Annotated in this window: 415 protein-coding genes, 4 tRNA genes, 2 rRNA genes, 1 other RNA gene and 27 pseudogenes (2 of these 449 cut by a window edge); 248 read left to right on the top strand and 201 right to left on the bottom strand. The window is 34.9% G+C overall.

Going from position 1 to position 461,373, the window contains the following annotated elements; translation table 11 throughout:
• On the top strand, positions 1-397 hold the 3' portion of the coding sequence (locus ABWU72_RS03845) for a threonine aldolase family protein (RefSeq protein ID WP_006280070.1). 656 nt of this gene lie to the left of the window's left edge; 397 of the gene's 1,053 nt are visible here — the last part of the coding sequence; its start codon lies off the left edge, out of view; the stop codon is at positions 395-397.
• 127 nt (positions 398-524) lie between these two features.
• On the top strand, positions 525-1,670 hold the full coding sequence (locus tag ABWU72_RS03850; RefSeq protein WP_006280071.1) for an MFS transporter: 1,146 nt from the start codon (positions 525-527) through the stop codon (positions 1,668-1,670).
• Between the two features lie 17 nt (positions 1,671-1,687).
• Here the strand turns inward: ABWU72_RS03850 and ABWU72_RS03855 are convergent, their stop codons facing one another.
• The 7 genes from ABWU72_RS03855 to ABWU72_RS03885 all read right to left on the bottom strand — a co-directional run bounded on the left by ABWU72_RS03855 (position 1,688) and on the right by ABWU72_RS03885 (position 9,350).
• Positions 1,688-2,995, bottom strand: coding sequence for a UDP-glucose dehydrogenase family protein (locus ABWU72_RS03855; protein ID WP_353283894.1), 1,308 nt, complete (start codon positions 2,993-2,995; stop codon positions 1,688-1,690).
• Between the two features lie 64 nt (positions 2,996-3,059).
• Positions 3,060-3,974, bottom strand: a complete 915-nt coding sequence (locus tag ABWU72_RS03860; RefSeq protein WP_006280073.1) for a DMT family transporter — start codon at positions 3,972-3,974, stop codon at positions 3,060-3,062.
• A gap of 483 nt (positions 3,975-4,457) precedes the next feature.
• On the bottom strand, positions 4,458-5,369 hold the full coding sequence (locus ABWU72_RS03865; RefSeq protein ID WP_010962716.1) for a helix-turn-helix domain-containing protein: 912 nt from the start codon (positions 5,367-5,369) through the stop codon (positions 4,458-4,460).
• Positions 5,370-5,394: 25 nt separating this feature from the next.
• Complete coding sequence (locus tag ABWU72_RS03870; protein ID WP_006280075.1) at positions 5,395-6,303, bottom strand: helix-turn-helix domain-containing protein; 909 nt, start codon at positions 6,301-6,303, stop codon at positions 5,395-5,397.
• Between the two features lie 75 nt (positions 6,304-6,378).
• Positions 6,379-7,512, bottom strand: a complete 1,134-nt coding sequence (locus ABWU72_RS03875; protein WP_007549714.1) for a hypothetical protein — start codon at positions 7,510-7,512, stop codon at positions 6,379-6,381.
• A 100-nt stretch (positions 7,513-7,612) separates the two neighbouring features.
• A complete protein-coding gene (locus tag ABWU72_RS03880) occupies positions 7,613-8,269 on the bottom strand; it encodes a RadC family protein (RefSeq protein WP_265039536.1) in 657 nt (218 codons plus the stop codon).
• A 169-nt stretch (positions 8,270-8,438) separates the two neighbouring features.
• Positions 8,439-9,350, bottom strand: a complete 912-nt coding sequence (locus ABWU72_RS03885; RefSeq protein ID WP_010962718.1) for a helix-turn-helix domain-containing protein — start codon at positions 9,348-9,350, stop codon at positions 8,439-8,441.
• 129 nt (positions 9,351-9,479) lie between these two features.
• Here ABWU72_RS03885 and ABWU72_RS03890 point away from each other — a divergent pair, with 129 nt between their 5' ends.
• Entirely contained in the window at positions 9,480-10,376 is an 897-nt protein-coding gene (locus ABWU72_RS03890; RefSeq protein ID WP_265017944.1) for an Rpn family recombination-promoting nuclease/putative transposase, read from the top strand.
• The gene (locus tag ABWU72_RS03895) at positions 10,377-10,916 is read left to right on the top strand and encodes a pyrimidine dimer DNA glycosylase/endonuclease V (RefSeq protein ID WP_010082266.1); all 540 of its coding nucleotides are present in this window, start codon (positions 10,377-10,379) and stop codon (positions 10,914-10,916) included.
• Between the two features lie 702 nt (positions 10,917-11,618).
• Here the strand turns inward: ABWU72_RS03895 and ABWU72_RS03900 are convergent.
• The gene (locus ABWU72_RS03900; protein ID WP_341819771.1) at positions 11,619-14,000 is read right to left on the bottom strand and encodes a hypothetical protein; all 2,382 of its coding nucleotides are present in this window, start codon (positions 13,998-14,000) and stop codon (positions 11,619-11,621) included.
• Positions 14,001-14,290: 290 nt separating this feature from the next.
• Between ABWU72_RS03900 and cifA (ABWU72_RS03905) the strand changes: the two genes are divergently transcribed.
• The 7 genes and pseudogenes from cifA (ABWU72_RS03905) to ABWU72_RS03935 all read left to right on the top strand — a co-directional run bounded on the left by cifA (ABWU72_RS03905) (position 14,291) and on the right by ABWU72_RS03935 (position 25,659).
• Positions 14,291-15,715, top strand: a complete 1,425-nt coding sequence (gene cifA / locus ABWU72_RS03905; protein ID WP_155968735.1) for a cytoplasmic incompatibility factor CifA — start codon at positions 14,291-14,293, stop codon at positions 15,713-15,715.
• A gap of 75 nt (positions 15,716-15,790) precedes the next feature.
• Positions 15,791-19,290 (top strand): annotated as a pseudogene (cifB, locus tag ABWU72_RS03910) (cytoplasmic incompatibility factor CifB).
• A 958-nt stretch (positions 19,291-20,248) separates the two neighbouring features.
• Entirely contained in the window at positions 20,249-21,175 is a 927-nt protein-coding gene (locus ABWU72_RS03915) for an ABC transporter substrate binding protein (RefSeq protein WP_353283895.1), read from the top strand.
• Between the two features lie 6 nt (positions 21,176-21,181).
• Complete coding sequence (locus tag ABWU72_RS03920) at positions 21,182-22,021, top strand: ABC transporter permease subunit (protein ID WP_353283896.1); 840 nt, start codon at positions 21,182-21,184, stop codon at positions 22,019-22,021.
• Between the two features lie 9 nt (positions 22,022-22,030).
• The gene (locus ABWU72_RS03925; protein WP_353283897.1) at positions 22,031-22,759 is read left to right on the top strand and encodes an ATP-binding cassette domain-containing protein; all 729 of its coding nucleotides are present in this window, start codon (positions 22,031-22,033) and stop codon (positions 22,757-22,759) included.
• Positions 22,760-23,072: 313 nt separating this feature from the next.
• Positions 23,073-25,178 carry an ankyrin repeat domain-containing protein gene (locus tag ABWU72_RS03930; protein WP_353283898.1) on the top strand — a complete coding sequence of 702 codons (2,106 nt, stop codon included), beginning with the start codon at positions 23,073-23,075 and terminating at the stop codon, positions 25,176-25,178.
• 175 nt (positions 25,179-25,353) lie between these two features.
• Positions 25,354-25,659, top strand: a complete 306-nt coding sequence (locus ABWU72_RS03935) for a hypothetical protein (RefSeq protein WP_353283899.1) — start codon at positions 25,354-25,356, stop codon at positions 25,657-25,659.
• Positions 25,660-25,755: 96 nt separating this feature from the next.
• On the opposite strand, the gene ABWU72_RS03940 is transcribed toward ABWU72_RS03935, so the two are convergent.
• Together ABWU72_RS03940 and ABWU72_RS03945 are read right to left on the bottom strand one after the other, a co-directional pair.
• A complete protein-coding gene (locus tag ABWU72_RS03940) occupies positions 25,756-26,247 on the bottom strand; it encodes an IS630 family transposase (RefSeq protein WP_155968340.1) in 492 nt (163 codons plus the stop codon).
• Positions 26,248-26,266: 19 nt separating this feature from the next.
• Positions 26,267-26,614 carry an IS630 transposase-related protein gene (locus ABWU72_RS03945; protein ID WP_155968342.1) on the bottom strand — a complete coding sequence of 116 codons (348 nt, stop codon included), beginning with the start codon at positions 26,612-26,614 and terminating at the stop codon, positions 26,267-26,269.
• A 113-nt stretch (positions 26,615-26,727) separates the two neighbouring features.
• Here ABWU72_RS03945 and ABWU72_RS03950 point away from each other — a divergent pair.
• Together ABWU72_RS03950 and ABWU72_RS03955 are read left to right on the top strand one after the other, a co-directional pair.
• Positions 26,728-27,560, top strand: a pseudogene (locus ABWU72_RS03950) (IS5 family transposase).
• 86 nt (positions 27,561-27,646) lie between these two features.
• Positions 27,647-28,479, top strand: a pseudogene (locus tag ABWU72_RS03955) (IS5 family transposase).
• A 26-nt stretch (positions 28,480-28,505) separates the two neighbouring features.
• Here ABWU72_RS03955 and ABWU72_RS03960 read toward each other — a convergent pair.
• The 7 genes and pseudogenes from ABWU72_RS03960 to ABWU72_RS03990 all read right to left on the bottom strand — a co-directional run.
• Positions 28,506-28,928, bottom strand: a pseudogene (locus tag ABWU72_RS03960) (hypothetical protein); the annotation flags it as partial.
• Positions 28,929-28,967: 39 nt separating this feature from the next.
• Complete coding sequence (locus ABWU72_RS03965) at positions 28,968-29,516, bottom strand: hypothetical protein (RefSeq protein WP_353283900.1); 549 nt, start codon at positions 29,514-29,516, stop codon at positions 28,968-28,970.
• 33 nt (positions 29,517-29,549) lie between these two features.
• On the bottom strand, positions 29,550-30,203 hold the full coding sequence (locus tag ABWU72_RS03970; RefSeq protein ID WP_353283901.1) for a hypothetical protein: 654 nt from the start codon (positions 30,201-30,203) through the stop codon (positions 29,550-29,552).
• Positions 30,200-30,700 carry a hypothetical protein gene (locus ABWU72_RS03975; protein WP_264724146.1) on the bottom strand — a complete coding sequence of 167 codons (501 nt, stop codon included), beginning with the start codon at positions 30,698-30,700 and terminating at the stop codon, positions 30,200-30,202. The genes ABWU72_RS03970 and ABWU72_RS03975 overlap by 4 nt, the downstream gene beginning before the upstream one ends.
• A gap of 25 nt (positions 30,701-30,725) precedes the next feature.
• Positions 30,726-31,529: an AAA family ATPase gene (locus ABWU72_RS03980; RefSeq protein ID WP_264724147.1), complete on the bottom strand. Its 804-nt coding sequence runs from the start codon at positions 31,527-31,529 to the stop codon at positions 30,726-30,728.
• 26 nt (positions 31,530-31,555) lie between these two features.
• On the bottom strand, positions 31,556-32,359 hold the full coding sequence (locus ABWU72_RS03985; RefSeq protein ID WP_353283902.1) for an ATP-binding protein: 804 nt from the start codon (positions 32,357-32,359) through the stop codon (positions 31,556-31,558).
• Between the two features lie 52 nt (positions 32,360-32,411).
• Complete coding sequence (locus tag ABWU72_RS03990) at positions 32,412-32,909, bottom strand: sigma-70 family RNA polymerase sigma factor (protein WP_353283903.1); 498 nt, start codon at positions 32,907-32,909, stop codon at positions 32,412-32,414.
• Between the two features lie 251 nt (positions 32,910-33,160).
• On the opposite strand from ABWU72_RS03990, the gene ABWU72_RS03995 reads away from it, so the two are divergent.
• From ABWU72_RS03995 to ABWU72_RS04075, 17 genes are all read left to right on the top strand, one after another.
• The gene (locus tag ABWU72_RS03995) at positions 33,161-33,844 is read left to right on the top strand and encodes a hypothetical protein (RefSeq protein ID WP_353283904.1); all 684 of its coding nucleotides are present in this window, start codon (positions 33,161-33,163) and stop codon (positions 33,842-33,844) included.
• 15 nt (positions 33,845-33,859) lie between these two features.
• Complete coding sequence (locus tag ABWU72_RS04000) at positions 33,860-35,779, top strand: DUF4815 domain-containing protein (protein WP_353283905.1); 1,920 nt, start codon at positions 33,860-33,862, stop codon at positions 35,777-35,779.
• 12 nt (positions 35,780-35,791) lie between these two features.
• Positions 35,792-36,985 carry a hypothetical protein gene (locus ABWU72_RS04005; RefSeq protein WP_353283906.1) on the top strand — a complete coding sequence of 398 codons (1,194 nt, stop codon included), beginning with the start codon at positions 35,792-35,794 and terminating at the stop codon, positions 36,983-36,985.
• Positions 36,986-36,987: 2 nt separating this feature from the next.
• A complete protein-coding gene (locus ABWU72_RS04010) occupies positions 36,988-37,173 on the top strand; it encodes a hypothetical protein (protein WP_353283907.1) in 186 nt (61 codons plus the stop codon).
• Entirely contained in the window at positions 37,170-38,675 is a 1,506-nt protein-coding gene (locus ABWU72_RS04015; RefSeq protein WP_353283908.1) for a hypothetical protein, read from the top strand. The genes ABWU72_RS04010 and ABWU72_RS04015 overlap by 4 nt, the downstream gene beginning before the upstream one ends.
• Before the next feature lie 9 nt (positions 38,676-38,684).
• A complete protein-coding gene (locus ABWU72_RS04020; protein ID WP_353283909.1) occupies positions 38,685-39,251 on the top strand; it encodes a hypothetical protein in 567 nt (188 codons plus the stop codon).
• A 54-nt stretch (positions 39,252-39,305) separates the two neighbouring features.
• Positions 39,306-40,460 (top strand): phage tail sheath subtilisin-like domain-containing protein, encoded by a 1,155-nt coding sequence (locus tag ABWU72_RS04025; protein WP_353283910.1) that lies wholly within the window; start codon positions 39,306-39,308, stop codon positions 40,458-40,460.
• Between the two features lie 19 nt (positions 40,461-40,479).
• A complete protein-coding gene (locus tag ABWU72_RS04030) occupies positions 40,480-40,986 on the top strand; it encodes a phage major tail tube protein (protein ID WP_353283911.1) in 507 nt (168 codons plus the stop codon).
• A 119-nt stretch (positions 40,987-41,105) separates the two neighbouring features.
• Positions 41,106-41,342 carry a hypothetical protein gene (locus tag ABWU72_RS04035; RefSeq protein ID WP_155969101.1) on the top strand — a complete coding sequence of 79 codons (237 nt, stop codon included), beginning with the start codon at positions 41,106-41,108 and terminating at the stop codon, positions 41,340-41,342.
• Positions 41,318-41,608: a type II toxin-antitoxin system RelE family toxin gene (locus ABWU72_RS04040; protein ID WP_155969103.1), complete on the top strand. Its 291-nt coding sequence runs from the start codon at positions 41,318-41,320 to the stop codon at positions 41,606-41,608. The genes ABWU72_RS04035 and ABWU72_RS04040 overlap by 25 nt, the downstream gene beginning before the upstream one ends.
• A 140-nt stretch (positions 41,609-41,748) precedes the next feature.
• The gene (locus ABWU72_RS04045; RefSeq protein ID WP_155969105.1) at positions 41,749-42,003 is read left to right on the top strand and encodes a phage tail assembly protein; all 255 of its coding nucleotides are present in this window, start codon (positions 41,749-41,751) and stop codon (positions 42,001-42,003) included.
• 115 nt (positions 42,004-42,118) lie between these two features.
• On the top strand, positions 42,119-44,437 hold the full coding sequence (locus ABWU72_RS04050) for a phage tail tape measure protein (protein ID WP_353283912.1): 2,319 nt from the start codon (positions 42,119-42,121) through the stop codon (positions 44,435-44,437).
• Positions 44,437-44,790, top strand: a complete 354-nt coding sequence (locus ABWU72_RS04055) for a phage tail protein (protein WP_353283913.1) — start codon at positions 44,437-44,439, stop codon at positions 44,788-44,790. The genes ABWU72_RS04050 and ABWU72_RS04055 overlap by 1 nt, the downstream gene beginning before the upstream one ends.
• Positions 44,787-44,996 (top strand): tail protein X, encoded by a 210-nt coding sequence (locus ABWU72_RS04060; RefSeq protein WP_353283914.1) that lies wholly within the window; start codon positions 44,787-44,789, stop codon positions 44,994-44,996. Before ABWU72_RS04055 ends, ABWU72_RS04060 begins: the two co-directional genes overlap by 4 nt.
• 1 nt (position 44,997) lies before the next feature.
• Positions 44,998-45,948, top strand: coding sequence for a contractile injection system protein, VgrG/Pvc8 family (locus tag ABWU72_RS04065; RefSeq protein WP_353283915.1), 951 nt, complete (start codon positions 44,998-45,000; stop codon positions 45,946-45,948).
• Positions 45,949-46,002: 54 nt separating this feature from the next.
• Positions 46,003-46,584, top strand: coding sequence for an ankyrin repeat domain-containing protein (locus ABWU72_RS04070; protein ID WP_353283916.1), 582 nt, complete (start codon positions 46,003-46,005; stop codon positions 46,582-46,584).
• 303 nt (positions 46,585-46,887) lie between these two features.
• Complete coding sequence (locus ABWU72_RS04075) at positions 46,888-47,817, top strand: patatin-like phospholipase family protein (RefSeq protein ID WP_264735396.1); 930 nt, start codon at positions 46,888-46,890, stop codon at positions 47,815-47,817.
• 45 nt (positions 47,818-47,862) lie between these two features.
• Here the strand turns inward: ABWU72_RS04075 and ABWU72_RS04080 are convergent, their stop codons facing one another.
• The 3 genes from ABWU72_RS04080 to ABWU72_RS04090 all read right to left on the bottom strand — a co-directional run bounded on the left by ABWU72_RS04080 (position 47,863) and on the right by ABWU72_RS04090 (position 49,431).
• Positions 47,863-48,876, bottom strand: coding sequence for an IS110 family transposase (locus ABWU72_RS04080; protein WP_353283879.1), 1,014 nt, complete (start codon positions 48,874-48,876; stop codon positions 47,863-47,865).
• Between the two features lie 210 nt (positions 48,877-49,086).
• Entirely contained in the window at positions 49,087-49,278 is a 192-nt protein-coding gene (locus ABWU72_RS04085; protein WP_265040875.1) for a hypothetical protein, read from the bottom strand.
• Positions 49,279-49,302: 24 nt separating this feature from the next.
• Positions 49,303-49,431, bottom strand: coding sequence for a hypothetical protein (locus ABWU72_RS04090; RefSeq protein ID WP_256437790.1), 129 nt, complete (start codon positions 49,429-49,431; stop codon positions 49,303-49,305).
• Positions 49,432-49,851: 420 nt separating this feature from the next.
• Between ABWU72_RS04090 and ABWU72_RS04095 the strand changes: the two genes are divergently transcribed.
• The 3 genes from ABWU72_RS04095 (at position 49,852) to ABWU72_RS04105 (ending at position 54,609) form a co-directional block, all read left to right on the top strand.
• A complete protein-coding gene (locus tag ABWU72_RS04095; RefSeq protein ID WP_236514263.1) occupies positions 49,852-51,897 on the top strand; it encodes a recombinase family protein in 2,046 nt (681 codons plus the stop codon).
• Between the two features lie 157 nt (positions 51,898-52,054).
• Positions 52,055-53,203, top strand: coding sequence for a 2-octaprenyl-6-methoxyphenyl hydroxylase (gene ubiH / locus ABWU72_RS04100; RefSeq protein WP_213863120.1), 1,149 nt, complete (start codon positions 52,055-52,057; stop codon positions 53,201-53,203).
• Positions 53,204-53,646: 443 nt separating this feature from the next.
• Entirely contained in the window at positions 53,647-54,609 is a 963-nt protein-coding gene (locus ABWU72_RS04105) for an IS481-like element ISWpi4 family transposase (RefSeq protein WP_012673056.1), read from the top strand.
• Between the two features lie 2 nt (positions 54,610-54,611).
• On the opposite strand, the gene pth is transcribed toward ABWU72_RS04105, so the two are convergent.
• Together pth and ABWU72_RS04115 are read right to left on the bottom strand one after the other, a co-directional pair.
• Positions 54,612-55,160, bottom strand: a complete 549-nt coding sequence (pth, locus tag ABWU72_RS04110) for an aminoacyl-tRNA hydrolase (protein WP_155968827.1) — start codon at positions 55,158-55,160, stop codon at positions 54,612-54,614.
• Positions 55,160-55,771 carry a 50S ribosomal protein L25/general stress protein Ctc gene (locus tag ABWU72_RS04115; protein ID WP_155968825.1) on the bottom strand — a complete coding sequence of 204 codons (612 nt, stop codon included), beginning with the start codon at positions 55,769-55,771 and terminating at the stop codon, positions 55,160-55,162. The genes pth and ABWU72_RS04115 overlap by 1 nt, the downstream gene beginning before the upstream one ends.
• A gap of 145 nt (positions 55,772-55,916) precedes the next feature.
• Between ABWU72_RS04115 and ABWU72_RS04120 the strand changes: the two genes are divergently transcribed.
• A complete protein-coding gene (locus ABWU72_RS04120; RefSeq protein WP_155968823.1) occupies positions 55,917-56,216 on the top strand; it encodes an NADH dehydrogenase ubiquinone Fe-S protein 4 in 300 nt (99 codons plus the stop codon).
• A gap of 301 nt (positions 56,217-56,517) precedes the next feature.
• On the opposite strand, the gene ABWU72_RS04125 is transcribed toward ABWU72_RS04120, so the two are convergent.
• Together ABWU72_RS04125 and rsmH are read right to left on the bottom strand one after the other, a co-directional pair.
• Positions 56,518-56,829, bottom strand: coding sequence for a hypothetical protein (locus tag ABWU72_RS04125; RefSeq protein WP_007548286.1), 312 nt, complete (start codon positions 56,827-56,829; stop codon positions 56,518-56,520).
• Complete coding sequence (gene rsmH / locus ABWU72_RS04130) at positions 56,826-57,707, bottom strand: 16S rRNA (cytosine(1402)-N(4))-methyltransferase RsmH (protein WP_007548285.1); 882 nt, start codon at positions 57,705-57,707, stop codon at positions 56,826-56,828. Before rsmH ends, ABWU72_RS04125 begins: the two co-directional genes overlap by 4 nt.
• Positions 57,708-57,925: 218 nt before the next feature.
• On the opposite strand from rsmH, the gene ABWU72_RS04135 reads away from it, so the two are divergent.
• Positions 57,926-59,173 (top strand): MFS transporter, encoded by a 1,248-nt coding sequence (locus ABWU72_RS04135; protein ID WP_155968822.1) that lies wholly within the window; start codon positions 57,926-57,928, stop codon positions 59,171-59,173.
• 27 nt (positions 59,174-59,200) lie between these two features.
• Here ABWU72_RS04135 and map read toward each other — a convergent pair whose 3' ends face one another.
• Positions 59,201-59,983 (bottom strand): type I methionyl aminopeptidase, encoded by a 783-nt coding sequence (map, locus tag ABWU72_RS04140; RefSeq protein ID WP_155968820.1) that lies wholly within the window; start codon positions 59,981-59,983, stop codon positions 59,201-59,203.
• A 132-nt stretch (positions 59,984-60,115) separates the two neighbouring features.
• Positions 60,116-61,354, bottom strand: a complete 1,239-nt coding sequence (gene ftsA / locus ABWU72_RS04145; RefSeq protein ID WP_155968818.1) for a cell division protein FtsA — start codon at positions 61,352-61,354, stop codon at positions 60,116-60,118.
• Between the two features lie 149 nt (positions 61,355-61,503).
• Between ftsA and def the strand changes: the two genes are divergently transcribed.
• The 10 genes from def to uvrC all read left to right on the top strand — a co-directional run bounded on the left by def (position 61,504) and on the right by uvrC (position 73,755).
• Positions 61,504-62,043 carry a peptide deformylase gene (gene def / locus ABWU72_RS04150; RefSeq protein WP_155968816.1) on the top strand — a complete coding sequence of 180 codons (540 nt, stop codon included), beginning with the start codon at positions 61,504-61,506 and terminating at the stop codon, positions 62,041-62,043.
• Entirely contained in the window at positions 62,033-62,845 is an 813-nt protein-coding gene (locus ABWU72_RS04155) for a uracil-DNA glycosylase family protein (RefSeq protein ID WP_155968814.1), read from the top strand. The genes def and ABWU72_RS04155 overlap by 11 nt, the downstream gene beginning before the upstream one ends.
• Positions 62,846-63,779: 934 nt before the next feature.
• Positions 63,780-63,992 carry a hypothetical protein gene (locus tag ABWU72_RS04160; protein ID WP_006279675.1) on the top strand — a complete coding sequence of 71 codons (213 nt, stop codon included), beginning with the start codon at positions 63,780-63,782 and terminating at the stop codon, positions 63,990-63,992.
• A gap of 5 nt (positions 63,993-63,997) precedes the next feature.
• Positions 63,998-66,046: an NADH-quinone oxidoreductase subunit NuoG gene (gene nuoG / locus ABWU72_RS04165; RefSeq protein ID WP_155969574.1), complete on the top strand. Its 2,049-nt coding sequence runs from the start codon at positions 63,998-64,000 to the stop codon at positions 66,044-66,046.
• A complete protein-coding gene (nuoH, locus tag ABWU72_RS04170) occupies positions 66,030-67,055 on the top strand; it encodes an NADH-quinone oxidoreductase subunit NuoH (protein ID WP_015588803.1) in 1,026 nt (341 codons plus the stop codon). The genes nuoG and nuoH overlap by 17 nt, the downstream gene beginning before the upstream one ends.
• A complete protein-coding gene (gene hemB, locus ABWU72_RS04175) occupies positions 67,048-68,043 on the top strand; it encodes a porphobilinogen synthase (RefSeq protein WP_155968812.1) in 996 nt (331 codons plus the stop codon). The genes nuoH and hemB overlap by 8 nt, the downstream gene beginning before the upstream one ends.
• 146 nt (positions 68,044-68,189) lie before the next feature.
• Positions 68,190-68,948, top strand: a complete 759-nt coding sequence (locus ABWU72_RS04180; RefSeq protein WP_155968810.1) for a phosphatidylglycerophosphatase — start codon at positions 68,190-68,192, stop codon at positions 68,946-68,948.
• 44 nt (positions 68,949-68,992) lie between these two features.
• Positions 68,993-69,832 carry a glycine--tRNA ligase subunit alpha gene (locus tag ABWU72_RS04185; protein WP_155968808.1) on the top strand — a complete coding sequence of 280 codons (840 nt, stop codon included), beginning with the start codon at positions 68,993-68,995 and terminating at the stop codon, positions 69,830-69,832.
• A 3-nt stretch (positions 69,833-69,835) separates the two neighbouring features.
• Positions 69,836-71,944 carry a glycine--tRNA ligase subunit beta gene (glyS, locus tag ABWU72_RS04190; RefSeq protein ID WP_213863469.1) on the top strand — a complete coding sequence of 703 codons (2,109 nt, stop codon included), beginning with the start codon at positions 69,836-69,838 and terminating at the stop codon, positions 71,942-71,944.
• Entirely contained in the window at positions 71,929-73,755 is a 1,827-nt protein-coding gene (gene uvrC, locus ABWU72_RS04195; protein WP_155968803.1) for an excinuclease ABC subunit UvrC, read from the top strand. Before glyS ends, uvrC begins: the two co-directional genes overlap by 16 nt.
• A 101-nt stretch (positions 73,756-73,856) precedes the next feature.
• On the opposite strand, the gene ABWU72_RS04200 is transcribed toward uvrC, so the two are convergent.
• Positions 73,857-73,933, bottom strand: a tRNA-Arg gene (locus ABWU72_RS04200).
• 147 nt (positions 73,934-74,080) lie between these two features.
• On the opposite strand from ABWU72_RS04200, the gene ABWU72_RS04205 reads away from it, so the two are divergent.
• The 6 genes from ABWU72_RS04205 to ABWU72_RS04230 all read left to right on the top strand — a co-directional run bounded on the left by ABWU72_RS04205 (position 74,081) and on the right by ABWU72_RS04230 (position 78,512).
• Complete coding sequence (locus tag ABWU72_RS04205) at positions 74,081-74,854, top strand: ABC transporter ATP-binding protein (RefSeq protein WP_006280146.1); 774 nt, start codon at positions 74,081-74,083, stop codon at positions 74,852-74,854.
• A gap of 128 nt (positions 74,855-74,982) precedes the next feature.
• Positions 74,983-75,150, top strand: a complete 168-nt coding sequence (locus tag ABWU72_RS04210) for a twin-arginine translocase TatA/TatE family subunit (protein WP_006013840.1) — start codon at positions 74,983-74,985, stop codon at positions 75,148-75,150.
• 166 nt (positions 75,151-75,316) lie between these two features.
• A complete protein-coding gene (locus ABWU72_RS04215; protein ID WP_010962397.1) occupies positions 75,317-75,973 on the top strand; it encodes an exopolysaccharide biosynthesis protein in 657 nt (218 codons plus the stop codon).
• A 90-nt stretch (positions 75,974-76,063) separates the two neighbouring features.
• On the top strand, positions 76,064-76,720 hold the full coding sequence (locus tag ABWU72_RS04220; protein WP_353283917.1) for an exopolysaccharide biosynthesis protein: 657 nt from the start codon (positions 76,064-76,066) through the stop codon (positions 76,718-76,720).
• On the top strand, positions 76,713-78,086 hold the full coding sequence (gene cysS / locus ABWU72_RS04225) for a cysteine--tRNA ligase (RefSeq protein WP_174515915.1): 1,374 nt from the start codon (positions 76,713-76,715) through the stop codon (positions 78,084-78,086). The genes ABWU72_RS04220 and cysS overlap by 8 nt, the downstream gene beginning before the upstream one ends.
• A 6-nt stretch (positions 78,087-78,092) precedes the next feature.
• A complete protein-coding gene (locus ABWU72_RS04230; protein ID WP_155968794.1) occupies positions 78,093-78,512 on the top strand; it encodes a DedA family protein in 420 nt (139 codons plus the stop codon).
• A gap of 83 nt (positions 78,513-78,595) precedes the next feature.
• Here the strand turns inward: ABWU72_RS04230 and ABWU72_RS04235 are convergent, their stop codons facing one another.
• Together ABWU72_RS04235 and gatB are read right to left on the bottom strand one after the other, a co-directional pair.
• On the bottom strand, positions 78,596-81,445 hold the full coding sequence (locus ABWU72_RS04235; protein WP_174516105.1) for an ankyrin repeat domain-containing protein: 2,850 nt from the start codon (positions 81,443-81,445) through the stop codon (positions 78,596-78,598).
• A gap of 52 nt (positions 81,446-81,497) precedes the next feature.
• Positions 81,498-82,919, bottom strand: coding sequence for an Asp-tRNA(Asn)/Glu-tRNA(Gln) amidotransferase subunit GatB (gatB, locus tag ABWU72_RS04240; RefSeq protein ID WP_353283918.1), 1,422 nt, complete (start codon positions 82,917-82,919; stop codon positions 81,498-81,500).
• Between the two features lie 730 nt (positions 82,920-83,649).
• On the opposite strand from gatB, the gene ABWU72_RS04245 reads away from it, so the two are divergent.
• On the top strand, positions 83,650-83,799 hold the full coding sequence (locus ABWU72_RS04245; RefSeq protein WP_162000089.1) for a hypothetical protein: 150 nt from the start codon (positions 83,650-83,652) through the stop codon (positions 83,797-83,799).
• A gap of 303 nt (positions 83,800-84,102) precedes the next feature.
• Positions 84,103-84,570 (top strand): Holliday junction resolvase RuvX, encoded by a 468-nt coding sequence (ruvX, locus tag ABWU72_RS04250; protein ID WP_010082183.1) that lies wholly within the window; start codon positions 84,103-84,105, stop codon positions 84,568-84,570.
• A 44-nt stretch (positions 84,571-84,614) separates the two neighbouring features.
• Here ruvX and ruvC read toward each other — a convergent pair whose 3' ends face one another.
• The 9 genes from ruvC to ABWU72_RS04295 form a co-directional block, all read right to left on the bottom strand.
• On the bottom strand, positions 84,615-85,103 hold the full coding sequence (gene ruvC, locus ABWU72_RS04255; RefSeq protein WP_155968785.1) for a crossover junction endodeoxyribonuclease RuvC: 489 nt from the start codon (positions 85,101-85,103) through the stop codon (positions 84,615-84,617).
• On the bottom strand, positions 85,104-85,931 hold the full coding sequence (locus ABWU72_RS04260; protein WP_006279354.1) for a cytochrome c oxidase subunit 3: 828 nt from the start codon (positions 85,929-85,931) through the stop codon (positions 85,104-85,106).
• Between the two features lie 47 nt (positions 85,932-85,978).
• Positions 85,979-86,638: a TenA family protein gene (locus ABWU72_RS04265; RefSeq protein WP_353283919.1), complete on the bottom strand. Its 660-nt coding sequence runs from the start codon at positions 86,636-86,638 to the stop codon at positions 85,979-85,981.
• Between the two features lie 44 nt (positions 86,639-86,682).
• Complete coding sequence (locus ABWU72_RS04270) at positions 86,683-87,366, bottom strand: TenA family protein (protein WP_038249063.1); 684 nt, start codon at positions 87,364-87,366, stop codon at positions 86,683-86,685.
• Between the two features lie 126 nt (positions 87,367-87,492).
• Positions 87,493-88,665, bottom strand: a complete 1,173-nt coding sequence (gene metK, locus ABWU72_RS04275; RefSeq protein WP_151807781.1) for a methionine adenosyltransferase — start codon at positions 88,663-88,665, stop codon at positions 87,493-87,495.
• Between the two features lie 57 nt (positions 88,666-88,722).
• Positions 88,723-88,799 (bottom strand) — tRNA-Ile (locus tag ABWU72_RS04280).
• Between the two features lie 9 nt (positions 88,800-88,808).
• Positions 88,809-89,078 (bottom strand): 50S ribosomal protein L27, encoded by a 270-nt coding sequence (gene rpmA / locus ABWU72_RS04285; RefSeq protein WP_006279564.1) that lies wholly within the window; start codon positions 89,076-89,078, stop codon positions 88,809-88,811.
• Between the two features lie 10 nt (positions 89,079-89,088).
• Positions 89,089-89,391, bottom strand: a complete 303-nt coding sequence (gene rplU, locus ABWU72_RS04290; RefSeq protein ID WP_006279565.1) for a 50S ribosomal protein L21 — start codon at positions 89,389-89,391, stop codon at positions 89,089-89,091.
• 165 nt (positions 89,392-89,556) lie between these two features.
• Complete coding sequence (locus ABWU72_RS04295) at positions 89,557-91,089, bottom strand: recombinase family protein (protein WP_353283920.1); 1,533 nt, start codon at positions 91,087-91,089, stop codon at positions 89,557-89,559.
• A gap of 483 nt (positions 91,090-91,572) precedes the next feature.
• Here ABWU72_RS04295 and ltrA (ABWU72_RS04300) point away from each other — a divergent pair, with 483 nt between their 5' ends.
• Positions 91,573-92,877, top strand: coding sequence for a group II intron reverse transcriptase/maturase (gene ltrA / locus ABWU72_RS04300; RefSeq protein ID WP_017531706.1), 1,305 nt, complete (start codon positions 91,573-91,575; stop codon positions 92,875-92,877).
• 84 nt (positions 92,878-92,961) lie between these two features.
• On the opposite strand, the gene ABWU72_RS04305 is transcribed toward ltrA (ABWU72_RS04300), so the two are convergent.
• The 3 genes from ABWU72_RS04305 to pheS all read right to left on the bottom strand — a co-directional run bounded on the left by ABWU72_RS04305 (position 92,962) and on the right by pheS (position 96,645).
• Positions 92,962-93,225 carry a recombinase family protein gene (locus tag ABWU72_RS04305; protein WP_353283921.1) on the bottom strand — a complete coding sequence of 88 codons (264 nt, stop codon included), beginning with the start codon at positions 93,223-93,225 and terminating at the stop codon, positions 92,962-92,964.
• Positions 93,226-94,308: 1,083 nt separating this feature from the next.
• On the bottom strand, positions 94,309-95,601 hold the full coding sequence (gene glmU / locus ABWU72_RS04310) for a bifunctional UDP-N-acetylglucosamine diphosphorylase/glucosamine-1-phosphate N-acetyltransferase GlmU (RefSeq protein WP_155968274.1): 1,293 nt from the start codon (positions 95,599-95,601) through the stop codon (positions 94,309-94,311).
• Entirely contained in the window at positions 95,602-96,645 is a 1,044-nt protein-coding gene (gene pheS / locus ABWU72_RS04315) for a phenylalanine--tRNA ligase subunit alpha (RefSeq protein WP_353283922.1), read from the bottom strand.
• Between the two features lie 146 nt (positions 96,646-96,791).
• Here pheS and ABWU72_RS04320 point away from each other — a divergent pair, with 146 nt between their 5' ends.
• The 16 genes from ABWU72_RS04320 to ispG all read left to right on the top strand — a co-directional run bounded on the left by ABWU72_RS04320 (position 96,792) and on the right by ispG (position 108,140).
• Entirely contained in the window at positions 96,792-98,507 is a 1,716-nt protein-coding gene (locus ABWU72_RS04320) for a hypothetical protein (protein ID WP_155968270.1), read from the top strand.
• 181 nt (positions 98,508-98,688) lie between these two features.
• Positions 98,689-99,285, top strand: coding sequence for a riboflavin synthase (locus ABWU72_RS04325; protein ID WP_151808045.1), 597 nt, complete (start codon positions 98,689-98,691; stop codon positions 99,283-99,285).
• Between the two features lie 57 nt (positions 99,286-99,342).
• The gene (locus ABWU72_RS04330; protein ID WP_015588828.1) at positions 99,343-99,933 is read left to right on the top strand and encodes a CvpA family protein; all 591 of its coding nucleotides are present in this window, start codon (positions 99,343-99,345) and stop codon (positions 99,931-99,933) included.
• Between the two features lie 124 nt (positions 99,934-100,057).
• Positions 100,058-100,388, top strand: a transfer-messenger RNA (tmRNA) gene (ssrA, locus tag ABWU72_RS04335).
• Between the two features lie 22 nt (positions 100,389-100,410).
• Entirely contained in the window at positions 100,411-100,848 is a 438-nt protein-coding gene (locus ABWU72_RS04340; RefSeq protein WP_006279412.1) for a ClpXP protease specificity-enhancing factor SspB, read from the top strand.
• A 200-nt stretch (positions 100,849-101,048) separates the two neighbouring features.
• The gene (locus ABWU72_RS04345) at positions 101,049-101,267 is read left to right on the top strand and encodes a hypothetical protein (protein WP_006279413.1); all 219 of its coding nucleotides are present in this window, start codon (positions 101,049-101,051) and stop codon (positions 101,265-101,267) included.
• Between the two features lie 13 nt (positions 101,268-101,280).
• Complete coding sequence (locus ABWU72_RS04350) at positions 101,281-101,541, top strand: type II toxin-antitoxin system RelE family toxin (protein ID WP_255324035.1); 261 nt, start codon at positions 101,281-101,283, stop codon at positions 101,539-101,541.
• 134 nt (positions 101,542-101,675) lie between these two features.
• Positions 101,676-101,897, top strand: coding sequence for a hypothetical protein (locus tag ABWU72_RS04355; RefSeq protein ID WP_095742622.1), 222 nt, complete (start codon positions 101,676-101,678; stop codon positions 101,895-101,897).
• The gene (locus tag ABWU72_RS04360) at positions 101,878-102,189 is read left to right on the top strand and encodes a type II toxin-antitoxin system RelE family toxin (protein WP_010962380.1); all 312 of its coding nucleotides are present in this window, start codon (positions 101,878-101,880) and stop codon (positions 102,187-102,189) included. Before ABWU72_RS04355 ends, ABWU72_RS04360 begins: the two co-directional genes overlap by 20 nt.
• 83 nt (positions 102,190-102,272) lie before the next feature.
• Positions 102,273-102,494, top strand: coding sequence for a hypothetical protein (locus ABWU72_RS04365; protein ID WP_006279415.1), 222 nt, complete (start codon positions 102,273-102,275; stop codon positions 102,492-102,494).
• The gene (locus tag ABWU72_RS04370) at positions 102,485-102,760 is read left to right on the top strand and encodes a type II toxin-antitoxin system RelE family toxin (protein ID WP_007550684.1); all 276 of its coding nucleotides are present in this window, start codon (positions 102,485-102,487) and stop codon (positions 102,758-102,760) included. The genes ABWU72_RS04365 and ABWU72_RS04370 overlap by 10 nt, the downstream gene beginning before the upstream one ends.
• 171 nt (positions 102,761-102,931) lie before the next feature.
• On the top strand, positions 102,932-103,210 hold the full coding sequence (locus ABWU72_RS04375) for a YggT family protein (RefSeq protein ID WP_006279515.1): 279 nt from the start codon (positions 102,932-102,934) through the stop codon (positions 103,208-103,210).
• On the top strand, positions 103,211-105,325 hold the full coding sequence (locus ABWU72_RS04380) for an FtsK/SpoIIIE family DNA translocase (RefSeq protein WP_155968268.1): 2,115 nt from the start codon (positions 103,211-103,213) through the stop codon (positions 105,323-105,325).
• 154 nt (positions 105,326-105,479) lie between these two features.
• Complete coding sequence (locus ABWU72_RS04385; RefSeq protein ID WP_155968266.1) at positions 105,480-106,016, top strand: hypothetical protein; 537 nt, start codon at positions 105,480-105,482, stop codon at positions 106,014-106,016.
• 197 nt (positions 106,017-106,213) lie between these two features.
• The gene (locus ABWU72_RS04390; RefSeq protein WP_353283923.1) at positions 106,214-106,834 is read left to right on the top strand and encodes a TRP75-related protein; all 621 of its coding nucleotides are present in this window, start codon (positions 106,214-106,216) and stop codon (positions 106,832-106,834) included.
• Positions 106,835-106,859: 25 nt separating this feature from the next.
• Positions 106,860-108,140, top strand: a complete 1,281-nt coding sequence (gene ispG / locus ABWU72_RS04395; protein WP_155968264.1) for a flavodoxin-dependent (E)-4-hydroxy-3-methylbut-2-enyl-diphosphate synthase — start codon at positions 106,860-106,862, stop codon at positions 108,138-108,140.
• Between the two features lie 237 nt (positions 108,141-108,377).
• On the opposite strand, the gene ABWU72_RS04400 is transcribed toward ispG, so the two are convergent.
• The 12 genes from ABWU72_RS04400 to ABWU72_RS04455 all read right to left on the bottom strand — a co-directional run bounded on the left by ABWU72_RS04400 (position 108,378) and on the right by ABWU72_RS04455 (position 116,252).
• Positions 108,378-108,869 (bottom strand): IS630 family transposase, encoded by a 492-nt coding sequence (locus ABWU72_RS04400; protein ID WP_155968340.1) that lies wholly within the window; start codon positions 108,867-108,869, stop codon positions 108,378-108,380.
• Positions 108,870-108,888: 19 nt separating this feature from the next.
• A complete protein-coding gene (locus ABWU72_RS04405) occupies positions 108,889-109,236 on the bottom strand; it encodes an IS630 transposase-related protein (RefSeq protein WP_155968342.1) in 348 nt (115 codons plus the stop codon).
• 54 nt (positions 109,237-109,290) lie between these two features.
• Positions 109,291-109,455 carry an IS3 family transposase gene (locus ABWU72_RS04410; RefSeq protein WP_080717620.1) on the bottom strand — a complete coding sequence of 55 codons (165 nt, stop codon included), beginning with the start codon at positions 109,453-109,455 and terminating at the stop codon, positions 109,291-109,293.
• Positions 109,445-109,609 (bottom strand): DDE-type integrase/transposase/recombinase, encoded by a 165-nt coding sequence (locus tag ABWU72_RS04415; protein WP_156768648.1) that lies wholly within the window; start codon positions 109,607-109,609, stop codon positions 109,445-109,447. The genes ABWU72_RS04410 and ABWU72_RS04415 overlap by 11 nt, the downstream gene beginning before the upstream one ends.
• Complete coding sequence (locus tag ABWU72_RS04420) at positions 109,609-110,055, bottom strand: IS3 family transposase (protein WP_319803649.1); 447 nt, start codon at positions 110,053-110,055, stop codon at positions 109,609-109,611. Before ABWU72_RS04420 ends, ABWU72_RS04415 begins: the two co-directional genes overlap by 1 nt.
• Positions 110,040-110,342: a transposase gene (locus ABWU72_RS04425; RefSeq protein ID WP_151807816.1), complete on the bottom strand. Its 303-nt coding sequence runs from the start codon at positions 110,340-110,342 to the stop codon at positions 110,040-110,042. Before ABWU72_RS04425 ends, ABWU72_RS04420 begins: the two co-directional genes overlap by 16 nt.
• 346 nt (positions 110,343-110,688) lie before the next feature.
• Positions 110,689-110,946: a hypothetical protein gene (locus ABWU72_RS04430; RefSeq protein ID WP_010962372.1), complete on the bottom strand. Its 258-nt coding sequence runs from the start codon at positions 110,944-110,946 to the stop codon at positions 110,689-110,691.
• 93 nt (positions 110,947-111,039) lie between these two features.
• Positions 111,040-113,427 (bottom strand): DNA topoisomerase (ATP-hydrolyzing) subunit B, encoded by a 2,388-nt coding sequence (gyrB, locus tag ABWU72_RS04435; protein ID WP_155968288.1) that lies wholly within the window; start codon positions 113,425-113,427, stop codon positions 111,040-111,042.
• A gap of 517 nt (positions 113,428-113,944) precedes the next feature.
• Positions 113,945-114,205, bottom strand: a complete 261-nt coding sequence (locus tag ABWU72_RS04440) for a hypothetical protein (protein ID WP_010962369.1) — start codon at positions 114,203-114,205, stop codon at positions 113,945-113,947.
• A 30-nt stretch (positions 114,206-114,235) separates the two neighbouring features.
• Positions 114,236-114,844 (bottom strand): SCO family protein, encoded by a 609-nt coding sequence (locus ABWU72_RS04445; RefSeq protein WP_353283924.1) that lies wholly within the window; start codon positions 114,842-114,844, stop codon positions 114,236-114,238.
• Positions 114,845-114,888: 44 nt separating this feature from the next.
• Positions 114,889-115,584 (bottom strand): DNA polymerase III subunit epsilon, encoded by a 696-nt coding sequence (gene dnaQ, locus ABWU72_RS04450; RefSeq protein WP_064124802.1) that lies wholly within the window; start codon positions 115,582-115,584, stop codon positions 114,889-114,891.
• Between the two features lie 17 nt (positions 115,585-115,601).
• A complete protein-coding gene (locus ABWU72_RS04455) occupies positions 115,602-116,252 on the bottom strand; it encodes a Tim44/TimA family putative adaptor protein (protein ID WP_155968284.1) in 651 nt (216 codons plus the stop codon).
• A gap of 164 nt (positions 116,253-116,416) precedes the next feature.
• Here ABWU72_RS04455 and secB point away from each other — a divergent pair, with 164 nt between their 5' ends.
• The 3 genes from secB (at position 116,417) to putA (ending at position 122,804) form a co-directional block, all read left to right on the top strand.
• Positions 116,417-116,920, top strand: a complete 504-nt coding sequence (secB, locus tag ABWU72_RS04460; RefSeq protein WP_006279761.1) for a protein-export chaperone SecB — start codon at positions 116,417-116,419, stop codon at positions 116,918-116,920.
• Positions 116,921-116,934: 14 nt separating this feature from the next.
• On the top strand, positions 116,935-119,529 hold the full coding sequence (gene acnA, locus ABWU72_RS04465; RefSeq protein WP_341811149.1) for an aconitate hydratase AcnA: 2,595 nt from the start codon (positions 116,935-116,937) through the stop codon (positions 119,527-119,529).
• Positions 119,530-119,663: 134 nt separating this feature from the next.
• Entirely contained in the window at positions 119,664-122,804 is a 3,141-nt protein-coding gene (putA, locus tag ABWU72_RS04470) for a bifunctional proline dehydrogenase/L-glutamate gamma-semialdehyde dehydrogenase PutA (RefSeq protein WP_155968280.1), read from the top strand.
• 141 nt (positions 122,805-122,945) lie between these two features.
• On the opposite strand, the pseudogene ABWU72_RS08205 reads toward putA, so the two are convergent.
• Positions 122,946-123,096: pseudogene (locus tag ABWU72_RS08205) on the bottom strand (IS4 family transposase); the annotation flags it as partial.
• Positions 123,097-123,123: 27 nt separating this feature from the next.
• Here ABWU72_RS08205 and ABWU72_RS04475 point away from each other — a divergent pair.
• Together ABWU72_RS04475 and ABWU72_RS04480 are read left to right on the top strand one after the other, a co-directional pair.
• On the top strand, positions 123,124-123,471 hold the full coding sequence (locus ABWU72_RS04475; protein WP_155968342.1) for an IS630 transposase-related protein: 348 nt from the start codon (positions 123,124-123,126) through the stop codon (positions 123,469-123,471).
• Positions 123,472-123,499: 28 nt separating this feature from the next.
• Complete coding sequence (locus ABWU72_RS04480; protein WP_231115908.1) at positions 123,500-123,982, top strand: IS630 family transposase; 483 nt, start codon at positions 123,500-123,502, stop codon at positions 123,980-123,982.
• 9 nt (positions 123,983-123,991) lie between these two features.
• Here the strand turns inward: ABWU72_RS04480 and ABWU72_RS04485 are convergent.
• The 8 genes and pseudogenes from ABWU72_RS04485 to ABWU72_RS04520 all read right to left on the bottom strand — a co-directional run.
• Positions 123,992-124,994: pseudogene (locus tag ABWU72_RS04485) on the bottom strand (transposase); the annotation flags it as partial.
• 266 nt (positions 124,995-125,260) lie between these two features.
• A complete protein-coding gene (locus ABWU72_RS04490) occupies positions 125,261-125,605 on the bottom strand; it encodes a DMT family transporter (protein ID WP_006279756.1) in 345 nt (114 codons plus the stop codon).
• Positions 125,606-125,621: 16 nt separating this feature from the next.
• On the bottom strand, positions 125,622-125,936 hold the full coding sequence (locus ABWU72_RS04495; protein ID WP_010082606.1) for a DMT family transporter: 315 nt from the start codon (positions 125,934-125,936) through the stop codon (positions 125,622-125,624).
• Positions 125,937-126,035: 99 nt separating this feature from the next.
• A complete protein-coding gene (locus ABWU72_RS04500) occupies positions 126,036-127,142 on the bottom strand; it encodes a D-alanyl-D-alanine carboxypeptidase family protein (protein WP_353283925.1) in 1,107 nt (368 codons plus the stop codon).
• A 967-nt stretch (positions 127,143-128,109) separates the two neighbouring features.
• On the bottom strand, positions 128,110-128,868 hold the full coding sequence (locus tag ABWU72_RS04505; RefSeq protein ID WP_155968992.1) for a cell division protein FtsQ/DivIB: 759 nt from the start codon (positions 128,866-128,868) through the stop codon (positions 128,110-128,112).
• Positions 128,849-129,802, bottom strand: coding sequence for a D-alanine--D-alanine ligase (locus tag ABWU72_RS04510; RefSeq protein ID WP_264707607.1), 954 nt, complete (start codon positions 129,800-129,802; stop codon positions 128,849-128,851). The genes ABWU72_RS04505 and ABWU72_RS04510 overlap by 20 nt, the downstream gene beginning before the upstream one ends.
• 79 nt (positions 129,803-129,881) lie before the next feature.
• Positions 129,882-130,667 (bottom strand): hypothetical protein, encoded by a 786-nt coding sequence (locus tag ABWU72_RS04515; protein WP_155968988.1) that lies wholly within the window; start codon positions 130,665-130,667, stop codon positions 129,882-129,884.
• A gap of 193 nt (positions 130,668-130,860) precedes the next feature.
• On the bottom strand, positions 130,861-131,235 hold the full coding sequence (locus tag ABWU72_RS04520; RefSeq protein WP_077188509.1) for a ferredoxin family protein: 375 nt from the start codon (positions 131,233-131,235) through the stop codon (positions 130,861-130,863).
• 61 nt (positions 131,236-131,296) lie between these two features.
• Here ABWU72_RS04520 and dprA point away from each other — a divergent pair, with 61 nt between their 5' ends.
• Positions 131,297-132,385, top strand: a complete 1,089-nt coding sequence (gene dprA / locus ABWU72_RS04525; protein ID WP_155968986.1) for a DNA-processing protein DprA — start codon at positions 131,297-131,299, stop codon at positions 132,383-132,385.
• A gap of 213 nt (positions 132,386-132,598) precedes the next feature.
• On the opposite strand, the gene ABWU72_RS04530 is transcribed toward dprA, so the two are convergent.
• Both ABWU72_RS04530 and ABWU72_RS04535 read right to left on the bottom strand, forming a co-directional pair.
• Entirely contained in the window at positions 132,599-133,327 is a 729-nt protein-coding gene (locus ABWU72_RS04530) for a triosephosphate isomerase (RefSeq protein ID WP_155968984.1), read from the bottom strand.
• A gap of 24 nt (positions 133,328-133,351) precedes the next feature.
• Positions 133,352-133,424: transfer RNA gene (locus ABWU72_RS04535), tRNA-Thr, on the bottom strand.
• A gap of 80 nt (positions 133,425-133,504) precedes the next feature.
• Here ABWU72_RS04535 and rsmA point away from each other — a divergent pair.
• The 5 genes from rsmA to ABWU72_RS04560 all read left to right on the top strand — a co-directional run bounded on the left by rsmA (position 133,505) and on the right by ABWU72_RS04560 (position 136,462).
• Positions 133,505-134,317, top strand: coding sequence for a 16S rRNA (adenine(1518)-N(6)/adenine(1519)-N(6))-dimethyltransferase RsmA (rsmA, locus tag ABWU72_RS04540; protein WP_155968982.1), 813 nt, complete (start codon positions 133,505-133,507; stop codon positions 134,315-134,317).
• Between the two features lie 116 nt (positions 134,318-134,433).
• Positions 134,434-135,927: an IMP dehydrogenase gene (gene guaB, locus ABWU72_RS04545; RefSeq protein WP_155968980.1), complete on the top strand. Its 1,494-nt coding sequence runs from the start codon at positions 134,434-134,436 to the stop codon at positions 135,925-135,927.
• 63 nt (positions 135,928-135,990) lie between these two features.
• Positions 135,991-136,125, top strand: a complete 135-nt coding sequence (locus ABWU72_RS04550) for an IS3 family transposase (protein WP_007548354.1) — start codon at positions 135,991-135,993, stop codon at positions 136,123-136,125.
• Complete coding sequence (locus ABWU72_RS04555; protein WP_007548509.1) at positions 136,122-136,256, top strand: hypothetical protein; 135 nt, start codon at positions 136,122-136,124, stop codon at positions 136,254-136,256. Before ABWU72_RS04550 ends, ABWU72_RS04555 begins: the two co-directional genes overlap by 4 nt.
• A 59-nt stretch (positions 136,257-136,315) precedes the next feature.
• Entirely contained in the window at positions 136,316-136,462 is a 147-nt protein-coding gene (locus ABWU72_RS04560) for an IS3 family transposase (protein WP_080717648.1), read from the top strand.
• 246 nt (positions 136,463-136,708) lie between these two features.
• Here the strand turns inward: ABWU72_RS04560 and ABWU72_RS04565 are convergent, their stop codons facing one another.
• Positions 136,709-137,200, bottom strand: coding sequence for an IS630 family transposase (locus ABWU72_RS04565; protein WP_155968340.1), 492 nt, complete (start codon positions 137,198-137,200; stop codon positions 136,709-136,711).
• A gap of 19 nt (positions 137,201-137,219) precedes the next feature.
• Positions 137,220-137,567, bottom strand: coding sequence for an IS630 transposase-related protein (locus ABWU72_RS04570; RefSeq protein WP_155968342.1), 348 nt, complete (start codon positions 137,565-137,567; stop codon positions 137,220-137,222).
• A 38-nt stretch (positions 137,568-137,605) separates the two neighbouring features.
• Here ABWU72_RS04570 and ABWU72_RS04575 point away from each other — a divergent pair, with 38 nt between their 5' ends.
• A complete protein-coding gene (locus ABWU72_RS04575) occupies positions 137,606-137,809 on the top strand; it encodes a DDE-type integrase/transposase/recombinase (protein WP_353283926.1) in 204 nt (67 codons plus the stop codon).
• Positions 137,810-137,938: 129 nt separating this feature from the next.
• Here ABWU72_RS04575 and ABWU72_RS04580 read toward each other — a convergent pair whose 3' ends face one another.
• Entirely contained in the window at positions 137,939-138,220 is a 282-nt protein-coding gene (locus ABWU72_RS04580; protein ID WP_039964338.1) for a hypothetical protein, read from the bottom strand.
• On the opposite strand from ABWU72_RS04580, the gene secD reads away from it, so the two are divergent.
• On the top strand, positions 138,207-139,562 hold the full coding sequence (gene secD / locus ABWU72_RS04585) for a protein translocase subunit SecD (protein ID WP_246484396.1): 1,356 nt from the start codon (positions 138,207-138,209) through the stop codon (positions 139,560-139,562). The genes ABWU72_RS04580 and secD overlap by 14 nt on opposite strands.
• A 16-nt stretch (positions 139,563-139,578) precedes the next feature.
• Here secD and ABWU72_RS04590 read toward each other — a convergent pair whose 3' ends face one another.
• The gene (locus tag ABWU72_RS04590) at positions 139,579-140,364 is read right to left on the bottom strand and encodes an enoyl-ACP reductase (RefSeq protein ID WP_155968976.1); all 786 of its coding nucleotides are present in this window, start codon (positions 140,362-140,364) and stop codon (positions 139,579-139,581) included.
• A gap of 233 nt (positions 140,365-140,597) precedes the next feature.
• Here ABWU72_RS04590 and ABWU72_RS04595 point away from each other — a divergent pair, with 233 nt between their 5' ends.
• The 8 genes from ABWU72_RS04595 (at position 140,598) to ABWU72_RS04630 (ending at position 144,775) form a co-directional block, all read left to right on the top strand.
• Complete coding sequence (locus ABWU72_RS04595) at positions 140,598-141,413, top strand: hypothetical protein (RefSeq protein WP_065095129.1); 816 nt, start codon at positions 140,598-140,600, stop codon at positions 141,411-141,413.
• Between the two features lie 62 nt (positions 141,414-141,475).
• Positions 141,476-142,648, top strand: a complete 1,173-nt coding sequence (locus ABWU72_RS04600; protein WP_353283927.1) for a porin — start codon at positions 141,476-141,478, stop codon at positions 142,646-142,648.
• 162 nt (positions 142,649-142,810) lie between these two features.
• Positions 142,811-143,113, top strand: coding sequence for a transposase (locus ABWU72_RS04605; RefSeq protein ID WP_213863658.1), 303 nt, complete (start codon positions 142,811-142,813; stop codon positions 143,111-143,113).
• Between the two features lie 103 nt (positions 143,114-143,216).
• Positions 143,217-143,564, top strand: coding sequence for an IS630 transposase-related protein (locus ABWU72_RS04610; protein ID WP_155968342.1), 348 nt, complete (start codon positions 143,217-143,219; stop codon positions 143,562-143,564).
• A gap of 28 nt (positions 143,565-143,592) precedes the next feature.
• The gene (locus ABWU72_RS04615) at positions 143,593-144,075 is read left to right on the top strand and encodes an IS630 family transposase (protein WP_231115908.1); all 483 of its coding nucleotides are present in this window, start codon (positions 143,593-143,595) and stop codon (positions 144,073-144,075) included.
• Positions 144,076-144,105: 30 nt separating this feature from the next.
• Complete coding sequence (locus ABWU72_RS04620) at positions 144,106-144,453, top strand: IS3 family transposase (RefSeq protein WP_081600760.1); 348 nt, start codon at positions 144,106-144,108, stop codon at positions 144,451-144,453.
• 3 nt (positions 144,454-144,456) lie between these two features.
• Positions 144,457-144,618 (top strand): DDE-type integrase/transposase/recombinase, encoded by a 162-nt coding sequence (locus ABWU72_RS04625; RefSeq protein WP_153296788.1) that lies wholly within the window; start codon positions 144,457-144,459, stop codon positions 144,616-144,618.
• Positions 144,611-144,775 (top strand): IS3 family transposase, encoded by a 165-nt coding sequence (locus ABWU72_RS04630; protein WP_010082072.1) that lies wholly within the window; start codon positions 144,611-144,613, stop codon positions 144,773-144,775. Before ABWU72_RS04625 ends, ABWU72_RS04630 begins: the two co-directional genes overlap by 8 nt.
• A gap of 91 nt (positions 144,776-144,866) precedes the next feature.
• On the opposite strand, the gene ABWU72_RS04635 is transcribed toward ABWU72_RS04630, so the two are convergent.
• The 3 genes from ABWU72_RS04635 to ABWU72_RS04645 form a co-directional block, all read right to left on the bottom strand.
• Positions 144,867-146,270 (bottom strand): NAD(P)H-dependent flavin oxidoreductase, encoded by a 1,404-nt coding sequence (locus ABWU72_RS04635; RefSeq protein WP_213863474.1) that lies wholly within the window; start codon positions 146,268-146,270, stop codon positions 144,867-144,869.
• 252 nt (positions 146,271-146,522) lie between these two features.
• Positions 146,523-147,110: a dephospho-CoA kinase gene (gene coaE, locus ABWU72_RS04640; RefSeq protein ID WP_155968973.1), complete on the bottom strand. Its 588-nt coding sequence runs from the start codon at positions 147,108-147,110 to the stop codon at positions 146,523-146,525.
• Between the two features lie 310 nt (positions 147,111-147,420).
• On the bottom strand, positions 147,421-148,599 hold the full coding sequence (locus ABWU72_RS04645) for a ribonuclease D (protein WP_151808068.1): 1,179 nt from the start codon (positions 148,597-148,599) through the stop codon (positions 147,421-147,423).
• 133 nt (positions 148,600-148,732) lie between these two features.
• Between ABWU72_RS04645 and ABWU72_RS04650 the strand changes: the two genes are divergently transcribed.
• From ABWU72_RS04650 to ABWU72_RS04660, 3 genes are all read left to right on the top strand, one after another.
• The gene (locus ABWU72_RS04650) at positions 148,733-149,131 is read left to right on the top strand and encodes a hypothetical protein (protein ID WP_007548550.1); all 399 of its coding nucleotides are present in this window, start codon (positions 148,733-148,735) and stop codon (positions 149,129-149,131) included.
• Between the two features lie 1,097 nt (positions 149,132-150,228).
• Complete coding sequence (locus ABWU72_RS04655; RefSeq protein ID WP_155968342.1) at positions 150,229-150,576, top strand: IS630 transposase-related protein; 348 nt, start codon at positions 150,229-150,231, stop codon at positions 150,574-150,576.
• Between the two features lie 28 nt (positions 150,577-150,604).
• Complete coding sequence (locus tag ABWU72_RS04660) at positions 150,605-151,087, top strand: IS630 family transposase (RefSeq protein ID WP_231115908.1); 483 nt, start codon at positions 150,605-150,607, stop codon at positions 151,085-151,087.
• 50 nt (positions 151,088-151,137) lie between these two features.
• On the opposite strand, the gene mutS is transcribed toward ABWU72_RS04660, so the two are convergent.
• From mutS to ABWU72_RS04685, 5 genes are all read right to left on the bottom strand, one after another.
• Positions 151,138-153,633, bottom strand: coding sequence for a DNA mismatch repair protein MutS (gene mutS, locus ABWU72_RS04665; protein ID WP_353283928.1), 2,496 nt, complete (start codon positions 153,631-153,633; stop codon positions 151,138-151,140).
• Between the two features lie 438 nt (positions 153,634-154,071).
• On the bottom strand, positions 154,072-154,563 hold the full coding sequence (locus ABWU72_RS04670) for an IS630 family transposase (RefSeq protein ID WP_155968340.1): 492 nt from the start codon (positions 154,561-154,563) through the stop codon (positions 154,072-154,074).
• 19 nt (positions 154,564-154,582) lie between these two features.
• Positions 154,583-154,930: an IS630 transposase-related protein gene (locus ABWU72_RS04675; RefSeq protein ID WP_155968342.1), complete on the bottom strand. Its 348-nt coding sequence runs from the start codon at positions 154,928-154,930 to the stop codon at positions 154,583-154,585.
• Positions 154,931-155,034: 104 nt separating this feature from the next.
• Entirely contained in the window at positions 155,035-155,853 is an 819-nt protein-coding gene (locus tag ABWU72_RS04680; RefSeq protein WP_155968969.1) for an ankyrin repeat domain-containing protein, read from the bottom strand.
• A 185-nt stretch (positions 155,854-156,038) separates the two neighbouring features.
• Positions 156,039-156,221, bottom strand: coding sequence for a hypothetical protein (locus tag ABWU72_RS04685; protein WP_006279522.1), 183 nt, complete (start codon positions 156,219-156,221; stop codon positions 156,039-156,041).
• Between the two features lie 397 nt (positions 156,222-156,618).
• Between ABWU72_RS04685 and ABWU72_RS04690 the strand changes: the two genes are divergently transcribed.
• Complete coding sequence (locus ABWU72_RS04690; protein ID WP_038199715.1) at positions 156,619-157,326, top strand: TerC family protein; 708 nt, start codon at positions 156,619-156,621, stop codon at positions 157,324-157,326.
• A gap of 184 nt (positions 157,327-157,510) precedes the next feature.
• Here the strand turns inward: ABWU72_RS04690 and guaA are convergent, their stop codons facing one another.
• The 3 genes and pseudogenes from guaA to ABWU72_RS04705 all read right to left on the bottom strand — a co-directional run bounded on the left by guaA (position 157,511) and on the right by ABWU72_RS04705 (position 162,873).
• On the bottom strand, positions 157,511-159,073 hold the full coding sequence (guaA, locus tag ABWU72_RS04695; RefSeq protein WP_155968965.1) for a glutamine-hydrolyzing GMP synthase: 1,563 nt from the start codon (positions 159,071-159,073) through the stop codon (positions 157,511-157,513).
• An 882-nt stretch (positions 159,074-159,955) separates the two neighbouring features.
• Complete coding sequence (locus ABWU72_RS04700) at positions 159,956-161,740, bottom strand: ribonucleoside-diphosphate reductase subunit alpha (protein WP_006280151.1); 1,785 nt, start codon at positions 161,738-161,740, stop codon at positions 159,956-159,958.
• 58 nt (positions 161,741-161,798) lie between these two features.
• A pseudogene (locus tag ABWU72_RS04705) lies at positions 161,799-162,873 on the bottom strand (methyltransferase domain-containing protein).
• Between the two features lie 335 nt (positions 162,874-163,208).
• On the opposite strand from ABWU72_RS04705, the gene ABWU72_RS04710 reads away from it, so the two are divergent.
• Positions 163,209-165,974: ribosomal RNA gene (locus tag ABWU72_RS04710) — 23S ribosomal RNA — on the top strand.
• A gap of 66 nt (positions 165,975-166,040) precedes the next feature.
• A 5S ribosomal RNA gene (gene rrf, locus ABWU72_RS04715) occupies positions 166,041-166,147 on the top strand.
• An 85-nt stretch (positions 166,148-166,232) separates the two neighbouring features.
• On the opposite strand, the gene ABWU72_RS04720 is transcribed toward rrf, so the two are convergent.
• The 3 genes and pseudogenes from ABWU72_RS04720 to rpmH all read right to left on the bottom strand — a co-directional run bounded on the left by ABWU72_RS04720 (position 166,233) and on the right by rpmH (position 167,060).
• Positions 166,233-166,496, bottom strand: coding sequence for a hypothetical protein (locus ABWU72_RS04720; protein WP_077188558.1), 264 nt, complete (start codon positions 166,494-166,496; stop codon positions 166,233-166,235).
• Between the two features lie 86 nt (positions 166,497-166,582).
• Positions 166,583-166,858, bottom strand: a pseudogene (gene rnpA / locus ABWU72_RS04725) (ribonuclease P protein component); the annotation flags it as partial.
• Between the two features lie 67 nt (positions 166,859-166,925).
• Entirely contained in the window at positions 166,926-167,060 is a 135-nt protein-coding gene (gene rpmH / locus ABWU72_RS04730) for a 50S ribosomal protein L34 (protein ID WP_006279898.1), read from the bottom strand.
• Between the two features lie 107 nt (positions 167,061-167,167).
• On the opposite strand from rpmH, the gene pstC reads away from it, so the two are divergent.
• The 4 genes from pstC to ABWU72_RS04750 all read left to right on the top strand — a co-directional run bounded on the left by pstC (position 167,168) and on the right by ABWU72_RS04750 (position 170,748).
• Entirely contained in the window at positions 167,168-168,256 is a 1,089-nt protein-coding gene (pstC, locus tag ABWU72_RS04735; protein WP_038199744.1) for a phosphate ABC transporter permease subunit PstC, read from the top strand.
• Between the two features lie 101 nt (positions 168,257-168,357).
• The gene (atpD, locus tag ABWU72_RS04740) at positions 168,358-169,785 is read left to right on the top strand and encodes a F0F1 ATP synthase subunit beta (RefSeq protein ID WP_010962432.1); all 1,428 of its coding nucleotides are present in this window, start codon (positions 168,358-168,360) and stop codon (positions 169,783-169,785) included.
• A gap of 12 nt (positions 169,786-169,797) precedes the next feature.
• Positions 169,798-170,142 carry a F0F1 ATP synthase subunit epsilon gene (locus tag ABWU72_RS04745; protein WP_006279902.1) on the top strand — a complete coding sequence of 115 codons (345 nt, stop codon included), beginning with the start codon at positions 169,798-169,800 and terminating at the stop codon, positions 170,140-170,142.
• Positions 170,143-170,568: 426 nt separating this feature from the next.
• Complete coding sequence (locus ABWU72_RS04750) at positions 170,569-170,748, top strand: ankyrin repeat domain-containing protein (protein ID WP_238514246.1); 180 nt, start codon at positions 170,569-170,571, stop codon at positions 170,746-170,748.
• A 176-nt stretch (positions 170,749-170,924) separates the two neighbouring features.
• On the opposite strand, the gene ABWU72_RS04755 is transcribed toward ABWU72_RS04750, so the two are convergent.
• From ABWU72_RS04755 to ABWU72_RS04775, 5 genes are all read right to left on the bottom strand, one after another.
• A complete protein-coding gene (locus tag ABWU72_RS04755; RefSeq protein ID WP_338062968.1) occupies positions 170,925-171,110 on the bottom strand; it encodes a DDE-type integrase/transposase/recombinase in 186 nt (61 codons plus the stop codon).
• Between the two features lie 240 nt (positions 171,111-171,350).
• The gene (locus ABWU72_RS04760; RefSeq protein ID WP_160142645.1) at positions 171,351-171,491 is read right to left on the bottom strand and encodes an IS3 family transposase; all 141 of its coding nucleotides are present in this window, start codon (positions 171,489-171,491) and stop codon (positions 171,351-171,353) included.
• A 65-nt stretch (positions 171,492-171,556) separates the two neighbouring features.
• Positions 171,557-171,691: a hypothetical protein gene (locus ABWU72_RS04765; protein WP_259349141.1), complete on the bottom strand. Its 135-nt coding sequence runs from the start codon at positions 171,689-171,691 to the stop codon at positions 171,557-171,559.
• A complete protein-coding gene (locus tag ABWU72_RS04770; protein WP_007548354.1) occupies positions 171,688-171,822 on the bottom strand; it encodes an IS3 family transposase in 135 nt (44 codons plus the stop codon). The genes ABWU72_RS04765 and ABWU72_RS04770 overlap by 4 nt, the downstream gene beginning before the upstream one ends.
• A gap of 105 nt (positions 171,823-171,927) precedes the next feature.
• A complete protein-coding gene (locus ABWU72_RS04775; protein WP_155969022.1) occupies positions 171,928-172,638 on the bottom strand; it encodes a class II aldolase/adducin family protein in 711 nt (236 codons plus the stop codon).
• A 280-nt stretch (positions 172,639-172,918) separates the two neighbouring features.
• On the opposite strand from ABWU72_RS04775, the gene ABWU72_RS04780 reads away from it, so the two are divergent.
• Entirely contained in the window at positions 172,919-173,542 is a 624-nt protein-coding gene (locus ABWU72_RS04780) for an AAA family ATPase (RefSeq protein ID WP_155969020.1), read from the top strand.
• Here ABWU72_RS04780 and tsaB read toward each other — a convergent pair.
• The 3 genes from tsaB to ABWU72_RS04795 form a co-directional block, all read right to left on the bottom strand.
• On the bottom strand, positions 173,537-174,121 hold the full coding sequence (gene tsaB, locus ABWU72_RS04785; RefSeq protein ID WP_155969018.1) for a tRNA (adenosine(37)-N6)-threonylcarbamoyltransferase complex dimerization subunit type 1 TsaB: 585 nt from the start codon (positions 174,119-174,121) through the stop codon (positions 173,537-173,539). The genes ABWU72_RS04780 and tsaB overlap by 6 nt on opposite strands.
• On the bottom strand, positions 174,121-175,251 hold the full coding sequence (locus ABWU72_RS04790) for a cation:dicarboxylate symporter family transporter (protein ID WP_155969597.1): 1,131 nt from the start codon (positions 175,249-175,251) through the stop codon (positions 174,121-174,123). Before ABWU72_RS04790 ends, tsaB begins: the two co-directional genes overlap by 1 nt.
• A gap of 138 nt (positions 175,252-175,389) precedes the next feature.
• Positions 175,390-176,379, bottom strand: coding sequence for a ribonucleotide-diphosphate reductase subunit beta (locus tag ABWU72_RS04795; RefSeq protein WP_155969016.1), 990 nt, complete (start codon positions 176,377-176,379; stop codon positions 175,390-175,392).
• 131 nt (positions 176,380-176,510) lie between these two features.
• Between ABWU72_RS04795 and ABWU72_RS04800 the strand changes: the two genes are divergently transcribed.
• Positions 176,511-176,849 (top strand): outer membrane protein assembly factor BamE, encoded by a 339-nt coding sequence (locus tag ABWU72_RS04800; RefSeq protein ID WP_006279908.1) that lies wholly within the window; start codon positions 176,511-176,513, stop codon positions 176,847-176,849.
• A gap of 490 nt (positions 176,850-177,339) precedes the next feature.
• Here ABWU72_RS04800 and ABWU72_RS04805 read toward each other — a convergent pair whose 3' ends face one another.
• Together ABWU72_RS04805 and ABWU72_RS04810 are read right to left on the bottom strand one after the other, a co-directional pair.
• Positions 177,340-177,468 carry a hypothetical protein gene (locus tag ABWU72_RS04805; RefSeq protein ID WP_281410241.1) on the bottom strand — a complete coding sequence of 43 codons (129 nt, stop codon included), beginning with the start codon at positions 177,466-177,468 and terminating at the stop codon, positions 177,340-177,342.
• Between the two features lie 78 nt (positions 177,469-177,546).
• On the bottom strand, positions 177,547-178,167 hold the full coding sequence (locus ABWU72_RS04810; RefSeq protein WP_155969014.1) for a hypothetical protein: 621 nt from the start codon (positions 178,165-178,167) through the stop codon (positions 177,547-177,549).
• A gap of 172 nt (positions 178,168-178,339) precedes the next feature.
• Between ABWU72_RS04810 and ABWU72_RS08210 the strand changes: the two are divergent.
• Positions 178,340-179,347 (top strand): annotated as a pseudogene (locus tag ABWU72_RS08210) (PDDEXK nuclease domain-containing protein).
• Between the two features lie 124 nt (positions 179,348-179,471).
• Here ABWU72_RS08210 and ABWU72_RS04830 read toward each other — a convergent pair.
• Both ABWU72_RS04830 and ABWU72_RS04835 read right to left on the bottom strand, forming a co-directional pair.
• Positions 179,472-179,963, bottom strand: coding sequence for an IS630 family transposase (locus tag ABWU72_RS04830; protein WP_155968340.1), 492 nt, complete (start codon positions 179,961-179,963; stop codon positions 179,472-179,474).
• A 19-nt stretch (positions 179,964-179,982) separates the two neighbouring features.
• Entirely contained in the window at positions 179,983-180,330 is a 348-nt protein-coding gene (locus ABWU72_RS04835; RefSeq protein WP_155968342.1) for an IS630 transposase-related protein, read from the bottom strand.
• Between the two features lie 81 nt (positions 180,331-180,411).
• Between ABWU72_RS04835 and ABWU72_RS04840 the strand changes: the two genes are divergently transcribed.
• The 3 genes and pseudogenes from ABWU72_RS04840 to ABWU72_RS04850 all read left to right on the top strand — a co-directional run bounded on the left by ABWU72_RS04840 (position 180,412) and on the right by ABWU72_RS04850 (position 181,180).
• Positions 180,412-180,567, top strand: a complete 156-nt coding sequence (locus tag ABWU72_RS04840; RefSeq protein ID WP_353283930.1) for a hypothetical protein — start codon at positions 180,412-180,414, stop codon at positions 180,565-180,567.
• Positions 180,568-180,690: 123 nt separating this feature from the next.
• Positions 180,691-180,873, top strand: a pseudogene (locus ABWU72_RS04845) (DNA repair protein RecO); the annotation flags it as partial.
• A gap of 172 nt (positions 180,874-181,045) precedes the next feature.
• Positions 181,046-181,180, top strand: a complete 135-nt coding sequence (locus tag ABWU72_RS04850; RefSeq protein ID WP_264374152.1) for a hypothetical protein — start codon at positions 181,046-181,048, stop codon at positions 181,178-181,180.
• 122 nt (positions 181,181-181,302) lie between these two features.
• Here the strand turns inward: ABWU72_RS04850 and ABWU72_RS04855 are convergent, their stop codons facing one another.
• The 11 genes and pseudogenes from ABWU72_RS04855 to ABWU72_RS04905 form a co-directional block, all read right to left on the bottom strand.
• A complete protein-coding gene (locus tag ABWU72_RS04855; protein ID WP_155969010.1) occupies positions 181,303-182,685 on the bottom strand; it encodes a PleD family two-component system response regulator in 1,383 nt (460 codons plus the stop codon).
• A complete protein-coding gene (locus tag ABWU72_RS04860) occupies positions 182,657-182,953 on the bottom strand; it encodes a hypothetical protein (protein WP_010082258.1) in 297 nt (98 codons plus the stop codon). Before ABWU72_RS04860 ends, ABWU72_RS04855 begins: the two co-directional genes overlap by 29 nt.
• A gap of 4 nt (positions 182,954-182,957) precedes the next feature.
• Positions 182,958-187,700, bottom strand: a complete 4,743-nt coding sequence (locus ABWU72_RS04865) for an NAD-glutamate dehydrogenase (RefSeq protein WP_353284058.1) — start codon at positions 187,698-187,700, stop codon at positions 182,958-182,960.
• A 27-nt stretch (positions 187,701-187,727) separates the two neighbouring features.
• Positions 187,728-190,289: an ATP-dependent chaperone ClpB gene (gene clpB, locus ABWU72_RS04870; RefSeq protein ID WP_155969008.1), complete on the bottom strand. Its 2,562-nt coding sequence runs from the start codon at positions 190,287-190,289 to the stop codon at positions 187,728-187,730.
• Between the two features lie 388 nt (positions 190,290-190,677).
• Positions 190,678-190,821, bottom strand: coding sequence for a hypothetical protein (locus ABWU72_RS04875; protein WP_173862872.1), 144 nt, complete (start codon positions 190,819-190,821; stop codon positions 190,678-190,680).
• Between the two features lie 437 nt (positions 190,822-191,258).
• Positions 191,259-191,504: pseudogene (locus ABWU72_RS04880) on the bottom strand (PD-(D/E)XK nuclease family transposase); the annotation flags it as partial.
• A gap of 62 nt (positions 191,505-191,566) precedes the next feature.
• Positions 191,567-193,396 carry a translational GTPase TypA gene (gene typA / locus ABWU72_RS04885; RefSeq protein WP_015588882.1) on the bottom strand — a complete coding sequence of 610 codons (1,830 nt, stop codon included), beginning with the start codon at positions 193,394-193,396 and terminating at the stop codon, positions 191,567-191,569.
• Between the two features lie 105 nt (positions 193,397-193,501).
• Positions 193,502-194,098: an orotate phosphoribosyltransferase gene (gene pyrE / locus ABWU72_RS04890; RefSeq protein ID WP_353283931.1), complete on the bottom strand. Its 597-nt coding sequence runs from the start codon at positions 194,096-194,098 to the stop codon at positions 193,502-193,504.
• A 3-nt stretch (positions 194,099-194,101) separates the two neighbouring features.
• A complete protein-coding gene (locus ABWU72_RS04895) occupies positions 194,102-195,286 on the bottom strand; it encodes a dicarboxylate/amino acid:cation symporter (RefSeq protein WP_155968759.1) in 1,185 nt (394 codons plus the stop codon).
• 198 nt (positions 195,287-195,484) lie between these two features.
• Positions 195,485-196,810, bottom strand: a complete 1,326-nt coding sequence (locus ABWU72_RS04900; RefSeq protein WP_155968756.1) for a dihydroorotase — start codon at positions 196,808-196,810, stop codon at positions 195,485-195,487.
• Positions 196,811-196,932: 122 nt separating this feature from the next.
• On the bottom strand, positions 196,933-198,174 hold the full coding sequence (locus ABWU72_RS04905; RefSeq protein WP_155968753.1) for a hypothetical protein: 1,242 nt from the start codon (positions 198,172-198,174) through the stop codon (positions 196,933-196,935).
• A 168-nt stretch (positions 198,175-198,342) separates the two neighbouring features.
• Between ABWU72_RS04905 and ABWU72_RS04910 the strand changes: the two genes are divergently transcribed.
• The 5 genes from ABWU72_RS04910 to secF all read left to right on the top strand — a co-directional run bounded on the left by ABWU72_RS04910 (position 198,343) and on the right by secF (position 205,061).
• Complete coding sequence (locus tag ABWU72_RS04910) at positions 198,343-200,469, top strand: heme lyase CcmF/NrfE family subunit (RefSeq protein ID WP_155968750.1); 2,127 nt, start codon at positions 198,343-198,345, stop codon at positions 200,467-200,469.
• Positions 200,470-200,642: 173 nt separating this feature from the next.
• Positions 200,643-201,941, top strand: a complete 1,299-nt coding sequence (locus ABWU72_RS04915; RefSeq protein ID WP_231115891.1) for a hypothetical protein — start codon at positions 200,643-200,645, stop codon at positions 201,939-201,941.
• 210 nt (positions 201,942-202,151) lie between these two features.
• Positions 202,152-203,498 (top strand): IS110 family transposase, encoded by a 1,347-nt coding sequence (locus ABWU72_RS04920; RefSeq protein WP_353283932.1) that lies wholly within the window; start codon positions 202,152-202,154, stop codon positions 203,496-203,498.
• Positions 203,499-203,707: 209 nt separating this feature from the next.
• Positions 203,708-204,004, top strand: coding sequence for a hypothetical protein (locus tag ABWU72_RS04925; RefSeq protein ID WP_353283933.1), 297 nt, complete (start codon positions 203,708-203,710; stop codon positions 204,002-204,004).
• Between the two features lie 181 nt (positions 204,005-204,185).
• Positions 204,186-205,061 (top strand): protein translocase subunit SecF, encoded by an 876-nt coding sequence (gene secF, locus ABWU72_RS04930; protein ID WP_155969185.1) that lies wholly within the window; start codon positions 204,186-204,188, stop codon positions 205,059-205,061.
• A 6-nt stretch (positions 205,062-205,067) separates the two neighbouring features.
• On the opposite strand, the gene ABWU72_RS04935 is transcribed toward secF, so the two are convergent.
• On the bottom strand, positions 205,068-205,583 hold the full coding sequence (locus tag ABWU72_RS04935; protein WP_006279648.1) for a TIGR02281 family clan AA aspartic protease: 516 nt from the start codon (positions 205,581-205,583) through the stop codon (positions 205,068-205,070).
• A 134-nt stretch (positions 205,584-205,717) separates the two neighbouring features.
• Between ABWU72_RS04935 and yidC the strand changes: the two genes are divergently transcribed.
• From yidC to nusB, 3 genes are read left to right on the top strand one after another with little or no spacing between them, the layout of a single operon-like run.
• On the top strand, positions 205,718-207,427 hold the full coding sequence (yidC, locus tag ABWU72_RS04940; RefSeq protein ID WP_155969187.1) for a membrane protein insertase YidC: 1,710 nt from the start codon (positions 205,718-205,720) through the stop codon (positions 207,425-207,427).
• Positions 207,405-207,833 (top strand): 6,7-dimethyl-8-ribityllumazine synthase, encoded by a 429-nt coding sequence (locus ABWU72_RS04945; protein ID WP_006279647.1) that lies wholly within the window; start codon positions 207,405-207,407, stop codon positions 207,831-207,833. Before yidC ends, ABWU72_RS04945 begins: the two co-directional genes overlap by 23 nt.
• Positions 207,833-208,315, top strand: a complete 483-nt coding sequence (nusB, locus tag ABWU72_RS04950; RefSeq protein WP_007549265.1) for a transcription antitermination factor NusB — start codon at positions 207,833-207,835, stop codon at positions 208,313-208,315. The genes ABWU72_RS04945 and nusB overlap by 1 nt, the downstream gene beginning before the upstream one ends.
• Here the strand turns inward: nusB and ABWU72_RS04955 are convergent.
• Complete coding sequence (locus ABWU72_RS04955) at positions 208,293-208,460, bottom strand: hypothetical protein (RefSeq protein ID WP_213863482.1); 168 nt, start codon at positions 208,458-208,460, stop codon at positions 208,293-208,295. The two genes, nusB and ABWU72_RS04955, sit on opposite strands and share 23 nt — an antisense overlap.
• A 74-nt stretch (positions 208,461-208,534) precedes the next feature.
• On the opposite strand from ABWU72_RS04955, the gene ABWU72_RS04960 reads away from it, so the two are divergent.
• Both ABWU72_RS04960 and ABWU72_RS04965 read left to right on the top strand, forming a co-directional pair.
• A complete protein-coding gene (locus tag ABWU72_RS04960) occupies positions 208,535-208,945 on the top strand; it encodes a transposase (protein ID WP_151807722.1) in 411 nt (136 codons plus the stop codon).
• A 49-nt stretch (positions 208,946-208,994) separates the two neighbouring features.
• Positions 208,995-209,483 carry a transposase gene (locus ABWU72_RS04965; RefSeq protein ID WP_151807721.1) on the top strand — a complete coding sequence of 163 codons (489 nt, stop codon included), beginning with the start codon at positions 208,995-208,997 and terminating at the stop codon, positions 209,481-209,483.
• A gap of 229 nt (positions 209,484-209,712) precedes the next feature.
• Here ABWU72_RS04965 and ABWU72_RS04970 read toward each other — a convergent pair whose 3' ends face one another.
• The 5 genes from ABWU72_RS04970 to yihA form a co-directional block, all read right to left on the bottom strand.
• On the bottom strand, positions 209,713-210,330 hold the full coding sequence (locus ABWU72_RS04970) for a hypothetical protein (protein ID WP_231115830.1): 618 nt from the start codon (positions 210,328-210,330) through the stop codon (positions 209,713-209,715).
• A gap of 78 nt (positions 210,331-210,408) precedes the next feature.
• A complete protein-coding gene (gene dut / locus ABWU72_RS04975) occupies positions 210,409-210,870 on the bottom strand; it encodes a dUTP diphosphatase (RefSeq protein ID WP_006279458.1) in 462 nt (153 codons plus the stop codon).
• Between the two features lie 175 nt (positions 210,871-211,045).
• Positions 211,046-211,141, bottom strand: coding sequence for a WPE palindromic element domain-containing protein (locus tag ABWU72_RS04980; protein ID WP_341821742.1), 96 nt, complete (start codon positions 211,139-211,141; stop codon positions 211,046-211,048).
• Between the two features lie 143 nt (positions 211,142-211,284).
• The gene (argB, locus tag ABWU72_RS04985) at positions 211,285-212,196 is read right to left on the bottom strand and encodes an acetylglutamate kinase (RefSeq protein WP_174516058.1); all 912 of its coding nucleotides are present in this window, start codon (positions 212,194-212,196) and stop codon (positions 211,285-211,287) included.
• Between the two features lie 4 nt (positions 212,197-212,200).
• Positions 212,201-212,794 carry a ribosome biogenesis GTP-binding protein YihA/YsxC gene (gene yihA, locus ABWU72_RS04990; RefSeq protein ID WP_010962460.1) on the bottom strand — a complete coding sequence of 198 codons (594 nt, stop codon included), beginning with the start codon at positions 212,792-212,794 and terminating at the stop codon, positions 212,201-212,203.
• A 98-nt stretch (positions 212,795-212,892) separates the two neighbouring features.
• On the opposite strand from yihA, the gene prfA reads away from it, so the two are divergent.
• On the top strand, positions 212,893-213,972 hold the full coding sequence (gene prfA, locus ABWU72_RS04995) for a peptide chain release factor 1 (RefSeq protein WP_007548640.1): 1,080 nt from the start codon (positions 212,893-212,895) through the stop codon (positions 213,970-213,972).
• Positions 213,973-213,999: 27 nt separating this feature from the next.
• On the opposite strand, the gene ABWU72_RS05000 is transcribed toward prfA, so the two are convergent.
• Positions 214,000-215,163, bottom strand: coding sequence for a multidrug effflux MFS transporter (locus tag ABWU72_RS05000; protein WP_353283934.1), 1,164 nt, complete (start codon positions 215,161-215,163; stop codon positions 214,000-214,002).
• Positions 215,164-215,438: 275 nt separating this feature from the next.
• Positions 215,439-216,265, bottom strand: a protein-coding gene (locus ABWU72_RS05005) for an IS5 family transposase (RefSeq protein WP_353283935.1) whose coding sequence is annotated in 2 segments (ribosomal slippage) — positions 215,439-215,878 and positions 215,878-216,265 — 828 coding nt in all. Because the reading frame shifts where the segments join, the coding sequence is not laid out codon by codon here.
• A gap of 259 nt (positions 216,266-216,524) precedes the next feature.
• Here ABWU72_RS05005 and ABWU72_RS05010 point away from each other — a divergent pair.
• From ABWU72_RS05010 to rmuC, 6 genes are all read left to right on the top strand, one after another.
• Positions 216,525-217,454 (top strand): AEC family transporter, encoded by a 930-nt coding sequence (locus ABWU72_RS05010; RefSeq protein WP_006279391.1) that lies wholly within the window; start codon positions 216,525-216,527, stop codon positions 217,452-217,454.
• A 209-nt stretch (positions 217,455-217,663) separates the two neighbouring features.
• A complete protein-coding gene (locus tag ABWU72_RS05015) occupies positions 217,664-217,798 on the top strand; it encodes an IS3 family transposase (RefSeq protein WP_007548354.1) in 135 nt (44 codons plus the stop codon).
• Entirely contained in the window at positions 217,795-217,929 is a 135-nt protein-coding gene (locus tag ABWU72_RS05020; protein ID WP_259349141.1) for a hypothetical protein, read from the top strand. Before ABWU72_RS05015 ends, ABWU72_RS05020 begins: the two co-directional genes overlap by 4 nt.
• Positions 217,930-217,994: 65 nt before the next feature.
• Positions 217,995-218,135, top strand: a complete 141-nt coding sequence (locus tag ABWU72_RS05025) for an IS3 family transposase (RefSeq protein ID WP_160142645.1) — start codon at positions 217,995-217,997, stop codon at positions 218,133-218,135.
• A 240-nt stretch (positions 218,136-218,375) separates the two neighbouring features.
• Positions 218,376-218,561, top strand: a complete 186-nt coding sequence (locus ABWU72_RS05030; RefSeq protein ID WP_338062968.1) for a DDE-type integrase/transposase/recombinase — start codon at positions 218,376-218,378, stop codon at positions 218,559-218,561.
• 256 nt (positions 218,562-218,817) lie between these two features.
• Positions 218,818-220,149: a DNA recombination protein RmuC gene (gene rmuC, locus ABWU72_RS05035; protein ID WP_151807714.1), complete on the top strand. Its 1,332-nt coding sequence runs from the start codon at positions 218,818-218,820 to the stop codon at positions 220,147-220,149.
• A gap of 36 nt (positions 220,150-220,185) precedes the next feature.
• Here rmuC and ABWU72_RS05040 read toward each other — a convergent pair whose 3' ends face one another.
• The 3 genes from ABWU72_RS05040 to ABWU72_RS05050 form a co-directional block, all read right to left on the bottom strand.
• Positions 220,186-221,514, bottom strand: coding sequence for an IS4-like element ISWosp9 family transposase (locus tag ABWU72_RS05040; RefSeq protein ID WP_155969615.1), 1,329 nt, complete (start codon positions 221,512-221,514; stop codon positions 220,186-220,188).
• Positions 221,515-221,639: 125 nt separating this feature from the next.
• Positions 221,640-224,162, bottom strand: a complete 2,523-nt coding sequence (locus ABWU72_RS05045) for an ankyrin repeat domain-containing protein (protein WP_353283936.1) — start codon at positions 224,160-224,162, stop codon at positions 221,640-221,642.
• Complete coding sequence (locus ABWU72_RS05050; RefSeq protein WP_174515965.1) at positions 224,144-226,072, bottom strand: ankyrin repeat domain-containing protein; 1,929 nt, start codon at positions 226,070-226,072, stop codon at positions 224,144-224,146. Before ABWU72_RS05050 ends, ABWU72_RS05045 begins: the two co-directional genes overlap by 19 nt.
• Before the next feature lie 716 nt (positions 226,073-226,788).
• Here ABWU72_RS05050 and ABWU72_RS05055 point away from each other — a divergent pair.
• Together ABWU72_RS05055 and ABWU72_RS05060 are read left to right on the top strand one after the other, a co-directional pair.
• Positions 226,789-228,102: a hypothetical protein gene (locus tag ABWU72_RS05055; protein ID WP_265017974.1), complete on the top strand. Its 1,314-nt coding sequence runs from the start codon at positions 226,789-226,791 to the stop codon at positions 228,100-228,102.
• Positions 228,103-228,132: 30 nt separating this feature from the next.
• The gene (locus ABWU72_RS05060; protein WP_265039528.1) at positions 228,133-238,347 is read left to right on the top strand and encodes an ankyrin repeat domain-containing protein; all 10,215 of its coding nucleotides are present in this window, start codon (positions 228,133-228,135) and stop codon (positions 238,345-238,347) included.
• Positions 238,348-238,684: 337 nt separating this feature from the next.
• Here the strand turns inward: ABWU72_RS05060 and ABWU72_RS05065 are convergent, their stop codons facing one another.
• Positions 238,685-239,590, bottom strand: a complete 906-nt coding sequence (locus tag ABWU72_RS05065) for an Rpn family recombination-promoting nuclease/putative transposase (RefSeq protein ID WP_265039527.1) — start codon at positions 239,588-239,590, stop codon at positions 238,685-238,687.
• A 129-nt stretch (positions 239,591-239,719) separates the two neighbouring features.
• Between ABWU72_RS05065 and ABWU72_RS05070 the strand changes: the two genes are divergently transcribed.
• The 5 genes from ABWU72_RS05070 to ABWU72_RS05090 all read left to right on the top strand — a co-directional run bounded on the left by ABWU72_RS05070 (position 239,720) and on the right by ABWU72_RS05090 (position 244,639).
• Positions 239,720-240,628 carry a helix-turn-helix domain-containing protein gene (locus ABWU72_RS05070; RefSeq protein ID WP_265017968.1) on the top strand — a complete coding sequence of 303 codons (909 nt, stop codon included), beginning with the start codon at positions 239,720-239,722 and terminating at the stop codon, positions 240,626-240,628.
• Between the two features lie 169 nt (positions 240,629-240,797).
• Positions 240,798-241,460, top strand: coding sequence for a RadC family protein (locus tag ABWU72_RS05075; RefSeq protein WP_265017967.1), 663 nt, complete (start codon positions 240,798-240,800; stop codon positions 241,458-241,460).
• A 106-nt stretch (positions 241,461-241,566) separates the two neighbouring features.
• A complete protein-coding gene (locus tag ABWU72_RS05080; RefSeq protein WP_265017966.1) occupies positions 241,567-242,721 on the top strand; it encodes a hypothetical protein in 1,155 nt (384 codons plus the stop codon).
• Between the two features lie 87 nt (positions 242,722-242,808).
• A complete protein-coding gene (locus ABWU72_RS05085) occupies positions 242,809-243,711 on the top strand; it encodes a helix-turn-helix domain-containing protein (protein ID WP_265017965.1) in 903 nt (300 codons plus the stop codon).
• A gap of 25 nt (positions 243,712-243,736) precedes the next feature.
• Positions 243,737-244,639, top strand: a complete 903-nt coding sequence (locus tag ABWU72_RS05090; RefSeq protein WP_265017964.1) for a helix-turn-helix domain-containing protein — start codon at positions 243,737-243,739, stop codon at positions 244,637-244,639.
• A gap of 115 nt (positions 244,640-244,754) precedes the next feature.
• On the opposite strand, the gene ABWU72_RS05095 is transcribed toward ABWU72_RS05090, so the two are convergent.
• From ABWU72_RS05095 to ABWU72_RS05230, 28 genes and pseudogenes are all read right to left on the bottom strand, one after another.
• Entirely contained in the window at positions 244,755-245,660 is a 906-nt protein-coding gene (locus ABWU72_RS05095; RefSeq protein ID WP_265017963.1) for a patatin-like phospholipase family protein, read from the bottom strand.
• 8 nt (positions 245,661-245,668) lie between these two features.
• On the bottom strand, positions 245,669-245,890 hold the full coding sequence (locus ABWU72_RS05100; RefSeq protein ID WP_015589022.1) for a hypothetical protein: 222 nt from the start codon (positions 245,888-245,890) through the stop codon (positions 245,669-245,671).
• Between the two features lie 67 nt (positions 245,891-245,957).
• Positions 245,958-246,491 (bottom strand): ankyrin repeat domain-containing protein, encoded by a 534-nt coding sequence (locus tag ABWU72_RS05105; protein ID WP_265017962.1) that lies wholly within the window; start codon positions 246,489-246,491, stop codon positions 245,958-245,960.
• A 52-nt stretch (positions 246,492-246,543) separates the two neighbouring features.
• Complete coding sequence (locus tag ABWU72_RS05110) at positions 246,544-247,488, bottom strand: contractile injection system protein, VgrG/Pvc8 family (RefSeq protein WP_264337381.1); 945 nt, start codon at positions 247,486-247,488, stop codon at positions 246,544-246,546.
• Positions 247,489-247,698: a tail protein X gene (locus tag ABWU72_RS05115; protein ID WP_265017961.1), complete on the bottom strand. Its 210-nt coding sequence runs from the start codon at positions 247,696-247,698 to the stop codon at positions 247,489-247,491.
• A complete protein-coding gene (locus tag ABWU72_RS05120; protein ID WP_151807927.1) occupies positions 247,695-248,042 on the bottom strand; it encodes a phage tail protein in 348 nt (115 codons plus the stop codon). Before ABWU72_RS05120 ends, ABWU72_RS05115 begins: the two co-directional genes overlap by 4 nt.
• 1 nt (position 248,043) lies before the next feature.
• On the bottom strand, positions 248,044-250,359 hold the full coding sequence (locus ABWU72_RS05125; RefSeq protein ID WP_265017960.1) for a phage tail tape measure protein: 2,316 nt from the start codon (positions 250,357-250,359) through the stop codon (positions 248,044-248,046).
• 106 nt (positions 250,360-250,465) lie between these two features.
• The gene (locus ABWU72_RS05130; protein WP_155968340.1) at positions 250,466-250,957 is read right to left on the bottom strand and encodes an IS630 family transposase; all 492 of its coding nucleotides are present in this window, start codon (positions 250,955-250,957) and stop codon (positions 250,466-250,468) included.
• A 19-nt stretch (positions 250,958-250,976) separates the two neighbouring features.
• On the bottom strand, positions 250,977-251,324 hold the full coding sequence (locus ABWU72_RS05135) for an IS630 transposase-related protein (protein ID WP_155968342.1): 348 nt from the start codon (positions 251,322-251,324) through the stop codon (positions 250,977-250,979).
• 65 nt (positions 251,325-251,389) lie between these two features.
• Positions 251,390-251,659, bottom strand: coding sequence for a phage tail assembly protein (locus ABWU72_RS05140; protein ID WP_353283937.1), 270 nt, complete (start codon positions 251,657-251,659; stop codon positions 251,390-251,392).
• A gap of 106 nt (positions 251,660-251,765) precedes the next feature.
• The gene (gene ltrA / locus ABWU72_RS05145) at positions 251,766-253,070 is read right to left on the bottom strand and encodes a group II intron reverse transcriptase/maturase (protein ID WP_017531706.1); all 1,305 of its coding nucleotides are present in this window, start codon (positions 253,068-253,070) and stop codon (positions 251,766-251,768) included.
• Between the two features lie 575 nt (positions 253,071-253,645).
• Positions 253,646-254,152, bottom strand: coding sequence for a phage major tail tube protein (locus ABWU72_RS05150; protein ID WP_265017574.1), 507 nt, complete (start codon positions 254,150-254,152; stop codon positions 253,646-253,648).
• A gap of 11 nt (positions 254,153-254,163) precedes the next feature.
• On the bottom strand, positions 254,164-255,330 hold the full coding sequence (locus tag ABWU72_RS05155) for a phage tail sheath subtilisin-like domain-containing protein (RefSeq protein ID WP_265017959.1): 1,167 nt from the start codon (positions 255,328-255,330) through the stop codon (positions 254,164-254,166).
• Entirely contained in the window at positions 255,323-255,883 is a 561-nt protein-coding gene (locus ABWU72_RS05160; protein ID WP_265017958.1) for a hypothetical protein, read from the bottom strand. Before ABWU72_RS05160 ends, ABWU72_RS05155 begins: the two co-directional genes overlap by 8 nt.
• Positions 255,884-255,893: 10 nt before the next feature.
• The gene (locus tag ABWU72_RS05165; protein WP_265017957.1) at positions 255,894-257,315 is read right to left on the bottom strand and encodes a hypothetical protein; all 1,422 of its coding nucleotides are present in this window, start codon (positions 257,313-257,315) and stop codon (positions 255,894-255,896) included.
• Positions 257,312-257,506, bottom strand: a complete 195-nt coding sequence (locus ABWU72_RS05170; RefSeq protein ID WP_265017956.1) for a hypothetical protein — start codon at positions 257,504-257,506, stop codon at positions 257,312-257,314. The genes ABWU72_RS05165 and ABWU72_RS05170 overlap by 4 nt, the downstream gene beginning before the upstream one ends.
• A 4-nt stretch (positions 257,507-257,510) precedes the next feature.
• Positions 257,511-258,704, bottom strand: a complete 1,194-nt coding sequence (locus ABWU72_RS05175; protein ID WP_265017955.1) for a hypothetical protein — start codon at positions 258,702-258,704, stop codon at positions 257,511-257,513.
• Between the two features lie 20 nt (positions 258,705-258,724).
• Entirely contained in the window at positions 258,725-260,671 is a 1,947-nt protein-coding gene (locus ABWU72_RS05180) for a DUF4815 domain-containing protein (protein WP_265017954.1), read from the bottom strand.
• Positions 260,672-260,677: 6 nt separating this feature from the next.
• Positions 260,678-260,905: pseudogene (locus ABWU72_RS05185) on the bottom strand (hypothetical protein); the annotation flags it as partial.
• 94 nt (positions 260,906-260,999) lie between these two features.
• A complete protein-coding gene (locus ABWU72_RS05190; protein WP_264706695.1) occupies positions 261,000-261,683 on the bottom strand; it encodes a hypothetical protein in 684 nt (227 codons plus the stop codon).
• Between the two features lie 23 nt (positions 261,684-261,706).
• Positions 261,707-262,733: pseudogene (locus ABWU72_RS05195) on the bottom strand (IS110 family transposase).
• 218 nt (positions 262,734-262,951) lie between these two features.
• Positions 262,952-263,428 (bottom strand): annotated as a pseudogene (locus tag ABWU72_RS05200) (hypothetical protein); the annotation flags it as partial.
• A 90-nt stretch (positions 263,429-263,518) separates the two neighbouring features.
• Positions 263,519-265,567, bottom strand: coding sequence for an AAA family ATPase (locus ABWU72_RS05205; protein WP_265017951.1), 2,049 nt, complete (start codon positions 265,565-265,567; stop codon positions 263,519-263,521).
• A 17-nt stretch (positions 265,568-265,584) separates the two neighbouring features.
• The gene (locus ABWU72_RS05210; RefSeq protein WP_265039525.1) at positions 265,585-266,823 is read right to left on the bottom strand and encodes an AAA family ATPase; all 1,239 of its coding nucleotides are present in this window, start codon (positions 266,821-266,823) and stop codon (positions 265,585-265,587) included.
• Positions 266,820-267,320, bottom strand: a complete 501-nt coding sequence (locus tag ABWU72_RS05215) for a hypothetical protein (RefSeq protein WP_019236461.1) — start codon at positions 267,318-267,320, stop codon at positions 266,820-266,822. The genes ABWU72_RS05210 and ABWU72_RS05215 overlap by 4 nt, the downstream gene beginning before the upstream one ends.
• Positions 267,321-267,357: 37 nt before the next feature.
• Positions 267,358-268,146 carry an AAA family ATPase gene (locus ABWU72_RS05220; protein ID WP_265017949.1) on the bottom strand — a complete coding sequence of 263 codons (789 nt, stop codon included), beginning with the start codon at positions 268,144-268,146 and terminating at the stop codon, positions 267,358-267,360.
• An 11-nt stretch (positions 268,147-268,157) separates the two neighbouring features.
• Positions 268,158-268,979 (bottom strand): ATP-binding protein, encoded by an 822-nt coding sequence (locus ABWU72_RS05225; RefSeq protein WP_265017948.1) that lies wholly within the window; start codon positions 268,977-268,979, stop codon positions 268,158-268,160.
• A 94-nt stretch (positions 268,980-269,073) separates the two neighbouring features.
• Positions 269,074-269,568 carry a sigma-70 family RNA polymerase sigma factor gene (locus ABWU72_RS05230; protein WP_190321275.1) on the bottom strand — a complete coding sequence of 165 codons (495 nt, stop codon included), beginning with the start codon at positions 269,566-269,568 and terminating at the stop codon, positions 269,074-269,076.
• A 591-nt stretch (positions 269,569-270,159) separates the two neighbouring features.
• Here ABWU72_RS05230 and ABWU72_RS05235 point away from each other — a divergent pair.
• From ABWU72_RS05235 to ABWU72_RS05350, 24 genes are all read left to right on the top strand, one after another.
• Positions 270,160-270,618, top strand: coding sequence for a crossover junction endodeoxyribonuclease RuvC (locus ABWU72_RS05235; protein ID WP_265018095.1), 459 nt, complete (start codon positions 270,160-270,162; stop codon positions 270,616-270,618).
• Between the two features lie 109 nt (positions 270,619-270,727).
• On the top strand, positions 270,728-271,939 hold the full coding sequence (locus ABWU72_RS05240) for a DNA modification methylase (RefSeq protein WP_265017947.1): 1,212 nt from the start codon (positions 270,728-270,730) through the stop codon (positions 271,937-271,939).
• 17 nt (positions 271,940-271,956) lie between these two features.
• Positions 271,957-272,436 carry a hypothetical protein gene (locus ABWU72_RS05245; RefSeq protein ID WP_264378236.1) on the top strand — a complete coding sequence of 160 codons (480 nt, stop codon included), beginning with the start codon at positions 271,957-271,959 and terminating at the stop codon, positions 272,434-272,436.
• Between the two features lie 3 nt (positions 272,437-272,439).
• Positions 272,440-273,924, top strand: a complete 1,485-nt coding sequence (locus tag ABWU72_RS05250; RefSeq protein ID WP_264378237.1) for an ankyrin repeat domain-containing protein — start codon at positions 272,440-272,442, stop codon at positions 273,922-273,924.
• Positions 273,921-275,744, top strand: coding sequence for a phage terminase large subunit family protein (locus ABWU72_RS05255; RefSeq protein ID WP_265017946.1), 1,824 nt, complete (start codon positions 273,921-273,923; stop codon positions 275,742-275,744). Before ABWU72_RS05250 ends, ABWU72_RS05255 begins: the two co-directional genes overlap by 4 nt.
• A gap of 3 nt (positions 275,745-275,747) precedes the next feature.
• Complete coding sequence (locus tag ABWU72_RS05260) at positions 275,748-275,981, top strand: gpW family head-tail joining protein (protein ID WP_010962704.1); 234 nt, start codon at positions 275,748-275,750, stop codon at positions 275,979-275,981.
• A gap of 40 nt (positions 275,982-276,021) precedes the next feature.
• Positions 276,022-276,282 carry a hypothetical protein gene (locus ABWU72_RS05265; RefSeq protein ID WP_012673197.1) on the top strand — a complete coding sequence of 87 codons (261 nt, stop codon included), beginning with the start codon at positions 276,022-276,024 and terminating at the stop codon, positions 276,280-276,282.
• Positions 276,273-276,554 (top strand): type II toxin-antitoxin system RelE family toxin, encoded by a 282-nt coding sequence (locus ABWU72_RS05270; RefSeq protein WP_010962706.1) that lies wholly within the window; start codon positions 276,273-276,275, stop codon positions 276,552-276,554. The genes ABWU72_RS05265 and ABWU72_RS05270 overlap by 10 nt, the downstream gene beginning before the upstream one ends.
• A 102-nt stretch (positions 276,555-276,656) precedes the next feature.
• The gene (locus tag ABWU72_RS05275) at positions 276,657-278,075 is read left to right on the top strand and encodes a phage portal protein (protein ID WP_265017945.1); all 1,419 of its coding nucleotides are present in this window, start codon (positions 276,657-276,659) and stop codon (positions 278,073-278,075) included.
• Positions 278,072-279,133, top strand: coding sequence for a S49 family peptidase (locus ABWU72_RS05280; RefSeq protein ID WP_006280203.1), 1,062 nt, complete (start codon positions 278,072-278,074; stop codon positions 279,131-279,133). Before ABWU72_RS05275 ends, ABWU72_RS05280 begins: the two co-directional genes overlap by 4 nt.
• A gap of 74 nt (positions 279,134-279,207) precedes the next feature.
• A complete protein-coding gene (locus ABWU72_RS05285; RefSeq protein WP_010082142.1) occupies positions 279,208-279,579 on the top strand; it encodes a head decoration protein in 372 nt (123 codons plus the stop codon).
• Between the two features lie 37 nt (positions 279,580-279,616).
• Complete coding sequence (locus ABWU72_RS05290) at positions 279,617-280,621, top strand: major capsid protein (RefSeq protein ID WP_006280204.1); 1,005 nt, start codon at positions 279,617-279,619, stop codon at positions 280,619-280,621.
• Positions 280,622-280,718: 97 nt separating this feature from the next.
• Positions 280,719-281,024 carry a hypothetical protein gene (locus ABWU72_RS05295; RefSeq protein WP_007550857.1) on the top strand — a complete coding sequence of 102 codons (306 nt, stop codon included), beginning with the start codon at positions 280,719-280,721 and terminating at the stop codon, positions 281,022-281,024.
• A gap of 1 nt (position 281,025) precedes the next feature.
• Positions 281,026-281,547 carry a phage tail protein gene (locus tag ABWU72_RS05300; RefSeq protein ID WP_006280676.1) on the top strand — a complete coding sequence of 174 codons (522 nt, stop codon included), beginning with the start codon at positions 281,026-281,028 and terminating at the stop codon, positions 281,545-281,547.
• On the top strand, positions 281,544-282,020 hold the full coding sequence (locus ABWU72_RS05305) for a hypothetical protein (protein WP_010962732.1): 477 nt from the start codon (positions 281,544-281,546) through the stop codon (positions 282,018-282,020). Before ABWU72_RS05300 ends, ABWU72_RS05305 begins: the two co-directional genes overlap by 4 nt.
• Positions 282,007-282,471 carry a phage baseplate assembly protein V gene (locus tag ABWU72_RS05310; RefSeq protein ID WP_012673195.1) on the top strand — a complete coding sequence of 155 codons (465 nt, stop codon included), beginning with the start codon at positions 282,007-282,009 and terminating at the stop codon, positions 282,469-282,471. The genes ABWU72_RS05305 and ABWU72_RS05310 overlap by 14 nt, the downstream gene beginning before the upstream one ends.
• Positions 282,472-282,478: 7 nt before the next feature.
• Complete coding sequence (locus ABWU72_RS05315) at positions 282,479-282,733, top strand: PAAR domain-containing protein (RefSeq protein ID WP_010082105.1); 255 nt, start codon at positions 282,479-282,481, stop codon at positions 282,731-282,733.
• A gap of 2 nt (positions 282,734-282,735) precedes the next feature.
• Positions 282,736-283,071 carry a GPW/gp25 family protein gene (locus ABWU72_RS05320; RefSeq protein WP_007552425.1) on the top strand — a complete coding sequence of 112 codons (336 nt, stop codon included), beginning with the start codon at positions 282,736-282,738 and terminating at the stop codon, positions 283,069-283,071.
• Positions 283,072-283,073: 2 nt separating this feature from the next.
• Positions 283,074-283,865: a baseplate J/gp47 family protein gene (locus ABWU72_RS05325; protein WP_012673194.1), complete on the top strand. Its 792-nt coding sequence runs from the start codon at positions 283,074-283,076 to the stop codon at positions 283,863-283,865.
• Entirely contained in the window at positions 283,865-285,025 is a 1,161-nt protein-coding gene (locus ABWU72_RS05330) for a phage tail protein (RefSeq protein WP_044471240.1), read from the top strand. Before ABWU72_RS05325 ends, ABWU72_RS05330 begins: the two co-directional genes overlap by 1 nt.
• Positions 285,026-285,192: 167 nt before the next feature.
• Positions 285,193-285,927, top strand: a complete 735-nt coding sequence (locus tag ABWU72_RS05335) for an ankyrin repeat domain-containing protein (protein ID WP_006280237.1) — start codon at positions 285,193-285,195, stop codon at positions 285,925-285,927.
• A gap of 25 nt (positions 285,928-285,952) precedes the next feature.
• Positions 285,953-286,411: an ankyrin repeat domain-containing protein gene (locus ABWU72_RS05340; protein WP_007549613.1), complete on the top strand. Its 459-nt coding sequence runs from the start codon at positions 285,953-285,955 to the stop codon at positions 286,409-286,411.
• 12 nt (positions 286,412-286,423) lie between these two features.
• The gene (locus tag ABWU72_RS05345; RefSeq protein ID WP_044471239.1) at positions 286,424-286,864 is read left to right on the top strand and encodes a DUF2924 domain-containing protein; all 441 of its coding nucleotides are present in this window, start codon (positions 286,424-286,426) and stop codon (positions 286,862-286,864) included.
• Complete coding sequence (locus ABWU72_RS05350; protein ID WP_010082246.1) at positions 286,858-288,327, top strand: recombinase family protein; 1,470 nt, start codon at positions 286,858-286,860, stop codon at positions 288,325-288,327. The genes ABWU72_RS05345 and ABWU72_RS05350 overlap by 7 nt, the downstream gene beginning before the upstream one ends.
• Before the next feature lie 406 nt (positions 288,328-288,733).
• Here ABWU72_RS05350 and ABWU72_RS05355 read toward each other — a convergent pair whose 3' ends face one another.
• Positions 288,734-291,634, bottom strand: coding sequence for an ankyrin repeat domain-containing protein (locus ABWU72_RS05355; protein WP_182365070.1), 2,901 nt, complete (start codon positions 291,632-291,634; stop codon positions 288,734-288,736).
• A gap of 598 nt (positions 291,635-292,232) precedes the next feature.
• Here ABWU72_RS05355 and ABWU72_RS05360 point away from each other — a divergent pair.
• Positions 292,233-292,580, top strand: coding sequence for an IS630 transposase-related protein (locus ABWU72_RS05360; protein ID WP_155968342.1), 348 nt, complete (start codon positions 292,233-292,235; stop codon positions 292,578-292,580).
• Between the two features lie 28 nt (positions 292,581-292,608).
• On the top strand, positions 292,609-293,091 hold the full coding sequence (locus ABWU72_RS05365; RefSeq protein WP_231115908.1) for an IS630 family transposase: 483 nt from the start codon (positions 292,609-292,611) through the stop codon (positions 293,089-293,091).
• 583 nt (positions 293,092-293,674) lie between these two features.
• On the opposite strand, the pseudogene cifB (ABWU72_RS05370) reads toward ABWU72_RS05365, so the two are convergent.
• Positions 293,675-297,174 (bottom strand): annotated as a pseudogene (gene cifB, locus ABWU72_RS05370) (cytoplasmic incompatibility factor CifB).
• Between the two features lie 75 nt (positions 297,175-297,249).
• Positions 297,250-298,674 carry a cytoplasmic incompatibility factor CifA gene (gene cifA / locus ABWU72_RS05375; RefSeq protein ID WP_155968735.1) on the bottom strand — a complete coding sequence of 475 codons (1,425 nt, stop codon included), beginning with the start codon at positions 298,672-298,674 and terminating at the stop codon, positions 297,250-297,252.
• Positions 298,675-298,964: 290 nt separating this feature from the next.
• Between cifA (ABWU72_RS05375) and ABWU72_RS05380 the strand changes: the two genes are divergently transcribed.
• Positions 298,965-301,346: a hypothetical protein gene (locus ABWU72_RS05380; protein WP_341819771.1), complete on the top strand. Its 2,382-nt coding sequence runs from the start codon at positions 298,965-298,967 to the stop codon at positions 301,344-301,346.
• A gap of 702 nt (positions 301,347-302,048) precedes the next feature.
• On the opposite strand, the gene ABWU72_RS05385 is transcribed toward ABWU72_RS05380, so the two are convergent.
• Positions 302,049-302,588: a pyrimidine dimer DNA glycosylase/endonuclease V gene (locus ABWU72_RS05385; protein WP_010082266.1), complete on the bottom strand. Its 540-nt coding sequence runs from the start codon at positions 302,586-302,588 to the stop codon at positions 302,049-302,051.
• A complete protein-coding gene (locus tag ABWU72_RS05390) occupies positions 302,589-303,485 on the bottom strand; it encodes an Rpn family recombination-promoting nuclease/putative transposase (RefSeq protein ID WP_265017944.1) in 897 nt (298 codons plus the stop codon).
• Between the two features lie 129 nt (positions 303,486-303,614).
• On the opposite strand from ABWU72_RS05390, the gene ABWU72_RS05395 reads away from it, so the two are divergent.
• From ABWU72_RS05395 to ABWU72_RS05425, 7 genes are all read left to right on the top strand, one after another.
• On the top strand, positions 303,615-304,526 hold the full coding sequence (locus ABWU72_RS05395; RefSeq protein WP_010962718.1) for a helix-turn-helix domain-containing protein: 912 nt from the start codon (positions 303,615-303,617) through the stop codon (positions 304,524-304,526).
• A 169-nt stretch (positions 304,527-304,695) separates the two neighbouring features.
• A complete protein-coding gene (locus tag ABWU72_RS05400; RefSeq protein ID WP_265039536.1) occupies positions 304,696-305,352 on the top strand; it encodes a RadC family protein in 657 nt (218 codons plus the stop codon).
• A gap of 100 nt (positions 305,353-305,452) precedes the next feature.
• On the top strand, positions 305,453-306,586 hold the full coding sequence (locus ABWU72_RS05405) for a hypothetical protein (protein ID WP_007549714.1): 1,134 nt from the start codon (positions 305,453-305,455) through the stop codon (positions 306,584-306,586).
• A 75-nt stretch (positions 306,587-306,661) separates the two neighbouring features.
• A complete protein-coding gene (locus tag ABWU72_RS05410) occupies positions 306,662-307,570 on the top strand; it encodes a helix-turn-helix domain-containing protein (protein WP_006280075.1) in 909 nt (302 codons plus the stop codon).
• A gap of 25 nt (positions 307,571-307,595) precedes the next feature.
• Entirely contained in the window at positions 307,596-308,507 is a 912-nt protein-coding gene (locus tag ABWU72_RS05415) for a helix-turn-helix domain-containing protein (protein ID WP_010962716.1), read from the top strand.
• Positions 308,508-308,990: 483 nt separating this feature from the next.
• Positions 308,991-309,905, top strand: a complete 915-nt coding sequence (locus tag ABWU72_RS05420) for a DMT family transporter (RefSeq protein WP_006280073.1) — start codon at positions 308,991-308,993, stop codon at positions 309,903-309,905.
• A gap of 64 nt (positions 309,906-309,969) precedes the next feature.
• Positions 309,970-311,277 (top strand): UDP-glucose dehydrogenase family protein, encoded by a 1,308-nt coding sequence (locus tag ABWU72_RS05425; protein WP_353283894.1) that lies wholly within the window; start codon positions 309,970-309,972, stop codon positions 311,275-311,277.
• 17 nt (positions 311,278-311,294) lie between these two features.
• Here ABWU72_RS05425 and ABWU72_RS05430 read toward each other — a convergent pair whose 3' ends face one another.
• The 11 genes and pseudogenes from ABWU72_RS05430 to ABWU72_RS05480 form a co-directional block, all read right to left on the bottom strand.
• Entirely contained in the window at positions 311,295-312,440 is a 1,146-nt protein-coding gene (locus tag ABWU72_RS05430) for an MFS transporter (protein ID WP_006280071.1), read from the bottom strand.
• Positions 312,441-312,567: 127 nt separating this feature from the next.
• A complete protein-coding gene (locus tag ABWU72_RS05435; protein WP_006280070.1) occupies positions 312,568-313,620 on the bottom strand; it encodes a threonine aldolase family protein in 1,053 nt (350 codons plus the stop codon).
• Positions 313,617-314,666: a threonine aldolase family protein gene (locus ABWU72_RS05440; RefSeq protein WP_006280069.1), complete on the bottom strand. Its 1,050-nt coding sequence runs from the start codon at positions 314,664-314,666 to the stop codon at positions 313,617-313,619. Before ABWU72_RS05440 ends, ABWU72_RS05435 begins: the two co-directional genes overlap by 4 nt.
• Position 314,667: 1 nt before the next feature.
• Positions 314,668-316,443 carry an ABC transporter ATP-binding protein gene (locus ABWU72_RS05445; RefSeq protein WP_006280068.1) on the bottom strand — a complete coding sequence of 592 codons (1,776 nt, stop codon included), beginning with the start codon at positions 316,441-316,443 and terminating at the stop codon, positions 314,668-314,670.
• Positions 316,444-317,433 carry a phytanoyl-CoA dioxygenase family protein gene (locus tag ABWU72_RS05450; protein WP_006280067.1) on the bottom strand — a complete coding sequence of 330 codons (990 nt, stop codon included), beginning with the start codon at positions 317,431-317,433 and terminating at the stop codon, positions 316,444-316,446.
• Between the two features lie 3 nt (positions 317,434-317,436).
• Positions 317,437-319,131 (bottom strand): WG repeat-containing protein, encoded by a 1,695-nt coding sequence (locus tag ABWU72_RS05455; RefSeq protein ID WP_006280066.1) that lies wholly within the window; start codon positions 319,129-319,131, stop codon positions 317,437-317,439.
• Positions 319,092-321,428 (bottom strand): glycosyltransferase, encoded by a 2,337-nt coding sequence (locus ABWU72_RS05460; RefSeq protein WP_353283893.1) that lies wholly within the window; start codon positions 321,426-321,428, stop codon positions 319,092-319,094. Before ABWU72_RS05460 ends, ABWU72_RS05455 begins: the two co-directional genes overlap by 40 nt.
• A complete protein-coding gene (locus ABWU72_RS05465; RefSeq protein WP_353283892.1) occupies positions 321,385-322,338 on the bottom strand; it encodes an NAD-dependent epimerase/dehydratase family protein in 954 nt (317 codons plus the stop codon). Before ABWU72_RS05465 ends, ABWU72_RS05460 begins: the two co-directional genes overlap by 44 nt.
• Positions 322,339-322,463: 125 nt before the next feature.
• Positions 322,464-323,213 (bottom strand): NTP transferase domain-containing protein, encoded by a 750-nt coding sequence (locus ABWU72_RS05470; protein ID WP_338482456.1) that lies wholly within the window; start codon positions 323,211-323,213, stop codon positions 322,464-322,466.
• A 542-nt stretch (positions 323,214-323,755) separates the two neighbouring features.
• The gene (locus ABWU72_RS05475) at positions 323,756-325,870 is read right to left on the bottom strand and encodes an AAA family ATPase (RefSeq protein ID WP_353283938.1); all 2,115 of its coding nucleotides are present in this window, start codon (positions 325,868-325,870) and stop codon (positions 323,756-323,758) included.
• 2,258 nt (positions 325,871-328,128) lie between these two features.
• Positions 328,129-329,122 (bottom strand): annotated as a pseudogene (locus ABWU72_RS05480) (virulence RhuM family protein).
• Between the two features lie 241 nt (positions 329,123-329,363).
• Here ABWU72_RS05480 and ABWU72_RS05485 point away from each other — a divergent pair.
• The 13 genes and pseudogenes from ABWU72_RS05485 to ABWU72_RS05545 all read left to right on the top strand — a co-directional run.
• On the top strand, positions 329,364-329,801 hold the full coding sequence (locus ABWU72_RS05485; RefSeq protein ID WP_264376397.1) for a Holliday junction resolvase: 438 nt from the start codon (positions 329,364-329,366) through the stop codon (positions 329,799-329,801).
• Between the two features lie 114 nt (positions 329,802-329,915).
• Positions 329,916-331,121 (top strand): DNA modification methylase, encoded by a 1,206-nt coding sequence (locus tag ABWU72_RS05490; protein ID WP_353283939.1) that lies wholly within the window; start codon positions 329,916-329,918, stop codon positions 331,119-331,121.
• Between the two features lie 133 nt (positions 331,122-331,254).
• Positions 331,255-333,147, top strand: coding sequence for a hypothetical protein (locus tag ABWU72_RS05495; protein ID WP_155968597.1), 1,893 nt, complete (start codon positions 331,255-331,257; stop codon positions 333,145-333,147).
• A gap of 183 nt (positions 333,148-333,330) precedes the next feature.
• Entirely contained in the window at positions 333,331-333,813 is a 483-nt protein-coding gene (locus ABWU72_RS05500) for a hypothetical protein (protein ID WP_353283940.1), read from the top strand.
• Between the two features lie 19 nt (positions 333,814-333,832).
• On the top strand, positions 333,833-335,311 hold the full coding sequence (locus ABWU72_RS05505; protein WP_353283941.1) for an ankyrin repeat domain-containing protein: 1,479 nt from the start codon (positions 333,833-333,835) through the stop codon (positions 335,309-335,311).
• Positions 335,308-337,134 carry a phage terminase large subunit family protein gene (locus tag ABWU72_RS05510; protein WP_353284059.1) on the top strand — a complete coding sequence of 609 codons (1,827 nt, stop codon included), beginning with the start codon at positions 335,308-335,310 and terminating at the stop codon, positions 337,132-337,134. The genes ABWU72_RS05505 and ABWU72_RS05510 overlap by 4 nt, the downstream gene beginning before the upstream one ends.
• A 1-nt stretch (position 337,135) precedes the next feature.
• On the top strand, positions 337,136-337,360 hold the full coding sequence (locus tag ABWU72_RS05515; RefSeq protein ID WP_353283942.1) for a gpW family head-tail joining protein: 225 nt from the start codon (positions 337,136-337,138) through the stop codon (positions 337,358-337,360).
• Entirely contained in the window at positions 337,361-338,767 is a 1,407-nt protein-coding gene (locus tag ABWU72_RS05520; RefSeq protein WP_353283943.1) for a phage portal protein, read from the top strand.
• Entirely contained in the window at positions 338,767-339,801 is a 1,035-nt protein-coding gene (locus ABWU72_RS05525) for a S49 family peptidase (RefSeq protein WP_353284060.1), read from the top strand. Before ABWU72_RS05520 ends, ABWU72_RS05525 begins: the two co-directional genes overlap by 1 nt.
• 67 nt (positions 339,802-339,868) lie before the next feature.
• Positions 339,869-340,237, top strand: coding sequence for a head decoration protein (locus tag ABWU72_RS05530; protein WP_047759659.1), 369 nt, complete (start codon positions 339,869-339,871; stop codon positions 340,235-340,237).
• Between the two features lie 32 nt (positions 340,238-340,269).
• On the top strand, positions 340,270-341,274 hold the full coding sequence (locus ABWU72_RS05535; protein WP_353283944.1) for a major capsid protein: 1,005 nt from the start codon (positions 340,270-340,272) through the stop codon (positions 341,272-341,274).
• Between the two features lie 97 nt (positions 341,275-341,371).
• Positions 341,372-341,680, top strand: a complete 309-nt coding sequence (locus ABWU72_RS05540; RefSeq protein ID WP_353283945.1) for a hypothetical protein — start codon at positions 341,372-341,374, stop codon at positions 341,678-341,680.
• A pseudogene (locus ABWU72_RS05545) lies at positions 341,670-341,879 on the top strand (phage tail protein); the annotation flags it as partial. The gene ABWU72_RS05540 and the pseudogene ABWU72_RS05545, both read left to right, overlap by 11 nt.
• A gap of 24 nt (positions 341,880-341,903) precedes the next feature.
• Here ABWU72_RS05545 and ABWU72_RS05550 read toward each other — a convergent pair.
• Both ABWU72_RS05550 and ABWU72_RS05555 read right to left on the bottom strand, forming a co-directional pair.
• A protein-coding gene (locus ABWU72_RS05550) for an IS5-like element ISWpi1 family transposase (protein ID WP_094189578.1) occupies positions 341,904-342,736 on the bottom strand; the annotation gives its coding sequence in 2 pieces (ribosomal slippage) (positions 341,904-342,367 and positions 342,367-342,736; 834 coding nt in all).
• Positions 342,737-342,822: 86 nt separating this feature from the next.
• A protein-coding gene (locus tag ABWU72_RS05555; protein ID WP_094189578.1) for an IS5-like element ISWpi1 family transposase occupies positions 342,823-343,655 on the bottom strand; the annotation gives its coding sequence in 2 pieces (ribosomal slippage) (positions 342,823-343,286 and positions 343,286-343,655; 834 coding nt in all).
• Positions 343,656-343,768: 113 nt separating this feature from the next.
• Between ABWU72_RS05555 and ABWU72_RS05560 the strand changes: the two genes are divergently transcribed.
• Both ABWU72_RS05560 and ABWU72_RS05565 read left to right on the top strand, forming a co-directional pair.
• Positions 343,769-344,116 (top strand): IS630 transposase-related protein, encoded by a 348-nt coding sequence (locus ABWU72_RS05560; protein WP_155968342.1) that lies wholly within the window; start codon positions 343,769-343,771, stop codon positions 344,114-344,116.
• 28 nt (positions 344,117-344,144) lie between these two features.
• Positions 344,145-344,627, top strand: coding sequence for an IS630 family transposase (locus tag ABWU72_RS05565; protein WP_231115908.1), 483 nt, complete (start codon positions 344,145-344,147; stop codon positions 344,625-344,627).
• Positions 344,628-344,663: 36 nt separating this feature from the next.
• On the opposite strand, the gene ABWU72_RS05570 is transcribed toward ABWU72_RS05565, so the two are convergent.
• A protein-coding gene (locus tag ABWU72_RS05570; protein ID WP_094189578.1) for an IS5-like element ISWpi1 family transposase occupies positions 344,664-345,496 on the bottom strand; the annotation gives its coding sequence in 2 pieces (ribosomal slippage) (positions 344,664-345,127 and positions 345,127-345,496; 834 coding nt in all).
• Positions 345,497-345,582: 86 nt separating this feature from the next.
• A protein-coding gene (locus tag ABWU72_RS05575; protein WP_094189578.1) for an IS5-like element ISWpi1 family transposase occupies positions 345,583-346,415 on the bottom strand; the annotation gives its coding sequence in 2 pieces (ribosomal slippage) (positions 345,583-346,046 and positions 346,046-346,415; 834 coding nt in all).
• Between the two features lie 58 nt (positions 346,416-346,473).
• Between ABWU72_RS05575 and ABWU72_RS05580 the strand changes: the two are divergent.
• The 12 genes and pseudogenes from ABWU72_RS05580 to ABWU72_RS05635 all read left to right on the top strand — a co-directional run.
• Positions 346,474-346,773, top strand: a pseudogene (locus ABWU72_RS05580) (phage tail protein); the annotation flags it as partial.
• The gene (locus ABWU72_RS05585) at positions 346,770-347,246 is read left to right on the top strand and encodes a hypothetical protein (RefSeq protein WP_264685224.1); all 477 of its coding nucleotides are present in this window, start codon (positions 346,770-346,772) and stop codon (positions 347,244-347,246) included. The pseudogene ABWU72_RS05580 and the gene ABWU72_RS05585, both read left to right, overlap by 4 nt.
• Positions 347,233-347,697 carry a phage baseplate assembly protein V gene (locus ABWU72_RS05590; protein ID WP_264685225.1) on the top strand — a complete coding sequence of 155 codons (465 nt, stop codon included), beginning with the start codon at positions 347,233-347,235 and terminating at the stop codon, positions 347,695-347,697. The genes ABWU72_RS05585 and ABWU72_RS05590 overlap by 14 nt, the downstream gene beginning before the upstream one ends.
• Positions 347,698-347,952 (top strand): PAAR domain-containing protein, encoded by a 255-nt coding sequence (locus ABWU72_RS05595; protein WP_353283946.1) that lies wholly within the window; start codon positions 347,698-347,700, stop codon positions 347,950-347,952.
• 2 nt (positions 347,953-347,954) lie between these two features.
• Positions 347,955-348,281, top strand: a complete 327-nt coding sequence (locus tag ABWU72_RS05600; protein WP_264704365.1) for a GPW/gp25 family protein — start codon at positions 347,955-347,957, stop codon at positions 348,279-348,281.
• 2 nt (positions 348,282-348,283) lie between these two features.
• A complete protein-coding gene (locus tag ABWU72_RS05605; protein WP_353283947.1) occupies positions 348,284-349,084 on the top strand; it encodes a baseplate J/gp47 family protein in 801 nt (266 codons plus the stop codon).
• A complete protein-coding gene (locus ABWU72_RS05610; protein WP_353283948.1) occupies positions 349,084-350,244 on the top strand; it encodes a phage tail protein in 1,161 nt (386 codons plus the stop codon). The genes ABWU72_RS05605 and ABWU72_RS05610 overlap by 1 nt, the downstream gene beginning before the upstream one ends.
• A 168-nt stretch (positions 350,245-350,412) precedes the next feature.
• Positions 350,413-351,141: an ankyrin repeat domain-containing protein gene (locus ABWU72_RS05615; RefSeq protein WP_353283949.1), complete on the top strand. Its 729-nt coding sequence runs from the start codon at positions 350,413-350,415 to the stop codon at positions 351,139-351,141.
• Between the two features lie 38 nt (positions 351,142-351,179).
• On the top strand, positions 351,180-351,653 hold the full coding sequence (locus tag ABWU72_RS05620; RefSeq protein ID WP_353283950.1) for an ankyrin repeat domain-containing protein: 474 nt from the start codon (positions 351,180-351,182) through the stop codon (positions 351,651-351,653).
• Between the two features lie 4 nt (positions 351,654-351,657).
• Positions 351,658-352,095, top strand: a complete 438-nt coding sequence (locus ABWU72_RS05625) for a DUF2924 domain-containing protein (protein WP_353283951.1) — start codon at positions 351,658-351,660, stop codon at positions 352,093-352,095.
• Positions 352,088-353,587, top strand: a complete 1,500-nt coding sequence (locus tag ABWU72_RS05630; RefSeq protein WP_353284061.1) for a recombinase family protein — start codon at positions 352,088-352,090, stop codon at positions 353,585-353,587. The genes ABWU72_RS05625 and ABWU72_RS05630 overlap by 8 nt, the downstream gene beginning before the upstream one ends.
• A gap of 111 nt (positions 353,588-353,698) precedes the next feature.
• A complete protein-coding gene (locus ABWU72_RS05635; protein ID WP_264731795.1) occupies positions 353,699-353,830 on the top strand; it encodes a hypothetical protein in 132 nt (43 codons plus the stop codon).
• An 18-nt stretch (positions 353,831-353,848) separates the two neighbouring features.
• Here ABWU72_RS05635 and ABWU72_RS05640 read toward each other — a convergent pair whose 3' ends face one another.
• Positions 353,849-355,789: an ankyrin repeat domain-containing protein gene (locus ABWU72_RS05640; RefSeq protein ID WP_353283952.1), complete on the bottom strand. Its 1,941-nt coding sequence runs from the start codon at positions 355,787-355,789 to the stop codon at positions 353,849-353,851.
• Between the two features lie 975 nt (positions 355,790-356,764).
• Between ABWU72_RS05640 and ABWU72_RS05645 the strand changes: the two genes are divergently transcribed.
• The 3 genes from ABWU72_RS05645 to ABWU72_RS05655 are packed head-to-tail and all read left to right on the top strand — an operon-like array spanning position 356,765 to position 371,684.
• On the top strand, positions 356,765-358,054 hold the full coding sequence (locus ABWU72_RS05645; RefSeq protein WP_236515006.1) for a hypothetical protein: 1,290 nt from the start codon (positions 356,765-356,767) through the stop codon (positions 358,052-358,054).
• Between the two features lie 28 nt (positions 358,055-358,082).
• Positions 358,083-360,875, top strand: coding sequence for a hypothetical protein (locus tag ABWU72_RS05650; protein WP_353283953.1), 2,793 nt, complete (start codon positions 358,083-358,085; stop codon positions 360,873-360,875).
• A 15-nt stretch (positions 360,876-360,890) separates the two neighbouring features.
• Positions 360,891-371,684, top strand: a complete 10,794-nt coding sequence (locus ABWU72_RS05655; RefSeq protein WP_353283954.1) for an ankyrin repeat domain-containing protein — start codon at positions 360,891-360,893, stop codon at positions 371,682-371,684.
• Positions 371,685-372,021: 337 nt separating this feature from the next.
• Here ABWU72_RS05655 and ABWU72_RS05660 read toward each other — a convergent pair whose 3' ends face one another.
• The 9 genes and pseudogenes from ABWU72_RS05660 to ABWU72_RS05700 form a co-directional block, all read right to left on the bottom strand.
• Positions 372,022-372,852 carry an Rpn family recombination-promoting nuclease/putative transposase gene (locus tag ABWU72_RS05660; RefSeq protein WP_353283955.1) on the bottom strand — a complete coding sequence of 277 codons (831 nt, stop codon included), beginning with the start codon at positions 372,850-372,852 and terminating at the stop codon, positions 372,022-372,024.
• Positions 372,849-374,396 carry a group II intron reverse transcriptase/maturase gene (gene ltrA / locus ABWU72_RS05665; protein ID WP_006280223.1) on the bottom strand — a complete coding sequence of 516 codons (1,548 nt, stop codon included), beginning with the start codon at positions 374,394-374,396 and terminating at the stop codon, positions 372,849-372,851. Before ltrA (ABWU72_RS05665) ends, ABWU72_RS05660 begins: the two co-directional genes overlap by 4 nt.
• Before the next feature lie 37 nt (positions 374,397-374,433).
• Positions 374,434-374,577 carry a hypothetical protein gene (locus ABWU72_RS05670; protein WP_173862902.1) on the bottom strand — a complete coding sequence of 48 codons (144 nt, stop codon included), beginning with the start codon at positions 374,575-374,577 and terminating at the stop codon, positions 374,434-374,436.
• Between the two features lie 454 nt (positions 374,578-375,031).
• Positions 375,032-375,277, bottom strand: a pseudogene (locus tag ABWU72_RS05675) (PD-(D/E)XK nuclease family transposase); the annotation flags it as partial.
• 303 nt (positions 375,278-375,580) lie between these two features.
• Positions 375,581-376,347, bottom strand: a protein-coding gene (locus ABWU72_RS05680) for an IS5 family transposase (RefSeq protein ID WP_410530125.1) whose coding sequence is annotated in 2 segments (ribosomal slippage) — positions 375,581-376,020 and positions 376,020-376,347 — 768 coding nt in all. Because the reading frame shifts where the segments join, the coding sequence is not laid out codon by codon here.
• Between the two features lie 42 nt (positions 376,348-376,389).
• Positions 376,390-376,575 carry a hypothetical protein gene (locus ABWU72_RS05685; RefSeq protein WP_236515012.1) on the bottom strand — a complete coding sequence of 62 codons (186 nt, stop codon included), beginning with the start codon at positions 376,573-376,575 and terminating at the stop codon, positions 376,390-376,392.
• Between the two features lie 2 nt (positions 376,576-376,577).
• Positions 376,578-377,768 carry a hypothetical protein gene (locus ABWU72_RS05690; protein WP_236515013.1) on the bottom strand — a complete coding sequence of 397 codons (1,191 nt, stop codon included), beginning with the start codon at positions 377,766-377,768 and terminating at the stop codon, positions 376,578-376,580.
• Positions 377,769-377,779: 11 nt separating this feature from the next.
• The gene (locus ABWU72_RS05695; RefSeq protein ID WP_236515014.1) at positions 377,780-379,708 is read right to left on the bottom strand and encodes a DUF4815 domain-containing protein; all 1,929 of its coding nucleotides are present in this window, start codon (positions 379,706-379,708) and stop codon (positions 377,780-377,782) included.
• A gap of 6 nt (positions 379,709-379,714) precedes the next feature.
• Positions 379,715-380,398, bottom strand: a complete 684-nt coding sequence (locus ABWU72_RS05700) for a hypothetical protein (protein WP_236515016.1) — start codon at positions 380,396-380,398, stop codon at positions 379,715-379,717.
• Between the two features lie 251 nt (positions 380,399-380,649).
• Here ABWU72_RS05700 and ABWU72_RS05705 point away from each other — a divergent pair, with 251 nt between their 5' ends.
• The 6 genes and pseudogenes from ABWU72_RS05705 to ABWU72_RS05730 all read left to right on the top strand — a co-directional run.
• The gene (locus ABWU72_RS05705) at positions 380,650-381,138 is read left to right on the top strand and encodes a sigma-70 family RNA polymerase sigma factor (protein WP_017532023.1); all 489 of its coding nucleotides are present in this window, start codon (positions 380,650-380,652) and stop codon (positions 381,136-381,138) included.
• Between the two features lie 52 nt (positions 381,139-381,190).
• A complete protein-coding gene (locus tag ABWU72_RS05710) occupies positions 381,191-382,003 on the top strand; it encodes an ATP-binding protein (RefSeq protein WP_236515018.1) in 813 nt (270 codons plus the stop codon).
• A 23-nt stretch (positions 382,004-382,026) separates the two neighbouring features.
• Positions 382,027-382,833 carry an AAA family ATPase gene (locus ABWU72_RS05715; RefSeq protein WP_236515020.1) on the top strand — a complete coding sequence of 269 codons (807 nt, stop codon included), beginning with the start codon at positions 382,027-382,029 and terminating at the stop codon, positions 382,831-382,833.
• Positions 382,834-382,862: 29 nt separating this feature from the next.
• Positions 382,863-383,366 carry a hypothetical protein gene (locus ABWU72_RS05720; protein WP_236515022.1) on the top strand — a complete coding sequence of 168 codons (504 nt, stop codon included), beginning with the start codon at positions 382,863-382,865 and terminating at the stop codon, positions 383,364-383,366.
• A complete protein-coding gene (locus ABWU72_RS05725; protein ID WP_236515024.1) occupies positions 383,363-384,574 on the top strand; it encodes an AAA family ATPase in 1,212 nt (403 codons plus the stop codon). Before ABWU72_RS05720 ends, ABWU72_RS05725 begins: the two co-directional genes overlap by 4 nt.
• A gap of 35 nt (positions 384,575-384,609) precedes the next feature.
• Positions 384,610-385,506 (top strand): annotated as a pseudogene (locus ABWU72_RS05730) (hypothetical protein); the annotation flags it as partial.
• A gap of 62 nt (positions 385,507-385,568) precedes the next feature.
• Here the strand turns inward: ABWU72_RS05730 and ABWU72_RS05735 are convergent.
• A protein-coding gene (locus ABWU72_RS05735) for an IS5 family transposase (RefSeq protein WP_236515026.1) occupies positions 385,569-386,395 on the bottom strand; the annotation gives its coding sequence in 2 pieces (ribosomal slippage) (positions 385,569-386,008 and positions 386,008-386,395; 828 coding nt in all).
• A gap of 56 nt (positions 386,396-386,451) precedes the next feature.
• Here ABWU72_RS05735 and ABWU72_RS05740 point away from each other — a divergent pair.
• The 3 genes and pseudogenes from ABWU72_RS05740 to ABWU72_RS05750 all read left to right on the top strand — a co-directional run bounded on the left by ABWU72_RS05740 (position 386,452) and on the right by ABWU72_RS05750 (position 391,616).
• Entirely contained in the window at positions 386,452-387,624 is a 1,173-nt protein-coding gene (locus ABWU72_RS05740) for an AAA family ATPase (RefSeq protein WP_353284062.1), read from the top strand.
• A 1,304-nt stretch (positions 387,625-388,928) separates the two neighbouring features.
• Positions 388,929-390,347 carry an AAA family ATPase gene (locus tag ABWU72_RS05745; RefSeq protein WP_236515030.1) on the top strand — a complete coding sequence of 473 codons (1,419 nt, stop codon included), beginning with the start codon at positions 388,929-388,931 and terminating at the stop codon, positions 390,345-390,347.
• A gap of 437 nt (positions 390,348-390,784) precedes the next feature.
• Positions 390,785-391,616 (top strand): annotated as a pseudogene (locus ABWU72_RS05750) (IS5 family transposase).
• A 297-nt stretch (positions 391,617-391,913) separates the two neighbouring features.
• Here the strand turns inward: ABWU72_RS05750 and ABWU72_RS05755 are convergent.
• Positions 391,914-392,336 carry a hypothetical protein gene (locus ABWU72_RS05755; protein WP_353283956.1) on the bottom strand — a complete coding sequence of 141 codons (423 nt, stop codon included), beginning with the start codon at positions 392,334-392,336 and terminating at the stop codon, positions 391,914-391,916.
• A 259-nt stretch (positions 392,337-392,595) separates the two neighbouring features.
• Here ABWU72_RS05755 and ABWU72_RS05760 point away from each other — a divergent pair, with 259 nt between their 5' ends.
• Positions 392,596-393,942: an IS110 family transposase gene (locus ABWU72_RS05760; RefSeq protein ID WP_174515809.1), complete on the top strand. Its 1,347-nt coding sequence runs from the start codon at positions 392,596-392,598 to the stop codon at positions 393,940-393,942.
• Here the strand turns inward: ABWU72_RS05760 and ABWU72_RS05765 are convergent.
• Both ABWU72_RS05765 and ABWU72_RS05770 read right to left on the bottom strand, forming a co-directional pair.
• Positions 393,908-394,648 (bottom strand): hypothetical protein, encoded by a 741-nt coding sequence (locus ABWU72_RS05765; protein WP_353283957.1) that lies wholly within the window; start codon positions 394,646-394,648, stop codon positions 393,908-393,910. The two genes, ABWU72_RS05760 and ABWU72_RS05765, sit on opposite strands and share 35 nt — an antisense overlap.
• Entirely contained in the window at positions 394,614-395,846 is a 1,233-nt protein-coding gene (locus ABWU72_RS05770) for a hypothetical protein (RefSeq protein WP_236515034.1), read from the bottom strand. Before ABWU72_RS05770 ends, ABWU72_RS05765 begins: the two co-directional genes overlap by 35 nt.
• A 225-nt stretch (positions 395,847-396,071) precedes the next feature.
• Between ABWU72_RS05770 and ABWU72_RS05775 the strand changes: the two genes are divergently transcribed.
• From ABWU72_RS05775 to ABWU72_RS05790, 4 genes and pseudogenes are all read left to right on the top strand, one after another.
• A complete protein-coding gene (locus tag ABWU72_RS05775; RefSeq protein ID WP_236515036.1) occupies positions 396,072-396,548 on the top strand; it encodes a crossover junction endodeoxyribonuclease RuvC in 477 nt (158 codons plus the stop codon).
• 103 nt (positions 396,549-396,651) lie between these two features.
• Positions 396,652-397,860, top strand: coding sequence for a DNA modification methylase (locus tag ABWU72_RS05780; RefSeq protein ID WP_236515038.1), 1,209 nt, complete (start codon positions 396,652-396,654; stop codon positions 397,858-397,860).
• Between the two features lie 13 nt (positions 397,861-397,873).
• A complete protein-coding gene (locus ABWU72_RS05785; protein WP_236515040.1) occupies positions 397,874-398,359 on the top strand; it encodes a hypothetical protein in 486 nt (161 codons plus the stop codon).
• 19 nt (positions 398,360-398,378) lie between these two features.
• Positions 398,379-398,750, top strand: a pseudogene (locus ABWU72_RS05790) (ankyrin repeat domain-containing protein); the annotation flags it as partial.
• Between the two features lie 14 nt (positions 398,751-398,764).
• Here the strand turns inward: ABWU72_RS05790 and ABWU72_RS05795 are convergent.
• Together ABWU72_RS05795 and ABWU72_RS05800 are read right to left on the bottom strand one after the other, a co-directional pair.
• Positions 398,765-400,810 carry a recombinase family protein gene (locus tag ABWU72_RS05795; protein ID WP_236514263.1) on the bottom strand — a complete coding sequence of 682 codons (2,046 nt, stop codon included), beginning with the start codon at positions 400,808-400,810 and terminating at the stop codon, positions 398,765-398,767.
• Between the two features lie 33 nt (positions 400,811-400,843).
• Positions 400,844-401,206 carry a hypothetical protein gene (locus ABWU72_RS05800; RefSeq protein WP_353283958.1) on the bottom strand — a complete coding sequence of 121 codons (363 nt, stop codon included), beginning with the start codon at positions 401,204-401,206 and terminating at the stop codon, positions 400,844-400,846.
• Between ABWU72_RS05800 and ABWU72_RS05805 the strand changes: the two are divergent.
• The 9 genes and pseudogenes from ABWU72_RS05805 to ABWU72_RS05845 form a co-directional block, all read left to right on the top strand.
• Positions 401,185-401,391 (top strand): annotated as a pseudogene (locus ABWU72_RS05805) (baseplate assembly protein W); the annotation flags it as partial. The gene ABWU72_RS05800 and the pseudogene ABWU72_RS05805 overlap by 22 nt on opposite strands.
• 2 nt (positions 401,392-401,393) lie before the next feature.
• A complete protein-coding gene (locus ABWU72_RS05810; RefSeq protein WP_353283959.1) occupies positions 401,394-402,203 on the top strand; it encodes a baseplate J/gp47 family protein in 810 nt (269 codons plus the stop codon).
• A pseudogene (locus ABWU72_RS05815) lies at positions 402,161-403,321 on the top strand (phage tail protein). Before ABWU72_RS05810 ends, ABWU72_RS05815 begins: the two are co-directional and overlap by 43 nt.
• 167 nt (positions 403,322-403,488) lie before the next feature.
• Positions 403,489-404,217, top strand: coding sequence for an ankyrin repeat domain-containing protein (locus ABWU72_RS05820; protein WP_353283960.1), 729 nt, complete (start codon positions 403,489-403,491; stop codon positions 404,215-404,217).
• A 25-nt stretch (positions 404,218-404,242) separates the two neighbouring features.
• Complete coding sequence (locus ABWU72_RS05825; RefSeq protein ID WP_353283961.1) at positions 404,243-404,728, top strand: ankyrin repeat domain-containing protein; 486 nt, start codon at positions 404,243-404,245, stop codon at positions 404,726-404,728.
• A 34-nt stretch (positions 404,729-404,762) separates the two neighbouring features.
• On the top strand, positions 404,763-405,197 hold the full coding sequence (locus tag ABWU72_RS05830) for a DUF2924 domain-containing protein (RefSeq protein ID WP_353283962.1): 435 nt from the start codon (positions 404,763-404,765) through the stop codon (positions 405,195-405,197).
• Positions 405,191-406,681, top strand: a complete 1,491-nt coding sequence (locus ABWU72_RS05835; protein ID WP_353283963.1) for a recombinase family protein — start codon at positions 405,191-405,193, stop codon at positions 406,679-406,681. The genes ABWU72_RS05830 and ABWU72_RS05835 overlap by 7 nt, the downstream gene beginning before the upstream one ends.
• 231 nt (positions 406,682-406,912) lie before the next feature.
• Complete coding sequence (locus ABWU72_RS05840; RefSeq protein WP_353283964.1) at positions 406,913-407,803, top strand: Rpn family recombination-promoting nuclease/putative transposase; 891 nt, start codon at positions 406,913-406,915, stop codon at positions 407,801-407,803.
• 131 nt (positions 407,804-407,934) lie between these two features.
• Positions 407,935-408,206, top strand: a pseudogene (locus ABWU72_RS05845) (recombinase family protein); the annotation flags it as partial.
• A gap of 279 nt (positions 408,207-408,485) precedes the next feature.
• On the opposite strand, the gene ABWU72_RS05850 reads toward ABWU72_RS05845, so the two are convergent.
• A complete protein-coding gene (locus ABWU72_RS05850; RefSeq protein ID WP_353283965.1) occupies positions 408,486-409,808 on the bottom strand; it encodes a hypothetical protein in 1,323 nt (440 codons plus the stop codon).
• Between the two features lie 262 nt (positions 409,809-410,070).
• Between ABWU72_RS05850 and ABWU72_RS05855 the strand changes: the two are divergent.
• The 8 genes and pseudogenes from ABWU72_RS05855 (at position 410,071) to ABWU72_RS05890 (ending at position 418,384) form a co-directional block, all read left to right on the top strand.
• Positions 410,071-410,903, top strand: a pseudogene (locus ABWU72_RS05855) (IS5 family transposase).
• A 397-nt stretch (positions 410,904-411,300) separates the two neighbouring features.
• Positions 411,301-411,648: an IS630 transposase-related protein gene (locus ABWU72_RS05860; protein ID WP_155968342.1), complete on the top strand. Its 348-nt coding sequence runs from the start codon at positions 411,301-411,303 to the stop codon at positions 411,646-411,648.
• Between the two features lie 28 nt (positions 411,649-411,676).
• Positions 411,677-412,159, top strand: coding sequence for an IS630 family transposase (locus tag ABWU72_RS05865; protein ID WP_231115908.1), 483 nt, complete (start codon positions 411,677-411,679; stop codon positions 412,157-412,159).
• Positions 412,160-412,390: 231 nt separating this feature from the next.
• Complete coding sequence (locus ABWU72_RS05870) at positions 412,391-412,606, top strand: hypothetical protein (protein WP_187297708.1); 216 nt, start codon at positions 412,391-412,393, stop codon at positions 412,604-412,606.
• A 671-nt stretch (positions 412,607-413,277) separates the two neighbouring features.
• The gene (locus tag ABWU72_RS05875; protein ID WP_353283966.1) at positions 413,278-415,881 is read left to right on the top strand and encodes an ankyrin repeat domain-containing protein; all 2,604 of its coding nucleotides are present in this window, start codon (positions 413,278-413,280) and stop codon (positions 415,879-415,881) included.
• A 183-nt stretch (positions 415,882-416,064) separates the two neighbouring features.
• Positions 416,065-416,276 (top strand): annotated as a pseudogene (locus tag ABWU72_RS05880) (IS256 family transposase); the annotation flags it as partial.
• A 405-nt stretch (positions 416,277-416,681) separates the two neighbouring features.
• The gene (locus tag ABWU72_RS05885) at positions 416,682-417,617 is read left to right on the top strand and encodes an ankyrin repeat domain-containing protein (RefSeq protein WP_264722791.1); all 936 of its coding nucleotides are present in this window, start codon (positions 416,682-416,684) and stop codon (positions 417,615-417,617) included.
• A gap of 104 nt (positions 417,618-417,721) precedes the next feature.
• Positions 417,722-418,384, top strand: a complete 663-nt coding sequence (locus ABWU72_RS05890; RefSeq protein WP_220468173.1) for a hypothetical protein — start codon at positions 417,722-417,724, stop codon at positions 418,382-418,384.
• On the opposite strand, the gene ABWU72_RS05895 is transcribed toward ABWU72_RS05890, so the two are convergent.
• Positions 418,373-419,284, bottom strand: a complete 912-nt coding sequence (locus ABWU72_RS05895; protein WP_353283967.1) for an Rpn family recombination-promoting nuclease/putative transposase — start codon at positions 419,282-419,284, stop codon at positions 418,373-418,375. The genes ABWU72_RS05890 and ABWU72_RS05895 overlap by 12 nt on opposite strands.
• 579 nt (positions 419,285-419,863) lie before the next feature.
• Between ABWU72_RS05895 and ABWU72_RS05900 the strand changes: the two genes are divergently transcribed.
• From ABWU72_RS05900 to ABWU72_RS05950, 11 genes are all read left to right on the top strand, one after another.
• Complete coding sequence (locus ABWU72_RS05900) at positions 419,864-420,046, top strand: transposase (protein ID WP_265031869.1); 183 nt, start codon at positions 419,864-419,866, stop codon at positions 420,044-420,046.
• Between the two features lie 240 nt (positions 420,047-420,286).
• Positions 420,287-420,502, top strand: a complete 216-nt coding sequence (locus tag ABWU72_RS05905) for an IS3 family transposase (RefSeq protein WP_245836010.1) — start codon at positions 420,287-420,289, stop codon at positions 420,500-420,502.
• Positions 420,503-420,586: 84 nt separating this feature from the next.
• Entirely contained in the window at positions 420,587-420,751 is a 165-nt protein-coding gene (locus ABWU72_RS05910) for a DDE-type integrase/transposase/recombinase (RefSeq protein WP_156768661.1), read from the top strand.
• Positions 420,741-420,905 carry an IS3 family transposase gene (locus tag ABWU72_RS05915; protein ID WP_081600772.1) on the top strand — a complete coding sequence of 55 codons (165 nt, stop codon included), beginning with the start codon at positions 420,741-420,743 and terminating at the stop codon, positions 420,903-420,905. Before ABWU72_RS05910 ends, ABWU72_RS05915 begins: the two co-directional genes overlap by 11 nt.
• 1,235 nt (positions 420,906-422,140) lie before the next feature.
• Complete coding sequence (gene coxB, locus ABWU72_RS05920) at positions 422,141-422,905, top strand: cytochrome c oxidase subunit II (protein ID WP_012673173.1); 765 nt, start codon at positions 422,141-422,143, stop codon at positions 422,903-422,905.
• A gap of 15 nt (positions 422,906-422,920) precedes the next feature.
• The gene (ctaD, locus tag ABWU72_RS05925; protein ID WP_213863580.1) at positions 422,921-424,471 is read left to right on the top strand and encodes a cytochrome c oxidase subunit I; all 1,551 of its coding nucleotides are present in this window, start codon (positions 422,921-422,923) and stop codon (positions 424,469-424,471) included.
• 1 nt (position 424,472) lies between these two features.
• Positions 424,473-425,360, top strand: coding sequence for a heme o synthase (locus tag ABWU72_RS05930; protein ID WP_155968887.1), 888 nt, complete (start codon positions 424,473-424,475; stop codon positions 425,358-425,360).
• 167 nt (positions 425,361-425,527) lie between these two features.
• Positions 425,528-425,965, top strand: a complete 438-nt coding sequence (gene rnhA / locus ABWU72_RS05935; RefSeq protein ID WP_155968885.1) for a ribonuclease HI — start codon at positions 425,528-425,530, stop codon at positions 425,963-425,965.
• Positions 425,958-429,071 carry an AsmA-like C-terminal domain-containing protein gene (locus ABWU72_RS05940; RefSeq protein ID WP_353283968.1) on the top strand — a complete coding sequence of 1,038 codons (3,114 nt, stop codon included), beginning with the start codon at positions 425,958-425,960 and terminating at the stop codon, positions 429,069-429,071. The genes rnhA and ABWU72_RS05940 overlap by 8 nt, the downstream gene beginning before the upstream one ends.
• Positions 429,072-429,403: 332 nt before the next feature.
• Positions 429,404-429,751, top strand: coding sequence for an IS630 transposase-related protein (locus tag ABWU72_RS05945; protein WP_155968342.1), 348 nt, complete (start codon positions 429,404-429,406; stop codon positions 429,749-429,751).
• A 28-nt stretch (positions 429,752-429,779) separates the two neighbouring features.
• A complete protein-coding gene (locus tag ABWU72_RS05950) occupies positions 429,780-430,262 on the top strand; it encodes an IS630 family transposase (RefSeq protein ID WP_231115908.1) in 483 nt (160 codons plus the stop codon).
• Between the two features lie 291 nt (positions 430,263-430,553).
• On the opposite strand, the gene groL is transcribed toward ABWU72_RS05950, so the two are convergent.
• Together groL and ABWU72_RS05960 are read right to left on the bottom strand one after the other, a co-directional pair.
• Complete coding sequence (gene groL, locus ABWU72_RS05955) at positions 430,554-432,203, bottom strand: chaperonin GroEL (protein ID WP_155968879.1); 1,650 nt, start codon at positions 432,201-432,203, stop codon at positions 430,554-430,556.
• A 100-nt stretch (positions 432,204-432,303) separates the two neighbouring features.
• The gene (locus ABWU72_RS05960) at positions 432,304-432,585 is read right to left on the bottom strand and encodes a co-chaperone GroES (RefSeq protein WP_353284063.1); all 282 of its coding nucleotides are present in this window, start codon (positions 432,583-432,585) and stop codon (positions 432,304-432,306) included.
• A 186-nt stretch (positions 432,586-432,771) separates the two neighbouring features.
• Here ABWU72_RS05960 and ABWU72_RS05965 point away from each other — a divergent pair, with 186 nt between their 5' ends.
• Positions 432,772-433,578, top strand: coding sequence for a YgfZ/GcvT domain-containing protein (locus ABWU72_RS05965; RefSeq protein WP_155968877.1), 807 nt, complete (start codon positions 432,772-432,774; stop codon positions 433,576-433,578).
• An 897-nt stretch (positions 433,579-434,475) separates the two neighbouring features.
• Here the strand turns inward: ABWU72_RS05965 and recJ are convergent.
• From recJ to ABWU72_RS05990, 5 genes are all read right to left on the bottom strand, one after another.
• On the bottom strand, positions 434,476-436,215 hold the full coding sequence (gene recJ / locus ABWU72_RS05970; protein ID WP_353283969.1) for a single-stranded-DNA-specific exonuclease RecJ: 1,740 nt from the start codon (positions 436,213-436,215) through the stop codon (positions 434,476-434,478).
• Positions 436,216-436,275: 60 nt separating this feature from the next.
• On the bottom strand, positions 436,276-436,509 hold the full coding sequence (locus ABWU72_RS05975; protein ID WP_010962507.1) for a hypothetical protein: 234 nt from the start codon (positions 436,507-436,509) through the stop codon (positions 436,276-436,278).
• Positions 436,478-436,687: a hypothetical protein gene (locus ABWU72_RS05980; protein WP_213863577.1), complete on the bottom strand. Its 210-nt coding sequence runs from the start codon at positions 436,685-436,687 to the stop codon at positions 436,478-436,480. Before ABWU72_RS05980 ends, ABWU72_RS05975 begins: the two co-directional genes overlap by 32 nt.
• Before the next feature lie 571 nt (positions 436,688-437,258).
• On the bottom strand, positions 437,259-438,518 hold the full coding sequence (locus ABWU72_RS05985; RefSeq protein ID WP_196770144.1) for a cbb3-type cytochrome c oxidase subunit I: 1,260 nt from the start codon (positions 438,516-438,518) through the stop codon (positions 437,259-437,261).
• A 34-nt stretch (positions 438,519-438,552) separates the two neighbouring features.
• Entirely contained in the window at positions 438,553-439,107 is a 555-nt protein-coding gene (locus ABWU72_RS05990; RefSeq protein WP_353283970.1) for a Na+/H+ antiporter NhaC family protein, read from the bottom strand.
• A 66-nt stretch (positions 439,108-439,173) separates the two neighbouring features.
• On the opposite strand from ABWU72_RS05990, the gene ABWU72_RS05995 reads away from it, so the two are divergent.
• Positions 439,174-440,000 (top strand): IS5 family transposase gene (locus tag ABWU72_RS05995; RefSeq protein WP_236515026.1). Its coding sequence is split into 2 segments (ribosomal slippage): positions 439,174-439,561 and positions 439,561-440,000, totalling 828 coding nucleotides; the frame shifts between segments, so codons are not numbered across the junction.
• Here the strand turns inward: ABWU72_RS05995 and ABWU72_RS06000 are convergent.
• The 6 genes from ABWU72_RS06000 to ABWU72_RS06025 all read right to left on the bottom strand — a co-directional run bounded on the left by ABWU72_RS06000 (position 439,993) and on the right by ABWU72_RS06025 (position 446,987).
• Positions 439,993-440,745: a Na+/H+ antiporter NhaC family protein gene (locus ABWU72_RS06000; protein ID WP_353283971.1), complete on the bottom strand. Its 753-nt coding sequence runs from the start codon at positions 440,743-440,745 to the stop codon at positions 439,993-439,995. The genes ABWU72_RS05995 and ABWU72_RS06000 overlap by 8 nt on opposite strands.
• A gap of 283 nt (positions 440,746-441,028) precedes the next feature.
• Positions 441,029-443,482, bottom strand: a complete 2,454-nt coding sequence (lon, locus tag ABWU72_RS06005) for an endopeptidase La (protein ID WP_155968871.1) — start codon at positions 443,480-443,482, stop codon at positions 441,029-441,031.
• 15 nt (positions 443,483-443,497) lie between these two features.
• A complete protein-coding gene (gene clpX, locus ABWU72_RS06010; RefSeq protein WP_006279985.1) occupies positions 443,498-444,775 on the bottom strand; it encodes an ATP-dependent Clp protease ATP-binding subunit ClpX in 1,278 nt (425 codons plus the stop codon).
• The gene (gene clpP, locus ABWU72_RS06015; RefSeq protein WP_006280254.1) at positions 444,775-445,401 is read right to left on the bottom strand and encodes an ATP-dependent Clp endopeptidase proteolytic subunit ClpP; all 627 of its coding nucleotides are present in this window, start codon (positions 445,399-445,401) and stop codon (positions 444,775-444,777) included. Before clpP ends, clpX begins: the two co-directional genes overlap by 1 nt.
• Before the next feature lie 11 nt (positions 445,402-445,412).
• Positions 445,413-446,747 carry a trigger factor gene (gene tig, locus ABWU72_RS06020; protein ID WP_353283972.1) on the bottom strand — a complete coding sequence of 445 codons (1,335 nt, stop codon included), beginning with the start codon at positions 446,745-446,747 and terminating at the stop codon, positions 445,413-445,415.
• Positions 446,748-446,905: 158 nt separating this feature from the next.
• Positions 446,906-446,987, bottom strand: a tRNA-Leu gene (locus ABWU72_RS06025).
• Between the two features lie 140 nt (positions 446,988-447,127).
• Between ABWU72_RS06025 and ABWU72_RS06030 the strand changes: the two genes are divergently transcribed.
• Both ABWU72_RS06030 and gshB read left to right on the top strand, forming a co-directional pair.
• Complete coding sequence (locus ABWU72_RS06030) at positions 447,128-447,724, top strand: BON domain-containing protein (RefSeq protein ID WP_006279461.1); 597 nt, start codon at positions 447,128-447,130, stop codon at positions 447,722-447,724.
• A gap of 60 nt (positions 447,725-447,784) precedes the next feature.
• The gene (gene gshB / locus ABWU72_RS06035) at positions 447,785-448,714 is read left to right on the top strand and encodes a glutathione synthase (RefSeq protein WP_007549071.1); all 930 of its coding nucleotides are present in this window, start codon (positions 447,785-447,787) and stop codon (positions 448,712-448,714) included.
• Here the strand turns inward: gshB and murG are convergent.
• Positions 448,699-449,730: an undecaprenyldiphospho-muramoylpentapeptide beta-N-acetylglucosaminyltransferase gene (gene murG / locus ABWU72_RS06040; RefSeq protein WP_155968867.1), complete on the bottom strand. Its 1,032-nt coding sequence runs from the start codon at positions 449,728-449,730 to the stop codon at positions 448,699-448,701. The genes gshB and murG overlap by 16 nt on opposite strands.
• Before the next feature lie 69 nt (positions 449,731-449,799).
• On the opposite strand from murG, the gene ABWU72_RS06045 reads away from it, so the two are divergent.
• On the top strand, positions 449,800-450,192 hold the full coding sequence (locus ABWU72_RS06045; RefSeq protein WP_353283973.1) for a hypothetical protein: 393 nt from the start codon (positions 449,800-449,802) through the stop codon (positions 450,190-450,192).
• Positions 450,193-450,197: 5 nt separating this feature from the next.
• Here the strand turns inward: ABWU72_RS06045 and lpdA are convergent, their stop codons facing one another.
• The 3 genes from lpdA to ABWU72_RS06060 all read right to left on the bottom strand — a co-directional run bounded on the left by lpdA (position 450,198) and on the right by ABWU72_RS06060 (position 452,560).
• Entirely contained in the window at positions 450,198-451,571 is a 1,374-nt protein-coding gene (gene lpdA, locus ABWU72_RS06050; protein ID WP_151807945.1) for a dihydrolipoyl dehydrogenase, read from the bottom strand.
• A gap of 75 nt (positions 451,572-451,646) precedes the next feature.
• A complete protein-coding gene (locus ABWU72_RS06055) occupies positions 451,647-452,069 on the bottom strand; it encodes an IS110 family transposase (RefSeq protein ID WP_049973639.1) in 423 nt (140 codons plus the stop codon).
• A 323-nt stretch (positions 452,070-452,392) separates the two neighbouring features.
• Entirely contained in the window at positions 452,393-452,560 is a 168-nt protein-coding gene (locus tag ABWU72_RS06060; protein ID WP_155968863.1) for a hypothetical protein, read from the bottom strand.
• Between the two features lie 700 nt (positions 452,561-453,260).
• Here ABWU72_RS06060 and ABWU72_RS06065 point away from each other — a divergent pair.
• The 6 genes from ABWU72_RS06065 to ABWU72_RS06090 all read left to right on the top strand — a co-directional run.
• Positions 453,261-455,351 carry a hypothetical protein gene (locus ABWU72_RS06065; protein WP_353283974.1) on the top strand — a complete coding sequence of 697 codons (2,091 nt, stop codon included), beginning with the start codon at positions 453,261-453,263 and terminating at the stop codon, positions 455,349-455,351.
• A gap of 284 nt (positions 455,352-455,635) precedes the next feature.
• Complete coding sequence (locus ABWU72_RS06070) at positions 455,636-456,046, top strand: transposase (protein ID WP_151807722.1); 411 nt, start codon at positions 455,636-455,638, stop codon at positions 456,044-456,046.
• Positions 456,047-456,168: 122 nt separating this feature from the next.
• Entirely contained in the window at positions 456,169-456,576 is a 408-nt protein-coding gene (locus tag ABWU72_RS06075; protein ID WP_174516160.1) for a transposase, read from the top strand.
• A gap of 304 nt (positions 456,577-456,880) precedes the next feature.
• On the top strand, positions 456,881-457,384 hold the full coding sequence (locus ABWU72_RS06080) for a protein-disulfide reductase DsbD domain-containing protein (protein ID WP_155968372.1): 504 nt from the start codon (positions 456,881-456,883) through the stop codon (positions 457,382-457,384).
• A 1,173-nt stretch (positions 457,385-458,557) separates the two neighbouring features.
• Positions 458,558-459,892 carry an alanine:cation symporter family protein gene (locus ABWU72_RS06085; RefSeq protein WP_155968368.1) on the top strand — a complete coding sequence of 445 codons (1,335 nt, stop codon included), beginning with the start codon at positions 458,558-458,560 and terminating at the stop codon, positions 459,890-459,892.
• A gap of 118 nt (positions 459,893-460,010) precedes the next feature.
• On the top strand, positions 460,011-461,373 hold the 5' portion of the coding sequence (locus tag ABWU72_RS06090) for a hypothetical protein (RefSeq protein WP_353283975.1). It continues 1,316 nt past the right edge of the window; only the first 1,363 of its 2,679 coding nucleotides appear in the window; it begins with the start codon at positions 460,011-460,013; the stop codon falls past the right edge of the window.

Here is a 461,373-nt window from a genome sequence, read left to right on the forward strand (position 1 = left end):
TTTTATTGAAAAAGCTTGGTACTATAAGTTTCAAATTGGCGGAGGTATGCACCAAGCTGGCATTATTTCAGCTGCATGTTTATATGCTCTACGTAATAATGTAAATTCTTTAGAAGAAGATCATAAAAAAATGCAGCACCTTATAGAAGGCCTAGACTCCATAGATCAAGTTATAATTGATATCGACCTGTATAAAACTAATATAGCGTATTTTTCATTACGTACTAATTGTATATCTACTCAAGAATTAATAAACGTACTAATGACAAATTATGGAATTAGAATGGCTAACATCAAAGGTAAAATCAGAGCTATAACACATAGAGATATAAGCTATGAAGATATTAATACTACTGTATCTGCTATAAGAAAGATACTAAGTAATTTTCTGCACTAATTGTTTGCAAACTTCTTGTCAAACAATATTATACCAATATAGTATTATGCTAGCATCTGCATAGAGCTATTTGGGAATAGGTATGAACTTTGTCTTCTTTCAATATTTACTATTCTTCTGTGGATATATGCTGCTTTATTTATCAAGACAAAGTATACCAATTGCTCTACCACTGTTAATAGATACTGACCATGTAAAATTAAGCTATTTTTTTGCCTGCTTTTCTTTTTTTTATGGAGTATCAAAATTTGTTAATGGAATAATCATGGACTCCAAAAATAATCCATTATTTATGTTTGGGCTATGCAATATTGCAACTGGATTATTAACCATTGGTATAACTTTATCATATAATAATCTAACTTTATTACTGTTAACATTAATATTATTAGCTTGGACACAAGGGTTAGGTTGGCCAGCTATTACCAAGTTTATGGTTACAAACTCTAGCATCTCTTCAATTGCATCATCATGGGGAGTTATGAGCGCATCTCAGCAACTTGGTTCTTGTATTACTTTAATTGTATTACCAAGTATAATTAAAATATATAATGCAAAAAGTGCATTTTTGTACTCTGGTTTCTTATGCTTACTTTTTGGAATTTATATAATATTAAAGGCATATTACAAAGAAAGTGCCAACTTTACTACCTATTATAAGGTGCAGAAATCTCAAATAGGTATCAAGGTAACAAGTTCCATATGGTTTCTATGTTGTGCTACTTTTTGTGCTTATATTATAAAAATGGGAATCTTCTTTTGGTTTCCTATAATTTTAAAGAATAAATTACAAATTTCTCTTGTACAATCCTCACTAATAACAGGCGTATATGATTTAGGTGGAATCCTTGGAACTTTAATAACAGGAAGAATTAGTGATATGTACTTCTTTCAAAATAGAAGCTTGCTGGCATCACTTTATATGTTGGGTATAGCACTCACTTTTATTGCAATGAACTTTGGTCAAAACATAATTCTTATGAACCTTTGTGCAATCTTATCAGGATTCTTTATATTTGGAGTGCAAGTACTGACAGGTGTTATAGCTGTAGAAATTGCTCCACAAAATAATGTATGTGCAATTGTAAGCTTAACAGGATTATTTGGGTATATTGCAAGTTCAATATTTTCATGCGTGCTCTTAGGAGTACTTGTTAAGCACTGTGGTAACAGTATTATGTTTTCATTTTTTTCCATTTGCTCTGTTGTTGCACTCGTTTGCTTTTCCATACTATCAAGCAAAGATCTAAAAAAACTAAGTAAAGCGGTGTAAAAAAAATTTCTCAACAGTTAAACTTTGTAGATAGATTTTTTACCCAAGGAATAAACATGGTAACCATATCTTAGTAATAGCTCGCTATCTAATAAATTACGGAAATCAAAAACATTAGGTGCAGCCATAATACTCTTTAAACTTGCAAAATCTTGATTTTTAAATTCTTTCCACTCCGTTAACAATAACAAGGCTTCCGCGTCCCTTGCAGCCCCTATAGCATTGTCCGCGTATTCTATATCCTTTAGAACTTGCCTAGCATTATCTATCCCCATTGGGTCATATGCAGTAATTTTAGCCTTGTTATTCACTAACAATTGTGCAATATCTATAGCTGGGCTATTTCTTACATCATCAGTACCAGACTTAAAAGTTAGCCCCCATATTGCTATTTTTTTATTTTGGACTCCATTTAATACATATTCTACCTTTTTAGCAATGTTTGTTATATGATTATAGTTAGATTCCTTAACTGAATTTAAAATTTGTAGCTTGACATTGTGATCTTCAGCAAGCCTTATTAAAGCTGACAAATCTTTAGGAAAACATGATCCTCCAAATCCTGGACCAGCTTTGAGAAATTCCTTACCTATTCTATGGTCCATTCCCATACTGTTAGCTAAAAGGTCAATGTCTGCTCCTAATAGCTCACATAAACCTGCCATCTCATTGATAAAAGCAACCTTTGTTGCTAGAAAAGCATTAGAAGCATATTTAATCATTTCAGCAGTAACTGTATCAGTGACTATTAACGGAATATTCTTATCTATAAATGATCTATATATAACTTCTAGTTTTGCTCTAGCTAGCTTAGTTTTTACTCCTATTATTATCCTATCTGGGTATAAAAAATCTGATACTGCAGAGCCTTGCTTGAGAAACTCTGGATTAACCCCCAAATCAAAGTTATAGCCCTTATTAGATAAATAATTATATATATTTTCTGCAGTACCAGGAGGAACAGTTGACTTTATCACTATTAAGCAATCTTGATTAACTCTCTCAGAAACTTCACTTACTGCATTATATACATTCTGTAAATTTGCATTTCCTAGGGAGTCTGATGGAGTATCTACAGTTACAAACACTACTTCTGTGTTGGGATTTATTTGAGAATACGAATCGAAGAATCTTATCCTTTGTAACTTTATATTATTCTCTAAATAGTCTGCTAATCCAGGCTCATATATAGGAATTTTTCCTAATTTCAATAACTCAATCTTCTTAGTATTTATGTCAATGCAATCAACGTTATGACCCTGCTCTGATAACATTGCACAAGATACTAAACCTACATACCCTATTCCTATAATGGTTATATACATCTTGTCATCACCTTAAAAATATCCTAATGTAGCTCAACTGCTTAAACATTTAAAAAGAACATCATTAACAATTAGAGTCATAAATTTTTACTCTAGCGTTGCATACATTATTTTTCTTAATTACTTTACTTTCTGAATAAACTATAAACAAAGTCGATGGTATTAATATTAAAATACCATACAAAGCACTTTTATCAGGCAACTCATTAAACATAACATATGTTACTATTGCAGAAATTATTAGCTCTATGTATCTATATGGTGCAAGTGCAGTAGCATCTGCAAGAGTAAAAGCTTTTAATGTGAAGAACAGAATTAGATTTGAATTAATTCCCAAAATCAGTAGTAATACTAATTCTAACAAGGAAGGCAAATGCCAATAAAACAGCAAAGGCACAGTGGAAAAAATAGTTGTTGTTAGAGCTGAATAAAATAACATACTTATTACGGACTCTTTTATTGCGAGTTTCTTATTAAGTATGTCTAATATAGCAAAGATTAATGTAGATACAATAAAAATAAGAATTTTAGGATTAAAGTCTTCACTATAAGCTTTGGTAGTAATAGCAATACCAACAAAGCCAATAACAGTTACTGACCATCTTTGCCAAATTATATTTTCATTTAGTAAAGGGATTGCAAGAAGTATAACAAATAATGGTATAGAAAAACTTATAATTGTTGCAGTTACTATGGGAAAAATAGCTAACCCATAGGTCCACAAGGTTATTCCAACAAATAACAATACTCCTCTAGTTATCTGAATAGATATTTGACTTGTTTTAAAAGCTTCTCTTCCATAGTAAAGCATAAAAGGTACAAGGGTAATAGTGCTAAATAAAAAGCGGAAAAAGATTACTTCAAAACTTTGGAGATGTAAACTTAGATATTTTGATATAGTATCATTAGCTACACTACTAAGTAAACTGAGTATAAACCAGGTAACTCCAAGCAAATAAGCTCTTAATCTGTGATCCATAAAACTCCCAATTTAATATTTTATGAGATAACTTTACTATAAAAAAGATCAATACTAGACAAGTTTTCCTCTATCTACTGTTTAACCATATTCATAAATATTTAGTAGAAATGATTTGAGAAGTATTATATAAAGTGCAGCTTTATTGTATAATTTTAATAAACAGAAATGCTAACTGATTTTTTTGTAATATATGATAATACTTGCGAATACTATCACATTATCAGGAAAAGTAATCGGGAGTACTGACGGCTGTGGCAATTTTACCAACTAGCTTCTCTGCTAGCATTAGCAATATGTGTTTTCAGTGTTAGCTGTGAAGACGTTAAAGAAAGTTATCAAACAAGCAAATTAGCAGCAAAACTTTACGAAAATGCTTCAGTTGAGTCAGCTAAACAAATTTTCAGAATAGATGTATTAAATACGTAACCATCTTTACTTATATCTTAATATAATGTTTCTCAGTACCGTCTTTAACACAATTCAATTTTCACACTCATCAGCAGTTAGGCCACTTGCTCGCACAATAATATCAATTGCAACACCTGCCTTTGCTAGATTTTTCGCAACCCTGATTTTCTCTGCTTTTTTAACTTTTTCCTTGCCGCTTTTCATATCTTCAGATAGAGATTTGACTAACGCATCTAATGATTCCGGTTCTCTGTACTCGTTTATTAAACTCAATAGCTTTTTACTTTCTCTCGTTTCAGGTAGCAAGACTTTAATATTTACTGATAATGCTCCTGCTATTTCATATAATTTATCAAATAGTATGGTAGTATAACCTCTTTCATATTCATGTATTTCCTTGAGTGTTACGCCAACTTTATCCGCTAAATCTTTTTGAGTATACCTTCTTATTAACCTCCATTCTCTTATTCTTTGCCCTATTCTGTAATATATAGAATCAGTGCAGATTTCTCTCTCTGTATTATCATACTCGTAAATAGATAAGCCGGTTGCCTGGGAAATTATGTCAACTGAAACTCCTTCTTTCACTAGATTTTTTGCTATTTCCAACCTTGCCTCTTCTTGATTAATTTTTTCGCTAATATGAACAAACCTGACTAATGAAGGTACTATTTTGCCTAACTTTTGATTCTCATATATTTTCGTTAGATAGAGTATTTCCTCGTCTTCATAGCTGTCTTCCCTTACTATTACTGGTTCGGGTAATAAATCTATAGCATTAACTGACAATACTCTTGCTATTACATATAGTACTTCAATTGGAATAGGAATATACCCATTTTCATAGCTGTTTACTTCTTGGTATGTTAAACCTATTTCACTTGCCAATTCTACTTGAGTATGCCCTCGCATTAACCTGCTATCTTCTATTTTTTGTCCTATTTTGTAGCTTATAGAACTAATATCGCTTACAGAAACAAACATATATACCTTACTTAGAAATAAATTTTCATGCAATTTGATCAACGGATAAACCGATTATTTGCAAAATAATATCAATAGAAATTCCCCCTTTTACTAAATCCTTTGCAACTTTAATCCTTTCTATCTCTCTCACTTTCTCCTCACAAATCCGTATCCCTTCAAACAAAGACTTTATTAGTGCATGCCGTAGTTCTTGGCTCTCAATTTCTTTGTATTCTTTAATCAAATCAGGTAGCTCATTTTTCACTTTACTCCCTTCCTCTATTAGTAGATCCGTAATATTAATCGATAATGCTTCTGCCATTTCATATAATTTATCAAGTGGAACAGCAGTCCTTCCTTGCTCATAGTTGCTTATTTCGTCACGTGTTGTACTCATTTTTTCTACTAAATCTTTTTGAGTATACTCTCTCACTAGCCTCCATTCTTTTATCTTCTTTCCTATTTGGCAGTAAATAGAACCTCCTTTTTCTTCAACGCATTCATCAGCAGAGAGGCCAATTGTTTTTGCAACAATATCAACAGAAACTCCTGCTTTAACCAAACCTTTTGCAATCTTTATTTTCTCTGCTTTTTTACTACTTTTTTCACTAACTTGGACAAAATTGGTTAGTAAACAAAACATCTTACGTAACTCCTGGTCATTAATCTTTTTATATTCTCTTACTAGATTTAAGATTTCTTCTCCCTCATCTTCAAGACAGCTTTTTGATATAGGAATTAGATCCGTAATACTGATTGATAGTGCCTCAGTTATAGCATATAACCTTTCAATTGAAATTCTACGATTCCCTTTTTCATATTGAAGTATTACCCAGTACTTTACACCAAGTTTCTCTGCTAAATCTTTCTGAGTATACCCTCTCTCTAACCTCCAACTTTTTAATTTTTCTCCCACTTTATAATCTAGACTTTTTTCCACAAAAAGAACCATACATATAATATTTTATACTATAGCTCAAAGGCTCCAGATATAATAGCCAGACTCTGGAACCTTTAAATTGATGAATTAAAGTGCCCTACAAGTTTCTTTACTATTTTCACGTACTTTGTCTGCCCATGAAAACAATTTTTCACTTACTTCCTTCTGCTTTTCACTCCATATGCCGCACCTAGTGAAATTACCTCTTTCTACCACTTTCTTAAGTTTCACTCCCCCAAAAAGGCAATTTTTTCCAATTTCTTCTCCTCTTTTTTGTAATTCAGCCCACATTTCCTTATCCGCTACTTTTACTTGTACCTGACTGCAGTTTTTTACGTCCTGGTACAATACAATATTTAGCTTACCAAGGCTTGTAGGAAATTCTAACACAACGGAGCTACCATCTGATACATCAACGTAATTTCTTGCACCTCCTTCCTCCCTTCTGATCTCAACTGCATTATTACCCATTTTTAAAATGTTACTCCCTAACTCTCTCAGTATTTTGGCTACCTCTACCTTGCTATTCCCAGAAAACTCTATGTACGATGTTGTATTATCTATCTCAACATCTATTAATTCTCCTTCTTGCACAGCACTTTCGCCAGCTTTCTCTAGTTCTTCTAGTCTCTCATCTATCTGTGGCTGAACTTCTGGTTGTAGCTCATTATAGATTTCACCTATCAGTTTATTCTGTAGTAGAGTATCATGAAACTCTGCACCACTTAGCATTAGCTTACGCATTATCTTTTTTCGATCACTTTTTTCTAATCTGTGAAAGTGTGTGCCCAATATCATGTATTCTGCGAAGCTCCACTCCCCATCATTACATGCATTTACTCTTGCTCCAGAGGCTAATACTTGCTCTATAACTTTATGCAATGCATTTACGTTTTTTGTCTCTACTACAGCACTCTTAAACCAGCTCAACTTTTCACTTTCGCTTGCACTTGGTTTTATTTTTTGCAAATTTGAAGCAAATGGATTTAAATCTTCTGCTTGATCATTTAAAGGTTTTGTGCCATAAACATAGTCAAGGCTTTTCCCGTAGTTGATTTTGTTTTCGCGAATGTTTCTGCTAGGGGAGGCCTCCCGGTTTATCTCCTTCTGGTTATTAATTTTACTCACAAATTTAGACTGCTTTATATCAACGCCTTCAAGAGCACCAAATATTTTCTTGTGATTAACATTAGTCTTTTTATTCCGATCTTTACTAGTCATATAAACCTCATATTAAAAATACTTTTTAAGCGTACAATAAACTTTATACATCTTACTACTCATTATAAATTATAATGAGTAGATTTGCAAATACTTTCTACTATAACAATCCATTTTCTCGAAAGCTGAAATAGCCTCCACTTGTGATGATAATATGGTCAAACAATTTTACGCTTACAGTACTACATGCTGCTGCTAAGCTCTTCGTTACTGCTTGATCTTCTTCTGATGGCTCTAAGCTCCCTCCAGGATGGTTATGTGACATTATTATTGATGTTGCATTTTTCATTAATGCCTTTCTTGTAATTTCCTTTATGTATACTGATGCTTTTTCCATTTCACCAATATAGGATTCTTCTCCAATTAGTTGACGCCTTTTATTCAAGTACAGTATTTTTACACATTCCCTTTCTGAGTGGCCTATACTTACGTTTAAGTACTCTACTATCCCTTGTAAGTCCATGATTGGCTCACTCTTAAGCTTTTCTTTCAGTACCCTTTCTAGTGTTTCCTTAACACACATAATCATTGCTACTGCAGAATCAGTTACTCCTTCTATAACTTTCAGGTCATCCATTTCTCTACCTAAAATCCTTCCTACTCCTGTATAAGTATTCACCAAATTTTTAGCAATTTCTTGAGCCTGTGGGCTTTCATGTACTGCACTTAGAAACGTTTCCATTATTTCACGATCAAGTAGTGCTTTGCCTTTGCTTTCTAATATTCTGAATTCGATTTCTTCTTTACTTTTATTCATATAATTTACCTTTCACTAACAACAAACTTTTTTTAGATATTTACTGCTGTTTTTTATCAGCATTGGCATAAAGCCATAGCTTTCGAGTGAAGTCAAATCAATTTCTCAATCTTTTTTACTTATTTTTTCATCTAAGAGTAAAGATATTAATATATACTGATTTTTTATTTTAAATCTGTTGAATTTCGCCTAAAGAGAGGCCTGTTATTTGCAAAATAATATCGGTAGAAATTCCTCCTTTCACTAAATCCTTTGCAATTTTCATCTTTTCTGCTCTTTTCACTTTTTCTTCGCAAATTTGTATGCTTTCAAACAGAGATTTTATTAGCGCATAGCGTAATTCTTGACTCTCAATTTTTTTGTATTCTTTTATTAAATCAGGTAGCTCACTTTCTACTATCTCATCTTCCTCTATGAGCAGATCTGTAATGCTAATTGATAATGTTTCTGCTATTGCATATAATTTTTCCAGTGGAATGGCCACACGTCCTTGCTCATAGTTGCTTATTTCATCACGTGTTGTATCCATTTTCTCAGCCAAATCCTTTTGAGTATACTCTCTCACTAGCCTCCATTCTTTTATCTTTTTTCCTATTTGGTAGTAGATAGAACCTGTTTTTTCTTCAACACACTCATTAGCAGAGAGGCCAATTGCTTGTGAAACAATATCAACAGAAATTCCTGCTTTAACCATACCCTTTGCAATTTTTACCTTCTCTGCTTTTTTACTACTTTTCTCACCAACTCGGGTAAATTTTGTTAGCAAGTAAAACACCTTGCGCAACTCTTGATCATTAATCGTTTTATATTTTCTTACTAGATTTAATATTTCCTCTTCTTCGTTTTTAAGGCAAATTTTTTCACTTGATACAGGAATAAGATCTATGATGCCAACCGATAACACTTCTGCTATAGCATACAATTTCTCAATCGAAATTTTACGTGTTCCTTTTTCATATTGTAGTACTACTTGATACGTTACGCCAATTTTTCCCGCTAAATCTTTTTGAGTATAACCTCGCTTTAACCTCCAGCTCCTTACTTTTTGTGCTATTTTGTACCTTATCGAGATATTTGCCATAAATATTATACAGGTTAATACTACCAAATAAAGATATACAAAAGGGATGCTTCTTTCTATGTTTGAATTTTAGTTGAATATTTCTTCACAATTGTGTATAATTATTAATGCTTTTTAAGTGGATTTCCTATGGCTCTTTCGAAGTTTCTCGATCCCAAGAATGATATATCGTTCAAGCGCATCTTTGGTACTGAAAAAAATAAAGATATCCTTATTCACTTTCTTAATGATATTCTCGGCTTTGCTGGAACAAATGCAATACAGGATATAGAGTTTTTAAGTACTATTCAAGATCCTGATATTGCTTCTAAAAAACAAAGCATTGTTGATGCTCTTTGTAGAGATAAAAATGGGCTGCAAGTGATAGTCGAAATGCAGGTCGCTAAAACTAAGGGCTTTGAAAAACGTGCTCAATACTATGCTGCTAAAGCCTATTCAAGACAGGCTGACAAAGGCGATCAATATCATGACCTTAAGGAAATTATCTTTATTGCTATAGCAGACTGTATTTTATTTCCTGATAAGTCTGAGTATAAGTCAAAGCATACCATTCGCGATGAAGATACTAATGAACATGATCTAAAAGATTTTTACTTTATATTTATTGAGTTGCCTAAATTTCCAAAAACCAAAGAAGATCAGCTTTCAAGTATTGTTGAGAAATGGGTCTACTTCTTTAAATATGCAGATGAGACTAGTGAAGAAGAGCTGGAAAAAATAATAGGTAGTGATCTAATAATTAAAAAGGCCTATGAAGAACTAAATAGGTTCAACTGGTCAGAAAAAGAATTTATTGCCTATGAACAGGAAATAAAACGTATTCTTGATGAACAGGCTGTCCTTGCTCAAAAACTTGATGATGCTACTGCAAAAGGCATCCTCATCGGACATGAAAAAGGCAGAAAAGAGAGGGAAATTGAAGTTGCAAAGAATCTACTTAAAGCAGGAGTTTCTATTGATATCATAGCTCAAACTACTGGTCTTACAGCTAATGAAATTAAAGACTTAAGCTCTTTGGATGTTTAGATGAACATCTTTGTACTAGATGAAAACCCAGAGATTGCGGCAAAAATGTTATGTGATAAGCATATAGTAAAAATGCTATTAGAAACTGCTCAGTTACTGAGTAATGTTTTTTCAATAGCATTAAAAGTGCCAAATCCTTTAGTCAGCATCACAGACCAGAATATAGAAGTTCCATATAAACTTACTCACAAAAACCACCCTTGTTCTCTATGGGCTAGACAATCCAAAGGGAACTTTTTCTGGTTAATAAAATACGGAAGGGAGCTGTGCAAAGAGTATACTTGGCGATATAAAAGAAAACATAGATCAGAAGAAGTTATAGATTGGTGTGATAGTAATAAGAATTTGCTTGTTTTTCAATCAACCGATATAAAGCCTTTTGTACAGGCGTTACCAGATCAATATAAGTCTAGTCATTCAGTAAAAGCTTACAGAGAGTACTACCTAAAAGAAAAGATGAGGTTTGCTAAGTGGGAAAAGGGTAGAGAAGTACCGGATTGGTTGCTAAGCAGAATCGTACGTCTGAAAAGCCGCAAATAAAAAGAACGCCTTAATTAGTAGAGAGGAAGGTGCATAAAAACTAAAACATCTTCTCACTTTAACTCTTAATTAGATTTGAGGTAAATCATTAAAATCTCCACTCTTTTAACTGAGTCTGATAAAATTTAAAAACGGCAGTTTATTGAATACTTTACATGATTAAACCATTAAAACTCTTCAATTTTACTGAATTGATGGTAATTTCAAGGTATTTGCTGCTCAAATTTAGATACATGCTAATTTCTCTATTATAAATACTTAAATTATAAACTATTTACTCTTTAATTTTGGTTATTAGTACTGCGATCCAGAGGTATTCCAACATCACTCACTTCAGAAGAGCAAAGTACTCTGATAATCTGGAATTTCAAAGTAAGGTCTCGATATTACTTCTTTTATAACCTAACGAAAATCTGAGTTCAGAACATAAAACCAGTCCCTTAATATAACTACTTTGCTGTTCCCTTACTATCATTTACAAAGAAGCCCTTATATTTTTCTACTAAATCTGGTCTTTTCTTCATCTATATCTCCTTCTACACCTAGAACTCTATTCGCCAATTTCCTATTCTCTAGAGAAATAAGTAATGCTCTATATCACCGTCAGAAATTAATCTGCCGCACCGAGAACTGATAGACCTTTTTATCTTTCCCATTATCTCTTTTCTTGGGGTGAGTAAAACAATATATTTTTCCACATAGTTATAAGCTGGGAACCATAAAAACAGCTTCATGATCAGCCATTTTAAAAGTTCGATCAAGTTCAATATTCCTAAGCGTTGTACTTGCCTTATATGAACAATAACATCCCAATGTAAGGAAAGTTAATGCAGTCAAAGCAAGTGAAATAGATATTCCTAAATGAGACATTGTTAAACTTGTGCCAACAGCAAATACTCCAGATAATATAAGAGAAGCAGAGGCATAAATTATTTGCTTTCTACTCTGAGCTCTTGCTTCTGAGAATTGAGATTTTACTGCTGAACTTTGTTCAGAGACTCGAGATAGGTTGCTAGTCCTTTTACTATAACCTTGTTTTACATTAACACCCACAGACTCAGTGGCAACTTTTGAATCCATCTCATCCTGGATTGATATATCAATATTTTCCGGCTGTTCATTAGCTAGAATAAGCTCATCATGCAAATTTTTTACAGAGCAAAAATGTGAGGGATCGATACTAAAGCTTTCTTCAATGCCTTCTAATCGTTTATTCTCTTCCTTTAATCGTTCTATATTTCCTCGTAATATACTATTTTCTAATAGCAATTCCTCACATTGTTTCCCTTTTGCATCTATCTCTTGTTCCAGCTTTACTAGTTTAATTTCATAGTCTTTACATAACTCAGCTTTTCCTTCCGGTATATCTGCATCCTCCACTTGTATACACGAATCTTCGGTTTCTCTTTTTGTCTTTTCCGCTCTTAACAAATACTCATAATCATCTTCTAACCCATTTATTTTTTGCATTAATCGTTGATTGTTCTCATTCAGCCCATTTATAACTTCCTGCATCTTTTCTTTTTTATTAAATAGCAATTCCTTTTCTTCTTTCGCTGTAGCAAGTTTTTCCTTAAGTTCATCATTTTCTGCTAGAAAATCTTTATTCTCTTTTTCAAGTTTATCTACTTTTTTCTCTAACTCTTGAACACTGTTATCTAAGGATTCATTCATCTTTTCCAATCCCTTCAATTTTTGTTCAAGATACATGCTTTTAGAATCACTTTGTGGTAATCTTGTACCAATATCTACGAGAATTTCTCCTACAAAATCCATAAACTTTTTGAAATGTCTCTCATGAACTATCACTTCTTCACTTAGTGTAGTATTACCCAGCTTTTCCACAATTTCTTGGATTTTTTTTAAACTATTGGATAATAGCTCCATTCGTTCAACAATTTTAGTTACTTCACTTACGTTCAATTCATCACTCAGATCTGCATTACTAGTATAATTCTCACCAGTGGTAACTAGGTTAGATGGATTGGCAGGTTTAATCGGGGTACTCGTATCAACAGAAGCTCCAAATGGCATAAACAGTGCACTTCGGCTGCTCTTAATCGATCTACCTAGTGAAGGTATATCACTATTATAAAGTGTTCTATCACCACTAGAGGCAACTTGCTCTTGTCTATAATTTGTAGAAGTTCCTGTTGGACTAGTACCATTTTTCTGATCTTCTCTACTGCTTTCATTCGTAAAGCGCTTCACTCCCATTACCCTCCTAACATTCTCTCCAAGTTCTTCTCTTTCGATTATAATACGAGATTCATTTTTTTCATAGTTAATTTTATCATATAATTGTTCACATTCTTTGTAGGACAATATTGGTTGTAGCGTCTTCTTCTTTACTTCTTCATCGTAGAAAGCTCTCAGCTTATCATTTGATAATATTGCTATAGCTTCTTTTACATCAGGATGCAATTGAGAATGCCCATTTTTGCATGAATGAACACGGTTCAGTAGAAAAATCTTAACAGAGTGTTGCTTGTATTCCATAATTTCCTCTAATGTAATCCCCATAACTTTTTCTTGTGATTCTATGTATCCTAGAGCTTCTTCAAAGTCTTGTCTGTTAGAGGTGAGAGGTTGAGCTTTTTTTAACTTTTTGATCTCACTATCTTTTGGATGCACACCATTAACTTCAATAACAGGGATAACACTTGCAGAGTCAATCGCATTTAACACAATACTACAATCATCTTGATTTTTTAGGAAAGCTTTTAGCTGTTTTTTAAAGTTCAATAAATTACTTAATTTATCTTCATTAGTTTTAGATTTTTTGATTTGATCATAAACGTTTCTGGCTGCTTGGTTATTCTCTTTATCAGTCCTTATTTTACTTTCTAACTTACCAAGGAGTTTGCTCAGTGGTTTTTTAAGTTTCTTATAATCGTTAACAAGCAGTTCTCTTATCCGTCTTTCAAAATCTCCTTTTTCTTTGAATCTCAAAACAGTATATAGATCATCTTCAGCCCTCTGCTGATCGGATTTTGTATTTACAACCATAACCTTACCTAACACTAACAGATACTGCTGAACAGAACTTAAGGGCGAAGTTAAAACACACTTAGTTAAAGTCATAAGCACTTCTCCAATTAATCTTACTAATATTCTTCTGGAAAACAACATATCTACTGACCTTATTCTTGGGAATATAAATAGAAAAAGTGCATCACCTATAGTCTCCAGAAAACCTGGTGTTAGCTGTCAAATTAAGATTTCTAGAAAATACTCAATAATTCCAGACAGATTTCTCTAGGCCTGACCAGAACGTTTGGGTATCAAATAGGTCTTTCTGGAGTAATTAGGTGTTGTAACTTAGTTACAAATTTAGTACCATAGCGTTGTTTTCATGATATAGGGAGGTTTAAATGCCAATAGAAACAAAACGTCAGGCTGAAGTGCTTAAAAAGCTACAAGATGTGATAAAACATACAGATCGTGACATTGCGGCTGGAAGAAAGTTAGCTATTAAAAGGTGGGTCGAGACCTATATAGAGTATATCAAACTTTTTAAGGATGATAAGCTGGAATTCTTATATAATGTTTTTCGAGATGAAGGTTGTTGGTTAGGTACAAGGTTAAATAATACTGTTTTAGGTCAGAAATTGACTGAAGAGAAAATAGGAGAAATCGATAACCCACTACCAAGGTATGGTATGGCATCTAGGTACTGTATAACGGGCAAGATAGGTGATTTTTTCAACAAACAGTTTGTACTCTCTAGAGGTCAATTTACTTCAGAAGAGGTAGATAGTCAAGGTAATCCGATCAGTGATCAATATGTAAGAAACATTCTGCTATCATCCATGAAGAGAAATGGTCCTGTGTTTGATTTCTGGATCGATAGAGAATCTGGGGAATTAAAGAAGTATGATGCAGTAGAAGGTTTTGACAGTGCTGTAAAACTTAAGTGGAGCGAAGGGGTAGAGTATTTTTATAATCAGTTAGAGGAAAAAGATAAGGAGAAGAAGCTTACAGAAGCTATTGTTGCTCTTTCTCGTCCTCAATCTGTTGAGAAAGACGCTCCTATTTTAGATTTTTGTGTAAGGAATATAGGCGATAAAGATACTCTTTTACAGAAATTATTGCAGAAAGATAAGGGAGTATATTCCCTTCTTGCTGAATTAATAGAGTCATGTTTTTTTGATACGGTTCATGATTTGGTACAGTGCTGGTGTTATAAAGGCGTTTCAGCAGGAGGAGACTGTTCGGACAAGATATTCTCACAGCAAGACTATGAACTTTTTCTTTATTCACTTTCAAATGTGATGTTGAAAAATCCTGAGTTAAGTGTTCAAGCTAGATCCCTTATTATGGAGATTTGGAAATGTGAACGCTTTGCTGAATACAGAGAGACCTCTGTTAATACTTCTAATTATACAGTTCCTATAAAGAGTGTACTTGGGGGATTAATCATTAATTGGAAACGAGAAGATGTTTGTAAGCCCGATAGGGAAATAGAGAAAGAAGAAATATTAGATATGATTTCATTTGCCAAAGGTTGCTTTCCTGAAAAGTTTGACCTTTTTAAAGAAGTCATGATAGAAAATCTTAGAATATGTGGTAGGGAAGGAAAGAGGAAAGGTGTAGATTACGGCAAGTTTGCAGAAGAGTTATTTCTTCAGTTAGAGAAAGTAACTTTACCTTCTGTAGGTGATGGTCCTTGGAATAATTTGCGGTCTCAATCTAAGGTATCTTTGCCACTTGATGGTTCTGGTGATGGCCCACAGTCTGAGTTTGAAGCTCCTAGTGTGAGTGGTATTTCTGGTTCTCATAAGAAAAGAAGAATCTAGTCTACTCATTAATGTGAGTGGTTTTTCTGGTCTTAGCAAATAGAGAGGTGCTTTGTGTCTTTAATAAGAAGTTTAGTGGATGGAGATCTTGATGGTTTTAGACAAGAGTTTGAATCCTTTTTAGATCAATGTCCATTTTTCTTGTATCATGTAAGTACAGGACGTTTCCTTCCTGTATTCTTTTTCAGTATGTTTGCTACTGCTCATGATGCTAATATCTTAAAAGCAAATGAGAGAGTGTATTTTCGTTTTGATAATCATGGTATTGATACAGGTGGTAGAAATAGAAATACAGGGAACCTAAAAGTCGCTGTTTATCGTGACGGACAGCAAGTTGTCAGATGCTACAGTATTTCTGATCGTCTTAATAGTGATGGGTTAAGGTTCAGTACAAGGGAAAGAAATGCTCTAGTGCGAGAGATTAGAGGGCAAAATCCAAATTTAAGGGAAGAAGACCTAAATTTTGAGCAATACAAAGTATGCATGCATGGAAAGGGCAAGAGTCAGGGAGAGGCGATTGCAACAGTATTCGAGGTGATTCGTGAAAAAGATTCTCAAGGTAGAGATAGATTTGCTAAATATTCAGCGTCTGAGATTAGCCTTCTTAGGCATATAGAACGCAATAGGCTTAAGGGGATTAATGCGCCTGCGCCACGCAGTTTGTTGACAGTTAAGGAAATAGGAAGTATACGACTCAATCAAGATCAGAGAGTACAGCTTGGTCATTTGGTCAATTTTGTGCAAGTTGCACCGGGTCAGCAAGGGATTTCAGTTTTATGGAAGTGCTAGCAAGTAACCAAAGAATAAATATAGAACGTGGAATAAATGAAGGAATTTTGCCATACATAACTCGAATCTATCGTAGTTACCTAGGCAGCCTACAAAATGACATTCAAAATCGCAGTCAAAAGTTTGAGAGTCACGGATTTTTCTTAGGTTTGTTGGCAAATTTTATTCATCTCTACACAATAGATATTGACCTTGACTTGTCTCCTGGAAATTCATATGTTGCTTTTCTTATATGTCATCAGGCAGAGAGAGAAAACATTCCTATCGTTATTAATGTTACTAGATGGAGGACATCGTCTGATATTGCATTAAACCGCGCTAGAGCTGATGCTAAAAGATTACATGCTTCTTCATTTATATCTATTCACACTGAATCAAGAAATGCTGTTTGTATTGGATTAAATTTTAATCTGAATATAGATCCTTTTAGTATTGATACAGTAGAGTTTTTAGAGAATAGATTTCCTTTGGTACAAAGATTATTTGAGTGTTTGGAGGATGAAGGAATTAGAGAAAATATTAGAGATTTCTTGCTTCAACATCTTCCTAACGAAATACCAAGAAATGCAGAGAATTATAACAGAATATTTGATTGCATAACTGGTTTTGCTTTTGGGAATAGTATTTTAGAAGAGTTCAGATTAGTAAACGCAGTTCAACAACGTGTAAGAAAGTATATATTTAGATATGGTGATGAGAATCATGCTTTAACCATGGTCTTCCATACTCAAGGTTCTGATATAGTTATACTTCATATTAGAGATAACAACGCTGTACAACAAGGAGCCATCAATTTACAAGATCTTAATGTTGACGGAAATAATGTTCATGTACGGGAAGTTTCATGCACACTTAATAATCAACTTGGCCTTAATATTCATACAGATAACCTTGGTTTATATCACAATTACCAAAATAATAATGCAAATAATTTTCTTGGTGGTAATCTTGTGCAAGTGCCTAATGCTGGAAATGTGCATAATGCTTTAAATCAAGTTATGAATGATGGCTGGCAAGATAGATTTCAGCATCAAGAATTATTTAGAAACATTTCTGCAGTATTAATGCCAGAAGATACGCATGGCAATATGATAATAGATGTAAATAGCAAAGATAAGTTTCGCTCTATACTACATGGTACATTTTATGCTAGTGATAATCCTTATAAAGTGCTTGCTATGTATAAAGTTGGTCAAACATATAGTTTAAAAAGGTGGCAGGAAGAAGAAGGAGAAAGGGTAATACTTACAAGAGTTACAGAACAGAGACTAGGTCTTCTATTATTAAGACAACCTACAGCAGATACTCACCCAATTGGATATGTATTAGGATTTGCTGATAATGCAGAAGAAGTAGAACAGGAGCAAGACGAGGCAAGGTACAAAATAACAGAATTGATGAGCAAACAAAGGGGATATTTGCCTATTACTTCTGGAAATGAGGTGGTTTTGTCTTATGCTGTATTTAATAGAGGTGCACAGAGAGCAGAAGACTTTATATCTCTTCCACAACAAGCAGTGTATGTACATAGACTTGATCGTCGTGGTCATGACTCAAGACCAGAAGTATTAGTGGGACCTGAAAGTGTTATTGATGAAAATCCACCAGAAAATCTATTGTCAGATCAAACTCGTGAAAATTTCAGGCGCTTTTACATGGAAAAAAGACCAGGACAGAACTCGATTTTTTTGCTTGATATAGATGATAATCTGCACGTTCCATTTAGTTACTTGCAAGGTACTAGAGCACAGGCAATAGAAACATTAAGGTCAAGAATAAGGGGAGGTGGTACTTCTACAGCACAAGGAATATTACAACAAATAAACACTATCCTTCGTAGAAACAACGCTCGTGAAATAGAAGATGTGCATAATCTACTTGCACTAGACTTTGCAACAGAAAATCAAAATTTCCGTTATTGGCTACAAACTCATGACATGTTTTTCGCTGCACGACAATATACTTTCCATGATGATCGATCTAATCCAACTAATGATCGTCATGATTTTGCAATAACTTCAGTAGGAGTCGATGGAAATCAAAATGATCCAACAGGTAGGGACTTATTAAGTAGTAACATAGATAACTTTAAACAAAAAGTAGATTCGGGTGAAAAAGATAGATTAACTGCTATTATTAATGTAGGTAATCGTCATTGGGTTACATTAGTTATTGTCCACCAAAATGGAAATTATTATGGGTATTATGCTGATTCACTTGGTCCAGATAGTCGTATTGACAATAATATTCGAGGAGCTTTAAGAGAATGTGATATTAGCGATGATAATGTCCATGATGTTTCCGTTCATCAGCAAACAGATGGCCATAATTGTGGCATATGGGCATACGAAAATGCTAGGGATATTAACCAAGCTATTGATCAAGCTTTACAGGGAAATAGTAACTTTGGAGAGAAAGGTGAAGGTATTATAGGTTATATACGTGGTCTTCTTAGTGCAGGAATTGGAAATGACACTAGACAACCTCAAAGAAATGAACAATACTTTAGAAATCGGAGAAGAAATATTTCACAATTATTCCAAAATGATTCTCTATCTTCTCCTAGGGGTAGATTGATTCAAGGTCGTCCAGGAATTCAACATGAAATTGATCCATTACTATTACAATTTTTAGAACTCCAATATCCACAGCGTGGAGGTGGGGGAGCATTGCAATTAGGCGGAGAAAGAGTGATATCAATTGATTTTGGTCCGCAATCTGTATTGGATGAAATTGATGGAGTGAATAGAGTTTATGATCATAGCAATGGTAGAGGCAGTAGGTAGAGGTTAATAGGTGAATGAAGTATTTCTTTACTCCATATTTACGCGTTGGTTGTAATGGGTCTTTTAATTTATTTCTGCATATTTTTTTTGGGGGGTTGTTTATTAACAATAATATAGAAGATATTAATAAAGCTTTTGTCCGTAAAGCACATTCATGAGAGCGATATTTTCTTAAAATCAGCTAGCTTTAGATGCTGAAGTTGTGTACCGTTTAGAATAACTTCCTTAATTTTGGATATAAAATAATTTAAACGTAAGATCCACTGTAAAAGATAAGATTTAATTTGGAAGAAAAATTGATGTGATTAGAACTTGACCTTACATAGTATAGGAATATTTTTTATAAAAAGAACAATATCCATTTGAAATGTAAAATTATCATAAATTTTTCTTTTTGTTCTCAAATGAATTACTATTAATTTAGTATTATATATTGCTAATAACTTAAATAATCCAACCATTTCCAGCAACAAAAACCGCTACCCGTGAGAACATTTTTCTTTGGGATGCGATGGTCTACCATATGTACCATACGAACTTTTTTATATGGTGATTTTATTATACTCTAAAACCAGCTATATTAGCCTACTTTGGTCATATTTAGATATGAACTAATTCGCTTAGCTTTGTTGCAAAAATTTCAAGCTTTTATTTTTACAACCCTATTTTTACGCAACGCGTTCTCGTAAATATACGTACTATTTTTGTGTTTTTGGGGAAAGTAAATAATTAAATCCTTTACGACGCTAATTCGCAGTATGTTTCTAATGCTATTTTCACTGCTTCAAATGTAATTGACATTATATTTAAAACATATTAGACTTAATTATATAATAATAGAACTTATATATATGATACCTGTAGAAATTAATAATTTAAATCAAGGGTGGCGTTGGCGTAAATAATTTTACATCAATTTTAGGCTTTGTTTGAATTGTAGTTTTTATAGTGTATCACGATGTTGTTTTCCGTCATCTTTAAAGCTTTTTATTATAAGAAGTATCTTTTAGCGTTTCTATCTATCCCATTTTTTACTGTTGCAGTTTATGCTAATCATAAAAATATTGGTATTATTGTACCTCTTGAACATGAAGCAATGACTCAGATTGTTAATGGAATTAAAGAGTCGTTGCAAGACCAGAGTGTTAAAATTACAGTTAAAAATGCTCATGGGGATCCTAATATTTTACTCACAATAATTAAGCAAATGCAGCAGCAAGACATACTCATGCCTATTGGTTCTTCTACCTCTCTAATGACTATTTCTCATATAAAAAATAAACCTATCGTTTGTGTAGCTGCAGCAATAAATAACAAAAATCATCCCTTGGTGACTGGGGTTAATGATGAAATATCGATAATAAAGTTAATTGATAAACTACCATCGTTGTATGATATAACATTATTATATAGTAGTAGTGAAAAAGTAGCACCTGCAGTAAAAGAATTAAAATTATATGCAAAAAAAAATAATATTGTTCTCCATAAAATGATGATAAATAACTTGACTGATCTCCCGCTAGCGGTAAAAAATAGCCCTAAAAGTACGCAAGCTTTTCTAATCTTAAAGGATCATTTACTAGCAAGTGGCATAAATATCTTAAAACAAGAAGCGGATAATAGATCAATTCCTATAATTGCTTCAGATGAAGGGTCAGTAATTGACGGTGCAACTATAGCAATAGGGGTACGAGAAAAGCAAATTGGAGTTAATAGTGGATTAATTGCCAAAGATGTTTTAAACGGCATTCTCCCTAAAAATATTCCTTTTAAGCTTATGGATAGTTTAATGCTCTTTATTAATTCTAAATCATTTTCTAGACAAAAGATTCTAACTAAACTTGAAATATCTTCTTTACCATTTCAGCGTATAGAAATTGAGTAACAAATAATGGACATACTATTTATAGCGTTAGAACAGTCCTTTTTAATACTACCTCTTATTTTGGGGATGTATATAAGTTATGAAATTATGAAAATTACAGATTTAACTGTTGATGGTACTTATGTTTTAGGGGCCGGTATATTTGCCCGTACCATTGATTTTGGGTTATTTCCAGCATTAATATTTAGTATGCTTGCAGGTATGATAGTTGGAAGCATAGTTAGTTTTATGCAAAAAAATGACCGTATTTGTAGTTTAATAGCCGGAATACTTGCAAGCTTTATGCTATATTCGGTTAATCTGCGAATACTTAGACGCCATAATATATCAATATTAGGAACGCCAACGATCTTATCATTATTTAATTTAGAAAATTGGTTGATTCCACTAATTATAACCAATTGTATTATCATTATATCACTAGTATTTTTACTAAATGGAAGGTTAGGATTATTACTTCGAGCATTTGGCTATAATAAAAATTTATTGGGTATTTTAGGGAAAAGACCGGAAGTTTATCGAACTATAGGTCTTGCATTAAGTAATGGATTAGCGGCTCTAACAGGTGCGCTTGCTGCTCAAGTAAATGGATTTGCGGATATTAATATGGGAATAGGACTTGCGCTTACTAGTGTTGGAGCTATCGTCATCGGATTACATATTTTTAGAGGTAATCCTCAGTATTTTCATATTTTTAGGCAAGTAATTGCATGTTTTGTCGGAATATTTTTTTACTTTGTAAGCCTTAGCAGCATATTGCATATAGGAATTGATCCTGTAAATTTGAAGCTTGTTTTAGGGGTAATATTATTTATATCCTTGCAACGCAACAGGAATTATAGATAAAGAAAAAATATGGAATCTTATTTATGTGCTAAAGAAATTGAGTTTAAAGTAACGAACCGTGATAAACCAATAATTTATGATACTACCCTTAATATTGACAAAGGTGAATTTGTAGTGTTACTTGGGGCCAATGGAAGCGGTAAATCTACCTTAGCTAAAATACTAGCCGGCTATCTTGCACCAACGAAAGGAGAAGTATTTTTAAATCAATTACCTATTGATAAAATCTTACCTATCCAAAAGGCTTTTATGGTTGTTACTTTAACCCAAAAAGCTGAAGATAGATTATTCACTGAATTAACTCTGGAAGAAAATATTCTTCTATGGGAAAGTAGGTTCCCAAAGAATGAGCGTTTTACAAGTAAAGAAGTAATTTCTAAAACCTATGCCCCTAAAAAATTTTTATCTCTTTTAAATCAACCGATAAATAATTTTTCTGGAGGAGAGAAACAAGCTATTTTATTAGCCCTTGCAATTAGTCATCCACCTCAAATTTTATTTCTGGATGAACATACAGCAAGTTTAGATCCGAAAGCTTCTAAAGAAATTATTGCGATAACAGCTAAAGTAATAGAAGAACATAACATCACTTCAGTAATGATAACTCATAATTTAGAGGATGCTGTAAATTATGGCAAAAGGATTATAGTATTGGATAATGGGCGAATAGTAATAGATAAAGTAAAATCTTTTAATTTTTACTTAAAAGAGTTAAAAGAAATTTTGAACTCTCTATAACAAAATTGGTTTATTAGTAAGTATGGTTGTAGCTTTACTTTTGGAATGTTCAAAAAAGCATACGCGTCAAGTTAAGGAAAAGTAGCTGAAAAAAAGGGGCAAGTGCTTTTAAGTAGAGTATCACCTCTTTGCATTTGATGGCGGTAAATAGGCACAATGTTGTTACTGGCAGGTGTAGCTAATTAAAAGTAGAAGCATCAGTGTCAGTGAAGTTTATGGGAGTAAAAAATACCAAAGTTAGAAAATTATGCTTGCATTAGTTTTTATTCGTGCTATGTATTATACATAATATCTTTGTAAGCTGGGGGTAAGTATGTTCACTAGAGATATTCCAGAGCCTGAGCAGGTTTCTAGTGCGAAAACAAATCCAGAAATAAATGAAACATTGGAGGGGTTACCAAAAAAGCTAGAGAAAGAGGAAAGGGATGATGAGTACGAGCTTATAAAAAAACATCTTTTTTCACTTGATTCTCGTCTTTTAATGGATAGTAAGCTATCATTTCAGGGTATAGTGTGTACATGGATTACTTCCACACCTAATTTAACAGACAGTCAAAAGAAGTTAAATAGAGAATTATTAAACATTCTTAAAGGTTTAGATCCATGTTATTATAATCCAAAAGAAGATAGGCATTGTGAGTACTATGTTAAGAAATTTACAGAATTCTTACGAAACAACAGGGACAATCAAGATCTCAAAGCTGTTCTTAACCTTAAGAGAGGAGAGTCTGGATTAACAGTATTACACGTAGTATCATCTGTAGGTAATACAACTAAAGAATATAATGAAACTGTAGATTTACTCTTAGAAGCAGGGGCTAATCCTGATATACAGAATAATAAAGGAAAGACACCACTGCATTATACTGATGTGCTTGCTAGTGTAGCTTCTCTCTTAAAAGGGAAAGCTAATCCTAATATACAGGATAACAAAGGAGAAACACCCTTGCATTATGCGGCTAGTATTGGTCATACCAACTATGTGAATTTGCTCCTAGAGAAAAAATCTAATCCTAACATACAGAATAGAAAAGGGGGAACGCCACTGCAAGTTGCAATTGATAATCATCACTACTATATTGAGGAATGCTTTTTCACTGACAACCAAAAGAATTTGAGTAAAGAATTATATTCTATTCTTGATAAATGTTTTGATGCATATGAGAATTGTATATGGAGTAAAGATAAAGATCGTTCAGGTTATGTCGCTAACTTTATTAACTTCACTAAAAGTTTAAAAGAGTTTCTGGATAAACACAGAGATAGTGAAGATCTGAAAATAATTTTCAGTATTCGAGACGAAGGAGGTGGATCAAGAGTGCTTAATCATGCTAGGGATATTGATAAAAAAGTAGTGGATTTACTTTTATCAGCAGGGGCAGTCGATCCGTGCAAAGAAGGAGGTTCGCTTTTAGATTGCGGTGGATCTTTTTATAATGTGGGAGAAAAGTATCGTGTAAAATCTACTTTATGGAGTACGCCAAATCAGGTAAAGTTGAATGAATTTTTAGGTAAGATATCTAAAGCCCAAGGTATGTATAAACTAGGAGAAGTTGTAAATGAAGCTATAAAGTCTGGAGTACGGTTTGATTTTTCTCAACGACTTTCTCAGGATGAAAAAGCATATAATTTTATAGATTGTGTAATGAAAAGAATTGGTGAATTAGAGAAGAATCCTAAAGTCGCTAGTGACATAATATGTAAATTGGTATCAAGAGGAGCAGTATTTGGTAATAAAGTTGATGTTGATGTAATTGATACACTGGATGAATTTAAAGATCACAAAGCTAATATGATAAAAGCTTATGCAGATTATATTAGCAATGCTCACAAGTTTATTGAGGTTGCGAAAAGTGCAACCAATAGTGAGCTGAATGATGTAAGAATAGGTAACTCTACTTTTTACTTAGAATACTCAGAGAACAGCAAGATAGATGTTGCAAAAATCACAGATGGAGCAAGGGATTTAGGGCTAACTCAAGGAGAAATAGAATACGGAAGAGATATAATAAAGATCGGTAAAAGTGAGGTAGAAATTATAACGGCAAATGGTATAAGGCATTACACTGATCTTGCAGATGGTAGCGATATAGTATTAACTTTCTGTACTAGTTTAGGAGAATTAGAAGTTAATTTGCACCCTGACAAGAAAGATAAAGATAAAATAATAGTAGAAGTGAGTAATAAAGAGGAAATATTAGAAAAGTTCAAAAATTGTAAAGAGGAATTAGGTAAGAATTGCTCGCTTGGTGGGTATCTGGTCTACGATGCTATTGAACAGGGATATTTTGAAAGGTCTGGAAAATTGATGCGTTCTGAGGCTATGAGTCAATCTAATAGGAAAACAGAAGAGAGTTGGTACGAAAGAATAAGCAGAGCCTCAAACTCAGAACAAACAACAAGTCGTACTATAGGGTAAAATGGAAATGTTCAAAATTTCATGGTGGTGTTAAGTTAATAGCTTAAGAGATATTCTAAATAAATTATCTTATTTAAAAAATTTGCTTGACGCTTATGGTCTTTCAAGCATGTCACTAGCTTTAAGATTTTGTGGATCCAGTTGTTCTACGTTCTCCACTTTCTCGAGCTTGGTGTTGGGTTTCAGAGCATTATACAATGCAAAACTTATGCACGCTAATCCAACTATTCCCACAACCGCTGCTACTACAGGCATTTTCATGATATACAATGCAACACAATTTACCAACAACACTGCACCAACAACACCAGCCAGGCTTTGTTGCGTTGTTTTTGTTGGTGGTTTGTCTTTTTCATCTGTGGTAAAACATAGTTCTATTTCAGCGGGATTTGGCTCTTGCTCATTAGTTTCTCTATCAACGGAAGTTGGCTCTACAGTATTTTCTATTTGCGCTTCTTCGCTGCTTTCATTTATAGGTTGAAGATCTTCACTATTTATATTGTATAATTTACTGTCAGTTTCTGTAGCTTTGTCAATTGCATGAGTAGTATCTTTATTTGTTACACTATAGTATTTTCTAAAATGAATGATAAATTTCCATTATGGTATTACCAACCAAAAGTTGTAAGTCTGTATATTTATGCATTAAAGGTCTGAGGCGGCTTTTGATGGTATTCCAACAATGCTCTATAGGGTTCAAATCTGGTGAATATGTTGGTAGATAGAGCAAACGGCATCTAGCATTATCTATTAACTCCTTTGTTTTGGGAGTTTTATGGAATGTGGCATTGTCCATAACTATTGTAGTACCATGTGGCAATTTAGGTAATAACATCTTCTCTAACCATGTATTGAATACCTCTTTGTCACACCCACCTTTGAAAGTCATTGGTGCAATAAATCTCTTTCCAATCCACCCGCCTATTATACTGATTCTCTCTCGTTTTCTTCCTGGAATATCTGCATAAATTTTCTTTCCTATTGGAGCACGTCCATACTCTCGGTATAACCTATTATCAACTCCTGCTTCATCTATATATAAGATGCTGGAATGGTCTATTTTTGAGATTTTATCGGTAAATCGCTGCCTATCTTCTTGATTGCGCTCTTGATATAGTGTAACTTTTTTTTAAAGTAATTCTTAGCTGTTTCAGCCTATACCAAATTGAATTTATTCCAAATCCAAGATTTTGTTTCATCTCTGCCAGCGTATGATCTGGATTCTTTTTAACATATTCTTCGAGTATTTTTGGGTCTATTTTTCGAATAAAGCTGCCGTTTTTCGATGGCCTTAGGCTTTCACCAGCGGCTTTCTTTCTTAACCAGCGGTACAGAGTTGCTATTCCTATCTCCAAAAGCTCTGCCACCTCAACCTTTGACTTCCCTTTTTCTATCATCGATACTGCCCTTTCCCTTAAATCCACACTATACGCCATTATAACTCAAATAGCTTATTATACCTTTATCATTTACTTTGGGAAGTACTATAAGAGGTTGTCCGGAAACAAGTAAAAGGCTATAATATCTGAAATTTTAGTACGGGGTAAAGATGAGAAAAAAGTATCCAACAGATCTAAGCGAAAGGGAATGGGCAAGAATAGAAAAACACTTCAGAGTATCATACAAGAAAGGAGGAAGGCCGCCAAAGTATAGCAAAAGAGAAATATTAGAAGCAATTTTCTATGTATTGCGTACAGGGTGTCAATGGCGGTATTTACCAAATGATTTTCCGCTATGGAAGACTGTGTATGAGCAGTTCAGGCAATGGAAGAAGCAGGGAATTTTTGAGAAAATGAATTATGAAATTACAAAATATAGTAGAAGAAAAATAGGAAGGAATGAGCAGCCGAGTGCCTGTATAGTAGATAGTCAATCTGTAAAGACTACAGAAAAGGGGGGATCAAAGGCTATGATGGAAGTAAAAAAGTAAAGGGTAGAAAAAGGCATATAATTACAGACACTCAGGGTTTTATACTAGGTTGTTACGTAGGCGCTGCTAACGAAAATGATAGAGATGGTATTAAAATAGCATTAAACAATATGAGAACAAAATATACTAAAGTTAAAAAAATGTGGGCTGACATGGGATACCAAGGAAGAAATTTAAAGAATCACATAAAGGAAGAATATGACATAGATATTGAAATTGTTAAAAGGCCTCCATGTAGATTTTGGGTGCACAAAGATACGCCACCTGAGCTACTACCAACAAGAGAACAAGGGTTTAAAGTACAGCCAAGAAGATGGGTTGTAGAAAGGACTTTTGCTTGGGTTAATAGGAATAGAAGGCTATCGAAGGAGTATGATTTACTCACAACATCCACTGAGAATTTCATATACCTAGCTATGAGTAGGGTTATGTTAAAGAGGGAATATGCTTGAATTTACTAGTTTCCGGACAACCTCTTAGAGGTTGTCCGGAAACAAGTAAAAGGCTATAATATCTGAAATTTTAGTACGGGGTAAAGATGAGAAAAAAGTATCCAACAGATCTAAGCGAAAGGGAATGGGCAAGAATAGAAAAACACTTCAGAGTATCATACAAGAAAGGAGGAAGGCCGCCAAAGTATAGCAAAAGAGAAATATTAGAAGCAATTTTCTATGTATTGCGTACAGGGTGTCAATGGCGGTATTTACCAAATGATTTTCCGCTATGGAAGACTGTGTATGAGCAGTTCAGGCAATGGAAGAAGCAGGGAATTTTTGAGAAAATGAATTATGAAATTACAAAATATAGTAGAAGAAAAATAGGAAGGAATGAGCAGCCGAGTGCCTGTATAGTAGATAGTCAATCTGTAAAGACTACAGAAAAGGGGGGATCAAAGGCTATGATGGAAGTAAAAAAGTAAAGGGTAGAAAAAGGCATATAATTACAGACACTCAGGGTTTTATACTAGGTTGTTACGTAGGCGCTGCTAACGAAAATGATAGAGATGGTATTAAAATAGCATTAAACAATATGAGAACAAAATATACTAAAGTTAAAAAAATGTGGGCTGACATGGGATACCAAGGAAGAAATTTAAAGAATCACATAAAGGAAGAATATGACATAGATATTGAAATTGTTAAAAGGCCTCCATGTAGATTTTGGGTGCACAAAGATACGCCACCTGAGCTACTACCAACAAGAGAACAAGGGTTTAAAGTACAGCCAAGAAGATGGGTTGTAGAAAGGACTTTTGCTTGGGTTAATAGGAATAGAAGGCTATCGAAGGAGTATGATTTACTCACAACATCCACTGAGAATTTCATATACCTAGCTATGAGTAGGGTTATGTTAAAGAGGGAATATGCTTGAATTTACTAGTTTCCGGACAACCTCTAATTCCAACTGCAAGTCAAAAATTGTTCTAGATATTTGATGCTTTTCTGCTCTTTGTAATTAGTGTGTTTTTTTCCAAGCCACTGAGCTATAGAAGCCATTACTTCAGGAAACTCTGTTCTAGTGCTTTTTCTATGTACTTCTGCCCAAAGGTCAATGATATCACCACCTTCTTTTGTTGCAAAATCATGCCATAGGCCAGCTTCACTGCCACTTAATTCTACTACTAGACTCTTTCCTTTATCACCTTGTACATTGCCTACATAAAACTTATCACCACGAAAAGTTCCCCTTGGTAATAGGTATGAAAGACAAGACCTGATATTTAGTAGAAGTTGATCTTTTAACTGTTCTTTCTCCTCTAATTGCTTATAATGTCCATTCTTTAGTGGAGCTGCAGTATTAAAATCACAATAGATATCCATAAAATCCTCTAAATATATTTTAAATTTAATTAATTAAAACTAAGCAGTAGCTATAGTCTTCCAACATCCATTAATTTTGCGAATGTATTTTGTTATAGGCTTGCTATTTCTAAGTTCATACATCACTTTTAAAGTATTTGTACGTTCGTTAGGTTTAAACATAACAATGCCAGATGTATAAGCACTTCTTAAAATGTTTGAGCCGCTTAAAGCTTGGAATGGATTTTTTTTCAATATGGCTGAAGATACTTTTTTAGTATGGTGCGTGAGGATCACTCCAGCCATAGGGTTAGTTATAAAACGTAATTTATCCATTCCACTTTTTAGGAAAGAAAGCATACTTCCGTAGTCGAGGAAAGAATCGATGACAATGAGATCGACTGTCTTTGCATCAAGTTTTTTTGCTATCATTGATCTTATTCCTTCAGGATTCAGAGTTAATGGTATTTTTTTTGTAATGACCAAATTTTCTTTTACTAAATCCAAGAGGTTCTGATCAATTTTAAGCTGAAGTAAGCGTTCTCTCATATCACTATACTCCATTTCGTTTTGCAGATAAAATATCTTCAATGGTTTTGCAGGTTTCATGTCAAGAAATGGTATTCCAGCAGCTAGATGTGCTCACAAGGAGAGTAGAAAATTACTTTTGCCAACTTTTGGAGTACCACCGATGACTAAAAGACCGCCAGGAGTTAAGATTCTTGGGCCTATTATATCTTTTGGCATTGGTGATTTATCATTTAAGTAATGTCTTACAGAAAATACTTTTTCTCCGTTTTCTTGCAACGTGGAATTTTTTTCAGCTTTAGTGTTCAACCACTTTTTGGCAGAATCTATGTTACCTTCAACAAAAGTCCAAAGACTGAGTATGTCTCCCTTCTTTTCTTTATAAATGTCATTCCAATTTCCTGCTTTCTCTCCTTTTATTTCAACTATTATCTTATCTTTACCTAAATTTCCCAGATAGAACCTATCTTGATAAAATTCTCCGCCCGGAAGTAAGTAAGATACACATTCCTTAATATTATTAATCAATAGTGATTTAATCTTTTGAGATGAAAAATCCATAAAATCTCCCTTTTTTCCAATAATTTTACTCAACATATTTTTTAAACGTTCAGAGTCCAAGTTAGCGAGCTCGCAAACAGTTCTGAAAGATTCTGTGCTGTGGATCCATGAATAAGCTTCTTTTCTAAGCTCTCTATTCTTTCCTGTTACATCCAAAATAGCCTGTTCAACAACAGCAACCCACAGCTTCTCTTCATCGTACTTCAAAATGGAACCCAGTCAGATTTAACGTCATTACTTTGTTCAGGAGTAATAGCTGCAGCAATTCTATTCCTGTCTCCATATCTACTATCGGTCTCAATGCCAACTTTTGCAGTAAATTCTAGGCCATTTAAATCTGCAACTGAGCCAAGCTTACGGGCAAGTATCGCCTTCTCTGAATTATCATGTGGGTGAATATTGCGTGCTGACTCTAAAATACTTCGAATCATAGCACGACCCATTTCTCCCCAGACATCTTCTCTTTCAACGTTTGCTTTGCCGCTTTTTATCCCAATTGCTTGATAAATCTTTTGCCTTGCATATGGCCCTTCAATGACGGTAAATTCTGCATTTAAATAAATGCTACCGGTAGTGGGACTTTTGGTGAACCAACATTCATAACCTCCAGGCTTAATGGCCATTTGGACTTTTATTGTTGTACCTTTAGGTATTAAATTACTTTGCGACTTTGCAGTGTTAAAATCAGTTAAATTCTGTAACATAAATACTCCCATAATAAAGTTGAAATCAGTTGTTCCATTGATTTATAAGTTGCCAACTACCATTTATCTTATCGACAAGCTTACTTGGCACACGTTCACCATTACGTAACTCAAATACTATTTGGCGGACAGTGCTTCCTTCATCTTGACTGAACATCACCATTCCAGTAGTGTAGAAACCCCTTAAAGACCCAGCACCACTTAAACCCTGAAATGGATCTTCTTCTAGCATTTTTTTGGATAATTTTTTAGTGTGGTGAGTGAGTATTATACCGGCATCTGGATTAATAACATTTCTCAGTCTTTCAAGCGTTTTTTGCAGGAAGAATAGCATAGCGCTGTTATCGTTCTCATTACCTGAATTAAAGATATTTCGTAGAGGATCTATGGCGATAATATCTGGCTTGAAACTTTTTTCCTCCAGAGAGTTTTTTATTTCATCTATCTCTTCACTACTAAACGATAGTTGTACTCTTGGCGTGATCATGAAGTTGTTTGCACCAATATCCAAAAGCTCTTTATCAAGTTTTAACTCTTGTAGACGCTCTTTTAAATATCCATTATCAATTTCAGTCTGCAGACAGAGAACTTTCATAGGCTGATTGGGAATCATGCCAAGAAATGAAACACCAGCAGCCATGTGCATTAACCAGGAAATAAGAAAATCACTTTTGCCGATTTTAGGTGGACCACCAAATACCAACAAACCCCTTGGAGTTAATATCCTCGGGTAGATGATGTCTTCTGGGATTGGTGTTGGGTCACTTAAATACTCTTTTACGCTGAAAAAAGGGATTTTTTGACTAACGGTGAAAAAATTTTGTTCCATATTATTCTCCAATTTTTAGATTAAATTTAGGCAGCAGTAGCAAAAGCCTTAGCTTTGATTTTCGTAAGTAATTTTCCCAGATGCGGCTCTTCAACCATATTAAGGCAACCACTTCGATCTTTAGCTGGATATCCCCAAGAATTAATCGTCTGACAGACAAATGAACGTACCTCTGTGCCATCATCTTTCTTGATTCCAACCATACTGATTACTTCATCAACAATGCCGGGAATCTCACTGGCAGTTTTAGCCCCTTCACATTGAGGCAGCCAGGTTGGACGATTGAAGTCATCTAAATATTGACCTAAAGTACCAACGGTAATGATATCTTTATTTGGAATGTGCTGAAACTGATTGAGCCATCCCATCATCTCTTGCGCAAGTATTCCGTAAGCAGCTCTCATGTCTTGCTTTCCACTTCTCTCAGAAAAAGCTTCCGGTTGCATTTTTGCCCATAAGAGACAAAGACGTGATGCTACAGTGATGCTATCAATGAAAATACATCGATATTTAGAAAACTCTTCATTGTACTTACTTGATACGTGCTCATAGTGTCTTTGGCTATACGCTTGATCAGATTTTAGTGCAGGGTTCGGACCACCAATTAGGCAGGCAATATCCCGAGCTTGACTCCAAGTGCGAACACTAATGGAATCTCCCTGCCAATCTTGAACAGCAAGCAGACCTGCTTCAAAGTCAAGACAAAGTGTTGGTTCACTTATAGTCTTTAAGAGGCTGGTTTTACCAATACCGTAAGGACCAAAAATTACTACTTTTATGCCTGTAGTTGTTTTCAGTCTTTCATTATTGTTTAAAATTTTAAAAGTCATTTATTCACCTCAATGTTATATGTTATATATTCAGGAAAGGTAAAATTTATGTTCAATTTTTCTTTTTGCCCTTGTAGTAGATGGAAGAGAGTTTGATACGTATTTTTCTTATCATAGTATTTAAAGTAGTTCTTGATATGTTGTTCATCTTAGCAACTTCATATAAGTTAAAGTGCTTGAGTTGCTCGCATATCTTTTGCATCTTTCTTGGTAGCGTTGAAATCATGTAATCTACATCAGTACGTTTTGCTACTTCATCTTCAAAAGCTTCTGTTTTCTCAATATTGATGTAGTTATTAATATTGCGTTTTATACATAGTTGTTTCTCTAATAAGTTGTTAGCACGACGTTCAGTTAATCTTGCTACAAAAGTGTTAAAGCTACCTTTACTTTCGTCATATCTATAAAGATAAGCCCAAACTTCACAGAAAAGTTCTTGCTCAAGATCTTCATGAGTTTCATGAGCAAAGCATTCAAAAAGTTTTAATCTCTTAGCTTGATACCGTATATTTTGAACAACTATAGGGTCAACACCAGTTTTTAGTTTCATAACTTTTCCCTAAAACAATTAATGCTTTAAGGATGAGAACTTGTAGGTACACTTTGTAGGACAGGAGCAAAAATAAATAATACAGATGCAATTTTTAAACTACTGATATTCAATTACTTTTCTTCGAGAATAATACAGTTCGATTTTTAAATAATACTGCAACAAAAAATTAGGCAAAAATTCATTTTTTTTGGACAAAAATTTTCCAAATCCTGAATATATATTATATAAGCCTTTCAAACTCATCACAGGTGTCAATCCTTACCCAAACAGGAAGAGCAGCAATTGCAGCAAGTATAAAAGAGCAACCGATACATCTTGCTTGGGGCAGTGGTGATGGAAACTCTGGAAGTAGCCATCAGGTCGAAAAAGTTTTTGTTGAGGGTGAAATAGCCCTAGATCACCACACTATTAAAGATGTAAGGGTTTTTACAGGACAAACAGTGTATCAGCCAAGTATAGACTATACAATTGATAGCAATACTAGTGTAATTAAACTGGTGGAAAACAGCTCTATCACGGCAAATAATGCAGTTACCATAGAGTATACTCAAGACACACCACCAGAGTCCATTACGTCTGAAAAACTGCTCAATGAACTTGGTAGACGCGTTATTGACGAAGTTCTCTTCTGCACAGGTGATGAAAACGGAGAACTTTTGACCCCTTCTGGGAGGTTTAAATCTTCCGCTGTACCAACTAACAATCTCTACCTTAAATTCACTTTCGATTTCACGGACGCAGCAAATCAAGTGATAAGGGAACTAGGGGTTATGGTTGGTACAAAAGTGAAAAAAGAATTACCGCCTGGACAGAGATATTTTGAACTACAAGATATAGAAGACCCGGGGATTTTGTTAGTTTTAGAACACACGGTACCACTTATCAGAACTGCTGCCACAAGAGAGACCTTTGCCTTTGTCGTTACATTTTAGCAAAAGGGAAAAAAGATGACTTTAAATAGCTATTATAATCGCTCTGACAAAGAATACGAAAAAAGCTTGTTCCTTGCAGGAAGAGGTTTGCAATCAGCAGAATTAAATGAGATTCAAGATTATGCTCTTTTGAGGCTCAAAGGCATAGGAGATGCGATATTCCGCGATGGTGATATTATAACGGGAAGCGATTGTATTATAGACGGGGAAAGAGTTACACTTGAAGCAGGAAAAATCTATCTTCGTGGAGCGGTTAGAAAAGTCGAAAAAGAAGAATTTATTATTCCACTTAATACTATAGTTCGCATAGGTGTTTATTATGTAGAATCTACCATCACAGAACTTGAGGATGAAAATCTTCGTGATCCTGCAGTTGGTACACGTAACTATCAAGAAGTTGGAGCTGCAAGGCTTAAAGTTTCCACCATTTGGGGTTATCAAGCTCAAGGTTTTTTTCCACGTTTTTCTGAAGGAGAGTTTTATCCAATTTATAACATTGAAAACGGAGTGTTGGTAGAGCATTCACCGCCACCACAAGCAAACATAGTAACCACTGCACTTGCCCGTTATGACAAGGAGGCAAATGGTTCCTACGTAGTAAATGGCCTTGAAGTAATGTTTTTGCAGAGGGAAGAAGAGGGAAAGAGACAGGTTTTTGTAATCAACGAGGGAAAAGCTCATGTTGATGGCTATGAGATTGAACTTCCTCACAGTATTCGAATTTATTTTGATGAAGATCCGGATATAAAATCAGTTGAATCAGAACCACATACTTTTCAGGCAAATAGCCAAAGAATAATGGAAGTGAAAGTTAATGATTTTCCAATCAGTGAGATCAAGAAGGTAGATATAACTGTTCAAAAGACATTTGCCGTTACTCATGGTTCATATTCTGGAGCTATTGATCCGATACCTGACTCTGCAGTACTTGAGATTATTCAAGTTAAACAAGGAGACGTTATTTATGAAAATAGTGTAGATTATAAACTAAACGCCGGAAATGTTGATTGGTCATTGGCAGGAAAAGAGCCAGCGCCAGGAAGCAGTTACCTGATAACCTATCGCTGTCGTACTCAGGTAAGCCCTGAAGATATAAATGAACAAGGATGTAAAGTAAGAGGAGCAGTTGATAATAGTCTGGTTTTGATAGATTACACCTGGAAGATGCCCCGCTTTGATTTAATTACCATAGATGCAAAAGGGGTGGTAAGAAGAATAAAGGGAATTGCTCATCCATGGCGACCATCAATGCCAAAAGCACCCGCTGGACAATTGCTGCTTTGCTATATTCATCAGACGTGGAAAAAAGGGGAAGAGGGGAAAATAAAGATAGTGAATAATGCTATCCACGCTGTACCGATGAACGAATTGGAAGCAATGAAAAAAGGAATAAATGATCTTTATGCATTAGTTGCCGAAGAACGTCTGCGTAATGATGCAAATTCAAGGGATCCGACAGCCAAAAAAGGAGTATTTGTTGATCCCTTCTTTGATGATGATATGCGTGATCAGGGAATAAGACAATCTGCAGCAATTGTAAATAGGGAACTAATTTTGCCGATTGATGTAGAAGTTGCTAACGTTGAAAAAGGGAAAAAACCATATCTTTTGCCGTATGAACTTGAGCCGGTACTTGAACAGCTTTTACAGACTGGTGAGGTAAAGATCAATCCATATCAGGCATTTGATCCAGTACCGGCAAAAGTTACCATGAACAAAAACATCGATCACTGGACCGAGATAAAGACCAATTGGTCAAGTCCAGTGACAAGAGAATTTAATACTAGAGAAACAACAGAGCTATTGTCAAGTAATTCATATGAAGCTGAATTTATGAGAGAAGCAGTACAAGATTTTGAGATCGAAGGATTTTCGGTCGGTGAGAAACTTAAAGAAATAAAATTCGATGGCATCGTCATTCAACCCGTGGCATAGAGGGAAAAAAAAGTGGAAAAAAGAGCTAACAATCAAGGACAAATAAGTGGAAAAATAAAAATCCCAGCAAATATTCCAGCCGGTACTAAATTAGTGCAATTTTATGGGGATAAAGGAAGCTATGGAGAAGCAACGTATACTGGTAAAAAAATTATTACCATAGAAGAGCGAAGAAGAGTTTTTTCCAGCAAACGTGTTGATCCTTTAGCACAGACATTTACCTTGGATGAGAGTAGGCATATAGGAGGTGTAGAGCTATGGTTTACAAATAGCGGCAAAAAACGTGTTGTTGTGCAGATTAGGGAAACAACAGTTGGAGTGCCCTCGCAAACAGTCATTGCTGAAAATTCCATCGAGCCAACTAAGATCAATACCAATGGCACAGCAACACGTATAACTTGGTCACCAGTATTTTGCCATGGAGGGCAGGAATATGCAATAGTTTTACTTACTGATGATGCAGATACAGCGGTAAAGATAGCAGAACTTGGCAAATACGATGCAGTAAACAGCCGTTGGGTAACCAGTCAACCTTATCAAGTAGGAGTATTACTGTCATCGAGCAATGCAAGTACGTGGACACCGCATCAGAATCTTGACCTTACTTTTCGACTTTTAGCAGCGAAATTTACTGAAAGTTTTCACGTTATTGATATTGGCAAAGTTACTGCAAATAATACATCAGACTTGATCGCTCTAACCAACGTGGAAAAAGTGGGTTTTGATACCAATGTAGAATTTATCTTAACAGATGAGAAAGGAGAAGAAAACTTTTTGTCTGATAATTTGCCGTTAGCTTTGCGCGCAAGAATAAGTGGAGAATTAACGGTAAAAGTAGCGCTCAAAGGATCGGGGAAAAAAAGTCCAGTTCTCTACTCTGGGTTACAGCTAGTTATGGGGAATATTTCAGAGTCCGGAGATTATGTAACTAGGAGCATTACAGCAGGAGCTAACACTAAAATTACCATAACATATGATGCGCTGATACCTGGTACTGCAGACGTTAAAGCATATGTGCAGAAAAGCGTGGAAGGGGAATGGCAATTAGTAGATTTAACAGCAGGAAAACCAATCGGAGAAAATTGGGTAGAGAGAACTCACGTACTGACGAATTTTAACGATAATGAGACGAGGGTAAAATTAGTTTTGAGTGGAACGGTTGTTTATCGGCCAAAGGTGAAAAATCTACGAGTGATTGTAACATAGAAATGCCAAATGATGAAACTAAACGAGGATATCCTTTGCCACATCCAGAAAATATCGCTGTGCAAGATGTAGTACGTATTCGCAGAGCCATAGAAAAGATAGATGAAGATATGAGTGAAAGAGATAACAATCTTAAAAAAGCATTTGAACGACTGAATTTTGAAACTTTTTTGAATTTTTGGGGATGAAAGAAGCAATCGATGCATTGCATCAAAGAATTAAAGATTTAGCAGCAAGTAGCACACCAGAGCAGCTTGCATATCTTGCTAAGTCATTGGAATTGATAATAGATAAAAAAGCAATCTCCAATATTGTGCAGATGACCACAATAAAAGAAATAATTGATGCACTACAAAAAAGACTTAAGGATTTAGCAGCAAATAGTACACCAGATCAACTAGCATATCTTGCTAAAGCATTGGAATCAATAGTCGACAAAAGTGCAGTGTCTGAAATTGTATACATGACAGATGAAAAGTTGAAAGAACTTCTAAACGCTGCAAGATCACATTTGAATGACATAAATACCAATAAGGAAAATTCAATATCGGCGATAACTGGAGCAAAGACAGAGTCTGTAAATGAGATCAATACGCTAAAAACTAAAACCTTGGATACTTTAAAAGCGTCATCAGATTCATATGTATCGCTACTTGACACAAGAAAAGATGCGAATATTGCGGCAATAAACAGTATTAGCAACAATCATAAAGATGGTCTTAAAGGTTTAGTAGAAGATTTTCGTGCTATTAATAATGTACCACCTGGCTCATCAATTATAGGAGAAATAGAAACTCGAGATGAGCAATTAAAAGCATCCCTTACAAACGAGATAAAAATTAGGGAAAATCAGCTAAGAACACTCACAACCAAATTTAACTCCATCAATGATGTGCCTAGCAGTTCATCAATTATGAGAGAAGTGAAAAAGAGGAATATGGTTGAACCAGGGTCATTACCTTTCTTGTTTGGAGTACTCAGTAGAAAAAATAATTACCTTGGCTATGGAACTTTCACAACTGAACTTGGAAAGTGGAACAGTGGAACCGACTACATGCTACAACTACTAGCAGGTAGCCATATATACGATACAAGTTACGTCAGTTTTTATCGACCAAGACAACTCAGTTTTATAGAGGGAAATAAAGGTACATTTATTTACGGAGAGTTATACACAAACAGTTTTTCGAGTAGTCATGATTCAATATATTACTACCCATATGCTGCACTTGGAGTAATATTTGTAAAAAATACAACCAATGCGAACATAAATAAAACAATAGAATTTGTTGGATCATCTTGGAGTGCGGAATATGCAAGTGCAGGATTATTTGTGGGAACTCCTGATAACACAAATGCTAATAAGTCAAGAATTTCAAGGATAACGTGGAAAAATGTTTACGTACACACGGGTTATAGTAGCAGCTTTGCTGGATCTGGGAATGTAGAAATTCCAGCAGGAAAAACAGTTGCAGTATTACTTTATACATCATCTTATCTATATTCCAGAGGAAAAGTTAGTGAAGGTATGCTTTCAGGTGATATACATATCTATAGTCAATTTATCCAGTGGGGGATTTATAACATACGTAACAATTTTCTAACCACAGGACTTGAAGTAGATGTGGAAAGGACGCTAAGGGCTTGGCAATGTCCAGGATTGGACGCTACATATAAAATTTGGGTGTGAGAAGAAATTGTGACCATTTACATACATTTTGAAAACAACAAGCAAATTGAAACAACAACGCTTGAAAGTAAGCCAACAGGGAATGATTGGTATGAAGCACCAAAGAGTTTTGACTGGCAAAAAAGTTATTGTTTAACAGAAGGAGGGAAAATTGTTGAAAGGAGTAAAGAGGATATTGAGCTGGAATTACTGGAAACTGCGAAACTTTCTGCACTTTCTAGTCTCCGTACTTATTATAATAACTATACTCACCAATATGCAGGATATTCTCATCAGAAGCTTAAGTCGTACGAAATACAAGCGAAAGCCGCAGAGAACATTTTAGCAGCACCAGAATCCATAGATGAAAAAGATGCAGAAATTATAGAGCCATTAGCAAAAGTCCGTGATATTACGGTTATTGAAATGGCAAAGATAATCGAGGAAAAAGCCAAAAAAGCAGTAAAAGCAATAATCAAATGTGAAGAGCTTGAAGATTTAGCCAAGAAGAAAATCAAGGAAATCAAAGATAAAGAAGAGTTGCAGAATTGTCTCAACGATTTTAAGCAAAAAATGCAAAAGGTTTTAGAAAGCTAAAAAAGAAACCTTTTCTCTATCCACTTTCCGAAATTCAACATTACAAGGAGAAAAATGACAGAACAGTTTTTACATGGGGTAAATGTTATTGAGATTACCTCTGGAGCAAAAACAGTACGCACAGCTAAATCATCGGTAATTGGCGTAATTGGTACTGCTCCGGAAGCTGACGGGCAAAAGTTTCCACTCAATAGTCCAGTATTAATAGCAGGAAGCTTAAAAGAGGCAGCAAAACTTGGAAAAAGAGGGACTTTGCCGTCTGCAGTAAATGGAATATTTTCCCAGGTTGGTGCAACAGTAGTAGTTATTCGAGTTGAAAATGCTGATCAAGAAGAAGAAATATTGAGAAATATCATTGGAGGAGTTGATGAAGAAACCGGGGAATATCAAGGGATTCAAGCATTCTTAAGCAGTGAAAGTATAGTCCATGTTGCCCCAAGAATACTAATTGCACCTCAGTTTACTCATCAATTGCCTGGAGATGCTGGAAACCCAGTGGTTAGCGCTTTAATTCCTATAGCAGAAAAGCTAAGAGCAATAATAGTAGCAGATGGTCCAAATACTAATGATGAAGAAGCAATAAAGTGGAGAAAAAGTGTAGGCAGTAGCAGAGTTTACGTAGTTGATCCATGGGTAAAGGTGTTTGAAGGAGAGGAAAAACCGCCAAGTCCATTTGTAGCCGGTTTAATAGCAAAAGTAGATAGTGAACAAGGATTTTGGCATTCGCCTTCAAATAAAGAGATAAATGGTATCGTTGGAACAAGCAGAGCTATTGATTTTACCCTCGGTGATACAAGTTGTAGAGCAAACCACTTAAATGAAAACGAAGTAACAACGATAATCCACCAAAATGGCTACAGACTATGGGGAAATAGAACATGTTCAAACGATGAAAGATGGGCTTTTCTGCCGGTTAGGCGTACTGCAGATCTAATCAATGATAGTCTACTGCGAGCTCATCTATGGGCAGTTGATCGAAACATTACCAAAACTTATATAGATGAAGTGGTAGAGAGTGTTAATTCCTACCTAGCAAGTTTAAAAGCACAAGGAGCGATTATCAGCGGAAAATGTTATGCAACTCCAGAATTAAATACACCAGCAAATATTGCAAGCGGGAAAGTGTATTTTGACTTTGAATTTATGCCACCATACCCAGCAGAACAGATTACTTTCCGTTCGCATCTCGTGAATAGCGAAATATTGTAAATTTTACAAAGGGGAAAAGATGTTACCAAAGATTTTAAAGAATTTTAACGTATTCGTAGATGGCAAAGGTTATGCAGGAAAAATAGATGAAGTAACCTTGCCAAAACTTACCATAAAAACTGAAGAATATAGAGCTGGTGGTATGGATATTCCAATAAATATCGATATGGGGATGGAGAAACTTGAAGCTGATTTTACTTTTGCCGAATATGATTCAGAGCTTTTTAGGCTATTTGGCCTCATAGATGGGAATTCGGTTTCTTTGACGCTAAGGGGCGGATTACAAGGCAGTGGAAGTAATGATATTGAAGGAGTAATTATCAACCTTAGGGGCATATTCAGAGAATTTGATTTTGGCAGTTGGAAACCGGCAGAAAAAGCAACGCTGAAGTGTACCGTAGCTGCGCATTATTACAAACTTACTATCGGTGCTAGAGAACTTATCGAAATCGATGCTGAGAATATGATTCGCAAGATTAATGGTGTTGATCAAATGGCCTTGCTACAAACGATTTTAGGAATCTGATATAGTTGACAAAATTACATAAAAATGTTAAAATATAAAGTATATATGTTGAACACCTTTTTTATTGAAAAGTTTAGAAAAACATTATAAAATTACAGTGGTGGATTCTGGTAAAGTATATGGCAAACTTGGGAACTAATGTAGCTCTTAGCAAAGAAACTTCACAGCATCTTGCTGAACTGGCCAAGCTCACTAAGCAGCCTGCTCAAGAATTAGCAGAAAGGCTAATCAGAGAAGCGGTTGAGCTTGAAGAGGAAGACATTTTTTTGTCTGCAGTTGCTGACGAGTATGATATTGAAGGTGCAAAAAAGACTAAAAGTGAGGATGTAGATTGGGATACACTATTATCTTCCTAGACAATGTTCTCGAGAAAGATCTTCCAAGTCTTCCGAAAACAGTAAGGAAAAGGGTTATAAAAGCAATAAACGAGCGGCTTACAGTTGACCCTATTAATCTTGGTAAAGCGCTAGACCATAGCCTTAAAGGGTATAAAGGACTAAGAGTTGGCGATTATCGTGTTCTATATTATGCAGAAACTTTAAAGTATGAAGTAACCATAGTTACAATAGGACATAGAGATACCATTTACAAGAAGGCTAAAAAGATACTTAATATACACTAAATATATTTTCACTTTTTTGTTGAAAAAGTTTAGAAAAGGTGTGGTCACTTCAATAAAACACAACTTCTGCAATTCAAGTAAAAAAATTAGTTATGTAAAAGCCATGAGGACTTTTATTTAATTAACTTTTAGGGGGAAACATGACAACAGTAAAACTTGATAATCCAATAACAGTTGATGGTATTTCTGTTTCAGAATTACCTATGCGTGAGCCTACAGTGGGAGATCTGCTGGCTATTGAATGTGTAGAAGGTGAAGCCAGAAAAGAAGTAGCTTTAGCTGCTAACCTGACATCTATGCCAAGGGAGGTAATAGAGAAATTACTTATCAAAGACTACGTAAAAATACAAAAGGTACTCAGGGATTTTTTGTCGCCTTTAGAACAGAGGACTTAAGATTCAATGTCTTAAAGCTTAGTTCAATAACAGGAAGTGGAATTGAGCAGATTATTAATATGGGTATAAAAGAATTTCTAAAATGGTTAGAAGTAAGTGAAGGAGTAACAAAGAAATGTCAATGCTTTCAATAAAGATAGGTGCTGCATTAGATGGTAGCTTTAATAGCGCAATGATAGGTAGTACAGCTAAGCTTTCTAAGCTGGGTGATAGTATAAGGCAGCTTGATTCGTCAATGAAATCAGTCTCCAAATTTAAGCAATTAAATCATGATGCCCTTGAAGCCATGAAGAATTGGAAAGAAGCGGAGAAGAAAGCGAAAGAATCAGCCGCAGCAATTGCTAAAGAAAAGAAGGAAAAAAAAGAACCAAGCAAAGCACTAAAAAATGAATTTGAAAAATTGAAAGCATCGGCATCAAAGGCAAAAGAGGCTTATATTAAAAAGAGAGATGCACTTCACACATTAAATGAAGAAGTAAGGAAAAGTGGAAAAGATATTAAATCCTTAGTGAGGGATCAAACTAAACTTGGTTCATCTATTGAAGTACTAAAAGGGAAATACAGTAAACTAGGATCTGTGATACAAAAACAGCAAAATGCCTTGGCAAAAAAGGCGCATTATAGATCACAAGTAATGGAGACTATAGGGCTAGGGCTTTCACTTGCAGCGCCAATTAAAGTTGCAATTGACTTTGAATCTGCCATGGCTGATGTTAAAAAAGTAGTGAGATTCGCTGAGGATGATGCAGCCCATAACCAAGGAGCCGTGGAATTTGGCCAGAAATTAAAGGAATTATCCCGTACAATACCATTATCGGCTGCAGAGTTAGCACAAATAGCTGCAAGTGGTGGACAACTTGGTATTAAAAAAGAGAAACTGCTTTCATTCACAGAAACAGTAGCTAAAATGTCTACAGCATTCGATATGTCTGCAGAAGAAGCAGGTGATTCCATAGCTAAACTTGCTAATGTTTATGGAATTGAAGTAGAAGGCATGGAAAGGGTAGGTAATATTATAAATCACCTTTCAGATAATAGCGCTGCTAAAGCAGGAGATATGGTTAAAGCATTAGCTATAGTTGGTGGTAGTGCAAAACAGTTTGGTCTTGATATTAAGGAAACAAGTAGTTTAGTAAATGCCTTTATTAGTTTAGGCAAACAACCGGCAAAAGCTGCTACTGCAATAAATGCTCTACTTAGTAAACTTCAAACCGCTGAGGGACAGAGCAAAGAGTTTAAAGCAGCATTGGAAGATATGGGAATAACTGCAGAAGAGATGACACAAAGGATTAGCGAAAATGGCCAAGACGCACTACTTTATTTTTTTGAAACTCTGGAGAAAGTAGATAAACAGGAACGTTCACAAATCCTTCTCAAGCTATTTGGTCAAGAATATCAAGATGATATAGCACTATTAGTAGGAAGTTTGGAGAAATATAAAGAGGCAATAGGTCACTTAGCTGACGAGAAAAAATTTGAAAAGTCCATGCAAGAAGAGTTTAACAATCGTGCAGCAACTACAGCAAATAATTTACGACTACTGAGAAATGCGATAGCAGAAGTAGGAATGAACCTGGGCTCAGTAATGCTACCTCCTTTAAAGTGGATAAGTAATATTCTAAGAGAGATAACTAACCCCATAGCTTGGTTTGCAGAAAAGTTTCCAGTTATTACTACAGGAATAATGAGCATAATTTCAGCTCTTATTATTGGTAAGATTGCAGTAGTAGGTTTTGGTTATGCATTTGCATTAGCTGGAGGTGGAATACTAACTTTTAAGGCTATTTTGCATGGAACACTTCTGCCAGTATTAACTTCATTATCAGCACGAGTAATTCCAGCAGTAATTATGGGACTGAAAGCTTTAACGCTAGCCATGGTTACTAATCCTATAGGAGCTGTTGTTGCTGGACTATCAGTTGGTGCAGCGTTTGTAATCGCTAATTGGCAAAAGGTGAAGGACTTTTTTTCTAGCATCTGGAAATCAATTGTAAAACCTATAGGAGAATTTTTCAATTGGATTGGTATAGGAAAATTGTTTAATGATAGTCCGCTAAAAGCATTTGAGATACCAGTAGAAACAAAAATTGGCAAGGTAGTTGCTGAAAGTAATGTTTTAAGTAATGGAAACCCTTTATTAAATAATAAGGAAATTTCTGAAAGCGGAAAGAGTATTATTGGAAATACTAAAATCGGTAGCATTATTGAGGAAAAAAGTTCTGTAGCAGATGACTTAGAGAAAGTTTTAAAAGACTGTGAAAAATGTAAGTGTGAACAAAAAGAATCAAAAATTTTCAATCAAACTTTCACATTTAATATAAGTATAAAAGCAGAACCTAACCAAGATGTACGTAGTCTTGCTGATACAGTAATAAAAAGAATAAGAGAAAAATCACGAGATGTTATGTTCGATACGGTAGATCCCATTTACTGATGCTATCCCTTGGTCCATATAAAATTTCCCCAACGAGTTTAAAGTATAGCAAAGAGAAGCGCTGGAGTGTGGTTGAGTGTATTGGTAAGCAATTACTACAGAATATTGGCCAAGGGACAGAAAATATAGATTTAGAAGGAACAATTTATCTTCACAATTCCAATGGGTTAGATAAATTAAAGAACATGAAAGAAGCAGAAGAAAATCAGGTTCCTCACACTTTAGTTGATAGCATGGGAAATGTTTTAGGACAATTTGTAATTACCCGATTTGAGGAAAAGCAAACATCATCTTTCCCTTGTGGGCTGCCGAAAAAAGTTGAATTTAATTTAAGTTTAAGTCGTTATTCATGACTATATATTACTCGACAAAAGAGAATGACATGTTGGACTATATTTGTTGGAAGCACTATGGATTTACTTCAGGAGCAGTAGAAATAGTATTAGAAGAAAACCCTGGACTTGCAGAACATGGAAGTTTTTTACCGGCAGGGTTGAAAATTAAGTTGCCTGTAATTGAGAAACCTTTACAAAAATCCACTTTAAAGATTTGGGAATAAAATGCAACCAGACTTTGTCATTGAAGGGTATGAATTAACAAAAGACCGCTTAGTGTCAATGCATATTACTGATGAATCAGGGACTATAGAAGATGTAGTTGAAATATGTGTTGATTACAGGGATGATAACATAAAGGTTCCAAAGGAGCTGAAAATTGCTTTGGGATATAGAGAAACAGGAGTACTGCCCATAGGTGTATATACAGTCAATGAAATTATGGTACAGAGTCCACCACAAATCTTAACAATTAAAGCTCATGCAACAAACTTAATGATATCACTAAAGGAAAAAGTATCTAGAGCATGGGACCAGATTACACTGGGTGATTTAGTCAAAGAAATAGCAAATAAACATGGGTATGGATATAAAGTTGCTGAAGAATTTAAAGATATATTAATACCACACATTGATCAGACTGAAGAGAGTGATATAAATTTGTTAACTAAAATAGCTATAGAGCGGGAAGCCATGGCAAAATTAGCAGGAGGATATATATTGTTTATCCCGAAAGGTGCAGCAAAATCAGCAACAGGAAAAGCTTTAGGAACAACGACTATTAGACCTCAAGATACAACCAATTGGAAAGTGCATTTTACTGTACGTGATAAGTACAACTCAGTGATAGCAAAATGGCATAGCTATGAGAAGGGAGAGTCCATATCAGAAACAGTAGGTAGCGGTGAACCAAGTTACCCTATACAAACAATTTACCCAAATGCAGAATCAGCATTAAGTGCAGCAAATGCCAAATTTAAACAACTACAGCGTAATAATGAAACTTTAGAAATGACAATACCAGGTAATCCAGAATTATTTGCAGAGGCAAAACTTAACCTTGTAGGGTTCAATCAAGATATAGATGGTGAATGGGTAATTGATAGAGCAGAACATACTCTAGACAGTAGAGGATACCAAACTACGGTGGAAGCAGCAAGAAGCAAAGTTAGTTAAGGGAAACTTAATTCAATGATAGTCTAATGCTAAGTAGAAGTGATATAGGTATGTATGAATAAGCACTTAAGGCGAATTCTTCGTGCGACTTCAAGCCCAGGCCCAAGTATTATACCATCAGGCAAGGCTATTGTTATTGGACTGATAATATGTATCGTTCTTTGGGTTATTGGCCTCTTCGCTAGTTATGATAAGGAACTCAAGTTAGTAAACACTAAAGCTTCCGAAAATTACGAAGAGACGTTGCGTGTTGCTGCTGAAAGTTGTAGTTTGGAGGTTGTCAAATTTCTGGTAAGGAATGTTGTAGATGTTGATGCAGGAGGAAAATGGGGAGTAACAGCACTACATTATACTGCACAAAAGAATTGTTTAGAAGTTATGAGATTCCTAATAGCAGAAGGGGCAAATATTAATGCTACTGATGGATTTAGGTGGACACCATTACATCGTGCTGCAAAATACGGTAGTTTAGGTGCCGTAAAACTCTTATTAGAGAAAGGTGCAAATCCTAATGCCAAAAATAAGGACTCTGCAACTCCACTAAACATGGCAAGGAATAATAAACGGTATAACAAGCAATATCAGGATTATGTGGAAATTATAAGATACCGTTTTTATTGTCAACAAATTATTTAGCTAAAAAGAATAAAAAATAACAAAAAGTTTTAATTTAGGCTGATACCTTCTATAAATTAGTGTAACTGTGTATAAGTACTTTCAGTTTGTGTGGCGTACTTATACACAGTTACACCAATTTTTTACTGTGCCTTCTTATTTTATGAGAATTGTTTTACAAAGTTACTAAGCAACTCTGTTAAAGTCAATGTGAGAGGCAGTGCATCAGTTATACGTTCAGCGAATCTATCTCTTATAAAACAAGCAGCAATTTTGAGTAACCAGGTAATAAAGATACTCAAAAACATCTAAAGTTTAGTACAAATGACAAAATATATTCTCTCAATTGATGGTGGTGGAATAAGAGGAATTATTCCAGCAATGATATTATCCAGAATAGAGCAAAAAACGGGTAAACCTATTTCTCAAATTTTTGATTTATTGGTGGGTACTTCAACTGGTGCTACTATTGTAGCAGGACTATGTAAAAAAGATAGCAAAGGAAAGCTACAATATTCAGCTGATGACTTGGTTAATCTTTATCAGGAGTACGGACCTTATATTTTTAAGTCTTCATTTCTAAGAAGATCAATATTTTCTTGGATTAACGGTGCACAATACCCCAGTAAAAATATTGAGTATGTACTTCATAAATATTTTGGCGATGATATCCTTAAAAACACTTTAAGTAATGTGTTGATTACGAGTTACGATATTCACAATAACTGCCCATTTTTCTTCAAAAGCTGGAAAGAGGATAGAAATTTTATTAAATTAAGGGATGTATTGAGAGCAGCAACTGCAGCACCTACTTACTTTGCACCTAAATATTTAAAAGTCAACCAAAAGGAAATGGTATTAATAGATGGAGGAGTTTTTGCCAATAATCCAGCAGCATGTAGCTATGCAAGCAGCAGAAAGCTATTTCCTAACGATGATGTAGTACTTCTTTCCATCGGTACTGGCAGATCGTCTCATTCCATTAAATACCTCAGATCGAAAAGATTTGGCAAAATATCCTGGATTAAGCCATTGATAAACGTAATGTTTGCCTCTGGACTAGATTGTGTAAATTATCAGTTAGACCAGATTATTAACAATAGCTATATCAGAATTCAATCGCAGCTAAAAGTAGCATCAACGGAGATGGACAATACAACATACGAAAATATCAAGTGTTTAAAAAAAGAAGCACAAACGATGATTGAATGTAATCAAAAAGCAATAGATAAATTCTGTACAGTAGTATCATAAACTTTAACCTTTTAATCTAGAACTCGCATTTTTGAACGTTTCCTTTTAAGCTTCAGTAAACCTCCTAACTCTATAGTTCTTGATATGATCTGGATTAAAAGCCTTCCTTGAACTTAAAACACCAAAAACTATATGGAGTAATTTACGCATTGCAGCTCCCACAACGGCCATATTATGCTTGCCTTTTTCCTTTAATCTTTCGCAGTAAGTCTTAATAATAGAGTTGTGATTTTTAGCTACTATAGCAGGAAAATAAAGAGCCTTACGCAATGTCCGTGAACCTGACTTACTTAGCTTAGGCTTGGCATATACAGAGGAACCTGACGTCATATTTCGTGGTATAACACCTGCATACGCCGCCAATTGCCTGGCATCTCTAAAAGCCTCTATGTCAGAAACTTCAGCTAAAATAGCTATTGCTGATTCTTCTCCTATGCCTGGAATAGTCAATAGAAGTTGAAAATTTTCCAACAATTCTTTGTGTTGATTTAATAGTTCACGTACGGAGTTTTTTATTGTTTCTATTTTTTGAGTTATATTCATTGCAAGGTCTTCCCAAGCATTTGCAACTTCTTCAGGCAGTCTCTCTTTTTTTTCTAAGTGGTTATTTACTAATGTTAACTCGTCTTTTAACGCAACCGAGCAACGATAAAGATGTTTTAATTTTTTCATTTCAGGAGAAGGTGGTGTCCAACGAGTAGGTTCTTGTCTTTGACAATAATCAGCAATAATCTCTGCATCAGACTGGTCATTCTTTTGCCGTGCGAGCTTACTTTTTGCATAAAAATTTATGCGAGCTGGGTTTACAACACTAACAAAATATCCAGCCTTGTAAAGGAATTCAGCTAAAGCTTCACTATAACAACCGGTGGATTCCATGCAAGCTTTTACTTTTTCTACGTTATGTTTTTGTAGAAAGTCCAGCAGACCTTGAAATCCAGTATCATCATTTTTAAATTTCCTTTTCCTAGCTTCACGTTTTCCTTTTTTACTTATAAACGAAAGAAAAACATCAAAGCGTTCTTTTGAAACATCTATACCAAGAAAGTTGTTGATCATATATAACTCCATACGTTACTATTTAAAATGAAAAGTAAGGCTTACCTTATGAATACAGAATTAGAACCATTGAGGTCTTTCTATGATACCGTCCAGCCTAAACTTTTGAGAAGGGGGCTCTTATCTTGTAAACAGATTTTATATCTAAGTTACGATTCAGAGTTCTTCCCTTCTCCACCTAATGCTTAAGCTTAAAACACTAGATGCTTTTTACAAGATATAAGTTATTATGTGCACCAAAATTACAACTTTATCGCTATAAATATTGTTGCCACCTGGTATTTTTGGACCATTCTCGTACCACTTTTCTATGGCTTCGTTGATATAATGAAAAATATTTCCTCTTTTTTCTAGAAATTTGTTATATTCGCTATGGTTACTGACCCTCATTTTTTGTGGCATATTTTTTCTTTCAAGGTTAAATGGCTATTTTATAATGAATTTTGTCAGTAGCCACCAGATTTTTTCAGTTGCTATGCAACAAAGCCATCCCAGTGTCAAGCACTGGGATGACACCTTTATGTTTGAGGCAAAACCGGCCATAGCATTTAACACACTGCCTTCGCAAAATGTTCGTACAGTTGTTCGTTACGTGCTGGAACGATCAGTCACCTTAATACCCCCTTCAACAATCAAGTAGCCAAAGAAATTACAGTTACAGATCCAACACATCCACTATTTGGCAGAACTTTTCCCGTATCATCTTTCAGTTCAACAGCCTACAAAGGTGGTAATGTATCTGTTATTTATCGTGATGACATCACTCTACATATTCCATTTTTTTCTACTAACTTAGCTAGTAAGCAAGATTTTCTCACCAGCAAGTTAACATGGACTTCATTATACGAGTTTGTTTCTCTAGCAAAGGAGTATAAATTATGCCATGTAAATCATGTCAAGTGTGGCAGAAAATGCCACAACGTTTTAAGTCAGAAGTTTTAGAAAATATATTATTAGTATCCAAAGAGGTTATCCATGAGTACATCAGAGCTAATCACAGCACAACATTTAGCACGCGAAGCGATAATTTACATCAGACAATCAACACATCATCAAATATTAAGCAATCAAGAAAGTCTAGAGTTGCAGTATGCGCTGAAACAAAAGGCAATTGATCTTGGCTGGAAAGCTGATAGTATTATTATAATTGACACTGATCTTGGTATAACTGGTGCTAGTGCTGAAAAGCGTGAAGGATTTAAAGAACTTGTTACTAAAGTCACTTTAGCGAAGGTAGGGATCATACTTTCCTATGATGTAACCCGTTTATCACGCAATTGTTCTGACTGGTATCCGTTACTAGATATATGTGGCTATAAACAGTGTTTAATAGCTGATCGTGATGGTATCTATGATCCTGGTACCATTAATGGTCGATTATTACTGGGTCTAAAAGGGCAACTTGCTGAAATGGAGTTATCTACTATAAGAGCTAGACTAAATGCTGGATTATTGAATAAAGCAGCACGAGGTGATTTAGCCTTATCTCTTCCAGTTGGTCTTATTCGTCATACCGATGGTTCAGTACATAAGGATCATAATCTTGAAGTTCAGCATCGTATTAAGCTTATTTTTGAAACTTTTCTAGAGAAACGAGCAGCATCAAAAGTTCTAAAGCATTTTAATGACCATCAACTTACTATTCCTAGGTATGATAAGTTTAAAGAGTTGCAATGGAAAAAACCGACACGTGGAAAAATTCTCTCGATACTTAAAAATCCAGCTTATGCTGGAGCATTTGTTTATGGTCGTACTAGAAGTCATAAAATATCCTCTGCTGAAAAAACAACAAAAAGCATGCCAATGGAAGAATGGAAAATTTTAATAAAAGATAAATATCCAGCTTATATAGATTGGGAAAGCTTTATAAAAATTCAGATGACACTAAAAGACAATTATGCAAAGTATGAATACAATAGCACGCGTGGCATAGCTAGATCAGGAGAAGCATTATTGCAGGGAATAATCTATTGTGGAGAATGTGGATACAAAATGACAATGCGATATAAAGAAAGAAACTATTATATGTGTAATTACCTGCAACGAAAGTATCATGAACCTGTATGTCAGCGTTTACTAACTGATATTATCGATTGTGCAGTGGTTTCTAAATTTTTTGCAGCACTTAGTCAAATTGAACTAGATGCTTATACTAATGCTATTGATTCACAGTCACAATCTGAACAAGCCCTTAATAAAGTACATTTGCAACAATTAGAACGTCTGAGATATCAAGCTAAGTTGGCAGAACGACAATTTAATCAAGTTGATCCTGATAATCGTCTTGTAGCTGCAGAACTTGAAAAACGTTGGGAACAAGCATTGAACGAACTCAAGCAAGCAGAAATTACATTCGAACGTCAACATCCAAAGAAACCTAATCTTCAATTATCTGAAGAGCTGAAAACAGTATTTTTAGATGTGGGTAGGAAATTACCTGAAATTTGGCATAAGTCAGTTCTGTCAAGTCAGCAGCAAAAATCCTTTCTTCGTTGCATAATTGATAAGGTAGTAGCACACCGGATCAAACGCGATTGCTTACAAATACGTATTGTATGGCATGGTGGAGAAACTACTACTTTTCATGTCCCTATTCCAGTAAAATCCTTTTATGAATTAACCACAGCAACAGAAATGGAACAGCTTATAATAAAGTTAAGTAAGGAGGGTAAATCAGATATAGAAATCGCCAAGTACTTAGAAAAACAAGGATATCGCTCTCCAAAGAAAAATGTTGTTTTAAGAAGTACAGTCGAAAGTATTCGATTAAAAAATGATATTTTTCGAAAAAGACATCAACCACGTCTCCTTGCACCTGGCTACCTTACTGTTACACAAGTTGCAAAGATCCTCAAAGTTTCTAGGAATTGGCTTTACCATAAAATCAATAGTGGTCAAATTAAAATACGAAAAGATGATAGTAAAGCCAAGGGCAAATACTTATTTGAGGATAAACCAGAAACTATTAAAATTCTGATGGATTTTAAAAATGGCAAATTCAACAATATAAATTTTTTATAGGAGTATCAACATGCATAGTCAAATGACAAGGTGGAGTGTCTTTAGATGTCATCCAAGTAGCTGACACTGGGATCTAAAAAATTTAATTTATATATAAAGTTTGTTTAAACTATTTTCAAAACAGATAAAATATAATTTTACAATTAGCGTAAATAAAATGAATTATGATGTAATCATTTCAGGTGGTGGGTTACTTGGTCTTATTACTGCCATTGGCCTCAGTTGTGACTCTGTGTCTGTAGCTGTGATTGAAAAAAATAGTCTACCACGTGTAGTAGATGATAATCGAGCATTTGCTATTTCTCAAGGCTCGAAAAAAATATTGGAAAAGTTAGGGATTTGGCAGTTTGTGGAAAGTGAAGCTGAGCCAATACTTGATATATGCATATTAGATGCGGTTACTGTGCATTACAATCATAAAATGGTTAGCGAAGAGCCAATGGGTTATGTTATCAACAATGCTACTATATGGAATGCAATCAACAATAATTTTCTAAATAAACTGAATATATACTCTCCACATTCCTATAAAACAATTGCTTGTGATTCAGGATATGTGGAAGTGATTCTTGATAATAACCAGGAATTAATATCATCGCTACTTATCTGCGCTGAAGGCAAAAACTCTAAATTACCAGAGTTATTTTCTATACCGACAGTGAAATTTGACTATAAACAAAGTAGCATAGTATTTAATGTAAAGCATGAACTGCATCACCAAAACTTAGCTGTGGAGCGTTTTTTCCCTGGCGGTCCATTTGCAATTCTACCGATGAAGGGTGGCTATACTTCTTCGATAGTTTGGACAGAAAAATCTGAGATTTCAAAAATGCTAATGGATCTGTCTGAAGAAGAATTTATTATAGAGCTTAAAAAAAGATTTGGTTCTTATTTAGGAGAGATAAAATTAGAGGGTGAAAGAAAACTTTATCCTTTAAGTTTTGCTTTCGCAAAAAAGTTATATAAGGGTAGAGTTTTGCTTATCGGCGATGCAGCACATTCAATTCATCCAGTTGCAGGTCAAGGGCTTAATCTTGGAATTAGAGATGTAGAAAGTGTTATAAAGCACGTAGTTGCTGCAAAAGCGGCTGGTACTGATGTTGGCAGTAGTTATTTATTAAAGAAAATTTCACGTAACAGATACTTTGATAATTTTACAATGGCGCTTGCAACTGATGGATTAAATAGGATGTTTTCCAACAGAATATTCTGCGCTAAAGCACTAAGAAATCTTGGCTTGATTGCAGTTGAAAATTCAAATTTCCTCAAAAAACGCTTCATTCGGCATGCTATGGGATTTATATAAATCACTATTTTATAGTTAATGCAAGTCAGGTTTCCCACGTCATACCGCCGCGGTATCTTGGCCGCTAACACGTAGCGGGATGACGAATGTATCTGTTTAGCAGTTGTGTTAAAAGTCAATAGAAAAATTGATGTAGCTGTGGATAAGTACTTTTATCTGTATAAACGTGCTTATCCACAGCTATACTGGCTCTTAGATAGAAACAGACAGAGAGTTATATTCCTCAGTAAAAACCCTGTCATCTCTGACTAAAGAGTTAGCAAGAATAAGCAATTTCCTCATGGCAGCAGTGGAAGCAATTTTATATGGCTTTTTATATTGACTATATAATCTAGTAAAGAAAGGTTTGATATAGGAATTAGGGGGGGGAGGGGGGGATGTATGGTCCCAGAGTGTGATGGTATGATAAAATATGAGAAAACAATACCATCAAAGGAGGAATTATGGGACAAATATTACATGGGTGCGCCAAAACAACAGAGACAATTCGTAGAGCAATACAAAATAGTAAAGAGAGCATAGCAAAACTCTCCAGGTACTATAACCTTAATCCAAAAACTATCATTAAATGGAGAAAACGGTCTTTTGCCAAAGACGCTGATATGGGTCCGAAGCATGCAAGATCAACTGTTTTAACTTTAGAAGAGGAGGCTGTAATTGTTGCATTTCGTAAGCATACTCTATTGCCATTAGATGATTGTCTCTACGCTTTGCAAACCTCAATCCCACACTTGACTCGCTCTAGTCTACATCGTTGCTTACAGAGGCACAGCATTAGCAGACTACCAGATGTTGATGGCGAAGTTAAACCAAAAAAGAAATTCAAACAATATCCTATAGGCTATTTCCATATTGATATTGCAGAAGTCAGAACAGAAGAAGGAAAGTTATATTTGTTTGTTGCAATAGATAGAACATCCAAATTTACGTATGTTGAGTTGCATAAAAGTGCTACAAAACCTATAGCTGCTGAGTTTCTACGTAATTTGATTAAAATTTTACCATATAAAATCCACACTATTTTGACAGATAACAGTGTACAATTTACCAACCAAAAACGCCATAAATACGCTTTTCAACATATATTTGATAGAGCTTGTGAAGAAAATGACATTGAACACCGTCTAACAAAAGTTAGCCATCCTTGGACAAATGGGCAAGTTGAGCGTATGAACAAAACTTTAAAGAATGCCACTGTTAAGAAGTATTACTATCAGTCTCACCAGCAACTCAAAGAGCATCTTTATGACTTTGTTATGGCCTACAATTATGCTAAAAGACTCAAAACTCTTAAGGGTCTTACACCTTTTGAGTTTATATCTTTACAGTGGACAAAATCTCCTGAATTGTTCATACTAAATCCACACCATCACACTCTGGGACCATACACTCCCTGTGTTTCGTAATATTATACAATCAAATTGATAAAAGCTGTATTATCTCCTTGCAGCATTAAGTGTATATTTTTTGCTATTTTTTCCACTAAGGGAGTAACATTATCAAAATTTGAAAATTTTGATAACACATAATCTGCTAAGCTTCTTTGATCTTCAGGTCTACCCACTCCAAATCTCAAGCGCCAATAATCGTTGCCAATAAAACTATCTATGGATTTAAGTCCATTATGTCCAGCAGAACTACCACCTTTCTTTACTTTTATTCTTCCAAGTTCCAAATCAGCGTCATCGTGTATGACAACGATATTATCTAGCGATAATTTGTAAAAGTTTCGTATTTTTGCAACAGAAATGCCTGAATTATTCATAAATGAATAAGGCTTTATTAACATGATTTTATTATCATTAATTATGCCAGAGGTTATTAGATAATCGGCTTTTTTAGAGAACGACTGGAAATTCCAATATTTGCAGATTGCATCAACGGTGATGAAGCCGATATTATGATGAGTTAGCTCATATTGACTGCCAGGATTACCAAGCCCAACTATCAGGTGCACTATTCCTCTGTTTCTGCTTGAGGTTCTTCAACGTCACTATCGGCAGCAGAAATTGTAACAATGGTAAAATTTTCTTCTTCATGAGCTACAAACTTAACACCTTCTGGTAATTTTACATCATTGATATGTATAGATTGGCCAATCATTTTGCCGGATAAATCAACTTCTATAACCTGAGGTATTTTATCAGGAGAGCATTTAACAGCAATAGAACGACACAAAACATTAAGCACTCCACCTAACTTGATCCCTGGAGCTTTACTTTCATTCACAAATGATAGAGGTATGTCTATTTTAATTTCGCTGCCTTTATCAACAAATTGAAAATCAACATGTTGCACAGTATCCTTTACTACATGCAATTGGATATCGCGAACAAGAGCATATTCCTTTTTGCCCGAAATATTCAGCTCTATCAAATGTGCAGAAAGAGAACCTGATTTATATTGCTTCGTGAATTCCTTTGCAGACAATGTCAAATTTACATTATTATGGCCCTTTCCATATATGATTCCAGGGATGTTTCCTTTCTTCCTTAGAGAATGCATCGCTTTTGTTTTTGTTATATCACGTAACTCTGCATTAATTGTTACTATTTCCTGTTGCGTCATCGGTTACTCCTGTTTAGCTAATCCTTTTAATATAATTTAATAATAATATAACATAAAAATATTTATTTCAAACTTCATTCTTTCATACTAATTGTTTGTGAAAGGATTTATTTGGATATATATTTAAGCTTATTTAACAAGAACTATGGGCATTGACGATAAAGTAGTTTTTAGGATTTATAGACCAACAAGAACTGCAACACAATCTGGTTTAGGTAATACAAATTTCTGGCACCTAAAAATTGAATCTGGTTCTTACTACATTGAACCTTTGATGGGGTGGGTTGGCTCAAAAGATCCAAAAAAACAGATTGTATTAAAGTTTGACTCTCTTGAAAAAGCAGTATTCTACGCAAAAAAACGCAACGTTAAATACGTAATTGAAATGCCAAAAAATGTTAAGAGGCTGCCAAAATCTTACGCAAGCAATTTCATACTAAAGTAAGTTGCACAACAAATGGTGTTATGCAAGTAGCTGACACTGCTCTCCTTTGTTATCCCAGTGCCCAGACACTGGGATCCAGGAATTTTATTAAGTTGGTAAGCATAAAAATAGCTGTTTTACGTTAAAATACAATGTTTTTGATGATTATGGAAAGGCTGGATCCCAGTGTCAAGCACTGGGATGACACCATTTGTTGTAAACTCACTTTTACTCTATGGTTATACTACCTTGCCGCTATCCTGAACGGATACAAAGTAAGTTTTATTGTGATGTGCTCATCTGTAAAAAATAAGACTTAATCTCACTGTTGATCATGGATTTTAAGTTGTGCTAGCACGCTGCGGCCATTTAAAGAGTCAAGATTTTTAACCTGGCTAGCCAGTATTAAAGAGTTATTTTTCAGGTATTTCTTTACAAGGCTTGCAAGCCTTTTTGGATTATTCAAATAGCTCCATTCTGCTTGTAAAACTTTTATATCACTTTGCACTAAATTAATTTCACTTTTTATTTTTATTAGCTCTCTATTTAATGACTGAACATGTAATTTTACCTTAAATAGTCCTACAATGCTAAGAAAAAACATAACTATTGAGATGATGCAGAAAGTTCTCATGACAACCTCTGTATAGCTCTTAGTTTTGCTGAGCGTGAACGCGGATTTGCACTTACTTCTTCTATACTTGCTTCGATCACTTTTTTATTTAGAAGAGAGAATGTCTTGCAATCAGTAGCACATAAATCTTTAAAAAAAGTTTTGACTATACGATCTTCTAAGGAATGAAAGGTGACGACAATTAATTTGCCATTCTCACTTAAAATCTCAGATGCAGCTTTAATGCCCTTTTCAAGTTCTCCCAGCTCATCGTTTACCCATATTCTGATTGCCTGAAATGTTCTGGTTGCAGGATCAATTTTGCTTTTTCCACGAAATACCACGGAACGTACAATATCCGCAAGCTCAAATGTAGTTTTGATAGTTTTCTTCTTCCGTGCATTTACTATTGCTCTTGCGATTTTGCGAGAATGACGTTCGCCTCCGTAGTTATATATAGTATTTGCGATTTCTTCTTCGCGTAAAGCGTTAACAAACGTTGAAGCGTTTATATAAGAAGAGTTATCCATACTCATATCGAGTGGACCATCATGTAAAAATGAGAACCCTCTATCCCCGTTATCAAGCTGCATAGATGAAACTCCGATGTCAAAAACTATTCCATCGATACCTTCAATATTGTTGCTATCTAATAAATTTTTAATATTACTAAACTTCTCAATGAATAGTTTTATTCTATCTGGATATCTAACGCTTAAATCATCATAAAACTTAGTTACCGTTTCATCTCTATCAATTGCATATACTTTGCAATCAGCTGACTCCAATATTGCTTTGCTATACCCTCCAGCTCCAAATGTGGCGTCCACGTATATGCCACCATCCTGCGGTGATAGTAGTGATAGCATCTCTTTTAACAAAACTGGAGTGTGTGTCATATCAAAAAATTTAAGTACAGTTGGTGTAGATATCCTACTCTACTCTACTCTTCACATCAATTTTATTTATGTACATAGATTTTCTTGCCAAAATATGGTATCTTATCGGAATATATGAGCAATAATATTAAAATCAAGGTTTAATATTGTTAATATAATATTCACATAACGTTCACATTTTTTTTTATATATAAGATCAAACAGGCTATAGGGAAATTATGCAGCAAATAACAAAAGTAATATTTTCAAGTTTGATTTGTAACACTTTATTGTGGTATGACCACATGCTTTTTGGCCACTTAATAAACATAATAGGTGGTGTGTTTTTTCCATCGGATGATCAACTAACCAGCGTATTGAAGGCTTTTGGAATGTTTGCAGTGGGTTTCTTAATGAGACCAGTCGGTGCTGCTATATTTGGTCACATTGGTGATAAACATGGCAGAAGAGTTGCCTTATTGCTCTCGATTATATTAATGACTTTATCAACCGTATTAATTGCTTTTGTTCCAGGTTATCAAAGCATTGGAATACTAGCGTCAATGCTGGTAGTGTGTTTAAGATTATTGCAGGGTATATCTCTTGGAGGAGAAGCAGGAAATGCACCATTTTTAATAGAACATGCTCCTAAAAACAAAAAAGGATTTTTTGGCAGCATTGAAGTATTAAGCGCAATTTTTGGTTCAGTATTAAGCTTGATAGCGGTACTCATATGCAAAAAAGTATCTGATTTTGAATCTTGGGGGTGGAGATTACCTTTCATTTTCAGTTTAGCAATGGGATTAATTAGCATATATATGAGATATATACTTGATGAAAGCCCAGAGTATAAAAGACAAAAAAATCCGTCTAAATTGCCACTAAAAGAGTTATTAAACAATTACAAAAAGCCTGTTCTAATATCAATAGGTATTGACTTGGTTGAAAATGCGTCTCTCTATATATATTTGGTATTTTTCAATGTGCTTACGAATAAAATATTAACAGTAAATACTCATTTTAATCATATAGTGGAAATACTGAGTCAAATTGCGCTCGGAGGATTGACAATATTGTTTGCAATACTTTCTGATAAGGTAGGAAGAGAAAAAGTTATGAAATTTGCATTTATAGCTTTTGTAATAGTGAGTTATCCAGTTTTTTCAATGTTATGTAGTGGCAATTACTTGCTGGCACACATTCTTTTTATAATTCCAATAGCTGCATCGCTTGGTCCTGTCAGTGCACTTATGTGCGAATTATTTCCAACAAAGGTTCGGTACAGTGGATTTGGTTTATCAAGAAATATAGCTGCTGGATTTTTTGGCGGCCTTGCACCATTTATATGCACAACAATTATCAAGGTTACAGGACAAGAGACTTCAGCTAGTTTTTACATGATTTTCTGTGCATTAATTGGGCTAGTTGCTATATCGCAAATTAAGGGTGAGCTTTCTTCAAAATTACCCAAAGTAAACCAAGTATAGTTGCAGTATAGCAGAATTTAAAAAAATCTAATTATAAGGTGGGAAATGCCAATTCTTAGGTGATAATGTGAATATTTCAGCACCATCTTTTGTTACTCCAATCGTATGCTCAAATTGAGCAGAAAGTGAAAGATCGCGTGTTGTTACTGTCCAGTCATCGAGTTTACTGAGCAGAGTCTCATGTTTTCCAGCATTAATCATTGGCTCTATTGTAAAAAACATACCTTCCTTCAAGACGAGATTTTCATCTTGATCATAGAAATGCACTACATTTGGTGGAGCATGAAAGACTTTTCCTATACCATGTCCGCAGTAGCTGCGTACGATAGAATATCCAAAATCTCTAATATATTTCTCTATAGCAAGCCCTATTTCATTTAACTTATTGCCGGGCTTAACTTGTTTGATTGCTTCCATCAATGCATGATAAGTAGCGTCACACAAGCGTTTTGCTTTTATTGATGGCTTGCCAACCCAAAACATGCGACTTGTATCACCATGCCAGCCATTTAAAATCACCGTGACATCAATATTTAAAATATCTCCATCTTTAAGTGGTTTATTATCGGGAACACCATGGCACACAACTGCATTTTTTGAAGTGCAAATCGATTTTGGATACCCCCTATAGTTTAGTGGTGCTGGAATTGCACCTGCATTAATTATAAAATCATGACATAGATCATTTAACTCATTAGTTGTCACCCCTACCTTTACGTACGGTGCAATGAAATCAAGAGTTTCAGCAGCAAGCCTGCCAGCCTTGCGCATAAATTCAAAATCTTCTTGTGAGTGTATAGTTATGTTCATATTTTCCATGTCTTATTGTAATTGGTACGCTTACTCGCAAGTACATAAACATAATAATTTTACATATTATAAAAATAAGTCCTATGGATCCTAGTGTCAAGTCATTTGTATGAAAGGTGGTAAAACAGAAATCTAGACTGTAACTTTTGATTTAACCCAATTATACAATTTACTCATTTTACCATCCTGACCTAAAATACCAGAATTATTTTTATAAAAAGTGTCAACTATTAGCTTTATAGAGCCTATAGCAGCAGAAAATACAGGATTTTTATCATATTCGCCATCAAGACCGCTACAAGACTCAGGGCACCCAATTCGAACTTGCTTATTGAATATATAGCCTGCAATTTCCTTCATGCTTGTGAGTTGACTAGTTCCACCTGTGATCACTACTTTATTAATTGGATCTTTCTGCTCTTGAAATTGCTCTCTTACCATTTCAAGTATTTCTTCAACTCTTGGTCTTATGATGTTAATAAGCTCAGATTTGAATACTTGAGTAGGTTCATCATTTTCGTTGTTTTGCATTGTAATGTACTCATTCTCATCTATTGAAGTTACGATAGTGCTACCATACAGTATTTTTATATACTCTGCACGTTCTATGCTTGTGCATAGCCCGTAAGCAATATCTCGAGTGATATGAACGCCACCAATTGGAACGCTGCTTGCATACACAAGTTTCCCTCTTTTGAAAATTCCAATTGCAGTGCACCCACCGCCTATATCAACAATAGCAGTCCCGAGCTCTTTTTCATCTTCACTGAGACACGCAAGACCTGCAGAATATGCAGAAGCAATACAACCTGCCATATTTAATCCACCATTATTGGTAATACAGTTTTCAATATTGGTAAGCGCTGGACGCGAAGCAGTGACAACATTAACATCAGCAGATAGTCTTTTTCCGTACAATCCACCAACTTCTTTTATGTCAGTCATGTCATCTAAGTGATATTTCAGTGGTATATTGTGAATGATAACATTTTCTTCAATATATTTCTCAAACGTCTGAAAAACTACACGTTTTATATCCCGGTCAGAAATTTCATGATTAGCTGCAATAATTTCATTATGTACATTGAAAGATGAGATGCCACATCCAGCAATGCTCACATATATCTGGTCTATAGTTTCCTCTGACACTTGCTCAGCTAAACCTATAGTTGATGAGATGGAGTAATTTGCGTGTTTTACATTAGTTATCGACCCACCGTTTACACCTTCTGCAATCTTATAACCCGTTCCTGTTACTTTATAGCTGAAGTTGCCATTTATCTTAACGATTAGACAAATAATCTTTGTTGTACCTATGTCTAAAACAGCAAAAACGTTTCTCTTTGGTTTTGCTATTACTGCAGAGTACATTAGTTAACCTTATTACGCAATTTCATTTAAATTGTAGCTTTCTTTAATAATTTATATTTCTATTATAGATATAGCAACATTTTAATATACACTAAATTCTGGACAAAAGGAAAAGCAAAACATAGAATTATAATTTTTATGTCCATTTTATGTCCATATTACCAATTGTAATTGCCCCTGATGAAAGACTAATCACACGTGCCAGTGAAGTAACAGATATAAACGATAAAATTAAAGAATTAGTAAACGACATGTTCGAAACTGTGTACGATGCAGAAGGTCTTGGCCTTGCTGCAGTGCAAGTTGGAGTGTTAAAGAGAATTTTTGTTATGGATATTCAGCTAGAAACGATTGAAAATGAGCCAGCAGGATATGGCTCAACTGGCAAATTTTACATGATTAATCCTGAGATTACAGAATTATCCGATGAACAAGTAATTCTCAAGGAAGGATGCCTTTCAATTCCAGAGCAAAGTCATGAAATTAAGCGTCCAAAGTATCTAACTGTGAAATACAGAGACTTAAATAACGAAGAACAGACGCTAAAAGCTAGTGGTTGGCTTGCAAGGTGTATTCAGCATGAATTAGATCACTTAAACGGCATATTATATATTAGACATTTATCTAAATTAAAGTATGATATGGCCATGAAAAAAGCACAAAAGGTTAAAAAGCATTATGAGCAATAAAGACCTAGAATTATTAAAATTTTACCATGAAGTGGGCGTTGATTGCACACTAATGGAGGGTGAAGAGGAAAAAAAATTGGAGAGCAAAGAACCCTCTGTTATCCAAACTGGGACCAAGAAGAAAGATGCAGATACGCGCTGGGGTGACACTAAAGATGGAAAAGACATGTTTCCAAGTGATTGGATAATTGAAGCAAGGAAACTTGCAGGTAAATGTGGTAGTGTGGATGAATTAAGAAGTGCAGTTGAATCATTTGAAGGTTGTGAGATAAAAAAAACTGCAACTAATACTGTCTTTTCCGATGGTAATCCAAATGCAAAAATTATGCTCGTTGGTGAAGCTCCAGGAGCAAATGAAGACCTTCAAGGCATACCATTTTGTGGTGCAAGTGGAATGTTGCTCGATAAAATGTTAAATGCAATCAATCTTGATCGCACTAAGGTATACATAAGCAATACTGTATTTTGGCGCCCACCTGGCAATAGAAAGCCAACCGACCTAGAGCTTGATATGTGCAGACCATTTGTTGAGAAGCATGTTGCACTGGTTTCACCGCAAATTCTAATTTTAGTCGGGGGAATCGCATGTTATAGCCTTCTTGACAGCACAAAAACTATATCGAATTTGCGTGGTAGATTTCATACGTACACTAACCAATATTTGTCCAATTCAATCACCACAGCCGCTATATTTCATCCAGCTTACCTACTTCGCCAACCGGCACAAAAACGTTTAGCCTGGGAGGACTTGAAGAAGATTAGGGAGTATCTTGATAACACCAATAACTGCACAAATACCTAATAAAGTGGTAGACCTCTTGCATAGTTTTTTGCAGCATGTTAACAATCGTTAGAAACGAAAAAACTTCCTTGACAAACTCCGCCAGCGCCCTTATCATAAAATTGAAGCTATTGTATTTGCTTTCGCCAATCTGCAGATTAAAAGGTAAGGATTACTTAATGTATCGGCGTCTTATGTTCAATTTTTTGCAGTATATAGATACTGTATGTCTTTACAAAACTTCATCTACATCTAGATTTTTATCTAAATAAGCTGAACGCGCTTATAAAGCGTTACAAGACATCAAAAAATGCCAATACTCGACAGAGATAGTAAAAGACTAGCTAACTCGGGGATTCTTTGTCTTTTTTTCTGCTTAGTAAATTTCTTAAACATTTGCAGCGTAAGTTAGTTGCAATTAAAAGCAGCTTAATCTTGCTTGTCAAGCGTTTAAAACATAAAAAACGCCAATATTTTAAAGCGGATAATAACCCCAGGGCTTCTTTTGCCTTTTTTTTCGTTTGGTAAATTTCTTAATGTTTATAGCTAAACGACAATCGTCATCCCGCAGCGGGATCTATGCTTTGAGATACCGCGAATAAATCGCGGTATGACGTAGAGCTCGCGTTAGCTACACTTTTATGCTTACCAACTCAGTATCCAATCAAAATCCTGGATTTCAGTGTCAAGCACTGAAATAACACCGAAAGGGCTACTGCTGTCTTGGATGGAAACCAGTGTCAGCTACTTGAATCTGCCACGCAAATTGCCTGCAAATTGCAATGTTCGTACAGCTGTGCGTCATGCGCTGGAATGGCATCAAGGGGTAACTTTTTATTTAAACAATGATTGTAAAATGATTATAATAAGAGATCTATTGAAATTTTAAAGTTATTAAATATTGACGCTATATACTTAAGTGTTAAAATAGAATGAAAAGTTTTTAGGAGTTTATATGGCAGCAGGTGGGAAAGCAAAGACAGCTAGTAAAAATAACCCTACTCAGCGTAAGAAAGCTGAGCAAAAAATGTATAAAGATAAACCGGTAAAACCTGTTAGATATATAGATCGTGATTCGCGCATGAATTATATGTCTGCTCAATATGACAACGGCAATCTGGTTGAAGATGAGGTAAGCGGCAATCCTATAAAGTGGGAAGCTGTATAATAGTTGTGGTTAAAGTTACTATTAATTCTAAGGAATGTGAAGTAGAGCATGGGCTCACTATAATTCAAGCTTGTGAAGTCGTGGGCGTTGAAATTCCACGTTTTTGTTATCATGAGCGTTTAGCAATTGCTGGTAACTGCAGAATGTGTTTGGTTGAAGTGGAGGGTGGACCTCCAAAACCAGTAGCCTCTTGTGCAATGCCAGTTGCAGAAGGGATGGTTATTCACACTGATACCCCTAAGGTTAAAAAAGCACGTGAAGGTGTGCTTGAGTTTTTGCTAATTAACCACCCGCTTGATTGCCCAATTTGCGATCAGGGTGGTGAATGCGATTTGCAAGATATCACGATGGCTTATGGGAAAGGAACCAGCAGACTTGATGAGCATAAGAGGGCTGTGCCAAAAAAACACTTCGGACCACTGATTGAGACTGCGATGAATCGATGCATTCATTGCACTCGGTGTGTTAGATTTTTGTCTGATGTTGCAGGTACAAATGAACTTGGAGGAATCGGAAGGGGAGAAAATGTAGAGATTAGCACTTACATAAAAAGGCATATTAGTTCTGAATTATCTGGAAATATCATAGATCTCTGCCCGGTAGGAGCTTTAACTTCAAAGCCTTACTCCTTTACAGCGCGTCCATGGGAGCTATCACATTGTGAGACTATAGATGTGCTAGATGCTGTGGGTAGCGCAATTAGAGTTGATTATCGTGGCCCGGAGGTTATGAGGATATTACCAAGGCTGAGCGAAGAGGTAAATGAAGAATGGATATCAGATAAAACCCGCTTTGCCTATGATGGACTAAAAGTTCAGCGTCTTGATCGACCTTATATAAAAAAAGATGGTAAATTAGCCCCAGTTGATTGGAATGAGGCATTAACTGTTGCTGCAAAGAAATTAAAGAATACAAAATCAAATAAAATAGCTGCAATTGCAGGTGATTTAGCAGATTGTGAGTCTATGCTTCTACTTAAAGAAATGATGCAGAAGCTCGGCTCGGGAAATATAGATTGCAGGCAGGATGGTGCAAAACTTATACCAAATAATCGTGGATCGTATGTGTTCAATACCACTATTGAAGGTATAGAGAATGCGGATTTGTGTCTGCTTATAAATACAAACCCAAGGATAGAAGCACCGATCATTAACGTAAGATTGAGAAAGAGATATTTACAGGGCAACTTTCCTGTTGCAAGTGTTGGTCCTAACATTGAATATTTGTATCATGTTGAGAAATTGGGCGATAATCCTGATATTTTGAGTGAAATAGCAAATGGAAATCATAAGTTCTGTAAGCTGCTGAGTGCTGCTCAGAGCCCTATGCTGATTATCGGTCAAGATGCATTAGTAAGAGACGATTCTGAATCAGTTCTAGTTCTAGCTGGCAAAATTGCAGAAAAATTTAACATGGTCAGAGATGACTGGAATGGCTTTAATATGCTGCATAAAGCTGCAGCAAGAGTTGGTGGGCTAGATATTGGGTTTGTTCCTAAAAAAGGCGAAAGGGATATTAATCAAATATTGGAACATGCAGAAAGTGGTGAAATAGAAGTTGTTTATCTTCTTGGTGCAGATGAAATTGACACATCAAAGTTAGAAAACACATTTGTAATTTATCAAGGTCATCACGGTGATAAGGGTGCACATGTGGCAGATGTTATCTTGCCTGGTGCTGCATATACAGAAAAATATGCAACTTATGTAAACACTGAAGGTCGAGTGCAAAGAACAAATTTAGCTGTATTTCCTCCAGGTGAAGCAAAGGAGGACTGGTTAATTATTAAAAATCTCTCGCAATATTTGGATCTCTCCTTACCATATGATAGTTTATTTGACGTGAGAAAAAAATTAGATACTATCGGTCCACAGTTTAGAAATGCTGATCAAGTGATAAAAAACACATGGGTACCAATCAGCAATGGTAAAATAAATTTAAGTAATACACCTTTTACTTTAAAGGAGTGTAATTTTTATATGACGGATTCAATAAGTCGCGCTTCAAAAATAATGGCAGATTGTACTAAAGCTTTTTATGAACACGCTAGTTAATATTTTATTTATTTTAGTACCGCTACTACTTTCAGTTGCATATTTGACATACTTTGAGCGTAAGGTCCTTGCTGCAATTCAACTGAGGCACGGCCCAAGTGTAGTTGGACCTTTTGGGCTATTGCAGCCATTTGCAGATGCTATTAAGCTCCTGATTAAGGAGCCGATAATACCATTTAGAGCGAGCACCATACTGTTCATTATGGCTCCAATGCTTACCTTTATCTTGGCATTAATTGCCTGGGCAGTTATACCGTTTGGTGCTGAAGTAATTGTAGAAAATGGCCAGCAAGTAGTTATTCCTAAGGTTATAGCAAATATTAATGTTGGAGTGCTTTACGTGCTAGCTATATCGTCGCTGGGAGTATACGGCGTAATTATTGCAGGCTGGTCAAGCAATTCTAATTATGCATTTCTTGGTGCTATACGGTCGGCTGCTCAGATGATTTCATATGAAGTTTCAATAGGCTTAATAGTTGCTGCAGTCGTTATTACCACTGGAACATTAAATCTTGGAGAGATGGTGGTAGCGAAACACAATATGCCATTTTGGGTTGATTTACTACTAATGCCTATAGGAATAATATTTTTTATTTCTTTGCTTGCAGAAACTAATCGTCACCCATTTGATTTACCAGAAGCTGAAGCAGAGCTAGTCTCTGGATATAACGTTGAATATTCATCCATGCCTTTTGCCCTCTTTTTTCTTGGAGAATATGCAAATATGATTCTAGCAAGTGCTATGATGACGATATTCTTTCTAGGAGGATGGTATCCTCCGTTAGAACTTGGTTTGCTTTATAAAATTCCAGGTTTAATTTGGTTCGTTTTGAAGATAATTATACTTTTATTCGTATTTATTTGGATTAGAGCAACAATACCTCGTTATCGATATGATCAGCTAATGCGCCTTGGTTGGAAAGTATTTCTACCAATATCGGTGCTTTGGGTAATACTCATTTCAGGGGTGTTGCTCTTTACTGGGAATTTGCCTGGATCCAATGTTTAATTTCCCAAATACAAGATTAAGACGCAGGCGCTCGAGCAAATGGGTTCGCAATTTAACAAGTGAAAATAGTTTATCAGTAAATGATTTAGTTTTTCCTCTATTTGTTCACGACAGAGAAGAAACAACTGAACCAATTTCTGGCTTACCAGGCGTAAAGTGTTATTCAATAGATGGATTAGTGTCTATAGTTAAGGAAGCTAAAGATTTAGGAATTAATGCTGTTGCAATTTTTCCTGTAGTTGATAGTAAACTAAAATCTGAAAACGCTGAGGAAGCATATAATTCTGACAACTTAATCTGCAGAGCAATTTGTGCTGTAAAATTAAAGGTACCTGAAATTGGTATTATTGCAGACGTTGCATTGGATCCATACACTATTCATGGCCATGACGGCATTTTAAAAGATAATCAGATGGATGTAGAAAACGATGAAACTATATCAGTACTGTGTAAGCAAGCACTTGCTTTAGCGAAGGCAGGATGTGATATAGTTGCTCCTTCTGATATGATGGATGGTAGAGTAGGAAGAATCAGAAAATCATTAGATGATAACAACTTTCAAGACGTATTAATATTATCTTATGCAGTGAAATATTGCTCTAGCTTCTATGCTCCATTCAGGCAAGTCGTTGGTTCATGTGGGCTATCACATTCTATAGACAAAAGTGGTTATCAAATGGATTATAAAAATGCGCACGAAGCAATGTGCGAAATTGAAATGGATATAAATGAAGGTGCAGACTTTATTATGATTAAACCAGGTATGCCATATTTAGATATTATCAAAACAGCAAGTGATAAGCTTAATTTTCCGATTTTTGCTTACCAAGTAAGCGGTGAGTACGCAATGATAAAAGCTGCTGCAAATAATAGCTGGCTAGATTATGACAAGGTGATTTATGAGTCTTTGATTGGTTTCAAACGTGCGGGTGCAAGTGCAATATTCACTTACGCTGCACTTGATATTGCAAAAAATTTAAGTGCATAAGCCCTATAAAATTATTAAATTTTTGGCGCACGTTCTTCTACTGTTGCTGCATATTACCTAAAATCTTCCAATACATGTTTTAAGTTATTGATAAGTCCGTTACAATACAGTATTATAAATAATATAAACCAAGTGTTACTTAGAACATGGGGATTTTTTTTAAATTTTTGGGGAAGATGCTAGGCAAGGTTTTTCCTGCTAAAACAGTAAGCTCTCTTTTAGGAATAGGATATTTACCAAGTTGGCAGAACTATTGGTCTTCTTTTTTAATATTATTTATTGTCGATGTTATATTAATTCTTACATATGGAGGCGAATACTTACTATATAAAATGCCAGACTCAGGAATAGTCGTAGCTGCTGTTTTTACAAAATTGGCAATAGTTATGTTAGTAATGCAATTAATTGGAATATTTATTTTTCATGCTCAAGACCCTTCAGCAAACAGTGGTGAAGAAATAGTAATACAAATAGCGTCAGGGCAAGTACTGACTGTAGCACTTTCAATGCCAGCAATAATGTCAATTTATTATGCTGTAAGTAAACTCTATGGGAATATATGTAAGCAGATGTTTCAATGCCCATTTTGGTTTAATGATTTTATGCACTTTTTCTTTTTTCTTATGATACCTTACGTATTTTTTAATGTCGTAGAAGTGATAAAACCATGGCCAATAAGTTCAATACAGCTCAGCTATAATAATGCAATGTCAATTACATTTGAGGGGATTTTTCACACATTTTATGCGGTGATTTTACTGTATTTAATAGCATTTATATTCTGCGATTTAACTATGCATGATGCAATTGTCCTAAATAAAAGCATAATTCAGTATGTGAGAGAAAGTTCAGCAGTCTTAGGTGATTATTTACATGATACTGTTAAAAAAATAGGTATTGAATAGTACTTATTTATTTATATATTTAGTATAAAAAGTGTGCAATTTGTGTGAACTTACAAAGTATAATAAAAGAGTTACAAGATTTTTGGGCTAGTGAAGGATGTGTTATACTTCACTCATACACATCTGAAGTTGGTGCTGGCACATTACATCCTGCAACAATTATGTCTGCAATTGATACAAAACCGACAAAAATTGCATATCTACAACCAGTAATTAGGCCAGCAGATGGACGCTATAGTGATAATCCTAATCGTTTGTATCAACATCACCAATATCAAGTTATAATAAAGCCATCTGGTAATAATTTACAAGACGTCTATTTAGATAGCTTAAAAGTTCTTGGCATATCTACAGAAAAATATGATATTAAGTTTGTTGAAGATGATTGGGAAAATCCAAGTGTTGGTGCATCAGGACTTGGATGGGAAGTTACATGCAATGGAATGGAAGTAACACAGCTTACTTATATACAGCAAGTTGGAGGGATTGACTGCAAGATGATTCCTGGTGAGGCGGCATATGGGTTGGAACGTTTAGCAATGTGCATACAAGGTGTAGATAATGTTTACGATATAATTTGGAACGATAACGGTGTAACTTACGGAGATATTTTTAAACAAAGAGAATATGAATTTTCTTATCTAGCGTTAGACTATTATGATACTAAAGTGGTACAGCAGCAATTCGAAGATACGGAAAAATTGTGCAAGTTCCTTATTGAAAAGGAGCTACCAATGGCAGCTTATGACCAATGTATTAAAACTAGTCACCTACTTAATCTGCTTGATGCAAGAGGTGTGCTTGGTGTGAATGAACGTACAGCTTATATTGGTAGAGTTAGAGAGCTGACAAAAAAATGTTGTGAATTGTACATGAGTAAATAGCGTATGTCGTTGCAGTTGTTATTTGAGTGCCTTTCAGAAGAAATACCACCGAGAATGCAGAATTCAGCTACAGTTCAAGTTAAGAGCTGTATTGCCAATGTTTTTAACAAAAATAATGTAAAATTTACATCAATGGAGGTTTTTATAACGGCACGTCGCATTACCCTATTTGTCGACAACATAAATGCTTTGGAGCTAAAGGATTCCAATAACGAAGTTAAGGGACCAAACATTAACGCACCAAAAAGTGCTATCGAAGGTTTTTTAAGAAAATATCAGAAAAATGAAGAAGATTTGCTCGTTCGAAAAGTAAATAATGAGGATTTTTACTTCATTAAAAGAGAAAGCTGCTCATTTAACATTCAAGAGTTTCTTAAAAATCAACTAGGAGAAATATTAAAAAATTTCTCTTGGCCAAAAAGTATGAGATGGGGCAAAGGAAAAGAAAGGTGGGTTAGGCCAATTAAAAACATTTTATGCATTTTAAATGACGAAATAATACCTGTGTCTTTTGCAGGGATCACAGCATCTAACACAACATATGGCCATCGATTTCTCTCAAGTGGTACAGCGTTAACTGTTAAAGCACCTAAAGACTATTTTGAATTGCTAGAAAAAAACAGTGTAATTCTCCAAATGGACAAAAGAAAGCAATTTATACTAGATCAGATTAATAAATTCACAAAAGAGCAGAATTTACAACTTGAGAAAAATGATTATTTACTAAATGAATTGACAGGGCTTATAGAGTGGCCAATCGTACTGTTTGGTGAAGTGAATCAAGAAAAGTCATTTGGATTACCGAAGGAAGTAATACTTAGTATAGTTAATACACAACAAAAATACCTTGCTTTAAGTAATGGAAAGAGAATTTCACACTTTGTCACTGTTGTCAACGTCAACAATGGTGAAGTTGTTAAAGGACACGAAAGAATATTAGAAGCACGTCTTGCTGATGCCCAATTTTTAATATCTCAAGATAAAAAGGAAAATCTAGATTATTATGTCAAAAAATTAGGTTTGATATTATTTCATGCTTCACTTGGCAGCGTGGGGGAAAAGGTGAAGCGTATTACGGCTCTGTCAAAGTATATAGCTATATTTATTCCACATGCTTCGCTGATAAAAGTTGAACGCGCTGCATATTTGGCAAAAGCTGATTTGGCAACATCGATAGTAAGAGAGTTTCCAGAATTACAAGGAGTAATGGGTGGATATTATGCTTCTTATTTTCAAGAAGATAGAGAAATAGTGGAAGCTATAACTGAGCATTATAAGCCAATCGGGCCAGAGCAAGAGTGTCCTAAATCTCCTTCTGCAATTGCTGTGTCAATTGCAGACAAAGTGGATAGCTTAGTTGGTTTAATTGCAGCAGGTGAGAAAATCTCTGGTTCGTATGATCAGTTTGGTTTGCGGAGAATGACAATTGGTATAATTAGGACAATACTTGAAAATAATTTGCATATTCCAATTAGGCTACTGATAGACAAGTCAGTATCTTTATATTCAAGACTTCTATTTAATAAAAATACAACGTCAGCTGATAAGCCAAATAGAAAACAAATTTCAGAACTAGTATTGAGATTCTGCTTAGAAAGATTCAAGGTTATTTTAAAAAATAGAGATATAAGGCAAGATATTATAGATTCAATACTACATAAAATCGATATTAATGATCTGCTGACAGCAGAAAAGCAAACTGTTATATTGGATCGTTATCTTAGTATGCCAGAAGGTGAACAGATTCTAAGCACTTACAAAAGAGTCAGTAACATGATGAGCAAAGTAAGAAAAAGTGATGGCACTACTTATAGTGCATCTTACGGTAAGAGGTTTTTGATTGAAAGTGAAGAAATTGCGCTATCAAATTGTGCTATAACTGCTTGTAAAAACATAAAACAAGCGATAAAAAATAACCACTTTAATGTAGCACTTGATGAACTTGCTGGTTTTGCTCCGTTTATCAATCAGTTTATGGACAGTGTAAAGATTAACTGTGATTCTGATAAGCTGAGAAGAAACAGATTATCTTTGCTTGAAAATGTAGTTTCCATCTTTCATTTAGTAGCAGATTTTAACCTCATACAGGTTAAGCAATGGATAAATGCTTAGGCAACTATAAAGAACAAATCAAATCATCTCCACAGTCCTGTGGCGTGTATAAGATGGTCGGAGATAAGAATAAAGTTTTATATGTTGGAAAAGCAAAAAACTTAAAGTCAAGGTTATCCGACTACCTTCAATTCGAAAATCTTTCTGAACGAATTAGAGTTATGCTCTCACAAGTTATTAAGGTTGAAATATTCATCACTGAGAATGAAATCGAAGCACTGCTTCTTGAAGCACAGCTAATAAAATCATTGAAACCACTTTATAATATTGTGCTTAAGGATGGAAAATCTTATCCTTATATAACAATTTCCAAGCACGATTATCCAAGAATAGCAAAATATAGAGGCAAATTTAAGAAGAATGAGTTTCATTATTATGGTCCCTTTACATCTGCCGCTGCTGTTAAGCAAACTATATTGTCATTGCAAAAAGCTTTTCTCCTAAGAGTATGTTCAGATCAATACTTTTCCTCAACAAAAAGACCATGTATTGAATATCAAATTAAGCGCTGCTCAGCACCATGCGTAGATAAAATCACAAAAGACGACTACTGCCAATCAGTAAAACAGGCACGAAATACATTGCTTGGAAGAAATAAGGAAGTGAAAGAACAGTTACTTTTCACAATGAGAAAGTGCAGCAGTGAAGAAAACTATGAGCTTGCTGCTATATATAGAGATCGGGTAAAGTTTCTTGAGCAAATTCAAATACAGCACACGGATTTTTCTTTTGAAAAAGATGCAGATTTCTTCAGTATTGTACGTGAAGAGGATCTAGCATGTATTAGTGTGTTATCGTTTAGAAATAAAGACAACTACGGCAGCACTCCTTACTTTGCCGAGAACTGTGGTGATCACTCAAATGATGAAATTTTATCCACCTTTTTGGTCAATTTTTATAATTCAGCTAACATACCTCCAATACAAATTTACGTTCCAGATTCTATTGTGGATAAGGAAATTATAGAACAAGCACTATATAAGGTTGCTCAAAAGCCAGTAAAAGTTCTGCATGCAAAGAATAAAAAAGAGCGTGATTTATTGAAATTTGTTTATGATAACTCTCAGCATAGCTTAGAGCAGAAGCTTATCGATTATAGAAATAACCTAGAAAAGCTTGAAGAGCTTAGCAAAATCTTCTTGTTACCAAACATTCCAAAGCGTATTGAGGTTTATGACAATAGCCATATATTTGGAAACCAACAAATTGGTGTAATGGTTGTTGCAGGGCAGGAGGGTTTTTTAAAAAGTGAGTACAGAAAATTTACTATAAAGGAAAAATTTTCAGGCGATGACTATAAAATGATGAGGGAAGTGCTAACCAGACGTTTCTCCGGCAATATAAAAGGCATAATACCTGATTTTTTACTGATTGATGGTGGACCAGGACATGTTTCCATAGTACAGAATGTACTGGAAGTATTGAATATAAACGTTCCTTTTGCTTGTATGGCAAAAGGTCCTGATCGTAACGCAGGAAATGAAAGATTTTATATGCTGGGCAGGGAAGAATTCAGTCTGGCAAATGACAGCAAAGTCATGCTTTACTTACAATCGCTGCGTAATGAAGCCCACCGTTTTGCGATAACTTCACATAGAAAAAAACGCGATAAACAGTTTATAGTTTCACAATTAAGCAAAATACCCGGCATCGGCAACAAAAGAAAAAAAGCGTTGATGTCTTATTTTGGTTCAGTGAAAAATATAAGCAAAGCTTCTCTGGCTGAAATTCAAAACGTACATGGAATTAGTAAAGGTTTAGCAGAAGTCATTCTTAAACACGTGAATTATAAGAGAGGAGTACTGGAATGACACAAAACCCGTTTTATTATTAGGGAATTTATATCTTAAAACCGCAAAAAAAGGTGTGCGTATTTGTGAAAAAAAATCTCCATAAAATTTGTGAAGCAATGTGGTGGGACTAGTGCGATTCGAACGCACGACCTTCGGATTAGGAGTCCAACGCTCTATCCTGCTGAGCTATAGTCCCGTGTTTCCTACCATTCATGTAAAGTTATAGCAAAAAATCCTTTCTTTTCTAGATTTCTTGCATAACCAATTTATGACGACAAAAAACATTTCTGTACTTCTTGAGTATAATGCTATTATATTTAATAACATGGTTTAAGTAAGATTAATGCTAGTTAACAATATTGGTTATTTCTATAACAATCAAAACGACTTTGCTTTAAGCAATATAAACATTAAAGTAAAGAAAGGAAATGTTGCATGTTTATTGGGGCATTCTGGCTGTGGCAAGTCAACAATTTTGAAATTAATTGCGGGGATAGAAAATCCAAAATCTGGAACTATTTTTATAAATGATAGGTTAGTTGCGAGCAATAAGGCATCAGTCGCTATAGAGCATAGAAATATCGGATTGATTTTTCAGCATTCTGCATTATTTCCTCATAAAACAGTAGTAGAAAATATAACCTTTGCTATCCGCAGCTCTTCCAAGAGAGAAAAGCACCTAATTGCATTGGAAATTTTGAAGTTACTCAATATAGAAAAATACGAAAATATGTACCCTAACGCCTTATCTGGAGGACAGCAACAATTAGTTGCAATAGCAAGAGTGATGGCACAAAACCCTGATGTTGTGTTGTTAGATGAACCATTTTCTAATTTAGATATACTGCTCAAGTGCCGAATAAGACAACATATATTGTCCCTTTTTAGAAGTAAAAATATCCCTGTGCTAATGGTAACTCATGACCCGCAAGAAGCATTGAAAGTTGCAGATTTTATCTACGTAATGAAAAATGGTAAAATTATTCAATCAGGAGTTTCTAGCGATATATACCATAAGCCTAAAGACGATACGCTAGCAAAGTTTTTTAGTGAGCTCTCTTCTACTCTACAGTTAAGCGAAAAGTTTCCACTTATTCGCTGCAAGAAAATAATCTAGTTTGGGATTGTTATAAAATAATTAAAAAACCTTGATTTATAATTAAATAAAGGTGATATAATCTATGTGTTACTTGACTTCAGTCAAGTTTTAATATTTAAAGGTCAATATTTTAAATGGAGGTGAAAATGAGTTTAGGACCATGGCAATTGTTTCTAGTCTTAATAATAATTTTAGTTCTGTTTGGTGCAGGCAGATTACCGCAAGTTATGGGTGATTTAGGAAAAGGCATCAAAAACCTTAAACAGGAGCTTAAGGACTCAGAAAAATTATCGTCTAATGAACCAGATCGTTAGCGTCCTCATACTTCGTGACATGCACCTTAGTGCATGTCATCTGTTTAAAAACTTAGTCAGGTTAAAGAATGAAAGAGATGAAGTGTTGGTATGAAATAAATAACAAATATTGAAATACAGCAACAACTATGTTAGCTTAAGAGGAATATTTTATTAAAGGATAATTGTGCAAAAAAGTGAGAAACTAACTAAAGATAAAAAACTAGCTTCTGATATTCTAAAAGAGGTTGCAGATACCAATAACAATGATAGCAATAAAGTAACTTTGTTTGACATTAAAACAGCTTTGCATGAGCGCGGTTTTGGTATTTTAATAATCATCTTCTCCTTGCCGCTATCGGTGCCTATACCGGTTCCACCTGGTTATACAACTATTCTTTCTATACCTTTAATCTTATTCTCACTGCAGCTTCTATTTGGATTTGATTCTCCTTGGATGCCCAGTTGGCTAGAAAGAAGATCTTTTCAGCGTTCAACACTAGCTCTTGTGGTAGAGAAAACTTCCCCTGTATTAGAAAAAATAGAAAAATTCATGAAGCCAAGACTGTCTTTCATTTTCTATGGGCCTGGTGAGAAGATTCTGGCTTTTATGATGTTGCTTTGTGCAATAATAATAGCTCTTCCATTACCTTTTACTCACTTCCTTCCTGCAATTGGCACAACTCTTATTTCACTTAGCATTATGAGTAAAGACGGGTTTCTATCCATATTGGGAGTTTTAGTATCATTGTGCGCGTTGTTGCTTACTCTTGTTGTAATAGTCAAAGGACCACAACTTATAACCGGAGCACTTTCTCTTCTTAAAAGCTTTACAACACTTTAACAAAAGAACGAATTACTAGCGCAAAATGAATAATGTATATTGAAATAAAACAATAATTGTGTTAAGAATTATTTTTATCAAAGGTTTTTCGTGTCAAAAAATGATAAGTTGACTAAAAGTGATAAATTAGCTTCTGATATTCTAAAAGAAGTTGCAGATACCAATAACAATGATAGCGATAAAGTAACTTTGTTTGACATTAAAACAGCTTTGCATGAGCGTGGTTTTGGTATTTTAATAATCATCTTCTCCTTGCCGCTATCGGTGCCTATACCGGTTCCACCTGGTTATACAACTATTCTTTCTATACCTTTAATCTTATTCTCACTGCAGCTTCTATTTGGATTTGATTCTCCTTGGATGCCCAGTTGGCTAGAAAGAAAATCTTTTCAGCGTTCAACACTAGCTTTTGTGGTAGAGAAAACTTCTCCAGCATTAAAAAAAATAGAAAAGTTCATGAGACCAAGAATGTCTTTTATTTTCTATGGGCCCGGTGAAAAAATTTTAGCTTTTATAATGCTGCTTTGTGCGTTATCAATAGCTCTTCCACTACCTCTTACTAACTTCATTCCTGCAATTGGTACGACTCTTATTTCGCTTGGTATCATGAGTAAAGATGGGTTTCTATCCATATTGGGAGTTCTAATATCATTGTGTGGGTTATTGCTTACTCTTGTTGTAGTAGTCAAAGGGCCACAACTTATAATTGGGGCATTTTCTTTTCTCAAAAGCTTCGTATATGGTTAGGCTTTACAACACCTTAACAAAAAAAAAGGAACTTTTTACACCAATCGATCAAGATCATGTGAAAATGTATGTTTGCGGACCAACAGTATATGACACAGCACATATAGGCAATGCACGGTCTGTTGTTGTGTATGATGTGTTATTTCAGCTACTTAAGTTTTGTTATGGCAAAGTTACCTATGTGCGTAACATAACCGACATTGATGATAAGATAATTAATGCAGCAAGCGAGAAAAATAGCAACATAGAAAGTATAACCACATATTACATTAAAGCTTTTCATGATGATATGGAAAGCATAAATTGTAAAGAGCCAACACACGAGCCAAAAGCAACGGAAAACGTAGATTATATTATAAAATTAATTGAACATTTGCTGCAATCAGGCCACGCTTATGAATCTGACAAACACGTGTATTTTAATATAGAATCTTACCATGAATATGGTGCTTTATCAGGAAAAAAAACTGATGAATTGGTTCCAGGTAGCAGAGTTGAAGTTAATGAAAATAAAAAGCACCCGGGAGATTTTGTGCTGTGGAAGCCTGCAAATGATATTGACTACAAACTTTCAAGTTATTGGAATAGCCCATGGGGAGAGGGCAGACCTGGATGGCATATAGAATGCTCAGCAATGTCATATGCTTACCTTGGCAAAGATTTTGATATTCATGGTGGCGGCATAGATTTACAATTTCCTCACCATGAAAATGAAATTGCACAGAGTAAGTCCGCATTTGCTGGATCAATGTTTGCAAAATACTGGATACATAACGGCTTTCTTACAGTAAATGAAGAAAAAATGAGCAAGTCCTTATTTAATATAGTCAAAGTAAGAGATTTGCTAGATAGTGGAATAAAGGGTGAAGTAATACGCTATGCACTGCTCAAAACTCACTACAGAAAACCACTTGATTGGACAGAAAACGTTATTTCTGATGCACAGGAAACCTTAAACAAATTTTATCGGTTATTACGTGGTTTAGATATAACGAATATTGATGAAAGTAACGCAGAGATTTCTAAAGATTTTATAGACGCTTTAAAAAACGACTTAAACATCCCTGAAGCTCTAGCTATATTACATGAAATGGCTGCAAAAATTAACAAAATGAGTAATGAAAGTGAAAAGCTTAAATTAACTGAGAGTTTTGTTAAGAGTGCCAGATTTATTGGTCTTCTTGAGTCAAGTTATCAAGAGTGGTTTACTGCTGGTGTGAGTCATCAAGAAATAGAAAGATTGATAGATTTAAGAAGAGCAGCAAAACAAAATAAAGATTATAATACTGCAGACAAAATAAGGGACCAGTTGAAACAAATAGGGGTTACAATTTCTGACAATGAAGATGGTACAACAACCTGGTAAATTCATATGGAAAACTACTTCCTGTTATTCACAGATAGTCTAGTATCATCATTAGTCTTACCCATACATCAAGGTTTTGTATTCAATACCATGCTTTATTTCAGGTCGTATCACACTCCACTACTTATGTTATTTTTTGGAGTACTAGGATCAAGCCTTGGTGGAATAGTTAACTGGTACTTAGGTAGAATAACAATCTCTATACGAAAATCATACCACAAATTAGAAAACGAATATACAACGCCAAAAGTTACAAAAAATTTGCTAATTTTTGCAACTTTATTACTTTCGTGGGTGCCAGCACTTGGAAGTGTGATTCAAATTTTATCAGGTTATTTCAAGTTAAACCTTTATATCCTTGCCCCTTTAATCATTCTATCTAATTTCTTCTATTTATTATATCTAATACTTACTTTTGGAGTATAACAGCTATAGTATTACAGCTATTAAAGCCCACTTCCGTCATTCTATGCCTTGATAGAAGCGGAGCTATAAATTAAATGCAAAATTCAGTAGTCATAGGATGCACCATGAGCTAAAAGCAATTCCACAAGCTCTTGGTGATTATTATTAGCTGCATAATACAATGCTGTTTTTCCTTCATTATTTTTAGCGTTAACATCGGCGTTGTGTTTTAGCAGTATTTTTGCCACAGCAACTTTTCCCATTACGGCAGCAAAGTGTAGTGGCGTATCGTCATCTTTGTTCTTGGTATTAACACCTTTTTCGGCAAGGTATTCTACTATTTCCAAATTTTCACGAAAAACAGCACAGTGTAATGGAGTCAAGCCATCTTTATCCATAGCATTGACATTAGCGCCTTTGTTTACAAGATGTTCTACTACATCTAAATCACTATTACTAGCAGCTAAATGCAGAGGTGTTTTATAATAAATATCCCTAGAATTAATATCAGCTCCTTTCTCTATAAACTTTTTCACTACAGCTAAGTAGCCTAGATAAGCAACCGAGTGTAGAGGAGTTGTACCGTCATTATCTTTTATGTTAATGTCTGTACCCTTTTCATCTATCAAGTATTCTACTACATTCAAGCTTCCACCCTGAGCAGCATAGTGCAACAGAGTACTGCCGTCTTTGCTCTTAGCACTAATGTCAGCACCTTTACTAACAAGGTACTTTACTACATCTAATCTTCCATTATAAACAGCAAAGTGTAATGGAGCGTGACCAGAATTATTTTCAACATTAACAGCCATTATCAATTTACCTGGGAAATGTGTTGATATATGTGTGAGTATAGCCTTAATTGCTTTAAAATCACCACTTGCAGCAAGCAAGTGCAAAGGAGTACTTTTCTTTATAAAAAATGGTTTCCTATGTATACAAGATGAGTTAAAGTAAAAATCATCAATCAACTTACCATATTTACTTGCATATTCCCAAATAGACACAATGTGACTGATTGCTATATCACCACTATTTATCAATTCCAGAGCTTTTCTAAGAACTTCTTCTTCCCGGACTGCCTTTTGTAAATTCAACTCAGTTACTTTCTGCACTAGTCTGTGAATGTTTGCCACTCCTTTTTTTAAGTCAATTATTGAATATCTATCGAGTAGCTCAACAGCCTTCCATAACTTTTCCTTATCCTCTGCTATTAACTTTGAAAAGACTTCTTCTATATGAATCTTGTCAGGAGCAAGATAAGCCATTACTTCTAGAATCTTCAATGCTTCTGGCCCACATTCTCTTTTTGCTATAGCATCAATCGTAATTTTCCAAGCTATGAATGTTGTTTTAGTATAACGGTCACTTTTATATTTAGACTCAAAGTCGAGCAGTTTCTCTGCTTCTTTTTCATACCTTTTTAGGTAGTCACTAACCCCAACTCTTTCTTCACCTCTGCGACTTAATACAATGTTGCTTTCATTTATATATGCAATTGCTTGCCCCAAAGCTAGTGGGAAATATTGTAACTCCTCTATTAGTTTTTTTATTTCTTCATCTTGTAAATTATCTTTTATATTTAAAGCCCTCTTGACAAACCTTATAGCCTCCGTTTTTTTGAATACACCTAGCTGTATTGTTTTTATTTTTTCCTCGTCTTCTGCTATTCTCCAATCTTTATTACGAGAAGTAATTAAAATGTAAGGTTTTTTATGTCTAGGGTGTAAAGATGAAGGTAAAAACCTTTTAATGTCTTCATATCCCTCAGCATTATCAAAAATGAACAGGCTTCTCCTTCCCCTTCTTGCAAAAAAAGCATATACTTCTCTAACAATGTTTTCTATCGTCTTGTCCCTTTCGTGCCTATCTTTGGTAGGAATGCCTAATCTATTATTAGCTAAATCCAGGAAAGAATTTTTCATAGTTTCAGTGCTTTCAGCATCTATCCAGATAGCATTAACATAATAATCCTTTCCATATTTGTAAGTATATTTCCTAGCCAACTCACTTTTACCTACTCCTCCAAGACCGCTAATAGAGGCAACCTGCGATATCACCGCTTGTTTTTTTGCACTTCTTTGTAGCATATTATGCAGAGCTGTTAACACTCTGCCTCTACCAGTAAAAGATGCCACTGGCTCTATTATGCCAAACCATACCGCTCCTAAAATTTCCTCTCTTATTCTTTCAAGAAGAGCTTTTGCTTTCTCATATGATAGAAACTCCTCTTCTTCTTTTTCCAGCAAAATCAGCACTTCTTCCTGGTAACGGCTGTAGAAGTGACTTGCATCAGTATTGCTGAATTCCTTGCCCAATTCACTCTTAATAATTTCACTAAGTTCAGTTCCGCTTGGCAAATTGACTGCAAATACTAATTTATTTAAAAAGTCTTCTATTTCTTTATCGCTGACTTCTCTACCTACCTCACGCTTTATAAAATTCTTATTCTCCTGCAAGTATGAGATAATGCTATCATCAAATTTATATCTTACACCATCACCTACATCCAGAAATTCATCTTGTGTGTCTATTCTTATGACTGAAATTTCCTTTCCTTTATTCTTCCCACTCGGCATCATTCTCAGCTTTCTTACTGGATGCGATGTCGAATCCGCGGAATCAAAATCATCATTTGTAATAATGACAAAATCCTCTATTTCACCCTCAAACTCTCCACTACTTTTGATCTTTAAATAAGCAATGAGATATTTTATTAAGCCAAACGCACCATTCTTTCCCGGTGTTAATAAGTCACCTATACTGATCTTTTTGTGCCTACCCTGCCTGTGCTTGACTTGTATGAATCTATGTACTATTTTCCCATCTTGTTCATACCGAAGAACAATATCATCAAAATCCTTAGCTGATTTTTTCTCTGTGAATAGGCGGAAAGAATACTCTCTATCTACTGCATGTTTAGGAAACAGCATTAGCCATCTCGCTTGATACATAATACCATGAAAGGTGCGCTTAACCGCCGAGCAGGATAATCTTACAGGCACCTCACTCTAATCTCTCACTCAAAATTGAATTCACAACATCAGGGCTGGCTTTTCCCTTGGTGAGTTTCATGACTTCACCAACAAAGAAACCATATAATTTTGTTTTACCGCTTTTGTATTCTTGAACTTTATCTTGGTTGTTATTGATGATTTTGTCGATAACTTCTGCTATTTGACCTCTATCGGTTATTTGCTTTAGGTCTTGCTCTTCTATAGTTAGAGATGCAGGTTTGCCAGTTTCAAACATACTATCGAATACCTGTTTGCCAAGTTTAGCAGAGATCGTTCCATCAACAATAAAATCTAAGAGTTCGGACAAAGCATTTGCTTTGATTGGAGAGCTCGCAATATCAATACCTGCTTTATTCAAACGACCAAAAAGCTCTACGGTTAACCAGGTAACCGCGAGTTTTGAATCATGTTTTTTTATCAATTCCTCAAAATAATCAGCAATTGCCTTATCGGAAGTAATGACGTTTGCATCGTATTCATTGATACCTAATTCCTCAATGTATCGCAGCTTTTTTTGATCTGGCAACTCGGGCAAAGATGATTGAATTAAATCAATTTTCTCCTGGCTTACCTCAACAGGTAATAAATCAGGCTCAGGGAAGTATCTATAGTCGCTTGCATCTTCTTTGTTTCGCATCACTTTTGTTTTTCCCGAAGCAACGTCAAACAATAAGGTATCTTGACTTATTTCTTCCCCACCTTCTAAAATTTCAATTTGTCTTTGTATTTCATAGTCTATAGCTTGCACAATATAACGTATCGAGTTCAGATTTTTTATCTCACAACGAGTGCCAAATGTGCTACTGCCTTTTAGGCGGACAGAAACATTTGCATCACAACGAAGTGATCCCTTTTCCATATCACCATCACACGAACCAATGTAACGCAAAATCTGCCTCAATTTTTTCATGCATTCTGCAGCTTCCGCAGATGAACGGAGATCTGGTTCTGAAACAATTTCCATTAAAGCAACCCCTGCACGATTTAAATCTACATAAGTTTTGCTTTCCTCATGAACGCTCTTTCCTGCATCTTGCTCTAAATGAATTCTCGCAATTCTTATTTCTTTTTCATTGTCGTTGATAAATACTCTACCGTTTTTAACTATTGGCTCAAAAAACTGAGTTATCTGGTAACCTTGTGGTAAATCAGGATAAAAATAATTTTTCCGATCAAAGTAAGAATACTTATTAATTTCTGCAGAAAGTGCAAGACCAGTGCGTATTGCTTGCTCTATGCAGTAATAATTTAGTATTGGCAGCGTACCTGGCATTGCCGCATCAACTAGAGAAACTTGAGTGTTATGCTCAGCACCAAATTCCGTTGATGAGCTAGAAAATAGCTTCGTATTAGAAGAAACTTGAGCGTGTACCTCAAGCCCAATTACCGCTTCCCAATCCTCTTTCGTCATGTATTTTATTTAAATGATAATCTTAATATTCTGCAAAATTAGCACAAAAAGTCAAAACAAAACTCATGTTAGCTAAGTGGTATGCAGATTGTTTTACCCATAGAAACGGGTTAAATGCAAAAGATTACTTGACAAGCTTCGCCAGCCCTCTTATCATAAAATTGAAGCTATTTATTTATCTTCTCTGTACAGATTAAATGACAAAAAAACTCACGTATCTGGCGTCTCATGTTTAATTTTTTGCACTATGTGCACCTTATGTCTTTATAAAACTTCTACCTACATAAGCTGAAACGCGCTTATAAAGCGTTTAAAACATAAAAAAACGCCAACTTAAAAAATGGATAGTGAATAACTAGCTACCCTAGGGTTTCTTTTGCCTTTTTTTCTGTTTAGTAAATTTCTTAACGTTTATAATTTAGATTAGTTGCGGTTTAAAAGCAACTGAATCGCGGTTATTAAGTGTTTAGAATAAAAAAACGCCATACTTGAAAGTATAATGTAAGTAATTAGCCAACCACGGGGCTTCTTTTGCCTTTTTTTTCGTTTGGTAAATTTCTTAATGTTTGTAGCTAAACGATAACCGTCATCCCGCTACTTGTTAGCGGCCGAGATACCGCGAATGAATTGCGGTATGACGTAGGATTGCTGTCATTCCAGTGCCAAGCACTGGGATCCAGCCTTTATTATTTGGTTGAAATTAAGTCTTCTGGATCCCAGTGTCAGCTACTTGGATGACACCATTCTTTTTCCTGGATTCCAGTGTCTGGGCACTGGAATGACATCCTCCCTTGTGGAGATTGCTCTCAAATCACAATGTTCGTACAGCTATGCAAACACAAAGGTGTCATTCCAGCGCGTGACGCTGGAATCCAGTTGAGCTATTTCAACAAAAATACTGCATTTTGAGATGAACGTCTATTCTCACCAGACTTATTTACAAGTATAACAATTAAAGTCTGGATTCCAGTGTCAAGCACTGGAATGACATCATAGGGGCACTGCCCTTTTGGATGGAAACCAGTGTCAGCTACTTAGATGATACCTTTTTTCTACTTAGTTTGGGTTATGCAAGAAGTCTATTGCATTCCTGAGCAATTTGATTCATTATTCTTTTTGTAAAAAATTTTCTTAACTTTCTCTCCACTTTTTTGGTAAGGTCACTTTAAAGGAAGTCTAATAGATGCTACATAGAAATCCAGATGAGTTTCTAAAGTCTATTCCAAAAGATAAGCGCATAATGTGCCTTGACATGGGAGAAAAGCAAATAGGCATAGCATTTAGCGATAAAACACAGCTCATAGCCACAGCTCATAGCATATATCACAGAAAAAATATGAGCAAAGATTTAGGTTATCTGCATAGAATATTCAAAGAAAATGAATCTGGATCAATGGTAATAGGACTACCATTAAAAATGGACGAGCAAGAAACTAAATGGTGTAAAACTATAATCCAATTCGCAAATAAAATAATAAAAAAATATAAAGTAAATATATACTTACAAGACGAAAGCTTCTCAACATCTATCGCAACTCATACACTAAAAATTACTGGAATATCAATCACAAAATCGAAAAAAATAGATGATAAAATCTCCGCATGTATTATTTTGCAACGAACGTTAGACAAGATAAATACAATCAAATAGTTTTTCCAGATCTGGAAATCTTCAAACTGAATCCCATATAAAAGTTACTCAACAAAACAAGAACCTTTCGTATAAGCATGACAAATTGCTACAGCAAGAGCGTCAGCAGCATGGTGGCATTTTATACTCAAATTTTTAACTATTTGCTTCACCATAAATATCATCTGATCCTTATCAGCATGGCCATTTCCGGTAATGCTTTTTTTTACATAGTTTGCGTCATATTCATTTATAGTTAGATCTGTTATTTTTAACGCTAAAATTACAACCCCTCTTGCATATCCTAAAGTTAGTGAAGATTTAGGATTTTTATTAACAAAAATTTTCTCCACCGCAGCTTCATTCGGAGAGTATAGGGAAATTACTTTCTTTAATTGTTCAAAAATTATATGTAGGCGTTCACCTGTACCCAATTTACCATCAGTTGATATGGTACCGCCGCCCAAAAATTCAATATTATTTTTTTCGTTCAGGCTGATAATGGCCCACCCAGTCTTGCTTATTCCTGGATCTAGACCTATTATTTTAACCACTTAATAAACGCTTAACCAATAGACAAACAAAAATAAAAATATCCAGACTACATCTACAAAGTGCCAATACCAGGAGGCAAACTCAAAGCACAAATGGTCCTGAAGTGTAAATTGGCCTTTCCGTGCTCTAAATAAACACACTGATAAAAATATTATTCCTATTATAACGTGTGCGCAGTGAAAACCGGTAATCATATAAAAATTGGATGTATAAATAAGCTTTTCTCCTGTTTCTTGTAGAGAAAAACTCGCTTCATGATACTCTATTGCTTGCACTATTATAAAAAAAACTCCAAGCAATATAGTTATGGACAGCATTTTAATCATGCTCTTTTTATCATTTTTAAGTAAAGAGTGATTTGCCCAAGTAATTGTTGTACCAGAAAGCAATAATATTAATGTATTCATGAATGGTAGTGACCACGGATCAGGTGGCAAAATTCCCTCAGGGGGCCATTCAACTTTTTTTGCAGGAGAAAACGCCTCAAATAAAAAAACTGGATCAAGCCAGGCTTTAAAGAATGAACAAAAGAACACTATAAAAAATACGACCTCCGAGAGAATAAACAAGTACATTGCAAATTTGAGTCCATGTTTTACAATGGCAGTGTGACATTTGTCATAAATGGCCTCCCTTATTACATCTCTCCACCAATAAAACAGCACCCCTGATACTGCGGAGATTCCCAAAACTAAACAAAACATTCCGACAATTTGTTTATGAAGCGCGCCAACTAATCCAAGTGCAAGAATAAGAATTGCTGCTGATACAGCAATTGGCCAAGGGCTTGGATCCACTAAATGAAAATCATGTTCTTTACTTTTCATAGCATTTTAAAAAATACTTATTAAGGATACAAATTAGCTTAAAATTGTCAATGTTCCTTAGGAAATTGATTGAATCTTGAAAAATTATATGCACCGTTCAAAAAATCTAACACAAATTGTGCAGTTATTCTAAACAACTCAAGCATTCTGCTCTTTTCGTTTTCTCTTGCTCTGCTGCAATATCCATCAACAATATTTTCCAAAATAATGCATCCAGACTTTACTGAATCACTGTAACAAAAATTAAACCAATCCCTATATCTATTATTTTTCTTGAATCTATTTTTCATGCTATCAACGACAGTCTCGTATATAAACATGCAAGAATACAAAACCGTCATAGCCTCATAGGTATTACTATGCGAGATGTATAAAAGAAAATTAGTGAAATTAAAACACTCAAGAGATTTCTTTTCGCGACTTATACCGTACATAGTAAAGTAGTAGTCATATAGCATTCTATTAACAGTCACTACTCTTTGGGCTACTTCAGCAAGCGAGATAATACTACTATAATCTTCCATTTTGGATGCAGTAATTAAGGTGGTACGAATATAATCACCTAAGAACAACGTCTTTTGTTGAGCATAGAATTTGAAGTTCTCTATATTTAGGGTGTTATTCGCTAACTCAACATTAAAAGGATGCTCAATTATATCCTTTAAAAGATTTGACCCGTAACAGCTCCTAATTATGCCACTGAACACTGTAGTTACCGATAAAAGATCAAGTTAACGTAAATAATCCGCTGCTAATATTCTTTGCTAGATATATTAGAGTAATATGCCTCATCCCAAAACATTATTTCTAATTCCAGCCCTTTCTTAAAAAACTCATACATCCTCTTTTTTTCACAGTCACTAGCTTTTTTATATAGCTTATTTGTAATATCAGTAACCTCATCAATTACAGCATTTACTGTTTCGCTACTATAAATGTTGATCCACTCTTTGTATTTGTTATTTTTAACCCCTTTAGTTGTTATCTCATTTACCATATGGCGTATAACGATTTGGTATATGTTAAAGCAAGAATAAGATGCTACTAAAGCTTCATTAACAGAATTGTGATATGCGGCACTCATGAAAAAGTCAGTAAAGGCAGAACAAGCTCTTGACTTTTTGTGATCATCAGATAGATCACAATCTTCAAAATATTTTTTATACTGTTCTCGAACATAAAATGCTCCTTGTGCCAAATTGATTAAACTACTCATCATTTCAATATCATCAACTCTAGCTGCAACAATTAAAAAAGCACGAGCGCAATCTATACAATACAGAAAATCCTGCTGAAGGTAGAATTTGAATTTTTCATAATCTAATGTATTATTTATCAATTCAACATTAAAAGGGTGTTCTTTTATTTTATCAATAAGATCAGAAAACTCTTTTACAATTACGTTGTACAGTTCTCCTTCTATTTCGTTATACACTTTATAAGCCTCACAATAAAAATTGAATATAAAAATTATTACTAATGTGGTATAATTATTATGAAAAAGCGTGCTATGCTTTAACAATAAGCTAGTATATAAATATGGGGCTGTAAATCAAAAATTTTAGCAATCTAAAGAAATTTTACTATTACCTTCTATATTGAATTCTCTACAAAGATCAGCAGATAAGTCCATGTTTTCCCAAGAAAATCCACCGTCCCTTTCCGACTGTTTACCAAAATGTCCATAACAGGCTGTACGTTTATATATAGGATGATTAAGCGATAAATGCTTGATTATGCCTTTTGTTGATAAATCTATATTATTCTCGATAAACTTTTTAATTACTCTTTCCTCTACCTTATTCGCACCAAATGTATCAATATAGAATGAAGTAGGTTTTGATACACCAATTGCATAAGAAAGCTGCACAAGACAACGTTCAGCCAAACCTGCAAAGACAATATTTTTAGCAAGATATCTTGCCATATAAGCCGCAGATCTATCAACTTTGGTTGCATCTTTTCCGGAAAACGCTCCTCCACCGTGTGGAATATAACCTCCATAAGTATCAACCATAATTTTTCGTCCGGTTAATCCACAATCACTAACCGGTCCACCAATAACAAATCTACCAGTTGGATTGACTAAGAGATTTTCCTCAGGACACATCCATCCTTCAGGTAAAGATGAAACTATGTAAGGGTAAATTATTTCTTTTACTTTTGATTGATCCAAATCCTCAGGGTGCTGTATTGAGACAATAATACTTTCAGCACGTACCGGGAGGTTATTCTCATATGCCAAAGTGATTTGTGACTTTGCATCTGGACCAAGTTTTGCTTCTTTAACTGCGCTCATGATATTTTTCAGAATCGAGTGTGCATAAAAAATGGGTGCCGGCATAAGGTTTTCTGTCTCTGTTGTTGCATAGCCATACATTATGCCCTGATCTCCAGCACCTTGATCCAACCCTATTGCAATGTCATTTGATTGCTCATGCAGCAATATATTTACTTTCACTTTTCTCCAGTGGAACCCATCGTGCTTGTAACCAATATCTTTTATTGTATTCCGTACAATACTTTCAATCCTGCTATTTTTGATGTTAGGCCCAAACACTTCCCCAGCTATAATAACGTTATCTTTGGTGACTAAAGTCTCTATTGCAGCTCGCGCAAAAGGATCAGTAAAAAGGTACTCATCAAGTATTGCATCTGAAATTTGATCTGCTACTTTATCTGGATGACCAGCCGCCACTGATTCACTGGTTACTAAATTTTTATATAAACTCATGTTTTTGCTTATACAATATCAAAACCGCTATAGAAAACACAGTTAGTAACTACTAAATGGTGGGTCTGGGAAGAGTTGAACCTCCGACCTCACGCTTATCAGGCGTGCGCTCTAACCACCTGAGCTACAGACCCATGATTTATTCAAGCTGAAGCTTTCATATTATCTGTAGGCACGATATCAATAAAAGTCTTTTTATTTGCTGACCTTCTAAAGCTGACCCAGCCTTCTATTTTAGCAAAAATCGTATGATCTTTACCTATACCAACATTCTTTCCAGGATGGAATTTTGTGCCTCTTTGGCGCACAATTATGTTACCAGGAATAACCTTCCCATTCTTCTTTATTCCTAACCTACGACCCGCTGAATCTCTACCATTACAGGAACTACCACCTGATTTTTTAGTTGCCATATCTTACCTCTTACTTTTGAAGACTAATTTCATTTATACGAAGAACAGTTATATACTGCCTATGACCAGTTTTCCTACGGTAATTTTTTCTTCTTTTCTTCTTAAAGATTATAATTTTTTCCCCCCTGCACTGCTCCAACACTTCAGCTTTAACAGTAGCATTAGATGAATAAGATAAGCCATTATTTGAAATACAAATCACCTTATTGATTTCCACCTCTTTTTTTTCTTCAGCTTCTAACTTCTCTACCTTTATTATACTACCTTCTTTTACTAAATATTGCTTTCCACCAGTCTCAATTACTGCAAACATGATAAATATAAATTATTGTTATTAACTTTAATCGTAAACGATGTCATATACGCTGTCAATATAAATAAAAAGCATGACTTAACGTTCTTTTTGAGCTACTAAAATACTTCTATCTGTTTTCATCTTTTATCTACCTTTTCTCAGACAGTAGACTTCTTGCATAACCTAAGCAGAAAAAAGGCAAATAGTTATTATAGCTCTAAGTTTACCGACACCGTCATGCAAGTAGCCCCTTCTCCTGTCATCCGAGTAGCTGACACTGGTTCCTTTACACCTACGACAATGTTGCAAATTTTTATTTTCCTCTCCATTATGTCCAGAAGAGTTCGGTAGCTCTTTTACGCGAAATACCACATTTACGTCCTCAAGGTTAATTTCAATTCTCTTGACCAATGTTCTGATAATATCACGTTTAGTTAGCCAGTCTGCGTTATCAAGGTTTAACGTAATATTGGAAGAAAAGTCTTCTAAATTGGTCACAACCAGAGTTACCTCCTGTTCTAATTCCTTTTGATAAAATATCTTTTTCTTCTCTTCTTCAATTGTTTTTAAGCTTTGTTTCATTGCTTTAATTCGTGGTTCAAATTCCTCTTGATTGATATATTCTTGAGCATAACCATCAATAAGTCTAGCAATACCACGTTTTAATTTATTTTCTTGTTTCTCTAGCAGGTCGCTTTTTTGATCCAATGATGATTTTTTTAGTTCTGAAAGCCTACGCTTGTATTCTTCTAAAACCCTGTTTGGATTTTTCAATAACTGCTTAACCTCTTCCCACACAGCTGTTTCTAATGCATCTGAGCGGATGAGTTTATTGTCACAAATCTTATTACCACCAAAACGGTAAGAATCTTTACCACTACAACGGTAATATGCATAATGGCCACCTTCTTCTTCTCGTCTACTTTTCATGCAAGTTCCGTAACATCCGTAATTACAACGCTTACATATGACTAAACCTTGTAGTAAGTACTTTGCTCCTCTTTTTCTTGTCCTTGCTATTTTTCTATTTTCAGCTAATTGTTCTTGAACAATATCAAATATATCTTCATCTACTATATTTGGCACTTTAATATAAATCCAATTTGCTTTTTCAACAGGATAGACAGAATGGTTACTTTTTGGCTGCTCACAAGAGCCTTTCTGTGGTCTTACTTGTTTTAATCTTACTCCTAACCTTCTTCTACCAAAGGCTGCTTGTCCTTTGTAAGCAGGGTTTTTCAACATACTCCAAATTGTACCTTTATTCCAGCGTTCTTTTCCTTTTTGTGTCTTAATGGACATAGTATTTAGCCGACGACATACTTCCCCAATACTTGTTCTTTCTCTGCCTACCCACAAAAATACTTTGCGAACGACATCAGCTTCTTCTTCGTTAATCTCAAATAAAGCTTGTCCTCCTCCCATATGTTTATCTATATAACGATAACCATAAGGAGCCCCTCCCATTACATTTACACAGCCTTTGTTAGCTGCATAGATTTTACCACGACGACTTCGTTCCATAATTTTCGCACGTTCATATTCTGCTATCATACCTTGCATTTGTAACAGTAATTGAGATTCTGGGTTACCGTTAATCTCATAATTTAAAAAAACCACTTTTGCTCCTGCTCTTTCAAATTCTTCAATCAGCACCATTTGATATGCATATTTTCTAGATAAACGATCAGGAGAATGAATGTGTGCGCCAAGCAAAGTGCGTAAAGTCCAGTTGGTGAAAATCCAACCCAGGCAAAGCCTAGCCAGCAGGCTGGAACAAACCACTATGCTGCGTAAGGTAACGAGCGTAGTAAAGCTAGTGGAATGGACAACACAGGGTACAACGAAAGTGAAGGTATTGAGTCCCGAAATTCTCGATGTCATAGAGGTCGACACGTTGCATATAGTGGAAGACAGCAAGAAGGGTAACAATAGGGCAAGTTATCACTCACTCTATCGGGATCTGAGGCCGTATCACGTGTTGAGATGGAGTTTACGTAAACTTGGGAGATCCTTTGTATTCCTATTAAGGTACGTTGGAACAAGTCAACAAAGGCGAGTACTGACGGAAGATATAAAGGAAGTCGGACTGATTGATAGTACTCAGAGTGTGGGAAAGCCACATACAAGGGGAAGCGGTCAGCAATATAGTGACTGGTTTAGGAATTGCTATGCCAATACAACGGAGGTTGGAATAACGTGCAAAGAAAACTAAATCAGATAGCAGTAAGAGCCAGGCAAGATAAACGATTGAAATTTACATCGTTAATTCATCTGATAAACGCAGAGAATCTTGCTGAATGTTATAAAGAGCTAAAGCATAACAAAGCATGCGGTATAGACCAGGTGACAGTAGAAGCTTATGGAGAAAATCTTGAAGAGAAGCTCAACACTCTGGTGGATAGTATGAAAAGAAAGCGATATCAACCGCAACCAGTGAAAAGAGTATATATACCAAAAGCTGGAAGCAAAGAGAAACGCGGGCTTGGAGTACCGTCTACAGAAGATAAGTTAGTCCAGATAATGCTGAAGAAGATATTAGAAAATATTTATGAAGCTAACTTTCTGGATAACTCATATGGTTTTCGTCCTGGTAGAAGCTGTCATCAAGCGGTAAATGCACTAAATAAAGCAGTTATGTACAGACCAACTAACTATGTAGTAGAAGTTGATATCAAGAAATTCTTTGATAATGTCCAGCACAAATGGCTAATGAGATGCTTGAGAGAACGGATAACAGACCCAAACATACTGTGGTTAGTAAAACGATTTCTTAAGGCAGGAGTAGTCGAAGCAGGACATTATGAAGCAACTGAACTAGGCACACCTCAGGGGGGAATAGTAAGTCCTATACTAGCTAATATATACTTGCATTATGTGCTGGATTTGTGGTTTGAAAAGAAATTCAAGCTAAGATCTAAAGGTTATATGGAGCTAGTTAGGTATGCAGATGATCACCTGATTTGCTGCGAAAGAGAAAAAGATGCTAGAGAACTCTTAGAGTCACTGAAACAAAGGCTAGGAAAATTTGGACTGGAAATATCTGAAGACAAAACAAGAATAGTAAAGTTTGGCAAAAAGGAGTGGCAACAAGGAATAAGGGAGAAACGAAAAACGGAAAGTTTCAACTTTCTAGGATTCACCCATTATGGTACAAGGAGTCGTAAAGGTAGAGTAATGGTAGGTCATAAAACCTCGAAAGAAAATCTATCTAGAAAACTTAAAGAAATCAAAGAATGGGTGAAAAAGATCCGAAATAAAGTTCACCTTAAAGATTGGTGGTCAATACTTAAAGCAAAACTAACAGGACACTATAACTACTTCGGAGTTAGCGGAAATTACCGGTGGTTGAATAAATTCTTCTGGCGGGTAATCAAGCTAGCGTATAAATGGATAAACCGACGTAGTCAGAAGAAGAGTATGAATTCAAAGCAATTTATACACTATCTACAAGTTAATCCATTACCAAAACCAAGAATATGCTACTCATTATATACAAAATAGGAAATGCTGTGAATACTACATTGTGGAGCCGTGTGCGGGAAAGCTGCAAGCACGGTTCTGGTGGGGGAGTCATAGCGATAAAACTTAATCAGGAGGATTTAAAACTATGACTTCTACCAAACAAATCTTATCAATTTTACCTTCTGTTACTTTATCACGTAATTTTTCTAAATCAGGGCGGACTAAATGAGATCCACTGTAGCCGTTATCAATAAATTTATACTCACTTAACAATTTGTATCCGTCCAGATTAATTTGCTTCTCTAAAGCTGCAATTTGACTTTCTATCGTATTTCCTTCTACTTGTTTCCCCGAAGAAACTCTCGCATATAAACATACTGTTACCATTTGACCCTCCTTGAATCCCATTTTTATGTTTTAAGTTTTTTTGACTTATTTCCTTTGATGCTACCTTTTCATAAGCATCTGATAAGCATTGTTCTGCCAACCGGTTAGGTTCATAGCTACAGCTAATTCGTATAGCTAATCTCTTGTTTCCCATGACTTTTCCTTGAAATAATATGTTCATATCATTCCTTAAAGCCGATGGTTAATTGATTATTAGCGCTATAAGTAAATCGGACTCTTGGTTCTGGACACAGAAGTTTTCGAGAAATGGTTTTCTCTAGTTTTATTTTTATGTTTTTTGCAACATTGTCGGTAGTGTATTTATGACGATGTCATCCAAGTGTCAGCTACTCGGATGACAAAAAAAGGAGCACTAGGATGACATCATCCTTTTTTGGGATTCCAGTGTCACGCACTGGGATGACAGCAGTCCTACGTCATACCGCCGCGAACCGTCATACCGCGATTCATTCGCGGTATCTCAGCAATAGATCCCGCTAACAAGCAGCGGGATGACGATTGTCGTTTAGCCATAAACATTAAGGAATTTACCAAATGAAAAAAAAGGCAAAAGAAGCCCCGTGGTTATTGTCCGCTTTAAAATATTGGCGTTTTTTATGTTTTAAATGCTTGACAAGCAAGATTAAGCTGCTTTTAATTGCAACTAACCTACGCTGCAAATGTTTAAGAAATTTACTAAGCAGAAAAAAAGACAAAGAATCCCCGAGTTAGCTAGTCTTTTACTATCTCTGTCGAGTATTGGCATTTTTTGATGTCTTGTAACGCTTTATAAGCGCGTTCAGCTTATTTAGATAAAAATCTAGATGTAGATGAAGTTTTGTAAAGACATACAGTATCTATATACTGCAAAAAATTGAACATAAGACGCCGATACATTAAGTAATCCTTACCTTTTAATCTGCAGATTGGCGAAAGCAAATACAATAGCTTCACTGTTATGATAAGGGGGCTGGCGGAGTTTGTCAAGGAAGTTTTTTTGTTTCTATTCCCAATAAAAGTTTGTTATATGGTTATGCAAGAAGTCTAATATTAAAAATGACACAACAACATAATTAAATTAGACTACTTTATTCTCTTAGTTACTTGCTTTTCTCTTGCTATTGCAAGGCTTTTTTCTGGTACATCCTCAACTATAACACTACCTGCTGCAATTACAGATTCATCATGAATATTAAGCGGCGCAATTAGTGAGCTATTGGCGCCAACAAAGCAATTGCTCCCTATATTCGTTTCATGTTTATTTTTCCCATCATAATTACAAACAATAGTGCCTGCTCCTATATTACTCTCCTGCCCTACTTTAGCATTTCCTATATAACTTAAGTGTTTTATTCTAGTGTTTTGACCAACTTCACTTGTTTTCACTTCCACAAAATTTCCTATTTTTGCCTTATTACCAATTGTTGTGTTTCCGCGTATTCTGGTAAATGGACCGACCTCAGCATTACTTTTAATTAAGCAATTTTCTAAATGCGAAAATGGCAGTATTTTCGCACCAGACTCTATTTTCACTCCAGTACCGAAAAAAACATATGGGTAAATCACTGAATCTCTGGCAATTTGCGTATCAAGAGAAAAGAAAACAGTCTCTGGCGCAACAAGTGTTACTCCGGCGTCGGTAAAAATTTTTCTTTTATTTTCTTGAAAGTAAAATTCAGCTTTTATAAGGTCATTTCTGTTATTTATTCCCGTTGCTTCTTCTCCACCCGTAATAACGTAACCGACATTTAAATTACTCTTCACTGCAATGGAAACTATATCGGTCAAATAATATTCATGAGTTGAGCTATTGCACTCTATTTTCTCTACCAATTCACGTAAATTCTTTGCACATGCAACCATTATTCCAGCATTTGCAAGAAACTCTTCATGATTATTTTTATCACTCTTTGCTTCTACGATTTCTCTTAAGGAACCATTCTCAATGATTAACCTACCATATTCTTTATTGCTTGCCCTAAAACCTAGGCAAACTAGAGTCTTGCCTTCTAAATAACTAACCATTTTAGTTATTGTGCTGCTTTTTATGAGCGGAGTATCTCCATACTGCACAACAACTATGTTCGAATCTGGCAATTCTTTCAGGTTTCTCATCGCAGTTTTGACTGCATCTCCCGTGCCGAGTGTTGATTCTTGTGTAATTAACTGTATATCCTCAAAGCACTTTAGTCTTTCAATTAAAGGCTGATCAACTACAACAGCAATATTTTCAGGATTTAACTGTTTTGCATTGTAAATGACATGCTGAAGCATGGAAAAATTGCCTATTTTGTGTAGGACCTTAGGCAAATCTGAATTCATCCGCCTGCCATGCCCTGCAGCAAGTATAACGAACGTATGAGTTTTACTTATCACTTATCTTAAAGATGAAAAATGAAAACCGTAATGATCAAGCCAACTGATTTTGTTATCGTAAAAGCTTCTTAGGTCGCTGATTTGATATTTTAGCATCGCAAGCCTTTCTATACCAATGCCAAACGCAAAACCGTTGTATTTAGTATGGTCTATTCCAACATTTTGAAAGACATTTGGATGCACCATACCACATCCAAGCACTTCTATCCATTTACTACCTTTATAACTTATGTCCACTTCCGCAGAGGGTTCAGTAAAAGGAAAAAAACTATTACGAAAACGTATCTTCAGCCCTTTATCTCCAAAAAACTTATTAAGGAAGTGATGAATAGTAAATTTTAACTGGCCCATATTGACGTTTTCATCGACATATAACCCTTCTATCTGGTGAAACATAGGAGTATGAGTTGCATCAAAGTCATTTCTGTATACCCTACCAGGAGCTACTATTTTAATTGGGAATTTTTTTGTTTTTTCCATGGTTCTAATCTGTACAGATGAAGTGTGAGTGCGCAGTACCATTCTTTTATCGTTTATTTTATTCTTTAAGTAGAAGGTATCTTGCTCCTCTCGCGCAGGATGATGACTTGGAGTATTCAGTGCATCAAATACATGAAATTCATCTTCAATATCAGGGCCATCAACTGCTTTAAAACCCATATGTGCAAAAATAAGCTTTACTTCATTTATAACCTTACTGAGTGGATGGACCTTGCCAATTTTTTCTGGCCTCGCAGGCAACGTGATATCAACTGCCTCGTTCTGCAATTTAATGTTAACTTCTTCGGCTTTTAGTATATTTTCCTTATTCATGATAAGATGATCTAGCTTATTACGTAAAACGTTGATAACTTCGCCTAAATTGCGCTTTTTTCCTGCGTCTTCTATCTCTTTTAAGTTGTCAAAATAAGCTTTAATTACACCCTTTTTTCCCAAATATGATAGCCTGACTTTTTCTAAATCTTGTAAAGAAGAAGCATTCTCAATTTCGGAAACTGCTTTATCTTCAAGTGAAAGTATGTCATCTAATAACTCTTTATTCATCTTAAAAACGCTGGCTTAAACTTTCATTATAGTGAAATTTTAAATATCATCAACAATCCGAAAAATTGCCCTATTCTGATTATTAATTTATTGACTAATTAATCTTTTTTATTTACCTTTGCGTTGATGAATTTGCTGTATCAACTATGCACAACAGTAACACTGAAACTAAGAATAAGTATAAAATAGAGGATTTACCTAAGCTCTTTAAGGAAAAATCCAGAAACATAAGTAAAGCATTTTCTAGCGAAACAATTAAGATCAGTGCTATTCGCTCGAGAAGTATTGAAAGCAATATACAAAAATTTTCATTTGAGCTAACAGCAACAGATAAAGACACCTTTAATATAAGATTATTTCGAATAAACCCTTTAATTGATTTTTTCAAAATCTGCCTTTCCCGGGAAAAAAAATTTACAGCCAACATAAAAGTGCCCAAAGAAAGCAGTGAACTATATAATAACTACTGTAAAACTAACAGTTATAAAACTGTAGAAGAATTCGTAAATAGTGCTCCGCCTCAAATCCTTCTGCAGGGCACAACGATAACGCTACAAACAGACGTTGAAAACATTAACCTGGACAACTTGTACCAAATCGAGTTATTTCTAAATGAAAAGCTACAACATGCAGAAAAAACTGAAAATGAAGACAAAAAAGAACAGAGTGAAACTAACCAAAAAAATGCACAAAATAAACAAATCGTACCAGTTACAGGCCTGTTTGGCTATAATTTAACAAGTAGTAAAAAGCAAGTGATGCGGGTTCCAATAGTTGTTGCTGCAATGCGTGACAATTTTTTTTGGTTTGGATCTTCTTTTCGGCTATCCAATTTTTTTAATACAATACAATTCTTCTTTCAACAGCCACCAAAACTGTCCATACGAAACCAGAGGGCTTTGACTTACCATCCAACACTTCAAGAGACAAAACAGGACAAGGTAACACAAAAAGATGGAATCGACGAAAGAAGAATAGAAGACGTCACAATGCTTATTTCTGATTTCGGTCAAACTACTTCGCACACAGAGTATTTTAAGGCTAACAGAAAAAAGAAGTCAAAAAAGCAGACCAAAGAACTATCAGAGAAAGAAAAACCATTAGCCATAAAACAAGCACAAAATGATGCTAGAGTAGCTATGATAGATAACCAAATTGAGCACAGGGGGAAAAAACTCGATAAAATATTTATTGAAGTGATGAGTGGATACAAAAATCAAGATCCAGAAACATTTTGCAATATTTTCAGCTCAGTATTCAATATTGTTTACTTTCAAGATAAACAATTACATGCAATATTAGAGCCAGGCGAAATATCAGAAGTATTACAGATACTCGAAAGGCCACAACCTCTTAGTAACTCACTTTTAGGTAAAGAATATTTACAAAAACAAGTATATAGAAAAAAAGAGCAATTGCTTAAATTAGTTTCAGGTGTTTATATACAACAACCTTCTCCACAACATGAAAATACTCCTCATAAATCTACAAACCCTTTACCAATTAAAGATCTTTCACCAGCAACAAATGAAGCTAAAACTCTACCACCTACTAACATTACACTCAAATCACCGTTAAAAACTGTATTTTCCTCAAAAAAGGCTTATTTTTGTCTATTTATAATAGTAGCATCTGCATCAACACTTTGCTTATGGCATTTTCCGTTAGGAAAAGTGTCAATGTTAAAAGGATTAGTGCCACCAGAAAAAAGAGAAAGTATTGGGCTAGCATTGAACATAGGGTTACCAATATTAACTGCATTATGTGTTCTGAGTTTGGCTTATTTCATATATTCTGAATATTCTATAGAATCTATTGAACAAGTAAGTGAAAACGATCCCCTTTCTCGCGCCTATAGCTAGTGCAGGCTCAGTTTTCCTACGTCATACCGTCACGGTATCTCTAGATCCCGCTAACACGTAGCGGGATGACGAATTTGTCGTTTTTTAAATTGTCGGTAAACCAGAATTACTTTAACTATAACAAAATAGAAATAAGTTGTTGTAAAAAATTTTTCATGGTAAAATTATTTATTTTCACCATATGTTTAAAGGAATTATCACGGATATCGGGACTATAACTGATACTACCACTCACTCCAACTCTGATCAAATTTTCCATATCAAGACACAAAATTTATCCTCTATAAATAAAGGAGATTCAATAGCTTGCTCTGGTGTGTGTTTAACTGTTGTTGATATAATGAGCGATATATTTACAGTCCAAGCATCTCAAGAAACTATGAAGGTTGCTAACTTAAATACGTGGAGAATAGGAAAAAAAATAAATCTCGAACAAGCAATGAGATTAAGCGATAAGATCGATGGCCACCTGGTTCAGGGTCATGTTGATGGGATAGTAAAATTTTTAACAATTAATCAAAATTTAGATTCTCATGAAATCAAACTATCGTGCCCACAAGAATTAATTAAATTTGTTGCAAAAAAAAGCTCCGTTACACTAGATGGGGTTTCCCTCACAGTGAATTCAGTTATTAATCAGGAATTTACAGTAAATATCACTCCCTATACATGGGAAAATACAACTTTTCAGTACAACAAAGTAAATGATTATTTGAATTTAGAAATTGACATGATCGCTAGGTATTTAGATCAATTGATGCAGCATAAATACAATTAATTTTACAACCTTGTTATTTACAACTATTATATCTTGAAAACCATATAGATATAAAACATGCTTTTCGATAGCCTAATTATCTTCATTGTTGTTCTATGCGTAATAATCTCGGTAACTAGAGGCTTTATAAAAGAGCTATGCGCACTAATGTTTCTATTTTTATCGGTCTTTCTGACAGCTAATCACTATGATTTTTTCACTCCAAATTATAGTAAATATTTTGATTCTAAAGTTACACTAAACATACTTTCTACAATCTCTGTATTTATTATACTTAATCTTATATTCATGATAATAAATAACTGGCTAATGTACATATTATTACCCATAAGGTTGGGGTTTATCGATAGAGTTACTGGAATCTTTCTCGGAGTGCTTAAAGGAATATTGCTCTCTTATGTATTATTTTTTGCTGTGCACTTATATTGCTACACAGTATATGACAAAAAAGAGGGAGAGTATAAAATAGAAGCAGAAGACATATTGCCTAATTGGATAATAAATTCACACTCTTATCAGGCTTTATTTGTGACAGCAGAAGAAGTAATTGACATGTATGTACCAGAGTCGTTGATACTAAAAATAAAAGAGATCGGTGGAGAAATGGTTGATCAAGAAAAACCTAAAAACAATAAAAAAGAAGAGTAAATATTTATTTATAAATATTTTCATTGGGAGTATTCAAAAAGCCATATGTGTCAGGTTAAGAGCACAGAATTTTTTACTGGAAATATTAATTTTGTTTTAGCAATAAATCAACTTAAGGTCATAATATCTTGACATTTATTTAATGTTGCTATATAATAGCTATGTACATTTTGTGTACTATAGCAATAAAATTACCTTGTAATAGGTGTATTGGACCCGAGGGCAGTACTCGGCGCCTCCACCATGTTTTTTAATTATACGGGGGCGATTAAGGATCGACATGCATAGTAAAGATGGTAGCTTTGCTCGGTTAGACACCACCGCTAAGAGTTCATAATTTAAATGCAAACGATAATTTTGCTGCTGAAGAATATCGTGTTGCTGCTTAATTTAGCACAACCGGTTTATTACTAAAGCACGGTTTAGGGAACGCCGGGTAACAGAAGTTCCCCCAAAATTTACGTATGTGAAAGTTATATGGAGCAAACAGATTACAAAAAACTGCTTAATTCTGCTAAGTTTCAAGTTATCAAAAAGACTTTAGATGTTATATCAGGTAATGGTTTTATCCCTCACTTAGAAATATTATTTTTTACATATTTTAATGGTGTGACCATGCCAGATCGTTTGAAAAAGTCATACCCTACTCAAATGCTTATTATATTACAGCATCAATTCTATGATTTAAAAGTTTCTGAGGATAAATTTAGCGTCAGTTTGAGTTTTCAAGGAAAACAAGAGCGAATTACTATACCGTTTTTTGCTATTAGTGAGTTTCGTGATAAAATTTCAGGAGATGTTTTAATATTTGACAAAATCAGTATCGACTCTGATAAAGAATACAAAAGTGAAAAATGTACTGAAAAACTATCAAACGGTAGTATTATATCCATAGATCAACTGCGTGATGAGTAACTGCTCATCTTTATAAACAAAAAATATTAATAGAAAAAAGTGGTCTAACTTAAGTAATAGAATAGAGGGTAGATAAATATGCTAAATCTTTAATTATTTATTAACGCAGGTGGCAAAATTTTTCTTACATATCATCAACTTCCTTTATTGAAAAATTCAGAAAAATGTTGTATAATTATTAGTAGACTTTGGTAAAACATATGACAGATTCAGGAATTAGTATAACTTTTGACCCAAAAACTTCACATAACCTTACTAAGTTAGCTGAAATCACCAAGGAATCCGTTCAAGAACTAGCAAAAAGGTTAGTCATCGAAGGAATCGAGTGCGAAGTAGAAGATATTGCGTTATATAAAACTATTAAGGAATGTGAGGATGTAGACTGGAATACAGTACTATCTGAAAGGGAGAGGACATAAACTGAAATACGATATTGTCTACTCAAAAAACTTTACTGAAAGAGATTTTCTAAATCTTCCAAAAACAATAAGATCAAGGATTACAAAAGCGATAAACGAGCGGCTTACAACTGATCCAATTAAATTTGGTAAACCATTACGTGGCAGGCTAAAAGGGTATAGAAGAATAAGGGTTAGTGATTATCGAATTATTTATACTGTAAATATTGCAAAACATAAGGTATTTGTTGCTACAGCAGGACATAGAGACACCATTTATGAGAAGGCTACTTGATAAACATTAAATATATTTTTATACAGCCCTCCTTCCTTCCTTCCTTCCTTCCTTCCTTCCTTCCTTCCTTTCTTTATTGAAAAATTAAAAAAAATGTTGTAAAATAGCTATAGTAGTAGACTTTGGTAAAACTTATGGTAAATTCAAAAGTTAGTGTAACTTTCAACCCAGAAACTTCGCAGCATCTTGTTGAACTAGCTAGAGCCACCAAGCAGTCTGTTCAAAAATTAACAGAAAAGCTAGTCAAGGAAGCAATCGAACTTGAAGCGGAAGATATTGCATTTTCCAAAATTATTAGGGAGTTAAATTCTGATGATGCAGAAGAAGTAGAGGATAGTGAAGACATCTGGAAATAAGCAATACACCATTAAATATCTAAAGCATGTTCTTAAAAGAAATTTGCCTTCCTTGCCGGAAGATGTAAAGCCAAGTATTAAAGATGCAATAAAAGAGTATCTTGAGACTGATCCTATTGGTAACGGTGTGTTGCTACGCAAGAGATTAAAGGAACATAGAAGAATAAAAGTTGCTGATGATTATCGTATTGTCTACCGTGTAAATACTGTAAAACGTATAGTAATTATTGTTTCAATAGGACACAGGGACAATATTTACAAGCAGGCAATATTGGACCTACTGAAACATTAAATATATTTTTATACACCACTCCTTTCTTTATTGAAAAATTAAAAAAAATGTTGTATAATTATTAGTGGACTTTGGTAAAACATATGGCAAATTCAGGCATTAACATAGCTCTTAGCGAAGAAACTTTAAAGCATCTTGCTGAATTATCTGAATTTACTAAACAGCCCGTTCAAGAATTAGCAGGAAAACTATTTAGAGAAGCAGTTGAGCTTGAAATGGAGGATTTTTTAGTATCTAAAATTTCTGATGAGCGTGATGTTGAAGGTGCAGAAACAGTTGATTTTGAAGATATTAAGTGGGATTAGAGCGTTACAAGGTTAAGTCTCTAAAGAGTGTTGTTGAAAAAGATTTACCAAACCTTCCAAAGATAATAAGGCTAAGAGTTCAAAAGGCTATAAAAGAACGTCTTACAGTTGACCCAATAAATTTTGGTGAACCACTACATCATAACTTAAAAGGATGTAGAAGGCTAAGAGTTGGTGACTATCGTGTAATTTACAGAGTAAATCAATTAGATCATATAGTGACTATCACAGAGATAGGACATAGAGATGATATTTATAAGAAATAAATATCAACATTAATATATATTATACACCCCTCCTTCCTTGTCCATTCTCTACTTTAGGTGGCTTTGCGCAGCTCAAAAAATGAAGTTTTTTTTGGTTCAGCAAAAACAACATTTTGAGTTTGAAAAGGCTAAATACTTGTCTTTTATATAACTTTCGTGTAATAGATATGTATGCATCCAATCATATATCTACTCAATACGTTACTTGATCTTTATAGCTTCATTCTAATATGTTGGGTTGTCCTAAACTGGCTGGTTAAACTTAATATGGTGAACATATATAATGAAACTGTCAGTAGCATAATGCACATCTTGAACCAATTGACATATCCACCACTAAAGATTATTAGAAGATATATACCACCGTTCAACGGATTAGATTTATCTATAATGATATTGCTAATAACAATTCACTTTGTAAAATATACAGTAGCTTACTACTTTAGGTAGATGTTAAAAAAATATCTAAAATCAGCAATATATCTATCCTTTTTAATATATATATATATATCAGTTTTTAGCTATAACTATAAAGATCCTTCCTTAAACACGGCTACAAATGAGGAAGTGACAAATTTAGGTGGAATAGTAGGTTCATATTTAGCTGATATATTGGTTCAATTTCTCGGATTAACTAGTGTTACAATAGCTACAACCATAGTTTACTTGTTGATCTTCAGGCCAGCAAAAAGGCTGCTGAAAATTCTCTGTTTAATATTAATCAATTTAGGGATATGTGCTATATTACCACAACTTTCGCTAGGCGTCATTGCAAGGTACAGACACAGTGGAATAATAGGGAATGTACTCGTTAATCACTGTCCGTTTTATGTATTTGTGATAGTAACATCAATAGGTCTTGTAGGATTGGTTGGTTGGAAGAGAACAACTTACTCTATATTTTTCCTATTCAAAAAAATAGCTTGCTTATTTGTAAATGTTCTATTCTTCAGATCACGTAAAACTGCTGAATATTCAGTTGCACCATTAGTAGTAGAAGAAAAACATAAAGCTCAAGTCACTACTAGACAGCAACCAAGAAAAAGACAGACTGAAGAAATTTTTAAACCTTCCAGTGAGTTCGAGTTTCCAAGTATCCATTTACTTTCTAAAGCAGAAGAGTCTTTGCAGAGAAAGCAGCTGAATGAGATGGAGAGCAATAAAAATTTATCTCTGCTGGAACAAGTCCTGAGTGATTTTGGCGTGCAAGGAAAAATTATCAGTGTATGCTATGGGCCGGTTGTGACTTTATACAAACTTGAACCACAAGCTGGTACGAAATCTGCAAGAGTAATTGGCCTTGCAGATGACATTGCACGTTCGATGAGTGCACTCTCTGCACGTATTTCAATAATTCGTGGGCAAAATGCTATGGGAATAGAGTTGCCGAACAAGGAACGGGAAATTGTAATGCTGCGTGATTTGCTTGAATCACCAGAATACCAAAATGCAAACTTAAATCTTCCAATTGCGCTTGGCAAAGAAATAAGTGGAAAACCAGTTATTGCAGATCTAACTAAAATGCCTCACTTGCTCGTTGCTGGAACCACAGGGTCTGGTAAATCAGTTGCGATTAACACTATGGTTCTTTCACTCGTTTATCGATTAAGTCCTGACGAATGCAAGATGATAATGATCGACCCCAAAATGCTTGAGCTTTCAATATATGATGCAATACCACATCTAATAACGCCAGTAGTAACAGAGCCAAAAAAGGCTGTAGTCGCTCTTAAGTGGATCGTGAAAGAAATGGAAAACCGCTATCGCATGATGTCGTATTTGAATGTACGCAATGTTATAAACTATAATCAAAAAATCACAGAAGCGATGAATAGTGGAATAGAATTGGAGCGCGTTGTGCAGATTGGCTTTAACTCAACAACAGGCAAACCTCTGTTTGAAAAAATACCAATCAAGATGGAAACATTTCCATATATTGTAGTGATCGTGGATGAAATGGCAGATTTGATGCTTGTTGCCGGCAAAGAAATAGAGTGCTCTATTCAACGCTTAGCTCAGATGGCTCGTGCTGCAGGAATACACATCATAATGGCAACACAACGCCCATCTGTGGATGTGATCACAGGTGTGATAAAGGCGAACTTTCCAACGAGAATCAGTTTTGCTGTTACTTCTAAGATAGATAGCCGTACAATACTTGGCGAACAAGGGGCTGAACAATTGCTCGGCATGGGTGACATGCTCTATATGGCCTCTGGTGGTAAGATCATTCGAGTTCACGGCCCATTTGTAAGTGATAATGAGGTGCAAGATATAGTTGATCATCTGAAAATGCAAGGTGAGCCAAACTACATGGAGGAAATCACTAAAGAAGATGAAAATTCTTCTACAGAGTCACACGATGAAACGGAGGATGAAGAAAATGACCTCTATAACCAAGCAGTGGCCATCATTCAAAGAGATCAAAAAGTTTCAACCAGTTACATTCAAAGGCAGCTTAGAATAGGCTATAACAGAGCAGCAAACATCGTTGAAAGAATGGAAAAGGAAGGTATTGTCAGCGCTCCAAATTACTCAGGGAAAAGAGAGATATTGGTTGAATAACAATCTTGTAATACCTTAATTTAAGTTTCCGCACTTTCAAAAAGCAAGTCAAACAAAATTATTAAAAGGTCAATACATAATGACAGTTAATTTAATAATAATTTAAACATTGGGAATGTAAAATTATAATATATTAATTAACTAGGGGGTTAAAATGGTAAAAGGAATTTTGTGCAATTGGTTAGGTGTAACAGAATTGCAAGAAAGTCAAAAAATTGATGCTGAGCAGTTTGAAAAAGTTTTTGGTGCATTAAAAGAATGGCAAGAAGCTCAAAAGATAGATGCTAAACAGTTTGAAGAGGTATTTAGTGCATTAAAAGAATGGCAAGAAGCTCAAAAGATAGATGTTGAGCAGTTTGAAAAAGTTTTTAGTGCATTAGAAGACAAGATTGGTACTAAGCAGTTTCAAGCTATGCAAGAGCACTTAAACGGCCTGCAAGAAAAAGTGGAAACACTTGCAGAGGCAGTAGCAGATCAACAAAAAATAATGGCAATTTGTATCATAGTCAGTGCTGTTGCCGCAATAGCAATAACTAGTTTTGTTGCATTCTGTATCTATCAGGGAGTTAAGCTTGATAAAGAGAAGAAAAACGACTTATCTAAAGATACGCCAGACGCAAAACTTAGTAATGTAGATACTACCGATGGTACTGAAAAACTACAGAATAACTTAAAAGTTGCAAACATATAGCTGCATAACACTTTTCTTGAAAAGGTGTTACGCAACTTGTAACACCTTACTCTTCTCTTAGTCTGCGTAGGTTTTTTTGATAGCAAACATATCACTTTTTAGAAAAATATTTGTATTGTAAAGTTAGTAAAGATTCTGGTTTACTTAAAGTTTGTTAATTGCTATCTTTTAAAACACGATATTTACTATAGCACCATATGCTTAGGGTTTTTTCTAAAATTTTATTTATATTAATGTTTTTGGTTTCTAGCTTTTTTACTGTGCATAGTGCTGAAGCTAAATCTAAGCTCAGTAAGAGATACATACCTCCTGGTAACCCTGGTGGTGCAAACTTTCATACAGATGAGGATTTTGCTGAGTCATATAAACTGTATGAGAAGCGTAGGGAATTGCTCAAGAAAAAAAAATTACAAGATCGAGCTATAAATAAAGAAGATCTAATCAAAAAATTAAAAGAGAAAAAAATTGCTAGTCTTGATAATGAGCCAAATGACATGGAAGCTTGCATAGTCGACGATGAAGAGAGCACTATGATAAATCAGCATGGTATTAATATCGCACGTTTAAGGGGTGCTGTATTTATAGATCAAGAGTCAGTTTTCCATTATGAAAATAAGCAGCATGAAAGTGAACAACAAGAAGAGAAGAAAGTTACTTCAACACGAGAAAAGAAAGTTTCTCCTATAAATGTCACTATAAAAGAAACTCCATCAAGAAGAACGTGCTCACATGATTCTATTGCTAATTTGGATAACGTAGATGCTTATAGTTTGAATGGTTCAAGTTCATTTGGCAGTGTAGCTGACACAGTAAAATAGTATCACAATATTGGCCATTAATAATATGCTAGATAAAGACCTGATATTGAATGATGATGCATATGAATTATTGCCGATTTCCAGGCACAAGACTCATGTTGTAGAAGTTGGAAAAGTAAAGATAGGCGGAAATAATCCTGTAGTTGTACAATCTATGGCGCTTGGTGTGCATATAGATTCTGATAATATAAAAAGTAGCGCAAAACATTATGCAAAAGAAATAACAGAACTAGCGCGTACAGGTTCAGAATTGGTGCGAATTGCCTTGAACTCAGAGGAGGTAGCAAGAGCCATACCTTATATAGTAGAAGAGATAAATAAAGAAGGTTTTGACGGTAAAATATTGGTAGGCTGTGGTCAGTATGAGCTAGATAAATTAGTTCAAGATTATCCAGACAACATCAAAATGCTGGGTAAAATTAGGATAAACCCAGGCAATATAGGTTTTGGCAACAAACGTGATGAGAAGTTTGAAAGGGTTATAGAGTATGCAATAATGCACGATCTTCCGGTTAGAATTGGGGTAAATTGGGGTAGTCTTGATAAATACCTTTTGCAAAAATTGATGGATGAAAACTCTTTGCTTAGTAATTCAAGGCCTTCTGACGTTATACTGCGCAAAGCACTTGTAATGTCTGCTCTTGATAGTGCAAAAAAAGCTGAAGAAATTGGTCTAAATTCAAACAAAATAATCATTTCATGTAAAGTTAGCAAAGTACAAGATTTAATTTTAGTTTATATGGCACTTGCAAAATCTTCCAATTATGCGCTGCATTTGGGTTTAACTGAGGCTGGTATGGGCAATAAAGGTGTGGTAAATACCGCAGCAGGGCTTACTTATTTATTGCAAAATGGCATTGGAGATACAATACGGGCTTCTTTGACTCAACGTCCTGGTGAATCGCGTACTAATGAAGTGGTGGTGTGTCAGGAAATATTGCAGTCTATAGGCTTGCGACACTTTAACCCTCAGGTTAATTCATGTCCTGGTTGTGGGCGCACGAGTAGCGATCGTTTTCGTATATTAACTGAAGAGGTGAATGGCTATATAAAAACTCATATGCCGATGTGGAAGAAAAAAAATCCAGGTGTAGAGCATATGAACATTGCTGTTATGGGATGCATAGTAAATGGTCCTGGAGAAAGCAAACACGCAAATTTGGGAATCAGCTTACCTGGGTATGGAGAAAAACCTGTTTCAGCAGTCTACAAAAACGGCAAATATTTCAAAACTTTACAAGGTGATAATGTCTCTGAAGAATTTAAGGCAATTATTGATAATTATGTGAAGAAGCATTACACGTAACCTTTCACGGTTAATTAATAGATAAATCGCAAATAAAAAAGAAAATTAAACCTTGTTTTTCTTTTTTCGTTGGGAATGTTCAAAAAAGTGTGTCAAACCGAAAAAAAAGTAATAAATTGATATAAAAAAAATGGAGGTTTGACTGACCTTACCCAGAAAAAGTGGAGAGAAAGTTTGGAATGTTTTTCACAAAGAGAATGATGAATCAAAATGCTCAGGAATGCAATATAGTATTTTCTAAAATGAATGATAAATTTCCATTATGGTATTACCAACCAAAAGTTGTAAGTCTGTATATTTATGCATTAAAGGTCTGAGGCGGCTTTTGATGGTATTCCAACAATGCTCTATAGGGTTCAAATCTGGTGAATATGTTGGTAGATAGAGCAAACGGCATCTAGCATTATCTATTAACTCCTTTGTTTTGGGAGTTTTATGGAATGTGGCATTGTCCATAACTATTGTAGTACCATGTGGCAATTTAGGTAATAACATCTTCTCTAACCATGTATTGAATACCTCTTTGTCACACCCACCTTTGAAAGTCATTGGTGCAATAAATCTCTTTCCAATCCACCCGCCTATTATACTGATTCTCTCTCGTTTTCTTCCTGGAATATCTGCATAAATTTTCTTTCCTATTGGAGCACGTCCATACTCTCGGTATAACCTATTATCAACTCCTGCTTCATCTATATATAAGATGCTGGAATGGTCTATTTTTGAGATTTTATCGGTAAATCGCTGCCTATCTTCTTGATTGCGCTCTTGATATAGTGTAACTTTTTTTTAAAGTAATTCTTAGCTGTTTCAGCCTATACCAAATTGAATTTATTCCAAATCCAAGATTTTGTTTCATCTCTGCCAGCGTATGATCTGGATTCTTTTTAACATATTCTTCGAGTATTTTTGGGTCTATTTTTCGAATAAAGCTGCCGTTTTTCGATGGCCTTAGGCTTTCACCAGCGGCTTTCTTTCTTAACCAGCGGTACAGAGTTGCTATTCCTATCTCCAAAAGCTCTGCCACCTCAACCTTTGACTTCCCTTTTTCTATCATCGATACTGCCCTTTCCCTTAAATCCACACTATACGCCATTATAACTCAAATAGCTTATTATACCTTTATCATTTACTTTGGGAAGTACTATAGTTAATAGTGACGTTGTTTGTTATAAAAAATTTCTATATATTCAAATATAGCAGTTTTGATATGCTGTTTAGAGTGTCGAGAGGTGTCTATTGGTAACTCCCTTTTTAGAGAACTGAAGAAGCTTTCCACAACAGAATTGTCGTAACAACAACCTTTATAACTCATCTATGTTTTTTATGGATAAGAGATATTGATAACCTTGCGAAGTATATTGTGAACCTTGATCACTATGTAATAGTAGATTTTTGGCAGGTTTACGCTTGTTAACGGCCATTAATAAAGAGTCCATAACCAATTGTTTATTTATTGAACTGCTCATTAACTACCATGCGTGAATATAGATCGATTATTGTTGCCAAATATAGCCATCCTTCTTTGGTTTTTATATAAGTAATCCCATACTTTATTTGGTTGATCGACAATAAAGTTTTGGTCTAATATATTGGGAGCTACGACTCTACTGTCCGTTTGTTGTTTCTTAATTTTAAATTTTCTTCTCAATATAGCCTGAATACCATTTTTCTGCATAATACTTTGCACTGTTTTTAAGTTGCAACTTTTACCCAAAGCCTTCAATTCAGCATGAATTTTAGGAGCTCCATATCTACATTTAGAAACTTGATATATTTTTTGAATAGCTGCGAGTAGCTCTTTATTTGCTGATTCTCTACTGCTTATTTTTCTTGTGGTCCACTTATAGTAGCCACTAGCAGAAAATCCTACATAATTCCTGTACTTTATAGCAGTTACTATATAAAAAAATATTTTACTCTTTTTGACTGGCCAGGGCTTTTTTTTAAATGTCTCTTTCCCTTGTTACTCTTGCTTTGTAAATCAAACCTCTCTTTGTCGTAAGGAGCCATGTTACCTCTACCTGGAAATGCATTTGCCGCTGACTTTTTTTCGTTATATTTCTTCATCCATTTTCCTAATACACTATCCCTTATTCCTAGATCTCTTGCTACTTTTGCAACTGGTTGACCTACCTTTCTTTGTTCATTTGCCAGCTTAACAGCTTCCAATTTGAATTCTGCCGTATATTCTCTTACCATTTCTAATCCTCCAAAATTTTATTTTACCCGAAAAAACTCCTTTCTTTCTCTCCACTTTTTCTGGGTAAGGTCACTTGGCAACAGTTGCTCTACTTTCTCCTTCATCCAATGCTTCCATTGCTTCCATTGCTTTTTTCCTTAAGTCGTAACTATACGCTGCTGGCATACAAACCCCTCTACCATAAATCCATTCTTACCTTATTGGGATTATTATGAGAAGAGCTATAACTCTATGGGAGGGAAGCAAAATCTGGGATTCGGCCTTAATGGCATTAGCGTTGCATCAGCTTCACCCTCCCTGTGAGGTATTTTAGCTCTAATGCCTCACATCATAAAGATACAAGTGTCAAGCTACTTGGATGACAGGGGAGGGAGGCACTGGGATGACAGGAGAAGGTAGTGGGATGACACCCTGACAACCGTCATCCCGCTGCTTGTTAGCGGGATCTAGAGATACCGCGAATGAATCGCGGCATGACGTAGGACTGCTTTCATTCCAGTGCTTGACACTGGAATCCAGCCTTTCTGCAATCTCATCGAAAACGTTGTAACCACTTTCTATGCTAGTTTGCTTGTGAGCAACCTGGATTCCAGTGTCAAGCACTGGAATGACACCGTTATAAAGGAACCAGTGTCAGCTACTTGAATGACACAGTCTTTGCTTAAACCCGTAACGTTCGTACATTTTGCTAAAAGTTCAAATATCAACATCATGCACATTAAGTGCATTGCTATTAATAAAATCACGGCGTGGTTCAACTATATCACCCATTAATATTGAAAATATGGAATCAGCTTCTTCACAATCTTTTATTTCAACCTTTAATAAAGTTCTAGCCTCAGGATTTAACGTAGTATCCCATAGCTGATCAGCATTCATTTCACCAAGACCTTTAAATCTCTGCAGAGTTAAACCTTTTTTACCATAGTCCATTATTATTTTTGCAAGCGTACTTGGAGAAGTGATTCTTATTTCAGTTTCTTGTGACTTTAAAAATGAATCACCATTAAATAAATTACTTATACCATCAAGCAAACTTAATATGTTTTGCATATCTTTGCCTTCAAGCATACTAAGTGCAAATATATATTTGTCTGCCAATCCTTGAAACAATTTAGAGATATGAATTTCTTTTTCTTCATCTTTTATTTCCACTTCCCAAGTGTATTCGCTGTACATTAACTTCAAATACTTTAATATCTCATCAGCCGATGATAGAGCATTCTTTTTACTTAAAATTAGCAATGACTCTAAGAGATTTTGTGGTATTTCTCTATCATAATTTTTGCTAATATTAGAAGTGCTAACGCATTTATTCAAAATAAGGCGTAAGTTGTTAAATTCTGTAGCTGTACCACTTAGTGTTAATCTTTTAACTGCTGAGTTTATTATATACTCTTCAAAAGTTTCGTCATCTTTAATATAAGTGTCTTTGGCATTCTTTGTAACTTTATAGAGGGGTGGCTGTGCTATGTATAAGTAACCTTTTTCAATAACTTCACGCATATGTCTAAAAAAGAAAGTTAGAATCAAAGTTCTTATATGTGAACCATCAACATCTGCATCTGTCATGATGATAATTTTATGATATCTAGCTTTTTCAATATCGAAGTGTTCACTCCCTATTCCAGCACCAATTGCAGTGATTAAAGAGCCTATTTCTGCAGATGAAAAAATACGATTTAAACTTACACGTTCTACGTTTAGAATTTTTCCTCTTAAGGCAAGCACTGCTTGTGTTTTACGATTACGCCCCTGCTTTGCAGTACCACCTGCTGAATTACCCTCTACTATAAATAATTCCGATAACTCAGGGGCTTTTTCCTGGCAATCAGCAAGCTTTCCTGGCAGAGTTGCAATATCAATATTGTTTTTGCTTTTAACTAGCTCGCGCGCTTTTCTTGCAGCTTCTCTTCCTTTTGCTGACCTGATTGCTCTTTCTACTATGCTTGCTGCCAATTTGGGATCAGTTTCAAGGATTGTGCTCAATTTATCAGAAACTATACTTTCTACAACTGCACGTGCTTCAGAACTAACTAGTTTATCTTTTGTTTGTGAAGAAAACTTAGGATCAGGCATCTTAAGAGATAAAACACAAGTTAAACCTTCTCTAACGTCCTCTCCAGTTAAATTTACTTTTGCTTTCTTTAAAAACCCTTCATTAGTTGCATAGGTATTGATACATCTAGTTAGTGCAGATCTAAATCCTGCCAAATGCGTACCACCATCTCGTTGCCGTATATTATTAGTGAAACACAACATATTCTCATAGTAGGAATCATTCCATTCCATCGATATTTCCAAGCTGATGCCAAGATCTTCTGCATCTCCTTTCATACTGGCAATTTTAGTTACATGTGTCTTATTCTTATCTAAATACTGCACAAAATTTGCTGTACCAAAATTGTCTTTAGATTGATTGCTCTGATTGAAATGAGATTCTGTATATGGTTCATTGCGCAGATCACGTAAAGTAATGTCGATATTTGAATTTAAAAATGCTAATTCTCTTATACGACTTTCAAGCGTTGAGTAACTGAAATTAATGCCATTAAAAGTCTCTGTTGATGGCATGAACGTGACTTTAGTTCCTCTTTTGTTTGTATTTTCGTTGACTACCTTTAAAGGTTCAATAGACTCACCATCTTCAAAACGCATAAAGTGTTCTTTCTTATTGCGCCAAATAGTTAATTCCAACCAGCTTGATAATGCATTCACAACTGAGATTCCAACACCATGTAATCCCCCAGAAACTTTATAGGTATTGCTGTCAAATTTACCACCAGCATGGAGTTGAGTCATTATTACCTCTGCTGCTGATATTCCTTCTTCTTCATGAATGTCAGTTGGAATGCCACGACCATTATCAGTTACAGATACTGAACCATCTTTATTTATGCTAACTTCAATTTGATCACAATATCCAGCTAAAGATTCATCTATTGCGTTATCAACAACCTCATATACCATGTGGTGCAAGCCAGATCCATCGTCAGTGTCACCAATGTACATACCTGGACGTTTCCTTACAGCATCAAGACCCCTTAAGATTTTTATTGCATCGGCATTATAACTATTTTCCATGGTATTGCTTCGTTTATGAATGTTAATTAATATTACATTCATATATGCTGATTAGCAACATTTTTAAACTGATAACCCATATTAAAAGCACAACTTTACGAATGTTTATTTTTGAAGACAGCAAATAGTGTCATTCCAATGTGTCTTCCATAACTGTACGAACATTCATTTTTGAAGGTAAATTGCACAACAGATGATGTCATTCCAGTGCTTGACACTGGAATGGCTTTGTTGCATCGCTAGCTATGATGGATTAAAGATAAAAAAGATGGAGAATATCAGTAGCTTATTATTCTGGTATTTATAACAAGAACGGTCAGTGAATACCTAAATTTGAGTAAAAGAAATTTCACTACCACTCACTAATCCGGCTAAAATTCAAGAATTTCAATGCTTTAGCTATTTTCAATAGAATTAAATTTATTAATGTAAATAATAAATTACTATTCTTAAATTTGATCAGATTGATTGCAAAAAAACAAGATTTTCAATAGGTTACTTATAATCCTAACTATAGTTAGCCTTTCATAAGTAGCGATGCAACAAAGCCCACTGGAATCCAGAAATTTTGCTTATAACTGAGCTGATGAGCTAAAGGTAGTTGTCTTACGCTAAAACAAACGTTTTTAATTAAGTTGCATAGAAGCTGGATCCCAGTGTCTGGGCACTGGGATGACACCCCACTGGTGGGAATTGCTCCCAAACTACAACGTTCGTACAGTTGTGTGTGTCTTCCCATGGAGATTGCTCTCAAATCATAATGCTCATGCAGTTGCATGCTCGACTAATTAACAGAAAAATCTATAATTCAGTTTACGTATTTTCTTATCTCAGTCAAAATCTTATCAGATTGACTTTCGTCTGAATTTAAATCAGCTGCAAAGTGTGTAACATATTTTCCTCCAGGGCCAATAAGGTACATTATTGAAGAATGGTTGATTTCTTCTTCTCCACCAACTTTGCTAGCATATACTTTATACTTTGCAATTACTTCGTCTATTTTTTCTCTTTCACCAGTTAACATTTGTATTCTGTGGTCAAATTGCTGCTGAAATTCTTTAAGTCTTTCCGTGCTATCGCGCTCAGGATCGACTGTGATGAAGAATGTTTGTAGCTTGTTGTTAGTTTTCTCATCTAACTTTGCAAGTGTTTCTGAAATTATTCCAAGGTTCATAGGGCAAATTCTTTTGCATGAGGAAAACCCAAAGAAAATCATCATGTATTTATCTTTAAAATCACTACTGCGCAAGATCTGTCCGTCCTGATTAATTAAAGAAAAATCTCCGCCTATCTTAACTTCTGCGTTGTGAATCGCTGCTGGGGCAAATATGCCTTTTTTAGTGAAATAACAATAACCTAAAAAAACAACTGCTAATGCTACTAGCATATTAGATAACAATCTTATAAACCTTACCATTAGGGTGCTCTCAGTAAAATTAAATTGTATCTTTATTGGTTGATCTATTCAATATATTTATTCCAAAGTGTATTGTTAATTTTGTCTAACAGTTTCTTATGTTCATCAATTTCTTCACTATTTGGTGAATGTTCTCTGGGAGTTAGATTACGCACTTTATGCTGAACGAATGTAGAGTTACTGTCCTGATTGCATTCATTATCAAACAGAAAGGTTTGTAACCCTCCTGTAAGTTCAACATATACCTTTGCAAGCAATTGAGCATCAACTAGTGCTCCGTGCAATTCTCTATTCTCTAGCGATATATCAAAACGCTTACATAATGCATTCAAAGAAGCAGGTGATCCTGCGAATTTTTTCCTCGCAAGAGGTAATGTATCTAGCACTCTATCTGAGGAAATTAACCCAGCATTCAGCTTGCTTAGCTCCATGTTAAGGAACTTAACATCGAATTCAGCGTTGTGAATTACCAAAATATCATTAGATATAAAGTCAAGAAATTCAAGTGCAACATCTGAAAATAATGGTTTATCTTCTAAAAATTCTTCACTAATACCGTGAATCTTAAACGAGTGATAAGGTATATCTCTTTCTGGGTTAAGGTACCGATGGAATACTTTACCTGTTGGAATACGATTAATTAATTCCACACACCCTATTTCAATAATTCGATGACCAGATTCAGTGTCAAGACCTGTCGTTTCAGTGTCAAGTACTATTTCGCGTAGCTTGCTTTCCATTTCAAATAAAACTCATCTTACTTATCATTTGTCTTATCGTTACTTGTCTTTTTATAGTGAATAGAAACAAGCAACCAGCTTGGGTCTGATGAATTAACATTTTTTTTGAATTGCCATACATCCTCAACTTTATTAATAGTGGATGTACTACCTGATATTGTATCTCCTTCATTGTTCTTAACGAAGTTAATTTGCTCTGAAAGGAAATATACTGCAATAAACACTGCGTTTTTTACTAGCTTTATTTCTAAAATCTTTTGTGAAACGATAGAAACAATTATAGACTCGTGCACCTCTTTACGATGTTTAATCTTCTCTGCAAAATTATCATATAAGTCTTTATCGAGAAGTGGTTTTAACTGAGACAAATTTCCTTGATTGAAACATTTTATTATTAATTCAAAAGCTATGCTTGAACCTTCTATAAAGTGGGAAATAGAAAAATCTTTGTTTTTTTTTAATATTTGTTTATAAGTAACTTTTATTGAATTTTCATCATTGCTATCAATGTAACCCTCAATGTTTTCTACTACATCTTCTCTACTTCGGCTTACATCCAATACATTAGTTAGCTTTTTTAGGTTGAGGTTGGCTGACCTTCCTAAAGAATTATACAAACGTGAAAAAATGAACGCCGCTAATAAAGCATATATTACAAGCTCTATCATAGTAACTCAACTCCTTGGCATATAAAGTATCCGAACATTATTAATTATTAATGAAAATATGTTTTTCATATCAACTTATAATCAGGTTTGCTATTCGTTTGTAAATGAATATATTATATAAGAAAGTATTAAATATCTCAACTTAATTAAAGGAGACGTAAGAAATGCCACAACAAAAAATGAGAATTCACGGTCAATATGTTAAAGATCTATCATTTGAGAATCCGAATTCGCCATTCCTTTCTTCTAGTAAAGCTCCAGATATTAATGTAATGGTTAATATCAATTCAGCAAAATTAGAAGGGACGAAAAACAAAGAAGAAGTGAATGAAGAAAAATCTTTTCATGAAATTACTTTGCATATAGAAGTCAAAGCAACGGTAAAAGATGAAGGCATAAAAGATGGTGTAGCTTTCATTTGTGAGACGAAATATTGTGGCATTTTTTCAATAGAAAATTTAAAAGAGTTGAGTGAGGAAGAGGTAAGACAAGCTTTGTTTATTGGCGGACCTACTTTTCTTTTTCCTTTTGCAAGAGAAATAATTGCAAGAGTTACAAGTAGTGGTGGATTTCCCCCACTGATGCTAGATCCGATAGATTTCGAAACTATGTATGAGCAGCAAGGTCAACAACAAAAAAGTAACGGCAGTAATTCCAATTTTAACTAATATAGTGTGATAGGATGAACAATTCTTTAAATGCAAAAACGACTTTAAACATTGACGGGAAGTCATACAACTATTTTAGCCTAAGTAGTGCTAGTGAATTTTTAGGAATAGATGTGACTAAATTGCCTTGCTCACTTAAGGTTCTGCTTGAAAGTTTATTGCGCAATGAAGATGGAGTGAACGTAAAGCTAGATGACATAAGAGTACTAGCAGACTGCGTTAATAAACACACTAATCACGAAATTAGCTATAAACCAGCAAGGGTGTTGATGCAAGATTTTACAGGGGTTCCTGCTGTTGTTGATCTAGCTTCAATGCGGGACTATGTTAAGAAAAATGGAGGAAACCCAAGCAATATAAATCCGTCTGTACCGGTTGATCTTGTGATTGACCATTCTGTTCAAGTAGATAGTTATGGAAGTGTTTCCGCATTCAGTAAGAATGTTGAGTTAGAAGTAAAAAGAAATTTGGAGAGATATCAATTTTTAAAGTGGGGAGAATCGTCCTTCACAAATTTTAGAGTAGTGCCGCCTGGCACAGGGATTTGCCACCAAGTGAATCTTGAATATTTAGCGCAAGTTGTGTGTAATAATGATGGAGTCATATATCCTGATACTTTAGTTGGTACTGACAGCCATACTACAATGGTTAACGGATTATCAGTTCTTGGTTGGGGTGTTGGAGGCATAGAAGCTGAGTCTGTGATGCTTGGTCAACCAATTAGTATGGTGATTCCAGAAGTAGTTGGATTTAAATTAATTGGCAGATTGTCGGAAGGAGTAACTGCGACCGATTTAGTGCTGACGGTTACCAATATCCTAAGAACAAAAGGCGTTGTTGGTAAGTTTGTAGAATTTTATGGTGATGGTTTAGATTATTTATCTTTGGCAGATAGAGCCACTATAGCAAACATGGCCCCGGAGTATGGCGCAACTTGTGGATTTTTTCCAATTGATCAAAAAACGCTAGATTATTTAAGCTTAACCGGAAGGCCAGAAAAGCTGATTAAGCTAGTTGAGGCTTATGCGAAAGAGCAAGGACTGTGGCGTAGTAGTGACGAGTTAGCATTTTTTGACACACTAGAGCTTGATTTATCAAGCGTGGAGCCAGTAATGGCTGGTCCCAAAAGACCACAAGATAAGGTTTTTCTTTCACAAGTGGCAGAGTCTTTTTCTAAATCATTTTTAGTTAATGAGTCAAAGGAAAGCGATAAACTCCAAGATGGAAGTGTAGTTATTGCAGCAATAACAAGCTGCACTAATACTTCTAATCCAAGTGTGATGATTGCTGCAGGTCTTGTAGCTCGTAATGCAATTAAACTTGGATTAAAATCAAAGCCTTGGGTTAAAACTTCTCTTGCTCCAGGGTCACAAGTTGTAACAGAATATTTAGAAAAGTCTGGATTGCAGGTAGATCTAAATGCTTTGGGTTTTAATCTAGTTGGATATGGTTGCACAACTTGCATTGGGAATTCTGGTCCACTTAATAAAGATATAGAAGATGGCATTAAAAACAAAAACTTAACCGTTGCTGCAGTTTTATCTGGCAATCGTAACTTTGAAGGAAGAATTCATCCGTTAGTCAAAGCTAATTACTTGGCATCTCCGCCACTTGTTGTTGCATATGCACTTGCTGGTACTGTGCAAATTGATCTGACAAAAGATTCAATATGCAAAGATAAGAATGGAAATGATGTCTATCTCAAAGATATATGGCCAACAAACAATGAAATCGAAGATTGTGTTAAAAGTGTGGTAACACGTGAGATGTTCATACAAAAGTATAAGGATGTTTTTTCTGGTGATGAACATTGGCGAAAGATAAAGTGTGAAAAAAGTGAAATCTATAATTGGGATGCAAACAGCACTTACATACAAAATCCGCCTTATTTTGATAACTTATCACCTAAAAATAATAAAATCGATATAAAGGGTGCACAAATATTGGCAATGTTTGGCGATAGCATAACTACTGATCATATTTCCCCTGCGGGAAATATTGCCTCGAGTAGTCCTGCCGGTCTATATTTAAAAGGGCTTGGAATTGAACCACAGGATTTCAATTCATATGGGTCTCGCCGTGGTAATCACAATGTAATGATGCGTGGCACTTTTGCTAACATTAGAATAAAAAATGAAATGGTTAGCACCGAAGGTGGATATACAAAATATATTCCTTCTCAAGAAATTATGTCAATTTTTGATGCAGCAATGCGTTACAAGGAAAATAATGTACCTCTAATCATTGTTGCAGGAAAAGAATATGGCACAGGTTCAAGTAGGGATTGGGCAGCAAAGGGTACTTTATTGTTGGGGGTTAAAGTTGTCATTGCAGAAAGCTTTGAGCGTATACATAGGTCCAACTTAGTTGGTATGGGTGTTCTTCCACTTGTATTTCAAAATGGAATAACCAGAAAGATATTTGATGGTAGTAAGGTAATAAGCATAAAAGGTGAAATAGTGCCAGGTGGAAATCTAGAATGTATCATCAAAAGAAAGGATAATTCAAGGCAATCAATTCAACTCAAATGCTGTGTACAAACCGCAACTGAGACTAAATACTTGATGTGTGGTGGAGTGTTGAGCTACATACTTGCACAATCTTTTTGATTTAGTGAAGTTATTGCATGGACTTCTTTTAGCCAGCCCTGATCCCTTTGTAAATAGCAATTTGCTCTGCGCAAAGTTATGATATAATTTCACCATACATATGGTGTCGGAGTATTTTTTGGAGATAATTATATATGATAAGCTCTATACAAGAACCTAATGAACTCAGAAAACGTTTACAAGGATTTTATCGTACTGATGAAAAGAGTTATATACGTTATCTTGTAGAAAAAGCAGAGCTTTCGGCTGATTCAAAAAATAGAATTTATAATATTGCAAAACAAGTTATTGAAAAAATCAAACACAATAAATTAAGTATTGTAGATTCCTTTATGCAGCAATACTCGCTTTCCAATGATGAAGGAATAGCATTGATGTGCCTTGCTGAATCGCTACTTAGAATACCAGATGATTATACAATAGACGAGCTAATCAAAGATAAAATTGCCAATCAAGAATGGAGTAAATATTTAGGATATTCTTCTTCATTGTTCGTCAATGCTTCCACGTGGAGTTTAATGATAGGTAGCAGTATATTGAGAGATAATGAAGGCGATTCGAAGTTCTATTACGCAATTTCTAAGTTACTTAAGAATTTAGGAGAACCGATCATTCGCAAAGCAGTAAAACAAGCAATGTCTATGCTTGGTAATCATTTTGTTGTTGGAGAAACCATAGAAGAAGCTTTAAGGTACGCAAAACTAGATGACAATAGTAAGTTTTTATACTCTTTTGATATGCTTGGCGAAGCTGCTCACACAACTGAGGATGCAGAAGAGTATTTTAATTCATACATGCACTCAATAAAAGCTATAGGTGAATCCACTGAAATAAATGATTGTTTTAAATCCCATGGAATTTCAATCAAACTTTCTGCTTTACACCCACGTTATGAATTTAGTCAATTTGGCCGAATTGCTGGTGAGATATTCACTAAGGTTTTAGAGCTCTGCCGCGAGGCAAAAAAATACAACATTTCACTATGCATAGACGCAGAAGAAACAGAAAGGCTTGAAATTTCCTTAATCTTGTTTGAACAATTACGGCTTGATGAATCACTTTCTGAGTGGGAAGGGCTCGGCTTGGCTGTACAAGCATATCAAAAACGTGCTTTATCTGTTCTTGACTTTGTAGAGGATGTTGCTATTCGATCAAAGCACAAAATTATGGTGAGGCTTGTAAAAGGTGCATATTGGGATTCAGAAATCAAGTGTACGCAAGAATTGGGATTAAATGATTACTCAGTATTTACAAGAAAAAGCTATACTGACGTATCTTACCTCGTGTGCGCACAGAAACTTTTGAGTAAACCAAACAGCTTTTACCCATGCTTTGGAACTCATAACGTCTATACTTTTGCTTCTATCATGGAACTTGCTGATAAAAACCACCCTGGATTTGAATTTCAACGCTTACATGGAATGGCAAAAGACTTATATGATTATGCAATGTCAGAGCTTGCAACAAATGTTAGCTGTCGTGTCTACGCACCCGTTGGGGAACATAGTGACTTGTTGCCTTATCTTATAAGACGCCTTCTTGAAAATGGAGCTAATAGTTCGTTTGTTAATCAAATAAGTGATCCTAACGTTAAAATCGATGAGTTAATTTCAGATCCACTGGAAAAAGCTATAAATTTTAATTATGAACCTCATCCAGGCATTCCATTACCACAAGATATTTTGGGACCAGAAAGAAAAAATTCCTTGGGGATGGATATTAGTGATTATGTGATAGTCTCACAATTTGCAGATGATATAAAGGGTTTTAGTGAAAAAAAGTGGCAAGTTGGACCAATAATTGATGGAAAAGCACTATTTGATAATGCTGAATTTATCGAAGTAGTGAATCCTGCACATTTGGAAAATGTAATTGGAGAAGTGTCAAGTGCAACAAGCGATCAAGCTTTAAACGCTCTTGAAATAGCACATAGTGCTTTTGCTGAATGGCAGAATGTTTCAGCAGTAGAGCGCGCTAAATGCCTTGAAAAAGCTGCAGATTTGCTTGAAGAAAGGATGAAAGAGTTGATTTACATTCTGATCGTAGAAGCAGGAAAAATTTTATCTGATGCAATAGCGGAAGTAAGAGAGGCAGTGGATTTCTTACGTTACTACGCAACGATAGCAAAAAATGAACTGAGCGACTGGAAAAAATTGCCAGGGCCAACAGGTGAAGATAACTTCATCTTTTTTGAAGGCAGAGGAGTTTTCTTATGCATATCACCGTGGAATTTTCCGCTCGCTATCTTCATTGGGCAGGTTTCAGCTGCACTTGCAGCAGGTAATGCAGTGCTGGCAAAACCGGCAGAGCAAACGCCGATTATTGCCTATGAAGCTGTTAAGATACTACATGAAGCTGGGATATCAAAAAATGTGTTGCACCTCATTCCTGGGGATGGTGGATATTTAGGCAAAATATTAGTTCCAGACAATAGAATTTCCGGTGTAGCTTTTACTGGTTCAACACAAACCGCTCAAATAATTAATAGAATGCTTGCAAATAGGGATGGTCCTATTGTGCCATTTATTGCTGAAACTGGCGGATTAAATGCTATGATAGTTGATAGCTCTGCTCTTTTAGAGCAAGTGGCTATGGATGTTTTGCTTTCTGCGTTTCGCAGCGCTGGCCAACGCTGTTCTGCGCTTAGAGTGCTGTTTATTCAAGAGGACATAGCAGAGAAGCAGATAAAAATGATATGCGGTGCAGCGCAAGAACTCAAGATTGGTGACCCAATACAACTTAGTACTGATATTGGTCCAATAATTGATAAAGCATCTATCGATATGCTCACTCAACATACGCAAAAAATGTCAGAGGATAAAGATTCAAATCTGTTATTTAAAGTACCCATGGATACAAATTCTCATAATGGTTATTTCTTTCCTCCATATATTTATGAGATACAAAAAATTTCGCAATTAAAGCAAGAAGTATTTGGTCCTATTTTACATATCATACGTTTTAACAAGTCACAATTAAATGAAGTTATAAGTGATATAAATAGTACTGGATATGGGCTTACGTTTTCTTTGCAGAGTCGTATACAAAGTCAAATTGACACTATAAGTAAAAAAATATCAGTTGGAAATGTCTACATCAACCGTAACCAGATAGGTGCAGCAGTTGGGATACAACCATTTGGTGGTAGAGGACTATCTGGCACTGGGCCAAAAGCTGGTGGTCCTCATTATTTACAGCGTTTTTCTACAGAAAAAGTTGTAAGTGTTAACACTACAGCATTTGGTGGTAACACTACACTTATGTGTTTGGATTAATTTGCGGGCCCTAATTTTTCTTACCCCTAAACTAGACGTTCGTGCAGTTATGTACACAGCGCTAAAATCCGAAAAGGACCAGCTCATGCACTGAAATAAATCGTATCCGTTCAGCCAATGGCGTCAACTTAAGAACTTTCATTAGCAAACTCTCCTAAAGACATGATGGCGTTTAGGCTTATCTACTTTATTGCGGCTGTCCCGGTCGGATTTTAACTTTAGCGCGTATACTTAAAAAGGGCTTGAAAGTTTTTTGGCGCAATAAGTATAGTACTTCCCAAAGTAAATGATAAAGGTATAATAAGCTATTTGAGTTATAATGGCGTATAGTGTGGATTTAAGGGAAAGGGCAGTATCGATGATAGAAAAAGGGAAGTCAAAGGTTGAGGTGGCAGAGCTTTTGGAGATAGGAATAGCAACTCTGTACCGCTGGTTAAGAAAGAAAGCCGCTGGTGAAAGCCTAAGGCCATCGAAAAACGGCAGCTTTATTCGAAAAATAGACCCAAAAATACTCGAAGAATATGTTAAAAAGAATCCAGATCATACGCTGGCAGAGATGAAACAAAATCTTGGATTTGGAATAAATTCAATTTGGTATAGGCTGAAACAGCTAAGAATTACTTTAAAAAAAAGTTACACTATATCAAGAGCGCAATCAAGAAGATAGGCAGCGATTTACCGATAAAATCTCAAAAATAGACCATTCCAGCATCTTATATATAGATGAAGCAGGAGTTGATAATAGGTTATACCGAGAGTATGGACGTGCTCCAATAGGAAAGAAAATTTATGCAGATATTCCAGGAAGAAAACGAGAGAGAATCAGTATAATAGGCGGGTGGATTGGAAAGAGATTTATTGCACCAATGACTTTCAAAGGTGGGTGTGACAAAGAGGTATTCAATACATGGTTAGAGAAGATGTTATTACCTAAATTGCCACATGGTACTACAATAGTTATGGACAATGCCACATTCCATAAAACTCCCAAAACAAAGGAGTTAATAGATAATGCTAGATGCCGTTTGCTCTATCTACCAACATATTCACCAGATTTGAACCCTATAGAGCATTGTTGGAATACCATCAAAAGCCGCCTCAGACCTTTAATGCATAAATATACAGACTTACAACTTTTGGTTGGTAATACCATAATGGAAATTTATCATTCATTTTAGAAAATACTATACCTGATAGAGTTTCTGCCTCATTACACCAAATAAAACTGAAAAATTTAAACGATACTCAGTAATTTGATCTGGGTTCCAAGGCCCTTGTGCATCACACATATGAAGCGATAATATATTGCACATGACCAAGTTTGCCCAAAATTCTTGTAATACAGCCTCTCCAGAAAAATTCTCTAACTCTGCTCCTACTTTGAGTCGTTTCCTCTATGTGCCACCTTAACACATAAGCTTTGCTCCAAAGTCTCGGTCAAAAACTCTGTTTCTCAGTTGGCTAATGTCAGCACTATAACTCTTACTTTCTGTCCTTTCATTTTATTTTTTAGCTTTTCATTTTCTAATATAAAATCAAAATCTAATTCGCCAGCGTTCCCATAGCTTACTATAATTTCTTTTTTGCAAGCAAAAAATAAAATCTACTTCCAAATCATAATGCTGCTGAATGAATTTTACTGAAGACGATCATAGATAAATAATAATTTCTCTTGATTTAATAAACGCATTTGAGTGATAACTTCGGGTAATTGCTCTGCCGCCAACGTTTGTTCACCTATATTCCAAGCTGCAAGACGAGCACTGCAAATCAGCGAAGTACACAAATCAACAAACAAATTGCCAATGGTGCCTGTTGTTCCATTTGGTTCAAACTCGGATACAATTTCCCCAGAGCTGGGTAATCTCATACCAGAACCATCTGCTGCAATAAGTCTATAGCCTCTCCAACTCAGGTTCATCCTGATAGGCTGTTTGGATGCTTAAATTCTTGAAAGCCTGTATGGCAAATCTTATATCTTGCTTTAGAAAAAGCTTGCTTTGAGGGTACATGTCAATGGCTCCATAAGTTCACATTCTATTCCCAAACTTTTTTTAACTAACTTTAAAATCATAGAAAATACTGTCGAAAAAGTTTGTTCGTGTAAAACTCAACACAATGGATTTTCTGAAAAGTTTTCGAGTATATTGCATTTTTAATTTGTAAGATAAGATCTTTTCCTTTTTGCATGCCTCACCTAAAAAAGACACATTTTAAACTTTTTTGTTGAAATAAAACAGAAACAAAAGTGCTGTCCCTTGCACTCTTTGGATAATTTAATGATAAAAAATTTGGAGAGAAATTTTATACACAATCTCTGACATTTTTCCTTAAGTTGACGCCATTGTGTGAACGGTTACGGTTTCCCGTCTTCACCATGCTATATAGAAAAAAGTCTGGATTCCAATTTGCATGACAATATGGAGTATCTGCTTCTTTCATCCCAGTGGGATCTTTTATTCCATTTTATCAACAGTTTGTTTTGCAGTATCAAACAATTTTAATCCTATAATCCCGAATGTAACTAAAATAAAGCATATTACTTCGAATAAATTAACTGGTTCATCAAATAGGTAAACTCCAAGTATCGAAGCTCCTATAGCGCCCACTCCAGTCCAAATTGCATAGCATACTCCGATAGGTATAGAACGTGTAGCGAGCGAAAGTAAATATGTACTAAGAGCCATGGAGAGTATGCTAATTATTGATGGTACGAGATGAGTAAATCCATAACTATGCTTAAGTGTTATGACCCAGAACACTTCAATTAGTGACGATAAGAGTAAATATATCCAATTCATGCATAAATTTTTAGGTTTAAATAGAGAGCTTTAGCCCTATGCTTCCTATTACAATTAAAACGATACATAAAACTTGAGATAAATTAATATTCTCTGTGAAAGTGGTTGCACCAATTATAGTTATTCCAATTGTGCATATTCCAGAGGAAACTGCATAGCATACTCTAATAGGTAGAAAGCATGCTGCAAGAGATAAAAAATAAATGCTAATGATCATAATTACCAATGTTGCAATCGAAGGCACAACTTTAGTAAAACTGTTACTAAACTTTAGTGTTACAGCCCACAGTATCTCTAGGATACTAGACAGCAACAAATATAACCAGCACATTTTCGTAACACTTCAATCTTGTATTGTAACAGAAATTGTTAGTTAAAACTACACTAAAGTGCAATAGATCTCTCTTTCGGAATTGCTTTAATATCAAACTTAAAACAACATCCTAAAAAACTTTTCTACGAAATTCAATTCCTGCACGTCATTTGCTGCATAAAGTGGTGTAGTTTGTTGCTCAATACCTGGTATTTCTACAAAAACTTTGCCCACTTCTTGACCTTTTTTAATGGGTGCAGGTATCATATCTTTATATTCAATACGCACCTTAATTTGGTCATGCAATTTGCGGTTGTAAGTTATGGTAACATCGTTTGCAACTGTAATAGGCACTTTTCTATCTTTTCCATAGAGAACATTTACTTCCTCAACTACGCTGTCTTTAACGAATATTTTCTTAGTGTTAAAATGATTTAAGGAGTATTGTATCAATCTTTTTGCTTCTTCTATTCGCTCTTTCTCAGTGTTTAAACCATTTACGACAGCAAAAATTCTCCTATCATTTCGTTTTGCAGATGCTACAATGCCGTAACCACCAGCATTTGTATAGCCGGTTTTTAAGCCATCAACCCCAATGTCGTGAAAAAGTAGAAGATTTTTATTCTTTTGTACAATTTCATTATATGTCAAATATTGTTCGGAAAATAAATCATAATATTCAGGAAAATCGGTGAAAATCCTTTTTGCCAGCATTACCAAGTCTTTTGCGTTCATAAAATGATCTTCATCTGGCCACCCGCTTGAGTTGACAAAATGACTGTCATTCAGATTCAAATTTTGTGCAACTTCATTCATTTCAGCCACAAAATTCTCTTCTGATCCTGCAATACCCTCGGCTAGTGTTATGCAGGCATCATTACCTGAAACTATTGTAATTCCTTCAAGTAATTCTCTCACTGTAACAAATTGACCTTCTTTCAAAAACATAGAAGAGCCTCTCCTTTCCCATGCTTTTCTACTTACTCGAAATTTATCCTCCATGTGTATTATTCCAGCTTTTAGATAATCGAAGGCTACATATAAAGTCATTAACTTGCTCATTGAAGATGGGGCCATTTTTTCATCGGAATTATGGTCAAAAATGAACGAGTCTGAAGCTAAATCTAAGACTACTGCTTGCTTTGCTTTGGTTCTAAACTGGTATGAGTATGAAGAAAAAGGAAGTATGGAAACTAATAGCAAAATTACCAATCTGCTTAACATATCTATAATTTTAAATTTATAGTGCACTAATTAATAGTATAATTTTACAGGGGCATTTCAATAGATCTCTTGCATAAAAATTCCTTGACACATTTCGCCAGCCCCCTTATCATGAAACTGAAGCTATTTATTTATCTTCTCTGTACAGATTAAATGACAAAAAAACTCACGTATCTGGCGTCTCATGTTTAATTTTTTGCACTATGTGCACCTTATGTCTTTATAAAGTTCTAGGTTTTTACCTAATATAAGCTAAAATGCGCTTATAAAGCATTTAAAACATAAAAAAACGCCAACTTAAAAAATGGATAGTGAATAACTAGCTACCCTAGGGTTTCTTTTGCCTTTTTTTCTGTTTAGTAAATTTCTTAAACATTTATGACTAAAGGTTAGTTGCATTAAAAAGCAGCTAAATCGCGGTTATTAAGCGTTTAGAATAAAAAAACGCCATACTTGAAAGTATAATGTAAGTAATTAGCCAACCACGGGGCTTCTTTTGCCTTTTTTTTCGTTTGGTAAATTTCTTAAATATTTATAGCTAAACGACAACCGTCATCCCGCTACGTGTTAGCGGGATCTATGCCAAGAGATACCGTGAATGAATCGCGGTATGACGGTTCGTGACGGTATGACGGTTCGCGGTGACATGACGATAACCTCGTCATCCCGCTACGTGTTAGCGGGATCTATGTTAAGGTATGGCGGTTAAATAAGGGATCTATGTTAAGAGATACCGCGAATGAATCGCGGTATGACGGTTCGTGACGGTATGACGGTTCGCGGTGACATGACGATAACCTCGTCATCCCGCTACGTGTTAGCGGGATCTATGTTAAGGTATGGCGGTTAAATAAGGGATCTATGTTAAGAGATACCGCGAATGAATCGCGGTATGACGGTTCGCGGCGGGATTCCAGTGTCTGGGCACTTGGATGACAGGAAAAGGGGCTACTTGGATTACAGCAGATCACCTCTTCACAAAGATTTTATCAGTAATACGCATATCAATAATACTCCAATCGCTGAAAGTAAAATCAGTTGTATTTTGCAAGTGGTTTAAATATTCCCATGCACTATAAGGGTTATCTTCAGGCAGTTTTACTGTGGAATCGTTATCAAGTATGATATTCCATCTTCTATTCCCTATATAAGCAAAAGAAGAAATGTGGTCACTTAATTGAGTTTTACTCTCTAACACATCTCTAACAAATTCTAGGTTTGATAACGAGTTTTGTCCTGTAATTACAACAAGATCATCTACTAGATAGTCATCTACGATCACTTTGCCTTCGAAATCAATTACCGAGGTTTTGTTATTATCTTTCCAGAGAGCAAACGGTTTATGCTCATCTATATTAATGTGTAGAGTATTGGGCAAAATTCTGTGAACTCTTACGTGTTTTATCCACCTGCTTACGGATTGTATGTTACCGGCAAGTTTTGAAAGTGATATATACAGGATAGGTTGCGTTCTATCTGTCAAACTTAGAATATCCTTTTTGTTTGTAAATTTATTGCCGCTCACGACTACTTCGTCGATTGAAAATCCACTACTGAGTAATAAACTAGATAGGCAGTCATTATACCAAGTAAAGTAGTAATTAAATCGATTTATTATTTTATCAAGTGAGCTGTAAAGTATTAGCGTAAGAAAAAGTGCTGTGATAATAACCAAGGCACACTTACGCAAAAAACTCCTTTGGCTTCTAGTAATACTGCTCAACATGACTTAAATCCCTAATATTTTTGTGCTGCAAACTATCTTCAATAATAATTTTAACTAATTCATTAAAATTGATTCCTTTTGCCAATTTTGCAATTTCTGGCACTAACGATAACTCAGTAAAGCCAGGATGTGTATTAATCTCAAGCATTTTTAAAGTGTTATTTTTGGGATTATAACGGAAATCTGAGCGGGAAATAGTTTTGCATCCTAAAAATTGATGAACTTTCAGTGCGTGTTCCAAGGTCATTTTATATATATTGTTAGGAATTTCAGCAGGAAATATATGTTCTGCAAATCCATCTGTATACTTTGCTTCATAATCATAGAATTTATTTTTTGGTCGTACTTCTATAGTGCCAATTGCTTCATCCAGCAATACAGCAGTATGTAACTCTATGCCCGGTATGTATTCTTCTACGATCATCTTTTCCATTATAGTAGAACTATTATCTTTCAGTTCTAAGTAATCCTCGTGCGAGAAAATTATGTACACTCCAATACTTGAACCTTCATTAATTGGTTTTAAGACGTACGGATAATCAATTTTAATATTATTTTTTAGTAGATCTTCTCGGCTAATTACATAACCTTTTGGAGTATCAATACTAAGGGACCGGAATATATGCTTTGACATTGCCTTGTTCATAGCAACAGCCGAAGCCATAACTCCTGAGTGTGTATATTTTATACCTAAGATTTCCAATAAACCTTGAATGCAGCCATCTTCACCATAAGGTCCATGCAGAGCTATAAAAGCAAGACCCGGATTAATTTTTTTAAGCTTTTCAGCAATATTGCTGTCAACATCTATTTCTATTGCATTATATGAAAGGCTATCAAGCGCCTTCTTGACTGCTTTTCCGCTCATAAGCGATATTTCTCTCTCACAAGAAAATCCACCACTTAAAATTGCTATAGTTGGAATCATAAGCATTCTATGTTTTGCTATATAGCATACATAATGGTTACATTAAGCTTATTAAATACCTACTTTGGCTAACTATAAACTTTCTTCAAGCACTTTTTTTATCCACTTCAAATAGCGTGCTCGGCAACGGTAGTGGCGTGTTTGCTGCACCTTTATACTGTTCACAGATAAGCTTTTCTAAATCCTCAGCAGATTGTTCTTTTGCTTCTTCTTTTTTCACTACTCCACTAGTTACTAAATCAATTAAGGCTGTAGTGTGTATTATCATTCGATTATTTAGCTCAAATATCTTTTTTGTATCAAGTGAAGAGTTTCTAATTAAGGCAGATAGTGCATGCATATATTTGTCTATATCAGAAAGACTTTTGCTTATATCATAGTTGCTAACTAACATATATTCCTTCAAACGCTCAATTTCTTCTGGAGTAAACTTGTAAACTTCATCAAGTTTCCTTATTAAAGATATAGTAAGTATTCTACTTAGAACTCTCAATTCTCTAATAAATTGTACTCCTTCTCCTTCAGGATAAGACATTTCTTCTTTTTTATATTTCTTAAATAATTCTTGATCATAAGACTTTCTGAGATCTGACGTCATTGCCAATGCTAACTCTTTTGAACCTAGCTTAAAAACTTCGTTGAAGCTGCTTGCGTTGGCATCTTGTGCACTGCCTGCAGTAATTCCACAACTCCAAGAAATCTTTTCAAACAAGCTATGATACTCTTTTATCATCTCTTCCAGCAATATTTTAATATCATCTTCGGTTAACTCTACTGTTGATAATAGATCACATGCTTTTTCAAGATTACCGTTCGCTTGAAAAAGTAACCCTTCAATCTTTTTAATGGTTTCTCTTTTATTTATACTCATAACTTACCCCCAAGATTTAATGCTAACAGCTAGTTTTATAATCAAATATTTCAAAAGTCAATAAGCCTTTTTCCTTAATCCTTAAATTAATCGATACTAATTTATCAGCATAACAACTTAGATAACGCAACTATTTTCAGCAACCAAAAACAACAACCCTGAAATACAAAAAGTTTCTTTTCCTTCAGTAGCATTATTCTAAATTTTCATCAAAATAAGCTGTTTTATCCTTTTTTTCCTTATACTCTTCTGCGGTATAGAGGGGTTGCTTCTTAGCTGTGATATTTGGCCATTTTTGTGAATATTCTACGTTTATGTTGTAAAATGACTTGAAGATTTTTTGTTCACTGTTCAGTAACTCTTCATCTAGTTCTAAAATATCTTTTATGGAATCATCAGTTACAATTGCATCCACTGGACACTCAGGTATGCACACTCCGCAATCAATACATTCATCTGGGTTAATCACGAGCATGTTTTTACCTTCATAGAAGCAGTCAACGGGACATACTTCCACACAATCCGTATATTTACATTTTATGCATTTATCTGTAACAAAATGCGTCATAAAACACTGTATATTTGCATTATCTTGGGTACACTAAATTGATAAGAAATTCAAGCCTTTTATGAAGATAAATAAATTGAACAACAAAGAATTAGAAGTATGGTTAAGCTTGGCTAGAACTATAGGACCAACAAAGTTTTTTAGTATACTAAGAACACATGGATCGCTAGATGAGGTGCTAAAATATCTCAATAGGGTGGCTAATAATAAGGTGTATGGCATTCAAGATGCACGAGAAGAAATCAATAATGCAAAAAGAATTGGAGCTAAAATTATACCCGCATGTGACCCAGATTACCCTGATCTTTTAAGAAATATCTCTAGTTGTCCTCCTGTAATAACTGCGTTTGGTGATATATCATTATTAAGCCGTGAGATAATTGCAATAATCGGTGGGCGTAACTCTTCGATGAATGGAAGAAATTTTGCCAATAAGTTGGCACTTGATTTAAGTGAAGCTGGTTTTGTTATCGTTTCTGGACTTGCAAAAGGAATCGATACTGCAGCAAACAGTGTAATATACAAAAATCATCCCACTATTGCTGTTACAGCAAGCGGAATTGATGTGGTGTATCCAAAAGAGAATTTTGATCTATACAAAAAAATCACTGGGAACGGTGGGTTAGTAATTACTGAGCTTCCATTTGCTACTAAACCAAAGCCTCAATATTTTCCTCAGAGGAATCGAATTATATCTGGTCTATCGCTGGGTGTTGCAGTGATTGAAGCATCGAAACGTTCTGGCTCTCTAATAACAGCAGATTTTGCTTTAAATCAAGGGAGAGAGGTGTTTGCAGTTTCTGGTTTCCCTTTAGATTCACGCTGTAGTGGTAGTAATTATTTAATTAAAAACGGTGCTAAGCTTATCGAATCCGCTGATGACATAATAGAGAGTATTAGGTTTAGTTTACCTCCGCAGCAAAAAAACCTATTTGATGTTGAGCACCATTTTGTTAACCAAAAACAAGAAAAATTACAACAGGCAAAATCTGTTATAGTTGATCATATTAACTCTGTACCTGTTGACATAGATGAACTTATACTAGCAAGCGGACTTTCTACCAACATAGCTCTAATGGCTCTTTTAGAACTAGAGTTGGAAAACAAAATAGAGCGTTCACCGGGGAATAAAATATCGTTAATTTTCTAGATTACTTTAGCTATACTAGATGTTCGTACAGATATAGCTAAAGTGGCTTAGGTTTACCTACAATTTGAAAAACAACAAATTCGTCATTCCGCTACTCGTTAGCGGAATCTATGCTGAGATACCGCGAATGAATCGCGGTATGACGTAGGGAAATCTTTCTTGGGTTAGCTATATATGCTTGACACTGAAATGATGCCATTTGTTATAGGATTCTTAGTTGCTGATTTTAGAATTGATAAGAGAAAACTTTTTTTCAACTTGTTGTATAATTTTATAAAAGTGATCGAAATCTAAGCTTGCACTGCCAATTAAAACTCCTGATAAATTTGAGATACTGAGCAAATTTTCTATATTTTCTGAACTGACTGAACCACCATATATAATGTGTTTTTTACTAGTACACAATTTTATTACCTCTATCACCTTAGCAATTGCATCATTATTTGGCACATGACCTGTGCCTATTGCCCATATTGGCTCATATGCTACGGTATATTCACCGTGTGTTGGCAAGCGGTTTTTGCATTGATATTCTATTACTTCTTTTGTTTTTCCACTTTTATAATCTTCTGAATTTTCGCCTACACAAATAATTGGGTGTAAGCCTGATTCTATTGCTATTTCCGACTTAAGTTTTATTTCACTATCTTTTTCATTAGCCCTTTCAGAATGCCCAAGTATTACGTAAGTACACCCTAGTTCTTTTAACATTTCTGCACTAATTTCACCTGTGTAAGAACCGAACTTTTTATGATGGCAATTCTGTGCTCCTATATTAATATTATTGTTCAACTCTATACTGCTTGGAAATGACGTAAAAGGAGGGCAAATCACTAGCTTAGAGGTAATTTCGTTGCTCTTGTTGTTAAGTTTGCCTATAAAGTCAACAAATGAAGAACGCATTCCATTCATTTTCCAATTTGCTACTATTAAAAAGGACATCAACTTTACTTATATGGGCGAGAGTGCCGGCTGTCGGACTTGAACTGACAACCTACTGATTACAAGTCAGTTGCTCTACCAATTGAGCTAAGCCGGCGTTAAACACATTAATAATATACAATTATCAATGAATTTTCGTCAACTAATTTTTATAAAATACTGTATAATGAAAATAATATGAGAAAATTTTTACTGAAGCCAAAAAAGAGTCTAGGGCAAAATTTTATTTTATCGAGTGAGATAACAAAAAAAATCGTCGCTTTAGCTGGTAGTCTGGAAAATTTTAATGTCATTGAAATTGGTCCTGGATATGGTGCATTAACAAGAGAAATATTGGTGCATAATCCAAAGTCTCTACTTTCTATAGAAAAAGATAGAGATTTAGTAAAACACCATGACCAACTGCTAAATGAGCATCAAGGAAAGTATAGAATTATAGAAGCGGATGCACTGCATGTTACAGAAGAAGAGCTGATAGAGCGCCCAGTTAAAGTTATTGCTAACTTGCCTTACAATATCTCGGTAGTGTTATTTTTAAAGTGGTTAAATAATATAAAATTTTTTACGAACTTGACATTAATGTTTCAAAAAGAGGTAGCAGATCGCATTACGGCAAGACCCAATTCTAAAGATTATGGTTCCTTATCAGTGCTAAGCCAGTTACTATGTGATATAAAAAAGGAATTTGATATTGAACCTAAAGAGTTTTTTCCAAGACCAAAAATACATTCTTCAGTAATTACAGTAAATCCTTTGCCTACCCCAAAGTTTGTAGTAAACTTGGAAACCTTAATAAAATTAACACGTGCTGTTTTTGCTCAAAGAAGAAAGATGCTGAGAAATAGCTTGCAAAATATAACGAACCACGCTGAAACTGTCCTTGAAAACGCTAAATTGAGCGGAAACCAGCGTCCAGAAAACTTAACTATTGAGCAGTTTTGTTTGCTGGCAAATAATGTAGAATGCTTATTTTGCAATAAAATGTATTAGCAACCATATAGCTTTTCTATCTCCTAAAAACAGTTAGAGCTATACAATTAAAGGCTCCTAGCTAATTTTGCCTATTGCAATTTAATTAATTGGCGTATAAGCTTTAAATAAAGCCTATGAAAAAAATGGAAGCTTGTTATTCGTTTGACGATATACTTCTTTTGCCAGCCTATTCTAATATATTGCCTTGCGATGCAGATACAAAAACTTATTTAACAAATAGTATAGAACTAAATATCCCTCTCATATCCTCTGCAATGGATACTGTTACTGAATCGGGCTTTGCAATAGCTATTGCCCAACATGGAGGGATAGGTTGCATACATAAGAATTTATCAATAGATGAACAAGTTTTAGAAGTAAGAAGGGTGAAAAAATATGAAAGTTGGATCGTGTATAACCCAATTACGATTTCACCGGATAAAACAGTTGCGGAAGCAATTTCATTAATGAGAGAGCACAATTATTCTGGCATTCCTGTAGTCGATCAACGCAAGTTAGTTGGAATTTTAACTAACCGAGATGTGAGATTTATTGAAGACCAGAACATGAATGTAAAAGTTTCCGAAGTGATGACAAAAGATAAGTTAGTGACAGTGCGGGAGCAGGGAGTGAATAGTGCATCAGCAATGAAATTGTTGCATGAAAATAGAATAGAAAAGCTTTTGGTCGTAGATGAAAATTCTTGTTGTATAGGTTTAATTACGGTTAAAGACATTGAAAAATACAATAGATACCCAAATTCATGTAAAGACAGTAAAGGGCGTCTCAGAGTTGCCGCTGCAATTGGCACTGGTAAAAAAGATGGTATAGACAGATGTGAAGCTTTGATCGGAGAAGAAGTTGATGTAGTTGTTGTGGATACTGCTCACGGTCATTCCGAAAACGTTATCAATACCATTAGGGAAATAAAAAAGATGTATCCTAATACGCAATTAATTGGCGGAAACATTGCAACAAAGGAGGCTGTTGAAGCGTTGATTGATGCGGGTGTTGATGCAGTGAAGGTTGGAATAGGACCAGGATCAATCTGTACAACCAGAATAGTTACAGGTGTTGGTGTGCCACAATTCTCTGCAATCAAGAATGTTGCAGAGGCGTGTAGAGCAAGAAACGTCAGACTAATTGCTGATGGTGGGGTAAAATACTCAGGAGATGTTGCAAAAGCTATTGCAGCTGGTGCTGACTCTGTGATGATTGGTTCGATTTTTGCTGGCACTGACGAAAGCCCAGGTGAGATTATTATGTATAAGGGCAGAGCATATAAAGGCTATCGAGGAATGGGATCTATTAGTGCAATGAAACGAGGTTCAGCTAGCCGTTATTTTCAAGATAAAGATTCAAAACTCAAATTAGTTCCACAAGGAGTGGAAGGAAGAGTTCCATTCAAAGGTCCAGCTTCAGGAGTAATCCATCAATTGATTGGCGGATTGCAAGCTGCAATGGGGTATACTGGTAATAGGAATATAGAAGAGATGAAAAAAAATTGTAAATTTGTTACTATTACTGCATCAGGATTAAGAGAGAGTCACGCTCATGATATAGTCATTACACAAGAAGCTCCAAATTATGCTTATCAAACGTCCAATTTGTCAACCGATTCGGAGTAGTCCAGAAAAAGTAGAGAGAAAGTTAAGACGTTTTTGGAGTAAAATAAAACGTTTTTTCAAAATATGACAAATAGAAGAGAATATACAGCAGAATTCAAATTAGAAGCTGTTAAGCTGGTTAAAGAAACAGGTCAAGCAAGTACAAAAATAGCAAAAGATCTAGGTATAGATGGTAGTATGTTAAGTAAGAAAATATGATGGAAAAATGTCTGGAGCATACGCATTTCCAGGCAAAGGCTCCTTATGACAAAGAAAGATTTGATCTAAAAAAAGAGCTAATAAGAGAAAGAGACATCTTAAAAAAAGCCCTGGGCAAAGAAAAAGAGTAAAGTATTCTTTTATATAGAAATTGCTATAAAACACAGGAACTATGTAGGGTTTTGTACTGGTGGTATGGGTTGCTAAGGAAAAAAGCAGTAAAGAATTAGCAAAAGAAGGGCTTCTAGCAGATATTCAAAAAATACATCAAGCTTCTAAATGCAGATATGGAGCCCCTAAAATTCACGCTGAATTAAAAGCTTTAGGCAAAAATTAAAACAGTACAAAGTGTTATGCAAGAAAATGGCATTAAAACCAAGTTTAGACGAAGGTTCAAAAATAAAAAACAGCAAATAAGCAACCGAGTTGTGGCTCCGAACACATTGGATCAAAATTTTACTACTGATCAGCCAAATAAAGTTTGGGATTACCTACATAAAAACTAAAGAAGGTTGTTGGCGGCAATAATTGACCTATATTCACGCATGGTGGTTAATGAGTAACATGATAATTATAGTATTTTCTAAAATGAATGATAAATTTCCATTATGGTATTACCAACCAAAAGTTGTAAGTCTGTATATTTATGCATTAAAGGTCTGAGGCGGCTTTTGATGGTATTCCAACAATGCTCTATAGGGTTCAAATCTGGTGAATATGTTGGTAGATAGAGCAAACGGCATCTAGCATTATCTATTAACTCCTTTGTTTTGGGAGTTTTATGGAATGTGGCATTGTCCATAACTATTGTAGTACCATGTGGCAATTTAGGTAATAACATCTTCTCTAACCATGTATTGAATACCTCTTTGTCACACCCACCTTTGAAAGTCATTGGTGCAATAAATCTCTTTCCAATCCACCCGCCTATTATACTGATTCTCTCTCGTTTTCTTCCTGGAATATCTGCATAAATTTTCTTTCCTATTGGAGCACGTCCATACTCTCGGTATAACCTATTATCAACTCCTGCTTCATCTATATATAAGATGCTGGAATGGTCTATTTTTGAGATTTTATCGGTAAATCGCTGCCTATCTTCTTGATTGCGCTCTTGATATAGTGTAACTTTTTTTTAAAGTAATTCTTAGCTGTTTCAGCCTATACCAAATTGAATTTATTCCAAATCCAAGATTTTGTTTCATCTCTGCCAGCGTATGATCTGGATTCTTTTTAACATATTCTTCGAGTATTTTTGGGTCTATTTTTCGAATAAAGCTGCCGTTTTTCGATGGCCTTAGGCTTTCACCAGCGGCTTTCTTTCTTAACCAGCGGTACAGAGTTGCTATTCCTATCTCCAAAAGCTCTGCCACCTCAACCTTTGACTTCCCTTTTTCTATCATCGATACTGCCCTTTCCCTTAAATCCACACTATACGCCATTATAACTCAAATAGCTTATTATACCTTTATCATTTACTTTGGGAAGTACTATAGTTATAGATTCTTTATTGATGGCCGTTGATAAACGCAAACCCGATAAAAATCTGCTGTTACATAGCGATCAAGGGTCACAGTATACCTCTCAAAATTACCAATTTCTATTGAATACAAAAAACATCATTTCCAGCATGAGCCATAAGGGCTGTTGTTACGATAACTCTGTTGCAGAAAAGTTCACTTAAAAGGGAGCTGCTTATTGATACTTCTCGCTCAACAAACCAGAACTGCCATATTTGAATACATAGAAATCTTTTATAACAAATAACGTAGACATTCTACTATTAACTATTGCATTCCTGCACAATTTATTCTCATGATAAAAACGTCTTAACTTTCTCTCTACTTTTTCTGGGTAAGGTCAAATAGAGAATTTTACAAAAATCTATTTTTAACTTACAATCAATTATTACAATTTTAAACCTACAACTTATGTATAACAGACTTATAGTCAAATCTTTTTCAGTATTATGCATCTGTTTATTTGCTTTATACATAACACTGCCAAATTTCTTTGATAATAAGCTTTTTATTTCGAAAAAAAGAATAAACTTAGGCCTTGACCTGAAAGGAGGGGCATCTTTGCTTTTAAACATAGACTTAGACTTCTATTTTAAGGAAAAGCTAAGCATGCTAGCTAACGAAATAAAAGAGACATTGCTAACAAAAAATATTGAATCTAACGTACAAAATAGCGTTATAACTTTAAATAATATTGATGATTATAAAAAAGCATCTGTGTTGATTAATGCGATAAATCCAAATTTAGAGCTAAATAGAAAAGATTCTTCAATTCTCATTTCGTATAAACCCCATTATAAAAATTCTTTGATCAGTGAAGTAGCTGCAGAATCAATAAACAATGTCCAGTGCCGTTTGGACAAACTTGGCACAAAGGAAGTCAGCGTTCAAAAACAAGGGCAGAATAAAATATTAGTGCAGGTGCCTGGAGTAGAAGATACCAAGCAGATAAAATCTCTGCTTGGCAAAACTGCTAAGCTAGCTTTTCATTTGGCAAACACTAACATAGCCAAGGTGCAGGATATAGACCATGAAACCACTGTCATGCTCAAGGATTCTTTAGGTAATTCTTATCCAATATTCCGCAAAACTGAAATAGGTGGCGATTCGCTGGTTAACGCATCAGTTAGATTCGGCAATTTAGGTAAACCGACAGTGCATTTTAAATTTGACAGCATAGCGAGTAAAAGATTCGCGAAAATCACTAAAGAAAATGTGGGAAAACCTTTTGCAATTGTTCTGGATAACACAGTCTTAACAGTACCTACAATACGTGAGCCAATTTTAAATGGAGAGGGAGAAATTAGCGGTAATTTCACTGAAAAACAAGCAAGCGAACTTGCAATACTTTTAAAATCTGGAGCACTGCCAGCACCACTTAAAATAATTGAAGAAAAAAACATTGGCCCAAGTCTTGGAGAAGAATCAATAAAGGCAGGGGAAATGGCAGCAACAATCTCTATTATAGCCGTGGCTTTATTTATAATCATCACTTACGGCAAATTAGGTGTATTGGCCTCTGTTGCACTTTTTTCTAATGTAGTTCTTATATTATCAATTCTCACTCTGCTTGAAGCAACTCTAACTTTACCTGGAATTGCCGGTATTGCACTCACTGTCGGTATGGCGGTGGATGCAAATGTTTTAATATTTGAGCGAATTCGTGAGGAAATAAAATCTGGCAAGAGAGTGGAACGTGCTATTGAAGAAGGGTTTAAAAACGCTATAAAGACAATACTGGATTCAAATATCACTACATTAATTGCTGCAGGAATAATGTTCATTATTGGCAGCGGAGCAATTAGAGGCTTTTCTGTCACTTTATCAATAGGAATTTTATGTTCGATGTTTTCTGCAATCACAGTCACAAAACTCCTGATAGAGTTGTGTATGAACCCGAAGGAACTAGCGCTTTGAATTAAGGATTTAGATCTCAGTCAACCACCTTCATTCCCACAACGTTATATCCTGAATCGACGTGCAAAATTTCTCCAGTAGTGCCACTACTTAAATCGCTTAATAAGTATAGCGCTGCCTTGCCAACATCCTCTATTGTAACATTGCGTCTGAGCGGAGAATTATTTCTATTCCATTCTGATATGAAGTGAAAATCGCTTATTCCAGAAGATGCTAAAGTTCTGATTGGACCAGCGGAAATTGCATTTACTCTGATATTTTGTGGCCCGAGATCACATGCTATATATTTTACACTTGCTTCAAGTGCTGCTTTACATAAACCCATAACGTTATAATTTGGCATAACTTTTTCAGCGCCATAATAAGATAAAGTAAGTAAACTACCACCATTTGACATCATTTTTTCAGCCCTTTGCACTAAAGCAGTAAAAGAATAGCACGATATATGCATTGCATTGAGGAAGTTATCCAGTGAAGTATTGACATATTTACCATCTAACTCATTTTTATCGGAGAATGCTATTGCATGCACCAAAAAGTCAAGAGTACCCCATTTTTTCTCTATTATTTCGAAAGCGTTATCTATGATTTTTTCATTTGAAACGTCGCAGTGTAATATTAGCTCCACATTTAGTTCATCTGCTATTGGTGATAGTTTTTCTTTTATTATTTCATTCTGGTAGGTGATTGCAAGTTCTGCTCCGTGCTCTGAGAGAGTTTTTGCTATACCGTATGCTATTGATCTCTTATTTATTATTCCGGTTATTAATCCCTTTTTGCCTTGTAATAGACTTGTCGTCATAGAACTATCTGTTTTTTTATAATTTGGAATATTAACTAGGTAAAGTCAAGATATCACTATGTTTTAAAATATTTTTTGCAGTAACTTGAAGTCTATAAACAGTAATCTTGATTCTTCTACAACAAAGCCATCCCATATGACATTTTACCTATACCCAATCAAGCATATTAATAAGTAAGTAAATCTTAATATAATCTTATTATACTTATAAATACGCTGTATAGAATGAAAGTATGGATGATTTCATAACTGCAAGAAGAAAAGATGATGCTGTGGTATCTGTTTGTCAGGATAATAAGAAAAAAAACGTGTTAATTTTAGGGCTCAATCAAGCCGCAAGGAATTTGTTAAAATACGAGGAAGGGAATTTACTTAATAAGCCGTTAATCAATATTTTAAGTGCAAGAGCAGCTGACGACATGAAGAATTATTTAGAGTATACCGAAAATGGGCACGATTTACTTGATATATTACCTAAAGTGATAGATTTTTCCTTAACTGATGCTAAAGGAGAAGATATCAGGACAAAAGTAAAAGTTTTCCGCACTGCACAATTTGCCAGTAATAAAATAAATTATGAGCTATTAATACGTGATATCAGTTTGTCCCATAAACTAGGAATCTTTAGAGATAAATATCTAATGGGTAAAAAATATAAAAACCATGACTTATTCGATATACCGGGCAATGAGTCCACTATTCTAGAGTTATACGTTATATTAAATTTTGCCTTTCAACATCAAATTAATGCAGCTATAGGAGTGATTGGCTTAAATAGTAGCTGTAGTGAGACAAATAATGCACTGAAAGTTATCATAGAACATTTTTATAAAAATTGCCGTAGTGATGATTTTCTAGGGTATATTGATGAGAATAAAGTGCTTTTTGTTTTGATTAACTGCGATGTAAAAAGTACATCTAAAATAATTAATCGTATACATTCTGCCATTAATAAGCAGTTATTAATGCAAAAATTACCAAGTGTATCAATAATTTATGGGAATATAGCTCAAAAACAGGCAGCAAAATCTACCAGCGGTGCCTTCTGAAAAGTTGTTTTTTATTTATATTGAGTTTAAACTTAAATTTTTATAAAGATTTAAGTTTATTTATGAAGTTAAAGTACTACCTGGTAGCACTGCTTTCATCATTGTTTTTGCAGAATAGTGCTAGCTCTAAAACAATTTTGGATAAGGAAATATTTTATGCAGAACTAGACGGAAAAATAGATTTGAGATTCGGCTACGCCTTCAACAGAGATTCTTTCAATGCTAAGCCTAAGGATAAAACTTCAAGTTATTCATACTTGCGCTTTCTTTATTTACAGCAAGTTTATCCAAATACTCAAATGGAGGTTAATGTTAAGGCAGGGGTTTCTGGTATTGCAAACCTAAAAGCGTTAGACATAGAAAAGTTAGACATGGAGGAATGGTATTTTATCATAAAAAACCAGGAACTTGGATCAATTGAATATGGTAAAAGAAGTTTAGTTAGTCAGAGCATGTTAATTAACACTTCAAAAATTTATGCAGCTGCTGGAGGAGTAAATGGTCATTGGACAAACTATGCAAATTTGCGCGGTGATCATAAAAAGGATGGTGACCCTGGATATGATCAAGACAAGGTGTTCTGGGTCAAGCCCAATATTTATAGCGATTATAATGAACTCGAACTAGGGTTAAAACAATCATCAATTAACTACATCTCCCCTGAAATCTATAACTTTCAACTCGGATTCAGTTATGTTCCAGGAAAAAATAACTTACAGTACAGCAATTTAATTGCTGCTGGCCTTTCCTATAAAAACAGCTTGTCAGATGATATAGGTTTTACTACTGCCTTAACTGGTGAATTTGCAAGAGAAAATTTAACTGATTGCTCAGATTGGACTTCTAAAAATTATGAATGCCGCAATCAATTACTACACTGGAATTTTGGTTTGAAGCTAAAATTGTTCGATCTTGATTGCATTTTTTCGTATGGTAATGGTGGTAAATCTGGTGAGAAGCGTAATCCTGAAACAAATAATACGTATTATATGAATGCAGGTATCGCTTACCGTTCTGATTCTTACAAATCGAGCTTAACATATTTTAGTAGTGGTAGGGATATTGCAGGCGAAGGTACAAACGAGTTAACATCATATGCTTTAAGTCTTGAAAATTCTCTTTTTTTAGGTACTTCATACTATTTCGATATTGTAAAGTTTAGTACAAAAGAGCCTAAAATAGAAAATAACAACTCTGGTTATGTGTTCTTGGCTGGACTGAAATTAAGTTTTTAATATTGCCTCCTTCCAACACTCTTTTCTGTCATCCAAGGTAACCGTTCACACTTAATTTTTCAATCTCACTCATGGAGAGGCCAGTAAACTGACCTTACCCAGAAAAAGTGGAGAGAAAGAAAAGAGTTTTTTTGGGTAAAATAAAATTTTGGAGGATTAGAAATGGTAAGAGAATATACAGCAGAATTCAAATTGGAAGCTGTTAAACTGGCAAATGAACAAAGAAAGGTAGGTCAACCAGTTGCAAAAGTAGCAAGAGATCTAGGAATAAGGGATAGTGTATTAGGAAAATGGATAAAGAAACACAACGAAAAAAAGTCGGCAGCAGATGCATTTCCAGGTAGAGGTAACATGGCTCCTTATGACAAAGAGAGGTTTGATTTACAAAGCAAGAGTAACAAGGGAAAGAGACATTTAAAAAAAAGCCCTGGCCAGTCAAAAAGAGTAAAATATTTTTTTATATAGTAACTGCTATAAAGTACAGGAATTATGTAGGATTTTCTGCTAGTGGCTACTATAGTACTTCCCAAAGTAAATGATAAAGGTATAATAAGCTATTTGAGTTATAATGGCGTATAGTGTGGATTTAAGGGAAAGGGCAGTATCGATGATAGAAAAAGGGAAGTCAAAGGTTGAGGTGGCAGAGCTTTTGGAGATAGGAATAGCAACTCTGTACCGCTGGTTAAGAAAGAAAGCCGCTGGTGAAAGCCTAAGGCCATCGAAAAACGGCAGCTTTATTCGAAAAATAGACCCAAAAATACTCGAAGAATATGTTAAAAAGAATCCAGATCATACGCTGGCAGAGATGAAACAAAATCTTGGATTTGGAATAAATTCAATTTGGTATAGGCTGAAACAGCTAAGAATTACTTTAAAAAAAAGTTACACTATATCAAGAGCGCAATCAAGAAGATAGGCAGCGATTTACCGATAAAATCTCAAAAATAGACCATTCCAGCATCTTATATATAGATGAAGCAGGAGTTGATAATAGGTTATACCGAGAGTATGGACGTGCTCCAATAGGAAAGAAAATTTATGCAGATATTCCAGGAAGAAAACGAGAGAGAATCAGTATAATAGGCGGGTGGATTGGAAAGAGATTTATTGCACCAATGACTTTCAAAGGTGGGTGTGACAAAGAGGTATTCAATACATGGTTAGAGAAGATGTTATTACCTAAATTGCCACATGGTACTACAATAGTTATGGACAATGCCACATTCCATAAAACTCCCAAAACAAAGGAGTTAATAGATAATGCTAGATGCCGTTTGCTCTATCTACCAACATATTCACCAGATTTGAACCCTATAGAGCATTGTTGGAATACCATCAAAAGCCGCCTCAGACCTTTAATGCATAAATATACAGACTTACAACTTTTGGTTGGTAATACCATAATGGAAATTTATCATTCATTTTAGAAAATACTATATAAGTGGACCACAAGAAAAATAAGCAGTAGAGAATCAGCAAATAAAGAGCTACTCGAAGCTATTCAAAAAATATATCAAGTTTCTAAATGTAGATATGGAACTCCTAAAATTCATGCTGAATTGAAGGCTTTGGGTAAAAGTTGCAATTTGAAAACGGTGCAAAGTATTATGCAGAAAAATGACATCAGGGCTATACTGAAAAGAAAGTTTAAAATTAAAAAACAACAAACAGATAATAGAGCTGTAGCTCCCAATATACTAGATCAAAACTTTATTGTTGATCAACCAAATAAAGTATGGGATTACTTACATCAAAACCAAGGAGGGATGGCTATATTTGGCAGCAATAATTCTCACGTATGGTAGTTAATGAGCAGTTCAATAAATAAACAATTGGTTATGGACTCTTTATTAATGGCCATTAATAGGCGTAAACCTGTTAAAAATCTACTGCTGCACAGTGACCAAGGTTCACAATATACTGCGCAAGGGTATCAATATCTCTTAGCTGTAAAGAATATAGATGAGTAATAAAGGCTGTTGTTACGACAATTCTGTTGCAGAAAGCTTCTTTAGCTCATTGAAAAGAGAAATACTTATTGATACTTCACAACACTCTGCTCAACAAACTAGAACTGCAATATTTGAATACATAGAAATTTTTTATAACAAACAACGTCACTATTAACTATTGCATTCCAGAACAATTTGATGCATCATTCTTTTTGTAAAAAACATTCCAAACTTTCTCTCCACTTTTTCTGGGTAAGGTCACTGACTCAATACCCAGTCAATATCCTTTCCACCAGTTCTTTTACTGCCGGTACGTAGCCATTCTCATAAAATGGATCTTGCTTAAATTTGTACACATTGTGCCCGGAAAACATGAGTTCGTTCTCAATATCACCATCGTGTATAACGTTTTGCAGTGTTTTTTGTATGCAAAAACTACGCGGATCTGGCTTTCGTCCTGTTGAATGGTCACCATGATCTTTCCAATTGCTAAACAAACAATGACTTAAGCATCCCATACAATTGATTTGATCTTGTCTTATCTCTGCAAACCTGCCTGGCGTCACAAAAATAACAGTTGTATCTGGAGTTTTCATTGCTTCTGTATACCCTGCTTTAGTCCATGTATTTGCCAGTTCTTTGTCTTTTGCAGTAAGGTAGATCTTTCTACCTCTGCTACCCATTGCAAATTCATTATTAAATTCTTCGCTAGCATTTTCTGAAAACTTTATTTGACGTGAATTCCGTTCCTGCAACTCACGTATGAAGTTATTTTTTACTGCAGATGAGTAAAACCCTGTTGGACTGAATTTATTTAAAAATACATCACCTTCTTCTAAAGTGAGTAGCTTCTTTTTCCACTCTGCAGAAATTGGGCTTTCTTTCGTCAAAAGTGGACGAGTGCCAAACTGAAAAGCTATTGGTCCAATTTGCAGATTGTCAAACCAATGTTCCCAATCTTTCAAATGCCACACTCCTCCTGCCATAACAATTGGTGTTTCTGAAAGACCGATCTCGTTCATGAAAGATCTAAGCTCTGCAACTCTTTCAAATGGAGCCTGTGGTAGCTCTGGGTCTTCACTGTTACTCAGTCCATTGTGCCCTCCAGCAAGCCATGGATCTTCATACACTACTCCACCAAGCAAATAGGAAGATATTCTTTGGTAAGCACGCTTCCATAATGCTTTAAAAGCACGCACCGATGAGATAATAGGGTAATAATAAACCTGATATTTAGCTGCAATTTCTCCAAGCCTATAAGGCATACCAGCACCGCAGGTAATACCATGAATCAAACCTTTCGCTCCTTCTAATATGCCATGAAGCACGCGTTCTGCTGCTCCCATCTCCCAAAGTACATTCATATGTACTCTTCCATGACCTTTTGATATTTCATTTGCTATTCTTGCCTGACTAATTCCAGCTTTAATACTATATTCAATCAATTCGCTGTGTTTTTCATTTCTTGTTCTGCCTTTGTAAATCAGCGGCACCAACTCGCCGTTATCATCAATAAGCTTAGCATTTGCACCAGAAAACGTACCCACAGCATCTGCTGCAGCAAATGCTCCGCTTGATCTTCCATCACTAACTGCAATGCCTTTGCCGCCCTCGATGATTGGCCACACTTCCTTTCCTGAAATTACTATCTTTTTTATCTTATTTTTCAAAACTTCCTCGCAATCTTTCACTCTATTTTACTTAATTACTAAAAAAATGATAGCTGTTTATTTTTTCTTGTATCATTAGAGCTTCTATAGCTACTCACGCTGTTGTAGTTTGAGAGCAGTTCCCACCGGAAGGGTGTCATTCCAGTGCTTGACACTGGGATGACAGGGGAGGGAGGCTGCTGGGATCCTGACAACCGTCATCCCGCTGCTTGTTAGCGGGATCTAGAGATACCGCGGCGGTATGACGTAGAGCTACGTGTTTAGGTTTAATGAATCCACTATATCTTTTACTTGAGAAAAAACATACTCTTTGCTTACACTGGTATCGATAATAAAGTCACTTATCTTCCTTTTCTCCTCAATAGATAACTGAACATCGGAGATTAGATTAAGCTTTTCTTTATCTATGTTGCGTTCGTTAAGTCTTTGAGCTTGCACAACGCTATCTGCATGAACAAAAACAATAAGGTCGCAATATAAATAAAATTTTGTTTCTAATAGAAGTGGCACATCTAAAACTAAAAGTTTTCTATCGATCTTTTTTTCCTTAGCAATAAAAAATTCTAATTCACGCAGCACAGTAGAGTGAACCAAAGATTGAAATTGTTTCCAATTTTCATCGTAGGCTAAGAAATATTTAGACAGTACTGTTCTATCTATTTCACCATTTACTACCACTCCAGGAAAATTTTTCTCTGCATAACTTATTATGCTTTTATCCACTTTATAAAGTTGGTGTACAACAGAATCAGCATCAAATACAGCAGCACCAAACTCTTGAAAGCAATTAGTTACAAAGCTCTTTCCTACCCCAATTCCGCCTGTTAGACCTATAATCATATAACAAAAACACATTAGACTTCTTTCGAAACTATAGCTAAGGTTTCTCTATATATATTAACTAGATTTTCTAGATCCCAGTGTCAAGCACATAACTATACGAACATTGCAATTTGTAGGTGGTGTCATTCCAGTCTGGGATCTAGCTTTTTGGTAATTTTATCGAAAATGTTTGCTCGTTTACAATCAATTTTCCTGGATTCCAGTGTCAAGCACTGGAATGACACCCTACTTAACCGTCATACCGCCGCGGTATCTCTTAGCCACTAACACGTAGCGGGATGACGATTGTCGATAAATCTAAGTTACTTTAGCAACAGTTATTCTCCACTAAATTACTCTGAATTTTGGTTATATTATTTGCGGATTTCACTGCTGAAATCTCAAATTTTGAGCTTGTGTTCAAAAATGATTCAACTGACCTGCCAAAAAAATCATATCTCCATCCCTTGAATAATTTATCTGTCTGTCCAGATATTGACCCGGTTAACTCATCTTTTGAAGAAACTAATTTCCTTGATATGTTACTTTCTTTACATTTACTATCTAAAATAATTGAGAGTATATCAAGTACAGATTTGTCATAATTACTCGATAAGGTGTTGTTTTGCTGCATCCAATTTCTCTCATTTTCATTAAAAATATTCACAAACTCTAGTAAATCTGCATCTTTTATATTTTTTGCATTCCTCTTGAGATCATCTAAAATTTCATCAACATGCTCTATATTTTTTTCAATAAAATCAGCTATTACAGCATTATTGATTATTTTATTACGGTTCATATTATAGCGCTGTGCTAAGGTTTCTTGCCACTCACTAACTGCTTTAACAGTTAGTATCAATCTTGGATTTACTTCATAATTAAATTTAATCCTCTTCCATGCATCTTTTGGGCTATGTAAATACTTATTTATATCAACTATTGATTCCATCTCTTCTTGAAACCAACCCATCCTATTATTTTCTTCAAGTTTATTGCACAATATTTGGTATAGGTCATATAGGTGTACCACGTCGTTTACTGCATAATCTAACTGATCTTCGGACAACGGACGCCTTAACCAATCTGAATTTTTAGCTTTAATTTTATCCAGTGCTATTCCTTGATATTGCTCCACTACTTTTGAGTAACCAATAAAGTCATGATAATAATGACAAAACATAGCAGCAACTTGGGTATCAAAAATGGGAGTGGGAATACATTTAAACACAGTGAGTAAGGATTCTATATCCTGCCGGCAGCTATGAAACACTTTGGTTATCCCCTGATTTAGCATTATTTTCTTAATGAATGATAAATCAATTTCTGGCACTAGTGCGTCTACAATAAAACTCTTCTCTCCGTAAGAAATTTGAATTAACGATAATTTTGGGTAGTAGATTAAATTATTTCTAATGAACTCCGTGTCAACTGCTATAAATTTTGGCTTTTTTGCTATCAACCCCTCACCTATGTCCTCCAGCTCCGACGTTGTATTAATTAACATATGTTTTTTATTCAGTGGTTCTATTTTACTACTTATATTAAATTTTGCAATTAGAGTCACTACGAAATTAGTAATGGAGCTTGCTAGTTACTTATAATATTATAAAGTGTTTGTTATGTAGTGGTGAAGTGTTATGGTAGATTTTATAGACCTTTTTCAAGGAAGTAAAGATTTTACGATGTGCATGCACAACGGTTCAGGGGATGCAATATATAATCGATGTATATCTGCTGTAAGAATGGACCCGCCATGTATGCATGGTGAATCTATTCAAGGTTTGTTTGAAAGTTCGTTTGAACAAGGTGTTGTGACTGTTAGAGTGAACTTAGACTTAGAAACTTTAAATGTAGTGGTATATAAATCTCCTCCAACTTCTGATAAGCTTGACGCATTTTCACTAGCATATCAAATAGACAGATATCACATAGATGAGAATACTATAGTTTTTGATGAGAAAGTAAATACAATAAAATTTGATATATCAAATCCTTTAAAACATAAATTTATTACATTTGAGATTTTTAAAAGATAAATTATAATTCTGGTTCATTTATAAAAGGCTAGACTTAACGTGCCAGGCAGGAATTAACTGAAAGAAAAATTGAAGTAGCAAGAATTGATCTAGTTTGATATTACTAATATAGTAAATCTCTGGATATATAATAAGAACTAGATTCCAGCGTCACGCGCTGGAATGACAGGGCTATAGGTATCATCCAAGTAGCCTCTTTCTTGTCATCCCAGTGTCCTGACACTGGTTTCCATCCAAAAGGGTGTCATTCCAGTCTGGAATCCAGATTGGACACTGAATTGGTGAGTGTAAAATTCTACGTCATACCGCCGCGGCGCTAACAAGAGATCCCGCTAACAAGCAGCGGGATGACGGTTGTCAGGCTAGCTGTCATCCGAGTAGCCTCCTTTTTTTGTCATCCCAGTGCCCAGACACTGGGATCCAGCCTTTCTGCAATCTCATCGAAAACGTTTTTCTATGCTAGTTTGCTTGTGAGCAAGCAAACTTTCCTGGATCCCAGTGTCTGGGCACTGGGATGACACCCTACTAGCGGAAGTTACTCTCAAATGTTTGTTCATGTTAGCCACAAACATTAAGAAATTTACCAAATGAAAAAAAAGGCAAAAGAAGCCCTGTGGTTATTATCCGCTTTAAAATATTGGCGTTTTTTATGTTTTAAACGCTTGACAAGCGAGATTCAGCCGCTTTTAATTGCAACTAACTTACGCTGCAAATGTTTAAGAAATTTACTAAGCAGAAAAAAAGACAAAGAATCCCCGAGTTAGCTAGTCTTTTACTATCTCTGTCGAGTATTGGCATTTTTTGATGTCTTGTAACGCTTTATAAGCGCGTTCAGCTTATTTAGATAAAAATCTAGATGTAGATGAAGTTTTGTAAAGACATACAGTATCTATATACTGCAAAAAATTGAACATAAGACGCCGATACATTAAGTAATCCTTACCTTTTAATCTGCAGATTGGCGAAAGCAAATACAATAGCTTCACTATCATGATAAGGGCGCTGGCGAAGGGTGTCAAGTAAGTTTTTCGTTTCTATAGCTACTATAGTACTTCCCAAAGTAAATGATAAAGGTATAATAAGCTATTTGAGTTATAATGGCGTATAGTGTGGATTTAAGGGAAAGGGCAGTATCGATGATAGAAAAAGGGAAGTCAAAGGTTGAGGTGGCAGAGCTTTTGGAGATAGGAATAGCAACTCTGTACCGCTGGTTAAGAAAGAAAGCCGCTGGTGAAAGCCTAAGGCCATCGAAAAACGGCAGCTTTATTCGAAAAATAGACCCAAAAATACTCGAAGAATATGTTAAAAAGAATCCAGATCATACGCTGGCAGAGATGAAACAAAATCTTGGATTTGGAATAAATTCAATTTGGTATAGGCTGAAACAGCTAAGAATTACTTTAAAAAAAAGTTACACTATATCAAGAGCGCAATCAAGAAGATAGGCAGCGATTTACCGATAAAATCTCAAAAATAGACCATTCCAGCATCTTATATATAGATGAAGCAGGAGTTGATAATAGGTTATACCGAGAGTATGGACGTGCTCCAATAGGAAAGAAAATTTATGCAGATATTCCAGGAAGAAAACGAGAGAGAATCAGTATAATAGGCGGGTGGATTGGAAAGAGATTTATTGCACCAATGACTTTCAAAGGTGGGTGTGACAAAGAGGTATTCAATACATGGTTAGAGAAGATGTTATTACCTAAATTGCCACATGGTACTACAATAGTTATGGACAATGCCACATTCCATAAAACTCCCAAAACAAAGGAGTTAATAGATAATGCTAGATGCCGTTTGCTCTATCTACCAACATATTCACCAGATTTGAACCCTATAGAGCATTGTTGGAATACCATCAAAAGCCGCCTCAGACCTTTAATGCATAAATATACAGACTTACAACTTTTGGTTGGTAATACCATAATGGAAATTTATCATTCATTTTAGAAAATACTATACCACGATTGTATAGGTAATTCTTCACTTATAATAATGATTCAAGCCTTCAGCTCCTCAAACACTTCACTTGCTCTATTTAAAACAGAATCAGGAAAACCAGCAAGTTTTGCTACATGTATTCCATATGACTCATCTGCAATGCCTTCAATTACTTCATGTAGAAAGATAACCTCTCCGTTCCACTCTCTTATTTTTACACAAAAACATTTCACGTTCTTCAAGTATTTGCTTACTTTAGTTAATTCATGATAATGAGTTGCAAAAATGGCGCGGCACTTATTTACATTGTGAATATGTTCAATCACCGCCTGTGCAATAGATAATCCATCATACACCCCTGTGCCCCTACCAATTTCATCAAGTATCACCAAGGAAAGGTCCGTTGCCTGATTTACTATCGTTGCTGTTTCGATCATTTCTACCATGAAGGTGGAATAACCAGCTGTTATATTATCTGTTGCACCAACCCTGCTAAATGTTTTGTCAATCACTCCAATATGTGCACTCTCTGCTGGCACAAATGACCCCATGTGAGCTAAAATTGCAATGAGAGCGTTTTGCCTCAAGAAAGTGCTTTTTCCAGCCATATTAGGACCAGTAATTAGATGTATACCAGCTAAATTGATGCTATTTGCAATGAATTTATCGTTAACTTCAACCACTGGATGTCTTCCGCTACAGATATTGAACTCTTTGCTGTCATCAATAATGGGTTTTACGTAATTATTTTGCACTGCAAGCTCTGCAAACGCGGTTCTAATGTCAAGTTTTGCCAAAGCATTTGCAGCAAGAGCAATTTTTTCAGACTCTTTAGCAACTTCACTACACAGTTCACTAAAAATTTTCATTTCTAAGCCGATTGCAGCATCACGTGCCGTAAGAATTTTATTTTCTAGTTCTTTCAATTCATTAGTAGTGTAGCGCATGCTATTTGCTAAGCTTTGCCTATGAATAAATATATCCGAAGTTATTTTGTGATTTGCTGATACTTCAACGTAATAACCGAGTATATTGTTGTGCAATATTTTGAGTGCGGCAATGCCAGTTAGGTCGCGATAAGATTCACGGAGCTTAGTTACCAACTTGTTACTGTTGTTCAATATATAAGATAACTCAGATAATTCTGAGTTGTATTTTGAGTGAATAAACCCTCCTTCTTTCACGGAACTGAGGTTATTATCAAGTATAGCACTATTTAACAGTTCAAATAGGTCTTTATGATTGCCAAGGCTTTTATGTATTGTGCTTAGTTCACTCTCGTCTGATTTTACTGTTATTCCAGCGCGTGACGCTGGCTGGATCTCAGTTTGGATGACATATTGTTGTGGGAGAGATCCATTTTCACCTGATTCAATTTTACATAAGAACTCAGACAATTCTAAAGTCTTTCCTAGGCCTATTTTCAATAGGTTCATATCCTTTGGTGAACCACGCCCTAGTATTAAGCGCGATAAAGACCTCTCAATATCCGGAATGTTAGATAATATCTCTCGTATTTTTCTGCGTGGCTCATGATTATTTACAAAAAATTGAGCGGTGCTGAGCCTCAAATTGATTGCCTTGGAGCAAGCAAGGGGTGAAGCGAGCATTTGTTTGAGCAGGCGTCCACCAGAAGCTGTAACTGTATGATCAATAACTGAAATTAGTGAACCTTTCTTTTCACCAAATTGAGTTGAAAACAACTCAAGATTTCTCCTTGCTGAAGCATCAATAAGCATGAAATTTTGTTGCTTATAGGTTTTTGGGAATTCAAGCCTTGGAATAGAGCCCCTTTGTGTTACTCTGACATATTCAAGCAGTGCACCGCACGCCATGATTTCTACTTTGCTGAAATTTCCTATACTCCCAAGTTCCCTGATTTTATAAAACTCGCATAACGTTCTGTGAGATTTACTATACTCAAAAAAGCTCTGTGCGTGTTGCGTAATTGATATTTTATAATTTTTTAAAACCGATCTAATTTTTTCGTCCTCAGTGAATTTTTCAGAAATTAATAATTCTCTTGGTGATATACGCAATAAATCACTATCTAGAGCTTTCAAACTCGTTAAAGTGTGAAAAAATTTTCCCGTCGATAATTCAAGCCAACTAATAGCATATTCGTCATTTTGTTCAACTATGGACGCGAGATAATTATTGCTTTTATCCTCCAGTAGTGAATCTTCTATAATTGTACCTGGAGTTACAACTCGCACTACATCACGTTTTACTATGGATTTATAGCCCCTCTTTTTTGCTTCATCAGCAGTTTCTAATTGGTCACAGATTGCTACTTTGAATCCTAAATCTATTAGCTTGTGTAGGTAAGATTCACTACTGTGTGCTGGCACTCCACACATTGGTATGTCCTGCCCACACGAATTACCTCTCTTGGTTAGCACTATATTCAGCAATTTCGCAGCTTTAATAGCATCATTGAAAAACAATTCATAAAAATCTCCTAGCCTATAAAATAGCAGATGATCTTTGTATTGAGCTTTCAGGTTCAAATACTGCTCCATCACAGGGGTGTTTTTTTCTTTCACGAAGCTCATAATATTTTTTAATATATTGTATTGATAAACGTTATTATAGATTATATTGCACATGTGGATAACATAAATTTTAAATAGGTGTATAGAGGAAAAAATTTAAAACAATTAAATTTCTTGGATCCAAGTAGTCAGGACACTTGGATGACATAAAGAGTAGGAGTATTTGATGACAAAAAAACAAAAAACGCAGTTGTCATTCCAGCACGTGACGCTGGAATCCAGCTTCTATGCAAACTCATCAAAAACATTCATTTAGTGTAAGATCAGCTACTTTCCATGCTAGTTTACAAGCAAACTTTTCTGGATCCCAGTGTCAAGCACTGGGATGACATCATAGGGGCACTGGGATGACACCCTCCTTGTGTGTATTATAGCTAAAAAGTGACTTACGACAATTTGAAAAACGACATATTCATCATTCCGCTACTATAGTATTTTCTAAAATGAATGATAAATTTCCATTATGGTATTACCAACCAAAAGTTGTAAGTCTGTATATTTATGCATTAAAGGTCTGAGGCGGCTTTTGATGGTATTCCAACAATGCTCTATAGGGTTCAAATCTGGTGAATATGTTGGTAGATAGAGCAAACGGCATCTAGCATTATCTATTAACTCCTTTGTTTTGGGAGTTTTATGGAATGTGGCATTGTCCATAACTATTGTAGTACCATGTGGCAATTTAGGTAATAACATCTTCTCTAACCATGTATTGAATACCTCTTTGTCACACCCACCTTTGAAAGTCATTGGTGCAATAAATCTCTTTCCAATCCACCCGCCTATTATACTGATTCTCTCTCGTTTTCTTCCTGGAATATCTGCATAAATTTTCTTTCCTATTGGAGCACGTCCATACTCTCGGTATAACCTATTATCAACTCCTGCTTCATCTATATATAAGATGCTGGAATGGTCTATTTTTGAGATTTTATCGGTAAATCGCTGCCTATCTTCTTGATTGCGCTCTTGATATAGTGTAACTTTTTTTTAAAGTAATTCTTAGCTGTTTCAGCCTATACCAAATTGAATTTATTCCAAATCCAAGATTTTGTTTCATCTCTGCCAGCGTATGATCTGGATTCTTTTTAACATATTCTTCGAGTATTTTTGGGTCTATTTTTCGAATAAAGCTGCCGTTTTTCGATGGCCTTAGGCTTTCACCAGCGGCTTTCTTTCTTAACCAGCGGTACAGAGTTGCTATTCCTATCTCCAAAAGCTCTGCCACCTCAACCTTTGACTTCCCTTTTTCTATCATCGATACTGCCCTTTCCCTTAAATCCACACTATACGCCATTATAACTCAAATAGCTTATTATACCTTTATCATTTACTTTGGGAAGTACTATAGTTAGCGGAATCTATACCGCGAATGAATCGCGGTATGACGTGTTGCTTGGGTCAGCTATATGTAAGTTGTGGCCCTTCTTTATTATTTTTATTAGCGGCAGTTGTATCATCAACAGATATTTCAGAGCTAACAGTGCTAATAGTTTTTTCTATCGCTTTAGCCTGTTCATAGTCTTGACTCAAAAAATACATGGCCAGTCCAATAGCTATACTAGCAACAAGAGAAGATGCTATCATTACACCTAGTATCATACCACCAGAAAGACTTACTGCAACACACACACCAGCTCCAAGTACAACACCAAGAAAACCACCAATTATTACGCCAGGCACCAAACTGCCTACCATAGCGCTTTCTTTTTTCGTATTAGCTTGTTTTTTCATACTTTTAATAAGCACTTCTTTTGTTTCTCCTTGAGCTAAATCTAAAGGAATTTTATTATCCGCGTTTTGTATCAAAGGATTTGCACTATATGTAACAAGAAGGGTGGTTATTTCTTCAGTTTTATTACCTATAACTGCATGATGTAGTAATGTATTTCCCTCTTCATCTTTAAAGTTTATATGAGTACGAAATTCTTCATCTAGATTTCTTATTGGGTTGTTTTTTGCATATATCCTAGATTGTATTGCTCCATCTAAGTATTGTATTACTTGTTCTAGTGATTGCTCGCCAGGATTTTGTATAAAATGAAGCAGAATTTCGTGTACTATCGCTTCCTTTGTAGTTTGTGGGCATTGTAAAGCGTAATTAAATGTCTGTGTAGTAATAACTTCTTCTTTTCTTTTTTTAAGAACAACCCTTAAATCTTCAATCGCCTTTTCACCATCTTTTATTCCAAGAATTATTGAATCCAAATTATTTATCATGCTATCCTCCTTGGTTTGATTGCATTGCTCATTAATAAATAATATAATAAATCCTGCTAAAAGTCAAGCAATTAATTAATAAGTTAATATAATCCTCCAAAAGGAGCTCCTTACTTTTTGTTCAGCATGTCCATTGGATCAGACTCTTTAAGCTTGCTGTTTGCTGAATTTATTCATCATAATAGCTACAATGTGCTATCGAAGTTCTCTGTAATCTTAGTTGGTTCTTCTAGAATATTCAAAATATCAGTTGCACAATAAACCCGATCTCTCTTTCCTTGAGAAGTTTGTGAAACGATGCCTAAATCTTCAAGCTTTACGATTGCTCTTTGGGCTGTTGTAAATACGACACCTAAGTTTTCAACCACTTTCCTTATAGTAAAGTAAGGGTTTAAAGACTATTAACTAAATCATTGTCCCATTCAAATTTTGGTGGCAAGGGGCTTGGTATAAATGCCTGATAACCAGCGAATACTTTGCCTGATGGTGATCCTTTAATATACATTCATTCAACCTAGCACACTATTTTTATAGTATATATTATTTTCAAATAAAGTCAAAAATGAAAATAAGGCTTTATCTTATTTGCGTGCATGAAAATAAGAAACTCTCTTATTATTGATTTTGCTCAAAAACGAAAATAGAAGAAGCTGCTGAACTTTATATATCCTGTTTTTCTGGAGAACTGCTATAAAACTTCTGAGTGAAGTCACTTAATTTTTACACATCTATTGTAGAGTAAGAAGAACCGAATTTGAAACAAAAATGCTAACTGATGCTTGGACTTTACTGACACTTACACTACTTGAAACTATACTTAGTGTAGACAATTTAATCTTTATTTCTCTAGCAATAGATAAGGTACCAAATGCGCTGAGAGAAAGAGTGCGCCTTATGGGCCTTGGATTAGCACTATTAATGCGTTTTGTAATACTATTTTTTACATCATCTATATTGTCAATGCAAAAACCTATATTTCACACTGCATCAGCAAGGGATTTACTTATGATCGCAGGGGGATTATTCCTTATTGTTAAGAGCTCTATGGAGTTACGGGATGACATCTTTGTATGTAAGAAAAATAAAAAGAAAGCAAACGTTAAATCAAAATTTTTTTTAGTTGTGCTACAAATTATATTAATAGATTTAGTTTTTTCGGTTGATTCGATATTAACTGCTATAGCACTAACTTATAACATGGTAATAATTGCTACAGCATTTACATTTTCCATGCTAGCAATGCTGTTTTTATCAAGTTATACCGCCCAGTTAATCAAATCTAACCCAGGGTTAAAAATAATCGCCATTTTATTTATTTTACTTGTCGGTGTGTACCTCATACTTCATGGATTTCATATAGAATTACCAAAAGGATATTTGTATTCTTCATTTATGTTTGCACTGCTTGTGGAAATTATAAGCAAAATAAAGAAAATTAACCGTCATACCGCGATTCATTCGCGGTATCTCTAGATCCAGCTAACAAGCAGCGGGATGACAGCAGTCCTACGTCATACTGCTGCGGATAGATCCCGCTAACACGTAGCGGGATGACGAGGTTATCGTCATGTTGCCGCGAACCGTCATACCGCGATTCATTCGCGGTATCTCGGCAATAAATCCCGCTAACAAGTAGCAGGATGACTAGACTTTTAATTTACTCCCACTCGATGGTTGCAGGTGGCTTGGAAGTTATATCGTACACAACTCTATTTACTCCGGGAACATTATTAACAATTATACTGCCGACATTGCGTAAAAAATCCCAAAATACTAGCAAGTGTTGATCCTTATCTTCAAATGGAAATGCATCGGCTGTCATACCATCAGATGATGTTACAGCCCTTAAAGCACAAACATATCCATACGTACGACCATCTCCCATAACGCCTACAGTTTTTATTGGTAATAATACAGCAAAAGCTTGCCATATCTTATCATATAGATCGTAATTTTTCATCGTATTAATATATATTTCATCTACTTCTTGCAATATTTGCACCTTTTCTTTATCGACTTCACTTATAATCCTCACTGCAAGTCCGGGTCCAGGAAATGGATGTTGAAATATTATCTCGTCTGAAAGCCCAATTTCTTTTCCAAGTAGCCTTACCTCATCTTTAAAGAGGTAACGTAAAGGCTCCACTAACTTCAGATTCATCTTTTCTGGCAACCCACCAACATTATGGTGAGACTTAATTGTGCTAGTGTTGTCTGAGGCATGCCCTGACTCAACTACATCAGAGTAGATGGTACCTTGCATCAAAAAATCCACATCACCTATTTTTTTTGCTTCTTCTTCAAACACTTCAATAAAAGTGTTACCGATAATTTTTCGCTTTTCTTCTGGATCAGTTATTCCCTTCAACCTACTCAAAAATAAATTTGATTTATCAACGTAATTTATCGGAATCTCTTTCAACATAGCGATGGTTTGGTTCTTGCGTAACAACCCAGTATCGATAAAAATACAGTTCAATTGTTTTCCTATAGCTTTATGTGTGAGAGCCGCTGCAACACTTGAATCAACCCCACCACTCACTGCAGCGATTACTTTTTTCTCTCCTACTACATTTTTGATTTTTTCCTTTTGCTCCTCAATAAACGACTTCATTGTCCAGTCCCTTTCGCAATTTGCAATATCCAAGAAGTTAGAGAGCAATTTACTGCCATTTGTTGTGGGCTTAACCTCAGGATGGAACTGAGTACAGTAAATCTTCCGCTGTTCGTTGACAATCATTGCAATTGTTTGATTTATCACACCTGATGCAATAACAGTAAATCCATGTGGTATAGTATCAACACTGTCCGCATGGTTCATTAATACATCCACTTCAGAATTAACGTCCCAGGTATCCTTTACAATGGGGGATTCTTTTAGTATCTTGATTTTAGTTCTACCAAACTCCTGTTTGAAACTCTCTTTTACTTTTGCTCCAAAATAATGACAAATGAGTTGCTGTCCATAGCATATTCCAAGTATAGGAACGTTTGTTGCCTCATTAAGTTTTATAATTTCATGTACTACTCTACTTGTTTCAGAACAATCATCATTTACAGATTGTGGTCCTCCAGAGAGAATAAACCCATTGAATTTTGATATTGTTTCAAAACTGATGTTGCTTGGAAATATCTCACAATAAACGCCCATTCCTCTTACTTGTCTTGCGATAAGCTGTGTAAACTGTGAACCAAAATCAATAATGGCAATTGCTGACAATTTGCTCCTCCATATTATTTAAAATGATATCTGATAATAAAGAAAATAATGGAGTAAGTAAACCAAGACCTGTTTAAAAGCTTTAACGCGTGGTACAAGTTAGCTATATAGCTAATTTTCCTACACCATACCGCTGCGGCGCTAACTAGTAGCGGAATGACAGCAATCTACGTCATACCGCCGCAGTATCTCAGCCGCTAACAAGTAGCGGGATTATCTTCATGCTGCCACGAACCGTCATACCACCGCGAACCGTCATACCGCGATTCATTCGCGGTATCTCGGCAATAGATCCCGCTAACAAGTAGCGGGATGACGATTGTCGTTTAGCCATAAATGTTTAAGAAATTTACCAAATGAAAAAAAAGGCAAAAGAAGCCCCGTAGTTGGCTAATTACTTACATTATACTTTCAAGTATGGCGTTTTTTTATTCTAAACGCTTAATAACCGCGACTCAGCTGCTTTTAAATGCAACTAACCTTAGCTATAAATGTTTAAGAAATTTACTAAACAGAAAAAAAGGCAAAAGAAACCCTAGGGTAGCTAGTTATTCACTATCCATTTTTTAAGTTGGCGTTTTTTTATGTTTTAAACGCTTTATAAGCGCGTTTCAGCTTATGTAGGTAGAAGTTTTATAAAGACATAAGGTGCACATAGTGCAAAAAATTAAACATGAGACGCCAGATACGTGAGTTTTTTTGTCATTTAATCTGTACAGAGAAGATAAATAAATAGCTTCAATTTTATGATAAGAGGGCTGGCGGAGTTTGTCAAGGAAGTTTTTTCGTTTCTATTCCCAATAAAAGTGCGTTATATGGTTATGCAAGAAGTCTATTTACCCATTTGCTTAACTTTCTCTCTACTTTTTCTGAGTAAGGCCGCTATTGGCATGACAGACATTCATCGTAGTCAATATCTGTTTTTTGTTGCAATATTTCACTTTTTTTGAATATGTCATGCGAGACCTTATCGGCTCTCTGCATTGATTGTGATCTGCAGTAATATAAGCTCTTCAATCCTTTTTTCCAAGCAAGCATGTGTATTTTGTGCAAGTAACGTTTATGTACGTTGGCAGGTAAGAACAGATTTACTGATTGAGATTGACAAATATACGAAGTTCTATCACTTGCATGTTCTATAATCCATCTTTGGTCAAGCTCGTACGCTGTTTTAAATGTCAATTTTTCATGCTCACTAAGAAAATCTAAATGCTGAACGGAACCCTCGTTTGTTGAAATTGAAGACCATATTTTATCATTGTCTTGATTTTTTTCTGCTAATAGTTTTTGCAAGAATTTATTTCGCACTACAAATGAGCCTGTAAGTGTCTTTTGTATGAATACGTTTGCTGCATATGGTTCTATTCCAGGAGAGGTATTACCTGCAATAATGGAGATCGAGGCAGTAGGAGCAATAGCGAGTTTGTGTGTAAACCTTTCCATTAGATCAACTTCTTTGGCATCAGAACATGCTCCCTTTTCTTCTGCTAATTTTTTAGAAACTATATCTGCTTGCTCGCGTAAATACTTAAATATTTTTTTATTCCATTGTTGTGCTGTTACTGATTCAAAAGGAACCATTTTGCTTTGTAAAAATGAGTGAAAGCCCATCACACCAAGACCAATACTGCGTTCTCTGGCTGCAGAATATTTTGCTCGCTGCATTTCATTCGGTGCTTTATTTATGAAATCTTCCAATACATTATCAAGAAAGCGCATTATATCTTCTATGAAGAGTTTATTGTCTTTCCATTCTTCGTAGTACTCAAGGTTTACGGATGATAGACAACACACAGCAGTGCGTGACTTATTCAGGTGATCATAACCTGTGGTTAAAGTTATTTCACTGCATAGATTTGACATCTTGATGTCTAAGTTGAGCTTTTTGTAAGATTCTGGCTTATTGTTATTTGTTGCATCAAGGAAAATAATGTAAGGTTCTCCAGTTTCAACTCTTGCTGTTAATATTTTGATCCATATATCCCGCGCTTTTACAGTTGAAATAACCTTATTGTTGTGAGGGCTTATTAAATTCCATTCTTGATCATTCTCAACAGCCTGCATAAATTTATCTGTTACTATTACAGCATGATGTATATTTAACGCTTTGCGATTTGGGTCACCGCCTGTTGGCTTGCGTAAATCTAGAAACTCTTCTATTTCCGGATGAGATACAGGAAGGTAGACTGCTGAACTTCCTCGCCTTAGGGATCCCTGACTAATTGCAAGCGTTAGAGCATTTTGCACTACAATAAATGGAACAATTCCTGATGTTTTGCCGCTACCCTTTACGCTTTCGCCTATTGAGCGTAAATTTCCCCAATAACTACCTATGCCTCCTCCACGTGCAGCAAGCCAAACATTTTCGTTCCATAGATCAACTATTCCCTGCAAGCTGTCTTCGGTTTCATTAAGAAAGCAAGAGATAGGTAACCCTCTCTTAGTGCCACCATTGCTGAGTATTGGTGTTGAAGGCATGAACCACAAGTTGCTCATGTAGTCATAAAGACGCTGCGCATGTTCTTTATTATCAGAATAGTAATTAGCAATACGTGCAAAGAGGTCTTGATAACTTTCATTTTCTATTAAATACCTGTCTGATAGAACTGCTTTTCCAAAGTCGGTTAATTTGCTGTCCTTTGCGTAATTAATGGTAATGTTATTCATAAAGTTCCTTTTATTCTTTTATTATATATAGATACTTAAAAGTCATTTTGAGCGATTTTTAAGTTAGGTTTTTCGGATTTTCTTGTTGATGCTGTAATGCAAACAAGATACCGTCAACCTGACTGCCATATATTTTACAGTAACTCATATAACTTATTTGCATATTTATTTCTTTTGCAACATGTTGAACATAACTTTCTGAGTGACGAAAATAGTCTCCTTTATTTACAAGGTCAATACCTTCACCTTCCTTTCTTCTTATTAAACATACAATAACTCCTTTTTTGCTCGTAGATCTTTTTGCTAATTCCAACTCTTCTTGAAAGTCATGTAGATAATGTAGCACTTCAGCAAAGATAATTACATCATACTGCTGGTTTTTCTCTTGTTTAAGAAACTCTTTCATTTCCATATGTATTAATTCATTGTAAACAGGCTTACCTTTTATAAAGCATCCTCTTGCGATATTTAGCATTCTACTTGAAATGTCAATTCCTGTTATATGGTTTCCAATACTATTTATTTTCAAGAAATGACCACATATTCCAGTTCCACAACCAAGGTCGAGTATATTGAGCTCAGAAGTGGAGTTGTTGAAGATTTTTGTAATTATCATGTGTACAAGTTCATGCCCTCTATATTGTTTGGCAATCAACCAATGCTCAACAAAATATTCACCTGTGTAATCAAAATATTGTCTTATGAGGTTTTTTGGCAATTCTGTAATAGGCGCTGAGTTTGTCATTTTTTTTATATAGTAAGACGCCTCCTCGTGGTCATTATCTAATTTTAGTGCCCTTGTTAAATAATTATAAGCTTTGTTAGTATTCCCTACCGCAAAATGACACCTTCCGATGTTATACCAGACTATAGGTAAATGGGGGTAAAATATGCTAATTAACCAAAATCGTAACTTTGCATCTGATATGCTACCTTTATAAAAGTGATATAAACCGATTTCAATGTTGGTGTTTAACAGGTTCTTAGATTTTTTAAGAAGCACTGTCATTTCTTTATGAAGAGTATTATATTTATTCACAATGAAGTGTTTTACTTTCTTAATATTTAATACGCCAATGAGCTTAGACATACAATTTAAAGCAACGTTTTTTATAAGAGAGATTACTTTTCATACGTTAGAAATACTCCGAATGTTTATTATCATTTTTAGGCAATTGATTTTAACACATTTTATCTTACAAAATATCTTTTTTATTAATTTTTACTGTATATATAAGTTTACCACATATTTCTCAGATTATACTGTTTAGGATTGCTAGTATATTGTTGTTGATAATATAAGTAAATGTTTTGTGCAAAAAGGCGTTGACATATTATTTATTAGGTTATAACATATAAAAGATTAATTTAGTTTTTAGATGTTTGACAAGTTTTATGGTAGAGATTAATTTAATCTCAATTCAATTTTAATAATATTTAACTCTGCATATTCTGCATATAGTCGGATAAATAAATTATTAAGAGCACTTGATGGATGCCTTGGCGTTAAGAGGCGATGAAGGACGTGGCAGGCTGCGATAAGCTGTGGGGAATTGTCAACAAATTTTGATCCGCAGATTTCCGAATGGGGAAACCCAACTAGTTTAGCTAGTTATTACGTACTAAGTATGTAAAGCAAACTTGGTGAACTGAAATATCTAAGTAGCCAAAGGAAAAGAAATCAACCGAGATTCTGTTAGTAGTGACGAGCGAAAGCGGAAAAGGCTAGTGATTTAAGAATAAGAATTAGAATACTCTGGAAATAGTAACCATAGAAGGTGATAGTCCTGTATAAGTAGAAAGTTTTTAAATCCTTGAGTAGAGCGGGGCACGTGAAATCCTGTTTGAATATGGGGGGACCATCCTCCAAGCCTAAATACTCCTTAACGACCGATAGTGAACAAGTACCGTGAGGGAAAGGTGAAAAGAACCCCGGGAGGGGAGTGAAATAGAATCTGAAATCAAGTGCTTACAAACAGTTGGAGCTCTATATCAATTTATTGATATTTAGAGTGACAGCGTACCTTTTGCATAATGGGTCAGCGAGTTAATCTATGAAGCAAGCTTAAGCCGTTAGGTGTAGGCGTAGCGAAAGCAAGTCTGAATAGGGCGTTTTAGTTTTATGGATTAGACCCGAAACCAAGTGATCTAGTCATGACCAGATTGAAGGTGTGGTAAAACACACTGGAGGATCGAACCAGTTAATGTTGCAACATTATTGGATGAGTTGTGATTAGGGGTGAAAGGCCAATCAAACTTGGAAATAGCTGGTTCTCCGCGAAATCTATTTAGGTAGAGCGTTGTATGTATGTTGTTGGGGGTAGAGCACTGGATAGACTAGGGGGATTCACCGTCTTACCAAATCTAACTAAACTCCGAATACCAACAATTAATTATACAGCAGGCACACTACGGGTGCTAAGTCCGTGGTGAAGAGGGAAACAACCCAGATCACTATCTAAGGTCCCAAAATTACAGCTAAGTGGGGAAGGAAGTAGAAAAACCATTACAGCTAGGAGGTTGGCTTGGAAGCAGCCATCCTTTAAAGAAAGCGTAACAGCTCACTTGTCTAAATAAGTTTTTCTGCGCCGAAAATGTACCGGGGCTAAAGCTGTATACCGAAGATGTGAGTGCTTATTGATTTCGATCAATAGGCGCGGTAGCGGAGCGTTCCGTAAGTCTGTGAAGGTGGTTTGTGAAAACTGCTGGAGATATCGGAAGTGAGAATGCTGACATAAGTAGCGTAAAAGAGTGTGAAAAACACTCTCACCAAAAATCTAAGGGTTCCTACGTTAAGTTAATCTGCGTAGGGTTAGTCGGTTCCTAAGGCGAGTCCGTAAAGGAGTAGTCGATGGCAATTAGGTTAATATTCCTAAACCTCTTAAGTGTGACGGGTTTCGTATTTGTATAGATCTCATTGGATTGATCTATGCTTAAAAGAAGCTCCAGGAAATAGCACTTATATTTATGAGGCCGTACCGCAAACCGACACTGGTGGATGAGTAGAGTATACTAAGGTGTTGAAAGAATGATGTTGAAGGAACTCGGCAAATTATACCTGTAACTTCGGAAGAAGGGTAACCTGCTTTTAGGCAACTATGAGTAGGTGGCACAAAATAGGGAGTAGCGACTGTTTACTAAAAACACAGGACTCTGCAAACACGTAAGTGGAAGTATAGGGTCTGACGCCTGCCCGGTGCTGGAAGGTTAATAGGAAGGGTGCAAGCTCCGAATTGAAGCCCCAGTAAACGGCGGCCGTAACACTGACGGTCCTAAGGTAGCGAAATTCCTTGTCGGGTAAGTTCCGACCCGCACGAATGGCGTAACGATTTCTCCACTGTCTCCAACATCACTTCAGCGAAATTGAATTCCCCGTGCAGATGCGGGGTACCCGCGGTTAGACGAAGAGACCCCGTGCACCTTTACTATAGCTTTACATTGCTATTAAAAGTGTGATGTGCAGGATAGGTGGGAGACTTTGAAGTTATGGCGCTAGCTATAATGGAGTCAACCTTGAGATACCACCCTTTACACTTTTGATATCTAACTATGTTTCATTATCTGGAACTAGGACATTGTATGGTGGGTAGTTTGACTGGGGCGGTCGCCTCCTAAAAAGTAACGGAGGCGTGCGAAGGTAAGCTAGAGCTGGTCGGAAATCAGCTTGATAGTATAATGGCATAAGCTTGCCTGACTGCGAGGCTGACAAGCCAAGCAGAGACGAAAGTCGGTCATAGTGATCCGGTGATTCTGTATGGAAGGGTCATCGCTCAACGGATAAAAGGTACGCCGGGGATAACAGGCTGATGGTGTTCGAGCGTTCATAGCGACGACACCGTTTGGCACCTCGATGTCGACTCATCACATCCTGGGGCTGAAGAAGGTCCCAAGGGTTCGGCTGTTCGCCGATTAAAGTGATACGTGAGTTGGGTTTAGAACGTCGTGAGACAGTTCGGTTTCTATCTGCCGTGGGTGAAGGAAATTTGAGAAGGTCTGACTCTAGTACGAGAGGACCGAGATGGATATACCTCTGGTGTACCAGCTGTTATGCCAATAGCATCGCTGGGTGGCTATGTATAGATGGGATAATTGCTGAAAGCATATAAGCAAGAAACCCTCTTCAAAAAGATTTCCCAATTAAGGCCGTGGAAGACTACCACGTTGATAGGCTAGGTGTGGAAGCATGGTAACATGTGAAGCTAACTAGTACTAATAGCCTGATTGATTTATTTGCTTTCTATATGTGTGTATGCAGTGTTAAATATTAAGTTAAAATTGTTAAGTTAGAAATTTTTATTGACTTGGTGGCTATAGCAAAAATGAACCACCCGATCTCATCTCGAACTCGGAAGTGAAACTTTTTAGCGCTGATGGTACTTGAAAAGGGAGAGTAGGTCGCCGCCAAGTTTATAAAAATTTCTTTGTTAATTAGACAGTAGGTATACTTATATTTTAACTTTCTTGTTTTGTTACTATTCTTTAAGTTTTTACTTTAACTACGATATCTTTTTTTTCTTATATGTTCTTGGTCATTTTCTACATTATTTAGCATTGTTCCTACTTCCCCTAATTGATTCCCTTTTGAAGGAGAATTACTGATTTCTGGTAATATTACATTACCTCCCACTTTTTTAAATAATTCTTCTTGTTGGCGAAATGCTGACCTCCAATCTGTTCCTGTTCCTTTAGGAAGAAATAAGAATTGATACATCTGACCAAAGCCTGTGTTATTTACCTCTTTTATATGCTCTACCATTCACCACACCCATTAACTATTTTTAAAAATTTTACCTATATTATCATAAAAAATATAGTTGTAAATAACTTAATTGAGATTTTTTTTTATTTTATCTTTTTTAAGCAAATAGTTAGATCTTTTTGTAAATTTTTATAACTTGCTTGCATAATGTTTCTATGAGTTAGTATTATGTAGTAGTGCCCTATATTACTTATATTTAAAATGTTAATTTTAGCAAGCATTCGTAGTTGCCTTTTTATTTTATTTCTTTTTGCTGCTTTTCCGGTTTTTTTACTGATAGCCAGACCTACTCTAATAGTATGAATGTACTTTTCAGGTTCTCTTTCTTTTATAGCGTACAGTGATATATAAAGCCCACGATAAAAAAGACTGTTGAGTGCTAACTTATTTTTGAAAGCAGAAGAAAAATCTTTTTTTTTATACTTACTATGCGCATAATTTGTTACACCCTAATGAACGGCGCCTATTAAGGATTTTTCTTCCAGCTCTTGTTGCCATACGTGAACGAAATCCGTGTCTGCGCTTTCTTATCAAATTTTTTGGTTGAAATGTTCTCTTCATTGTTTTTATATTAATATAATTATTTATTTTAAATTGTTTTACTTTATTGTCAAATAATGGTGAACTTGTATGACATTTTCGTAGAATAAAATTTGATGCATGGAAGAATGAATTCGGTGATAGTCATACCTGTCTTACTAATCCTTTTATTTTGTTTTAGTAGGTTTCAAGAAGTAAATAAGGTTAAATCTTATCTATATCTTAGTTGTGTATGGATGCTAACTTGGTTGTTAGTATTCTATAATAATTGTTTTGTAACTTTTATTTCTATAGCGTTACTTTTTTTCATGCTTGCTTTTATCTTTAAAAATAAAAGAAATAAGATAATAAAACTTTCGTTATTTGTGGCTTTGGCCATATCATTTTTTATCACTTTATTTATAATGCTGTCTATTTTTATTCAATCCATTAGTTTTTTTAATAAAGTAGCTATTTCAGAATTCTTGTTTTGCTTGAAATGGGGCCACAATGTAGTCACTATCAATGAAGAGAAGATAGGATGTTTTGGTATAGCGCCGCTTTTAGTTGGTACATTACTTATAACTATTATAGCAATGTTAGTTGTCGTTCCGCTTGGTTTATTTTCTGCAATATATATTAGTGAATATGCGAGTGAGAAAGTGCGTTATATTGTTAATACAACTTTGCAAGTTTTGTCTGCTATTCCTACGGTTGTATATGGATATTTCGCGGTTGTGTTTTTGTCTTTCTTTATAAAGCAGGTAGCAAATTTTTTTGGTTTAAGTATACACTCAGAAAGTGCCTTAGTTGCCGGTTTATCGATTGGGATAATGATTCTTCCTTTTATTATTTCTTTACTCGAAGATGCCATAAGATCTGTTCCAAAAAGCTTGCGTTATGGCTTCATGGCACTTGGTGCAACTCCAGCGGAAACTATATGGCATATAACAATACCTTATGCAATGCCTACAATTTTAAGTGCAATTTTATTGTCAATTTCAAGAGTGATAGGTGAAACAATGATTGTGCTAATGGCTGTGGGAATCAACGCAAATTTGACTTTTAACCCTCTTAATTCAGTTACTACCATTACCGTGCAGATCGCTACATTACTTACCGGAGATCAGGATTTCAATAGTGTACAAACTCTTGCTGCTTATGCGCTTAGTTTAGTATTGTTTATTATTACTTGGCTATTAAATGCATTTGCATTGTTTGTAATGAAGCGTAACTAGTAAGCGTTTTAATGTTGCAAAATTTCTATTAATAATATAAAATTTATTTTCTTTAGAAGTTCTTTTATGGAATTATAGTGTTAGGTGATAAAAATAAAGAGATGAATATAGGTAGAGCGATTAAGGTAACTCAAGCAGTTGTTGATATAAAATTTGAAGGTGAATTGCCTAAAATATTTAATGCTTTAAAAAGCAAACTAAAATATAAGGATAAGGAGCTGGTTTTAGAAGTTTCGCAGCATATAGGTGACAATATAGTTCGTTGTATTGCTATGGATAGCACAGATGGCATGTCAAGGGGGGATGAATTTGTTGATACAGGTGCACCAATATCGGTGCCAATTGGGCGTTCAACTTTAGGAAGGATTTTTAATGTTGTTGGAGAGCTTATAGATGAGTGTGGTCCACTGAAGGGAAAGTATAACTTAGAGCCTATACACAGAGCACCTCCAAGTTTTACTGAACAGAGAATACAGGAAGAAGTTTTAGTTACGGGAATAAAAGTTATAGATCTTCTTGCACCTTATCTTAAAGGAGGAAAAATTGGCTTATTTGGTGGAGCCGGTGTTGGTAAAACAGTCCTAATAATGGAATTAATTAATAATATAGCAAAAGCTCATAAAGGATTTTCTGTGTTTGCCGGGGTAGGGGAGAGAACGCGTGAAGGTAACGATCTTTATCACGAGATGATCACTTCAAATGTAATAAATATAAATGAGCATGAAAAATCTCAAGCTGTTTTGGTTTATGGTCAGATGAATGAGCCTCCTGGAGCAAGGGCTAGAGTTGCTTTAACAGCACTTACTATGGCAGAGTATTTTCGTGACCGTGAAAACCAAGATGTTCTATTTTTTGTGGATAATATCTTTAGATTTACACAAGCTGGTTCTGAAATTTCTGCTTTACTTGGAAGAATACCGTCAGCTGTTGGTTATCAGCCAACCCTTGCAACTGATATGGGTGCAATGCAAGAAAGAATAGCTTCAACAACTTCTGGCTCTATTACTTCTGTGCAAGCTATATATGTTCCTGCGGACGATTTGACTGATCCAGCCCCAGCAACTACATTCTCTCACCTTGATGCAACCACAGTGTTGTCAAGGCAAATAGCTGAAATGGGAATATACCCTGCTGTTGATCCACTTGATTCAACTTCTCAGTCTTTATCTGCTGAAATCATTGGTGAAGAACATTATAATGTAGCTTCTGAGGTGAAACGTATATTGCAAACTTATAAATCACTGCAAGATATTATCGCAATACTTGGTATGGATGAGCTATCTGATGAAGATAAAATTATTGTTGATAGGGCTCGTAAGATTCAGAAATTTCTTTCTCAACCTTTTCACGTTGCAGAAATATTTACTGGCATGCCTGGTAAATTTGTTTCACTTTCTGATACTGTTTCCAGTTTTAAAGGGATTGTTGAAGGCAAATATGATCACTTACCAGAGGCTGCTTTTTATATGGTGGGGAATATAGATGAAGCAATAAAAAAGGCTGAATTAATACAAGCTGAAGCTAAATAAAAGTTAAAGATTATGAATACTTTTAAAGTGCAATTTTTCTCTCCTGATGATCAAATTTCATTCAGTGGAGTGGTTTCTCTTTCAGTAACTGGGCTCGAAGGGGAGCTTATGATTTTAGCTCACCATGCTCCTTACTTAATTTATTTATTGCCTGGTATGATTACTGTTAAAATGAGTAACCAAACAGAAAAGAAGGTTGTAATTGATAGTGGCGTATTAGAAGTTGCAAATAATAATTGTAGCATTATAACAAGTCAAATTCAGGTTTTTGATCGTGCAATTCATGATGAGAAATCGTTTAAAAATAAGAGAATTAGTATATATTTAAGTTATCTTGATGAGAAGTTTCTTTCTTAGTTATTTTAGGCAAAAAGTCAATTATCATTCAAGTGGCTATAAGATTTTTGCTCAGGGGGCTCTTTTTTGTCATCCCAGAAACCCCGGGGTGTCATCCCAGTGTCGGAGTACTTTAGGTGTATGATCCCAGAGTGTGATGGTATGGGACCATACACCTAATCAAATAAAAATTAAAGAAGGAGAGTTGGTTGTAACGGTTGGAGATAACGACTTTGTTTTACCTGGAATTTACGTTGGATAAACTACAAAAAATAACAGGTAAAAATCAACGTAAATTTAAGATAAATCGATTTTATTAGTATTATCAAATCAAAATCTGTTTTTAATTAATCAATAATACTTTTTTACATATTTTCATCCCCTTTCATGGATTTTTTAATTTTATAGATGATATCTAATATTATTAGAAGCATTGTAAAATATCTTATGAGAAAAATTATAAAATATATTAGCATTATTGGTATTGCATGTTTAGTATTGTTATTTTTTATATCTAATGTGGAAACACGCGTAAAAACACAGGAAGAACAATTATTCCTAGCTGTAGAAGATGGTAATGCACAAGAAGTAAAACTATTACTCAAAAATGGTGCAGACCCAAATTGACCTTACCCAGAAAAAGTAGAGAGAAAGTTAAGACGTTTTTATCATGAGAATAAATTGTGCAGGAATGCAATAGTTAATAGTAGAATGTCTACGTTATTTGTTATAAAAGATTTCTATGTATTCAAATATGGCAGTTCTGGTTTGTTGAGCGAGAAGTATCAATAAGCAGCTCCCTTTTAAGTGAACTTTTCTGCAACAGAGTTATCGTAACAACAGCCCTTATGGCTCATGCTGGAAATGATGTTTTTTGTATTCAATAGAAATTGGTAATTTTGAGAGGTATACTGTGACCCTTGATCGCTATGTAACAGCAGATTTTTATCGGGTTTGCGTTTATCAACGGCCATCAATAAAGAATCTATAACTAATTATCATGTTACTCATTAACCACCATGCGTGAATATAGGTCAATTATTGCCGCCAACAACCTTCTTTAGTTTTTATGTAGGTAATCCCAAACTTTATTTGGCTGATCAGTAGTAAAATTTTGATCCAATGTGTTCGGAGCCACAACTCGGTTGCTTATTTGCTGTTTTTTATTTTTGAACCTTCGTCTAAGCTTGGCTTTAATGCCATTTTCTTGCATAACACTTTGTACTGTTTTAATTTTTGCCTAAAGCTTTTAATTCAGCGTGAATTTTAGGGGCTCCATATCTGCATTTAGAAGCTTGATGTATTTTTTGAATATCTGCTAGAAGCCCTTCTTTTGCTAATTCTTTACTGCTTTTTTCCTTAGCAACCAATACCACCAGTACAAAACCCTACATAGTTCCTGTGTTTTATAGCAATTTCTATATAAAAGAATACTTTACTCTTTTTCTTTGCCCAGGGCTTTTTTTAAGATGTCTCTTTCTCTTGTTAGTTCTTTTTTTAGATCAAATCTTTCTTTGTCATAAGGAGCCTTTGCCTGGAAATGCGTATGCTCCAGACATTTTTCCATCATATTTTCTTACTTAACATACTGCCATCTATACCTAGATCTTTTGCTATTTTTGTACTTGCTTGACCTGTTTCTTTAACCAGCTTAACAGCTTCTAATTTGAATTCTGCTGTATATTCTCTTCTATTTGTCATATTTTGAAAAAACGTTTTATTTTACTCCAAAAACGTCTTAACTTTCTCTCTACTTTTTCTGGGTAAGGTCACTACTTGGATGACAGATAGTAGTGCGAAAGTCTCTTACAACTTACTTTTAATTAGTCTAACCCATGCGTGCCAATCCCTCTCACCAAGATTGCTTTCAAAAGATAGGAGATCCTTTACAGCTTTTGAGCAAATTTCTTCACTTGGAATTGATAACTCCTTATTCATTGCTAACGTTAAACATTGAGTTTTGCACGCTCGTTCTAAATGATATGTGTAGAACATTGCTTCTTGTATAGTCCGACCACACGTTATAGATCCATGATTACGCATTAACATGACAAAATTTTCTTTCAGATCAGCTATTAACCTCTTTCCTTCTGTATCGCTAAGTGCTAGGGAATTATAATTATGGTAAGAGATTTTATTGTAAAAGTGCAGTGCCCATTGACTTATAGGAAGCAGCCCATCTTTGAGAGAAGAAACCGCTACAATAGAAGGTGTATGCAAGTGAAAAATTGCTTGAATATCTTTCCTTGCTTGATAAACAAAACCATGAATTATATAGCCAGTTCTATTATATTGATATTCTTTGCCTTCAATTACATCTCCATCAAATGATACTTTCATTAACGAACGTTCATCTACTTCATCAAAACGCATACCAAACGGATAAATATAAAACGACTTTTGATCTTCAGAACGCACTGAAAGGTGAGTATATGTATGATCATCGAACTTAAGGTAGGACAAAATCTGATAGGCATAGACTAGATCCCTTTTTACTCTGCTCTTTGTTAACAACACAATCCTCTGTTAGAATCTTCTGAAGGTTTATACGCGAAAAGAGACTTGTAGTAAACTAATAAGTCTATGCCACTCTGTCTTGCTTTCTGAATACCAAACACTTTTGTGTTGTAGCTTGCTTAAAAATAGTTATCGTTATTATAGAGTTTATATACAGAATTTATGTTTTTAAATTACATAATATCTTAACTACAAAAATAATTTTCTATATAATATTTCATATGTTTTAAAGCTTCATTTTTATGTTATTATAAATGTAAGTTTCAAGATTGAAAATAATATGGTAAATATTAACACAAAAAAACAGCCAGCAGGATTTTTCATATATCTCTCTGGTCTTTCGGGAAGTGGTAAACTTTCCACAGCAATAGAATTATCTAATATGATAGACGCATTAATTGTAAATAGCAAGTTCTATAACAATGTTCAAGCTTGCTCTATATACGATGGTGTCTTTGAACGTGATCAAATACCTAAAGAAGTTCAAGATAGAATATATGGCATTATGCAAATTATGCTTCAGGTAATAGAAAATTATCCGATTCACTCAAAAAATTACATATTTATTGATGAGTTGATGGAAAATAATGACCAGAACATGAGGATGTATGATTCAATAGTAAGGCTTAGTAAAAAAATGAACACAGAAATCCTTCCTGTGGTACTTAGGTGTGATCTACCGACATTACAAAAGCGTATTGCATTAAAAAGGCAAAGAAAAAATAGGAAGGTGATTAATCTAAATAGCATGATAGAGCAATGTAGGATTAACAATTTATTTACACCACCGAGTGCTATAGAGATAGAAAATTCAAATATGAGTATAAAAGAAGTAGCTCAAGAGATAGTAAACCAGATGCACAAGCTTAGCCAAATTGCGTGTATGCAAAAAAATAGTCTATAGCAATTTCATATACTGAGGCTCATTTAAATATAGAGCTTCAACTTCATTTAATTTTTGCTTGTTCTTCAGTCTATAATGAACTAATAGCCCTGCATGGCTAGCATTTAAATTGCAATCCATATGTGTACTGCTTGTAGCGTAACCAGGGTCACATGCTGCAGTTGGACCAGACAGCGGCAATAAATTGAAATCAAATAACTGTGTATAAAACCCTTGAGCATTTTTGATTATAGCTCTGATATTTTTTTTGCTATTTGCACAAAGCAAAGATATTGCGTAGGCTTGAACTTCCAGCGCACTAACCCCGTATAACGGCTTATTTGTAGCAAGATTTATACCTTGTGCAGCTGATATACCAACTCTAATTCCAGTGAAACTTCCTGGTCCAACTACTACCGCCAAATGATCTATTTTATCATAATTATAGTTGTGCTTATCAAATAAAGTACTTAGTATTTGAAAAAATGATTCTGCATGACTATTGCTGGTGGAATTGTGCTCTACAAAACAGTTACCATCATAATCAACTATTGCTATTGAACTACCAATACCTACAGTATCAATCGCTAAAATAGACATTACTTAAGCTTATCATAGAGTTTTGAAAATATTATAGTAAAGGCACCATTACCCATAACATTTGCTGAAGTGATTATTGGATCAAACACTATATACAATGCTGTAATTAACGAAAGCATTTCTGGAGAGAATTTGAGATATTTCTCAAGAATAGGTAGCATTACCATAATTCCTCCTGCCGGCACTGCCACGATAGCAAACTTAAATAACAAAAAATAGAGAAGAAAAGTTACATAATCTATTGTGAACAATGAATAACCGGAGGCAATTATCATTGATAATATTATGATAAAAAAGCAATCACCTACTAAATGAAAGCTAGCAGTTATTGGTACAACAGACGATGCTATGTCAGGTTGCTTTACATTTTTTTTGCTTCCTTCAAGAGTAAGTGGCATAGTTGCATTACTAGACATTGTGCTCATTGCAGTAATAAATGCCGGTATCATATTGCCTATACTAGCTATCCAGCTTGTAACCTTGAATGAATTTGCTGCTCCATATAAGAGGAAAACATAAAGGTAGGTTGCAGATGCTATAATAATGAAAATTATTGAGTAATCCTTAAATATTATAGATAAAACTTGATCATGCTGCATTTTTAAAGCAAGCCCAAGTACAAATATTGGAATAATCGGCGTCAAAAACGTCTTCAAAATAAAGAGAGTTAAATCTAACATTTTGTTCGAAAGCTCTTTGCTTTTCTTGGGTAGCAGTGTGGACACTACTATGCTGGACACAAATCCACAGGCAAGGGCATAAAAATTAGAAAGCAATGCAGGCAGCCTAAACGACCATAAGGGAACAATTGTTTCTTCATACGTTATATCTTGTATTGAATGAGTGTTTTGTATGATAAAATGCCCAACAGAATAAGCTATTAAACTTGAAGCCAGATTTGACAAGAAGATCATTATAATAAGTAACAATATGAACTTTATAGCTGACTGCTTAAGATTGTTAACACTGCTAAAGATTAACGCAAAAATAATAAAAGGCATTATAAATAGCAAAACCTCTTTTATACTCAGGCTCGTTGAGTACAAGAAGGTTTTTGCTTCCATTGGAACTAAATGACCAAAGAATGCAACTGAAGTGATGACCGTGAGTAAGATTAATAGTTGTAGCACGTTCTTATATACCAATGTCCTATGGACATATATATGGTAAGTTAGTTGTTAAGTAAAGCAAAACTGTCTAAACTGCACAGCAAATGACGTAATGAAAGTAGCTGACACTGGAATGACAAAGAAGAGTGAAATTAGCACTCACTTATTATTCGTGTCGTTTTCAGTAAAAGCCTCCTCCCATGTGCCTTGAGTTGCTGCACGGCTATACTCTGTTACTCTATTTTCAAAGAAATTCGTATGTTCCACGCCATTTAGTATTTCATCAAGCCACGGAATAGGATTATCATTAACATCATATATGGACTCAAGACCTAATTGCATTAACCGTCTGTTTGCTACGTAGCGTATGTAATTGCGCACTTCTTCTGCAGATAGTCCTTCAACGTCTCCGAAATTAAAAGCAAGCTTTATAAACTCATCCTCAAGCTCAACAATAGTACGGCATGCAGAATATAATTCCTCTTTAAACTCGTCGTCCCAAATTTCATTATTCTCTTTAATAAATGTATTAAACAACATGATAATTGAATTGGTGTGCAAAGTTTCATCACGGGCTGACCAGGCAATTATTTGTCCCATGCCTTTCATTTTTCCAAAGCGTTGAAAATTGAGCAAAATTGCAAATGATGCGAATAACTGCAACCCCTCGGTAAATGCACCAAACACCGCTAGAGTTTTAGCTACATGTTTTTTATCGTGTTTTTTGCTTTCCTCGAATTCTAACATGTATTCATACTTCTTTCTCATAGCATCATACTTTAAGAATGCTTGATACTCGCTTTCTGGCATGCCAATTGTGTCTAAAAGATAAGAATAAGCTGCAATGTGTATAGTTTCCATATTGGAAAAGCTTGCAAGCATCATGCATATTTCCGTTGGCTTAAATATATTTGAATAATGCCTCATGTAGCAGTTATTTACTTCAATGTCTGCCTGAGTAAAAAATCTAAAGATCTGGGTTAGTAGATTTTTTTCTACACTTGAAAGTTTAGTTTTCCAATCCTTTACGTCATCAGCAAGCGGAACTTCCTCAGGTATCCAATGGATTCTTTGTTGCTGCAGCCACGCATCATACGCCCAAGGGTAATTAAAAGGTTTGTATATTGGATCTGCTTCTAACAATGACATAAGACACCTATTATTTTCTAAAGTAAATATTATATTAAGTGATATTGAGAATCAGTCAATTTAACTTTTTTGAAATTTGACGGCAGATAATTTATTAGTGTATTATAGCTTCAAGTAATTTATCAACAGAAATGCGAGTATTAATATCTTTTATTTTATTATTTACAGTGAGCTGCACTCACACTATTCACAATCACGGAGCTCCTGGCATTAGTGTTGAATTGTGGAGCAAGATAAAAGTAGGTGACGATAAAGAAAAAGTGGTTCACACTTTAGGATCACCAACATTAGTATCAAAGTTCGATGACAATGTTTGGTACTATGTCTCATATAAAATTAAACAAGCCAATTTTTTAGGAAAAAGGAAGTATAGTAGTAAGTCTCTGCAAATTTCATTCGACCAGGACGGTAAAGTTGAAGATACAAAAGAAACTGACATCTTAGAGAGATCTTTGGCTGTTTCTGATTGAAAGTTTGCTCAGATCTTCCTACGTCATACCGCGGTTCATTCCATAACTGTACGAACATTGCGATTTGGGCCTACCAGAAGGGTGTCATGAAAGTAGCTGACACTAGTTCCTTTATGACGGCAGTGCCCAGACTACTTGGATCCAGGAAACTTAATTGCAAGTAATGCATTGGGTTTGGTAAGTATGGGTTTTGCGTTATAGAATGAAGCACTTTTGGTGAATTTGTAAAGAAAACTGGATCCCAGTGGGCTTTGTTGCATCGCTACTTATGAAAGGCTAACTATAATTAGGATTATAAGCAACCTATTGAAAATCTTGTTTTTTTGCAATCAATCTGATCAAATTTAAGAATAGTAATTTATTATTTATATTAATAAATTTAATTCTATTGAAAATAGCTAAAGCATTGAAATTCTTGAATTTTAGCCGGATTAGTGAGTGGTAGTGAAATTTCTTTTACTCAAATTTAGGTATTCACTGACCGTTCTTGTTATAAATACCAGAATAATAAGCTACTGATATTCTCCACCTTTTTTATCTTTAATCCATCATAGCTAGCGATGCAACAAAGCCATCCCAGTGTCAAGCACTGGGATGACACCATTTGTTGTAAACTCACTTTTACTCTATGGTTATACTACCTTGCTGCTATCCTGAACGGATACAGTGGGCTTATTAAATTATAGAATTACTTTAGCTATAGAATAAAATCTAGTGTTACTTCACGCCAAATGTGGTGGTGCTGAGTAGGCAAGCCGGTCAATGGGCTACATTTATATACTGCACGCATTGCATTATCTGCTATCGACCTGAAAAGTGGATTATTTCGATAGGAATCACTGTCTGCTACATCCGCCATAATTATCTCGCCTTGACTGGATAACAATAAGTTAATTTTTATATTAAAATTTTCTTTGTAAGCTATGCTTTCAGGAATGCTCCAGCATTTTGTGAGCTTTTCTCTTATAGAGTTAATAATTTCTGTTACAACTAATTCATCCTTTTTGCTCTCAACGCTTTTTTCGTTTCCTATTTCATTCTTTGCCTCTCTGACATCCCTTCTTAGTTTCTTCTCTACACTTTTTTTTCTTTTTGGAACAGGAATGAATTCTTTACCCTCGTTAATAATGACTTCTTCTTGCATTTCGATAATTTGCCTCGGTTGTGCTACAACAGTGTGCTCAACTATTTCTTTTTTCCTTTGTGGTATAGGAATAGCTAACGTATCATTCGTTTGGGCTTTTGTTGAAGATAACGAAAAAAGCAAAAAACAACATAAAGACAAAAAAAGAATATAATTAGAATAGAAAAAACGCATATGTTAAGCAGCTTGTTTTACTGGTTTAAAGCTAATATTGCACGTAAAGTCAATATATTTTAGTTGATGGACAAGTTTGAAGTCAATAAGGAATTCCTTCAAAGCTGAAGGCAAGCGAAAGATTGTCTTCTCGACAGACAAAGGAATTGTATAATGGATTAAAAGGAACCGTATGACAAAAATTATAGCAAAAGAATATACAGAATTTTTAGAGCAGTTGAAGGATCATATTGCAACAAACCGTTATAAAGCAGCACTTGCAGTAAATAGTAAGCTTATTTTGCTTTACCACCATATTGGTACAGAGATCCTAAAACGCCAAAATCTGGGGAGCTAAGGTAATTGATCAATTAAGTAAGGATTTGAGAAGTACATTTCCAGAAATGAAAGGCTTTAGCATGAGAAATCTGAAGTATATGCGTAAGTTTGCCGAAGAATATCCTGATGTTGAATTTGTGCAGGAGCCTCTTGCACAATTAACTTGGTATCACAATATCACTCTTTTGGAAAAAATAGAAAGTCATGAAATAAGATTATTTTATGTAAAAAAAGCTATTGAACATACGTAACATTATGGTTATGCAGATAGAGCTTGGACTACATAAACGTCAAGGGAAATAACTTTAAAGAAAAATTACCATCTCCACAATCCGATCTAGCACATTACACATTAAAAGATCCGTATATTTTTGATTTTTTAAGTATAGGTAAGGATGCTCATGAAAGAGAAGTAGAAAAAGGACTCGTAGGGCATATGGAAAAATTTCTGTTAGAACTCGGTGAAGGATTTGCATTTGTTGGTAGACAATTTCATTTAGATGTTGGTAATAAAGACTTTTATATTGATTTATTATTCTATCATTTAAAGTTACGTTGCTTCGTAGTGATTGAACTAAAAGATAAGGATTTTAAGCCGGAATATGCTGGTAAAATGAATTTTTATCTTTCTGCAGTTGATGATTTACTGAAGCACTCGACAGATCAACCTTCTATAGGGTTAATCTTATGTAAATCTAAAGACGATGTACTTGCTAAATATACACTCCGAGACATGACCAAACCAATAGGTCTTGCAGAATATCAAATCACTGAGAATCTACCAGAAAACATAAAAACAGCTCTGCCAACAATAGAAGAATTAGAAGCTGAATTATCGAAAGTTTCAGATAAGGAAAAGTAATGCTACTAAAATCATTCAAACAATTATTTAGCAAACCAAAAGCTCAGCATGGAGGCTCAGGAAGAAGAGTGGCAGCCAATAACTTACTCTCTCATAGCCTTGAAACTTTGGAATATAGTATTTTCTAAAATGAATGATAAATTTCCATTATGGTATTACCAACCAAAAGTTGTAAGTCTGTATATTTATGCATTAAAGGTCTGAGGCGGCTTTTGATGGTATTCCAACAATGCTCTATAGGGTTCAAATCTGGTGAATATGTTGGTAGATAGAGCAAACGGCATCTAGCATTATCTATTAACTCCTTTGTTTTGGGAGTTTTATGGAATGTGGCATTGTCCATAACTATTGTAGTACCATGTGGCAATTTAGGTAATAACATCTTCTCTAACCATGTATTGAATACCTCTTTGTCACACCCACCTTTGAAAGTCATTGGTGCAATAAATCTCTTTCCAATCCACCCGCCTATTATACTGATTCTCTCTCGTTTTCTTCCTGGAATATCTGCATAAATTTTCTTTCCTATTGGAGCACGTCCATACTCTCGGTATAACCTATTATCAACTCCTGCTTCATCTATATATAAGATGCTGGAATGGTCTATTTTTGAGATTTTATCGGTAAATCGCTGCCTATCTTCTTGATTGCGCTCTTGATATAGTGTAACTTTTTTTTAAAGTAATTCTTAGCTGTTTCAGCCTATACCAAATTGAATTTATTCCAAATCCAAGATTTTGTTTCATCTCTGCCAGCGTATGATCTGGATTCTTTTTAACATATTCTTCGAGTATTTTTGGGTCTATTTTTCGAATAAAGCTGCCGTTTTTCGATGGCCTTAGGCTTTCACCAGCGGCTTTCTTTCTTAACCAGCGGTACAGAGTTGCTATTCCTATCTCCAAAAGCTCTGCCACCTCAACCTTTGACTTCCCTTTTTCTATCATCGATACTGCCCTTTCCCTTAAATCCACACTATACGCCATTATAACTCAAATAGCTTATTATACCTTTATCATTTACTTTGGGAAGTACTATACTTCGGAGTTAGCGGAAATTACCGGTGGTTGAATAAATTCTTCTGGCGGGTAATCAAGCTAGCGTATAAATGGATAAACCGACGTAGTCAGAAGAAGAGTATGAATTCAAAGCAATTTATACACTATCTACAAGTTAATCCATTACCAAAACCAAGAATATGCTACTCATTATATACAAAATAGGAAATGCTGTGAATACTACATTGTGGAGCCGTGTGCGGGAAAGCTGCAAGCACGGTTCTGGTGGGGGAGTCATAGCGATAAAACTTAATCAGGAGGATTTAAAACTATGACTTCTACCAAACAGATAAACTCCTACCTTTTCCACAAATATTACATGATGTATACAATAATAACCTACAAAACAGCTACTCATTCCAAGAATTTCAGTTAGGACTGAAAGTCACAGGATATTTTTTAAATAAGTATCTATTTTTGCAGTTAAACGTGAAATTTCCAGAGCTGAGAAACCTCATGTTGTCGCTTTAATCTTAGCAGTCCTACGTCATACCGCGATTCATTCGCGGTATCTCTTAGCATAGATCCCGCTAACAAGTAGCGGGATGATGAACTTATCGTCATGCCACCGCGAACCGTCATACCGTCACGGTATCTCTTAGCATAGATCCAGCTAACAAGCAGCGGGACGACGGTTGTCAGGGTGTCATCCCAGTGCCCAGACACTGGGATCCAGAAAAGTTTGCTTGTGAACAAGCAAACTAGCATGGAAAGTGGTTACAACGTTTTCGATGAGATTATATGGAAAACTGGATTCCAGTGTCAAGCACTGGAATGACAAGGTATAAACCTTATCGTCATGCTGCCGCGAACCGTCATACCGCGATTCATTCGCGGTATCTCAGCATAGATTCCGCTAACTAGTAGCGGAATGACGGTTGTCGGCAAACTTAAGCCACTTTAGCTATAGCCAGTAACCACTCTATTTCTACCACTGTTTTTTGCTTTATATAAATATTTGTCGGCACGTACTATAAATTCTTTAATATTGTCAAGGTCAGATTCTTGCATTTCTGCAATTCCAATGCTCACAGTTACATCGTGGGTTGTATTTTTATCCGCAAGTATAAAAGGTTTTTTAGCAATAATTTTGCGTATTCTTTCCGCAATAGTATACGCATCTGATGTATCGGTATCTGGCATTACAACAACAAATTCCTCACCACCAAATCTAGCTAACAAATCTGTCACTCTAATATTTTCAGAAATTCTTCTCTGTATTTGCTTTAAAAGTTCATCTCCAGCACTATGCCCAAAACTGTCGTTCACCATCTTAAAATAGTCTATATCAAGTATCATAAGAGACAACCTTCTATCCTTTTCCACAGAGTCCTTAACAATGTTTCTTAAGTGTGCATCAAAATATCTTCTATTATAACAGTTAGTTAATGGGTCCTTTATAGACATTTCCGCATTATTAAATAAATTCATTCTCAAGGCATCTTGATATCTTTTGCGTTTTACTTGCGAATTAACCCTTGCTATTAGCTCACCCTCATCCAAAGGTACTGTTAAATAATCATTAGCACCTACATCAAGTGCTTTTACTAAATTGTTTTTATCATAATCCTCAGAAAGAATCAGAATTGGTGTATAACGTGTTTCCACCTTACTACGAAACTCAGAACACAAACGCAAGCCGTCAGTTTTTGAAAATTGCATATCAGAAATGATCAGGTCGTAACCATTCTCAATACCAACCTTCAATGCTTCCATTGGATCACTCAGTATTTTAATTGACCTAAAGCGTTGCTTTAATATATTATATATCTGCTCTGCTTGATGAACATCCTCATCTATAACAAGTATGTTAGCATCAAAAATCTGATTGGAATAATCCATAATACTGTTTCCTGCGACTCCACCAATCTCAGCGTTAGTTTCTCCTCTCAAACGCAATTCATCGATAATCATCTTTAAGCGTGTGAGAGACTTAATTCGTGCAGATAAAGCAGTTTCGTTTATTGGTTTAGTCAGAAAATCATCCGCGCCAGCATTAATACCTTGCACTCTATCATGAGTATCATGCAGCGCAGTTACCATAATTATTGGAATATGGGTTGTCAAGGGATCACTCTTTAGCTCCTTACAAACTTCAAAGCCATTCATCTTTGGCATCATGATATCAAGTAATATAATATCAGGCTGCTGCTTTGCTACTAAATCTATAGCTTCTTCACCATCATGAGCTACGATAACCGTATAGTACTCTGCTTTTAGTCGAGCTTCTAAAAGCTTGACATTAGATAGTACATCATCTACTACCAGAATCTTCGCTGTCATTATCTTTAGATGTATTATCTATATCGTAAGTAGGATAAAGCTTACCATTTTTACCAACTATGTAATTTACTTTCTCAGTATTACACTCTTTATATAAGTCTTCAATTCCGGCATCCTTCAATAACCTTCTGGCTTTTAACCTTACAATTGTAAAATACCTATATATAGTCTTAATAAAATCAATAAATACAGGTACCTTATTTTTATCAAGAACAATTATGCTCACTAAAGCTACAACTAAAATTTCTGAAAGACCTATATTGAACATTTTCCTATGAAGCAAGTACTTTAATCCTTCTGATTATAAATATTAATTTGCTTAAATCAAGTTTAGAAGCAACCATCTCATCTAAAAAACTATTATAACGTTCTATGTAGTCCTTATCATCACAAGCCCAGGTTTGAACCTTATCTTCGGGGTTATCAGTAGCTTTTATGACTTTAACAGCTAGCTTGTGATGGTAATTGCTTAAATCGTCCAATAAATCATTAACTAAGCTGCGATCCCAATAAGAAGAGCGGCTTTTCATCTTGATGGCAATTGTTCTAATCAGATCGAATCTTAACAGCGACTTTAACTCAAAGTATATTTTACCAGCATCAAGAATGGACAAAGATGTCTGTTCAGCAACAGATATAATGTCCAGTGCATAAGCAAGAACGCATAGATCAGCAACTTTTTTTGCTAGATCTTTATTTATATTAAGTTCTACTAAAGAAGTTGATCCATGGCTATAGATCTTTAATAGGTGTTCATCTAAAACATCAGTTAAGTTCTGGCCTAAAGTTTCAATTGCATCTTTAAATTTTGTAACATCATCCAATTCTACAAAGCTAAGCTTGCCAAGATTTTTCACTAGCCAAAATGATACTCTGCCAATAAATTTCTGCACGTTCCTCACTATTTGTAAGTATGAGTTAACATCAATTTTTCCATCCAATTCATCAATTTTCTGCCACAGGCTGTTTAAATCATACAGGTGGTTAACAACAATATATATGTTAACCGCTTCTTGTATCTTAATTCCAGTGTTCTCAGCCAAATTATTGATGAATATACAGCCCATTCTATTCACTACATCATTTGCAATGCAAGTAGAGATAATTTCTCTACGAAGTTGGTGTTTTAATATGAAATCCTTAAACTTTGTTACCATCTTTTTAGGAAAATAACCTAGCAAGTAGTCATGAGATATAAGATCTTTTTCAGACAGATCGGAATGTATAATTTCATTTTTTATTGCTGTTCTAGCATAAGACATTAGAACAGAGAGCTGAGGAGAACTGAAACCTTCTGCACCAGTTAACATCCTTGCTATCTCTTCTTCAGTTGGAAGAAATTCTACGCTTCGGTTTAACAGCCCAGATTTTTCTAAACTGAGCAGTAACCTGTGGTGCTGCTCCAATCTCTCTTTAGCTTGCAAACACTCAAGAAGTAATGCTTTTGTTTCAATTTTGTTGTGGTTCTCAAGCACTTTGGATGCAACTTCATCCACCATACTTGCCAGTATTTCATTCCTTTTTTCTAAAGAAATACCCCCTGCTTTCATAGCTGAAACAAATGCAATCTTAATGTTAACTTCAAGGTCCGAACATATCACTCCGGCTGAATTATCAACAAAGTCTGCATTGATATATCCACCTTTTTCAGCATATTCTATTCTTCCAAACTGTGTACAACCAAGATTTCCACCCTCTATAAACATAGAAGCTCTAATATCTTTACCATTCACTCTTAACTCATCGTTTGCTTTGTCACCGACCATGCTATGATTTTCACTCTTTGCCTTAACAAACGTGCCGATTCCTCCATTCCATATGAAGTCCACTTTTGCTTTCAATAGATATCTAATCAAATCACTTGGAGGTAGCATATCTTCTGTTATATCAAAGCACTTTTTTATTTCTTGAGAAATGTTTACTTGCTTACTGCTACGCTCAAATACTCCTCCACCCTTAGAAATCAAATCTTTATTATAATCCATCCAAGTTGAAAATGGTAACTCAAAGAGACGTTTACGCTCTGTGAAACTCTTTTCTGCATCAGGGTTTGGGTCAACAAAAATATGCATATGGTTAAATGCGCCGATTAAATGTATATTTTTTGAAAGCAGCATACCGTTTCCAAATAGATCGCCAGCCATATCTCCAATTCCAATAACAGTTGTATCCTGGTAAATATCCTTATTCATTTTCCAAAAATGCCTCTGTGCTGCAATCCATGCACCTCTGGCTGTAATACCCATTTTTTTGTGATCATAACCTGCTGATCCACCAGATGCAAATGCATCGCCAAGCCAAAAATTGTATTCAGAGGCTATCTGGTTGGCATAATCAGAAAATGAAGCAGTGCCTTTATCTGCTGCAACTACCAAGTATGGATCGTCTTCATCATACCTAATCACATTCTCTGGTGGAATTATTTCACCATCAACCACGTTATCAGTAATATCAAGCATTCCTCTAATAAAACTCTTATAGCACTCAACACTTTTCTCTCTTAAAGTATCTTTGTCTTTATAAACTTGCTTAATTACAAACCCACCCTTTGCGCCAACAGGGACAATAACCGCATTTTTTGTCATCTGAGCTTTCATGAGCCCCAAAACTTCAGTGCGAAAATCTTCCGTCCTATCCGACCACCTTAAGCCACCACGGGCTAATTTCCCTCCTCTTAGATGTATTCCCTCAAAAAGGTTTGAATAAATATACAATTCGCGATACGGACGAGGATCAGGCAAACCATTTATTTTACTTGAGTCAAATTTTGTAGATAAATATGGTTTATCGTCTTGATAATAACTGGTCCTTAAAATAGCCATTATCAAGTTAAATATCGAGCGCAAAACGTAATCATGTGAAACATTGCTGATCTCTTTTAGAAGTTCCTCAATTTTTTCTCTGACAATGTCCGTAGTTTCTGCTCTATCAATGTCTATGTTAGGATCAAATCTTGCATGAAATAGTTGTATCAAATACTTTACTACTTTTGGATACTCTGAGACTACCTTTTGGATATATTCTGGGTTGTAGTTAAATGACGTCTGCTTTAGATAGGCACTTAGCGCTCTAATCAGAAGCACTTCCTTCCACTTGAGCCCAGCAATAATGATCAAACTATTGAAATAGTCATTTTTAATTTCCTTGCTAAACACTTTCGCAAGTGTTATTTCAAATTGCTCTTTTAGAGTAATGTTGTCTATTAATTCATCGACTCTTGACAACACAAAATGGTGTATCCATATTCCACCGTTAATTTCTATGTAATAGCCATTATGAGATAGAATTTTAGCTCCCAAATTCTTAGTGATCCTTAATATCTTCGATAATTCAAGGCCTCCATTGTTTGGAGTATAAACCTTTAATTGATAATTAAGATTATCACGAGTAAGTCTTAAATCGACCTCGCTAACTCCTTTCTTCCTCACTATCTCCAATTTTTTCATATCGTAATATGCGTCATGAGGTTCGAAACTCTCTTGATAGCTTATTGGAAATGCCTTGCAATAACGGATGAATATATCCTCAACAGTGCTAAAAGTATTGTATAAATTGTCTATAAAACGATCTTCCCACTTTTCTGTAATGTTTCTTAATTTGTTTTCGATACGCAAAACTTCATCATCAAGAACGCTAGCATTTTTGGTCTTTAGCACTACATGCAATTTCATCAAATCATATTCATTGATAATGTGATTGTTATAAATATCTGAACTTCCTGCACTTGTCTCATCCTTCAATATGTCACGTATCTTGAACATTAGCCTAGCGCTAGCATAACGCATCGGTATCAGCACTATGCAACTAATAAAATCCCCGACTCTTCTTAAAAATAATCTGACCCTTGGCCTAATCGCAAGAGACATGATCGAAATGCAAATTTTAAATAATTCGTCTTCATTTGATTGGAATAATTCATCACAAGAGAACACTTGCAAAATAGAAATCAAAGCTTTATTGTTGTGGCCCCCGGTTACAAATCCTGCATTTTTTTCTATAACTTTAACTTTATCTTTTATTATTGGAATAGTTCGAATATCTTGGACCTCCGCTACAGAAGTAAATAGCCCGAAAAAACGCCGTTCCTTTACTACATTACCCTGGTCATCAAATTCTTTTACTCCTATACAATTCATGTATGTACGCCGATGGACTATTGAGATTAGATCTGATCTCAATATGTATAGGGAATCAAGGTTTGCAGAAGGAATCAACGTACTTTGACCTACTCTCATCAGGCCAAGGTCCTTTTTGCCATCACAGACGAGTTTTTCATCTTTACCAGCAATATATTCTTGATAACCTAGAAATACAAAATTATTATTCTTTAACCAAACTAGAAAATCTTTTTGCTCTTGATTTCGGTCTGGTGTCATTCCAGTGCGTGACACTGGAATCCACGTGTCCTTTTCCTGGATCCCAGCTGGGATGACAGAAAGACTTGCCTCATCAAGTTTCTTAAGCATTAAGTGCCAATCTTTCACAACACAATTAACTGCTTTCAGCGTTTTTTGTAGAGATTCTTTTAATGTATCAACAAAACTGTCACTTATACCTTTGATAATTACATATATAACTGACTCTTTTATTCCATTACTTTCTTCCAAAGGGTAAATCTCATCTATTAGGCCATCTTTTCTTTTAATGTTAATTATGCTGTTGCTGTAATAGCATATGGTTAAATCGTGCGACTTAATAGTTGTAATAACGGAGTCAACCAAAAATGGCATATCATCGTTTGTTATCTTAATCGTGGTAAAATCGCCTTCTATTCCTGGTATATCATCTATATTACTTACTACTAACTTACTTTCATCTTTCTCTTTTTGAGAAACAAAATTGTAAGCATCGTTTACAATATATAGCAAAAACTTATCATTGGCTTTTAGGTCGCTTTTATAAACAAAACTATAAAAATACTTAATAAATTTTTTAATTTTTTCTTTATCTTGCTGATTTTCTTGATCAGCTAACTTAAATAAAGACTCAGTGTCAACATTATGATCTATACACATTTTTTTTAACAAAAATACACAGTGAACTTAAACCTTTTTAACTAAGATTTCATTATCAAGAGCGTACACTATTAGTTCATCATTTTCTACTACTTCCCCCGATAAAACTAATTTAGCTAAATTATTTTGAATACACTCTTGTATCACCCTTTTTAGGGGCCTTGCTCCATATTCAGGGTCATAGCCAGTTTGTGCTATTAGTTCTTTAGCTTCCTGCGACAAACTTATACTCAGTTTACGCTTAGCAAGTGTTTTTTGTAAATAAGAAAATTGAACATCTATAATTTTATAGATGTCATTTCTGGTTAAACTGTGAAATATAATAATTTCATCCAGTCTGTTTAAAAATTCTGGACGAAATGTTGATTTAATTATCTGCATTACCTCATCTTTTACAGACTCAGCAATCCCCTTTAGCATTATCTCAGCACCAAGATTAGAAGTTAAAATCAGTATGGTATTGCGAAAATCAATCAATTTGCCATGACTATCAGTGAGTCTCCCCTCATCCAAGATTTGCAGCAATAGATTAAATATATCTGGATTTGCCTTTTCTATCTCATCAAATAAGATTACCTGATATGGTCTTCTCCTCACTGCTTCAGTTAATCTGCCACCTTGTTCATAGCCAACATACCCTGGAGGCGCGCCAATTAACTTTGAAACAGAATGTTTTTCCATATATTCTGACATATCAAAACGCAAAAGCGCTGATTGATCGTCAAACAGAAATTCAGCAAGGGCTTTTGCCAATTCTGTTTTTCCAACTCCGGTTGGACCCAAGAATAAGAATGAACCAAAAGGTCGATTAGTATCTTGCACACCAGAGCGAGAGCGCCTAACTGCATTACTTATCGCTTCTATTGCATCTTTCTGCCCTATTACTCTTCTTCCTATTTCATTCTCCATGTTGAGAAGTTTTTCCTTTTCGCTGTGCATCATGTTATCAACTGGAATTCCTGTCCACTTTGAAACAATGTTTGCAATATCATCTCCAGTCACTTCTTTCTTTAAGAAACTATCAGTAACCTTTTCCTGATTTTTTAATTCATTCTCAAGCTGAGGAATCACACCATACATCAGCTCTCCTGCTCTTCCCAAATTCCCACTACGCTGAACTAATTCCAACTCTTTTCTAGCGTTATCTAATTTTTCGGCTGTTTCTTGTATTCTAGCTATTTTATTCTTTTCCATCTGCCATTTGCTGTTCAAGTCAGCAAATTTACTATTTAGATTTTCGATCTCTTCATTTATCTTTTTTAAACGCTGTTTAGAATTTTCATCACTTTCTTTTTTTAAAGCCTCTGCTTCAATCTTTAGCTGTATAACCTTTCTCTCAAGTTCATCAATAACTTCAGGCTTGCTATCCATTTCAATTCTCACCCTGCTTGCTGCTTCATCAATCAAATCAATTGCTTTATCAGGTAAAAACCTATCTGTTATATATCTATTGGACAACGTTGCAGCAGCAATTATTGCACCATCTGTAATTCTTATACCATGATGCACCTCATATCTTTCCTTCAAACCCCTGAGTATTGAAATGGTATCAGTTTCAGTTGGTTGAGAGATAAACACAGGCTGAAAACGCCTTGCAAGTGCAGGATCTTTTTCTATATGCTGACGATATTCATCTAAAGTTGTGGCTCCTATACAGCGAATTTCTCCACGCGCAAGAGCAGGCTTCAGCAGATTCGAGGCATCCATTGCACCACTTGTTGCTCCTGCTCCAACTAAAGTGTGCAATTCATCGATGAATAATATAATTTTTCCCTCCGCTCTCGAAATCTCATTAATCACTGCTTTTAACCTTTCCTCAAACTCTCCTCTAAACTTAGTGCCAGCAATTAGTGCTCCAAGATCCAAAGCTAAGACCTTTGCATCATGCAAACCAAGTGGCACATCGTTTGCAACAATTCTATTTGCAAGCCCCTCAACTATTGCAGTTTTTCCAACACCAGGTTCACCGATCAGCACTGGATTATTTTTTGTCCGCCTCAGTGATACCTGCATAGTTCTTCTGATCTCTTCATCACGACCAATTACAGGATCAAGCTTTCCTTGCATAGCAAGCTCTGTAACATCTTTTGTATATTTCTTTGCCGCGTTTAATTTTTCCTCACTGTTTGGCGAGTCCGCACTGCTGCCCTTTCTCATTTCTGCAATAACTGAGTTCAGTTTTTGTAGAGTCACACCATTCTCTGCCAGAATTTTGCCTACAGTATCATCTTTTTGTGCAGTGAGGCCCTGTAGTAAACGCTCAACAGCAACAAATGAATCTTTATTTCTTCTTGCAATACCAATTGAATCTTCAAAAACTTTTGCTATTTCTCTTGAAAGTTGAAGGCCACCACTTCCTGGACCTTCAATTACTGGCAACTTTTTTATTGCGCTATCCACAGCATCAGAAATACTTTGCACACTTCCACCACAAGCGTTTATCAAATCCTGAACTAAACCTGATTCATCTTCAAGCATCACTTTTAGTAAATGCTCAGGCATAAAAATCTGATGCCCAGCTCCCAACGCTTTCATTTGAGCACTTTGAATTAGACTTTTTGCTTTTTCGGTAAATTTATTTAAGTCCATAACACCAGTTAAATTCGTATTTGCTGATGTATATAACAACTGATTTCATAAATTTAAACCTAAAGTTGTTTATCGTTAGGTATGAAATTTAAAACTTTCTTAAAAAAGGAACTATCATAGTAACCATACAAATATCTTGTATCTCAAGACCTTTGGTTTTTGTTGCTGAAAATGGTTGTATTATTTAAGTTATTAACAATATACAATACTAAGTTAATGTAATTTATTTGGAGATGACAGGAAAATTTATTGTAACTTTATATTCTAAATAGAATAAAGTTCTTTTGTTAATATTGTCCTTTTTGTAAAAAATATTCCTAATTTCTTCATCATTTCTGTGGGTAAGGTCATCTGCTTCTCTACCTCAAGTGGTTAACAAAGTTTCTTGTCACGAGGGACCAAATGGAAATCTGCTCGTTTTCACGCGAATTAATGTTACAAATTCTATACATTTCGTTACAAAATGGCATTCGCTTTCTCCATTATCCTTTACCTGCATTTTCATCAGCGTTCCTTGCGGTTTGCTTGCCATATAGGCGGAAATACAGGCTTACCCTGTTCCTTCTGTCATACAACAGTGGGTTAGGTGACTTCTCTATACCGGTGATTTGCGTACATCCAGAAATGAAAAATGTCACATTACCTTTTGGTCGGAGCTTATCAGCATCTTTAGCTCTTTAATCGTTACGATACTTATGAAGCTTCACTTACGTTCACCATACCACTAAGCCTAGCTCTCCAACCACATGATGCTTGTAGTTTATGCTCCTTTCACGATTGAGCATCTTCTTTTTCAAGAGGAGGTTCATTGTCCGCATCGCTTGGCACCAACCGGTTACCCGATTCGCACTGATGCGTAGACTCAGATGGCAAAACATCTGGTTTAATAAGTTTTAGAACTCTTTTAGTTTCTTTCTGAAGGAATTCCTCTCCTTTTAAACAATATGACCGAAGACTTTCAGGTCGCACCATTTCAATAATTAGCTGGGTTCCAGCAGAATCAGTACAGAAAACATCAACAATACTTTGTTTTTTAGAGGCAATCTCAGCATCCATGATAGTGCTGAGAAATTCTATTTCTTCTATTTCATCTTTGCCAGCGAAGCCCAATATATCATTGAGAAAGTGAATGAGAATATCTTTATTTTTCTCAGTGCCAAATATTCTCTTGAACGCGAAATTGTTTTTTGGATCGAGAAATTTCGAAAAGGCCATAATTAAATACAATTAGGAGACGAATAATTATACACTATTTTTCGCAAATGTTCAACCTCTGATTACTCCTTATTCTTTGCCCTTCCTGCACGCTTACGTTCATTTGGATCAAGGAATTTCTTGCGTAAACGTATAGATTTTGGAGTTACTTCCACCAATTCATCATCATCTATATACGCTATCATATCCTCCAGTGTCATTATCTTTGGTGGAGTGAGCTTTATAGCTTCATCACTACCTGAAGCTCTTACGTTTGTTAATTGCTTACCCTTTAACACATTTATCTCCAAATCATTGTCACGGCTATGCTGGCCGACAACCATGCCACAATATACCTTATCCTGTGGCTTAATAAACATAATTCCCCTGTCTTGCAAATTGAAAATTGCATATGCCACAGCCTCACCCTTATCTGTAGAAATTAAAACTCCATTGCGCCTTCCAGAAATTGGACCTCTATGTGGAGCATAACTGTGAAATAAACGGTTAATTATGCCTGTGCCACGAGAATCAGTTAAAAACTCTCCTTGATAACCGATTAATCCTCTTGATGGCACTAAAAACGTTAATCTTGTCCTGCCATTACCAGAAGGTCTCATGTCAGTTACTTCACCTTTACGGAAGCTGAGTTTTTCCATGATGATTCCACTATATTCATCATCTACATCAATTACTACTTCCTCTATAGGTTCAAGTTTTTTACCGCCTTCTTCTTTAAATAACACGCGAGGGCGTGATACCGAAAGCTCAAAACCTTCTCTCCTCATATTTTCAATTAACACTCCAAGCTGTAACTCACCACGCCCACCTACTTCAAATGCTTCACCGCTTGGTGCCAAAGTCACAGTAATTGCAACATTTGTTTCTGCCTCCGCGTATAAGCGATCCTTTATAGCAGTTGAGGTAAGCTTTGTACCTTCTTGTCCAGCAAAAGGCGAATCATTAACGCTTAGAGTAATCGCCATTGTCGGCGGATCAACTGGAGTTGAGCTTACTGCAGTTGTAACCTCTGGTGCTGCTATAGTGTCTGAAACTGAAGCTTCCTCAAGTCCTGCAATTGCAATTATGTCTCCCGCTACAGCTTGTTCTACTGGAATGCGTTTCAAGCCAGAAAATGAGAGCAACTTAGTTAATCTTCCTCGTTCAATTACTTTGCCATCGAGGTCAAGCACCTTAAGATCTGAATTAACTTGTGCAACACCCTGATAAACCTTTCCTGTCAATATTCTGCCAAGAAACTTATCAGACTCAAGTAGAGTGACCAACATAGCAAAAGGTGCATTTTGATCATAAACAGAAGGTTTTATATAATCTATAACCGTTGAAAATAATGGGCTTAAATCTTTTCTTTCATCAGAAAGCTCCTTAGCACACCAACCATTTCTACCTGAAGCATACAACACTGGAAAATCTAGCTGCTCGTTGGTTGCATCAAGGTTAAAAAATAACTCATATATTTCATTTAGTACTTCATCAATTCTGCTGTCTGGTCGGTCGACCTTATTGATTATTACAATTGGCTTCAGATTTGCTTTTAGTGCTTTTGACAACACAAATTTAGTTTGTGGCATGGGACCTTCTGCAGCATCAACCAGCAGCAACACACCATCTGCCATGCACAATACCCTTTCTACTTCTCCACCAAAGTCTGCGTGCCCTGGCGTATCAATAATATTGATTTTTTCATCACCCCACATTATTGATGTGCATTTTGCAAGTATTGTAATCCCGCGCTCACGTTCTTGGTCGCCACTATCCATAACTCGTTCTTGAACTTCTTGATTCTCGCGGAATGTGCCACTTTGTTTTAACATGTTATCAAGTAAAGTAGTTTTACCGTGGTCAACGTGTGCGATTATTGCTATATTTCGGATCGATTTAAATTCGTTCATTTTCTATCATTTCAAAATTAATTTAGTAATAAGTATACATAAAATACACTTGGAGTAAATAACTAAAGCTGTGTATAAATGCTGTGTTTCCAAGATATTATAGGATTACTTTGTTAAATATTCCCTACTCCCAGGTTTTGTTATGGGTAGTTGTTTTAATTCACTTGGAAGTTCTTCCTCGCTGTAGTTTTTGATGTTCAGTTCAATCAAAGATATGACAGGAAAAGGCAGTTTCGTTTCACTATTTCTCTTTATCAAAGAAGCTTCAGCAACAACTTTACCTCCTTCCCCTTCTGCACATTCCACTGCTTCAAGTGAAGATTTACCTGTGGTTATTACATCTTCAATGAGCAATATTTTCTCACCCTTTTTGATCTTAAATCCACGGCGTAATTCAAACTTACCATTAACGCGCTCGCAAAACATTGTCTTTATTCCAAGCTGCCTGCCAATCTCATAACCCACAATTATTCCACCAATTGCAGGAGATAATATTAAATCTATGGAGCTATTTAATTCTTTTTTTATTTTATCTGCTAATAATGCGCAAACTTTCATGGCTCTGCTTGGATTTTCAAAAATCTTCGCACACTGTATGTATGTGTCACTATGCAGCCCGGATGATAAAACAAAATGCCCATGCAAAATTGCTTCTGCTTCTTTAAATTCTTTTATTATTAGGTTATTTTTGTCTAATATCATTTTTTAAGTTTCACTATTACATTCTTTATTAATTATCTGAGTGATACAAACATCAGACCACACATTTATTGCAGTTTCAAACATATCGATGATTGTATAAATAGGCAAAATCAGTCCCATAATATGCAGAGGAACATTCATCGACATGAGATAACTGGTTGCCATAAAATAGCACCCCATCGGCACTCCAGCGTTACCAATTGCAGCCCCTGTAGCTAAAAAAATCCATATCAACATTTCGCTTAAGGAAAATACGTATCCGTTCATTTCTGCAACAAACATTACAGTGATTAGTATAAATGCAGCACATGCATTCATGTTAATTGTTGTGCATATTGGTAAAATAAAAGACGATAATTTCTTTGGCACCTTTAGCTTGTTCTGCACACATTCTATAGTTGTTGGCAATGTTGCACTGGATGATTTAGAAAAAAACGCAAGTGTGAGTGCTGGCATAACCCCTTTCAGCGTTTGAATTGGTGATATGCCTTTATACCACATAAATAGCGGTAAAATCAGAAATGCCTGCACAAAATTTGCAGACATTATGCAAACAAAATACCATAAAAGATTGTAGAACTCACTACCGCCTTTTAATTCATGCAAAAAACATGTGATAAAGGACCACACAGCAAGCGGAATGAATTTTAGTAACCCCTGAGCAATTTTAAGTAGCGTATCAAAAAGTGCAGAGAATATTTGATGTAATATATCCTGCTTTTCTTTTGAAAGTGAAACAATAGCTCCACCCATCAAAAAAGCGATTAATATGCTACCAATCATATTATTTTCAAGAAAAACTTGCACAAAATTAGAAGGAATGAGTGATTTTAAATATGAAAAATAACTGTGGTTATTGCTGTTAATACTCCCTATTGTATTACTTATGAAATTTTTTCTTGCTGGATCTATTAACAAATAAAACGATAATGCAACAAACGCAGCTATAATAGTTGTAAGCAGAGTATAAAATAGTGTTTTCTTAACTAAGACTTTGATTTCAATTGAGTCTTTGAGCCCGGAAATTGTGGAAACTATGGATAAAAAAACCAGAGGTAAGCTTATTAATTTGAGCAAGCTGATAAAGATATCACTAAATAGCTTTGCTATTTCAAATATGATTTCATTGTTTAGGTAGTAAGCAACTATTGCAAGCAGTATAGAAAAAAGTATTGCAAACTTGTGCATTGAAAATAAAACTTCAAAGTAACATTATACAATAATTTTGCTGTTTTGGAATCAGATTGATAGACAAAATAACTTTACAGATTAGGGAAAGATAAGAGGATGTGTTTATTCGGAGACAGTGTAAGATTTCTTAATTTAAATTTAGGTGCACTTAGCCCATTCTGGTGATAACAAATTGGAATAGATAAGATATGATAACTAACTCTTCTGCGAGTATATAGTTTTGCCGGACACAACAGTACGTACTACGTGTCCTTTTACTTTGCGACCATCGAAAGGAGAATTCTTTGATTTACTAGCAAAGTTGTCAGTTTTAATTTCCCATTCATGATTGAGGTCAACTAAAATTAAGTCTGCAGCAAGGTTTTTTTGTATACGACCACGTGGTATGTGTATTATATCTGCAGGCTTATATGTCAATTTTGCGAGCACATCAAGTAGACCCATTTGCCCACTGTGATAGAGTTCAAGTGAAAGGGGCAGCATTGTTTCAAGACCAACAATACCAAATGCAGCATTTTCAAGTGGCAGATCTTTAGAACTACGATCATGCGGAGCATGATCGGTTGCAATGCAATCAATCACACCTGTCTTTAAACCTTCAACCATAGCTAAACGGTCTTCTTCAGTGCGAAGTGGCGGGTTCATTTTTGCAATTGCCCCATGTTGTTTTACTATATCTTCAGTCAAAGTGAAGTGATGAGGGGTTACTTCGCACGTAACATTTAATCCCAAATCTTTTGCACGTTTAATAGCATCAAGTGAATCTTTTGAAGAGACATGTAGAATATGGTAGTGCACATTCTCCATATCTTTCATGAGCAGTATATCGCGACTTACCATAACCGATTCTGACGCACTTAAGATCCCCTTTACTCCCAATTCTTCAGAAATTTTACCTTCGTTGATTGCACCACCTGCTGATAAATTTAAATCTTCTGCATGTTGAGCAATAGGAACACCCAGCATACTTGAATAAAGCAGCGCCTGTCTCATAATCATTGGGTTCATAACTGGCATGCCATCATCAGTGAACCCAACCGCACCTGCTTCCTTTAAAAGTGCCATTTCAGTCAGGTGTTCTTCCGAAGTGGTGATTTTAGCGTAAAATTCAACATTCACATGCGAAGTTTCAAATGCTCTATATTTCAAATATTTAGCCAAAACAACGCTATCAATTGCTGGAACAGTGTTTGGCTGACAAACTACAGTTGTAACGCCTCCTGCAGCTGCAGATTTGCTACCTGTATATATAGTTTCTTTATGTTCCTGGCCTGGTTCACGAAAATGTACGTGAATGTCAATAAGGCCTGGCATTAGAACAAGCCCTTTACAGTCTATTGTTTCATCAACTCCACTTGTTGAAAATAATGATTCACCAAAGTCAACAATTTTATCCCCTTCAGTCAATAATGAACCTTTTATATCAAGTTTAGTTTCCGGGTCGATAATACGAGCATTAGTATACGCAATTTTATAGCCTTCCTTTTGCCCTGTTTGCAACAAATCCCAAGTTTGAGTCATTATATTTGAGTATCGATTATAAAATAAATCTAAAGTTTTTTTAATAAAACACAACCAAATTAAAACACAGACTAAGAGCTGTCTTGAATTAAAGTGCTTTCATTATCCTAAAGATTTGGTTCTTATAACCTAGTTAGCTCAGTTTTAACGTTAATGTGTGAAGCTCTGAGTTCTGTTGAAGGATTTTCCAGCTGAATATCTAGCTCATTCTGTATGTTCGATAAACAAATTAAAGCTGAATCAAAAATTTCATCACACTGCTTTGCTTCATGTATATCATCAATTATTTCCTCGAATTCTTCCACATCATCCATTTCTTGCGGCGCACTTTTTAATATCGCTTTTATTTGGTTTAAGTTTTGACGAATTTTCTCCTGATATCCAACAATTCTCTCTTGATATATATCAATCATTTTTTGACATGCGTTGCCTCTAAATGGATGTTCTTTTTTCTCTTTTATGTAAGAATTTTGAAAGTCTTTACAGTTAAGGATTGCTTCTCTATGTTTTTTTATGTCATTAATTGCGCTGATTATCGACTTATCTATTTTCTTTAAATTTTCTTCCCGTTCTTCTCTTTTAATTATACTTTTGGATTCATTTTTTATCTGGTTCATTTTGTCATACAGGTTTCTGCATCCTTTGTAAGATGCCATTGGTTGTAACATTCCTTCTTTTACACCTTTATTGTAAAAATTCTTCAACTCATCACTTGATAGTATTGTTATAGCATCTTCCCTTTTACCTTGTGATTTAGGATACTTTTTATTCAATAAACTAACATGATTTAACAAGAAATCTCTAACTAGCCCTTCTTTTTTTACTTCGGATAATCTTTCTAGTGTTTCTATATATTTCAGAGTTTCCGCAAAGAGCTGTCCACCAGAGGGAGCAAATCCTTGAAGTGATTTACTCTGTGCTTTACAAAAATCGGTTTGTAAAAAATCTTCAGCTTGTTTTTTTATTACTGAAAGTTCATTAAAGGCTTTTTCTGGATTGATTTTTCTCAAAATACTAATAGCTTTTCTAATCGCTTTTTCTCTCTTTTTATTATCTTGCTTTTCATTTAATATGAGATGTTCAGTTTTGGTAAAAGCATTACCTTGATCACTCTTTGCAATGTTACAAACGATGTTTTTTACAACTTCTTCGGTTGCTGCATAATCTATTTCTTTTGCAAAGCAGTCAACAAATGATTGCCAAACTTTTTTATTAACAAATTTACTTGTCTTATTTTCAAAATCTTCTATATCTTTGAATCCTAAAATAGTATAGAGATTTTTTTCGATTATTGGTTCGGCATGTTGTTTTGCCACTTTACCTTTTATATTGAATGGAAATTTACTAATCTTAGTTGTACCCACAATGTTACCTCAATATTAATGCTATCTATAAAAGTATAAAGATTTAATATTTAATTTTTAATTAATACTAGCACAGCTAACTACGGGAGCATTATGCTAGCATCAATTAACACTTTAACTTCTAACTTGTCATCAGTAATATTGTTTATATAAAAACTATAATTTTTTATGCCTGAACTTGGGAATATATTGCTATTGCTAGCCTGCTTATTGTCTTTGACATATTTGTTTTTACCGCTTAGTTCTTGTCGGTTTATTACCACTGCCATATTTTTTTGTGTATCAGTGTCAATGGCTATTTTGATCTACTGCCACATTACAAATGATTTTTCACTTGAAAACGTATACTACCACTCACACACAACAAAACCTTTGATCTACAAGATTTGTGGTGTTTGGGGAAACAAAGAAGGGTCCATGTTGCTTTGGACCTTAGTGCTTGTCATGTATTTATTACTAATGGATATTTATATACCTTCTGTCATCCCAGTTTCCCCCTCTGTCATCCCAGTCTCTTCTTCTGTCATCCCAGTGCCCAGACACTGGGATCCAGACAATTTAATTGCAAATGAGTACATCAAATGGCAGTGTAATAAAAACTGGATTCCAGTGTCAAGCACTGGAATGACACCAGAACGAACTAATGGTAGTAAATTAAAAAAAATATCTCTTATCACTCATGGGCTGATTTGCTTTTGTTTTTTGCTGTTCACTTTAATTGAATCCAGCCCCTTCACTAAAATGCCAGGCATTGAAACAGATGGATTGGGTTTTAATCCGATATTGCAGGATATAGGCCTTGCTATTCATCCACCGATATTATATTTGGGGTACCTTGGATTTAGCGTTCCTTTTTCGCTCTCTATAGCTGGATTAATTTTAAATACTGAAGGAAATGTTTGGGCTAAAATTGTCAGGCCTTGGGTACTTATTTCTTGGTCGCTGCTCACTTTGGGCATCAGCTTAGGTAGCTGGTGGGCATATCGCGAACTTGGGTGGGGTGGATTTTGGTTTTGGGATCCAGTGGAAAACGTTTCTTTGATGCCGTGGCTAATTGCAGTAGCGCTGACACATTTGTTGCTCGTGGTGCGAAATTTCAATGTTTTAAGGAACTTTGCTATTTTACTTACGCTTACAACTTTTATATTGAGTGTGACTGGAACATTTCTAGTCCGCTCAGGAATACTTACCTCAGTGCACACGTTTGCAGATGATCCAAGATATGGACTATATATATTAGCTCTACTTGGTGTAATTACAGTCAGTAGCTTAGTAATATTTGTAGTATTTACGAGAAAAAATCACACGTCTGCGATGTCATTCCAATGCTTGACACTGGAATCTGAAAAGAAACCTGCTACTCAAGTGACAGAGGGTAGAAGATTCTTTTCACGCCTTACGATGATGCTGCTGAACAATTTATTATTCATCACTGCCTTTTTCATTGTGTTCGTTGGCACTTTATACCCTACAGTGCTCGAATATTTAACCGGTGAATTAATTTCAGTTGGAGCACCATACTATAATTCCTTATTTAACCCTATTGCACTGGCTATTCTAGCCCTCACGATAATTGGGCAATACTGCAGTTGGCAGGGAAATAGTCTATTGCCAATATTCCGTGAATATAGATTTTCATTTTGTAGTGCTGCAGCTATTTTGCCGTTTATTTTTCACATGGAGCTAATAATTGTGCTATCAATTACTATCTCCATAGCATTATTAATCTTTGTTTTAGAAGCATACAGTAAAAGAATTTGTTTATTTAAGGTAGCATTTGGTGAATCAATTTTATTAGCAAGAAAAGTTTCTAAATCCTACTATGCAATGATGGCAGCTCATGCTGGAGTGGCAATTCTAGTGCTTGGTATAGCATATTCGGTTGGTTGGCAGGAGAAAAAAGAAAATTACTTAAAAATAGGGGATAGCATAACAGTCAATAAATTTAAAGTTACTTTACGAAATATTGAGCTAATAAAAGAAAAAAATTTCCATGCAGTGAGGGGTACAATGGATATCAGGAATTTGCTGAATAATAAGATATTAGGTGAGATGACCCCTGAATATAGATTTTACCTTGTGGAAGGTCAGAAAAATGTTGAAAGCAGTATCTACCACAATTTATTTTCTGATATTTATGTTGTAATTGGAGAGATTGATAAGAGTAAGAGCAAAATCGCAGCCAAAGTGCACTATAAACCTGGAATGTCTATAATCTGGCTTGGATCCTTTCTTATCGCTTTTGGTTCACTCTTTGCTGCTTTTCCTTTTAGTAAACGGGCGAAGGTTGTCTAGCTGTCGTGGATTTATTAACAACGCTCCTAGGTCCAGAGTGCAATATATGAGAAATTACCGGGCTATAGATACTGATTTGCAAAGGTTAGAACCAAAGAAAGTTATATTTTTTTATTGACAGACCTATATATTACGATATTCACTAAGGGATTAGTGAGTAATGGTTATACAATATGAATGGTGGGGTATCAGGCAAGGAAAAAGTTATACGCACTGCTTTCGATTTTAAGGAGCCTTACAGCGATTGGCATCAAATTTTTAAACGTCCTAATCAACAGTATAACCCTTCCAACTATGATTCGTCAAGTGAAATAGATGAATACGATATAGAAACTCAAAAGATTGAAGAAGGTGATGGCCATGATTCAGGTATTAGTTCCGATGATGAGGATGACCGGACAACTTATACAGCAGTACAATTAACTAATGATTCTCTTGATAGCCAAAGATATACAGGAATATGCATTCCAACAACAACTGATGGTTGGGTAGGTGAAAATAATCATCAGACTGGTTTATCAGGTAATTTGCCAGACGGAAGTAATAATCCACAAATTTTTAAAAGCGATCCTTTACAGCATGGTAGTAATGGTTTAGGTTATAACTTCAATGATTATAGTCAAGCGACTTGTAGCAAATTAAGTGCTTCAGATCAAGAAGAGGGTCAAGGCTATTCTTTAGGTGATTCTTGTGAAAGTAAAGAAAATTTGACAAAGGGCGCTGGCGGTAGTAATCAGACTTTTGAAGGTGAACAGAAAAGCTCAGAATTTCCGAAAGTTGACAATTGGTCAGATAGTGATGGGAACTCAGAAGATAGTTCGGACTGTGGTGATAATGATGTTGGTCATTATGATACAGATTGTGGTAAACGCTACAGTCATCTGAGTTTTCATGATGAAAACACAAACATAATAAAAAAAGATTCTTTTTCTTTAGCCCAAATAGAACTGAATAAAGCAGAAAAGGAAAAGTATGAAAGTATTTGGCAAGAAATGGATAAAATCCTTAGTAATTCAGATGAAGCTGGTGAATGTGAAGAAGATGATATTGGGAAGTTGAAAGGGAGACTTGATGAAGTTATAAGCCAAGCACTGGAACAAGGAATTATGTTCACTTTTCCATATAAAGACGGCGAGTCCTTTGTAGACCGTATAATTAATACAACACAAGAACTATATTGGGTCGATTCTACTGAGAATTCTAGACTTCTAGAGGAGAAAAAGATATTACAAGTAATATCGGAGGGTGCAACTTTAAATAAATTTACTAAAGAGAGGTACGATGATTATGTAAATTGTATTTACAGAGAAAAAGAGATTTTAAGTCAAAGGAATAAAAATATTTTAGGACTTAATAATTTAGCATATGAAAGTATTGTAAACAAAAGCAAGCAGACTCAAAATGTATTAGGAGCGTCGAACAAGAAAAAAATCTTGTTAAACCGGAAAGAAACTATTTCTTCACTTCCATAGCAATTTTTATATATAATTTATCAAGAAGTACTTCTGCAGTTATAACCGACTGATCAATGGTGCTTAAGTGCCCGTTTAGGAGCGTGGTTTTGGAGGAACGGTTAAACCACTGATGGAGTCTATTATGACTACCTCGATTAGAAGATTGTATAATCTAACCGTCCCAAGCTTAAGTGCTTCTCCATTATAAGTTATAGTAGGATAATTACCATGATAAAGGCAAAAAATAAACTAGAAATAGTGAATCCTGATACAACAGGAATTGATATCGGCTCAGCTGTACATTATGTATGTGTACCTGAAGGAAGAGATGAACAACGTGTCAAAAAATTTGGATGCTTTACAGTTGATCTTCATAACTTAGCAGGGTGGTTAAAGAAATGTAAAGTTAGAACAGTAGCTATGGAATCAACAGGAGTATATTGGATTCCTTTGTTTCAAATACTTGAGTCATATGGATTTGAGGTAAAATTGGTAAATGCACGATATATTAAGAACGTGCCTGGTAGAAAATCCGACGTTCAAGACTGTCAATGGTTACAACAATTACACAGCTATGGATTACTCCATGGGTCGTTTAGACCTGATGATCAAATGTGTGTGTTGCGTAATTACGTTAGGCAACGTAGCAACCTGATTGAAAGTGCATCCACACATATTCTACGTATGCAAAAAGCGTTAATTCAAATGAACGTTCAATTACACAAAGTCATAAGTGATATTACTGGAGTGACCGGTATGCAAATTATCAAAGCAATAATTGAAGGTGAAAGGAATCCTGAAAAATTATCAGAATTGAGAGATGTACGGATAAGAAATGATAGATCTACCATGGCAAAAGCGCTAAAAGGCGACTACAGAAAGGAACTCTTATTTGTGTTAAAGCAAGAATTTGAATTGTATAATATTTATCAGGAAAAAATAGCAGAATGCGACAAAAGCATCGAACAATATTACAAAACATTTGAAACAAAATCTGACGAGAATAAGCGATGCAGCAAAATAAAGAATAGGTTTTCAAAAAACAGACCAGACTTTCCTTTACACGAAGAACTGTATAGAGTAACCGGTATTGATTTTACTAAAGTTCCTGGGCTTGATGTGCTAACTATACAAACAATTATCTCAGAAGTTGGTTTGAACCACGATAAATGGCCATCAGAGAAGCACTTTACTTCTTGGTTGGGGCTAAGTCCTGCTAATAAAGTTACAGGGGAAAAAGTATTTGGGACTAGAACTCGCAAAGTTATTGCTCGTGCTGCAAATGCTTTTAGGATGGCTGCCCAGTGTGTGTCAAGAAGCAACAGTGGGATTGGTGCATATTGCAGAAGGTTAAAAAAACGACTAGGAGCACCGAAAGCGATTACCGCTACGGCTAGGAAATTGGCGTGCATTTTTTATAGTATGCTAAAGTATGGACAGGAATATGTAGAGAAGGGCATTGATTACTATGAAAAGTTATATAAGGAAAAAATAGTGAAGACTCTAAGCAAGAAAGCTAGTGAATTTGGTTATGTCTTGATTAAAAAAGAGCTACTAGCAGAAAGAGTTTCTTAGAAGTAGACAAGGATAATAGATATTTTTGTATAGAGTACTCGCAAGATAGTATTGTTGAAGTTGCAGAAATCCTAAACAATGAAAAAGCCAAAGACTTAAATTTAAGAGTTGGCATACTCAAAATTGGAGAAAGTATAGTAAGAGTTGAAAATGTAGAAGAAATAGGGGGAAAAAGAAATTACATGGATGTCTCAAAAGGTGGTATTGAAATGTCTTTTACTACTGAGGTAGGAGAGATAAGTATTTATCTAAGTCCTAGTGAGAAAGGCAGCAATAAAATAAAAGTGGAGATTGATGGGGAAAACAGAGCAAGGCTTAATGAGTTAAAAAATAGGGGAAAAAGTTTAGGGGAAAACTGTCTTTTAGGAGGAAAAAGTGTTGAGGAAGCTATAGAGCATGAAAGTTTTGAAAGATATGGCAGTGTACCTAACACTGCTATGAAGGAATCTAGCTTAGGTTGCGTTGCTAACATAGCAAGGGGGGATAAGCTTGCAGAGATAAAATGATGGGCCAAATTGGCAGTATTTCGCTTTTGTAATGTACTTCAAAATGGTAGTATGCAAGCTAGATAGAACTTAATTGACAGACAAGAATTAACTGATGGAAAAATTGACATAATCAAACAATCACAGAATAAACTAGTGAATTTTTTGAAAAGTATATAAAATTCAAGTTTAAGTAAATAGCATGGCACTTAGACTCATTCCAGACAACCTCGATATCAAGTTTAGTAAATATAGGGATTTGACTGCATTAATTAGCATTATTCTTATCATCTTTTCAATATTCACTGTTGTGCTGCGTGGAGTGAACTTAGGCATAGACTTTGCAGGCGGAATTTTGATAGAGATAAAATCTTCAGATGAGAATCACTCTATTCTCGATGCATTAAAAGAAAATGGTTTTACAGTGCAGAGTTCAAAAGCGGGTGATAATTTAGTCATGCGTTTTAAAGATGAAGGAGATGAAGATAAAATCAAAAAGATAAAAAGCATACTAGAAGAAAAGCTGGGGAGCTCAATAAGCTATCGTAAAATAGACTATGTTGGCCCACAAATAAGCTCAACACAAATATTTGAAGGAATGTTATCCATGTTGATCGCGATTGTTGGAATATTTTTTTACGTTTGGTTTAGATTTAATTGGCAATGTGGATTCAGTGGAATAACAGCACTGATTCATGACGTGATTTTAACTGTTGGTTTTATTAGCCTAACTGGCATTGAGTTTAATATTTCATCAGTTGCAGCTCTCCTTACTGTCATTGGTTATTCAATCAATAACTCAGTAATTATATATGATCGGATTCGAGAGTATCGCAGGAGTGGTAAAAGTGGGCGGATGAGTGAGGTAGTAGATGCAAGTATCAACGCTACATTATTTCGCACTATATTAACTTCTGGTACAACCCTTCTTGCTGCTCTTCCTTTGGCATTAATCTGCACAGATGCAGTGAAAGACTTCAGCTTGATCATTTTTTTTGGTATTTTGATTGGCACTTGTTCTGCAATATTTATTTCTGCTCCTATATTGACCTACAGAGCTTTGATAAGTAGATTGTAGAAGTGTTTAGTCGCGGTATAATATCAACTTATTATCTCTTATAGTGAAATGAAAATACCTTAAAAAGCTCATTCCAAGTAGTGAATGAGACATAGAATGAGTGTTAACGCTTGCCTGTACATCATTAATCAAAAAATTTCCTATTTTAACTTGAGGTATTTGAACCACTCCAGCTTTTATTTGACCTTTCGCAGTTTCATATATTTTAAAATCCTGAACATTTTGTAAGTTAATACCAACATGTAATGCGTCTTTTTGTGATAGAACAATATCGGTTGCTCCAGTATCAAGCAAAAACGTTATATTGCGATCATTGACTTGAGCCTGAATATAAAAGTGTCCATCATATGACTTCGTAAATTCAATACTTCCACTATTCTGACCGCTATTTTGAATTCTTCCTTTATATGGTAAAAAAGTACTGAGAAATCTGTCGCTTAGTTTGTCCCTTTGTGAATCAATAAGCATTGCAGTAGTGGCTATTATTAGCAACCAAATAACTAGATTTTTCACCGCGTTCATATTGTTAAAATTTGAAGCTATTAAAATAAATTTTAAAGATCAGCGTTAAAAGTTATTATTAAAAATAAGTAAATTTCATTGTTTTAGTACAATATTTAGTATACACTTTAAGAAGATATGTTTGATTTAATTTCATGTCAGAAGCAAAAAGTTTAATTTTGGCAGCTATCCTTTCCATGTTAATCATGGTGTCTTGGCGTATTATTTATGATAATTTTTTTAGTACAAACCAAAACCAGCCATTGATTGAAAATATTGAACATATCGAATCTTTTAACGACCTTGCTCCTATAATATACCAAAATCGTTCTGAAATTATTAATTCTACTCGAGAACAGAGGGTTAGTTTAACCAATAACATGATTAAAGGATCAATTTCTCTGAAAGGTGCAAGGTTTGATGACTTAATTTTAACTAATTACCACTTAGAACCGAGTTCTTCTTCTCCACAAGTGGTGTTACTGTCACCTGCAGAATCAAAAGATGTATATTTTGCAGAATTTGGGTGGCTCGATCCGAGTAACAAGATTAAAGTTCCAGATTCTAAAGCAGTCTGGCGAGCAGATAAACTTAATCAAAAAGAGGTCAATTTATCTTGGGACAATGAGAATGGCATTTTATTTAGAATGAAAATTAACCTCGACGATAATTACATGTTTAAAGTTGAGCAAGTTGTTGAAAATAATACAAAGGATAATGTAGTTTTGGTTCCTTATGGTAAAATTAACCGTAAACGTGACAATATCAACGAATCTTATTGGATATCCCATGAAGGAGTACTGGGTGCATTTGATAATAAACTAGAGGAGTGGACATATAAGGATATTTCCAAAAAACATTTAATAAAAGCAAGCACGAGTGAAAAAAATTGGTTTGGTTTTGCTGATAAATACTGGCTCACAGCCATCATACCTGAAAAATCTGATAAAATAAATGTAAGCATTAAACACACAAACGTTAATAATACTGATAAATTCCAAGTAGATTTTGTCAAACCTTACAAGAGCATACTTCCTGGTGCAAGCGTTTCTAATGTGAATTATTTTTTTGCTGGAGCAAAAAAGTTGAATTTACTGGATTCTTATAAGGACACTCTCAATATACCCCTGTTTGATAAAGCTGTAGATTTTGGTGTTCTTTACTTTATAACTAAACCAGTGTTTTTACTGCTTGAATATTTTAACTTCGTTTTAAAAAATTTTGGCTTAGCAATATTATTGCTGACTTTAGTAATCAAACTTTTGATGCTTTCCTTATCTAATAGATCATATATTTCGATGTTTAAGGTAAAAAGCCTGCAGCCTGAATTAACTCGTATAAAAGAGTTGTATAAAAATGACAGCTTAAAGCAGCATAAAGAGACAATTGCATTGTTTAAGAGAAACAACGTAAATCCAATGTCGAGCATTTTTCCCATGCTAATACAAATACCGGTATTTTTTGCTCTATATAAAGTATTATTTGTTACTATAGAGATGAGGCATGCTCCTTTTTTTTTATGGATTAAGGATCTTTCAGCTCCTGACCCAACGAACATCTTTACATTATTTGGGTTGTTTAATTATAACTTTCCTATTTCTATAGGCATTTTACCTATAATTTTCGGTGCCACCATGATAATTCAGCAGAAGCTAAGTGAGAAAGATCAAACCAGTAAAGATGATATTCAAGTAAATGTTATGAAGTTTTTACCTTACATTTCTGTCTTTATTTTTTCTTCTTTTCCTGCCGGCCTGGTAATATATTGGATATTTAGTAATATTATAACTCTAATTCAACAGTCATTAATAAAGTTGTTTTTAACAAAAAAAGTGGTAGTAAATGTCGAGAATACTAATAGTTAATTCGATTTATTATACTGAAATAGCGAACCTTTTGCTTGAAGGTGCAATTGATAAATTAAAAGGCAGTAATGCCAGTTACGATGTAGTTGAGGTTCCTGGTACATTTGAGATACCAGCTACAATTCTTTTTGCAGTCAAGAGTGGGCATACTAATTATGATGGTTATTTAGCTCTTGGGTGCGTAATTCGCGGTGAAACCGATCATTATCAATATGTTTGTAAAGGAGTAATTGAAGGCTTAAATGAGGTTGTTATGCATTATGCAATACCCCTTGGTATGGGTGTAATTACCGCTGACAGCAAAGATAAAGCACTAGTTAGAGCTGATAAAAACAAAAAGAACGTTGGTGGCCATGCAGCCTCAACTGTTTTGCGTATGATAGATTTACACAATAAATTAAAATAATGGAGGAAAAACCAGTAGATAAAAAGTGGCGCATAAAAAGAAGCACGGCAAGATTTCTTGCTGTACAAATTGCTTATTCAAATATTTTCGTAGGTTACAACAAAAGCACTTTTAAACTGGAAAATTGTGAGCTTAAGGACTACATAAATAAGTTGAAAGATATATTTGAATGTGAAGAATTTGAACATCAGTTCTTAGAAAACTTGTTATATAAGGTTATAAAAAGCAGTGAAGAATATGATAAAATAATAGAGTCTTATTTACACCCAAGTTGGTCCCTTTCACGGTTAAATCTTATAAGCTTATCTATTTTGCGTGTTGCAATATGTGAGTTAGCTAATTGTGATACGCCAGTTCCAGTTGTCATTAATGAATATACTAACATTGCATCTGATTTACTTGATAAACCAAGCGAAATAGGTTTTATTAATGGGTTATTGGATAAGGCAAAAGATGCAGTTAAATTAAATAAAAATCCTTAGCAATTATAGCCAGCAAGCACAAGGTGTCATCCGAGTAGCTGCTGTATGAACATTGTCTACCAGATCCCAGTGCTTGACACTGGGATCCAGCCTTTATTATTTGGTTGAAATTAAGTCTTCTGGATCCCAGTGGGCTTTGTTGCATCGCTCAAGTGAAAAGAACTGGCAGTTACTGACAAAATTCATTATAAATAGCCATTTAACTGTTGAAGAAAAAATATGCCACAAAAAATGAGAGTCAGTAACTGCCATGAATATAACAAATTTCTCCAAGAAAGAGGAAGCATTTTTTGTTATATCAATGACGCCATAGAAAATTGGTACGAGAATTGTCCAAAAATGCAGGGCGGCAACTATATTTATAGTGATAAAGTTGTGATTTTGGTGCATATAATCGTCAGTTTCTTTAGAATTGGTTTAAGACAAACAGTCGGGTTTATAAAAGGGTATTTGCAACAAATAGGAAGAGATTTGGCAGTTATCAGCTATTCACAAGCATCAAGAAGGTTTAAGAAACTTAATATTAAGATAAATGATTGCAGAATTGATAAAAATAATATGGAAGATATCGAAATTGCTATAGACAGTACAGGAATTAGTATATACAACAACACACAGCAAGGAAAATAGCACTGACAGAAAATATCGTGGCTATGAGCAAACGAGAAAATTGCACGTAATGTTGAATATAAACAACAAAAAAGCCATAGCTGTAAAATACAGTAACGGTGTCTACTCTGATCACTATGGAGCTTGTGATTTGCTAAAAGAAGTTGATTTTCAGCATGCCATAAAAGCACTATATGCAGATAGAGCATGTGATAGGCACAAGTTTTATAAGTTGTGTAACGAATATGATATAAAGACAAAAATTCCACCAATAAACAATGCGGCAGAACATCCAGAAATAGATTATATGTCTGACAGGAATGCTGCTATTAGGTTAATAAAATTATACGGTGAAGATGGCATGAAAGAATGGAAAAAAGAAGTAAATTATGGGAAAAGATCTTATATTGAAGGGTTTTTCTCAAGATTAAAGCAAATATTCGGATTTAGTTTTAGGAATAAATCTGAGATAAATCGAGAAAAAGAACTGCTAATCAAATGCTATTTGCTTAATAAATTCACTGATATTGGTATGGCTAAATTTGAGATAGTTACATGAATTTACCATAAATCACCATCTCATAAAGTGTGATGCAACAAAGCCATCCCAGTGTCAGCTACTTGGATGACAAGAAAGGGAACACTGGAATTTTTGTTTCAGCATTAGCCATGCATCTAAACAGATACGTTGCCTTGAGAATCGCAACATCCATGCAGTTATGCGCGTAACACTGAAAATCAAAAAAACAAAGAGGCAGACTTAATCTACCTCTTTTATACTTAGCTGTCTAGTCTGGTACTTTTCCTTTAGCAGCTTGTTCAACAATAGGTGAGCCTAAATAAGTGTTAACCTCTTTAGCACCATCTTTGTCTAAACCTAATGTTTTATTCCACTTTGTTTCATTTACTGCCTCGAACTTACCTTCATCGTTTTTCTCTTTTAGTGAACCTATCTTGAAGAGTAAAGTATTGCCTAGTATACTGGTAAGCTGATTAATATCAACAATAATACGGTAGTTCTTGCCTTCTAAGCTGAAGTCTATATAATATTTATCCTTTTCTACCTTACCTTCTTCATCTTTAACTTGGTTATTCCTTGCAATTTCCCTAAATGCGTCTTTTGTTACTAGCAACCCATCCTTAATAACCTTCAGAGCTTTCAACTCAGATATTTCGTTATTTTTGCTGATAGCATATATTGCTAAATAAGTCAGCGCAGCAGCAACAAATGCTAAAACGCCCATTCCAAGTGGTGTAGCTGCAAAAGCTGCTAGCTTGCAAGTTGAAGGCCTCCAAAGCGGTGTTGAAAGTATTGCTAATCCACCTATAACGTATATAGCAGTAAATGCAACAAATACAGTGTTTGCTTTGTGGAGCTGGCCACAATGATTTTTGAAAGTTAGCATAAACGACTTCATTTAATAAAATATTAATATGCTTAAATTGTGTATAAAAGAACTGTCATAGTTAAGCTTTTTCGTAAGCTACCTGCCGCTTGAGCCAAAGCCCCCTGCATTGCGACCGGTTTCTTCTGCGCAGAATTCTTCTCTGTCATCCCAAATTACCTGAGATACAGGAGAAATAAGGATTTGTGCGATTCTATCTCCTCTTTTTATTTCGTATGGCTGATTACTTAGATTAATTAGACAAATTTTAACTTCACCTCGATAATCAGAGTCTATAGTACCCGGAGAATTTAAGACAGTGATTCCATGTTTTGCAGCAAGACCAGAACGTGGGCGGATTTGCCCCTCAAAACCGTTTGGTATTGCAATCACAATTCCAGTTGGAACAAGTAATCTTTCAAGTGGATTTAAAACAGCAGAATCATTCAATGCAGCATAAAGATCCATGCCAGCACTCTGCGTAGTTGCATAACATGGAAGAGACAAGTCTTCTCCGTGTGATAATCTTTTTATTTCTACTTTAATTTTACTTCTTTGCACTCCAATTTACCATCTATGAAGACTCAATTATAGCATGTAAATTGTATCTGCAAAAGTGATAAATGTAAATGATGTCATTCCAGCGCGTGACGCTAGGCCATAAAATTCCTTGACAAGTTCAGTGCTCCTTTTTTTGTCATCCCAGTGCCTCTATGATGTCATTCCAGTCTGGAATCTAGTCCTTATTATGCAGCCACTTGGTTGAAATTAAGTCTTCTGGATCCCAGTGTCTGGGCACTGGGATGACATCATAAGGGCGCTGGGATGACACCCTGACAACCGTCATCCCGCTACTTGTTAGCGGGATCTAGAGATACCGCGATTCATTCGCGGTATGACGTAGATTGCTGTCATTCCAGTGTCAGCTACTTGAATGACACCCTCTTGGTATTCGTGTAGTTGCAAGCAGTATAGCTATAAATCACTCACAATCGATATGCTTGAATTACTCTCAGTAAATAAATCAAGCATAATGTTAGGTATTCTACCATCAACTATGTGAACAACTCCAGCACATTCCTCCGCCATTTTAACGTATGCCATAAGCCTTTCAATAAATTTTTCCCCTTTAATTTTCCCACAATCAATCGATGCATTTAAATTTTTAACAGATATCTTCCTGCCACCAATTTTATCTATTTCTTCATCTGTGTCACTCAAGATTATCATTTTAGATGCAGAAACTGCGATTGCGATTGCGCTTGCAGTGCTATCGGCATCAATATGATATGTTTCCCCATCTTTTCCATGACCAATTGGTGCAATAACTGGTATAAAATCTGATTCTTCAATAAAAAATAATATATCAGGATTGATTTCAGTGGGTCTACCGATGAACCCCATGTCTAATATCTTTTCGATATTATTTGATCTATCTTCTCTAAGCGTAGCGGTTATTTTTTCGGCTTTAATTAAGTTACCATCTTTTCCACATAATCCAATAGCTGAACCACCAGCAGAATTTATATGCTGAACAATTTTTTTATTAACTGAACCACACAGTGCCATTTCAATGATTTTCATAGTGTCTTTGTCTGTAAGTCTGATACCATTCACAAACTTACTGTTCATATCCAGCATTTTTAACACCGAGTTAATTTCATATTCTCCGTCATGAATTATTACCGGATTTATACCAAGCTGCTTCAACAAGACAACATTATGCACAAAAGTATTAAATAGTGTTTCATTTAAGATTATTGTACCACCGCATTTAATGACAAAAGTCTCGCCTACAAAGCTAGGTATGTTAGATAGCACTTCAAGTAATATTTCTGCTTTTTGTTCAAATGATACCTCACCCTTTAAAAATTCACTACTCTTCATTTTTTTATCTTGTAAACTTGAAAAACTCATCTCTTACCTTGGTTATTTTATGCTTAACACGGATGCTCATTTGATGAATTGACACATTCTCATTATTAATCCATTTTTGAATATCTTCTATAACAGCACCTAAGCTTTTTTGACTTACTTTATCTATTTTTGTTAGCACAATGTTAAAGTTAATGTTATTATATATTAACCAATAAATGAAGTCTTTGTCTATTTCTTTTAATCCTACCTTGCTATCTATCAACACAAACACTCTTCTTAGATTTTCTCTTTGAATTAGATAATACTCAATTAAGTTTAAATATTGTATAATTTCCTCCTTGCCTGCATGAGAGTAGCCATACCCTGGTAGATCAACAAGTCTGAACTTATCATCGTACATAGAGTAAAAATTTATTTGTCTAGTGCATCCAGGTTTAGAGGAAACTCTGGCAGCTTTTTTGCTGTTTATCAGTAAGTTGATCAGACTGGATTTTCCTACATTTGATCTACCAGCAAACGCAATCTCTGGAGCCGACTCATTTGGTAATGATTTTATGTCCGAAGCTCCAAATATGAAATTGCAGTTTGATGTTATCTGTTTTGCCATTATATTCAACTAGAAGGTAGTAGGTATATTATAGTGTTATTGCTTGATATAAGAAATTTTTTATTTCAGTATATATTACTTAGCTAGATCTGTGCTATATGGATATGGAAAATAATTTACAAGACTTAAAGAAAAAATTTAATGATATAGAGAGGAATTTGGAAAATCCTACCAATTTAAGTCAAAAAGAATTCATTACCCTTTCAAAGGAATACTCTGAGCTCAGGCCAATAATCAAGATAATTGATGAATATAACACGCTGAAAGAGGAAATTTCAGACTTAGAAGAAATAATGAAAGATGAAAACAGCGAAGGTGATATAAAAGAGTTAGCAAAAGAAGAATTCTTCGAAAAGCACAAGGTATTATTACCAAAAATAAAAGCAAAATTAAAGTTAGCATTATTGCCCAAAGATGAAGATGACTCAAGGAATGCAATATTAGAAATTAGAGCAGGCACAGGCGGAGAAGAAGCAGCATTATTTGCAGCAATGTTATTTCGTATGTATCAAAAATATGCAGAAAGAAGAAATTGGAAGTTCGAGCCAATAAGCATTTCTAATACAGGTATAGGTGGCTATAAGGAAGCTTCTGCACTCATTAATGGAACAGAAGTTTTTGCAAGGTTGAAATTTGAATCAGGGGTGCACAGAGTACAGAGAGTGCCAGAAACTGAATCTTCAGGAAGGTTGCATACCTCTGCCGCTACTGTTGCGATATTACCTGAAGTAGAAGAAGTTGACTTTAAAATAGAAGAAAAAGACTTACGAATAGATGTTTATAGATCCAGTGGTCCTGGAGGGCAATCAGTGAATACAACCGATAGTGCAGTAAGGGTCACCCACTTGCCAACAGGGATAGTTGTGATACAGCAAGATGAAAAATCGCAGCATAAAAATAAAGCTAAAGCGCTCAAAGTATTGAGGGCAAGGCTATACGAAATTGAAAGACAAAAAAAAGAAATGGAAAGGTCAACAATGAGGAAAAGTCAGATTGGCTCTGGTGATCGTTCCGAGCGCATAAGAACATATAATTTCCCACAATCAAGAATAACAGACCACAGAATTAATCTAACTTCACATCGGCTAGAGCAGATTATAAAAGAAGGCGAACTAGATGAATTTATTGAGGCATTAATCTCACGTAATGAAGCAGAAAGATTGGCAGGGGAAAGTTAGCAGCCTACAATGGAATATCTTTATTAATTACATAGGATCTTTTAAACGCAATAGATAGACAGTAAAAACAAGTTCTAGTACTATCGCGGATAAAACAAGAACAGCTACACTAATTGTTTGACCATTGTAAATGTAGCTTGTTAAGCCGATAAAAATAGCCATGATAAAAGTTCTAATGAACGAGACTGCAGAAGAAGCTGTGCCTTTAATTTCAGGGAAAACATTTATTGATGCATTAAAAATCACTGGCTGGAAAATTGCACAACCGATAGAAAAAATAATCATAGACAGTGTTACTAAGTAGAAAGAGTGGGGTACAATTATACTGAATATTACAAGCAATAGAGACCCAATAGCACCCACGCTCGTACCAGAAATTACACACTTTATTGCTCCAAGTTTCTGCAAGATTTTGCCAGCAAATAGACTGATGAGTGAGAAGCACCCAACTATTGCACCTTGATGTAGTGCATAAATAGTGCTAGATAAACCAAAAGTCTTCATATACAGAAAAGGTCCACAAGTAATGAATGACATATACGCAGCAGAAAAGAGGCTTGACATCAAAGACAACGTAACAAACCTCGGACTAGATAGTAGTTTTCTGTAATCTTTCATCATTTTTTTCAAACTGAAAATATCGCGGTCCTTTTTTGTTTCTGGTAACGCTAAAAGCAGCAAAACCCAAGAGATTAAACAAAGTATTGCAACAGTTGCATAATTACCACGCCATCCTACAATTTCATTGATGAAACTGCCTAACACTGGCGCAATTGCCATGACAACTGTAAGAACAGAATTCATGATTCCAATAAATTTCACCGCTTCGTCGCCTTTGTAGCTGTCTGCAACGATTGCAAACACAACTACAGATGTGCTAACACCAATGCCCTGAACAAAGCGAGAGATTAAAAGCCAAAAAATCGACGGTGCAAAAACACAACCAACAGCGCCGATTAATAACAAAGTGTTACCTATGATCATAATTCTCCTTCTGCCATAGCATTCAGACAATGGACCAAAAAACAACCCTCCTATGCAAAAGCCTAGGAAATTATAAGCAATAGTTAATTGAATTATGCCTTCCGGTACGTTAAAATAGTGCACCATATCAGGAAAACTAGGTACGGAAATGTCAATTTCAATGAACTTAGCAATTAGAGACAGGATTAACAGAAATGGTAGTAACATTTGAGATTTTTAATTAATGAATAAAAATATCACATTTAAAGCGTTGAAAGAAAACATTTTTTACTGTTATTAAAATGGTTAGAAACACCTCATGTGAAGGAATGGTGGATAAATTGGACACTAGGGTTAATTAAAGAAAAATATGACAACTATGTTAAAGCTCTTACCTCTCTGCCCTAACTTTACTTATTTCCTCTTACTTTTTCAACAGTTCGTCTAAATTACTACAAGCAGTTTAATTTTTAGTAAATATGTCATTAGACTTCTTTCAAAATTCATGTAGGGAGCTCAAAATTGTGAATTGCAGCAATCAAATTAAACCTTAAACCAAAACGTTTTCGTCGGTTTCTATACCTGTCCGAGATGATTTTAAACCTTTTCAATAAGCCAATTACGTTTTCAACAATTGCCCTTTGGCTCATAAGTGCTCTGTTCTCTTTTTTTTGTTCTTTGCTTAACGGATTCTTTTTCGTTTTCATGTGCGGTAATACAACATTTTTGTGTATCTTCTGCATTCCCCTGTAGCCGGCATCAGCTAAGATTTTAGTTTGCGGCAATACTGCTACCTTTGATTCTCTAAACATCCGAAAATCGTGTTTTCTACCATTCGAGAAAGATGTGCATATGACTTTTTTACTCTTCCTCTCTGTTACTATTTGTGTTTTTATAGTATGCCTTTTTTTCTTTCCAGAGTAGAAGGGCTTTTGCTTTTTTTTGGTCTCTCTACTGGCGTTTCAGTTCCATCTATTACTAAAACTTCATATTCTACATCACTCTTTAATAGCTCTTTTTTTCCTGGTAATGCAAAATCTGGATGTTTTATTAATATGTCTTCTACCCATCTTATTATTTTAAAACTGTTACTTTCACTCATGCCATAGCTTTGCCCAATATGAAAATATGTACGATATTCTCTTATATATTCCAGTGCCATAAGTAGCCTTTCTTCTATGCAAAGTTTACTTTTTCTTCCATTTCTAGCTTTTTTTCTTTTATCCTCCACTTCTAGAATTTCTACCATTTGCTCAAATGTTGCTTTTTTTACCCCTGTTAAACGTCGAAACTTTTCTCCTTCTAACTTTTCTATTTCCTTATATTTCATGCTTTCAAATACTTCATCTTACACTCCCTCTAACAATTTTGAAAGAAGTCTATTATTTAAAAATATGCAAGAAGCTTTATAGAAACTTAACATAATTTTATCATAAAAATGTCATTCTTAAGTCCTATATAAAAACGAATTTTGGCACTAATGTAATTAACTATGAGCTGGATAAATTGGAAAATAAATTTTGTTTACTTTTACAACACCTTAAGATCTAATGTCACTTTATCAATCAAAAATATTACAATAGGCTAGTATGTTCCTTACTCTTTTTCTCAAAATATTACCTATTTATATTACAATATTTATTGGTTACTTAGCAGGAAAATATCTTAAAATTGATAGAAACACTATATCTCAAATACTTTTTTATATAGCTAATCCAATAGTGATTTTATATGGAGTCTCTCATACAGAAGTTAACTTAAAAGTAATTTCTCTGCCGATTTTGATATGGTTTATAGGTAGCACTATGTCCTTATCAGTGTATTATCTTTCTTCTTTTTTATTTAAGGATAACACAAGAAACATATTAGCATTTAGCTCGGGCAGCACAAGTATGGGTTATTTTGGCCTGCCGATTGCCATGGCTTTATTTGATGAAGATTCAGTATCTGTATATGTTGTTTGTTATATAGGAATGGCGCTATTTGAAAACAGCTTAGGATTTTACATAGCTGCAAATGGTATTTATACCGCAAAAGAATGCATATTAAAGTTGTTCAAACTTCCTTCGCTTTATGCGATGGTTCTGGGCTTCTTTTTAAGTATATACGATATACAAATACCTACTTTTTTAACAGATGTTATGATGAACATTAGAAGTACATTTGTCACATTAGGAATGGTGCTACTTGGAGTGAGCATTGCGAATATTGCAAGCTTTAAAATAGATTGGAAGCTTGCTTTGATCACTATTACAGCAAAGTACGTATTCTGGCCACTGTTTGTTTTAGGAATTGTCCTTTTAGACAAGCATGTTATAGGTATATACGATGAGAGCATATATAAAGCACTGATGTTGCTGGCTATTATTCCAGTTTCTGGGTCCAGTATAATACTTGCTAATATTTTGAATTATCAACCAGATAAAGCTACTCTGTTGCTTCTAATCAGTACTGCAGTGGGACTGTTTTATGTTCCACTAATAATATCATTATTTTTTACTAAACTTGTTCCTTTTTGATCAAAAAATTAAGCGCTTGCACAACCATTATTTGGGTAACAACACAAGACATTGATAAAACTTGAATTTATAGCTAAAGCAACTTCTACAATTTGGTAACCCGTCATCCCGCTACTAGTTAGCGCCGCGGCGGTAAATTGACCTTACCCAGAAAAAGTAGAGAGAAAGTTAAAACGTTTTTGGAGTAAAATAAAACGTTTTTTCAAAATATGACAAATAGAAGAGAATATACAGCAGAATTCAAATTAGAAGCTGTTAAGCTGGTTAAAGAAACAGGTCAAGCAAGTACAAAAATAGCAAAAGATCTAGGTATAGATGGCAGTATGTTAAGTAAGAAAATATGATGGAAAAATGTCTGGAGCATACGCATTTCCAGGCAAAGGCTCCTTATGACAAAGAAAGATTTGATCTAAAAAAAGAACTAACAAGAGAAAGAGACATCTTAAAAAAAGCCCTGGGCAAAGAAAAAGAGTAAAGTATTCTTTTATATAGAAATTGCTATAAAACACAGGAACTATGTAGGGTTTTGTACTGGTGGTATTGGTTGCTAAGGAAAAAAGCAGTAAAGAATTAGCAAAAGAAGGGCTTCTAGCAGATATTCAAAAAATACATCAAGCTTCTAAATGCAGATATGGAGCCCCTAAAATTCACGCTGAATTAAAAGCTTTAGGCAAAAATTAAAACAGTACAAAGTGTTATGCAAGAAAATGGCATTAAAGCCAAGCTTAGACGAAGGTTCAAAAATAAAAAACAGCAAATAAGCAACCGAGTTGTGGCTCCGAACACATTGGATCAAAATTTTACTACTGATCAGCCAAATAAAGTTTGGGATTACCTACATAAAAACTAAAGAAGGTTGTTGGCGGCAATAATTGACCTATATTCACGCATGGTGGTTAATGAGTAACATGATAATTAGTTATAGATTCTTTATTGATGGCCGTTGATAAACGCAAACCCGATAAAAATCTGCTGTTACATAGCGATCAAGGGTCACAGTATACCTCTCAAAATTACCAATTTCTATTGAATACAAAAAACATCATTTCCAGCATGAGCCATAAGGGCTGTTGTTACGATAACTCTGTTGCAGAAAAGTTCACTTAAAAGGGAGCTGCTTATTGATACTTCTCGCTCAACAAACCAGAACTGCCATATTTGAATACATAGAAATCTTTTATAACAAATAACGTAGACATTCTACTATTAACTATTGCATTCCTGCACAATTTATTCTCATGATAAAAACGTCTTAACTTTCTCTCTACTTTTTCTGGGTAAGGTCACCTCTTTAGGTGCTCCTTTTTTCTTTCTTATACACACAAAAATCATATAGAATTGTAAATACAGCTTTTTTATTCTGATGCTTTTCAATTCTATAGCTCTGGTTGTCTCTCTATTACTATTTTTCTACATTATCGTAAAAAAACTGAGCGAAAAGAAAGCAAACCTTGAGGGTAATTTATGTAAATTAGAGCAAGAACTTCAAGAAACAAAGCAAACTTTGCTTACGAAGAATGAAGAAATAGTTGATTTAAGGGTCAAAAAAGCAGAACTTGAAGTAACTCTGCAAAAAGAACGTGAGGAAAAGAAAAAGGAAATAGAATTACTAACAAAAGCAGAGGAGAGATTAACAAACACTTTTAAAGCGCTCTCTCTTGATGCTTTGCAAACAAATAACAATAATTTTCTGAACTTAGCAAAGGAAGTAATCGATAGTAAATTAAAAGAAACGGAAAGCGATTTCAAAAAAAGACAAGCAACGATCAACGAAGTTGTAACTCCAATAAAAGAAAAATTAGAAAAATTCGATAATGAAATACGTGAGCTAGAAAAGGAGAGGGTAGGGGCCTATGAAGGTTTAAAGGAGCAAATTGGAGCGCTGATGAACCAAACTTCCAACCTTGCTAATGCCCTGAGAAAACCTCACATTAGGGGCAAATGGGGTGAAATGCAACTCAAAAGAGTGGTAGAAATGGCAGGAATGATTGAGTATTGCGATTTTTTTACTCAGCCGTCAGTGATTGATAAAAACGAGGATAATTTATTGCGTCCTGATTTAATAATCAAAATGCCATCTGGAAAGCAAATAATAATAGATGCTAAAGTGCCGCTTGATTCTTACATGGATGCTATATCACAAAATGATTTGCAAATACAAAAGGAGAAATTAAAGAACCATTCCCTGGCAATAAAAAAACACATAAATGATTTGGGTAAAAAAGAGTATTGGAATCAATTTGAAAATACGCCAGAACTTGTGGTGCTTTTCTTAACAGGGGAGGGGGTTTTTAGCGCAGCACTGGAATATGAGCCTGCTTTGATAGAGATTGGAGTGGAAAAAAAAGTGATCATTGCAACACCGATCACTCTAATTGCGTTGCTGAGAGCAATAGCGTATGGATGGAAGCAAGAGATGATAGCTGAAAACGCAAAGAAAATCAGTGAACTAGGTCATATTTTATATGAGCGCATTTGCACAATGGGTGAAAACTTTGATAATTTGCGCAGGAGCTTAAAAAGTGCTGTTGATCATTATAATAAAACTGCTGGCTCTCTTGAAGCAAGGGTGTTTCCTGCTGCTCGAGAATTCAATAAGCTTGGTATACATGCAAAAAATAAAAGTTTAAGTGCTGCAAAGGAATTAGAGTCTTTACCACGCAGTTTACATACTGAGGAGCTGAAAGTAGATTAGGCATCTTAACAGGGAGTGTTAAATAAACCATACGCGTCAAGTTAAGGAATGTAGAGAGCTTAAAGTAGATACCCTGGTCTTCCTATATCTGTCTTTCAAAGAAAACTTTGACCAGATTATAGTAAGCTTTTTTAGAAAAATTTTTAAATTATTGACAATATTGTTTAATATCAAAAAGAGCTCTCTAACCCGCCTTTTCAATTCAATAAATGCCTTTGTTAAACTGAGCTCCGTGTTCTTTTTTAGTTTTACACAGCCAACCATTTCGTGAAATACGAGAATAGCACATAATTTTGCGTATAGCTCGCACAATACTCTAAATGGATTTGTCTTTCCTTTTAGTTTATCAAGATTGATATGACTTTTATATAGTTTAAATAGTAATTCGATTTGCCATCTTACTCTATAAACCGTCAATATTTGTTCAGCATTAATTTTACTCTCTGGAACATTAGTTATAAATATTGACCAATCTAATAACTTTTGATTCTTTTGAGAAGATGTATATCCATGTGACTTTGCTAATTTATTAGCCTTTCTTCTTCTAGCCATAGACTGTTCTTCAGTTAGCTTTTGACATATAATTCTTACCTTAATTTTTACTTCCTTTCCTAATAATACTTCTTTTTCTGAAGATAATTGACCTTCTAAATACTCCAATAGCTCTATTTTTTGATTTGTTTCTATATCATATATATTGGTATCAGACTTATAACGACTAACAAAATATGCACCTGCTTCATCAATCTGTTTAAAAGAACTAGGCACAAAGTAGCCCAAGTCAAATATTAGCAAATCATTGGCTGATAAACCGTTCAGATAATCCCTATAACCTTGATCCGACCTTATTCCTTCCATAAAATTTAACTTATCTAGCGCTTGATTCAGGTAATCAAAGACTAACTGTAGCTTTATTCCTGATTTGGTATTATTCTCACAATCTCTATAGCTACTGCCATATCCTTTGTACATATCTTCCATGCTACTGGGCAGGCTAATGTAGCTGCTATCCAATAATTTAACGCTTCCAAATTGCTGTAAAATTTTGCAATCAATCTGTAGACTTTTTTTAAATAAACACAAAGCTTCGTTATACATTTTTTTCATGAACTCAACTGCTTCTTCACTAAACCTAAAATCTAAACCCTGTTTTGTAATTTCTATCGAGTCTTCATTTAGCAATTGGCACATTGTTTCTATGCTGCAATCATCAACTCCTATGTTACCAAAAACCATAGCTTTTATGAATGATGAGCCATTAAGTTTTCTCTTTCTTTTTATAAAACCTACTGCAATTGATATTTCGTCTGCTTTTTCATTAAAGAATTCATTGAGGTCTTTTGATAAGCAAGCTATTCTGTCCATTGTAAGTTCTCTCATTCATATATCCAAGAGAATTTATACCTTATTATTTTCCTTCACTCTATCAACTTTACTTACACTTTTCCTTAACTTGACGCGTATGGTTTATTTAACACTCCCTCACTTCATTATAGAGAACGGCCTACTGTTTCTTCAAGACTTGAAGCTTTTCTCATTTTTTCGCGCTTTGCCCAAGGGCCCACTTTTGTTGCATCAGATTGACTAATTGTTTCAGAACGAATCAACTCTCCAGATCTAGTAAAAAAACCTCGTTCAATAGCATCACGTACTGAACACCCACCAAGCAAACATTTTTCCCCTATTCGTTCCTCACAATTCTGTAATTTTTTCCACTTTTCTTGATCTTCTACTTCTACCTTTATTAGATTTTGCTTATCAGGGTATAATCTCACTTCCAACTCTCCCAAGCCAGTATCGAAAGTCAATACTATATTACTACCATCTGCTAGGCCTACATAATTCCTTATAGCGTTTTCCGTTATAATTTCTACCTCACTCTTACCTATCTTTATTATATTTCTTCCGTATTGTACACCTTCCTGAGTGATACCTAAACCCCTTGCTCCATTTGTAATCTTTGCAACATCTACTTTACTATCCTGTGAATATTCAAGACAGAGAGTAGAGTTGTCGATTTTTACGTCTCTTACCTTACCACTTGTTGCGCTTTGAACGATTGTTATGAAATCTAAAGCACGATTCTCATAATCTGCATAAGCGTTTTTCATATTAGCTTTGTGGCTTTCAAACTCTTCCAGTTCGTCAATTACATATATACTGCTTATGTTGTACAAAATTGCCCCTTTTGATATCAATTGACATACTATACCACTAGCAACCTCTATATTCCTTGAACCTTCGGAACTCTTTCTTAATTCACTAATCTTTCTTATCACAAAATCTGTAAAACTATATTCCTTTTCATATACCTTTCCGTATATACTACCCTGGTTAGGAAAGTTCAGCCTTACCCCAAGTTCTATAGCTTCGTTTACAACGCGTTTTAACTCATCTATATCTTTGGATTTATTTACCCTACCCAAAAATATTTTCAACTTTTCCGACTGATCTAATATTAAATCATCCCATAGAGTTCTAAGCTTAGGCAAACGTTTTTTGTCCTTCCACTCTTCGTAATCAATCGCTCCTGCTTCTAGCAGCAACTTTTTTGCTTCTTTGAAATGAGTTTCATTACCATAACAAGCCTCCCTAATCTTTTGAAAAACTCGAGACTTTCCTTCGCAATCACGGAGATTGAGAATCTCTTTAAGACCTTCATTTCCTTTGTGCTGATTGAAAAACTTTCTTAGTCGATTAGTGTTAAAGCTATGACCGCAAATACCTTCTAAATCATTTTTTGCTTCCAATTGCTCCTGAGTTAAAAAGATCTGTTCTAAAAGATTCACTTCAAAAGGTTTTTTGTTAATAATTACAATGTCTAGAGGAGTTTTTCCTTGTCTGTCAGTTTGACCACGTGCTCCTTTTTTCAGAAGCAAAGGTATATTTAAAGTATTATAATAAGCAGCATAGTGCAAAGGTGTTTGCCCTTCACTGTTAACTATGTTAGGATCAGCACCAGATTTTAAAAGTAAAGTCATAAATGCACTAACTGCACAACCTATGTCTTTTTCCACTGCTAAATACTCCATACCTTGTATTACATGTAGTATTGTCAATTTGGATTCTCCCCTTTGAAGATTGAGAACAGCTTTTAGATCATCACCTTTGTTATCGTGTAAAAAGTCCTCAAACCTTGTAATGTCACAAAATGGAAAGTCTGTAAGAAGATTTAACAGTGCCTTATTCAAATTTTTTTGGTTATCTTTTAAATCAGGTACGTTGAAAGACCAATCAGATATTAAATTTTTGAATTTTTTCCTTTTAATAATAGAGGTCAAAGAGCTGTTATCACTAAGCAGCAACGAGTATTTAATTGACTCATACTTATCATCTACCCGCCCCTCCTTCTGTTCCACCTTTACCTCCTTTAAATACTCTGTATCATCATCTTTGATGCGTTTAACTAGATCCTTTAAAAATTCAATATCTCTGTTTTCCAGTAAAGGGAATGCTCCCTTCTTCATGAGAATCGAGACCATTTGTGTACTTCGTCCAGCTAAGTATAATGGAGTGCGCCGTTTTTCATCTAACGCATTAACATCAGCTCCATTGTTTATAAGATACTCTACTATTTTTATTTTTTGGCTCAAGACAGCATGATGTAGAGGAGTGCTTCCGTCATTATACTTCTTATTAACACTTGCTCCATTTTTTATTAGGATCTCTACCATTCTTGTGTTCCCTTGCAAGATAGCATAATATAATGGATCACGACTGTACGCATCAATTGTGTTAACATCAGCTCCTCCTTTTATAAGGGCTTCTACCATTTGTTTATTGTTTTTTAAAACAGCAAGATGTAATTGGCAGAATGTACCTGGATCTACTTGTTTTGATCTCTCTTCTATTTTACTAACTACATTACTCTTACTGAAACCAACATCAGCGTTAGCAGAATTTAATACTTCCTGCAATTTATTCAATTCCATAACTCCACCTCGGTTAAAAATACTACACACCATTTTCACACGCATGACATAAAATGCAAGAACTAATATGACATGCAACATTCGTCCTTAGGCATTTGAGGTAAGCTTTGCCTATTCACTTCACATTCATTTAGCCTACTATTAGGCTTTAATACTGCATATGTAATGCCACCAGCAATGGCCCCAACAATCAATGCAGCAGTAGCTGATATTGATAAACTAAGATGAATAGCAGTACATCCAATAGCCACACTTGTCAACATGGTCATTATCCCTACACAGAAACTGGTCTTTATTGCTCTATTAGTTATAGTTAGGTGTTTATTTTCTGTCACTTTTTGATACTGTATCACATTTTTATCATCAGCCAGACTTCCCGAGGTTTTGGGACACTCCCTTACTCGAAGACTAAGATACTTAACTATATCTTTGTAACCATTAGAATCTGCCAAATCGGAAGGAGTCTCACCTCTAAAGTTTTTTACATCAATAGTAGCCTTTTCTTCCTCTACAAGATATTCAACTATATCGTAGCGATTCATTCTAGCAGATTCATGTAATGGAGTATCGCCATTTTTTTCGCTTACTACATTAACATCAGATCCCTTTTCTAACAGAGCTTTAACTATGCCTAAACAGCCCACCTCACAAGCAATATGCAAAGCAGTGCATCCTTCTTCGTTTCGTGCTTCAAAACTAGCTCCTTTTTCTAACAGAAATTGAACTACTTCCAAATGACCACATCCAGCAGCTTCATTTAAAGCAGTATCGCCTTCATAGTTTGTTGCATTAATATCAGTACCTTTGTCTAATAGAGCTTTAACGATTTTTAAGTAACCCTCTCGAGCAGCAATATGCAATACACATTTGAAACTATTCTTTCGTATGTCAGCATTATTCATTTGGCCCAATAGAGCTTTAACTATTTCTAAGTGGTCCTCGCTAGCAGCAATATGCAAAGCAGTACAGTCTTCGTTGTTTCGTGCCTCAACACTGGCTCCTTTTTCTAACAGAAATTGAACTACATCTAAGTGACACATTTCAGCGGCAATATGCAAAGGAGTGTCATTATCATCGGTTGCTTGGTTAATATTGATTTTTTCTTCACTTATAAAGTACTCAACCACTTTTAATTTACCCATTTCAGTAGCAGAATGAAGAGCAGTGCATCCTTCTTTGTTTCGTGCCTCAACACTGGCTCCTTTTTCTAACAGAAATTGAACTACATCTAAGTGACACATTTCAGCGGCAATATGCAAAGGAGTGTCATTATCATCGGTTGCTTGGTTAATATTGATTTTTTCTTCACTTATAAAGTACTCAACCACTTTTAATTTACCCATTTCAGTAGCAGAATGAAGAGCAGTGCATCCTTCTTCGTTTCGTGTCTCAACACTAGCCCCTTTTCCTAATAGAACTTGAACTACTTCTAAGTAGCCTGCTTTAGCAGCAATATGTAAGGCAGTGTCATCATTATCTTTTTGCGCATCAACATCAGCACCATTATCTAGTAGAACTTGAATTACGTTTAAGTGACCCATCTGAGCAGCGATATGCAGCGGAGTAGCTTCTTCATTGTTTATTACCTCAACAGTAGCTCCTTTTTTTAACAGGGTTCCAACGATTACGAAGTGGCCCCTGCCAGCAGCAAGATGCAAAGGCGTGTTACCATTGTTGTCTTTTATCTCAACACTAGCTCCTTTGTTTAATAGATCTTGAACTTTCTCTAAGGAACCATGAAAAGCAAAATTAAGTAAGTCAGTATGTATATTACTTTCGTGTACACAATGCTCATCTGTTTTTAAGTGACTATCGAGCGTAGCTAAATATGAATACGTAATATTTTGATTAACTTGATAAATTGGTATGGTCTGTGTTGCATAAAAACCTTGTTCTTTTGACCGCTTTTCTATTCCATCAACCATACTGTTCTCTTCTAAATCTGCTTGAATATTTATTGGACTAGATACTTCTTCCAATTGATTACCCACGACACTACCTTAACTTAAAAACTTATGTTTTAATTATTACACAATTATTATAATTAGCAATAGTTTTATATTTTTTTCAGAATTACAAATTTATTGTATTCAGATATAGGAAAATACCTTTTGTCTCTAAAAAACATTGCAACCAAGTATTACAAAGATTTCAATTATTTACTTCTTCAAAGATCCCAAAAAGATCGTATCTTTGTGAGAACAAGCTACGTAAAAGTAGGGTTATGAAAATAGGAACTTGCAATCTTTGCAACAAAGTTAGGTAAGTTAGTTCGTATGTAAATGTAGTAAAAGTAGGCTAATATAGCTGGTTTTAGGATATAGTAGAATCACTATAAAGAAAAGTTCGAACGGTACACTTGGTAGACCAACGCATTCCAAAGAAAGTTGTTCTCACGTACGGTAGTTTTGGGTGCTGGAAATGGCTATCTTGCTTGAGATCTTAATAATATATCTTCCTAAATTAATAAAGATTTATCTAAAAATAATTTAGGTAAATTTATAATGAAAAGAGATCTTAATTTAATAAAAGATCATAAAATGAGTCTGTTAATGGCCTTTTATCAAAAGTTGTTTTGGGTTAGAAATTTTCTAAAATAGTGATTGACAGGTTACAAAGGTGGAGTATGATGTTGAAATTAGTATAGAGTCTATAAATTATTATAGCTCTGTATCTTACGTATGGTTTTGTTTGTGAGGTAAGAATTATGGACTGTGATGAACTAAGAAAAGCTGTTTTCTCTATTGTTAAGGATGATGATCCTTATAAAGAATCTAAACAACTTCAATTGAAAAATTGGTGTGGTGCATTTTTGGAAATATTTGACAGTTGGGGTGAAAAAAAACTTCCGTTCTTTTTGGATATATTATCAAATGAAGAATGTTGGGAAAAAACCGATACAATACATGGTATCAAACTCAATAGAAGAGTAGTAGCTAAAAAGATGATAGAATCAAAAAGTTCTAAGGGTATAAGTAATCCACTAGATGACTTTGATCGTTACCAGGTTGCATGTTGGTGTTGCTTAGAAGAAGACATAATCTCTATATTTGAACATTTTAAACGGGAAGATGAAATAAATGAGGGAGATTCAGATGCATTAAAAAAGTTAGTTAAATCAGTAAGTGGGAGTTGGTATACGGACACAATGATGCAATTTTGGTCACATTTCATTAGTGGATATATTTCAGAGTTAGATCTAAAAGGCCAGCATCCTTATGTCTTTGGTTTACATCGTGCAGCAATAAGTTCAAATAGAAGACATGTAGAAGCAGTGGAATTCTTTTGGGATAAGGTTCAGTCATTACCTGAAGGTGAGTTAAGTGCTCAGGAAAAAGATGAAGTTTTCATGAGAATTGCAGTGCATGCGGCACATGATAATGGCTATCCTGATGTGTTTGAATTTTGTTTAAGTCAGATAAGTCCTAATAAATATCCAGAGCTTTTGAAAAGAGATTTAGAGAAAAATGGTTATTATGGTTCTTTAGGAAGAATGTTAGAAACGTCTAACTTTGACCAATTTCAAAGATTATTCGACTGCTTAGAGCTAAGTGATGTGCCAGTAGGTCCTTATTGTACCTGGTTAAGATATATAAAAATAGAAAGTTGTTCTGGGCAGTATTTAAATGCAGGTATGAAGCTCTTGATGCATATGTTAATGAAGGATGGATTTGATAGTCATCTTACTTCAGCATTAAATGGAGAAATGATGAACAATTCCATTTATCAAGGAAGTTTATTAGTCCCTTTGGTCGAGAAAGGCTGTATGGGGCAAGTGTGGACAATATTGGATAAAGCTAATCCTAGACAGGTTAAAGAATTTATGAGTTCTAAGCAAGCGGATTATATACGTTCCGTTTTAGAGCAAGGAGATAATGCTTCATTAAGTAAGTTTTTATCCTATGGTAGTTCTGTTTGTGTAGATTTTAACCAAAAAAGTATACCTGGTCCGAGTGGAGATTTGTCTGAGGTGAAGCTTAGCAAAATGCATGATAAATCTCATATAGGGTTGGGTGAATAAAAAATTGTTATATATTATCTAGGGAGGTATATGTTAGGCCAAGAAAAACCACAAGATTTTGAGTTAATAGAGTTATTAATTCGAGAAGCAGCAGGAGTTAGTCAACCTGGCCAGAGTACTTCAGCTCAACAGAAAAGTGGTTTTGAATCTTTCAAAGCAAGGTTTCAATCATATATTGATCAGATCCCATCATATTTACATTCGGTAGGCAAAGAAGGGTTTTTTCCGCATTTCTTTTTAGGAAGCTTTTCTATTTTGCCGGATACACAAATTGCGGAAAGATTAGGTGTTAAAAAAGTTTATTTTCGTTTTGATACTGCAAAAACATTAAAGGTAGTTGTTGTTAAAAATGATCAAATTAAAAAAGATAGTGATGTTATTAGAATTACAAGAGCAGAAAAAAGTATAGAGTTATTTTCTATTTCAGAGCACGATGGCCCTGGTCATCAGTTTACTTCTGGTGAATTAGAATATATATTGAAAGAAAATTTACATCCTGATATCGAAAGAGAAAAAAGAACCGATACGGCACGAGGTATTAAAGATAGGGTTAAAGGTACGATTAAATCTAAGTTAGTACAAATCAATAGAAGTGAAAATACTATCTCTGTTGAGACACAAGATAAAGAAATACTTGACTCTGCTGCTAGTCACAATTTTCACAAAATCAAAAAAGAAGAGGAGATATGGAAAGATCCAGAAGACAGTGCAAAAAGCAGGCCTGAGGATTATATAGCTGAGTTAACTAATTCTGACGTAAGAGAAGTTGAAAAATCCTCTAGGAAGGTCATTAGTAGAATCAGTAATGTTCATTCGAAACATGAGAATTCACTTACCTATGCTCAAGGAACAAGAGAAGCAGCCCATCATGGATTTATAGCAGGAGCTTTGGTAAATTTCCGCTATAGATATAATCTCAGGGTTTACTTGGAGCAGTTTGCAGGAAGAGGTTATGCTGATATTGTTCTAGTGCCTCGTGGTAAGGATAGATCATTAAATGCTGTTCCAATTATTATTGAATTGAAAGCTGGAACAGGTCGTGGTACTACGCCAGAAAATGCTTTGGAGCAAGCAAAGGATTATGCAAAAGGCTTTCAGCCAAATACAATGCGTGTTTTAACCATTTCAGATAATGTGCTTTGTGTAGGGTTAAATTTGGATTCAACTGAAAAGTTTTCTATGTATATATCTCCACCTGCTGACAGGAAGCCTGCTCGACCTACGATACAGAAACTTCTAGAAGTAACTTCAAGTTGGAATGGTGAAGAAAGTACAATCGCTGATCTTAAAAAGGAAATAAAACAGCCACTAGAACGTATGTATCACACATTTCCTGGTACACCAGAGAAAGGAGGTAATTACTTTAGTAGATTTCTATTAGGGCAACTCCTTCTTGCTAATGAGTTCAAAAGAGTAGATCTAAAGAGATTTATATTTTTATACGATGAATACCCACTCGATTCTACCACAAAATCCGGAAAGCCTGTAACAACTTTTACGTTGATTAGAGGAGGTCGTAATGAAGAGGTATTTATTTTTCATGTTAGAGAAGGAGGAAGAGGGGATCGTAGCAGTAAAAAGATACTTATGCCTGATAGCTTAACAGAACAAAGCAAAATCACAGAGGTGTATATAAGTTTAAGTGAGCAAAAGAAGTCAGATTTTTTTAACATAGAGGAAGTTAATAGGTATGACTCCTTGAGTGAATATAAAAAAGGAAAAGATTTTTTCAAAGGAAAATTAAAAGAAGTTCCCTATCTTAATGGATTGAGAGAAGCATTTGATGAAGCGTTCAAGTCTCAAATTACTCCTGCAGCAGGTAAGGTTCTATCAGTAGATAAATATGATTCACTAACAAAGAAAGTTGGAGAAGGGATGTTTTCTTTTAAGGATTTTATTGGTGAAGAGGCTCATTTTCAAGGAGTGTTACATGGGGCATTTAGTTATTATAGTGATTTAAAATTAAAAGAATCTCCTAGAGCATTAATATTAACGGAGTTTCAAACAGGGAGAGGAAAACGTATTGATATGGTTGTTCATGGCATCAGTACAGATAAGGATGGAAACGCGAAAGAATACGATCCAGTAGGGTTAGAACTTAAAGGACCCAGAGAAGGTAAGACAGCTAATGCATTAAAAGATGAGGCAAATAAACAAATAAGTGATGAGTATACAAAAGGTGTAACTTATAAAACACTTACAGATGGAAAGGAAGTGGCCTTTATGGGTGTTGTGTTTGATAAAGGTGCAAGTAATGCAGATTCTCTTATCTTAATGAGCAAAGATGAGTTTGCTTCTGTTAAAGTAATTCATAGCTCTATCTTTAGTTTTAGTCAGCAGCAGCCTGGAAAGAGATTTGATCCAAATAGTTGTGTGGGGCAAAGTAGTAGAAGCAAGAGAAGTATTACTAACTGCTTGTTTTCAAGGGACGATGTAGAAAAGTTTAGTAAAGGCAAAGTCGATGAAAATAATGTAGACAAAATTATAATTGATAGTGAACAGTTCCTAACTTATGTTAAAAGTAGTCAAGATGAAGCGAAAAATGCTCAACTAGTAGAGTTTGTTGGAGGTAAAAGCATTGAAGGTGATCGTAAGTACTTACTTGACAAGGTTGTTGGAGATCAAGGGTATGAACGCTATGTTCAGAACGAACGTATCAAGGATTTGCACGATGATATTATACATCAAGATAGTAGTTTAACAAAAAATCCAAAGCTAAAGGGCAGGTTAATGAATGCTGCAGGTGGAATACAATTGATCAGAGGAATCCATGGTGCTATTGTATCTTGCAAGGATGGAACAGCAACGGATTGTGGATTAAATCTAGGTGGAATAGGATGGTCTTTTGCATCTCAACCAATTGAGAATGTAATGGTTAAAATTGCTCCAAAAGTTGTAACGTCATCTGAAAAGGTTGTAGCAAGAATTGTACCTGGTACTTTAGGTAGGCAGACAAAATTTGCTGTTAAATTGGCGGGAGTAAAATTTGGAAGTACAATAGCAAAAGGTGTGGCAGGGGCTGTAGGTGGTGTCTTTGATATTATTGATATAGGCATATCAGCAAATAATCTTGTAGACTGTAAAAATAGAGAAAGTAGTGATAATCCATGTGGAGAGAAAGAAATAAGGGATAATATAGCATCTATATCCTTTTCTGGAGTGTCATTTATTTCTGGTGTTGCTCTTACAGCAGCTGGTATGCCGGTGGTTGGTATTGCAGTTGGATTTGGGCTCATGGTAGGTTATGGAGTTTATAGTGGTATCAGCAATATAGTAGAGTACGAGAAAAAGTATGATACAACCCATGGAGAAAACTGGAGCATATTTTGGAGAACGATTCTATTTCAAGATATGGCATCTGATGTGCAACACCTTGCAGATAGAAAAAACACAGTTGATAGTCTAGCTAAAGAAGTATGGAAGGCTTTAAATAATGCTCCTAATAGTGTTGTTGCTTATGGTGTTGGTCTTGGAAAAGTAAGTGATAATACTCTTCGGCCTGATTATGCAAAGATTTTGATGGATAAAGAAGATACTAATACCAAAGATCTTTCACGTGTTATACCTGATAGTATACCAGGTGCTAGCAGGATTTGTTTGCCAAAGGTTACTGGGCAGGATTATGAAAAAGGTATTACAAGTTCAGTTCAACCGCCTTTATACTACTGTGAGAATGCAATGGTTATTAGTCACGATGGTAGAAATGGCAAAACAATTGTTTATGATTTACAAAATATAGATAAAGGCGAAATTGTTGGAAGCAATAAATGGAACAATAATTTTCTAATTTATCCAGGTACAACAAAAATAACTGGTGGCAATAATGTAGCAAACAGATTTGTTATTGTAAATAACCCTAGCTTTTCAGGCAAAATGATTGGTGGAAGTAACTCTATTAATATACTTGATCTAAGTCAATTAGCAGAAAATAAAGTTACAGGTGTGATTGACTATCGTTTTAAGCCTAATGCCTATGGGAGATTAAAGGTAAGAATAAATAATCGTTTGTTAATTGATGATTATGTTAGTAACAACCTCTTTAATTACCATTATATTGGAAGACAGAACAAGGTAGATGAGGTCTTGTGTATGGGTTATTCTGAGCATTTTACAGGAAGTGATAACCGTGATGTTATAATAGATAGTGGTGGCGGTGTTAGTAGAAATAAGAAAGATGTAGTCAAAAATTGCAGAAAAGTTATCATTTCGCCGTATACTACAGTCGAAGGTGGAAAAAGCAATTATACTTTTTACGTAAAAACTGCAGACTATAAAGGTAGGGGTTTATATTCAGAAATTAATGTAGATGGAACAGGAACTGTAGTTTTTCCAGAGATTGATTTATTAAGTGATTGTGATCAGATAACCTACTCTAAAGAGAGTAATACTTTATCTTTGAAAATAAATTTTGGTCAAAATAATCAATTTACTCTTGATGTGAAAAATTATGTCGAGCAGAGCAGTAATAAACCTCACTTTGTACTGATAGATAAAAATGGTAGTAATATTGTTCCTAAGATTGAGAGATCAGACTCAGCAAATATAAAGATTAATTCATTTGAATTACATTCAGAATATTCTCTAAATAAATTTGACGATGTTGAAACTCATTATAAAAAGATTCTAAAGAATAATAAGGGTTATAAAGTTTTGAGTGTTATTAGAGGAAAAACACAAAGTCAAGATAATAGTGTAGTTCCACATATGGTTTTCGGTTCTTCAGGAGATGATGTAATCAACTTCGACCAAGGTACCATGTTTGCAAGAGGAGGAAAAGGAAGGGACGTATATGTTATTACTGATGATATAAATAATAAAGAAGTTAAGATTGATAATAGTTCAGATGATGAAAAAATAGATACGCTATTTATGCCAGAGGTTGAAAAAGATTTTTCAATCCAGCAATGTGATCTGTATTTAAAATATAATAATAGTAACATTCGAGTAAAAAACTACTTTCAAGATCGTAATTATAGGCATCTTATAATTATGAATAAAAAGGGAGAAGCATTTATCCCTATTATAGAGTCAATGTCATGTTCTTCTTCAGAAAAAGGGAAATTAGTTCCTTTTTTACAAGCTACACAAACTCAGAATATGTTTTTATTGTCTAAAGATTTTGAAGATGATCATGTAGTTATAGATTCCCATCTTAAAGATATTGAGAAATATAAAGATAAAGATGATCTCTTATTAATAAGAGAAGGAGAAGCTCCTTTGATTATTAGAATAGAAGATTTTTATAATGATCAAAGTAAATGGAGAGATATTAATTTTCTTCTGTGGAACAATGGTAATTTTTCCCAATATTTAGGTTTACAGCAAGAAGTCAATGGAATAATAGACTATCAAGACAAACTTAAGGGTGATTATAGAAAGATCATAAAAGAATATAATGTAGATTTTACTCAGTCTATCAGTATTACACATAATCAAGACGATACTTTAACTTCTCTAGGGAACGATGAAGAACGTATAGGAGTAGTGATATTAAAAAATATTGCTCCAGATAGGATTAAGATTTCTAGTAGTGGTGCGGATCTGATATTTCACGATAAGAAGTCCAATCGTACGGTCAACATAAAAGGTTGGAATCACAGTAAGTCTTATAGGATTTCTACATTGGAGTTTGATCTAGGCTTAGAACCAATAACAATCCGTAGGTTAGATAGGTTTAGCTTATCTGAGGTGGGAAAAATACAAGATTTAATTGGTAAAGCTTCAGAAAATTATCAGAATAAGGATAAATATACTCCTAAAGTAGAAACTGACTTTAAATGTTTAATATCAATTGATGGTTTTAAAAGTGAAAATAGAAATCCAACGTATCAATGTTTAGGCTTTTCGTCACTCCAAGATCAAATTGGCTTTACAGAGGATTCCTGCAGCTTAGAACAGTTATCTGAGTTTGGAAATAAGTTAAATGGTACTCAAATCTCAGCATTGTCAAGGACTTTACAAAACAATCTCTTATTAAGTGGTTATGGTCAGGATGTAATAAACCAGTGCTCTAAATTAATGATGACTGAGGCAGGCAATCAGCAAAGTAAAATATCTTCTATGGTCAAAGATGTTGAAGAATCTACTTTCCTTGGCCAATCAGAAAATAAGTTAGATTTAGGTGGATGTTTAAGTGAAAGGAAGAAAAGAAGCTTTGATTTTTGTCCAGCGTTTCTGGAAAATATACACAATGAACTTAATAGAGAAGAAAGTGAAAGGAGAAATATTGTTGTAGAAGAAAGCAGTATACGTGTAATTACTTCAGACCATGAAACACTCGATATAGAAGACTTACCTATTCGAGAAGTAGTAATGAATGACAATATCAACAGAAAAAGGAGTTTAAGGAATACGTTAGATTTGCGTAAGTTGGTACAACAAATAAATAAGGATTTGGGTATTAAACCAATATCAATGGTTATTAAAGATGCAAGTGATTTATTAATTAAGGTGTCTATATCAGCCACTGATTTGCAGCAAGATGTAATGACAATTAGGTTAAAAGATGCACTTATAAATAAGTGGTATAAGAAATTACAAATTATTTTTAATAATACACCGATGGAAATAGACGATAGTCTAGATTTAAAGCCTTCACTTTTAATCTCTGATAAAGAAATCGTTGTGGTAACTCCTCAAGACGTAGAAGAAAAGAACAAGCTGGTTATATCTAAAAAGGCAGGACAATATGCTTTTCTTTATTCTAGATATGACTTGATAGTTACCAACGCTTTTAATGCCAATATGGAGTTATGTATTATATATTTTAAGGATTTTTATAAAGAACCTAAAATGAAAACGTTGTCTATAAGATTCACTGATAAAGAAATACTATTGAGTGATGAAATAGATAAAATATACAACGCAGATAGTATAGATAAATTAAATTATGTTAGTTCTATTACTAATTTGCAAAAAAGCCTTATAACTTCTTTACACCTTGCTGCTCAAAATGGCGATTTAGATCAAGTCAAACTTCTTTTTGATAATGGTGCTAATATTGAAGCTCAAGATGAGTTTGGTAAAACACCAATACTTTGTGCTGTGGAAGCAGGTAAATGGAGTATAGTAGAATTTCTTCTTGATAATGGTGCTAACATCAATAATGAAACAACATATCAGGAAACGCCTTTACATTGTGCTGTGCAAGAAGGTAATTTAGATATAGTTAAATTTCTTTTTGATAGAGGCGCTGATATTGAGTCTCAAAATGCATATGATGAAAAACCTTTGCATCTTGCTATTAAAGCAGGCAGATTGAAAATAGTAAAACTTCTTCTTGATCAAGGAGCCAATATCAATGCTAAAGATAAGGATGGTAAGACACCGCTAGATATCGCCATCGACCGAAAGCATGATAGCATCTTAAAATACTTAAAACAAGCTCAATTAAATGAGCAATTACTGGCTGCAGTAAAAGATAGTGATTTTAATGAAGTTCAAGGCCTTGTAAATCGAGGTGCTAACGTTAATGCTAAAGATAAAGATGGTAAAACCCCTCTACATTATGCTTCACGTTCTGTTCATCATTTAGATATGGTGAAGTATCTTATAAGTAAAGGTGCTGATATTGATGTTAAAGATAACAGTGGTAGAACTCCTGAAGATGAGGAACATTATACTAATTCTGATACAATGAGGCAAGTTTTTATGCAAGCACACTTAGATAAAGAATTGTTACTTACTGTAAAAAATGAAAAAGATCTAAAGACAATTAGTGATCTTATTGCGAAAGATATTGACGACAGAACGCATGGCGGGTTTTATTATACTTGGAGTGGTAATTTAGGTACAGTAGAGTTTCTTGTTAGTAAAGATGTGAGTGTTAATGCGACTGATAAATATGGCTGCACATTACTACACTGGGCTGCATTGAAAGGTCATTTAGATATTGCTAAGTTTTTAGTTGATAAGGAAGCTAATGTGAATGCTAAGGATATACTTGGCAGGACTCCTATTCACTTTGCTGTTATGAATAATCACATGAATATCACAGATTTTCTTCTGAAACAGGGAGTAAGCGTTGATGAAACTGATAAAAATGGTTCGACCCCTTTACACTATGCTGCTGAGTTTAGTGAATTAGATAGTGCTAGATTTCTCATTGAGAAAGGAGCCAATATTAATACTGCAGACAACTCTGGTAAAAAACCTATTCATGTTGCTAGTGAGAACAATAATAAAAATATTATAGAGCTTTTCCTAAGCAAAGGAGTAAGCGTTGATAATGCTGATAAAGATGGTTGGACATCACTACACTATGCTGCACGGAGAGGATGTTTAGGAGCTACTGAGTTTCTCATTGAGAAAGGAGCTGATACTAAAGCGAAAGACAAAAATGGTCAAGTACCTCTGTGCGTAGCTGCTCAATATAATAAGTCGGATATAATTGACTTTCTACTAAATAGAGGTGCTACTATTGAAGCAAGTGACTTTAATGATGGTCCAATACTGAAGTTAGCCTATTGTATAAAGGGAGTTATGGAGAAGATAAATAATAAAGAACAAATATCTCACTTTGAAGAATTAAAAAGCAAATTACCGGAATCAATAAAAAATGCAGTGTTTTCATCAAAAGTATGTATTAAAAATCTTTATCAAAATGAGTATTTATATGCTGCTAGTAGTGATTTTAATTATGATGACAAGAGAAGAAGAGTGTTTACTTGGATTCCAAGGGATAAAAAGGATGGCGAATTAAAATGGAAGATAGAGCCTTATGGTGATAGTTACTCTATAATGAATGTTGGATTTAATGAATATTTATATGCTGTTCTTGATGATTTAAATTATGATAAAGATAGGCGAAGGGTATTTACTTGGGTTCCAGGAGGAAAAGATGAACAAAGTCTGTGGAGAGTTGAACCTTATGGTGATGATATTTATATAATGAATGTGAAATCTAAAGAGTATTTGTATGCTGCTGATTATGCTAAATATGATGATAATAGGCGAAGAGTATTTACTTGGATTCCAGGAGAGTATATTAGACAAGGTACTTGGAAGATTGAAAATTGTGGGTCTATTCACAAGAAACGTGATATACAAGAATTAGATGGTAAAGCAGGTTCTGATTCCCTAGAAGCTATAAGGGTAAGGGCTAGAAACAAGTCAAGTGATTCTCAGCTCTTAGCGTTACCAGGAAGGTTAGATAATCACTTACTAGATGGCTCTAATCGAACTAGAGTTGGGAAGTTTGTAAGTCAAGTAGCTAATACTAAAGATAATGAAGAAAAAGATAGACCTGCACAACGCAAACGCCGTCATCACCATGGAGATCATAGTCGTCATCACTTATCACGTAAACCGCTTGCTATAGATTTAAGTAATCAACCTGAGATAGCAGCAAGTAGTGGTACAAGACAATCTTCGTGGATAAATGATTGTATTTCTTGGGTGAAAAGCTCTATAGGTAAATTATTGAGTTCTAAATCTGAGGGGACTGCAAGTTCAGTATCACAAGTTGATGGGCAATTTGCCAAAGCATCGATAAGTAATAGTAGTTTTACAGGTACCACACTACCATCTGATGGTACAGATAAAAGACAAGAAAATGGAGGTTTCTTTCGAGACAACGTCGATTATGTAAATGCAAATCTAAAACGAATGTGTGAAAGGCAAGCACCTGTTAAATTTAAGCCTATTGGAGGAAATACAATACTAGAAATGGGAGATCACTATCTATCACAGGTTGACTTTAATGGTACAATAATGTTACTTGACTTATTGATTAGAAGGGTTGCAGGTCAAAAGTATGTTTCTACAGCAGATCAGTATATATCTTCACTAGAAGCACAGGGATATGCACTAAATATTACAGAGGGATGTGAGAAAGTAGTAGAGCAAGCTGGATTAAAAAGTGGTGTATCAATGCATCGATTAAATATTGATTATATGGAAATGCAGAAAGAGATTACTAGAAAAGTCATGAGTGGTAAATTTAATGAAATTTCAGGGATTTTAAAATCGTATGTAGAGAAAGCATGTCCTGGTGAAGAAGCTGGTAAATTAAGTCCGAAGAAATTTGACAAGTTTATAGCTCAATTTAATAAGGGTCTGCTAAATCAATCAATAGAGCAGATATTACACAACAGAGATGGTACATTAGAAGTTGATAGTGCAAAGCAAATAAGTTTAGAGCCTCAAAGTTATTTAAGTAATGCTTCAGTTCACAGCCATTCAAAAGTATCAACTTGTCTTTCTGAGATAGGAGTAACCAAGCTTAGAGGTAATCTCAATAGGTGAGTTATAATATAAGGGGTGGAGCTATAATATGCCAAGTAGTGGAAAATTTAAAGTGAGGGTAGCCAAAATAATTAGGGAGACCAGTAGCAAGTTTAATAGTCTTAATACTAAAATGGATGAAGTAGACATTAAATGCTAAGTGGTTAATGTGTTTTCCATATTGAACTTACAGCACGTAGCTTTGATATAGAAGTTTGGGTAATGTTATGATAGTAATTTATACAATTCTATGTACAATCTTCATAGCTGTTTTAGACAGTTCACTAGATTCTTAATGAGGGGATATGTCTAACTTAGAGAAGGTTTTCATAGATGTTGAAGTGAATAAGTAGGAATATTATGTTTTTTCTTTGAGTTGTGAAATTTCAGAATGAGAAAAACCTGTAGTTTGTGATATGATATCAGTAGAGACACCAGCTTTAAGTAGGTTTTTGGCCACAGCTATTTTAGCTTTCATTTCACCTTTTTCTTCGCCGATTTGGATGCCTTCTTGTCTACCTTTTTGAGTAGCATCATCAAGTTTTTGAGCAAGGACAGCCTGTTCATCACGAATACGCTTGATCTCTTGTTCATAGGCAATAAATTCTTTTTCTGACCAGTTGAACCTATTTAGTTCTTCATATGCTCTTTCAATTATTAGATCACTTCCTATTATTCTCTCTAGCTCTTCTTCACTAGTTTCATCTGCATATCTAAAGAAGTAGACCCATTTTTCAACTATACTTGAAAGCTGATCTTCTTTGTTTTTTGGAAATTTAGGCAACTCAATAAATATAAAGTAAAAATCTTTTAGATCATGTTCATTAGTATCTTCATCCCGAATAGTGTGCTTTGATTTGTACTCAGACTTATCAGGAAATAAAATACAATCTGCTATAGCAATAAAGATAATTTCCTTAAGGTCATGATATTGATCACCTTTATTAGCCTGTCTTGAGTAAGCTTTAGCAGCATAGTATTGGGCACGTTTTTCAAAGCCTTTAGTTTTAGCGACCTGCATTTCGACTATCACTTGCAGGCCATTTTCATCTCTACAAAGAACATCAACAATGCTTTGTTTTTTAGAAGCAATATCAGGGTCTTGAATAGTACTTAAGAACTCTATATCCTTTATTGTACTTTTGCCAGTGAAGCCAAGGATATCATTAAGGAAGTGAATAAGAATGTCCTTATTTTTTTCAGTGCCAAAGATGCGCTTGAACGATATATCATTCTTAGGATCAAGAAACTTAGAAAGAGCCATAGAAAATCCACTTAAAAAGCATTAATAATTATACACAATTGTGAAGAAATATTCAACTAAAATTCAAACATAGAAAGAAGTATCCCTTTTGTATATCTTTATTTGGTAGTATTAACCTGTATAATATTTATGGCAAATATCTCTATAAGGTATCAGATAGCAGAAAAAGTGAAAAGCTGGAGGTTAAAAAGAAAATATACTCAAAAAGATTTAGCAAAAAAAATCAGTACAACATATCAGGTAATACTGCAATATGAAAAAGGAACACGCAGAATTTCAATTAAGAAGTTATATGAATTAGCAGAAGCATTATCAACAACTGCTAGAGATCTAGCTTGCGTACAAGAAGTATCAAATGAGGGAGAAGAGGTATTAAATCTAGTAAGAAGACATAGAGAGATTAAGGATCAAGAATTACGTGAAACGTTTTATTTATTAACTAAATTTATCCGTATTAGTGAGGAAAAAAGTGGAAAGGCAGTAAAAATGGAAGTGGCAAAGGGTTTAGTTAAGGAAGGAGTTTCTGCTCATGTTATCTCTCGAACAACCAATTTATCTGTTGATGAATATGATAATGATGAGAAAAAAATTTCCATTCCGTATAAAGTAGGTCAAAGAATAAAAGAATGGAGGTTGAGAAGAGGATACACTCAGGAAGATTTAGCAAGTAAAGTGGGCATAATAAATCAAAGAATATATGAATATGAACAAGGACGAGCTGGTGTTTCACTTGAAATGTTAGATGAAATAGCAAAGGTACTATTAATTAATATTACAGATCTGCTTCCAGAAACAAGAGAAAATGAGAATAGTGAAGCAGAGCTATCAAGGTTAATAGAAGAATATAAAAAGATTAAAAGCCAAGAACTACGTCATGTACTAATAAAATCTCTGTTTGAAAGCATACAAGTTTGCAAAGAGAAAGTGAAGAAAGTAGAAAAGATGAAAATTGCAAAGAATTTAGTTAAGGAAGGAATTTCTATCAATATTATTTTAAAAACAGTGGGCATCTCTTTAGACGAAATTCAACAAATTTAAAATAAAAAATCAGTATCTATTAATATATTTACTTTTTAATGAAAAAATAAGTAAAAAAGATTGAAAAATTGATTTGACTTCACTCAAAAGCTATGGCTCTATGCCAATGCTGATAAAAAACAGCAGTAAATATCTAAAAAAAGTTTGTTGTTAGTGAAAGGTAAATTATATGAATAATAATAAGAATAAAGAAGAAATAGAATTCAGAATATTAGAAAGCAAAGGCAAAGCACTACTTGATCGTGAAATAATGGAAACGTTTCTAAGTGCAGTACATGAAAGACCACAGGCTCAAGAAATTGCTAAAAATCTGGTGAATACTTATACGGGAGTAGGAAGGATTTTAGGTAGAGAAATGGATGACCTGAAAGTTATAGAAGGAGTAACTGATTCTGCAGTAGCAATGATTATGTGTGTTAAGGAAACACTAGAAAGGGTACTGAGAGAAAAGCTCAAGAGTGAGCCAATAATGGACTTACAAGGGCTAGTAGAGTACTTAAACGTAAGTATAGGACACTCAGAAAGGGAATGTGTAAAAATACTGTACTTGAATAAAAGGCGCCAATTAATCGGAGAAGAATCCTATATTGGTGAAATGGAAAAAGCACCAGTATACATAAAGGAAATTACAAGAAAAGCATTAATAAAGAATGCAACATTAGTAATAATGTCACACAACCACCCTGGGGGAAGTTTAGAACCTTCAGAAGAAGATCAAGCAGTAACGAAGAGCTTAGCAGCAGCGTGTAGTACTGTAAGTGTTAGATTATTTGATCATATTATCATTACAAGTGGGGGTTATTTTAGCTTTAGAGAAAACGGATTGTTATAGCAGAAAGTATTTGCAAATCTACCCACTATAATTTATAATGAGTAATATAATGTATAATAACAAAGTTTATTGTACACTTAAAAAGTATTTTTAATATGAGGTTTATATGACTAGTAAAGATCAGAATAAAAAGACTAATGTTAATCACAAGAAAATATTTGGTGCTCTTGAAAGCGTTGATATAGAGCAGTCTAAATTTGTGAGTAAAATTAATAGCCAGAAGGAGATAAAACTGGAAGATACAATGCCTTTCCCTAGCAGAAACGTTCGCGAAAACAAAATCAACTATGGAAAAGGACTTGATTATATATATGGTACAAAACCTGTAAGTGATCAAGAAGATAAAAATCCATTTGCCTCAGCTTTGCAAAAAATAAAGCCAAATACAGAGAAGCTGAGCTGGTTTAAGAGTTCTATAGTAGAGGCAAAAAACGTAAATGAATTGCACAAAGTTATAGACAAAGTACTAGCTTCTGGAGCAAGGCTAAATGCATGTAATGATGGAGAATGGAGCTTCGCGGAATATGTGATACTGGGCACACATTTTCATAAATTTGATAAGGCTGATCGTAAAAAGCTAATACGTAAATTAATGCTAAGTGGTGCAGAGTTTCATGATACTCTACTGCAGAATAAACTGATAGGTGAAATCTATAATGAGCTACAGCCAGAAGTTCAGCCACAGATAGATAAGCAACTAGAAGAGCTAGAGGAAGCTGGCGAAAATGCTGTGCAAGAAGGAGAATTAATAGATGTTGAGATAGATAATACAACATCGTATATAGAATTTTCTGGGAATAGTAAGGTAGAGGTAGCCAAAATACTGGAAGCAAACAGAAAGTTAGGAAGTAATATCTTAAAAATTGGTAATGATGCAGTTGAAGTTAAAAGTGAGAAGGGAGGTATAAGAAACTATACCGATATTTCAGATGGCAGCTCTATCATGTTAGAATTTCCTACAAGCATTGGTAAGCTAAATATTATATTGTACCACGATGTAAAAAAATATGATCAAGTACAAGTCAGAGTAGAAAACAAGGAAATGTGGGCTGAACTACAACAAAGAGGGGAAGAATTTGGAAAAAATTGCCTTTTTGCTGGAGTAAAACTTAAAGAAGCAGTAGAAAAGGGAAGTTTTATGAGATGTGGCATATGGAATAGCAAGCAGCTTATGAAGGAGGTTGATAGCCCAGGTGAAAAGCTGTCTTCATGGGTAGATAAAGTACGTGAAAAAAGTAAAGAAACTTGTAGGAAGCTTTAATTATGGCTAACTTTGAGGTTCCAGAGTTTACTGGAGCCTTAACAAAATTGAGCTATAGTAGAAAATATTATATGTAAGGTTCTTTGCGTGGAAAAAAGTCTAGACTATGAAGTAGGGAAAAAAGTAAAAAATTGGAGGTTAGAGCGAGGGTATACTCAGAAGGATTTAGCGAGGAAAATTGGTGTAAAGTACTGGGTGATACTGCAATATGAGAAAGGGAATCGTAGAGTTCCAATTGAAAGGTTATATGCTATAGCTGAGGCACTATCAATCAGTATTACCGATCTTATTCCTATATCAAAAAGCTGTCTTGAAGATGAGGGAGAGGAAATATTAGATCTAGTAAGAGAATATAAAAAGATTAATGATCAGGAGTTGCGTAGGATGTTTTGTTTGCTAACCAAATTTGTCCAAGTTAGTGAGAAAAGTAGTAGAAAATCGGAAAAAATAAAAATTGCAAAGGATCTAGTTAAAGCAGGAATTTCTATTGATATTGTTTCACAAGCAATTGGCCTCTCTGCTGATGAATGTGTTGAAGAAAAGGTTGGTTCTATCTACTACCAAATAGGAAAGAAGATAAAAGAATGGAGGCTAGTGAGAGAGTATACTCAAAAAGATTTAGGAGAGAAAATGAGTACAACACGTCACGAAATAAGCAACTATGAACAAGGAAGGACTGCTGTTCCACTTGATAAATTATATGAAATGGCAGAAGCGTTATCGATTAATATTACAGATCTACTAATAGAGAAAAATGAAGGTAGTAAAGTGGAAAATGAGCTGCTTGATTTGATTAAAGAATACAAAGAAATTGAGAGCCAAGAACTACGTAATGCATTAATAAAATCTTTGTTTGAAGGGATGCATATTTGCGAAGAAAAAGTGAGGAAAGCGGAAAGGATCAAAGTTGCAAAGGATTTAGTAAAAGGGGGAATTTCTATTGATATTATTTTGCAAATAGTTGGTTTATCCGCTGATCAAATTGCATGAAAATTTATTTCTAAGTAAGGTATATATGTTTGTTTCTGTAAGAGATGTTAGTTCTATACACTACAAAATAGGGCAAAAAATAGAAGATTGTAGATTAATGCAAAGGTGTACTCAAGCAGAGTTAGCAAGTAAAATCGGATTAGCATATAAAGAAGTAACCAATTATGAAAATGGGTATATTCCTATTACGATTGAAGTACTATATGTAATAGCAAGAGTATTGTCAGTTAATGTTGTAGATCTATTACCTAAACCAATAACAGTAAGAGAGTATGAAGATGAAGACGAAGAAATATTCTATCTAACGAAAATATATGAGAATCAAAAGTTAGGCAAAATAGTACCTTCATTAGTCAGGTTTGTTCATATTAGCGAAAAAATTGATCAAGAAGAAGCAAGGTTGGAAATAGCAAAAAATCTAGTTAAAGAAGGAGTGTCAGTTGACATAATTTCCCAAGCAACCGGCTTATCTATTTACGAGTATGATAATACAGAGAAAGAAGTCTGCACTGATTCTATATACTACAGAGTAGGGCAAAGAATAAGAGAATGGAGATTGATAAGAAGGTATACTCAGGAAGATTTAGCAAACAAAGTTGGTTTAACACTCAAGGAAATACACGAGTATGAAATAGGATACACTGCCATATCATTTGACAAATTATATCAAATAGCAGAAGGATTATCAGTGAATATTAAAGTTCTGCTGCCTAAAACAAATGAAGATAGTGAACTACTTAATTTACTAAGAAAAACTGAAGAGCAAGAATTAGTGAAGAAATTTTTATCTAGGGATATGAAGAATAGCAAAGAGAAAGTTAAAAAAACAGAAAAGATCAAGGTTGCGAAAAATCTAGTGAAGGCGGGTGTTTCTACTGATGTTATTTTGCGAGCAAGTGGCCTAACTGCTGATGAGTGTGAAAATTGAATTGTGTTAAAAACAGTTAGGAGTAAAAAATAATATATTAAGATATAAGTAAAGATAGTTATATATTTAATACATCTATCCCAAACCCTTGTTTAGCTCTGCAGGATTTGACGTATCAAGATACAATATCACAGAATTTATCGACTACTTTTTGATTATCCTCTATCATTGCATTTGCCTCCTTCTGTAGAAATTTAATATTTTTAGGTGTTACATTATCCATCTCAGCAGACGCTATTGTCAGGTGTGATTGTATTCTTATATACTTGTCGTCCATTACATTACTCATCTGATAATTTACTACATCAAGGCTCGAAGCAAACATCACATCTAGTAACGGCTTTATCCAAGCTATTTTCCCTAATTTCCTGTACTTGATTCGATTAGATAGCCGACCTGTGCCAATTGACACCAGAATGATCTCTTCATTAGGGAAAAGTTTTTTACTGTTTGCGTATGCACATGTCGCTGGATTATTTGCAAAAACCCCTCCATCCACTAATACTCTGTCTATCTGGTCAATTTTTAGATGTTTTGGTATGAAATAAGTAGGTGCAGCCGTTGCAGCTCTGAGTGCATCTTTCAGCTTAATATTACCTTCTTTCCAGCTTTTAAAGAAAAATGGGCAGTTATTCTGAATATCGTAACTCGTAATCAACACATTACTTAAAGTGTTTTTTAGAATATCCTCTCCAAAATATTTATCCAGTACAGATTCAATATTTTTATGTGGATATTGTGCGCAGTTAAACCAAGATAGTATTGATCGCCTAAAAAATGAAGACTTAAAAATATATGGTCCATATTCCCGATAGAACTCGACTAAATCATTAGCAGAATATTGAGGTTTATCTTTTTTACATAATCCTGCTACAACAATCCCACCGGTTGAAGTACCTGTCATTAAGTCAAAGATCTGGAAAATAGGCTTCCTTGCTCTCTTTTCTATTTCTGCTAGAATAATGGCTGGTATTATCCCTCTAATGCCACCTCCATCTACAGATAAAATGTACTTTGTCACTGTAAAATTTATTTGTGTTTGTGAATAGCTTCAAGTTCATTGACTTCTTCAGTGAGGTTTTTCACTCTCTCTTCAAGTCGATAGACTATTTCGATTAGTCCTTGGTTTTTTTCTATAAATTTATCATGGATGTGTACACGTAAGTCAAGTTTTGCCAACCACCATATGAATCCTACAGTCTGTAGAACTATTGTTATTATTACCGCTATTGGGATTTTTTGCTTTTTCATGTGAAAATATTAACTTGTTATGGATAGTTTTGGAAATTTATATGCAGATTATAGAAAACTTACAGCTTTAGTGATTACTTTTTGTTGATTCGTATCGGTCCTCTGCTTCTGCAAGTAGCTTAATGATTTCATCATAAGGTTTGTCCTTATTATGCCGTGATCTTAATACAGCAATTTTCCTTGGTGTTTTTCCATCTGTATCTCTAATGGTAGGGTCTGAACCTTTGTCTAATAAAAATCTAATTATCTCCAATTTGCCTTCATATGTAGCTGCATGTAAAGGTGTCCATCTTTCATATTTCGTAGCATTTATATCAACTCCTTTTTCTACTAGGAATTTTACAACCTCTGCACATCCCTCTTCTGCAGCATAATGTAGTGCTGTTAATTTAGGGATCTGCACATTAATATCTAATAGATTTTCTACTAAGAATTTTACAGTCTCTAAGTTACAATTTTGAGAAGCAATGCGTAACATCGTTTTATAATTATCTGCAGCTCTTGCCTTCATGTAGGAATAGGTAGCAATAATACATACTATTACTGTTATAAGCCACCAAAAATGCAGCTTGTTTTTTGTATCTTGACCCAATTTATCCATATTCAACATCTTTTTAATATTAAATAGATCATTTACTCATTTTTTATTAACATTACTTACTCAAAGATGCTGACAACATAGTAAGGTAACCTGAGCTATTTAAAGTATGCTCCGCTCTGTTAACTATCCATTCACCATCTACCGCTTGATTAAAAGCTATAAGATTAAGTTTAGCTTCTGCAAATAACTCTGGATTACCAGGTATAGTGATATCCAATACTGCATTATTTCGCTTTAGTTGTTTTAACTTAGCATTTGCTGCACTTAGTGCTGATTCTGCATTTGAGTACATTTCTAACATAATATAACTTGGCTCGCCGCTACCAACTGTTTCTTTAATAGTTTCACCCTTTTCATAGCTATGCCACTTTGCCACTACTGAATTATACTTATCACGTACGGTAAAATGCACTTTCCAGTTAATTGTATCTTGAGGTCTAATAGTCGTTGTTCCTAAAGCTTTTCCTGTGGCTGATTTTGCCATATTCTTTGAAATAAACAATATATACCCACCAGCTAATTTTGCCATTGCTTCACGCTCTGTTGCGATCTTTGTTAACAGACTTATATCACTTTCATCTGCCTGATTAATATGGGGTATTAATACATTCTTAAATTCCTCAGCGACTTTGTATCCATATCCATGTTTTTGGGCTATTTCTTTTACTAAGTTTTCTATGGTAATTTGGCGCCATTCTTTTGATACTTTTGCCTTCAAAGATATTCTTAAATTTGTTGCATGAGCTTTGATTAGTAGAGTCTTAGGTGGAGCCTGTATAGTCACTTCGTTGACTGTATACATACCCATTGGAAAGATTCCAAATTCCTTATAACCTAGTGCTATGTTCAATTCATTCGGAATATCTATGTCTTCATCCCTGTAATCAACACACACTTCAACTACATCATCTATTATTCCTGATTCATCTGTAAGGTGCAATGATATAACTCTATCTTTAATTGATTCACATTTATCTATTATAAAATCTGGCTGCATTTATTCCCAGACCTTTAATTTTGACTTTTGTATTGTTTTCTGAATAGTAGGAAGCTTTATCTTTAATCTTGCAGGCAAAAAGCTTCCGTATTCTGCAAGGCCTGGATTTTCAAGCAATACTTCCTCCACTGCTCCACTACTATACCCATAATGCTTCCAGCAAATCAGGTCTAGCATTTCTCCTTCTTTGGTTAAGTAATATATAGTCATCTATAGCTCTTCAAACTCAAACTAAATTCAACTTTTCTTGGTAGTCCATTAGGTAAAAAATACATCTGCTTTTCTTCTAACCTGGTAATTACGAACTGTCCTAAAATATTACCTAAACTATCTACTAAAACATGTGGTTTTTCAGCTTCTTTCATATTCTTTAATTGATTTAGCCCATTGAGATTATGTAGATAAATCGTTCCTTCTAAATCTATATCTTCTATACCTTGACCGATATTTTGTAATAGTGGCATATTTTCAATACACTCAATTGTGCTCCAACGATTTTCTCTATTATACTTTAAACTTGTTGGAGCAAATTTATACGGGCCAAGAGACAACATTTTAATAAACAGGGTCTATGGTATCAAACAGAACATCACGTGATTTTTCTCTTATCCTTTTTATTACTTCATCAGCAAGGTTACGAACATCTTGATTTGGTGCTGCTTGTACACTTATGTTGAAATAATTATGTTGAGTTTGGTTAAAAGTTTTATTTTCATATTTGCTTTTTACGTACTCTTTCAGATTGAGATCTTTCTCATCTACTATAGATTTCTTTTCTGCAATAGCATGTTTAATTTTAACATTATTCCAGCTATTTTTAGAAATTCCTTTCATCACACTATTATTTGATAAAGGATTCCCATTATTAAAAACACTATTTTTAGAAAGTACATTGCTAGCTTCTCCATCAACTAACGAAATAACAGTTTTTCTTCTCTCAAATTCTTTTATTGGACTATTTTCTGACACTTTCCCAAATACGCTACTAACTGTATCTCCCATCCATGAAAAAGCCTCTCCTATCGGTTTTATGATTGATTTCCAAAAACTAGCAAAGAATTCCTTCACTTTTTGCCAGTTAGTTATCACAAGTGCTGCACCTGTGATAAGTCCAGTAATTAAAAGTCCTATAGGATTACTCATTACAGCAAGTGTTATTGCTCTTAGTCCTGTTATTACTGCAGGAAAAACTGTAGCTGATAAAAATGAAAATACTCCGATTAGATTTGCTTTCAGACCAAAAATCGCACTTCCTAGCAATGTAAATACATATCCTAGTCCTACTGATGCAATTTTTAAACCTATCAAAGCTGCTACGGTACCCATAATTGCTGTAGTTAAAGTTGGATATTTTTCTGCAAACTCTGCTATATATCTAGTTTTTTCTTGTAAAAATTCAGCTATAGATTTTAAAGTAGGCAGCATCACTGAGCCCAGGTTCATACCAACTTCAGCTATTGCATTTCGAAGAAGTCGTAATTTATTAGCTGTAGTGTCTGCACGATTTTTGAATTCTTCTTGTAGAGAGCTCTTGTACTTTTCTGTATTAGCCAATAACTTTATTGCATCCTCATACTTATTAAAACTTCCAGCTAATAATGCAATATCATCTTGATATTCCTGACCGAAAAGTTTCATAAGGATTGTAGAACGTTCCTGGTTATCCATTTTCTTTAGAGTTTGAAAAAAATAGAGTAATGCTTCTTCGCCGTTTTCGCTTATTCTTTGTACTATTTCTTCTGCAGTTATTCCCATTTGCTCTAATGCTGCTTTAAAATCCCCTCCTTGTTCTTCAGCAGTCTGAAGTTTACTAAGTAGAGCATTTATAGCAGTTGCAGCTTTTTCAGGTGTTTTACCTAAGCTAATGAAAGCATTTGCTAAACTACTTGTTTTCTCGATATCCAAACCAAACTGCTTTGCAGTACCACCAACTATTGCTAGAGTTTCAACCATATCTCTTGCTTTAGCAGCAGTGTTATCTGATAAGTGGTTGATCACATTACCAACATGTTCCATTTTACTAACATCAATTCCATAAACGTTAGAGAGTTTAGCTATAGAATCACCTGCTTGCTCTGCAGACATATCAAATGCTGTAGACATTTTTGCCACTGCTTCTGTAAACATAAAAAGATCTTCTTTCTTGATACCAAGTTGACCACCACTTGCAGCTATTTGTGCCAGTTCTGCGGCTGATAATGGTATAGTGCGTGACATCTCTTTTAACTTCTTTGCAAATTTAGTTGCTTCATCCGTTCCTTTTTTAAAATCTACCACTTTTGTAACATCAGCCATAGCACTTTCAAAGTCAATCGCAACTTTAACTGGAGCTGCAAGCGTTAGCCCTAGCCCAATAGTTTCTATAATTTGTGACTTAAAATGTGCTTTGCTTGCTAAAAAACTTTGGTGACTACGTATTGCAGATCCAAGCTTACCATACTTACCTTTTAATACTTCAATAGAAGAGCCAAGTTTATGTTGGTCACTTACTAAGTACTTAATATTTCTTCCACTTTTTCTTACTTCTTCATTGAATGAATGCAAAGCATCTCTCTTTCTTAAGTACGCCTCTTTTGCTTTTGTTGCAGAAAACTTAGCTTTATCAAACTCAACTTTTAAGGTTTTGCTTGGTTTCTCTATTGCTTTCATTTGTTTAGCTAAAGATTTTACTTGATCTTCAAAGCCCTTCCACGACCTCCTGCTGGTCAAAACATCATGACCTAACTGTTTAAACTTTGATACTGACTTTAAAGATGAATCAAGCTTTCTTATATTCTCACCAAGATTAGAGAGTTGACTACTACTGCCCTTTATTACAGTATTAAAACTGCCATCAAGCACTGCACCTATTTTTATCGATAATACTGACATTTGAACTCCCTAGCTAATTTACTCCATGACATGAACTCATTAATCTCCATTTCAAGTAAGTGCTCAACTCCACCACCTATGATAGAGCCAAGCACTATAGTATTTTCTAAAATGAATGATAAATTTCCATTATGGTATTACCAACCAAAAGTTGTAAGTCTGTATATTTATGCATTAAAGGTCTGAGGCGGCTTTTGATGGTATTCCAACAATGCTCTATAGGGTTCAAATCTGGTGAATATGTTGGTAGATAGAGCAAACGGCATCTAGCATTATCTATTAACTCCTTTGTTTTGGGAGTTTTATGGAATGTGGCATTGTCCATAACTATTGTAGTACCATGTGGCAATTTAGGTAATAACATCTTCTCTAACCATGTATTGAATACCTCTTTGTCACACCCACCTTTGAAAGTCATTGGTGCAATAAATCTCTTTCCAATCCACCCGCCTATTATACTGATTCTCTCTCGTTTTCTTCCTGGAATATCTGCATAAATTTTCTTTCCTATTGGAGCACGTCCATACTCTCGGTATAACCTATTATCAACTCCTGCTTCATCTATATATAAGATGCTGGAATGGTCTATTTTTGAGATTTTATCGGTAAATCGCTGCCTATCTTCTTGATTGCGCTCTTGATATAGTGTAACTTTTTTTTAAAGTAATTCTTAGCTGTTTCAGCCTATACCAAATTGAATTTATTCCAAATCCAAGATTTTGTTTCATCTCTGCCAGCGTATGATCTGGATTCTTTTTAACATATTCTTCGAGTATTTTTGGGTCTATTTTTCGAATAAAGCTGCCGTTTTTCGATGGCCTTAGGCTTTCACCAGCGGCTTTCTTTCTTAACCAGCGGTACAGAGTTGCTATTCCTATCTCCAAAAGCTCTGCCACCTCAACCTTTGACTTCCCTTTTTCTATCATCGATACTGCCCTTTCCCTTAAATCCACACTATACGCCATTATAACTCAAATAGCTTATTATACCTTTATCATTTACTTTGGGAAGTACTATAGTATTTCTAATCTCAAGTTTTTTGGACAATCGGTGAAAAAAAATCCTTTAATACCTCTTGTACTTTCACATAATCAGCAATATCTAGCTCTTCAATTGATTCTTTTGCAACTGATGTCAAATTGGCAGTCAAAGTTACTTCCTTACTTAGATCACTACCATTAAGTCTCTCAATAGCTAGATAATCTCTAACTTTTGGACGTCTAACGGTAAGTTCTGAGACAGAAATACCATCAACTGTGATTGGGTTGTTTAGTGTTATAGTTTGTTTGGTAGAAGTCATAGTTTTAAATCCTCCTGATTAAGTTTTATCGCTATGACTCCCCCACCAGAACCGTGCTTGCAGCTTTCCCGCACACGGCTCCACAATGTAGTATTCACAGCATTTCCTATTTTGTATATAATGAGTAGCATATTCTTGGTTTTGGTAATGGATTAACTTGTAGATAGTGTATAAATTGCTTTGAATTCATACTCTTCTTCTGACTACGTCGGTTTATCCATTTATACGCTAGCTTGATTACCCGCCAGAAGAATTTATTCAACCACCGGTAATTTCCGCTAACTCCGAAGTAGTTATAGTGTCCTGTTAGTTTTGCTTTAAGTATTGACCACCAATCTTTAAGGTGAACTTTATTTCGGATCTTTTTCACCCATTCTTTGATTTCTTTAAGTTTTCTAGATAGATTTTCTTTCGAGGTTTTATGACCTACCATTACTCTACCTTTACGACTCCTTGTACCATAATGGGTGAATCCTAGAAAGTTGAAACTTTCCGTTTTTCGTTTCTCCCTTATTCCTTGTTGCCACTCCTTTTTGCCAAACTTTACTATTCTTGTTTTGTCTTCAGATATTTCCAGTCCAAATTTTCCTAGCCTTTGTTTCAGTGACTCTAAGAGTTCTCTAGCATCTTTTTCTCTTTCGCAGCAAATCAGGTGATCATCTGCATACCTAACTAGCTCCATATAACCTTTAGATCTTAGCTTGAATTTCTTTTCAAACCACAAATCCAGCACATAATGCAAGTATATATTAGCTAGTATAGGACTTACTATTCCCCCCTGAGGTGTGCCTAGTTCAGTTGCTTCATAATGTCCTGCTTCGACTACTCCTGCCTTAAGAAATCGTTTTACTAACCACAGTATGTTTGGGTCTGTTATCCGTTCTCTCAAGCATCTCATTAGCCATTTGTGCTGGACATTATCAAAGAATTTCTTGATATCAACTTCTACTACATAGTTAGTTGGTCTGTACATAACTGCTTTATTTAGTGCATTTACCGCTTGATGACAGCTTCTACCAGGACGAAAACCATATGAGTTATCCAGAAAGTTAGCTTCATAAATATTTTCTAATATCTTCTTCAGCATTATCTGGACTAACTTATCTTCTGTAGACGGTACTCCAAGCCCGCGTTTCTCTTTGCTTCCAGCTTTTGGTATATATACTCTTTTCACTGGTTGCGGTTGATATCGCTTTCTTTTCATACTATCCACCAGAGTGTTGAGCTTCTCTTCAAGATTTTCTCCATAAGCTTCTACTGTCACCTGGTCTATACCGCATGCTTTGTTATGCTTTAGCTCTTTATAACATTCAGCAAGATTCTCTGCGTTTATCAGATGAATTAACGATGTAAATTTCAATCGTTTATCTTGCCTGGCTCTTACTGCTATCTGATTTAGTTTTCTTTGCACGTTATTCCAACCTCCGTTGTATTGGCATAGCAATTCCTAAACCAGTCACTATATTGCTGACCGCTTCCCCTTGTATGTGGCTTTCCCACACTCTGAGTACTATCAATCAGTCCGACTTCCTTTATATCTTCCGTCAGTACTCGCCTTTGTTGACTTGTTCCAACGTACCTTAATAGGAATACAAAGGATCTCCCAAGTTTACGTAAACTCCATCTCAACACGTGATACGGCCTCAGATCCCGATAGAGTGAGTGATAACTTGCCCTATTGTTACCCTTCTTGCTGTCTTCCACTATATGCAACGTGTCGACCTCTATGACATCGAGAATTTCGGGACTCAATACCTTCACTTTCGTTGTACCCTGTGTTGTCCATTCCACTAGCTTTACTACGCTCGTTACCTTACGCAGCATAGTGGTTTGTTCCAGCCTGCTGGCTAGGCTTTGCCTGGGTTGGATTTTCACCAACTGGACTTTACGCACTTTGCTTGGCGCACGCATAAAATTCTCCTATAAAAAATAAAATCTTGTAAAATGTTTTTGATCAACATCTAAAAAATAGAATTCTAAAAATCTTCATATTCCAAGCACCGTTTGAAGTAGTGCCATTTGATCAACACCATTTATCTTTCTAATCATATTTTCAGCATCGATCTCTATCAGTTCATTACCACCTATCGTAAGTTTATAATAATGGGCAGCTACAGTACACTTCAGCGTTGCTTTTTCAGCAGGTTTCCAGTTACCAAAATCAAATTCTTTAAAAATGCCTCTTAAATTGATTATTACTGCTTCAATATCATTACTTCCACTACCTTGCATTCCACCTCTGAGTGTCAAAGAAACTGAATTTCCATTTATCAACCCAAATAGCCGAAAGAGTTCTGTATCGTATTCAGAAAAAGTAAAGTCTGCTTCTAACTTTTCCATACCCATGTCAATATTTATTGGAATATCCATACCACCAGCTCTATATTCATCTGTTTTAATGGTGAGCTTCGGCAAGGTTATTTCATCAATTTTTCCTGCATAACCACGACCATCAACGAATACATTAAAATTTCTCAGTATTTTGGGTAACACTTTGCTTTCTCCTAACTTATATTTACAAGATGAGACCTGAATATTATTTGCTCAGCAGGATATGGCGGTGTAAACTCAAAGTCAAAATACACTTTTCCATTTGCAATATTTGCTGGTGTGTTTAATTCTGGAGTTGCATAACATTTTCCGCTGATAATTGCTCCTTGCGCTTTTAAATTGGCCAAATAAGAATTCACCCCCTCAATCACATCATCTATATAAGTTTTGGTAATATTGCGATCAACTGCCCATAGATGAGCTCGCAGCAGACTATCGTTGATTAAATCTGCAGTCCTTCTCACTGACAAAAAAGCCCATTTTGAGTCATTTGAACATGTCCTATTTCCCCAAAGTCTGTAGCCGTTTTGATGAATTATCGTTGTTACTTCATTTTCATTTAAATGGTTTGCTCTACAATTTGCATAACCTAAGCTAAAATCAATAGGCCTGCTTGTTCCAACAATACCATTTATCTCTTTATTTGAAGGCGAATGCCAAAATCCTTGCTCGCTGTCTATCTTAGCTATTAACCCAGCTACAAATGGACTCGATGGCAAGATTTCTTCTTTTCCTTCAATAAATACCTTAACCCAAGGATCAACTACGTAAACTCTTGAGCTGCCTACACTTTTTCTCCATTTAATTGCTTCTTCATCATTAGTATTTGGTCCATCTGCTACTATTATAGCTCTTAATTTTTCTGCTATAGAAATTAATGCTGCAACCACTGCATCTTCTGGTAATTGATGAGTAAACTGAGGTGCAATTAATATTCTTGGAGCAACATGAACTATACTTTCACTGCTGAGAAATGCCTCTATCCCTTGATATTCTCCAGTCTCTTTATCAACTCCACCGATTATACTTTGAATAGTTTCACTTTCTTTGAGCTTTGGATCGCTGTTTTCACTTTCTTTAACTCGAATAACTACTACTGTTGCACCAATCTGGGAAAATATTCCATTTATTGCAGAAGGTAAACTGCCACTCTTTCCGAGCTTTGCTGTTTCCTTTAAGCTTCCTGCAACTAACACTGGTTTATTTAGCGGAAATTTTTGCTCATCTGCTTCAGGTGCAGTACCAATTACACCTATCACTGATGATTTAGCTGTACGTACTGTCTTTGCTCCTGAGGTTACCTCAATAACATTTACGCCATGTAAAAATTCTTCAGCCATTTCTTTGTATTTTTTTCCTGAAATCATCGAGCAAAGTCTGTAGCTCTACTTCACTTTTAGCTTCTGCAATTTTCTTCTTGGTAATGTCTTCCAACTCTTCACATTTAATTATTTCTTTTACTGCTTTTTTTGCTTTTTCTTCAATTATTCTTGCCATTTCAATAACTGTAATACCACGGACTTTTGCTAATGGTTCTATAATTTCTGTATCCTTTTTACTTATAGACTCTGGTGCTGCTAGAATGCTTTTTGCTGCTTTTTCTTGTATTTGATACGATTTAGCTTTTTGGTGAGAATTTCCAGCGTATTCGTTAGTATAGTTATTAAAATAAAAACGCACACTATCAAGTGCAGAAAGTTTCGCATTTTCCAATAATTCCAGCTCAATATCTTCCTTATTCCTTTCAACAATTTTCTCTCCTTCTGTTAAACAATAACTTTTTTGCCAGTCAAAATTCTTTGGTGCTTCATACCAATCATTTCCAGTTGGCTTGTTTTCAAGTGTTGTTGTTTCAATCTGCTTGTGGTTTTCAAAACGTATATAAATAGTCACAAATTCCTCCTTATTGCCATATTTGATCAGTTTGTTCTAATCCTGGACATTGCCAAGCTTTTAGCGTTCTCTCTACATCTATTTCAAGCCCCGTGGTTAGAAAATTGCTACGTATGTTATAAATCCCCCACTGAATAAATTGACCATAGTTGTGTACATAATTTGATGCAAGCATACCTTGACTAACTTGTGTTCTGGAATACAGATAAGATGATGTGTAAAGTAATATTGCAACTGTTTTTCCTGCTGGAATCTCCACATTACCAGATCCGGCTAACTTGCTATCAGAACTCGTGTATTGGTAAACATTTTTCCATACTATTTTTGAAATACTTGATTTATTAGAATTAGTATTATCAGGAGTTCCCACAAATAATCCTGCTCCCCCATACTCCGTACTCGAATACGATGATCCAACAAATTCCATTGTCTTATTTATGTTCACATTGGTTGTATTTTTTACAAATACTACTCCAAGTGCAGCATACGGGTAATAGTATATCTCATCATAACTACCCGAAAAACTTTTTGTGCATGACTCTCCGTAAATAAATGTTCCTTTACTTCCCTCTATAAAACTTAGTTGTCTTGGCCGATAAAAACTAACGTAATCTGTATCGTATGTATGGCTACCTGCTAGTAATTGCAACATATAGTCGGTTTTTGTTATATCACTACTCCACTTTCCAAGCTCTGTCGTAAAAGTTCCGTGGCCAAAATAATTATTTTTTCTGCCAAGTACACCAAATAAGAAAGGTAATGACCCTGGTTCAACCATGTTGCGCTTTCTTATTTCATTTATAAGAGACGCTTTTAACTGTTCATCCCGAGTTTTTACCTCATTAAGGATGTTTTCAATTCGAGTTTCTATTTCCCTAATAATTGATGAGCCACTTGGCACATCATTAACAGTACGGAAGTTATTCACTAAACCTTTAAGACCATCTTTATGACTGTTACTAATGCTATTTATTGCTGCAATATTGGCATTCTTTCTCGTATCAAGTAGCGATAAATTTGTTGTTCCTTTTTCATCAATTCTCTTTAATAACTGCTTCTCTGATTCAGAGATCACTGCTAAAGAACTAGCTTTTTTATTATCCAGATCAGTTAAGTGTTTTTTTGCACTATCAAGAAGTTCTTTTAGCTTACCATCTGTCATCTGTACAATTTCAGAAACTGCACTTTTGTCGATTATTGATTCCAATGCTTTAGCAAGATATGCTAATTGATCTGGTGTACTGTTTTCTGCTAAATCCTTAAGCCTCTTTTGTAGTGCATCAATTATCTCTTTTACCTCAGTCATCTGCACAATGTCAGCAATAGCTTTTTTATCTGCTATCAATTCCAGCGATTTTGCAAGATATGCCAGTTGATCAGGTGTGCTATTTGCTGCTAAATCCTTTATCCTTTGGTATATTGCTTCTTTCATTTCCAAAAATTTAAAAAAGTCTCAAAATTAAACCGCTCAAAATTACTCTTAAGTTGATTATGCTCATCTTCTCTTTCGGTAATATCTTCATCTATTTTCTTAATTGTGGTACGGATACGAACAACATCCTGCACAGCAATATTTTCTGGATGTGGTAGTGTATATCCTCGTTTGCTTTGGTCATTTGGCATTGATTCAAGTAATAATCACTCGCAAATTTTTGACTTTAGGACGATAGACAACTGTTCCACTTAAAACCAATTTTATCCTTGTCTCATTGCCATTAAAGTTTGTCAGTATGTGGACTCTCTCTACCCAATTTTCTCCAATTGGTTTTCCTGATGTTAAATTTACTAATTGCCAATCCACATTTTTTTGCACATATGCTTTTACATCTGCAGTGCCAGGTATTAGCGCATCATATGTTATGGTGATCTTAGTGTTAGCTCCTGCTGTAATGCTTCTAGTTACATAATCTGCACTCTTAGAAAGATTACCCATAACTAGCTGTAACCCAGGATATAGCACTGGACTTTTCTCTCGCCCTCCTTTTAGGCTTGCTTTTACCGTTAATTCCCCATTTATTCTTTCACGCAGTGCAAGCGGCAAATTATCAGACAAAAAGTTTTCTCTTCCCTCTTCATCTGTTAAGATAAATTCTACATTGGTATCAAATGCTACTTTTTCGACGTTTGTCAAAACAATTAAATCTGAAGTATTGGTTGCTGTAACTTTGCCAAGATCAATAACATGAGAATTTTCGCTAAATTTTGCAGCTAGTAGTCGAAACGTTAAATCTAAATTTTGATGTGGAGTCCAGGTACTTGCATTGCTAGATGAAAGTAATACTCCTACTTGATATGGCTGACTTGTTACCCAACGGCTATTTACTGCATCATATTTGCCAAGTTCTGCTATTTTGACTGCAGTACCCTGATCATCAGTAAGCAGTACTATTGCATACTCCTCTCCTGCATGGCAAAACACTGGTGGCCATTCTATACGTGTTGCTGTGCCATCTACTTTTATATCTTTCGGCTCAATATAACTTTCAGCAATGACAGTCTGCGAGGGCATTCCCACTGCTGTTTCTCTAATCTGCACAACAACACGTTTTTTGCTGCTATTTACGAACCATAGCTCCACGCCTCCTATGTGTCTGCTCTCATTTAGCGTAAATGTTTGGGCTAAAGGATCAACTCGTCTTGCTGCGATCACTCTTCTTCTTTCCTCTATGGTAATTGTTTTTTTACCAGTATACGTTGCTTCTCCATAACTTCCTTTATCACCGAAGAACTGCACTAACTTAGTCCCAGCAGGAATGTTTCTTGGTACAGTAAATCTTCCTTTTATTTTTCCTCTGTTATCAGCAATAAATGTTGCGATCATGTTTTTCTTTCAAATATTTTCTATGCTTGAGGTTGAATGCTTATGCCATCAAATTTTACTTCCTTAAGCTTTTCACCAGTTGCAAAACCTTCAATCTCAAAATTTTGAGTTGCTTCTCGCATAAATTCAGTTTCGTATGAGGTACTTGACAGCAGCTCTGTTGTTTCTTTAACATTAAACACTCTGGTTACTGGACTTTTCCAATTCGTGGTAACCTCCGTCCAGTGATCTATATTTTTATTTAGAGTAATTTGTGCCGGGACTGGATCAAAAGCTTGATATGGATTGATCTTTTCTCCTTTAGTCTGTAAAAGCTGCTCCAGTACCGGTTCAAGTTCATATGGCAACAAATAAGTTTTTTCTCCTCCATCAATATCAGCAATCGTTACATCTATTGGTAAAATTAGTTCCTTATTTACTATTGCTGCAGACTGCAAAATTCCTTGATCGCGCATATCATCATCAAAGAATGAATCAACAAATACTCCTTTTTTGGTGGTAGGTTCTCTTGAATTTGCATCATTGCGTAGACGTTCCTCTGCAACCAGCGCATAAAGATCATTTATTCCTTTTTTCATTGCTTCAAGCTCATTCATCGGTACAGCATGAATAGCATTATTCACTATTTTTACCCCTTCGCCTTTTTTCCACGTCTGATGAATGTAGCAGAGCAAAAGTTGTCCACTAGGCGCTCTAGGCATTGATGGTCGCCAAGGGTGAGAAATTCCTTTTATTCTTCTTACCACTCCTTTGCTATCGATAGTAATTAAATCATAGCGGGGCATTTTCCAGGTGTAATCAATCAGAACCAAGCTGTTATCAACTGCTCCTTTTACTTTGCATCCCTGTTCACTTATATCTTCAGGGCTTACATGAGTACGACAGCGGTAGGTTATTTGATAACTACTTCCAGGAGCTGGTTCTTTACCTGGTAATGACCAATCAACGTTTCCTGCGTTTAATTTGTAATCTATACTATTTTCATAAATAACATTGCCTCGTTTAACTTGAATAATCTCAAGTACTGCAGAGTCAGGTATCGGATCAATAGCTCCAGAGTATGAACCATGAGTAACAGTAATGGTTTTCTGAACAGTTATATCTACTTTTTTAATTTCACTTATTGGAAAATCATTAACCTTCAGTTCCATTACTCTTTGGCTATTTGGCTGAAAAGTATGTGGTTCTGATTCAACTGATTTTATATCCGGATCTTCATCAAAAGAAACACGAATACTGTGAGGAAGTTCAATCTCATAGCCATCAACATGAGCTTTGCCCTCATTAATCACAAATATTTCTTTTTTACCTTTTTTTACCCCTTCTTCTCCCTTTTCTTCTTTGTGGAGGAACATCACTTCAAGGCCATTTACAACGTAGGAACCATTTGCCTCTTTGTCATAACGAGCAAGAGCAGTAGTTACTATGTTTGCTTGTGGTGGCGGTGAATACTGAACAAGAACTCCGTTTTCAATGTTATAGATTGGATAAAACTCTCCTTCAGAAAAACGTGGAGAAAGACCTTCTGCTTGATAACCCCAAATGGTGGAAACTTTAAGCCTTGCAGCTCCTACTTCCTGATAGTTTCTTGTACCAATAGCAGGATCACGAAGATTTTCGTCCTCAAGTTCTGTAATGGTAGATTCTACGTAATAAACACCTATACGCACTGTGGTACTCAGTGGAATAACAAATTCTTCTTTTTCAACTTTTCTAACTGCACCGCGCAGATAGATTTTTCCTCCCTCAAGTGTAGCTTTACCAGTTTTTGCATCTATAATACAATTGCTTCCTGTTATAACATCACCATCGCGGAATATCGCATCTCCTATGCCTTTGAGCCTCAAAAGGGCATAATCTTGAATCTCATTTAATTCTGCAGACTGTAGACCTCTTCCTGCAAGGAACAAACTTTTTTCGTACTCTTTGTCAGGATTAAAGCGGTTATAATAGGCGTTTAAAGTCATTTTATTCTAAAAGGTTACAACAAATGAAAAAGTTTCCCGAGTTGCAGATGTTCTGATAAGTGGTACAGTGTGTTCTAAAACTAATAAGATCCCTGGGTCTTCTATATCTTGTGGTTCAAAATACCTCTGTCCTATAGGTAATTCTTCTTTTACTTTAGTACCAACCATAACCCCTAATTCCCGTATAACTTGATTTGCTGCGTTTGTGAAATCGAAAGTAAATTTGAGATAGAGATACCGTCTTGCATGTCAATAAAAATGAGCTTAGATTTTGTTGATTCTTCTGATCTAAGTGTTTTTCTTTCAAAAAATAGACTATTGCCATATGTCAAAATGTTACAACAAAGGAAAAAGTTTCTCTTGTAGCTGCGGTTCTGATAAGTGGCACAGTGTGCTCTAAAACCAATAAAATCCCAGGATTTTCAATATCTTTAGGTTCAAAATATCTTTGCCCTGGTGGTAAAGCTTCTTTTACTTTGGTGCCAACCATAACTCCTAGCTCTTTGATTACTTGATTTGCTGCATCCGTGAAATCGAAGGTAAATTTAAGATATAAATTATTGGTTGGCATATTTGAAGATTTAAACCTTCCCGAAGGAGTTATAAGTTCTCCATTTTCATCACCTGTGCAAAAAAGGACTTCATCAACAATGCGTCTTCCAAGTTCATTAAGCAGCTTTGTAGAAGTAATAGGCTCTGCTGGTGTATTTTGAGTATACTCTACGGTAACTGTGCTACCTGCTGCAATAGAGCTATTTTCAAGACATTTAACAATACCAGTGTTACTATCAACTGTGTAGTCCTTGCTTGGTTTATAGACTGCCAACTCTTTAGAGATCTTTACCTCTTTAATAGGGTTATGATCAAGCGTTAATTCACCATTTGCGAAGATTTTTTCTACCTTGTGGCTACTTTCCCAGTTTGAATCACCTGTTCCCCAAGCAAGATATATAGATTGCTCTTTGATGCTTAGTGCAATAGCAGCTCTGCCTGATTGTGTGAGTATTGACATACAAATTTTACATTTAATCTCTATCAAACAAGGAAGCTTTTCATAGATAACCTTGTTTTGCGGTTTTTTATATGATCAGGATCAAAAGCCTTTTTTGAGCTTAAAACACCAAAAACCATATGGAGTAACTTACGCATTGCAGCTCCCACAACGGCCATATTATGCTTGCCTTTCTCTTTTAGCCTCTCACAAAAAGTCATAATGATAGGGTTGTGATTTTTAGCTACTATAGCAGGAAAATATATTGCCTTACGTAATGTTTGTGAACCGGCTTTGCTTAATCTGGGCTTGGCATATACAGAGGAACCTGACGTTATATTTTGTGGTATAGTTCCTGCATATGCTGCTAATTGCCTGGCATTTATAAAAGCTTTTATATCAGGAATTTCAGCTAAAATAGCTATTGCTGTTTCCTCTCCTATTCCTGGAATAGTTAATAGGAGTTGAAAATCTTCCAGCAATTCTTTGTGTTGTCTTAATAGTTCACGTATGGAGTTTTTTATTGTTTCTATTGATTGTTCTATGTTCATTGCAAGGTTTTCCCAAGCATTTACAACTTCTTCATGCAGTCTCTCTCTCTTTCTTTTCTAAATGATTATTTACGAATGTTAACTCATCTTTTAATGCATCTGAACAACGATAAAGATGCTTTAATTTTTTCTTCTCAGGAGAAGGTGGCGTCCAACGAGAAGGTTCCTGTCTTTGGCAATAATCTACTATAATTTCTGCGTCAGTCTGATCATTCTTTTGCCGTACAAGCTTACTCCTTGCATAAGATTTTATGCAATAAGGATTTACAATGCTAACAAAATATCCAGCATTGTGCAGAAATTCAGCCAAAGCTTCGCTATAACAACCAGTGGATTCCATGCAAGCTTTTACTTCTTCTACGTTATGTTTTTGTAGCAAGTTCAGCAGGCCTTGAAACCCAGTATTATCGTTTTTAAATTTCCTTTTTCTAGTTTCACGTTTTCCTTTTTTACTTATGAATGAGAGAGAAACATCAAAGTGTTCTTTTGAAACATCTATTCCTAAAAAGTTGTTGATCATATATCACTCCATATGTTACCATTAAAATGAAAAGTAAGGCTAACCTTGTGAATACAGAATTAGAACCATTTAGGTCTTTCTAAGATACCGTCCAGCCTTAACTTTTGAGAAGGGATTCTTAACTCTATCACAGATTTTATATCTAAGATTATTAACAAAATTTTCCCTTCTCCATCCAATGCTTAAGCTTAAAACACTAGATGCTTTTTTCAAGATACAAGATTATTAGTTGGTACATTTGAGGGCCTAAACCTTCCAGATGGAGTTATAAGTTCACCGTTTTCATCACCTGTGCAGAATAGCACTTCGTCTGCAGTACGTCTGCCAAGTTCATTGAGCAGCTTTTCAGAAGTTATCAGCTCTGGTGGTGTGCTTTCACTATACTCTACAGTAACTTTATCACTTACTGGAATAGAGCTATTTTCCGTAAGTTTTATTACACCAGTACTGCCATTAACTGTATAGTCAATACTTGGCTGATAAGTTGTTTGCCCTGTAAAAACCTTCACATCTTTAATAGGTTGACGATCAAAAATAGGTTGATGATCAAATTTTATTTCACCCTTAACGAAAGTTTTTTCTACTTTGTGGCTACTTCCAGAGCTTGAATCACCACTTCCCCAAGCAAGATGGATAGATTGCTTTTTGATGCTGGCTGCTATTGCTGCTCTTCCTGACTGTGTGAGTATTGACATTTTTAATTAAGCCCCCTATATTATATATGTACGGTGAGTTCAAAATTCGTCCGCAAAAATCAAAATATTTTTTTATATCAGAAAAATTTTTTAGGAGAATAGCTCAGCTCCACAGCTAAACTTTCCAACGCCGCGAGCAAATGGTCCGCTAGGAATGTCAAGCCATTTATCTTCTTTTGAACCAGTAGCCATTCCCTTAACCAGCTTCCGTGTTTGTAACAGCTCTTGAACTATACGCTCCATTCTATCTCTTCCTATACTGTGAAACTCCTCAGGTAGTCTATGCCGCTGTTTATACACTCCTGTACTTCCTGTATGGGTAAATGGATGTCCAGAAATTGCTGCTCGTGTAATTGCAGTTATAAGATGCTGCTTTGAATCTTTTTCGTTCATATTTTTTATTCTTAATCTTTCAGTTATGTCCTCTAACAATCCTGTTTCTTCATTTCTTAAATAAGTGCGTAAAGTGCGATCAGCCAAACCGTTTGCTTTAACAATTGCTCCATAAAATAATGCGTTCTGTCTTACAGATTCTCCTATTGATTTAAAAATTGTCGGTTTAGCTGCATCTTCTACAGACCAAAAAGCGTATGAACACCTAACACCATTAACAAGAGCAGATGTACCTCTAATGGCATCACGTGCTTGCTCAACAGTCGATATAGGTTTTTCACTTTTTGGCTTTCTCATATGATGGGCAGTAATTATTGATGCTCCAGTGCTACCTGCTAAATCAGATAATAAAGACATCAAATAATCGCCTACGGCTGGGTCAGTATTTAAATCAGCATGCACAAATGATGCAAGTGGATCAAATACGATTAATTTTAAGTCTTTTATTTTATTAAGTTGTTTTGTTATAGATTCAAATTCAGGAGAAGTCTCTATAACTTTACCTGAAACACTCTTTATGATTGTAAGTGATCCACTAACATTTGGTAATGGTACAATAAAGAGCCTATCTTTATATTTTAATCTTTCGCATTGCGAATCAAGACGCTCTAAACGACGATGTATTTCACTCATATCATCTTCTGCTGAGAAAATTACCACAGATCCATGTTCAGTAACTAAAGGACCAAAACCACATGGCTGATCTTTTCTACTCGCAACTTTCAGTGCTAAATCAAGCAGAAGCATACCTTTACCAGTATCTCCCATTGCAGCTAGAATAGATGTCACTCCTAAAGGAAATAACCCTTCAACAAGAAACTTTTGCTCTGGTACTGGACCTATAAAACGTTCCACACTCCATTCTTGAATATTAAGAAATTGCTTAACGATGATTTTTTTCGAGTTATTTTCAATGAATTCAGGAATATTCATCTTTTCTTCTATACCATCAGCTGAATCCCATCCTTTTGGTTTATTCTCCGGTATTTCAAGAAGAGTAAGTGATAAAACACCAAGAAAAGTAAGCTTTTTCACAACTTTCTCAGCATATTGTTTACCTGGCTCATCATTGTCTGGCCAAATAATAACATGCTTACCCTTAAGTGGTGACCAGTCTGTTTTTTCTATTGGTGCATTTGCTCCTAACATTGCAGTTGTGGCAGTTATACCTTGCTCTATCAGAGCATCTGCACACTTTTCACCTTCAACTAAAATCACCTTATCAGATTTCATGATACCTGGAATATTATATAAAGGCCTGGTCTCTGGTAGAGTAAAACTAGACCTTTTTACATCAAAAGGAAGATATCTTTTTCCTGAATCAGTGTTATAACGATAAACTGTAACAATCACTTGATCACTTTCATCGTAATAGTTCCATGATGCCGTTGGTTGCCCCAGAGTGTTATTTTTTTCCGAATAACCAATCCACTTAGCAATATCTTCTATCGTATCAGTAAATTGATTTTTTCCAGTAACAGCAGCCCAAAGATCAAAAATATCTCCTCCTTCTCCGGTAGAAAAATCATGCCATAATCCGGCTTTACTGCCAGTTAACTCCACTATCATACTTTTTCCTTGATTGCCTTTTAGATCACCTACATAGAACTTATCACCACGAAAAGTTCCTCTTGGCAGTAAATAAGAAAGACATGACCTTATATTTGATAGGAGTTGAGTTTTTAACTGTTCTTTCTCCCCTAATAATTTATAACGTCCATTTCTTTGTGAACAATAAATATCCATACCTACCTGAAGAATTTTTATGTTCTAGCTATAACGTTAGCAGATTTCCAACATCCATTAATCTTATTGATGAATTTTGTTGGTATAGATCTACCGTTTCTAAGTTCATATACTACTTGCAAGATATTTGTACGTTTATTGGGTTGAAATATTACTATTCCAGATGTATAAAAACTTCTTAGAGCGTTAGCACCAACGAGAGCTTGAAATGGATTCTTTTCCAATATAGAGACAGGTACTTTTTTGGTGTGATTTGTGATGATTATTCCAGCCATAGGATTAATCTTGGAACGTAGTTTTTCTATTGCATGCTGCAGACCATGGTTAACGGAATTATAAGGAGAATCAATCACAACTAAATCAAACTTTTCCTCTACCATATTTTTTATTTTTTCTATACCTTCTTCATTTAAGGTCAAATTCATCTTGTTCGTCACAATTAAGTTTTCTGTTGCTAAATGAGGAAGTTTGTTGAGTTGTTGTATACGTTCTCTAATGTAATCATATTCCATTTCGTTTTGTAGATAGAATATTTTTAGCGGTCTTGTAGGCTTCATGCCAAGAAATGATCTTCCTGCTGCCAGATGTACTAATAGAGAAAGAAGAAAATGACTTTTGCCAATCTTTGGAGTACCACCTATGACCAAAAGACCACCTGGTGTCAAAATTCTTGGGCCTATTATATCTTGTGGCATTGGTGATTTGTCATTTAAGTAATGGTTTACAGAAAATGCTTTTCCTTCGTTTTGTTTTTCTTGTAATATGGAACTTCTTTCATCTTTACTGTTCAACCATGTTTCAGCAGAATCTATATTACCTTTAACTAAAGTCCAAAGGTCTATTATATTTCCTTTCTTTTCTTCGATCAGGTTGTACCAATTTCCTGCATTTTCTCCTTCCATTTCAACTATTATCTTATTTCCATTTCTACTGCCAATATAGAATTTATTTTGGTAAGATTTGCCTTCAGGTAACAAATAAGATAAACAATCTTTGATATTATTAATTAATAATGATTTTATTTTTAAAGCATTTTTAGATGAAAAATCCATAAAATTCTCCTTGTTTATTCCAAATTTGTTCAACATATTTTTTAGACGTTTAAAGTCAAGATTAGCCAGCTCACAAACAGTTTCAAAAGATCGTGAGCGAATCCATTGACAAGCCTCTTTTTTAAGTTTAGGGTTTTTTCCTGCTGCATCCTGAATAGCTCTAGTAATAACAGCAGCCCACAACTTTCCTTCGTCATACTTCAAAATGGCAACCAATCATCTTGAAAACTTTTTTGTAATTCTGGAGTAATAACTGTAGTAATCCTATTCCTATCTCCGTACGTATTATTAGTTTCAACGCCTACTTTTGCTGTAAACTCTAAATCGTTGAAATCAGCTATAGAGTTTATTCTTCTAGCAGTAACTGCTTTCTCTGAAGTGTCATTTGCATGAATATTTCTGGATGATTCCAAAATACTACGCAGCATAGAACGTCCAGATTCTCCCCAGATGTCTTCTTCACCTTCTGCTTTGCCATTTTTGATACCTATAATCTGAAAAATCTTGCGTTTTGCATATGGGCCTTCAGTGACGGTAAATTCTACATTTAAATAGATACTGCCAGTAGTGTAGTTTTTAGTGAACCAATTTTCATAACCTCCAGGCTTTATTGCCATTTTTACCTTGACTATTGTACCTTTTGGTATTAAACTGCTTTGCAGTTTCGCGTTATTAAAATCAGTTAAAAAATCTTGTAGCATACGCTCTCCTATAAGTTGACTTTAAAGTGAAAATTAGCTATTCCATTAGCTGCCAATGACCATTTATCTTATCGACAAGTTTATTTTGCACGCGTTCACCATTACGAAGCTCAAATACTATCTGGCGTACACTACTTTCTTCATCATGAGCAAACATCACCATACCAGTACTGTAAAATCCACGTAAAGATCCAGCACCACTTAGGCCTTGAAATGGATCTTCTTCGAGCATCTTTTTTGATAATTTTTTTGTATGATGAGTAAGTACAATACAAGCATCTGGATTGATAGCACTGCGTAGCTTTTCAAGAGTCTTTTGCAGAAAAAACAGCATAGCACTATTGTCATTTTCATTTCCATATTCACTGCTAAAGATGTTACGTAATGGATCTATGGCCAAAACATCAGGTTTAAAGCGTTCATTTACAATCTCCTTAATTTCACTTATTTCATCATGATTAAATGATAAGTGCACTTTTGGCGTAATGATTAAGTTGTTAGCAGCTACATTCAAAAGTTCATTATCAAGTTGTTGCAAACGTTCTTTCATATATTCATATTCAATTTCAGTTTGCATGTAGAAGATTTTCAAAGGTCTATTTGGTGTCATACCGAGAAATGATCTACCAGCAGCCATGTAAACAAGCCAAGAGATCAAAAAGTCACTCTTGCCGATTTTAGGTGGGCCACCCAGTACCAATAAGCCTCTTTTTGTTAAAATTCTTGGTGAGATTATATCTTCTGGTATTGGCGATTGATCATCCAAGTATTCTTTCACACTGAAAAAAGGAATTTTTTGACCAATAGTTAAAAAGTTTTGTAGCATATAATAACCTCCTATATGTTGTGCGTGATAGGTTGAATTGCAAAAGCTTTGGTTTTAATCTTTGTAAGAAGTTTTCCTAGATGCGGTTCTTCAACCATATTCAGGCATCCACTTCGATCTTTAGCAGGATATCCCCAAGAATTAATTGTCTGACAGACAAATGAACGAACCTCTGTACCATCATCTTTCTTGATTCCAACCATACTGATTACTTCGTCAACTATCCCAGGAATTTCACTTGCAGTTTTAGCTCCTTCACATTGAGGTAGCCAAGTTGAGCGATTGAAATCATCAAGGTATTGCCCAAGAGTTCCAACTGTAATGATGTCTTTATTTGGAATATGTTGAAACTGATTGAGCCAAGCCATCATCTCTTGAGCAAGTAACCCGTAAGCAGCTCTCATATCTTGTTTTCCTGATCTTTCAGAAAAAGCTTCAGGTTGCATTTTTGACCATAATATACATAAACGCGAGGCTACTGTAATACTATCGATAAAAATACATCGATACTTGAGAAACTCTGAAGAAAGCTCTTTGTATTTACTGGATACATGCTCATAGTGTCTTTGGCTATATGCTGAGTCAGATTTTAACGCAGGATTAGGACCACCTATGAGACATGCAATATCTCTTGCCTCATTCCAAGTACGAATACTTACAGAATCCCCTTGCCAATCTTGAACAGCAAGTAAACCTGCCTCAAAATCAAGACAAAGTGTTGGTTCATTTATGGTCTTTAAGAGACTAGTTTTACCTATACCATAAGGACCAAAGATGACCATTTTTATACCTGTTTGAACTTTTAGCCGTTCATTGCTGTTCATTATTTTCATTTTTCTCCCAGTACCTAAATATATATGTACGATGACCTAGGCAATTCGTCCGCAATTTGCAAAAAAAAATTTTTGAGCAAATATAATCGAGAGCTTATAACTTCTCTAAAACTGAGAATTTATTGCGTATTCGTTCTAGTGTGCGATAGATAGTTGTCTTTGGTATTTTGGTTATTACAGAAACTTCAGTAATAGTAAATACCTTAAGTAATTGACATAAATTACTATCTTTTTCAGACAAAGTTGAAATTATATTATTTATATCAGTGCGAATTATCGCTTCGATTTCCGAGTTCCTATGATCTGGAATATCGTCGTTTATATCATCAAAAGTTATATTACGTTTTAGACATAACTGATTGCGTAACATATTGCGAGCACAATAATTAGCTAATCTAGCAACGAAAGTACTAAAACTACTTCTTTTCTCATCGTGCCGGTTAAGATATTGCCAAACCTGACAAAAAAGCTCTTGTTCTATATCTTCGAGACTTTCGTTAATAAAACAGCTTTTGGATTTAAGGCGCGAAGCTTGAAATCTCACATGTTTAACAATTGTAGAATCGATTCCTTGATAAGAATTCTTCATAAAAACTCCAAAAGTTTCATGAATAGAGATTTTTACCAAGACTTTGTATGACTAATTTATTATAAAAAAGTAGTAATAATTTTTTTATCTAAAAGAATAAAATCTTTAAAAATTAAAATAAGATTTAAACGTTTTGATACACTACTGAAGCTACTTTTTCATAGGTAAAAAACTACCAATTTCGTACCTAATTTCTGAGTTACTAATTAGTATTTCAGAAAGCAGTGATCGTTAAGTTATTGATAATATTGTCTTTTTTATGTTCTATTCCTAAAAGCCGTTTCTAAAGTTAAGTGGCTAAAATCGGCCAGTAAAGAGGGTTTGCGGATTACTGAAGTCTTATATATATTATATATATATTTAAATACAGGTAAAATATAATATATGATAATATAATAATATAAATATTGGCGTAATATAAGTTATGTAAAATAGTTATTAAGATAAGTAAAGATGAAAAAAACTCAAATGGCAGGATATGAAATTTTTTTTAATTTTTTTTCAAAATTGCGGACGAATTTGCGAGTCATCGTACATATATATTATACAGGGCATTGAACTTTAATTACACAAAGGAGTTTTTGTACGTCAATCTTAACGCTAGATCTCGGCAAGCAAACAGGCTGGGCAATTCTAACAGATGGAATAATTGAAAGTGGGAGCAAAAGCTTTCATGGTAGTCGTTTCAGCGGAGGTGGAATGTGTTTCTTAAACTTTTGCAATTGGCTCAATTCTTTGAAAGACATTTCTGCAGTGTACTTTGAGGAGGTGAGAAGACATTTAGGAACTGATGCAGCCCATTGCTACGGTGGGTTTCTTGCAGTGCTGTCTGCTTGGTGTGAAGAGAACAATATTCCCTACCAAGGTGTTAATGTTAAAACTATAAAACGCTTTATAGCAGGCAAAGGTAATGCAAGTAAGAGTGAAGTTATTGAAGCTGTAAAGGAAAAAGGGGTTTTGCCTAAAGATGATAATGAATCTGATGCTTTAGCATTAATGTTCTATGTTATGGATTTCAGTAAAGATATTAATAAGATGAAAAATCCATAAAAAGTGGGTCCTTTCGGCCATAATGGCGGGTTTGGTGGGTCAGACCCCAGGCCTTCTCTAGCGTCAGAGATATTTTAATTATTAACTTTTTAATTAGTATAGCAATTATATGAATTTAGCAATCCACTATTATCCTACTCGAAACCTAGTTGAATATGATCGTAATCCACGTAAAAATGACGATGTAGTCAACAGAATGTGTGCTTCTATTCGGGAATTTGGCTTTCGTATTCCAATAGTTGCAAAAAGCGATGGAACTGTGGTTGATGGTCATTTAAGACTTAAAGCAGCAAGAAAACTTGGTATGGAGAGTATTCCAGTGGTCTTAAGTGATAATCTAAATGAACCACAAACCAAAGCTTTTCGATTACTGGCAAATCAATCAGCTAATTGGGCAAAGTGGGACGATGATCTTTTGAGAATGGAAATTCAAGAGTTAGAAGATTTGCAGTTTGATCTTAAAATGACTGGATTTGAATTGGAAAAAGTTCAAAACTTTCTTGATGATTTAGATGGTGAAAAAGAAGATCTTTCTGACTTAGTTGTTGATGACAAAAAGGTAGAAATAACAAAGCCAGGTGATCTTTGGATTTTAGGTGATCATCGAATCTATTGTGGTGATAGCTCTGTAGTTGAATCATATAAAGCGCTGTTAGATGATAAAATGGCAGACATTACTGTTTGTGATCCTCCATATAACGTTGATTATGGTAATAGCCAAGACAAAAAGATATTAAATGATAATCAAGGTGAAAAGTACGAACTTTTTCTCTATGACATCTGTTCCCATATTTTAGCATATACGAAAGGAGCAATTTACATCTGCATATCATCATCAGAGTTTTCAACGTTGCAAAAAGCATTTGAGGAGGCAGGAGGAAAATGGTCAACATTTATCATTTGGGCAAAGAATCACTTTACGCTAGGCAGATCAGATTATCAAAGACAATACGAAGCAATGCTCTATGGATGGAAAAGCGGCAATAAACGTGAGTGGCATGGAGGAAGAAATCAAAGTGATCTGTGGTTTTATGATAAGCCAACGCACAATACACTACATCCAACGATGAAGCCAGTAGAATTAATGGAAAGAGCAATAGTTAATAGCAGTAGACCAGGAGATATAGTACTTGATCCATTTAGTGGTTCTGGTAGCACATTGATTGCATGTGAGAGAACAGGAAGAATTTGCAGAACAATAGAGCTAGATTCAAAGTTTGTAGATGTAACGATAAAACGTTGGCAAGTATACACGGGAAGAGATGCCATTTTAGCCGGTACTGGTAAAACCTTTTCAGAGACTCAAGAAGAAAATTCGTAAAAAATAGGCAAAAAAAAGTGAAAAAAATAACACAAACAGAATGGGCAAGAGAGATAGGAGTATCAAAGCAATATGTCTGTTATTTAGTAAAGAAAGGGATAGTTGAGTTGGAGGATGGTTTGATCAATAGAGAACAAGCAAATGAAGCAGTAGCGGCAATAAGAGATCCAAGTCAGCCACTTAGGAGGAAAAATCCAGAAAACGAAAATACAAGTAACCTTTCCACGATGTTGCTAAAAACTCGAATAAAAAATGAAATGGAACGAGGTAAACTTCTTGAGGCGAAAGCTAAGGCTGAGATTGGTGAACTTGTAGCAGTAGAGGAAGTAAAGCGCGATGCATTTAATGTAGCAAGAGTTGTACGTAATAATTTGCTTAATATTCCAAATAGAGTTTCAGCACTACTTGCATCACTGAGTGACACTGAAAAGATTCATATGGCGCTAACCGAAGAGATTACAAACTCATTACAAGAATTATCTAATATTAAGTTTTAAATAATGTCTGCTAACTTAAGTTTAGAATTAATAAAGTGTCTTATTAATCAACCAGGAGTGGATGTAAATGTTAGAGGATTAAATGGGAAAACCCCACTACATTATGCAGTAGAAATTAACGAGCTTAGTATGGTTGCTCTCTTACTAAATAGGAAAAATATTAATCCACTGATCACTGATGATGATGGTAAAAGTGCGCTCTCTTGTGCAAGAGAAGAAATATTACAAGCACTAATCAATCACAAATACGGATCAGAGGAAGATAGTTTGCTTCACTTAGCTGCGATGTTGAATGAAGCAAATGCTGTAAGGTTTTTACTCAACAAAGGAGTTAATGTTAATGAGCAGAATGCTTTACTACATACACCGTTACATTTAGCGGCAGGAGCTGGGCATGAAGGGATAGTAGAAATTTTAATTAGAGAAGGAAATGCGGATAAAGATGTTCTTGACGTGAGAAATCATGCAGCAATGCATTATGCAGTAAACAACAAGAAGCTAGAAGTAGTAAAATTACTTTCAAATCTTGGTGCGAATGTCAATATAGCTGGTAGCGGCAGAAATGCAATGAAATTATCTTCTTTGCACGTAGCTATAAGTAGCAGTAATTACGACGAAAGAGACTTATGTTTAGATATTGTAAGATGCTTAATAAATGTTCCTAATGCTGGGGTCAACTTACAAGATTATGAAAATAAAACGCCACTACATTATGCTGAAAGACTTAAAACAATAGAAGTTTTACTAACGCGAGAAGATATAGATCCTTTGATTAAAGATGATAATGGCAAGACACCGTTTTGTTATGCGAAAGAAGAGAACAAATCTGAAATAGTAAAAGCTTTAATAAGTAATAGGTATGGAGTAGAGAAGAACAATTTACTTCACTTAGCAGCAAAAAAAGGATATGAGGAGATTCTGGGGGCGATTTTAAAAGAAGGAGTTGAAGTAGATGTTTTAAACGATCAAGGAGAATCAGCAGTATATCTTGCAGCAATAAATAGGCATTTTAATATAGTAAAATTACTGCTAAAGAAAAGAGCAGATGCTACAGATGTTTTTGAGTACGCAATAACAACAAATAATGTAAAACTGATAAAGTTACTAAGCAAAGAAAAAGATATAGTTTTATTTGGAAAAAATGACAACTTTCCAACGTTTCATTTATTGAGCAATAAATATTTTGAAGAAAGGAAAATAGCAGACAAAAAAATAAAGAAATATACCAATATCATCTGTGTCACTATAACAATATGCGCAATAGCGATAGTAGGAATTTACCCTAACATTATAGCTGCGGTAATGGTGGGAATAGTTGCACTCATAGCTGCAATAATGATGAGTAATTTAACTCAGAAATACGTAGAAGAAGCGCTTGAAAAGAAAATGTTTACTGAACTCGAAAGTGAGAAAACAAGTGAGAGCGTAAGTCCTATTTTAAGTGATGTTGAAGTATCATCTAATGATGGTGAAGAGCTAGAGGTATGATATACGCCACATCTTTTTCTGAAGGTTTAAGACCAGATCCGCAGCTTAAAGTGTCAGAGTGGGCAAATGAGTATCGAGTTTTAGCAGCAACTGCAGCATCAGAGCCAGGGAAATGGAGAACGGAAAGAACTCCTTATTTAAAAGAAATCATGGATTCACTTTCTCCGTCCTCACCAGCAGAAAAAGTAGTATTCATGAAAGGAGCGCAGATTGGGGGAACAGAAGCTGGTAACAATTGGATTGGCTATATCATCGATCAAACACCAGGACCAATGCTAGTAGTACAGCCAACAGTTGAAATGGGAAAGCGTTGGTCAAAAGGAAGATTTGCGCCACTGATTGAAAGTACACCATGTTTAAAAAGTAAAGTAAAAGACCCAAGATCAAGAGATTCAGGCAATACTGTACAAAGTAAGGAGTTTCCAGGTGGAATTGTAGTAATAACCGGAGCAAACAGCAGTGTGGGACTTCGCTCTATGCCAGTAAAGTATCTCTTTCTTGATGAAATAGATGCATATCCAGGAGATTCAGGAGGTGAAGGAGATCCAGTACTGCTCAGTATTGCACGAACTAATACATTTGCACGGCGAAAGATTTTTTTAGTATCAACACCAACGATTCATGGAATAAGCAGAATTGAGAAAGAATTTGAAGCAACAGATAAGAGATATTTTTTTGTACCATGTCCATATTGTAATTACTATCAAGTTCTGAAATGGTCACAAATTAAATGGGAAGATAATGACTCAAGAACAGCACATTATGTCTGCACTGAATGTAGCGGCAAAATAGAAAATCATCAAAAAACAGAGATGCTTGAGCGTGGAGAATGGAGGCCTACTAATAGAGTAAAAGGTGAGAAAAAAGGATTTCATCTTTCAAGTCTTTATAGTCCAGTTGGGTGGTATAGTTGGCAACAAGCAGTAGAGGATTTTCTCCATGCAAAGGAAAGTGAACAATTACTGAAGGTTTGGATAAATACCACTTTAGGAGAAACCTGGGTAGATAAAGGAGAAGTACCAGACTGGAAGCAATTATTTAACAGGAGAGAATTTTTTCAGATTGGCACAGTACCAAAAGGCGAAGTAGTTTTGACAGCAGGAGTTGATGTTCAAAAAGACCGCTTAGAAGTAGAAGTTGTAGCATGGGGAAAAAGCCGTGAAAATTGGTCAATAGACTACCGAGTATTTGAAGGAGATACAGGAGGTGGAGAAGTATGGGGAAAACTCTCTGAGCTCTTAAATCATCATTTTATCGGTGAAAATGGGCTTGAATACATGATAAGCATGATGGCAATTGATGCTGGGTATGCAACGCAGGAAGTTTATAACTGGGTGAGAAGTCATCAAGGGTCGGGAAGAGTAATGGCAGTAAAAGGTGTAAATAAAGCGCTAGTACCACTTAGCAGCCCAAGTAGAGTAGATATAACAGTTGGTGGTCAAAAGCTAAAAAGAGGAATAAAGCTCTGGCCAGTGGGAGTATCGATTTTAAAGTCAGAACTTTTTCAATTACTTAATGTTTTAAAGGACGGTGAAGAAGCTCCAGCAGGATACTGTCATTTTCCCGAGTATGCACCTGAATATTTTAAGCAGCTAACGGCAGAGCAATTAGTCAGCAAAGTAGTAAAAGGTTATACCAAACAAGAGTGGCAAAAGGTAAGAGAAAGAAATGAAGTATTAGACTGTAGGATTTATGCAAGAGCAGCATCTATTGCGCTTGGAATCGATCGTTGGCCAGAGAGTAAATGGAATAGTTTAAGTGAAAAACCAGAAAGTAAAAAATCAAAGAAAATAGTGAAAAGCAAATGGATCAGCGAGTAGTAAATGTATAACGAAGATTATCTAATTCAAGTCGAAGAAGCGATAAAGAAACTACAAAACGGAGAGCGAGTAGTATCAATTGCATATGGTGACCATGTTGTAAGATATGCTGAAGTAGATATAAATGATTTACTAAGCTTAAGACAACGTATTAAGGCTGAATTGAAAATTGCAGGTATGAAGCCAAAGAGAAAAATTGTTTTTTCAACAAATAAAGGGGTTGACAAAATTATGTAAAAATGTTATAGTTTAGAGTTGATATCTTACAGTGAATAATATGGATCAAAGTCAAGGAAGGCTTAATGTTAATGTAAATTTTGAGGGGGAATTTGCTCAGTATCTTACAGAAATGGCAAAAGTTCAAAATAGAACTATTGAAGAAATTGTAAAAGATCTAGTAGAAGAAGAACTTGAGGTAAGTAAACTATCTGAAGGTGACGAAATGGATGAAGGAGAAATAGCTCTACTTGAACTTGCTGCTAAACGTAATGTTCCTGGAGCAAAAATAATTAGACATGAAGATATCAAGTGGGAATAATTTACCAAATTGGTTATTTAGAAGGTGTAGATACCGAAGATCTTCCTTCTCTTCCGAAAACAATACGGTTAAGGGTGCAAAAAGCTATAGAAAAACGTCTCACAATTATTCCTGATAAAGTAGGTGAGGCTTTATCGCATAAATGGGTAGGCTACTTTAGGTTGCGTGTTGGCGATTATCGAGTCATATACTTAATAGATAACTCAGAGCACATGGTCAAAATTGCAGCAATAGGACATCGAAAAGAAATTTATAAACGTAGTCCAGAGTAATGACTCTCTACATACAATCTGTTGACCAAATTCTCTAGCAACTTGCTATAATTTTTCAATGTCAAATTGTGCAACAACTTGTTGCATAATCAAAGAGGCAAAATGTTATTAAAATCATTCAAACAACTATTTAACAAACCAAAGATAAAAAGCTCAGCCTGGGATGCTGCAGGCTCAGGAAGAAGATTTTTTCACTTTCAACCAGAGTTAGGAAGTATAAACAATTTGCTGTCTCAAAACCTTGAAACTTTACGTAGTAGATCACGTGATATGGTGAGAAAAAATCCATATGCAGCAAATATTATTGATACAATAGTAAGTAACTCTATTGGAACAGGAATAAAACCGCAATCAAAAGCAAGGGATGGGGAATTTCGAAAGAGGGTGCAAGAATTATGGCTAAGATGGACAGATGAAGCAGACAGTAACGGAGTAAGTGATTTTTATGGATTACAAGCTCTAGTATGCAGAAGTATGATAGAGGGAGGAGAATGTTTTGTACGTTTAAGAACGAGAAAGCTGGAAGATAGATTTTCTGTGCCATTACAACTGCAAGTACTTGAGTCTGAACATTTAAATAATAAAACAAATCAAACTTTAGGAAATGGTAATGTAATAAGAAACGGGATTGAGTTTAACAAGCTTGGGCAAAGAGAAGCATATTACCTATTTAAAGAACACCCTGGTGAAGGCTCATTTGGTGAATCAGTGAGAGTGCCAGCAAATGATGTTTTACATATTTATAGACCATTAAGACCTGGGCAAATTAGAGGAGAGCCATGGCTTTCGAGTATACTGCTAAAGCTCTATGAACTTGATCAATATGATGATGCAGAATTAGTGAGAAAAAAGACAGCAGCGATGTTTGCAGGGTTTATTACAAGGCTCGATCCTGAAGCAAATATTTTAGGAGAAGGTGAAAGTAATGAGCAAGGAGTAGCACTATCAGGTTTAGAGCCAGGAACAATGCAGCTTTTAGACCCAGGAGAAGACATAAAATTTTCAGAGCCATCTGATGTAGGAGGAAGTTATGAAGCATTCATGAGACAGCAGCTGAGGGCAATAGCAATAGGCACAGGGATAACATATGAGCAACTAACAGGAGATTTAACGGGCGTTAATTATTCATCCATTCGAGCAGGATTAATAGAGTTTCGTCGTAGATGTGCTATGCTGCAACACAACATTATGGTATTTCAATTTTGCAGACCAGTATGGAGTAGATGGCTAGAATTAGCAGTACTCTGTGGAGAACTGAGTATAGATAAAAAAGTAGCAAAAGCAGCGAAAGAAGAAGTAAAATGGATACCACAGGGATTTGATTGGGTGGATCCTTTAAAAGACCAGCAAGCACAACAAATGGCAGTAAGAAATGGATTTAAGAGTCGATCAGAAGTGGTTTCAGAGCTAGGTTATGATGTAGAAGAAATAGACCAAGAAATTGCAGAAGATCAAAGACGTGCTAGTTCCTTGGGTTTAAGTTTTGATTCCGACGTTACTACTAATCAAGAGATAATATGAAAAACCAAGCGATATGGCTAAACAGATGTGTAATGGTAGAACCAAGGAGTTTTGAATTACTGTCACTACAAACAGGAAAGCAGCCTATCTTTAAAAATATAAAACATGCGGTAAGAAATAGTGAAAGAGGAATAATACCAATACATGGAATCTTGACGAAAAAGTCAGAAGTTTTTGATGATGTATTGGGGATGACATCGTATGAGAAGATAAGTGAAGAGATAGAAGAAGCTTTAATAGATAAAGAAGTAGAAACAATAATTTTGGACATAGACAGCCCCGGAGGAGAAGTAAACGGTTTATTCGACCTTTCCGACTTTATTTACCAAGCAAGGAGAAAAAAGAGGATTGTGGCAATAGCAAATGATGATGCGTATTCTGCGGCGTATGCAATTGCATCAAGTGCTGAAAAAGTATTGGTAACTAGAACTTCAGGAGTTGGAAGCATAGGAGTAATAGCAAGTCATATAGATCAAAGTGGGTTTGATGAAAAACAGGGAATAAAATATACGACAGTATTTGCAGGAAGTAGAAAAAATGATTTAAATCCACATGAGCCAATAACTTCTGAGAGTTTAGAAAGCCTAAAAAGCGAAGTGAATCGTTTATATGGAATGCTGGTTGAGCTAATAGCACGCAATAGAAACCTTTCTGTAGAGGCAATAAAATCAACAGAAGCAGGGCTATATTTTGGCGAGAAAGCAGTAGAAATAGGTCTTGCAGATGGAATTACAATTCTTTCAGAGTTTAAATCTATTAATAAAAAAGGGGATATTACTATGAATGAAAAAACTACAAATGACCTAGAAACTGACAATTTAACTAAGTATCGTACTGAAGTTCTTGAATTAATACGTTTATGTAACTTATCACGAATGCCAGAAAAGATAGGAGAATTTATTGAGCAAAGCGTAAGTGTTGAGCAAGCTAGGGAAGTTTTAATGGAGTTACTTGCAGAGCGAACGAAGAAGACAGAAATACTAAGTGCAATACCACAGAATTCAGGAGAAGAGTTGATGATGCAGGTAGCGAAAAGTCGTGCGCAATCAAACATTTAAAGTATGTGTATAACCGCCGTGTATAACAACCACAAATATGGCGGTAAAAAAATAAAAAAAGGAGAGAAAAAGACATGATAAGTATAACTGAAGGAAATAATTTAGGCGATCTTCTGAAATATGAAGTGTCCAACCTATATTCAAGAGATCAAATAACAGTAGCCAAGGGACAAAATCTAAAGCTGGGAAAAGTAGTTGGTTATGATACTAAAGATGGTTTTATTAAAGCTTTAAATCCAACTGCCACAGATGGGACACAAACGGCTATAGGAGTGATAGCAAGCGATGTAAACGCAAAGGAAAATAGTAAAGGAGTAATTATTGCTCGTGGTGCAATACTAGCAGATCATGCAGTTGTATGGCCAGCAAATATCATTGAAGAGCAGAAAACTGCAGCAATAAAGCACCTTGAAGGACGAGGGATCATTATCCGCAAGGGAGCTTAAAAAAACTATTAAAAATACAAAAGGGGGAAAAGAAAAAATGCAAAATCCATTTACAAATACAGCATTTAGCATGACGGCACTAACAAATGCGATAAATATATTGCCGATAAATTATGGACGAGTTGAAAATTTAAATTTGTTTCCAAGTAGGTCAGTAAGATTTAGACATATTACTATAGAGGAGCAAAATGGAGTATTAAGTTTACTACCAACGCAGTTACCAGGAGCACCAGCAACAGTAGGAAAACGTGGAAAACGAAAAATAAGAACTTTTACCATTCCACATATACCACATGATGACGTAGTGTTGCCTGAGGAAGTACAGGGAATAAGGGCATTTGGGTCAGAAAGTGAACTGAAAGCATTGGCAGATGTAATAACTGATCATTTGCAGCTAATGAGAAATAAACACGCAATAACGTTAGAACATTTGAGAATGGGAGCGCTGAAGGGAATCATTCTTGATGCTGATGGGTCGGAGTTATTAAACCTTTACAACGAATTTGAAATTACACCAAAAGTAGTAAATTTTGCATTGGGGACTGCGACAACCGATGTAAAGCGTAAGTGTCTGGAAGTATTGCGCCATGTTGAGGACAATTTAAGTGGTGAATATATGACGGGGATTCATGCACTGGTAAGTCCAGAGTTTTTTGATGCACTAATTTCGCATAGTAAAGTGAAAGAGGCATATGAAAGATGGCAAGAAGGAGCAGCGCTGAGGAATGACATGAGATCAGGATTTACGTTCTGTGGAATAACATTTGAAGAGTATAGAGGGCAAGCAACCGACCCTGAAGGAACCGTAAGAAGATTTATAGAAAGAGAAAGTGGAAACTGTTTTCCACTAGGAACAGCGAGCACATTTACAACGTATTTTGCACCAGCAGACTTTAATGAGACAGTAAATACTCTTGGACAGCCACTTTACGCGAAACAAGAGCCAAGAAGATTTGATAGAGGGACCGATTTACATACTCAGTCAAATTCTCTGCCAATGTGCCATAGACCGGGAGTATTAGTAAAAGTCGTTGTAACATAACAACACAGGTAGAGCAACTATAAAGTGGTGAGGCAGAAGAATGCTTTACCTGTGTGCCCCTTCTTAGCATGTAAAGGTTAGTATATAGCAGAAAAATATGCAAGAAAATATTAAGAGATTATTGCAAGATTGTTTTGCCCATTTAGGAAAAGTAGCTTTGTATGAATCAAAGGATAAGTCATATATGGTACAAGTACTAAAGCAACAGCCAGATAAATTATACGAGATTGGTGAAGGACAATTTGTAGGAGAAATTTTATTGTTGGAAGTAAGTGTGTTTGATGTATTAAAGCCAATGGTAGGAGATACTTTTTCCATAGGTAGTTGTAGATACAGAGTACACACACCACCACTTAGAGATAATTCAGGAATGGTATGGAAAATTCAAGCATCGGGGGTGTAAAATGTCTATTAATATAGAAGTTACCGATAATATTAATAAGGTAATTGAAAATGTAAATGCTGAAAGGAAAAAAGTGGAAAAAGCAGCGGTGAGGGCATTGAACAAAACAGCACTATGGTTAAAAACGCAAGCAGCTAAGGAAATTAGTGAGGAAAAGAAGATAAAATTAACGGTAATGAGAAAAAGGCTAAGAATTTTTAAGGCTAAGACAAGTAGGTTAGATGTATTAATGAGAGCAAATTTATATGATATTAGGGTATCAGCAATTGGCAAGATGAGACAAACAAGAAAAGGAGCGAAAGTAGGAAAACATAAGTTTATAGGAGGATTTATGGCAACAATGCCAAGAGGAAATAGTGGTGTTTTTAGGCGTGAAGGAAGAACAGCTTTGCCAATACAAGAGGTAAAATTAGGACTGGAACCAGAAGCATCAAAAATAATAAAGGAGCTAGTTAATTATGAAACAGAAGGGATATTTGAGAAATATTTTGAGCGTGAATTAAACTATATTGTAAAAGTATGATTTTAATTGAGTTGCACAAAGCAATTTGCAGAATGTTGAAGAAAGAAATACCAGCGATACAGACATGTGAAATATATCCAATGATAAGAAGGGAAATAGTAGCACCAGCGGTATTTGTGGAATTGTCAAGTTTAGAGCAAGGAAAAGATTCAGGAACAGAAGAATTAGCCCTGAAAGCAAGATTTGAGGCACGAATTGTGATTGATAGCACAATAGAGAATGCAGCTATTATTGTCAGAGAATTAGCTGCTGAGGTTGCGAGAGTAGTAAATAAAAATACTTGGAACGTAAAAAATGTTTCGCCAGGTGAATTTATATCAGCAGAAATTGACGGATTTAGGCCAGAATTAGACGCGTATTTAGTGTGGATGGTAGACTGGGTGCATGAAGTACACTTGGGTCGATCTATTTGGGAAGAGGGAAAATTTATGCCACACAAAATAGAAATCGGTGAAATAAATGTTGGAAAGTAATTTTGCTATTTCAGAGTTGCAAAGAAAGTTAGCTAACATTGTACGTATTGGGCTTGTGAAAGAAGTAGATTATGAAAAAGCGAGAGTAAAAGTGCAAATAGGGGAATTTTTAACAGATTGGTTGCCATGGATAACAAGTAAAGCAGGAAAAGATAGAAATTGGTCTCCTCCAGATATCGATGAACAGGTTATTATACTTTCTGCGCTAGGAGAACTATCATTAGGGGTGGTATTAGCAGGAATATATCAGGAAAAATACCCTGCACCAGAGAATAAAAAAGAAATAAATAGTGTAAAAATTCAAGATGGGACAAGATTGTTATATGATAAAGAGAAGCATCATTTAGAGATTGAAGTAGTGGACAAAATAACATTGAAAGCTGGGGAATCAAGTATAGAGATGACAAGGAGCGAAATAAAACTGAAAGCAGATAGAATAGAACTTAATTAATTGGAAAATGAATAAATCAGTTGTGCGAGTAGGAGATTATTGTGGAGAAGCAACACCACATTTTTGCATTAGCGGCAGTAATAATGTTTTTGTAAATGATTTCCCAGTCTGTAGGAAAGGAGACAATTTTAACGAAGGAAAAGTAATGATTCAAGGATCAAAAACAGTGTTTGCAAATGGTCATGGTGTAGGAAGAGTAGGGGATTCAGTATCTTGTGGGTTAAAAGTAATAAAAGGCAGTAAAAGCGTCTTTGCAAAATAGAAATGAAGGGTATGGATGGTAAAACAGGAAAAGCGTTAGAAGGAATAGAGCACTTAAAGCAATCAATAATTGATATACTTACGACTCCTATAGGATCACGAATTATGATGAGGAATTACGGGTCTAGGCTATTTGAATTATTGGATAAGCCAGTTAATCGTGATTTAACACTAGAAATTTACGCAGCAACTGCAGAAGCTTTGGAAAAATGGGAAAAAAGGTTTAAATTAGAAAAAGTAAAAATGACAGAAGTAAAAGAGGGAAAAGTAACGCTTGACCTGGAAGGGTTGTACGTACCAATGGGGAAAAAGATTCGCTTCGATGAGGTTGTAGTATAAAGATGCAGCAGACTAACATTATTGAGCCACTGAACTTCGAAGAAATCTTTTCACGTATGAAAGAAGAATTAATAAGTCGAGATGAAAGTTTTACGGCATTAGTAGAAAGTGACTCAGCGATGAAGGTATTAGAAGTAGCAGCCTGGAGAGAGCTTTTGCTGAGACAAAGGATAAACGAAGCAGTAAAGAGTAATTTACTTAAGTTTGCGACAGGAGAAGATCTTGATAATTTAGCTGAATTTTATGGAGTGGAGAGGCAGAAAGAAGAAGATGACGAACGTTTTAGAAAAATAATTAAAGCAAAGATAATAGGCTGGAGCACGGGAGGAAGTAAAGAACACTATCGATATCATGCACTGTCAGCAGATAGTAGAGTAAAGGATGCATTAGTAGAATCACCTATACCAGGGAAAGTACAAGTTTCAATCTTATCCACAGAATTATCCACACTGCAAGAAGAATTACTAGAAATTGTCAAAAATCAGCTAAACAGGGAGGATGTGAGGATTTTAACAGATACAGTTGAAGTGGTAAGTTGCAATATGATAGAAATAGATATCCACAGTAAAATTAGCATTAAAAGACCAGATATTATTGAAACGGTGAAGAAGAAATTTATCGAAAAATTTGGAACAACGAAAAGATTAGGATGGAAGGTAACAAGATCATGGATAATAGCCAATTTGTTTATGGAAGGAGTAGAAAACGTGGAATTAATAGAGCCAAGAGAAGACATAGTTGTGAAAGGAAATGAGTGCGCTTTCTTAAAAAGTTTAAATGTTGAGTTAAATTAATGCTATTACCGCCAAACGCAACAAAAAAGGAAAAAGCGCTGGTTGATGCAATAGATTACAAAGTAGATCCTGGTTGTATCAGAGGGTTTAAATTTAGCCAAGGGGAAAAAGTGTTGCCATGGATAATAGAGGAATATGGGCTAGGAGAAATCCTACATTGGGTAAAAGACAAAAGAAAGGCGATAAAAAAAGGGATAAAATTTCAGCGTTTAAGAGGAACACCTGCTTCACTGAAAATAGCACTAAAATGGGCAAATATAGAAGATATTACAATTATCGAAGAACCATCTGGCAAGCACTTCTTTGAACTGCAGATAGGGATAAAAGATGTTCCGAATGACTTCTTCGTTGATGCAGTAGTAGAACTAGCAAAACTATCATTGCCTGCAAGATCGAGGCTAATGAGGATTTTTAACGATTATTACAACATTAGCAGGTTCATATTGGATGAGAGTTTTTTCGGAAGTTTATTATCGGATTATTCCGGGGTAAAAATAGAAAAAGATGGGCCAGTTTTATCATTTGGAAGAGTAAATTTTTTCAGGTCTCATGGTCCGGTTATTAGGATTGTAGAAAACTATCTACGCGATCATTATGAACGAGCTTTAAGCAATGACATATATCGCTTGGATGTAGCAATACTTGGAGAAACCGAGCCTCATACTAAGAACTACAACGGTATTTATGAACGAAATCATGTGTGGTATAACTTCAAAGCGCTATATCCGCTACCACAGAGCTTATTACCTAAGATTAAGTTTGCTAAAGCGCAGATAGTATTATCAGATAGCTGGAACTTAGGAGAAATAAACGCGTGTTTTCCGGTTACGAGTGGAGAAGAGAAAGGAAGTAAATTTTTACTAGGAAGTGATAAACTATCTGAACAACTGTGGAATTTAAAACACAAGCCAATTTTAGAAAGGTTTAGCGTTACTCACCACTACAAAGTAGAAGATTTTACCAACCAAAAAGTTATAATATTTGGTGTGGCAGAGCACAATATTCATTTTGAAAGGGATTTAAATTCAGAGCAAAAGGATTCAATACATGAACCGGAAAATTACGTTTTAGTGTTTTACCCAGGCGTACTAACGTGGCACGAACATCGTCATTTGAACAGAGGTTGGGAAGAGAAACAAGTAATATGTTTAATGCATTAAGCATATATATTTATATCTTCATATACTATATTAGTATTTAGTTAAAAAGGTGTACTACGCGAAAAAAGACTTGCCTTTTTATGCCAAAACGCACATAACTTGAATAGCAGCAGGTAAATATAAGAAATTTGTCTGGCGCTAGAAAAGATAATTTTGTGAGGTATGAAATGGGGTTCAGCGAAGAAAAGAAAGAATCTTTTAACAAGTTTTTTAAAGAAGTATCAAGGAATGGATTTAAAAATATTAATAAAAGGGATGAAAAAGGAGAAACAGTATTGCACCATGCAGTAGAAAATTCCGATCACAAAACAGTGAGGTTATTAATAGAAAAAGGAGCGGAGATCAATGCAAGAGATAAAAATGGTTATACGCCACTGCACTGTGCAGTATTCGCAAAAAGTTTAGAAAATGTAAAAGTACTGCTAAGGTCAGGAGCGGAAATAAATGCCACTCAATATGTCAGTGGATGTACGCCACTGCACTCTGCATGTAAAATAGGAGGAGCAGGAGTTGAAATAATAAAAGAGCTAGTAAAAGCAGGATCTGAAGTTAATCAACTGAATAAGTATGGTTCAACACCAATGTATTACATATGGGAAAGTGAAAAGTATTGTCTATGTGATAGGGAAGAGAGTGAAAAGGCAAGTAAATTTTTGAGAGCAAAAGGTGGAGTAACAAAAAGTAGAAAACTGACGTGCTATGGAATAGAGGGGCTAGTGGGAGAAATAGCAGACAAGTTGGATAGGAGCTATATGCCAGAGCTAAAAATAATGGAGATCGAAGAAATAAGGAAGAGAGACAAATCATTAATAAAGAAAGAATGTCAAAATTTAGCAACCAAGATAATGTGCCAAGTAAACGAAATGATAGATGAGGTGGTGAGAATTAAAAAAGGGACTTAAATTTAAAGAAAAGGTGAGGTAGGTTATGAGTAAAAAAGAAAAAGAGGATGCACTAAAAGAATTATTAGAGAACTCAGGTAAAAATATTAAGGGGACAAAAAAGGAACTGCATTATGCAGTAGACGGAAAAACAGTGAGCTTATTAGTTGAAAAAGGAGCGAATGTGAATGCAGCGGATGTAGAAGGATATACAGCACTGCACCTAGCGATAACGGAGAAACGTCTAGAAACAGTTAGAGAATTGATAAAATCAGGAGGGAATGTAAATGCTGAAGAGTATGGCAGTAAATGCACACCGCTGCACCTTGCATGTATGGTGGGGAAAGTGGAAATAGTGGAGGAGCTAGTAAAAGCAGGGGCTGAAATAGAACAAGCAGATAAATTTGGGATGACAGCGATGGATTATGCGAAAAATAGTAAAGAGGTAACTGAAGTATTGAAGAAAGAAACAGACAGAATAGAAAAGTTATTTGAGAAATTATGAGAGGCTGAAAATATGGAAAGAAAGGAAGAAATAGAAAAGAAAGTAATGAATTTAGAGAAAAAAGCGTTGGAAGAGGTGAGGAAAATATGGAAAAAGGTATATGGAGAAGGAGCGCCTAGATACTCAAAGAAATACCTGATACCAAGATTAGCTTATAGAATGCAGGAAAAAGCGTACGGAGAAATATCAAGAAAAGGGGCAAAAAGACTAGAATACCTGGCAGATCGACTAGAGAAGGGAAAAAGGATAAGTAGCGATAAACTGCCAGTAGAGGGAACAGAGCTAATATTAGAAAGAGGGGAAGAGACGCATGCGGTAATGGTAACAGATAAGGGTTTAATCTATAAAGAAGAGTTTTATACGTCATTATCAGCAGTAGCCGGCAAAATAATGGGAATGAGTTATAATGGACCGCTCCTATTTGGAATGAGAGATAAGGAGAAAGAATGCTGAAAGAGGTAAGATGCGCGATATATACGAGAAAATCAAATGAAGACGGGCTAGAACAAAAGTTTAATAGTTTAGATGCACAGCGAGTAGTATGTGAGAAGTATATAAAAAGCCGAGAAGGGTGGGTAGCATTGGCAAAAAAGTACGATGATGGAGGGTTCTCAGGGAGTAATTTGAATAGACCAGCGATAAAGGAATTGTTTGAAGATGTAAAGGTAGGAGAAGTCGACTGTGTAGTAGTATATACGCTAGATAGGTTATCAAGAGAAACAAAGGACTGCATAGAAGTAACATCATTTTTTAGAAGGCACCGGATAAGTTTTGTAGCAGTAACACAAATATTCGACAATAATACGCCAATGGGAAAATTTGTACAAACAGTGCTATCAGGGGCGGCACAACTAGAAAGAGAAATGATAGTAGAGAGAGTAAAAAATAAAATAGCAACATCGAAAGAACAAGGGTTATGGATGGGAGGAAATCCACCGCTTGGCTATGATGTAAAAGAAAAGGAATTAATAATAAATGAAAAAGAAGCAAAAATAATAAAGCATATATTTGAGAGGTATATGGAGCTGAAGTCAATGGCAGAATTGGCAAGAGAGTTAAACAGAGAAGGATATCGAACGAAAGCAAAATCAGATATCTTTAAAAAGGCAACAGTGAGGAGAATAATAACAAACCCAATATATATGGGAAAAATCAGGCATTATGAGAAACAGTATAAAGGAAAGCATGAAGCGATAATAGAAGAAGAAAAATGGCAAAAAGCGCAGGAATTGATAAGTAATCAGCCATATAGAAAAGCAAAATATGAGGAAGCACTGCTAAAGGGAATAATCAAGTGCAAGAGCTGTGATGTAAATATGACTCTGACATACTCAAAAAAAGAGAACAAAAGGTATAGATATTACGTATGCAACAATCACTTAAGGGGGAAGAATTGTGAATCAGTAAATCGAACTATAGTAGCTGGGGAAATAGAAAAAGAAGTGATGAAAAGAGCCGAATGCTTATATGGGGATGGAGAAAATTTAAGCTTCAGAGAACAGAAAGAAGCAATGAAAAAATTAATAAAGGGAGTAATGGTAAAAGAAGATGGAATAGAAGTGTGTTCTGAATCAGAGGAAAAATTTATACCAATGAAGAAGAAAGGAAACAAATGCATAGTAATCGAACCAGAAGGTAAAACAAATAATGCACTATTGAAGGCAGTGGTGAGAGCCCATTCCTGGAAACGGCAATTGGAAGAAGGAAAATATAGAAGTGTGAAAGAGCTGAGTAAGAAAATAAACGTAGGTACAAGACGTATACAGCAAATTTTAAGATTAAATTATTTAGCACCAAAGATTAAGGAAGATATAGTAAATGGGAGGCAGCCAAGGGGTTTGAAGTTAGTTGATTTAAAAGAAATACCGATGCTGTGGAGTGAGCAAAGGGAGAAATTCTATGGTCTTGATTTATAAAAGCAACAGAAAAGGGCCACACAAAAAGATGTTGAAATTGATATAGAAAAGTAAGTCAATGTTACAGAATCAATTATGCGAAAATATCAATATAAATAATGAAGATTTTAGCATATCAGATGCAATAGTGATAAAAAATGTATCCAACTTTAACTGCATATTTTAATAGTAGATTTGGAGGAAAATTCTGTAAACATCAAAAAAAGCAATACTCTAAACTTCAGCACACAACTCCACGAAGTAGTACATGTCGAGCAATCTATAGCCTCTTTGAATCTGAAAGTGTACTTGAAAATTCATAAGCACTAAGTAAGTTTTTTAAGTAAAATAATTTCTTTTTTAACTTAATAAATAAACTTTCCCCTTCATTGTTGTGTAACAAGTCATATACAAAGCTATGGTCTACTTACAAGCAGTGCCTTATGTTGGCTTTTTCTATTTTTAACTCATCCATACTACAGCTTGGCAAGCTTGAATAGCATAAGGAATCTTTTTGTTCTTGCGTTTGTTTTGCCAAGGCCTTATTTCTATAAAGTAGGGGTTGAAAATGATCATGGCCTCCATTTACCATATGTAAGGCACTATTGTGACTATAATCTATCTTACCTGCTTTTGATCCTGAGCTATCTATTAACTGATGCAAGAACGGATCTTGTTGCTTATCAATAGTGTGCAATGGGTTACTTTCTGCAACATGCAATTTCACACCATACTTATCACAAAGTACTCTGCCCTCGATATCGGAACGTCCCCAAAATTCATTCTTTCCAATGCTATTGATATATTGGTTACACGTAATTCCACGATTTACGAGCTCACTTTCAACCTCATCAAAGTCATTGCCAATTTTACTTATAAACCACTCTGGAGGATTGTCTTGCGCAAATCTCTTACACTCATTCCTTAACTGCTCTACAGTAACTTTGATTCCCTTCTGTTGTTCTAGACTTTGCCTGAATGAATCAAAAAAACAGCTTCCATTATTGATTGCGTGCCCTAAATAGAAGTCATCAGGTATGTTTGATTTTTGCTCTTTATCACCTTGTTTTTCTACCTTTTCAATAATTTCTTCCTCTAAACCAAAAATCTTACTCCAGTTGTATTTACCTTCTAACCCCAATTTTTTACTTTCCTTTTCTGCTGCTTTAGCTAAGTCTGTTTTAGAAATATCCCCTTTTTCTTCATAGAACCTAGATAAAGTTTTAAAGATGTCTATCAGGTAAGTTTTTATGTCAAAATTCTTCTCCTTTTGTACAATATTAGACTCAATATTGCGTAAATCTTGTAATAACTTATGCCTTCTAGCAATTTCCTCCATAGAATCCCTTCTTAACTCTTCACGTTCTGTCCATTTGTTGTTAGACTCGCTTATTACTTCAGGACGCATTAATTTTCTAGACCTTTCAAAATATCCCTGTTCAATAGCATTGTAGACCGAGTAGCCACCGAGCGCGCAATCATTGCCTAACTCTTCTTCGCGACCTTTGAATTTTTCTAATATTTCTTCTCTATTACTCACTTCTACTATAATCTTGCTTTTATCCTGTATGTCAGGATACAGTCTAAGGTCTATATTTCCCAAACTAGTATAGAAAGTTAATACTATATCGCTGCCTTCTGTAAGATCTGTGTAATACCTTATGCCGTTTTCGGTTATAATTTCCATCTTACTTTTGCCAATTTTTATTATATCCCTTCTATATGATTCCTGAATTAGTTCCAGATTTCTTGTTCTATCTGTGATTCTTGCAACATCTATTATACTATCCTCTGAGTATTCTAAGTAAAATACATTATTATCGATTTTTCCATCATATAGTTGACCGCTGGTAGCAGCCTTTGCAATTCTAAAAAATTCCTCAGTATTACTAACATACTCTAAATGAGCACTGATCATATTAGCCTTATGAGCTTTGAACTTTAATTCTATTGTATCAATGACTTTTAAACTTTCTGACCTTTTTAACTTTGCTCCTCTTGATATTAATGTACATACTATATCACTGGCAATTCCATAGCTTCCTTCTAGCTGAGCAATTTTTTCTAGTACGTGATCTGCAAAGTAATAATCTTTGTCTTTAGCAAAATTTAATCTCATTCCAGAAGCTATAATCTCATTTACAACTTCTTGTAATTCAATCATGCTTTTAGCTTTTACTACCTTACTTAAAAACTCATTGCGTTTAGCAAGGTAATTTATTTGATAAATCTCTGATAAAAAACTATCGCATTTTTCATAATTGTCTTGTTTTTTACCTATAAAATCAGCTGCTCCTGCTTTTAAGAGCAAGGCTTTTACATTAGGAAATTGACGAGATGGCGAATCAAGAAGTACTGAACTATCATCCTTAACATTTAAAACTATCTTTAAGTCGTTGTCATTTTCATATTGATTTAAAAACTTTCTTAGATTTTCAACCTCTGGATCATAAGCATTATCCCAATCTTCATCAGAACTTGTAGCGAGAAGCATTTTACCTAGTTGCTCTCTTAATTTTTTTTGACTATTAGTTAATAAACATCCTATAATGTTGTCATTATCAATTGCAACTTGCAGTGGAGTTTTTCCATCGTTATTTTTTATGCTTAAATCAGCTCCTTTGCTTATGAGCAAATCCATAGTTTTTCTGCTTTGATCACTACACTTAGCAGCATAATAGTGTAAAGGTGTGTTACCTTTTTCATCTTGTATATTTGGATCAGCTTTTGCATCTAAGAGATACCCAAGATCTTCATATCCACTAGAATAAATAGCAGTATCATGCAAAAGTGTTTTACCTTTATTATCCTGCATATTTAGATCAGCACCAGCTTTGAGAAGAGAAGGAATAATTTCGTCGTATTCGAGAAACACGTTCAATATTGTTGTTCCTAGATGCCCTCTTTTTAGATTAAGAACGTACTTCAGGTCTTTATTTTTCTCGTTACTTTCTAAAAACTGCTTAAGATTTGAAAATGAGTCATAATTTCCCATATTAAAATCTTTTATAATACTATTGAGTAATTTTTGATTTAACTTTTTTTGACTCTCTTCCAGTCCTAAGTTAGGTGCATGAATAAGCCACTCATCTATTAAATCCTCTAAGTATTTTTTATCATCTATCAAACTTCTATCAGCCGAAAATAAATCTCGCTTAATGAATTCATAATAACTATCTACTGGTAATCCAGTTGCTTCTGTTTTTGGGCTACCTATTTCTGAAAACTCTTGTCCAGCACTTAGGTCACACTTCAGTTTTTGCTCATCAGTGTGTTTGCTTTGTTCACTGATAGGTTCTGCAATATATTTTACTGACCCTGTATCCATATTACCTCCTAGCTCTAGATATAGAATATATTATATAGAATGTGTAGTATGTGTCAAGTTAATTTCAACATAATCTTTTTACTACTCATATTTTTGTTAAGTTTTTATGGTGAGTACTGCTAGGTTAAAAGTTGTTTATTACTGGAAGTTTTAGCCAATTTTACTATAGATCAACAAAATTGAGAACACCAGCTATATTTAATATATAGGAATATGATGCTTTAAAGGAGTACAAAAACTGCTGAAGCTTATACAGTAACCTGCGGAGCCACTTCAGCAGAATAAACAAACATATGCTAGTATTAGTAGAGAATTATTTATAAGTCAACTAACTTTTTAAAAAAATATTTTAGTGAAGATACCATGCTAGCTAGTGTTATAAGGAATTGAATTATTGACTCTTCCTAAGATTGCAAAAAAGGTCGTATATTTGTGAGAACAAGCCGCGTAAAAATAAGGTTATAAAAATAGAAGATTTAAATTATTTCAATAAGCTTAGGCAAAAAAGTTCGTATGTAGATATGGATGAAATGGGCTAATATAGCTATAGTACTTCCCAAAGTAAATGATAAAGGTATAATAAGCTATTTGAGTTATAATGGCGTATAGTGTGGATTTAAGGGAAAGGGCAGTATCGATGATAGAAAAAGGGAAGTCAAAGGTTGAGGTGGCAGAGCTTTTGGAGATAGGAATAGCAACTCTGTACCGCTGGTTAAGAAAGAAAGCCGCTGGTGAAAGCCTAAGGCCATCGAAAAACGGCAGCTTTATTCGAAAAATAGACCCAAAAATACTCGAAGAATATGTTAAAAAGAATCCAGATCATACGCTGGCAGAGATGAAACAAAATCTTGGATTTGGAATAAATTCAATTTGGTATAGGCTGAAACAGCTAAGAATTACTTTAAAAAAAAGTTACACTATATCAAGAGCGCAATCAAGAAGATAGGCAGCGATTTACCGATAAAATCTCAAAAATAGACCATTCCAGCATCTTATATATAGATGAAGCAGGAGTTGATAATAGGTTATACCGAGAGTATGGACGTGCTCCAATAGGAAAGAAAATTTATGCAGATATTCCAGGAAGAAAACGAGAGAGAATCAGTATAATAGGCGGGTGGATTGGAAAGAGATTTATTGCACCAATGACTTTCAAAGGTGGGTGTGACAAAGAGGTATTCAATACATGGTTAGAGAAGATGTTATTACCTAAATTGCCACATGGTACTACAATAGTTATGGACAATGCCACATTCCATAAAACTCCCAAAACAAAGGAGTTAATAGATAATGCTAGATGCCGTTTGCTCTATCTACCAACATATTCACCAGATTTGAACCCTATAGAGCATTGTTGGAATACCATCAAAAGCCGCCTCAGACCTTTAATGCATAAATATACAGACTTACAACTTTTGGTTGGTAATACCATAATGGAAATTTATCATTCATTTTAGAAAATACTATAGTTTTAGCGTATAGTTAAATTGTTATATTAAAAAGTTCGTATGGTACATATGGTAGACCATCGCATCCCAAAGAAAAATGTTCTCACGGGTAGCGGTTTTTGTTGCTGGAAATGGTTGGATTATTTAAGTTATTAGCAATATATAATACTAAATTAATAGTAATTCATTTGAGAACAAAAAGAAAAATTTATGATAATTTTACATTTCAAATGGATATTGTTCTTTTTATAAAAAATATTCCTATACTATGTAAGGTCAAGTTCTAATCACATCAATTTTTCTTCCAAATTAAATCTTATCTTTTACAGTGGATCTTACGTTTAAATTATTTTATATCCAAAATTAAGGAAGTTATTCTAAACGGTACACAACTTCAGCATCTAAAGCTAGCTGATTTTAAGAAAATATCGCTCTCATGAATGTGCTTTACGGACAAAAGCTTTATTAATATCTTCTATATTATTGTTAATAAACAACCCCCCAAAAAAAATATGCAGAAATAAATTAAAAGACCCATTACAACCAACGCGTAAATATGGAGTAAAGAAATACTTCATTCACCTATTAACCTCTACCTACTGCCTCTACCATTGCTATGATCATAAACTCTATTCACTCCATCAATTTCATCCAATACAGATTGCGGACCAAAATCAATTGATATCACTCTTTCTCCGCCTAATTGCAATGCTCCCCCACCTCCACGCTGTGGATATTGGAGTTCTAAAAATTGTAATAGTAATGGATCAATTTCATGTTGAATTCCTGGACGACCTTGAATCAATCTACCCCTAGGAGAAGATAGAGAATCATTTTGGAATAATTGTGAAATATTTCTTCTCCGATTTCTAAAGTATTGTTCATTTCTTTGAGGTTGTCTAGTGTCATTTCCAATTCCTGCACTAAGAAGACCACGTATATAACCTATAATACCTTCACCTTTCTCTCCAAAGTTACTATTTCCCTGTAAAGCTTGATCAATAGCTTGGTTAATATCCCTAGCATTTTCGTATGCCCATATGCCACAATTATGGCCATCTGTTTGCTGATGAACGGAAACATCATGGACATTATCATCGCTAATATCACATTCTCTTAAAGCTCCTCGAATATTATTGTCAATACGACTATCTGGACCAAGTGAATCAGCATAATACCCATAATAATTTCCATTTTGGTGGACAATAACTAATGTAACCCAATGACGATTACCTACATTAATAATAGCAGTTAATCTATCTTTTTCACCCGAATCTACTTTTTGTTTAAAGTTATCTATGTTACTACTTAATAAGTCCCTACCTGTTGGATCATTTTGATTTCCATCGACTCCTACTGAAGTTATTGCAAAATCATGACGATCATTAGTTGGATTAGATCGATCATCATGGAAAGTATATTGTCGTGCAGCGAAAAACATGTCATGAGTTTGTAGCCAATAACGGAAATTTTGATTTTCTGTTGCAAAGTCTAGTGCAAGTAGATTATGCACATCTTCTATTTCACGAGCGTTGTTTCTACGAAGGATAGTGTTTATTTGTTGTAATATTCCTTGTGCTGTAGAAGTACCACCTCCCCTTATTCTTGACCTTAATGTTTCTATTGCCTGTGCTCTAGTACCTTGCAAGTAACTAAATGGAACGTGCAGATTATCATCTATATCAAGCAAAAAAATCGAGTTCTGTCCTGGTCTTTTTTCCATGTAAAAGCGCCTGAAATTTTCACGAGTTTGATCTGACAATAGATTTTCTGGTGGATTTTCATCAATAACACTTTCAGGTCCCACTAATACTTCTGGTCTTGAGTCATGACCACGACGATCAAGTCTATGTACATACACTGCTTGTTGTGGAAGAGATATAAAGTCTTCTGCTCTCTGTGCACCTCTATTAAATACAGCATAAGACAAAACCACCTCATTTCCAGAAGTAATAGGCAAATATCCCCTTTGTTTGCTCATCAATTCTGTTATTTTGTACCTTGCCTCGTCTTGCTCCTGTTCTACTTCTTCTGCATTATCAGCAAATCCTAATACATATCCAATTGGGTGAGTATCTGCTGTAGGTTGTCTTAATAATAGAAGACCTAGTCTCTGTTCTGTAACTCTTGTAAGTATTACCCTTTCTCCTTCTTCTTCCTGCCACCTTTTTAAACTATATGTTTGACCAACTTTATACATAGCAAGCACTTTATAAGGATTATCACTAGCATAAAATGTACCATGTAGTATAGAGCGAAACTTATCTTTGCTATTTACATCTATTATCATATTGCCATGCGTATCTTCTGGCATTAATACTGCAGAAATGTTTCTAAATAATTCTTGATGCTGAAATCTATCTTGCCAGCCATCATTCATAACTTGATTTAAAGCATTATGCACATTTCCAGCATTAGGCACTTGCACAAGATTACCACCAAGAAAATTATTTGCATTATTATTTTGGTAATTGTGATATAAACCAAGGTTATCTGTATGAATATTAAGGCCAAGTTGATTATTAAGTGTGCATGAAACTTCCCGTACATGAACATTATTTCCGTCAACATTAAGATCTTGTAAATTGATGGCTCCTTGTTGTACAGCGTTGTTATCTCTAATATGAAGTATAACTATATCAGAACCTTGAGTATGGAAGACCATGGTTAAAGCATGATTCTCATCACCATATCTAAATATATACTTTCTTACACGTTGTTGAACTGCGTTTACTAATCTGAACTCTTCTAAAATACTATTCCCAAAAGCAAAACCAGTTATGCAATCAAATATTCTGTTATAATTCTCTGCATTTCTTGGTATTTCGTTAGGAAGATGTTGAAGCAAGAAATCTCTAATATTTTCTCTAATTCCTTCATCCTCCAAACACTCAAATAATCTTTGTACCAAAGGAAATCTATTCTCTAAAAACTCTACTGTATCAATACTAAAAGGATCTATATTCAGATTAAAATTTAATCCAATACAAACAGCATTTCTTGATTCAGTGTGAATAGATATAAATGAAGAAGCATGTAATCTTTTAGCATCAGCTCTAGCGCGGTTTAATGCAATATCAGACGATGTCCTCCATCTAGTAACATTAATAACGATAGGAATGTTTTCTCTCTCTGCCTGATGACATATAAGAAAAGCAACATATGAATTTCCAGGAGACAAGTCAAGGTCAATATCTATTGTGTAGAGATGAATAAAATTTGCCAACAAACCTAAGAAAAATCCGTGACTCTCAAACTTTTGACTGCGATTTTGAATGTCATTTTGTAGGCTGCCTAGGTAACTACGATAGATTCGAGTTATGTATGGCAAAATTCCTTCATTTATTCCACGTTCTATATTTATTCTTTGGTTACTTGCTAGCACTTCCATAAAACTGAAATCCCTTGCTGACCCGGTGCAACTTGCACAAAATTGACCAAATGACCAAGCTGTACTCTCTGATCTTGATTGAGTCGTATACTTCCTATTTCCTTAACTGTCAACAAACTGCGTGGCGCAGGCGCATTAATCCCCTTAAGCCTATTGCGTTCTATATGCCTAAGAAGGCTAATCTCAGACGCTGAATATTTAGCAAATCTATCTCTACCTTGAGAATCTTTTTCACGAATCACCTCGAATACTGTTGCAATCGCCTCTCCCTGACTCTTGCCCTTTCCATGCATGCATACTTTGTATTGCTCAAAATTTAGGTCTTCTTCCCTTAAATTTGGATTTTGCCCTCTAATCTCTCGCACTAGAGCATTTCTTTCCCTTGTACTGAACCTTAACCCATCACTATTAAGACGATCAGAAATACTGTAGCATCTGACAACTTGCTGTCCGTCACGATAAACAGCGACTTTTAGGTTCCCTGTATTTCTATTTCTACCACCTGTATCAATACCATGATTATCAAAACGAAAATACACTCTCTCATTTGCTTTTAAGATATTAGCATCATGAGCAGTAGCAAACATACTGAAAAAGAATACAGGAAGGAAACGTCCTGTACTTACATGATACAAGAAAAATGGACATTGATCTAAAAAGGATTCAAACTCTTGTCTAAAACCATCAAGATCTCCATCCACTAAACTTCTTATTAAAGACACAAAGCACCTCTCTATTTGCTAAGACCAGAAAAACCACTCACATTAATGAGTAGACTAGATTCTTCTTTTCTTATGAGAACCAGAAATACCACTCACACTAGGAGCTTCAAACTCAGACTGTGGGCCATCACCAGAACCATCAAGTGGCAAAGATACCTTAGATTGAGACCGCAAATTATTCCAAGGACCATCACCTACAGAAGGTAAAGTTACTTTCTCTAACTGAAGAAATAACTCTTCTGCAAACTTGCCGTAATCTACACCTTTCCTCTTTCCTTCCCTACCACATATTCTAAGATTTTCTATCATGACTTCTTTAAAAAGGTCAAACTTTTCAGGAAAGCAACCTTTGGCAAATGAAATCATATCTAATATTTCTTCTTTCTCTATTTCCCTATCGGGCTTACAAACATCTTCTCGTTTCCAATTAATGATTAATCCCCCAAGTACACTCTTTATAGGAACTGTATAATTAGAAGTATTAACAGAGGTCTCTCTGTATTCAGCAAAGCGTTCACATTTCCAAATCTCCATAATAAGGGATCTAGCTTGAACACTTAACTCAGGATTTTTCAACATCACATTTGAAAGTGAATAAAGAAAAAGTTCATAGTCTTGCTGTGAGAATATCTTGTCCGAACAGTCTCCTCCTGCTGAAACGCCTTTATAACACCAGCACTGTACCAAATCATGAACCGTATCAAAAAAACATGACTCTATTAATTCAGCAAGAAGGGAATATACTCCCTTATCTTTCTGCAATAATTTCTGTAAAAGAGTATCTTTATCGCCTATATTCCTTACACAAAAATCTAAAATAGGAGCGTCTTTCTCAACAGATTGAGGACGAGAAAGAGCAACAATAGCTTCTGTAAGCTTCTTCTCCTTATCTTTTTCCTCTAACTGATTATAAAAATACTCTACCCCTTCGCTCCACTTAAGTTTTACAGCACTGTCAAAACCTTCTACTGCATCATACTTCTTTAATTCCCCAGATTCTCTATCGATCCAGAAATCAAACACAGGACCATTTCTCTTCATGGATGATAGCAGAATGTTTCTTACATATTGATCACTGATCGGATTACCTTGACTATCTACCTCTTCTGAAGTAAATTGACCTCTAGAGAGTACAAACTGTTTGTTGAAAAAATCACCTATCTTGCCCGTTATACAGTACCTAGATGCCATACCATACCTTGGTAGTGGGTTATCGATTTCTCCTATTTTCTCTTCAGTCAATTTCTGACCTAAAACAGTATTATTTAACCTTGTACCTAACCAACAACCTTCATCTCGAAAAACATTATATAAGAATTCCAGCTTATCATCCTTAAAAAGTTTGATATACTCTATATAGGTCTCGACCCACCTTTTAATAGCTAACTTTCTTCCAGCCGCAATGTCACGATCTGTATGTTTTATCACATCTTGTAGCTTTTTAAGCACTTCAGCCTGACGTTTTGTTTCTATTGGCATTTAAACCTCCCTATATCATGAAAACAACGCTATGGTACTAAATTTGTAACTAAGTTACAACACCTAATTACTCCAGAAAGACCTATTTGATACCCAAACGTTCTGGTCAGGCCTAGAGAAATCTGTCTGGAATTATTGAGTATTTTCTAGAAATCTTAATTTGACAGCTAACACCAGGTTTTCTGGAGACTATAGGTGATGCACTTTTTCTATTTATATTCCCAAGAATAAGGTCAGTAGATATGTTGTTTTCCAGAAGAATATTAGTAAGATTAATTGGAGAAGTGCTTATGACTTTAACTAAGTGTGTTTTAACTTCGCCCTTAAGTTCTGTTCAGCAGTATCTGTTAGTGTTAGGTAAGGTTATGGTTGTAAATACAAAATCCGATCAGCAGAGGGCTGAAGATGATCTATATACTGTTTTGAGATTCAAAGAAAAAGGAGATTTTGAAAGACGGATAAGAGAACTGCTTGTTAACGATTATAAGAAACTTAAAAAACCACTGAGCAAACTCCTTGGTAAGTTAGAAAGTAAAATAAGGACTGATAAAGAGAATAACCAAGCAGCCAGAAACGTTTATGATCAAATCAAAAAATCTAAAACTAATGAAGATAAATTAAGTAATTTATTGAACTTTAAAAAACAGCTAAAAGCTTTCCTAAAAAATCAAGATGATTGTAGTATTGTGTTAAATGCGATTGACTCTGCAAGTGTTATCCCTGTTATTGAAGTTAATGGTGTGCATCCAAAAGATAGTGAGATCAAAAAGTTAAAAAAAGCTCAACCTCTCACCTCTAACAGACAAGACTTTGAAGAAGCTCTAGGATACATAGAATCACAAGAAAAAGTTATGGGGATTACATTAGAGGAAATTATGGAATACAAGCAACACTCTGTTAAGATTTTTCTACTGAACCGTGTTCATTCATGCAAAAATGGGCATTCTCAATTGCATCCTGATGTAAAAGAAGCTATAGCAATATTATCAAATGATAAGCTGAGAGCTTTCTACGATGAAGAAGTAAAGAAGAAGACGCTACAACCAATATTGTCCTACAAAGAATGTGAACAATTATATGATAAAATTAACTATGAAAAAAATGAATCTCGTATTATAATCGAAAGAGAAGAACTTGGAGAGAATGTTAGGAGGGTAATGGGAGTGAAGCGCTTTACGAATGAAAGCAGTAGAGAAGATCAGAAAAATGGTACTAGTCCAACAGGAACTTCTACAAATTATAGACAAGAGCAAGTTGCCTCTAGTGGTGATAGAACACTTTATAATAGTGATATACCTTCACTAGGTAGATCGATTAAGAGCAGCCGAAGTGCACTGTTTATGCCATTTGGAGCTTCTGTTGATACGAGTACCCCGATTAAACCTGCCAATCCATCTAACCTAGTTACCACTGGTGAGAATTATACTAGTAATGCAGATCTGAGTGATGAATTGAACGTAAGTGAAGTAACTAAAATTGTTGAACGAATGGAGCTATTATCCAATAGTTTAAAAAAAATCCAAGAAATTGTGGAAAAGCTGGGTAATACTACACTAAGTGAAGAAGTGATAGTTCATGAGAGACATTTCAAAAAGTTTATGGATTTTGTAGGAGAAATTCTCGTAGATATTGGTACAAGATTACCACAAAGTGATTCTAAAAGCATGTATCTTGAACAAAAATTGAAGGGATTGGAAAAGATGAATGAATCCTTAGATAACAGTGTTCAAGAGTTAGAGAAAAAAGTAGATAAACTTGAAAAAGAGAATAAAGATTTTCTAGCAGAAAATGATGAACTTAAGGAAAAACTTGCTACAGCGAAAGAAGAAAAGGAATTGCTATTTAATAAAAAAGAAAAGATGCAGGAAGTTATAAATGGGCTGAATGAGAACAATCAACGATTAATGCAAAAAATAAATGGGTTAGAAGATGATTATGAGTATTTGTTAAGAGCGGAAAAGACAAAAAGAGAAACCGAAGATTCGTGTATACAAGTGGAGGATGCAGATATACCGGAAGGAAAAGCTGAGTTATGTAAAGACTATGAAATTAAACTAGTAAAGCTGGAACAAGAGATAGATGCAAAAGGGAAACAATGTGAGGAATTGCTATTAGAAAATAGTATATTACGAGGAAATATAGAACGATTAAAGGAAGAGAATAAACGATTAGAAGGCATTGAAGAAAGCTTTAGTATCGATCCCTCACATTTTTGCTCTGTAAAAAATTTGCATGATGAGCTTATTCTAGCTAATGAACAGCCGGAAAATATTGATATATCAATCCAGGATGAGATGGATTCAAAAGTTGCCACTGAGTCTGTGGGTGTTAATGTAAAACAAGGTTATAGTAAAAGGACTAGCAACCTATCTCGAGTCTCTGAACAAAGTTCAGCAGTAAAATCTCAATTCTCAGAAGCAAGAGCTCAGAGTAGAAAGCAAATAATTTATGCCTCTGCTTCTCTTATATTATCTGGAGTATTTGCTGTTGGCACAAGTTTAACAATGTCTCATTTAGGAATATCTATTTCACTTGCTTTGACTGCATTAACTTTCCTTACATTGGGATGTTATTGTTCATATAAGGCAAGTACAACGCTTAGGAATATTGAACTTGATCGAACTTTTAAAATGGCTGATCATGAAGCTGTTTTTATGGTTCCCAGCTTATAACTATGTGGAAAAATATATTGTTTTACTCACCCCAAGAAAAGAGATAATGGGAAAGATAAAAAGGTCTATCAGTTCTCGGTGCGGCAGATTAATTTCTGACGGTGATATAGAGCATTACTTATTTCTCTAGAGAATAGGAAATTGGCGAATAGAGTTCTAGGTGTAGAAGGAGATATAGATGAAGAAAAGACCAGATTTAGTAGAAAAATATAAGGGCTTCTTTGTAAATGATAGTAAGGGAACAGCAAAGTAGTTATATTAAGGGACTGGTTTTATGTTCTGAACTCAGATTTTCGTTAGGTTATAAAAGAAGTAATATCGAGACCTTACTTTGAAATTCCAGATTATCAGAGTACTTTGCTCTTCTGAAGTGAGTGATGTTGGAATACCTCTGGATCGCAGTACTAATAACCAAAATTAAAGAGTAAATAGTTTATAATTTAAGTATTTATAATAGAGAAATTAGCATGTATCTAAATTTGAGCAGCAAATACCTTGAAATTACCATCAATTCAGTAAAATTGAAGAGTTTTAATGGTTTAATCATGTAAAGTATTCAATAAACTGCCGTTTTTAAATTTTATCAGACTCAGTTAAAAGAGTGGAGATTTTAATGATTTACCTCAAATCTAATTAAGAGTTAAAGTGAGAAGATGTTTTAGTTTTTATGCACCTTCCTCTCTACTAATTAAGGCGTTCTTTTTATTTGCGGCTTTTCAGACGTACGATTCTGCTTAGCAACCAATCCGGTACTTCTCTACCCTTTTCCCACTTAGCAAACCTCATCTTTTCTTTTAGGTAGTACTCTCTGTAAGCTTTTACTGAATGACTAGACTTATATTGATCTGGTAACGCCTGTACAAAAGGCTTTATATCGGTTGATTGAAAAACAAGCAAATTCTTATTACTATCACACCAATCTATAACTTCTTCTGATCTATGTTTTCTTTTATATCGCCAAGTATACTCTTTGCACAGCTCCCTTCCGTATTTTATTAACCAGAAAAAGTTCCCTTTGGATTGTCTAGCCCATAGAGAACAAGGGTGGTTTTTGTGAGTAAGTTTATATGGAACTTCTATATTCTGGTCTGTGATGCTGACTAAAGGATTTGGCACTTTTAATGCTATTGAAAAAACATTACTCAGTAACTGAGCAGTTTCTAATAGCATTTTTACTATATGCTTATCACATAACATTTTTGCCGCAATCTCTGGGTTTTCATCTAGTACAAAGATGTTCATCTAAACATCCAAAGAGCTTAAGTCTTTAATTTCATTAGCTGTAAGACCAGTAGTTTGAGCTATGATATCAATAGAAACTCCTGCTTTAAGTAGATTCTTTGCAACTTCAATTTCCCTCTCTTTTCTGCCTTTTTCATGTCCGATGAGGATGCCTTTTGCAGTAGCATCATCAAGTTTTTGAGCAAGGACAGCCTGTTCATCAAGAATACGTTTTATTTCCTGTTCATAGGCAATAAATTCTTTTTCTGACCAGTTGAACCTATTTAGTTCTTCATAGGCCTTTTTAATTATTAGATCACTACCTATTATTTTTTCCAGCTCTTCTTCACTAGTCTCATCTGCATATTTAAAGAAGTAGACCCATTTCTCAACAATACTTGAAAGCTGATCTTCTTTGGTTTTTGGAAATTTAGGCAACTCAATAAATATAAAGTAAAAATCTTTTAGATCATGTTCATTAGTATCTTCATCGCGAATGGTATGCTTTGACTTATACTCAGACTTATCAGGAAATAAAATACAGTCTGCTATAGCAATAAAGATAATTTCCTTAAGGTCATGATATTGATCGCCTTTGTCAGCCTGTCTTGAATAGGCTTTAGCAGCATAGTATTGAGCACGTTTTTCAAAGCCCTTAGTTTTAGCGACCTGCATTTCGACTATCACTTGCAGCCCATTTTTATCTCTACAAAGAGCATCAACAATGCTTTGTTTTTTAGAAGCAATATCAGGATCTTGAATAGTACTTAAAAACTCTATATCCTGTATTGCATTTGTTCCAGCAAAGCCGAGAATATCATTAAGAAAGTGAATAAGGATATCTTTATTTTTTTCAGTACCAAAGATGCGCTTGAACGATATATCATTCTTGGGATCGAGAAACTTCGAAAGAGCCATAGGAAATCCACTTAAAAAGCATTAATAATTATACACAATTGTGAAGAAATATTCAACTAAAATTCAAACATAGAAAGAAGCATCCCTTTTGTATATCTTTATTTGGTAGTATTAACCTGTATAATATTTATGGCAAATATCTCGATAAGGTACAAAATAGCACAAAAAGTAAGGAGCTGGAGGTTAAAGCGAGGTTATACTCAAAAAGATTTAGCGGGAAAAATTGGCGTAACGTATCAAGTAGTACTACAATATGAAAAAGGAACACGTAAAATTTCGATTGAGAAATTGTATGCTATAGCAGAAGTGTTATCGGTTGGCATCATAGATCTTATTCCTGTATCAAGTGAAAAAATTTGCCTTAAAAACGAAGAAGAGGAAATATTAAATCTAGTAAGAAAATATAAAACGATTAATGATCAAGAGTTGCGCAAGGTGTTTTACTTGCTAACAAAATTTACCCGAGTTGGTGAGAAAAGTAGTAAAAAAGCAGAGAAGGTAAAAATTGCAAAGGGTATGGTTAAAGCAGGAATTTCTGTTGATATTGTTTCACAAGCAATTGGCCTCTCTGCTAATGAGTGTGTTGAAGAAAAAACAGGTTCTATCTACTACCAAATAGGAAAAAAGATAAAAGAATGGAGGCTAGTGAGAGAGTATACTCAAAAGGATTTGGCTGAGAAAATGGATACAACACGTGATGAAATAAGCAACTATGAGCAAGGACGTGTGGCCATTCCACTGGAAAAATTATATGCAATAGCAGAAACATTATCAATTAGCATTACAGATCTGCTCATAGAGGAAGATGAGATAGTAGAAAGTGAGCTACCTGATTTAATAAAAGAATACAAAAAAATTGAGAGTCAAGAATTACGCTATGCGCTAATAAAATCTCTGTTTGAAAGCATACAAATTTGCGAAGAAAAAGTGAAAAGAGCAGAAAAGATGAAAATTGCAAAGGATTTAGTGAAAGGAGGAATTTCTACCGATATTATTTTGCAAATAACAGGCCTCTCTTTAGGCGAAATTCAACAGATTTAAAATAAAAAATCAGTATATATTAATATCTTTACTCTTAGATGAAAAAATAAGTAAAAAAGATTGAGAAATTGATTTGACTTCACTCGAAAGCTATGGCTTTATGCCAATGCTGATAAAAAACAGCAGTAAATATCTAAAAAAAGTTTGTTGTTAGTGAAAGGTAAATTATATGAATAAAAGTAAAGAAGAAATCGAATTCAGAATATTAGAAAGCAAAGGCAAAGCACTACTTGATCGTGAAATAATGGAAACGTTTCTAAGTGCAGTACATGAAAGCCCACAGGCTCAAGAAATTGCTAAAAATTTGGTGAATACTTATACAGGAGTAGGAAGGATTTTAGGTAGAGAAATGGATGACCTGAAAGTTATAGAAGGAGTAACTGATTCTGCAGTAGCAATGATTATGTGTGTTAAGGAAACACTAGAAAGGGTACTGAAAGAAAAGCTTAAGAGTGAGCCAATCATGGACTTACAAGGGATAGTAGAGTACTTAAACGTAAGTATAGGCCACTCAGAAAGGGAATGTGTAAAAATACTGTACTTGAATAAAAGGCGTCAACTAATTGGAGAAGAATCCTATATTGGTGAAATGGAAAAAGCATCAGTATACATAAAGGAAATTACAAGAAAGGCATTAATGAAAAATGCAACATCAATAATAATGTCACATAACCATCCTGGAGGGAGCTTAGAGCCATCAGAAGAAGATCAAGCAGTAACGAAGAGCTTAGCAGCAGCATGTAGTACTGTAAGCGTAAAATTGTTTGACCATATTATCATCACAAGTGGAGGCTATTTCAGCTTTCGAGAAAATGGATTGTTATAGTAGAAAGTATTTGCAAATCTACTCATTATAATTTATAATGAGTAGTAAGATGTATAAAGTTTATTGTACGCTTAAAAAGTATTTTTAATATGAGGTTTATATGACTAGTAAAGATCGGAATAAAAAGACTAATGTTAATCACAAGAAAATATTTGGTGCTCTTGAAGGCGTTGATATAAAGCAGTCTAAATTTGTGAGTAAAATTAATAACCAGAAGGAGATAAACCGGGAGGCCTCCCCTAGCAGAAACATTCGCGAAAACAAAATCAACTACGGGAAAAGCCTTGACTATGTTTATGGCACAAAACCTTTAAATGATCAAGCAGAAGATTTAAATCCATTTGCTTCAAATTTGCAAAAAATAAAACCAAGTGCAAGCGAAAGTGAAAAGTTGAGCTGGTTTAAGAGTGCTGTAGTAGAGACAAAAAACGTAAATGCATTGCATAAAGTTATAGAGCAAGTATTAGCCTCTGGAGCAAGAGTAAATGCATGTAATGATGGGGAGTGGAGCTTCGCAGAATACATGATATTGGGCACACACTTTCACAGATTAGAAAAAAGTGATCGAAAAAAGATAATGCGTAAGCTAATGCTAAGTGGTGCAGAGTTTCATGATACTCTACTACAGAATAAACTGATAGGTGAAATCTATAATGAGCTACAACCAGAAGTTCAGCCACAGATAGATGAGAGACTAGAAGAACTAGAGAAAGCTGGCGAAAGTGCTGTGCAAGAAGGAGAATTAATAGATGTTGAGATAGATAATACAACATCGTACATAGAGTTTTCTGGGAATAGCAAGGTAGAGGTAGCCAAAATACTGAGAGAGTTAGGGAGTAACATTTTAAAAATGGGTAATAATGCAGTTGAGATCAGAAGGGAGGAAGGAGGTGCAAGAAATTACGTTGATGTATCAGATGGTAGCTCCGTTGTGTTAGAATTTCCTACAAGCCTTGGTAAGCTAAATATTGTATTGTACCAGGACGTAAAAAACTGCAGTCAGGTACAAGTAAAAGTAGCGGATAAGGAAATGTGGGCTGAATTACAAAAAAGAGGAGAAGAAATTGGAAAAAATTGCCTTTTTGGGGGAGTGAAACTTAAGAAAGTGGTAGAAAGAGGTAATTTCACTAGGTGCGGCATATGGAGTGAAAAGCAGAAGGAAGTAAGTGAAAAATTGTTTTCATGGGCAGACAAAGTACGTGAAAATAGTAAAGAAACTTGTAGGGCACTTTAATTCATCAATTTAAAGGTTCCAGAGTCTGGCTATTATATCTGGAGCCTTTGAGCTATAGTATAAAATATTATATGTATGGTTCTTTTTGTGGAAAAAAGTCTAGATTATAAAGTGGGAGAAAAATTAAAAAGTTGGAGGTTAGAGAGAGGGTATACTCAGAAAGATTTAGCAGAGAAACTTGGTGTAAAGTACTGGGTAATACTTCAATATGAAAAAGGGAATCGTAGAATTTCAATTGAAAGGTTATATGCTATAACTGAGGCACTATCAATCAGTATTACGGATCTAATTCCTATATCAAAAAGCTGTCTTGAAGATGAGGGAGAAGAAATCTTAAATCTAGTAAGAGAATATAAAAAGATTAATGACCAGGAGTTACGTAAGATGTTTTGTTTACTAACCAATTTTGTCCAAGTTAGTGAAAAAAGTAGTAAAAAAGCAGAGAAAATAAAGATTGCAAAAGGTTTGGTTAAAGCAGGAGTTTCTGTTGATATTGTTGCAAAAACAATTGGCCTCTCTGCTGATGAATGCGTTGAAGAAAAAGGAGGTTCTATTTACTGCCAAATAGGAAAGAAGATAAAAGAATGGAGGCTAGTGAGAGAGTATACTCAAAAAGATTTAGTAGAAAAAATGAGTACAACACGTGACGAAATAAGCAACTATGAGCAAGGAAGGACTGCTGTTCCACTTGATAAATTATATGAAATGGCAGAAGCATTATCGATTAATATTACGGATCTACTAATAGAGGAAGGGAGTAAAGTGAAAAATGAGCTACCTGATTTGATTAAAGAATACAAAGAAATTGAGAGCCAAGAACTACGGCATGCACTAATAAAGTCTTTGTTTGAAGGGATACGGATTTGTGAGGAGAAAGTGAGAGAGATAGAAAGGATTAAAGTTGCAAAGGATTTAGTAAAAGGGGGAATTTCTATTGATATTATTTTGCAAATAATCGGTTTATCCGTTGATCAAATTGCATGAAAATTTATTTCTAAGTAAGGTATATATGTTTGTTTCTGTAAGCGATATTAGTTCTATAAGCTACAAAATAGGACAAAAAATAGAAGATAGCAGGTTAATGCGAGGGCATACTCAAGTAGAATTGGCAAGTGAAATAGGTTTAACATACCAAGAAGTAAACAGCTATGAAAATGGGTATATTCCTATTCCAATTGAAGTACTATATGTAATAGCAAGAGTATTGTCAGTTAATGCTATAGATTTATTACCCGAACCAGTAATAGTAAGGGAAGACAGCTATGAAGACGAGGAAATACTCTATCTAACGAAAATATATGAGAATCAAAAGTTAGGCAAAATAGTACCTTCATTAGTCAGGTTTGTTCATATTAGCGAAAAAATTAATCAAGAAGAGGCAAGGTTGGAAATAGCAAAAAATCTAGTGAAAGAAGGAGTTTCAGTTGACATAATTTCCCAGGCAACCGGCTTATCTATTTACGAGTATGATAATACAGAGAGAGAAATCTGCACTGATTCTATATATTACAGAATAGGGCAAAGAATAAGAGAATGGAGGTTAATAAGAAGGTATACTCAAAAAGATTTAGCGGATAAAGTTGGCGTAACACTCAAGGAAATACATGAATATGAAAGAGGTTATACTACCATACTATTTGATAAATTATATGAAATAGCAGGAGCATTATCAGTAAATATTAAAGTCTTGCTACCTGAAACGAGAGAAAGTAAAAAGCTATTGAGTTTAATAAACGAGTACAGAGAACCGGAATCATTAGATGCGTTAGTCAAATCTCTATCTGAAGATATGAAAAGCGGCAAGGAAAAAGTTAAAAAAGCAGAGAAAATCAGGGTTGCGAAAAATCTAGCAAAGGCAGGTGTTGCAATTGATATTATTGTGCGAGCAAGTGGCCTAACTGCTGATGAGTGTGAAAATTGAATTGTGTTAAAGACGGTACTGAGAAACATTATATTAAGATATAAGTAAAGATGGTTACGTATTTAATACATCTATTCTGAAAATTTGTTTAGCTGACTCAACTGAAGCATTTTCGTAAAGTTTTGCTGCTAATTTGCTTGTTTGATAACTTTCTTTAACGTCTTCACAGCTAACACTGAAAACACATATTGCTAATGCTAGCAGAGAAGCTAGTTGGTAAAATTGCCACAGCCGTCAGTACTCCCGATTACTTTTCCTGATAATGTGATAGTATTCGCAAGTATTATCATATATTACAAAAAAATCAGTTAGCATTTCTGTTTATTAAAATTATACAATAAAGCTGCACTTTATATAATACTTCTCAAATCATTTCTACTAAATATTTATGAATATGGTTAAACAGTAGATAGAGGAAAACTTGTCTAGTATTGATCTTTTTTATAGTAAAGTTATCTCATAAAATATTAAATTGGGAGTTTTATGGATCACAGATTAAGAGCTTATTTGCTTGGAGTTACCTGGTTTATACTCAGTTTACTTAGTAGTGTAGCTAATGATACTATATCAAAATATCTAAGTTTACATCTCCAAAGTTTTGAAGTAATCTTTTTCCGCTTTTTATTTAGCACTATTACCCTTGTACCTTTTATGCTTTACTATGGAAGAGAAGCTTTTAAAACAAGTCAAATATCTATTCAGATAACTAGAGGAGTATTGTTATTTGTTGGAATAACCTTGTGGACCTATGGGTTAGCTATTTTTCCCATAGTAACTGCAACAATTATAAGTTTTTCTATACCATTATTTGTTATACTTCTTGCAATCCCTTTACTAAATGAAAATATAATTTGGCAAAGATGGTCAGTAACTGTTATTGGCTTTGTTGGTATTGCTATTACTACCAAAGCTTATAGTGAAGACTTTAATCCTAAAATTCTTATTTTTATTGTATCTACATTAATCTTTGCTATATTAGACATACTTAATAAGAAACTCGCAATAAAAGAGTCCGTAATAAGTATGTTATTTTATTCAGCTCTAACAACAACTATTTTTTCCACTGTGCCTTTGCTGTTTTATTGGCATTTGCCTTCCTTGTTAGAATTAGTATTACTACTGATTTTGGGAATTAATTCAAATCTAATTCTGTTCTTCACATTAAAAGCTTTTACTCTTGCAGATGCTACTGCACTTGCACCATATAGATACATAGAGCTAATAATTTCTGCAATAGTAACATATGTTATGTTTAATGAGTTGCCTGATAAAAGTGCTTTGTATGGTATTTTAATATTAATACCATCGACTTTGTTTATAGTTTATTCAGAAAGTAAAGTAATTAAGAAAAATAATGTATGCAACGCTAGAGTAAAAATTTATGACTCTAATTGTTAATGATGTTCTTTTTAAATGTTTAAGCAGTTGAGCTACATTAGGATATTTTTAAGGTGATGACAAGATGTATATAACCATTATAGGAATAGGGTATGTAGGTTTAGTATCTTGTGCAATGTTATCAGAGCAGGGTCATAACGTTGATTGCATTGACATAAATACTAAGAAGATTGAGTTATTGAAATTAGGAAAAATTCCTATATATGAGCCTGGATTAGCAGACTATTTAGAGAATAATATAAAGTTACAAAGGATAAGATTCTTCGATTCGTATTCTCAAATAAATCCCAACACAGAAGTAGTGTTTGTAACTGTAGATACTCCATCAGACTCCCTAGGAAATGCAAATTTACAGAATGTATATAATGCAGTAAGTGAAGTTTCTGAGAGAGTTAATCAAGATTGCTTAATAGTGATAAAGTCAACTGTTCCTCCTGGTACTGCAGAAAATATATATAATTATTTATCTAATAAGGGCTATAACTTTGATTTGGGGGTTAATCCAGAGTTTCTCAAGCAAGGCTCTGCAGTATCAGATTTTTTATACCCAGATAGGATAATAATAGGAGTAAAAACTAAGCTAGCTAGAGCAAAACTAGAAGTTATATATAGATCATTTATAGATAAGAATATTCCGTTAATAGTCACTGATACAGTTACTGCTGAAATGATTAAATATGCTTCTAATGCTTTTCTAGCAACAAAGGTTGCTTTTATCAATGAGATGGCAGGTTTATGTGAGCTATTAGGAGCAGACATTGACCTTTTAGCTAACAGTATGGGAATGGACCATAGAATAGGTAAGGAATTTCTCAAAGCTGGTCCAGGATTTGGAGGATCATGTTTTCCTAAAGATTTGTCAGCTTTAATAAGGCTTGCTGAAGATCACAATGTCAAGCTACAAATTTTAAATTCAGTTAAGGAATCTAACTATAATCATATAACAAACATTGCTAAAAAGGTAGAATATGTATTAAATGGAGTCCAAAATAAAAAAATAGCAATATGGGGGCTAACTTTTAAGTCTGGTACTGATGATGTAAGAAATAGCCCAGCTATAGATATTGCACAATTGTTAGTGAATAACAAGGCTAAAATTACTGCATATGACCCAATGGGGATAGATAATGCTAGGCAAGTTCTAAAGGATATAGAATACGCGGACAATGCTATAGGGGCTGCAAGGGACGCGGAAGCCTTGTTATTGTTAACGGAGTGGAAAGAATTTAAAAATCAAGATTTTGCAAGTTTAAAGAGTATTATGGCTGCACCTAATGTTTTTGATTTCCGTAATTTATTAGATAGCGAGCTATTACTAAGATATGGTTACCATGTTTATTCCTTGGGTAAAAAATCTATCTACAAAGTTTAACTGTTGAGAAATTTTTTTTACACCGCTTTACTTAGTTTTTTTAGATCTTTGCTTGATAGTATGGAAAAGCAAACGAGTGCAACAACAGAGCAAATGGAAAAAAATGAAAACATAATACTGTTACCACAGTGCTTAACAAGTACTCCTAAGAGCACGCATGAAAATATTGAACTTGCAATATACCCAAATAATCCTGTTAAGCTTACAATTGCACATACATTATTTTGTGGAGCAATTTCTACAGCTATAACACCTGTCAGTACTTGCACTCCAAATATAAAGAATCCTGATAAGATTGCACAAAGGTTCATAAGAATTATGTTTTGACCAAAGTTCATTGCAATAAAAGTGAGTGCTATACCCAACATATAAAGTGATGCCAGCAAGCTTCTATTTTGAAAGAAGTACATATCACTAATTCTTCCTGTTATTAAAGTTCCAAGGATTCCACCTAAATCATATACGCCTGTTATTAGTGAGGATTGTACAAGAGAAATTTGTAATTTATTCTTTAAAATTATAGGAAACCAAAAGAAGATTCCCATTTTTATAATATAAGCACAAAAAGTAGCACAACATAGAAACCATATGGAACTTGTTACCTTGATACCTATTTGAGATTTCTGCACCTTATAATAGGTAGTAAAGTTGGCACTTTCTTTGTAATATGCCTTTAATATTATATAAATTCCAAAAAGTAAGCATAAGAAACCAGAGTACAAAAATGCACTTTTTGCATTATATATTTTAATTATACTTGGTAATACAATTAAAGTAATACAAGAACCAAGTTGCTGAGATGCGCTCATAACTCCCCATGATGATGCAATTGAAGAGATGCTAGAGTTTGTAACCATAAACTTGGTAATAGCTGGCCAACCTAACCCTTGTGTCCAAGCTAATAATATTAATGTTAACAGTAATAAAGTTAGATTATTATATGATAAAGTTATACCAATGGTTAATAATCCAGTTGCAATATTGCATAGCCCAAACATAAATAATGGATTATTTTTGGAGTCCATGATTATTCCATTAACAAATTTTGATACTCCATAAAAAAAAGAAAAGCAGGCAAAAAAATAGCTTAATTTTACATGGTCAGTATCTATTAACAGTGGTAGAGCAATTGGTATACTTTGTCTTGATAAATAAAGCAGCATATATCCACAGAAGAATAGTAAATATTGAAAGAAGACAAAGTTCATACCTATTCCCAAATAGCTCTATGCAGATGCTAGCATAATACTATATTGGTATAATATTGTTTGACAAGAAGTTTGCAAACAATTAGTGCAGAAAATTACTTAGTATCTTTCTTATAGCAGATACAGTAGTATTAATATCTTCATAGCTTATATCTCTATGTGTTATAGCTCTGATTTTACCTTTGATGTTAGCCATTCTAATTCCATAATTTGTCATTAGTACGTTTATTAATTCTTGAGTAGATATACAATTAGTACGTAATGAAAAATACGCTATATTAGTTTTATACAGGTCGATATCAATTATAACTTGATCTATGGAGTCTAGGCCTTCTATAAGGTGCTGCATTTTTTTATGATCTTCTTCTAAAGAATTTACATTATTACGTAGAGCATATAAACATGCAGCTGAAATAATGCCAGCTTGGTGCATACCTCCGCCAATTTGAAACTTATAGTACCAAGCTTTTTCAATAAAATCTTCACTTCCAAGCAATATTGCACCCATTGGAGCACCTAATCCTTTACTAAAATCAATGAATACCGAATCAAAATAACTTGCATACTCCTTTGGAGATATTTTAGTATGAGCACAAGCGTTGAACAGTCTTGCTCCATCTAAATGAGTGAATACGTCATTCTCTTTGCAGAGACTTGAGATCTCTTGAATATATTCTAAAGGCCACACAGCTCCACCACCAAAATTTGTCGTTTGTTCGATAGAAACAAGCCCAACTCTCGGAATATTTCTTAAACTAGGACGAGTAATAAACTCAACAATTTGTTCTCCAGTAAATATTCCTCTTGTACCTTTGATGGGCAAAGGAGTAGCATGTGCCTGGGCTGCGATCAAGCCAGATTGTACTATGAGTGGATGTGAAGTTTCATCAAGCAGCAAGTAATCACCAGGTCTTTGAATGTGTACTTTATAAGCAATTACATTGGACATCGTTCCTGAAATCAAAAAGATTCCTGCAGGTTTACCTAATATTTTACATGCGGTTGCCACTAATTCGTTCACAGTTGGATCTTCACATGCAGCTTCGTTTCCAACTTTTGCTTTAGCCATCGCTTCCCTCATTTTAGCTGAAGGGTCAGTGTTTGAATCGCTAAAGAAATCTATTTTTACTCTCATATTAAATTTAACACAACCTCCTTTATAATTTCAGCAGCTTTCATGATGTCTGTTTCCTTTGTGCCAAGATGGGTAACTGCTCTTATATGAGACTCGAGCCAAGGAAAAAGCAATAAACCATAAGCTTGGCACTTACTCAAGAAAACCTCATTAGTTACATTTAGTGCTTTTATACTAAAGCTTACTATATTAGTTTCTGGATAAGGTAGTACCAGTTTTATGTGTGGAATTTCCTTAATCTTGTCTGCAAACAGTTTGGCGAGTTTATTGTCTTCTTTAAGCCTAGAAATATTGTTCTGTAGTACATACTTTGCTGCATTAGCACAATACCCTATCTGATGATAACCACTACCTAGCCAAACCTGTAGCTTTTTAGCCCTTTCAATTATCTCTCTTTTACCCATAAGCATTGAACCAAAAGGAGCTCCAAGTCCTTTGGTAAAAGAAAAGCTCATTGTATCCACATATTTAGCATAATCTGCTAAAGCAATATTTGTTTCGACATGAGCATTAAATATTCTTGCACCGTCTAAATGAAGATTTACATTGTGAGCTTTTAAAAAGTGATATAACTCGACTTGTTTTTCAAAAGGATAAATTTTACCATTAAACCCGTTTATACTATTTTCTATAGAAACAAGACTCACCTGAGCAAAAATTTTGTACCTTGGCTTAGAATTAATAGCATATTCTACTTCAGCAACATCTAAGATTCCGCTATTATTTCTAATACAATTAAATACGATATTATTTACTTTTGCATTGCCTGCGCTATCGAAAAAATTAACGTGATAATTATAATGAGTTATTAGTTCATCACCAGGACTTGTTTGACTGGCAATGGCTAATCTATTTGCAAGCATACCGCTGGTTGCAAATAATGCTTCTTCTACTTTGAATAATTGTTTGCAATATTCTGATAAGTCATTACAGCTTTTGTCTTCACCATAAGCAAAATCTCCAACAGTTGCATTACTTATTGCATGTATAACGTTGGAGCTCTGCAGAGTTGTAGTGTCACTTCTCAGATCAATAATTTTTTCCATCTTATTTTTTGCCATTCAAACAACCAATTTGAGCATTCCAAAGTTCCTTGTAAAGACCTTGCTTAGAAACTAATTCAGCGTGTTTACCATCTTGGACAATTTTTCCTTTGTTAAATACTAGAATTCGGTCCATATGTAAAAGTGTAGAAATACGGTGTGCTATAGTAATGGTGGTTTTATTTTCCATCAACTTAAATAAACTCATTTGAATTGTTTTCTCTGTTATAGAATCTAACTGACTAGTTGGCTCATCGAAAAATAATATCGGAGCGTTTTTTAGAAATGCTCTCGCTATGATTATTCTTTGTCTTTCCCCTCCAGATAGCTTTATGCCTTTTTCTCCGACTACAGTTTCATATTGATCGGGTAGAGTCATAATGAAATCGTGAATACCAGCCAGCTTTGCAGCTCTTATTATTTCTTCGATAGTAGATTGAAGTTTACCATATATAATATTTGCTAAAATAGTATCATGAAACAACAATGGTTCTTGAGGTATTACAGATATTTGTTGCCTCAAAGAACTCTGTGTAACTTCCGATACTACTTGATTATCAATCTGTATATTACCTTTTTTAACATCAAATAGCCTTATGATTAAGTTTATAAAAGTAGATTTACCACCTCCAGAATAACCAACTAGACCTACCTTTTCGCAAGGATTAATGGTAACTGAAAAATCTTGAAATAATGACTTCTGACCCTCATAAGAAAAAGAAACATTATTAAACGTTATTCTTCCACTTAATAAATTTAATTTTTTAGCATTTTCCTTATCTTGAATTTCTGGTACGGTAGTCAAGATTGGCAATGCATCTGAAACTTTGCCGAAATGAGTAGAAAATTGGGTAAGATTCCTAGTTAGATGGTTAAGAAACTCTATAATCGATATATTAATTCCAAGTACAAGAGCAATATCTCCTATTGCAATCTTGTTCAATTGATAATCATGAATTAAAAAATACAAGTTTACTGCTTGGAGTATATCAAATGAATAGCCATATATAAACCAAAGCCAAAAGTATGCCCATTGTAATTTTCTTTCTGCAATAGTTTTTTTCTTGCATACTTGAAAAAATTTATGCCTCTCATGCGCTTGCCGAGAAAATAACCTTACTGATATAACATTTAAAATACTGTCGGCTATACCCGCTATTACTTGTGAACTTTGTTTAGAATGATCATCGGCTAATCCGGTAAGCACCCGAAAACTGAAAACCGAAATCAAAATAAAAATGTTCACCCAAATGAATGTAGCTATTGCAAACTTTATATTTACTAGTGATAAAGTATAAATAGCCAAGATTAATGCTATACTATAACTAAAGAAACAGTCTATAAGCAGTCTTATTAGCTCTATCACACTATCCATTAAGTTACTGACCTTATATACTAAACTTCCGGATAGGTTGTTTTGATAATAGGAATGGTCTTGCTGAAGCAGCCTGTAAAAAGACATATCAGCTATTTTTTGACGCATTGAGGTAAACATTCGAATGTCAACAAAATAGCCATAGAATCTAAAAGCAGTAGTAATAAGTAATGCCATACAAACATAAGCGCTTACAGGTAATAAAAGATTTTCAATTACATTACCTTCTTGATATTTTACAGCTGTATCTAAGATATTTTTTACTAAATACTTTCTAAAAGATAAATCAACAGCCACTACTAGGGCAACCAGGAACATTACAAGCACATTAAGCTTAAACTTGGATAAGATATTCAAAATGAACACCAATATATACTTGAAACTACCAACTCTACTTTTGTTCATTTATAATGCTAGCTCCACCACATTGACTTTTTTATTGAGAAATACAAGCAGTGAAAACCATAAATTTTTGTATATTTTTCCTGAAATGTCTCCAGCATCATGTAGTGCTGACGCTTGATTCAGAATAAGTAGCTTATATAAATCTCGCTTAGCTTCAGCAGTGTTGACCTCAGAAATATTTGTAGTTGTGTCTGTAATAAAGGCTAACCAGCTCTTAATAAGTTCTTCCATATTTTTTGTTTTTATACTTTCCTGGCGACGAAATAATGATAAGTATTCTCTCAGTATAAATTCTGTTAATGCACCACAGTTTAATATACCAAAAACTGAAGGCTGAGGTTTTGGCACACAAGGAAGACTTTTATCTTTTACAACCCATCTCGTAACATAAGCAAACCTATCTTTAGCATCTATATTCTTATCACTACCATGCCATAACCGTGAATCAAAAACTATCGCATCTCCTGCTGAAATAGGTAGTGACTTAATTTTATAATTTTCCCGGTTATCCGAGTATTGATCCAAAAAGTATGGATGCCAAAAATCAACTAGAGGCTGTATTTTCCAGTTGTGACTATCTTCTATAACTTGTAGTGCACCTGAAGTTTTATTGACATTATTCAAAGCTAGCCAAACAGAAAAATGATAAGGGTCATTAAAGCTATAAGAGATGTCCTGATGGAAGGGAACTGCATCTATTAAATCAGCAGTTTTACATATAACATTTGATTTTTTCTGCAGTATCTGGCATTGAAGTGACTTTTCAAGATAATTTTTAATAATTTTATCTAATACTTGAGATACAATTCTAGTTACCTGAGATGATGTACCCCATCTTCCAGTGCAGTTTAAATAGTCAGAAGTTGAAACACCTAATTCTTGAGATAACTTTGATATCTTGCTTATTATATCATTTAAAGACTGAGTTATTAACTCTAAAGGAACTAGATTTTTGATAATAAAAAAACCATTTTTTTGCAATGCTTTCATATATTAACACCTAATGTCAATAACTGATAAATAATCTGTTAAAGGTACAATACTAAAAATTTTAAGCCCTTTTACTTGTTTTAGTATTCTTTTCCAATCGCTCAATGTCCTTAGTTTACCCCCTGTTTCAACCATTACATTAATATCTACAGAACCTCCCACTGGGGAGTAGTAATCTAGGATAGTTTCTATCACTAAAACGCGTGGTATTCCTTTATTTTTTACCAATTTTAAATAAGACAATACCTTATTATCATCATAATGCTGCAGAAAGCGGCAAAAGACACCTAATTCATAATTTGTAGCTGATAATTCTTCTTGAGTTATGAGTTTAATTTTTAAATCTTCTACTGCCTGCCTAGGCACTTTATGTTCGTTGTAATAATATAAGCCTATAGAACCTTTATTGTGTATATCAGAATAAGCAAGAAATAAAGAGTGTACGCCAAATAGCAATATATTTTTAGCACCATCTATATTAACCCTAGAATTAAACTCTTTAGTGTCAAACCTGGAATATCCTAGCAATGCTTGGTAAAACGCTATTTTCCTGTCTTCTGATGTTTCTTTCTCCTTAAAAGATTCAAATGAAGATATTGACTCCTGCCTTAATATATCGGCAATTTTTAACCAATTCTTTTCAGCGGCAACCCTTGCCCACATTGCTGCTGCTTTAGGCAAAAATGGTATTTCCTTAAAACACTTACCTTTTGATGATAGTTGCCATAAGTCCTTGTTCTTATCGTAATCAATAAACCCTATTTCCCACAACGCCCTTAACAGCCTTTCTAGATTTGGAACGATAATATTTAACTTTTGAGATAAAACTGGCATAGTTGCAGGTAAGATATTTAACAAATCAAGTTCAATAGCAACATTTGCGAGGTAAGTTTTCCAAAAGGCTGAAAGTTCTGCAGAAATCTTATGCACTTGAGATTCTTTATCTAAATCAAAAATACTAAACTTTACGTTTCCGGTAATATCGATCTGTCCTAATACACCTTCAAAAGTTTCAACTTTTGCCATGCCATTATAGAATGCTTCTACCATTTTAAATCTTTGCCGGTAAACAGGATTGCCATTAATATCTATATGAAACCAGCCATGCTTATCTTCTGCAATAGCAAATCCTTTATGAAAAACATTAAGCTTTTTATACCATTTATTATGTACTAACTTTCCATGATTATTAATATGTGTAGCTTTACCATCTTTATGGACTACAGCGATACCATCCTTAAAATCCCCAACATAATTGTATTCTTGCTCATAAACTCTATTGCCGTTCAAATCAATATGAAAAAACTTATCATGCTTTCTAATCACACAAATATCTTCTTGGTAATTTCCAATCCATTGATACGAATGTTTGTATACTCTACATCCAGATGGATCAATATGGTAATACCCTGTGTCATCTTCTACGGCTGCTCTATTGCAGTAAAATCCAAAAGTTTTTAAAAATCTGTCGCGATAAATTGCTTCTCCCATTGCATCGATGTGATAAGCGCCTGTCTCATCATAAACTGGTGCAAGGCCAGGCTCGTGAAATTTATCAACTCTAATAAATCTATTTTTGTACAAAGGATTTTCTGACAATTGGTGAAACCTTTCACAGGGGGAAACCCTAATAGATTTAAGGTACTCACTATCTTTCATTAATTGACTAATGGTTTTCTCATGTTGCATGTTTTGCATAATTCATAGTTTAAATAATTCTTTTGTAAGTTTAGGTACTCGCTACTTTGCCATATTTCCTCCAGTTTAACTTCATTAACATTGCCAAAATCTCCTAATGTTTTGCGTAGTTCATCTGGAGCACAGCAGGGACTAAACTTGCCTTCATTGTTTATCCATGCTTCTTTACCTAAAAATGGGCACTGACCACCTGGAGCCAAATCCTTGATACCCTCTTGAGAAAGGATCGTAAAATTTTCTAATTTTATCTTTTTACCATTTGGCAATAGCATATTATCCCTAAGTTCATATAACCTTCCCACCTCCGTATTCCATCTACTAATTGCTAATTCATCTCTCCTCATAGATAGATCCTTAATTTCCTTAAAATGTGCCCAAAGATGATGTCCTTTAACTCTATCTATGCCATTTTTTATAGCCATCTCAACTATGTCGTAAAGTTCATGTAAATTACTTTCTAAAAATGTTAATTGTAAAGTAACGGTACACCTTTCACCTGTATCGCTAAAGTATTTATCTCTAACTTCAAGGAAAGTTTTTAAATTTTCTGTCACTACTTCCCATTTTGAACCTTTCATGATTCTTTCATGAGTTTCTTTAGTTGCCCCATTCCAGGAAATCTTAACATCAGATAAAATTGGTACCAATAGTTCAGCCCATTTTCTAGCTCCTTTAATAGGAAAAGAACCATTGGTCGTGAGGTTAAGCTTCAGGCCGAACTCATGGCACAAATTGATTATTTCATCAAAGCTTTTATACATTAAAGGCTCACCCATAGTAGAAGGAATGATTTCCCTTAAAGGTGTTCCATCTGCTTCCTTAATTACCTTCCTGATAGTTTCTATTGACATTATCTTGGGTTTTATCCCTTTAGCTTTCTTCTCCTCTTTAACTTTACTATATGGTGAAAAGCATTCACACATTACACAAGCAAAGTTGCAGTAATCTGGATTAGTATCAAAAGTAATTCTCCAAGGACCAGGTTTTGTAGCCACTGATTTGCCTTTATTTTCAATAACATTACGGTAAATTTTGTTAAGTTTCTCAGTATGCTCACTTATAGAAGGTACATTACCATTTTTAGTATAAAGATAGCCTCTTTGGGTCAGTTCACTGTATAATTCCTGGTCTGTAGATAGGACTTGCATTTTTTCTGACAAACTATTTGTATCTCTATGCTTAAATAATAGTCCGTTTATTCCATCTCTTACATATTCTGCCATGCCACCATAATCAGCCGTTATTACTGGTACACTCAGTTGCTGTGCTTCATGTATTACTAATGGTGAATTTTCACCCCAAATTGAAGGAACAACTATCGCATCAACTTTATTAAATACATCAGTAACTATATTTTTATTGTTATAACTTCCCATCCATTCTATCCTTTCTTTAACAGCATGTGGAAACTGATCGGCAATCGCTTTTAAAGTTTTAGTTTCTTCCCTTGCCGCTCCCCAAATTCTAAGTTTTGCTTTAGATGATAAGCGAGAAAAAGCCTTCAATAATAGGTCAACACCTTTCTCGGGAGTATGAGTACCTATATAACCGAAAATAAACCCTTTTTCTTGCACCCTATTTCTATTCTTAAGACGATTTAGATCAAAACCATAATCAAGATAAGAAATTTTGTTTATCGGAACATTAAAGTCTTGAGTAAATTTATCCATTAAGAATTTTGACGGAGCAATGAAGTAATCTATATAGTCCACTACTTTCTTTGTTTGCTTCATTCTAGTTGCAACCCATTGTTCCCAATAATTTATGTCTAAATTCAGGAATTCTTTATCTCCTGTAAAATATCCTTTGTAACATTGGGTTGCACATTTTTGATCCTTTTGTCCATCACAAAGCCGTAACAAATCTTCAGAATTGCGTTGAATAAACCTTCCTCTTGGACACATTAACCAAAAGTCATGTAGCGTAAAAATTGTAGGTATATTTTCTTTAAAAGCAATTTCTGGTAAAGTAATTGATAGATGATTAAGATGACCAAAATGTATAAGATCTGGCTGAAAGTTATCTATTACTCTTTTAAATTTTATATCTACTTCTTCATTAATAAATTTATAACGATATTTAGCTATGGGTATATTAATTAAATGCAGTAAGATTCGAGAATCACTACGATCTAGGACTGTAGTGTAATAAAAATCAGGTAAAAAGCTATTTTCATACCTAGTAAATACTTGTACCTCATTGTTATTTGCTAGTTCATGAGCAAGAGTTTGGCTATAAACCTCTGAACCAGCACTATAATAAGGAGGGTAACCATGAATAACTTTTAATATTTTCATATATTACCATATCTATATTGTTAGGATGTTCTTGTGTATTGTTTTGTAGACTTTTTATAAATTTACTTAATCCTACTTCTAATGAATGTTTTGGAGACCAACCAAGTAGCTCTTTAGCTCTAGTAAAATCACCATGGAACTTAGTTACATCAAAATTTCTTGGAGGATAAAAATCAATTCTAGAATCACTTTTCGTGACTTTTAATATTGTTTTTGCTAAGTTTTCTAAAGTACATGGGCTATTAGTAGTAAGATGAATAGCAGGAAGGGAAGATTTTTCGCTTTGTAAATATTTAACAGTTAAGCATATACCCTCTATAACATCATCCAAATAGGTAAAATCAAAAACACATTCTTTACCTTCTATTTTAATTGGATCACCTCTTAATGCATTAATACAGAGTGCGGGAATTACTCTACTGTTATGATCTAGTAAACCACCGTATACATTTGAAAAGCGTAATATTGCTACATTAAAATCTTTTAAACTTGTTATTTGCTTCTCAATAAATGCTTTACCTTTGGCATAATTATTTATTGGATCGATACTAGCAGATTCTGTAACCGGCAGTTCCTTCTGCTCTCCATAGACTTCCCTACTACTTGCATATATAAACCATGGTTTATTTGGAAGTGACTTACATAACCCTAAAAACCGCATTGTACCATCAACATTAATCTTTTGACACAGTGTAGGATAAAGTTCACCATGTATAACTCTAGAAATTGCAGCCAGATGAATGATTCCTGTACACTGAGCAAGTAGTGGTACTATATCTTCTGAAAAAAAACTGAGTGGATTATCGTGAAATCTAATATCGCAGCTTATTACTTCATGGCCTTGGTTTTCTAACTTTTTCACCAAGGTTGACCCTATCAAACCTGCAGCACCTGTTATTAATATCCCCATGTATACCCTCTCACTACAAATAGGAAAATTTGTCGTACCAATTATCTTACAAGTAAGAATCAAAAGGTATTATAAAACCAATATAAAACAAATGTCAACTTAAATTAATGAATAAAAAAATGTAATTATGAAAGAAAAGTTGGCTGCCTTCTTTCTTGAAAATAGTGTTCGGCTTTAATCAAATCCTCCTTATTATTTACTCCCATTGCTTCTCTTTCATCAGAAACTACATAACCTACACTCAAGTTATTGTTTGCTGCAATGGGCACTATATCATTAAGACAATATTCATTGGTCGAATTATTAAATTTTATTTCTTTTACTAAGGTAAAGAGATCTTTAGCATATGAAGCTATTATTCCAGAGTTTGCAAGAAGCATTTTATCTCCATTTTTTAGGATTTTTTGAACATTGCCGTAATTATCAATTACTAATCTTCCATATTGTTCATCTTGACTATTGAATCCAAGAAGAACTAAATTATTATACTTTAAACAATCAGTCATTTTCATAACTGTATCGCTAGATATAAAAGGAGTGTCTCCATACTGTATTAAAACTATGTCTTGATCAGATAACTCCTCCAGATTTTCTAGAGCAATTTTAACTGCAGTGCCAGTGCCTGTAATATCTTCTTGAATTATTAGTTTTATATTGTATTGATCGATTATACTTTTTAGAGTATCAAAGTTTTCTAAATCTTTTAGAAGGGAGTTGTTAACAACAATTGATAAGCTTTTTAGACTCAGCGATTTTGCATTAGAAATTATATGTTCTAAAAGAGTAAGATTTCCCACTTGGTGCAACGCTTTTGAATATTCAGAATTCATTCTACTGCTCTTTCCTGCTGCTAATATTATCAAAATGTTACTCATACATAACTCAGGAATTGATTAGGTAGTAAGTTAATTTATAATTAGTAAGATGTAAAGTCCACTTTGATTTTCTAGAGGAAAATAACTACCATCGAACAGACAAAATTCGTTAAATTAGCATCTGTAGTAATTCTTAAGTAAAATTTTAGAAAGAGACGCCCCATAGTTATAATTGAGTGTGTGCTACTTTCAAGTATGGTTTTTATTGATGAAACCTCTTAGACCACTCTGTTTGAAATAAGGTAACTACTGCTTAATTCACCAAAAAGCCTGTAATTAAGTTCTAAAGCGAGTGTGTCCAACCCAATCGATTGTATCTCTTTAGCGTCTGTAATGCCCTTTAAAATTTGAATAAAATGTACTTATACTAATTCTATTAGTATAAAATAAACTTGCACATGATTTTATCGTCATTTTTATTCATTGTAAAGAAAATTTTGTATGAAGGTTTTTTAGAAAACTCACTTGCCCCTCTTAAATGCTCTCAACATCCTGAAAATTTGAATAAAAGTAATTGCTATTTTCAGAAACTTTTTGAAAAATTACCACAAAACATCTAAATCTTTAATAGGCAAGACCGCACCATTTGCTTGTAGATAGTAATGTGTTGGCTTTATTAACTTGTGCTCTACTTTATCTCCTACTGAAACTTTAAATTCCATATCCTGCACACAAAGAAATCCATATTTAGAATTGGTCCCATATCCTGCAGCATTACGAAAGAATTTAATCTGTCCAAGAGTTGCAAGATTATTTATTCTTTCTCTAATATTGCGCTCACTGCCAAGCCCCCCTTCTCCTTCAAAACGCTTTGCAAATTGTCCAGCAGTATAAATATTACCTTGATATGCGCTACTGCGAATTAAATTCAAGATAACCTCATGTTTTCTCATCCGTTCTAAATCCAACTTTTTACTATATTGATCTCTGATTATTGGTTCTGAATTTAAAACTGAATTGTCATGTACAAATGCCCCATTTTTCCAGTAAAGTGTCATTTGCCCGTTATTGCACTGCGAATAGTTAGATTTTTTGCGCGATAAAATTCTCTCATCAGGAGAAGCATTAGCTTTATCTGGTCTAGTCAAATACCAACGAGACCTTACTGTATTATTCCATGCTGTTGAACCGCCTGTGCCAGTTTTACGTATTATTCCCGCATCAGAAGGGTGGGCAAGTAATAAAACAGCTCCTTTTATTGCTTGAGCTATTCGACCACAACAACCTTGAATAAATTGTCTCACATGAGAACGGTCGTTTTCATTTCCTCCAAATAGGTCTGCTGCTGTATCTAATATCACAAGCTTCGGCTGAAACGATTCAATATCCTCAAGTAACTCTTGAAAGTACGTAGTTAATTGACCAGTATCTTTGTTATTAAAAACCATAAGTTGATTATTGTGCCCTGCTCGTGACCATAAGCCAACATTATCCTGAAAATCAGAAGATTCCATACCTGATTGATAAAATTCATTTATTGCGCATTGCCGACGCCAAAGTTCTTCTTCATCATCTTCACAGAACACACCATATGTCTTTATTTTTTCCAGATCTATTCCAAGCCAAGGTTTACCAAAAGCAGCGGCTGTCATTAATTGTTGAGCAAGGAGAGATTTTCCAACACCACCATCACCATAAAGAGCTGTAACACTTCCTACAGGGAGCCAATCCTTAATAACCCACTTTCTTTCTGGAGGGATATTGGTCCAAACTGTAGTATCAATTCTTTTTGACTTTCTTGAAGAATAAGGGCTTTTGTTGTTAAGGATAAATTCTTCAACGTTCATTCCTTCTAGCACACTATCTGCAGCATCCCAAGATTTTGGCTTATCTTGAGGAATCTTGAGAATAGAAAGTGATGCAACTCCAAAACCAGAAAGCTTTTTTGCGGCTTCTTGAGCATAATCTTTTCCAGGATCATCGTTATCTGGCCATATAATAATGTGTTTACCTTTAAGTGGAGTCCAATCAGTTTTCTCAATAGGTGCTTTTGCTCCAAACATTGCTGTTGTTGCAGTGATCCCTTGTTCTATGAGTAGCTCAGCACATTTTTCCCCTTCTACCAATATCACTCTATCAGATTTAGTGATGCCTGGAATGTTATACAGAGGCCTGATCTCAGGTGCAGTAAAGGTAGATTTTTTAGCATCAAATGGTTGATAACTTTTTCCTGAAGCAGTATCATAACGATATTTGCTGGCAATCAACTGATTATCCTGATCGAGATAGTCCCATTGAGTTATTCTCTTTTGCTCTTTAGTAGGTCGCTTGTTACATCCTATCCATTCACTTATCGAAGAAATTACTTCAACAAATTCTATTTTAGCGTTTTTCCCATGTGCAGCTGCCCAAAGATCAATAATGTCACCACCGTCCCCAGTTGCAAAATCAATCCATAATCCGACCTTGCCATACGCTAATTCAACTTTGAGGCTTTTGCCTTTATTACCTTGTACATCACCTATCTGAAATTTGTCACCATGAAAAGTTCCTCTTGGAAATAAATAAGAAAGGCATGATCTGATGTTTAATAATAGTTGTCTTTTTATTTCTTCTACATCAAATTGTTCTAATGGTTCTAAATGTGAGACAGCGTCGTTAAAATCATAATTTAAAGTATTTTTTTCTTTGACATCAGTTAAAAAATCTTGTACCATAGGTTGAAGCTCCTTTTAAAGTTAAGTGTTTGAAAGGTTTTTGAGCAAGGCTGTATTGGTTGCGGTCTTGTTCTCTTATCATGAAGTAAAAAATGTAGTAGGTGGTTCTCTTGGCAAAGCTTGAAAAATATATTAATAAGTGAAGGAAGTCAGTTCAGGTTTACAGTAAAGGTAAGATTGAAGGCTCTTAGAGTTTTCTTTCTTTTAAGACAAAATACTCTAATATAATTCTACAATATTTTCCTCACTATGTCAACTTCCTATTAAATAATCATAATGCTTCTATTTTGTCACATTGATATATTACATATTTATAGTATGTAATATATATTATATATAAGGAAATTTGCCATTTAACATTTTGGTTAAACCTCCACATATACGCAGCTTTGGAGCCGATTGGCAATTTTGCCAAATGAAATTTTATTTGCCATTTGAAATTCTCTTAAGGTATTGATTTTCTTGTATTTCTCTTTGTAAGTTCATCTGGTTATTTGGTAGGTTTGCCAAATGATTTGCATTTTGAAGCTTACTTTAATAAGTAAATATACCTATATGCTAGAAAATTTATAACAGTTGCTTACTGCATAAACTAAGTTCACTTATTAACATAACTCAAGAGATGCTTATATTTCTGTACCATTGACTATAGTATACCGGATCCCTTATCGATCTTTCCGGAAGTGAGGGAAATTTTTCCAAAACACGTTTACTCCTTATTATAAAAACATCTGACTTTAAACTTACACTATTTCCTTACTATATATGTTCACAAAAATTCTAAAAACTGTTCACTTTTTTAAAAAATTTTGCACAACTCCGCTTTCATACTCCACTAAATGACCTACTTTTCTAACGACTAAAAATGCAGTCCGAAATATGATTTGCTCTAAAAATTTTTCATTGAAATTACAAAAATGAACAGGTAACGCAAATTCTGTAAAGGACAATGGTGGTATTGAAAATTTAGCTCTGCTCTCAACTTACACTCCTCAAAAAAATTACAAAATTTAATTTCATTTTAACTTTAAACAAAAAGGCCACCTATAAGTTGCATCTGCATTATGTTGCAAAATATACTATACTTTCCTTATGAGACACTTACATAATCAAATAAGCTATCTACTACTTTTCTTCTCCTCCATAACAGATATATACTGTAAATGTGGTTTGAAATATGAATTGCTCTAAAATTTTTTTTATTACGATTTTTCTATTAAACTTTAATAGAGCTTAACGTGTTTACAATATACCCAGGTGAGAGATTTTCCGTCTATAAGAGGTAGCCGTAAAAATGCTATATTAGTAAAACTATTAATAATAATTATTTGTGAATTAAGTACTTTAGATTCGAGATTATATAGACTTTTGGCAGTTTAAGCCATTTTAGATTGGAAAATGAAATCTCATTAAGCTGAGAAGTGGGCTACTGTAGGGGAGTTTAACATAATTTAAGGTTACAAGTCAAGCAAACTACTATAATATCATAAAAGGCTGTTCCTTGGCTGATTTTGAGTGTTTCTTAGTTTAGAGAAAAACCCTATTATTATAAATAATAAAAATAAGGTATATAATAATACCCTATTTATATTTTATATTTTTCATTCTTATTTATTCTTTAATTTTTTAACTCTTATAGATAGCTCTCTAAAAAAAAAGGATTTGAGACAGGAAACGTTAAATTCTTTTTAAAAAATTTTCTTTACAAGGCATGAAAACCGTGTTAAACTTATGTGTAAGTTTCTTTCGTGATAGTAAGATTAATTAAAATACCTTTTAGTTGAGTTTAGAGTTGTTTTATAAGCGATCTTTAATCAGGGGAGTATTTTTTTGCTTAAAAGTTGTGGCTAGCTTTAAAACATAGGTTTTCTCCTTTAGTTATTAAATTTCTGCTTTGCTTATAATATAAATGTCCTAACAATTAAATTACAATATGTATTCCGTTCAAGATTTCAGCCAATTTATTGAGTATTCCGGAAAAAGAGGATATGATTTGTTTGTTCTTTAGGCATAGGTGTCTAAAATTACAGAAATGAATCATTTTTTTCTATTGAGCTTTTTCTGCATCTAAAACTTATGTACCGCTTAAAATGGAGACAAAGATCAAAATTTATTTATTTACGTCTCTAATTTTATCTCGTATAATGGAGACAAAGATTTATGTTTTCACTATTTATTGGCAGATAGGGCTTTCTAAAGGGTGGTTCACCCCCCTTGAAATTAAAACAAAAGCAAGATGTCAAACACAGATAGCTCAACTACAAGCTGGTTTTTGTTATAGTTATTTTCTCACTTTCTTTACTTGCTTTAATTAATTCATCAAAGTCAGATTCATGTAATTTATCTTGTATAACTCTATACTTTTCGTATTCTCCTTCAGCTAGAGCTTTTGCAACTTCAGCACTCAGCATCTTTAAGTACTTCATAATCATTGAACAATAGAAATGCATCCAACTTTTCAACCCAATTCTGCATTTTCATTAGCCGATGCTTTCTTGCTTGAAGTTCTGCATAATCTAGATACATTGAGACAATGTGATTTAGTTCACTTAATTCTTTTTCAGTCAAGTAGTTTTTTGCAACACTTACATCACTCTTATGAATTTTATTACCTAGACCATCTTTCCAAGTAGTTAGTCCCATATGTGGTTTTTTATGATCAACTCGATAGCTCTGCTGCAGTCAAGCCGTAAATCGCCCAATATAATTTATTCTGTACTTTTGCATAAAATTGTTTTGTTATTTCTGAATTTGGATCATAGTCTGCAGAGCATTCAGCATAAATGTCGGTAATCTTCTGGTAAAACCTACGTTCGGATGCTCCTGATTTTTTCAAGTAATTCATTGAAGTAGTCTTTGCCAAACTTTAGGCCGTTTTTTAGCCGTTCGCTATCTAATGCAAATCCTTTGATGATGAAATCTCTCAAAATTTTTGTAGCCCATACTCTGAAAGATGTAGCCTTTTTAGAATTAACTCGATAACCAATAGCTATCCAAATTATAAAATTGTGTAGGGTACTGTTTACCATCTTCAGCAGTATTCCGGGAAATCCGGATAACTGAATCTTTATCTAACTCTTGACTAGCAAATATGTTCTGTAAATGCTCACTAATTGTTCTAATATTAACATCAAACAACTCCGCCATTCTTTTTTGTGTAAGCCAAATGTTTTCATCTCGATACAAAACATCAATTCTCACGTCTCCATCTGGAGTTGTATATAATAAAATTTCGTTTTCATTTATTATCATATCTACTCTACCTTACTTCAAGTAGCATATAGGTTATTTGTAAAAAAGACAAGCAACTGTAAAACTCTAAAAATAGAGAACTATCTACTTTATTCTTTAGCTGGTGAGCAGTTTTGAAATTATTTTAACTTTTTTTTTAGAAAATCCCGGAAAAAGTAGTAAGAAATCCGGTATATATATAATAGAAGGGCATTGTTTCAACGAGGTTAGTTTACCTCTATACGCTTCAAACACAAAGAAAATGTCAATCCTAACACTCGACCTTGGCAAGCAAACGGGCTGGGCAATTCTAACAGATGGAATAATTGAAAGTGGAAGCAAAGGCTTTCATGGTAGTCGTTTCAGTGGAGGCGGTATGTGCTTCTTAAATTTTCGTAATTGGCTTAATTCTTTGAAAGACATTTCTGCAGTGTATTTTGAGGAAGTAAGAAGACATCTAGGAACTGATGCAGCTCATTGCTATGGTGGTTTTCTTGCAGTGCTGTCTGCTTGGTGTGAAGAACATCACGTACCATACAAAGGTGTTAATGTTAAAACTATAAAACGCTTTATAGCAGGCAAAGGTAATGCAAGTAAGAGTGAAGTTATTGAAGCGATACGTGAAAAAAGTTTTTCACCTAGAGATGATAATCAAGCAGATGCTTTAGCTTTGATGTTCTATGTTATGGAAAGATATTAATAAGCTCATAAAAAGTGGGTCCTTTCGGCCATAATGGCGGGTTTGGTGGTGCTGACCTCAGGCCTTCTTTAGCGTCAGAGATATTTTGAATATTAACTTTTTAATTATTAAGATATGAATTTAGCAATCCACTACTATCCTACTCGAAATCTGGTCGAATATGAGCGTAATCCGCGTAAAAATGACGATGTAGTCAACAGAATGTGTGCTTCAATCAGGGAATTCGGCTTTCGTATACCAATAGTTGCAAAAAGCGATGGCACTGTGGTTGATGGTCATTTAAGACTGAAAGCAGCAAGAAAACTTGGTATAGAAAGTATTCCTGTGGTTTTAAGTGATAATTTAAATGAACCACAAACTAAAGCTTTTCGATTACTGGCAAATCAATCAGCTAATTGGGCAAAGTGGGATGATGATCTTTTAAAGGTAGAAATTCAAGAGCTAGAAGATTTGCAGTTTGACCTTAAAATGACAGGATTTGAATTAGAAAAAGTTCAACATTTCCTTGATGATTTAGATAGTGAAAAAGAAGATCTTTCTGACTTAGCTATTGATGACAAAAAAGTAACAAAACCAGGTGATCTTTGGATTTTAGGTGATCATCGAATCTATTGTGGTGATAGCTCTGTAGTTGAATCATATAAAGCGCTGTTAGATGATAAAATGGCAGACATTACTGTTTGTGATCCTCCATATAATGTTGATTATGGTGGTAGCCAAGATAAAAAAATATTAAACGATAATCAAGGTGAAAAGTACGAACTTTTTCTCTACGATATCTGTTCCCATATTTTAGCATATACGAAAGGTGCAATTTACATTTGCATATCATCATCAGAGTTTTCAACGTTGCAAAAAGCATTTGAAGAGGCAGGAGGAAAATGGTCAACATTTATCATTTGGGCAAAGAATCACTTTACGCTAGGCAGATCAGATTATCAAAGACAATACGAAGCAATGCTCTATGGATGGAAAAGCGGCAATAAACGTGAGTGGCATGGAGGAAGAAATCAAAGTGATCTGTGGTTTTATGATAAGCCAACGCACAATACACTACATCCAACAATGAAGCCAGTAGAGCTAATGGAAAGAGCAATAGTTAATAGCAGTAGATCAGGAGATATCGTACTTGATCCATTTAGTGGTTCTGGTAGCACATTGATTGCATGTGAGAGAACAGGAAGAATTTGTAGGACAATAGAGCTAGATTCAAAATTTGTAGATGTAACCATAAAACGTTGGCAAGTGTACACAGGTAGGGAAGCAATTCTTTCTGGTACTGGTAAAACTTTTTCAGAGATTCAAGAAGAAAAACAGTAAGAAAAAAGTGGAAAAGATAACGCAAACAGAAATTTAGTAAGCCTTGGTAGTTGTAATATTAATTTACTGGTATATACCGTATTTTAATGAGTTTAGCGTAACAAATAACTTTGGATTAAATGTGGTGTACTCAATGAATCAAGAAAAGACGTTAGCTGGAGTAGTAACGTCGCAAACAAATAATGAAGCATCGTTTTCTGAAGAAGTAGAAAATAATGTTTCAAATTCTACACTATCTGTTAAGGAGAGAATTGAATTGTTTGAAAAAGGTACGAAGCAAGAACCTGACCTGAACACTGAATGCAAACTAGCTTCTTTAAATGTGATTAGCAATAGTAGCGATAGCAGTATTACAGCAAAAATAGACGAAGCAGGTGCTGATTTTTCAGTGAGTTGTTCTTCTTTAGTATTTGATGATGGTAAAGACATAGAGGACGAATTTAATGCAGTTTGTGAGGCAAATGGAATAGAATATAACCGTCCGTATTCTCTTGATCAGTTTGAGGCAGCATCCAACACATCTTCCAACCCCAAAATAGACAATACAAAAGAAATGCAAAAAGAGGAAGAGGATAAAGAATTAGGAGATAAACCAAAGCCGTTACCTAGGAATGGAATGTTGGAGAAGGACAATATTAGAAATGTAGCTCCACCTTCACCTAGAACAGCAGAAAATCATCGGTTGAGTATTATTCAGAATATTGCACCACCAAAGCTACCACATTCTTCTTTCCAATTAAATGGAGAAAAATGTGATGAGCAAGAAGCTATAGGAGAACCTATGTATGCAACTATAGACAAAAATAAAAAATTCTCGAAAAGAGGTTTAGATGGTGAAATAAACGATCAAAGTCCGGAGATGGAAAAGTCAAATTCTGAAGAAACATCAATTAAGAAAGGATCAGAAGATATAATTGGTGAACCTGTAGATCTGAATACAAAATTTTTAAAAAAGAGTTTGGAAGGAAGTGATAGTGGAATAGACAGTAGAAGTGCAGAGATGACAAGATCAAATTCTCAAGTAACAGAAATGAGTGAGTCTTGTGGCAATCAAGGATGGGAGAATATGTCATTAAATCATGATAGTCCAGTTACACTTTCAACTAGCTCATCAGAAAAAAGTGATAATGAAGAAACCCCGTTAATTAAAAAAGAAAAGAAAACAAATAGAATTTTGCCAAGAGTAAAATATGCAGTGCAGCAGAAGGAATTTATAATTTTCGGTATAGCTGCTGTTGCACTTAGCGTTTCTGCAGCTTTGGTATATTTACAGGATAAAGCACAATTTATTGCATTTTTTGCAAACAGTGTCATCTATGTAACTATACCAATTCTAGCTGTTGCATTATTGGTTGCAATTAGTCCGATATTTTGTGGAATAAAGCAATTTAGAGATACTGAAGAGTGTCAAATAGGGGGAAAGAATGCGAATGAAACTTTGAATCAGGTGCTAAAGTATCAACCAAAAGATAAAGTAATAAAATCAGTCAAACTGGAATACGGCAATGGTACTCATTCGCATTTTACACTTAACGCTTGGGAGGGTAAGAACAACTTCATTAATATTGACGACAAAGTCATTAGTAGAAGAAATAAAGTAGAATCAGTAATCAAAGATAGGCCATTATTTACAGCATTATTAAGCAGTTTGGTTGCTGCAAATATAGTATTGCCTTTATTACTGTATGTAGAAGGTGATATTAATAGTGTACAGAAGTTTTACCAGAACGCTTTGATTAATAACGTAGGGTTATCACTACTTATAGGCTCGAGTATACTTGCACTATCAGTGATATTCCTTGGAGTACATTACTACAGAAAAACAAATTGCACAAATCTTGTATATTGTGAGGAAAGAATTGAACCAGAAAAAGTTAATGGAAAGTTCATTGAGGAAATAAAGGAAGCAAGGACAAAAGTGCTTGAAGAAAACCATAGTAAAGATGCCAAATGCAGCAGTTTAACGCTAGAGCAAGTAGTGGTTGAATCTCATAACTACAAAGATGCAATTTATAGTATTAGTTGAAAATAGCCAAATTTCACTATGTAAAAAGAAAGCAGCTATAAACCGGAGTACTTCGCTCTATATTAGTAAAATATCTCTAAGACGCCGGCAAGTATAAACAGGTAGGAAATTGCTGATACTGGCAAAACCTTTTCAGAGATTCAAGAAGAAAATTCGTAGAAACAAGAGAGAGGAGAAAAAAAAGTGAAAATCACACAAACAGAATGGGCAAGAGAGATAGGAGTATCAAAGCAATATGTCTGTTATTTAGTAAAAAAAGGAATAGTTGAGTTGGAGGATGATTTGATCAATAGAGAGCAAGCAAATGAAGCGGTAGCAGCAATAAGAGATCCAAGTCAGCCACTGAGGAGGAAAAATCCAGAAAACGAAAATACAAGTAACCTTTCCACGATGTTGCTAAAAACTCGAATAAAAAATGAAATGGAACGAGGTAAACTGCTTGAGGCAAAGGCAAAAGCTGAGATTGGTGAACTTGTAGCATTAGAGGAAGTAAAGCGCGAAGCATTTAATGTAGCAAGAGTTGTACGTAATAATTTGCTTAATATTCCGAATAGAGTTTCAGCACTGCTTGCATCACTGAGTGACACTGAAAAGATTCATATGGCGCTAACCGAAGAGATTACAAACTCATTACAAGAATTATCTAATACTAAATTTCAAATATAAAAAAGATTTTGAATATAAAATGGCTGATAACTTAAGTTTGGAGTTAATAAAGTGCCTCATCAATCAACCTGGATTAGATGTTAATGTCAGAGGGTTAAACGGAAAAACTCCACTGCATTGCGCTATAGAGTTTGATGAATTAAGCATGGTGGATCTGCTACTCACAAAAAAGAATATCAATCCTTTTGTAGAAGATAATGATGGCAAAACATCTCTTGATTACGCCAAAGAAGAGAAAAAAGCAGAAATATTACAAGCGCTAATTAATAACAAATACGGGTCAGAACAAGATAGTTTACTTCATTTAGCTGCAATGATAGGTGAAGTTAATGCAGTCAGATATTTGATAGGAAAAGGTATTGACGTTAATGTACGAAATGCTCTGCATCATACGCCATTACATCTAGCAGCAGGCATAGGACATGGAAATGTTGTTAAAATTTTAGTAAAAGAAGGAAACGCTGAAATTGATGTCTTTGATGCACGAAATCAGACACCGATGCACTATGCAGTTAATAACAAAAAGTTGGAGATAGTAAAGTTACTGCTAAAGCTAGGAGCAGATGTAAATAGCGCACGTGTAGGACAAAACTCAATGAAATTGTCGCCTGTTCATATAGCTGTAAGTAATACTAATTACGATGAAAGAGACTTATGTCTTGATATTCTCAAATGCTTAATAAGGGAGCCTAATGCTCAAGTCAATTTACAAGATTACGAAAATAAAACGCCACTACATTACGCTGAAAGACTTAAAACAATAGAGGTTTTACTAACACGAGAAGATATAGACCCTCTGGTAAAAGACGATAGCGGCAAGACACCATTTGATTACGCTAAACCTGAGATAAAGAAGGCTTTGATGAGTAATAAATACGGTTCTGAAAAGAATAGTCTACTCCATTTAGCTGCACAAAGAGGAGAAATTGAGATTGTAGAGTCTATCTTAAAAGAAGAAATTGATATTGATATTTCAAATAATAAAGGTCTATCACCGATTTACCTTGCTGCAGAAAAAAGGCATTTACATGTAGTAAAGTTATTGCTGACAAAAGGAGCAAATTATACACCTGTTCTGCACTTAGCAATCAAGTCAAATAATTTAGAGTTGCTAAAAACTTTATTTAAAGAAAAGAGCATCAAATTACCAGACGAGATAGGCAAGTCTGTACCAGTTTATTATAGGTGTATAGAACATAGAGATGCAAAAGTAAGAAAATACAACAATGTGATCTGTGTTTTTACCTCAGTAAGTGCAGTAGCAATAGCGGTATGTATAGGGTTAACAGCAACAACAATAAGCAGTGCAATCATTTTTGCAACAATAACAGGGATATTTGCGCTTATTATAGCACTAATGATAAGTGAGATGAGCAAAAGATATATAGAAAACGAATTTCAGAAAAAGATGTTTATGGAATTGGAGGAGTGTGGAGGAATAAACTCTACTGTTAACAATATTGAGATAGAACCAATTATGAGTAGATGCAGACAATGATATACGCTAGAGCTTTTTCTGAAGGTTTAAGACCAGATCCAGAGCTTAAAGTATCAGAGTGGGCGAATGAGTATCGAGTTTTAGCGCCAACTGCAGCATCAGAACCTGGTAAATGGAGAACGGAAAGAACTCCTTATTTAAAAGAAATCATGGATTCACTATCTCCGTCTTCACCTGCAGAAAAAGTAGTATTCATGAAAGGAGCGCAGATTGGAGGAACAGAAGCAGGAAATAATTGGATTGGCTATATTATAGATCAAACACCAGGTCCAATGTTAGTAGTACAGCCAACAGTTGAAATGGGAAAGCGTTGGTCAAAAGGAAGATTTGCGCCACTGATTGAAAGTACACCATGTTTAAAAAGTAAAGTAAAAGACCCAAGGTCAAGAGATTCAGGGAATACTGTACAAAGTAAGGAGTTTCCAGGTGGAATAGTAGTAATAACTGGAGCGAATAGTAGTGTAGGACTGAGATCTATGCCAGTAAAATATCTCTTTCTTGATGAAATAGATGCCTACCCAGGAGATTCAGGAGGAGAAGGAGATCCAGTACTGCTCAGTATTGCTCGAACTAATACATTTGCAAGGCGAAAGATTTTTTTAGTATCGACACCAACGATTCATGGAATAAGCAGAATTGAGAAAGAATTTGAAGCAACAGATAAGAGATATTTTTTTGTTCCCTGTCCGTATTGTAATTACTATCAAGTTCTAAAATGGTCACAAATAAAATGGGAAGATAAAAATCCAAGTACAGCACACTATATATGTATAGAATGTGGTGAAAAGATAGAAAATCATCAAAAGACAGAGATGCTTGAACGTGGAGAATGGAGAGCTACAAATCCAATGAAAGGTGAGAAAAAAGGATTTCATCTTTCAAGTCTTTATAGTCCAGTAGGCTGGTATAGCTGGACTCAAGCAGTGGAGGATTTTCTCCATGCAAAAGAAAGTGAACAATTACTAAAAGTATGGATAAATACTACGCTTGGAGAAACCTGGGTAGATAAAGGAGAAGTACCTGATTGGAAGCAATTATTTAACAGGAGAGAATTTTTTCAGATTGGCACAGTACCAAGGAGAGAAGTGGTACTTACTGCAGGAGTAGATGTCCAAAAAGATCGTCTAGAGGTGGAAGTTGTAGCATGGGGAAAAAGTCGTGAAAGTTGGTCAATAGATTACCGAGTATTTGAAGGAGATACAGGAAGTAGAGAAGTATGGGGAAAGCTTTCGGAGCTCCTCAATCATCATTTTATTGGTGAAAATGGGCTTGAATATATGATAAGTATGATGGCGGTTGATGCAGGGTATGCAACGCAGGAAGTTTACAACTGGGTGAGAAGTCATCAAGGGTCTGGAAGAGTAATGGCAGTGAAAGGTGTAAATAAAGCACTAGTGCCGCTGAGCAGCCCAAGTAGAGTAGATATAACAGTTGGAGGGCAAAAGCTGAAAAGAGGAATAAAGCTCTGGCCAGTCGGAGTATCGATATTAAAGTCAGAGCTTTTTCAATTACTTAATATTTTAAAAGAAGGTGAAGAAACACCGCCAGGGTATTGTCATTTTCCCGAGTATGCATCTGAGTATTTTAAGCAGCTAACGGCAGAGCAATTAGTCAGCAAAGTAGTAAAAGGATATACCAAACAAGAGTGGCAAAAGGTAAGAGAAAGAAATGAACTACTAGATTGCCGAATTTATGCAAGAGCAGCATCGATAGCACTGGGAATAGACAGATGGCCAGAGAGTAAATGGAATAGTTTAAGTGAAAAACCAGAAAGCAAAAAACCTAAAAAAGTGAGACAAAGCAAATGGTTGAATGAGAAGTAAGATGTACAACGAAGAGTATTTAATTCAAGTCGAAGAAGCGATAAAGAAACTACAAAACGGGGAGCGAGTGGTATCAATTGCTTATGGTGACCATGTTGTGGGGTACGGGGAAGTTCAAATAAATGATTTATTGAATTTAAGACAACGAATTAAGGCTGAGTTAAAAGTTGCAGGTATGAAGCCAAAGAGAAAGATTATTTTTTCAACCAATAAAGGAATTTTATAAATGCTGCTAAAAACCTTCAAGCAATTATTTAACAAACCAAAGATAAAAAGCTCAGCGTGGGATGCAGCAGGCTCAGGAAGAAGATTTTTTCACTTTCAACCAGAGTTAGGAAATATAAACAATTTGCTGTCTCAAAACCTTGAAACTTTACGTAGTAGATCACGTGATATGGTGAGAAAAAATCCTTACGCTGCAAATATAATTGATACGATAGTAAGTAACTCTATTGGAACAGGAATAAAACCGCAATCAAAAGCAAGAGATGGAGAATTTCGAAAGAAAGTACAAGAATTATGGCTAAGATGGACAGATGAAGCAGATAGTAACGGAGTAAGTGATTTTTATGGATTACAAGCTCTAGTATGCAGAAGTATGATAGAGGGAGGAGAATGTTTTATACGTTTAAGAACGAGAAAGCTAGAGGATAGATTTTCTGTACCACTACAACTGCAAGTACTTGAGTCTGAACATTTAGACAATAAAACAAATCAAACTTTAGCAAATGGTAATGTAATAAGAAACGGGATTGAGTTTAACAAGCTTGGGCAAAGAGAAGCATATTACTTATTTAGAGAACATCCAGGCGAAGGCTCATTTGGAGAATCAGTAAGAGTACCAGCAAATGATGTTTTACATATTTATAGACCACTAAGACCTGGGCAAATTAGAGGAGAGCCATGGCTTTCGAGTATACTGCTAAAGCTCTATGAACTTGATCAATATGATGATGCAGAATTAGTACGAAAAAAGACTGCAGCAATGTTTGCGGGATTTATTACGAGACTTGATCCAGAAGCAAATATCATGGGAGAAGGTGAAGCAAGTGAGCAAGGAGTAGCACTATCTGGCCTGGAACCTGGAACAATGCAGCTTTTAGACCCAGGAGAAGACATAAAATTTTCAGAGCCGTCAGATGTTGGAGGAAGTTATGAAGCGTTTATAAGACAGCAACTGAGGGCAATAGCAATAGGTACAGGAATAACATATGAGCAGCTAACAGGAGATTTAACAAGCGTTAATTATTCATCCATTCGGGCAGGGTTGATAGAGTTTCGCAGAAGGTGCGCAATGTTACAGCATAACGTGATAGTGTTCCAGTTTTGTAGACCTATTTGGAATAGATGGCTAGAATTAGCAGTGCTTTGTGGAGAACTGAGTATAGATGAAAAAGTAGTAAAAGCAGCGAAAGAAGAAGTAAAATGGATACCACAGGGATTTGATTGGGTGGATCCACTGAAAGACCAGCAATCGCAGCAAATGGCAGTAAGGAATGGATTTAAGAGTCGATCGGAAGTAGTATCAGAAATGGGTTACGATGTTGAAGAAATAGATCAAGAAATAGCAGAAGATCAAAAACGTGCAAATAGTCTCAACTTAATGTTTGACTCTGATTGTAAAGGATTATGATGCTCTTAGGAAAACCATTAATGCTTGAACCAAGGAGTTTTGAGCTATTGTCATTAAACAATCAAAAACATCCCACGTTTAAAAACATAAAGCACTCCATCAAAAGTAACGTAGAAAGAACTGCAATTATAGCAATACATGGAATCTTGACTAAAAAACCAGGTGCGTTTGATGAAATGCTCGGGATGACATCATATGAGCAAATAGAAGAACAAATCAAACAAGCATTAGCAGATAGTAGCATAGAGACAATTATGCTGGAAATAGATAGCCCCGGAGGAGAGGTAAACGGTATATTTGACCTAGCTGACTTTATTTATGAATCAAGAGCAAAAAAGAGGATAATAGCGATAGCAAATGATGATGCATACTCTGCTGCATATGCTATAGCTTCAAGCGCTGAGAAGGTATTTGTGAGCAGAACTTCTGGTGTTGGCAGTATTGGAGTAATAGCAAGTCATATAGATCAAAGTAGATTTGATGAAAAGCAAGGTATTAAGTACACCACAATCTTTGCTGGTAGTCGAAAGAATGATTTAAACCCACATGAGCCAATGACGTCTGAAAGTCTGGGAAGCTTACAAAAAGAAGTAGACCGACTATATGAAATGTTTTTGCAGCTAATAGCAAGGAACAGAGGTCTTTCAATTGAAAAGATTCGATCAACAGAGGCAGGGCTATATTTTGGGGAGAAAGCAGTAGAAATAGGCCTTGCAGACGGAATGACAATTCTTTCATCTATTAATAAAAACAGGAGTATTACTATGAATGAACAAATTACAAATGACCTAGAAACTGATAATTTAACCAAGTATCGTACTGAAGTTCTTGAATTAATACGTTTATGTAATTTATCGAAGATGCCAGAAAAGATAGGAGAATTTATTGAGCAAAGTGTAAGTGTTGAGCAAGCTAGGGAAGTTTTAATGGAATTACTTGCAGAGAGAACAAAGAAGACAGAGATACTGAGTGCAATACCACAGAATTCAGGAGAAGAATTGATGATGCAGGTAGCGAAAAGTCGTAGGAGTTAAAGTATTTTTATAACCGCCGTATATAGCATTGATAAAAGCGGCGGTAAGCAGTTAAGGAGAGAAATTTATGAGTTGTATAAGCGAACAAAATAATCTGGGTGACTTATTAAAGTATGAGGCATCAAGTCTATATTCAAGAGATCAGATAACAGTAGCAAAAGGGCAGAACCTAAAGCTTGGTACAGTAGTAGCTCTCGATAAAGATAGCATGGTTAAGATAATAAATCCAACTGCCACAGATGGTACACAAACAGCGATAGGTGCAGTAGTAAGTGATGTAAATGCGACAGAAAATGCTAAAGCAGTAATTATTACTCGTTGTGCAATACTAGCAGATCATGCGGTTGTGTGGCCAGCAAATATCACTGAAGAGCAGAAAGCTGCAGCAATAAAGCAACTTGAAGCACGAGGGATCATTGTCCGCAAGGGAATTTAACTAAAATTAATAGGAAAAAAAGGAGAGAAAAAATGCAAAATCCATTTACAAATACAGCATTTAGCATGACGGCACTAACAAATGCGATGAATATATTGCCGATAAATTATGGACGAGTTGAAAATCTAAATTTGTTTCCAAGTAGGTCAGTAAGATTTAGACATATTACCATAGAAGAACACAACGGAGTATTAAGTTTATTACCAACGCAAGTACCAGGGGCGCCAGCAACAGTAGGAAAAAGAGGAAAAAGAAAGGTAAGAACATTTACGATTCCACATATTCCGCATGATGATGTAGTGTTACCAGAGGAAGTACAGGGAATAAGGGCATTTGGATCAGAAAGTGAACTTAAAGCGCTAGCAGACGTAATAACTGACCATTTACAGCTAATGAGAAACAAACATGCAATAACATTAGAGCATTTGCGAATGGGAGCGCTGAAGGGAATAATTTTAGATGCTGATGGGTCAGAATTATTAAATCTGTACAACGAATTTGAAATAACACCAAAAGTAGTAAATTTTGCCCTTGGAACAGCAACAACTGATGTAAAACGTAAGTGTCTGGAAGTATTGCGGCATATAGAAGATAACCTAAGTGGTGAATATATGACTGGAATTCATGCCTTGGTAAGCCCTGAGTTTTTTGATGCACTAACTTCTCATGCAAAAGTAAAAGAAGCATATGAAAGATGGCAAGAAGGAGCAGCACTTCGAAATGATATGAGGTCAGGGTTTACATTTTGTGGCATAACGTTTGAGGAATATAGAGGGCAAGCAACTGACCCTGAAGGAACGGTTAGAAGATTTATTGAGAAAGATACAGGGCACTGTTTTCCACTAGGAACAGCAAGCACGTTTACAACATATTTTGCACCAGCAGACTTTAATGAGACGGTGAATACTCTCGGACAGCCACTCTATGCAAAACAAGAGCCAAGAAGATTTGATAGAGGGAACGATTTACATACGCAGTCAAATCCTCTGCCAATGTGCCACCGCCCGGCCGTTTTGGTCAAGATCGTTGCAGCATAACAATACTGGTAGAGTAACTACAAGGTGGTGAGGCACAGAACGACTCTACCGGTATGCGCTTTCTTAGCATGTAAAGGTTAGTATATCAAAAAGAAATATGCAAGAGAATATTAAGCGATTATTAGAAGATTGTTTTGCCCATTTAGGAGAAGTGGCTTTATATAAATCAAAGGATAAGTCATATATGGTACAGGTGTTAAAGCAAGAGCCAGATAAATTATACGAGATTGGTGAAGGACAATTTGTGGGAGGGATGATTTTTTTTGAGGTAAGCGTTTTTGATTTACTGAGGCCAATGGTAGGAGATATTTTTGTTATAGGTGATCGTAAATATAAAGTATATTCTCCACCGCTGCAAGATAATTCAGGAATGGTATGGAAAATTCGAGCGTCAAATGCGTATTAACACCGGTAGTATTATACAAAGTATAGATGCTGAAAGGAAAAAAGTGGAAAAAGTGACGGTGAGTGCATTAAACAAAACAGCAATATGGCTAAAATCAAAAGCAGCTAAGGAAATCAGTGAGGAAAAGAAGGTAAAATTAAGTTTGATAAGAAAGAGATTAAGAATTTTTAAGGCGAAAACTAGCAGATTAGAAGTGTTAGAGGTTGTCCGGAAACTAGTAAATTCAAGCATATTCCCTCTTTAACATAACCCTACTCATAGCTAGGTATATGAAATTCTCAGTGGATGTTGTGAGTAAATCATACTCCTTCGATAGCCTTCTATTCCTATTAACCCAAGCAAAAGTCCTTTCTACAACCCATCTTCTTGGCTGTACTTTAAACCCTTGTTCTCTTGTTGGTAGTAGCTCAGGTGGCGTATCTTTGTGCACCCAAAATCTACATGGAGGCCTTTTAACAATTTCAATATCTATGTCATATTCTTCCTTTATGTGATTCTTTAAATTTCTTCCTTGGTATCCCATGTCAGCCCACATTTTTTTAACTTTAGTATATTTTGTTCTCATATTGTTTAATGCTATTTTAATACCATCTCTATCATTTTCGTTAGCAGCGCCTACGTAACAACCTAGTATAAAACCCTGAGTGTCTGTAATTATATGCCTTTTTCTACCCTTTACTTTTTTACTTCCATCATAGCCTTTGATCCCCCCTTTTCTGTAGTCTTTACAGATTGACTATCTACTATACAGGCACTCGGCTGCTCATTCCTTCCTATTTTTCTTCTACTATATTTTGTAATTTCATAATTCATTTTCTCAAAAATTCCCTGCTTCTTCCATTGCCTGAACTGCTCATACACAGTCTTCCATAGCGGAAAATCATTTGGTAAATACCGCCATTGACACCCTGTACGCAATACATAGAAAATTGCTTCTAATATTTCTCTTTTGCTATACTTTGGCGGCCTTCCTCCTTTCTTGTATGATACTCTGAAGTGTTTTTCTATTCTTGCCCATTCCCTTTCGCTTAGATCTGTTGGATACTTTTTTCTCATCTTTACCCCGTACTAAAATTTCAGATATTATAGCCTTTTACTTGTTTCCGGACAACCTCTTAGAGGTTGTCCGGAAACTAGTAAATTCAAGCATATTCCCTCTTTAACATAACCCTACTCATAGCTAGGTATATGAAATTCTCAGTGGATGTTGTGAGTAAATCATACTCCTTCGATAGCCTTCTATTCCTATTAACCCAAGCAAAAGTCCTTTCTACAACCCATCTTCTTGGCTGTACTTTAAACCCTTGTTCTCTTGTTGGTAGTAGCTCAGGTGGCGTATCTTTGTGCACCCAAAATCTACATGGAGGCCTTTTAACAATTTCAATATCTATGTCATATTCTTCCTTTATGTGATTCTTTAAATTTCTTCCTTGGTATCCCATGTCAGCCCACATTTTTTTAACTTTAGTATATTTTGTTCTCATATTGTTTAATGCTATTTTAATACCATCTCTATCATTTTCGTTAGCAGCGCCTACGTAACAACCTAGTATAAAACCCTGAGTGTCTGTAATTATATGCCTTTTTCTACCCTTTACTTTTTTACTTCCATCATAGCCTTTGATCCCCCCTTTTCTGTAGTCTTTACAGATTGACTATCTACTATACAGGCACTCGGCTGCTCATTCCTTCCTATTTTTCTTCTACTATATTTTGTAATTTCATAATTCATTTTCTCAAAAATTCCCTGCTTCTTCCATTGCCTGAACTGCTCATACACAGTCTTCCATAGCGGAAAATCATTTGGTAAATACCGCCATTGACACCCTGTACGCAATACATAGAAAATTGCTTCTAATATTTCTCTTTTGCTATACTTTGGCGGCCTTCCTCCTTTCTTGTATGATACTCTGAAGTGTTTTTCTATTCTTGCCCATTCCCTTTCGCTTAGATCTGTTGGATACTTTTTTCTCATCTTTACCCCGTACTAAAATTTCAGATATTATAGCCTTTTACTTGTTTCCGGACAACCTCTTATAGTACTTCCCAAAGTAAATGATAAAGGTATAATAAGCTATTTGAGTTATAATGGCGTATAGTGTGGATTTAAGGGAAAGGGCAGTATCGATGATAGAAAAAGGGAAGTCAAAGGTTGAGGTGGCAGAGCTTTTGGAGATAGGAATAGCAACTCTGTACCGCTGGTTAAGAAAGAAAGCCGCTGGTGAAAGCCTAAGGCCATCGAAAAACGGCAGCTTTATTCGAAAAATAGACCCAAAAATACTCGAAGAATATGTTAAAAAGAATCCAGATCATACGCTGGCAGAGATGAAACAAAATCTTGGATTTGGAATAAATTCAATTTGGTATAGGCTGAAACAGCTAAGAATTACTTTAAAAAAAAGTTACACTATATCAAGAGCGCAATCAAGAAGATAGGCAGCGATTTACCGATAAAATCTCAAAAATAGACCATTCCAGCATCTTATATATAGATGAAGCAGGAGTTGATAATAGGTTATACCGAGAGTATGGACGTGCTCCAATAGGAAAGAAAATTTATGCAGATATTCCAGGAAGAAAACGAGAGAGAATCAGTATAATAGGCGGGTGGATTGGAAAGAGATTTATTGCACCAATGACTTTCAAAGGTGGGTGTGACAAAGAGGTATTCAATACATGGTTAGAGAAGATGTTATTACCTAAATTGCCACATGGTACTACAATAGTTATGGACAATGCCACATTCCATAAAACTCCCAAAACAAAGGAGTTAATAGATAATGCTAGATGCCGTTTGCTCTATCTACCAACATATTCACCAGATTTGAACCCTATAGAGCATTGTTGGAATACCATCAAAAGCCGCCTCAGACCTTTAATGCATAAATATACAGACTTACAACTTTTGGTTGGTAATACCATAATGGAAATTTATCATTCATTTTAGAAAATACTATAAGAGGTTGTCCGGAAACTAGTAAATTCAAGCATATTCCCTCTTTAACATAACCCTACTCATAGCTAGGTATATGAAATTCTCAGTGGATGTTGTGAGTAAATCATACTCCTTCGATAGCCTTCTATTCCTATTAACCCAAGCAAAAGTCCTTTCTACAACCCATCTTCTTGGCTGTACTTTAAACCCTTGTTCTCTTGTTGGTAGTAGCTCAGGTGGCGTATCTTTGTGCACCCAAAATCTACATGGAGGCCTTTTAACAATTTCAATATCTATGTCATATTCTTCCTTTATGTGATTCTTTAAATTTCTTCCTTGGTATCCCATGTCAGCCCACATTTTTTTAACTTTAGTATATTTTGTTCTCATATTGTTTAATGCTATTTTAATACCATCTCTATCATTTTCGTTAGCAGCGCCTACGTAACAACCTAGTATAAAACCCTGAGTGTCTGTAATTATATGCCTTTTTCTACCCTTTACTTTTTTACTTCCATCATAGCCTTTGATCCCCCCTTTTCTGTAGTCTTTACAGATTGACTATCTACTATACAGGCACTCGGCTGCTCATTCCTTCCTATTTTTCTTCTACTATATTTTGTAATTTCATAATTCATTTTCTCAAAAATTCCCTGCTTCTTCCATTGCCTGAACTGCTCATACACAGTCTTCCATAGCGGAAAATCATTTGGTAAATACCGCCATTGACACCCTGTACGCAATACATAGAAAATTGCTTCTAATATTTCTCTTTTGCTATACTTTGGCGGCCTTCCTCCTTTCTTGTATGATACTCTGAAGTGTTTTTCTATTCTTGCCCATTCCCTTTCGCTTAGATCTGTTGGATACTTTTTTCTCATCTTTACCCCGTACTAAAATTTCAGATATTATAGCCTTTTACTAGTTTCCGGACAACCTCTAAGAGGTTGTCCGGAAACTAGTAAATTCAAGCATATTCCCTCTTTAACATAACCCTACTCATAGCTAGGTATATGAAATTCTCAGTGGATGTTGTGAGTAAATCATACTCCTTCGATAGCCTTCTATTCCTATTAACCCAAGCAAAAGTCCTTTCTACAACCCATCTTCTTGGCTGTACTTTAAACCCTTGTTCTCTTGTTGGTAGTAGCTCAGGTGGCGTATCTTTGTGCACCCAAAATCTACATGGAGGCCTTTTAACAATTTCAATATCTATGTCATATTCTTCCTTTATGTGATTCTTTAAATTTCTTCCTTGGTATCCCATGTCAGCCCACATTTTTTTAACTTTAGTATATTTTGTTCTCATATTGTTTAATGCTATTTTAATACCATCTCTATCATTTTCGTTAGCAGCGCCTACGTAACAACCTAGTATAAAACCCTGAGTGTCTGTAATTATATGCCTTTTTCTACCCTTTACTTTTTTACTTCCATCATAGCCTTTGATCCCCCCTTTTCTGTAGTCTTTACAGATTGACTATCTACTATACAGGCACTCGGCTGCTCATTCCTTCCTATTTTTCTTCTACTATATTTTGTAATTTCATAATTCATTTTCTCAAAAATTCCCTGCTTCTTCCATTGCCTGAACTGCTCATACACAGTCTTCCATAGCGGAAAATCATTTGGTAAATACCGCCATTGACACCCTGTACGCAATACATAGAAAATTGCTTCTAATATTTCTCTTTTGCTATACTTTGGCGGCCTTCCTCCTTTCTTGTATGATACTCTGAAGTGTTTTTCTATTCTTGCCCATTCCCTTTCGCTTAGATCTGTTGGATACTTTTTTCTCATCTTTACCCCGTACTAAAATTTCAGATATTATAGCCTTTTACTTGTTTCCGGACAACCTCTAATTAGAGCAAATCTCTATGACATTAAAGCATCGGCAATTGGCAAAATACAAAAAACAAGAAGAGGATCGAAAGTAGGAAAGCATGAGTTTATAGGAGGATTTGCAGCAGTTATGCCAAAAGGAAATAGCGGTATGTTTAAACGTGAAGGAAGGGCAGCATTGCCAATAAAGGAAGTTAAGTTGCCACTAGAACCTGAGGCTTCAAGGATAATAGGGAATCTTGTTAATTATGAGGTTGAGAAAGTATTTACAAAATTTTTTGAACGTGAATTAAGTTATATTACAGGAAGTGTATGAATTTTAAAGATTTGCATAACGCAATTTGCACCACACTGAAGAAAGAAATACCAGCAATACAGACATGTGAAATTTATCCATCGATAAGAAAGGAATTAGTAGCGCCAGCGGTGTTTGTGGAACTTAGCGGATTTGAAAAAGGACATGATCCTGGAACAGAAGAATTAGCGCTGAAAGCAAGATTTGAAGCGAGGATTGTGATTGATAGCACAATAGAAAATGCAGCTATTATTGTCAGGTCATTAGCAGCAGAAGTAGCAAAAGTAGTAGATAAAAATACTTGGAACGTAAAAAATGTTTCACCAGGAGAATTTATCTCTGCAGAAGTTGACGAATTTAGACCTGAATTAGATGCATATCTTGTGTGGATGGTAGAATGGGTGCATACAATACACGTAGGGCGATCTATTTGGAAAGAAGGAAAATTTATGCCACACAAAATAGAAATCGGTGAAATAAATGTTAGAGAATAATTTTGCGATTGCAGAATTACAGAGGAAATTAGCCAATATTGTCCGTATAGGAGTTGTAAAAGAAATAGATTGTGAAAAAGCAAAAGTAAGAGTGAAAATAGGAGAATTTTTAACAGATTATTTACCATGGATAACAAGCAAAGCAGGAAAAGATAGAAATTGGTCTCCACCAGATATCGATGAACAAGTAATGGTATTTTCTCCTCTTGGTGAACTATCATTAGGAGTGGTATTAGGAGGAATATATCAGGAAAAATACTCTGCACCAGAGGATAAAAAAGAAATAAATAGTGTGAAGTTTCAGGATGGAACAAGATTGTTATATGATAAAGAGAAGCATCATTTAGAGATTGAAGTAGTAGACAAAATAACACTGAAAGCTGGGGAATCGAGCATAGAGATGACGAAGAGCGAAATAAAACTGAAAGCAGATAGAATAAACCTTAATTAAATGAATAAATCGGTTGTACGAGTAGGAGATTATTGTGTAGAAGTAACACCGCATTTTTGCATTAGTGGGAGTAACGATGTTTCTGTAAATGGTAAGCCAATGTGCAGACAAGGAGACAAATTTAGTGAAGGAAGAGCATTAACTGAAGGATCAAAAACAGTGTTTGCAAATGGGTTTGGAGCGGGAAGAGTAGGAGATATAGTTTCATGTGGGTTTAAAGTAATAAAAGGCAGTGAAAACGTGTTTGCAGGCTAAAAATGGAAGGGATGGACTCCAAAACAGGAAAAGAATTAGAAGGAATAGAACATCTGAAACAATCAATAATTGATATACTGACCACTCCTATTAACAGTAGGATAATGAGAAGGGATTATGGGTCTAGACTATTTGAATTAGTGGATAAACCAATCAGTAGAGATTTAACACTTGAGATATATGCAGCAACAGCAGAAGCTTTAGGGAAATGGGAAAAAAGATTTAAATTAGAAAAAGTAAAAATAACAGAGGTGAAAGAAGGAAAAGTAACGCTTGACCTAGAAGGATTATACGTACCAAGTGGGAAAAACATTCGCTTTATAGTATAAAGATGCAGCAGACTAACATTATTGAGCGACTGAACTTCGAAGAAATTCTGTCTCGGATGAAGGAAGAGTTAGTGAAGTGTGATGCAAGTTTTACAGCATTAGTAGAAAGTGACCCAGCGATGAAGGTATTAGAAGTAGCAGCATGGAGGGAATTGTTACTAAGACAAAGAATAAATGAATCAGTAAAGAGCAATTTACTAAAATTTGCAATGGGAGAAGATCTTGATAATTTAGCTGAGTTTTATGGAGTGGAGAGGCAAAAAGAAGAAGATGATGAACGATTTAGAAAAAGAATTAAAGCAAAGATAGTAGGCTCAAGCACGTGTGGAAGCAAGGAGTATTATAGGTATCATGCACTGTCAGCAGATAGTAGAGTAAAAGATGCATTAGTAGAATCACCTATACCAGGAAAAGTACAAATTTCAATCTTATCAACACAATTATCCACAACTGGCATAGTATCAGAAGAACTACTTAAAATTGTAAAAAAGCAGGTTACTAGAGATGATATAAGGGTTTTAACCGATACAGTAACAGTAGTTGGTTGCAATATTACGGAAATAGATATTCACAGCAGAATGAGCATAAGTCCTGTGATATCGAAGGAGGAAATCAAGAAGCAGTTCATTAAGAAGTTTGAAGCAAATAGAAGGCTGGGATGGAGTGTAACAAGATCATGGATAATAGCGAATCTATTTGTAGAGGGTGTAGAAAATGTGGAATTAATCGAGCCAAAAGAAGATGTTGTAGTGCTAGGAAATGAATGTGCAAATTTGCGAAATTTAAAGATTGAGTTGAATTAATGTTACTGCCACCAAATGCAACAAAACAGGAAAAAGCGCTAGTAGATGCGATAGATTATAAAGTAGATCCAAGCTGTATCAGGGGATTTAAGTTTAGATTGGAAGAAGAAACATTGCCGTGGATAATAGAAGAATATGGTTTAGAAGAAATACTACTCTGGGTAAAAGATAAAAGAAGAGCCATAGTAGAAGGAGTAAAATTTCAAAGACTGCGAGGAACACCTAAATCACTTAAAATAGCACTCAAGTGGGCAAATATAGAAGATATTAAAATTATCGAAGAACCACCTGGTAAACATTTTTTTGAGTTGCAAGTAGGGATAAAAGAGGTACCAAATGACTTCTTCGTAGATGCAGTAGTAGAGCTGGCAAAACTATCACTGCCTGTAAGATCCAGATTGATGAGGATTTTTAACGATTATTATAATGTGCAGAGATTTATATTGGATGAGAGTTTATTTGGAGATCTTCTTTCTGATTATTCAGGGGTAAAAATAGAAAAAGATGGACCAGTGTTATCATTTGGAAGAGTAAATTTTTTCAGGTCTAGTGGTCCAGTTATTAGGATAATAGAAAACTATCTACGCGATCATTATGAGCAAGCATTTAGTAATGACATATATCGATTAGATGTAGCAATACTTGGAGAAACCGAGCCTCACACAAAGAATTATAACGGTCTTTATGAAAGAAGTCATCAGTGGAATAATTTAAAAACGTTATATCCGCTACCACAGAGCTTATTACCTGAGATTAAGTTTGCTAAAGCGCAGATAGTATTATCAGATAGCTGGAACTTAGGGGAAATAAACGCATGTTTTCCGGTTACGAGCGTAGAAGAGGAAGGGGATAAATTTTTACTAGGAAGTGATAAGCTATCTGAACAACTGTGGAATTTAAAGTACAAGCCAATTTTAGAAAGGTTTAGCGTTACTCACCATTACAAGGTAGAAGACTTTACCAACCAAAAAGTTATAAGATTTGGTGTGGCAGAACACTATGTTCATTTTGAAAACAATTTAGATTTAAAGCAAAAGGACGCAATACACGAGTTAGAAAGTTACATTTTGGTATTTTACCCAGGAGTACTAACGTGGCACGAACATCGTCATTTGAACAGAAGTTGGAAAAATAGCCAAGTAATATCTATAATAAGTTAAGCACTTATATTTAGATCCTCATATATTATGTTAATAATAGGTTAGAGTGTATGAAATAAAAAGAAAAAGACTTGCTTTCTTATGCTAAAACGGACATGAATTGAATAGCGGCAGGTAAATATAAGAAATTTGTCTGGCGCTAGAAAAGCTAATTTTGTGAGGTATGCAATGGGGTTCAACGAAGAAAAGAGAGAATCTTTTAGTAAGTTTTTTAAAGAAGTATCAAGTAACGGATTTAAAAATATTAATAAAAGAAATGAAGAAGGAGAGACGATATTACACCAAGCAGTGGAAATCTCTGATTACAAAACAGTAAGGTTATTAATAAAAAAAGGAGCAGAGGTAAATGCAAGAGATAAAAAGGGTTATACACCACTGCACTGCGCAGTATTTGCGAGAAGTTTAGAAAATGTAAAAGTGCTGATGAGGGGAGGAGCAGAAGTAAATGCTACTCAATATGTCAGTGGATGTACGCCATTGCACTCTGCATGCAAAATAGGAGGAGCAGGAGTTGAAATAATAAAAGAGCTAGTAAAGGCAGGAGCTGAAGTTAATCAACTGAATAAGTACGGTGCAACACCAATGTACTACATATGGGAAAGTGAAAAGTATCGTCTATGTGATAGCAAAGAGAGTGAAAAGGCGAGTAAATTTCTGAGAGAACAAGGAGGAATAACAAAAAGTAGAGAACTGACATGCTATGGAATAGAGAGGCTAGTGGGAGAAATAGCAGACATGTTGAATAGGAGTTATTTACCGGAGTTAAAAATAATAGAGATAGGAGAAATAAGGAAGAAAGATAAGTCACTAATAAAGGAAGAATGTAAAAATTTAGCAAGCAAAATAATGAGCCAAGTGAACGAAATGATAGATGAGGTGGTGAGAAGTAAGGCTTAAAAGAGGGGTTTAAATTTAAAGAAAAGGTGAGGTAGATTATGGTAAAGCTTGATAAGAAAGAGAAGTCAGCAAAAGAATTATTAGAGAACTCATTCAAAAATATTTATGAAAGAGATGAAAAAGGAAGAACAGTTTTACATTATGCAGTGGACGCAAAAACAGTGAGGTTATTAGTTGAAAAAGGAGCAAATGTGAATGCAGCAGATGCAAGAGGATATACGGCACTGCACCTAGCGGTAACGGAGAAACGCCTAGAAACCGTGAGAGAATTGATAAAATCAGGAGGGAATGTAAATGCTGAGGAATATGGAAATAAATGCACGCCGCTGCACCTTGCATGTATGGTAGGTGAAAAAGAAATAGTGGAAGAGCTAGTAAAAGCTGGAGGAGAAATAGAACAAGCGGATAAATTTGAAATGATAGCAGTGGATTATGCAAAAAATAGTGAGGAAATAGCCGAGATATTAAAGAAAGAAACGGACAGAATTGAAAAGTTATTTATGAGAGGCTGAAAACATGGAGGAAGAAACAGAAAAGAAAGTAATGAATTTAGAGAAAAAAACGTTAGAAGAGCTAAGGAGAATGTGGAAGAAGGTATTTGGGGAAGAGGCACCTAAACATTCAAAGAAATATCTGATACCAAGACTAGCTTATAGAATGCAGGAAAAAGTATATGGAGAAATGTCAAGAAAGGGGACAAAAAGGCTAGAGTATCTGGCAGATCGGTTAGAGAAGGGAAAAAGAATAAGTAGCGATAAATTACCAGTAGAAGGGACAGAATTAATACTAGAGAGAGGTGAAGAGACGCATGCGGTAATGGTAACAGATAAGGGTTTAATCTACAGAGAAGAATTTTTCACGTCATTGTCAGCAGTAGCAGGTAAAATAATGGGAATGAGTTACAATGGACCGCTCTTGTTTGGGATGCGTGAAAAGGAGAGCAAAAGTGTGTGAAGAAATAAGATGTGGAATATATACGAGAAAGTCAAATGAAGACGGTCTAGAACAAAAGTTTAACAGTTTAGATGCGCAGCGAGTAGCATGTGAAAAATATATAAAGAGCAAAGAAGGCTGGGTAGCATTGGCCAAAAGGTACGATGATGGAGGATATTCAGGGAAAAATTTAGAAAGACCAGCGATAAAGGAGTTGTTTGAAGATGTAAAGACAGGAGAAGTTGACTGTGTAGTAGTATATACATTAGATAGGCTATCAAGAGAAACAAAAGACAGCATTGAAGTAACGTCATTTTTCAGAAGGCATAGAGTAAATTTTGTAGCAGTAACGCAGATATTTGACAATAATACGCCAATGGGAAAGTTTGTACAAACGGTATTATCAGGAGCAGCACAGCTAGAAAGAGAAATGATAGTAGAGAGAGTAAAAAATAAAATAGCAACATCAAAGGAGCAGGGGTTATGGATGGGTGGAACTTTACCGCTTGGATATGATGTAAAGGATAAAGAATTAATAATAAATGAGAAAGAAGCAAAGTTGGTAAAACATATATTTGAGAGGTATATAGAGCTGAAGTCAATGGCAGAATTGGCAAGGGAGTTAAATAGCCAAGGTTACAGAACAAAATCAGATATCTTTAAAAAGGCCACGGTGAGAAGAATAATAACAAATCCAATATATATGGGAAAGATAAGACATTATGACAAACGGTATGAGGGAAAGCATGAAGCAATAATAAAAGAGGAAAAATGGCAAAAAGCGCAGGAATTGATAAAGAATCAACCATATAGAAAGGCGAAATATGAGGAAGCGCTGCTAAAGGGAATAGTTAAGTGCAAGAGCTGTGAAGTAAACATGACGCTGACATATGCAAAAAAGGAAAATAAGAGGTATAGATATTATGTGTGCAACAATCATTTAAGGGGAAAAAGTTGTGAATCAGTAAATCGAACAATAGTAGCAGGAGAGGTGGAAAAAGAAGTGATGAAGAAAGCGGAAGATTTATATGAAAAATGGGGAGAAAAAGCGGAAGAGTGGAAAAATTTAAGTTTCAGAGAACAGAAAGAAGTAGTGAAAAAGTTAATAAAAGGAGTAATGGTGAGAGAGGATGGAATAGAGGTGCATTCTGAATCAGAGGAAAAATTTATACCAATAAAAAAGAAAGGAAATAAATGTACAGTAGTAGAGCCAGAAGGAAAAACAAATAATGCGCTACTGAAAGCAGTGGTGAGAGCACATTCCTGGAAACGTCAACTAGAGGAAGGAAAATATGGGAGTGTGAAGGAGCTGAGCATTAAAATTAATATAGGTACAAGACGAATACAACAAATTTTAAGATTAAATTATTTAGCACCAAAAATTAAAGAAGATATAGTAAATGGGAGGCAGCCAAGGAGTTTGAGGTTAGTGGATTTAAAAGAAATACCGATGTTATGGAGTGAGCAAATAGAAAAATTTTATGGATTAACGTTTATAAAAGTAACAATATGAAAAAACGTCGAAAAAAGTATGTGCCAGAAAATTAAAAAAGGTTATTACAAAAGGAGCTACTACAAAGGGCCACACAAAAAGATGCTGAAATTGATATAGAAAAGTAAGTCAATGTTACAGAATCAATTATGTGAAAATATCAATATAAATAATGAAGATTTTAGCATACTGGATGCAACAATGGTAGAAAATGATCCAAAATCTATAAATTATAGTAGTTTATATTTAAATAATAATCTTTAACCTTTATGGCAAATTAATCTACCTAGAAACTTCTCTCCTAGGATCAGAAGTCCTTCTTAATTCTTCACGTTCTGTCCATTTGTTGTTAGACTCGCTTATTACTTCAGGACGCATTAATCCACCAGATCTAGCAAAAACACCTTGATCTATAGCTTCAATAACCGATAAACCTCCCAATAAGCAGTTTTGCCCTATTTCTTCATGACTTGCTATTTCTTCAAATAGATCTTCATCGCTCACTTCTACTCTTATCAATTTTTTATTGTTCTCATCAGGATATAATCTAACTTCTAATTCTCCTAAACTAGTATAAAAAGTTAATACTATACCGCTGCCTTCTGTAAGGTCTGTGTAATTCCTTTTGCCATCTTCAGTTTTAATTTCTACTTCACTATTGCCGATCTTTACTATATTTCTTCCACACTTTACATCTCCATCAGTTAGACCTAAATCTCTTGCCCCATCTGTTATTTTTGTAATGTCTATTTTACTATCTTTAGAATATTCTAAGTAAAAAACGGAGTTGTCTACTCTTGCATCTTTTAGCTCGCTATTGGTTGCACTTTTTGCGATTTCAATAAACTTATGAGAATTGCTAATATAATCTCTATAAGCTTTTTTTAGGTTAGTTTTATGCTCTTTAAATTCTGATGTCAGTGTGTTAGCATCAACTGTATTACCAAACACTGCCCCTTTTGATACTAATTGACATATTATACTACTAGCAACTTTAGGATTTTTTTCCAACTCACTGATTTTTTTCATCACATAATCGGTAAAAGTGTACTCATTACCTGAAAAGAAATCTTGTGAAAGAGAATAGTTTAATCGTACACCAGACTTTATAGCATCGTTTACAATCTTTTCAAGTTCAGCCATATTTTGAGCTCGAAATACCTTATCAGAAAACTTATTTAACTTCTCCTTTTGATTTGAAGTTAAATTAACGAGTAATTTACTGGCCTGCCCTTTCTTTTGCTGACGATAAATATTTATATCATAATCTAATGCTCCTGCTTCTAGAAATATCTTTCTTAACTCTTGAGCAAGATCTTCATTGTCCCAAGCAAAACGTTCAACATATGAGAACACTTTTGACTCACCCATTCCGTGCCGAATATTTAGCACCACTTTTAGATCTGAATCTCTTTTATGCTTACTTAAAAACTCCTTTAAATTTTTAGTGCAGTCTGAATCTAATGCAAGTAAGTCATACAATTCTGCATTTAACTTTTTCTGTTTATCAGTTAAAAATAATTCTTCAATATCATAGCAGAGGTTATTAGTTGCTATTTGTTGTGGAGTTTTGCCCTTTCTACTTGTTATATTAGGGTTAGCTCCTTTTGAGAGGAGAGAGTTTGTATTACCGTAATGACCTTTGGCAGCAGCAAGGTATAATGGTGTTTTTCCTTTACTATCTTGTATGTTAGGATCTGCACCTGCACCTAAAAGTAAATCTATAGCCTGATTTCCTGTACGACGAAATCCACCAATATTTGCTCCTGCAATTGCATGCAATACTGTTGATTGAGATTCTCCTCTTCTGAGATTAAGAATTACTTTTAAATCTTTATTTTTTTTATTATCATCTAAAAATTCTTCAAGAGGTTCAGTATTATCAAATGAACCACAGTTAGAAGCTAAACATTTTAGAGCACTAAGTAGCTTTTTGTTTAAAATTTTTTGACTTAGCGTAAGATCGTGATCTAGAGCAAACCAAACACAAATTTGCTCGCTTAGTCCAAGTTTGCTATCAACTAAAGAAGGTAGTTCATTATGATTTCTAACTGATGGTAAATCTCCTGAGTACCACATATCATTCATCAGCTCATTTAATAAATGTTCTTTAGATGATAGATGTTCTATAATGGATTCATATTCAATATCAGATAGTTCTGGCTTGGATTTTGGTTTTAGTTGATTGATGATAGATTTTACTATCTCAGTAGACTCACCCATACTTACTCCTTAAGCTAAGATATATGATATATTGTATGCGATATGCAACATTAAGTCAATAACCATAATCTTTTTATTACTTATGTCGTTAAGCTCTTGTTAAGTTTTTATGGTGAGTAACAATGGATTATATAGATAGGTTAAAAGTTGCTTATGACTCCAAATTTGAGCTAATTTTACTATAGATTAAAATAGTTAAGACCTATATTTGATATCACTATTATTAAGGGCATGATGGACTATGCTTTAAAGGAGTGGAAAAACTGCTGAAGATTATACAGTAACCTGCGGAGCCGCTTCAGCAGAATAAAAAACACATGCTAGTATTAGTAGAGAATTATTTATGATTCAACTAACTTTTTCAAAAAATACTTTAGTAAAAGTATCATGCTAGTTAGTGTTATAAAGAATTCAATTGTTTACTCCTTCAAAAAAGGTCGTATATTTTTGAGAACAAACAGCATAAAAATAGGATTGTGAAAATAGAATTTTGAAATCTTTGCAATAAAGTTAGGCAAAATAGTTCGTATGTAGATATGGATGAAATGCGCTAATATGGCTAGTTTTAGCGTATAGCAAAATCACTATATTAAAAAGTTCGTATGGTACACATGGCAGACCAATCCATTCCAAAACGAACTCTTCTCTCACTAGCTGGTTTTGAGTGCTGGAAATGGTTATATTATTTAAGTTATTAATGACATATATTGTTAAATTAATACCAGTTTATTTTAGAATAATAATTAAGATAAAATTATAAAAAACAGAATTTAAAACAAACAAAACGTTATGTATCTCTCATATTTGAGAAGCTTTTTTTGAAAATTATTTCAAGTCTAAAATTTTCTACAGTATTGATTGACAAGTTTTAAAGATGTGATAGTATACTTAAAATATATTAGACTAATTCATTATGGCACGTGAGAGGGTTAAGAATCAAAGTATTTTTTCGTTCATTTGCAAAGAGGGGTAATTATGGACCGTGGAGATATTCCGGAAGTTTTGTTTTCATCTGTTAAGGAGGATGATCCTTATAGGGCATCTAAGCTCCTCCAAATTGAACGCTGGTGCTATACGCATTCGAAGATAATTGAAAGAAGTGGTCAAAAAGGATACAATCTTATTGCACAAGTGTTATCTGACAAGCAGTCTTGGGAGGAGGTAGGAGGATTGCATGGAGTCAAGCTTAATAGACGGGAGGTAGGTAAAAGGCTTACTACCCTGCCAGATTCAGATAATGCTTTTTGCAGGGGAAGTAGATACAAAATTGCATGTGAGTGTTGTTTGGAGGATGAAATAAGAGCTATATTTGAGGAAAGAAAAGAGGAACTTTCTGCTCAAGGTCATGATAGGTTGCTTGAGTATCATCATTTAGTTAGGTGTTGTGGAGAAGGTCCTATAGCACAGTTTTGGTCACATTTCATTAGTGGGTATCTTGATAAACTGGATTTGAGGGACCGTCATCCATATGAGTATGGGCTTGACTGTGCAGTGGGTTGGCAACAAGTAGAAGCAGTGGAATTCTTTTGGAATAAGATAAAATCTTTGCCTGAAGATGAAATAAGTGCACAAAAGAAGGATGAGATCTTGATGAAAAATGCAGCTTATACGGCAGGACCTAGTTTTCGCATTTATCCTGATATATTTGAGTTTTTCCTGAGTCAGGTAAGTCCTAATAGATATCCAGAGCTTTTAAGAAGAGATTTAGAGAAAAATGATCATTATGGATCTTTGAATAAAATGAAAGACATGCCCAATTTTGGTAAATTTCAGGAATTGTTTGATTGTTTAAAATCAAGTGAAATTTCAGAAGATGATTACTCTCTTTGGTTGAAATTTATGATAAAGGACTGTCCAGAGCATTATTTAGGTGCTGGTGTGGAAGTTTTTATGCATATGTGGAAAAAAGAAGGATTTGATAATCATCGTACTTTCACATTGGACGAGGAAATGATGGAAGATTCTTCTTTTCAAGGAAAGTTTTCAGTGCATTTGGTTGAAAAAGGTTTTATGGAGCCAGTATGGGCAATGTTAGATAAGGCTAGTTCTAGACAAATCAAGGAGTTCATGTCTTCCGAAAAAGCAAATGATATACGTTCTATATTAGAGCAAGGAGATAATGAATCATTAAGTAAGTTTTTAGCCTATGGTAAGTCTGCTGATAAAGGGTTTGATAAAAAGAACAAACCTGGTCCAAGTGGTGATTTAGTTGAAGTAGAAGTTAGAAAAACGTATGGTAAGTCCAATGTAAGACTAGGCAAGTAAAAAACATTATATATTGTTGGAGGATTTTGTGCCAAATCAAGAGAAACCACAAGGTTTTGAATTAATAGAGTTGTTGATTCGAGAAGCAGGTTCAAATGCAGGAGCTAGCCCAAGTACTTCAACTCAACAAGGAAGTGATTTTGAATCTTTCAAAGCAAGGTTTCAGTCATATATCGATCAAATTCCATCATGTTTACATTCAGTCGGTAAAGAAGGTTTTTTCCCTCATTTCTTTTTAGGAAGCTTTTCTACTTTGATAGATACAGAGATTGCGAAAAAGCTAGATATTGAAAAAATATATTTTAGTTTTGATGGTTCGAAAACTCTGAAAGTGGCTGTTATAAGAAAAGGTGGTATTACAAATCAGAAAAGCGCGATTGAGAAGGTAAATCTTTTTGTGATTTCAGAGTCTGGTAAGACTGATAGTAAGAGTAAAAAATTTACCTATGGTGAGCTAGAAAAGATACTGGGTCAATCAAATTTACCTGCACAGAATGAACATGTGAGAAGTGCTAGGGATGATCTTAAAGTTAAATTAGTAAAAATTGTTAAAGCCACAGGGGAAATATCTGTTGAAGTAAAAGATGACAAGTTGGATAAGAATACTTCTGCAACACATGAGTTTAAGGAAATAAAAAAGGGGTTATGGAATAATCCAGAAAGTGATATAGCTAAGCTGACTAATCCTGATGTAGAAAAAGTGAAAAAGCCTGTTGAAAATATTCTAAAAAAAGTTAGTAAAATTCACTCTGAATATAAGAATTCACTTACCTATGCTCAAGGAACAAGAGAAGCAGCACATCATGGGTTTATAGCAGGTGCTCTTGTTAATTTTCGCTATAAACATAATCTTAGGGTTTACTTAGAGCAATTTGCAGGAAGAGGTTATGCTGATATTGTTCTAGTGCCTCGTGGTAAGGATAGAGCATTAAATGCTATTCCCGTTATTATAGAGATGAAGGCTGCTACTAAAGCAGAGCTAAAAGAAGGTAAAATAGGGGAAAAGAGTGGAACTACACCAGCTGCTGCTTTAAAGCAAGCTGAGGATTATACAAAAGGTTTTCAACCGAATGTAATGAGAGTTTTAACTACTGCAAATGATATTCTGTGTGTTGGTGTAAATCTTGACCATCCATCTCCTATTTCAGATATTTTGGATAAGTCACGCAATCAAAAAATAATTCCTCTTTTTAATGAAATATTGATATCTATTGATGGACGAAATAATGGTAGAGTTAATGAAGAGGGGCTGAAAGAGAAAGTTCAGAATAATATAGAACGTATCTATCACACATTTCCTGGTACAGGAGAGAAGGGAGATAATCATTATTTTAGTAGGTTTTTGTTAGGGCAGTCCCTGTTATTAAATGAAGTTCAAGTTTTAGAAAGCAGTTTTAAAAAGCACGTTTTTATTTATGGAGAAAATATACCTACCGAAGCTCAACCTGAACCTAAATCTCAACGTCTTAAAGATCAGAAAAGTAAAGGGCAAGGTGCCGGTCAACCATCTCACTTGGATCAAAGCCATGGAGTTGTGACAATGGTATTTATTCCAAGCAATGATCAAAAATCAGTTTATGTGATGAATATTGTTGAAACAGATGGAAGGACTGAAGTATTAAAAAAAGGCATTCCTCTTGATCAACTTAAGCAAAAAGTAGGAAATAGAGAAATAGTCGAACTAGACCTCAATTTCAACATTAATGAAAAGTCAGATTTTAAAAAATATTTTAGTATGGAGGTTAGTGAGCCTATTTCTTTAGAACAGTATAATAATAAAAAAACTAATAAATTTAAAGGTGATTTTGAGAATATTCCTTATCCTTCTGAGTTAAAGGCAACATTTGATGAGGTATTGAAGTCTCAACATATCGATCAATCTGCATCAGAAGTGTCTGATCTTGAGAAATTAAAAGAAACACTCAATAAGGCACTAGATAAATATAAAGAATTATGGGGAAAAGTTGGAGAGGGAGTATCTCCTTTTAAGTCTTTAATTGAAAAAGAAGCACATTTTCAGGCAGTGTTACATGGGTTATTTAGTCACTATGGCGACATAAAGCTAGGAGAATCACCAGAGAGTAGAGCACTAGTATTAACGGAATTTCAAACTGGTAGAGGAAAACGTATTGATATGCTGGTTCATGGTATTAAGTTTGCAGATCGGGGTAGTAATGCTAAAGAATATATACCAATAGGATTAGAGCTTAAGGGACCAAGGGAAGGCAAGACAGCTGATGCGTTAAAAGATGAGGCAAATAAACAAATAAGTGATGAGTATACGAAGGGTGTAACTTATAAAACGCTTACGGATGGGAAAGAAGTAGATTTTATGGGTGTAGTTTTTGATAAAGAGGCAAGTGAGGGAAAATCTCTTATCTTAATGAGCAAAGATGAGTTTGTTCCTGCTAAAGTAGTCCATAGTTCTGTACTTCTGATTGGTGGTGATAAAGTTATTGATAAATCCAGGGGAAAGCCTTTAGGATCAGTAGAAGAAGTAATACATAAAATCGAATATTCATCCATACAAGAAGAAGATTGGCGGACTTTAGAATCTGCAACAGCAGCAGAACATTATGACTATTGGCTGCAGCAATATGATATAGCTGATATTGCAAGAACAAAATATGGTTATGGAATTGATGGAGCTGACACATTATTTGAAATAGTGGGATTACCGGAACACATAGTTAATCAATTGCAACAGTTTCAGAATAGCGTAAGAGGTGGTGAAAGAAGGCCATTAACTTTAATTGTCAATTTGAATAATAATCACTGGGTTACGTTGGTCATTTCCCATCAAAATGAGCAGTATAATTGATATTATATAGACTCATTGGGTAGTAATATCCCAGATAATATTCGTCAAGTTCTACAACTTGCTCAAATTACCGTTAATGACGTTTCTATTGCTCAACAAACAGATGGTTACAATTGCGGCTTATGGGCATTGGAAAATGCTAGAGATATTAATGCTGCATTGCAAGAGGGTAGAAGTAACATTCCTAATGAAATACGTAACCGTTTGCAAGTTCAGGAAAGGGATGAAGGCTACTTTGTACGCGTTAGAGAAGATGTTTCAGAAGCATTGCGTACAGATCCACAACGTATAGCTAACTTAAATGAAGCTATACTTGCTGAAGCACAAGCACCTAGGAAGAAATTCAACCTAAACAGTTGTGTAAGGCCTGGTGGTAGAAGCAAAAGAAGTGTTAATCCTTGTTTATTTTCAAAGAGTGATGTGGAAAAGTTTAGTAAAGGAAAGGTAGATGAAAATAATGTAGACAAAATTATAATTGATAGTGAAAAGTTCCTAACTTATGTTAAAAGTAGTCAAGATGAAGCGAAAAATGCTCAACTAGTAGAGTTTGTTGGAAGTAAAAGCATTGAAGGTGATCGCAAGTACTTACTTGACAAGGTTGTTGGAGATCAAGGGTATGAACGCTATGTTCAGAACGAACGTATCAAGGATTTGCACGATGATATTATACATCAAGATAGTAGTTTAACAAAAAATCCGAAGCTAAAGGGCAGGTTAATGAATGCTGCAGGTGGAATACAATTGATCAGAGGAATCCACGGTGCTATTGTATCTTGCAAGGATGGAACAGCAACGGATTGTGGATTAAATCTAGGTGGAATAGGATGGTCTTTTGCATCTCAACCAATTGAGAATGTAATGGTTAAAATTGCTCCAAAAGTTGTAACATCAGCTGAAAAGGTTGTGGGAAAAATTATACCAGGTGTTTTAGGTAAACAGACAAAATTTGCTATTCGGGTTGTAGGGGTAAAATTTGGAAGTGCGATAGCAAGAGGTACGGCAGGAGCTATAGCTGGTGTCTTTGATATTGTTGATATAGGGATGTCAGCAAGTAATCTTGTAGATTGTAAAAAAAGGGAGAATAGTGATAATCCATGTGGAGAGAAAGAAATAAGAGATAATATAGCAACTATATCTTTTTCTGGTGTGTCATTTGTTTCTGGCGTTGCTCTTACAGCAGCGAGCATGCCAGTAGTTGGTATTGCAGTTGGGTTTGGGCTGATGGTAGGTTATGGAATTTATAGTGGTATCAGCAATATCGTAGAATACGAGAAAAAGTATGATACAACCCACGGAGAAAATTGGAGCATATTTTGGAGGACGCTTCTTTTTCAATCTATGGCAGCTGATGTACAACATCTTGTAGCTAGAAAAGAGACAGTTAATGGTCTAGCTAGGGAAGTATGGAAAAATCTAAATGCAGACTATACTCCTAGTAATGTTGTTGCTTATGGTATTGGTCTTGGGAAAGTGAGCTATGGTACCCTCCGTCCAGATTATGCAACAATTATGATGAATAGAACAAATGCTAATACAAGAAGCTTTTCGCGTGTTATACCCAATAACATTAAAGGCGCTGGCAGGGTTTGTTTACCACAGATTACTAGTCAAGATTATGAGAAAGGTATTGCAAGTTCTGTGCCATCAGCTAAATACTATTGTGAAAACGCAATGGTTATTAGCCACGATAGAAAAGTAAACATGAAACAAGAGGATAAGACAATTGTTTATGACCTACAAAATGTAAATAGAGGCAAGGTTGTTGGAAGTAACATATGGAATAATAATTTTTTAATTTACTCAGGCACAGAAGAAATAGTTGGTGGCAATAATGTAGCAAATAGGTTTGCTCTTATAAATAACCCTAGCTTTTTAGGTAAAATCATTGGTGGAAGAAACTCTAGTAATATACTTGATTTAAGTCAATTAAGAGAAGATAAAGTTACAGGTGTGATTGACTACCGTTTTAAGCCTAGTAACTATGGACAATTAAAGGTAAAAATAAACAATCGTTTGTTGATTGATGATTATGTTAGTAACAGCCTATTTAATTACCATTATATTGCAAGGCAGAGCAAGGTAGATGAGATCTTGTGCATGGGTTACTCTGAGCACTTTATAGGAAACGATGACCGCAAAGTTATCGTAGATAGTGGTGGTGGTTTTGATAATAACAAGAGAGATATAGTTGAAAATTGCAAGAAAGTAATCATTTCGCCGTATGTTACGGTCAAAGGTGGAAAAAGCAATTATGATTTTTATGTAAAAACTGCAGACTATAAAGGTAAAGGTTTATATTCAGAAATTGATGTGGATGGGACAGGAACTATAATTTTTCCGGAAATCGATTTATTAGGTGATTGTGATCGAATCACTTATTCTACAAGCAGTAATACTTTATCTTTAAAAATAAATTTTGGTCAAAATAATCAATTTACTCTTGATATAAAAAATTATGTTGAACAAAGCAGTAATAAACCTCACTTTGCACTAATAGATAAAAATGGTAGTAATATTGTTCCTAAGATTGAAAAATCAGATTCGTCAACTATAGAAATCACCTCATTTGAATTACATTCAGAACATCCTCTAGATAGTCTTAATGCTGTAGAAAATCATTACAAAAAAATTTTAAACAATGGTAAGGATTACAAGGTTTTTAGTGTTATTAGAGGAAAAACACAAGGTCAAGATAATAATATAGTTCCACACATGGCTTTTGGTTCTTCAGGGGATGATGTGATACACTTCGAACAAGGTACTATGTTTGCAAGAGGAGGAAAAGGAAGTGATGTGTATATTATTGCTAATGATATAAATAATAAAGAAGTTAAGATTGATAATCATTCAGACGATGAAAAAATGGATACGTTATTTATGCAAGAGGTTAAAAGAGATTTTTCAGTCCAGGGATGTGACCTACATTTAAATTACAATAACACTAGTATTCAAGTAAAAAACTATCTTGAAGATCTTAACTATAAGCATCTTATAATCATGAATAAAAAAGGAGAAATTTTTATTCCGAATATACAGTCAATGTCATGTTCTTCTTCAGGAAAAGGGAAATTAGTTCCTTTTTTACAGGCTACACAAACTCAGAATATGTTTGTGTTACCTAAAGATTTTCAAGATGATCATGTAGTGATAGATTCCCGTCTTGAAGATATTGAGCGATATAGAAATAAAGATCATCTTTTACTGATAAGGAATAACGAGGTTCCTTTTATAATAAAAGTAGAAAATTTTTATGATAATCAAAGTAAATGGAGAAACGTTAGTTTTTTTCTGTGGAATGATGGTAATTTTTCCCCATATCTTGGCTTACAGCAAGAAGTTAATGGAATAATGGACTATCAAGATAAACTTAAGAGTGATTATGAGAAAACTGTAAAAGAATACACTATAGACTTCACTGAGTCTGTCGATATTACACATAATCAAAATGGTACTTTAAATTCGATAGAGGAAGATGAAAAGCGTATAGGAGTAATGATACTAAAGAATATTACTCCAGATCGGATTAGAGTTTCTAGTAGTAACACAGATTTGGTGTTTTCTGATGAAGTATCCAATCACACAATCAATATAAAAAGTTGGAATAACAATGAATCTTATAGAATTGCTACATTGGAATTTGATCTAGGTTTAGAACCAATAACAATCCGTAGATTAGATAGGTTTAGCTTATCTGAGGTAGGAAAAGTACAATACCTAATTGATAAAGCTTCAGAAAATTATCAAAATAGAAGTAAATATACCCCTAAAGTAGAAAATGACTTTAAATGTTTGATGTCAGTTGATGATTTTGAAAGAGAAAACAAAGAGCCAACACATCAATGTCTTGGTTTTTCTTCACTCCAGGAACGGGTCGGGTTTACAGAAAATTCCTATAGTTTAGAGCAAATTAAGGAACTTAAAAGTAAAATACCAAGTAGCAGTCAGATTTTATCATTGCTTGAAAAGTTAGAAAACAACCTTTTGCTGAATGGTTATGATAGGAACATAATAGATCGGTGTAATAAGTGGATGACAACTTCTGGATTGGGAGTATTAAAACCATTGGTAAGCAGAGCAGATGGTGAAGGTAAAAGTGATGAAGTTAAAACTCTTCTTGATAGAACTGCTAACAGAAGTAATGTCAATGTTGAACATAAGAATCAGTGTTCACAAAACTGGACGGCTTTGAATTATGCTGTTTATAACGGTAATGTGGAATTAAGCCAAAGTATACTTAAACCATTTTTAAAAAAGAAAGGTGACATTAATGCCTTAACTAGTTGCAACGATGATAATTGGGCGCTTTTACATTATGCTGTTCACTACGATAATCTTGATATGGTTAGCTTTCTTATAGATAAAGGTGCTAAGGTTGACATTCAAAGTAAAAAGGGTAAGACGCCTCTATATTTGGCTATTGAGGAAGCCAAGCAGTTGGATATAGTTAAGCTTCTCCTTGATAGAGGTGCGGATATCAAGATTAAGTACAATGGTAGAACACCTCTGTACTTAGCTGCTTACAATGGTAATTTAGATATAATCACATTTTTTTGTGATAGGATTAAAGCTGAAAGTAACAACTTATTTAAAATAGAGCAGATTAAATTTTTAAAGGAGGAAGTTGTTAACCAAGCGAATATTCCATCCGATACAAAAAGATTGGTAGAGTCTTGTATAAGCAGTTTAAGAGGTTCGATAAAAAGTGAAGCAAAAAGGGTGCTAAAGGACGGTATGCTGAATGGTCGTAGTGCTTCAACTATTGAACTTTTGGATGAGGTTTATAATTTTGATGAAAAGTTGTTTGATAGAGCAATTAAGGAAGCTGTAAATGACACATATTCAAGTGTAGGTATAGAAGGAATATTAAAGTTTATAGGCAGTCACAATTATATTGGTCAGTTTATTTCAGGTTACATAGCTGTGTTTGACAAAATACCAGAGGATGATGGTGCAATGTTTAAATTAGCTTACTCTATTAGAGAGACCATGAAAATGCCTAGGGTCAATTCAGAAGAGAAATCTGATCTTGAAAAGCTAAAAAACAAATTACCAGAATCAGTCAGAAATGCAGTATTTTCATCAGCGGTATGTATTAAAAATGTTGAGTATGGAAGGTACTTATATTCACCTAATAGTGCTGATAATTTCCAATTTGACGATGAAAGGCGTTATGTGTTTACCTGGTCTTCAAAGGTGGGAGACGATGGTAAGTGGAAAGTTGAGCTTAATGGCGATAATGTGTATCTACGGAATGTTGAGTATGGAAGGTACTTATATTCACCTAATAGTGCTGGTAATTTCCAATTTGACGATGAAAGGCGTTATGTGTTTACCTGGTCTTCAAAGGTGGGAGACGATGGTAAGTGGAAAGTTGAGCTTAATGGCGATAATGTGTATCTACGGAATGTTGAGTATGGAAGGTACTTATATTCACCTAATAGTGCTGGTAATTTCCAATTTGACAGTGACAGGCGGTATGTATTTACCTGGCCTTCAAATGGAGGGAGTGGTCAATTTAAGTGGAAGTTTGAAAATTGTGGATCTACTCGCAATAGGCGTAGTATACAAGAGTCAAGTGGTTATAATCAAACTGTAGTAGACTATCAGTCAATATTGACTGAAGAAAATAGTCAGCAAATAGCAAGTAGAATATCTGCTATAGTTGAAGATGTTGAAAGGCAAACCTTTTTAAATCAGTCAAAAAATAAGTTAGATTTAGATAGTTATTTAAATAATAGAGGGAGAAGCAATGCTGCGGATTCTATGAGGAGAGATGTGTGTAGTGAACTCAATGCAAATGGAAGAAGAAATATTGTTCTAAGCGGAAACGATGTATGTGCAATTACTTCAGGTCATGAAACGCTTGATATTGAAAACTTCCCTATTCAAGAAGTAGTGATTAATGATGATGCTGATGGGAAGAAAAGTTTAAGAAGTACATTAGACCTACATCATTTGGTGCAGCAGATAAATAGGGATTTGAGTATAAAACCGATACCAACAGTTATTAAAGGTAAAAGTGATTTATTAATTAAGTTATCTATATCAGCTACTGGCTTACAGCAAGATGTAATAACAGTCAGGCTGAAAGATGCACTTGTAAATAAGTGGTATAAAAAATTACAAATTATTTTTGATAATGCACCGATGGAAATCGATGATAGTTTAGGTTTAAAGTCTTCGTTCTTTATTTCTGATGAAAAAATTATTGTAGTAACACCTCAAGACATAGAAGAAAAGAATAAATTAGTAATATCTAAAAAAGCAGGACAGTATACCTATCTTCATGATAAATACGACTTGATAGTTACCAATGCTTTTAATGCTAATATAGAAGCAAGCGAGTTGTGTATTATACGGTTTAAGGATTTCTATAAAGAATCTAAAATGAAAACATTAACTATAAAATTTACTGACAAAGAGATATTATTAAGTAACGAAATAGATAAAATAAATAATTCAGACAGTATTGATAAATTAAATAATGTGAGTTCTATTGTTAATTCACAAGAGAGTTCTATACATTCAGAGGTTCCAAACAGTGGAGACATAAATGCTCAAGGTAAACTTGACAGAACACTGTTGCATCTTGCTTCCGAGGCAGGTGAATTTGATAAGGTGAAACTTCTTCTTGATAGAGGTGCTAATATTGAAGTTCAAGATAAATTTGGGTACACACCAATATTTCTTGCTACTCAGTCAGGTAAATGGAGTATAGTAAAACTACTCCTTGATAGAGGAGATAATATTGATGCTCAAGATGAGAAAGGTCAAACACTTTTACACTTTGCTGCGTCAGGGAATAATTTAGATATGGTTCAATTCCTTCTTGACAGAGGCGCTAATATTGAAATTCAAGACAAGCTTGCTTGGATACCAATACTTTATGCTGTTCAGTCAGGTAAATGGAATGTGGTAAAACTTCTTATTAGTAACGGTGCTAAATTTAATAATGAAATAACGATTCAAGGAACGCCTTTACATTTTGCTGTGCAAGAGGGTAATTTAGATATGGTCAGATTTCTTCTTGATGAAGGTGCTGACACTGAATCTCAAGACAAAGATAATAAAAAGCCTTTACATCTTGCTGTTGAAGCAGACAGGTTGAACATAGTAGAACTTCTTCTTGATAGAGGTGCTAGTGTCAATGCTAAAGATGAGAATAATAAAACACCTTTAGACTTAGCCACTAAAGAAGATGTGAAAGAGCTTTTGAAGAGAGCACAATTGGATCAAGGATTGTTAATTAGTGCACAAGATGGTAATCTTGATAAAGTAGTAGAATATTTTATCGGGAAGAGAGTCAGCTTAAAGGTTAAAGACAGAGATGGTAAAACACCTTTAGATTTGGCTGAGCAGAAGGGTCACACAGATATAGCAAAAGTGATAAAGCAGATGCAGTTAGAGTTGGATAAAAAACTGTTATCTGCAGTAAAAAATGGTGATCTTAATAAAGTTGAGGATTTTATTAGCCAAGGTAGTAGCTTAGAGGTGAAAGATAGCAATGGTAACACTCTTTTACATTATGCTTCTCAGAATGATCATTTGGAAGTAGTAGAATATCTTGTCAAAAAGGGAGCTAGCTTAAAAGCTAAAAATAAAGATGGTAAAACACCTTTAGATTTGGCTGTTCACAAGAATTATATAAGTATAATAAAATTTTTGAAAAAAACACATTTAGATTTAGATAAAAAATTGTTGGCTGTAGCAAACGGTGACGATCTTAATAGAGTCAAGGCTCTTGTTAGCCAAGGTGCTAGTTTAGAAGCGAAAGATAACAGTAATAATACTCCTTTACATAGCGCTTGTAATAACGGTCATGTAAAAGTAGTAGAATATCTGATCAAAGAGGGGGCTAGCTTAAAGGCTAAAAATAAAGATGGTGAAGTACCTTTACACGCAGCTGCCCAACATGATAGTACACTTGAAGTAGTTGAGTTTATTTTGAACAGAGATCCTAGTGGTATTAATGATATAACTAATGACGGTAGAACGCCTTTACATTTAGCTATACAAGGAAATAAAACAAACACGGTTGAACTCCTTCTCAGAAAAGGTGCGAGTATTGCAGTTAAAGATAAAAATGGTAAAACACCTTTAGATTTGGCCAAACAAGAAGATTACACAAGTATAGTAGAAATGATAGAAAAAGTACAAATAGCTTTAGATGAAAAGCTATTGACTGCAGTACAGAATGGTAATCTTAATAAAGTTAAGGATCTGACTAATCAGAATGCTAATGTTAATACTAGAGATAAGTACAGTTGGACACCACTACATTGGGCTGCGTATAAAGGTCATTTAGAAGTTGCAGAGTTTTTAGTAAAGAAAGGTGCTGATGTTAATGCTGCAAGTGAAAATCTTTATGGCAGCAGACCTATACATATTGCTATTGAGAACAATAATAAAAATATTATAGAGTTTCTTCTCAGCAAAGAAGTAGGTGTTAATGATACTGACAAGCAAGGTTATACACCACTGCACTATGCGGCATGGAGAGACCGTTTAGAGGTTGCAAAGTTCTTGATAGAAAAAGGAGCTGATATCAATGCTGCAGACACTTCTACCGCTGGTAAAAAGCCTATGCATGTTGCTGCTGAAAATAATAGTGAAAGTGTTATAGAGTTTCTTCTTGAAAAGGGAGTGAGCGTTGATGAGGCTGATAAAAATGGTTGGACACCACTACACTATGCTGCTAGGTTCGGCCAACTAGAGGTTGCAAAATTTCTGATAGAAAAAGGAGCTGATATCAATGTTGCAGATGCTTCTATTGCTGGTAAAAGACCCATACATGTTGCCACTGAGGAGAATAATAAGGATATTATAGAGTTTTTTCTGAGCAAGGGAGCGAGTGTTAATGATACTGACAAAGATGGCAGGGCGCTATTATACTGGGCTTCTTGGAGCGGCCATTTAGATTTGGTAAAGTATTTTATAGATAAAGGAGCCAACATTAATGCTGAATGTAATGATAGTAAAACGCCGCTAGATGTTGCTATTGATCTGAAATATAATAGTGTTGTGGAGTATTTACAGCGAACACAATTAGACCTAAATGAACAATTATTAGCTGCAGTACAAGGTGAAGATTTTAAGAAAGTTAAAGATCTTGTAAGCCGAGGTGCTAGCTTAGATGCTAAAGATAAGGAAGGTAAAACACCTTTGCATTTTGCCGCTCAAGAAGGCGATTTGGGCATGGTCCAATTTTTCCTTGATAGAGGTGTTAAGATTGAAGCTAAAGACATATATGGATGGACACCTTTACACTTTGCTGCTTCTAGTGACAAGCTTGACATAGTTAAGTTTCTGTTTAATAAGAACGCTAATATTAAAGCTAGAGATATCTACGGCGATACGCCTTTACATGTGGCTGCTCGGTATAGTAATAAGCTTGAAATAGTTGAATTTCTTTTAGACAAGGATGCTAATGATATTAATGATGTAACTAATGACCGCTCTACACTTTTACATGTAGCTGTCGAGGGAAACAAATTAGATACAGTCAAATTCCTTCTTGATAGAGGTGCTGACATTGGAGTCAAGGATGTTCATAACCAAACACCTTTGGAATCGGCTATTCAAAAGGGTTACACAGATATAGTTAAAGCTTTGGAACAGGAACGATTAGGTAAAGAGTTATTTACTGCTGTGAGAGAATTTAGTCTTCCTAGAGTTGAAGAGCTTATCAGTCGAGGAGCTAATGTTGATACTAAAAACAAGAATGGTAAAACACCGCTAGACGTTGCTATTAATACAAAGAACGTTCTTGAAGAGGATCATGAATCTCTCAATAGTTCATTATTGCTCACCCAACAAGGTCATATAGTGAGAGTTTTAGAACAGGAGCAATTACGCAGGAAGTTGTTTACTGCTGTAAGAGAAGAAAATCTCCCTAAAGTTAGAGAGCTTATTGGTCAAGGGGCTGATGTTGATGCTAAAAAGGATGGTAAGGCGCCACTAGATATTGCTAAAGAGAAACTAAGAGAACGTGGTAAAAACGAAGAATGTAGTGATATTGTGCAGTGCTTAGAAAAACTCAATCAGAAAAGAGGAGAAGCTGTACAACGCAGACGCCGTCATCATATGTCGAGAAAACCACTTGCTATAGACCAACCTAAGATAGCAGCAAGCAGTGGCACAAGACCATCTTCATGGATAAATGATTTACTTGGTTGGGTGAAAAGCTCTGTAGGTAGATTATTGAGTTCTAAACCTGAGAGCACTCCAAGTCCAATCTCACAAGTAGATGCAAGAGTGGATGTAAATGGTACAATAATGTTACTTGACGTGCTTGTTAGAAAAGTTACAGGTCAGAAGTATATTTCTACAGTAGATCAGCCTATATCTCCACTAGAGGCACAGGGATATGCACTCAATATTACAAAGGGATTTGAGAAAGTAGTAGAGCAAGCTGGATTAAAAAGTGGTGTGTCAATGCATCGATTAAATATTGATTATATGGGAATGCAGAAAGAGATTACTAGAAAAATCATGAGTGGTAAATTTAATGAGATTTCGGGGATTTTAAAATCGTATGTAGAGAAAGCATGCCCTGATGAAGAAGCTGGTAAATTAAGTCCAAAGAAATTTGAAAAGTTTATGCTAGAGTTTAATAAGGGTCTGCTAAATCAATCAATAGAGCAGATATTACACAATGGAGATGGTACGTTAGAAGTGGATGATGCAAAGCAAATGAGTTTAGAGCCTCAAAGTTATTTAAGTAATGCTTCTATTCAAAGCCATTCAAAAGTATCAACTTGTCTTTCTGATATAGGAGTAACCAAGCTTGGAGGTAATCTCAATAGGTGAGTTATAATATAAGGGGTGGAGCTATAATATGCCAAGTAGTGGAAAATTTAAAGTGAGGGTAGCCAAAATAATTAGGGAAACCAGTAGCAAGTTTGATAGTCTTAATACTAAAATGGATGAAGTAGACATTAAATGCTAAGTGGTTAATATATTTTCCATATTGAACTTACAGCACATAGCTTTGATATAGAAGTTTGGGTAACGTTATGATAGTAATTTATATAATTCTATGTACAATCTTCATAGCTGTTTTAGACAGTTCACTAGATTCTTAATGAGGGGATATGTCTAACTTAGAGAGGGTTTTCATAAATGTTGAAGTGAATAAGTAGGGATATTATGTTTTTTCCTTGAGTTGTAAAATTTCAGAATGAGAGAGATCGGTAATTTGAGCGATAACATCTATAGAAACACCAGCCTTGAGTGAGTTTTTGGCCACAGCTATTTTAGTCTGTTTTTCACCCTCTTCTCTCCCTTTTTCTGCACCAATCTTGATGCCACGTTCTTCACCAATGAGGATGCCTTCTTGTCTACCTTCTTGTCTACCTTTTTGAGTAGCATCATCGAGTTTTTGAGCAAGAATAGCTTTTTCTTTTTGCACGCTCAATATTCTTTCTTCATATGCGATCAAATCCTTTTCATTCCAGCGGAACCTGTCTAATTCATCATATGCTAGCTTTATTATCGGAGCTTCTGCTGCTATCTTTTTCAGATCTTCATCAGTTGTTTCTTCTGCGTATTTAAAAAAGAAACACCATCTCTCTGTAGTATTCTCTAACTGCTCTACTCTATTTTTTGTAAATTTAGGCAACTCAATAAAGACAAATTGTAGATCTTTTAAGTAATGACCATTGGTTTTGATATCCCGTATATTATGAGTAGAAATATAGTCAACTTCTTCAGGCAGAAGGTTACAATTGGAAATAGCAATAAAGAAGACTTTCTGAAGATCAATATAATTACCAGATTTATCTAATTGTCTTGAGTAAGCCTTAGCAGCATAAAGTTGAGCGCGTTTTTCAAAGCCCTTATCACGAGCGAGCTGGTTAGGTAAGGAAGTAGTATTGCTACTACTCCCTCCCTTAGAAACGCAGCATGCAGGTTTCCCCACACTACGCTTGAGCCCCTTATCTAAGTCCTTCTTTTCTCGAACCGGCTTGTCCTTCATGATTCCTCAGAAAACATCATTCTTAATGGTGACACCAACAGTAGAGAACCTTCTCTTGAGAAAGAGCTTGCTAACATTTTTGTTTGTTTCACTCTTTCATCAAAATACTTTTTCCATTTTAAGTCAAGTGGATTTGCATCCGCCCTGATTTTAACATGTCGTCTGATAGGTATATCAATCAACCTAAGCAGTCTTAAATACCTTATCTCTTTCGGTTTGTTCTTGCATATGGGTGCAGCAAAGACCCATTGGCGTTGTTTCATTACCTTGAAGTAACGATTCTTTATCCAACGTAATCCTTTACGAGGATGTCTTTTCTTTGCCCATTTCCATAGAGCACACATAATTTCATGGTCTATTTTGTTAAAAGCTCTTTTCGCACACACATGGCTGTAGTAATTTCCCCATCCCCTTAATAGGGAATTGAGCAACTTGATTAGTACGGCCTGAGTGTTCGCTATGTTTGCCTTTATCAATGTACGTGCTTTATTAAGAAGTTTCTTAATACTTTCTTTTGAAGGTTTTATAATTAACTTCTTATTATACCTGCGTACATTACAACCAAGAAAGTCAAACCCTGTTGTAATAGATGTAATTTTTGTTTTCTCTTCGGAAAGGATAAGACCTCTCTCCTGAAGAAAGGACGATACTAGAGGTTTTACTTCATTTTCCAGTACTTCACGTGTGATTCCTGAAATGATAAAGTCATCTGCGTACCTGATTACATTTACTCCACTTCTGATTTTGCTTCTTCTTTTACTGCCAAGTTTACCAAATTGACTTTCCAATGATTTTTCAAGTCCATTTAGGGCTAGATTTGCTAGTATTGGAGAGATGATACTACCTTGTGGGGTACCTGCAGTTGTGGAATACAGAGTTTTTGATTCTAGGAAGCCAGCTTTTAACCAGCTATGAAGAATTTTCTTCTCCATAGGAATATGCTTCATGAGCCATTCATGGTTAATGTTATCAAAACACCCTTTAATATCACCTTCGAGTATCCATTGTAGTTGGTTACGGCTTGCCAGTAACAAGTGACAAGCCACAGTAGCGTCTGCGCAGGATCTTTTTGGTCTAAAACCATAAGAGTGACGATCACTGATCGTTTCAGCTATCGGTTCCAAAGCAAACAAGTATAATGCTTGCATGGCTCTATCTTTTATCGTAGGGATTCCAAGAGGTCTTCTTTTGCCATTAGACTTACTGATGTATATCCGTTTTAGCGGAGAAGGTTTGTATCCTCTTTGTTTTAATAGCTTTATTCCTTGAAATTTTGTGTTGCAAGTTGACCATATTTGACGATCTACACCTGCTGTGTTTTTTCCTTGGTTTTCAGTTACTCTCTTAACCGCCAAAGCTTTGCCGCTAAAAGAGCGTGTGAGAAGGTGTTGTAAAGTTTTCACCTTACCCCATCTGCCTTGTTGGACAGCCTTAACAATACGCCTCTGTAGCCTCATAACAACTTTTTGGCATTTCTTCCAGGGTAACTGGTTCCATGCTTCGGAGTTATTGGTAGGTGCACTTACAGTTGTACTTGTAATCATCTGCTTTCCTACCTTAAGTGGTTAACAAAGTTTCTTGTCATGAGGGACCAAATGGAAGTCTGCTCGTTTTCACGCGAATTAATGTTACAAATTCTATCCATTTCGTTACAAAATGGCATTCGCTTTCTCCATTATCCTTTACCTGCACATCCATCAGCATTCCTTGCGGGTTGCCTGCCATATAGGCGAAAATACAGGCTTATCCTGTTCCTTTTGTCATACAATAGTGGGTTAGGTGGCTTCTCTATACCGGTGGAATTATTATTTGCGTACATCCAGAAATGAAAAATGTAACTCATCCACATTACCTTTTGGTCGGAGCTTATCAGCATCTTTAGCTCTTTAATCGTTACGATACTTATGAAGCTTCACTTACGTTCACCATACCACTAAGCCTAGCCCTCCAACCACATGATGCTTGTAGTTTATGCTTTCTCTCACGATTGAGCATCTTCTTTATCAAGAGGAGGTTCATTGTCCGCGTCGCTCGGCACCAACTGGTTACCCAATTCGCACTGATGCGTAGACTCAGATGGCAAAACATCTGGTTCAATAAGCTTTAGAATCCTTTCAGTTTCTTTCTGAATGAATTCCTCTCCTTTTAAACAATATGACCGAAGGCTTTCAGGTCGCACCATTTCAACTATCACTTGTAGCCCACTTTCGTCTCTACAAAGAACATCAACAATGCTTTGTTTTTTAGAGGCAATATCAGGGTCTTGAATAGCACTTAAAAACTCTATCCCCTTTATTGCACTTTTGCCAGTGAAGCCAAGGATATCATTAAGAAAGTGAATAAGGATATCTTTATTTTTTTCAGTACCAAAGATACGCTTGAACGATATGTCATTCTTTGGATCGAGAAACTTGGAAAGAGCCATAGGAAATCCGCTTAAAAAGCATTAGTGGTTATACACAATTGTGAAGAAATATTCAACTCTTTTGTTTTTCTAAGTTTTGAATGTGTTGATAAAACAAATCTCTTCCATAAGTGGCGTGAGAATTGCATTTAAGGCTTTAGATGTAGTTTTAAGATCATCTTTTTATAACTGCCTTATAAAGGACCTAAAAACCCCAGCAAATGAATTGATAAGCTATAAAAAGTTTCAAAAACACTTTGGTGTAGGCTCTCAAAAAAATGCGAGTACAAATTATCTATTGGTGAGAACCTGTCTTGAAAGGAACTAAGCAGCTAATTTAGCAAGCATAATAGTAATCATATTAAAGGAGATATTAGTTTTTGAAGTAAGAGGAGAATGCTCATAATCCTTGCTCATACGTCTAAAATTGGAAAGCCAAGCAAAAGTTCTTTCAACAATCCACCGTTTAGGAATAACTTGAAATCCTACAGCATCAGCTGCTTTTTTAGTAATCGTCAATAAACATCCTGTTTTCAATAAACAGTAATTTTGCAGTTTACCAATATATCCCTGATCAGAGAGAAACCTTTGTAGCGTTGGAGCTTTTCGTTTAGCTTGAGTAAAAAGATTTAGAGCACCATCACGATCTTGAATGCCTGCACTATGAACATCAGCTGTAATAATTAGGCCTATTGTATCCACAATGATATGACGTTTTCTACCCTTTATTTTCTTGCCAGCATCATATCCTCTGGATCCCCTTTTTGAGTGGTTTTCACTGATTGACTATCAATTATTCCTACCGAAGGTATTTCATTTTTGCCAACCATTTTTCTTACCTTTTTTACTAACATATCGTGTATTTCTTCCAATTTGCCACTATTACGCCACCTGAGAAAATAATCATACACCGTTTTCCATGGCGGAAAATCTTTTGGCAGCATTCTCCACTGGCAACCACCTTTCATTATGTATCTTATTGCATTAATAATTGTTCTAATATTGTGCTCTCTTGGCCGTCCTACTGCACCTTGTGCAACACTTGGCTCCAAAATTTCCCATTCTTTGTCACTTATATCACTTGGATACATTTTTACCTACTATTTTTTACTTATCTCATCATATTCTCTTTCTCATTTCTTTTCAAGACAGGCTCTAAATCGTTTAAAATTATTTTTTAGTTGATTATGCTCATCTTCTCTTTCGGTAATATCTTCATCTATTTCCTCAATTGTGGTACGGATACGAACAACATCTTGCACAGCAATATTCTCTGGATGAGGCAGTGGATATCCTCGTTTGGTTTGGTCATGTGGCATTTCTACGTTACAATAACTCGTAGATTTTTGACTTTAGGACGATAGACAACCGTTCCACTTAAAACCAATTTTATCCTTGTTTCATTGCCATTAAAGTTTGTCAGTACGTGAGTCCTCTCTACCCAATTTTCCCCTATTGGTTTTCCTGCTGTTAAATCTACTAACTGCCATTTTTCCACCCCCTTCTGCACATATGCTTTAACATCTGCAGTGCCAGGTATTAGCACATCGTACGTTATGGTAATTTTAGTGTTAGCTCCTGCTGCAATACTTCTCGTAACATAATCTCCGGACTCTGAAAGATTACCAAGAACTAGCTGTAAACCAGGATATAACACTGGACTTCTTTTTTGCCCTCCTTTTAGGCTTGCTTTTACCGTTAGCTCTCCAGATAATCTTTCACGCAGTGCGAGCGGCAAATTATCAGACAGAAAGTTTTCTTTTCCCTCTTCATCTGTTAAGATAAATTCTACATTGGTATCAAATGCTACTTTTTCAACATTTGTTAAAACTATTAAATCTGATACGTTGTTTGCAGTAACTTTTCCAAGATCAATAACATGAGAATTTTCGCTAAATTTTGCAGCTAGTAGTCGAAACGTAAGGTCAAAGTTTTGATGTGGTGTCCAGGTACTTGCATTGCTAGATGAGAGTAATACTCCTACTTGATAAGGCTGACTGGTTACCCAACGGCTATTTACTGCATCGTATTTGCCAAGTTCTGCTACTTTGACCGCATTTTCCCCGTCATCGGTAAGTAAAACTATTGCATGTTCCTGCCCTCCATGGCAAAATACTGGTGACCAAGTTATACGTGTTGCTGTGCCGTTAGTATTGATCTTAGCTGGCTCAATGGAATTTTCAGCAATGACAATCTGAGAAGGCACTCCAACTGTTGTTTCACGAATCTGCACAACAACACGTTTTTTGCCGCTATTTGTAAACCATAGCTCTACACCTCCTATATGCCTACTTTCATCTAAGGTAAATGTCTGTGCTAAAGGATCAACACGTTTGCTGGAAAAAACTCTTCTTCGCTCTTCTATGGTAATAGTTTTTTTACCAGTATATGTTGCTTCTCCATAGCTTCCCTTATCCCCGTAAAATTGCACTAATTTAGTACCTGCTGGAATATTTGCCGGTATCTTCACCTTTCCCTTTATCTGTCCCTGATTATTAGCTATTTTTTCCATTTTTTTGCCTTCTATGCTACGGGTTGAATGGTTATGCCGTCGAACTTTATTCCCTTAAGTTTTTCATGAGCTGCAAAACCTTCAATTTCAAAGTTTTGTACTGCTTCTCTCATAAATTCAGCTTCATATGAATTACTTGACAATAGCTCTGTTGTTTCTCTAGTATTAAATTGTCCTGTCACTGGACTTTTCCAATTTGTTTTTACCTCCGTCCAGTGATCGGTGTTTTTGTTCATGGTAACTTTTGCTGGTACTGGATCAAATGCCTGATAAGGATTTATCTTCATCTCTTTAGTTTGTAAAAGCTGCTCAAGCACTGGCTCAAGTTCATACGGCAACAAATAAGGTTTTTTTCCCTTCTCAACATCAATAATTTCTACGTCTATCGGTAAAATTAGTTCCTTATTTACTATTGCTGCAAACTGAACAATTCCTTGATCACGCATATCATCATCAAAGAACGGATCAACAAATACTCCTTTTTTAGTGGTAGGCTCTCTTGAATTTGCATCATTACGTAGACGTTCCTCTGCAATAAGTAGCATAAGATCATTTATGCCCCTTTTCATTGCTTCAAGCTCATTCATCGGTACAGCATGGATAGCATTATTCACTATCTTTACCCCTTCTTTTTCGCCGTTTTTCCACGTTTGATGAATGTAGCAGAGCAAAAGTTGTCCGCTAGGTGCTTTTGGCATTGATGGTTTCCAAGGATGGGCAATTCCTTTTATTCTTCTTACCACTCCTTTTGCATCTATGGTAATTAAATCAAAGCGGGGCATTTTCCAGGTGTAATCAATCAAAACTAAGCTGTTGTCAACTGCACCTCTTACTTTACATCCCTCTTCGCTTATATCTTCAGGACTTACATGAGTGCGACAGCGATAGGTTATCAGGTAACTACTTCCAGGCGCTGGTTCTTTTCCGGGTAATGACCAATCAACGTTTCCTGCGTTTAACTTATAGTCTATATTATTTTCATAAATAACATTACCTTGTTTAACTTGAATAATCTCCAGTACTGCAGAGTCAGGTATAGGATCAATAGCTCCAGAGTATGAACCATGAGTAACGGCAAATGTTTTTTGAACAGTGATATCTACTTTTTTGATTTCACTTATTGGAAAATCATTAACTTTAAGTTCCATTACTCTTTGACTATTTGGCTGAAAAGTATGTGGTTCTGATTCAACTGATTTTATATCTGGATCTTCATCAAAAGAAACACGAATACTATGAGGTAACTCAATCTCATAACCATCAACATGAGCTTTGCCCTCATTAATCACAAATGTTTTCGCCCCTTTTTCTTCCCTCTGCAAAAACATTACTTCTAGGCCATTTACGACGTAGGAACCATTTGCCTCCTTGTCATAACGAGCAAGAGCGGTAGTTACTATGTTTGCTTGTGGTGGTGGTGAATGTTCTATTAATACTCCATTTTCAATATGGTAAATTGGATAAAATTCCCCATTTGTAGAGTTAACAGTAACACTCTCTGCTTGGTATCCCCAAATGGTGGAAACTTTAAGCCTTGCTGCTCCTACTTCCTGATAATTTCTTGTACCAACTGCAGGATCACGAAGATTTTCGTCCTCAAGTTCTGTGATGGTAGATAGGGCGAAAAAAACACCGATACGAACTGTAGTATTAAGTGGAATAATAAATTCTTCCTTTTCGACTTTTCTAACCGCTCCACGAAGATAGATTTTTCCAGCTTCAAGCGTGACTTTACCGTTTTCCCCATCTATGATAAAATCAGCTCCAGTTATGATATCACCATCGCGGAATATCGCATCACCTATGCCTTTGAGCCTCAAAAGAGCATAATCTTGAATCTCATTTAATTCTGCAGACTGTAGACCTCTTCCTGCAAGGAACAAACTTTTTTCGTACTCTTTGTCAGGATTAAAGCGGTTATAATAGGCGTTTAAAGTCATTTTATTCTAAAAGGTTACAACAAATGAAAAAGTTTCCCGAGTTGCAGATGTTCTGATAAGTGGTACAGTGTGTTCTAAAACTAACAAAATTCCATGGTCTTCTATATCTTTTGGTTCAAAATACCTCTGTCCTATAGGTAATTCTTCTTTTACTTTAGTACCAACCATAACCCCTAATTCCCGTATAACTTGATTTGCTGCGTTTGTGAAATCGAAAGTAAATTTGAGATAGAGATTATTAGTTGGTACATTTGAGGGCCTAAACCTTCCAGATGGAGTTATAAGTTCACCGTTTTCATCACCTGTGCAGAATAGCACTTCGTCTGCAGTACGTCTGCCAAGTTCATTGAGCAGTTTTTCAGAAGTTATCAGCTCTGGTGGTGTGCTTTCACTATACTCTACAGTAACTTTATCACTTACTGGAATAGAGCTATTTTCCGTACGTTTTATTACACCAGTACTGCCATTAACTGTATATTCAATACTTGGCTGATAAGTTGTTTGCCCTGTAACAACCTTCACATCTTTAATAGGTTGATGATCAAATTTTATTTCACCCTTAACGAAAGTTTTTTCTACTTTGTGGCTACTTTCCCAACTTGAATCACCTGTTCCCCAAGCAAGATGGATAGATTGCTTTTTGATGCTGGCTGCTATTGCTGCTCTTCCTGATTGTGTAAGAATTGACACCTGTGATGAGTTTGAAAGGCTTATATAATATATATTCAGGATTTGGAAAATTTTTGTCCAAAAAAAATGAATTTTTGCCTAATTTTTTGTTGCAGTATTATTTAAATTTGGATGTGTATTATTCTTGAAGAAAAGTAATTGAATATCAGTAGTTTAAAAATTGCATCTGTATTATTTATTTTTGCTCCTGTCCTACAAAGTGCACCTATAGGTTCTCATCCTTAAAGCATTAATTGTTTTAGGGAAAAGTTATGAAACTAAAAACTGCCATAGTTGTTCAAAATATACGGTATCAAGCTAAGAGATTAAAACTTTTTGAATGCTTTGCTCATGAAACTCATGAAGATCTTGAGCAAGAACTTTTCTGTGAAATTTGGACTTATCTTGATAGATATGATGAAAGTAAAGGTAGCTTTAACACTTTTGTAGCAAGATTAACTGAACGTCGTGCCAATAACTTATTGGAGAAACAACTATGTATGAAGCGCAATATTAATAACTATGTCAATATTGAGAAAACAGAAGCTTTTGAAGATGAAGTAGCGAAACGTACTGATGTAGATTACATGATTTCAACGCTACCAAGAAAGATGCAAAAGATATGCGAACAACTCAAGTACTTTAACTTATATGAAGTTGCTAAGATGAACAACATATCAAGAACTACTTTAAATACTATGGTAAGAAAAATACGTATAAAACTCTCTTCCATCTACTACAAGAGCAAAAAGAAAAATTGAACATAAATTCTACCTTTCCTGAATATATAACATATACCATTGAGGTGAATAAATGACTTTTAAAATTTTAAACAATAATGAAAGATTGAAAACAACTACAGGAATAAAAGTAGTAATTTTTGGTCCTTACGGTATTGGTAAAACCAGTCTCTTAAAGACTATAAGTGAACCAACACTATGTCTTGACTTTGAAGCAGGTCTGCTTGCTGTTCAAGATTGGCAGGGAGATTCAATTAGTGTTCGTACTTGGAATCAAGCTCGGGATATTGCCTGCCTAATTGGTGGTCCAAACCCTGCACTAAAGTCTGATCAGGCGTATAGTCAAAAACACTATGAGCATGTCTGTAGCAAGCACAAAGATCTTCTTTCTGAAGTTTCTAAATACCGATGCATCTTTGTGGATAGTATAACCGTTGCTTCACGTTTATGTCTATTATGGGCAAGGATGCAACCTGAAGCTTTTTCTGATAGATCAGGAAAAGAAGATAAAAGAGCTGCTTATGGGTCACTTGCTCAAGAGATGATGGCTTGGCTCAATCAGTTTCAACATATCAGAGACAAAGACGTTATCATAGTTGGCACGTTAGGTCAATATCTCGATGAATGCAATCGTTCAACCTGGCTGCCTCAATGTGAAGGGGCTAAAACTGCCAGTGAAATTCCAGGTATTGTTGATGAAGTAATTAGTATGGTTGGAATCAAGAAAGATGATGGAACAGAAGTACGTTCATTTGTCTGTCAGACGATTAATACTTGGGGATATCCAGCTAAAGATCGCAGTGGCTGCCTGAATATGGTTGAAGAACCACATCTTGGTAAATTACTTGCGAAAATTAAAGCCAAAACTTTGGCTCCTATTGCTTAATTAAAAATTGGAGAACAATTATTATGGAACAAAGCTTTTTCAATATCGGTCAAAAAATTCCCTTTTTCAGTGTGAAAGAATACTTGAATGATCAATCGCCAATACCAGAAGATATAATTTCCCCTAGAATTCTAACTAAAAGAGGTTTGTTAGTACTAGGTGGCCCTCCTAAGATTGGCAAAAGCGACTTTTTGATCTCTTGGCTTGTTTACATGGCTGCTGGTAGATCATTTCTTGGTATGACACCAAATAGACCTTTAAAAATTTTCTACATGCAAACTGAAATTGAATATGAATATATGAAAGAACGTTTGCAACAACTTCAACTTGATAACGAACTTTTGAATGTAGCTGCCAATAACTTAATTATCACGCCAAGAGTGCAATTATCATTTAGTAGTGAAGAAATAGATGAAATTAAAAATGTTGTTAAAGAGCGTTTCAAACCTGATATTATTGCAATCGATCCTCTTCGCAATATCTTCAACTCAAGTGAATATGGCAATGAAAATGACAATAGCGCTATGCTATTCTTCTTGCAAAAAACACTTGAAAGACTCAGAAATGTTATCAATCCAGATTCAGGCATAATACTCACCCACCACACAAAAAAACTGTCCAAAAAGATGCTGGAAGAAGATCCATTTCAAGGCCTAAGTGGTGCTGGATCTTTACGTGGATTTTACAGTACTGGTATGGTGATGTTTGCTCATGATGAAGAAAGTACTGTACGTCAGATAGTATTTGAACTGCGTAATGGTGAACGTGTGGCAAGCAAGCTTGTCGATAAGATAGATGGCCATTGGAAGATTGTAGACCAATGGAGTTGATTTTTCTTACTTAATTTATAGGAGACAATATGTTATCAGATTTTTTAACTGATTTTAATAACGCGAAACTGCGAAGCAGTTTAATACCGAAAGGTACAACAGTCAAGGTAAAAATGGCAATAAAGCCTGGAGGTTATGAGAATTGGTTCACGAAAAGCTACACTACTGGCAGCATCTATTTAAACGCTGAATTTACTGTCACTGAAGGTCTATATGCAAAACGCAAGATTTTTCAGATTATAGGTGTCAAAAGTGGCAAAGCAAGCGTTGAAGGAGAAGATACTTGGGGAGAATCTGGTCGTTCCATGCTTAGAAGCATTTTGGAGTCAGCACGAAATATTCATGCACATGACACTTCAGAGAAAGCGGTTACTGCTAGAAAAATCAACTCTATAGCTGATTTTAACGGGTTAGAGTTTACTGCAAAAGTTGGTATTGAAGCCGACAGTAGATACGGAGATAGAAACAGAATTGCTACAGTTGTTACTCCAGAACAAAACAATGGTATTGAATCTGACTGGTTACCATTTTGAAGTACGACGAAGGAAAGTTATGGGCTGCTGTTATTGCTAGAGCTCTTCAGGATGCAGCAGGAAGGAACCTAAAACTTAAAAAAGAGGCTTGTAAATGGATTCGATCACGATCCTTTGAAACTGTTTGTGAACTCGCCAATCTGGACTTTAAACGTTTAAAGAATATGTTGATTAAAAAGGAGGAAAATTTTATGGGTTTTTCATCTCAAAAAGAGATTAAATCATTGTTAATTGATAACATAAAAGAATGTGTATCTTACTTACTTCCGGGTGGAGAATTTTATCAAGATAGGTTCTATCTGGCAAATTTAGGTAAAGATAAGATAATAGTTGAAATAAAAGGAGAGAAAGCAGGAAATTGGAATAACATTTATAAAGAAAAGAAGGGAGACATACTCAGTCTTTGGACTTTAGTTGAAGGTAACATAGATTCTGCCAAAAAGTGGTTGAACGCTAAAAAAAATTCCACGTTACAAAACAATGGAGAAAAAGCATTTTCTGTAAGACACTACTTAAATGATAAATCACCAATGCCAAAAGATATAATAGGGCCAAGAATATTAACTCCAGGCGGTCTTTTGGTCATAGGTGGAACTCCCAAAATCGGAAAAAGTAATTTTCTTCTTTCCATGTTAGTACATTTAGCTGCTGGAGTATCATTTCTTGGTATGAAGCCTGCAAAGCCACTTAAGATATTCTATCTACAGAATGAAATGGAATATGATTACATAAGAGAGCGCTTACAGAAGTTAAGAATCAGCAAGAAAATCCTTGATGAAGGAACAGAAAACTTAGTTATTACTAAAAAAGTACAGTTAACTTTGAATGTGGAAAAAATAAAAGAAATTATGTCGGAAAATCTCGATGTAAAAACAGTTGATCTTATAGTAATAGACTCTCTTTTTGATTATAGGAGTATGATCTCTTTTCTGCAAAATGGTATTGATGAACTACGCTCTATCACTAATTCTACGGCTGGAGTAATAGTTACACATTACACCAAAAAAGTGTCAACAACCACGTTAAAAAAGAATCCATTTCAAGCATTGAGTGGTGCTAATGTTTTAAGAAGTTTATATACATCTGGAGTAATGATATTTAGGCCAGAAAGGAATATCCTGCAATTGATGTACGAACTTAAAAACGGCAAACCAATACCAACAAAATTCATAAATATGGTTAACGGACGCTGGATAGCTACAGCTTAACCAAATTTCTAAACTTTAAATATATTGGAGATTTTATGGGTATCTATTGTGATTTTAATACTGCAGCTCCACGAAAAAATGTACCGTTAGTAGAAAAAGAACAACTTAAAGCTCAGCTTCTGTTAAACATCAGATCATGCCTTTCATATCTATTACCAAGAGGAACTTTTCGTGGTGATAAGTTTTATGTAGGCAATATACAAGGTGATAAAGGAAAGAGTCTAGTAGTAGAATTAAGTGGTAGTGAAGCTGGACTATGGCACGATTTTGCAACAAAAGAAGGTGGAGATATAATTGATCTTTGGGCAGAAGTGCATAGAAAAAGTACTAGAACAGAGTTTACTGAAGTAATGGACTCTATAGCTGAATGGCTTGGTCATTTTAAAAAGATCAAAACTGACAAAACTGCAGGTAATCCAACTGCATATTGGGATTATTACGATGAAAACGGCCAAGCTATTGTTAGAGTATATCGTTATGATGATGATAGTGGAAAGAGATATCTTCCTTTTGATATCAAAAAATCCACCTTTAGTGTACCAGAGATAAGGCCACTATATAATATTCCAGGTATTTTAAAGTCCGATAAAATTATTCTTGTAGAAGGGGAAAAGTGTGCAAATGCTCTCATAGAGCAAGGTATTACTGCCACAACTGCAATGTCTGGAGCAAATGCAGACCCAAATAAAACAGATTGGACACCACTCAAAGGTAAACATGTGATTATTTGGCCAGATAATGACACACCAGGTAAGAAATACGCTGAAAAATCTGCTATGAAACTTACTTGTCTTGGAGTTGAAGAACTTTGCATTTTGGAAATACCTAAAGATAAACCAAAGGGTTGGGACGCTGCTGATTGCGTGAAAGAAGGTATAAATGTTGAAGAGTTCATCCTTAGTACAAAAAAGGCTCCTTCAAAAAAATCGTTGAGAATAGATACCAGAGCTTGGGCTAATATTGCTCCAGAAAGAGAATAGACTTCTTTCAAAATTCATGTAGGGAGCTCAAAATTGTGAATTGCAGCAATCAAATTAAACCTTAAACCAAAACGTTTTCGTCGGTTTCTATACCTGTCCGAGATGATTTTAAACCTTTTCAATAAGCCAATTACGTTTTCAACAATTGCCCTTTGGCTCATAAGTGCTCTGTTCTCTTTTTTTTGTTCTTTGCTTAACGGATTCTTTTTCGTTTTCATGTGCGGTAATACAACATTTTTGTGTATCTTCTGCATTCCCCTGTAGCCGGCATCAGCTAAGATTTTAGTTTGCGGCAATACTGCTACCTTTGATTCTCTAAACATCCGAAAATCGTGTTTTCTACCATTCGAGAAAGATGTGCATATGACTTTTTTACTCTTCCTCTCTGTTACTATTTGTGTTTTTATAGTATGCCTTTTTTTCTTTCCAGAGTAGAAGGGCTTTTGCTTTTTTTTGGTCTCTCTACTGGCGTTTCAGTTCCATCTATTACTAAAACTTCATATTCTACATCACTCTTTAATAGCTCTTTTTTTCCTGGTAATGCAAAATCTGGATGTTTTATTAATATGTCTTCTACCCATCTTATTATTTTAAAACTGTTACTTTCACTCATGCCATAGCTTTGCCCAATATGAAAATATGTACGATATTCTCTTATATATTCCAGTGCCATAAGTAGCCTTTCTTCTATGCAAAGTTTACTTTTTCTTCCACTTCTAGCTTTTTTTCTTTTATCCTCCACTTCTAGAATTTCTACCATTTGCTCAAATGTTGCTTTTTTTACCCCTGTTAAACGTCGAAACTTTTCTCCTTCTAACTTTTCTATTTCCTTATATTTCATGCTTTCAAATACTTCATCTTACACTCCCTCTAACAATTTTGAAAGAAGTCTAATGGATTGTTAAAGATTGGCTTCCTATTGGAAGTGTTACGGCTCTCTACGGTGATGGTGGTATGGGAAAGTCTCTACTTGCTCAACAACTAATGACAGCAGCGAGCACAGGTAAATCTTGGTTGGGAATGGAAATTGAGCAGATGAAGACATATGGTGTATTTTGTGAAGATGATACAGAAGAGCTATGGCGAAGACAGTGTGCTATAAATAGATTATATCAGTTAGATATGGAATCCTGTGACTTTCATGATAATATTGGCTTTTTATCGAGAGTGTGGAAAGATAATCTACTCATGGTATTTGATAACAAAGATATAGGTAAATCAACTCATTGCTTTGAAGAATTACTTGAAGATATTAAATTGTTTCAACCAAAGCTAGTAGTTTTAGATACAGCAGCAGACTTATTTGGTGGCAATGAAAACAATCGCTCTCATGTGAGACAATTTATTCAAAGTTGTTGTGGAAAAATAGTGAAAGTAATAAAAGGAGCTGTATTATTATGTGCTCATCCTTCTGATTCAGGAATAATCCGTAAAACAGGTACAGGTGGTTCAACTGCGTGGAATAATACAGTAAGATCTCGTTGGTACTTGTCAAAGCCAGATAAAGCTGATGCTTCTGGTAATGAACGAGTACTTTGCCGTAAGAAGTCAAATTATTCTGCATCTAACGAAGAAAAGATTTCATTTTATTGGCATAACGGTGCGTTTGTACAATCTGATGATACATTAAATTCAGAAAGAATAGTAAGGTCTAGCTATAATACTAAATTGGATTTAGAACGTCTAAGAAGATGTGATATAATTTTAGAGTTAATTGCTAATGAAGCATATAAAGGCGAAACTTACACCGCGGCACACTTTGCTAGGTATTTTGAGGGAAAGCTAGGCCTTGGAAGTGAACGTAGCATCCGTGAAAGGATTAGCCATCTTGCAGCTCTTGGCCACATAAAGTTCTTTAAGGAAGCTCTTGGATATAAAGTATCAAGCACTAAATCAAAGTACGGCTATTTATGTGTTAAAGACATGGAGTTAAAAATTTCTGAAAATCAACATGTGCTGGTAAAGCCAGATTATTATCTTTCACCAAATAACGGAGTAACCTTACCAGTTGAAAATCCAGACGTTTGGGTGATACATAATTCTACAAAACAAGATGGCAAAATAGTATAGTAAGTTGGCAAGATGGCAAGTTGGCAAACTGAAGAATCTGCCATTCTACCAACTTAAAATTGATAAAAATATAAGAAAATCAATAGTTTAAAGAAATAGTAAGATGGCAAGATGGCAAAAAGTTGCCAACTAGATAGCATGGGTAAAGTCCTCTTCTATAGCGGGTTTAGGGAAGTTGGCAAGATGGCAAAAATCTATATATATAAATATATACTATGCTATAGTACATAGTATATATCAGTTAAGAGAAGAACTTAACGTTTTTTGATGTCCTTTCATAATTTTGCTTTTTCTATGGAGTTGCAACCTATAATAAAAATATAAAGTAAAGGCAGTGAAAAACAAATGATCCATGATAGCGTTTTAAAAAGATTCTATGACTTCAGGGTACAATTATACCACCAAGACCTAAGTTACTTATGTAGGGTAGCTTAAAACTCGATTACGAGGCATCTTAATACCCCAAACTTTTATTTATTAGAAAAAACCCTACAACTAGTTTATCATGCTTTTTGTTGATTGCAAAGAAAATTTTTTGAACCTAAAGAACAAATGGTTAGTAGACTTTTTGAAACATTATTTTTGCAATAGCTTTACTTCTACCATAAGTTTAACAGAGGCTCTAACCCTCATCTTTTTTTTAACAAACGCATAACGCTGGTCTACTGAGTTTAATAGCTGAACTAAGAATTCAGATCTCCGGATTTTCCGGAATACTCAATAACTTCCAAGTGAGCTGGGTCTAGTTGCTTTAATAAGGCTTTTATGCAAGCGCGATGAAGACTTGAGGTAGAAAAGATTGAAGAAAGCAAAATAAACAGCTTTATATTCTTAATTTTTTTAGATGAGGCAAAAGCTGCATTTTAAAGCTATCTGTAACTTTAGGGTAAAACTTACTAGCCACACTAAAGAACGCTTATAATGCCCTCTAAAACGCAAATAAAAGGCATCTTTAGTAAACTTACTAGTAAGTTTAACACATTTTTTACACTTTGCAAAGAAAATTTTTCAAAAAAGATTGAACAACTTATGGTGAGTATAAGGGGTTATGGAGACTATTATGGGAATACAACAACTTTTATCGCAAACCTCTGAGCAATTAATTGCAAAACTCTCAGTAATGAAATTAGCAAATTGTAGAGGTAGCTCAAGGAAAAAAGTTTGAAGTTACTGCCATAGAAGAAGAAACAGAAGCTCGTAAAACTTGATTGCCCCTTAAAATGGAGACAAAGATCTAAATTTATTTATTTACGTCTCCAATTTTATCTAGTATAACGGAGACAAAGATTTATATTTCGTATTTTATGTCTCCATCATTTATTGGTAGGCAAACTGAGTTAAAACAACTACTGGAGCTTACAGAAAAAAATACTGCATCTTTTGTAGTAGTCAAAGGAAGGCGTCGTATAGGAAAAAGTCGTTTAATTCAAGAGTTTGGTAAGTATTTTGAACAATATTACTCCTTTATAGGTTTGCCACCAGAAAAGCATACTACAATGTCCTACCAACTTAATGAATTTTCTAGACAAGTTGCTAGACAATTTAATACATCTTTTGCTAGGTATGATGACTGGAGCGATTTACTATGGGCAGTTGGTGAACGTCTACTATCAGGAAAAACATTATTGCTGTTTGATGAAATTTCTTGGATGGGCTCAAAAGATCCAACCTTTTTAGGCAAAATAAAAAATTTTTGGGATACGCAGCTAAAAAATAATAACAAGCTAATTTTTGTTGTTTGTGGATCAGCTTCATCCTGGATCGAGAAAAATATACTTAGCAGCACTGGTTTCGTAGGGAGAATATCGTTAACTTTAACACTCGGAGAATTATCACTTTCTGATTGCAATGAATTTTGGCCGAAAAATATTTCAGCATATGAAAAATTTAAGGTGCTTGCAGTAACTGGCGGAATTCCAAAGTATTTAGAGGAGGTAAATTTTAAACATAGCGCTGAAGAAAATATTAAAAGGCTTTGTTTTACAAAAGGTGGGTTTTTAGTTGAAGAATTTAATCAAATATTCTCAGATTTATTCATGCGAAAAACGGCTTTTTATAAGCAAATAGTCAGAGCTCTTTCTACTGGAGCTAAAGAACAAGAAGAAATTTGTGCTACTTTAAATATCGTAAGACATGGACGCATTTCTGAGTATCTACATGAGCTTGAGCTTGCTGGTTTTATTGCAAAAGATCATACTTGGAGTATAAAAACTGGTACTGATTCACGACTCAGGAGATACAGACTTCAAGATAATTATTTAAGGTTTTATCTAAAATATATCGAAAAAGATCTAGGAAAAATTAGTCGTGACACCTATTCTATAGGGTTCTTACCAGAGTGGTATACAATTATTGGGCTTCAATTTGAAAATTTGGTGCTGAACAATAGAAAGGGTATACATAATATCTTAGGAATTGATGGAATAATAAGCGAGAATCCATTTTTTCAGAAAAGAACGCGTAATGGTGCAGGTTGTCAAATTGATTATATGATTCAAACGAAGTTTAACACTCTCTACATTTGCGAAATCAAATTTTCAAAAAATAAAATTGGTTATTCAATAATACAAGAGGTACAAAAGAAAATAGATGCACTAAATCGTCCAAAAGGCTTTTCATGTCGTCCAGTCCTTATCCACGTCAATGATGTAAGTGATGATGTTATAGATAGTGATTACTTTTCAAACATAATTGATTTTGGAGAATTGTTGAATTGTAAGTGATGTTTTTTCTGACTTTAAAAAATAATAGTTTCTACAGTTATTCTTAAGTTTATAGAGTTTGCTAACATTAGTATCTTTAGCTTTACAAGAAGGGAATGGAGCCAAAATAATCTCTCTACTACAATACCATTCTTTAAAACGTCTTTAGAGGGCTATTATAGCGTTATTGATGATTTAGATAGGTTTTGTATGTTTTTACCAAAAACTCATGTAATCTCTTTTCAGCTCAAGTAAAAAGTTGTTTCCAAAATGGAAAGGACTCAAATAGCGAAGATTTCTGTTGTAAAAGACATAATGCTCTTTTTAATTTCTTAGCTGTCTTAAAATTATTTTAACTTTTTTTCAGAAACTCCCGGAAAAAGTGGTCGGTATATATTAGAGGTTGTCCGGAAACTAATAAAAGGGTATAATATCTGAAATTTTAGTATGTGGTAAAGATGAGAAAAAAGTATCCAACAGATTTAAGTGAAAGGGAATGGGCAAGAATAGAAAAATACTTTAGAGTATCGTACAAGAAAGGAGGAAGGCCACCAAAGTATAGCAAAAGAGAAATATTAGAAGCGATTTTCTATGTACTGCGTACAGGGTGTCAATGACGGTATTTACCGAATGATTTTCCGCTATGGAAGACTGTATATGAGCAGTTCAGGCAATGGAAGAAGCAGGGGATTTTTGAGAAAATGAATTATGAAATTACGAAATATAGTAGACGAAAAATAGGAAGAAATGAGCAGCCAAGTGCGTGTATAGTAGATAGCCAATCTGTAAAAACGACAGAAAAAGGGGGATCAAGGGTTATGATGGAGGTAAAAAGGTAAAGGGTAGAAAGAGGCATATAATCACGGATACTCAGGGTTTTATATTGGGATGTTATGTGGGAGCTGCAAATGAAAATGACAGAGATGGAGTTAAGATAGCATTAGATAATATGAGGAAAAATATACTAATGTTAGGAAAATGTGGGCTGATATGGGATATCAAGGAAAAGAGCTAAAAGATTACGTAAAAATAGAGCACAATATAGATATTGAAATTGTTAAAAGGCCTCCCTGTAGATTTTGGGTACACCAAGACACACTACCAGAGCTATTACCAAAAGTAGAGCTAGGATTTAAAGTGCAGCCGAGAAGGTGGATTGTAGAAAGGACTTTTGCTTGGATCAATAGGAATAGAAGGCTATCAAAGGAGTATGATTTGCTTACAACATCTACTGAAAATTTTATATATTTAGCTATGAGTAAGGTTATTTTGCAGAGGGAATATGCTTGAATTTACCAGTTTCCGGACAACCTCTTAGTATAGGGGCATTGAATGTAGATGTGCTTCAAACACAAAAGTCGGCAAACGAACAGAGTAGAAAAGATTGAAGAAAGCAAAAGAAATTTAGGCTTTTACGTAATTGAGAATTTGTATTTTTTTTAGATAAGGCAAAAACTGTATTTTAAAGCTAGATGTGACTTTAGGGTAAAATACCAACCAAAGAACGCTTCTTTAAAGCTTGATCACAAGCCTTGTCACAAATTTTACTTTTTCCATTGTAACATCTTTTACTTCTCTTCAACACAGTTAACGAACTACTTTTATCAGCACAGTAAAAGGGTTAATACGGTAGCCATAATCTTTACGCGATGATCCAGGCCAACCAACTGTTTGAATCACATCATTACGTTCGATGTTTAATCCTAACTTTTTAGCTAAGGTGGTTTTTATTGTTCTTTGGATTGTGTTTATTGGTTTTCTAATGTAATGTTCTGGGTCTGCTTCTGGATCAAGATTTAGGCGCTTTTCTATTTCAGTTATGCTAAGCAACATGTGTTTTTCAGGAGGTAATTCTTTTTTACAATCATGCAAAAATTGTTCAAATAATATGCGAAAAACCTTCATACATGCTACAGCTTTCTTATTTAGAATCTCTATATTGTTTACGCAAAGTGAGCCCTCTATCAATTGCAACTTTAGTAATTCCTTCTCTTTAGGAGCGTCGAACAAGAAAAAAATCTTGTTAAACCGGAAAGAAACTATTTCTTCACTTCCATAGCAATTTTTATATATAATTTATCAAGAAGTACTTCTGCAGTTATAACCGACTGATCAATGGTGCTTAAGTGCCCGTTTAGGAGCGTGGTTTTGGAGGAACGGTTAAACCACTGATGGAGTCTATTATGACTACCTCGATTAGAAGATTGTATAATCTAACCGTCCCAAGCTTAAGTGCTTCTCCATTATAAGTTATAGTAGGATAATTACCATGATAAAGGCAAAAAGTAAACTAGAAATAGTGAATCCTGATACAGCAGGAATTGATATCGGCTCAGCTGTACATTATGTATGTGTACCTGAAGGAAGAGATGAACAACGTGTCAAAAAATTTGGATGCTTTACAGTTGATCTTCATAACTTAGCAGGGTGGTTAAAGAAATGTAAAGTTAGAACAGTAGCTATGGAATCAACAGGAGTATATTGGATTCCTTTGTTTCAAATACTTGAGTCATATGGATTTGAGGTAAAATTGGTAAATGCACGATATATTAAGAACGTGCCTGGTAGAAAATCCGACGTTCAAGACTGTCAATGGTTACAACAATTACACAGCTATGGATTACTCCATGGGTCGTTTAGACCTGATGATCAAATGTGTGTGTTGCGTAATTACGTTAGGCAACGTAGCAACCTGATTGAAAGTGCATCCACACATATTCTACGTATGCAAAAAGCGTTAATTCAAATGAACGTTCAATTACACAAAGTCATAAGTGATATTACTGGAGTGACCGGTATGCAAATTATCAAAGCAATAATTGAAGGTGAAAGGAATCCTGAAAAATTATCAGAATTGAGAGATGTACGGATAAGAAATGATAGATCTACCATGGCAAAAGCGCTAAAAGGCGACTACAGAAAGGAACTCTTATTTGTGTTAAAGCAAGAATTTGAATTGTATAATATTTATCAGGAAAAAATAGCAGAATGCGACAAAAGCATCGAACAATATTACAAAACATTTGAAACAAAATCTGACGAGAATAAGCGATGCAGCAAAATAAAGAATAGGTTTTCAAAAAACAGACCAGACTTTCCTTTACACGAAGAACTGTATAGAGTAACCGGTATTGATTTTACTAAAGTTCCTGGGCTTGATGTGCTAACTATACAAACAATTATCTCAGAAGTTGGTTTGAACCACGATAAATGGCCATCAGAGAAGCACTTTACTTCTTGGTTGGGGCTAAGTCCTGCTAATAAAGTTACAGGGGAAAAAGTATTTGGGACTAGAACTCGCAAAGTTATTGCTCGTGCTGCAAATGCTTTTAGGATGGCTGCCCAGTGTGTGTCAAGAAGCAACAGTGGGATTGGTGCATATTGCAGAAGGTTAAAAAAACGACTAGGAGCACCGAAAGCGATTACCGCTACGGCTAGGAAATTGGCGTGCATTTTTTATAGTATGCTAAAGTATGGACAGGAATATGTAGAGAAGGGCATTGATTACTATGAAAAGTTATATAAGGAAAAAATAGTGAAGACTCTAAGCAAGAAAGCTAGTGAATTTGGTTATGTCTTGATTAAAAAAGAGCTACTAGCAGAAAGAGTTTCTTAGAAGGTTCAATTAGATTAAGTGCAGTATGTAAGATTTGCATTGAAGTATTTGGTATGAACTCTAGTATTCCTCTTTGTGCTGCTTCTTGGAATACTTCAATTAAAGTCTTATGCTGAAAGAAAAGGTCAACCATTTTTACTATGGGCAAATCAAGAGGTATGTTTGATGGATTTTTTCTCAGTATTATTAATACAGTTGGATTAGCTTTAAGCTTATCTATCGTTAAGAATGTTGGATTGGTGCAAAAATCAAGTATGATTAAACTTACAATCTTACCTTGTCCACCAACATGATAAACTCCACTTTCCACTTTTTGCCACATAAAATTTGTATCACTTAGCTGACCTTCAAACCAATTCATAAATTTCTCTGGGTTAAAATATACAGATAAGCGGTGAAATCTTTGCTTCTTGTAGGTGTTAGGCAAAATATCACGGTTGCAATTTTCACAAATTATATTATCGCATGCTTCGTTAAAGTCCTCATCAATGAAAATCTCATTGTTACAGTATGGATCAACTATATTGGGCCAATCTAATTTATCTTGTCTACGAGAGCAGATAATGTAAGACCTCTCTTGCATCTTAATTAATTCAAGATCTGACAAATACCTTGCTGCTTCGATGTAATTTTGATTTGGATTAACCCAAGAGCTGCCAGAATTAAGAAGATCAGAGATTTGCTCTTGGCAAGATTGTAAGACCATAAAATTGTTTTATGTATGCTTTAAAATCCTCTCTTTCCCTTTTATTCAGAGGATGTTCAGAGTAGTAAATTGCTATATATTCATCACTTCGCTTGAAAAATAAGCCTATCTTTTTGCCTTGAAATATTACTTTAATCGACTCTATAAATGGCACTATGTCTCCTACAAATGGCTTTAAAACATGCAATTCCGGTGCAATAGGATCATATGGAGCAACAGTCAAAGTGATATTAGTATAGCTGTAATTGAAACGATTTGACTGAAACTTTAACTCAAAAACACGAATATTTGAATCAGATTCATTAATACAAGTTTCTATAAATTTATGTACCTGTTCCGCGAAATTTTTATCCTGCACATCTACAAAAATACATTCGCAACCAAAGTAACAACTTGCAATGCTATTTGCTATTTCTATAGCTTGATCAATATTTCTAGCACCAAGATCTACCTGAGTGCCATTTAGTAGAAAATCCAAAATCATCCACTCTGCCTTATGGCCATGAATGACTTTGTTTGAATTTAACAACAAATCTATATCGCTAGCTTTGCGTATTAACACATATAAACGATTCTGATGATAGAAGAAACCTTGTAGTTGATTCTCGAAACTGTCATTCCTCTTAATGTTATCTTCTTTCAGTATTTGTTGTATGATTTCCTCTGAGATAAAGTCCTTAAATGGAGTACTTGGTCGTCTTGGTATTTTTTGTAAGGCAAAAGACATGAAACTCTTTCTTTGTATTTTTTCAAAGTGATAGACAGATTTTAAAAGATTGTAATCTGCATGAAACAGTAGAAACAGCAAAGACTTCTTATCATATTTATTATTATTTTTTACAAGGTAGGATTTCATGAGTTCCGTAGTTAATGCAGATCTTGCAATTTCACTGACAGTAACTTCTAGTTTTGCACGGTCAAAACAGGTAATCAAGTAGTAAGTAACGAGAGAATCGGAATAATTAGCAATCACTTTACGTTTGTATTGTACAGATGTATTATCGTAACTTTCATCATCAAAGAGTTGAGCATTTAATTTATCTTTAAAGGAGTTTTGAAAAATAATATTTAATTGCTTACCAGAAAGTGAATCTATCCAAGACTGACGTGTTTTTGTATTGTGAAAACGATCAAGCAAATGGTTAACAGGGACTTCTAAATCATCTTCCCAAAATTTACGATTTGGATAAATGTTCATAAGAAACTAACCACAGCATAATAACATAGTAGACTATTTAAATAGTTAAGATAGAAATCTGAAAGTCTTGACCAATAATTATGCAATGGCTGTTTACTGATTTTTAACCAAGTTTTTTCTAAAAAGTTTGCTTAAGAAGAAGATTTTTTGGACAAAAATTTTTCAAATCCTGAATATATATTATATAGGGATTTTACATTCTAGCAAAACAAATTCTGAATATAAATGTCAATCCTAACACTCGATCTCGGCAAACAAACCGGCTGGGCTATTTTCACCGATGGAGTAATTCAAAGTGGTAGTGAAAACTTTCATGGTAGCCGTTTCAGCGGAGGTGGAATGCACTTCTTAAATTTTCGTAGCTGGCTAAATGAAATGAAGGAAAAGTTCTCAAACATTGAAGCAGTGTATTTTGAAGAAGTGAGAAGACACTTAGGAACTGATGCAGCGCATTGCTACGGTGGTTTTCTTGCCGTTCTTTCTGCTTGGTGTGAAGAACATCACGTACCATACAAAGGTGTTCCTGTAAAGACTATAAAGCGCTTTATAGCAGGCAAAGGTAATGCAAGTAAGAGTGAAGTTATTGAAGCGATACGTGAAAAAAGTTTTTCACCTAGAGATGATAATCAAGCAGATGCTTTAGCTTTGATGTTCTATGTTATGGACTTTGGTAAAGATATTAATAAGCTGAGAAATCCATAAAAAGTGGGTCCTTTCGGCCATAATGGCGGGTTTGGTGGTGCTGACCCCAGGCCTTCTTTAGCGTCAGAGATATTTTGAATATTAACTTTTTAATTATTAAGATATGAATTTAGCAATCCACTACTATCCTGTTGAAAACCTCGTCGAATATGAGCGTAATCCACGTAAAAATGATGACGTAGTAAACAGAATGTGTGCTTCAATCAGGGAATTTGGCTTTCGTATTCCAATAGTTGCAAAAAGCGATGGCACTGTGGTTGATGGTCATTTAAGACTTAAAGCAGCAAGAAAACTTGGTATGGAAAGTATTCCAGTGGTCTTAAGTGATAATCTAAATGAACCACAAACCAAAGCTTTTCGATTACTGGCAAATCAATCAGCTAATTGGGCAAAGTGGGATGATGAGCTTTTGAAAGTAGAAATTCAAGAGTTAGAAGATTTACAGTTTGATCTTAAAATGACTGGATTTGAATTAGAAAAAGTTCAACATTTCCTTGATGATTTAGATGGTGAAGAAGAAGATCTTTCTGACTTAGTTGTTGATGACAAAAAAGTAACAAAACCAGGTGATCTTTGGATTTTAGGTGATCATCGAATCTATTGTGGTGATAGCTCTGTAGTTGAATCATATAAAGCGCTGTTAGATGATAAAACGGCAGACATTACTGTTTGTGATCCTCCATATAATGTTGATTATGGTGGTAGCCAAGATAAAAAGATATTAAACGATAATCAAGGTGAAAAGTACGAACTTTTTCTCTACGATATCTGTTCCCATATTTTAGCATATACGAAAGGTGCAATTTACATTTGCATATCATCATCAGAGTTTTCAACGTTGCAAAAAGCATTTGAGGAAGCGGGAGGAAAATGGTCAACTTTTATCATTTGGGCAAAGAATCACTTTACGCTAGGAAGATCAGATTATCAAAGACAATACGAAGCAATGCTTTATGGATGGAAAAGCGGCAATAAACGTGAGTGGCATGGAGGTAGAAATCAAAGTGATCTATGGTTTTATGATAAGCCAACACATAATACACTACATCCAACGATGAAGCCAGTAGAGCTAATGGAGAGAGCAATAGTAAACAGCAGCAGATCAGGAGACATAGTTCTTGATCCATTTAGCGGTTCTGGCAGTACACTGATTGCATGTGAGAGAACAGGAAGAATCTGTAGAACAATAGAGCTAGATTCAAAATTTGTAGATGTAACCATAAAACGTTGGCAAATATACACAGGTAGGAAGGCAATTTTAGTTGGTACTGGAAAGACTTTTGCACAAATTCAAGAAGAAAAACAGCAATAAAGGGGCAAAAAAAGTGGAAAAGATCACACAAACGGAATGGGCAAAAGAACTAGGAGTTTCAAAGCAATATGTCTGTTATTTAGTAAAAAAAGGAATAGTTGAGTTGGAGGATGGTTTGATCAATAGAGAGCAAGCAAATGAAGCGGTAGCAGCAATAAGAGATCCAAGTCAGCCACTGAGGAGGAAAAATCCAGAAAACGAAAATACAAGTAACCTTTCCACAATGTTGCTTAAAACGCGAATAAAAAATGAGATGGAACGTGGCAAATTGCTTGAGGCGAAAGCTAAGGCTGAGATTGGTGAACTTGTAGCAGTAGAGGAAGTAAAGCGCGAAGCATTTAATGTAGCAAGAGTTGTACGTAATAATTTGCTTAATATTCCAAATAGAGCTTCAGCACTGCTTGCATCACTGAGTGACACTGAAAAGATTCATATGGCGCTAACCGAAGAGATTACAAACTCATTACAAGAATTATCTAATACTAAATTTCAAATATAAAAAAGATTTTGAATATAAAATGGCTGATAACTTAAGTTTGGAGTTAATAAAGTGTCTCATCAATCAACCTGGATTAGATGTTAATGTCAGAGGATTAAATGGAAAGACACCACTACATTGCGCTATAGAGTTTGACGAGTTAAGCATGGTGGATTTATTACTCACGAAGAAGAACATTAATCCTTTTGTTGAGGACAATGAAGGCAAAACCTCCTTAGATTATGCCAAAGAAGGTAAAAAAGCAGAAATATTACAAGCGCTAATTAATAACAAATACGGATCAGAACAAGATAACTTACTTCATTTAGCTGCAATGATAGGTGAAGTTAATGCAGTTAGATATTTGATAGGAAAAGGTGTTGACGTTAATGTACGAAATGCTTTTGACTATGCATGTTGATACTCCTATAAAAAATTTATATTGTTGAATTTGCCATTTTTAAAATCCATCAGAATTTTAATAGTTTCTGGTTTATCCTCAAATAAGTATTTGCCCTTGGCTTTACTATCATCTTTTCGTATTTTAATTTGACCACTATTGATTTTATGGTAAAGCCAATTCCTAGAAACTTTGAGGATCTTTGCAACTTGTGTAACAGTAAGGTAGCCAGGTGCAAGGAGACGTGGTTGATGTCTTTTTCGAAAAATATCATTTTTTAATCGAATACTTTCGACTGTACTTCTTAAAACAACATTTTTCTTTGGAGAGCGATATCCTTGTTTTTCTAAGTACTTGGCGATTTCTATATCTGATTTACCCTCCTTACTTAACTTTATTATAAGCTGTTCCATTTCTGTTGCTGTGGTTAATTCATAAAAGGATTTTACTGGAATAGGGACATGAAAAGTAGTAGTTTCTCCACCATGCCATACAATACGTATTTGTAAGCAATCGCGTTTGATCCGGTGTGCTACTACCTTATCAATTATGCAACGAAGAAAGGATTTTTGCTGCTGACTTGACAGAACTGACTTATGCCAAATTTCAGGTAATTTCCTACCCACATCTAAAAATACTGTTTTCAGCTCTTCAGATAATTGAAGATTAGGTTTCTTTGGATGTTGACGTTCGAATGTAATTTCTGCTTGCTTGAGTTCGTTCAATGCTTGTTCCCAACGTTTTTCAAGTTCTGCAGCTACAAGACGATTATCAGGATCAACTTGATTAAATTGTCGTTCTGCCAACTTAGCTTGATATCTCAGACGTTCTAATTGTTGCAAATGTACTTTATTAAGGGCTTGTTCAGATTGTGACTGTGAATCAATAGCATTAGTATAAGCATCTAGTTCAATTTGACTAAGTGCTGCAAAAAATTTAGAAACCACTGCACAATCGATAATATCAGTTAGTAAACGCTGACATACAGGTTCATGATACTTTCGTTGCAGGTAATTACACATATAATAGTTTCTTTCTTTATATCGCATTGTCATTTTGTATCCACATTCTCCACAATAGATTATTCCCTGCAATAATGCTTCTCCTGATCTAGCTATGCCACGCGTGCTATTGTATTCATACTTTGCATAATTGTCTTTTAGTGTCATCTGAATTTTTATAAAGCTTTCCCAATCTATATAAGCTGGATATTTATCTTTTATTAAAATTTTCCATTCTTCCATTGGCATGCTTTTTGTTGTTTTTTCAGCAGAGGATATTTTATGACTTCTAGTACGACCATAAACAAATGCTCCAGCATAAGCTGGATTTTTAAGTATCGAGAGAATTTTTCCACGTGTCGGTTTTTTCCATTGCAACTCTTTAAACTTATCATACCTAGGAATAGTAAGTTGATGGTCATTAAAATGCTTTAGAACTTTTGATGCTGCTCGTTTCTCTAGAAAAGTTTCAAAAATAAGCTTAATACGATGCTGAACTTCAAGATTATGATCCTTATGTACTGAACCATCGGTATGACGAATAAGACCAACTGGAAGAGATAAGGCTAAATCACCTCGTGCTGCTTTATTCAATAATCCAGCATTTAGTCTAGCTCTTATAGTAGATAACTCCATTTCAGCAAGTTGCCCTTTTAGACCCAGTAATAATCGACCATTAATGGTACCAGGATCATAGATACCATCACGATCAGCTATTAAACACTGTTTATAGCCACATATATCTAGTAACGGATACCAGTCAGAACAATTGCGTGATAAACGGGTTACATCATAGGAAAGTATGATCCCTACCTTCGCTAAAGTGACTTTAGTAACAAGTTCTTTAAATCCTTCACGCTTTTCAGCACTAGCACCAGTTATACCAAGATCAGTGTCAATTATAATAATACTATCAGCTTTCCAGCCAAGATCAATTGCCTTTTGTTTCAGCGCATACTGCAACTCTAGACTTTCTTGATTGCTTAATATTTGATGATGTGTTGATTGTCTGATGTAAATTATCGCTTCGCGTGCTAAATGTTGTGCTGTGATTAGCTCTGATGTACTCATGGATAACCTCTTTGGATACTAATAATATATTTTCTAAAACTTCTGACTTAAAACGTTGTGGCATTTTCTGCCACACTTGACATGATTTACATGGCATAATTTATACTCCTTTGCTAGAGAAACAAACTCGTATAATGAAGTCCATGTTAACTTGCTGGTGAGAAAATCTTGCTTACTAGCTAAGTTAGTAGAAAAAAATGGAATATGTAGAGTGATGTCATCACGATAAATAACAGATACATTACCACCTTTGTAGGCTGTTGAACTGAAAGATGATACGGGAAAAGTTCTGCCAAATAGTGGATGTGTTGGATCTGTAACTGTAATTTCTTTGGCTACTTGATTGTTGAAGGGGGTATTAAGGTGACTGATCGTTTGAATTAGTAGATAAGCCAATAAATAGAGATTTAACACTTGAGATATATGCAGCAACTGCAGAAGCTTTGGAAAAATGGGAAAAGAGATTTAAGTTAGAAAAAGTAAAAGTTGAAGGAGTAAAAGAAGGGAGAGTAACATTGAATTTAGAAGGTATCTATCTTTCAGAAGGTAAGTTCATAAATATTAATGGAGTAGTTGTTTAAAAATGCAGCAGCCTGAACCACTGAACTTTGAAGAGATTTTTTCTCGGATGAAGGAAGAGTTAGTGAAGTGTGATGCAAGTTTTACAGCATTAGTAGAAAGTGACCCAGCGATAAAAATATTAGAGGTAGCAGCATGGAGAGAACTGTTACTTCGGCAAAGAATAAATGAAGCTGTAAAAAGTAATCTACTTAAGTTTGCGACAGGAGAAGATCTTGATAATTTAGCTGAGTTTTATGGAGTGGAAAGGCAGAAAGAAGAAGAGGATGAACGATTTAGAAAAAGAATTAAAGCAAAGATAATAGGCTCAAGCACGTGTGGAAGCAAGGAGTATTATAGGTATCATGCACTGTCAGCAGATAGTAGAGTAAAAGATGCATTAGTAGAATCACCTATACCAGGGAAAGTACAGATCTCGATTTTATCAACAACAACTGGCATAGCTTCAGAAGAGCTACTTGAAATTGTAAAAAAGCAGGTTACTAGAGATGATATAAGGGTTTTAACCGATACAGTAACAGTGATAGGTTGCAATATTACGGAAATAGATATTCACAGCAGAATGAGCATAAGTCCTGTAATATCAGAGGAAGAAATCAAGAAGCAGTTTATTAAGAAGTTTGAATTAGCAAAAAGATTAGGGTGGAGTGTAACAAGATCTTGGATAATAGCGAATCTATTTGTAGAGGGTGTAGAAAATGTGGAATTAATTGAGCCAAAAGAGGATGTTGTGGTGCTAGGAAATGAATGTGCAAATTTGAGAAATTTAAAATGTTATTGCCACCAAACGCAACAAAACAAGAAAAAGCGCTAGTAGATGCAACAGATTATAAGGTTGAACTGAGCTGTATCAGAGGATTTAAGTTTAGTCTTAAAGAAGAAACATTGCCGTGGATAATAGAAGAATATGGTTTAGAAGAGATACTGCGTTGGGTAAAAGATAGAAGAAAAGCCGTAGTAGAAGGAGTAAAATTTCAAAGACTGAGAGGAACTCCAGCATCACTAAAAATAGCACTAAAATAGGCAAATATAGAAGATATTACAATTATTGAAGAGCCACCAGGTAAACATTTTTTTGAGTTGCAAATAGGAATAAAGGATGTTCCAAATGACTTTTTTGTAGATGCGGTTGTAGAGCTTGCGAAGCTGTCATTACCAGTAAGATCAAGGCTAATGAGGATTTTTAACGACTATTACAACGTTGATAGGTTTATTTTAGATGAAAGCTTTTTTGGAAGTTTGTTATCGGATTACTCAGGGATAAAAATTGAAAAAGATGGACCAGTGTTGTCGTTTGGTAGAAAGAACGCATTTGAGCTAAAAATCTTAAATCCAAGTTTTAAGTTTAGTACTTTTCGTGTTCATTATGAGCAAGCATTTAGTAATGACATATATCGGTTAGATGTAGCAGTACTTGGAGAAACAGAGCCTCACACAAAGGATTACAAAGGCATTTATGAAAGGAGTCATCAGTGGTACAATTTAAAAGCACTATATCCATTACCACAAAGTTTATTACCAGAAATTAAGTTTGCAAAAGCGCAAGTTATATTATCGGATAGTTGGTATTTAGGAGACATAAATGCGTGCTTTCCAGTTAGTAGCGTAGAAGAAAGAGGAAATAAATTTGTATTGGGAAGTAGCAAATTATCTGAAGAACTGTGGAATTTAAAATACAAGCCAATTTTAGAAAGATTTTTTGCCGTTCACCACTATCAAGTAAAGAATTTCTCTACCCCCAAAATGATAAGATTTAGCGTAGCAGAACACTACATTCATTTTGAAAACGAATTGGATTCAAAGCAAAAGGATGCAATACAGGAGTTAGAAAATTACATTTTAGTGTTTTACCCAGGTGTACTAACATGGCACGAACATCGACATTTGAACAGAAGTTGGAAAAATAGCCAAGTAATATCTATAATAAGTTAAGTACTTATATTTATATCCTGATATATTATATTAATAACAGGTTAAAGTATATGAAATAAAAAGAAAAAGACTTGCTTTCTTATGCTAAAACGGACATGAATTGAATAGCGGCAGGTAAATATAAGAAATTTGTCTGGCGCTAGAAAAGCTAATTTTGTGAGGTATGTATGAAGTTCAGTGAGGAAAAGAGAGAAGCTTTTAATAAGTCATTTTATGAATTATTAGAGAACTCGTTTAAGAATATTAATGAAAAAGATGAAAAAGGGGAAACAGTATTGCACCAAGCAGTAGAAATCTCCGATTGCAAAACAGTAAAGTTATTAATAACAAAAGGAGCGGACATCAATGCAAGAGATAAAAAGGGTTATACACCACTGCACTGCGCAGTATTTGCGAGAAGTTTAGAAAATGTAAAAGTGCTGCTAAGGTCAGGAGCGGAAATAAATGCCACTCAATATGTTAGTGGATGTACGCCACTGCACTCTGCGTGCAAAATAGGAGGAGCAGGAGTTGAAATAATAAAAGAGCTAGTAAAAGCAGGAGCTGAAGTTAATCAACTGAATAAGTATGGTGCAACACCAATGTACTATATCTGGGAAAGTGAAAAGTATTGTCTGTGTGATAGCAAAGAGAGTGAAAAGGCGAGTAAATTTCTGAGAGAAAAAGGTGGAATAACAAAAAGTAGAAAACTGACCTGCTATGGAATAGAGGGACTAGTGGGAAAAATAGCAGACATGTTGAATGGGAGCTACTTACCGGAGTTAAAAATAATAGAGATAGGAGAAATAAGGAAGAAAGATAAGTCACTAATAGAGGAAGAATGTAAAAATTTGGCAAGCAAGATAATGAGCCAAGTGAACGAAATGATAGATGAGGTGGTGAGAAAGAAGGCTTAGGTTTAAAGAAAAGGTGAGGTGGATTATGTTAAAGCTTGGTAAGAAAGAGGCATTTAATAAGTCAGCAAAAGAATTATTAGAGAACTCATATAAAAATATTTATGCAAGAGACGAGAATGGAAGAACAGTTCTACATTATGCAGTAGACGCAAAAACAGTGAGGTTATTAGTTGAAAAAGGAGTAGATGTGAATGCAGCAGATGTAGGAGGATATACGGCACTGCACCTAGCGGTAACGGAGAAACGTCTAGAAACAGTTAGAGAATTGATAAAATCAGGAGGGAATGTAAATGCTGAAGAGTATGGCAGTAAATGCACACTGCTGCACCTTGCATGTATGGTAGGTGAAAAAGAAATAGTGGAGGAGCTAGTAAAAGCAGGAGCTGAAATAGAGCAAGCAGATAAATTTGGAATGACAGCAATGGATTATGCGAAAAATAGTAAAGAGATAACCGAGGTGTTAAAGAAAGAAATAGAGAGAATTGAAAAGTTTTTTAAAAAGCAAAGGTAGCAAAGAGGAAAACCTTCTATGAGAGGCTAAAGATATGGAAAAAGAAACAGAAAAGAAAGTAATGAATTTAGAGAAAGAGTCATTAGAAGGGCTGAGGAAAATATGGAAGAAGGTATATGGAGAAGAGGCACCTAAACATTCAAAGAAATATCTGATACCGAGGCTAGCATATAGAATACAGGAGGAAGCGTATGGAGAAATGTCAAGAAAGGGGACAAAAAGGCTAGAGTATCTGGCAGACCGACTAGAGAAGGGAAAAAGAATAAGTAGTGATAAACTGCCAGTAGCAGGAACAGAGCTAATATTAGAGAGAGGTGAAGAGACTCATGCGGTAATGGTGACAGATAAGGGTTTAATCTACAGAGAAGAGTTTTACACGTCATTGTCGGCAGTAGCAGGAAAAATAATGGGAATGAGTTATAATGGACCTCTCCTATTTAGGATGAGAGAAAAGGAGAAAGGATGCTAAAAGAGGTAAGATGCGCGATATATACGAGAAAATCAAATGAGGATGGACTAGAACAAAAGTTTAACAGTCTTGATGCGCAACGAGTAGCATGTGAAAAATATATAAAGAGCAAAGAAGGCTGGGTAGCATTGGCAAGAAAGTATGACGATGGAGGCTTTTCAGGGAGTAATTTAAATAGACCAGCAATAAAGGAATTGTTTGAAGATGTAAAGGCAGGAGAAGTAGATTGTGTAGTAGTATATACATTAGACAGGCTATCAAGGGAAACAAAAGATAGCATAGAAGTGACATCATTTTTTAGAAGGCACCGAGTAAATTTTGTAGCAGTAACGCAGATATTTGATAATAATACGCCAATGGGAAAATTCGTACAGACAGTGTTATCAGGAGCAGCGCAACTAGAAAGAGAAATGATAGTAGAGAGAGTAAAAAATAAAATAGCAACATCAAAAGAACAAGGTTTATGGATGGGAGGAACTTTGCCGCTAGGGTATGATGTAAAAGATAAGGAATTAATAATAAATGAGAAAGAAGCAAAGACGGTGAAGCATATATTTGCAAGGTATGTAGAGCTGAAGTCAATGGCAGAATTGGCAAGGGAATTGAATAGAGAAGGATATCGAACGAAAGCAAAATCAAATATCTTTAAAAAGGCAACGGTAAGGAGAATAATAACAAATCCAATATACATGGGAAAGATAAGACATTATGACAAACAGTATGAGGGAAAGCATGAGGCGATAATAGAAGAAGAAAAATGGCAAAAAGCGCAGGAATTGATAAGGAATCAACCATATAAAAAAGCAAAATATGAGGAAGCTTTGCTTAGGGGAATAATTAAGTGCAAGAGCTGTGAAGTAAACATGACGCTGACATATTCCAAAAAGGAGAATAAGAGGTACCGATATTATATATGTAATAATCATTTAAGTGGAAGAAGGTGTCCATCAATGAGTCGAAGTATAGTAGCCGGAGAAGTGGAAAAAGAAGTAATGAAGAGAGCTGAAAGCCTAAATGAAAATTGGGAAAACTTAAGCTTCGGAGAACAGAAAGAAGCGGTGAAAAAGTTAATAAAGGTAGTGTGGGTGAGAGAGGAAGGAGTAGAAGTGTGTTCTGAATCAGAGGAAAAATTTATACCAATGAGTTTAAAAAAGAAAGGAAATAAATGCACAGTAGTAGAACCAGAAGGAAAAACAAACAATGCGCTACTAAAAGCAGTGGTAAGGGCTCATCTGTGGAAACGTCAACTGGAGGCAGGAAAATATAGAAGTGTGAAGGAGCTGAGCACTAAAATTAAGATAAGCATGAGAAGAATACAGCAAATCTTGAGATTAAATTATCTGGCTCCAAAGATTAAGGAAGACATAGTAAATGGGAGGCAACCAAGTGGTTTGAGGTTAGTTGATTTAAGAGAAATACCGATGCTGTGGAGTCAACAGTTGGAGAAATTTTATGGATTAACGTTTATAAAAGCAACAAAATGAGAGCACTGAAAAAAGGTATTGGCAAAAAACTTGATTCTGGTCTTTCAAGGCATGTTACAGAGGTGGTTATAAAAAGATATGTAAAGTAGGGAATGCGATCTCAGCCCATCTCTGACAGTCGTTTTTTTCTTTAACAAGCCCAAAGTTAAAAAAAGAGGATTTAAAAATAAAGAGGTTGAATATTTGAACAGAATAGAGTATAATTATTAATGCTTTTGAAGAGAATTTGTTATGGGTTTGTCAAAGTTTTTAGATCCAAAAAATAATTATGCCTTTAGGCGCATCTTCGGTACTGAGAAAAATAAAGATATTCTCATTCATTTTCTCAACGATGTCCTAAACCTAACAGGTGAAGCTAAAATAAAGAATGTGCAGTTCCTAAGCCCCATTCAAAATCCCGACATTACCGCTAAAAAGGAGAGTATTGTCGATGTACTCTGTAGAGATTCTGCAGGTGTTCAATTTATATGCGAGATGCAGGTTGCGAGAACGACCGGCTTTGAAAAACGCGCACAATACTATGCTGCTGGAGCTTATTTTAGCCAAGCTGGCATAGGTGACAAATATCATGAACTTAAAGAAGTTATCTTCATTGCCATCACTGATTTTGTTCTGTTTCCTAAAAAAGCAGCCTACAAATCAGATCACGTTACTCTTGATAAGGTTACTCACGAGCATGACTTGAAGGACTTTAGTTTTACTTTCATAGAACTACCGAAATTTCCAAAGACAAAAGAGGATCAACTAGAAAGCATAGTTGAAAAATGGATATATTTCTTTAAGTATGCAAGTGAGACTAATGAAGAGGATCTAAAGAAAATAGTAGGAAGTGACGAGATTATTGGCAGAGCTTATAACGAGTTGATAGAGTATAATTGGACTAGGGAAGAACGGACTATATATCAACAAGCTAAGAAAAATGAGGATGATAATGTATCTTGCCTCAACCAGAAATTTAATGAAGGAAAAATTGAAGGAAAAATTGAAGGAAAAATTGAAGGAAAAATTGAAGGAAAAATTGAAGTGGCAAAAAACTTACTTAAGGTTGGAGTATCTGTTGACCTAGTAGCTGAATCTACAGGTCTTCCTAAAGATGAAATTGAACAACTCAAGAAGAAATAGTCTCATAGACCACCAATTTCTTTCTGCTATTACTAGCGGCGAAAAGTTTACCTATAGGGGTATGTCCTGAGTCAGAGAAAATTTATACCAATGTAGTTAAAAAAGAAAGCAACGAAGTGCACAGCCAGAAGGGAAATGCGCTACTGAAAGCAGTGGTAAGGGCTCATCTGTGGAAACGTCAACTGGAGGCAGGAAAATATAGAAGTGTGAAGGAGCTGAGCACTAAAATTAAGATAAGCATGAGAAGAATACAGCAAATCTTGGGATTAAATTATCTGGCTCCAAAGATTAAGGAAGACATAGTAAATGGGAGGCAACCAAGTGGTTTGAGGTTATTGATTTAAGAGAAATACCGATGCTGTGGAGTCAACAGATGGAGAAATTATACGAACTGGTGTCTTAACTTATAAAAGCCGGGAGATCGATGTACCAGAAAACCAATACTTTAAAACAAAGAATCTATAATATGCAAGTTGATGAAAAGAATTGAGGTAAACTAGCGTTACAGGAACTGATACTTAATTATGTAATAAAAAAAGTGATAATCTTAAACCTATATATGAAAAGATCTCAGAACTCCAAAGTTATTGCGTAAGAGCCAAATGTCCCTGACAGCCCTTCTACCGCTGAATCATGTCGAGCGTATGGTTTATACCTAAAAAAATCTTGCTTTGAAAATACATCAATATGAACGTACTACCGGAGCTTCCATCTTATGCAGCTGTCTTAAACTATCAATTGGCGTTATAAGAGTAGACGGAGTACTTGATTCTTTTACTACAAAATCTGATTGTTTAATAGTTTCAGCTAACTCTATAGGTATTCCGCCGTTTCTTTCAAAACCTTTATTTTTTATAGCTTGTAGAACATTTTTCCCTTCTAAAAGGCAACTTTCCCCTAAACTTGATTGATCTTTTAATTTGTCAAACTTCTCCTGGCTCTCTCCATCAAGCTTTACTTCTATTATATTACTATCTTCATTACTAGGACATAGATGAATACTAATCTTGCCCACTTCACTGGTAAAGTACATTTCAATGCCACTTCCTAAGACATTCGTATAATTTCTTTTTCTTCCTACGCTCTCAACTCTTATTATACTTTCCCCGATCTGTAAGATGCTACTTTCTATACTGAAATTTTCATTCACCTTACTATTCATAACCTTTGCAACTTCAACAATACTGTTTCGTGGCCACCTGAAAAGAACAAGATTGTTATCTACTTCTACTTTCAGATTATCATCTTGAACTTGTTCATTCTTATTTACTAAACCTTCATATGCAATACTTTTCAGTTTGTCCTTAATTTTTTCACATTCTGTAAAAATAGGCTCATCATTTCCCCACATAACTTCATCTATCATATTATCATTATAAAAATCGGACTCTATTTTTGCACCTGATAACAGCAGCTTATTGACAATATTGAATAAAGGTTCTGAAGCCTCTTCCCACGGATCCATTGCCTCTTCCCCATTGTCTTTATATCGTGCTCTAGTAGTAGGCGTTATACGCATAACACTGCTAGCATCAGCAATGTCAATTATTTTTTTAAATATAAAATTCGACACAGTACATTCATAGTGATCACAGCGTAAATTTAGCTTTATTTTCCTTTTCAAATATTCATCTATTAAATGTTCCATCTTTTCTAGAGTAACCTTTGCAGAATTTTCGTATCTATTTTCATGAAACCCTTTCATTATACTTTCCATCTTGTCATGAAATTCATCAATCGAAACTTTTTCGCCCTCAGTTAATAGATTTGCTAAATTCATTAAAATTGAGTTTTCTGGAATAAAAGAACTTGTAACAGCAGTATTGTTGTCTTCAATAACGGACTCATCCCAGTCATCAACGGACTCACCCCAGTCATCAGTTTGTTCTTGACTTGACAACGATGCAATAGTTCCCGGAGTTTGCCAGCCAAAATGTTCTGTATGCTGTTTTTCAGTAGCTAACCCACAAAATGGCTTAGTCTCTAAAATACGTTCTAATGCCATACTTATCCCTCCAAACTAAAATATATGGTATATTATATGCAATATACATCATTAAGTCAACAACCATGATCTTTTTACTATTCATATTTTTGTTAAGTTTTTATGGTGAGTAATACTAGTGTGTAGATAGGTCAAAAATTTCTTACAAATGCAAGTTTGAACCAATTTTACTATAGATTAATATAATTGAGAACTGCCACTTAGAGGTTGTCCGGAAACAAGTAAAAGGCTATAATATCTGAAATTTTAGTACGGGGTAAAGATGAGAAAAAAGTATCCAACAGATCTAAGCGAAAGGGAATGGGCAAGAATAGAAAAACACTTCAGAGTATCATACAAGAAAGGAGGAAGGCCGCCAAAGTATAGCAAAAGAGAAATATTAGAAGCAATTTTCTATGTATTGCGTACAGGGTGTCAATGGCGGTATTTACCAAATGATTTTCCGCTATGGAAGACTGTGTATGAGCAGTTCAGGCAATGGAAGAAGCAGGGAATTTTTGAGAAAATGAATTATGAAATTACAAAATATAGTAGAAGAAAAATAGGAAGGAATGAGCAGCCGAGTGCCTGTATAGTAGATAGTCAATCTGTAAAGACTACAGAAAAGGGGGGATCAAAGGCTATGATGGAAGTAAAAAAGTAAAGGGTAGAAAAAGGCATATAATTACAGACACTCAGGGTTTTATACTAGGTTGTTACGTAGGCGCTGCTAACGAAAATGATAGAGATGGTATTAAAATAGCATTAAACAATATGAGAACAAAATATACTAAAGTTAAAAAAATGTGGGCTGACATGGGATACCAAGGAAGAAATTTAAAGAATCACATAAAGGAAGAATATGACATAGATATTGAAATTGTTAAAAGGCCTCCATGTAGATTTTGGGTGCACAAAGATACGCCACCTGAGCTACTACCAACAAGAGAACAAGGGTTTAAAGTACAGCCAAGAAGATGGGTTGTAGAAAGGACTTTTGCTTGGGTTAATAGGAATAGAAGGCTATCGAAGGAGTATGATTTACTCACAACATCCACTGAGAATTTCATATACCTAGCTATGAGTAGGGTTATGTTAAAGAGGGAATATGCTTGAATTTACTAGTTTCCGGACAACCTCTTATATTCAATACCACTATTATAAGAATGTCATGAAAGATAGATTATGCTTTGTTGCTTAAAACCTGTTTAAAACATCCACTACTAAAACACAAGCTATCTTATTCCCATAGTCGTTCTACCATGAATATTGTCAATCTCATCTTTAGACAATGAATCAAATTCAGTATCTGGAATAATTAGCTTTTTTGGCCTTTGAACTTCCAATCCATACTCTGTTTCTTGATCTTCTTATATGATGTTAAATACTCTGTAGCTTTATTAAGAGTAGATCTGGGAAAAATACTATCTAAAAAAGTAGTTGGAGTATCAGTACGACTATATAGTACTTCCCAAAGTAAATGATAAAGGTATAATAAGCTATTTGAGTTATAATGGCGTATAGTGTGGATTTAAGGGAAAGGGCAGTATCGATGATAGAAAAAGGGAAGTCAAAGGTTGAGGTGGCAGAGCTTTTGGAGATAGGAATAGCAACTCTGTACCGCTGGTTAAGAAAGAAAGCCGCTGGTGAAAGCCTAAGGCCATCGAAAAACGGCAGCTTTATTCGAAAAATAGACCCAAAAATACTCGAAGAATATGTTAAAAAGAATCCAGATCATACGCTGGCAGAGATGAAACAAAATCTTGGATTTGGAATAAATTCAATTTGGTATAGGCTGAAACAGCTAAGAATTACTTTAAAAAAAAGTTACACTATATCAAGAGCGCAATCAAGAAGATAGGCAGCGATTTACCGATAAAATCTCAAAAATAGACCATTCCAGCATCTTATATATAGATGAAGCAGGAGTTGATAATAGGTTATACCGAGAGTATGGACGTGCTCCAATAGGAAAGAAAATTTATGCAGATATTCCAGGAAGAAAACGAGAGAGAATCAGTATAATAGGCGGGTGGATTGGAAAGAGATTTATTGCACCAATGACTTTCAAAGGTGGGTGTGACAAAGAGGTATTCAATACATGGTTAGAGAAGATGTTATTACCTAAATTGCCACATGGTACTACAATAGTTATGGACAATGCCACATTCCATAAAACTCCCAAAACAAAGGAGTTAATAGATAATGCTAGATGCCGTTTGCTCTATCTACCAACATATTCACCAGATTTGAACCCTATAGAGCATTGTTGGAATACCATCAAAAGCCGCCTCAGACCTTTAATGCATAAATATACAGACTTACAACTTTTGGTTGGTAATACCATAATGGAAATTTATCACTCATTTTAGAAAATACTATAGTAACCACTATCATTCTTCCGGTCTTTTATATTTTCTAAATTTCTTAATTCTTTGGTCATATTAGATAACTCTGAATATTTTTCGGACAATTGAGCTCTCAATACTTGAGTTATAGTATTTAGAGCTTTGTTTTTAACTTCTAACCCCTCTATCTCTCTTTTATTTTCCAAAGCTAATTTGAATTTTTCACTCTCTAAAGCATAAGGCTTTTTATTCTGATTGATTACCTTATATGAAAGCGCAATTGCTACTGCAGAAAGTACAAATAAAGCAGCAGGTAACCTATACTTAAAGCTGCTACTGGAGCTAAAATGGAGTATAAGGAGCTATAGCGAAGATTCCAGATGCAAGCATGTAACAGTAGCAAGAGTACCAGTAAAGAAAAAGGGGAGATTAGGTTTGCTAAGTATATCTAACATCATTCCAAATAATTAACTTAAAAGGACTATATAAATTCTCAATACAACAAGCCTATACACATAATCATAAAGTAAGGTATAGCTACCTTTGACGAAAAGAGCACTGTAAAAGCCGCTGAAGTTTGCACAGTAAACCTGCATGTTCAGCAGAATAAACAAACACATGCCAGTATTAGTAGAGAATTATTTATAAATCAACTAACTTTTTCAAAAAATATTTTAGTGAAGATACTATGCTAGTTAGTGTTATAAAGAATTGAATTATTTACTCCTTCAAAAAAGGTCGTATATTTGTGAGAACAAGCAGCATAAAAATAAGGTTGTGAAAATAAAAGCTTGAAATTATCTGCAACAAAGTTAGGCGAGTTAGTTCGTATGTAAATTTAGCGAAAGCGAGCAAATCTAGCTAGTTTTAGCGTATAGTGAAATTATTATAAAGAAAAGTTCGCACAGAACAAGTGGTAGACCAACCGATTCCAAGAAAAATTGTTCTCACGCTTGCTGGTTTTGGGTGCTGGAAATGGTTATATTGTTTAGGTTTTTAACAGTATATATTGCTAAATTAGTAGCAATATATTAAAGACTTTCATCAAAAATTATTCCATAAAAAATTTCTAAATAGGGGTTGATAAGTTTTAAAAATGGAGTATTGTACTGAGTAGGAAAATAGTTTTTTTTATATAGTTTATGAAAGATCAAACGAGCCTTACAACGGATTTTACGCATGCTATAGAAAATGACGACTTTAAACGGTTGGAGGAATATATTGATCAACATATTGATAAATATAATGTTAATCGTGAACTTTTAGATAAGTTGCCTTTGCTGTCCTGGGCTGCCTGTAAAAATAGTGTAAATGTAGCTCAACTTCTTCTTAGTATTGGTGCTGATATTGACATTAGATGTGACCAAAATTGGACACCTCTACACTATGCTGTTAGTGCAGGTCAATACGATATGGTTAGATTTCTTGTTGATCAAGGTGCCAGCATTTTAGCTAAGGATAATAATGTTAAGACACCTTTACGCATAGTAAATGAGCTTGGTAACACAGAAGTAGCAAACTTTTTGAGAGCAAAGCTAGATAAATATTTATTTTCTGCTATAGAAAGAAAAGATATTAGAAAGGTTAGTGATTTTCTTGATGGAGGTGCTAATATTGAGGCTAAAGGTATAAACAATCAAACGCCTTTGTGTGTAGCTTCTTGTAAGGGTAATTTGTATGTCCTTAAACTTCTTCTCAGTAGAAATGCTAAGGTTAACGTTCAAGATGATAGTAGAAAAACACCTTTACATTATGCTGCTAGGGAAGGTCATTCAGATGTAGCTGAACTTCTTCTTGGCCGTGGTACTATGATTGATGCTGAAGACTGTTTTGGTATGGCTCCTCTACACTATGCTGCTTACCACAATAGAAAAAATATGGTTAGCTTTCTTATAAAACAAGATGCCAAAATTGAGGCCGTGGATAAAGAAGCTAAAACACCTTTACATTATGCTGCTGGGAAAGGTCATTTAGATGTAGCTGAACTTCTTCTTGACCGTGGTGCTATAATTGATGCTGAAGACCGTTTTGGTATGACTCCTCTACACTATGCTGCTTGCTACAATAGAGAGGATGTGGTTAGCTTTCTTATAAGCCGAGATGCTAAAGTTGAGGCCATGGATGAAGAAGATAAAACACCTTTACATTATGCTGCTGGGGAAGGTCATTTAGATGCAGCTAAACTTCTTCTTGACCATGATTCTATAATTAATGCTAAAGACCGTTTGGGTATAGCTCCTCTACACTATGCTGCTTACTACAATAGAGAGGGTATGGTTAGCTTTCTTATAAGCCAAGGTGCTAAAGTTGAGGCCATGGATGAAAAAGCTAGAACACCTTTACATTATGCTGCTAGGGAAGGTCATTTAGATGTAGCTAAACTTCTTCTTGAATGTGATGCTATAATTGATGCTAAGGACTGTTATGATCGGGATCCTTTATATTATGCTGATTCGTATAATAAATTAGATGTAGTTAGACTGCTTGAAGGTAGGAATGGTGTGAACACTTGTAACCCTCTTACTAATTTTTTAAGTGCATGTATCCATTCCCCTATTGCTCGTTACTTCGGAAGTGTTTGCGTAGAAGGAGCGCCAATTTTATACAGAAGGCAACGTGCCTCTGCAATTGATCACAATGCTTTGGAAGGTAGTTTACGACTCTTCAGTATCTGTAAAGGAGGAAGAGAAGGTATAGATAAAACACGTTTCAATAAAGAGATTAGTTATCTACATGAAAATGCTTATTTGTATGATGTTTTACTGTTACAAGATGAGGAAAATCAAAACACACTTTTGCATGTGGTTATTAAAGAAAATCAGGTTGATCTTGTAAAAGAACTTTTGTGTATTCTTAAGGAGCCATATCGTTCGAATAAGGTGTATGAGTGCAAGTATTTTGAAGGTAAGCAAGAAAATGAAAAGCCGCTTTCTAAAGTTATTAATTCTAAGGATAAAGACGGAAAAGATGCAATTACTCTGGCTATTGAAGGTAATGACCCAGAATGTATTTCGGCTCTTTTCAAGTATTTAACTTATGAAAATATTAACAGAAGGAAAGATGTTAAAAGCGATTACACACCTCTACATGAAGCTGTGCGTTCTAGAAGTAGTAACGCAATTAGTGCGCTTCTAAAATCAGAGCATGTAAACGTTGAGCTCATAGATGGAAGATCTTACAGAGCATGGAAATATGTTAATAATGAAGAAACAAAACAATTGTTTATTAGGTATTATAGTGATAAAATTAATGATTTGCGTAAAGAATTAGCACATTGCAATGAAAAATTAGCGCAAGTCGAGTATTTCCTGTGCAGAACAAAACTTGCTTTTGTATGCTCTGCAGCTTTTGGCTCTTGTCTTAATATGTATAAAAATTTTCATGATGCAAGAAGTGGAGATATGCCAGGTGTTACCATTCATCCTCTCTTGTTGTTATTTTCTAGTGCTACAGGTCTAATAGTGTTGTGTAATCATTTTATCGATTTAACACTTTCAAAGTATAAAGAAGAAAGTGTTAGCTTGCAAAAAAAATTGGACAGTTTTAGAGAAGCAAGAGATAAGTTGGAAAATAAATTACTTCATTTTCAAGAAGGTACATTTCAGGGTATTAGGACGAATTCAATTTCTACGCAACTATCTGATTACGATGACGTACCTGGAACATTAGAATCACCTACCTCTATAAAGAGCTTTGAAAGCTCAGCAAAGGTATCCGTTTATAACCTGCCTAAGGAATTTAAGTAGCCTAATTTAGTAAGTACATAGAAGTAATCATATTAAAGAAGATATTGGTTTTTGAAGTAAGAGGAGAAAGCTCACAATCTTTGCTCATGTGTCTAAATTGGAGAACCAAGAGAAAGTTTGTTCCACAATAGAGATGTTCAAAAAAGTGTGTCAAATCAAAAAGAAAGTAATAAATTGATATAAAAAGGTGAAATAGAAAACCACTTATTGGCTGAAAGTAAAGAAAATAATAGAAAAAATGGGAGAAATGCAAAGGCTTTACGTACAAGTGCCGATTCATTTAACACCAAGAGATAGAGAAGGAATCCCAAATAGTCAAAAAAAGGCAAACAAACTTACATTCAGGGCTTGAAACGAAGATTTTAAGCACATTTGCAAGACCAATCGATTTCCAAAAAAGTCTTCTCATGCTAGCTGGTTTTTATTGCTGAAAGTGGTTGTATTATTTAGGTTCTTAGTAATATTTAATATTAAATTAATAGTAATTCATTAAAAATTTTCATCAAAAATTATTTCAAAAAAATTTTAAATTAGGGGTTGACAAGTTTTAAAAGTGGAGTACTATTCCTGAAATACATTAGATTATTAATTTTTTATGGTATGTAAGTGTGTGATGGCTAAGGTAATTTTACTTTTGTGAGCGGGCTATGTTATGTGAGGGCATTCCAGAATTCTTGTTTGAGGGAAGATGGTCCTTTCTGTGTTGCTTGAGGAAAGAAAAAAGCTCAGGGTAAGAGTGGCTTGTTATAGCGTGATTGCTTAGTTAAGTTAGGTAAGTTTTTATAAATGTGGAGGGACAAATGACTTTAAACAATGATGATTTATTAGTTAGTGCTGCAGGAGCAGGACGCCTTAGTGACGTTAGAGAACTTCTTGAGAAAGGGGCTAATATTGAAGCTAGAGATAGTGATGGTTACACATCTTTGCATAGGGCTGCTGAAGGAGGTCATTTAGAGATAATTAGATTTCTTATAGATAAGGGGGCTAACATTGGAGCTAAAAATAAGGATGGTGGAAAACCTTTAGATGTAGCAAATACCTCTCGTCAGTCAGAAGTAGTAAACTTTTTAGGACCAAAGCAAAGTGAGTATGATAGACTTTTATTTGCTGCTGTAGAAAGTGGGAATGTTAGTGAAGTTACAAATCTTCTCAATATTGGAGCTAGTATTGAAGTTAAAGGTGTAGAAAATGCGGAGTTTAGGTTAGCCCGTTATGTAAAAAGAATTATGGAGATGAGTAATTACCATAATGTTCATTCGGAAAAAAAATCTGAGCTTGAAAGGATAAAAGGAGAATTACCAGAGTCAGTAAAGAATGCAGTATTTTCATCGGAGGTATGTATTAAAAGTGTTTACTATAGTAATGAGTATTTATATCCTGCTAGTGATTATCTTAGCCATGATAGGGATAGAAGGAGAGTATTTACTTGGAGGCCAGGGGGCAAAGATAGTTCATGTCAATGGAAATTTGAACCTGAAGGTAACAACATATATATAAAAAGCACTTATTTTAATGAGTATTTATATCCTGCTAGTGATTATCTTAGCCATGATAGGGATAGAAGGAGAGTATTTACTTGGAGGCCAGGGGCAAAGATAGTCCATGTCAATGGAAAATTGAGGATTGTGGATCTACTCGCAAGAAGCGTGATGTACAATATAGTATTACAAAAGAAGCTAAGTGTGATCTATCTTATGATAATGCATCAGACAATTCATCGCAAAGTGACGAAATAGGCTATAACAAAATAGGAGCTACAAGCGGAGCAAGTAAGCCGTCTTCATGGATAGATGCTGTTAAAGGTGTTTTTCAGTTTATCTCTTCCCCTTTAAGGGCTGCGTTGCCTTCATTTTCAGAAAATAGCTCTAGCCGTTCTGGTACAGCAGGAAGTAGCTCCAATCATTCTGATACAGTAAGAAACCCAAATATCCAATATACTAGCCAATTTAGTCGTGAAGTTTGTGCGAGTAATAATGCTAGCTTGATGTTTTTCTTGTTACAAGCTTTTCTAGATAAAAAGTGTCCTCTTCCTAAGTTTTCTGATGTTAATCCTGTAAAGGCTCTTTTTTACACATCGGATATTATAAAGTCGTTCAAGGAAGTATTAGAGAAGCAAGCTGAATCGAAAGGTGGTATAAAAATGCACCGCTTAGATATTAATTTTGAGAAATTATTTGAGAAGATTAATGAAAAAATTAGGAGTGGTGAATTTAATGAAATTTCAGGGATTTTAAAATCATACGCAGAGGAAGCATTGCCTGGTAGAGAACCCGGAGATCCCGGTAGATTAAGTCCGAAAAAGTTTGATAAGTTTATGGCTGAATTTAATAGAAGAATAGACCCAGTAATAAATCAATTAATGCAACAAATGTTAAGCAGATTAGAAGTGAGTGACGTAAAAGAACAACAAATAAGCTTGGAGCCTAAAAGTTATCTAAATAATACTTCTGTTCAATGTCATTTAACTCAAGCTAGAGGTCAAGGTAAAGTATTAATTCCTTAATTTTTGAATTTCATCTATCGAAAGGCCGGTAATTTGAGCGATAACATCAATAGAGACACCGGCCTTAAGTGAGTTCTTTGCCACTTCGATTTTCTCTGCTTTTCTGCCTTTTTCATGTCCGATTTGGATGCCTTCTTCTTTACCTTCTTCTCTACCTTTTGCAGTAGCATCATCAAGTTTTTGAGCGAGGACAGCCTGTTCATCAAGAATACGTTTTATTTCCTGTTCATAGGCAATAAATTCTTTTTCTGACCAGTTGAATCTATTTAGCTCTTCATAGGCCTTTTTAATTATTACATCACTACCTATTATTTTTTCCAGCTCTTCTTCACTAGTCTCATCTGCATATCGAAAAAAATAAACCCATTTTTCAACTATATTTTCCAACTGATCTTCCTTATTCTTTGGAAATTTTGGCAACTCAATAAATATAAAATAGAAATCTTTTAGATCATGCTCATTAGTGTCTTCATCTCGAATAGTATGCTTTGATTTGTACTCAGATTTATTAGGAAACAGTACACAATCTGCTATAGCAATGAAGATAATTTCCTTAAGGTTATGATACTGGTCACCTTTATCAGCTTGCCTTGAGTAAGCTTTAGCAGCATAGTATTGGGCACGTTTTTCAAAGCCTTTAGTTTTAGCGACCTGCATTTCGCAAATGTATTGAGCACCTGTAGAATCTCTACAGAGAACATCAACAATACTTTGCTTTTTAGCGGCGATATCGGGGTCTTGAATAGTACTTAAAAACTCTATATCCTTTATTTCATTTTTACCAGTAAAGCCAAGAATATCATTGAGGAAGTGAATAAGGATATCTCTATTTTTTTCAGTACCGAAGATACGCTTAAACGATACATCATTTTTGGGATCAAGAAACTTAGAAAAAGTCATAAGAAAGAACCTTAAAAAGCATTAATAATTATACACAATTCTGAAGAAATGTTCAAGTTTTTTATTTTTTTAAGTTTTGAATGCGTTGATGAAAAAAATGTCTCCCATAGATGGCTTTAGAATGCTACTACGCACCTTAGACGTCCTTTTGTACATCTTTTATTAACCCTTCTATAAAGCGCCTTAAAAGGCTGGCAAATGGATGCTATGAGTTTGGAGCTGTAGGAGACATCAAAGATACCCTTTTTGGTGTATAAAAATACGAATCTACGACAACATCGTTTAAAGAAATTAGCAGCTATTAATATCTTCTACCTTTTCATAAAAAAATAAACAAAAAAAAATTGAAAATTTGATTTGACTTCACCCAAAAGCTATGGCTTTATGCCAATACTGCTAAGAAAATAACAGTAAACATTTAAAAATAATTTATTATTAGTGAAGGGTATATTATATGAACAATAAGAATAAAAGTAAAGATCGTAAAAAAGAAATAGAGTTCCGAATTGACCTTACCAGAAAAAGTGGAGAGAAAGAAAGGAGTTTTTTTGGGTAAAATAAAATTTTGGAGGATTAGAAATGGCAAGAGAATATACGGCAGAATTCAAATTGGAAGCTGTTAAGCTGACAAATGAACAAAGAAAGGTAGGTCAACCAGTTGCAAAAGTAGCAAGAGATCTAGGAATAAGGGATAGTGTATTAGGAAAATGGATGAAGAAATATAACGAAAAAAGTCAGCGGCAAATGCATTTCCAGATGTAGCACCTTATGACAAAGAGAGATTTGATTTACAGAAAGAGTTAGCAAAAGTAACAAGAGAAAGAGACATTTTAAAAAAAGCCCTGGCCAGTCAAAAAGAGTAAAATATTTTTTTATATAGTAACTGCTATAAAGTACAGGAATTATGTAGGATTTTCTGCTAGTGGCTACTATAAGTGGACCACAAGAAAAATAAGCAGTAGAGAATCAGCAAATAAAGAGTTATTAGCAGATATTCAAAAAATATATCAAGCTTCTAAATGTAGATATGGAGCTCCTAAAATTCATGCTGAATTAAAGGCTTTGGGTAAAAGTTGCAACTTAAAAACAGTGCAAAGTATTATGCAGAAAAATGGTATTCAGGCTATATTGAGAAGAAAATTTAAAATTAAGAAACAACAAACGGACAGTAGCTCCCAATATATTAGACCAAAACTTTATTGTCGATCAACCAAATAAAGTATGGGATTACTTATATAAAAACCAAAGAAGGATGGCTATATTTGGCAACAATAATCGATCTATATTCACGCATGGTAGTTAATGAGCAGTTCAATAAATAAACAATTGGTTATGGACTCTTTATTAATGGCCGTTAACAAGCGTAAACCTGCCAAAAATCTACTATTACATAGTGATCAAGGTTCACAATATACTTCGCAAGGTTATCAATATCTCTTATCCATAAAAAACATAGATGAGTCATAAAGGTTGTTGTTACGACAATTCTGTTGTGGAAAGCTTCTTCAGTTCTCTAAAAAGGGAGTTACCAATAGACACCTCTCGGCACTCTAAACAGCATATCAAAACTGCTATATTTGAATATATAGAAATTTTTTATAACAAACAACGTCACTATTAACTATTGCATTCCAGAACAATTTGATGCATCATTCTTTTTGTAAAAAACATTCCAAACTTTCTCTCCACTTTTTCTGGGTAAGGTCATCATAGCATTAGTTAGATGCATTAGAATTGATCATGATGATGTACATATAATGTTTAGGTTTCAAGAACTTGCTCTGGAAATGCAAAAAAAAATGTTCAACATTATGTCGCGAGTCAAACTTAGGGTATTTGGCGTCTCATGTTTAATTTTTCGCACTACGTGCATCGCATGTCTTAAAAATTTCTGGGTTTTTACCTATATAAGCCGAAACGCGCTTATAAAGCGTTACAAGACATCAAAAAATGCCAATACTCGACAGAGATAGTAAAAGACTAGCTAACTCGGGGATTCTTTGTCTTTTTTTCTGCTTAGTAAATTTCTTAAACATTTGCAGCGTAGGTTAGTTGCAATTAAAAGCAGCTGAATTTCGTTTGTCAAGCGTTTAAAACATAAAAAACGCCAATATTTTAAAGCGGATAATAACCCCAGGGCTTCTTTTGCCTTTTTTTTTATTTGGTAAATTTCTTAATGTTTATGGCTAAACGACAATCGTCATCCCGCTACTTGTTAGCGGGATCTATGCTTTGAGATACTGCGAATGAATCGCGGTATGATGGTTAAGTAAGGGATCTATGCTAAGAGATGCCAAAGACCTTCATGAAACTTTGCCCATTTGGCTTCTCTAAAGATTTCGTTTACAGAATCTAGTAACTCAGCTATGCAGAATAAAAAAAGTTTGTATGGTATACAAATAGTGTGTTTTTTTTATAATTATTTTCTATAATACATAAACCTTTGGTCCAAGCTGTAAATGCCACCATAGGCATTAAAAGTTAATTAACAAACTGCAATGTATAATGAAATAAAGAAACTTGTAAGACTTTGATCTTACATATTATAAACTTGTCATAAAGTTTAATAGTGTCTGTTACTGCTTTTAGGTGTGAGGCTAGAGGGTTATTAGCAGTAACAGACACTATTAAACTTATTATAGAATTTACTTAAAGTAAATACTTAATTTAAAATATTATAATATTTTTACTTACAATAGATTTATGTAAATGCTTTTTTCCTCAATTAGTATTGTACTATTATACTTGTTGAATGCTAAAAAATTATTAACCATCACTAATCTCTATTTGCATAGTAAGTTTATATATACTATTATACAGTATATCACTTAGTTTTATAGCAAACAAACAAAAGATATGGTGAAGTTATTTGCACTATTGATAATATTTTACTCAAATATATCTGTTGCCTCTGCTCCTACTTCCTGGCAATTTGGATTTCCTGCTCCTGCAACTGAAGTAATGGAGGCTGTAGTTAGGTCACATTCGTTTGTGATGCTTGTGATGGTTACAATAATGCTTTTTGTGTGGGCGCTGCTTGCTTATATAGCGTTTCGCTTTCGTAAAAGCAAAGTAACAAACATAAGTAAAACTACCCATAGTGTTCCTTTAGAAATTATTTGGTTTGTTATACCAACTATCATTGTTGGAATATTAGCCTTTGAAAACGCTAAATTACTGAAGCTACAGGAAGAAATACCGAAAGCTGATATAACACTGAAAGTTATTGGCCATCAATGGTATTGGAGTTACCAATATCCAGAATATCAAGGTGTGTCATTTGATAGTTATATTAAGGGAAAAGAAGACTTTATCGAAGGAGATTTAAAGCTATTCTCTGTTGATAACAACATCGTTTTACCCATTAATACTAATGTTCGTTTACAAGTTACAGCAGGAGATGTGATACACAGCTGGGGAGTACCGGCTTTTGGTGTAAAAATTGATGCGATACCAGGTAGGCTGAATGAGGCGTGGTTTAATATCAAAAAGTCTGGTGTTTATTACGGGCAGTGCTATGAATTGTGTGGTCAAGGCCATGGATTTATGCCAATTGTTGTTGAAGCAGTAAGCAAAGAAGATTTTAATAAGTGGATTGAAAATAGAAAATTAGTGAGTTAAATTTGGAGTATAGATATGAGTGACGTACCAAGGGGCATAAAGCGTTGGTTGTTTTCCACTAATCATAAAGACATAGGGACACTGTACATTATTTTTTCCATATTAGCTGGAATTATTGGTGGATTATTATCGGTGATTATTCGCACTCAGCTAATGCACATTAATATACTTAACAATAACTATCAATTATATAACGTAATGGTTACAGGGCATGCGTTGATAATGGTGTTTTTTATGATAATGCCAGCCCTCATGGGAGGATTTGGTAACTGGTTTGTACCTCTCATGATTGGCGCACCAGATATGGCATTTCCTCGTATGAATAATTTAAGTTTTTGGTTATTAGTGTCATCTTTTATTTTGCTCATTCTCTCAGTGTTTATTGGTGAAGGTCCAGGTACAGGTTGGACTTTATATCCACCTTTATCACAGGTAATGTCCCATCCAAGTGCAGGAGTTGACATTGCTATACTTGCACTTCATGTTGCTGGTATGTCGTCAATTGTTGGGGCGATCAACTTTATAGTTACTATATTTAACATGCGTGCGAAAGGCATGTCGTTGACTAAGATGCCACTATTTGTTTGGTCTGTCTTGCTAACAGCATTTATGTTGATTGTTGCCTTACCGGTGCTTGCCGGTGCTATAACTATGCTTCTTACTGATCGCAATATTGGTACTTCCTTTTTTGATCCTGCAGGTGGTGGTGACCCTGTGTTATTTCAACATTTATTTTGGTTTTTTGGTCATCCAGAAGTTTACGTAATTATTTTTCCTGCATTTGGCATCATAAGTCAGGTTGTATCAACTTTTTCTCACAGACCTGTATTTGGTTACATAGGGATGGTTTATGCAATGATAGGTATAGCAGTATTTGGCTTTATGGTTTGGGCTCACCATATGTTCACTGTTGGGCTTAGTGCTGACGCTGCTGCATTTTTTAGCACTACCACAATTTTTATCGGTGTTATAACTGGTGTAAAAGTCTTTAGCTGGATTGCAACTATGTGGGGCGGAGCAATTGAGTTTAAAACCCCTATGCTATTTGCACTAGGTTTTATTTTTATGTTTGTTGGCGGTGGCATAACGGGAATAATTCTTTCTCATGGTGGAATAGATAAGCTCCTGCACGACACCTATTATGTTGTTGCTCACTTCCATTATGTCATGTCACTTGCTGCATTATTTGGAGCTTTTGCTGGCTTTTATTATTGGATTGGTAAAATGTCGGGTAAACAATATAATGAGCGCTTAGGTCAAATCCACTTTTGGCTTACTTTTATTAGCACCAATATCACTTTTTTACCTCAACATTTCTTAGGATTAGCTGGTATGCCAAGGCGTATACCTGATTATCCTGATGCGTTTATCCCTTGGAATTATATATCCTCAATTGGTTCGTATATGTCCTTTGTTTCAGTTATGTTTTTTGTGTTTATAGTTATACATCTTTTTAAATGGGGCAAGAAAGCTGGAGATAATCCTTGGGGAGGTGACACCTTGGAATGGACGGTATCTTCACCACCGCCTTTTCATACTTTCGAAAAACCACCAGTGGTAAAATAGAATGTACACAAGTGTTTTGCTAAATGTTGAATCAACAATACTGGATTTTTGGCGTTTGCTGAAGCCAAGGATAATGTATCTTGTGGTATTTACTGCAGTTGCTGGTATGGTTACTGCACCAGGTAGTATGCACCCTTTTCTAGCACTAATATCTCTTATATGTGTTGCTCTTGGCTCAGGATCTGCAGGTGCTATAAATATGTGGTATGACAGAGACATAGATCTGCTCATGGAAAGGACAAAAAACCGCCCTATACCCTCAGGTAGAGTTTCTGCAGAAAGTGCGCTTGAATTTGGTATAACTCTTGGAATATTGTCAGTATTTATCATGGCAATAGCAGTAAACTATATTTCTGCTGCTTTGCTTGCTGTTAGCATATTATTTTACGTTTTCATATATACAATTTGGCTAAAAAGGCGTACTCCGCAGAATATCGTTATCGGTGGTGCAGCAGGTGCTTTCCCTCCAATGATTGGCTGGGCAGCTGTGACTAATTCTGTAAGTTGGGAAAGTTTCATTTTATTTTTAGTAATTTTTATGTGGACTCCACCACACTTTTGGGCCCTATCTTTAAATAAGTCTGAAGACTATGCAAAGGCATCAATTCCAATGTTCAATATTGTTTATGGTCCGGAAAAAACAAGAAAATATATATTAATTTATAGTGTTTTGCTGGTGCTAACTAGCTTGCTTCCGGCTCTATTTTTGAAAAAGGCTTTACTTTATCTAAGCATGGCAACCTTTGAAGGTTGCGTTTTTATTTGGTACGCTGTATCTGTTATGAAGTTCAAGAATCACAGCTCACAGAAAAAAATGTTTTCTTATTCAATTTCTTATCTATTTTCCCTATTCGCCAGTATTATTTTTTGTTCTATTGATTTATTTTAGTTATGAAAGAACGGCAGAAGCATAAAAACTATTTTTTACTTTTCCTTTTGGTAATGCTCGTTGTCACACTTTTTTTTGTTTCTATAATAAAATTTAAAGTAAACTACCTTTAGAAATTGTGCTTTCATAAAAGCAACTATATACTTTATTAATTCATATAGTTAAAGATGAATAAAAAGGAAGTGATAATATACACGGATGGAGCGTGTTCTGGTAATCCTGGAGCGGGAGGATGGGCAGCTATCATATTATTTCAAGATTACAGAAAAGACATTTATGGTAGAGAAGAAAATACCACAAACAATAAAATGGAGTTAACAGCGGTGATCAATGGGCTGAAAGTATTGAAATTTTCTTGTAATATTAATTTATATACGGATAGTCTTTATGTTAAGCATGGCATAACAGAATGGATAAATAAGTGGAAAATGAATGGCTGGAAAACAAGTAATAAAAAATCAGTAAAAAATATGGAATTGTGGAAAGAGCTAGACAACGTTGCTTCACAACACGAAATTGATTGGAAGTGGGTTAAAGCACACAGTGGCGATAAGTATAATGAGGAGGCTGATAGTTTAGCAAGAAAAGCAATAATCGATGCTTAAAAAAATTACTATATTATTTTCCGTAGCTTTATTATTCATATTGTGCTTCTTTATTTTTTTTAAGCCTTTAGAAATCAATATTAATTATATTGATTTTTATGTTAAACATAAAATATCAAAAATATTTGTTGGCTCAAGCGTTAATATGGAGAATACCTCAGTTGTTTGGCAGAAAGATGGCAAAGATCCGTATTTAGTCATTACGGATTTGGCAATAGCAAACCCTAATTTTACTATAAAAGTTCCTGAGCTTTTTGTACATTTTAAGTTAAGTTCCTTATTTAAAGCTAGCACAAATCTCTCTCAGGTTTCAGCTGATAATGTGCATGTATGTATCAAGAGAGAAGAAACTAATGTTAATCCGCAAAACTCATTAGACCTTTTGGATAATCATTATTTAAGTAGTAACCGCCTTCCTTCGGTGTCATTCCAGCGCGTGACGCTGGAATCTAGAAAAAAAGAAACAAGTAGTCAAGCTACTTGGATGACAAGGACGAGTGCTGGGATGACAGGAAAAAAAGATACTGGGATGACAGGGAAGAATTTCAAGATGACAGAAAGTAGTGCAAAAAATCTATTAAAAACAATAAGGGAATTTTTTTTTGACTTAAATGCGGATTCAAAAATTGAATTTACTAACATCGCTATTGATAAAAGCACAGAAGATGAATTTTTTATTGATAAATTATATATAGGGAAGGGGGAAGATTTTAATGTTTTAGATATTCATGTGAATACAAAAGATGGAAAGGGATTTTTGGATGATTTATCAATTACGATAAAAAATCGCAACAATTTGCTAAATGTGTACGGGACATTTTATGATCTAAAATTGGGACTATTGAGCAAGTTTTCTACATTAGTTAAAAGCTACAATTTGGACAAAAATATAGGATTCAAAGGAAGCTTCTCAGTGAAAATTAATAAAAAGGATGAAATTGTAGATGGAAATATATACGTATTAAATACAGAAAATTATTTGAACAAAAATTTGGCCTTAACTAATGTAAATATAAATTTAACATATAGTAATGGAATTATTAGTGTAAAAAACTTCCATTTTAAGTTAAATGACACGTATCTCTCTTTAATAGGCAAAATGAACTTTGGTACAAGTCATGCTTTGCTTAGAATTAATATTAGTAAGTTTGCTGCAAAGGATTTATGTACTTATATACCAGATAGTGTAGTAAATAGTAAATTTAAAAGCTGGTATTGTGATAATATTGATGGGGATGTTTTAAATACCATTATAAGTTTCAATGGCAAATTGGTTGATGGCGATCTGTCAGACATTGTAATTGTTGCTGATATAGAAAACGGTAGCGTAAAATTTGATGAAGATTTTGAGCAAGTAAAGGAATTAAAGGGTGATTTGATCATCAAGAATAACGATCTTAAAATTACTGTAAATAGCGCTAAATTTCAGAGTTTCACTATTAATGGCGGTGATATTGAAATGAAATCTCTCAATAAGGAAAATTCAGTTCTAACCATTAATGGCCAAGCTGTAAGTGATGCTTATGGTTTATATGAGCCTATAAGATTTAAGCTGGATGATGTAGTGAAGGTTGAAAGGGATAAAGTAAGTGGAATGGCAAAATCTGTATTCAGTTTTCGCATTTTTAATCTAAATGCTGATGACAAAAAAGTAGATTTTTCGGCCAATTTTCATTCTGAAATTGACAATTTGGCTATCTATAATGCAAGTCTTGGTAAATATGATATTAAGCTTAGTTTTGGCAGTGACTTTATAGATTTAAATGGTAGTGGTATGGTAAATAACACACAGCTATTATTTGACCTGAAAAGTAGCAATAGGAATGAAAGTTTCGCCTGGAATTTGACCGGAGATTTACCCGCTCAAATACTTAATTTTGATAGTGGCTATGTCAGTGCAAATTTAGAGTCAGTGATAAATCAAGATAAGACGGGGTATGTTAATGGTGATATAGATTTATCAGAGCTTGAATCACGTTCAAGCTACTTAGGGTGGAAAAATCGTTTTGAAGATCACAATAAAATTTTGTTTTCTACAAGGTTAAAAGGAGCAGGTGAATTGTTAATAGACAAATTAGATGTTGTAGGAAATGACCTAGATATAAAATTCAGCGGAAGAGTAGAAAATGGAAATTTATATTTAAATTCTAGTAGCTTTAAATTGCCTGATAATGATTTTAGTATAGAAATTGAATCAGGTAAGGAGAAAAATGCCATAACTATTTATGGTGAGGAAATTAACTTAAGTGATATTTTAGGCTTGCTTGGCAAAAACAGTAATGGATTAAATAAAGATATAGAGATTAGTATGAATGTTGACAATGTAATTATGAAAGAAGGCATCGTTATCAAAAATGCTAAGCTGAATGTAACCTGTACTAAAGGTAATTGCAATGGAAGTCAATTTACAGGGCAGTTTCTGGAAGATAGCAGCAACATACTAGCAGAATACAGTGGAATAGGGCTCGAAATATATGCGGATAATTCAGGTATGCTTTTGCGTTCCTTAGGCATTAGTAAATCAATTAAAAACGGCAAATTGTCTTTTTATCTCTCTCCTCAGAGAGAAAGTGGAGAACATTATGGTACGTTATCCATTAGCAATTTCTACATCAAAGATGCTCCACTACTTACTACTTTATTGTCGATGTCTTCATTGCCTGGCATTGTAAATGCCATAAAAAATGAAGGTGTATACTTTTACAAATGTAATGCACCTTTTTCATACAAAGATGGCACTATTGAAATTGAAGAATCTTGGCTTGAAGGGGCGGAGTTAGGTATTAGCACTGGTGGTAAGCTCGATATTAGAAATTATAAATTCCAGGTTGCAGGACAAGTAATACCAGCATATTCAATTAATAAATCTTTGTTAAAAATTCCTATAATTGGAAAACTTCTTACTGGTGGGAAAAGTAGGGGAATCGTTTCAATAGACTATAAAGCAAGTGGTGATGACAAAAACAATAACGTATCTGTTGATCTTATCTCTTCGCTAACTCCAAACCTATTAAAGAGGTTATTGGGAGTGTTTGATCGCATTATGACAAAAACTAACGAAAGTGGCTTAAAAGGTGGTGTGAAAAAGAAATTCGGTTCGATATGACCAAAAGGGAAGTTATTTAACAAAATTATGGACAAAAATGCAAGAATTTCAGAATGATCTACCTGGTTTTTTATTTAGTTGTTTAAGTAATACCACTCCCTTTAACCTCTCTATATTTGCTGAACAACTAAAAAGGGTAGGGGGGTGGTTGTAAATTGTATCTGTTCAGCAGAGTGGCAAAATAAGGTAGACGAGAAAAGACAACTATAGGAACAAATGGGTGTCATGCCAGTGCGTGACACTGGTTTCCATCCAAAAGGGTGTCATTCCAGTGTCAGCTATAGTACTTCCCAAAGTAAATGATAAAGGTATAATAAGCTATTTGAGTTATAATGGCGTATAGTGTGGATTTAAGGGAAAGGGCAGTATCGATGATAGAAAAAGGGAAGTCAAAGGTTGAGGTGGCAGAGCTTTTGGAGATAGGAATAGCAACTCTGTACCGCTGGTTAAGAAAGAAAGCCGCTGGTGAAAGCCTAAGGCCATCGAAAAACGGCAGCTTTATTCGAAAAATAGACCCAAAAATACTCGAAGAATATGTTAAAAAGAATCCAGATCATACGCTGGCAGAGATGAAACAAAATCTTGGATTTGGAATAAATTCAATTTGGTATAGGCTGAAACAGCTAAGAATTACTTTAAAAAAAAGTTACACTATATCAAGAGCGCAATCAAGAAGATAGGCAGCGATTTACCGATAAAATCTCAAAAATAGACCATTCCAGCATCTTATATATAGATGAAGCAGGAGTTGATAATAGGTTATACCGAGAGTATGGACGTGCTCCAATAGGAAAGAAAATTTATGCAGATATTCCAGGAAGAAAACGAGAGAGAATCAGTATAATAGGCGGGTGGATTGGAAAGAGATTTATTGCACCAATGACTTTCAAAGGTGGGTGTGACAAAGAGGTATTCAATACATGGTTAGAGAAGATGTTATTACCTAAATTGCCACATGGTACTACAATAGTTATGGACAATGCCACATTCCATAAAACTCCCAAAACAAAGGAGTTAATAGATAATGCTAGATGCCGTTTGCTCTATCTACCAACATATTCACCAGATTTGAACCCTATAGAGCATTGTTGGAATACCATCAAAAGCCGCCTCAGACCTTTAATGCATAAATATACAGACTTACAACTTTTGGTTGGTAATACCATAATGGAAATTTATCATTCATTTTAGAAAATACTATACTTTCATGACATCGTTTACTATGTGCCATATTGTAATGTTCGTACAGTTGTGGAATGAATCGCGGTATGACGTGTTGCTTGGGTCAGCTATAGTATAAATATACTAGGGGTTATAGTTTTCTTATGCTGCCTTTTGTTATTAGACAACCACAATATAAAGGAGTGAAACGGATGCAAACAGTAGTGCATTTCTGCACCAAACGTATTACCTTTAACGAATAGTAAAATGTGAGATTTTTTGGAACTACCGTGGAGCAATTGCTCCACGGTTTCATTCTACTTAGAATCCACCCATGCCACTCATTTCTCCTGCACCCATAGGAGATGAAGCATTTTCTTTGCTTGGTACATCAACTATCATAGATTCAGTAGTTATCAGCACACTCGCAACAGATACCGCTGTTTCAAAAGCAATACGCACCACTTTTGCTGGATCAATCACACCAGCTGTAAATGCATTAGCGTAATTCATAGCCTCAACGTTGTATATAAGCTCTTTATCATTCTGCTTAATCAAATAGTCAATTATAACAGCAGATTCAAGACCAGCATTTTTGACTAACCTTCTAATTGGAGCACTGAGAACTTTCTTGATAATGTTTATGCCTATTTGTTCCTCGTCACTTGCACCTTTTAATTTGTCGAGAACAGATGAAGCATAAAGAAGCGCAACTCCACCACCTGGAACTATACCTTCTTCAATTGCAGCTCTTGTTGCATGCAGCGCATCTTCGACTCTATCTCTACGTTCTTTAACTTCCACTTCAGTTGCTCCACCAACTTTGAGCACAGCAACGCCACCTGATAATTTCGCTAAACGTTCTCTTAGCTTTTCTTTATCATAATCAGAAGTTGAAGTTTCAATTTGAGATTTAATCTGCTCGATTCTAGCTTTCACACTGTCAGAATCGCTATTTTCGCTGACAACTGTGGTATTATCTTTAGTAATTTTAACATTTTTAGCCGTACCAAGATCATCAAGCGTGAGATCTTCCATCTTGATTCCAAGTTCATCTTTTATGACGTACTTAGCACCAGTTAAAGTTGCTATGTCTTCGAGCATCTCCTTTCTTCTGTCACCAAAACCTGGAGCTTTTACTGCAGCAACTTTTAAACCACCACGCAATTTATTGATAACTAAAGTGCTTAATGCTTCACCTTCGATATCCTCTGCAATAATAACCAAAGGTTTACCAGATTTAACAATAGCTTCAAGAATAGGAAGTAAAGGTTGAATAATATTTAATTTTTTCTCTGTAATTAATAGATAAGGATTATCAAGCTCCACGATCATTTTTTCATTATTTGTAATAAAATACGGAGAGAGATAACCGCGATCAAATTGCATGCCAGTAGTCAGCTCAACTTCTAACTCTTTTGAACCTTTACTCTCTTCAACAGTTATTACACCCTCTTTTCCAACTTTTTTCACGGAATCAGCGATACTGTTACCTATATCCTTATCACCATTTGCAGAGATTATTGCAACTTGTGCCACTTCGTCTATTTTCTCTAGAGAAATTGTACGAGACATTGACGCAATTTCCTTTAATATTACATCTTTTGCCTTCTGTATTCCGTTTTTAATACCAACACGATCGTTTCCAGCAGCAATTGATTTTGAAGCTTCCATTATCATGTTGCTAGTTAGTATTGAGCACGTTGTTGTACCATCACCAACTTTATCGTTACATTGAGAACAACTTTGTGCAAAGATGCTTGCTATTACAGCGTTTAATGGTTTTTCAGGCTTGATACCCTTCATCACCTTATAACCATCTTTTGTAATTTCTGGTGCTCCATAGGGCTTATTAATCCCTACTGTTTTTCCTCTAGGTCCCGCAGTTATTGCTACCGTTGAATCCACTATTGCTGCGACTTCACGAAAGGCTTCTTGCAACTGCTCACCTGATACTACTACATTAGTCATTTTTATCACCTCTTGTTAATAAAAAATTTAGAAAACTATAATAAAACCATTTACAATGCGCTATGTTGCGCTTTGTTTCAGTTTAGTAAAATAAAGACTGCTACTTAATGACAGCAAGTATATCGGATTCCTTCATCACGATAAGCTTCTCATTATTATGTTCTATTTCTGTACCAGCCCATTGGCGATAGAACACTTTATCACCAGCTTTCACAGTTAAAGTTACGCGTTCGCCACTTAAATTGCGTGAACCTTCACCAATTGCTATAACTTCACCTTTAGTAGGTTTCTTTTCAGCACTTGATGGAAGCACAATTCCACCTTGCTTTTCTTCGCTAATAGGCTTGATCAGCACGCTATCATCTAATACATTTAAACTTATACTTGACATTTGTTTTTCCTCATCAACAAATTAACTTATAAGTTTATATATATATACTCGTAAGTTAGATTTCAAGGGCTGGAGCTTGTAAAATATGCACGCCATTATAAAATATGCACGCCAAAAGCAGTTTCTAAAAGAGCCTAATGTTATATAATAAAATTTAGATTTATTTATAGAGATTTCATGAGTTATATACCATTTTTAAGTCGTGGTGTGATAGTGCTATATGGGCCTGACACTAGAGATTTTCTGCAGGGTATTATAACCAATGATATTAATAAGTTGGATAGCCAAAAAGCCATTTACTCTTTATTGCTTAGCCCTCAGGGAAAATATCTATATGATTTTTTTCTTATTGAATATGGTAAATACACCCTCTTGGAGTGCGAAAACATGCACTTGCAGCAAATAATCGAGAAACTGGATTTGCTTAAAACTTATTTGAAAGTGAAAATTAAAGACGTTAGCGCACTATATAAGGTTGGAGTTTTGTTTAATACTAAATTGGCGGAGTGTAGTGGTAAGTCACAAGTTATTTTTCAAGATCCAAGGCACAAGCTGCTAGGAATGAGGATCATACATAAAGATGAAATAAAAGAGCCGGTTGGGGATTTTACTCAGTATGAAAAAGTCAGAATTCAAAATCTCGTTCCAGATGGAGCGAAAGATATGGTGCAGAATTCATCGTTTCCGCTGCAATTTTTAATCGATAAAGTAAACGGTATAAGCTTTAATAAGGGGTGTTATATAGGTCAGGAAGTTGTAAATCGAATGAGCAGACAAGAAATATTCAGAAGAAAACTTTACCTTGTTGAGGGGGATAACGCACTTCCAGATATTGGCACTAAAGTGACAAATGAAAACAATGAGGAAATAGGGGAACTGCGCTCTAGTGTAGACAACATTGGATTTGCATTGCTTAATACTGGAAAGAGCCATGCAAATTTATATGCAGATGGAGTTAGGTGCGTTAAGACGTTGAAGTCTTAAGGTAGCGCATATAGAAACGAAAAACTTGCTTGACAAACTCCGCCAGCCCCCTTATCATGGTATTGAAGGTATTCAGTTATCTTCATCTGTGCAGATTAAACAGCAAGAAAACAACGTAGTTGGCGTCTTATTTTTAATTTTTTGCACTATGTGCACCTTATGTCTTCACAACATTTCTGGGTTTTTACCTATATAAGCTGAAACGCGCTTATAAGTCGTTTAAGACAGTATAGTACGCCAATTTGCAGGATTAGAGAGTGACAACTAGCTAACACGGGGTTTCTTTTGCCTTTTTTTCTGCTTAGTAAATTTCTTAAACATTTGCAGCGTAGGTTAGTTGCATTCAAAAGCAGCTAAATTGCAGTGTTTAAGACTTAAAAACGCCAATACTGAAAATAGACAATGACTAGGGTTTCTTTTGCCTTTTTTTTCATTTGGTAAATTTTTTAATGTTTATGGCTAAACGACAACCGTCATCCCGCTGCTTGTTAGCGGGATCTCTTGTTAGCGCCGCGGCGGTATGACGGTTCGTGGCGGCGTGACGATAAGCTCGTCATACCGCTGCTTGTTAGCGGGATCTAGAGATACCGCGAATGAATCGCGGTATGACGGTTCGCGGCGGTATGACGGTTCGCAGTGGCATGACGATAAGCTCGTCATCCCGCTACTTGTTAGCGGCTAAGAGATACCGCGAATGAATCGCGGTATGACGGTTAAGTAGGGTGTCATCCCAGTGTCACGCACTGGGATGACATTATAGGAGCACTGGGATGACACCCTCTTGGATGGAAATCAGTGTCAGATAATTTCATGACACCAGTTGTTGTAAACTCACTTTTTCTCGATTTTTTGGTTTATCTTGTCTACCTATTTTGCCACTCTGCTGAACAGATACACTCAACTAATGGTCAATACATCTTCTATTAAAAATTGTACAAATTCATTGCCATTCCAGTAATTCATAGAGATTTTACCCAAAATAGCTTTAACATTACCCTGCATGATAGCAGAGCCAAGATGAGTATTTGCAGAACGAAATGCAATAGCTCTTACCATAACATTATCATCAGCAATAAAACATTTTATATGGTCAACTCCTATAACTTCAGGCTTTCTTATCTTTGCTCCTTGGATAATAAACCTTGGTTCAGGATTTCCAACTCCAAGTGGTCCCAAGCGTTGCAATTGATTCCATAAAGACAAATTTATTGCTTTAGCAGTTACTATACTATCAGCTTTTAAAGTTTTCTCATTTATAGAGTTTGAAAATCTTTCAGTAAAAAAATCATGCAAATCATTTATTTTGTCTTCTTTAATTGAAAATCCTGCCGCCATACTATGGCCACCACCTTCAATAATCAAATTTATAAACTTTGCGGAAAGGACTGCAGCACCGATATCAACTCCCAAAATTGATCTACAGCTTGCTTTTCCTATTCCATTATTTAAAGATATCACTACTGTTGGCAAGTGAAACTGCTCCTTTAGCCTTGATGCAATTATACCAATTATTCCCTGGTGCCAATTGCCACTTATCATTATAAAATTCGCACCTGATTGGGCAGACTTTTCCGCTTGTGCTGTAGCTTCCAAGAGAGCCTCATTTTCTAACACTTTTCTTGCATTATTCAAATCTATTAATTTTAGCGCGATTGAATGTGCCTCTTCATCATCATCGGTGGAAAGCAACCTTGCACCAAGCGATGCTTCTCCAATTCTTCCTCCAGCATTTATGCATGGCCCAATACTAAACCCTAATCGAGAAACACTTGGTTTTTCAAGGATTCCCAAAGCATCAAATAAAACACGCAAGCCAACGTTTTTTCTTGTTGACATAACTTTTAATCCTTGTGAGACAAGTGCTCTATTGAGGCCTGTGATCTGCATAACATCACAGACAGTTCCCAGGGCAACCAAATCCAACAGATCAAATAAATCTGGTTCTTTTTTGTTGGTAAAAAATCCTTGCTCACGTAGGCTTTTATTAAGAGCAACAATTAGCAGAAATGACACTCCAACTGCTGCTAGGTTATTATAAGGAGAGCTCTCATCAAGGCGGTTTGGATTCACAATTGCTACGGCGCTTGGTAATTTTTCCGTACCAAGGTGATGGTCAACAACTATAATATCAAGACCAAAAGCCTTTGCATCTTCTATTGGTTGATATGCAAGCGTACCACAATCAACGGAAATACATAAATCAATTCCATTCTTTTTAAGTTGTAATAAAGCATCTGTGTTTAATCCATAACCCTCATCAACACGATCTGGAATGTAGATTATAGAGTGTATATCGATTGCTCTCAGGTACCTGTTAATCAATGCTGACGACGTTGCACCATCAACATCATAGTCACCAAATATTGCAAGGTTTTCATCATTTTTTATTGCCCGTATTATACGAGAAACAGCTTTATCCATATCAAGAAGGTGAAAGGGATCTGGTAATAGCGATCTGATTAGTGGATATAAGAAGTCGCTTGCATTTTCTATGTTAACACCACGAGTAACCAATATTCTTGCTAATATTTCTGGTAACTCAAATCTCTGTGTAAGAGTTAAGATTTGCCTTTGATCTGCTTCTTGCAACTTCCACAATGCATTTGTTATGCTGCGCTTTTCAATTTCAAGTAGCATATTCTTTCTTTGTAAATAAAACTACTTTACCAGAATTTTTAAGCTTGTTCTATAATTGTATTAGACTTCTGCATAACCTAAACTAAGTAGAAAAAAGGTATCATCTAAGTAGCTGACACTGGTCTCCATCCAAGAGGGCAGTAGCCCCTTCGGTGTCATTCCAGCGCGTGACCAGGTCTTTTTAGCTATCATAGGATGACAGAAGCAGACACTCCACTTTGTCGTTCCAGTGCCTCCTTTTTTTGTCATTCCAGTGCCTTGACTATTTGGATCCAGGAAAAAGAATGGTGTCATCCGAGTAGCCTCCCTCTCCTGTCATCCCAGTGCTCCTTTTTTTGTCATCCGAGTAGCTGACACTGGGATCCAGGAATTTTATTAAGTTGGTAAGCATAAAAGTGTTATGTAAAATACAACGTTCTTGATGGGATTGCGTGAAATGCTGGATCCCAGTGTCTGGGCACTGGGATGACAAAGGAGGACAGTGTCAGCTACTCGGATGACAAAAAAAGGAGCACTGGAATGACATCATCCTTTTTTTGGGGTTCCAGCGTCACGCGCTACCTTCCGTATAAATATTAAAAAATTTACCAAATGAAAAAAAAGGCAAAAGAAGCCCCGTGGTTGGCTAATTACTTACATTATACTTTCAAGTATGGCGTTTTTTTATTCTAAACGCTTAATAACCGCGATTTAGTTGCTTTTAAGCCGCAACTAATCTAAATTATAAACATTAAGAAATTTACTAAACAGAAAAAAAGGCAAAAGAAACCCTAGGGTAGCTAGTTATTCACTATCGATTTTTTAAATCGGCGTTTTTTGATGTTTTAAATGCTTTATAAGCGCATTTCAGCTTATATTAGGTAAAAACCTAGAAATTTTATAAAGACATAAGGTGCACATAGTGCAAAAAATTAAACATGGGACGCCAGATACGTGAGTTTTTTTGTCATTTAATCTGTACAGAGAAGATAAATAAATAGCTTCAGTTTCATGATAAGGGCGCTGGGGGAATTTGTCAAGGAAGTTTTTTTTGTTTCTATGGGTCAGTTGGTACGCGCTTTGCCTTTTAACAGATGTAAAAGCACAATTATTACGAACAACATTCCACCAACAACTGATATAGCGCCACCTATAATGAAGCACGTGCGTGCTAACATTGATGAAATACTTGGCAGATCTGCAACCTTCCTTAAAGCACCATACCCACCAAGCCAAACAAGGCCAGTAATATGGAGAAAATGCCCTACACTGTAGGCATAAATCTGTAATCTTACCATGGAACCTTTTATCTCTTTAAAGTTTAATTTGGGTAACAGCCAATAAATGAAATTCATAAAAGCTATAGTGATCCCAACTACAGAACCGTGATAATGAGCAGGAATCGTGACATTACCTTCAATAGTCAACACTCCGAGCACATCTCCATAAGTGAACAACAAAAATGAATGTAATAAATAGTTGCTTTTATCATTAATAAAAGTTCTGATGTTGTAGCACACTAATATTATCAAAAAGCACGGCAAAACTGCTCCAGCAATCCTCATATGCCAAGTAAAAAACTGTATTAACTTGGCACTATCAACTGGATAAACAAAATATACAAACGGTGCGCCTACAGCTAAAATCGTGTTTATAAATAGTGGTAAAATAGTAATTTTATTGTTTGAAGCTAAACTAATATCATTGGAACTTAGCATTATTAAATAGACTAAAAACATTCCTTGAGTAAAAGCAAACTGCAATAAATGTCCGCCTCCCCAAAAGAGATATTCGTAAAACAAATTCTTATCTGAGTGATATAGACCTGGAGGCATATTATTATATGCTAAAACAAAGCAAAGAAATGACGATACAAGTATAATAACCAGTCCAATTTGTCCCACGCAGAGGTATGAGGCTTGCTTATTTGACATATATGCAAGAACCGCATTTATTAATATGCTGGCAATAAATAAACTGAGTCCAAGTAAAAATAATTTGTTTTGTAACACGGGAATATAGTTACTTTTGATAACTTCAGTGTTTGGAACAAATGCAGATACAAACATGAGCAGCATCGAAAGGGTTGATAGAACCCATGAAAAGTTAAACCAACTGTTGGTATTTTGTAGGTTTATGATAAAGAGCAGAGATATTATAGAGCACATCCACACCAAAATTGACAAGTTCACGTGTATTACCAGCGCATTATCAAAAATATATTGTGCAGAAGGAACAAGAGAGGAGATAAAAGGCAATCGTAGAAAAATAACAATTATTGACAGTAACCCAGAGCAAGCAAGAGCACATACTGCCAAGAACATCCATTTTCTACAGAGCGGAGCGTTGTCTTGTATATTAAGCACAATCTTTTTTCTCAATTTTGTTCAATACAATATATAACACTGCAATAATACCTAAAACATAGCAATAGTATACGTGTGGCATGACTGCCAAAGGTGAAACTCCAGCAATAGTGCTAGCCAAAAGCAATTGAGCGCCATACGGTATTAATCCTTGAAATACACAAGAAAATATGCCTAGCCATGCTGCACTATAGTGAGGCGGTATTTCATATTTCTTAGCAATATCTCTAGCAATTTCACCGCTAAAAATTATAGCGATGGTATTATTTGCAAGTAAAATATCAAATATACTGACTATTTTTGCAATAAATAATTGCGCAGTTTTTTGTCCACCACGTTGTATCATAACCCAAGATGAAAGTTTATCTGCAAGCTCCTTAGAATTTTTACCTACTAGTCCTGAAAGTCCGCCAACCATCAATGACAGTAGCATAATTTCATGCATACTCATAAACCCTTTGGTGATGTTTTGGCTTAAAAACAATAAACCATGATTGTTGTTATTTATAAATCCAATAATTCCAGCAAAAGTTATGCTTAAAACCAATGCCGTAAATACATTAGACTTCTTTCAAAATTGTTAGAGGGAGTGTAAGATGAAGTATTTGAAAGCATGAAATATAAGGAAATAGAAAAGTTAGAAGGAGAAAAGTTTCGACGTTTAACAGGGGTAAAAAAAGCAACATTTGAGCAAATGGTAGAAATTCTAGAAGTGGAGGATAAAAGAAAAAAAGCTAGAAGTGGAAGAAAAAGTAAACTTTGCATAGAAGAAAGGCTACTTATGGCACTGGAATATATAAGAGAATATCGTACATATTTTCATATTGGGCAAAGCTATGGCATGAGTGAAAGTAACAGTTTTAAAATAATAAGATGGGTAGAAGACATATTAATAAAACATCCAGATTTTGCATTACCAGGAAAAAAAGAGCTATTAAAGAGTGATGTAGAATATGAAGTTTTAGTAATAGATGGAACTGAAACGCCAGTAGAGAGACCAAAAAAAAGCAAAAGCCCTTCTACTCTGGAAAGAAAAAAAGGCATACTATAAAAACACAAATAGTAACAGAGAGGAAGAGTAAAAAAGTCATATGCACATCTTTCTCGAATGGTAGAAAACACGATTTTCGGATGTTTAGAGAATCAAAGGTAGCAGTATTGCCGCAAACTAAAATCTTAGCTGATGCCGGCTACAGGGGAATGCAGAAGATACACAAAAATGTTGTATTACCGCACATGAAAACGAAAAAGAATCCGTTAAGCAAAGAACAAAAAAAAGAGAACAGAGCACTTATGAGCCAAAGGGCAATTGTTGAAAACGTAATTGGCTTATTGAAAAGGTTTAAAATCATCTCGGACAGGTATAGAAACCGACGAAAACGTTTTGGTTTAAGGTTTAATTTGATTGCTGCAATTCACAATTTTGAGCTCCCTACATGAATTTTGAAAGAAGTCTATTGATTCCAAAGTTTGCAAGCAATATAAGTATGATGTAAGGAGCCACAAGCAATAAAGAATACTCCTTAACTGAAATAGCAGCACTATTGCTTGAGCTATAAAATAATATAATTATTGTGAATATAGAAGCAATTAGTGCCACTTTTGCATTCAGTTTTAATTTTTTCTTTATATCAGCCTTTTGAGACATCACAGATGCAATTGTAGTATCAGAGATAATAGATAAATTGTCACCAAACATTGCTCCTCCTACAACGGTTGCCACTCCTAAGGAAGGAGAAATCCCAGCTTGTGTCAGTTCAACTGCAATAGGAGCAATTGTTGCAATGGTGCCCATTGATGTACCAATAGCAGTGGAGATGAAAGCTGCTACAAAAAATAATCCTATGAGTAAAAATCGTGTTGATATAAATGAAAGAGCCAAATTAACTGTGGCATCAGCACTACCGATTGCTTTAGTTACTTCACTGAATGCACCTGCAAGTAAAAAAATGATGCACATAGTGATAATATTACGATCTCTTACCCCATCTAGAAAGGCATACATTTTTTCTTCAGTATTGCCCTTGTATAAAACCCAACCCAGAGCTATGGCAGGAACAATGGCTACCAGTGGAGATAACTGATAAAAAGCATTTGACACGCCAAGAATAGTAAAATATATACCACTTCCTACAAAAAGAAATAGGAACAGTAAAATAGGCAAAAAATTTGTAAGATAAAACATACCTCAGCTCTGATAAACGCAAATCAACTATGATATAATTTATATTATTATAAACCACAGTTGGCACCTTGACCAAGGTTTTTCTAGAAAGCAATCTACCAGAAAAGGTTTCCATGAAAAGGACTATTATAATATATCATCTACTTGAATAAAACTGGGAGATAGAATAAGTAAAAAATATGAATGACATAACAACAAAGCAAGTCATATCCTTATGGGACACACAAGTTGGTGGGTTTTTGCCGGATAAAAGAGAAATGGAGATTGATAATATTTTTTTAATCTAATGCTTCAATGTTTCCGACATAGGAAAAGTATCATCTTTACTTTCTATAGAGGAAGGCACACTATTTTGATTATCATCACCATCAATTGGAGTAGTAGGGTGCATTAAAGCAACTTTCATAACTTCATCAATATTCTTAGCAAAAACTACGTTGATCCCCTCTTTGATGCTTGCCGGAATCTCTTGCATATCTTTCTCATTTTCACTTGGTATAATCACAGTTTTGATTGATCCTCTGAGCGCTGCAAGCAATTTTTCTCTTAAGCCCCCAATAGCTAAAACTCTACCACGCAATGTCACTTCGCCTGTCATAGCAACATTTTTGTTAACTGGTATATTCGTCATAAGAGAAACAATAGACGTACATACCGCGCCGCCAGCAGAAGGGCCATCTTTTGGTACTGCACCCTCAGGTACATGTAAATGTATATCATTATTTTGGAATTTTTCGGGCTTTATACCAAAAAACAAACAATTTGATCGAATATAACTATACGCAGCTTTTATAGATTCTTGCATAACCTCTCCAAGCTTTCCTGTGTATTTTATTTCTCCCTTGCCCGGAATTAGGACTGATTCTATCATCAAAATATCACCACCTGTTTCAGTATAGGCGAGCCCAGTTACTATTCCTACTAAACTCTCATTTTCCGCAATGCCAAAGGTATATTTACGCACCCCTAAATAATCTTGTAAATTGTCAACCCCTACGGATATTTTCTTATTTTTATCAGTCAATATTTCTTTAACTGCCTTTCTCATGAGCTTTGCAAGCTCCCTTTCCATACTCCGCACACCACTTTCACGTGTATATAAACGTATCAACTCGTATAACGCCTCATTAGTTATGTCCCATTCCTTCTGATACAAACCATGCTCCTTCTTTAACTTCGGAATAAGGTGGTGTGTAGCAATACTGATTTTTTCATCTTCAGTATACCCGGACAATTGTATAATTTCCATCCTATCACGCAAAGGATGTGGTAAATTTAAGCTGTTTGCCGTAGCTACAAACATTACACTTGAAAGATCAAACTCAACTTCCAAGTAATGATCCGTAAAGTGTTTATTGTGCTCAGTATCTAAAACCTCAAGTAATGCAGACGCAGGATCGCCACGCGAATCAGAACCCATCTTATCTATTTCATCAAGCAGAAAAAGCGGGTTGCATGAATTAGCTTTTTTCATGTGTTGAATGATTTTACCAGGCATTGAGCCAATATAAGTTTTCCTATGCCCTCGTATCTCAGACTCATCACGCACACCACCAAGAGCTATGCGAACAAAATCTCTTCCTACTGCTCTTGCCATAGACTTAGCTAAAGAAGTTTTACCAACACCTGGCGGTCCAACTAAGCAAAGTATAGGACCTTTTATCTCTTTTACTCTTTTTAATACCGCTAAAAATTCTATTATTCTATCTTTTACTTTCTCTATGCCATAATGATTTTCATCTAAGATTTTCTTAGCTGCATTTAAGTTAATTTTTGCATCTTTGTACTTTCCCCATGGCAACTCAAGCAACCAATGCAAGTAACTAGATATAACTGTAGCTTCAGGAGAAATGGGATTCATTTTCTTGTATCTCTTCAAATCAGTTATAGCTTTCTCTCTTGCTTCCTGAGAAAGCTTTGTTTCATTTATCTTTTTTTCAAATTCATTGAGTATATTCCCTTCATCACCATTCTCAAATTCGCCTAATTCTTTCTGTATAGCTTTCAATTGCTCGTTAAGGTAGTAAACTTTCTGAGTGCTTTCAACTTGCGATTTAATTGTCTTATATAAACGGTTTTGTGCGTTCAAAATACTCATTTCTCTCTCAATAAAAGCAAAAGCTTTTTTTAAACGCTCTTCTGGGTCATAAGCCTCAAGTATGCTTTGTTTATCTGATACTTTTATATTTAAATGTGAAGCTACCGTGTCTACAAGTTGATCAACTTCTTTGATTTGATCAATGGAGTTAATGGCAACCTCGGGCTGATTTTTCTTGTTTAGCTTACACCAGCTATCGAACGCGTCTACAACAGATCGCCTTAAAGCTTCTAAGTCAATATTGTCTTCATCTTCTTTATAATGACTGTCTAACTCTACCCTGGCTTGTAATAAAGTATGAGAGCTAATATATTCTACAACTCTTCCCCTTCTTATCCCCCGGATTATAACTTTTACTGCATTGTCAGGTAATTTTATTAACGGTTGTACAATGCTTGCTAACACACCTACTTCATAAAGATCTTCAGGCTCTGGATTATCAACAGAGCCATCTTTCTGTGCTACAAGAAAAATCTCATTTTGGTGATTACTACTACTTATTGCATACTCTAGTGCATTAACAGATTTTTCTCTGCCTATGAATAAAGGCACCATTATATTTGGAAAAATTACTACATCTCTTAAAGGTAATACTGGCAATGCAGTAAAACTAGAGCTTACAGCACGTTCAATGTTCATAATATATGCCTCAAATTAATCATTAACCGTTATAACATTGCCATTGTTATTATGATTAACCGTTGCTTTTCCTAATTCTACCATTTTCTTAGTGATTACTATAGTGCTACCTTCAAAGCCTCCGTTTCCAGATGTATACATAATGTCAAGCAAAAGTGACTCCAAGATAGCACGTAACATTCTTGCACCTGTTTTGTAGCTTATAGCCTTTTTAGCAATAGCTGATATTGCTTCATCTGAAAACTCAAGGTTTACTTTGCTAAATGCAAGCAATGCTTTGTACTGTTTTATTAGTGCATTCCTTGGCTCTGTCAACACATGTATTAAATCTTCATGATCCAGCTCATCTAAAACAGCAGTTATTGGAACCCGCCCTACAAATTCGGGTATTAAACCGAATTTGATTAAATCTTCAGGTTGAACATCATGTAAAGCATTCTTTTTCTTTTGCTCTTTAGACTGACTTATATCTGCTCCAAAGCCAACTGACGTTCCCTTTTTTCTCGCTTCAATAATTTTATCGAGGCCTTCAAAAGCTCCTCCACAAATAAACAGTATGTTACTAGTATCCACTTGTATAAACTCTTGTTGTGGGTGTTTTCGCCCTCCTTGTGGCGGAACATAAGCAACTGTACCCTCCATAATCTTAAGCAGAGCTTGCTGGACCCCTTCACCTGAAACGTCACGGGTTATTGAAGTGCTTTCAGATTTTCTTGTAATCTTGTCTATTTCATCTATAAACACTATACCACGCTGTGCTTTTACAACGTCATAATTTGCAGCTTGTAATAAACGCGACAACACGCTTTCTACATCATCACCCACATAACCTGCCTCAGTTAAAGTTGTCGCATCAGCCATAGCAAATGGCACATCTGAAACTTTAGCAAGTGTTTTGGCTAGCAAAGTCTTACCAGAACCAGTGGGACCAATAAGCATTATATTTGACTTCTCGATTTCAATATCACTTATAGCATGAAATTGTACCATGGATTGACAATGGTTATACATAGCTACAGATAAAACGTGTTGCGCGTGTTCTTGACCTACAACATGCTTGCTGAGAAAGTTTTTTATATCCTCAGGTTTCTTTAGTAATAGCTTCATATCAGATATACGATCTGAATTAAAAGATCTATCTTTCTTTTGACTTATTGCTTTATGGGATAATTCTATGCACTCATTACAAATAAACACCTTTAAACCATCCGAAGAGTTAGTAATCAATTTATCTACTTCATCTTGCGCCTTGTTGCAAAAAGAACAGTAGTGTAAATCATTATTGTTATCCATTAACCCACCTTTTGTTTAACTTTAATATTTTCAATTTCAATATCTGTACGCTCAGCTATCACCCTGTCAATTAAGCCAATTTTCCTTGCTTCTTCAGGATCCATGAATTTATCTCTTTCCATCATTCCTTCAATTTTCTTCAGTGAATTTCCAGTATGTTTTTCATAAATTTGATTTAGTTTTTTCTTAACCCGCAAAATTTCATTAGCATGTATTTCTATATCAGTTGCTTGACCATGATAACCACCAGATGGCTGATGTATCATAATTCTTGAATGAGGTAGAGAGTAGCGCTTACCTTTTGTACCAGCTGCAAGCAATAAAGAACCCATAGACGCAGCTTGACCTATACATAAAGTTGAAACGTCTGGGTTTATATACTGCATTGTATCGTAGATCGACAAACCAGCAGTTACAACACCACCTGGTGAGTTGATGTACATACAAATGTCTTTATCGGGATTTTCCGATTCTAAAAATAAAAGCTGTGCTACTATTACACTGGCCATATTGTCTTCAATAGGACCTGTTACAAAAATTATTCTTTCTTTCACTAGTCTTGAATATATGTCATAAGCGCGCTCACCGCGACTAGTTTGTTCAACTACAATTGGTATAAGAGTCATACCTTTTCCTATTAAATATTATCAAATAATTCCTTTAATTCTTTCACAGAAACAATCTCCTCTTCTTTACTAACTTTTTCTATTATATAATCTGTCACTTTATACTCAAGCGCTTGCCCTCTAACTAATTCTTGAAATTGTTTATTTGATTCAAAATGCTTAAGTACTCTGTCAAATTGCACATCTTTACTGACATATTGATTTACAATAACACTCAAAACATCATTTTGAGTTAATGATATTTTATGTTCTGCACTAAATTTCATAAATAACATAGCAAGCTTTACACGTTTTTCAGCTTCTTTACGAGAATCATTTTGAGCACCCAATTCTCCTTCCATTCTTTGTTGCTCCTGTTTTACTATGTCTGTGGGTAAATCAAAACTATAATTAGCATCCAAATAATCAAACAGCTCCTTTTTAATTAAGAGATTTCTCATTTCGGTGCACTGATCACCAATCATTTTTTTTGCATGATTTATTAGCAAAGAATAATCTTTAAACCCAATACTCTTAGCTATTTCATCATCATTTTCAAAATCTTTGGCAATTTGAATCTCATTAACTCGCACAGAAAAATCAGCTTCCTGTCCTGCAAGGGAAATGGCTTGGTAATTTTCAGGAAATTTCAACTTAAAGTTCTTTGTTTCTCCCTTTTTCATACCAGTTAATTGATCTTCAAAACCATTAATAAATGTGCCAGACCCTAAATTAACGGCAAAATCTTTGCTACTTCCACCTTGAAAGAGCTTATTCCTAATCCGCCCTTCAAAATCAATTATCAATTTATCCCCATCTTTCGCTTGATAAGAAGCATCATCAACAGAGGCAAAATTGGGGAACTTTGTTTTGATAGAATCAATAAATTCTTTTATATCTTCCTCTTCAATCTTTGCTTCAATTTTCTTTAAGTTTATTTTGTCAAGATCTATCATCGGTACTTCAGGCATCGACTCAAAAGATAGCTTGTATACAAAATTGCCCTCCTCATTTTCTTTGCCCAGATCTGGTAATGATATAACATCAACCTTAGGATAAATGTGAGACTTGACTTCAATTTTTTTCATCAAATCACTTGAGCAATAATCAATTGTATTATTTATCACATATTCCAAAGCCTCGTTTTTATAATTTGCAACAACAAGGTCATAGGGCATCTTTCCAGCCCTAAATCCAGGTGATTTTGCATTTTCTGCTATCTCTTGCAACCTGGAATTTACCTTTTGTTTTATATAATCACTACCAACTGTGATTTCATACTCATACTTTAGTTTATCTATACTAAGCTCTTTGTAGGTATATACGCTACTTACTTCGACTGTATTTTGAGGTATATTATTAGACATCATAATTCATTTATTAACATTTTAATTCATATCTTAATAGAGTCATTTTACCAGAATTTAAGTTAAACACAATCCTTAAGAACAGGTTTTTACACAAACAAAAGTGTATTTAGTGATTATAAATTTTCCCTTAAAACCTAAGTTACATGACTTTAAAGTGCGGATAGAGGGACTTGAACCCCCACGAGCAAGCTCACCAGGACCTAAACCTGGCACGTCTACCAATTCCGCCATATCCGCAAGAAATTTTCAGTACCCTATTATAGGTATTCCATTAAAAATATTCAAGGTTTAAAGTCTTACTTAATTTATGGTATTTACACAATCAAAAAAGCTTATTAACATTTCTTAATGAAAGCTCTAAACCCTGAAAATCAATAATGAGATTAATAACAAGCTTCTTACTCGCAATTTTTTTGATTACACAAAGTGGTTGCACAACCCTTATAATAGGTGGTGTGGTGGCTACAGCGACAGCAACAGCAATAACAATGCAGGACAAATCCTTGGGAAATATCATTGATGATACGACTATGGTCATCAGAATTAATAAGGGGCTCTTAAAACATGGGCTATTTTCATCCATAAAGGTTAAAGTAAGTGAAGGAAGAGTATTGCTCATTGGAAGTGTTGACACTCCTGAAAAACAACTTACAGCAGAAAAAATAGCTTGGCAGCAAAAAGAAATTAAAGAAGTGATAAATGAAATAAGAGTAATACCAATTCAAATGGCTTCCATGCTAGACACCACTGTAGATGGCATGATAACAGCGGAAATAAGAACAAGACTCCTGGGAAAAAGAAATATTAAGTCAATTAATTATAGCGTTAATACGGTTGATAGAGTTGTTTATTTGATGGGTATAGCCCAAAATAAAGCGGAATTAAAAGCTGTAATAGCAATTGCAAGAAAAGTAAAGGGAGTAAAACAAGTTGTAAGTTATGTACGATATAGGTACAGTAAATTACGCCATTAGGCAAAAATCGCTTTCAAATTATAACATTTGTACAATTGTGACAATAGGTAGAGAACATAAATGAAAGTTGCCTTTCAGATGGATGAAAATATAAATTTTGAAACTGACACTACATTCGTGCTAATAAAGGAAGCACAAAGGAGGAAGCACGAAGTTTTTGTCTATGCTCCTAACAATTTAGCACTAAAGCTAAACCATCCAATTGCTCTGGCTCAGAAAGTCAGCGTTGATGATTTTAGTTTTATCTCTAAAGAGGATGTAGCAATCAACTTGAATGAAATGGACATCATATTTATCAGACAGGATCCACCCTTTGATATGCGTTATATTACAACAACATATATCTTAGAAAAAACCAGCGCATTGGTAATTAACAATCCAACAGAAATAAGAAATTGTCCTGAAAAATTGATAACTTCATTATTTCCAGAGCTAATTCCGCCAACTTTGATTACTGAAAATATATCAATGATTAGAGATTTCTACTACAACTATCAAGATATTATTCTGAAGCCATTGTATAGTTATGGAGGAAACGATGTGATAAGAATACAAGATGAGAATAGTATTCAAGTAGTAGTGGATCTCATGATAGCAAAATACGAATGCCCTGTGATTGCACAATCATTTTGTAAAAACATAGATAAAGATAAAAGAATATTGCTACTTTATGGCCAACCAATTGGTGTAATGAAACGAATTCCAAAAATCAGTGGAGAGATCAGAACAAACATGCGACTTGGAGCAAGTTTTGAGCCCGCTCAAATGAACGATAGAAACAATGAAATATGTAACAAAATTGGTCCTGAATTAAAGAAAAGAGGGCTAATATTTGTTGGTATTGATATTATAGATGACTTCCTGCTCGAAATTAACACAACTTCACCCACGGGAGTAGTTTATATCAATAAATTGTATAATATATCGCTAGAAAAGGATCTTTGGGACGTGTTTGAAGAAAAAGCAAGCAGCCATCAACTAAACCTGTGAACAATCACCTTAACAAACTCAGTAGTCCCATTCTTTATCCCTGTTTTTTCTGTACTATTGGTCATATCACGCAATTTTTGAGAATTATTTAATAGATCAAATAGTACCTCTGTTAGATTTTTTTTTGCTTCACTATTCTGCTTAACTATTATAGCTGCTCTCGAGTCTTCAATATATTTTGCGTTATAAAATTGGTGATTATCTTTTGAGTAAGGGTAAGGAATATATATAGCAGAACGCCTAGCAAGAGTGATCTCTGCTATTGAAGTTGCTCCTGCTCTGCTAATTACCAAGTGAGCATTGGCCAGTCTATTCTCCATATCATCAAAAAATTCACTCAATTCACAATCGATCTTTTCACTTTTGTATAGACTTTTGACCTTGTTTACATTTTTCTTCGTACATTGCTGCGTCACTCTAATTTTCTTTTTCATTTTAATAGGTAAATCACAAATTACGCTGCTTACTACATCATCAAAAAAATTTGCACCTTGGCTGCCTGCTATGACCAATATATTTAGGATTTTCTCAGTGCTAGAATGGCTCTGTGCTTTTATATCAACAAAATTTCCTGTAAAAATACATTTATTGCCCTCTGCATATTTAGTCTCCGGAAAGCTGGTTGCAATTAATTTTGCACTCTTGAAAAAGAATCTATTTACTCTCCCTAAAACTGTGTTTTGTTCATGTAAAATTATAGGTATAGAAAGAACTCTTGCTGCAAGAAGAGTTGGAAAAGAAGCATAGCTACCAAAACCAATGACCGATTTTGGTTTTAATTTTCTTACTTGATACAGTGCTAACATAGAGCTGTATATCAAGAAAAGGAAAAACTTAAATTTGTTGCTGCTTGGTTTACATAATGGCAAGGTGTAGTTTCCCACGTCAGTATTTTTATTTGTTTTTTTATCAGTAAATACTATGCAACTATATCCTTGTGCCTTTAGTGCTCTTGCTAAAGTTATAGCTGGAAAAATGTGTCCGCCTGTGCCACCTGTTGCTAAAATAATATCCATCTGTAAATAATAAATCCTAGATTGTTAACTGTTATTTAACAATTTGCACGTAGAATTTTATTAAGCGTTATGATAGTTGAGTTAAAAATGCCTAAAATTAATAGTAAAAAAGAACCTAATGAGAAAAATAAACCTCAAGAACAAAGAGAAGGCAGAAGCGGAGGTTTTTTAGAACTGCTAAAAAATATAATAAAAATTCTTTTCAATTCGGTCGTTGACCTACCTGAGCACGAGCAGCATAATAAAATGAAAAGCACTAATCTACAACAAGGTTTGGATACTAAAGGAAAAGGCCCAGAAGATCTTCATCCAAAGGCAAAGCTTGAAGTTAAAGAAGCAGCTAAGGGATTGAAAGAAGAGTTACAGAATTCTGATGCTGGTGGTAATCAATCTATTGAAACTAAAGTGCCTAATCAAACTACTACTCAAGACATTGACAACTCTAAAACGATGGAACGTTAGTTCAACTATTTAACATCTGCAGCAAGCACTGATTCATGTATCATCTCTGAAATGGTTGGATGAGGAAAAATCGTAGATTTTATGTCGAAGTCTGTTCCTTCTAGTTGCTTTGCAAGAGCAAAATTGCTAATTAACTCCGTTACTTCTGCACCTATCATGTGGCTACCCAGAATTTCTCCGGTTTTTTTATCTATAATCGTTTTCACTAACCCTTCAGTTTCACTGAGTGCAACAGACTTACCATTAAAGTTAGAGTGAAATTTTCCTATTTTTATATCATACCCACCTTTTATTGCCTGTTCCTCAGTAAGGCCGATGCTCGCTATTTGTGGATGAGAATAAGTGCAATTTGGTATGCATTCTTTTTTTAACGCATGAGCATTTTTACCAGCAATCTTTTCAATGCAGATCACGGCTTCATGGCTCGCTTTATGTGCTAAACATGGTGGGCCAGCTACATCACCTATTGCATACACATTTGATTCACTAGTTTCATACCATTCATTCGTTTCAATAAAGCCAGAAGGGCTTAATTTAATTTTTGTATTTTCTAAACCTATATTTTCAATATTTGCTTGAATTCCAACCGCAACAATCACCCTCTCAAATTCTTTGCTCTCACCACTACTTAGTAGCACTTGAGCAGAGTCTTTACTTTTAGTAAGAGCTTTTACGCTACTGCTTGTATATATTTCTATCCCCTGTTTTGTGAATATTTCTTGTGCTAAATCTGAAATGTCCTTATCCTCCAGCGGCAAAATAGTGCTCTTTATCTCTATGATTGTTACATCAACACCCAAAGTACTATAAAAACTTGCAAATTCTATTCCAATTGCACCAGACCCTATAATTAGTAGCGATTTTGGTAATCTCTCTGGAGTCATAGCGTGCTGCGCATTCCATATTAAATCTCCATCTGCCTCTATTCCAGGCAGATTCCGTGCCCTCACGCCTGTTGCTAAAATGATATGCTTGGAAACAATTTCTTGTTCTTCCTTATCGCTAACGACTTTTATAGTACCATTGCCTGCAAGTTTACCAAAACCTTGATGAACTTTGATATTATTTTTTTTCATCAAATATGCAACACCGCTTGACAATTTATCAACAACGTTTCTTGAGTATTTCACTATTGATTGTATATCAAAATTCGCTCCCTTTACTTCTATACCAAACTCTTTTGATCTTTTTATTAGCCTATAAACCTCAGATGCTCTAAGCAGTGATTTTGTTGGTATACATCCCCAATTTAAGCATATACCGCCTAAATTTTTTTCTTTTTCCACAATTGCAGTTTTAAACCCAAGCTGTGCCGCCCTAATTGCCGCTATATAACCACCAGGACCGCTACCTATAACCGTAATATCATACTCATTCATCAGTTTTCTTCGTATTCAAAAAGATTATATATAACAGATGGAACCCATACAATCAATGGTCTGTCATCTACCGTCTTAAGAGTCAAGATAAAAGTTGTTATTTTTTATCATGGCATTTAAACAAACGATAATTTTTCTCATGACAGCAACTAATGCAACCTTAGCAGCTTTGCCAGAATCAACCAAACGCTGATAAAACGCTTTCATTTTTCTGTTGTGGCGCATAGCAACAAGAGCTGACATGTATAGTGCTTTCCTTGCATAAAACCTGCCTCCTTTGATTTGAGCTTTGCCAACTTTTCTTCCACTTTCACTAGTTTTAGGTGCAACTCCAACTAAGCATGCAATTTCTCTATTCTCTAATCTACCAAGCTCAGGCACCTCTGTCAGTAGAACGCTCGCCGTCTTTGATCCAATACCTTTATAGCTGATTAAAAGCTCATTTTTTCCTTTCAATTCAGCTATTGCGTCTTCTATGTCTTGCCTAATTTCTTTCAATTGTTTTTCAGCAAACCCTATCTGTCTTTCTATGTATTCTCTAGCTTTTCCCGTCGCACTTTGCAGGCGACACTTGTTTGCATGAATTGCATCATTTAAATTACGCTCAACTGCCCCCAGCTCCTTTAATTCCTCTTGCTTTTGTGAAATTATACATCCTTTTACTTCACCGTCTTTACTGACAAATTCAGCGTATTTTTCCAGTAATTTAGCATCTAACTTGTCAGTTTTTGCAAAATGATTGCAAGCTTTGGCAAATGCATATACCCGATTCGGGTGAGCTTTATGGACAGTTATCTTGCAACAATTTTATAATGAGCTTTTCATAGCCACCAGCTTACACATAACTTGATGGGTAAATCGACTATATTTGTTTCTATAAACTTAGATATAGCATCACTCACGTTTGCTATGCGCTTATGCTTGCCATTAATTGAGATGTCCAATGCTTCCTTGGAAACATCTACTCCCATGAAAATTATTCTAGCCATTTTTGTACCTATAAATATAATCAAACAATAATGCAAAATGCTGTATACAGGATTGTAATTCGATCTTTTAGATCCACCTACCGTTCGTACTACATTTTGCTTTAAGCCTTACTATTACCCACAAATAAAAACATAGTATTGTATTTACTCAAATAATTTAATTTTATTAACCTGAAAGCTTATTAGATTAAAATTATTAAACTAAGAGTTATAATTTTAGCAACTAAAAGCTGTAAATTGCACCATATAAACAGTTATTTCAAGCAAAAGTTATGCCATTAAGAGCTATGCAACAAACATTTATATTTGTGGGTAATAGTAAGATCTAAATCCGATAGAGCATTGTTGGCACACCATCAAAAGTCGCCTCAGACCTCTAATGCATCAATGTACAAACTTACACCTTTTAGTTGGTAATACCATTTTAGACGTTTATCATTCGTTTTAGAAAATACTATAGTAGCGGAATGACGAATTTTTGTTTTTCAAATTGTCAGTAAATCTAAGTCAGTTTAGCTATATAAAACATAGTATAAAAAGAGCTATTTTAGCAAAATTTTAAACAAATAAAGTTAATTACTTCACAATTGATACCTTACGAGAAAAGCACATTTGATACAGATTTAAAATACAAGTTAACGAATTATTATGATTTTTACCAAGATAATAATATAGTAAGGTTTGGTAGTGAGGTATCAAAATGGAAAAATACACCAACGCATGGTTTAATAAGAAAGATAATCATGATTGTGCAAATGATGGCACTTGCGGGCAATCTATAAAGGATTTTAGGATTGGTAATTCTGATATTTCTTTTTTTGATAGTAACAAAAACTTAATTGCCAAAGTACCTAAACTACCAAAGTATTCTAGGGATAAATATGGGCATCAATTGTATAAGGAAGCTGAGTCAAAGCAGTTCAATTATTTTTCCACAAATATACATGATGTTTTGTCTAACAGCTTTACCGTTAAATACGGGTATATAAATTGTACTATAAAATACGACAACTTATCTGAGCAGGAACAAAACCAAATAGAAACAGACATTAAAACTGCCTATGAAGCATTTAAAGAAAAGTTTTGCTTGAAAAATAGTAATGCAAGTTACAATATAACGGTTCACATTTTTAATAATAGAAGCGATTATACAAAGTATAACAATCTTCTCGGCATAGATGAAGATGGTGGTCCAGGATATATTACACGAGGAGTAACAGATTGTCAGAATATTCTGACATATAAGCAAAGTGCCATGGATTTTGTTCTAGGTCATGAGCTAGGCCACATATTTCAATTGCGTTTTTCACCATCGGCAACAGTCCAAACTTTGAATATTCTGGATACTGAACTCATAGCGAATGTCATTGGACGAGAGGTAGAAGAAAAAAATTATAAAGCTATTTGCAAGCAGATGGGTGTAGATGAATATGAAGGCCATGGATGGATGTTTAAATTTAAATATAAAGGTACACTTTATAAATATCACAAGAACCTTTCAGAAGAAGAAAAATTTAAAGCTATACAAAATGTCAAGAATATTCGTGAACTAGTAGATGAATATGAAGATCATGGATGGATGTTTAAATTTAAATATAAAGATACAACTGGTAGTATATACCTCAAGGACCTTTCAGAAGATGAAAAATTTCAAATTATACAACGTGTCAAGAATTCTGGACTAGATGAATATGAAGACCATGGATGGATATTTAGTTTTAAATACAAAGGCACCACTTATAACGTAAGATACAAGGACTTTTCAGAAGATGAAAAATTTAAAGCTATACAAAATGTCAAGAATATTCATGAACTAGTAGATGAATATAAAGACCATGGATGGATATTTAGTTTTAAATACAAAGGCACCACTTATAACGTAAGATGCAAGTACTTTTCAGAAGAAGAAAAATTTCAATTTATCAAAGACATTAAGAACTCTCATGAATCGCTCGTTAGTGAATGTGATGGATTGGGGAATGAGAATACAGTTTTATCGATTCACGTTGATGAAAATAAGGAGATAAGTCGAATGTATTTTCGAAACTCCGACAAAAATATATTCAAACAGCTAGATAAGACACTTATAAGCAGAAGTAAGTCTGAAGAAGAGGTAAATGAAAACCGCACGAATCCAGAGCCAGAAGAAGAACAAAAAGGTGATGACTACACAGAGGTTACAGGAATGTTGCAATTTAAGTACAAAGGGACCAATTATGCTATACAACACAGAGGTTACCTTTTAGTAGAAGAAGAAAAACTTCGATTGATTCAAGATATAAAGAACTCTCATGAATCGCTCGTTAGTGAACGTTATAGATTAAATGAAGGGTCATTAAGTCAGAATGCAACTGTAGTAATTTTTGTTGATGAAAACAAGGACATAGAGAAAATGTATTTTCATAATCCAGACAAGAATATGTCCAAATGGTTAGATAAGACACTCATAAGCAGAAGTAAGCCTGAACAAGATGTGGATGACACAGCAGGAAAAGAGCCTGAACCAGAATCAGCCGAAGAGGATACTCAGCAACCCAGTAATTTCTTATCCAATATTTTTTCAGCAATTAAATCCATTATTGATTCTATCTCATCACTCTTTTCATGGTTATTTGGGTCGAAAGAGAAAGAGTCTAATCAACAATCTTATGATAATCCTTCTTTGTTTAAGCTCGATGCTAATGAGTTAGATCACGAAGTTAAGCCTGATGCCAATGAGTTAGGTCACGATGTTAGAGATCACTTATCAGACAATTATAACCATTACAACTCATCTGATGGGCTAATGTAATATAGCTAATTTACAGTATCTGTTCAGATGCATGGCTAATGTACAAATATTGAAACAAAAATTCCAGTGCCCCTGTGATGTCATTCCAGTGCTTGACACTGGAATCCAGCATTTCCATAATCATCAAAACATTGTATTTTAACAAAAAACAGCTATTTTTATGCTTGCCAACTTAATAAAATTCCTGGATCCCAGTGGGCTTTGTTGCATCGCTCAAGTGAAAAGAACTGGCAGTTACTGACAAAATTCATTATAAATAGCCATTTAACTGTTGAAGAAAAAATATGCCACAAAAAATGAGAGTCAGTAACTGCCATGAATATAACAAATTTCTCCAAGAAAGAGGAAGCATTTTTTGTTATATCAATGACGCCATAGAAAATTGGTACGAGAATTGTCCAAAAATGCAGGGCGGCAACTATATTTATAGTGATAAAGTTGTGATTTTGGTGCATATAATCGTCAGTTTCTTTAGAATTGGTTTAAGACAAACAGTCGGGTTTATAAAAGGGTATTTGCAACAAATAGGAAGAGATTTGGCAGTTATCAGCTATTCACAAGCATCAAGAAGGTTTAAGAAACTTAATATTAAGATAAATGATTGCAGAATTGATAAAAATAATATGGAAGATATCGAAATTGCTATAGACAGTACAGGAATTAGTATATACAACAACACACAGCAAGGAAAATAGCACTGACAGAAAATATCGTGGCTATGAGCAAACGAGAAAATTGCACGTAATGTTGAATATAAACAACAAAAAAGCCATAGCTGTAAAATACAGTAACGGCTGATCACTATGGAGCTTGTGATTTGCTAAAAGAAGTTGATTTTCAGCATGCCATAAAAGCACTATATGCAGATAGAGCATGTGATAGGCACAAGTTTTATAAGTTGTGTAACGAATATGATATAAAGACAAAAATTCCACCAATAAACAATGCGGCAGAACATCCAGAAATAGATTATATGTCTGACAGGAATGCTGCTATTAGGTTAATAAAATTATACGGTGAAGATGGCATGAAAGAATGGAAAAAAGAAGTAAATTATGGGAAAAGATCTTATATTGAAGGGTTTTTCTCAAGATTAAAGCAAATATTCGGATTTAGTTTTAGGAATAAATCTGAGATAAATCGAGAAAAAGAACTGCTAATCAAATGCTATTTGCTTAATAAATTCACTGATATTGGTATGGCTAAATTTGAGATAGTTACATGAATTTACCATAAATCACCATCTCATAAAGTGTGATGCAACAAAGCCATCCCAGTGTCAAGCACTGGGATGACACCCTCCTTATGGGCCAAAATCACAATGTTCGTACAGTTGTGGATTCATTCGCGGTATCTCGGCATAGATTCCGCTAACAAGTAGCGGAATGACGAATTTGTCGTTTTTCAGATTGTCGTAAGTCAGTTTAGCTATAGCATAATGCTATATTAATAAATAATCTATATAATACTATTAAATATAATAATTAAAATCTAAATTACTTTCTCTATAAAAGGAGAAATTTACCTTAATGAAAATACATATATATTTAATATTGTTTTTATTTTTTTCTTGCACTCAACTATATGCTGACGAGGAAATTGCAAAATTTGATTTACTTATTGGCGAGATAAATGAAGCAAGCTTCACTCTTAAAGGTGCAATAAAGGTTACAGTAGAACCAGGCTGGCACATATATTATAAAGATCCTGGAGATTTTGGCCTTCCCACGTCTATTAGTTACAAAGGTAATGCATCAGATATAAATATTCACTGGCCTATTCCAAAGGAACATAAAGATAAAGTAGGGAGAGAGACGTTTGTAAGTAACGTATATGAGGGTATGGTATTATTTCCCTTTAAGATGAATATATTTTTAAATCAAGGGTATATTGACCTTAACTTCCATATAAATTATGCGATATGTAAAGATAGGTGCATCCCTAAAAATGTTGAGATAAAAATCAGGCAACCATTAAAGGATTTTATAGATTCTGATATCAATAAACTTATAAATGAGTGGTATGAAAAATAGAGTTCTCATGGGGTAGGTGTCATTCCAGCGCGTGACACTGGAATGGCTTTGTTGCATCGCTACTTATGAAAGGCTAACTATAATTAGGATTATAAGCAACTTATTGAAAATCTTGTTTTTTTGCAATCAATCTGATCAAATTTAAGAATAGTAATTTGTTATTTATATTAATAAATTTAATTCTATTGAAAATAGCTAAAGCATTGAAATTCTTGAATTTTAGCCGGATTAGTGAGTGGTAGTGAAATTTCTTTTACTCAAATTTAGGTATTCACTGACCGTTCTTGTTATAAATACCAGAATAATAAGCTACTGATATTCCCTATCTTTTTTATCTTTAATCCATCATAGCTAGCGATGCAACAAAGCCATCCCAGTGTCTGGGCACTGGGATGACATCTTTTTTCTTGGTACAAATTACTCTTATATCTCAATGTTCGTACAGTTAGTGCGTGACACTGGGATCTAAATTTTTTATGCGAAACCATTATGTTTATATACTTGTAGGCCCAAGTTCCTCACATAGTGAACAAAAAAGTAAATGAGATTCCAGTGGGCTTTGTTGCATCGCTAGCTATGATGGATTAAAGATAAAAAAGATAGGGAATATCAGTAGCTTATTATTCTGGTATTTATAACAAGAACGGTCAGTGAATACCTAAATTTGAGTAAAAGAAATTTCACTACCATTTACCAATCCGGCTAAAATTCAAGAATTTCAATGCTTTAGCTATTTTCAATAGAATTAAATTTATTAATATAAATAACAAATTACTATTCTTAAATTTGATCAGATTGATTGCAAAAAAACAAGATTTTCAATAGGTTGCTTATAATCCTAACTATAGTTAGCCTTTCATAAGTAGCGATGCAACAAAGCCCACTGGGATCCAGATTGGACACTAAGTTGGTGAGTATAAAAGTAGCTAACCTTATGTTAAAACACAATATTTTTGGTGAGGGGTTGCATTAAAAGCTGGATTCCAGTGTCAAGCACTGGAATGACATCGTCTTAACATTGTACCATATTACAATGTTCGTACAGTTATGTGTCACGCTACTTGGATGACAAGAAAAGGTTTCTAGAATGACGGAAACGAAGTCATACATAGAAAATAGGTTAGGTATTTTCAATTTTTGTTGTATACTCAAATAAAAATCTCACTTTTACAGATGGATACAGTAAAGTTTGTTTTATTACTGCCAACAATATTACTCATGCTAGTTGCTGGTGTTTACCTATCGATTAAACTAAAATGGCTACAGGTATTTAGATTACCATACGCCCTTTCACTCCTTGGAGCTAAAAAAGGAGAAAATAAATTTTCTTCTATAGCCGCTCTGTTTACAATTTTAGGGGGAAATTTAGGAGTAGGAAATATTTCAGGAACTGCTGTTGCTCTAAAAACCGGAGGACCGGGCTCTATTTTGTGGATGGCGATAATTATTGTTATCACTTCTGTGATAAAATATGTCACTTGTTATCTAAGTATAAAAACCAGAAAGGAAAAGAACGGACGGTTTATAGGTGGCCCTGTAGCCTACATGGCTGATGCATTTAACTCTAGAAAAGCTACAATTGTGTTTCTAGTTGTTATGATAATGGTTTCAATAACAGTTGGTAACCTTGTTCAGGTAAATTCTCTATCAATACCACTTAACATGATAGATGTGCCTGTAGTCATTGGTGGCATTGTAATGGCCATAATATTTTTTGTTGTTGCAGCTCTCAGCTTAAAAAAAATTAAAATTTTTATATCGGCTATGATACCGATAATGACGGTAAGTTACCTCACACTTTGCGGTATCATATTATTTAAATTTAGTGAAAATATTCTTCCTTCTCTAAAACTAATAACAAGCAGTTTTTTTACAACTAGTAGCTTTAACTCTGGTTTATCTCTAGGTTTGATTTTAGAAATGTTGACTATTATTCAAGTTGGAACTTTGCGAGGTATTTTTGCAACAGATATAGGGCTTGGCCTCGAAGGAATCGTACATTCTTCAATTGTTCCTAAGAAAAATAATAATAAATTTATTATTGAACAGAGCCTAATCACAATAATATCGCCTTTTATAGTTGCATTCATAGTGTTTATTACAACAATGGTACTGCTTGTCACAGATTCTTGGGTCACTGATTTAGAGAGTACTAACATGTGCATATTTGCTTTTAGAAAAGCTATGAATTGGCCCTATATTGACTATTTAATTATGGCCATAATGTTTTGTTTTGCCTTTACTACTATTTTTACTTGGTTTTTTTGCTCAAAACAGACAATACGCTATGTGTCTATGGATAATAAATACACTAAAATCTGGGTTGTAATTTTTACCTTGATTATTCCGCTTGGTGCGATAGGTAAAGTTCAATTGCTATGGGATGTTGCTGATATTTCGATCGCCGCTTTGTTGTTTATCAACATACTCGCCATACTCAAACTAACTTCTCAAGATCCAGAAGTGTTTACTATGAGTGACAGATATTTGAAATTAGGCGCCAATTAAAAGTTGCCATCTGAGTAACAACACAACCTCCTTAATAAAAATTCAACCAATGCTTGTGATAATTATATTAGCTAGTATTAGCTAGAACTAAAGGCAGAGGGTTATTAGTGAGAGATATATGGGCACTAACGATACACAACAAGAACACATTTATAATGAGCGCATTCAAGAAATTTTTCCTTTATTTGATAAAATAAAAAAGGAAGACGACCCAATTTATAATGCTAGAGTTGATTTTAACACAGCAAAGTTTTTAACAAAACACGCCAACTGGAATTGGGACGAAGAAGAAAACAAAGATAAAGCATATGGAGTTATTCTTCAGAAATGCGACAAGACAAAGAAAGCTGGACAAGAGCTTGAAAGTGAAGTTAAAGAAAGGTTGAAAGAGTATGTTGATGATGTTGCAGGAGTTTCAATATACGGTAATCACGCAAGTATTACGCTGGGAGATGACAAAAAAGAGTTTAAAATCAGCGAATTTTTAAATAGTGATTTTTGTGAGAAGAATGAAATCTCGGGATTTTCAACATTGCATAGTGATGGAAAGAGCGGAATGCATGGTTTTGTTGCCGAGGAAGAAGGGAAAAAAATAAGACATTATGTCGTAACTGATGGTTCATATGAAATGACTTTAAAGTGGTATGCGGAGGGGAAGGAATGTAAGATCAAAATTAAGATTGATGCTAACGGTGTAGACCTTGTTAAAGGTGATGATTTTTCTCTAGAACGGTTAGAAGTAAACAGAGATGTAAAAATAGGTGGTTTATTCTTGCATGAAATACAATTCAGGGAGAAAGGACAAGGAAAAGTGAATGAGATGCAACATAGTAAAGACAGTAACGAGCTATCATCTGAAACTACGACAAGAATTGATGTTAATAGAGATGTTAGTGTTCAAGCTACTGATATAACTCGAAAAAAAGAAGATCACCATTCACATTTTGGACCACAATCTAACAGCAGAAGGCAGTCTTACGATAGCGGAATTGGAAAAGATTTTGACGATAAAATTAATTCTCAGGAGGCTAAAGAAAAGCGTGAGCTTAGACAAGCAGCACGAGAAGCAAATTCGGGAGGTCAAGTTTATAACCTACAATCGCTTTTTGAGGAGAATCCTCAGAACAAAAAAACTCCTCCGCCACTTCCACCTAGAACTAGTTCACTACCACCTAAAAAAGGTGTTTTCGATGAGCAAGGGGGAGCCAAATCTGGAAGCCAAAAACCAGATGACTTGCGCGAAAATGAGCAAACACCTAATAATCAGCAAAAAGGTGCAACTTCTGATTCTTCAGATAGTTCTACTTTCACCAAGTCTGTAAGCCACAATCAAGATAATAGGCAAGAAGATGAACGGTATGACAATCCTACATTTGGACATGCTGTACCTGGAAGCCAAAAACCAGATAGAAGTGAGCAAACACCTAATGATCAGCAACAACCTAAAACCCAGCAACAAGAAGGAAATAGCAAAGGCGATC

Source organism: Wolbachia endosymbiont (group A) of Lypha dubia, assembly GCF_964028575.1.
Classification (GTDB): Bacteria; Pseudomonadota; Alphaproteobacteria; order Rickettsiales; family Anaplasmataceae; genus Wolbachia; species Wolbachia pipientis.

Coding starts and splice junctions, on each gene's coding strand:
- ABWU72_RS03850 (WP_006280071.1), top strand. CDS start 525: ATGCTGCTTTATTTATCAAGACAAAGTATACCAATTGCTCTACCACTG.
- ABWU72_RS03855 (WP_353283894.1), bottom strand. CDS start 2,995: ATGTATATAACCATTATAGGAATAGGGTATGTAGGTTTAGTATCTTGT.
- ABWU72_RS03860 (WP_006280073.1), bottom strand. CDS start 3,974: ATGGATCACAGATTAAGAGCTTATTTGCTTGGAGTTACCTGGTTTATA.
- ABWU72_RS03865 (WP_010962716.1), bottom strand. CDS start 5,369: ATGTTTGTTTCTGTAAGCGATATTAGTTCTATAAGCTACAAAATAGGA.
- ABWU72_RS03870 (WP_006280075.1), bottom strand. CDS start 6,303: ATGGTTCTTTTTGTGGAAAAAAGTCTAGATTATAAAGTGGGAGAAAAA.
- ABWU72_RS03875 (WP_007549714.1), bottom strand. CDS start 7,512: ATGACTAGTAAAGATCGGAATAAAAAGACTAATGTTAATCACAAGAAA.
- ABWU72_RS03880 (WP_265039536.1), bottom strand. CDS start 8,269: ATGAATAAAAGTAAAGAAGAAATCGAATTCAGAATATTAGAAAGCAAA.
- ABWU72_RS03885 (WP_010962718.1), bottom strand. CDS start 9,350: ATGGCAAATATCTCGATAAGGTACAAAATAGCACAAAAAGTAAGGAGC.
- ABWU72_RS03890 (WP_265017944.1), top strand. CDS start 9,480: ATGGCTCTTTCGAAGTTTCTCGATCCCAAGAATGATATATCGTTCAAG.
- ABWU72_RS03895 (WP_010082266.1), top strand. CDS start 10,377: ATGAACATCTTTGTACTAGATGAAAACCCAGAGATTGCGGCAAAAATG.
- ABWU72_RS03900 (WP_341819771.1), bottom strand. CDS start 14,000: ATGACTTTAACTAAGTGTGTTTTAACTTCGCCCTTAAGTTCTGTTCAG.
- cifA (WP_155968735.1), top strand. CDS start 14,291: ATGCCAATAGAAACAAAACGTCAGGCTGAAGTGCTTAAAAAGCTACAA.
- ABWU72_RS03915 (WP_353283895.1), top strand. CDS start 20,249: ATGTTGTTTTCCGTCATCTTTAAAGCTTTTTATTATAAGAAGTATCTT.
- ABWU72_RS03920 (WP_353283896.1), top strand. CDS start 21,182: ATGGACATACTATTTATAGCGTTAGAACAGTCCTTTTTAATACTACCT.
- ABWU72_RS03925 (WP_353283897.1), top strand. CDS start 22,031: ATGGAATCTTATTTATGTGCTAAAGAAATTGAGTTTAAAGTAACGAAC.
- ABWU72_RS03930 (WP_353283898.1), top strand. CDS start 23,073: ATGTTCACTAGAGATATTCCAGAGCCTGAGCAGGTTTCTAGTGCGAAA.
- ABWU72_RS03945 (WP_155968342.1), bottom strand. CDS start 26,614: ATGGCGTATAGTGTGGATTTAAGGGAAAGGGCAGTATCGATGATAGAA.
- ABWU72_RS03965 (WP_353283900.1), bottom strand. CDS start 29,516: ATGAAACCTGCAAAACCATTGAAGATATTTTATCTGCAAAACGAAATG.
- ABWU72_RS03975 (WP_264724146.1), bottom strand. CDS start 30,700: ATGTTACAGAATTTAACTGATTTTAACACTGCAAAGTCGCAAAGTAAT.
- ABWU72_RS03980 (WP_264724147.1), bottom strand. CDS start 31,529: ATGGAACAAAATTTTTTCACCGTTAGTCAAAAAATCCCTTTTTTCAGC.
- ABWU72_RS03985 (WP_353283902.1), bottom strand. CDS start 32,359: ATGACTTTTAAAATTTTAAACAATAATGAAAGACTGAAAACAACTACA.
- ABWU72_RS03990 (WP_353283903.1), bottom strand. CDS start 32,909: ATGAAACTAAAAACTGGTGTTGACCCTATAGTTGTTCAAAATATACGG.
- ABWU72_RS04000 (WP_353283905.1), top strand. CDS start 33,860: ATGACTTTAAATAGCTATTATAATCGCTCTGACAAAGAATACGAAAAA.
- ABWU72_RS04010 (WP_353283907.1), top strand. CDS start 36,988: ATGCCAAATGATGAAACTAAACGAGGATATCCTTTGCCACATCCAGAA.
- ABWU72_RS04015 (WP_353283908.1), top strand. CDS start 37,170: ATGAAAGAAGCAATCGATGCATTGCATCAAAGAATTAAAGATTTAGCA.
- ABWU72_RS04025 (WP_353283910.1), top strand. CDS start 39,306: ATGACAGAACAGTTTTTACATGGGGTAAATGTTATTGAGATTACCTCT.
- ABWU72_RS04030 (WP_353283911.1), top strand. CDS start 40,480: ATGTTACCAAAGATTTTAAAGAATTTTAACGTATTCGTAGATGGCAAA.
- ABWU72_RS04035 (WP_155969101.1), top strand. CDS start 41,106: ATGGCAAACTTGGGAACTAATGTAGCTCTTAGCAAAGAAACTTCACAG.
- ABWU72_RS04045 (WP_155969105.1), top strand. CDS start 41,749: ATGACAACAGTAAAACTTGATAATCCAATAACAGTTGATGGTATTTCT.
- ABWU72_RS04050 (WP_353283912.1), top strand. CDS start 42,119: ATGTCAATGCTTTCAATAAAGATAGGTGCTGCATTAGATGGTAGCTTT.
- ABWU72_RS04055 (WP_353283913.1), top strand. CDS start 44,437: ATGCTATCCCTTGGTCCATATAAAATTTCCCCAACGAGTTTAAAGTAT.
- ABWU72_RS04060 (WP_353283914.1), top strand. CDS start 44,787: ATGACTATATATTACTCGACAAAAGAGAATGACATGTTGGACTATATT.
- ABWU72_RS04065 (WP_353283915.1), top strand. CDS start 44,998: ATGCAACCAGACTTTGTCATTGAAGGGTATGAATTAACAAAAGACCGC.
- ABWU72_RS04070 (WP_353283916.1), top strand. CDS start 46,003: ATGAATAAGCACTTAAGGCGAATTCTTCGTGCGACTTCAAGCCCAGGC.
- ABWU72_RS04075 (WP_264735396.1), top strand. CDS start 46,888: ATGACAAAATATATTCTCTCAATTGATGGTGGTGGAATAAGAGGAATT.
- ABWU72_RS04080 (WP_353283879.1), bottom strand. CDS start 48,876: ATGATCAACAACTTTCTTGGTATAGATGTTTCAAAAGAACGCTTTGAT.
- ABWU72_RS04085 (WP_265040875.1), bottom strand. CDS start 49,278: ATGCCACAAAAAATGAGGGTCAGTAACCATAGCGAATATAACAAATTT.
- ABWU72_RS04095 (WP_236514263.1), top strand. CDS start 49,852: ATGAGTACATCAGAGCTAATCACAGCACAACATTTAGCACGCGAAGCG.
- ubiH (WP_213863120.1), top strand. CDS start 52,055: ATGAATTATGATGTAATCATTTCAGGTGGTGGGTTACTTGGTCTTATT.
- ABWU72_RS04105 (WP_012673056.1), top strand. CDS start 53,647: ATGGGACAAATATTACATGGGTGCGCCAAAACAACAGAGACAATTCGT.
- ABWU72_RS04115 (WP_155968825.1), bottom strand. CDS start 55,771: ATGACGCAACAGGAAATAGTAACAATTAATGCAGAGTTACGTGATATA.
- ABWU72_RS04120 (WP_155968823.1), top strand. CDS start 55,917: ATGGGCATTGACGATAAAGTAGTTTTTAGGATTTATAGACCAACAAGA.
- ABWU72_RS04125 (WP_007548286.1), bottom strand. CDS start 56,829: ATGAGAACTTTCTGCATCATCTCAATAGTTATGTTTTTTCTTAGCATT.
- rsmH (WP_007548285.1), bottom strand. CDS start 57,707: ATGACACACACTCCAGTTTTGTTAAAAGAGATGCTATCACTACTATCA.
- ABWU72_RS04135 (WP_155968822.1), top strand. CDS start 57,926: ATGCAGCAAATAACAAAAGTAATATTTTCAAGTTTGATTTGTAACACT.
- map (WP_155968820.1), bottom strand. CDS start 59,983: ATGAACATAACTATACACTCACAAGAAGATTTTGAATTTATGCGCAAG.
- ftsA (WP_155968818.1), bottom strand. CDS start 61,354: ATGTACTCTGCAGTAATAGCAAAACCAAAGAGAAACGTTTTTGCTGTT.
- def (WP_155968816.1), top strand. CDS start 61,504: ATGTCCATATTACCAATTGTAATTGCCCCTGATGAAAGACTAATCACA.
- ABWU72_RS04155 (WP_155968814.1), top strand. CDS start 62,033: ATGAGCAATAAAGACCTAGAATTATTAAAATTTTACCATGAAGTGGGC.
- ABWU72_RS04160 (WP_006279675.1), top strand. CDS start 63,780: ATGGCAGCAGGTGGGAAAGCAAAGACAGCTAGTAAAAATAACCCTACT.
- nuoH (WP_015588803.1), top strand. CDS start 66,030: ATGAACACGCTAGTTAATATTTTATTTATTTTAGTACCGCTACTACTT.
- hemB (WP_155968812.1), top strand. CDS start 67,048: ATGTTTAATTTCCCAAATACAAGATTAAGACGCAGGCGCTCGAGCAAA.
- ABWU72_RS04180 (WP_155968810.1), top strand. CDS start 68,190: ATGGGGATTTTTTTTAAATTTTTGGGGAAGATGCTAGGCAAGGTTTTT.
- glyS (WP_213863469.1), top strand. CDS start 69,836: ATGTCGTTGCAGTTGTTATTTGAGTGCCTTTCAGAAGAAATACCACCG.
- uvrC (WP_155968803.1), top strand. CDS start 71,929: ATGGATAAATGCTTAGGCAACTATAAAGAACAAATCAAATCATCTCCA.
- ABWU72_RS04205 (WP_006280146.1), top strand. CDS start 74,081: ATGCTAGTTAACAATATTGGTTATTTCTATAACAATCAAAACGACTTT.
- ABWU72_RS04210 (WP_006013840.1), top strand. CDS start 74,983: ATGAGTTTAGGACCATGGCAATTGTTTCTAGTCTTAATAATAATTTTA.
- cysS (WP_174515915.1), top strand. CDS start 76,713: ATGGTTAGGCTTTACAACACCTTAACAAAAAAAAAGGAACTTTTTACA.
- ABWU72_RS04230 (WP_155968794.1), top strand. CDS start 78,093: ATGGAAAACTACTTCCTGTTATTCACAGATAGTCTAGTATCATCATTA.
- ABWU72_RS04235 (WP_174516105.1), bottom strand. CDS start 81,445: ATGTATCAAGCGAGATGGCTAATGCTGTTTCCTAAACATGCAGTAGAT.
- gatB (WP_353283918.1), bottom strand. CDS start 82,919: ATGACGAAAGAGGATTGGGAAGCGGTAATTGGGCTTGAGGTACACGCT.
- ruvX (WP_010082183.1), top strand. CDS start 84,103: ATGCTACATAGAAATCCAGATGAGTTTCTAAAGTCTATTCCAAAAGAT.
- ABWU72_RS04260 (WP_006279354.1), bottom strand. CDS start 85,931: ATGAAAAGTAAAGAACATGATTTTCATTTAGTGGATCCAAGCCCTTGG.
- metK (WP_151807781.1), bottom strand. CDS start 88,665: ATGAGTTTATATAAAAATTTAGTAACCAGTGAATCAGTGGCGGCTGGT.
- rpmA (WP_006279564.1), bottom strand. CDS start 89,078: ATGGCAACTAAAAAATCAGGTGGTAGTTCCTGTAATGGTAGAGATTCA.
- rplU (WP_006279565.1), bottom strand. CDS start 89,391: ATGTTTGCAGTAATTGAGACTGGTGGAAAGCAATATTTAGTAAAAGAA.
- ABWU72_RS04305 (WP_353283921.1), bottom strand. CDS start 93,225: ATGGTAACAGTATGTTTATATGCGAGAGTTTCTTCGGGGAAACAAGTA.
- pheS (WP_353283922.1), bottom strand. CDS start 96,645: ATGAATAAAGAGTTATTAGATGACATACTTTCACTTGAAGATAAAGCA.
- ABWU72_RS04320 (WP_155968270.1), top strand. CDS start 96,792: ATGCACAACAGTAACACTGAAACTAAGAATAAGTATAAAATAGAGGAT.
- ABWU72_RS04325 (WP_151808045.1), top strand. CDS start 98,689: ATGTTTAAAGGAATTATCACGGATATCGGGACTATAACTGATACTACC.
- ABWU72_RS04330 (WP_015588828.1), top strand. CDS start 99,343: ATGCTTTTCGATAGCCTAATTATCTTCATTGTTGTTCTATGCGTAATA.
- ABWU72_RS04340 (WP_006279412.1), top strand. CDS start 100,411: ATGGAGCAAACAGATTACAAAAAACTGCTTAATTCTGCTAAGTTTCAA.
- ABWU72_RS04345 (WP_006279413.1), top strand. CDS start 101,049: ATGACAGATTCAGGAATTAGTATAACTTTTGACCCAAAAACTTCACAT.
- ABWU72_RS04355 (WP_095742622.1), top strand. CDS start 101,676: ATGGTAAATTCAAAAGTTAGTGTAACTTTCAACCCAGAAACTTCGCAG.
- ABWU72_RS04365 (WP_006279415.1), top strand. CDS start 102,273: ATGGCAAATTCAGGCATTAACATAGCTCTTAGCGAAGAAACTTTAAAG.
- ABWU72_RS04375 (WP_006279515.1), top strand. CDS start 102,932: ATGCATCCAATCATATATCTACTCAATACGTTACTTGATCTTTATAGC.
- ABWU72_RS04380 (WP_155968268.1), top strand. CDS start 103,211: ATGTTAAAAAAATATCTAAAATCAGCAATATATCTATCCTTTTTAATA.
- ABWU72_RS04385 (WP_155968266.1), top strand. CDS start 105,480: ATGGTAAAAGGAATTTTGTGCAATTGGTTAGGTGTAACAGAATTGCAA.
- ABWU72_RS04390 (WP_353283923.1), top strand. CDS start 106,214: ATGCTTAGGGTTTTTTCTAAAATTTTATTTATATTAATGTTTTTGGTT.
- ispG (WP_155968264.1), top strand. CDS start 106,860: ATGCTAGATAAAGACCTGATATTGAATGATGATGCATATGAATTATTG.
- ABWU72_RS04405 (WP_155968342.1), bottom strand. CDS start 109,236: ATGGCGTATAGTGTGGATTTAAGGGAAAGGGCAGTATCGATGATAGAA.
- ABWU72_RS04410 (WP_080717620.1), bottom strand. CDS start 109,455: ATGAGTTATAAAGGTTGTTGTTACGACAATTCTGTTGTGGAAAGCTTC.
- ABWU72_RS04415 (WP_156768648.1), bottom strand. CDS start 109,609: ATGAGCAGTTCAATAAATAAACAATTGGTTATGGACTCTTTATTAATG.
- ABWU72_RS04425 (WP_151807816.1), bottom strand. CDS start 110,342: ATGGTAAGAGAATATACGGCAGAATTCAAATTGGAAGCTGTTAAGCTG.
- gyrB (WP_155968288.1), bottom strand. CDS start 113,427: ATGGAAAATAGTTATAATGCCGATGCAATAAAAATCTTAAGGGGTCTT.
- ABWU72_RS04440 (WP_010962369.1), bottom strand. CDS start 114,205: ATGCAACTGCATGAGCATTATGATTTGAGAGCAATCTCCATGGGAAGA.
- ABWU72_RS04445 (WP_353283924.1), bottom strand. CDS start 114,844: ATGGTAAGGTTTATAAGATTGTTATCTAATATGCTAGTAGCATTAGCA.
- dnaQ (WP_064124802.1), bottom strand. CDS start 115,584: ATGGAAAGCAAGCTACGCGAAATAGTACTTGACACTGAAACGACAGGT.
- ABWU72_RS04455 (WP_155968284.1), bottom strand. CDS start 116,252: ATGATAGAGCTTGTAATATATGCTTTATTAGCGGCGTTCATTTTTTCA.
- secB (WP_006279761.1), top strand. CDS start 116,417: ATGCCACAACAAAAAATGAGAATTCACGGTCAATATGTTAAAGATCTA.
- acnA (WP_341811149.1), top strand. CDS start 116,935: ATGAACAATTCTTTAAATGCAAAAACGACTTTAAACATTGACGGGAAG.
- putA (WP_155968280.1), top strand. CDS start 119,664: ATGATAAGCTCTATACAAGAACCTAATGAACTCAGAAAACGTTTACAA.
- ABWU72_RS04475 (WP_155968342.1), top strand. CDS start 123,124: ATGGCGTATAGTGTGGATTTAAGGGAAAGGGCAGTATCGATGATAGAA.
- ABWU72_RS04490 (WP_006279756.1), bottom strand. CDS start 125,605: ATGAATTGGATATATTTACTCTTATCGTCACTAATTGAAGTGTTCTGG.
- ABWU72_RS04495 (WP_010082606.1), bottom strand. CDS start 125,936: ATGTGCTGGTTATATTTGTTGCTGTCTAGTATCCTAGAGATACTGTGG.
- ABWU72_RS04500 (WP_353283925.1), bottom strand. CDS start 127,142: ATGTTAAGCAGATTGGTAATTTTGCTATTAGTTTCCATACTTCCTTTT.
- ABWU72_RS04505 (WP_155968992.1), bottom strand. CDS start 128,868: ATGTTGAGCAGTATTACTAGAAGCCAAAGGAGTTTTTTGCGTAAGTGT.
- ABWU72_RS04510 (WP_264707607.1), bottom strand. CDS start 129,802: ATGCTTATGATTCCAACTATAGCAATTTTAAGTGGTGGATTTTCTTGT.
- ABWU72_RS04515 (WP_155968988.1), bottom strand. CDS start 130,667: ATGAGTATAAATAAAAGAGAAACCATTAAAAAGATTGAAGGGTTACTT.
- ABWU72_RS04520 (WP_077188509.1), bottom strand. CDS start 131,235: ATGACGCATTTTGTTACAGATAAATGCATAAAATGTAAATATACGGAT.
- dprA (WP_155968986.1), top strand. CDS start 131,297: ATGAAGATAAATAAATTGAACAACAAAGAATTAGAAGTATGGTTAAGC.
- ABWU72_RS04530 (WP_155968984.1), bottom strand. CDS start 133,327: ATGTCCTTTTTAATAGTAGCAAATTGGAAAATGAATGGAATGCGTTCT.
- rsmA (WP_155968982.1), top strand. CDS start 133,505: ATGAGAAAATTTTTACTGAAGCCAAAAAAGAGTCTAGGGCAAAATTTT.
- guaB (WP_155968980.1), top strand. CDS start 134,434: ATGAAAAAAATGGAAGCTTGTTATTCGTTTGACGATATACTTCTTTTG.
- ABWU72_RS04550 (WP_007548354.1), top strand. CDS start 135,991: ATGACAAATAGAAGAGAATATACAGCAGAATTCAAATTAGAAGCTGTT.
- ABWU72_RS04555 (WP_007548509.1), top strand. CDS start 136,122: ATGATGGAAAAATGTCTGGAGCATACGCATTTCCAGGCAAAGGCTCCT.
- ABWU72_RS04570 (WP_155968342.1), bottom strand. CDS start 137,567: ATGGCGTATAGTGTGGATTTAAGGGAAAGGGCAGTATCGATGATAGAA.
- ABWU72_RS04580 (WP_039964338.1), bottom strand. CDS start 138,220: ATGTTTAAAAGCAAAGATGCCCCTCCTTTCAGGTCAAGGCCTAAGTTT.
- ABWU72_RS04590 (WP_155968976.1), bottom strand. CDS start 140,364: ATGACGACAAGTCTATTACAAGGCAAAAAGGGATTAATAACCGGAATA.
- ABWU72_RS04595 (WP_065095129.1), top strand. CDS start 140,598: ATGGATGATTTCATAACTGCAAGAAGAAAAGATGATGCTGTGGTATCT.
- ABWU72_RS04600 (WP_353283927.1), top strand. CDS start 141,476: ATGAAGTTAAAGTACTACCTGGTAGCACTGCTTTCATCATTGTTTTTG.
- ABWU72_RS04605 (WP_213863658.1), top strand. CDS start 142,811: ATGGTAAGAGAATATACAGCAGAATTCAAATTGGAAGCTGTTAAACTG.
- ABWU72_RS04610 (WP_155968342.1), top strand. CDS start 143,217: ATGGCGTATAGTGTGGATTTAAGGGAAAGGGCAGTATCGATGATAGAA.
- ABWU72_RS04625 (WP_153296788.1), top strand. CDS start 144,457: ATGAGCAGTTCAATAAATAAACAATTGGTTATGGACTCTTTATTAATG.
- ABWU72_RS04630 (WP_010082072.1), top strand. CDS start 144,611: ATGAGTAATAAAGGCTGTTGTTACGACAATTCTGTTGCAGAAAGCTTC.
- coaE (WP_155968973.1), bottom strand. CDS start 147,110: ATGATTATAGGTCTAACAGGCGGAATTGGGGTAGGAAAGAGCTTTGTA.
- ABWU72_RS04645 (WP_151808068.1), bottom strand. CDS start 148,599: ATGTTAATTAATACAACGTCGGAGCTGGAGGACATAGGTGAGGGGTTG.
- ABWU72_RS04650 (WP_007548550.1), top strand. CDS start 148,733: ATGGTAGATTTTATAGACCTTTTTCAAGGAAGTAAAGATTTTACGATG.
- ABWU72_RS04655 (WP_155968342.1), top strand. CDS start 150,229: ATGGCGTATAGTGTGGATTTAAGGGAAAGGGCAGTATCGATGATAGAA.
- mutS (WP_353283928.1), bottom strand. CDS start 153,633: ATGAGCTTCGTGAAAGAAAAAAACACCCCTGTGATGGAGCAGTATTTG.
- ABWU72_RS04675 (WP_155968342.1), bottom strand. CDS start 154,930: ATGGCGTATAGTGTGGATTTAAGGGAAAGGGCAGTATCGATGATAGAA.
- ABWU72_RS04680 (WP_155968969.1), bottom strand. CDS start 155,853: ATGATAAATAATTTGGATTCAATAATTCTTGGAATAAAAGATGGTGAA.
- ABWU72_RS04690 (WP_038199715.1), top strand. CDS start 156,619: ATGCTAACTGATGCTTGGACTTTACTGACACTTACACTACTTGAAACT.
- ABWU72_RS04700 (WP_006280151.1), bottom strand. CDS start 161,740: ATGAATAACATTACCATTAATTACGCAAAGGACAGCAAATTAACCGAC.
- ABWU72_RS04720 (WP_077188558.1), bottom strand. CDS start 166,496: ATGGTAGAGCATATAAAAGAGGTAAATAACACAGGCTTTGGTCAGATG.
- rpmH (WP_006279898.1), bottom strand. CDS start 167,060: ATGAAGAGAACATTTCAACCAAAAAATTTGATAAGAAAGCGCAGACAC.
- pstC (WP_038199744.1), top strand. CDS start 167,168: ATGAATTCGGTGATAGTCATACCTGTCTTACTAATCCTTTTATTTTGT.
- atpD (WP_010962432.1), top strand. CDS start 168,358: ATGAATATAGGTAGAGCGATTAAGGTAACTCAAGCAGTTGTTGATATA.
- ABWU72_RS04745 (WP_006279902.1), top strand. CDS start 169,798: ATGAATACTTTTAAAGTGCAATTTTTCTCTCCTGATGATCAAATTTCA.
- ABWU72_RS04750 (WP_238514246.1), top strand. CDS start 170,569: ATGAGAAAAATTATAAAATATATTAGCATTATTGGTATTGCATGTTTA.
- ABWU72_RS04765 (WP_259349141.1), bottom strand. CDS start 171,691: ATGATGGAAAAATGTCTGGAGCATACGCATTTCCAGGCAAAGGCTCCT.
- ABWU72_RS04770 (WP_007548354.1), bottom strand. CDS start 171,822: ATGACAAATAGAAGAGAATATACAGCAGAATTCAAATTAGAAGCTGTT.
- ABWU72_RS04780 (WP_155969020.1), top strand. CDS start 172,919: ATGGTAAATATTAACACAAAAAAACAGCCAGCAGGATTTTTCATATAT.
- tsaB (WP_155969018.1), bottom strand. CDS start 174,121: ATGTCTATTTTAGCGATTGATACTGTAGGTATTGGTAGTTCAATAGCA.
- ABWU72_RS04795 (WP_155969016.1), bottom strand. CDS start 176,379: ATGTCATTGTTAGAAGCAGATCCAATATACAAACCTTTTAATTACCCT.
- ABWU72_RS04800 (WP_006279908.1), top strand. CDS start 176,511: ATGCGAGTATTAATATCTTTTATTTTATTATTTACAGTGAGCTGCACT.
- ABWU72_RS04810 (WP_155969014.1), bottom strand. CDS start 178,167: ATGCGTTTTTTCTATTCTAATTATATTCTTTTTTTGTCTTTATGTTGT.
- ABWU72_RS04835 (WP_155968342.1), bottom strand. CDS start 180,330: ATGGCGTATAGTGTGGATTTAAGGGAAAGGGCAGTATCGATGATAGAA.
- ABWU72_RS04855 (WP_155969010.1), bottom strand. CDS start 182,685: ATGACAGCGAAGATTCTGGTAGTAGATGATGTACTATCTAATGTCAAG.
- ABWU72_RS04860 (WP_010082258.1), bottom strand. CDS start 182,953: ATGTTCAATATAGGTCTTTCAGAAATTTTAGTTGTAGCTTTAGTGAGC.
- ABWU72_RS04865 (WP_353284058.1), bottom strand. CDS start 187,700: ATGTGTATAGATCATAATGTTGACACTGAGTCTTTATTTAAGTTAGCT.
- clpB (WP_155969008.1), bottom strand. CDS start 190,289: ATGGACTTAAATAAATTTACCGAAAAAGCAAAAAGTCTAATTCAAAGT.
- ABWU72_RS04875 (WP_173862872.1), bottom strand. CDS start 190,821: ATGGCAAGCAAACCGCAAGGAACGCTGATGAAAATGCAGGTAAAGGAT.
- typA (WP_015588882.1), bottom strand. CDS start 193,396: ATGAACGAATTTAAATCGATCCGAAATATAGCAATAATCGCACACGTT.
- pyrE (WP_353283931.1), bottom strand. CDS start 194,098: ATGATATTAGACAAAAATAACCTAATAATAAAAGAATTTAAAGAAGCA.
- ABWU72_RS04895 (WP_155968759.1), bottom strand. CDS start 195,286: ATGCACAAGTTTGCAATACTTTTTTCTATACTGCTTGCAATAGTTGCT.
- ABWU72_RS04900 (WP_155968756.1), bottom strand. CDS start 196,810: ATGACTCAAACTTGGGATTTGTTGCAAACAGGGCAAAAGGAAGGCTAT.
- ABWU72_RS04910 (WP_155968750.1), top strand. CDS start 198,343: ATGCCTGAACTTGGGAATATATTGCTATTGCTAGCCTGCTTATTGTCT.
- ABWU72_RS04915 (WP_231115891.1), top strand. CDS start 200,643: ATGAATGGTGGGGTATCAGGCAAGGAAAAAGTTATACGCACTGCTTTC.
- ABWU72_RS04920 (WP_353283932.1), top strand. CDS start 202,152: ATGATAAAGGCAAAAAATAAACTAGAAATAGTGAATCCTGATACAACA.
- ABWU72_RS04925 (WP_353283933.1), top strand. CDS start 203,708: ATGTCTTTTACTACTGAGGTAGGAGAGATAAGTATTTATCTAAGTCCT.
- secF (WP_155969185.1), top strand. CDS start 204,186: ATGGCACTTAGACTCATTCCAGACAACCTCGATATCAAGTTTAGTAAA.
- ABWU72_RS04935 (WP_006279648.1), bottom strand. CDS start 205,583: ATGAACGCGGTGAAAAATCTAGTTATTTGGTTGCTAATAATAGCCACT.
- yidC (WP_155969187.1), top strand. CDS start 205,718: ATGTCAGAAGCAAAAAGTTTAATTTTGGCAGCTATCCTTTCCATGTTA.
- ABWU72_RS04945 (WP_006279647.1), top strand. CDS start 207,405: ATGTCGAGAATACTAATAGTTAATTCGATTTATTATACTGAAATAGCG.
- nusB (WP_007549265.1), top strand. CDS start 207,833: ATGGAGGAAAAACCAGTAGATAAAAAGTGGCGCATAAAAAGAAGCACG.
- ABWU72_RS04955 (WP_213863482.1), bottom strand. CDS start 208,460: ATGCAACAAAGCCCACTGGGATCCAGAAGACTTAATTTCAACCAAATA.
- ABWU72_RS04960 (WP_151807722.1), top strand. CDS start 208,535: ATGCCACAAAAAATGAGAGTCAGTAACTGCCATGAATATAACAAATTT.
- ABWU72_RS04965 (WP_151807721.1), top strand. CDS start 208,995: ATGTTGAATATAAACAACAAAAAAGCCATAGCTGTAAAATACAGTAAC.
- ABWU72_RS04970 (WP_231115830.1), bottom strand. CDS start 210,330: ATGCTAACTTTCAAAAATCATTGTGGCCAGCTCCACAAAGCAAACACT.
- argB (WP_174516058.1), bottom strand. CDS start 212,196: ATGAAGAGTAGTGAATTTTTAAAGGGTGAGGTATCATTTGAACAAAAA.
- yihA (WP_010962460.1), bottom strand. CDS start 212,794: ATGGCAAAACAGATAACATCAAACTGCAATTTCATATTTGGAGCTTCG.
- prfA (WP_007548640.1), top strand. CDS start 212,893: ATGGATATGGAAAATAATTTACAAGACTTAAAGAAAAAATTTAATGAT.
- ABWU72_RS05000 (WP_353283934.1), bottom strand. CDS start 215,163: ATGTTACTACCATTTCTGTTAATCCTGTCTCTAATTGCTAAGTTCATT.
- ABWU72_RS05010 (WP_006279391.1), top strand. CDS start 216,525: ATGTTCCTTACTCTTTTTCTCAAAATATTACCTATTTATATTACAATA.
- ABWU72_RS05015 (WP_007548354.1), top strand. CDS start 217,664: ATGACAAATAGAAGAGAATATACAGCAGAATTCAAATTAGAAGCTGTT.
- ABWU72_RS05020 (WP_259349141.1), top strand. CDS start 217,795: ATGATGGAAAAATGTCTGGAGCATACGCATTTCCAGGCAAAGGCTCCT.
- rmuC (WP_151807714.1), top strand. CDS start 218,818: ATGCTTTTCAATTCTATAGCTCTGGTTGTCTCTCTATTACTATTTTTC.
- ABWU72_RS05040 (WP_155969615.1), bottom strand. CDS start 221,514: ATGGACAGAATAGCTTGCTTATCAAAAGACCTCAATGAATTCTTTAAT.
- ABWU72_RS05045 (WP_353283936.1), bottom strand. CDS start 224,162: ATGTTGCATGTCATATTAGTTCTTGCATTTTATGTCATGCGTGTGAAA.
- ABWU72_RS05055 (WP_265017974.1), top strand. CDS start 226,789: ATGGACTGTGATGAACTAAGAAAAGCTGTTTTCTCTATTGTTAAGGAT.
- ABWU72_RS05060 (WP_265039528.1), top strand. CDS start 228,133: ATGTTAGGCCAAGAAAAACCACAAGATTTTGAGTTAATAGAGTTATTA.
- ABWU72_RS05065 (WP_265039527.1), bottom strand. CDS start 239,590: ATGGCTCTTTCTAAGTTTCTTGATCCTAAGAATGATATATCGTTCAAG.
- ABWU72_RS05070 (WP_265017968.1), top strand. CDS start 239,720: ATGGCAAATATCTCTATAAGGTATCAGATAGCAGAAAAAGTGAAAAGC.
- ABWU72_RS05075 (WP_265017967.1), top strand. CDS start 240,798: ATGAATAATAATAAGAATAAAGAAGAAATAGAATTCAGAATATTAGAA.
- ABWU72_RS05080 (WP_265017966.1), top strand. CDS start 241,567: ATGACTAGTAAAGATCAGAATAAAAAGACTAATGTTAATCACAAGAAA.
- ABWU72_RS05090 (WP_265017964.1), top strand. CDS start 243,737: ATGTTTGTTTCTGTAAGAGATGTTAGTTCTATACACTACAAAATAGGG.
- ABWU72_RS05100 (WP_015589022.1), bottom strand. CDS start 245,890: ATGAAAAAGCAAAAAATCCCAATAGCGGTAATAATAACAATAGTTCTA.
- ABWU72_RS05105 (WP_265017962.1), bottom strand. CDS start 246,491: ATGGATAAATTGGGTCAAGATACAAAAAACAAGCTGCATTTTTGGTGG.
- ABWU72_RS05110 (WP_264337381.1), bottom strand. CDS start 247,488: ATGCAGCCAGATTTTATAATAGATAAATGTGAATCAATTAAAGATAGA.
- ABWU72_RS05115 (WP_265017961.1), bottom strand. CDS start 247,698: ATGACTATATATTACTTAACCAAAGAAGGAGAAATGCTAGACCTGATT.
- ABWU72_RS05120 (WP_151807927.1), bottom strand. CDS start 248,042: ATGTTGTCTCTTGGCCCGTATAAATTTGCTCCAACAAGTTTAAAGTAT.
- ABWU72_RS05125 (WP_265017960.1), bottom strand. CDS start 250,359: ATGTCAGTATTATCGATAAAAATAGGTGCAGTGCTTGATGGCAGTTTT.
- ABWU72_RS05135 (WP_155968342.1), bottom strand. CDS start 251,324: ATGGCGTATAGTGTGGATTTAAGGGAAAGGGCAGTATCGATGATAGAA.
- ABWU72_RS05140 (WP_353283937.1), bottom strand. CDS start 251,659: ATGACTTCTACCAAACAAACTATAACACTAAACAACCCAATCACAGTT.
- ABWU72_RS05155 (WP_265017959.1), bottom strand. CDS start 255,330: ATGGCTGAAGAATTTTTACATGGCGTAAATGTTATTGAGGTAACCTCA.
- ABWU72_RS05165 (WP_265017957.1), bottom strand. CDS start 257,315: ATGAAAGAAGCAATATACCAAAGGATAAAGGATTTAGCAGCAAATAGC.
- ABWU72_RS05170 (WP_265017956.1), bottom strand. CDS start 257,506: ATGCCAAATGACCAAAGCAAACGAGGATATACACTACCACATCCAGAA.
- ABWU72_RS05175 (WP_265017955.1), bottom strand. CDS start 258,704: ATGATCGCAACATTTATTGCTGATAACAGAGGAAAAATAAAAGGAAGA.
- ABWU72_RS05180 (WP_265017954.1), bottom strand. CDS start 260,671: ATGACTTTAAACGCCTATTATAACCGCTTTAATCCTGACAAAGAGTAC.
- ABWU72_RS05190 (WP_264706695.1), bottom strand. CDS start 261,683: ATGTCAATACTCACACAATCAGGCAGAGCTGCTATTGCACTAAGCATC.
- ABWU72_RS05205 (WP_265017951.1), bottom strand. CDS start 265,567: ATGGATATTTATTGTTCACAAAGAAATGGACGTTATAAATTATTAGGG.
- ABWU72_RS05215 (WP_019236461.1), bottom strand. CDS start 267,320: ATGCTACAAGATTTTTTAACTGATTTTAATAACGCGAAACTGCAAAGC.
- ABWU72_RS05220 (WP_265017949.1), bottom strand. CDS start 268,146: ATGCTACAAAACTTTTTAACTATTGGTCAAAAAATTCCTTTTTTCAGT.
- ABWU72_RS05225 (WP_265017948.1), bottom strand. CDS start 268,979: ATGAAAATAATGAACAGCAATGAACGGCTAAAAGTTCAAACAGGTATA.
- ABWU72_RS05230 (WP_190321275.1), bottom strand. CDS start 269,568: ATGAAGAATTCTTATCAAGGAATCGATTCTACAATTGTTAAACATGTG.
- ABWU72_RS05240 (WP_265017947.1), top strand. CDS start 270,728: ATGAATTTAGCAATCCACTATTATCCTACTCGAAACCTAGTTGAATAT.
- ABWU72_RS05250 (WP_264378237.1), top strand. CDS start 272,440: ATGTCTGCTAACTTAAGTTTAGAATTAATAAAGTGTCTTATTAATCAA.
- ABWU72_RS05255 (WP_265017946.1), top strand. CDS start 273,921: ATGATATACGCCACATCTTTTTCTGAAGGTTTAAGACCAGATCCGCAG.
- ABWU72_RS05260 (WP_010962704.1), top strand. CDS start 275,748: ATGTATAACGAAGATTATCTAATTCAAGTCGAAGAAGCGATAAAGAAA.
- ABWU72_RS05265 (WP_012673197.1), top strand. CDS start 276,022: ATGGATCAAAGTCAAGGAAGGCTTAATGTTAATGTAAATTTTGAGGGG.
- ABWU72_RS05275 (WP_265017945.1), top strand. CDS start 276,657: ATGTTATTAAAATCATTCAAACAACTATTTAACAAACCAAAGATAAAA.
- ABWU72_RS05280 (WP_006280203.1), top strand. CDS start 278,072: ATGAAAAACCAAGCGATATGGCTAAACAGATGTGTAATGGTAGAACCA.
- ABWU72_RS05285 (WP_010082142.1), top strand. CDS start 279,208: ATGATAAGTATAACTGAAGGAAATAATTTAGGCGATCTTCTGAAATAT.
- ABWU72_RS05290 (WP_006280204.1), top strand. CDS start 279,617: ATGCAAAATCCATTTACAAATACAGCATTTAGCATGACGGCACTAACA.
- ABWU72_RS05295 (WP_007550857.1), top strand. CDS start 280,719: ATGCAAGAAAATATTAAGAGATTATTGCAAGATTGTTTTGCCCATTTA.
- ABWU72_RS05300 (WP_006280676.1), top strand. CDS start 281,026: ATGTCTATTAATATAGAAGTTACCGATAATATTAATAAGGTAATTGAA.
- ABWU72_RS05305 (WP_010962732.1), top strand. CDS start 281,544: ATGATTTTAATTGAGTTGCACAAAGCAATTTGCAGAATGTTGAAGAAA.
- ABWU72_RS05310 (WP_012673195.1), top strand. CDS start 282,007: ATGTTGGAAAGTAATTTTGCTATTTCAGAGTTGCAAAGAAAGTTAGCT.
- ABWU72_RS05315 (WP_010082105.1), top strand. CDS start 282,479: ATGAATAAATCAGTTGTGCGAGTAGGAGATTATTGTGGAGAAGCAACA.
- ABWU72_RS05320 (WP_007552425.1), top strand. CDS start 282,736: ATGAAGGGTATGGATGGTAAAACAGGAAAAGCGTTAGAAGGAATAGAG.
- ABWU72_RS05325 (WP_012673194.1), top strand. CDS start 283,074: ATGCAGCAGACTAACATTATTGAGCCACTGAACTTCGAAGAAATCTTT.
- ABWU72_RS05330 (WP_044471240.1), top strand. CDS start 283,865: ATGCTATTACCGCCAAACGCAACAAAAAAGGAAAAAGCGCTGGTTGAT.
- ABWU72_RS05335 (WP_006280237.1), top strand. CDS start 285,193: ATGGGGTTCAGCGAAGAAAAGAAAGAATCTTTTAACAAGTTTTTTAAA.
- ABWU72_RS05340 (WP_007549613.1), top strand. CDS start 285,953: ATGAGTAAAAAAGAAAAAGAGGATGCACTAAAAGAATTATTAGAGAAC.
- ABWU72_RS05345 (WP_044471239.1), top strand. CDS start 286,424: ATGGAAAGAAAGGAAGAAATAGAAAAGAAAGTAATGAATTTAGAGAAA.
- ABWU72_RS05350 (WP_010082246.1), top strand. CDS start 286,858: ATGCTGAAAGAGGTAAGATGCGCGATATATACGAGAAAATCAAATGAA.
- ABWU72_RS05355 (WP_182365070.1), bottom strand. CDS start 291,634: ATGGATACAGGGTCAGTAAAATATATTGCAGAACCTATCAGTGAACAA.
- ABWU72_RS05360 (WP_155968342.1), top strand. CDS start 292,233: ATGGCGTATAGTGTGGATTTAAGGGAAAGGGCAGTATCGATGATAGAA.
- cifA (WP_155968735.1), bottom strand. CDS start 298,674: ATGCCAATAGAAACAAAACGTCAGGCTGAAGTGCTTAAAAAGCTACAA.
- ABWU72_RS05380 (WP_341819771.1), top strand. CDS start 298,965: ATGACTTTAACTAAGTGTGTTTTAACTTCGCCCTTAAGTTCTGTTCAG.
- ABWU72_RS05385 (WP_010082266.1), bottom strand. CDS start 302,588: ATGAACATCTTTGTACTAGATGAAAACCCAGAGATTGCGGCAAAAATG.
- ABWU72_RS05390 (WP_265017944.1), bottom strand. CDS start 303,485: ATGGCTCTTTCGAAGTTTCTCGATCCCAAGAATGATATATCGTTCAAG.
- ABWU72_RS05395 (WP_010962718.1), top strand. CDS start 303,615: ATGGCAAATATCTCGATAAGGTACAAAATAGCACAAAAAGTAAGGAGC.
- ABWU72_RS05400 (WP_265039536.1), top strand. CDS start 304,696: ATGAATAAAAGTAAAGAAGAAATCGAATTCAGAATATTAGAAAGCAAA.
- ABWU72_RS05405 (WP_007549714.1), top strand. CDS start 305,453: ATGACTAGTAAAGATCGGAATAAAAAGACTAATGTTAATCACAAGAAA.
- ABWU72_RS05410 (WP_006280075.1), top strand. CDS start 306,662: ATGGTTCTTTTTGTGGAAAAAAGTCTAGATTATAAAGTGGGAGAAAAA.
- ABWU72_RS05415 (WP_010962716.1), top strand. CDS start 307,596: ATGTTTGTTTCTGTAAGCGATATTAGTTCTATAAGCTACAAAATAGGA.
- ABWU72_RS05420 (WP_006280073.1), top strand. CDS start 308,991: ATGGATCACAGATTAAGAGCTTATTTGCTTGGAGTTACCTGGTTTATA.
- ABWU72_RS05425 (WP_353283894.1), top strand. CDS start 309,970: ATGTATATAACCATTATAGGAATAGGGTATGTAGGTTTAGTATCTTGT.
- ABWU72_RS05430 (WP_006280071.1), bottom strand. CDS start 312,440: ATGCTGCTTTATTTATCAAGACAAAGTATACCAATTGCTCTACCACTG.
- ABWU72_RS05435 (WP_006280070.1), bottom strand. CDS start 313,620: ATGAGAGTAAAAATAGATTTCTTTAGCGATTCAAACACTGACCCTTCA.
- ABWU72_RS05440 (WP_006280069.1), bottom strand. CDS start 314,666: ATGGAAAAAATTATTGATCTGAGAAGTGACACTACAACTCTGCAGAGC.
- ABWU72_RS05445 (WP_006280068.1), bottom strand. CDS start 316,443: ATGAACAAAAGTAGAGTTGGTAGTTTCAAGTATATATTGGTGTTCATT.
- ABWU72_RS05450 (WP_006280067.1), bottom strand. CDS start 317,433: ATGAAAGCATTGCAAAAAAATGGTTTTTTTATTATCAAAAATCTAGTT.
- ABWU72_RS05455 (WP_006280066.1), bottom strand. CDS start 319,131: ATGCAAAACATGCAACATGAGAAAACCATTAGTCAATTAATGAAAGAT.
- ABWU72_RS05460 (WP_353283893.1), bottom strand. CDS start 321,428: ATGAAAATATTAAAAGTTATTCATGGTTACCCTCCTTATTATAGTGCT.
- ABWU72_RS05465 (WP_353283892.1), bottom strand. CDS start 322,338: ATGGGGATATTAATAACAGGTGCTGCAGGTTTGATAGGGTCAACCTTG.
- ABWU72_RS05470 (WP_338482456.1), bottom strand. CDS start 323,213: ATGAGTAACATTTTGATAATATTAGCAGCAGGAAAGAGCAGTAGAATG.
- ABWU72_RS05475 (WP_353283938.1), bottom strand. CDS start 325,870: ATGGTACAAGATTTTTTAACTGATGTCAAAGAAAAAAATACTTTAAAT.
- ABWU72_RS05485 (WP_264376397.1), top strand. CDS start 329,364: ATGTCAATCCTAACACTCGACCTTGGCAAGCAAACGGGCTGGGCAATT.
- ABWU72_RS05490 (WP_353283939.1), top strand. CDS start 329,916: ATGAATTTAGCAATCCACTACTATCCTACTCGAAATCTGGTCGAATAT.
- ABWU72_RS05495 (WP_155968597.1), top strand. CDS start 331,255: ATGAATCAAGAAAAGACGTTAGCTGGAGTAGTAACGTCGCAAACAAAT.
- ABWU72_RS05505 (WP_353283941.1), top strand. CDS start 333,833: ATGGCTGATAACTTAAGTTTGGAGTTAATAAAGTGCCTCATCAATCAA.
- ABWU72_RS05510 (WP_353284059.1), top strand. CDS start 335,308: ATGATATACGCTAGAGCTTTTTCTGAAGGTTTAAGACCAGATCCAGAG.
- ABWU72_RS05515 (WP_353283942.1), top strand. CDS start 337,136: ATGTACAACGAAGAGTATTTAATTCAAGTCGAAGAAGCGATAAAGAAA.
- ABWU72_RS05520 (WP_353283943.1), top strand. CDS start 337,361: ATGCTGCTAAAAACCTTCAAGCAATTATTTAACAAACCAAAGATAAAA.
- ABWU72_RS05525 (WP_353284060.1), top strand. CDS start 338,767: ATGCTCTTAGGAAAACCATTAATGCTTGAACCAAGGAGTTTTGAGCTA.
- ABWU72_RS05530 (WP_047759659.1), top strand. CDS start 339,869: ATGAGTTGTATAAGCGAACAAAATAATCTGGGTGACTTATTAAAGTAT.
- ABWU72_RS05535 (WP_353283944.1), top strand. CDS start 340,270: ATGCAAAATCCATTTACAAATACAGCATTTAGCATGACGGCACTAACA.
- ABWU72_RS05540 (WP_353283945.1), top strand. CDS start 341,372: ATGCAAGAGAATATTAAGCGATTATTAGAAGATTGTTTTGCCCATTTA.
- ABWU72_RS05560 (WP_155968342.1), top strand. CDS start 343,769: ATGGCGTATAGTGTGGATTTAAGGGAAAGGGCAGTATCGATGATAGAA.
- ABWU72_RS05585 (WP_264685224.1), top strand. CDS start 346,770: ATGAATTTTAAAGATTTGCATAACGCAATTTGCACCACACTGAAGAAA.
- ABWU72_RS05590 (WP_264685225.1), top strand. CDS start 347,233: ATGTTAGAGAATAATTTTGCGATTGCAGAATTACAGAGGAAATTAGCC.
- ABWU72_RS05595 (WP_353283946.1), top strand. CDS start 347,698: ATGAATAAATCGGTTGTACGAGTAGGAGATTATTGTGTAGAAGTAACA.
- ABWU72_RS05600 (WP_264704365.1), top strand. CDS start 347,955: ATGGAAGGGATGGACTCCAAAACAGGAAAAGAATTAGAAGGAATAGAA.
- ABWU72_RS05605 (WP_353283947.1), top strand. CDS start 348,284: ATGCAGCAGACTAACATTATTGAGCGACTGAACTTCGAAGAAATTCTG.
- ABWU72_RS05610 (WP_353283948.1), top strand. CDS start 349,084: ATGTTACTGCCACCAAATGCAACAAAACAGGAAAAAGCGCTAGTAGAT.
- ABWU72_RS05615 (WP_353283949.1), top strand. CDS start 350,413: ATGGGGTTCAACGAAGAAAAGAGAGAATCTTTTAGTAAGTTTTTTAAA.
- ABWU72_RS05620 (WP_353283950.1), top strand. CDS start 351,180: ATGGTAAAGCTTGATAAGAAAGAGAAGTCAGCAAAAGAATTATTAGAG.
- ABWU72_RS05625 (WP_353283951.1), top strand. CDS start 351,658: ATGGAGGAAGAAACAGAAAAGAAAGTAATGAATTTAGAGAAAAAAACG.
- ABWU72_RS05635 (WP_264731795.1), top strand. CDS start 353,699: ATGTTACAGAATCAATTATGTGAAAATATCAATATAAATAATGAAGAT.
- ABWU72_RS05640 (WP_353283952.1), bottom strand. CDS start 355,789: ATGGGTGAGTCTACTGAGATAGTAAAATCTATCATCAATCAACTAAAA.
- ABWU72_RS05645 (WP_236515006.1), top strand. CDS start 356,765: ATGGACCGTGGAGATATTCCGGAAGTTTTGTTTTCATCTGTTAAGGAG.
- ABWU72_RS05660 (WP_353283955.1), bottom strand. CDS start 372,852: ATGAAGGACAAGCCGGTTCGAGAAAAGAAGGACTTAGATAAGGGGCTC.
- ltrA (WP_006280223.1), bottom strand. CDS start 374,396: ATGATTACAAGTACAACTGTAAGTGCACCTACCAATAACTCCGAAGCA.
- ABWU72_RS05670 (WP_173862902.1), bottom strand. CDS start 374,577: ATGGCAGGCAACCCGCAAGGAATGCTGATGGATGTGCAGGTAAAGGAT.
- ABWU72_RS05685 (WP_236515012.1), bottom strand. CDS start 376,575: ATGCCACATGACCAAACCAAACGAGGATATCCACTGCCTCATCCAGAG.
- ABWU72_RS05690 (WP_236515013.1), bottom strand. CDS start 377,768: ATGGAAAAAATAGCTAATAATCAGGGACAGATAAAGGGAAAGGTGAAG.
- ABWU72_RS05695 (WP_236515014.1), bottom strand. CDS start 379,708: ATGACTTTAAACGCCTATTATAACCGCTTTAATCCTGACAAAGAGTAC.
- ABWU72_RS05705 (WP_017532023.1), top strand. CDS start 380,650: ATGAAACTAAAAACTGCCATAGTTGTTCAAAATATACGGTATCAAGCT.
- ABWU72_RS05710 (WP_236515018.1), top strand. CDS start 381,191: ATGACTTTTAAAATTTTAAACAATAATGAAAGATTGAAAACAACTACA.
- ABWU72_RS05715 (WP_236515020.1), top strand. CDS start 382,027: ATGGAACAAAGCTTTTTCAATATCGGTCAAAAAATTCCCTTTTTCAGT.
- ABWU72_RS05720 (WP_236515022.1), top strand. CDS start 382,863: ATGTTATCAGATTTTTTAACTGATTTTAATAACGCGAAACTGCGAAGC.
- ABWU72_RS05745 (WP_236515030.1), top strand. CDS start 388,929: ATGTCTCCATCATTTATTGGTAGGCAAACTGAGTTAAAACAACTACTG.
- ABWU72_RS05760 (WP_174515809.1), top strand. CDS start 392,596: ATGATAAAGGCAAAAAGTAAACTAGAAATAGTGAATCCTGATACAGCA.
- ABWU72_RS05765 (WP_353283957.1), bottom strand. CDS start 394,648: ATGGTCTTACAATCTTGCCAAGAGCAAATCTCTGATCTTCTTAATTCT.
- ABWU72_RS05770 (WP_236515034.1), bottom strand. CDS start 395,846: ATGAACATTTATCCAAATCGTAAATTTTGGGAAGATGATTTAGAAGTC.
- ABWU72_RS05775 (WP_236515036.1), top strand. CDS start 396,072: ATGTCAATCCTAACACTCGATCTCGGCAAACAAACCGGCTGGGCTATT.
- ABWU72_RS05780 (WP_236515038.1), top strand. CDS start 396,652: ATGAATTTAGCAATCCACTACTATCCTGTTGAAAACCTCGTCGAATAT.
- ABWU72_RS05795 (WP_236514263.1), bottom strand. CDS start 400,810: ATGAGTACATCAGAGCTAATCACAGCACAACATTTAGCACGCGAAGCG.
- ABWU72_RS05810 (WP_353283959.1), top strand. CDS start 401,394: ATGCAGCAGCCTGAACCACTGAACTTTGAAGAGATTTTTTCTCGGATG.
- ABWU72_RS05820 (WP_353283960.1), top strand. CDS start 403,489: ATGAAGTTCAGTGAGGAAAAGAGAGAAGCTTTTAATAAGTCATTTTAT.
- ABWU72_RS05825 (WP_353283961.1), top strand. CDS start 404,243: ATGTTAAAGCTTGGTAAGAAAGAGGCATTTAATAAGTCAGCAAAAGAA.
- ABWU72_RS05830 (WP_353283962.1), top strand. CDS start 404,763: ATGGAAAAAGAAACAGAAAAGAAAGTAATGAATTTAGAGAAAGAGTCA.
- ABWU72_RS05835 (WP_353283963.1), top strand. CDS start 405,191: ATGCTAAAAGAGGTAAGATGCGCGATATATACGAGAAAATCAAATGAG.
- ABWU72_RS05840 (WP_353283964.1), top strand. CDS start 406,913: ATGGGTTTGTCAAAGTTTTTAGATCCAAAAAATAATTATGCCTTTAGG.
- ABWU72_RS05850 (WP_353283965.1), bottom strand. CDS start 409,808: ATGGCATTAGAACGTATTTTAGAGACTAAGCCATTTTGTGGGTTAGCT.
- ABWU72_RS05860 (WP_155968342.1), top strand. CDS start 411,301: ATGGCGTATAGTGTGGATTTAAGGGAAAGGGCAGTATCGATGATAGAA.
- ABWU72_RS05875 (WP_353283966.1), top strand. CDS start 413,278: ATGAAAGATCAAACGAGCCTTACAACGGATTTTACGCATGCTATAGAA.
- ABWU72_RS05885 (WP_264722791.1), top strand. CDS start 416,682: ATGACTTTAAACAATGATGATTTATTAGTTAGTGCTGCAGGAGCAGGA.
- ABWU72_RS05895 (WP_353283967.1), bottom strand. CDS start 419,284: ATGACTTTTTCTAAGTTTCTTGATCCCAAAAATGATGTATCGTTTAAG.
- ABWU72_RS05900 (WP_265031869.1), top strand. CDS start 419,864: ATGGCAAGAGAATATACGGCAGAATTCAAATTGGAAGCTGTTAAGCTG.
- ABWU72_RS05910 (WP_156768661.1), top strand. CDS start 420,587: ATGAGCAGTTCAATAAATAAACAATTGGTTATGGACTCTTTATTAATG.
- ABWU72_RS05915 (WP_081600772.1), top strand. CDS start 420,741: ATGAGTCATAAAGGTTGTTGTTACGACAATTCTGTTGTGGAAAGCTTC.
- coxB (WP_012673173.1), top strand. CDS start 422,141: ATGGTGAAGTTATTTGCACTATTGATAATATTTTACTCAAATATATCT.
- ctaD (WP_213863580.1), top strand. CDS start 422,921: ATGAGTGACGTACCAAGGGGCATAAAGCGTTGGTTGTTTTCCACTAAT.
- ABWU72_RS05930 (WP_155968887.1), top strand. CDS start 424,473: ATGTACACAAGTGTTTTGCTAAATGTTGAATCAACAATACTGGATTTT.
- rnhA (WP_155968885.1), top strand. CDS start 425,528: ATGAATAAAAAGGAAGTGATAATATACACGGATGGAGCGTGTTCTGGT.
- ABWU72_RS05940 (WP_353283968.1), top strand. CDS start 425,958: ATGCTTAAAAAAATTACTATATTATTTTCCGTAGCTTTATTATTCATA.
- ABWU72_RS05945 (WP_155968342.1), top strand. CDS start 429,404: ATGGCGTATAGTGTGGATTTAAGGGAAAGGGCAGTATCGATGATAGAA.
- groL (WP_155968879.1), bottom strand. CDS start 432,203: ATGACTAATGTAGTAGTATCAGGTGAGCAGTTGCAAGAAGCCTTTCGT.
- ABWU72_RS05965 (WP_155968877.1), top strand. CDS start 432,772: ATGAGTTATATACCATTTTTAAGTCGTGGTGTGATAGTGCTATATGGG.
- recJ (WP_353283969.1), bottom strand. CDS start 436,215: ATGCTACTTGAAATTGAAAAGCGCAGCATAACAAATGCATTGTGGAAG.
- ABWU72_RS05975 (WP_010962507.1), bottom strand. CDS start 436,509: ATGACACCATTCTTTTTCCTGGATCCAAATAGTCAAGGCACTGGAATG.
- ABWU72_RS05985 (WP_196770144.1), bottom strand. CDS start 438,518: ATGTTCTTGGCAGTATGTGCTCTTGCTTGCTCTGGGTTACTGTCAATA.
- ABWU72_RS06000 (WP_353283971.1), bottom strand. CDS start 440,745: ATGTTTTATCTTACAAATTTTTTGCCTATTTTACTGTTCCTATTTCTT.
- lon (WP_155968871.1), bottom strand. CDS start 443,482: ATGAACATTGAACGTGCTGTAAGCTCTAGTTTTACTGCATTGCCAGTA.
- clpX (WP_006279985.1), bottom strand. CDS start 444,775: ATGGATAACAATAATGATTTACACTACTGTTCTTTTTGCAACAAGGCG.
- clpP (WP_006280254.1), bottom strand. CDS start 445,401: ATGACTCTTATACCAATTGTAGTTGAACAAACTAGTCGCGGTGAGCGC.
- tig (WP_353283972.1), bottom strand. CDS start 446,747: ATGTCTAATAATATACCTCAAAATACAGTCGAAGTAAGTAGCGTATAT.
- ABWU72_RS06030 (WP_006279461.1), top strand. CDS start 447,128: ATGAGATTAATAACAAGCTTCTTACTCGCAATTTTTTTGATTACACAA.
- gshB (WP_007549071.1), top strand. CDS start 447,785: ATGAAAGTTGCCTTTCAGATGGATGAAAATATAAATTTTGAAACTGAC.
- murG (WP_155968867.1), bottom strand. CDS start 449,730: ATGGATATTATTTTAGCAACAGGTGGCACAGGCGGACACATTTTTCCA.
- ABWU72_RS06045 (WP_353283973.1), top strand. CDS start 449,800: ATGATAGTTGAGTTAAAAATGCCTAAAATTAATAGTAAAAAAGAACCT.
- lpdA (WP_151807945.1), bottom strand. CDS start 451,571: ATGAATGAGTATGATATTACGGTTATAGGTAGCGGTCCTGGTGGTTAT.
- ABWU72_RS06060 (WP_155968863.1), bottom strand. CDS start 452,560: ATGGCTAGAATAATTTTCATGGGAGTAGATGTTTCCAAGGAAGCATTG.
- ABWU72_RS06065 (WP_353283974.1), top strand. CDS start 453,261: ATGGAAAAATACACCAACGCATGGTTTAATAAGAAAGATAATCATGAT.
- ABWU72_RS06070 (WP_151807722.1), top strand. CDS start 455,636: ATGCCACAAAAAATGAGAGTCAGTAACTGCCATGAATATAACAAATTT.
- ABWU72_RS06080 (WP_155968372.1), top strand. CDS start 456,881: ATGAAAATACATATATATTTAATATTGTTTTTATTTTTTTCTTGCACT.
- ABWU72_RS06085 (WP_155968368.1), top strand. CDS start 458,558: ATGGATACAGTAAAGTTTGTTTTATTACTGCCAACAATATTACTCATG.